The 461373-nt window shown below is 72.4% G+C and carries 382 protein-coding genes, 8 tRNA genes, 1 other RNA gene, 7 pseudogenes and 1 riboswitch (2 of these 399 only partly in view); of the genes and pseudogenes, 210 read left to right on the top strand and 188 right to left on the bottom strand.

What is annotated here, in order from left to right:
• The 4 genes from M6G08_RS05870 to M6G08_RS05855 all read left to right on the top strand — a co-directional run.
• Positions 1-1157: the 3' portion of a serine/threonine-protein kinase gene (locus tag M6G08_RS05870; RefSeq protein ID WP_272586124.1), read on the top strand. It extends 577 nt beyond the left edge of the window; 1157 of the gene's 1734 nt are visible here — the last part of the coding sequence; the start codon falls outside the window, past its left edge; it ends in the stop codon at positions 1155-1157.
• A 116-nt stretch (positions 1158-1273) separates the two neighbouring features.
• Complete coding sequence (locus M6G08_RS05865) at positions 1274-2527, top strand: serine/threonine-protein kinase (RefSeq protein WP_272586123.1); 1254 nt, start codon at positions 1274-1276, stop codon at positions 2525-2527.
• Positions 2528-2596: 69 nt separating this feature from the next.
• A complete protein-coding gene (gene prfB / locus M6G08_RS05860; RefSeq protein WP_272586122.1) occupies positions 2597-3703 on the top strand; it encodes a peptide chain release factor 2 in 1107 nt (368 codons plus the stop codon).
• A gap of 309 nt (positions 3704-4012) precedes the next feature.
• A complete protein-coding gene (locus M6G08_RS05855; protein WP_272586121.1) occupies positions 4013-4960 on the top strand; it encodes a hypothetical protein in 948 nt (315 codons plus the stop codon).
• A gap of 104 nt (positions 4961-5064) precedes the next feature.
• On the opposite strand, the gene M6G08_RS05850 is transcribed toward M6G08_RS05855, so the two are convergent.
• Positions 5065-5256, bottom strand: coding sequence for a hypothetical protein (locus tag M6G08_RS05850; RefSeq protein WP_272586120.1), 192 nt, complete (start codon positions 5254-5256; stop codon positions 5065-5067).
• A gap of 224 nt (positions 5257-5480) precedes the next feature.
• On the opposite strand from M6G08_RS05850, the gene ftsE reads away from it, so the two are divergent.
• From ftsE to M6G08_RS05820, 6 genes are all read left to right on the top strand, one after another.
• Positions 5481-6170: a cell division ATP-binding protein FtsE gene (gene ftsE, locus M6G08_RS05845; RefSeq protein ID WP_073723721.1), complete on the top strand. Its 690-nt coding sequence runs from the start codon at positions 5481-5483 to the stop codon at positions 6168-6170.
• A gap of 32 nt (positions 6171-6202) precedes the next feature.
• Positions 6203-7120 carry a permease-like cell division protein FtsX gene (gene ftsX, locus M6G08_RS05840; RefSeq protein ID WP_043372428.1) on the top strand — a complete coding sequence of 306 codons (918 nt, stop codon included), beginning with the start codon at positions 6203-6205 and terminating at the stop codon, positions 7118-7120.
• Between the two features lie 68 nt (positions 7121-7188).
• On the top strand, positions 7189-8367 hold the full coding sequence (locus M6G08_RS05835; RefSeq protein WP_272586118.1) for a S41 family peptidase: 1179 nt from the start codon (positions 7189-7191) through the stop codon (positions 8365-8367).
• Between the two features lie 46 nt (positions 8368-8413).
• Positions 8414-8893: an SsrA-binding protein SmpB gene (smpB, locus tag M6G08_RS05830; RefSeq protein WP_272586117.1), complete on the top strand. Its 480-nt coding sequence runs from the start codon at positions 8414-8416 to the stop codon at positions 8891-8893.
• A gap of 107 nt (positions 8894-9000) precedes the next feature.
• Positions 9001-9401: a transfer-messenger RNA gene (gene ssrA / locus M6G08_RS05825) on the top strand.
• 395 nt (positions 9402-9796) lie between these two features.
• A complete protein-coding gene (locus tag M6G08_RS05820) occupies positions 9797-12787 on the top strand; it encodes an AfsR/SARP family transcriptional regulator (protein ID WP_272586116.1) in 2991 nt (996 codons plus the stop codon).
• A 217-nt stretch (positions 12788-13004) separates the two neighbouring features.
• On the opposite strand, the gene M6G08_RS05815 is transcribed toward M6G08_RS05820, so the two are convergent.
• From M6G08_RS05815 to fabG, 18 genes are all read right to left on the bottom strand, one after another.
• A complete protein-coding gene (locus M6G08_RS05815; RefSeq protein ID WP_272586115.1) occupies positions 13005-14744 on the bottom strand; it encodes an AfsR/SARP family transcriptional regulator in 1740 nt (579 codons plus the stop codon).
• A gap of 250 nt (positions 14745-14994) precedes the next feature.
• Positions 14995-17838, bottom strand: a complete 2844-nt coding sequence (locus M6G08_RS05810) for a non-ribosomal peptide synthetase (RefSeq protein ID WP_272586114.1) — start codon at positions 17836-17838, stop codon at positions 14995-14997.
• Positions 17835-28823 (bottom strand): non-ribosomal peptide synthetase, encoded by a 10989-nt coding sequence (locus M6G08_RS05805; RefSeq protein WP_272586113.1) that lies wholly within the window; start codon positions 28821-28823, stop codon positions 17835-17837. Before M6G08_RS05805 ends, M6G08_RS05810 begins: the two co-directional genes overlap by 4 nt.
• A gap of 128 nt (positions 28824-28951) precedes the next feature.
• Complete coding sequence (locus M6G08_RS05800) at positions 28952-29167, bottom strand: MbtH family protein (protein ID WP_219189045.1); 216 nt, start codon at positions 29165-29167, stop codon at positions 28952-28954.
• A 211-nt stretch (positions 29168-29378) separates the two neighbouring features.
• Entirely contained in the window at positions 29379-31859 is a 2481-nt protein-coding gene (locus tag M6G08_RS05795) for an ABC transporter permease (RefSeq protein WP_272586112.1), read from the bottom strand.
• Between the two features lie 5 nt (positions 31860-31864).
• Positions 31865-32653, bottom strand: a complete 789-nt coding sequence (locus M6G08_RS05790) for an ABC transporter ATP-binding protein (RefSeq protein ID WP_272586111.1) — start codon at positions 32651-32653, stop codon at positions 31865-31867.
• The gene (locus M6G08_RS05785; RefSeq protein ID WP_272586110.1) at positions 32646-34046 is read right to left on the bottom strand and encodes an MFS transporter; all 1401 of its coding nucleotides are present in this window, start codon (positions 34044-34046) and stop codon (positions 32646-32648) included. The genes M6G08_RS05790 and M6G08_RS05785 overlap by 8 nt, the downstream gene beginning before the upstream one ends.
• Positions 34043-34960 (bottom strand): ornithine carbamoyltransferase, encoded by a 918-nt coding sequence (locus M6G08_RS05780; RefSeq protein ID WP_272586109.1) that lies wholly within the window; start codon positions 34958-34960, stop codon positions 34043-34045. Before M6G08_RS05780 ends, M6G08_RS05785 begins: the two co-directional genes overlap by 4 nt.
• Positions 34961-34982: 22 nt before the next feature.
• On the bottom strand, positions 34983-39851 hold the full coding sequence (locus M6G08_RS05775) for a non-ribosomal peptide synthetase (protein ID WP_272586108.1): 4869 nt from the start codon (positions 39849-39851) through the stop codon (positions 34983-34985).
• 103 nt (positions 39852-39954) lie between these two features.
• Complete coding sequence (sbnB, locus tag M6G08_RS05770; protein WP_272586107.1) at positions 39955-40977, bottom strand: 2,3-diaminopropionate biosynthesis protein SbnB; 1023 nt, start codon at positions 40975-40977, stop codon at positions 39955-39957.
• Positions 40971-41984 carry a 2,3-diaminopropionate biosynthesis protein SbnA gene (sbnA, locus tag M6G08_RS05765; protein WP_272586106.1) on the bottom strand — a complete coding sequence of 338 codons (1014 nt, stop codon included), beginning with the start codon at positions 41982-41984 and terminating at the stop codon, positions 40971-40973. The genes sbnB and sbnA overlap by 7 nt, the downstream gene beginning before the upstream one ends.
• Positions 41981-43378, bottom strand: coding sequence for a condensation domain-containing protein (locus tag M6G08_RS05760; RefSeq protein ID WP_272586105.1), 1398 nt, complete (start codon positions 43376-43378; stop codon positions 41981-41983). Before M6G08_RS05760 ends, sbnA begins: the two co-directional genes overlap by 4 nt.
• Positions 43379-43381: 3 nt before the next feature.
• Entirely contained in the window at positions 43382-43630 is a 249-nt protein-coding gene (locus M6G08_RS05755; protein WP_073723685.1) for an acyl carrier protein, read from the bottom strand.
• A gap of 62 nt (positions 43631-43692) precedes the next feature.
• Positions 43693-44649, bottom strand: coding sequence for a beta-ketoacyl-ACP synthase III (locus M6G08_RS05750; RefSeq protein WP_272586104.1), 957 nt, complete (start codon positions 44647-44649; stop codon positions 43693-43695).
• A 77-nt stretch (positions 44650-44726) separates the two neighbouring features.
• Positions 44727-45701: a TauD/TfdA family dioxygenase gene (locus M6G08_RS05745; protein ID WP_272586103.1), complete on the bottom strand. Its 975-nt coding sequence runs from the start codon at positions 45699-45701 to the stop codon at positions 44727-44729.
• A 63-nt stretch (positions 45702-45764) separates the two neighbouring features.
• Positions 45765-46700 carry a TauD/TfdA family dioxygenase gene (locus tag M6G08_RS05740; protein ID WP_272586102.1) on the bottom strand — a complete coding sequence of 312 codons (936 nt, stop codon included), beginning with the start codon at positions 46698-46700 and terminating at the stop codon, positions 45765-45767.
• A 55-nt stretch (positions 46701-46755) separates the two neighbouring features.
• On the bottom strand, positions 46756-47523 hold the full coding sequence (locus M6G08_RS05735; RefSeq protein ID WP_272586101.1) for a thioesterase II family protein: 768 nt from the start codon (positions 47521-47523) through the stop codon (positions 46756-46758).
• On the bottom strand, positions 47520-48287 hold the full coding sequence (gene fabG, locus M6G08_RS05730; protein ID WP_241846894.1) for a 3-oxoacyl-[acyl-carrier-protein] reductase: 768 nt from the start codon (positions 48285-48287) through the stop codon (positions 47520-47522). The genes M6G08_RS05735 and fabG overlap by 4 nt, the downstream gene beginning before the upstream one ends.
• 297 nt (positions 48288-48584) lie before the next feature.
• Here fabG and M6G08_RS05725 point away from each other — a divergent pair, with 297 nt between their 5' ends.
• The 8 genes from M6G08_RS05725 (at position 48585) to M6G08_RS05690 (ending at position 58700) form a co-directional block, all read left to right on the top strand.
• Positions 48585-49946, top strand: coding sequence for a nitrate/nitrite transporter (locus tag M6G08_RS05725; protein WP_272586100.1), 1362 nt, complete (start codon positions 48585-48587; stop codon positions 49944-49946).
• A gap of 104 nt (positions 49947-50050) precedes the next feature.
• Positions 50051-51202: a uroporphyrinogen-III synthase gene (locus M6G08_RS05720; protein WP_272586099.1), complete on the top strand. Its 1152-nt coding sequence runs from the start codon at positions 50051-50053 to the stop codon at positions 51200-51202.
• A gap of 260 nt (positions 51203-51462) precedes the next feature.
• A complete protein-coding gene (locus M6G08_RS05715) occupies positions 51463-52053 on the top strand; it encodes a CGNR zinc finger domain-containing protein (RefSeq protein WP_272586098.1) in 591 nt (196 codons plus the stop codon).
• A 185-nt stretch (positions 52054-52238) separates the two neighbouring features.
• Positions 52239-52763 (top strand): sigma-70 family RNA polymerase sigma factor, encoded by a 525-nt coding sequence (locus M6G08_RS05710; protein ID WP_007450155.1) that lies wholly within the window; start codon positions 52239-52241, stop codon positions 52761-52763.
• Between the two features lie 71 nt (positions 52764-52834).
• Positions 52835-53614, top strand: a complete 780-nt coding sequence (locus M6G08_RS05705; RefSeq protein WP_272586097.1) for a zf-HC2 domain-containing protein — start codon at positions 52835-52837, stop codon at positions 53612-53614.
• 290 nt (positions 53615-53904) lie between these two features.
• Positions 53905-56232, top strand: a complete 2328-nt coding sequence (locus M6G08_RS05700) for a HelD family protein (protein WP_272586096.1) — start codon at positions 53905-53907, stop codon at positions 56230-56232.
• A gap of 417 nt (positions 56233-56649) precedes the next feature.
• Positions 56650-58065: an NAD-dependent malic enzyme gene (locus M6G08_RS05695; protein WP_217245783.1), complete on the top strand. Its 1416-nt coding sequence runs from the start codon at positions 56650-56652 to the stop codon at positions 58063-58065.
• Between the two features lie 353 nt (positions 58066-58418).
• Complete coding sequence (locus tag M6G08_RS05690) at positions 58419-58700, top strand: HU family DNA-binding protein (protein ID WP_003990598.1); 282 nt, start codon at positions 58419-58421, stop codon at positions 58698-58700.
• A 185-nt stretch (positions 58701-58885) separates the two neighbouring features.
• Here the strand turns inward: M6G08_RS05690 and murA are convergent, their stop codons facing one another.
• Complete coding sequence (murA, locus tag M6G08_RS05685) at positions 58886-60232, bottom strand: UDP-N-acetylglucosamine 1-carboxyvinyltransferase (protein WP_272586095.1); 1347 nt, start codon at positions 60230-60232, stop codon at positions 58886-58888.
• A gap of 235 nt (positions 60233-60467) precedes the next feature.
• Here murA and M6G08_RS05680 point away from each other — a divergent pair, with 235 nt between their 5' ends.
• The 14 genes from M6G08_RS05680 to M6G08_RS05615 all read left to right on the top strand — a co-directional run bounded on the left by M6G08_RS05680 (position 60468) and on the right by M6G08_RS05615 (position 78046).
• Entirely contained in the window at positions 60468-61040 is a 573-nt protein-coding gene (locus tag M6G08_RS05680; protein ID WP_272586094.1) for a YqgE/AlgH family protein, read from the top strand.
• A gap of 30 nt (positions 61041-61070) precedes the next feature.
• Positions 61071-61355 carry a DUF3039 domain-containing protein gene (locus M6G08_RS05675; RefSeq protein ID WP_073723657.1) on the top strand — a complete coding sequence of 95 codons (285 nt, stop codon included), beginning with the start codon at positions 61071-61073 and terminating at the stop codon, positions 61353-61355.
• 198 nt (positions 61356-61553) lie between these two features.
• A complete protein-coding gene (locus tag M6G08_RS05670) occupies positions 61554-62852 on the top strand; it encodes an extracellular solute-binding protein (RefSeq protein ID WP_272586093.1) in 1299 nt (432 codons plus the stop codon).
• Positions 62849-63814: a carbohydrate ABC transporter permease gene (locus M6G08_RS05665; RefSeq protein WP_272586092.1), complete on the top strand. Its 966-nt coding sequence runs from the start codon at positions 62849-62851 to the stop codon at positions 63812-63814. Before M6G08_RS05670 ends, M6G08_RS05665 begins: the two co-directional genes overlap by 4 nt.
• Complete coding sequence (locus M6G08_RS05660) at positions 63811-64668, top strand: carbohydrate ABC transporter permease (protein ID WP_272586091.1); 858 nt, start codon at positions 63811-63813, stop codon at positions 64666-64668. Before M6G08_RS05665 ends, M6G08_RS05660 begins: the two co-directional genes overlap by 4 nt.
• Before the next feature lies 1 nt (position 64669).
• The gene (locus M6G08_RS05655; RefSeq protein ID WP_272586090.1) at positions 64670-66283 is read left to right on the top strand and encodes a beta-N-acetylhexosaminidase; all 1614 of its coding nucleotides are present in this window, start codon (positions 64670-64672) and stop codon (positions 66281-66283) included.
• A gap of 242 nt (positions 66284-66525) precedes the next feature.
• Entirely contained in the window at positions 66526-67419 is an 894-nt protein-coding gene (locus M6G08_RS05650) for an FAD binding domain-containing protein (RefSeq protein WP_272586089.1), read from the top strand.
• Entirely contained in the window at positions 67416-69455 is a 2040-nt protein-coding gene (locus M6G08_RS05645) for a 2Fe-2S iron-sulfur cluster-binding protein (RefSeq protein ID WP_272586088.1), read from the top strand. Before M6G08_RS05650 ends, M6G08_RS05645 begins: the two co-directional genes overlap by 4 nt.
• Positions 69452-71770, top strand: coding sequence for a xanthine dehydrogenase family protein molybdopterin-binding subunit (locus M6G08_RS05640; RefSeq protein ID WP_272586087.1), 2319 nt, complete (start codon positions 69452-69454; stop codon positions 71768-71770). Before M6G08_RS05645 ends, M6G08_RS05640 begins: the two co-directional genes overlap by 4 nt.
• A 171-nt stretch (positions 71771-71941) precedes the next feature.
• Positions 71942-72481 (top strand): SUKH-4 family immunity protein, encoded by a 540-nt coding sequence (locus M6G08_RS05635; RefSeq protein WP_272586086.1) that lies wholly within the window; start codon positions 71942-71944, stop codon positions 72479-72481.
• A gap of 86 nt (positions 72482-72567) precedes the next feature.
• Positions 72568-74049, top strand: a complete 1482-nt coding sequence (locus M6G08_RS05630) for an MFS transporter (protein WP_272586085.1) — start codon at positions 72568-72570, stop codon at positions 74047-74049.
• Positions 74050-74193: 144 nt separating this feature from the next.
• Positions 74194-75990: a DEAD/DEAH box helicase gene (locus M6G08_RS05625; protein WP_073723639.1), complete on the top strand. Its 1797-nt coding sequence runs from the start codon at positions 74194-74196 to the stop codon at positions 75988-75990.
• A gap of 301 nt (positions 75991-76291) precedes the next feature.
• The gene (locus M6G08_RS05620; protein ID WP_272586084.1) at positions 76292-76948 is read left to right on the top strand and encodes an IclR family transcriptional regulator; all 657 of its coding nucleotides are present in this window, start codon (positions 76292-76294) and stop codon (positions 76946-76948) included.
• A gap of 318 nt (positions 76949-77266) precedes the next feature.
• Positions 77267-78046 (top strand): S16 family serine protease, encoded by a 780-nt coding sequence (locus tag M6G08_RS05615; RefSeq protein WP_272586083.1) that lies wholly within the window; start codon positions 77267-77269, stop codon positions 78044-78046.
• 22 nt (positions 78047-78068) lie between these two features.
• Here M6G08_RS05615 and M6G08_RS05610 read toward each other — a convergent pair whose 3' ends face one another.
• The 5 genes from M6G08_RS05610 to M6G08_RS05590 are packed head-to-tail and all read right to left on the bottom strand — an operon-like array spanning position 78069 to position 82302.
• A complete protein-coding gene (locus M6G08_RS05610) occupies positions 78069-79061 on the bottom strand; it encodes a glycine betaine ABC transporter substrate-binding protein (protein WP_272586082.1) in 993 nt (330 codons plus the stop codon).
• On the bottom strand, positions 79058-79903 hold the full coding sequence (locus M6G08_RS05605) for an ABC transporter permease (protein WP_272586081.1): 846 nt from the start codon (positions 79901-79903) through the stop codon (positions 79058-79060). The genes M6G08_RS05610 and M6G08_RS05605 overlap by 4 nt, the downstream gene beginning before the upstream one ends.
• Entirely contained in the window at positions 79900-81147 is a 1248-nt protein-coding gene (locus M6G08_RS05600) for a betaine/proline/choline family ABC transporter ATP-binding protein (RefSeq protein ID WP_272586080.1), read from the bottom strand. The genes M6G08_RS05605 and M6G08_RS05600 overlap by 4 nt, the downstream gene beginning before the upstream one ends.
• The gene (locus M6G08_RS05595; RefSeq protein WP_272586079.1) at positions 81140-81787 is read right to left on the bottom strand and encodes an ABC transporter permease; all 648 of its coding nucleotides are present in this window, start codon (positions 81785-81787) and stop codon (positions 81140-81142) included. Before M6G08_RS05595 ends, M6G08_RS05600 begins: the two co-directional genes overlap by 8 nt.
• Positions 81788-81819: 32 nt before the next feature.
• Entirely contained in the window at positions 81820-82302 is a 483-nt protein-coding gene (locus tag M6G08_RS05590; RefSeq protein WP_272586078.1) for an Lrp/AsnC family transcriptional regulator, read from the bottom strand.
• A gap of 125 nt (positions 82303-82427) precedes the next feature.
• Here M6G08_RS05590 and hppD point away from each other — a divergent pair, with 125 nt between their 5' ends.
• Entirely contained in the window at positions 82428-83573 is a 1146-nt protein-coding gene (gene hppD, locus M6G08_RS05585) for a 4-hydroxyphenylpyruvate dioxygenase (RefSeq protein ID WP_272586077.1), read from the top strand.
• 23 nt (positions 83574-83596) lie between these two features.
• On the opposite strand, the gene M6G08_RS05580 is transcribed toward hppD, so the two are convergent.
• Complete coding sequence (locus M6G08_RS05580) at positions 83597-84994, bottom strand: tetratricopeptide repeat protein (protein WP_272586076.1); 1398 nt, start codon at positions 84992-84994, stop codon at positions 83597-83599.
• A 92-nt stretch (positions 84995-85086) separates the two neighbouring features.
• On the opposite strand from M6G08_RS05580, the gene M6G08_RS05575 reads away from it, so the two are divergent.
• Positions 85087-86529 (top strand): FAD-binding oxidoreductase, encoded by a 1443-nt coding sequence (locus M6G08_RS05575; RefSeq protein WP_443049006.1) that lies wholly within the window; start codon positions 85087-85089, stop codon positions 86527-86529.
• A gap of 10 nt (positions 86530-86539) precedes the next feature.
• Here M6G08_RS05575 and M6G08_RS05570 read toward each other — a convergent pair whose 3' ends face one another.
• Entirely contained in the window at positions 86540-86962 is a 423-nt protein-coding gene (locus M6G08_RS05570) for an SsgA family sporulation/cell division regulator (protein WP_272586074.1), read from the bottom strand.
• Between the two features lie 252 nt (positions 86963-87214).
• Here M6G08_RS05570 and M6G08_RS05565 point away from each other — a divergent pair.
• Positions 87215-88802: pseudogene (locus M6G08_RS05565) on the top strand (RDD family protein).
• A gap of 250 nt (positions 88803-89052) precedes the next feature.
• Positions 89053-89760, top strand: coding sequence for an RDD family protein (locus M6G08_RS05560; RefSeq protein ID WP_272586073.1), 708 nt, complete (start codon positions 89053-89055; stop codon positions 89758-89760).
• 33 nt (positions 89761-89793) lie between these two features.
• Here the strand turns inward: M6G08_RS05560 and M6G08_RS05555 are convergent, their stop codons facing one another.
• Complete coding sequence (locus M6G08_RS05555) at positions 89794-90084, bottom strand: hypothetical protein (RefSeq protein WP_272586072.1); 291 nt, start codon at positions 90082-90084, stop codon at positions 89794-89796.
• 409 nt (positions 90085-90493) lie between these two features.
• On the opposite strand from M6G08_RS05555, the gene M6G08_RS05550 reads away from it, so the two are divergent.
• Together M6G08_RS05550 and M6G08_RS05545 are read left to right on the top strand one after the other, a co-directional pair.
• On the top strand, positions 90494-92845 hold the full coding sequence (locus M6G08_RS05550) for an immune inhibitor A domain-containing protein (RefSeq protein ID WP_272586071.1): 2352 nt from the start codon (positions 90494-90496) through the stop codon (positions 92843-92845).
• A 146-nt stretch (positions 92846-92991) separates the two neighbouring features.
• Positions 92992-93333, top strand: coding sequence for a hypothetical protein (locus tag M6G08_RS05545; RefSeq protein WP_272586070.1), 342 nt, complete (start codon positions 92992-92994; stop codon positions 93331-93333).
• Positions 93334-93397: 64 nt separating this feature from the next.
• Here the strand turns inward: M6G08_RS05545 and M6G08_RS05540 are convergent, their stop codons facing one another.
• Together M6G08_RS05540 and M6G08_RS05535 are read right to left on the bottom strand one after the other, a co-directional pair.
• Positions 93398-93985, bottom strand: coding sequence for a nicotinamidase (locus M6G08_RS05540; RefSeq protein WP_272586069.1), 588 nt, complete (start codon positions 93983-93985; stop codon positions 93398-93400).
• A gap of 104 nt (positions 93986-94089) precedes the next feature.
• Positions 94090-95436, bottom strand: a complete 1347-nt coding sequence (locus M6G08_RS05535) for a nicotinate phosphoribosyltransferase (protein ID WP_272586068.1) — start codon at positions 95434-95436, stop codon at positions 94090-94092.
• Between the two features lie 98 nt (positions 95437-95534).
• On the opposite strand from M6G08_RS05535, the gene clpS reads away from it, so the two are divergent.
• The 7 genes from clpS to M6G08_RS05505 all read left to right on the top strand — a co-directional run bounded on the left by clpS (position 95535) and on the right by M6G08_RS05505 (position 100391).
• Entirely contained in the window at positions 95535-95852 is a 318-nt protein-coding gene (gene clpS / locus M6G08_RS05530) for an ATP-dependent Clp protease adapter ClpS (protein ID WP_073723603.1), read from the top strand.
• Positions 95853-95903: 51 nt separating this feature from the next.
• Positions 95904-96512 (top strand): DUF2017 domain-containing protein, encoded by a 609-nt coding sequence (locus M6G08_RS05525; protein WP_272586067.1) that lies wholly within the window; start codon positions 95904-95906, stop codon positions 96510-96512.
• Positions 96513-96853: 341 nt separating this feature from the next.
• Positions 96854-98281 (top strand): amino acid permease, encoded by a 1428-nt coding sequence (locus tag M6G08_RS05520; RefSeq protein WP_272586066.1) that lies wholly within the window; start codon positions 96854-96856, stop codon positions 98279-98281.
• Positions 98282-98425: 144 nt separating this feature from the next.
• Positions 98426-98848, top strand: a complete 423-nt coding sequence (locus M6G08_RS05515) for a M67 family metallopeptidase (protein WP_272586065.1) — start codon at positions 98426-98428, stop codon at positions 98846-98848.
• Positions 98849-98938: 90 nt separating this feature from the next.
• Complete coding sequence (locus M6G08_RS35845; RefSeq protein WP_310873142.1) at positions 98939-99034, top strand: putative leader peptide; 96 nt, start codon at positions 98939-98941, stop codon at positions 99032-99034.
• A 113-nt stretch (positions 99035-99147) separates the two neighbouring features.
• Positions 99148-99435: a MoaD/ThiS family protein gene (locus M6G08_RS05510; protein WP_272586064.1), complete on the top strand. Its 288-nt coding sequence runs from the start codon at positions 99148-99150 to the stop codon at positions 99433-99435.
• 5 nt (positions 99436-99440) lie between these two features.
• Positions 99441-100391: a PLP-dependent cysteine synthase family protein gene (locus M6G08_RS05505; RefSeq protein ID WP_272586063.1), complete on the top strand. Its 951-nt coding sequence runs from the start codon at positions 99441-99443 to the stop codon at positions 100389-100391.
• Positions 100392-100620: 229 nt separating this feature from the next.
• Here the strand turns inward: M6G08_RS05505 and M6G08_RS05500 are convergent, their stop codons facing one another.
• Complete coding sequence (locus M6G08_RS05500) at positions 100621-101085, bottom strand: type II toxin-antitoxin system PemK/MazF family toxin (RefSeq protein WP_272586062.1); 465 nt, start codon at positions 101083-101085, stop codon at positions 100621-100623.
• A 204-nt stretch (positions 101086-101289) separates the two neighbouring features.
• Here M6G08_RS05500 and M6G08_RS05495 point away from each other — a divergent pair, with 204 nt between their 5' ends.
• Positions 101290-102042, top strand: a complete 753-nt coding sequence (locus tag M6G08_RS05495; protein WP_272586061.1) for an MBL fold metallo-hydrolase — start codon at positions 101290-101292, stop codon at positions 102040-102042.
• 72 nt (positions 102043-102114) lie between these two features.
• Here M6G08_RS05495 and M6G08_RS05490 read toward each other — a convergent pair whose 3' ends face one another.
• Both M6G08_RS05490 and M6G08_RS05485 read right to left on the bottom strand, forming a co-directional pair.
• Positions 102115-103365: a PTS transporter subunit EIIC gene (locus M6G08_RS05490; RefSeq protein ID WP_272586060.1), complete on the bottom strand. Its 1251-nt coding sequence runs from the start codon at positions 103363-103365 to the stop codon at positions 102115-102117.
• Positions 103366-103610: 245 nt separating this feature from the next.
• On the bottom strand, positions 103611-104906 hold the full coding sequence (locus tag M6G08_RS05485; RefSeq protein WP_272591265.1) for a PTS transporter subunit EIIC: 1296 nt from the start codon (positions 104904-104906) through the stop codon (positions 103611-103613).
• Between the two features lie 92 nt (positions 104907-104998).
• Between M6G08_RS05485 and M6G08_RS05480 the strand changes: the two genes are divergently transcribed.
• The 4 genes from M6G08_RS05480 to rdgB all read left to right on the top strand — a co-directional run bounded on the left by M6G08_RS05480 (position 104999) and on the right by rdgB (position 107374).
• Entirely contained in the window at positions 104999-105298 is a 300-nt protein-coding gene (locus M6G08_RS05480) for a PTS sugar transporter subunit IIB (RefSeq protein ID WP_272586059.1), read from the top strand.
• Between the two features lie 99 nt (positions 105299-105397).
• Positions 105398-106138, top strand: coding sequence for a ribonuclease PH (gene rph / locus M6G08_RS05475; protein WP_272586058.1), 741 nt, complete (start codon positions 105398-105400; stop codon positions 106136-106138).
• A gap of 191 nt (positions 106139-106329) precedes the next feature.
• Complete coding sequence (locus M6G08_RS05470) at positions 106330-106737, top strand: hypothetical protein (RefSeq protein ID WP_272586057.1); 408 nt, start codon at positions 106330-106332, stop codon at positions 106735-106737.
• 34 nt (positions 106738-106771) lie between these two features.
• Positions 106772-107374 (top strand): RdgB/HAM1 family non-canonical purine NTP pyrophosphatase, encoded by a 603-nt coding sequence (gene rdgB, locus M6G08_RS05465; RefSeq protein ID WP_272586056.1) that lies wholly within the window; start codon positions 106772-106774, stop codon positions 107372-107374.
• Positions 107375-107429: 55 nt separating this feature from the next.
• Here the strand turns inward: rdgB and M6G08_RS05460 are convergent.
• The 4 genes from M6G08_RS05460 to bcp all read right to left on the bottom strand — a co-directional run bounded on the left by M6G08_RS05460 (position 107430) and on the right by bcp (position 109445).
• A tRNA-Leu gene (locus M6G08_RS05460) sits at positions 107430-107505 on the bottom strand.
• 15 nt (positions 107506-107520) lie between these two features.
• Complete coding sequence (locus tag M6G08_RS05455; protein ID WP_272586055.1) at positions 107521-108192, bottom strand: HNH endonuclease signature motif containing protein; 672 nt, start codon at positions 108190-108192, stop codon at positions 107521-107523.
• On the bottom strand, positions 108189-108839 hold the full coding sequence (locus M6G08_RS05450) for an HNH endonuclease signature motif containing protein (protein WP_272586054.1): 651 nt from the start codon (positions 108837-108839) through the stop codon (positions 108189-108191). Before M6G08_RS05450 ends, M6G08_RS05455 begins: the two co-directional genes overlap by 4 nt.
• Positions 108840-108977: 138 nt before the next feature.
• Positions 108978-109445: a thioredoxin-dependent thiol peroxidase gene (gene bcp / locus M6G08_RS05445; RefSeq protein WP_217249287.1), complete on the bottom strand. Its 468-nt coding sequence runs from the start codon at positions 109443-109445 to the stop codon at positions 108978-108980.
• A 92-nt stretch (positions 109446-109537) separates the two neighbouring features.
• Here bcp and M6G08_RS05440 point away from each other — a divergent pair, with 92 nt between their 5' ends.
• The 3 genes from M6G08_RS05440 to M6G08_RS05430 all read left to right on the top strand — a co-directional run bounded on the left by M6G08_RS05440 (position 109538) and on the right by M6G08_RS05430 (position 110726).
• Complete coding sequence (locus M6G08_RS05440; RefSeq protein ID WP_272586053.1) at positions 109538-109870, top strand: DUF3618 domain-containing protein; 333 nt, start codon at positions 109538-109540, stop codon at positions 109868-109870.
• 75 nt (positions 109871-109945) lie between these two features.
• Positions 109946-110248, top strand: a complete 303-nt coding sequence (locus M6G08_RS05435; protein WP_167307483.1) for a GroES family chaperonin — start codon at positions 109946-109948, stop codon at positions 110246-110248.
• Positions 110249-110311: 63 nt separating this feature from the next.
• A riboswitch (guanidine-III (ykkC-III) riboswitch) is annotated at positions 110312-110375 on the top strand.
• A 30-nt stretch (positions 110376-110405) separates the two neighbouring features.
• Positions 110406-110726, top strand: coding sequence for a DMT family transporter (locus M6G08_RS05430; RefSeq protein ID WP_007388588.1), 321 nt, complete (start codon positions 110406-110408; stop codon positions 110724-110726).
• Here the strand turns inward: M6G08_RS05430 and M6G08_RS05425 are convergent.
• On the bottom strand, positions 110720-113155 hold the full coding sequence (locus tag M6G08_RS05425) for a transglycosylase domain-containing protein (RefSeq protein WP_443049005.1): 2436 nt from the start codon (positions 113153-113155) through the stop codon (positions 110720-110722). The genes M6G08_RS05430 and M6G08_RS05425 overlap by 7 nt on opposite strands.
• A 262-nt stretch (positions 113156-113417) precedes the next feature.
• On the opposite strand from M6G08_RS05425, the gene M6G08_RS05420 reads away from it, so the two are divergent.
• Genes M6G08_RS05420 through M6G08_RS05405 form a run of 4 tightly spaced genes read left to right on the top strand, consistent with a single transcriptional unit; the run spans position 113418 to position 116966 of the window.
• The gene (locus M6G08_RS05420; RefSeq protein WP_272586050.1) at positions 113418-114224 is read left to right on the top strand and encodes an ABC transporter permease; all 807 of its coding nucleotides are present in this window, start codon (positions 113418-113420) and stop codon (positions 114222-114224) included.
• On the top strand, positions 114217-115077 hold the full coding sequence (locus M6G08_RS05415; protein WP_272586049.1) for an ABC transporter permease: 861 nt from the start codon (positions 114217-114219) through the stop codon (positions 115075-115077). The genes M6G08_RS05420 and M6G08_RS05415 overlap by 8 nt, the downstream gene beginning before the upstream one ends.
• 5 nt (positions 115078-115082) lie before the next feature.
• The gene (locus M6G08_RS05410; RefSeq protein ID WP_272586048.1) at positions 115083-116096 is read left to right on the top strand and encodes an ABC transporter ATP-binding protein; all 1014 of its coding nucleotides are present in this window, start codon (positions 115083-115085) and stop codon (positions 116094-116096) included.
• Between the two features lie 33 nt (positions 116097-116129).
• On the top strand, positions 116130-116966 hold the full coding sequence (locus M6G08_RS05405) for a DUF1707 SHOCT-like domain-containing protein (protein ID WP_272586047.1): 837 nt from the start codon (positions 116130-116132) through the stop codon (positions 116964-116966).
• A gap of 15 nt (positions 116967-116981) precedes the next feature.
• Here the strand turns inward: M6G08_RS05405 and M6G08_RS05400 are convergent, their stop codons facing one another.
• On the bottom strand, positions 116982-118343 hold the full coding sequence (locus tag M6G08_RS05400) for an SGNH/GDSL hydrolase family protein (RefSeq protein ID WP_272586046.1): 1362 nt from the start codon (positions 118341-118343) through the stop codon (positions 116982-116984).
• Between the two features lie 196 nt (positions 118344-118539).
• Between M6G08_RS05400 and M6G08_RS05395 the strand changes: the two genes are divergently transcribed.
• The 3 genes from M6G08_RS05395 (at position 118540) to M6G08_RS05385 (ending at position 121886) form a co-directional block, all read left to right on the top strand.
• On the top strand, positions 118540-119898 hold the full coding sequence (locus tag M6G08_RS05395) for a DUF445 domain-containing protein (protein ID WP_272586045.1): 1359 nt from the start codon (positions 118540-118542) through the stop codon (positions 119896-119898).
• Between the two features lie 96 nt (positions 119899-119994).
• Positions 119995-121527 carry an MFS transporter gene (locus M6G08_RS05390; protein ID WP_272586044.1) on the top strand — a complete coding sequence of 511 codons (1533 nt, stop codon included), beginning with the start codon at positions 119995-119997 and terminating at the stop codon, positions 121525-121527.
• Entirely contained in the window at positions 121524-121886 is a 363-nt protein-coding gene (locus tag M6G08_RS05385) for a VOC family protein (protein WP_272586043.1), read from the top strand. Before M6G08_RS05390 ends, M6G08_RS05385 begins: the two co-directional genes overlap by 4 nt.
• A 181-nt stretch (positions 121887-122067) precedes the next feature.
• Here the strand turns inward: M6G08_RS05385 and M6G08_RS05380 are convergent, their stop codons facing one another.
• Complete coding sequence (locus tag M6G08_RS05380; protein ID WP_272586042.1) at positions 122068-122370, bottom strand: hypothetical protein; 303 nt, start codon at positions 122368-122370, stop codon at positions 122068-122070.
• Positions 122371-122765: 395 nt separating this feature from the next.
• Here M6G08_RS05380 and M6G08_RS05375 point away from each other — a divergent pair, with 395 nt between their 5' ends.
• On the top strand, positions 122766-123656 hold the full coding sequence (locus tag M6G08_RS05375; protein ID WP_272586041.1) for an alpha/beta fold hydrolase: 891 nt from the start codon (positions 122766-122768) through the stop codon (positions 123654-123656).
• A gap of 105 nt (positions 123657-123761) precedes the next feature.
• Complete coding sequence (locus tag M6G08_RS05370) at positions 123762-124235, top strand: carboxymuconolactone decarboxylase family protein (RefSeq protein ID WP_272586040.1); 474 nt, start codon at positions 123762-123764, stop codon at positions 124233-124235.
• A 47-nt stretch (positions 124236-124282) separates the two neighbouring features.
• On the opposite strand, the gene M6G08_RS05365 is transcribed toward M6G08_RS05370, so the two are convergent.
• The 8 genes from M6G08_RS05365 to M6G08_RS05330 form a co-directional block, all read right to left on the bottom strand.
• Positions 124283-125509, bottom strand: coding sequence for a cytochrome P450 family protein (locus tag M6G08_RS05365; protein ID WP_272586039.1), 1227 nt, complete (start codon positions 125507-125509; stop codon positions 124283-124285).
• An 11-nt stretch (positions 125510-125520) separates the two neighbouring features.
• Positions 125521-126789, bottom strand: a complete 1269-nt coding sequence (locus M6G08_RS05360; protein ID WP_272586037.1) for a cytochrome P450 — start codon at positions 126787-126789, stop codon at positions 125521-125523.
• Complete coding sequence (locus tag M6G08_RS05355) at positions 126786-127454, bottom strand: GTP-binding protein (RefSeq protein WP_443048740.1); 669 nt, start codon at positions 127452-127454, stop codon at positions 126786-126788. The genes M6G08_RS05360 and M6G08_RS05355 overlap by 4 nt, the downstream gene beginning before the upstream one ends.
• Entirely contained in the window at positions 127432-127785 is a 354-nt protein-coding gene (locus M6G08_RS05350; protein ID WP_073723548.1) for a DUF742 domain-containing protein, read from the bottom strand. The genes M6G08_RS05355 and M6G08_RS05350 overlap by 23 nt, the downstream gene beginning before the upstream one ends.
• Entirely contained in the window at positions 127782-128222 is a 441-nt protein-coding gene (locus M6G08_RS05345) for a roadblock/LC7 domain-containing protein (protein WP_272586036.1), read from the bottom strand. The genes M6G08_RS05350 and M6G08_RS05345 overlap by 4 nt, the downstream gene beginning before the upstream one ends.
• Positions 128223-128224: 2 nt before the next feature.
• Positions 128225-129946 carry an ATP-binding protein gene (locus M6G08_RS05340; RefSeq protein WP_272586035.1) on the bottom strand — a complete coding sequence of 574 codons (1722 nt, stop codon included), beginning with the start codon at positions 129944-129946 and terminating at the stop codon, positions 128225-128227.
• Positions 129947-130493: 547 nt separating this feature from the next.
• Positions 130494-132209 carry a hypothetical protein gene (locus M6G08_RS05335; RefSeq protein WP_272586034.1) on the bottom strand — a complete coding sequence of 572 codons (1716 nt, stop codon included), beginning with the start codon at positions 132207-132209 and terminating at the stop codon, positions 130494-130496.
• A 154-nt stretch (positions 132210-132363) separates the two neighbouring features.
• Positions 132364-132726, bottom strand: a complete 363-nt coding sequence (locus M6G08_RS05330) for a hypothetical protein (RefSeq protein WP_272586033.1) — start codon at positions 132724-132726, stop codon at positions 132364-132366.
• Between the two features lie 238 nt (positions 132727-132964).
• Here M6G08_RS05330 and M6G08_RS05325 point away from each other — a divergent pair, with 238 nt between their 5' ends.
• Positions 132965-134245: a hypothetical protein gene (locus M6G08_RS05325; protein WP_272586032.1), complete on the top strand. Its 1281-nt coding sequence runs from the start codon at positions 132965-132967 to the stop codon at positions 134243-134245.
• A gap of 98 nt (positions 134246-134343) precedes the next feature.
• Here the strand turns inward: M6G08_RS05325 and tgmC are convergent, their stop codons facing one another.
• From tgmC to M6G08_RS05280, 9 genes are all read right to left on the bottom strand, one after another.
• Positions 134344-135549: an ATP-grasp peptide maturase system methyltransferase gene (tgmC, locus tag M6G08_RS05320; protein WP_272586031.1), complete on the bottom strand. Its 1206-nt coding sequence runs from the start codon at positions 135547-135549 to the stop codon at positions 134344-134346.
• A complete protein-coding gene (tgmB, locus tag M6G08_RS05315) occupies positions 135546-136526 on the bottom strand; it encodes an ATP-grasp ribosomal peptide maturase (protein ID WP_272586030.1) in 981 nt (326 codons plus the stop codon). The genes tgmC and tgmB overlap by 4 nt, the downstream gene beginning before the upstream one ends.
• Before the next feature lie 3 nt (positions 136527-136529).
• Complete coding sequence (locus M6G08_RS05310) at positions 136530-136835, bottom strand: putative ATP-grasp-modified RiPP (protein ID WP_272586029.1); 306 nt, start codon at positions 136833-136835, stop codon at positions 136530-136532.
• Positions 136836-136897: 62 nt separating this feature from the next.
• On the bottom strand, positions 136898-137743 hold the full coding sequence (locus M6G08_RS05305; protein ID WP_272586028.1) for a helix-turn-helix domain-containing protein: 846 nt from the start codon (positions 137741-137743) through the stop codon (positions 136898-136900).
• A gap of 22 nt (positions 137744-137765) precedes the next feature.
• The gene (locus tag M6G08_RS05300; RefSeq protein WP_383142902.1) at positions 137766-138209 is read right to left on the bottom strand and encodes a DUF6879 family protein; all 444 of its coding nucleotides are present in this window, start codon (positions 138207-138209) and stop codon (positions 137766-137768) included.
• 43 nt (positions 138210-138252) lie between these two features.
• Positions 138253-138480: a hypothetical protein gene (locus M6G08_RS05295; RefSeq protein WP_030180050.1), complete on the bottom strand. Its 228-nt coding sequence runs from the start codon at positions 138478-138480 to the stop codon at positions 138253-138255.
• A gap of 69 nt (positions 138481-138549) precedes the next feature.
• Entirely contained in the window at positions 138550-138867 is a 318-nt protein-coding gene (locus tag M6G08_RS05290; RefSeq protein WP_272586026.1) for a hypothetical protein, read from the bottom strand.
• Positions 138868-138918: 51 nt separating this feature from the next.
• Positions 138919-139125 carry a DUF397 domain-containing protein gene (locus M6G08_RS05285; protein WP_272586025.1) on the bottom strand — a complete coding sequence of 69 codons (207 nt, stop codon included), beginning with the start codon at positions 139123-139125 and terminating at the stop codon, positions 138919-138921.
• A gap of 6 nt (positions 139126-139131) precedes the next feature.
• Complete coding sequence (locus M6G08_RS05280) at positions 139132-139974, bottom strand: helix-turn-helix domain-containing protein (protein ID WP_272586024.1); 843 nt, start codon at positions 139972-139974, stop codon at positions 139132-139134.
• 199 nt (positions 139975-140173) lie between these two features.
• Between M6G08_RS05280 and M6G08_RS05275 the strand changes: the two genes are divergently transcribed.
• Positions 140174-140836, top strand: a complete 663-nt coding sequence (locus M6G08_RS05275; RefSeq protein WP_272586023.1) for an ATP-binding protein — start codon at positions 140174-140176, stop codon at positions 140834-140836.
• 30 nt (positions 140837-140866) lie between these two features.
• Here the strand turns inward: M6G08_RS05275 and M6G08_RS05270 are convergent, their stop codons facing one another.
• Complete coding sequence (locus M6G08_RS05270; RefSeq protein WP_272586022.1) at positions 140867-144016, bottom strand: DEAD/DEAH box helicase; 3150 nt, start codon at positions 144014-144016, stop codon at positions 140867-140869.
• A gap of 125 nt (positions 144017-144141) precedes the next feature.
• On the opposite strand from M6G08_RS05270, the gene arr reads away from it, so the two are divergent.
• Positions 144142-144552, top strand: a complete 411-nt coding sequence (gene arr, locus M6G08_RS05265) for an NAD(+)--rifampin ADP-ribosyltransferase (RefSeq protein WP_272586021.1) — start codon at positions 144142-144144, stop codon at positions 144550-144552.
• Between the two features lie 126 nt (positions 144553-144678).
• Here arr and M6G08_RS05260 read toward each other — a convergent pair whose 3' ends face one another.
• Positions 144679-145134, bottom strand: a complete 456-nt coding sequence (locus M6G08_RS05260) for an SRPBCC family protein (protein ID WP_272586020.1) — start codon at positions 145132-145134, stop codon at positions 144679-144681.
• 102 nt (positions 145135-145236) lie between these two features.
• The gene (locus M6G08_RS05255; RefSeq protein WP_272586019.1) at positions 145237-146268 is read right to left on the bottom strand and encodes an SEC-C domain-containing protein; all 1032 of its coding nucleotides are present in this window, start codon (positions 146266-146268) and stop codon (positions 145237-145239) included.
• Positions 146269-146428: 160 nt separating this feature from the next.
• Between M6G08_RS05255 and M6G08_RS05250 the strand changes: the two genes are divergently transcribed.
• The 4 genes from M6G08_RS05250 (at position 146429) to M6G08_RS05235 (ending at position 151207) form a co-directional block, all read left to right on the top strand.
• Complete coding sequence (locus tag M6G08_RS05250; protein ID WP_272586018.1) at positions 146429-146749, top strand: DUF6412 domain-containing protein; 321 nt, start codon at positions 146429-146431, stop codon at positions 146747-146749.
• A 111-nt stretch (positions 146750-146860) separates the two neighbouring features.
• Entirely contained in the window at positions 146861-147577 is a 717-nt protein-coding gene (locus tag M6G08_RS05245) for a YidC/Oxa1 family membrane protein insertase (RefSeq protein ID WP_272586017.1), read from the top strand.
• 168 nt (positions 147578-147745) lie between these two features.
• A complete protein-coding gene (locus tag M6G08_RS05240) occupies positions 147746-148603 on the top strand; it encodes a fumarylacetoacetate hydrolase family protein (RefSeq protein ID WP_272586016.1) in 858 nt (285 codons plus the stop codon).
• 378 nt (positions 148604-148981) lie between these two features.
• Positions 148982-151207 (top strand): choice-of-anchor A family protein, encoded by a 2226-nt coding sequence (locus tag M6G08_RS05235; protein ID WP_272586015.1) that lies wholly within the window; start codon positions 148982-148984, stop codon positions 151205-151207.
• 58 nt (positions 151208-151265) lie between these two features.
• Here the strand turns inward: M6G08_RS05235 and M6G08_RS05230 are convergent, their stop codons facing one another.
• From M6G08_RS05230 to M6G08_RS05220, 3 genes are all read right to left on the bottom strand, one after another.
• A complete protein-coding gene (locus M6G08_RS05230) occupies positions 151266-152147 on the bottom strand; it encodes an LLM class F420-dependent oxidoreductase (protein ID WP_272586014.1) in 882 nt (293 codons plus the stop codon).
• 111 nt (positions 152148-152258) lie between these two features.
• Positions 152259-152741 (bottom strand): heme-degrading domain-containing protein, encoded by a 483-nt coding sequence (locus M6G08_RS05225; protein ID WP_272586013.1) that lies wholly within the window; start codon positions 152739-152741, stop codon positions 152259-152261.
• Positions 152738-153817, bottom strand: coding sequence for a Gfo/Idh/MocA family oxidoreductase (locus tag M6G08_RS05220; protein WP_272586012.1), 1080 nt, complete (start codon positions 153815-153817; stop codon positions 152738-152740). Before M6G08_RS05220 ends, M6G08_RS05225 begins: the two co-directional genes overlap by 4 nt.
• A 110-nt stretch (positions 153818-153927) precedes the next feature.
• Between M6G08_RS05220 and M6G08_RS05215 the strand changes: the two genes are divergently transcribed.
• Complete coding sequence (locus M6G08_RS05215; RefSeq protein WP_443049004.1) at positions 153928-155094, top strand: ROK family transcriptional regulator; 1167 nt, start codon at positions 153928-153930, stop codon at positions 155092-155094.
• Between the two features lie 41 nt (positions 155095-155135).
• Here the strand turns inward: M6G08_RS05215 and M6G08_RS05210 are convergent, their stop codons facing one another.
• A complete protein-coding gene (locus M6G08_RS05210) occupies positions 155136-156662 on the bottom strand; it encodes a PQQ-dependent sugar dehydrogenase (RefSeq protein ID WP_272586011.1) in 1527 nt (508 codons plus the stop codon).
• A 283-nt stretch (positions 156663-156945) separates the two neighbouring features.
• Here M6G08_RS05210 and M6G08_RS05205 point away from each other — a divergent pair, with 283 nt between their 5' ends.
• From M6G08_RS05205 to M6G08_RS05150, 12 genes are all read left to right on the top strand, one after another.
• Positions 156946-157851 (top strand): hypothetical protein, encoded by a 906-nt coding sequence (locus M6G08_RS05205; RefSeq protein ID WP_272586010.1) that lies wholly within the window; start codon positions 156946-156948, stop codon positions 157849-157851.
• A gap of 50 nt (positions 157852-157901) precedes the next feature.
• On the top strand, positions 157902-158657 hold the full coding sequence (locus tag M6G08_RS05200) for a GntR family transcriptional regulator (RefSeq protein ID WP_272586009.1): 756 nt from the start codon (positions 157902-157904) through the stop codon (positions 158655-158657).
• A 111-nt stretch (positions 158658-158768) separates the two neighbouring features.
• The gene (locus tag M6G08_RS05195; RefSeq protein WP_272586008.1) at positions 158769-159914 is read left to right on the top strand and encodes a TIGR03364 family FAD-dependent oxidoreductase; all 1146 of its coding nucleotides are present in this window, start codon (positions 158769-158771) and stop codon (positions 159912-159914) included.
• 7 nt (positions 159915-159921) lie between these two features.
• Positions 159922-160626, top strand: a complete 705-nt coding sequence (locus tag M6G08_RS05190) for an HAD family hydrolase (protein ID WP_272586007.1) — start codon at positions 159922-159924, stop codon at positions 160624-160626.
• Positions 160626-161690: an ABC transporter ATP-binding protein gene (locus tag M6G08_RS05185; RefSeq protein ID WP_272586006.1), complete on the top strand. Its 1065-nt coding sequence runs from the start codon at positions 160626-160628 to the stop codon at positions 161688-161690. Before M6G08_RS05190 ends, M6G08_RS05185 begins: the two co-directional genes overlap by 1 nt.
• Complete coding sequence (locus tag M6G08_RS05180; protein WP_272586005.1) at positions 161683-162588, top strand: 2-aminoethylphosphonate ABC transporter permease subunit; 906 nt, start codon at positions 161683-161685, stop codon at positions 162586-162588. Before M6G08_RS05185 ends, M6G08_RS05180 begins: the two co-directional genes overlap by 8 nt.
• A complete protein-coding gene (locus tag M6G08_RS05175; protein ID WP_272586004.1) occupies positions 162575-163372 on the top strand; it encodes an ABC transporter permease in 798 nt (265 codons plus the stop codon). The genes M6G08_RS05180 and M6G08_RS05175 overlap by 14 nt, the downstream gene beginning before the upstream one ends.
• Positions 163373-163418: 46 nt before the next feature.
• The gene (locus M6G08_RS05170; RefSeq protein WP_272586002.1) at positions 163419-164471 is read left to right on the top strand and encodes a 2-aminoethylphosphonate ABC transporter substrate-binding protein; all 1053 of its coding nucleotides are present in this window, start codon (positions 163419-163421) and stop codon (positions 164469-164471) included.
• Positions 164472-164600: 129 nt separating this feature from the next.
• Entirely contained in the window at positions 164601-165380 is a 780-nt protein-coding gene (locus M6G08_RS05165) for an HAD-IIA family hydrolase (protein ID WP_272586001.1), read from the top strand.
• Positions 165381-165501: 121 nt separating this feature from the next.
• Positions 165502-166065 (top strand): hypothetical protein, encoded by a 564-nt coding sequence (locus tag M6G08_RS05160; RefSeq protein ID WP_272586000.1) that lies wholly within the window; start codon positions 165502-165504, stop codon positions 166063-166065.
• 2 nt (positions 166066-166067) lie between these two features.
• Positions 166068-166763, top strand: coding sequence for a class F sortase (locus M6G08_RS05155; protein ID WP_272585999.1), 696 nt, complete (start codon positions 166068-166070; stop codon positions 166761-166763).
• A gap of 79 nt (positions 166764-166842) precedes the next feature.
• Positions 166843-167886, top strand: a complete 1044-nt coding sequence (locus tag M6G08_RS05150) for a glycoside hydrolase family 6 protein (RefSeq protein ID WP_272585998.1) — start codon at positions 166843-166845, stop codon at positions 167884-167886.
• A gap of 115 nt (positions 167887-168001) precedes the next feature.
• Here M6G08_RS05150 and glxA read toward each other — a convergent pair whose 3' ends face one another.
• The 3 genes from glxA to M6G08_RS05135 all read right to left on the bottom strand — a co-directional run bounded on the left by glxA (position 168002) and on the right by M6G08_RS05135 (position 172292).
• Entirely contained in the window at positions 168002-169939 is a 1938-nt protein-coding gene (gene glxA / locus M6G08_RS05145) for a radical copper oxidase GlxA (protein ID WP_272585997.1), read from the bottom strand.
• A complete protein-coding gene (locus M6G08_RS05140; RefSeq protein WP_272585996.1) occupies positions 169936-171927 on the bottom strand; it encodes a glycosyltransferase family 2 protein in 1992 nt (663 codons plus the stop codon). The genes glxA and M6G08_RS05140 overlap by 4 nt, the downstream gene beginning before the upstream one ends.
• 291 nt (positions 171928-172218) lie before the next feature.
• Positions 172219-172292, bottom strand: a tRNA-Lys gene (locus M6G08_RS05135).
• A gap of 196 nt (positions 172293-172488) precedes the next feature.
• Here M6G08_RS05135 and M6G08_RS05130 point away from each other — a divergent pair.
• The 3 genes from M6G08_RS05130 to M6G08_RS05120 all read left to right on the top strand — a co-directional run bounded on the left by M6G08_RS05130 (position 172489) and on the right by M6G08_RS05120 (position 175439).
• A complete protein-coding gene (locus tag M6G08_RS05130; protein WP_272585995.1) occupies positions 172489-173511 on the top strand; it encodes a peptidoglycan-binding protein in 1023 nt (340 codons plus the stop codon).
• A 58-nt stretch (positions 173512-173569) separates the two neighbouring features.
• Positions 173570-174694: an SPFH domain-containing protein gene (locus M6G08_RS05125; RefSeq protein ID WP_272585994.1), complete on the top strand. Its 1125-nt coding sequence runs from the start codon at positions 173570-173572 to the stop codon at positions 174692-174694.
• 139 nt (positions 174695-174833) lie between these two features.
• On the top strand, positions 174834-175439 hold the full coding sequence (locus M6G08_RS05120) for a lytic polysaccharide monooxygenase auxiliary activity family 9 protein (protein WP_272585993.1): 606 nt from the start codon (positions 174834-174836) through the stop codon (positions 175437-175439).
• Positions 175440-175500: 61 nt separating this feature from the next.
• On the opposite strand, the gene M6G08_RS05115 is transcribed toward M6G08_RS05120, so the two are convergent.
• The 7 genes from M6G08_RS05115 to ehuB all read right to left on the bottom strand — a co-directional run bounded on the left by M6G08_RS05115 (position 175501) and on the right by ehuB (position 180545).
• Positions 175501-175574, bottom strand: a tRNA-Lys gene (locus M6G08_RS05115).
• Positions 175575-175700: 126 nt separating this feature from the next.
• The gene (locus M6G08_RS05110; RefSeq protein ID WP_272585992.1) at positions 175701-176459 is read right to left on the bottom strand and encodes an IclR family transcriptional regulator; all 759 of its coding nucleotides are present in this window, start codon (positions 176457-176459) and stop codon (positions 175701-175703) included.
• A 251-nt stretch (positions 176460-176710) separates the two neighbouring features.
• Positions 176711-177163 (bottom strand): hypothetical protein, encoded by a 453-nt coding sequence (locus M6G08_RS05105; RefSeq protein ID WP_272585991.1) that lies wholly within the window; start codon positions 177161-177163, stop codon positions 176711-176713.
• Between the two features lie 317 nt (positions 177164-177480).
• Entirely contained in the window at positions 177481-178266 is a 786-nt protein-coding gene (ehuA, locus tag M6G08_RS05100; protein ID WP_272585990.1) for an ectoine/hydroxyectoine ABC transporter ATP-binding protein EhuA, read from the bottom strand.
• Positions 178256-178906: an ectoine/hydroxyectoine ABC transporter permease subunit EhuD gene (gene ehuD, locus M6G08_RS05095; RefSeq protein WP_272585989.1), complete on the bottom strand. Its 651-nt coding sequence runs from the start codon at positions 178904-178906 to the stop codon at positions 178256-178258. The genes ehuA and ehuD overlap by 11 nt, the downstream gene beginning before the upstream one ends.
• The gene (ehuC, locus tag M6G08_RS05090; RefSeq protein WP_121747158.1) at positions 178906-179619 is read right to left on the bottom strand and encodes an ectoine/hydroxyectoine ABC transporter permease subunit EhuC; all 714 of its coding nucleotides are present in this window, start codon (positions 179617-179619) and stop codon (positions 178906-178908) included. Before ehuC ends, ehuD begins: the two co-directional genes overlap by 1 nt.
• On the bottom strand, positions 179616-180545 hold the full coding sequence (gene ehuB / locus M6G08_RS05085; RefSeq protein ID WP_272585987.1) for an ectoine/hydroxyectoine ABC transporter substrate-binding protein EhuB: 930 nt from the start codon (positions 180543-180545) through the stop codon (positions 179616-179618). The genes ehuC and ehuB overlap by 4 nt, the downstream gene beginning before the upstream one ends.
• A gap of 107 nt (positions 180546-180652) precedes the next feature.
• Here ehuB and M6G08_RS05080 point away from each other — a divergent pair, with 107 nt between their 5' ends.
• Complete coding sequence (locus tag M6G08_RS05080; protein WP_272585986.1) at positions 180653-181147, top strand: DUF3830 family protein; 495 nt, start codon at positions 180653-180655, stop codon at positions 181145-181147.
• On the opposite strand, the gene M6G08_RS05075 is transcribed toward M6G08_RS05080, so the two are convergent.
• Together M6G08_RS05075 and M6G08_RS05070 are read right to left on the bottom strand one after the other, a co-directional pair.
• Complete coding sequence (locus tag M6G08_RS05075) at positions 181128-182543, bottom strand: amidase (protein WP_272585985.1); 1416 nt, start codon at positions 182541-182543, stop codon at positions 181128-181130. The genes M6G08_RS05080 and M6G08_RS05075 overlap by 20 nt on opposite strands.
• A gap of 23 nt (positions 182544-182566) precedes the next feature.
• The gene (locus tag M6G08_RS05070) at positions 182567-183550 is read right to left on the bottom strand and encodes a D-2-hydroxyacid dehydrogenase (RefSeq protein ID WP_272585984.1); all 984 of its coding nucleotides are present in this window, start codon (positions 183548-183550) and stop codon (positions 182567-182569) included.
• A gap of 185 nt (positions 183551-183735) precedes the next feature.
• On the opposite strand from M6G08_RS05070, the gene M6G08_RS05065 reads away from it, so the two are divergent.
• From M6G08_RS05065 to M6G08_RS05040, 6 genes are all read left to right on the top strand, one after another.
• Positions 183736-184605, top strand: a complete 870-nt coding sequence (locus M6G08_RS05065) for a maleate cis-trans isomerase family protein (RefSeq protein WP_272585983.1) — start codon at positions 183736-183738, stop codon at positions 184603-184605.
• The gene (locus M6G08_RS05060; protein WP_272585982.1) at positions 184602-185333 is read left to right on the top strand and encodes a maleate cis-trans isomerase family protein; all 732 of its coding nucleotides are present in this window, start codon (positions 184602-184604) and stop codon (positions 185331-185333) included. The genes M6G08_RS05065 and M6G08_RS05060 overlap by 4 nt, the downstream gene beginning before the upstream one ends.
• 380 nt (positions 185334-185713) lie before the next feature.
• Positions 185714-187279 carry a pectate lyase family protein gene (locus tag M6G08_RS05055; protein ID WP_272585981.1) on the top strand — a complete coding sequence of 522 codons (1566 nt, stop codon included), beginning with the start codon at positions 185714-185716 and terminating at the stop codon, positions 187277-187279.
• Between the two features lie 158 nt (positions 187280-187437).
• On the top strand, positions 187438-187788 hold the full coding sequence (locus tag M6G08_RS05050) for a DUF8844 domain-containing protein (RefSeq protein WP_272585980.1): 351 nt from the start codon (positions 187438-187440) through the stop codon (positions 187786-187788).
• Positions 187789-187919: 131 nt separating this feature from the next.
• A complete protein-coding gene (locus tag M6G08_RS05045; protein WP_272585979.1) occupies positions 187920-188531 on the top strand; it encodes a bifunctional DNA primase/polymerase in 612 nt (203 codons plus the stop codon).
• A tRNA-Lys gene (locus M6G08_RS05040) sits at positions 188522-188595 on the top strand. The genes M6G08_RS05045 and M6G08_RS05040 overlap by 10 nt, the downstream gene beginning before the upstream one ends.
• Positions 188596-188658: 63 nt before the next feature.
• On the opposite strand, the gene M6G08_RS05035 is transcribed toward M6G08_RS05040, so the two are convergent.
• Positions 188659-190017, bottom strand: coding sequence for a M6 family metalloprotease domain-containing protein (locus tag M6G08_RS05035; RefSeq protein WP_272585978.1), 1359 nt, complete (start codon positions 190015-190017; stop codon positions 188659-188661).
• Between the two features lie 302 nt (positions 190018-190319).
• Here M6G08_RS05035 and M6G08_RS05030 point away from each other — a divergent pair, with 302 nt between their 5' ends.
• On the top strand, positions 190320-192245 hold the full coding sequence (locus M6G08_RS05030; RefSeq protein WP_272585977.1) for a putative bifunctional diguanylate cyclase/phosphodiesterase: 1926 nt from the start codon (positions 190320-190322) through the stop codon (positions 192243-192245).
• Here M6G08_RS05030 and M6G08_RS05025 read toward each other — a convergent pair.
• The 3 genes from M6G08_RS05025 to M6G08_RS05015 form a co-directional block, all read right to left on the bottom strand.
• A complete protein-coding gene (locus tag M6G08_RS05025) occupies positions 192221-193330 on the bottom strand; it encodes an LLM class flavin-dependent oxidoreductase (protein ID WP_272585976.1) in 1110 nt (369 codons plus the stop codon). The genes M6G08_RS05030 and M6G08_RS05025 overlap by 25 nt on opposite strands.
• 69 nt (positions 193331-193399) lie before the next feature.
• Positions 193400-193582 (bottom strand): DUF397 domain-containing protein, encoded by a 183-nt coding sequence (locus M6G08_RS05020; protein ID WP_272591263.1) that lies wholly within the window; start codon positions 193580-193582, stop codon positions 193400-193402.
• Positions 193583-193804: 222 nt separating this feature from the next.
• A complete protein-coding gene (locus M6G08_RS05015; protein ID WP_272585975.1) occupies positions 193805-195205 on the bottom strand; it encodes an MFS transporter in 1401 nt (466 codons plus the stop codon).
• Between the two features lie 341 nt (positions 195206-195546).
• On the opposite strand from M6G08_RS05015, the gene M6G08_RS05010 reads away from it, so the two are divergent.
• The 11 genes from M6G08_RS05010 to M6G08_RS04960 are packed head-to-tail and all read left to right on the top strand — an operon-like array spanning position 195547 to position 205639.
• On the top strand, positions 195547-197034 hold the full coding sequence (locus M6G08_RS05010; protein WP_272585974.1) for an aldehyde dehydrogenase: 1488 nt from the start codon (positions 195547-195549) through the stop codon (positions 197032-197034).
• A gap of 24 nt (positions 197035-197058) precedes the next feature.
• Entirely contained in the window at positions 197059-198036 is a 978-nt protein-coding gene (locus tag M6G08_RS05005; RefSeq protein WP_272585973.1) for a VOC family protein, read from the top strand.
• The gene (locus M6G08_RS05000; RefSeq protein WP_272585972.1) at positions 198033-198845 is read left to right on the top strand and encodes an aspartate dehydrogenase domain-containing protein; all 813 of its coding nucleotides are present in this window, start codon (positions 198033-198035) and stop codon (positions 198843-198845) included. The genes M6G08_RS05005 and M6G08_RS05000 overlap by 4 nt, the downstream gene beginning before the upstream one ends.
• Positions 198842-199648 (top strand): alpha/beta fold hydrolase, encoded by an 807-nt coding sequence (locus tag M6G08_RS04995; RefSeq protein ID WP_272585971.1) that lies wholly within the window; start codon positions 198842-198844, stop codon positions 199646-199648. The genes M6G08_RS05000 and M6G08_RS04995 overlap by 4 nt, the downstream gene beginning before the upstream one ends.
• Before the next feature lie 5 nt (positions 199649-199653).
• The gene (locus M6G08_RS04990) at positions 199654-200175 is read left to right on the top strand and encodes a cupin domain-containing protein (RefSeq protein WP_073723365.1); all 522 of its coding nucleotides are present in this window, start codon (positions 199654-199656) and stop codon (positions 200173-200175) included.
• Positions 200168-200920: an SDR family oxidoreductase gene (locus tag M6G08_RS04985; protein WP_272585970.1), complete on the top strand. Its 753-nt coding sequence runs from the start codon at positions 200168-200170 to the stop codon at positions 200918-200920. Before M6G08_RS04990 ends, M6G08_RS04985 begins: the two co-directional genes overlap by 8 nt.
• Before the next feature lie 29 nt (positions 200921-200949).
• Positions 200950-201741: an SDR family oxidoreductase gene (locus M6G08_RS04980; RefSeq protein ID WP_272585969.1), complete on the top strand. Its 792-nt coding sequence runs from the start codon at positions 200950-200952 to the stop codon at positions 201739-201741.
• A 9-nt stretch (positions 201742-201750) separates the two neighbouring features.
• Positions 201751-203382 (top strand): thiamine pyrophosphate-binding protein, encoded by a 1632-nt coding sequence (locus M6G08_RS04975; protein ID WP_272585968.1) that lies wholly within the window; start codon positions 201751-201753, stop codon positions 203380-203382.
• 14 nt (positions 203383-203396) lie between these two features.
• A complete protein-coding gene (locus M6G08_RS04970) occupies positions 203397-204347 on the top strand; it encodes a PDR/VanB family oxidoreductase (protein WP_272585967.1) in 951 nt (316 codons plus the stop codon).
• A 19-nt stretch (positions 204348-204366) separates the two neighbouring features.
• On the top strand, positions 204367-204594 hold the full coding sequence (locus M6G08_RS04965) for a recombinase-like helix-turn-helix domain-containing protein (RefSeq protein ID WP_073723356.1): 228 nt from the start codon (positions 204367-204369) through the stop codon (positions 204592-204594).
• Position 204595: 1 nt separating this feature from the next.
• Positions 204596-205639 carry a Rieske 2Fe-2S domain-containing protein gene (locus tag M6G08_RS04960; protein WP_272585966.1) on the top strand — a complete coding sequence of 348 codons (1044 nt, stop codon included), beginning with the start codon at positions 204596-204598 and terminating at the stop codon, positions 205637-205639.
• On the opposite strand, the gene M6G08_RS04955 is transcribed toward M6G08_RS04960, so the two are convergent.
• The 5 genes from M6G08_RS04955 to M6G08_RS04935 all read right to left on the bottom strand — a co-directional run bounded on the left by M6G08_RS04955 (position 205618) and on the right by M6G08_RS04935 (position 211824).
• A complete protein-coding gene (locus tag M6G08_RS04955) occupies positions 205618-206166 on the bottom strand; it encodes a MarR family winged helix-turn-helix transcriptional regulator (RefSeq protein WP_272585965.1) in 549 nt (182 codons plus the stop codon). The genes M6G08_RS04960 and M6G08_RS04955 overlap by 22 nt on opposite strands.
• A 574-nt stretch (positions 206167-206740) precedes the next feature.
• On the bottom strand, positions 206741-208108 hold the full coding sequence (locus M6G08_RS04950; protein ID WP_272585964.1) for an AAA family ATPase: 1368 nt from the start codon (positions 208106-208108) through the stop codon (positions 206741-206743).
• Positions 208105-209703 (bottom strand): amino acid adenylation domain-containing protein, encoded by a 1599-nt coding sequence (locus M6G08_RS04945; protein WP_272585963.1) that lies wholly within the window; start codon positions 209701-209703, stop codon positions 208105-208107. Before M6G08_RS04945 ends, M6G08_RS04950 begins: the two co-directional genes overlap by 4 nt.
• Positions 209694-210917 (bottom strand): hypothetical protein, encoded by a 1224-nt coding sequence (locus tag M6G08_RS04940; RefSeq protein WP_443048738.1) that lies wholly within the window; start codon positions 210915-210917, stop codon positions 209694-209696. Before M6G08_RS04940 ends, M6G08_RS04945 begins: the two co-directional genes overlap by 10 nt.
• The gene (locus tag M6G08_RS04935) at positions 210814-211824 is read right to left on the bottom strand and encodes a phosphatase PAP2 family protein (RefSeq protein WP_272585962.1); all 1011 of its coding nucleotides are present in this window, start codon (positions 211822-211824) and stop codon (positions 210814-210816) included. Before M6G08_RS04935 ends, M6G08_RS04940 begins: the two co-directional genes overlap by 104 nt.
• 195 nt (positions 211825-212019) lie before the next feature.
• Here M6G08_RS04935 and M6G08_RS04930 point away from each other — a divergent pair, with 195 nt between their 5' ends.
• Positions 212020-212616, top strand: coding sequence for a histidine phosphatase family protein (locus M6G08_RS04930; protein ID WP_272585961.1), 597 nt, complete (start codon positions 212020-212022; stop codon positions 212614-212616).
• Positions 212617-212691: 75 nt separating this feature from the next.
• Here M6G08_RS04930 and M6G08_RS04925 read toward each other — a convergent pair whose 3' ends face one another.
• A complete protein-coding gene (locus M6G08_RS04925; RefSeq protein ID WP_272585960.1) occupies positions 212692-214113 on the bottom strand; it encodes an NsdA family TPR-like regulatory protein in 1422 nt (473 codons plus the stop codon).
• A gap of 298 nt (positions 214114-214411) precedes the next feature.
• Here M6G08_RS04925 and M6G08_RS04920 point away from each other — a divergent pair, with 298 nt between their 5' ends.
• Positions 214412-214795 carry a hypothetical protein gene (locus M6G08_RS04920; RefSeq protein WP_272585959.1) on the top strand — a complete coding sequence of 128 codons (384 nt, stop codon included), beginning with the start codon at positions 214412-214414 and terminating at the stop codon, positions 214793-214795.
• A gap of 315 nt (positions 214796-215110) precedes the next feature.
• Positions 215111-215980, top strand: coding sequence for a spermidine synthase (locus M6G08_RS04915; RefSeq protein WP_272585958.1), 870 nt, complete (start codon positions 215111-215113; stop codon positions 215978-215980).
• 40 nt (positions 215981-216020) lie between these two features.
• Here M6G08_RS04915 and M6G08_RS04910 read toward each other — a convergent pair whose 3' ends face one another.
• Positions 216021-216593 (bottom strand): hypothetical protein, encoded by a 573-nt coding sequence (locus M6G08_RS04910; RefSeq protein ID WP_272585957.1) that lies wholly within the window; start codon positions 216591-216593, stop codon positions 216021-216023.
• A 119-nt stretch (positions 216594-216712) separates the two neighbouring features.
• Between M6G08_RS04910 and M6G08_RS04905 the strand changes: the two genes are divergently transcribed.
• Positions 216713-217435: a response regulator transcription factor gene (locus tag M6G08_RS04905; protein ID WP_272585956.1), complete on the top strand. Its 723-nt coding sequence runs from the start codon at positions 216713-216715 to the stop codon at positions 217433-217435.
• The gene (locus M6G08_RS04900) at positions 217432-218841 is read left to right on the top strand and encodes a sensor histidine kinase (RefSeq protein WP_272585955.1); all 1410 of its coding nucleotides are present in this window, start codon (positions 217432-217434) and stop codon (positions 218839-218841) included. Before M6G08_RS04905 ends, M6G08_RS04900 begins: the two co-directional genes overlap by 4 nt.
• Positions 218842-218905: 64 nt before the next feature.
• Here the strand turns inward: M6G08_RS04900 and M6G08_RS04895 are convergent, their stop codons facing one another.
• The 5 genes from M6G08_RS04895 to M6G08_RS04875 all read right to left on the bottom strand — a co-directional run bounded on the left by M6G08_RS04895 (position 218906) and on the right by M6G08_RS04875 (position 225829).
• On the bottom strand, positions 218906-220441 hold the full coding sequence (locus M6G08_RS04895) for an FG-GAP-like repeat-containing protein (RefSeq protein WP_272585954.1): 1536 nt from the start codon (positions 220439-220441) through the stop codon (positions 218906-218908).
• A 316-nt stretch (positions 220442-220757) separates the two neighbouring features.
• Positions 220758-222203 (bottom strand): GH1 family beta-glucosidase, encoded by a 1446-nt coding sequence (locus tag M6G08_RS04890; RefSeq protein WP_272585953.1) that lies wholly within the window; start codon positions 222201-222203, stop codon positions 220758-220760.
• A 360-nt stretch (positions 222204-222563) separates the two neighbouring features.
• Entirely contained in the window at positions 222564-223475 is a 912-nt protein-coding gene (locus tag M6G08_RS04885; RefSeq protein WP_272585952.1) for a carbohydrate ABC transporter permease, read from the bottom strand.
• A gap of 12 nt (positions 223476-223487) precedes the next feature.
• The gene (locus M6G08_RS04880; protein ID WP_272585951.1) at positions 223488-224498 is read right to left on the bottom strand and encodes a carbohydrate ABC transporter permease; all 1011 of its coding nucleotides are present in this window, start codon (positions 224496-224498) and stop codon (positions 223488-223490) included.
• 5 nt (positions 224499-224503) lie between these two features.
• A complete protein-coding gene (locus M6G08_RS04875) occupies positions 224504-225829 on the bottom strand; it encodes an ABC transporter substrate-binding protein (protein ID WP_272585950.1) in 1326 nt (441 codons plus the stop codon).
• 364 nt (positions 225830-226193) lie between these two features.
• Here M6G08_RS04875 and M6G08_RS04870 point away from each other — a divergent pair, with 364 nt between their 5' ends.
• A complete protein-coding gene (locus tag M6G08_RS04870; protein ID WP_272585949.1) occupies positions 226194-227249 on the top strand; it encodes a LacI family DNA-binding transcriptional regulator in 1056 nt (351 codons plus the stop codon).
• A gap of 148 nt (positions 227250-227397) precedes the next feature.
• Here M6G08_RS04870 and M6G08_RS04865 read toward each other — a convergent pair.
• From M6G08_RS04865 to M6G08_RS04850, 4 genes are all read right to left on the bottom strand, one after another.
• A tRNA-His gene (locus M6G08_RS04865) sits at positions 227398-227470 on the bottom strand.
• A 107-nt stretch (positions 227471-227577) separates the two neighbouring features.
• The gene (gene orn, locus M6G08_RS04860; protein ID WP_272585948.1) at positions 227578-228180 is read right to left on the bottom strand and encodes an oligoribonuclease; all 603 of its coding nucleotides are present in this window, start codon (positions 228178-228180) and stop codon (positions 227578-227580) included.
• Between the two features lie 152 nt (positions 228181-228332).
• The gene (locus tag M6G08_RS04855) at positions 228333-229520 is read right to left on the bottom strand and encodes a helix-turn-helix domain-containing protein (RefSeq protein WP_272585947.1); all 1188 of its coding nucleotides are present in this window, start codon (positions 229518-229520) and stop codon (positions 228333-228335) included.
• A 387-nt stretch (positions 229521-229907) separates the two neighbouring features.
• Complete coding sequence (locus M6G08_RS04850; RefSeq protein ID WP_272585946.1) at positions 229908-230258, bottom strand: hypothetical protein; 351 nt, start codon at positions 230256-230258, stop codon at positions 229908-229910.
• A 312-nt stretch (positions 230259-230570) separates the two neighbouring features.
• Between M6G08_RS04850 and M6G08_RS04845 the strand changes: the two genes are divergently transcribed.
• Positions 230571-231098 carry a universal stress protein gene (locus M6G08_RS04845; RefSeq protein WP_073723318.1) on the top strand — a complete coding sequence of 176 codons (528 nt, stop codon included), beginning with the start codon at positions 230571-230573 and terminating at the stop codon, positions 231096-231098.
• A 129-nt stretch (positions 231099-231227) separates the two neighbouring features.
• Entirely contained in the window at positions 231228-231788 is a 561-nt protein-coding gene (locus tag M6G08_RS04840; protein ID WP_272585945.1) for a GPR1/FUN34/YaaH family transporter, read from the top strand.
• A 151-nt stretch (positions 231789-231939) separates the two neighbouring features.
• Here the strand turns inward: M6G08_RS04840 and glmS are convergent, their stop codons facing one another.
• The 13 genes from glmS to M6G08_RS04775 all read right to left on the bottom strand — a co-directional run bounded on the left by glmS (position 231940) and on the right by M6G08_RS04775 (position 248134).
• Complete coding sequence (gene glmS / locus M6G08_RS04835; protein ID WP_272585944.1) at positions 231940-233757, bottom strand: glutamine--fructose-6-phosphate transaminase (isomerizing); 1818 nt, start codon at positions 233755-233757, stop codon at positions 231940-231942.
• 54 nt (positions 233758-233811) lie between these two features.
• Complete coding sequence (locus tag M6G08_RS04830) at positions 233812-234069, bottom strand: hypothetical protein (protein ID WP_073723312.1); 258 nt, start codon at positions 234067-234069, stop codon at positions 233812-233814.
• 76 nt (positions 234070-234145) lie between these two features.
• The gene (locus M6G08_RS04825) at positions 234146-235039 is read right to left on the bottom strand and encodes a DUF4429 domain-containing protein (RefSeq protein ID WP_272585943.1); all 894 of its coding nucleotides are present in this window, start codon (positions 235037-235039) and stop codon (positions 234146-234148) included.
• 81 nt (positions 235040-235120) lie between these two features.
• Positions 235121-236896 (bottom strand): IucA/IucC family protein, encoded by a 1776-nt coding sequence (locus M6G08_RS04820; RefSeq protein WP_272585942.1) that lies wholly within the window; start codon positions 236894-236896, stop codon positions 235121-235123.
• Positions 236893-237450, bottom strand: coding sequence for a GNAT family N-acetyltransferase (locus tag M6G08_RS04815; protein WP_272585941.1), 558 nt, complete (start codon positions 237448-237450; stop codon positions 236893-236895). The genes M6G08_RS04820 and M6G08_RS04815 overlap by 4 nt, the downstream gene beginning before the upstream one ends.
• Positions 237447-238730 (bottom strand): lysine N(6)-hydroxylase/L-ornithine N(5)-oxygenase family protein, encoded by a 1284-nt coding sequence (locus tag M6G08_RS04810; RefSeq protein ID WP_272585940.1) that lies wholly within the window; start codon positions 238728-238730, stop codon positions 237447-237449. Before M6G08_RS04810 ends, M6G08_RS04815 begins: the two co-directional genes overlap by 4 nt.
• Positions 238714-240156, bottom strand: coding sequence for a lysine decarboxylase DesA (gene desA, locus M6G08_RS04805; RefSeq protein WP_272585939.1), 1443 nt, complete (start codon positions 240154-240156; stop codon positions 238714-238716). The genes M6G08_RS04810 and desA overlap by 17 nt, the downstream gene beginning before the upstream one ends.
• Before the next feature lie 188 nt (positions 240157-240344).
• The gene (locus tag M6G08_RS04800) at positions 240345-241205 is read right to left on the bottom strand and encodes a siderophore-interacting protein (protein WP_272585938.1); all 861 of its coding nucleotides are present in this window, start codon (positions 241203-241205) and stop codon (positions 240345-240347) included.
• A gap of 34 nt (positions 241206-241239) precedes the next feature.
• Positions 241240-242286: an ABC transporter substrate-binding protein gene (locus tag M6G08_RS04795; RefSeq protein ID WP_272585937.1), complete on the bottom strand. Its 1047-nt coding sequence runs from the start codon at positions 242284-242286 to the stop codon at positions 241240-241242.
• A gap of 131 nt (positions 242287-242417) precedes the next feature.
• Positions 242418-243578, bottom strand: coding sequence for an acyl-CoA dehydrogenase family protein (locus M6G08_RS04790; protein ID WP_272585936.1), 1161 nt, complete (start codon positions 243576-243578; stop codon positions 242418-242420).
• 5 nt (positions 243579-243583) lie between these two features.
• On the bottom strand, positions 243584-244552 hold the full coding sequence (locus tag M6G08_RS04785; protein WP_272585935.1) for a hydroxymethylglutaryl-CoA lyase: 969 nt from the start codon (positions 244550-244552) through the stop codon (positions 243584-243586).
• On the bottom strand, positions 244549-246480 hold the full coding sequence (locus M6G08_RS04780; RefSeq protein WP_272591261.1) for an acetyl-CoA carboxylase biotin carboxylase subunit: 1932 nt from the start codon (positions 246478-246480) through the stop codon (positions 244549-244551). Before M6G08_RS04780 ends, M6G08_RS04785 begins: the two co-directional genes overlap by 4 nt.
• Before the next feature lie 37 nt (positions 246481-246517).
• Complete coding sequence (locus M6G08_RS04775; protein WP_272585934.1) at positions 246518-248134, bottom strand: carboxyl transferase domain-containing protein; 1617 nt, start codon at positions 248132-248134, stop codon at positions 246518-246520.
• Between the two features lie 105 nt (positions 248135-248239).
• Here M6G08_RS04775 and M6G08_RS04770 point away from each other — a divergent pair, with 105 nt between their 5' ends.
• The 4 genes from M6G08_RS04770 (at position 248240) to M6G08_RS04755 (ending at position 251995) form a co-directional block, all read left to right on the top strand.
• On the top strand, positions 248240-248869 hold the full coding sequence (locus M6G08_RS04770) for an SACE_7040 family transcriptional regulator (protein WP_272585933.1): 630 nt from the start codon (positions 248240-248242) through the stop codon (positions 248867-248869).
• 97 nt (positions 248870-248966) lie between these two features.
• Positions 248967-250124 carry an acyl-CoA dehydrogenase family protein gene (locus tag M6G08_RS04765; protein WP_219176886.1) on the top strand — a complete coding sequence of 386 codons (1158 nt, stop codon included), beginning with the start codon at positions 248967-248969 and terminating at the stop codon, positions 250122-250124.
• Positions 250125-250142: 18 nt separating this feature from the next.
• On the top strand, positions 250143-251015 hold the full coding sequence (locus tag M6G08_RS04760; protein ID WP_272585932.1) for an acyl-CoA thioesterase: 873 nt from the start codon (positions 250143-250145) through the stop codon (positions 251013-251015).
• 5 nt (positions 251016-251020) lie between these two features.
• Entirely contained in the window at positions 251021-251995 is a 975-nt protein-coding gene (locus M6G08_RS04755) for a cation diffusion facilitator family transporter (RefSeq protein WP_272585931.1), read from the top strand.
• A 15-nt stretch (positions 251996-252010) separates the two neighbouring features.
• On the opposite strand, the gene M6G08_RS04750 is transcribed toward M6G08_RS04755, so the two are convergent.
• Both M6G08_RS04750 and M6G08_RS04745 read right to left on the bottom strand, forming a co-directional pair.
• Positions 252011-252802, bottom strand: a complete 792-nt coding sequence (locus tag M6G08_RS04750; protein WP_272585930.1) for a phosphatase — start codon at positions 252800-252802, stop codon at positions 252011-252013.
• 92 nt (positions 252803-252894) lie between these two features.
• Entirely contained in the window at positions 252895-254577 is a 1683-nt protein-coding gene (locus tag M6G08_RS04745; RefSeq protein WP_272591260.1) for a helix-turn-helix domain-containing protein, read from the bottom strand.
• Positions 254578-254780: 203 nt separating this feature from the next.
• Here M6G08_RS04745 and M6G08_RS04740 point away from each other — a divergent pair, with 203 nt between their 5' ends.
• From M6G08_RS04740 to M6G08_RS04730, 3 genes are read left to right on the top strand one after another with little or no spacing between them, the layout of a single operon-like run.
• Positions 254781-256256: a sodium:solute symporter family protein gene (locus M6G08_RS04740; RefSeq protein WP_272585929.1), complete on the top strand. Its 1476-nt coding sequence runs from the start codon at positions 254781-254783 to the stop codon at positions 256254-256256.
• A gap of 52 nt (positions 256257-256308) precedes the next feature.
• On the top strand, positions 256309-257277 hold the full coding sequence (gene speB, locus M6G08_RS04735; RefSeq protein ID WP_272585928.1) for an agmatinase: 969 nt from the start codon (positions 256309-256311) through the stop codon (positions 257275-257277).
• Positions 257274-258959, top strand: coding sequence for a thiamine pyrophosphate-binding protein (locus tag M6G08_RS04730; protein ID WP_272585927.1), 1686 nt, complete (start codon positions 257274-257276; stop codon positions 258957-258959). The genes speB and M6G08_RS04730 overlap by 4 nt, the downstream gene beginning before the upstream one ends.
• Before the next feature lie 12 nt (positions 258960-258971).
• Here the strand turns inward: M6G08_RS04730 and M6G08_RS04725 are convergent, their stop codons facing one another.
• The 5 genes and pseudogenes from M6G08_RS04725 to M6G08_RS04705 form a co-directional block, all read right to left on the bottom strand.
• Complete coding sequence (locus M6G08_RS04725; protein WP_272585926.1) at positions 258972-259799, bottom strand: endonuclease I family protein; 828 nt, start codon at positions 259797-259799, stop codon at positions 258972-258974.
• A gap of 146 nt (positions 259800-259945) precedes the next feature.
• A pseudogene (locus tag M6G08_RS04720) lies at positions 259946-261498 on the bottom strand (mannosyltransferase YkcB-related protein).
• A gap of 76 nt (positions 261499-261574) precedes the next feature.
• Entirely contained in the window at positions 261575-262183 is a 609-nt protein-coding gene (locus M6G08_RS04715; protein WP_272585925.1) for a TetR/AcrR family transcriptional regulator, read from the bottom strand.
• Between the two features lie 86 nt (positions 262184-262269).
• Positions 262270-262497 (bottom strand): DUF397 domain-containing protein, encoded by a 228-nt coding sequence (locus tag M6G08_RS04710; protein ID WP_272585924.1) that lies wholly within the window; start codon positions 262495-262497, stop codon positions 262270-262272.
• Positions 262490-263283 (bottom strand): annotated as a pseudogene (locus M6G08_RS04705) (helix-turn-helix transcriptional regulator). Before M6G08_RS04705 ends, M6G08_RS04710 begins: the two are co-directional and overlap by 8 nt.
• A 293-nt stretch (positions 263284-263576) precedes the next feature.
• On the opposite strand from M6G08_RS04705, the gene M6G08_RS04700 reads away from it, so the two are divergent.
• Positions 263577-263768, top strand: coding sequence for a hypothetical protein (locus M6G08_RS04700; RefSeq protein ID WP_272585923.1), 192 nt, complete (start codon positions 263577-263579; stop codon positions 263766-263768).
• Positions 263765-264046, top strand: a complete 282-nt coding sequence (locus tag M6G08_RS04695) for a hypothetical protein (protein ID WP_272585922.1) — start codon at positions 263765-263767, stop codon at positions 264044-264046. Before M6G08_RS04700 ends, M6G08_RS04695 begins: the two co-directional genes overlap by 4 nt.
• Before the next feature lie 10 nt (positions 264047-264056).
• On the opposite strand, the gene M6G08_RS04690 is transcribed toward M6G08_RS04695, so the two are convergent.
• On the bottom strand, positions 264057-264428 hold the full coding sequence (locus M6G08_RS04690) for a hypothetical protein (RefSeq protein ID WP_272585921.1): 372 nt from the start codon (positions 264426-264428) through the stop codon (positions 264057-264059).
• A gap of 90 nt (positions 264429-264518) precedes the next feature.
• Between M6G08_RS04690 and M6G08_RS04685 the strand changes: the two genes are divergently transcribed.
• The 4 genes from M6G08_RS04685 to M6G08_RS04670 all read left to right on the top strand — a co-directional run bounded on the left by M6G08_RS04685 (position 264519) and on the right by M6G08_RS04670 (position 271366).
• Positions 264519-265514: an esterase-like activity of phytase family protein gene (locus tag M6G08_RS04685; RefSeq protein WP_272585920.1), complete on the top strand. Its 996-nt coding sequence runs from the start codon at positions 264519-264521 to the stop codon at positions 265512-265514.
• Between the two features lie 95 nt (positions 265515-265609).
• Positions 265610-269359, top strand: coding sequence for an ABC transporter ATP-binding protein (locus M6G08_RS04680; protein ID WP_272585919.1), 3750 nt, complete (start codon positions 265610-265612; stop codon positions 269357-269359).
• Between the two features lie 83 nt (positions 269360-269442).
• Entirely contained in the window at positions 269443-269835 is a 393-nt protein-coding gene (locus tag M6G08_RS04675) for a hypothetical protein (RefSeq protein WP_272585918.1), read from the top strand.
• Positions 269836-269941: 106 nt separating this feature from the next.
• A complete protein-coding gene (locus M6G08_RS04670) occupies positions 269942-271366 on the top strand; it encodes a S28 family serine protease (protein ID WP_272585917.1) in 1425 nt (474 codons plus the stop codon).
• 45 nt (positions 271367-271411) lie between these two features.
• On the opposite strand, the gene M6G08_RS04665 is transcribed toward M6G08_RS04670, so the two are convergent.
• From M6G08_RS04665 to M6G08_RS04655, 3 genes are all read right to left on the bottom strand, one after another.
• Positions 271412-272065, bottom strand: a complete 654-nt coding sequence (locus tag M6G08_RS04665) for a hypothetical protein (protein ID WP_272585916.1) — start codon at positions 272063-272065, stop codon at positions 271412-271414.
• 142 nt (positions 272066-272207) lie between these two features.
• On the bottom strand, positions 272208-274055 hold the full coding sequence (locus M6G08_RS04660) for a glycoside hydrolase family 3 protein (protein ID WP_272585915.1): 1848 nt from the start codon (positions 274053-274055) through the stop codon (positions 272208-272210).
• Positions 274056-274917: 862 nt separating this feature from the next.
• The gene (locus M6G08_RS04655; RefSeq protein ID WP_272585914.1) at positions 274918-275877 is read right to left on the bottom strand and encodes a LysR family transcriptional regulator; all 960 of its coding nucleotides are present in this window, start codon (positions 275875-275877) and stop codon (positions 274918-274920) included.
• 107 nt (positions 275878-275984) lie between these two features.
• Here M6G08_RS04655 and M6G08_RS04650 point away from each other — a divergent pair, with 107 nt between their 5' ends.
• Together M6G08_RS04650 and abc-f are read left to right on the top strand one after the other, a co-directional pair.
• On the top strand, positions 275985-276938 hold the full coding sequence (locus M6G08_RS04650; RefSeq protein WP_272585913.1) for an EamA family transporter: 954 nt from the start codon (positions 275985-275987) through the stop codon (positions 276936-276938).
• An 18-nt stretch (positions 276939-276956) separates the two neighbouring features.
• Complete coding sequence (abc-f, locus tag M6G08_RS04645) at positions 276957-278588, top strand: ribosomal protection-like ABC-F family protein (RefSeq protein WP_272585912.1); 1632 nt, start codon at positions 276957-276959, stop codon at positions 278586-278588.
• Positions 278589-278600: 12 nt separating this feature from the next.
• Here the strand turns inward: abc-f and M6G08_RS04640 are convergent, their stop codons facing one another.
• Together M6G08_RS04640 and M6G08_RS04635 are read right to left on the bottom strand one after the other, a co-directional pair.
• The gene (locus tag M6G08_RS04640; protein WP_272585911.1) at positions 278601-279398 is read right to left on the bottom strand and encodes a sugar phosphate isomerase/epimerase family protein; all 798 of its coding nucleotides are present in this window, start codon (positions 279396-279398) and stop codon (positions 278601-278603) included.
• A gap of 194 nt (positions 279399-279592) precedes the next feature.
• Positions 279593-280639, bottom strand: coding sequence for a LacI family DNA-binding transcriptional regulator (locus M6G08_RS04635; RefSeq protein ID WP_272585910.1), 1047 nt, complete (start codon positions 280637-280639; stop codon positions 279593-279595).
• A gap of 223 nt (positions 280640-280862) precedes the next feature.
• Between M6G08_RS04635 and M6G08_RS04630 the strand changes: the two genes are divergently transcribed.
• The 3 genes from M6G08_RS04630 to M6G08_RS04620 are packed head-to-tail and all read left to right on the top strand — an operon-like array spanning position 280863 to position 284007.
• Complete coding sequence (locus M6G08_RS04630; RefSeq protein ID WP_272585909.1) at positions 280863-282014, top strand: Gfo/Idh/MocA family protein; 1152 nt, start codon at positions 280863-280865, stop codon at positions 282012-282014.
• Positions 282011-283162: a dihydrodipicolinate synthase family protein gene (locus tag M6G08_RS04625; protein WP_272585908.1), complete on the top strand. Its 1152-nt coding sequence runs from the start codon at positions 282011-282013 to the stop codon at positions 283160-283162. The genes M6G08_RS04630 and M6G08_RS04625 overlap by 4 nt, the downstream gene beginning before the upstream one ends.
• Positions 283159-284007 (top strand): sugar phosphate isomerase/epimerase family protein, encoded by an 849-nt coding sequence (locus tag M6G08_RS04620; RefSeq protein ID WP_272585907.1) that lies wholly within the window; start codon positions 283159-283161, stop codon positions 284005-284007. The genes M6G08_RS04625 and M6G08_RS04620 overlap by 4 nt, the downstream gene beginning before the upstream one ends.
• Before the next feature lie 206 nt (positions 284008-284213).
• Here M6G08_RS04620 and rbsD read toward each other — a convergent pair whose 3' ends face one another.
• The 6 genes from rbsD to M6G08_RS04590 form a co-directional block, all read right to left on the bottom strand.
• On the bottom strand, positions 284214-284612 hold the full coding sequence (rbsD, locus tag M6G08_RS04615) for a D-ribose pyranase (RefSeq protein ID WP_272585906.1): 399 nt from the start codon (positions 284610-284612) through the stop codon (positions 284214-284216).
• Complete coding sequence (locus tag M6G08_RS04610; protein WP_272585905.1) at positions 284609-285511, bottom strand: ribokinase; 903 nt, start codon at positions 285509-285511, stop codon at positions 284609-284611. The genes rbsD and M6G08_RS04610 overlap by 4 nt, the downstream gene beginning before the upstream one ends.
• Positions 285512-285567: 56 nt before the next feature.
• Positions 285568-287526, bottom strand: a complete 1959-nt coding sequence (locus M6G08_RS04605; RefSeq protein WP_272585904.1) for an ABC transporter permease/substrate-binding protein — start codon at positions 287524-287526, stop codon at positions 285568-285570.
• Positions 287516-289051 (bottom strand): sugar ABC transporter ATP-binding protein, encoded by a 1536-nt coding sequence (locus M6G08_RS04600; RefSeq protein ID WP_272585903.1) that lies wholly within the window; start codon positions 289049-289051, stop codon positions 287516-287518. The genes M6G08_RS04605 and M6G08_RS04600 overlap by 11 nt, the downstream gene beginning before the upstream one ends.
• Complete coding sequence (locus tag M6G08_RS04595; protein WP_272585902.1) at positions 289048-290094, bottom strand: LacI family DNA-binding transcriptional regulator; 1047 nt, start codon at positions 290092-290094, stop codon at positions 289048-289050. Before M6G08_RS04595 ends, M6G08_RS04600 begins: the two co-directional genes overlap by 4 nt.
• A gap of 976 nt (positions 290095-291070) precedes the next feature.
• Positions 291071-291556: a carboxymuconolactone decarboxylase family protein gene (locus M6G08_RS04590; RefSeq protein WP_272585901.1), complete on the bottom strand. Its 486-nt coding sequence runs from the start codon at positions 291554-291556 to the stop codon at positions 291071-291073.
• A 144-nt stretch (positions 291557-291700) separates the two neighbouring features.
• On the opposite strand from M6G08_RS04590, the gene M6G08_RS04585 reads away from it, so the two are divergent.
• Positions 291701-292645 (top strand): RNA polymerase sigma-70 factor, encoded by a 945-nt coding sequence (locus M6G08_RS04585; protein ID WP_272585900.1) that lies wholly within the window; start codon positions 291701-291703, stop codon positions 292643-292645.
• Between the two features lie 13 nt (positions 292646-292658).
• On the opposite strand, the gene M6G08_RS04580 is transcribed toward M6G08_RS04585, so the two are convergent.
• Entirely contained in the window at positions 292659-293462 is an 804-nt protein-coding gene (locus tag M6G08_RS04580; RefSeq protein WP_272585899.1) for an ArsR/SmtB family transcription factor, read from the bottom strand.
• 126 nt (positions 293463-293588) lie between these two features.
• Here M6G08_RS04580 and M6G08_RS04575 point away from each other — a divergent pair, with 126 nt between their 5' ends.
• Positions 293589-294206, top strand: coding sequence for a TOPRIM nucleotidyl transferase/hydrolase domain-containing protein (locus M6G08_RS04575; RefSeq protein ID WP_272585898.1), 618 nt, complete (start codon positions 293589-293591; stop codon positions 294204-294206).
• Between the two features lie 48 nt (positions 294207-294254).
• Here the strand turns inward: M6G08_RS04575 and M6G08_RS04570 are convergent, their stop codons facing one another.
• From M6G08_RS04570 to M6G08_RS04560, 3 genes are read right to left on the bottom strand one after another with little or no spacing between them, the layout of a single operon-like run.
• On the bottom strand, positions 294255-295595 hold the full coding sequence (locus tag M6G08_RS04570) for an ankyrin repeat domain-containing protein (RefSeq protein WP_272585897.1): 1341 nt from the start codon (positions 295593-295595) through the stop codon (positions 294255-294257).
• Positions 295596-295651: 56 nt separating this feature from the next.
• Positions 295652-295981 carry an ATP-binding protein gene (locus M6G08_RS04565; RefSeq protein WP_272591259.1) on the bottom strand — a complete coding sequence of 110 codons (330 nt, stop codon included), beginning with the start codon at positions 295979-295981 and terminating at the stop codon, positions 295652-295654.
• Positions 295978-296550, bottom strand: coding sequence for a Uma2 family endonuclease (locus M6G08_RS04560; RefSeq protein WP_272585896.1), 573 nt, complete (start codon positions 296548-296550; stop codon positions 295978-295980). The genes M6G08_RS04565 and M6G08_RS04560 overlap by 4 nt, the downstream gene beginning before the upstream one ends.
• Positions 296551-296616: 66 nt before the next feature.
• On the opposite strand from M6G08_RS04560, the gene recD2 reads away from it, so the two are divergent.
• Complete coding sequence (recD2, locus tag M6G08_RS04555; protein WP_272585895.1) at positions 296617-298872, top strand: SF1B family DNA helicase RecD2; 2256 nt, start codon at positions 296617-296619, stop codon at positions 298870-298872.
• A gap of 243 nt (positions 298873-299115) precedes the next feature.
• On the top strand, positions 299116-300405 hold the full coding sequence (locus M6G08_RS04550) for a citrate synthase (protein WP_272585894.1): 1290 nt from the start codon (positions 299116-299118) through the stop codon (positions 300403-300405).
• Positions 300406-301002: 597 nt separating this feature from the next.
• Here M6G08_RS04550 and M6G08_RS04545 read toward each other — a convergent pair.
• On the bottom strand, positions 301003-303276 hold the full coding sequence (locus M6G08_RS04545; protein ID WP_272585893.1) for a heavy metal translocating P-type ATPase: 2274 nt from the start codon (positions 303274-303276) through the stop codon (positions 301003-301005).
• 34 nt (positions 303277-303310) lie between these two features.
• A complete protein-coding gene (locus M6G08_RS04540; RefSeq protein ID WP_272585892.1) occupies positions 303311-303550 on the bottom strand; it encodes a heavy-metal-associated domain-containing protein in 240 nt (79 codons plus the stop codon).
• A 187-nt stretch (positions 303551-303737) separates the two neighbouring features.
• Here M6G08_RS04540 and M6G08_RS04535 point away from each other — a divergent pair, with 187 nt between their 5' ends.
• On the top strand, positions 303738-304775 hold the full coding sequence (locus tag M6G08_RS04535; RefSeq protein ID WP_272585891.1) for a zinc-dependent alcohol dehydrogenase family protein: 1038 nt from the start codon (positions 303738-303740) through the stop codon (positions 304773-304775).
• Here M6G08_RS04535 and M6G08_RS04530 read toward each other — a convergent pair.
• Positions 304762-305364 carry a GNAT family N-acetyltransferase gene (locus tag M6G08_RS04530; protein ID WP_272585890.1) on the bottom strand — a complete coding sequence of 201 codons (603 nt, stop codon included), beginning with the start codon at positions 305362-305364 and terminating at the stop codon, positions 304762-304764. The two genes, M6G08_RS04535 and M6G08_RS04530, sit on opposite strands and share 14 nt — an antisense overlap.
• Before the next feature lie 50 nt (positions 305365-305414).
• Positions 305415-305606: a helix-turn-helix transcriptional regulator gene (locus tag M6G08_RS04525; RefSeq protein ID WP_217251636.1), complete on the bottom strand. Its 192-nt coding sequence runs from the start codon at positions 305604-305606 to the stop codon at positions 305415-305417.
• A gap of 807 nt (positions 305607-306413) precedes the next feature.
• Between M6G08_RS04525 and mmsA the strand changes: the two genes are divergently transcribed.
• Positions 306414-307916 carry a CoA-acylating methylmalonate-semialdehyde dehydrogenase gene (gene mmsA, locus M6G08_RS04520; RefSeq protein WP_272585888.1) on the top strand — a complete coding sequence of 501 codons (1503 nt, stop codon included), beginning with the start codon at positions 306414-306416 and terminating at the stop codon, positions 307914-307916.
• A 63-nt stretch (positions 307917-307979) separates the two neighbouring features.
• On the opposite strand, the gene M6G08_RS04515 is transcribed toward mmsA, so the two are convergent.
• Positions 307980-308840, bottom strand: a complete 861-nt coding sequence (locus M6G08_RS04515; protein ID WP_272585887.1) for an SCO4651 family lipoprotein — start codon at positions 308838-308840, stop codon at positions 307980-307982.
• Positions 308841-309052: 212 nt separating this feature from the next.
• On the opposite strand from M6G08_RS04515, the gene M6G08_RS04510 reads away from it, so the two are divergent.
• From M6G08_RS04510 to M6G08_RS04495, 4 genes are all read left to right on the top strand, one after another.
• Complete coding sequence (locus M6G08_RS04510; protein ID WP_272585886.1) at positions 309053-311698, top strand: alpha/beta fold hydrolase; 2646 nt, start codon at positions 309053-309055, stop codon at positions 311696-311698.
• 2 nt (positions 311699-311700) lie between these two features.
• The gene (locus M6G08_RS04505; protein WP_272585885.1) at positions 311701-312579 is read left to right on the top strand and encodes an ABC transporter permease; all 879 of its coding nucleotides are present in this window, start codon (positions 311701-311703) and stop codon (positions 312577-312579) included.
• A gap of 194 nt (positions 312580-312773) precedes the next feature.
• A complete protein-coding gene (locus M6G08_RS04500; RefSeq protein ID WP_272585884.1) occupies positions 312774-314342 on the top strand; it encodes a vWA domain-containing protein in 1569 nt (522 codons plus the stop codon).
• A 144-nt stretch (positions 314343-314486) separates the two neighbouring features.
• Entirely contained in the window at positions 314487-316415 is a 1929-nt protein-coding gene (locus tag M6G08_RS04495) for an AMP-dependent synthetase/ligase (RefSeq protein WP_272585883.1), read from the top strand.
• Between the two features lie 80 nt (positions 316416-316495).
• On the opposite strand, the gene rdlB is transcribed toward M6G08_RS04495, so the two are convergent.
• Positions 316496-316888 carry a rodlin RdlB gene (gene rdlB / locus M6G08_RS04490; protein WP_272585882.1) on the bottom strand — a complete coding sequence of 131 codons (393 nt, stop codon included), beginning with the start codon at positions 316886-316888 and terminating at the stop codon, positions 316496-316498.
• A 262-nt stretch (positions 316889-317150) separates the two neighbouring features.
• On the opposite strand from rdlB, the gene rdlA reads away from it, so the two are divergent.
• From rdlA to M6G08_RS04475, 3 genes are all read left to right on the top strand, one after another.
• Positions 317151-317543, top strand: coding sequence for a rodlin RdlA (gene rdlA / locus M6G08_RS04485; protein ID WP_272585881.1), 393 nt, complete (start codon positions 317151-317153; stop codon positions 317541-317543).
• A gap of 290 nt (positions 317544-317833) precedes the next feature.
• Positions 317834-318061 carry a chaplin ChpD gene (gene chpD, locus M6G08_RS04480; protein ID WP_272591258.1) on the top strand — a complete coding sequence of 76 codons (228 nt, stop codon included), beginning with the start codon at positions 317834-317836 and terminating at the stop codon, positions 318059-318061.
• Positions 318062-318195: 134 nt separating this feature from the next.
• Positions 318196-318981: a chaplin gene (locus M6G08_RS04475; protein ID WP_272585880.1), complete on the top strand. Its 786-nt coding sequence runs from the start codon at positions 318196-318198 to the stop codon at positions 318979-318981.
• 239 nt (positions 318982-319220) lie between these two features.
• Here M6G08_RS04475 and M6G08_RS04470 read toward each other — a convergent pair whose 3' ends face one another.
• Positions 319221-320522 carry a carboxylate--amine ligase gene (locus tag M6G08_RS04470; protein ID WP_272585879.1) on the bottom strand — a complete coding sequence of 434 codons (1302 nt, stop codon included), beginning with the start codon at positions 320520-320522 and terminating at the stop codon, positions 319221-319223.
• A gap of 138 nt (positions 320523-320660) precedes the next feature.
• On the opposite strand from M6G08_RS04470, the gene M6G08_RS04465 reads away from it, so the two are divergent.
• Positions 320661-321866 (top strand): glycoside hydrolase family 26 protein, encoded by a 1206-nt coding sequence (locus tag M6G08_RS04465; RefSeq protein WP_272585878.1) that lies wholly within the window; start codon positions 320661-320663, stop codon positions 321864-321866.
• A 28-nt stretch (positions 321867-321894) separates the two neighbouring features.
• Here M6G08_RS04465 and M6G08_RS04460 read toward each other — a convergent pair whose 3' ends face one another.
• From M6G08_RS04460 to M6G08_RS04425, 8 genes and pseudogenes are all read right to left on the bottom strand, one after another.
• Positions 321895-323022, bottom strand: a complete 1128-nt coding sequence (locus tag M6G08_RS04460; protein WP_272591257.1) for a GNAT family N-acetyltransferase — start codon at positions 323020-323022, stop codon at positions 321895-321897.
• A 47-nt stretch (positions 323023-323069) separates the two neighbouring features.
• Positions 323070-323801, bottom strand: coding sequence for a YveK family protein (locus M6G08_RS04455; RefSeq protein WP_272585877.1), 732 nt, complete (start codon positions 323799-323801; stop codon positions 323070-323072).
• The gene (locus M6G08_RS04450; RefSeq protein WP_272585876.1) at positions 323798-324958 is read right to left on the bottom strand and encodes a glycosyltransferase; all 1161 of its coding nucleotides are present in this window, start codon (positions 324956-324958) and stop codon (positions 323798-323800) included. Before M6G08_RS04450 ends, M6G08_RS04455 begins: the two co-directional genes overlap by 4 nt.
• Before the next feature lies 1 nt (position 324959).
• The gene (locus M6G08_RS04445; RefSeq protein ID WP_272591256.1) at positions 324960-325649 is read right to left on the bottom strand and encodes a polysaccharide deacetylase family protein; all 690 of its coding nucleotides are present in this window, start codon (positions 325647-325649) and stop codon (positions 324960-324962) included.
• A 91-nt stretch (positions 325650-325740) separates the two neighbouring features.
• On the bottom strand, positions 325741-327522 hold the full coding sequence (gene murJ / locus M6G08_RS04440) for a murein biosynthesis integral membrane protein MurJ (protein WP_443049003.1): 1782 nt from the start codon (positions 327520-327522) through the stop codon (positions 325741-325743).
• An 11-nt stretch (positions 327523-327533) separates the two neighbouring features.
• On the bottom strand, positions 327534-328925 hold the full coding sequence (locus M6G08_RS04435; RefSeq protein WP_272585875.1) for an O-antigen ligase family protein: 1392 nt from the start codon (positions 328923-328925) through the stop codon (positions 327534-327536).
• 5 nt (positions 328926-328930) lie between these two features.
• Positions 328931-330437: pseudogene (locus M6G08_RS04430) on the bottom strand (sugar transferase).
• A complete protein-coding gene (locus tag M6G08_RS04425; protein WP_272585874.1) occupies positions 330434-331732 on the bottom strand; it encodes a glycosyltransferase in 1299 nt (432 codons plus the stop codon). The pseudogene M6G08_RS04430 and the gene M6G08_RS04425 overlap by 4 nt, the downstream one beginning before the upstream one ends.
• Positions 331733-332060: 328 nt before the next feature.
• On the opposite strand from M6G08_RS04425, the gene chpG reads away from it, so the two are divergent.
• The 6 genes from chpG to M6G08_RS04395 all read left to right on the top strand — a co-directional run bounded on the left by chpG (position 332061) and on the right by M6G08_RS04395 (position 336077).
• Positions 332061-332300, top strand: coding sequence for a chaplin ChpG (gene chpG / locus M6G08_RS04420; RefSeq protein ID WP_073723170.1), 240 nt, complete (start codon positions 332061-332063; stop codon positions 332298-332300).
• Between the two features lie 273 nt (positions 332301-332573).
• A complete protein-coding gene (locus M6G08_RS04415) occupies positions 332574-333305 on the top strand; it encodes a hypothetical protein (protein WP_272585873.1) in 732 nt (243 codons plus the stop codon).
• 257 nt (positions 333306-333562) lie between these two features.
• Entirely contained in the window at positions 333563-333844 is a 282-nt protein-coding gene (locus tag M6G08_RS04410) for a hypothetical protein (protein ID WP_272585872.1), read from the top strand.
• 101 nt (positions 333845-333945) lie between these two features.
• Complete coding sequence (locus M6G08_RS04405; RefSeq protein WP_272585871.1) at positions 333946-334461, top strand: hypothetical protein; 516 nt, start codon at positions 333946-333948, stop codon at positions 334459-334461.
• A 235-nt stretch (positions 334462-334696) separates the two neighbouring features.
• Positions 334697-335227: a tyrosinase family oxidase copper chaperone gene (locus M6G08_RS04400; protein ID WP_272585870.1), complete on the top strand. Its 531-nt coding sequence runs from the start codon at positions 334697-334699 to the stop codon at positions 335225-335227.
• Positions 335211-336077 carry a tyrosinase family protein gene (locus M6G08_RS04395; protein ID WP_272585869.1) on the top strand — a complete coding sequence of 289 codons (867 nt, stop codon included), beginning with the start codon at positions 335211-335213 and terminating at the stop codon, positions 336075-336077. Before M6G08_RS04400 ends, M6G08_RS04395 begins: the two co-directional genes overlap by 17 nt.
• Before the next feature lie 68 nt (positions 336078-336145).
• Here the strand turns inward: M6G08_RS04395 and M6G08_RS04390 are convergent, their stop codons facing one another.
• Positions 336146-336454 carry a chaplin gene (locus M6G08_RS04390; protein WP_272585868.1) on the bottom strand — a complete coding sequence of 103 codons (309 nt, stop codon included), beginning with the start codon at positions 336452-336454 and terminating at the stop codon, positions 336146-336148.
• A 226-nt stretch (positions 336455-336680) separates the two neighbouring features.
• Between M6G08_RS04390 and M6G08_RS04385 the strand changes: the two genes are divergently transcribed.
• Positions 336681-337319, top strand: a complete 639-nt coding sequence (locus M6G08_RS04385; RefSeq protein ID WP_272585867.1) for a DUF2087 domain-containing protein — start codon at positions 336681-336683, stop codon at positions 337317-337319.
• On the opposite strand, the gene M6G08_RS04380 is transcribed toward M6G08_RS04385, so the two are convergent.
• Both M6G08_RS04380 and M6G08_RS04375 read right to left on the bottom strand, forming a co-directional pair.
• Entirely contained in the window at positions 337292-338329 is a 1038-nt protein-coding gene (locus tag M6G08_RS04380; RefSeq protein ID WP_272585866.1) for a D-2-hydroxyacid dehydrogenase family protein, read from the bottom strand. The genes M6G08_RS04385 and M6G08_RS04380 overlap by 28 nt on opposite strands.
• 37 nt (positions 338330-338366) lie before the next feature.
• Positions 338367-338442: transfer RNA gene (locus tag M6G08_RS04375), tRNA-Arg, on the bottom strand.
• A gap of 320 nt (positions 338443-338762) precedes the next feature.
• Here M6G08_RS04375 and M6G08_RS04370 point away from each other — a divergent pair.
• From M6G08_RS04370 to M6G08_RS04355, 4 genes are all read left to right on the top strand, one after another.
• Positions 338763-340370, top strand: coding sequence for a dynamin family protein (locus M6G08_RS04370; RefSeq protein WP_272585865.1), 1608 nt, complete (start codon positions 338763-338765; stop codon positions 340368-340370).
• Between the two features lie 3 nt (positions 340371-340373).
• Complete coding sequence (locus M6G08_RS04365) at positions 340374-342638, top strand: YfjP family GTPase (protein ID WP_272585864.1); 2265 nt, start codon at positions 340374-340376, stop codon at positions 342636-342638.
• A 276-nt stretch (positions 342639-342914) separates the two neighbouring features.
• Positions 342915-343403 (top strand): single-stranded DNA-binding protein, encoded by a 489-nt coding sequence (locus M6G08_RS04360; RefSeq protein WP_272585863.1) that lies wholly within the window; start codon positions 342915-342917, stop codon positions 343401-343403.
• A 262-nt stretch (positions 343404-343665) separates the two neighbouring features.
• Entirely contained in the window at positions 343666-345084 is a 1419-nt protein-coding gene (locus M6G08_RS04355; protein ID WP_272585862.1) for a Cys-Gln thioester bond-forming surface protein, read from the top strand.
• Between the two features lie 34 nt (positions 345085-345118).
• On the opposite strand, the gene M6G08_RS04350 is transcribed toward M6G08_RS04355, so the two are convergent.
• Positions 345119-345889, bottom strand: coding sequence for a hypothetical protein (locus M6G08_RS04350; protein ID WP_272585861.1), 771 nt, complete (start codon positions 345887-345889; stop codon positions 345119-345121).
• Between the two features lie 215 nt (positions 345890-346104).
• On the opposite strand from M6G08_RS04350, the gene ettA reads away from it, so the two are divergent.
• Genes ettA through M6G08_RS04335 form a run of 3 tightly spaced genes read left to right on the top strand, consistent with a single transcriptional unit; the run spans position 346105 to position 348883 of the window.
• A complete protein-coding gene (gene ettA / locus M6G08_RS04345) occupies positions 346105-347769 on the top strand; it encodes an energy-dependent translational throttle protein EttA (protein WP_272585860.1) in 1665 nt (554 codons plus the stop codon).
• 2 nt (positions 347770-347771) lie between these two features.
• Complete coding sequence (locus tag M6G08_RS04340; protein ID WP_272585859.1) at positions 347772-348194, top strand: acyl-CoA thioesterase; 423 nt, start codon at positions 347772-347774, stop codon at positions 348192-348194.
• On the top strand, positions 348191-348883 hold the full coding sequence (locus M6G08_RS04335) for a DUF8010 domain-containing protein (RefSeq protein ID WP_272585858.1): 693 nt from the start codon (positions 348191-348193) through the stop codon (positions 348881-348883). The genes M6G08_RS04340 and M6G08_RS04335 overlap by 4 nt, the downstream gene beginning before the upstream one ends.
• Positions 348884-348920: 37 nt before the next feature.
• On the opposite strand, the gene M6G08_RS04330 is transcribed toward M6G08_RS04335, so the two are convergent.
• From M6G08_RS04330 to M6G08_RS04315, 4 genes are all read right to left on the bottom strand, one after another.
• Positions 348921-349880: an ABC transporter ATP-binding protein gene (locus M6G08_RS04330; protein WP_272585857.1), complete on the bottom strand. Its 960-nt coding sequence runs from the start codon at positions 349878-349880 to the stop codon at positions 348921-348923.
• Positions 349881-349989: 109 nt separating this feature from the next.
• A complete protein-coding gene (locus M6G08_RS04325; protein ID WP_272591254.1) occupies positions 349990-352719 on the bottom strand; it encodes an FtsX-like permease family protein in 2730 nt (909 codons plus the stop codon).
• A 59-nt stretch (positions 352720-352778) separates the two neighbouring features.
• On the bottom strand, positions 352779-356171 hold the full coding sequence (locus M6G08_RS04320) for an ABC transporter permease (protein WP_272585856.1): 3393 nt from the start codon (positions 356169-356171) through the stop codon (positions 352779-352781).
• A gap of 164 nt (positions 356172-356335) precedes the next feature.
• A complete protein-coding gene (locus M6G08_RS04315; RefSeq protein WP_272585855.1) occupies positions 356336-356749 on the bottom strand; it encodes a globin in 414 nt (137 codons plus the stop codon).
• Between the two features lie 63 nt (positions 356750-356812).
• Here M6G08_RS04315 and M6G08_RS04310 point away from each other — a divergent pair, with 63 nt between their 5' ends.
• Positions 356813-357790: a methyltransferase domain-containing protein gene (locus tag M6G08_RS04310; RefSeq protein ID WP_272585854.1), complete on the top strand. Its 978-nt coding sequence runs from the start codon at positions 356813-356815 to the stop codon at positions 357788-357790.
• Positions 357791-357816: 26 nt separating this feature from the next.
• On the opposite strand, the gene M6G08_RS04305 is transcribed toward M6G08_RS04310, so the two are convergent.
• From M6G08_RS04305 to M6G08_RS04240, 11 genes and pseudogenes are all read right to left on the bottom strand, one after another.
• Complete coding sequence (locus M6G08_RS04305) at positions 357817-359781, bottom strand: FHA domain-containing protein (protein ID WP_272585853.1); 1965 nt, start codon at positions 359779-359781, stop codon at positions 357817-357819.
• Between the two features lie 48 nt (positions 359782-359829).
• Positions 359830-361176: a vWA domain-containing protein gene (locus M6G08_RS04300; RefSeq protein ID WP_272585852.1), complete on the bottom strand. Its 1347-nt coding sequence runs from the start codon at positions 361174-361176 to the stop codon at positions 359830-359832.
• A 113-nt stretch (positions 361177-361289) separates the two neighbouring features.
• The gene (locus M6G08_RS04295) at positions 361290-362702 is read right to left on the bottom strand and encodes a PP2C family protein-serine/threonine phosphatase (protein ID WP_443048734.1); all 1413 of its coding nucleotides are present in this window, start codon (positions 362700-362702) and stop codon (positions 361290-361292) included.
• Positions 362703-362705: 3 nt separating this feature from the next.
• Positions 362706-365451: pseudogene (locus M6G08_RS35840) on the bottom strand (tetratricopeptide repeat protein).
• A gap of 22 nt (positions 365452-365473) precedes the next feature.
• On the bottom strand, positions 365474-366805 hold the full coding sequence (locus M6G08_RS04270) for a coiled-coil domain-containing protein (RefSeq protein WP_272585850.1): 1332 nt from the start codon (positions 366803-366805) through the stop codon (positions 365474-365476).
• 77 nt (positions 366806-366882) lie between these two features.
• Positions 366883-367932 (bottom strand): glutamate ABC transporter substrate-binding protein, encoded by a 1050-nt coding sequence (locus M6G08_RS04265; protein WP_272585849.1) that lies wholly within the window; start codon positions 367930-367932, stop codon positions 366883-366885.
• Between the two features lie 59 nt (positions 367933-367991).
• Positions 367992-369458 (bottom strand): GlnX family signal transduction membrane protein, encoded by a 1467-nt coding sequence (locus M6G08_RS04260; RefSeq protein WP_272585848.1) that lies wholly within the window; start codon positions 369456-369458, stop codon positions 367992-367994.
• A 181-nt stretch (positions 369459-369639) separates the two neighbouring features.
• A complete protein-coding gene (locus tag M6G08_RS04255) occupies positions 369640-370611 on the bottom strand; it encodes an N-acetylglucosamine kinase (protein ID WP_272585847.1) in 972 nt (323 codons plus the stop codon).
• Positions 370602-371867: a 6-phospho-beta-glucosidase gene (locus M6G08_RS04250; protein ID WP_272585846.1), complete on the bottom strand. Its 1266-nt coding sequence runs from the start codon at positions 371865-371867 to the stop codon at positions 370602-370604. The genes M6G08_RS04255 and M6G08_RS04250 overlap by 10 nt, the downstream gene beginning before the upstream one ends.
• Positions 371868-371967: 100 nt before the next feature.
• Entirely contained in the window at positions 371968-373182 is a 1215-nt protein-coding gene (locus M6G08_RS04245) for an ROK family transcriptional regulator (RefSeq protein ID WP_272585845.1), read from the bottom strand.
• 202 nt (positions 373183-373384) lie between these two features.
• Entirely contained in the window at positions 373385-374482 is a 1098-nt protein-coding gene (locus M6G08_RS04240) for a mechanosensitive ion channel family protein (protein WP_272585844.1), read from the bottom strand.
• A gap of 310 nt (positions 374483-374792) precedes the next feature.
• On the opposite strand from M6G08_RS04240, the gene M6G08_RS04235 reads away from it, so the two are divergent.
• Entirely contained in the window at positions 374793-375329 is a 537-nt protein-coding gene (locus tag M6G08_RS04235; protein WP_019325428.1) for an HNH endonuclease, read from the top strand.
• 387 nt (positions 375330-375716) lie between these two features.
• Here M6G08_RS04235 and M6G08_RS04225 read toward each other — a convergent pair whose 3' ends face one another.
• Complete coding sequence (locus M6G08_RS04225) at positions 375717-376205, bottom strand: ATP-binding protein (RefSeq protein WP_272585843.1); 489 nt, start codon at positions 376203-376205, stop codon at positions 375717-375719.
• Between the two features lie 199 nt (positions 376206-376404).
• On the opposite strand from M6G08_RS04225, the gene M6G08_RS04220 reads away from it, so the two are divergent.
• Positions 376405-377289 (top strand): helix-turn-helix domain-containing protein, encoded by an 885-nt coding sequence (locus M6G08_RS04220; RefSeq protein ID WP_272585842.1) that lies wholly within the window; start codon positions 376405-376407, stop codon positions 377287-377289.
• A complete protein-coding gene (locus tag M6G08_RS04215; RefSeq protein ID WP_272585841.1) occupies positions 377289-377495 on the top strand; it encodes a DUF397 domain-containing protein in 207 nt (68 codons plus the stop codon). Before M6G08_RS04220 ends, M6G08_RS04215 begins: the two co-directional genes overlap by 1 nt.
• Here the strand turns inward: M6G08_RS04215 and M6G08_RS04210 are convergent.
• From M6G08_RS04210 to M6G08_RS04195, 4 genes are all read right to left on the bottom strand, one after another.
• Complete coding sequence (locus M6G08_RS04210; RefSeq protein ID WP_272585840.1) at positions 377476-378132, bottom strand: class I SAM-dependent methyltransferase; 657 nt, start codon at positions 378130-378132, stop codon at positions 377476-377478. The two genes, M6G08_RS04215 and M6G08_RS04210, sit on opposite strands and share 20 nt — an antisense overlap.
• 221 nt (positions 378133-378353) lie before the next feature.
• The gene (locus M6G08_RS04205; RefSeq protein ID WP_272585839.1) at positions 378354-379709 is read right to left on the bottom strand and encodes an FtsX-like permease family protein; all 1356 of its coding nucleotides are present in this window, start codon (positions 379707-379709) and stop codon (positions 378354-378356) included.
• A complete protein-coding gene (locus tag M6G08_RS04200; protein ID WP_272585838.1) occupies positions 379706-380413 on the bottom strand; it encodes an ABC transporter ATP-binding protein in 708 nt (235 codons plus the stop codon). Before M6G08_RS04200 ends, M6G08_RS04205 begins: the two co-directional genes overlap by 4 nt.
• Positions 380410-380943, bottom strand: a complete 534-nt coding sequence (locus M6G08_RS04195) for a PadR family transcriptional regulator (RefSeq protein ID WP_272585837.1) — start codon at positions 380941-380943, stop codon at positions 380410-380412. The genes M6G08_RS04200 and M6G08_RS04195 overlap by 4 nt, the downstream gene beginning before the upstream one ends.
• Before the next feature lie 231 nt (positions 380944-381174).
• Here M6G08_RS04195 and M6G08_RS04190 point away from each other — a divergent pair, with 231 nt between their 5' ends.
• The 4 genes from M6G08_RS04190 to M6G08_RS04175 all read left to right on the top strand — a co-directional run bounded on the left by M6G08_RS04190 (position 381175) and on the right by M6G08_RS04175 (position 385863).
• Positions 381175-381480 (top strand): hypothetical protein, encoded by a 306-nt coding sequence (locus tag M6G08_RS04190; RefSeq protein WP_272585836.1) that lies wholly within the window; start codon positions 381175-381177, stop codon positions 381478-381480.
• Positions 381481-381489: 9 nt separating this feature from the next.
• Positions 381490-383964: a 4-alpha-glucanotransferase gene (gene malQ / locus M6G08_RS04185; RefSeq protein ID WP_272585835.1), complete on the top strand. Its 2475-nt coding sequence runs from the start codon at positions 381490-381492 to the stop codon at positions 383962-383964.
• 23 nt (positions 383965-383987) lie between these two features.
• Complete coding sequence (locus tag M6G08_RS04180; protein WP_272585834.1) at positions 383988-384269, top strand: hypothetical protein; 282 nt, start codon at positions 383988-383990, stop codon at positions 384267-384269.
• Positions 384270-384405: 136 nt separating this feature from the next.
• Positions 384406-385863, top strand: a complete 1458-nt coding sequence (locus tag M6G08_RS04175; RefSeq protein WP_272585833.1) for an FAD-dependent monooxygenase — start codon at positions 384406-384408, stop codon at positions 385861-385863.
• A gap of 27 nt (positions 385864-385890) precedes the next feature.
• Here M6G08_RS04175 and M6G08_RS04170 read toward each other — a convergent pair whose 3' ends face one another.
• Positions 385891-386403, bottom strand: a complete 513-nt coding sequence (locus tag M6G08_RS04170; protein ID WP_272585832.1) for a MarR family winged helix-turn-helix transcriptional regulator — start codon at positions 386401-386403, stop codon at positions 385891-385893.
• A 104-nt stretch (positions 386404-386507) separates the two neighbouring features.
• Here M6G08_RS04170 and M6G08_RS04165 point away from each other — a divergent pair, with 104 nt between their 5' ends.
• Together M6G08_RS04165 and M6G08_RS04160 are read left to right on the top strand one after the other, a co-directional pair.
• Positions 386508-387458, top strand: a complete 951-nt coding sequence (locus M6G08_RS04165; RefSeq protein ID WP_272585831.1) for an EamA family transporter — start codon at positions 386508-386510, stop codon at positions 387456-387458.
• A gap of 35 nt (positions 387459-387493) precedes the next feature.
• A complete protein-coding gene (locus M6G08_RS04160) occupies positions 387494-388420 on the top strand; it encodes a DMT family transporter (RefSeq protein WP_443048733.1) in 927 nt (308 codons plus the stop codon).
• A 204-nt stretch (positions 388421-388624) separates the two neighbouring features.
• Here the strand turns inward: M6G08_RS04160 and M6G08_RS04155 are convergent, their stop codons facing one another.
• Positions 388625-389965 (bottom strand): hypothetical protein, encoded by a 1341-nt coding sequence (locus M6G08_RS04155; protein ID WP_272585830.1) that lies wholly within the window; start codon positions 389963-389965, stop codon positions 388625-388627.
• 109 nt (positions 389966-390074) lie between these two features.
• Positions 390075-391604, bottom strand: coding sequence for an FG-GAP-like repeat-containing protein (locus M6G08_RS04150; RefSeq protein ID WP_272585828.1), 1530 nt, complete (start codon positions 391602-391604; stop codon positions 390075-390077).
• A gap of 275 nt (positions 391605-391879) precedes the next feature.
• On the opposite strand from M6G08_RS04150, the gene M6G08_RS04145 reads away from it, so the two are divergent.
• A complete protein-coding gene (locus M6G08_RS04145; protein ID WP_272585827.1) occupies positions 391880-392809 on the top strand; it encodes a LysR family transcriptional regulator in 930 nt (309 codons plus the stop codon).
• A 307-nt stretch (positions 392810-393116) separates the two neighbouring features.
• Here the strand turns inward: M6G08_RS04145 and pepN (M6G08_RS04140) are convergent, their stop codons facing one another.
• Positions 393117-395705, bottom strand: a complete 2589-nt coding sequence (gene pepN / locus M6G08_RS04140) for an aminopeptidase N (protein WP_272585826.1) — start codon at positions 395703-395705, stop codon at positions 393117-393119.
• Positions 395706-395817: 112 nt separating this feature from the next.
• Between pepN (M6G08_RS04140) and M6G08_RS04135 the strand changes: the two genes are divergently transcribed.
• Complete coding sequence (locus M6G08_RS04135) at positions 395818-396294, top strand: DUF1203 domain-containing protein (protein ID WP_272585825.1); 477 nt, start codon at positions 395818-395820, stop codon at positions 396292-396294.
• Positions 396295-396310: 16 nt separating this feature from the next.
• On the opposite strand, the gene M6G08_RS04130 is transcribed toward M6G08_RS04135, so the two are convergent.
• Entirely contained in the window at positions 396311-397327 is a 1017-nt protein-coding gene (locus tag M6G08_RS04130) for an aspartate-semialdehyde dehydrogenase (RefSeq protein WP_272585824.1), read from the bottom strand.
• Between the two features lie 355 nt (positions 397328-397682).
• Between M6G08_RS04130 and M6G08_RS04125 the strand changes: the two genes are divergently transcribed.
• Both M6G08_RS04125 and M6G08_RS04120 read left to right on the top strand, forming a co-directional pair.
• The gene (locus tag M6G08_RS04125) at positions 397683-398213 is read left to right on the top strand and encodes an RNA polymerase sigma factor (protein ID WP_272585823.1); all 531 of its coding nucleotides are present in this window, start codon (positions 397683-397685) and stop codon (positions 398211-398213) included.
• Between the two features lies 1 nt (position 398214).
• The gene (locus M6G08_RS04120; RefSeq protein ID WP_272585822.1) at positions 398215-399411 is read left to right on the top strand and encodes a hypothetical protein; all 1197 of its coding nucleotides are present in this window, start codon (positions 398215-398217) and stop codon (positions 399409-399411) included.
• Positions 399412-399510: 99 nt separating this feature from the next.
• Here the strand turns inward: M6G08_RS04120 and M6G08_RS04115 are convergent, their stop codons facing one another.
• Positions 399511-402807 carry a S8 family serine peptidase gene (locus M6G08_RS04115; RefSeq protein WP_272585821.1) on the bottom strand — a complete coding sequence of 1099 codons (3297 nt, stop codon included), beginning with the start codon at positions 402805-402807 and terminating at the stop codon, positions 399511-399513.
• Positions 402808-403056: 249 nt separating this feature from the next.
• Between M6G08_RS04115 and M6G08_RS04110 the strand changes: the two genes are divergently transcribed.
• Positions 403057-403542 (top strand): NUDIX hydrolase, encoded by a 486-nt coding sequence (locus M6G08_RS04110; RefSeq protein WP_272585820.1) that lies wholly within the window; start codon positions 403057-403059, stop codon positions 403540-403542.
• Positions 403543-403642: 100 nt separating this feature from the next.
• Positions 403643-404794, top strand: coding sequence for a serine hydrolase domain-containing protein (locus M6G08_RS04105; protein WP_272585819.1), 1152 nt, complete (start codon positions 403643-403645; stop codon positions 404792-404794).
• An 81-nt stretch (positions 404795-404875) separates the two neighbouring features.
• On the opposite strand, the gene M6G08_RS04100 is transcribed toward M6G08_RS04105, so the two are convergent.
• Together M6G08_RS04100 and pepN (M6G08_RS04095) are read right to left on the bottom strand one after the other, a co-directional pair.
• Positions 404876-405940, bottom strand: coding sequence for a hypothetical protein (locus tag M6G08_RS04100; RefSeq protein WP_272585818.1), 1065 nt, complete (start codon positions 405938-405940; stop codon positions 404876-404878).
• A gap of 206 nt (positions 405941-406146) precedes the next feature.
• Positions 406147-408729, bottom strand: coding sequence for an aminopeptidase N (gene pepN / locus M6G08_RS04095; RefSeq protein WP_272585817.1), 2583 nt, complete (start codon positions 408727-408729; stop codon positions 406147-406149).
• Positions 408730-408874: 145 nt separating this feature from the next.
• Between pepN (M6G08_RS04095) and M6G08_RS04090 the strand changes: the two genes are divergently transcribed.
• Together M6G08_RS04090 and M6G08_RS04085 are read left to right on the top strand one after the other, a co-directional pair.
• Positions 408875-409513, top strand: a complete 639-nt coding sequence (locus M6G08_RS04090; RefSeq protein WP_272585816.1) for a mycothiol-dependent nitroreductase Rv2466c family protein — start codon at positions 408875-408877, stop codon at positions 409511-409513.
• A gap of 160 nt (positions 409514-409673) precedes the next feature.
• Positions 409674-410459, top strand: coding sequence for an SAM-dependent methyltransferase (locus tag M6G08_RS04085; RefSeq protein ID WP_272585815.1), 786 nt, complete (start codon positions 409674-409676; stop codon positions 410457-410459).
• A 120-nt stretch (positions 410460-410579) separates the two neighbouring features.
• Here M6G08_RS04085 and M6G08_RS04080 read toward each other — a convergent pair whose 3' ends face one another.
• On the bottom strand, positions 410580-411221 hold the full coding sequence (locus M6G08_RS04080; protein ID WP_272585814.1) for a superoxide dismutase: 642 nt from the start codon (positions 411219-411221) through the stop codon (positions 410580-410582).
• A gap of 304 nt (positions 411222-411525) precedes the next feature.
• Between M6G08_RS04080 and M6G08_RS04075 the strand changes: the two are divergent.
• From M6G08_RS04075 to M6G08_RS04055, 5 genes and pseudogenes are all read left to right on the top strand, one after another.
• A pseudogene (locus M6G08_RS04075) lies at positions 411526-411798 on the top strand (hypothetical protein); the annotation flags it as partial.
• Between the two features lie 73 nt (positions 411799-411871).
• Entirely contained in the window at positions 411872-413164 is a 1293-nt protein-coding gene (locus M6G08_RS04070; protein WP_272585813.1) for an ALF repeat-containing protein, read from the top strand.
• Positions 413164-413550 carry a hypothetical protein gene (locus tag M6G08_RS04065; RefSeq protein WP_272591250.1) on the top strand — a complete coding sequence of 129 codons (387 nt, stop codon included), beginning with the start codon at positions 413164-413166 and terminating at the stop codon, positions 413548-413550. The genes M6G08_RS04070 and M6G08_RS04065 overlap by 1 nt, the downstream gene beginning before the upstream one ends.
• A gap of 269 nt (positions 413551-413819) precedes the next feature.
• Positions 413820-414317, top strand: coding sequence for a hypothetical protein (locus M6G08_RS04060; protein WP_272585812.1), 498 nt, complete (start codon positions 413820-413822; stop codon positions 414315-414317).
• Between the two features lie 34 nt (positions 414318-414351).
• A complete protein-coding gene (locus M6G08_RS04055; RefSeq protein WP_272585811.1) occupies positions 414352-416559 on the top strand; it encodes a S1 family peptidase in 2208 nt (735 codons plus the stop codon).
• A gap of 114 nt (positions 416560-416673) precedes the next feature.
• Here M6G08_RS04055 and M6G08_RS04050 read toward each other — a convergent pair whose 3' ends face one another.
• Positions 416674-418059: an amino acid permease gene (locus tag M6G08_RS04050; protein ID WP_272585810.1), complete on the bottom strand. Its 1386-nt coding sequence runs from the start codon at positions 418057-418059 to the stop codon at positions 416674-416676.
• Positions 418060-418391: 332 nt separating this feature from the next.
• On the opposite strand from M6G08_RS04050, the gene M6G08_RS04045 reads away from it, so the two are divergent.
• Positions 418392-418973 carry a biotin transporter BioY gene (locus M6G08_RS04045; RefSeq protein WP_272585809.1) on the top strand — a complete coding sequence of 194 codons (582 nt, stop codon included), beginning with the start codon at positions 418392-418394 and terminating at the stop codon, positions 418971-418973.
• Positions 418974-419058: 85 nt separating this feature from the next.
• On the opposite strand, the gene M6G08_RS04040 is transcribed toward M6G08_RS04045, so the two are convergent.
• Complete coding sequence (locus M6G08_RS04040; RefSeq protein WP_272585808.1) at positions 419059-420501, bottom strand: amino acid permease; 1443 nt, start codon at positions 420499-420501, stop codon at positions 419059-419061.
• Positions 420502-420708: 207 nt separating this feature from the next.
• On the opposite strand from M6G08_RS04040, the gene M6G08_RS04035 reads away from it, so the two are divergent.
• Positions 420709-421194 (top strand): ribose-5-phosphate isomerase, encoded by a 486-nt coding sequence (locus M6G08_RS04035; RefSeq protein ID WP_272585807.1) that lies wholly within the window; start codon positions 420709-420711, stop codon positions 421192-421194.
• A gap of 80 nt (positions 421195-421274) precedes the next feature.
• On the top strand, positions 421275-422093 hold the full coding sequence (locus tag M6G08_RS04030) for an Fpg/Nei family DNA glycosylase (protein ID WP_272585806.1): 819 nt from the start codon (positions 421275-421277) through the stop codon (positions 422091-422093).
• Between the two features lie 24 nt (positions 422094-422117).
• Here M6G08_RS04030 and M6G08_RS04025 read toward each other — a convergent pair whose 3' ends face one another.
• Positions 422118-423371 carry a GNAT family N-acetyltransferase gene (locus M6G08_RS04025; protein ID WP_272585805.1) on the bottom strand — a complete coding sequence of 418 codons (1254 nt, stop codon included), beginning with the start codon at positions 423369-423371 and terminating at the stop codon, positions 422118-422120.
• A 162-nt stretch (positions 423372-423533) separates the two neighbouring features.
• Here M6G08_RS04025 and M6G08_RS04020 point away from each other — a divergent pair, with 162 nt between their 5' ends.
• Together M6G08_RS04020 and M6G08_RS04015 are read left to right on the top strand one after the other, a co-directional pair.
• Positions 423534-424811: a PP2C family protein-serine/threonine phosphatase gene (locus M6G08_RS04020; protein ID WP_272585804.1), complete on the top strand. Its 1278-nt coding sequence runs from the start codon at positions 423534-423536 to the stop codon at positions 424809-424811.
• Positions 424812-424895: 84 nt separating this feature from the next.
• Positions 424896-425324, top strand: a complete 429-nt coding sequence (locus tag M6G08_RS04015) for an HD domain-containing protein (RefSeq protein WP_443049002.1) — start codon at positions 424896-424898, stop codon at positions 425322-425324.
• A gap of 75 nt (positions 425325-425399) precedes the next feature.
• Here M6G08_RS04015 and M6G08_RS04010 read toward each other — a convergent pair whose 3' ends face one another.
• Positions 425400-426578, bottom strand: a complete 1179-nt coding sequence (locus tag M6G08_RS04010; protein ID WP_272585802.1) for an acyltransferase family protein — start codon at positions 426576-426578, stop codon at positions 425400-425402.
• A 666-nt stretch (positions 426579-427244) separates the two neighbouring features.
• Here M6G08_RS04010 and M6G08_RS04005 point away from each other — a divergent pair.
• A complete protein-coding gene (locus tag M6G08_RS04005; RefSeq protein ID WP_029393243.1) occupies positions 427245-427439 on the top strand; it encodes a hypothetical protein in 195 nt (64 codons plus the stop codon).
• A gap of 256 nt (positions 427440-427695) precedes the next feature.
• Here M6G08_RS04005 and M6G08_RS04000 read toward each other — a convergent pair whose 3' ends face one another.
• The 3 genes from M6G08_RS04000 to M6G08_RS03990 form a co-directional block, all read right to left on the bottom strand.
• Positions 427696-428067, bottom strand: coding sequence for a hypothetical protein (locus tag M6G08_RS04000; RefSeq protein ID WP_272585801.1), 372 nt, complete (start codon positions 428065-428067; stop codon positions 427696-427698).
• A gap of 64 nt (positions 428068-428131) precedes the next feature.
• Entirely contained in the window at positions 428132-428578 is a 447-nt protein-coding gene (locus M6G08_RS03995) for an SANT/Myb-like DNA-binding domain-containing protein (RefSeq protein ID WP_272585800.1), read from the bottom strand.
• 731 nt (positions 428579-429309) lie between these two features.
• Positions 429310-429383, bottom strand: a tRNA-Gly gene (locus M6G08_RS03990).
• Positions 429384-429556: 173 nt separating this feature from the next.
• Between M6G08_RS03990 and M6G08_RS03985 the strand changes: the two genes are divergently transcribed.
• From M6G08_RS03985 to clpX, 5 genes are all read left to right on the top strand, one after another.
• Positions 429557-429633, top strand: a tRNA-Pro gene (locus M6G08_RS03985).
• Between the two features lie 168 nt (positions 429634-429801).
• The gene (tig, locus tag M6G08_RS03980; RefSeq protein ID WP_272585799.1) at positions 429802-431208 is read left to right on the top strand and encodes a trigger factor; all 1407 of its coding nucleotides are present in this window, start codon (positions 429802-429804) and stop codon (positions 431206-431208) included.
• Positions 431209-431542: 334 nt separating this feature from the next.
• On the top strand, positions 431543-432148 hold the full coding sequence (locus M6G08_RS03975; protein ID WP_051005918.1) for an ATP-dependent Clp protease proteolytic subunit: 606 nt from the start codon (positions 431543-431545) through the stop codon (positions 432146-432148).
• 83 nt (positions 432149-432231) lie between these two features.
• Complete coding sequence (locus tag M6G08_RS03970) at positions 432232-432912, top strand: ATP-dependent Clp protease proteolytic subunit (protein WP_272585798.1); 681 nt, start codon at positions 432232-432234, stop codon at positions 432910-432912.
• 191 nt (positions 432913-433103) lie between these two features.
• Complete coding sequence (clpX, locus tag M6G08_RS03965) at positions 433104-434390, top strand: ATP-dependent Clp protease ATP-binding subunit ClpX (RefSeq protein ID WP_073723047.1); 1287 nt, start codon at positions 433104-433106, stop codon at positions 434388-434390.
• A 68-nt stretch (positions 434391-434458) separates the two neighbouring features.
• Here clpX and M6G08_RS03960 read toward each other — a convergent pair whose 3' ends face one another.
• Complete coding sequence (locus M6G08_RS03960; protein WP_272585797.1) at positions 434459-435424, bottom strand: hypothetical protein; 966 nt, start codon at positions 435422-435424, stop codon at positions 434459-434461.
• A gap of 138 nt (positions 435425-435562) precedes the next feature.
• On the opposite strand from M6G08_RS03960, the gene M6G08_RS03955 reads away from it, so the two are divergent.
• From M6G08_RS03955 to obgE, 18 genes and pseudogenes are all read left to right on the top strand, one after another.
• Positions 435563-438214 (top strand): valine--tRNA ligase, encoded by a 2652-nt coding sequence (locus M6G08_RS03955; RefSeq protein ID WP_272585796.1) that lies wholly within the window; start codon positions 435563-435565, stop codon positions 438212-438214.
• A 193-nt stretch (positions 438215-438407) separates the two neighbouring features.
• Positions 438408-439931 (top strand): bifunctional tetrahydrofolate synthase/dihydrofolate synthase, encoded by a 1524-nt coding sequence (folC, locus tag M6G08_RS03950; RefSeq protein ID WP_272585795.1) that lies wholly within the window; start codon positions 438408-438410, stop codon positions 439929-439931.
• Between the two features lie 9 nt (positions 439932-439940).
• Positions 439941-440297 carry a DUF4233 domain-containing protein gene (locus tag M6G08_RS03945; RefSeq protein ID WP_073723038.1) on the top strand — a complete coding sequence of 119 codons (357 nt, stop codon included), beginning with the start codon at positions 439941-439943 and terminating at the stop codon, positions 440295-440297.
• Positions 440298-440470: 173 nt separating this feature from the next.
• On the top strand, positions 440471-440884 hold the full coding sequence (ndk, locus tag M6G08_RS03940) for a nucleoside-diphosphate kinase (RefSeq protein ID WP_073723036.1): 414 nt from the start codon (positions 440471-440473) through the stop codon (positions 440882-440884).
• A 347-nt stretch (positions 440885-441231) separates the two neighbouring features.
• The gene (locus M6G08_RS03935; protein WP_007449816.1) at positions 441232-442251 is read left to right on the top strand and encodes a rod shape-determining protein; all 1020 of its coding nucleotides are present in this window, start codon (positions 441232-441234) and stop codon (positions 442249-442251) included.
• A gap of 166 nt (positions 442252-442417) precedes the next feature.
• Positions 442418-443452, top strand: a complete 1035-nt coding sequence (gene mreC / locus M6G08_RS03930; protein ID WP_272585794.1) for a rod shape-determining protein MreC — start codon at positions 442418-442420, stop codon at positions 443450-443452.
• Between the two features lie 13 nt (positions 443453-443465).
• Entirely contained in the window at positions 443466-444137 is a 672-nt protein-coding gene (mreD, locus tag M6G08_RS03925; RefSeq protein WP_272585793.1) for a rod shape-determining protein MreD, read from the top strand.
• A 107-nt stretch (positions 444138-444244) separates the two neighbouring features.
• A complete protein-coding gene (mrdA, locus tag M6G08_RS03920) occupies positions 444245-446560 on the top strand; it encodes a penicillin-binding protein 2 (protein ID WP_272585792.1) in 2316 nt (771 codons plus the stop codon).
• Positions 446557-447756: a rod shape-determining protein RodA gene (gene rodA, locus M6G08_RS03915; RefSeq protein WP_272585791.1), complete on the top strand. Its 1200-nt coding sequence runs from the start codon at positions 446557-446559 to the stop codon at positions 447754-447756. Before mrdA ends, rodA begins: the two co-directional genes overlap by 4 nt.
• An 87-nt stretch (positions 447757-447843) precedes the next feature.
• Positions 447844-449802, top strand: a complete 1959-nt coding sequence (locus M6G08_RS03910) for a TIGR03960 family B12-binding radical SAM protein (protein WP_272585790.1) — start codon at positions 447844-447846, stop codon at positions 449800-449802.
• A gap of 220 nt (positions 449803-450022) precedes the next feature.
• Positions 450023-451966, top strand: coding sequence for a trypsin-like serine protease (locus M6G08_RS03905; protein WP_272585789.1), 1944 nt, complete (start codon positions 450023-450025; stop codon positions 451964-451966).
• A 39-nt stretch (positions 451967-452005) separates the two neighbouring features.
• Complete coding sequence (locus tag M6G08_RS03900) at positions 452006-453082, top strand: phosphatidylglycerol lysyltransferase domain-containing protein (protein WP_272585788.1); 1077 nt, start codon at positions 452006-452008, stop codon at positions 453080-453082.
• Positions 453083-453130: 48 nt separating this feature from the next.
• Positions 453131-453907: a TIGR03936 family radical SAM-associated protein gene (locus tag M6G08_RS03895; protein ID WP_272585787.1), complete on the top strand. Its 777-nt coding sequence runs from the start codon at positions 453131-453133 to the stop codon at positions 453905-453907.
• 273 nt (positions 453908-454180) lie between these two features.
• Positions 454181-458377: pseudogene (locus M6G08_RS03890) on the top strand (Rne/Rng family ribonuclease).
• Between the two features lie 147 nt (positions 458378-458524).
• Entirely contained in the window at positions 458525-459595 is a 1071-nt protein-coding gene (locus tag M6G08_RS03885) for an iron-containing alcohol dehydrogenase family protein (RefSeq protein ID WP_272585786.1), read from the top strand.
• A 214-nt stretch (positions 459596-459809) separates the two neighbouring features.
• Positions 459810-460130 carry a 50S ribosomal protein L21 gene (gene rplU, locus M6G08_RS03880; RefSeq protein ID WP_004931419.1) on the top strand — a complete coding sequence of 107 codons (321 nt, stop codon included), beginning with the start codon at positions 459810-459812 and terminating at the stop codon, positions 460128-460130.
• Positions 460131-460144: 14 nt separating this feature from the next.
• Positions 460145-460399 (top strand): 50S ribosomal protein L27, encoded by a 255-nt coding sequence (gene rpmA, locus M6G08_RS03875; protein ID WP_077798842.1) that lies wholly within the window; start codon positions 460145-460147, stop codon positions 460397-460399.
• A gap of 111 nt (positions 460400-460510) precedes the next feature.
• Positions 460511-461373 carry the 5' portion of a GTPase ObgE gene (gene obgE / locus M6G08_RS03870; protein WP_272585785.1) on the top strand. The gene runs 574 nt beyond the window's last position, so only the first 863 of its 1437 coding nucleotides appear in the window; its start codon is at positions 460511-460513; its stop codon lies off the right edge, out of view.

Genomic DNA, 461373 nt, shown 5'->3' with positions numbered 1-461373 from the left:
CCGAGGGCCGCCCGCAGACCTCCGCCGTCGACATCTACGGCGCCGGCATCCTGCTGTACGAGCTGGTCACCGGACGGCCCCCGTTCGGCGGCGGCTCCGCCCTGGAGGTACTGCACCAGCACCTGAGCGCCGAGCCGCGCCGCCCCTCGACCGTCCCCGACCCGCTGTGGACGGTCATAGAGCGCTGCCTGCGCAAGAACCCCGACGACCGCCCCAGCGCCGAGAACCTCGCCCGCGGCCTGCGCGTCGTCGCCGAGGGCATCGGCGTGCACGCGACCAGCGCGCAGATCGGCGCCGCCGAGAACGTCGGCGCGCTCCTCGCCCCCGACCCGGCGCCCGCACAGGTCCCGGGCGCCCCCGGCGCCGCCGACCCCACGCAGGTGCTCCCGCACAACGCGCCCGGCGCCTACGACCCGAACGGCGCCACCAGCGTCCTGCCGCACACCGGCGACCCCGCGGGCGCCGCCGACCCCACCGCCGTACTCCCCAACCGCGGCGCGGCCGACCCGACCGCCGTCATGCCGCCCGTGCCGCCGGGACAGCCGGGCGGACCCGGGCAGGGCCAGGGCGGCGGGCCCGAGGACCCGCACCCCTGGCAGAACCAGCTCCGCGCCGCCCGCGACCGCAACGAGCAGACCCAGGTCCAGTACCTCGACCCGGACCAGGACCCGCTGCGCCGCCGCCCCCAGCGGCAGGTCTCCCGCCCGCAGCAGCCGCCCCGCCAGGCCCCCCAGGGACCGCCGCAGGGACCGCCGCCCGGCTACGGCTATCCGCAGCAGCACCAGCCGCAGCGGTACGCCAACCCGCAGCCGCAGCAGCCCCAGCAGGCGCCCCGGCCCCAGCCGCAGCGCTACGCCCCGCCGCCCACGCCGGAGCCGCAGCCGCCCCGGCGCGAGCCCCGGCCGCCCCGGCAGCGCAGCGCCAACCCCATGCGCATCCCCGGACTCGGCTGCCTCAAGGGATGCCTGTTCACGCTCGTCATCCTCTTCGTGGCCGGCTGGCTGATCTGGGAGCTGAGCCCGCTCCAGGAGTGGATCGGCACGGGCAAGGGCTACTGGGAGCAGCTGACCGACTGGTTCACCACCGCGACCGACTGGATCGGCGAGCTCGGCGGCGACGGCGGCTCGGACGGCGGGGGGACGTCGACCGGCGGCTGACCCGGCGGCGAGTCTGGGGATTTGTCGACACCCCACGGGTGATTTCGGCCTCCCCGGTGAAGGTCGCCTCCACGGACGCGTACTTTTAAGCGCAACACGCGTCGGTAGGAGCAGTCTTGGCACGGAAGATCGGCAGCCGGTACACCGCCCACCAGATCCTCGGGCGGGGCAGCGCCGGCACGGTGTGGCTGGGCGAGGGACCCGAGGGGCCCGTCGCGATCAAGCTGCTGCGCGAGGACCTGGCGTCCGACCAGGAGCTGGTCTCCCGCTTCGTGCAGGAGCGCACCGCCCTGCTCGGTCTGGAGCACCCGCACGTCGTCTCCGTGCGCGACCTGGTGGTCGACGGCAACGACCTCGCGCTGGTCATGGACCTGGTCCGCGGCACCGACCTGCGCACCCGCCTGGACCGGGAGCGGCGCCTGGCGCCCGAGGCCGCGGTGGCCGTCGTCGCCGACGTCGCCGACGGGCTGGCCGCCGCCCACGCCGCCGGGGTCGTGCACCGCGACGTCAAGCCCGAGAACGTGCTGCTCGACATGCAGGGCCCGCTCGGCCCCGGCGGCTCGCACCCGGCGCTGCTGACCGACTTCGGCGTGGCCAAGCTCATCGACACCCCGCGCCGCACCCGCGCCACGAAGATCATCGGCACGCCCGACTACCTGGCCCCGGAGATCGTCGAGGGTCTGCCCCCGCGCGCGTCGGTCGACATCTACGCCCTCGCCACGGTGCTCTACGAGCTGCTCGCGGGCTTCACCCCGTTCGGCGGCGGCCACCCCGGCGCCGTACTGCGCCGGCACGTCACCGAGGCGGTCGTCCCCCTGCCCGGCATCCCGGACGAGCTGTGGCAGCTGCTCGTGCAGTGCCTCGCCAAGGCGCCGGCCTCCCGGCTGCGCGCCTCCGAGCTGGGCGCCCGGCTGCGCGAGCTGCTGCCCATGCTGGCCGGCATGGGGCCGCTGGACGTGGACGAGCCCGACGCCGAGCAGGAGCCGGAGACGTCCGAGGAGGCCGCGGCGGCCCCGGGGTCCGCCGCGCCCGCCGGGGAGCCGGTACGGCGCCGGGGAGCGGTCCCGCTGGTCCCGGGCGCGAAACCGGCCGACTCCAACCGCGACACGCACACCTCCATGCGCGTACCGGCCCCCGACGAGCTGGCGGGCGGCGCCCGCCGCACCGCCCGCGCCCCGCGCGCCTCCGGCGCCCCGCGGCCCGGCTCGGCGCGCAACCGTGCCACCGCGCGGCGCCGCCGGCTGGCCCTGGGCGCAGGCGCGGTCGCCCTGGTGGCGGCGGTCGGCGTCGGCACCTGGCTGAGCACGGGCGGCGACGAGGGCGACACCGGCCCCGAGGACACGCGGAACTCGGCACCGGCCTCCCCCTGAGGCCGGTCGCGCCGCCCTCACCGTGACGACCCGGCGAAGAGCGGTGGACGGAACCGTTACGCTGGATGCGTGGCAGTCGTCGATGTATCCGAAGAGCTGAAGTCCCTCTCCTCGACCATGGAGTCGATCGAGGCCGTCCTGGACCTCGACAGGATGAGGGCAGACATCGCCGTGCTCGAGGAGCAGGCGGCCGCGCCGTCCCTGTGGGACAACCCGGACGAGGCGCAGAAGATCACGAGTCGGCTCTCGCACCTCCAGGCGGAGGTGCGCAAGGCCGAGGCCCTGCGCGGCCGGATCGACGATCTCGCCGTGCTCTTCGAGATGGCCGAGGAGGAGGACGACCCGGACACCCGCGCGGAGGCCGAGTCCGAGCTCACGGCCGTCAGGAAGGCGCTGGACGAGATGGAGGTCCGCACCCTCCTCTCGGGCGAGTACGACTCCCGTGAGGCACTGGTCAACATCCGCGCGGAGGCCGGTGGCGTGGACGCCGCCGACTTCGCCGAGAAGCTCCAGCGCATGTACCTGCGCTGGGCCGAGCAGCACGGCTACAAGACCGAGGTCTACGAGACGTCGTACGCGGAGGAGGCCGGCATCAAGTCGACCACCTTCGCCGTGCAGTCGCCGTACGCCTACGGCACCCTCTCCGTCGAGCAGGGCACGCACCGCCTGGTGCGCATCTCCCCCTTCGACAACCAGGGGCGCCGCCAGACCTCCTTCGCGGGCGTCGAGATCCTGCCCGTCGTCGAGCAGTCCGACCACGTCGACATCGACGAGTCCGACCTGCGCATCGACGTCTACCGGTCCTCCGGCCCCGGCGGTCAGGGCGTGAACACCACCGACTCCGCGGTGCGCATCACGCACATCCCGACCGGCATCGTGGTCTCCTGCCAGAACGAGCGCTCGCAGATCCAGAACAAGGCCACCGCCATGAACGTCCTCCAGGCCAAGCTGCTGGAGCGGCGCCGCCAGGAGGAGCAGGCCAAGATGGACGCCCTCAAGGGCGACGGCGGCAACTCCTGGGGCAACCAGATGCGTTCGTACGTCCTGCACCCGTACCAGATGGTCAAGGACCTGCGCACCGAGCACGAAGTGGGCAACCCGGAGGCCGTGTTCAACGGCGAGATCGACGGGTTCCTGGAGGCCGGTATTCGCTGGCGCAAGCAGCAGGAGAAGTAGGGCGGAGCGCGTACGGCGCTTTGTCGACAAGGCAACTGCCCCCGCGGAGGGGGCGGTTGCCTTTTTTGACGGCGCTGTCCGGCTTTTACGTCACACTCACACCCTTTGTGTCCGGCATACGTCTCGTACCTGGACATCGCGTACGCAACGACCTTGACGTTGCTTAGAACATTCGTAAGGGTGAGGCGCGGCATGCGTATTTCTGGGGCGCATGTGAACCGGGGGGACTTCAGCAGGCAGCTACCCCCGTCGATCACGGCCCCCGAGTGCGGCCTCACTGACTAATCGGCTACTGGGGGTAGCAACTACATGACGAAGAAGACGCGGATTCGTGTCGCGCGGATAGCGGCCGGCGCGGTGATCGCCGCGGGCGCGTCGCTGACCGCCGCGGGTGCGGCTTCGGCGCTCGAGATCAACATCGGCATCACCGCGGGCGAAGAGCCGGACCCGGGCTGCGAGGTCGGCACTGGCCCCGAGTGCCCGGGTGAGGGCGGCGAGAACGGTGGTACCGGCGAGAACGGTGGCACTGAGGAGAACGGTGGTACCGGCGAGAACGGTGGCACTGAGGAGAACGGTGGTGCCGGCGAGAACGGTGGTACCGGAAACAACGGTGGCGCTGGCAACAACGGTGGTACCGGCGAGAACGGTGGTACCGGCAACAACGGTGGCGCTGGCAACAACGGTGGTACCGGCGAGAACGGTGGTACCGGCAACAACGGCGGCACCGGCAACAACGGTGGTACCGGCAACAACGGTGGTACCGGCGAGAACGGCGGCACCGGCAACAACGGTGGCGCTGGCAACAACGGCGGTACCGGCAACAACGGCGGTACCGGCAACAACGGCGGTACCGGCAACAACGGCGGTACCGGCAACAACGGTGGTTCCGGCAACAACGGCGGCACCGGTGGCGACGGTGGTTCGGACACCACCGGTGGCAACACCGGCGGCTCCACCGGAGGTAACGGCGGCTCCACCGGCGGTAACGGCGGTGGCGACACCACCGGCGGCACCACCCCCGACGGCGGCAGCAACGACAACGTCACCCAGAACGAGGGCTCCTCGGCTCTGACCGACACCGGCGAGGAGGCCCCGGCCTCCTCCGACACCGCCGCCCAGGGCAGCGGTGAGGAGCTCGCCGAGACCGGCGCCGCCGAGACCACGTTCCTGCTGGTCGGCGCCGCGACGATGATCGCCGGCGGCATCGGCTTCCGCATGCTGCCGCGCCTGATGAACGGCCGCGGCGCGGCTGCCTGACGGTAGTCACCCGCGTACGCGTCGCGCACGCACGCAGACGAAGGGGCCCGGAGCGCTCAGCGCTCCGGGCCCCTTCACTGTCTCCTGGTCGCCCTCTGAGGGTGTCAGACGGTCTGGTGGGCCAGCAGGGCCACCGCCGCGATCAGCACCGCCAGCAGCCCGATCAGCGTCGTCGGATTCAGGCCCGCGAAGAGATTGCCCTGCTGCAGCCGCTCGCGGTTCGCCCGGCACACCGGGCAGCGGCCCTCGCTCACGGGCGCCGCGCAGTTCGCGCACACCAACCGGTCGTACGTCATGCGCTCGCCCTCCTTGCCACCGGCTCCGTCGGAACAACGCCCACACGGCCGTGAACGTTCCCCTTCCACTGTGCCAGGTTCCGCAGAGCCCCGCGCGCCCTCCGTTCAGAGGCGGGCGGGGACAAAACGCGCAACTGACGCGCAACCCAGACCGGTGACTGCGGTCCGCACCCCGCTTCGCGTATGGTCACGCACATCTACCCCCGGCTACCCGTGGTGCATCCGTGATCCGATTCGACAACGTCTCCAAGGTCTACCCCAAACAGAGCCACCCAGCCCTCAGGGACGTCTCCCTGGAGGTCGAGAAGGGCGAGTTCGTCTTCCTCGTGGGGTCCTCCGGCTCCGGAAAGTCCACCTTCCTGCGGCTGGTCCTCCGCGAGGAGCGGTGCAGCCACGGCCAGGTGCACGTCCTGGGCAAGGACCTCGCCCGCCTGTCCAACTGGAAGGTGCCGCAGATGCGGCGCCAGCTGGGGACGGTGTTCCAGGACTTCCGCCTGCTGCCGAACAAGACGGTCGGCGAGAACGTCGCCTTCGCGCAGGAGGTCATCGGCAAGTCCCGCGGCGAGATCCGCAAGTCCGTGCCGCAGGTGCTCGACCTCGTCGGTCTGGGCGGCAAGGAGGACCGCAGGCCCGGGGAGCTGTCCGGCGGTGAGCAGCAGCGCGTCGCCATCGCGCGGGCCTTCGTCAACCGGCCCAAGCTGCTGATCGCCGACGAACCCACCGGCAACCTCGACCCGCAGACCTCCGTCGGCATCATGAAGCTGCTCGACCGCATCAACCGGACGGGCACCACCGTGATCATGGCCACCCACGACCAGAACATCGTGGACCAGATGCGCAAGCGCGTCATCGAGCTGGAGAAGGGCCGCCTCGTCCGCGACCAGGCACGCGGCGTCTACGGCTACCAGCACTGACGACGAGGAACGGAAAGGCTTAACGAGACGCCATGCGCGCCCAGTTCGTGCTCTCGGAGATCGGTGTCGGTCTTCGCCGCAATCTGACGATGACCTTCGCCGTCATCGTCTCCGTCGCCCTGTCCCTGGCCCTGTTCGGCGGTTCGCTGCTGATGAGCGACCAGGTCAACACCATGAAGGGCTACTGGTACGACAAGGTCAACGTCTCGGTCTTCCTCTGCAACAAGAGCGACGCCGAGTCCGATCCCAACTGCGCCAAGGGCGCGGTGACCGAGGACCAGAAGAAGCAGATCAAGTCCGACCTCGACGAGATGGCCGTGGTCGACACGGTGACGTACGAGTCGCAGGACGAGGCGTACAAGCACTACAAGGAGCAGTTCGGCGACTCACCGCTGGCCAGCTCGCTCACGCCGGACCAGATGCAGGAGTCGTACCGCATCAAGCTGAAGGACCCGGAGAAGTACCAGGTCATCGCGACCGCCTTTGACGGCCGGGACGGCGTGCAGTCCGTGCAGGACCAGAAGGGCCTCCTGGACAACCTCTTCGAGCTCCTCAACGGCATGAACTGGGCCGCCCGCGCGGTGATGGCCCTGATGCTCGTCGTCGCGCTGATGCTCATCGTCAACACGGTGCGCGTCTCGGCGTTCAGCCGGCGCCGCGAGACCGGCATCATGCGCCTGGTCGGCGCGTCCGGCTTCTACATCCAGGCGCCGTTCATCATGGAGGCGGCGGTCGCCGGGCTCATCGGCGGTGGTGTCGCCTGCGCCTTCCTGGTGACCGCCAGGTACTTCATCATCGATCACGGACTCGCCCTGTCCGAGAAGCTGAATCTGATCAACTTCATCGGCTGGGACGCCGTACTGACGAAGCTGCCGCTCATCCTCGCCACCAGCCTGCTGATGCCGGCGCTGGCCGCTTTCTTCGCGCTGCGCAAGTACCTGAAGGTGTGACACATACCAAGAGGGCCGCACGGGCAAGCGACCGTGCGGCCCTCTCGCGTTGTCCTAGACTCACCGGCATGTCAGGCCGTGACCTGTTTCGTCAGCCCCGCCGCCCACGCCGCGGGGCCGCCCTGACCTTGGTGTTCACGGGCGTGCTCGTCGCGGGCGCGGCGACCGGCTCGCTCCCCGGGACCGACCGGAAGGCCGCCTCCGACGCGGTGCGCCCGGCCGTCCCCGCCGAGCGGCACGAGGAGGTCGCCCGCGCGGCTGCCGAGGCGATGGCCGACGGCAAGTCCCCCGTGGAGGCCGCCGAACGCGTCGTCAGCCGCAGCGGTGACCGCTGGGGCGCCGTCTACTCCAGTGGCGAGTACGAGGAGTTGGAGGACGCCCTCGACGGCCGTTACACCGGCGTCGGGCTCTCCGCTCGCCGCGAGCGCGACGGCCGCATCGAGGTCTCCAAGGTGCGCGACGGCTCGCCGGCCGCCGAGGCCGGCATCCGCGCGGGCGACCGGCTGCGCAGCGTGGACGGCGAGCGGGTCGACGGGCGCCCCGTCACCGAGGTGGTCTCCATACTGCGCGGCGACGCCGAGGACGACCCGGCCGGCACCGACGTGCGCCTCGGCCTGGAGCGCGGCACGCGCGCGTGGACCGAGACGGTGCGGCGGGCCCGGCTGTCCACCGACCCCGTGACCGTACGCAGGCTCGCCGACGGCCTCACCGTCGTCCGGGTCACCTCCTTCACCAAGGGCGTCGGCGAGCAGGTGCGCTCCGAGGTGGAGCGGCTGCCGTCCGGCCCCGGCGTCGTCCTCGACCTGCGCGGCAACTCCGGCGGGCTGGTCAGCGAGGCCGTCACCGCCGCCTCCGCCTTCCTCGACGGCGGCCTGGTCGCCACGTACGACATCGACGGCGACCAGCGGGCGCTGCACGCCGAGCCCGGCGGCGACACCGCCAGACCCCTGGTCGCGCTCGTCGACGGCGGCACGATGAGCGCGGCCGAACTCCTCACCGGCGCCCTCCAGGACCGCGGACGGGCGGTCGTCCTGGGCTCGCGCACCTTCGGCAAGGGGTCGGTGCAGATGCCGAGCCGGCTGCCCGGCGGCTCGGTGGCCGAGCTGACCGTCGGGCACTACCGCACCCCCCTGGGCCGCGGCGTCGACGGCACGGGCATCACGCCCGACCTCGAGGTCGACCCGGCGGACCCGGCCGCCCTGGAGCGGGCGCGGACGGTGCTGAGCGGTCTGGGGCCGACCGCGTAATCGGCTTTCCCCGGCCCCCCTCCGTAGTGCCAAAATGGACCGCACTATGGCTAAGGAAAAAGGGCGCAAGCTGATCGCGCAGAACAAGAAGGCGCGGCACGACTACCAGATCCTCGACACCTACGAGGCCGGCCTGGTGCTGTCCGGGACCGAGGTGAAGTCGCTGCGCCAGGGGCGGGCCTCACTGGCCGACGGCTTCGTGCAACTGGACGGACACGAAGCGTGGCTGCACAACGTGCACGTGCCCGAGTACAGCCAGGGCACCTGGACCAACCACAGCGCCCGTCGCAAGCGGAAGCTGCTGCTGCACCGCGTGGAGATCGACAAGCTGGAGGCCAAGTCCCAGGAGACCGGTCACACGATCGTGCCGCTCGCGCTGTACTTCAAGGACGGCCGGGCCAAGGTCGAGATCGCCCTGGCACGCGGCAAGAAGGAGTACGACAAGCGGCAGGCCCTGCGGGAGAAGCAGGACCGGCGCGAGGCGGAGCGGACGATCTCGGCGATCCGGCGCAAGCAGCGGGCCTGAGGCGCCGGGAATAGGCTGGCACCCGTACGCGTTGGTCACGTAGGATGGCACCTGCACCCCACAGCGGGTGTGCGCACCCTCCCCGGAGGGGTTTGAAAAATGAACATGGGGATGATCGGTTTCGACAGCGGCTGTCGAAGCAGGGGAAGCGTGTCGAGGAAGCGGCCATGATCTCGTAAACCACAGGCCGAAAAAAATAATCGCCAACACCAAGCGCGATTCCTCCCAGCAGGCCTTCGCCCTCGCTGCCTGATCTCAGGTAGCAGAGCGAGCCTCCTACTAAAGGGAGTGTCAGCCCGGGGCTGTTCCCGACCCGGATCCTGGCATCAGCTAGGGGACTAAACCTTGATCCCGGTCACGGGGTGAAGAGGGAAACCAAACAGTGACTGAGCCCGTCGGAGACTTGTCCGCGTGATCTCCGGGGCCGAGAAAATCGAAGCGGACTGCACACGGAGAAGCCCTGGTTCCGCACCGTTGGACGCGGGTTCGATTCCCGCCATCTCCACAGGTCGAGGGCGACATGTGCCCGCGTGAAAGCGCGAGCCGTGTCGCCCTCGTCGTTTTTGCGTGGCACGTGGAATTTCTCGGACGGCCCCAAGGGCAAGCGGCAGGGTCGCAAGGGAAGCCGAACCGTCGGGCGGCGTTGCCCGGCGCCGTGCGGAACAGCCACCGCCCACATGTGGCCGGCCCCGAAAAGCTGAGCGATACTCAGCTTCATTCCCGCAGCGTTCGGAAGGGGCACCTTTTCGTGAACTCTGTTTCCGTTACTGCCGGTTAGCGCCCTCCTACCGGACAGTAGCTTCCTCCTCCGTCGTATCGTGTGCCTGGGGGCGATCCGTCGAATTCCGCGGCGACAGGGATACTGCTCCCACCTGTCCGCGATCTACGGGGATCAAGGGGAGCATGGAGAAACGGCTGGAGTTCCGAATCCTGGGGTCACCGGAAGTACGCGTCGGAGATGTCCAGGTGCCGTTGGGCGGACCACGGCACCGCACGATTCTCACCCTCCTGCTCCTCAGTCCGGGCCGGGTCGTCCCGGCCGACGCGCTGATCGACGCGGTGTGGAACGAGCACCCGCCCGCCACGGCGCGCACCCAGGTGTCCATCTGCATCGCGGCCTTGCGCAAGGCGTTCAAGAACGCGGGCTGTGCCGAGGAGGTCATCGTCACGGCCCACCCCGGGTACCTCCTTCGGCTGGGCCGCCACACGCTGGACACGTTCGAGTTCACCGAGCTGATCACCTCGGCCGAGACGGCGGTGCGCGAGGAACGGCTGCCCGAGGCGTCCCGCGCCTACGCGGACGCGCTGCGGCTGTGGCGCGGGCGCCCGCTGGCCGGCATCGACGGCCCGCGGGTGGAGGACGAGGCGCAGCGGCTGGAGGAACTGCGTCTCAACGCCTTCGAGGACGCCACCGCCGTACGCCTGCAACTGGGCGACCACCAGCGTGTGCTGCCCGACCTCTCGGCGATGGTCCGGCGTCACCCGCTGCGTGAACGCGCCCGCCACCAGCTGATCACCGCGCAGTACCGTTCCGGCCGGCGGGCCGAGGCGCTGGAGACCTTCCAGGAGGGCCGGCGGGCGCTGCTGGAGGAACTCGGCATCGAGCCCGGCCCCGCCCTGACCGAACTGCGCGACGCCATCCTGCAGGACGAACGGTCGCTGTCGGTACCCGACCCCGAAGACGACCAGGTGCCCGGGCCGGCGCCGGTCGGCGACCCGCTGGAGCTACCGCCCGACGTGTCGAGGCTGGCCGGCCGCAAGGAGGAAATGGCCCTGCTGGGCGAGCTGCTCGACACCCCCGGTGCCACCCGCGGCCCGGCCACCGGACTGATCACCGGCGTCGCGGGGGTCGGCAAGACGGGACTCGCGATCCACTGGGCGCACAGCGTCGCGGACCGCTTCCCCGACGGCCAGCTCTTCGCCGACCTGCACGGCTACGACGAGCAGTTGGAGCCGACCACCGCCGACGAGGTCCTCAGCCGCTTCCTGCGGTCCCTGTCCGTGCCCGCGGGCCGGATACCCGCCGAGCCGGAGGAGCGGGCCGCGCTCTACCGGAGCCTGCTCGCCGACCGCCGGGTGCTCGTCGTACTGGACAACGTGCGCAGTTACGCCCAGGTGCGCCCGTTGCTGCCGAGCGGCGACGGCTGCTGTGTGCTGGTCACGGGGCGCGAGCAGCTGCCGGAGCTGGTGGCCTGGCCGCCGCGCGCCTGGGTGCGGCTCGGGCCGCTCTCCACCTACGAGGCGGTCGAGCTGCTGGGCGGCATCGTCGGCGAGGAACGCATCGCCGCCGAACCGGTCGCCGCCGCCACCCTCGCCGAGCTGTGCGACCTGCTGCCGCTGGCGCTGCGCATCGCCGGGGCCCGGCTCGCCTCGAAACCGCACTGGACCGTCGAGCACCTGGTGGACCGGCTCAGCGACGAGCGGCTGCGGCTGGACGAACTGAGCCGGGGCGAGTCGCAGGTACGCGCCAGCTTCGCACTGACCTACCGGGGGCTGGCCGAACAGACCGCGCGGCTCTACCGAAGGCTCGGCCTGCTGGACGTACCGGACTTCTCCGCCTGGATGGCCGCCGTCCTGCTCGACACCGACCTCTACACCGGGGAACGGCTCATCGAGGAGCTGGTCGACGCGCAGTTCCTCGACGTGATCGGCCAGGATCTGTCGGGGCACACGCGCTACCGGTTCCAGAACCTGCTGCGGCTGTTCGCGAGGGAGCGTGCGCAGGACGAGAGCGCCGAGGAGCGACGGGCCGTCCTGGACAGGGTGTTCCGCACGTACCTGTTCCTCGCGGCCGAGGCCCACCGCCGTTCCTTCGGCGGGGACTTCAGCATCATCCACGGCACCGCCGTCCCGCACCGGCTGCCGCCGGAGCTGACCGACCTCCTGCTGGCCCGGCCGCTGGACTGGCTGGAGGCCGAGCGGCTCTCGCTGAGCGCGGTCGTCGCCCGGGCGGCCGACGCCGGCATGGACGAGTTCGCCTGGGACCTGACCCTCTGCGTCCTGGTGCTCTTCGAGACCCGCAACTACCTCGACGACTGGCGCGAGTGCGCGGAGCGCTCCCTGGCCGCGGCCCGCGCCGCGGGCAACGCGCGCGGCGAGGCCGCCATGCTGCACGCTCTCGGCGCGCTGGAAATGCGCCAGCGGGACTTCACCACGGCGTACGGCCTGTTCACCCGGGCACGGGAGCTGCACGAACGGGCAGGGGAGGAACACGGCGGGGCCCTGGTGCTGCGGAACATGGCGATGATCGACGAGATGCGCGGCGAACTGGACACCGCGACGCGGTACAGCACCGCGGCGCTGGAGGTCTTCCGCGCGGTGGGCGACCGCTCCTCGGAGGCCCACGCGCTGAACAACATGGCGCAGATCTGCCTGGACCGGGACGACATCGACGAGGCGCTGCGGCTGAGCGAGGAGTCGGTACGGGTCTCCGCCGCGATCGGCGAGGGCGGCGCCCGCAGCCTGGCGCTGGGCACCCACCGGCTGGCCCGGGTGCACCTGGCCCGCCGGGAGTACGAACTCGCCGAGGACGCCCTGCTCCGGGTCATCCACATCGTGCGGAGCCGGCTGGACATGCTGGGGCTGGCCCACGGGCTGCTGGCGCTCGGCGAGGCCCGGATGGGCGCCGGACGGTGGGAGCAGGCGCGGGTCACGCTGCGGCAGGCGCTGGAGACGGCGGCCCTGGTGGACAGCGCGCTCGTCGAGGGACGCATCAAACTCGCGCTCGGCACGGCCGGTCTGCAATGCGGCGATTTCCAGGAGGCTCGGCGCAGTTTTCTCGGAGCACTGGCCAATTTCGAACGCATCGGTGTGGAGGCGTGGATACGGAGAGCCCGGACCGCGCTCGCCGAACTGCCGGAGGAGAACCGGCCGACGGAGAAACAGGGAAGATAATCCGTTCGATAATGAGGGGAAAACCGAGTGCATTAGCGTGTGCTCCAGGATTTCGGTCACCACTGTTCGTACATGGGGGAAAACGATGGACTTCCGCTTTACTCACCGGCACACTGCTTCGGCCACCGGCTCCGACGACGAGAGCTGGCACTGAGCTCACGGCAGCGGCCCCGCCCCGAGCATGCTCGGGGCGGGGCCGCTGCCGCGTCCGGCTCGTTCACCGGGCGGCCGGCGACCTCGTGCCGGTGCGGGGCGCGGCCGGCAGGCCGGCGGCGAAAAGCACCACCAGTTCGTGGAAACGGTAGAAGGGCCGCCCCATCAGGTCGACGCCGCACAGGTCGAGCAGCGCACCGTCCACGAGCTGCTCCAGCCACTGTTCCGCGGTCGCCTCCGTCATGCCCAGCACCCCGGCCGCCCGATGCGCGGGGAACGGCTCGGTGCCCATGCCGGCCAGCCGTACCAGGACCGCCCGCGCGGGCGCCGGCAGGGCGTACAGCGACGCCAGCAGGGCCGCGCCGACGTCCATGCCGCCGTAGGAGAGTTCCCGCAGCCGGTTCTCCGGGGCCGCCATGCGCTGGGCGAGGCGGGCCACGGGCCAGAACGGGCGGGCCAGGAGACGGCTCCCGGCGATGCGCAGCGCCAGCGGCAGTCCACCGCAGTGGCCGAGCAGTTCCCCGGTGGCGTCGGGCTCCGCGGCCAGCCGGGCCCGGCCCGTGACGCCGGCCAGCAGGTCGAGGGAGGCGGCGGCACCGAGCGGTGCGAGTGCCGTGGTGCGGGCGCCGATGACCTGGGTGAGCCTGGTGCGGCCGGTGATCAGCACCACGACGCCCTGGAGGCCGGCCAGCAACGGGCCCAGCTGCTTTCCCTCGGCCGCGCCGTCCAGCACCACCAGCAGCTGGCGCCCCGCGGTGCGGGCACGGAGCAGCCGCACGAGGTCCTCGCACTGCCTGCGGCCGCCCTGCCCGCCCCCGTCCCCTGCCGGGGGGTCGCTCTCCTCGAGCGGCTCCCCGAGGTCGCGCAGCAGTCCGGCGAGAACGTCACCCGGCGAGCGGGGACGGCCGTCCGCCTCCGACAGCTCGGCCAGGAGCCGGCCGTCGGGAAAGTCCCCGGCCGCCGCGTGCGCCACGTGGACGGCCAGGGCGGTCTTGCCGACGCCGGCCATGCCGGTGATCAGGAGGTGGCGCGGCCCCTGTCCGGCGACCGACTCCGCCAGCTGGGTGCGCAACGTCCGGATCTCCGCGTCACGGCCGGCGAGCTGCCCGGCGGACGGGGGCAGCGTGGAGGGTGCGACGGGATCGGCCGGCTCTTCCCGCGCGAGCGGCGTGCCGCCGCCGGGGCCCGGCCCCCGGGTGCCCTTGAGGACCGCCGCGTAGGTCGCGCCGAGCGCCTCGCCGGGGTCGATGCCGAGCTGGTCGGCGAGAAGGCCCCGGCCCTCGTAGTAGCTCTGCAGGGCGTCGCTCTGCCGGCCGCTGCGGTAGAGGGCGGTCATCAGCTGGGCCCGGAGCTTCTCGCGCAGCGGGTGCTGGGCGACGAGGCCGGTGAGTTCGGCGGTGAGCTGCTCGTGCCGGCCCAGCGCGAGGTCGGCCTCGATGCGGTTCTCCAGGGTGTGCATCCGGGCCTCCTCCAGCTGCGGCAGCTCCGCGTCGGCGAGGTGCTCGGTGACGTTGGCGAGGGCGGTGCCGCGCCAGTGCCCGAGGGCCTCGGCGAGCAGCGCCCCCGCCTCCTGGTGGCGGCGCTGCGCCAGCGCCGCCCGACCGAGCCGGTCCAGCCGCTCGAACTCCAGCAGGTCCACGGCACTGTCGGGGGCATGGAGCAGATAGCCCGGGGGCCTGCGCTCGATGCGCACCTCGTCGCCGAGGAGCTTGCGCAGCCGCGACATGTACGTGTAGATCTGGGCGCCGGACGTGGCCGGCGGTTCCCAGCCCCACAGCAGGAAGTTGAGTCTGCTGTCCGACACGACACGGCCCTTTGCGAGCAGCAGGGCCGCCAGTACTGTGTGCACCTTGGATCCGGAGAGCGGAATGTGTAGTCCGCCCCTGTGTGCTTCCACTGGGCCGAGGACTCGGAAGTCCATGCGACATCCCCCGTCTGGCATGAGCGATCGATGTATCGCCACGAAGCTATGCGGGAGCCCTATTCTCGTGTTATTCGTTCGGTAACACCACGGCACGCGACCGTAACGTCCGGGAACGGACGGTCGCCACCGGTCAGTCGTCGTCGACCGTCAGCTCCCGGCCCAGGGACGCGGCGACCGCCTTGTGCACGTGCTTGCCGCCCTCGCCGTTGGTCAGCACGACGCAGCCGCTGCCGGACCGCAGTCGCAGCGAGACCAGCGCGCGGAACCCGGCGGTCTGCCCGCCGTGGCCGAACTCCACCTCTCCCAGGGACCCGTCGACGACCGTGCCCAGGCCGTAGAAGCTGCCGGGGAACGCCTCGGTGAGCATCTGCGTGGCGAGCGCGGCCGGCAGCAGGTCGGAGCAGCCCAGATGGGCCTGGCGGATCTCCGCGGCCAGCTGGGCGAGGTCGGCTGCGGTGGACCACAGTCCGCTGCCGGCCCGTACCGGCCGCACCCGGAAGCCGTCGAGCAGCGGCCGGCCGTGCCGGTCGTGCCCCGCCGCCCAGTCGTCGCGGGCGGTGAGCCCGTCGGCGGGGGGCGTGAAGGAGCTGTCCGCCATGCCGAGCGGTGCGAAGACCAGCTCCTGCGCCAGGTCGGCGAAGTCCTGCCCGGTGATGTCGGTCAGGAGCCGTTCGGCCAGCGCCCACTGGCTGCCGGCCTTGCGGAACAGGGTGCCCGGTTCGTGCTCGGCGCTCACGTCGTCCAGCACGGTGTCGAGCTTCGGCATCGGCTCCCCGGGCCGCCACCAGGTGGCGGCCGTACTGGAGAAGCCCGCCGTGTTCGACAGCAGGTGGCGCAGGGTCACGGTGGCTCCGCCGACCGTGCGGGGCGCTCGCCGCCCGCTCAGGTACCGGTCCAGGTCCGTGTCCAGACCGAGCTCGCCGAGGGCGACGAGACGCAGGGCGGCGAACGCGGTGACCTGTTTGCTGATGGACCCCGCCTGGAAGCGGGTACGCAGCGTCACGGGGAGCCGGGTCTCCGCGGACCGCTCCCCGTACACCTGCACACCCACCAGGCGCCCGTCCCGCAGCAGGGCCACGGCGGCGCCCGGCACCCGGTGCGCGGCCATGGTCCGGGATAGGTCGACGGGCCCGCCCGCCGGAGCCGGTGACGTCATGGCCGATTCCTCGCCTTCTCGTGTCTCCGCCGCTCCGGCCCCCTCGGCCGGGGTTTCGTCGAGGGCCCGCGCCAGGTCCTCCACGGTCTCGCCGTCCAGCAGCATCCGCAGGGTCAGGCCGAGCCCGGCCCGCCGCGCGGCGGCCATCACGTGCACGATCCGCATGGAGTCGGCACCCAGGTCCCGCAGCCGGTCCCGTACGCCGACGTCGGTCACGCCCAGCACCTGCGCGCAGATCTCCACCAGGGACCGCTCGGTGGCGTTGCGGGGCGCCACGTAGGCGCGGTCCCCGGCGAGCGCGGCACGGCCGGGGAGGGGCAGCGCGGCCCGGTCGACCTTGCCGGCCGGATTCAGCGGCAGCGCCGGCAGCGGGACCACGGCCGCGGGCACCATGTACGCGGGCAGCGCGGCGGCCAGCCGGTCCCGCAGCGCCGCCGGGTCCGGCTCCGCGCCGTCCGCCCCGACCACGTACGCCGCCAGCCACTTCTCGCCCTGGTCGTCGTCGCGGGCCACCACGGCGGCGTCGTGCACGTCCGGTCCGTCGCGCAGCACCTCCTCGATCTCGCCGAGCTCGATGCGGAACCCACGGATCTTGACCTGGTGGTCGACGCGCCCGAGGCACTCCAGCTGTCCGTCGGACCGGAACCTGGCCAGGTCCCCGGTGCGGTACATGCGGGAGCCGGGCGGACCGCCGTACGGCTCCGGCAGGAACCGTTCCGCGGTGAGTCCCGGCCGGCCCACATAGCCGCGGGCCACTCCGGCGCCCGCGACGTACAGCTCGCCGGTCACCCCGACGGGCACCGGCCGCAGCCCCGAGTCGAGTACGTAGGCACGGTAGTTGGGCAGCGGCCGGCCGATCGGAACCGACTCCGCGTCCGGCGCCAGGTCGGTGCCGGTGCACCAGACGGTGGCCTCCGTGGGCCCGTACAGGTTGCTCAGCCGGGCGACCCGGCCCACCAGTCGCCGCGCCAGCCCGGGCGGGCACTCCTCCCCGGTGGTGACCGCCACGACCGGCAGCCGGTCCAACCCCGCGGCCAGCAGCAGTTTCCAGCCGGCCGGGGTGGCCTGCACATGGGTGACCCCCGCGCTCTCCACCAGCCGCAACTGCGCCACCGGGTCGTGGGCCTCCGCGTCGTCGGCGAGCACCACCCGGCCGCCGGTGACCAGGGGGAGGTACAGCTCGGCGGTCGACACGTCGAAGGCGAGCGAGGTGATGGCCAGCCAGCGGTGCTCCGGCCCCGAACGGTGCCACCGCCGCATCGAGAACAACATGTTCAGCAGCGCGTACTGGCCGATCTGCACGCCCTTGGGGCGCCCCGTGGAGCCGGAGGTGAACAGGGTGTACGCCAGCCGGTGGGTGCGTGCGGGATCATCCGGATCGCGGTCGGCGGACCGGTCGGGCGGCGTCGCCGGACAGGCCGCGATCCGCTCGCGCTCCACGTCCAGGTCGACGGTCTCGCCCTGCTGCCCGGGGCCGAGCAGCGCGGCGCTCCCGCCGTGCGTCACCGTCAGCCGCGCGCCCGCCGTATCGCGCATGTAGCGCAGCCGCTCGGCGGGGAGCGCGGTGTCCAGCGGCAGATGCGATCCGCCCGCCTTCCAGATGCCGAGCAGGGCCGGCAGGGTGTCGGCACTGCGCCGCAGCAGCACCCCGACCACCGACTCCGGTCCCACCCCGGCCTCCCGCAGCCGGTGGGCGATCCGGTTGGCCCGCTCGTCGAGCTGCCGGTAGGTGACGGTGTGCCCGCCCACCTGAACGGCGACGGCGTCGGGGGTGGCCGCGGCCTGCTCCTCGATCACCTCGTGGACGTAGCGTCTCATCCCCACTCCACCTCGGTGTCGTTGAAGTCGTCCAGCACCTGGGCCAGTTCCGTAACGGACAGCAGAGAGGTGTGCACGTCGCCGTCCGGGTCGGTGGCCATGGCGTCCAGCACCGCCCGGTACATCCCCGCCACTCGCTCGGCGTTCGCCCGGTCGAGACCGGTGCTCACCGCGCGCAGCACCAGCCGGCCGGGCACATTGGCCACGGACAGCGTGAACTCGTTCGAGCTGTCGCCCGCGCCGGCCTGCACGTCGACCGCGGTGCCGGCGGTCTGGTGGAAGTCCTGGTACCGGTACATCACGTCGAACAACCTCCTTCCGCCCGCCAGTTGCTGCACGGCGGGCAACGGGTACCGCCGGTGCGGATACACCTCGGCCTCCCGGTCGAAGACCTGGCGCACCAGCTCCCGCCAGGTGCGTGCGGTCCGGTCGTGCGCGAAGGGCAGCGTGTTGAGGTACATGCCGAACACGCGTTCGCTACCCGGCGTCTCGGGACGGGCGCTGTAGACCACGCCGGTGTGGAAGGCGTCCTCACCGGCGACGGTGGCGAGCACCCTCAGGTGAGTGGCGAGCAGGACCGCCTTGAACGAGGTGTCGGTGGACCGGGCCAACTCGCGCAGCTCCGGCTCGATGTCGCGGAAGTCCACGGAGAGCTTGAAGTCCTCCCGCGGAGCGCCGTTCCCCGCGCCCCACTCCTGCGGCAGCCGGCACGGCGCGTACTCGTCGACGATGCCCTGCCAGTACGAGCGGTCCTCGTCGGAGGCGAGGGCCTGCTGCTCGGCGGCGACGAAGTCGGCGTAGCGAACGGCCACCGGCTCCGGTTCGCCGGGCACTTCGCCGGCCGCGTACGTCTGGTACAGGCCGAGGACCTCCCGCAGCAGCGACTGCTGGCTCCAGCCCTCCGTGATGGCGTGGCAGTGGGTGAAGCCCAGGTGCCATGCCTCGTCCGACTCGACCAACGCGGCGAACCGCAGCAGCGGCGGCCGCTCCAGGTCGAACAGCGCGGCCCGCTCGGCGGCGATGTGCTCCTGCCGTGCCGCGGTGAACCCCTCGGCGTCCGTGCCACGCAGGTCCCGCACCACGACCTGGGGTTCGGCGACCGGATGCACCAGCTGCAACGGCACCGAGAAGCCCTCCAGGTCGAAGGAGGTCCGCAGCATCTCGTGCCGCTCCACCACGGTGCGCGCCGCGTGACGCAGGGCCTCGGTGTCGAAGGGACGTCCGTCGTTGATCCGGAAGGTCGCCGTGTTGTGGTACTTGTGCAGCCCGTCGCCCGCGAGCATCTCGACCAGCATGCCGAGCTGCACCTTGGCGACCGGGTAGGCGTCGACGGTTCCGTCGGGGAGGCGGTCGCGGTCTTCGTCGGCGATGAGGGCGAACGGTTGCACCGGCTGGTGGCTGTCGGTGGTGTCGCCGCCGTGTGTGAGTGTGGCGGCGAGGTTGGCGACCGTGCGGTGTTGGAAGACGTCGCGTACGGCGGCTTCGAAGCCTTCGGCGCGCAGGGCGCCGACCAGGGCGATGGCCTTGATGGAGTGTCCGCCGAGGTCGAAGAAGTTGTCCTCGGCACCGATTCGTTCGACGCCGAGTACCTTGCTCCAGATGGCGGCGATGCGTTCTTCGGTGGGGGTGCGGGGGGCGATGTAGGTGTCGGTGGTGGTGGTGTCGTCCGGGTCGGGGAGGGCGCGGCGGTCGAGTTTGCCGTTGGCGGTGAGGGGGATCGCGTCCAGCTGTATGTAGTGGGACGGGATCATGTATTCGGGGAGGGCGTCGGTGAGGTCGGGGGTTTCGCCGACGATGTAGGCGATGAGGCGTTGGTCCTGTTCGGAGACGGTGACTGCGGCGTCGGTGATGCCGGGCTGGGTGATGAGGGCGGCGCGTACTTCGCCGAGTTCGATGCGGTAGCCGCGGATCTTGACCTGGTCGTCGATGCGGCCGAGGAATTCGACGGCTCCGTCCGTACGCCAGCGGGCGAGGTCTCCGGTGCGGTACATCCGGCTGCCCGCCGGGCCGTGCGGGTCGGGCAGGAAGCGGCTCGCGGTGCGGGCCGGGTCTCCGGCATAGCCCCGGGCCACACCCTGGCCGCCTACGAACAGCTCACCGACCGCCCCGATGGGGACGGGCTGGAGGTGGGTGTCCAGGACGCGCATGGTCATGTTGGGCAGGGGGCGGCCGATGGGTACGACGCCGGCGAAGGCCTCCACGAGCGGGAAGACGCAGGTGCCGACGGTGGTCTCGGTCGGTCCGTATTCGTTGAGGACCTTTTCGTCGCCGAGGGTCTGGCGCCAGCGTTCGACGAGGGCGCCCGGGAGTGCTTCGCCGGCGACGACGATCTTGCCGGTCAGGGTGGTGATCTCGTCGTCCGTCAGTTGGCCGGAGAGGATTTCGAGGTGGCCGGGGGTGAGTTTGATGAAGGAGAAGGGTCCCGTTTTGGTCAGGGCCGATCCGAGGTCGGTGAGTTCGCCGTTGTGGAGCCAGGTGCGTTGTCCGGCGGCGAGGGGTGCCCAGAGGTTGGGGACGACGAGGTCGAAGGCGACGGACGAGAAGACGGGTGCGCCGCCGGTGCCGGCCGAGGTCAGTTCCCGTACGGCCCAGTGGATGTGGTTGACCAGGTTGCGGTGGGTGACCTGGACGCCCTTGGGGCGGCCCGTGGAGCCGGAGGTGAACACGGTGTAGGCGACCGTGTCCAGGTCCATGGCGGTCGCGGGTGCGGTGGTCGGCAGGTGGGTCAGGTCCTCGTCCGCGTGTACGACGGGTACGTCGAAGCGGTCGGCGTACGCGGCGGAGGTGACCGCCACCCGAGCCTGGGCGTCCGTGACCATGCCGGTGATGCGTCCGGCGGGCAGGACGGGGTCCATGGGGACGTAGCCGGCTCCCGCGCGCCAGACCGCGAGCAGTGTCACGATCAGGTCGGCCGAGCGGTCCAGTAGCACGGCCACTGACGACTCGGGTCCCACGCCGGTCTCACGCAGTCGGTGTGCGAGACGATTGGCGCGGGCGTCCAGCTCCGCGAACGACACCGTCTCACCGTCCGACTCGACGGCCACCGCGTCCGGGCGCCGCTCGACCTGCTCGGCGATCAACTCCGGCACGGAACACTGCGGTACCGGCACCGTGGAGTCGTTCCAGGTGGTCAGCACCCGCTCGCGTTCGCCGGTCGGCAGGAAGGTCTCGCGGGCGTCGCCGTCCACGTCGGCGGCCATGGACTCCAGCACCGCCCGGTACATCGCCGCCAGCCGGTCCACCGCCGCCCGGCCGAGTACCGCCGGGTCCGCGGTGAGCAGCAGTCCGCTGCCCCGGGCGGCGACGGCCAGGCCGAACTCGGTGGCGCCCTCACCGTCCCCGGAGTCCGCGTCGACGAGCTCGCTGTCGGCCTGGGCGTCGGAGAGGTCGAGGTAGCTGAAGCGGACGTCGAGAAGCCGCGTACCGTCGCCCAGCTCCCGCTGCATCACCGGCATGGGGAAGCGGCGGTGCGGCCACAGCTCGGTCTCCCGGTCGAAGACCTGGTGGATGAGTTCGGCCCAGGTTCGGGCACCGCGCCGGTAGGCGAAGGGCACCGTGTTGAGGTACATGCCGTAGACCCGCTCAGCGCCCTCGTGCTCGGGCCGGCCGCTGGAGACGAGGCCGGTGCAGAAGGAGTCCTCGGCCGTGAGCTGGCTCATCACCTTGAGGTGTGCCGCGTGCAGGACCGCCTTGAGCGAGGTGCTCGTGGTACGTGCCGCGGACTGCAGTGCCGTGGTGAGATCGGCGAGCGGCACCTTCACGGTCACCGCCTGGTCGGCGGGCTCGGCGTCGCCCCAGCCGGCCGGCAGTTCGAACTTGGCGTGGTCGGTGAGGAGGCCCCGCCAGTAGGAGCGGTCATCCTCGGAGTCGAGGGACGCCTGCTCCGCCGCGACGAAGTCCGCGTACCGGACTCCGGGCACCGTGGCCTCGCGCAGCTCCTCGCCGGCGCGCAGGCGCAGGTAGCCCTCGACGATGTCGCTGAGGAGGGTTCGATGGCTCCAGCCCTCCGTGATCGGGTGGCAGACGCTGACCGACAGCCACCATGCCTCGTCGGACTCGACCAGTGCCGAGACGCGGAGCAGCGGGGCCCGGTCGAGCTGGAAGGCGGTGGCCCGCTCGGTGATTATGTGGGCCCGGCGTGCCTCGGCCTGCTGCTCGAAGCTCTTGCCACGGAGATCGAGCACGGTGACGGGGAGTTCCGCCGTCGCATGGATCAGCTGAAGAGGCACCGAGAAGGCGTCGAGGTCGAAGGACGCCCTCAGCATCTCGTGCCGCTCCACCACGGACCGTCCGGCGCGACGGAGGGCGTCCACGTCGAACGGACGGCCGTCCTTGATCCGGAACGTCGTCGTATTGTGGTACTTGTTCCGCCCGTCGTCGGCAAGCATCTCGACCAGCATGCCGAGCTGGACCTGTGCCAGCGGGTAGGCGTCGACGAGTCCGTCCGGGAGGCGGTTGCGGTCTTCGTCGCCGATGAGGGCGAACGGTTCCACCGGCTGGTGGGTGTCGGTGGTTTCGCCGCCGTCCCTCAGGGTGGCGGCGAGGTTGGCGACCGTGCGGTGTTGGAAGACGTCGCGTACGGCGGCTTCGAAGCCTTCGGCGCGTAGGGCGCCGACCAGGGCGATGGCCTTGATGGAGTGTCCGCCGAGGTCGAAGAAGTTGTCCTCGACTCCGATCCGTTCGACGCCGAGCACCTTGCTCCAGATCGCGGCGATGCGTTCTTCGGCGGGGGTGCGGGGGGCGACGTAGGTGTCCGTGGCGGTCTGGTCCGGGTCGGGCAGGGCGCGGCGGTCGAGTTTGCCGTTGGCCGTCAGAGGGATCGCGTCCACCTGCACGTAGTGGGACGGGATCATGTATTCGGGCAGGAGGTCCGTGAGGTCGGGGGTTTCGCCGACGATGTAGGCGATCAACCGCTGGTCGCCCTCGGAGACGATGACTGCCGCGTCGGTGACACCGGGCTGGGCTACGAGTGCGGCGCGTACTTCGCCGAGTTCGATGCGGTAGCCGCGGATCTTGACCTGGTCGTCGATGCGGCCGAGGAATTCGACGGCTCCGTCGTGCCGCCAGCGTGCGAGGTCTCCGGTGCGGTACATCCGGCTGCCCGCCGGGCCGTAGACGTCCGGCACGAACTTGTCGGCGGTGCGGGCCGGGTCTCCCACGTAGCCGCGGGCCACGCCGGCGCCGCCGACGAAGAGTTCACCCACCGCCCCTACGGGGACGGGCTGGAGCTGGGGGTCCAGGACGCGCATGGTCATGTTGGGCAGGGGCCGGCCGATGGGTACGACGCCGTCGAAGGCCTCAGCGAGCGGGAAGACGCAGGTGCCGACGGTGGTCTCGGTCGGCCCGTACTCGTTGAGGACCTTTTCGTCGCCGAGGGTCTGGCGCCAGCGTTCGACCAGGGCGCCCGGGAGTGCTTCGCCGGCGACGACGACCTTGCCGGCCAGGGTGGAGATCTCCTCGTCACTGACCTGACCCGAGAGAACTTCGAGGTGGCCGGGCGTGAGCTTGATGAAGGAGAAGGGACCTGCGCCTGTCAGTGCGGAGCCCAGCTCGGTGAGTTCGCCGTGGTGGAGCCAGGTGCGTTGTCCGGCGGCGAGGGGTGCCCACAGGTTGGGGACGACGAGGTCGAAGGCGACGGACGAGAAGACGGGTGCGCCGCCGGAGCCGGCCGAGGTCAGTTCCCGTACGGCCCAGTCGACATGATTGACCAGGTTGCGGTGGGTGACCTGCACGCCCTTGGGGCGGCCCGTCGAGCCGGAGGTGAACACGGTGTACGCCACCGAGTCCAGGTCCAGGGGCACGTCGGGGGCCGACTGGGGCAGGCGCGAGTAGTCGTCCTCGACCCGCACCACCGGCACCACGAACCGGTCGGCATACGCGGCGGACGTGACCGCCACCTGCACACCGGCGTCCGTGACCATGGCGGTGATCCGGCCGGCGGGCAGGACGGGGTCCATGGGGACGTAGCCGGCTCCCGCGCGCCAGACCGCGAGCAGTGCCACGATCAGGTCGGCCGACCGGTCCAGCAGGACAGCCACCGACGACTCGGGCCCCACGCCGGCCTCCCGCAGCCGGTGGGCCAGACGATTCGCGCGGGCGTCCAGCTCCGCGAACGACACCGCCTCACCGCCCGACTCGACGGCCACCGCGTCCGGGCGCCGCGCCACCTGCTCCGCGATCAACTCCGGCACGGAACACTGCGGGACCGGCACCGTGGAGTCGTTCCAGGTGGTCAGCACCCGCTCGCGTTCGCCGGTCGGCAGGAAGGTCTCGCGGGCGTCGCCGTCCACGTCGGCGGCCATGGACTCCAGCACCGCCCGGTACATCGCCGCCAGCCGGTCCACCGCCGCCCGGCCGAAGTGGTGCCGGTGGCCGGTGATCACCATGAAGCCCGCGCGGGTGGAGACTCCGAGCGGGAACTCGGTGGGGCTGTCGTCGATCGTGGCCGGGTAGTCGACGAGGTCCTGGTCGACCTGGCGGAAGTTCTGGTAGCTGAAACGGACGTTGACGAGACGTTCGCCGCCGCCGAGTTCGCGTTGCATGGCGCCGAGGGGGTAGCGGCGGTGCGGCCAGACCTCGATCTCCTGGTCGAAGACCTCACGCACCAGTTCCCGCCAGGTGCGGGCGCCGCGCCGGTGGGCGAACGGCAGCGGGTTGAGGTACACGCCGTAGACCCGTTCCGCGCCGGCCGCCTCCGGACGGGCGTTGGTGACGAGGCCGGTGAAGAACGCCTCCTCGGGAGTGAGCTGGCTCATCACCTTGAGGTGCGCGGCGTGCAGGACGCTCTTGATCGGCACCTTGGCCTGCGTGGCGAGGGTGCGCAGGCCGGCCTCCAGGTCGTGGTAAGGAACCCAGGAGCGGTTGAGGCCGCCGGGGGTGGTGGCCGGATCGTCGCCGAGACCGGAGGGGATCTCGAAGGGCGTGTGCTCGTCGAGGATGCCCCTCCAGTAGGCGCGGTCCTCCTCGGCGGCGAGGGATTCCAGTTCGGCGGCGACGAAGTCCGCGTACCGGATGTCGGGGGTGTCCGGGTCGGGGACGGGCTCGTCGGCGCGCAGCGCGTGGTAGGTGGTGACGAGTTCCATCAGGAGGGAGTGGTGGCTCCATCCTTCGAGGACGGCGTGGCATTCGGTGAGGGTCAGCCACCAGGAGCCGTCGTCGCAGGCGTGCCCGGTGAAGCGGATCAGCGGGGCGCGGGTGAGGTCGAAGAGCTGGGTGCGCTCCTGGGCCATGTAGGCGCGCAGCGACGCTTCGACGGCGTCGGCGTCCAGGCCGGTGAGGTCCCGTGCGGCGACGGGGGAGTGCACGTCGGCGGCGGGGTGCACGAGCTGGAGCGGGACGGAGTAGCCCTCGACCGCGAAACTGGACCGGAGGATCTCGTGGCGGGCCAGGACGGTGTCGACGGTCCGCTGGAGGACGTCCGGGGCGAGGGGGCGTTCGTCGAGAATCCGGAAGCAGGTGGAATTGTGGTAGTGGTTGCGGCCGTCGTCGGCGAGCATCTCCACGACCATGCCGAGCTGCACCTGGGCCAGCGGGTAGGCGTCCACCAGTCCCTCGGGGAGACGGCCGCGGTCCTCCTCGCCGAGCAGGGCGAAGGGCGCGACGGGTTGCCGGGGGGCGGCGGGCGCGGGGCGGCCGGTGACGAAGGCGACGAGTTCGGCGGGCGTCCGGTGCTCGAAGACGTCGCGGACGGTGACGTCGTACTCGCTGCCCCGCAGGGCGCCGACCAGGGCGACGGCGCGCAGGGAGTCGCCGCCCAGGTCGAAGAAGCTGTCCTCGACGCCCACCGTCTCCACTCCGAGGACGTCGCGCCAGACGGCGACCATCTCCTCCTCGGCGGGCGTGCGCGGCGCCACGTGCGCGGCGTCGACGCCGAGGGCACTGCGGTCGGGGGCCGGCAGGGCGGCCTGGTCGAGCTTGCCGTTGACGGTGAGCGGGATGCGGCCGACGACGAGGAACGCGGCCGGGATCATGTAGTCGGGCAGCGTACGGGCGAGCAGGGCGCGCAGTTCGCTGGGCGCGGCGACGGCGTCGCCGGTGGGCACGACGTAGGCGATGAGGCGGCGGTCGCCGGGGGTGTCCTCGCGGGCGACGACCACGGCGTCGCGGACCCGGGGATGCGTGGTGAGCGCGGCCTTGATCTCGCCGAGTTCGATGCGGTGACCGCGGATCTTGACCTGGTGGTCGATGCGGCCCAGGTAGTCGAGGCTGCCGTCGGGACGCCGGGAGGCGAGGTCGCCGCTGCGGTAGAGGCGGGTGCCGGGGGTGCCGTAGGGGTCGGGCACGAAACGTTCGGCGGTGAGGGAGGGGCGGCCGAGATACATGAGGGCGACGCCGGGGCCGCCGACGTGGATCTCGCCGGGCACGCCGACGGGCACGAGTTCGCCGTGCGGGCCGAGCAGGTGGACCTGGAGGTCGCGCAGCGGCACGCCGACCGGGTTGCCGGTCTCGGCGTCCAGGTCGGCCTCGGTGACGAGGTGGAACGTGGTGTGGACGCAGGTCTCGGTGATGCCGTACAGGTTGGCGATGGCGGTGGCGTCGAGGCCGCGGCGCTCCACCCAGGGGCGCAGGGCGGGGATGTCGAGCCGCTCGCCGCCGAACGAGATCACGCGGACGGCGAGTTCGCCGATCAGGGGGTGGTCCTCGGCGGCCAGGGAGACCAGGCCGCGGAAGGCGGACGGGGTCTGGTTGAGAACGGTGACCTGCTGCTCGGCGAGCAGGCGCAGGAAGTCCTCCGGGGACCGGGAGACGTCCGGCGGTACGACGACGAGCCGGCCGCCGTGGGCGAGGGCGCCCCAGATCTCCCACACCGACATGTCGAAGGCGTACGAGTGGAACAGCGTCCACACGTCGTGCTCGCCGAAGCCGAAGTGCTCCTCGGTGGCGGTGAACAGGCGCAGCACGTTGGTGTGGCTGAGACCGACGCCCTTGGGCCGGCCGGTGGAGCCGGAGGTGTAGATCGTGTAGATCAGGTCGCCGGGGGTGACGCCGGAGTCCGGGTCGTGGCCGGGGGCGGCGGCCAGCGCGGCGGCCTCGGCGGGGTCGTCGAGGACGACCAGCCGGCCCCCGGCGGCGTCGCGCAGGTGGGCGGTGTGCCCGGTGGAGGTGACGACGAGGTCGGCACCCGCGTCGCGGAGCGTGTAGGCGATACGGTCGGCGGGGTGCTCGGGGTCCAGCGGCAGGTAGCCGGCGCCGGACTTGAGGACGCCGAGCAGGGCGGGCACCAGGTGCGGGCCGCGGTCGAGGGCGACGGCGACGAGGCGGCCGGGGGCGGCGCCGAGGGAGCGCAGGCGGTGGGCGAGACGGTTGGCGCGGGTGTTCAGCTCGGCGTAGGTGAGGCTTTCGGTGCCGCAGACCACGGCGACGGCGTCGGGGGTGGCGGCGGCGCGTTCCTCGACGAGCTGGTGGACGCAGCGGGTGGGCGCGTCGAAGGTGTGGACCTCGGGCAGCAGCACGGCGAGGTCGTCCTCGTCGAGCATGTCCAGGCGGGACAGGGGCCGGTCCGGGTCGGCCGCGGCGGACGCCAGGAGCCGTCGCAGGTGGCGGGCGAGGCGCTCGACGGTGGCCCGGTCGTAGAGGGCGGTGCTGTACTCCAGGGTGCCGGTGACGGAGCCGTCGTCGGCCTCGCGGAGCTGGAGGGTGAGGTCGAAGCGGGAGACCTGTGAGGTGGCGGTCAGGGGCTCGGTGACGACGCCGGGCAGGGTGAAACCGGTGGTGCGTTCGCGGTGCATGGTGAACGCGACCTGGCACAGCGGGGTGCGGGACATGTCCCGTGCCGGGGCCAGCTCGTCGACGAGCCGGGCGAAGGGGTACTCCTGGTGGTCGAAGGCGTCCAGGACGGTCTCCCGGGCGCCGGTGAGGAGCTGCCGGAAGGTCGGGTCGCCCTGCCACCGGCCGCGCAGGACCAGGGTGTTGATCCCGTAGCCGATGAGCCCTTCCAGCTCGGGCCGGTCGCGGCCGGAGACCACGGTGCCCACGGCGATGTCGTCGCGGCCGGTGTAGCGGGAGAGCAGGCCCTGGTAGCCGGCGAGGAGGGTGTGGAAGAGGGTGGCTCCGTGCTCGGCGCCCAGGTCGCGCAGCGTGCCGGCCAGCGGGGCCGGCAGATGGACGGGGACCGCGTCCCCGGCGTAGGACCGGGTGGAGGGGCGCCGGCGGTCGGTCGGCACCTCCAGCGGGGTGAGGCCGGCGAGCCGGTCCCGCCAGTGGTCGAGCTGCCGGTCGAGTTCCCCGGAGCCGAGGCGGCGGCGCTGCCAGGCCGCGTAGTCGGCGTACTGCACGGGGAGCGGGGCGAGCGGCGAGGGCTCGTCGCGGCCGAACGCCTCGTACAGGGCGGCCAGTTCACCGAGGAACAGCCCCACGGACCACTCGTCGCAGGCCACGTGTTGGAAGACGACGACCAGCAGGTGGTCGTCCTCCTCGACGCGGATCAGCCGCGCCCGCAGCGGGGCGCCCTCGGCCAGGTCGAACGGGCGGCCCGGTTCGGCCTCGGCGAGCCGGCGGGCCCGCTCCTCGCGCTCGGCGGGGGTGCCGGTGCCGGTGAGGTCGTCGACGGGGAGGTCGAACCGGCCGGGAGGGTCGATCAGCTGGACCGGATCGGTGCCGTCCAGGGCGTAGCGGGTGCGCAGGATCTCGTGGCGGGCCACCAGTTCCTCGAAGCCCCGGCGCAGCGGCTCGGTGGAGAGCCGGCCGCGCAGCCGCAGCACCACGGGGACGCTGTACTCCCAGCTGTCCGGGTCGAGCCGGCTGAGGAACCACATCTGCTGCTGCCCGTGGGAGAGGGCGAGCGGGCCGTCGCGGTCGACGGGGGTGACGGCGGCCCGCCGGCCGCCGCGGCCCCCGGCGAGCCTGGCCCGCACCAGCTCCTCACGCCTGCTGTCGACCGATCCGCCGCCGCCGTCGACCGATCCGCCGTCATCGACGGATCCGCCACCGTCGGCCGTTCCTTCGCTGTCGACCCGTCCGCCCGTGCGGACTTCGCCCGTGGTCATGCTGAGCGCCCCTCCCGACCTTCGTTCCGTACGACGTGTCTCGTGTGGTGCCTGCGTGGTGCACGTGTGGTGCCGGGTGCCGTGCGGTGCGGCGTGATGCCGCCGGCACCTCGGGCCGTGCGGCGCGGTCAGGCGCCGGCCTGCTCCATGCGCCGGCGCAGACTGGCCGGCCGCAGGTCCGTCCAGACCTCCTCGATCCGCTGGAGGCAGTCCTGCCTGGAGCCCTCGGTGCCCTCGGCCTGCCAGCCGTCCGGCAGTTCCCGGCCCGCGTCCCAGATCGAGTACTGCTCCTCGTCGTTCAGGACGACCCGGTAGGTACGGTGGTCGGTCTGCTCGTCAGCCATGACGGTGTCCCTTCGGTGGTCGGATGCTCGCCCAGCCTCCGACGCCGACCTATACCGGGGCTCTTATCGGCTCTCTTTTGTCCCGGCGGGCGCGACGGCCCGAGCCGCGGGAAGACAGCACACGGCCCGGTCCCGACGGGGGTTTCGGGACCGGGCCGTGTGGTCCGGGGTGGTGCGGTGTGTGCCGGGAGTGCCGGGAGTGCCGGGTGGCCTACTCGCGGGCCCCGATCAGCTGCACCGCGCGGGCCCGCAGCGCCGCACCGACCGGCAGGACGGTGCCGAGGAGCGCCAGCAGGGTGGAGACCACCGCGACGCCCGTGACGACGGCGTACGGAACGACTATCGGGGTGGTGCCGAAGAGCTGGAACAGGGCTCCCCACAGGCCGGCCAGGTTGACGGCGGTCGCGGCCAGCGCCAGCACCACACCGATCGCCGACACGAGGAGGGACTCGGCGACGAAGAACCGCAGCACCTGCCTCGGCGTGGCGCCCGCGGTCCGCAGGACCGCCAGGTCGCGCCGGCGGTCCGCGGTGGCCATCAGCAGCGTGTTGAGGATGGCGATGAAGCAGAACATCATGATGATCACCGCGGTGGAGCGCTGCCGTACCTCGTTCAGGTGCCGGGCGTAGGCGGCCTCGGAGGCGACCAGTTCGTCCCGGGACATGAAGGTCGCGCCGCTGCCCTCGACCGCCTCGCGGACGGCGGCGGTCGCCGCCGCCCGGTCGGTGCCCTCGTCCAGCGTGATGTACGCGCGGCGGGCCAGGCCGTCGCGTGCGAACAGCGCGGTGTCGGCGAACCGTTGCGGCAGGTAGGCCACGTCCTCGCCGCGCAGCGCCTCGTACACGGCGGCCACCTTCAGCTTCTGGGTGCTGCCGTCGGCCATCAGTACGGTCTGGACGGAGCCGACGTCCATGTGCCACAGGTCGGCGACGGCCATGCTGTTCGCGTCGAGGTCGTCGAGGGAGCCCTCGACGACCTTGAGGTCCATGGTCCGCTTCAGCGCCTCGGGGTCGACGACCAGGCCGTCGTTCTCGTCGTAGCGGTCCTCGTCCTTCCAGTAGACCGTGGTGAGCAGCGGTGCGGCGATCTTCACGCCGGGCACCTCGGCGACCCGGTCGACCACCTCGGTGCTGATGCCGGGGGTGTCGTCGGGGGCGAGGGCGTAGTCGGAGACGATCCGGTTCCGCAGGCCGCTGTCCCGGGCCGCGCCCAGCGAGTCGGTGGCGGCGAGCAGGGAGAACGCGAGGCCGACGGTGAGCAGCACCGGCGCGGCCGTCGCCGCGGTCCGGCGGCGGGCGGTCAGCGCGCTCTGCCGGACCAGCATCGCCGTGGGGCCGTTCGCCCGCCGCCAGGGCCACATCAGCAGCCGGGCCAGTGGACCGACGGCCATCGGGGCGAGGACGGCCGCCGCCAGCACCGGCACCATCAGCGAGACCACGTACACCGTGGGCGAGAGCACCGTCACCGGGGAGCCGGTGGCGATCCAGGCGGTCCAGCCGACGCCGCCGAGCAGGGCCACGGCACCGAGCAGGGCGCGGCCGGGGGTGACGCCCGTATCGTCGACGGCGGCCTCCCGCAGCGCTTCGACGGGCTGGACGGAGCCGGCCCGGCGGGCCGCCGCGGCCGCACCGCCGACCGACACCAGCAGCCCGACCAGGAAGGCGGCGGCGAGCGGCGCGAGCACGGTCCAGTGCAGGGACGGGGTGACGGTGAACCAGTCCGGCGACACTCCCATGGAGATCAGCATGTCGGCGAGGAGCTGCGCCCCGAACAGGCCGAGGGCCGTGCCCGCCGCGGCGGCGAGGCCGCCGACCAGGAGAGCCTCGTTGCGGACCATCTTCCGCACCTGCTTGGGGGTGGCGCCGACCGCGCGGAGCAGGGCGACCTCCCTGCGGCGCTGGACGACCGCGAAGGCGAAGGTGGACGCGACCACGAAGACGGCGGTGGTCCCGGCGACGCTCGCCATCACCGGCACCAGCGTGATCGTGTTGTCCAGGGTCTCGCGGTCCTCGGCCTCGCTGGCGTCGGCCTTGTGCCGGTCCTGGCCGGTGAGGACGTCGGCCCGCTCGCCGACGGCGTCCCGGACCGCGTCCGCGGGGCCGAGCGCGACCAGCGAGTCGATCCGCGGGGAGAGCCGCGCGGCCTCCGCCTCGGAGAAGAAGACGGCGTCCTCGTAGCCGACGGGGTCGACGGTGCCGCTGACGGTGTACGTCCGCACGGTGGACGCCGTCAGTACGGTCACCTCGTCGCCGGTGCGGGCCTGGTCGGAGGGGACCACGACCTGCCCGTCCGACGTCGGCGCGGCACCGTCGGTGAGGCGGTAGCCGCCGAAGCGGGCCACCGGCCAGGGGTGCCCCACCTGGTCCTCGGGGCCGCCGCGCAGCTGTGCGTAGAAGGCGCGGTCGACCACGGTCTCGCCGGTCGCGGCGACGCGGTCGCGCAGTTCGGTGCTCAGGCCGCGGGCCGCCTCGGGGGAGCGGACGCCCAGGTCGTGGTGGGCCGGGTCCCAGCCGTCCGACTGCGGGCGTACGACGGCGCCGGCGCCGGCGAAGCGCTCCACCGGACGGTCGGGCAGGTCGAACGCCGTCGTCACCAGCAGCCCCATGGCCGCGACCTGCGCCACGCCGAGGACCAGGGCGACCACCGTGCCGAGGAAGGAGACCCAGCGCGCCCGCAGGGTCTGCAAGGCCACCCGGATCACGACGACACCCCCAGGTGCGTCATGCGCGCGGCGACGCCCTCGGCGGTCGGCTGGAGCAGCTCACCGACGAGACCGCCGTCGGCGAGGAACAGCACGCGGTCCGCGTAGGCGGCGACGTTCGGGTCGTGGGTGACCATCACGATGGTGGTGGTCACCGGGTGCGCGGTGCCGGGGCCGCCGGGGATGCCGGGGCCGCCCGGAGAGCCGACGCCCGGCCCCGTCAGCGCGCGCAGCGTGTCGAGGAGTTCACGTCCCGTGGACAGGTCGAGGGCCCCGGTCGGCTCGTCCGCGAAGAGCACGGCGGGGCGGGCCACCAGGGCACGCGCGATGGCCACCCGCTGCTGCTGTCCGCCGGACAGCTGGCTGGGCCGGCTGCCGGCCTTCTTCTCCAGGCCGACCTGGGCGAGCGCCTGCCGGACCGCGCCGCGCGGGGGCCTGCGCCCCGCCAGCCGCATCGGCAGCGCCACGTTCTGCTCGGCCGTCAGCGAGGGCAGCAGGTTGAAGGACTGGAAGATGAACCCGGTGGAGGCGCGGCGCAGTTCGGTGAGCCGGGTCTCGTTCAGACCCGAGGTGTCCTGGCCGTCGATGAACACCCGGCCCGAGGTGGGCCGGTCCAGCCCGGCCGCGCACTGGAGCAGGGTGGACTTGCCGGACCCCGAGGGCCCCATGATCGCGGTGAAGCTGCCCCGGGAGAAGGACAGGCTGGTGTCGCGCAAGGCGCTCACGGCACTGTCGCCGGACCCGTAGGTCTTGGTGAGCGACTCCAGCCGCACTGCGTCATCCATCGGTTCTCCGCGCTTCGTGGTTGAGGGGATCGGCCGGTGTCCCGTCCGGGACGGAGGCCGGCGCGGGCGCGTCCGGGGCCGGCAGCGCCGCCGGCTCCGACGGGGAGTGGCCCGCGTCGAGTGGTTCCATGCTGTCCGCGCGGTCCTCGAGGGCCGCGCCGGCTCTGCTGAACACGACGGCGGCCACCAGGGCCAGCACAGCCATCACCGCCGACAGCACCACGACGGTGTGGCGGCTGCCGACCGCCTCCAGCAGGTATCCCGTACCGAGCGCGCCGAGCGAACTCGCCCCCGACACCAGGAGCATGACGACACTGCCCACCCGCCCCTGCATGTCGTTGGGGGTGATGCGCACCTGGTAAGACATGCCGGAGACCGTAACAGTGGCTCCTATAAACGACGTTATGAAGAACAATGCGCCAAGTGCCGGTGCTTGCCGGAAAAACACCGCTGTGGGCATGACCACGGCCCACGCGGTGTGCGCGAGGACCATGATCTGCCGCATGGCCAGCCGCCGGTTCAGCCAGCCGCCGGACAGCGCCCCGCACAGCCCGCCCATGCCGCCCGCCGCCATGATCAGCCCGATGGTGCCGGCCGCCCCGCCGTCCTCCCTGATCACCACGGCCACCGTCAGGATCAGCCCCTGGAACACCAGGTTGCTGACCGAGATGATCAGCAGCGCGGTCCTGAAGTAGGCCCGCCCCCACACCCACGTGAGCCCGGCCGCGACCTCGGAACGCATCCGGCGACCGGCACCCGGCCGGCGGGGCGGCTGCCGCTCGCCCCGCAGCTTCACCAGCGTCACCAGCGAACCCACGTAGAGCGCCACACTGGTCAGGAACGGCACCCACGCCGACAGACCGAACATCGCCCCGCTCGTGGGGTGCCCGACGAAGTTGACGCCGCGGGAGCGGGCCTCGTTGGTGGCCATCGCCGCGCCCAGCTGCCGTGAGGGCACCACGTGGCGCACCATGGCCCGTTCCGACAGCTGGTAGAAGACGGTCATGCTGCTCTGCACGAACGCCACGAGGGCGATGTGCCACACCCACACCGTGTCCCCCAGCAGGGAGACGGCGACCGTCGCCACCGCGACCATCCGCACCACGACGCACACCATCATGACGCGCCGCCGGTTCAGCCGGTCCACCAGGACCCCGGCGGGCAGCTGCACGAGCAGCGCCGGCAGGAGCCCCGCGAACCCGACGATGCCGGCGGCGCTCTCCGACCTGGTGTGCCAGAGCACCAGCAGGGTGAAGGCCATCCCGGAGCAGCGCTCCGCCATCACCGACATCGCCGAGCCGGTCCACAGCAGCCGGAAGTCCCGGTAGCTGCGCAGCGACGGCAGCTTGTGCCTGCCCCCTCCGCCGGAGCGGGCTTTGCGCTTTCGTCTCATGAACGGACGGCCCGGCACCATTCGAGGACCGCCATGGCGCTGTGCAGCTTGTGCGTGGCCTGGGCGAACGCCAGGCTCGCGGGTCCGTCCAGCACCTCCGCGGTGACCTCCTCGCCCCGGTGCGCGGGCAGGTCGTGGAGGAACACCGCGTCCGGGCTGGTCTCCCACAGCGCCCCGGACACCTGGAACGGGGCGAACACGGTGCGCCAGTCCGCGTCCGGCTTGCTGGTGCCGGTGGTCTGCCAGCGGGTGGTGTACACGACGTCGAACCCGGCGGGCAGGGACGCCATGTCGTGCTGCTCGGACAGTTTCGCCCCGCTGCGCGCCGCCTGCTCGCCGGCGGTGGCCAGGACGTCCGCCGCCAGGCCGTACCCGGGCGGGGTGCGCAGCTCCAGCTCGGTGCCCGGGAAGCGGGTCAGGGCCAGCGCCAGCGCGGCGGCACTGTTGTTGCCCTCGCCCACGTACAGCACCCGCAGGCCCTCGACGCGGCCGAAGTGACAGTACAGGGTGGTGAGATCGGTGAGCCCCTGCGTCGGGTGCTCCTCCGCGGTCATCGCGTTCACCACCGACATCGGCCCGGCCGCTGCCCAGGAGCGCAGTTCCGCCGTCGCGTCCGACGTCCTGGCCACCAGCATGTCCAGCATGCCGGAGAGCACCCGGCCGGTGTCCTCGGTGGTCTCGCCGGTGTTCAGCTGGAGGTCGCCGGGCCCGAAGGTCACCGTCTGCGCGCCGAGCCGCAGCGCCCCCGTGGTGAAGGCGGTACGGGTGCGGGTCGAGGTGCGCCGGAAGTAGACGCCGACCACCTCGCCCCGCAGCGGATCGGCGACCGCCCCGGCGGCGAACTCCGCCCCGCGGGCGACCAGCGTGCGCAGGTCCTCGTCGGTCAGATCGGTCAGTGAGATGAGGTGACGCATGCCAACGTCCTTCGCTCTTCGGTCAGTGGGATTCGGCGAGCTGCGCGTCGATCTCGGCCCGGACGCGGTCCTCGATCTCCACGGCGATCTGCGCGATGGTCGGCCGCTCGAAGACGACCCGGATCGGCAGGTCGAGGTCGAAGTCCTGCTGCAACCGCGAGACCAGGCGTACGGCGAGGATGGAGTGTCCGCCGATGTCGAAGAAGCCGTCGTGAACGCCGGCGCTCTTGCCGAGCAGATCGGTCCAGATGGCGGCGATGCGTTCTTCGGTGGGGGTGCGGGGGGCGATGTAGGTGTCGGTGGCGGTGTCGTCGGGGGTGGGCAGGGCGCGGCGGTCGAGTTTGCCGTTGGCCGTCAGCGGGATCGCGTCCAGCTGTATGAAGTGGGACGGGATCATGTATTCGGGGAGGGCGTCGGTCAGGTCGGGGGTTTCGCCGACGATGTAGGCGATCAGCCTCTGGTCGCCCTCGGAGACGATGACTGCGGCGTCGGTGATGCCGGGCTGGGCGATGAGGGCGGCGCGGACTTCGCCGAGTTCGATGCGGTAGCCGCGGATCTTGACCTGGTCGTCGATGCGGCCGAGGAATTCGACGGCTCCGTCGTGCCGCCAGCGTGCGAGGTCTCCGGTGCGGTACATCCGGCTGCCTGCCGGACCGTAGACGTCCGGGACGAACTTGTCCGCGGTGCGGGCCGGGTCTCCCGCGTAACCCCGGGCCACACCCGTGCCGCCCACGAACAGCTCACCGACCGCGCCCACCGGCACCGGACGGAGGTGGGCGTCCAGGACGCGCATGGTCATGTTGGGCAGGGGGCGGCCGATGGGTACGACGCCGTCGAAGGCCTCCGTGAGTGGGAAGACGCTGGTGCCGACGGTGGTTTCGGTCGGTCCGTATTCGTTGAGGACCGCTCCGTCGCCGAGGACCCGGCGCCAGCGTTCGACGAGGGCGCCCGGAAGTGCTTCACCGGCGACGACGATCTTGCCGGCCAGGGTGGAGATCTCGTCGTCCGCCAGCTGGCCGGAGAGGATTTCGAGGTGGCCGGGGGTGAGTTTGATGAAGGAGAAGGGGCCCGTCTTGGTCAGGGCCGACCCGAGGTCGGTGAGTTCGCCGTTGTGGAGCCAGGTGCGTTGTCCGGCGGCGAGGGGTGCCCACAGGTTGGGGACGACGAGGTCGAAGGCGACGGACGAGAAGACGGGTGCGCCGCCGGAGCCGGCCGAGGTCAGTTCCCGTACGGCCCAGTCGACATGATTGGCCAGGTTGCGGTGGGTGACCTGGACGCCCTTGGGGCGGCCCGTGGAGCCGGAGGTGAACACGGTGTAGGCGACCGTGTCCAGGTCCAGGGGCACGTCGGGTGCCGACTGGGGCAGATATGAGAAGTCGTCCTCGACCCGCACCGCCGGCACCACGAACCGGTCGGCATACGCGGCGGACGTGACCGCCACCTGCACACCGGCGTCCGTGACCATGTCGGCGATGCGTCCGGCGGGCAGGACGGGGTCCATGGGGACGTAGCCGGCTCCCGCGCGCCAGACCGCGAGCAGTGCCACGATCAGATCGGCCGACCGGTCCAGCAGGACCGCCACCGACGACTCGGGCCCCACGCCGGCCTCCCGCAGCCGGTGGGCCAGACGATTCGCGCGGGCGTCCAGCTCCGCGTACGACACCGTCTCACCGTCCGACTCCACGGCCACCGCGTCCGGGCGTCGCTCGACCTGCTCGGCGATCAACTCCGGCACGGATCGCTGCGGTACCGGCACCCCGGAGTCGTTCCAGAGGCGGAGCAGCCGGTGTTCGTGGACGGTGGTGAGGTCGATCGCGGAGAGCGGGGTGCCGGGAGCGTCGACGACGGCCTGGACGAGGCGGACGAAGTGGTCGGCCATGCGCTCCACCGTCGTGTGCTCGAAGAGCGAGGTCGCGTACTCGAAGGCCCCGGTGAGGGACCCGTCGGAGTGTCGCCAGACGAACAGGGTGAGGTCGGTCTTGGCCACCCGCCAGGCCCCCTGGAAGGCGTCCATGAGGACATCGTCGGCGGCCACCATGGTCGCGCCCTCGTCCTGGAGGTCGAAGGCCACCTGGTAGAGCGGGGTGCGGGACAGGTCCCGGACCGGCTGGAGCTCGTCCACCAGCCGCTCGAAGGGCAGTTCCTGGTGGGCGAAGCCGGAGAGCACGGTGTCCTTGGTGCGGGCGAGCAGTTCGGCGAAGGTCGGGTCGCCGGTCAGGTCGCAGCGCAGCACGAGGGAGTTCAGGAAGAAGCCCACGGTGTCCTGGGTCTCCGGGCGCAGCCGGCCGGTCACCGGGCTGCCGACGCCGAAGTCGTCCTGACCGCTGTAGCGGGCCAGCAGCGCCGAGAAGGCGGCGAGCAGGGCGGCGTACGGTGTGGCCCCGTGCTGCCGGCCGAGGCCGCTGAGGGCGTCCGCCAGACCGGCGGGCACGGAGAACCGTACGCCCTGGCCGTATCCGTCGCGGTTGGCCGGGCGGGGCCGGTCCGTGCGCAGCTGCAGTTCGGGCATGCCGCGCAGCGCGGACTTCCAGTAGTCGAGTTCGCGGTCCAGGACGGCGTCGTCGGAGCGGGCCGCCTGCCAGGCCGCGTAGTCGCCGTACTGCACGACCGGTGCGGGCAGTTCGTGCGGGCGGTTCGCCGCGGCCGCCGCGCACAGCTCGCGGATCTCCCGCTCCAGCACGACCGTCGACCAGCCGTCGCTGGCGATGTGGTGGACGGTGACGAGCAGGACGGGGCCGCCGAGCGGAACCCGCACCAGCATGGCGCGCCACAACGGTCCCTCGGTCAGGTCGAAGCCGCGGCGGAACTGTTCGTCGAAGAGCCGTTCCAGCCGCGCCTCGCCGGCGTCCTCGACGCGGAGTTCGACGGGTCGTGCGTCGACGACGACCTGGCGGGGTTCCTCGCCCTGGAGGACGTAGCGGGTGCGCAGGGCCTCGTGGCGCCGCTCCAGGGTGTCGAGGACGGTGCGGACGGTGGCCTCGGTGGTTCCGGCGGGCAGCCGCAGGAACAGCGGGGCGACCCACTCGGGGCTGCCGGGGTGCATGCGGTCCAGGAACCACAGGCGGTGCTGGCCGAAGGAGAGAGGCAGCGGCACGCCCCGGTCGACCGGCACCACCTCGGGCACGGACGGCCGGGACTCCTCGATGAGCCGGGCCTGAGCCTCCACGGTGGACGCGCCGAACAGGCCGCGCAGCTGGACGTCGTCGCCGGACGCCTTGGTGAGGGCGACGGCCAGGCGGGTCAGGACGAGGGAGGAACCGCCCAGGGCGAAGAAGTCGTCGTGCACGCCGACGTTCTCCACCTGGAGAAGCTGCTCCCACACGTCGGCGACGAGCCGTTCCGCGGGGGTGCGGGGTGCCACCGACGCGGCCGTGCCACCGGGCGCGGCGCTCTCGCGGGCGGCCGGGTCGGGCAGGGCGGACCGGTCGACCTTGCCGTTGGCCGTCAGCGGGAAGGCGTCCATGGGCACGAACTGGGCGGGGATCATCGACTCGGGCAGCCGCCGCCGCAGGAAGCCGCGCAGTTCGTCGCGCGGGATGCGGCGGCCCGCCACCAGGTGGGCCACGAGCCGGGTGCCCGTGGCGGCGGTGTACGCCCCGACGACGGCCCCGCGCACATCGGGGTGGGCGTGGAGGGCGGCCTCGACCTCGGCCGGTTCGATGCGGACGCCGTTGACCTTCACCTGGTGGTCGACGCGGCCCAGGTAGGCGAGGCTGCCGTCGGAGCGCCAGCGGGCCAGGTCGCCGGTACGGTACATGCGGCCGCCGTCGCCGCTGTGCGGGTCGGGCAGGAAGCGCTCCGCGGTCTGTGCCGGGCGCCCGGCGTAGCCGCGGGCGAGGCCGGTGCCCGCGGCGTACACCTCCCCGACGACGCCGATGGGCACGGGGTCGAACTCCTCGTCCAGCACGTAGACGCGCAGTCCGTCGAGGGGACGGCCGATGGGCACGGCCTCCGTGTGGAGCGCCGGGTCGAATTCCTGGGCGGTGACGTCGACGGAGCACTCGGTGGGCCCGTACGTGTTCCACACCGTGGCGCCGGTGGGCTCGCTCAGGCGGCGGCACAGCTCGGCGTCCAGGGCCTCGCCGGCCGAGAACACCATCCGCAGGCCGGTGCACTGGGCCCAGCCGGGTTCCCCGGTGAGCAGCCGCAGCACCGACGGGACGCCCTGCAGCACGGTGACCCGCTGCTCGGCGAGGGTGCGCACCAGCAGCGCCGGGTCGGACTCGGCACCCGGCGGCGCCATCACCACGGTGCCGCCCGCGACGAGCGGAGCGAACAGCTCCAGGGCGGCGGCGTCGAAGGTGAGGACCGTCTTCATCACCATCCGGTCGTCCGCCCCGAGGCCTTGTCCGGTCACCGTCCAGGACACCCGGTTGGCGATGCCGGCGTGCTCCACCAGCACCCCCTTGGGGCGGCCGGTGGAGCCGGACGTGTAGGCGAGGTAGGCGGCGTTCGCGGGGTCGGCGGCGGGCAGCTCGGGCGCCGTGTCCGGCCGGCCGTCCAAGCCGGTCTCCGGGGCGTCGAGGAGCAGTACGGCGCTCTCGTCCAGCCCCGTCGGCACCGTGCCGCGTGCCGCCAGGACCAGCCGGGCGCCGCTGTCCTCGACCATCCACGCGGTCCGCTCCTCGGGGTGGGCGGCGTCCAGCGGGACGTAGGCGGCGCCCGCCTTCCACACGCCGAGGAGTACGGCGGGCAGGTCCCGCCGCCGGGGGAGACTGACCGCGACCCGATCCTCCGGGGCGACGCCCCGGTCCCCGAGCAGCCGCGCGACGCGGTTCGCGTGCCGGTCCAGCTGCTCGTACGTCATCGTCCCCTGGGCGTCGTCGACCGCGATGGCGTGGGGGGTACGGGCGGCTTGACGGGAGATCAGTTCGTGCAGCGGGACAGACATCTCTTCTCCAGAGGTGTTGATCAGGTGCGGGTCTGCGGTGCGGGGACGGCCCCTCCGTCAGGACCGTCCCTACGGCGTAGGGCGCCCTACGGCGTACGGCGCCCTACGGCGTACGACCGGGCAGGAAGCCCTCGACGGAGGTGCCGATGCCGCGCGCGCGTGCTTCGTCGCGGACGAAGCGGGCCAGCGCCAGGTCCAGCACGCCCAGGCCGAACGGGGAGAACACCACCGGCCTGCCGTCCCGGGGCACGGGTGCGGCGGTGCCCTTCAGCAGCGCGCCGATGGAGGCGTGGATGAAGTCCCGGCCGCCGGTGTGCTCCTGCGCCAGGTGCGGTGAGGTCTTCTCGCGGCACACGTGGTCGGGATCGTCGACGACGTTGTGGGAGCCGAGGATCGCGGGCACGGTCAGGTCGCGCAGCGAGACGTGCAGGACGACGGTGTCCGGCGGGCAGGCGTCGAGACCGGTGTGCGGGGTGGCGGCGGTGGTCGCGAAGGACACCAGGTCGTGCGCGGCCAGGGCCTCGTCGAGGCTGCCGCAGTGCCGTACCCGGGCGCCGGGCAGCAGCCGGGCGTGGTCGGCGGTGAAGCGGGCGGCGCGCTCCGGGTCCGTGTCGTACACGGCGAGCGAGTCGAGGTGCGGGTGGACGACCGCGAGGAAGCGCAGCACCTCGCGGTTGATGACGCCGGTGCCGACGAGGGTGACGCCGGTGGGCCGGCGCCCGTCGAGCAGGAGCCGGGAGGCGAGCGCGGCGGAGGCGGCGGTGCGCCGGGCGGAGATGAGGGACCCCTCGATCAGGGCCTCGGGGTGCCCGGTCTCCAGGGAGTTCAGCAGGATCGCGGCGCTGGCGCGCTCGTGGCCGCCAGCGACGTTGCCCGGGAAGGACGAGATCCACTTCATGCCGGCGACCTCACCGCCCCGTGCCGTGTCGCCGGCGGCCGTGCCGAGATAGCCGGGGAGGCCGATGATGCGGTCGCGGGGCCGGTCGGGAAAGCGCAGGAAGACGGAGTGCGGCAGTACGGTGCGCCCCTCGTCGTGGCGCTCGTAGGCGTCGGCGACGAGGTCCACGACCTCCTTCTCGCGCCCGGTCAGGAGCCCGGCCACTTGCCCGTGCTTGATGATCAGCATGCGCCCACCGCCATGTAGAGATCGGGTTCCTGCCACAGATGGGAGACCTCTCCGAAGTGGGCGCGCACCCAGTCGTCGGAGTAGATCGAGTCGAGGTACCGGTCGCCCCGGTCGGGGAAGACCAGTACGACGTTGCGGCCGGCCGGGATGCGGGCCGCGAACTTGCCGAGCGCGGCGGTGACCGCGCCCGAGGAGCCGCCGGCGAGGATGGCCTCGCGGTCGGTGAGGGTGCGGCAGCCGACCACGCAGTCCAGGTCGGAGACGTGCACCACCTCGTCGGCCAGCGTCGGGTCGAAGAGGGCGGGCCGCACGGCCGCCCCGTGACCGGGCAGCAGCCGCGGCCCGGACGCCCCGCCGAACAGCACGCTGCCCAGCGCGTCCACCCCCACCAGGGTGGTGGGCAGCCGGTGTTCGCGGATGTAGCGGGCGCAGCCGGTGAGGGTGCCGCCGGTGCCCGTGGAGCAGAAGAGGTAGTCGACGCGGCCGTCCAGGGCCTCGGCGATCTCCCGCATGGTCCGCTCGTGCGCCAGCGGGTTGAGGGGATTGGCGTACTGGTTGGGCCAGTAGGCTCCGGGGACGGTCGCGACGAGTTCCCGCACCCGCTTGATGCGCGTCGGCAGGTAGGCGCGCGTCTCGGGGTCGACCTCGGTGACCAGGTCGACCGTGACGCCGTAGGCCCGCAGGATCGCCAGGTTCTGCTCGGTGGTCTTCGGGTCGACGACGCAGATGAAGTCGATGCCGAAGTACCGGCAGATCTGCGCCATGCCGATGGCGAGGTTGCCGGAGCTGGACTCCACCACCGTGGAGCGGCCCGGCACCAGGTCACCGCCGCGGATGCGGCCCAGCAGCATGGAGAGCGCGGACCGGTCCTTGACGCTGCCTCCCGGGTTGAACGCCTCCAGCTTGGCGAAGACGCGGGAGCCGAACCGGGGCAGCAGGCCGGTGAGTTCCACCAGCGGCGTGTCGCCGACGCCGTCGAGGATGCCGTGGAGCACGGGAGCGCTCATGAGGCGGCGCCGGGGTGGCCGCCGAGGGCGAGCAGGGCCCGCTTGTCGTCGCCGTCGGTGAGCCGGACGCGGCCCAGGGGGCGGTCCGCGTCGTCTACGGCGGCCGCGAGGAACCGCTCGTACTGGTCGAAAAGCCGCTCCATGGTGGCCCGTTCGAACAGTGCCGTGTCGTAGCGCAGGGCGATCGTGAGGCCCCGTGCGTCACGGGTGACCTCCAGCGACACGTCGCACTGGCCCTCCAGGTGCGGGATCTCCAGATAGGTGACGGTGAGGCCGCCCACCCGCATCGGCACTCCGGCGGCGGCGGCCTCCATCCCGCCGTCGAAACGCTCGGTGGAGACCATCGTCATGGCGATCCGGTACAGCGGCCCGCCGTCACCCGCCTCCCGGGCGACCAGCGGGAACGGGTAGGAGGCGCGTGCGGTGGCCTGCCGGACCCGCTCCGCGGCACGGTCGACGACCTCGCCCAGCGTGGCGTCCCCGCTGATCTCCGCGCGCACCAGCACCGGGTTGACGTAGTACCCGACGACCTCGCGGGCCGCGGAGCGGCGCACGGACGCCGGGCAGGCGACGAGGAAGTCCCGCATGCCCGTCCAGCGGTTCACCAGGCCCTGCAGCGCGCCGAGCGCCACCGCGAACTGGGAGACCTCACGGTCGGCCGCGGCGCGCCGGATGCCCTCCGAGAGCGCGTCGGGCAGCCTGCGCACCAGGCTCGTGCCCTTGCTCGCCGGTACGTCGGGACGGGGCCGGTCGGTGGGCAGTTCGGCGGCCTGCGAGCCGGCGCACTGCGCCCGCCAGAAGTCGGCCTGGAGGGCGCCGCGCGAGGAGTCCAGCAGGGTGCGCTCGGCCGCCACGAAGTGGTCGAAGTCGGTCGCCGGCGGCTCCAGTCGCGGCTCCCGGCCCTCGGCGAGCTCCGCGTAGGCGGCGAGCAGGTCGCGCCAGAGCAGCCACTGGGACAGGGCGTCGGTGGCGATGTGGTGGGTGACGACGAGGGCCACGGCGTCCTGCGCGCGCCGCAGCAGCACGGCCCGGAAGGGGCCTTCGTCGGTCAGGCGGAACGGCGCGGCGACCTCCGCGTCCACCGCCCGGCGCAGCTCCTCGTCGTCGGCTCCGCGCATCTCGCGGACGGTCAGGCGGCCGGTCTCGCCGGGCGGCAGGACCCGGCGGCGCGGGCCGTGCTCGGTGTCCGCGTACACCGAGCGGAGCATGGGGTGCCGCTCGGTGACCGCGTCCACGGCCCGTGCCAGGATCTCGGGGTCGGGCGCCGGCTCCATGCGGACACCTCCCGCGAGGTGGTAGGTGGAGCTGTCGGGGGCCAGACTGTGCAGCAGCCACAGTCCTTCCTGGCCCACCGAGAGGGGCAGCGTCCCGTCCCCGGGGTCCGTGTGGGTCATGGCTCAGACTCCCGCCTTGTACGCCATGAGGAAGTCCGCGACGTCACTGACCCTCAGCAGGTCACCGACCTTGTCGTCGGGCACCGACAGACCGAAGTTTTTTTCGACGGCCGCCAGCAGGTCGATGCGGGTCAGGGAGTCCAGGCCGAGGTTCTCGAAGCTGGCGTCGGCGGTGACCTCGCTCCCCTCCAGGTCCGGGGCGGTGCGCAGGGTGAGGTTGATGATCTCGACGATGATTTCGTCTCTGGTCATGGTCGTTCCTTCTCTGTGCGGAGTGGGCTTGCGGAAGGGCGGGTCGGGGAACCGGACAGGTCCTAGGGCAGGTCGACGACCTGGCCGGCGTAGGTCAGGCCGGCACCGAAGCCGAGCAGCAGGACCTTGTCGCCGGGGGTGGCACGGCCGCTGTCCTTGAGGCGGCTGAGCGCCAGCGGCACGCTGGCCGCCGAGGTGTTGCCGGTGTCGACGACGTCGTTGACGACGCGGTCCTGCGGCAGTCCCAGGTTGTCCGTCAGGGTGCGGATGATCCGGTTGTTGGCCTGGTGCGGCACGAACCAGGCGATGTCCTCCAGGGCGATGCCGGCCGCGGCGCACGCCCGGTGGGCCACGTCCGGCATGGTGGCGGTCGACCACTTGTAGACCAGGGGGCCGTTCATGGTGACGTACTCGCGGCCGTCGGCCTTCTCCGTGATGCCGAGCACCTCGTGCCGCGCCCCGTCGCTGCCCCACACCGCCGGGCCGATGCCGGCCGTCTCGGAGCGGGACACCACGGCCGCGCCGGCGCCGTCACCGAAGATGACGAAGGTGTCCGGGTCGTTCGGGTCGATCCACTCGCTGGTCCGCTCGGCGCCGATGACCAGCGCGTGCCGCGCCTCGCCGAGCCGCACCGCGTTGGAGGCCATGGCCAGGGAGTAGGTGAAGCCGGCGCAGACCGCGTTCAGGTCGTAGGCGCCGGAGTTGGGCAGGCCGATGCGGCTGGCGACCTCGGGCGCCACGCCGGGCATGCGGACGCGGCGGGTGGCGCTGGCCACGATGGTGAGGTCCACCTCGGCCGGGTCGATGTCGGCCTCGACCACCGCCTTCTCCCCGGCGGCCGCGGCCATCGCGGCGATGGTCTCCTGCTCGTCCGCGTGGTGGCGGGTGCTGATGCCGGTGCGGCTCTCGATCCACTCCGGGGAGACGGTGGTCCGCTGCGACAGTTCCTCGTTGGACACGAGGCGGGCGGGTCGGTAGACGGCGAGGGAGGCTATGCGTGATCCGTGTGTGGTGAGCATCTCTCTTCCCAACTGCGGGTCGGGTGGACGGACTCGTGCGGCGCGGACCGCGACGTGCGTGCCCGCGTCGGGGCGTTTCAGGTGTCGGACGGCTCCGCCATGGCCACGGCGATCCGCCGGGGACCGGTGAACGGTTCGCGGGCGTGCGCGGCGAGCATGTTGTCGACGATCAGTACGTCGTCGCGCTGCCAGTCGAAGCGGACGGACGCGCCGCGGTAGCAGCCGCGCAGGTGATCCAGCACGTCGTCGGGGATGGCGCCGCCGTCGCCGTAGAACGTGTGGGTCGGCAGGTCATCGTCGTCGAAGATCGCGCGCAGTCCCGCGCCGACCTCCTCGGGCAGCGTGCTGGTGTGGAAGAACGTGGCGTGGTTGAACCACACCTCCTCGCCGCTGGCCGGGTGCCGGTGCACCGCGCGGCGGATCGCGGTGGTGCGCAGCCCGCCGTCGGGCCGCCACTCGGCCTCGATGCGCCGCTCGGCGCAGTACGCGACCACGGCGTCCCGGTCGGAGGTGTTGAACGCCTCCTGCCAGGGCACGCCGAACCCGGTGTGGAAGTTGCGCACCACCTGCCAGCCGCGCGCCTCGAACTCGGCCCGCACCTGCGGGTCGACCGCGGCCAGCACCCGCCGGATGTCGGCCAGCGGCGTCGCCCCCAGGGTGGTGGGCGGCTCCACGCAGTAGAAGTACAGCGTGCGCGGCCACACCGCCTGGTACGAGTTCTCGTTGTGCAGGAAGATCTCCTCCGCCGGCGGGTAGTCCGTCGACGTGTAGACCTGTCCCTTGATGGTGGAGCGGGGCGAGGAGCGTTCGGCGTAGGCCAGCGGGGGCGTGCCGGAGAAGGCGCGCACGGTCTGGTCGAAGCCGTCGACACCGCCCACGTCGAAGCCGCGCAGGAGCAGTGCCCCGCGCCGGGCGAGGAGGGCGCGCAGTTCGGCGCGGTGCTCGGTGAGGTAGGTGTGGATGCCGGTGCCGGGGGCGTCCGGCCGGCACAGGCCGGGCACGGTTCCGGTGCCCAGCCAGCCGGCGGGGGTCTCTTCCGGGGTGATGGTCATGGTCAGCTCGCTTGGTCGTCGCGGAGTCCGGGGCCGTGAGGCCCGGGTTCGGGGACCGTGGGGTCAGTCGGACATCGCGACCAGCACCCGGCGGTCGCCCGTGTAGGGACGCCGGCCGTGCGCCAGCAGCAGGTTGTCGATGAGCAGCAGGTCGCCGGCGCGCCAGTCGACGTCGACCGCGTTCTCCAGGCCCCGGTCGCGGATCTGCGCCACGTACTCGGCGGGGATGGGGCTGCCGTCGGCGAACGACACCGACTGCGGCAGCTCGTCCTCGGGGAGAATCTGCGCGAGTTCCTGCGCGGTGTCGTCGCCGAGGCCGGCCGGGTGCCACTGGTCGGCCTGGTTGAACCACACCTCCGTGCCGGTCACCGGGTGGACGGTGGTGGCGGGGCGCAGCGACTCGACGCGCAGGCTGCCGTCGCGCCGCCAGGTCCACTCGGCGCCCGCGCCCTTCAGGAACGCCTCCACCTCGGCCCGGTCGGAGGTCTCGAAGGTGTCCTGCCAGCTCTTGCCGAGGCCGTAGCCGTCGTGCAGGTTCTGGACGTAGCGCACCCCGCCGGCGAAGGCGCCTTGGACCTCCGCGTCCAGCGACCGGAGCCACAGCGCCGCGTCGAGCACGGGAGTGGCACCGCCCGAACCGGGGGTGATCTGGCAGAAGAACGCCAGCCGGGCGGGCCAGGCGTGGGCGTAGCTCATCTCGTTGTGCATCGAGATGGTGTACTCCTGCGGATACTCCGTCGAGGTGTACACGTTGCCCCCGACCTTGGTGCGCGGGGAGTTGCCGTGCACGTAGGCCAGCCGGTTCGGCAGCAGCCGGTCCAGCACCGGGTCCAGGGTGTCGGGCGTGATGCCGAAGCCGCGGAACACCAGCGCCTTCGCCCGCGTCAGCGCTCCGGTCAGACCCCCTTCCAGGGCGTCCACCCGCCGCAGCAGCTCCTCGGGGCCGCCGCCCTCGGCCGCTTCGATCTCCGTCGGTGCCCAGGCCGCGGTATTCGCCATGTCACCTCTCCTCTCACTGTCGTGTCGGTGCGGTGTGTCGGTGCGGTGCGTCGGCTCAGGCCGGCCGGGCCACCGGGAGACGGGCCAGCCGCTCCGCGATGTCCGCGGTCAGCTCCGCCTCCCGGGGCGCGAGGTAGAAGTGGTCGCCTGGGAAGGAGCGCACGGTGAAGTCGCCGCCGGTCAGCTCCGACCAGGCCTCCACGCCCGGCCGGGCGACCCCCGGGTCGCGGTCGCCGAGGTACGCCACCATCGGGGCCCGCAGCACGGGCGGCCGCTTCCTGCCGTACGTCTCGATGAGCCGGTAGTCCGCCCGCAGCACCGGCAGCAGCAGCTCCCGCAGCTCGGGTACGGCGTAGGCGTCACCGCCGAGGGTGCCCAGCCGGGTCACCCCGGCCACCAGTACGTCGTCCGCCGCCCGGTGCAGCGCGGTGGGCCTGGTGACGTGCGGCGCGGCCCGGCCGGAGAGCAGCAGCAGGGCCGGTCCGGCGCCGTCGGTCGCCGGGTCTTCCAGGCGCAGAGCGACCTCGTAGGCCACCGCCGCGCCCATGCTGTGGCCGAAGAGGACCAGCGGCAGGTCGTGCAGCGGGGCGAGCGCCTCGGAGATCCGGCCGGCCAGTTCGTCCATCGTCTCGACGCAGGGCTCGTTCATCCGCTCCTGGCGGCCCGGATAGCGCACCGCGAGGAGTTCGACGTCGGCGGGCAGCCGGGACGCCCAGCCGTGGAAGAGCCGGGCGTTGCCCCCGGCGTGCGGGAAGCACACCAGGCGCACGCGCGGCGCGAGGGCCCCCCGGTAGTGGCGGAACCAGATCTCCGGCCCGCTCACAGCGCCATGCCGCCGTCGATCCGCACCACCTGGCCGGTGATGTACGCGGCCTGCGGCGAGACCAGGTAGGAGACGAGGGAGGCGACCTCCTCGGGGGTGCCGAAGCGGGCCAGCGGGATGCGGCCGATGGCGTCCTTGGCGACCGACTCGGGGACCCCGGCGACCATCTCGGTGTCGATGAATCCCGGGGCGACCGCGTTGGCCCGGACGCCGTACCGGCCGAACTCCTTGGCCAGCGCCTGGGTGAGGCCGATGATGCCGGCCTTCGACGCCGAGTAGTTGGTCTGCCCGGCGTTGCCGACCACGCCGGCCACCGAGGACAGCGTGACCACGGTGCCCTCGCGGCGCCGGATCATCGACCTGACCACGGAGCGCAGCAGGTTGTAGGTCCCGTCGAGGTTGGTGCGCAGCACGGAGTCCCACTCGTCGTCCTGCATCAGCGCCAGCGGACGGTCACGGGTGATGCCGGCGGACGTCACGACGGCCGTCACCGGGCCGAGGCCCGACTCGACGTCGGCGACGAAGGCCCGCACCCCGGCCCGGTCGGCGACGTCCACGCGGCGGGTCAGCACCCGGCGGCCCGCGGCGCGGATCTCCTTGGCGACCTGCTCGGCCGCGCTCTCGTCGGACCGGTAGCAGATCGCGACGTCGAAACCGTCGTTCGCGAGCCGGGTGGCGACCGCCCGCCCGATCCCCCGCGACCCTCCGGTCACCAGCGCGATCTGCCCGGACTGCTCCGGCATCTGTTCCCCAAGCTCCGGCATCTTTCCCCCATCCGTTCGGATGGGTCGAGCGTGTGTTCGCGGGCTATATCTGGCCTATACGGCACCCTGCATCCGGCGCCCCGCCCCGCGCCCCGCGTACGCCGGCCGCACTCGGCGGCGAGGCGGTCGAGGTGCCCCGGCGGGCCGGCCCCGGCCCGCGACCGGCGGCGACCTCTCATCCCGGCCAGGCGCCGGGTGAGAGCAACGTTCCCTTCCGGTCATCGGCAGCCCCACCGGCCCGAAACGCGTCCTGACTAGGTTCGCGGCAACCGAGCTGTGGAGCACCGTGGAGGCGTCATGACAGTCCCTGGCCGCCGCTGGATCCAGCACTGGGATCCGGAGGACGAGACCTTCTGGAAGGAGACGGGGGAGCCGGTCGCCCGGCGGAACCTGTTCTTCTCCGTCCTCTCCGAGCACATCGGGTTCTCGGTCTGGACGCTGTGGTCGGTGCTGGTGCTCTTCATGGGGCCGGAGTACGGGCTGACGCCGGCCGACAAGTTCCTGCTGACGTCCGTGGTGACGCTGGTCGGCGCGGTCGTGCGGGTGCCGTACACCTTCGCGGTCGCGGTCTTCGGCGGGCGGAACTGGACGATCATCTCCGCCGGGCTGCTGCTCGTACCGACCGTCGCCGCCTTCGCGGTCATGGAGCCGGGGACGTCCTTCTCGACGTTCCTCCTGGTCGGGCTGCTGGCCGGCATCGGCGGCGGCAACTTCGCGTCCTCCATGACCAACATCAACGCCTTCTTCCCGCTCAGGAAGAAGGGCTGGGCACTCGGTCTCAACGCGGGTGGCGGCAACATCGGCGTGCCGGTGATCCAGCTGACCGCCCTCGCCATCATCGGGGCGGGCGGCGGGCCCCGGGTGCTGCTCGGCATCTACATTCCGCTGATCCTGGTGGCCGCCGTCCTCGCCGCCTGCTTCATGGACAACCTCGCCTCCGTGAAGAACGACACCGGGGCCGCCAAGGACGCCGCCCGGGACGGCCACACCTGGATCATGTCCGTGCTGTACATCGGCACCTTCGGATCCTTCATCGGCTACAGCTTCGCCTTCGGGCAGGTGCTGACCACCCAGTTCGGGCGGACCCCGCTCCAGGCGGCCTACCTCACCTTCATCGGCCCGCTGCTCGGCTCCCTGATCCGGCCGCTGGGCGGCAGGCTCGCCGACCGGTACGGCGGCGCGCGGATCACGCTGTGGAACTTCGTCGCCATGGCCGTCGCCACCGCCGTGCTCGTCGCGGCCAGCATGGCCAAGTCGCTCGCGCTGTTCGTCGCCGTGTTCGTGGTGCTGTTCGTGCTCAGCGGGCTCGGCAACGGCTCGACGTTCAAGATGATCCCGGGCATCTTCCAGAACAAGGCGCTGGCCAGGGGGCTGACGGGGGAGGAGGCCGTGGCGTACGGGCGGCGGCTCTCCGGTGCCTCCATGGGCCTGATCGGCGCGGTCGGCGCGCTCGGCGGCGTCGCCATCAACCTCGCCTTCCGGCAGTCCTTCCTCTCGGTCGGCTCCGGCACCGGCGCCTTCGTCGCGTTCCTCGCCTTCTACGCCGTCTGCTTCGTCGTCACATGGGCGGTATACCTTCGCCGCCCGGCCGTACGGACACCGGACGGCCCGGCGGACCCGGCCGGGACGGAGAGCCGGCTCAGCTACGCCGAGGTATGACGTAACACTGGTGACATGCGACGGAACCGAGTCCGTCACGCACCGTTGACAGGCTCGGTCGCCGTGCAGGCAGTACGACGACCGGGACGATCGGGACGAGAGTGATGGACGACGAACAGCAGCGACCCGAGCACGGCCCCCTCGCCGGCTTCACCGTGGGCGTGACCGCCGCCCGCCGGGCCGACGAACTGGGCGCTCTGCTCCAGCGGCGCGGCGCCGCCGTCCTGCACGCACCGGCGCTCAGGATCGTGCCGCTCGCCGACGACAGCGAGTTGCTGGCCGCGACCGAACAGCTCATCGACCAGGCCCCGGACGTCGTGGTGGCCACCACCGCCATCGGATTCCGCGGGTGGGTGGAGGCCGCCGACGGGTGGGGGCTCGGCGACGCCCTGCTGGAGCGGCTGGGCGCCGTGGAGCTGCTCGCGCGCGGGCCCAAGGTCAAGGGCGCGGTCCGGGCCGCCGGACTGACGGAGAAGTGGTCGCCGGCGTCCGAGTCCATGGCCGAGGTGCTGGACCGGCTCCTGGAGCAGGGCGTCGACGGCCGCCGGATCGCCGTACAGCTGCACGGTGAGCCCCTGCCGGGGTTCGTGGAGGCGCTGAAGGCGGCGGGTGCCGAGGTCGTGGGCGTGCCCGTCTACCGGTGGCTGCCGCCGGAGGACCTCGGCCCCGTGGACCGGTTGCTGGACGCCGCCGTCTCGCGGGGCGTGGACGCCGTGACCTTCACCAGCGCGCCCGCCGCCGCGTCGTTCCTGTCCCGCGCCGAGGAGCGCGGCCTGCTGCCCGAGCTGCTCGCCGCGCTCGGCCACGACGTGCTGCCCGCCTGTGTCGGCCCGGTGACCGCGGTACCGCTCCAGGCGCACGGCGTCGACACGGTCCAGCCCGAACGGTTCCGGCTCGGACCCCTGGTCCAGCTGCTCTGCCAGGAACTCCCCTCCCGGGCCCGGGTGTTGCCCGTCGCCGGGCACCGGCTGGAGGTGCGCGGCCACGCGGTCCTCGTCGACGGGGAGCTCAAGGCCGTGCCGCCCGCCGGCATGTCCCTGCTGCGGGCCCTGTCCCACCGGCCCGGCTGGGTCGTCCCCCGCGCGGAACTCCTGCGCGCCCTGCCGGGCACCGGCCGCGACGAACACGCCGTCGAGACGGCGATGGCCCGCCTGCGCACGTCCCTCGGCGCCCCCAAGCTGATCCAGACGGTGGTGAAACGCGGCTACCGCCTCGCCCTGGACCCGGCGACCGACGCCAAGTACACGGACGGGTGAGCCGGCGCGCACGGCACCGCACGGGTGCGGTCCCCGTGCTGCGCGCCGGCCAGTGGGAGGCAAGGCGCGGGCCGGCCACCGAGTCCGGGGCGCGGTGACGGCCGTCGGCGCCGGGCCCCGTCCGTCGCGCCGCCCCTGCTCCGGCCGGGGCCGGTACGGGGGGTTCCGGGTGCGGGAACGGGCAGGCACTGTAGAGGGAGCGGTTTCCCTGCTCCCCTCTCCGGCCCGCCCCACCGGGCAACCAAGGCGGTGACAGGAACATGGCACTGGTTACGGCCACCGGCCCGTACGAGCTGCGGTTCGACACCGGGCGGATCTGCCTGGACCTCGTCGCCACCACCCACCCCGCCGAGCGCCTCGTCTCCGTCGCGGCGCTCGGCGCCTGGATCACCGGGTCCGGACTCGTCCCGCCAGGCACACCGCTGACCCACGCCGACGCCTCCTGGCTCACCGGCTTCCGCGAACTGCGTTGCCAGACCGCCCGGTTGGTCCGCGCCCTGCCGGTCCCCGGCGCACCCCCGTACGGCCACGCGCTGGCCCGCGTCAACGCCCTCGCCGCCGCCGCGCCCCCCGCCCCGCGCGCGGTGCGCGGTGAGGACGGGGTGCTGGTACGGGTGTTGACCGGCCCGCCGGAGTGCGCGGCGCTGCTCGGCGCCCTCGCCCGGGACGCCGTGGATCTGCTCACCGACCCCGTCGCGCGGGCGAGCCTCAGGCAGTGCGAGGGCGACAACTGCCCCATCGTGTACGTCGACACCTCCCGCGGCCGCCGCCGGCGCTGGTGCTCCAGCGAGGTCTGCGGCAACCGGGAACGCGTCGCCCGGCACCGCAGGCGCGCCGCCCTCGCCCGGTAAGTCCGGCCGCGTCCCGTTCGGTACGCCCTCCCGGGAAAAACCGTCGGCCCGCTTTGAACACCCCGCACCCCGCGTCCGTACCGGATGGACGAGCGACCGACTGGGGGAACCCCCGGACATCGGAGGTGGGCGTGCGCAAGGATTCCGTCGTGGCCGGTGAACGTGGTGCGAGGGCCCGACATCGCATGTCCCAGTCGTCCTCGGAACCCGACGAGGAGCTGATGCGCGCCCTGTACCGGGAGCACGCGGGCCCCTTGCTGGCGTACGTGCTGCGGCTGGTCGCGGGGGACCGGCAGCGCGCCGAGGACGTCGTCCAGGAGACGCTCATCCGTGCCTGGAAGAACGCCGGTCAGCTCAACCGTGCGACCGGATCGGTACGCCCCTGGCTGGTGACGGTCGCACGGCGCATCGTCATCGACGGCCACCGCAGCCGGCAGGCCCGGCCGCAGGAGGTCGATCCGTCGCCGCTGGAGGTCATCCCCGCGGAGGACGAGATCGACAAGGCGCTGTGGCTGATGACGCTGTCGGACGCGCTCGACGACCTGACCCCGGCTCACCGGGAGGTCCTCGTCGAGACGTACTTCAAGGGGCGTACCGTCAACGAGGCGGCGCAGACACTGGGCATACCCAGCGGCACCGTGCGCTCCCGGGTGTTCTACGCCCTGCGTTCGATGAAGCTGGCTCTGGAGGAGCGGGGGGTGACGGCGTGATGAGCGGGTACGGGGGAGTTCAGGGATTCGGCGGGGGATTCGGCCCGGGCGATACGGGTAATTCTGTCCCCATGCAGGGATCACCGGCGCCGAACGAGCACGAGACCGTCGGCGCCTACGCCCTCGGCATCCTCGACGACGCGGAGGCCACCGCCTTCGAGGCCCACCTCGCCGGCTGCGAGTGGTGCGCCCAGCAGCTCGACGAGCTGGCCGGCATGGAACCCATGATGGCCGCCCTCGCCGACCTCCCGGGCACCGGAACGCCCGCGATCGCCGAGTCGCTGACGGCGAAGCCGAGCCCGCGGCTCGCGGAGAAGCTGGTCGACGAGGTCGCCGAGCGCCGGGCGGGCAAGCGGCGCCGCAACTTCTACCTGGTGGGCACCGCCGCCGCGCTGATCATCGGCGGCCCGTTCGCCGCCGTGGCGACCACGGACGGCGGCGGTGACGACGGCGGCGGGAAGAAGACCGAGGCGACGCGGCAGGCGGGCAGCCCCGCCGAGTCGGCCTTCGCCGAGATGCCCGACCGGGTCACCGCCACCGACCCCGCCACCCGGGTCAGCGCGACCGTCGCCCTGGAGAAGAAGGCCTGGGGCACCGAGGCGGTCCTGGAGCTGAAGAACGTCAAGGGCCCCCAGAAGTGCTCCCTGATCGCGGTCGGCAAGAACGGCGAGCGGGAGACGCTCAGCTCCTGGACGGTCCCGGACTGGGGCTACGGCATCCCGGGCGCCACCACCGAGAAGGCGAAGAAGCCGCTCTACGTGCACGGCGGCGCCGCCTTCGCACCCAACCAGATCGACCACTTCGAGGTCATGACCTTCGACGGCGAGCGGCTGGTGGAGGTGGACGCGTAAGCCCGGCCGGCGGCTCGGACGGCGTCACCCGCCGGGCCGGCCGCCAAAGCCCCGGCAGCGGCGGGCGAACGGCTCGCGTGGGCGGCCCGGCGGAGTGGGGCCGGGCCCGCCGTCGGGGCGTGGGCGGTGACGTCGGCGCGGCCCCGCCGCCCATGCGCCGAGGCGGGGCGAGCGGCGGCCCGGTGCGTGCTCGTCGCGTCATCCGCCGGACGGTCCCCGGCCGCGCCGTGGCTTCCGGCGTCCCCTTCGCGTACCTTTGACGGCTGCCCAGCACGTCAGAAGGGGGCCCGGTGGCCGCACAGGCGCAACAGGACTCAGCGGTCGACTCGGTGCGCGACTCCGTACGGGAGGAGTCCGTGCGGGAGGATTCCGTACGGGACCGAGAGATCAGCGTGGAACAGGCACACCTGGACCGGGTGTACCGCCGCCTCGGGGAGAAGATCCACGAGGCCGAGTTCCTCATGAACGACGCCGCGCAGCGCGGCCAGGTCGGCACGCCCGGCGCGCTGGCCGAGCGCGACGCGCAGGTCTTCCGGGCCGGCGTCCACCTCAGCCGCCTGAACAACGAGTTCGAGGACTTCCTCTTCGGCCGCATCGACCTGCTCCTCGGCAAGGACGGCAAGAAGGGCCCCGACGGCGCCTACACCGCCGTCGAGCCCGCCGAGGGCGCGCTGCGAGCCGACAACACCGCCGACATCGCCGAGACCCTGCACATCGGCCGCATCGGCGTCCTGGACGAGGACTACGCCCCGCTGGTCATCGACTGGCGGGCGCCCGCCGCCGCGCCCTTCTACCGGTCCACGCCGGTCGACCCGGGCCGGGTCGTGCGGCGCCGGGTGATCCGCTCCAAGGGGCGGCGCGTCCTCGGCGTCGAGGACGACCTGATGCGGCCCGAGGTCAGGGCGAGCCTGGACGGCGAGGAGCTGGCCGTCGTCGGCGACGGCGCCCTGATGGCCGCCCTCGGCCAGGCCCGCACCCACTCCATGCGGGACATCGTCGCCTCCATCCAGGCCGAGCAGGACCTGGTCATCCGCGCCCCCGCCGCCTCCGTGACCTACGTCGAGGGCGGCCCCGGCACCGGCAAGACCGCCGTCGCCCTGCACCGCGCCGCCTACCTGCTCTACCAGGACCGGCGCCGTTACTCCGGCGGCATCCTCATCGTCTCGCCGACCCCGCTGCTGGTGGCGTACACCGAGGGCGTGCTGCCCTCCCTCGGCGAGGAGGGGCAGGTGGCCGTCCGCGCCATCGGCTCCCTGGTCGACGGCGCCGAGGCCACCCTTTACGACTCGCCGGCCACCGCCCGCGCCAAGGGTTCCTCGCGCATGCTGAAGGTGCTGCGCCGGGCCGCGCGCGGGGCGCTGGAGCCGGAGGGGTCGCCGACGCTGCTGCGGGTCGTCGCCTTCGGCCGCCGCCTCGAACTGGAGGCCGAGGAGCTGGCCGGCATCCGCCGCACCGTGCTCGGCGGCACCGCGCCCGTCAACCTGCTGCGCCCTCGTGCCCGCAGGCTGCTCCTGGACGCCCTGTGGGCCAAGTCGGGCGCCGCCGGCCGGCACTCCGACCCGGAGCTGGCCGCCGAGCTGCGGTCCTCCTTCGACGAGGACGTCAGCACGGAGGACTCCTTCCTCGCCTTCCTCGACGCCTGGTGGCCCGAGCTGACCCCGGCCGCCGTACTGACGGCGATGGCGGACGAGCGGCAGCTGGGCCGCTGGTCGCGGCGCGTGCTGAACCCGGGCGAGGCCCGCAAGGTGGCCCGCTCGCTGCGGCGCGAGGGGTACTCCGTGCACGACATCGCCCTGCTCGACGAGCTCCAGGCGGTCCTCGGCGCCCCGGCCCGCCCCCGCAAGCGGCGCGAGCTGGACCCGCTGGACCAGCTCACCGGCCTGGAGGAGCTGATGCCGCAGCGCGAGGAGACCCAGCGGGAGCGCGCCGAGCGCCTCGCGCAGGAGCGCACCGAGTACGCGCACGTCATCGTGGACGAGGCCCAGGACCTCACGCCCATGCAGTGGCGCATGGTCGGCCGCCGGGGCCGGCACGCCACCTGGACGGTCGTCGGCGACCCGGCCCAGTCCTCCTGGTCCGACCCCGACGAGGCGGCGGCGGCCCGCGACGAGGCCCTGGGCACCCGCCCGCGCCGCCGCTTCGAGCTGACCGTGAACTACCGCAACCCGGCCGAGATCGCCGAGCTGGCGGCGAAGGTGCTGGCCCTCGCCATGCCGGGCTCCACCTCCCCGGCGTCCGTCCGCTCGACGGGCGTGGAACCGCGTTTCGCGGTCGTACGGGAGGCGCTGGAGGAGACGGTCCGGGCGGAGGCCGCCCGGCTGCTGGACCTCGTCGACGGCACCGTCGGCGTCGTGGTCGCCATGAACCGCCGCGAGGAGGCCCGGCGCTGGCTGGCCGGGCTCGGCGACCGCGTGGTGGCGCTGGGCAGCCTGGAGGCCAAGGGCCTGGAGTACGACGCCACGGTCGTGGTCTCCCCGGCCGAGATCGCCGACGAGTCGCCCGCCGGGCTGCGCGTGCTGTACGTCGCGCTCACCCGGGCCACCCAGCAGCTGACGGTCGTCTCCGGCGAGCGCGACGAACCGGACGCCGCGGGGGTGCCGGACCTGCTGCGGGACTGAGCCACCGGAACACGCGAGAGGCCCGCGCCGTCGGACGGCGCGGGCCTCTCGTCTTCGTTTGAGTGGCACCGACCCGCCATGCTCGCCTCGCGGCAAGTGGTCGCTCGTAGCGACGATGGTTGGGCCCGGGGGCTTGGATCGAGCCGGTGCCACGTCCAAGGTAACAAACGATCCCCGCAAGACAATTCCCGTCCCGCGGGTTCCTTCGCGGACCTCCTCGGCCGGTTCCGGGACCCTCTTCCCTCGACGCCCAACTTCTCGTATGGTGGAAGTCGTTTTCCGAAACCGACGGTCTCCGGTGTGGACGGCGCGCGAACATAAAGTTCGCAATCCGGGGCGGCTACCACGTACTCGGTGGTAGGTGCGACGATCGGACGGCACAACCCAGTTACACGGTGAAAGCAGAGGAAGTCGGCCATGGCAACGGCGCCCAGCGTCTCCTACTCGATGACGGTCAGGCTGGAGGTGCCCGCCGGTGGAACCGCGGTCTCGCAGCTCACCACGGCGGTCGAGTCCTCCGGAGGCTCCGTCACCGGCCTCGACGTCACGGCGTCCGGCCACGACAAGCTCCGGATCGACGTCACCATCGCCGCCGGCTCGACCTCGCACGCCGACGAGATCGTGGAGCGCCTGCGCGGCATCGAGGGCGTGAGCCTGGGCAAGGTCTCGGACCGTACCTTCCTCATGCACCTCGGCGGCAAGATCGAGATGGCGTCCAAGCACCCCATCCGCAACCGCGACGACCTCTCCATGGTCTACACGCCGGGCGTGGCCCGCGTCTGCATGGCGATCGCCGAGAACCCCGAGGACGCCCGCCGCCTCACCATCAAGCGCAACTCCGTTGCGGTCGTGACGGACGGCTCCGCGGTGCTCGGCCTCGGCAACATCGGGCCGAAGGCCGCGCTGCCGGTGATGGAGGGCAAGGCGGCCCTGTTCAAGCGGTTCGCCGGCATCGACGCCTGGCCGATCTGCCTGGACACCCAGGACACCGACGCGATCGTCGAGATCGTCAAGGCCATCGCCCCGGGCTTCGCCGGCATCAACCTGGAGGACATCTCCGCGCCGCGCTGCTTCGAGATCGAGGCCCGCCTGCGCGAGGCCCTGGACATCCCGGTCTTCCACGACGACCAGCACGGCACCGCCATCGTCGTCCTGGCCGCCCTGACCAACGCCCTGCGCGTGGTGGACAAGCCGATCGAGAACGTCCGGGTCGTCATGTCCGGTGCCGGCGCCGCCGGTACGGCCATCCTCAAGCTGCTGCTGGCCGCGGGCGTCAAGAACGCCGTCGTCGCCGACATCCACGGTGTCGTGCACGCGGGCCGCGCCGACCTGGTCGACGCCGCCCCGGAGTCGGCGCTGCGCTGGATCGCCGACAACACCAACCCCGAGGGCCTCACCGGCACCCTCAAGGAGGCCGTGCACGGCGCGGACGTCTTCATCGGCGTCTCCGCTCCCAACGTCCTGGACGGCGACGACGTGGCCGCCATGGCGGACGGCGCGATCGTGTTCGCGCTCGCGAACCCGGACCCCGAGGTCGACCCGGCCGTCGCCCGCCAGAGCGCGGCGGTCGTGGCCACCGGCCGCTCGGACTTCCCGAACCAGATCAACAACGTGCTGGTCTTCCCGGGCGTCTTCCGCGGCCTGCTGGACGCCCAGTCCCGCACGGTCAACACCGAGATGATGCTGGCCGCCGCGCACGCCCTGGCGGACGTGGTGACCGAGGACGAGCTCAACCCGAACTACATCATCCCGAGCGTCTTCAACGACAAGGTCGCCGGCGCGGTCGCGGGTGCCGTCCGCGAGGCGGCCAAGGCGGCCGGAGTGGTGGCGTAGGTCTCCCCGACGGGGGCAGGCGGTCCGTGCCGTGGTGACGAGGAACACCACGGCGGGCCGCCCCACCGGCGCGTCGCGGAACGGCGGGCCTCGTGCCGCCCTCTAGGGTGGCGCAAGGCTCAGGCCCTCTCCATCGTGTGACTCCCAAGGGTGTTCTCACGACTCCTGGGGGTGCCGGATTGGCTTTACCGCCGCAGGTGGAGGCAGGATGCCTCCCTGGGCGCGAGGGTCTGACGACCGACCCGGGTCCGGGGAGTGTCCGAGGCCCCTGGCAGCATCGGCATCGCTGTGCCCATCATGCGGCTCCGCCGCGTGGCACGCCTCAACGGCAAGAAGAACACGGGAGTAACAACATGAACCGCAGTGAGCTGGTGGCCGCGCTGGCCGACCGCGCCGAGGTGACCCGCAAGGACGCCGACGCCGTGCTGGCCGCGTTCGCCGACGTCGTCGGCGACATCGTCTCCAAGGGCGACGAGAAGGTCACCATCCCCGGCTTCCTGACCTTCGAGCGCACCCACCGTGCCGCTCGCACCGCCCGCAACCCGCAGACCGGCGAGCCGATCCAGATCCCGGCCGGCTACAGCGTCAAGGTCTCGGCGGGCTCGAAGCTCAAGGAAGCCGCCAAGGGCAAGTAAGCGCTCCGCTCGGAGTGCCGGGGGCTGCGCGGATCGTTCGTTCGGGACGCGGTCGTTTCGCGGCCGCGGGTCGTCCGTGGCTGGTCGCGCAGTTCCCCGCGCCCCTTTCAGGGGCGTTTCACTCAACGCCGATGGGGCGGTCACCCGGGACCGGGTGACCGCCCCATCGGCGTTGTGCTGCCCTTTCAGCCGAGTGCCTTGCCCGGCAGTTCCACCTTCGCGCCGAGCTCGACGAGCTTGTCCAGGAAGTTCTCGTAGCCGCGGTTGATCAGGTCGATGCCGTGGACCCGGGAGGTGCCCTGGGCCGCGAGGGCGGCGATCAGGTACGAGAAGCCGCCGCGCAGGTCGGGGATGACCAGGTCGGCGCCCTCCAGCTTGGTCGGGCCGGAGACGACGGCCGAGTGCAGGAAGTTGCGCTGGCCGAAGCGGCAGTCGGAGCCGCCCAGGCACTCGCGGTAGAGCTGGATGTGGGCGCCCATCTGGTTGAGCGCGGAGGTGAAGCCGAGGCGGGACTCGTAGACCGTCTCGTGGACGATGGACAGGCCCGTCGCCTGCGTCAGGGCGACCACCAGGGGCTGCTGCCAGTCCGTCTGGAAGCCGGGGTGCACGTCCGTCTCCAGGGCGATGGACTTCAGCTGCCCGCCCGGGTGCCAGAAGCGGATGCCCTCGTCCTCGATCTCGAAGGCGCCGCCCACCTTCCGGAAGGTGTTCAGGAACGTCATCATCGACCGCTGCTGGGCGCCGCGGACGTAGACGTTGCCCTCGGTCGCCAGCGCCGCCGAGGCCCAGGAGGCGGCCTCCAGGCGGTCCGAGAGGGCGCGGTGGTTGTAGCCGCCGAGCTCGTCCACACCGGTGACGCGGATGGTGCGGTCGGTGTCCATCGCGATGATCGCGCCCATTTTCTGCAGGACGCAGATCAGGTCCTCGATCTCGGGTTCCACCGCCGCGTTGGACAGCTCGGTGACGCCCTCGGCGAGCACCGCCGTCAGCAGCACCTGCTCGGTCGCGCCGACGGAGGGGTACGGCAGCCGGATCTTGGTGCCGCGCAGCCGCTGCGGGGCCTCCAGGTACTGGCCGTCCGCACGCTTCTCGATCTTCGCGCCGAACTGCCGCAGCACCTCGAAGTGGAAGTCGATGGGCCGGCCGCCGATGTCGCACCCGCCCAGGCCCGGGATGAAGGCGTGCCCGAGGCGGTGCAGCAGCGGGCCGCAGAACAGGATCGGGATGCGCGACGAACCCGCGTGGGCATCGATGTCGGCGACGTTCGCGCTCTCCACGTGCGAGGGGTCCATCACCAGCTCGCCGGGCTCCTCACCCGGGCGGACGGTCACCCCGTGCAGTTGCAGCAGCCCGCGTACGACCCGCACGTCGCGGATGTCCGGCACGTTGCGCAGCCGGCTCGGCGCACTGCCCAGCAGGGCCGCCACCATGGCCTTCGGCACGAGGTTCTTCGCACCGCGGACCCGGATCTCGCCCTCCAGCGGGGTCCCGCCGTGGACAAGCAGTACGTCATCAGCGCCGTTGACGGTCATGAATCTCGCGTTCCGTGGGGTTCGGGCAGGGGCCAGAAGGGAAAGGGTAATCGCCTTGTACCCCTGCCGAGTAAGCCTGCGCAGGGTCTGGCGACGTCATGGATTTGTCACAACACGTGGCGTTCGCCGGCGCGCACGGGGGGTCACGACCGCGGAGCGTGCGCGGGGTGCGTGTTCACCCTCGTGCCCCCGATTGCCTCCCCACGACGGGGGAAGATGCGGGATCATGTCAGGCATGACCGAGGTGTCCTCGCTCACGGGGCGGCTGCTCGTGGCAACGCCCGCCCTGGCGGACCCGAACTTCGAGCGTGCGGTGGTGCTGCTCCTCGACCACGACGAGGAGGGCTCCCTCGGTGTCGTCCTCAACCGTCCCACGCCGGTCGACGTCGGCGACATCCTGGAGGGCTGGGCGGACCTGGCGGGCGAGCCCGGCGTCGTCTTCCAGGGCGGCCCGGTCTCCCTCGACTCGGCGCTCGGCGTCGCCGTGGTCCCCGGCGGGGCGTCCGGCGAGCGGGCGCCGCTGGGCTGGCGCCGGGTGCACGGGGCGATCGGTCTGGTCGACCTGGAGGCGCCGCCGGAGCTGCTGGCGCCGGCCGTGGGCGCCCTGCGGATCTTCGCCGGGTACGCGGGCTGGGGCCCCGGCCAGCTGGAGGACGAGCTGGGGGACGGCGCCTGGTACGTGGTCGAGTCCGAGCCCGGCGACGTCTCCTGCCCCATACCCGAGAAGCTCTGGCGCGAGGTGCTGCGCCGCCAGCGGGGCGACCTGGCCATGGTGGCGACGTATCCGGACGACCCGTCGCTCAACTGAAGCGTGTGAGCTTCAGTACCCTTGGCGGTTATGAGCACTCTCGAGCCCGAGCGCGGGACTGGTACGGGGACCCTCGTAGAGCCGACGCCGCAGACCTCCCACGGCGACGGTGACCACGAGCGCTTCGCCCATTACGTCCAGAAGGACAAGATCATGGCGAGTGCCCTCGACGGCACCCCCGTCGTGGCGCTGTGCGGCAAGGTCTGGGTACCGGGCCGCGACCCGAAGAAGTACCCGGTCTGCCCCATGTGCAAGGAGATCTACGAGTCCATGAGCGGCGGCGGGGACGAGGGCAAGGACGGCGGCAAGAAGTAGCCGCCCTGCCCGTACAGACCCTCTGAACTTCCCGAAGGCCCCCGGAGTGTGCCCGCGCGCACTCCGGGGGCCTTCGCGTTGTCACGAAGTGGTTGAGACCTCTTGTGGACATGTTCATGTACTCCATAACCTCCTGGATGTTGTGCAGAGCGAAACCGTCATTGCGTATGTTGCAACGCACGTCCGGAGGATCACTCCATGAAGCTCGCCCCACGCCTGGCCGTACTGCTGGCCGCCGCCGTCGTCACCGCGACCGCCTGCGCCCCCCAGACCTCCGACAACTCCTCCTCCGGCAAGGACGAGAAGACCGGGACGCTGAGGGTCTGGCTCTTCCAGGAGGTCAACAACGCGCCGAAGGAGAAGGTCGTCGACGCGGTCCTCGCCGGCTTCGAGAAGGCCCACGAGGACACGAAGGTCACCGTCGAGTACATCCCGGTCGAGACCCGCGCCCAGCGCATCAAGGCCGCCTTCAACGACCCCGGCAGCGCCCCCGACGTCATCGAGTACGGCAACACCGACACCGCCGGGTACGTGAAGGACGGCGGACTCCTCGACGTCACCGGGGAGTTCGAGGCCTGGGACGAGGCGAAGGACACCGACCCCACCGCCCGCCAGTCGGTCACCGTGGACGGCAAGGTCTACGGAGCCCCTTACTTCGTCGGCGTCCGCGCCCTGTACTACCGCACCGACGTCTTCGACGAGCTCGGCCTGAAGGCCCCCACGTCGATGGACGAGCTGGCGACCACCGCGAACAAGATCCGGGCCGCCAAGCCCGGCCTGTACGGCATCGCCGTCGGCGGCGCCTACACCTACGGCGCGATGCCCTTCGTCTGGGCCCACGGCGGCGAACTCGCCACCGGCAAGGGCGGCTCGTACGCCTCCGCCGTCGACGGCGCCGCCGCCCGCGAGGGCATAGAGGCGTACACCTCCCTCTTCGGCGACGACAACTGCCCCGCCGCCAAGTGCGCCGGCATGGGCGGCAACGACACCGTCACGGCGTTCGCCTCCGGCAAGGCGGCCATGGCGATCGCGGGCGACTTCAGCCGCCAGGCCGTGGAGGCGGGCGAGGCCAAGGGCAAGTACGCGGTCGTGCCGCTGCCCGGTGTGGAGCCCGGCTCGATCGCCCCGGCCTTCGCGGGCGGCAACAACATCGGCGTACTCAAGTCCACCTCCCACCGCACCCTCGCCGTGGACCTGATGAAGCGGCTCGCGTCGAAGCGGGCGCAGGGCGAACTGTTCGACGCGATGGGCTTCCTGCCCACCTTCACGGACGTACGGCAGCGGGTCGCGGCCGAGGAGCCGTTCGTGAAGCCGTTCGTCGACACGCTCGCCGCGGGCACGAAGTTCGTGCCGGCCTCGCCGGCCTGGGCGACGATCGACTCCTCGCAGGTGCTGCCGACGATGTTCCAGGAGGTGGTGAGCGGCAAGAAGGACGTCGGCGCTGCCGCTGGGGACGCGGCTCGGAAGATGGACGACGCGTTTGGCTCCGCCGGATGAGTGGGGCGCCCTCCAGCCCGGGGGGTGCGGTGGGTTCGCGGGTGCGGGTCGTTCGTGGCTGGTCGCGCAGTTCCCCGCGCCCCTGTCGGGGCGCTTCCCGTACGCCCTGGTTGTATCTCGCCCCTGCTCTTGTCGTCCTTGGCGGGTTGCTCGTCTACCCCGTCTACCAGCTCGGGCTGATCTCCTTCCTGGAGTACACGCAGGCACAGGTCAGCGGTGGGGAGCCCACCACCTTCCGGGGGTTCGGGAACTACGCCGAGCTGTTCGGGGACCCGCAGTTCTGGCGGGTGCTGGTGGCCACCGTCGTGTTCGCGGCGGCCTGTGTGGTGTCGACGCTGGCCGTCGGGTGCGCGCTCGCCGTGCTGCTCACGCGGGTGCGGGCCGTGCCGCGGCTGGTGCTGATGCTCGCCGCGCTGGGCGCCTGGGCGACCCCGGCGGTGACCGGGTCGACGGTGTGGCTGCTGCTGTTCGACCCGGACTTCGGGCCGGTCAACCGGCTGCTCGGGCTCGGCGACCACTCCTGGACGTACGGGCGCTACAGCGCCTTCGCCCTCGTCCTGCTCGAAGTGGTGTGGTGCTCGTTCCCGTTCGTCATGGTGACCGTGTACGCCGGTATCCGCGCGGTGCCGGGCGAGGTGCTGGAGGCCGCCGCGCTCGACGGCGCCTCGCAGTGGCGGATCTGGCGGTCGGTGCTGGCGCCCATGCTGCGGCCCATCCTGGTCGTCGTCACCATCCAGTCGGTGATCTGGGACTTCAAGGTCTTCACCCAGATCTACGTCATGACGAACGGCGGCGGCATCGCCGGGCAGAACCTCGTCCTGAACGTCTACGCCTACCAGAAGGCGTTCGCGTCCTCGCAGTACAGCCTCGGCTCGGCGATCGGCGTCGTCATGCTGCTGATCCTGCTCGCCGTGACGCTGGTCTACCTGCGGCTGCTGCGCCGCCAGGGGGAGGAACTGTGAATCTTCCGCTGTGGCCTCCGCGCCCGCGGGTGCGCCGTCCGTGGCGGCTGGCGGCCGAGGCGTCGGCGCTGGTGATCGCCGTCGTGGTGGCCTTCCCGCTGTACTGGATGGTGCTGAGCGCCTTCAAACCGGCCGGGGAGATCGAGTCGAGCGAGCCGCGGCCGTGGACGCTGACGCCCACCCTGGATTCCTTCCGGCGGGTCTTCGGGCAGCAGGAATTCGGCCGCTACTTTCTCAACAGTCTGCTCGTGGCCGGCACCGTCGTGGTCGCCTCGGCGCTCATCGCGTTCCTCGCGGCGACCGCGGTGACGCGTTTCCGGTTCCGTTTCCGGACCACCCTGCTGATCATGTTCCTGGTGGCCCAGATGGTGCCCGTGGAGGCGCTCACCATCCCGCTGTTCTTCCTCATGCGGGACTTCGGGCAGCTGAACACGCTGGGTTCGCTGATCCTGCCCCACATCGCCTTCTCGCTGCCCTTCGCGATCTGGATGCTGCGGGGTTTCGTGAAGGCCGTGCCGGAGGCCTTGGAGGAGGCCGCCTACATCGACGGGGCGAGCCGGACGCGCTTTCTGTGGCAGATCCTTTTCCCGCTGGTCTTCCCGGGGCTGGTGGCCACCAGCGTCTTCTCGTTCATCTCGACCTGGAACGACTTCCTGTTCGCCAAGTCGTTCATCATCAGCGACACCTCCCAGTCGACGCTGCCGATGGCGCTGCTGGTCTTCTACAAGCCGGACGATCCCGACTGGGGCGGAGTGATGGCGGCCTCCACGGTGATGACGATTCCGGTGCTGGTCTTCTTCGTACTCGTGCAACGACGACTCGTCTCCGGCCTCGGCGGAGCGGTTAAGGACTGACGTGACCGACGTGCTTCCCCAGCCACAGCAAGTGTCGCCCCAGGAGGGCGCGTTCTTCGATCTCCGTCCGGACACCCGGCTGGTGGCCGATGACGGCGCCGAACGCACCGAGCGCTGGCTGCGTGCCACGCTGGGCGCGGCCACCGGCCTGCCGCTGGCTCCCGGAGCGGGCGGCGGCGCCACCGTACGGCTGGCCCTCGACGCCGCACTGCCCGACGAGGGCTACCGCCTCGACGTCGCACCGACGGGCGTGCGGCTCACGGGCGGTGACCCGGCCGGTCTCTTCTGGGGCGCCCAGACGCTGCGGCAACTGCTCGGCCCGGACGCCTTCCGGCGCGCCCCGCTGCCCGGCCGCCGGTGGCGGCTGCCGGCGGTCCGGATCGAGGACGCCCCCCGCTTCCGCTGGCGCGGCCTGATGCTGGACGTCGCCCGGCACTTCATGCCCAAGGAAGGCGTCCTGCGCTACCTGGACCTGATGGCGGCCCACAAACTCAACGTGCTGCATTTCCACCTGACGGACGATCAGGGCTGGCGGGTCGAGATCAAACGGCACCCCAGGCTCACCGAGATCGGCTCCTGGCGTTCGCGCACCAAATTCGGTCACCGCGCGTCACCCTTGTGGGAGGACAAACCCCACGGCGGCCACTACACCCAGGACGACATCCGGGAGATCGTCGCCTACGCCGCCGAGCGCCACATCACCGTCGTCCCCGAGATCGACGTACCGGGGCACTCGCAGGCCGCCATCGCCGCGTATCCGGAACTCGGCAACACGGACGTCGTCGACACCACCGCGCTCTCCGTCTGGGACACCTGGGGCGTCTCCCCGAACGTACTCGCCCCCACCGAGGAAACCCTGCGCTTCTACGAGGGTGTCCTCGAGGAACTCCTGGAGCTTTTCCCCTCCGAGTTCGTCCACATCGGCGGCGACGAATGCCCCAAGGACCAATGGCGCCGTTCGGCCACCGCGCAGGCCCGCATCCGGGAACTCGCGCTCGCCGACGAGGACGAACTTCAGGCCTGGTTCATCCAGCACTTCGACACCTGGCTCGCCGAACGCGGACGCCGGCTCATCGGCTGGGACGAGATCCTGGAGGGCGGACTGGCCAAGGGCGCGGCCGTGTCCTCCTGGCGCGGGTACGCGGGCGGGATCGCCGCCGCGCGCGCGGGACACGACGTGGTGATGTGCCCCGAGCAGCAGGTGTACCTCGACCACCGGCAGCACGCCGGCGAGGACGAGCCCGTGCCGATCGGCTTCGTGCGCACCCTGGAGGACGTCTACCGGTTCGAGCCGGTTCCGCCGGAGCTGACTCCGGACGAGGGCGAACGCGTGATCGGTACCCAGGCGAACGTGTGGACCGAGGTGATGGAGAACCAGCAGCGGGTGGACTACCAGGTGTTCCCCCGGCTCGCCGCGTTCGCCGAGGTCTCCTGGAGCGCCCTGCCCGCCCCGGCCGAACGGGACTTCACCGCCTTCGAGCGGCGGATGGCCGCCCACTACCGCCGACTTGACGCCCTGGGCGTCGCCTACCGGCCGCCCGGCGGCCCGCTGCCCTGGCAGCGGCGGCCCGGCGTCCTGGGCCGGCCGATCGACGGACCGCCGCCGAACAAGTAGGACTTCCCGCTCCTTTCCTCCCCTTCCCGCCTCTTACCGTCCACCTCCGGTGCTTGCCCGATGTTCGTAGAAGGTGTGCGAAAACGGGTTATCCCACCGCCGAGGTGGGCGAATGCCTCCTAGCGGACCCCCGCGTTCGGGCCCTGCGAAGATGTGCCAGAGTTGCCACGTCCGCCCTGTGAGGTCGTACGGTACGGCCACATGGGCGGGACCAGGTGGGACAGCGGGAAGGGGCAGTCGGTTTGACCACGCACGCACCGCAGGCGGCGCAGGCCGTCACGCTGCCCACAACACTGGACGAGGCCGTGGCGGCACTGGCCGCCATGCCCGCCGCCGTGCCGGTCGCGGGCGGCACCGACCTGATGACCGCCGTCAACTCCGGCCAGCTCAGGCCCGCCGCGCTGGTGGGTCTCGGCCGGATCAGCGAGATCCGCGGCTGGCAGTACCAGGACGGACACGCCCTGCTCGGCACGGGGCTCACGCACGCCCGCATGGGCCGCCCCGACTTCGCCGCGCTCATCCCGGCGCTCGCGGCCGCCGCGCGCGCCGCCGGACCGCCGCAGATCCGCAACGCCGGCACCCTCGGCGGCAACATCGCCTCCGCCGCCCCCACCGGGGACGCGCTGCCGGTGCTGGCCGCCCTGGAGGCGACGCTGATCATCGCGGGCGCGGACGGCGCCCGCCGGGAGATGCCGGTCTCCCACCTGCTGGCCGGCATGGAGATGCTCCGCGCGGGCGAGCTCATCGGCTACGTGCGCGTGCCGCTGCTGCACGCCCCGCAGGTCTTCCTGAAGGCGACCGGCCGCACCGGCCCGGGCCGCGCGGCGGCCTCCGTCGCGCTGGTCCTCGACCCCGCCCGGCGCGGGGTGCGGTGCGCCGTCGGCGCCATCGCGCCGATGCCGCTGCGGCCCCTGGAGGCCGAGGAGTGGGTGGCCTCGCTCATCGACTGGGACAACGGCCGCGCGATCGTCCCGGAGGCGCTGCACGCCTTCGGCGAGTACGTCGCCGCCGCCTGCATCCCCGACGCGGCCCCGGCGGAGGACGGCTCCCTGCCGCAGCTGCCGCCCGCCGTACTGCACCTGCGGCGCACCGTCGCCGCGCTGGCCCGACGAGCACTGGGGAGGGCGCTGTCGTGACCGACGACCAGCACGGCGATCAGCACGGAGGGGGCACGCCCCCGAGCGGGGGCCGCTGGAACCCGCTGCCCCAGGGCGACTACGACGACGGCGCCACCGCCTTCGTGAAGCTCCCCGAGGGCGGTGTGGACGCGCTCCTGGCCTCCGCCGACAGCCCGCTCGCCGCTCCCGGCCACGGCTACGTGCCGCCGCAGATCACGGTGGCGCCCGCCACCACCGCCGGCACCGACCCGGCGGCCACCGGTACCTGGGCGATGCCGGCCGCGCCCGTGGACGGCACCCAGTGGCACGCCCCGGGCACCGGTCAGGAGCCCGCGGACCCGCACGGGCAGCCGTACGGCGAGTACGCGCAGCAGGCCCCCTACGGCGGGGCGGCACCGTACGACGACGGTGCCGGGCAGGGCGACCGGTTCGCCTACCGGCCCCAGACCACCGGCCAGTGGGACTTCTCGGAGGCCGCGGCCGGCACCGGAGCCGGGACGGCGGAGGGCGCGGCGCCCGAGTCCGGTACGTCCGGTACGGCGCCCGGCCAGGACGTGACCGGCCAGTGGTCCATTCCCGTCGCCGGCGGCGACCTTCCGGACGAGTCGGGCGAGTTCACCCAGTCGTCCCTGGCCGAGCAGTGGGGCGGCACCGCACCGGCCACCCTGCCCGGCGGGGCTCCCGCGCCCTGGGCGACCCAGTCGCCCGGACAGCCGTGGGGCGACCGCGCGGTCACGCCCGCGCCGGGCACCGGGGAGCGGGCGGCCGAGGCGGCCCCGCCCGCGGCTCCCGGGACCGTGGACGACACGGCGTCGACCGGCGAGTACCGGGCGCACGACTTCCGGGGCCCCGACCCCCAGGAGCACGACGGCTTCCAGGAGCACGACGGACTCCGGGAGCAGGAGCACGGCGAGTACCAGGAGCACGGCGAGTACCAGCGGTCCGACGATCCTCAGGGGGCCGGTGAGGCCGCTGAGGGCCCCGCAGAGGGCCCGGCGCGCACTGCCGACGGTCCCGGCCCGGAACCGGTGCCGGAGCCCGCTGAGGCGCCCGCGACGGCCCCCGCGCCCGAAGCCCCCGAGGGGGAGCGGCCCCCGGTCTCCGGGCCGGAGCGGGACCTCCACCCCGGGGACGGTGCGGAAGCAGGGCGTGAGGCGGATCCCGCTCGGGCACCCCAAGCCGTGCGGGCGCCGGAAGCCGAGGCACCGCAGCTCCCGCGGGAATCCGCCGACGTCCGTCCGCCGGGTCACGCGGCCGTGCCCGACGCGGCACCCGAGGCGCACCCCGGCGACGACGACCGGCCCCACCCGACCGACGAGGACGCCGACCCGACCGCCCCGGCCACTGAGGCCGACGCGACGGACCCGGCCGAGCCGGGCCCCGGCGGTCAGCAGGGCCCTTCCGGCCCCTCCGGCCCGAACGAGGAACACCCCCTCGCCTCCTACGTCCTGCGCGTCAACGGCACCGACCGGCCCGTCACCGACGCCTGGATCGGCGAGTCGCTGCTGTACGTGCTGCGCGAGCGGCTCGGCCTCGCGGGCGCCAAGGACGGCTGCTCGCAGGGCGAGTGCGGCGCCTGCAACGTGCAGGTCGACGGACGGCTGGTCGCCTCCTGCCTGGTACCGGCCGTGACCTCGGCCGGCAGCGAGGTGCGCACGGTCGAGGGCCTGGCCGCCGACGGCCGGCCCTCCGACGTGCAGCGGGCGCTCGCCCGCCGCGGCGCCGTGCAGTGCGGCTTCTGCGTGCCCGGCATGGCGATGACCGTGCACAACCTCCTGGAGGGCAACCCGGCGCCGACCGAACTGGAAGCCCGGCAGGCGCTCTGCGGCAACCTGTGCCGCTGCTCCGGCTACCGGGGTGTCCTGGAGGCGGTCAAGGAGGTCGTCGCCGAACGCGAGGCGCACGCCGCCGAGGCGCCCGAGGCGGACGCCGAGGAGCCACACATCCCGCACCAGGCGGGGCCGGGCGCGGGCGGCGTCAGCCCGACGGCCTTCGAACCGCACGACCAGCCCTACGGTGACCAGCCCCACGGCCAGGACGGAGGCCACGCGTGAGCAACGACACCGCGACTGCGGAGGCCGAGGGAACCACGGAGACCGCCCCCGCCCCCGAGCCGATCCCGCACGGCATCGGCGCCTCCCTGCCGCCCGCCGACGCCCGCGCCAAGACAGAGGGCACCTTCCCGTACGCCGCCGACCTGTGGGCTGAGGGCCTGCTGTGGGCGGCCGTACTGCGCTCCCCGCACGCGCACGCGCGCATCGTGTCCATCGACACCACCCACGCGCGCGACATGCCCGGCGTACGGGCGGTCGTCACGCACGAGGACGTGCCCGGTGCCCCGCTGCACGGACGCGGTTCCCGGGCCGACCGGCCGGTGTTCGCCGCCGAGGTCGTACGCCACCACGGCGAGCCCATCGCCGCCGTCGCCGCCGACCACCCGGACACCGCGCGGATGGCCGCCGCCGCCGTCATCGTCGAGTACGAGGTGCTCGACCCGGTCACCGACCCGGAGCAGGCCTTCGAGGCCGAGCCCCTGCACCCCGACGGCAACCTGATCCGGCACATCCCGCTGCGGCACGGCGACCCGGAGGCGGCCGGCGAGGTCGTCGTCGAGGGCCTGTACCGCATCGGCCGTCAGGACCCGGCGCCCATAGGGGCCGAGGCGGGCCTGGCCGTACCGCGTCCCGACGGCGGGGTGGAGCTGTACCTGGCCTCCACCGACCCGCACGGCGACCGCGACACGGCCGCCGACTGCTACGGCCTGTCACCCGAGCAGGTGAAGGTCGTCGTCACCGGGGTGCCCGGCGCCACCGCCGACCGCGAGGACCAGGGCTTCCAGCTGCCGCTCGGCCTGCTGGCGCTGAAGACCGGCTGCCCGGTGAAACTGACCGCCACGCGCGAGGAGTCCTTCCTCGGCCACGTCCACCGCCACCCCACCCTCCTGCGCTACCGCCACCACGCGGACGCCGAGGGCCGGGTCGTCAAGGTCGAGGCCCAGATCCTGCTCGACGCGGGCGCCTACGCCGACACCTCCTCGGACGCCCTGGCCGCCGCGGTGGCCTTCGCCTGCGGCCCGTACGTCGTCCCCAACGCCTTCATCGAGGGCTGGGCGGTACGCACCAACAACCCGCCCTCCGGCCACGTGCGCGGCGAGGGCGCCATGCAGGTGTGCGCCGCCTACGAGGCGCAGATGGACAAGATCGCCAAGAAGCTCGGTCTGGACCCGGCCGAGGTGCGGCTGCGCAACGTCCTGGCCACCGGCGACGTCCTCCCCACCGGCCAGACGGTCACCTGCCCGGCACCCGTCGCCGAACTCCTCCAGGCGGTGCGCGACTTCCCGCTCCCCGCCCTCCCCAAGGACACGCCCGAGGACGAGTGGCTGCTGCCCGGCGGCCCCGAGGGCGCCGGCGAACCGGGCGCTGTGCGCCGGGGCGTCGGCTACGGCATCGGCATGGTGCACATGCTCGGCGCGGAGGGCGCCGACGAGGTCTCCACGGCCACCGTGAAGGTCCAGGACGGCGTGGCGACGGTGCTGTGCGCGGCCGTCGAGACCGGTCAGGGCTTCACCACGCTCGCCCGGCAGATCGTGCAGGAGACCCTCGGCGTCGACGAGGTGCGCGTGGCGCCCGTGGACACCGACCAGCCCCCGGCCGGCGCCGGCTGCCGCGGCCGCCACACCTGGGTGTCGGGCGGCGCGGTGGAACGGGCGGCCAAGATGGTCCGCACCCAGCTCCTCCAGCCCCTGGCCCACCAGTTCGGCATGTCCACCGAACTGCTCCAGATCGCCGACGGCAAGATCACCTCGTACGACGGCGTGCTGTCGACCACCGTCGCCGAGACGCTGGAGGGCAAGGAGCTGTGGGCCACCGCCCAGTGCCGCCCGCACCCGACCGAACCCCTGGACGAGACCGGCCAGGGCGACGCCTTCGTCGGCATGGCCTTCTGCGCGATCCGCGCGGTGGTCGACGTCGACATCGAGATCGGCTCGGTGCGCGTCGTGGAACTGGCCGTCGCCCAGGACGTCGGCCGGGTCCTGAACCCGGCCCAGCTCAGCGCCCGGATCGAGGCGGGCGTCACCCAGGGCGTCGGCATCGCGCTCACCGAGAACCTCCGCACGCCCCGCGGCCTGATCCGCCACCCCGACCTCACCGGCTACGCCCTCCCGACGGCGCTCGACGCCCCCGACATCCGGATCGTGAAGCTCGTCGAGGAGCGTGACGTGGTCGCCCCCTTCGGCGCGAAGGCCGTCAGCGCGGTACCCGTGGTCGCCTCCCCGGCCGCCGTCGCCTCCGCGGTGCGCGCGGCCACGGGCCGCCCGGTCAACCGCCTCCCGATCCGGCCGCAGGCCGCGGTGGTGACGGGAAACTGAGCCGCCCGCACGCGTGAGGCAACGCGCGCGGCGCGGGGCGCGTCTGTACGGGAGACGGGCGCGACCGGTGTGCCGGGCCGTTGTCAGTGGTGCCCCCTAGGCTGCGAAGCGGTGGGGGACGGCTGAGGCTCCCACCGCACGGAGCGCGCTCACGCACACCCGGGGGAGAAGATGCACGAGGTCACCACGGACACGGCGGACACGACGACGCGGACGCCCGCGCGCGTGCCGCTGTTCTGGACGTCGGCGGCGGTGATCGGCTGCCTGCTGGTGTCCGCGGGCCGCCGTACGGTCTCCGGTCTCGCCCTGGACCTGTCCTACCGCGTGCTGACCGGCGAGTTCGGCCGGGACCGCGTGGCCCGGTACGAGGACATCGACTTCCCGCCGGCCCTCACCCACGAGCCCACCCGCCGCTTCCTGAGCGAGACGGGCCTGCCGGAGAACGCGTTCCCGCTCGCGGCGGACGACGACGGGATACCGCTGCCGACCCTGGCGGAGCACTACGGCGACGGGACCCCGGGCGAGGCGGCCGCCCAGCTGGTCCGGCTCGGCGGGCTGCCCGACGGCAGCGACGTGGTGGTGGACGGCCCGACCGGCACGGTCCTGACCTGGCACCCGTCCGACACGAGCCTGCGCCCGCTCACCCCGGACCTCTCGACACTCGTCTTCACGCTGTGGCTGCTGCGCCGCGCGGGCGCGGTGGAGGCGTAACGACGGCGGTCGTACGACCAAGGTCCCGGTCCCGTGCCGCCTCCCGACAGGGGTCAAAGCGCACTTCGGCCCTTACTCTGGCGACCATGACCGTCCCTGAGCCCCGCGACACCGATGTCGCCGTCCCCGACCCGGCCCCCGTCGGCCCCACGCCGCCCGCCGAGACCGTGCTGAGCCGCACCTACCGTGCCCTGAGCATCGGCATCGTCTCCGTCATCGTGCTGATCGCCTTCGAGGCGACCGCGGTGGGGACGGCGATGCCGGTGGCGGCGCGGGAACTGGACGGGGTGTCGCTGTACGCCTTCGCGTTCTCGGGGTACTTCACGACCAGCCTCTTCGGGATGGTGCTCTCGGGCCAGTGGTCGGACCGGCGGGGGCCGCTGGCGCCGCTGACGAGCGGGATCGCGGCCTTCGCGGTGGGGCTGGTGCTGTCCGGCACGGCCGGGGCGATGTGGCTGTTCATCCTCGGGCGGGCCGTGCAGGGGCTCGGCGGCGGGCTGGTGATCGTCGCCCTGTACGTGGTCGTGGGGCGGGCCTACCCGGAGCGGCTGCGGCCCGCGATCATGGCGGCGTTCGCGGCGGGCTGGGTCGTCCCGTCGATCGTCGGCCCGCTCGCGTCCGGCGCGGTCACCGAGCACCTGGGCTGGCGCTGGGTGTTCGTCGGCATCCCGGTGCTGGTCGTGCTCCCGCTGGCCCTCGCGCTGCCGCAGATACGCAGCCGAGCCTCCGGCCCGGTGGGCGGCGGCGCGGGCTCCCAGGGCTCCCCCGACTCCTCCGACTCCCCGGGCTCCTTCGACCGCCGCAGGATCCGGCTCGCCCTCGCCATCTCGCTGGGCGCGGGTCTGCTCCAGTACGCCGCCCAGGACCTGCGCGCGCTTTCCCTGCTGCCCGGCGCGGTGGGCGTGGCGCTGCTCGTCCCGGCCGTCCTCGGACTCCTGCCGCGCGGCACCTACCGGGCGGTACGCGGCCTGCCCTCCGTCGTCCTGCTGCGCGGCGTCGCCGCCGGGTCCTTCATCGCCGCCGAGTCCTTCGTCCCGCTGATGCTGGTCACCCAGCGCGGCCTCAGCCCCACCCTCGCCGGGCTCTCCCTCGCCGCGGGCGGCGCGACCTGGGCCGCGGGCTCCTGGCTCCAGTCCCGCCCCCGCCTCGAACCCCACCGCGAACGCCTGATGACCCTCGGCATGACCCTGGTGGCGGCGGCCATCGCGACCGCGCCCAGCGTGCTGATCGACGCCGTACCCGCCTGGACGGTGGCCGTCGCCTGGGGCTTCGGCTGCTTCGGCATGGGTCTGGTGATCTCCTCCACCAGCGTCCTCCTGCTCAAGCTCTCCGCCCCCGAGGAGGCCGGCAGCAACTCCGCCGCGCTCCAGATCTCCGACGGCCTCTCCAACGTCGTCCTGCTGTCGGTCGGCGGAGCGGCCTTCGCCGCCCTCGGCGGCGGCACCGTCAGCCACGCGGCCACCGAGGCCACCGGCTCCCACCCGGCCGCCTTCGCGGCGGTCTTCCTGCCCATGGCGGCGGTGGCGCTGGTGGGGGCCTGGGTTGCGACGCGGGTGCGGGAGAAGTGAGTGCCGTGCGGCGTGCGGGGCGGCTGTGACGTCCGTCCCACCCGGGGGTGACCCGCCCCGCCGCGGACGCCGCTCGCCCCGGGGCGCCGGTAGGGTGGCCCGGTTGTCATACGTGGCCGAGCCGTTCTACCCCCTTCGGAGACCGTGACTACCACCGCCAGCTCCAGCACCTCGCACCACCTCTCCCCGGCCTTCCCCGGCCGTGCCCCGTGGGGCACCGCCAGCAAGCTGCGGGCCTGGCAGCAGGGGGCGATGGAGAAGTACCTCCAGGAGCAGCCCCGGGACTTCCTCGCGGTCGCCACCCCCGGCGCCGGCAAGACGACCTTCGCGCTGACGCTGGCGTCCTGGCTGCTGCACCACCACGTCGTGCAGCAGGTCACCGTCGTCGCGCCCACCGAGCACCTGAAGAAGCAGTGGGCGGAAGCCGCGGCCCGCATAGGGATCAAGCTCGACCCGGAGTACAGCGCGGGCCCGCTCAGCCGCGAGTACCACGGCATCGCCATCACCTACGCCGGCGTCGGCGTGCGCCCGATGCTGCACCGCAACCGCTCCGAGCAGCGCAAGACCCTCGTGATCCTGGACGAGATCCACCACGCCGGTGACTCCAAGTCCTGGGGCGAGGCCTGCCTGGAGGCCTTCGAACCGGCCACCCGGCGCCTCGCGCTCACCGGCACGCCCTTCCGCTCGGACACCAACCCCATCCCCTTCGTCGCGTACGAGGAGGGCAACGACGGCATCCGCCGCTCCGCCGCCGACTACACCTACGGTTACGGCTCCGCGCTCGCCGACGGCGTCGTCCGCCCCGTGATCTTCATGAGCTACAGCGGCAACATGCGCTGGCGCACCAAGGCCGGCGACGAGATCGCCGCCCGGCTCGGCGAGCCCATGACCAAGGACGCCGTCAGCCAGGCCTGGCGCACCGCGCTCGACCCGCGCGGCGAGTGGATGCCGGCCGTGCTGCGCGCCGCCGACCAGCGGCTGACCGAGGTCCGGAAGGCCATCCCGGACGCGGGTGCCCTCGTCATCGCCGCCGACCAGGACTCCGCCCGCGCCTACGCCAAGCTGATCCGCGAGATCACCGGCAGCAAGGCCACCGTCGTCCTCTCCGACGACGTGGGCGCCTCGAAGAACATCGACACGTTCAGCCAGAGCACCGACCGCTGGATGGTCGCCGTCCGCATGGTGTCCGAGGGCGTCGACGTGCCGCGCCTCGCGGTCGGCGTCTACGCGACCACCATCTCCACGCCCCTGTTCTTCGCCCAGGCCGTCGGCCGCTTCGTACGGTCCCGGCGGCGCGGCGAGACCGCCTCCGTCTTCCTGCCGACCGTGCCCGACCTGCTCACCTTCGCCAACGAGATGGAGCGCGAGCGCGACCACGTCCTCGACCGGCCCAAGAAGGAAGGCGAGGAGGACCCCTACGCCGAGTCCGAGAAGGAGATGGACGAGGCGAACCGGGAGCAGGACGAGGACACCGGCGAGCAGGAGCAGTTCTCCTTCGAGGCGCTGGAGTCCGAGGCCACCTTCGACCGGGTCATGTACAACGGCGCCGAGTTCGGCATGCAGGCCCACCCGGGCAGCGAGGAGGAGCAGGACTACCTCGGCATTCCGGGGCTGCTGGAGCCCGACCAGGTGCAGCTGCTGCTCCAGAAGCGGCAGGCCCGGCAGATCGCGCACAGCCGCAAGAAGCCCGACGACGAGGCCGACCTGCTCGAACTGCCCGCCGAACGGCGGCCGGTGGTCTCCCACAAGGAGCTGATGGAGCTGCGCAAGCAGCTCAACACCATGGTCGGCGCCTACGTCCACCAGAGCGGCAAGCCGCACGGCGTGATCCACACCGAGCTGCGCCGCGTGTGCGGCGGCCCGGCCAGCGCCGAGGCCACCGCCGGGCAGCTGCGCCAGCGCATCGCCAAGGTGCAGGAGTGGGCCACCCGCATGAAGTGACGGGCGGTGTGCGGGAGGCGTTCCGCGTGTGCCGAACGTACCGGGACAAACGCAGCCAGTCCACGCCGGTCTCCGCCCGGATTCTGGACGGAGCCTTCCGCTGAGCGGACCTGGTCGCTACTGTCCCGCTACGCACACGCCCCGTGGCAGCGCCGCCGCGGAGCGCAGCCGTGAAGCGACTGGGCCGGGCACAGGGCCGGGCCGTCAGCCGATCGGCGGCCTCTGAAGCGCGTCACTGACGGGACTCGGTGACGCATCCGCCGCGAGGGGGCCGCCGCCTCACCACTAAGGAGTGGGCGTCGTGACCGCGGAGACCTCTCAGACGCTCGACCGGGGCCTGCGGGTCCTCAAGCTGCTGGCCGATACGGACCACGGGCTGACCGTCACCGAGCTTTCCCACAAACTGGGCGTGAACCGGACTGTCGTGTACCGGTTGCTCGCAACGCTGGAGCAGCACGCACTCGTACGCCGTGACCTGGGCGGACGCGCCCGGGTCGGTCTCGGTGTGCTGGGGCTCGGCCGCCAGGTGCACCCACTGGTGCGCGAGGCGGCGATGCCGGCGCTGCGGTCGCTGGCCGAGGACATCGGGGCGACGGCCCATCTGACACTGGTGGACGGGGCGGAGGCGCTGGCCGTGGCCGTCGTCGAGCCGACCTGGACGGACTACCACGTGGCCTACCGGGCCGGCTTCCGGCACCCGCTGGAGCGGGGGGCCGCGGGCAAGGCGATCCTCTCCGCGCGGCAGCATATGCAGCCCGCCGAGGAGGGGGAGTGGCCCGGCTACGCCCTCACCCAGGGGGAACTGGAGGCCGGCGCCTGCGGGGCGGCGGCGCCGCTGCTCGGGGTGACGGGGGTGGAGGGCAGCGTGGGTGTGGTGATGCTGTCGGAGGTGGTGCCCGAGCGGGTGGGGGCGCGGGTGATGGACGCGGCGAGGGAAGTGGCGGAGGCATTGCGATGACGTGCCTTGCTTGTGCGGCCGCGTAGGTCCGGGCCGGGGGGTGGGTCGCGCGGCTCGGCGCTGCCGGGGTGCCTCCCCCGCGCTCGGCTTCTCCCCCGCGCTCGGCTTCGTTCGCGCGGGAGGGGCCTCGTGAGCGGGAGGTGCCACCACCGCCCACCCTCCCCCACGCTCGGCTTCGCTCGCGCGGGAGGTGCCCCCACCGCCCTGGGGACACCTCCCAGGCCGTTCAGGCACTGGGGGGAGGCACGACTGCCCGCAGTTGGGGGGCGACGGCTGCCCGCCCCCTGCGCGGCAGCGCCCTCGCGTTAGATTGACTCCGTGCTCTCTCGTCTCACGCGCCCCCAGGCCCTCGCCGTCTGTGCTCTGCCCGTCGTGGCGCTGCTCGCCACCGCGGTCCTCGCGCCGCTGCCCTTCTCCGTGGCGCAGCCGGGGCTGACGGCCGACGTGCTCGGTGAGAACCGGGGCGAGCCGGTGATCACGGTCAAGGGCGCGCCGACGCACGAGACCAGCGGCCAGCTGCGGATGACGACCATCGAGGCGACCGGCCCGGACGCGAGCGTCCACCTGGGTGACGTGCTCGGCGGCTGGTTCGACACCGACCGGGCCGTGATGCCCCGCGACGCCGTCTACCCGAGCGGCGACGACGTCCAGGAGATCGAGCGGTACAACGAGGAGCAGATGCGGGAGTCCCAGGACACCGCGACCACCGCCGCCCTGGACCACCTGAACCTCGACCCGGCGGACGTCGAGGTGGACCTGCGCCTGGAGGACGTCGGCGGCCCCAGCGCCGGCCTGCTGTTCTCCCTCGGCATCATCGACAAGCTGGCCGCCGGCGACCTCACCGGCGGCAAGGTCGTCGCCGGCACCGGCACCATCACCCCCGGCGGAAAGGTCGGCCCCGTGGGCGGCGTACCGCTGAAGACGCAGGCCGCCCGACGCGACGGGGCCACCGTCTTCCTCGTACCGAAGGCGGAGTGCTCGGACGCGCGGGCCGAGCTGCCGAAGGGGCTCCGGCTGATCCCCGTGACCACCCTCGACGGCGCGGTCGACGCGCTCGATGCCCTGCGCTCGGGCAAGGGCGAGGTCCCCGCCTGCTGAGCGGCGTGCGCCGTGGGGCGTTTCAGCCCTCCTTCACGAAGCCCTTCTCGACCATCCAGTCCAGCGCGACCTGGTGCGGGTCCTGACCGTCCACGTCGACCCTCGCGTTCAGGTCCCGCGCGACGTCGTTGTCGAGCGCCTCGGTCACCGGCGCGAGCACCGACGCGATCGCCGGCCACTTCTTCAGGGTGTCGGTGCGGACCATCGGGGCGGCGTTGTAGTTCGGGAAGAACTTCTTGTCGTCCTCCATCACCACCAGGTCCATCGACTTGATCCGCCCGTCGGTGGTGTACACCTCGCCGTAGGTGCAGGCGCCGTCGGCGGTCTGGGTGTAGATGATCCCGGTGTCCATCTCCGTGATGTTCCCGGCCGGGATGTCCATCCCGTACGCCTTCTCCATGCCCGGCAGCCCGTCCGCGCGGTTGGCGAACTCGACCTCCACGCACAGCGTCACCGCGCCCGGGTCGGTCCTCGACAGCTCGGCCACCTCGGACAGCGTGTCGGTGCCGTACTTCTCGTGGTTGGCCTGGTTCATGGCCAGCGCGTAGGTGTTGTTCAGTTCGGCCGGCGGCAGCCAGGTCAGCCCGTTCTTCAGGTCCTCCTTCCGCACCGCCTCCCACTGCTCGTGCGGGTCGGCGATGGGCTCGCTGTGCCCCAGGTACGTGATCCAGGCGGTGCCGGTGTACTCGTAGGTGGCGTCCGCGTCGCCGTTCTCCACCGCCGCCCGGGTGCCCACCGAGCCCTGGATGCCGGTGCGGTCCAGGACCTCCGCGCCCGCCGCCTGGAAGGCGATCCCCATGATCGCGCCGAGCACGAGCTGCTCGGTGAACTGCTTGGACACCACGGTCAGGTCGGCGCCCTCCAGCGGCCGGCCCTTCCCGATGGTGCCGGGCTCCACGTCGTCGACCATGGGGGAGCCGCTGGTCAGTCCGCAGCCGGAGGCCGCCACCAGCAGCGCCGCCGTCAGCAGCCACGTACGGCGTCGCCCGCCTCCGGTACCGGGTCGCGCGCTCATGTCCGCACCTCCAGGCCCCGGGGCCGCAGCAGCAGTTCGGCGAGCGAGGCCAGCCAGTCCACCAGCAGCGCCAGGGCCACCGTGAGGATCGAGCCGAGCACCAGCACCGGCATCCGCTGGCTGGTGATGCCGGTGGTGATCAGCACGCCCAGGCCGCCGCCCCCGCCGAAGACGGCCAGCGTCGCCGTGCCGACGTTGAGGACGAGGGCGGTGCGCACCCCGGCCAGGATCAGCGGGACGGCCAGCGGCAGCTCCACCCGGGTCAGCACACCCAGCGGGGACATGCCGATGCCGCGGGCCGCCTCCAGCAGCGTCGGGTCGTTGGCCTTCAGGCCCGCGATGGTGTTGGAGAGCACCGGCAGGACGGCGTAGATGATGATGCCGATCAGGGCGGCGCGGCGACCGATGCCCAGCCAGATCACCAGCAGCGCCAGCAGGCCGATCGCCGGGGTCGCCTGGCCCATGTTGGCGAAGGCCATCGCCACCGGGGTCGCCTTCCGGAACATCCGGCGGGTGAGCAGGATGCCCAGCGGGATGGCGATGATCAGTACGAAGAAGGTGGAGATCACGGTCAGCTGCACGTGCTGCCACAGCGCCTTGGTGACCTGGCCGTCGGAGAGCGCGTTGCGGCTGAGCGCGTCCAGGTCGGCCTGCCGGAACCACAGCCAGGTCGCCAGCAGCACGGCCACCAGGAGCGCGGGCAGGAAGGTCAGCTTCCGCCAGCCCACCCGCCGCCTGGTCGCCGCCGGGGACGGGGGAGGAGGCTCGTCCTCGTACTCGTCCCGGTCCGCTTCGTCATAGGCCGGTTCGTCGGTCCCGGGCCCTCGGCCGGACGTACTCACGCCTTCGCCTCCCCTCCGAAGCCCTCCTGCTCCGCGTGGGTCTGTCCGGCCCGTGTCTCCTCCAGGTCGTGCTGGTGCTCCAGCGCGTCCAGCCGGTCGGCCTCCAGCAGCTCGTGCACGGAGTTCAGCAGCGTCTCCATGTCGACGACGCCCTCGTACTCGCCGCGCCGCCCGGTGACCGCCACCCGTCCCGTGTTGTCGGTGAGCACCGCTTCCAGCGCGTCCCGCAGGGTCGCGTCCCGGGTCACCGTGTCGTGGACCAGCGTCCCGGCCCGCGCCAGCGAGCCCTTGGCCCGCATCAGGTCGCCGCGCCTGAGCCACTTGTAGGGCCGGCGGCGCCGGTCGAGGAGCAGGATCTCGTTGGTGCCGGCCGCCCGGAGCTGGTTGAAGATGTGCTGGAGCGGGTCCTCGACGGTCACCGTCGGGTAGTCGGTGATGCCGACGTCCCGCACGCGGGTCAGGTTCAGCCGCTTCAGGGCCGCCCCGGCGCCCACGAAGCCGGAGACGAAGTCGTCCGCCGGGTTGGTGAGGATGGCCTCGGGGGTGTCGAACTGCGCGATGTGGGAGCGTTCGCGCAGCACCGCGATCCGGTCCCCCAGTTTGATCGCCTCGTCGAAGTCGTGGGTGACGAAGACGATCGTCTTGTGCAGCTCGTGCTGGAGCCGGATCAGCTCGTCCTGGAGGTGGTCCCGCGTGATCGGGTCGACCGCGCCGAACGGCTCGTCCATCAGCAGCACCGGCGGATCGGCGGCCAGCGCCCGTGCCACGCCCACCCGCTGCTGCTGCCCGCCGGACAGCTGGCGAGGGTACCGGTTGTGGAACTCCCCGGCGTCGAGACCGACCAGATCGAGCATCTCCTCCACCCGCGATCTGATCCGCGCCTTCGACCAGCCGGTCATCTTCGGTACGAGCGCGATGTTCTGGGCGACGGTCATGTGCGGGAAGAGGCCGGAGGACTGGATCGCGTAACCGACCTTGCGGCGCAGCTTCACCGGATCGATGTCGGTGACGTCCTCGCCGTCGATGCGGATGCGGCCGCCGCTGGGCTCGATCAGCCGGTTGATCATCTTGAGGGTGGTGGACTTCCCGCAGCCCGAGGGGCCGACGAAGACGACCGTCTCACCCGCCTGGATCTGCATCGACACGTTCTCGACGGCCGGCTGCGGATTGCCCGGGTAGCGCTTGGTGAGCGACTCCAGCTCGATGGTCGCCCCGGTGGCAGTGGCGTGACCGTTCTCAGACACGGATCCCCCTCGGGATGGTCAGCCGTCCCAGCAGGACGTACGCGGCGTCGAACAGCAGCGCCAGGACGATGATCCCGAGCGTGCCCGCGAGCACCAGGTTGAGCGCGTTCTTGCTGCCCAGCGAGGCGATCCCGCGGAAGATCTCGTTGCCGAGGCCCGGCCCGGAGGCGTAGGCGGCGATGGCGGCGATGCCCATCAGCATCTGGGTGGAGACCCGGATGCCGGTGAGGATCGGCGGCCAGGCCAGCGGCAGCTCCACCCGCAGCAGCCGGGCCGCACGCGACATGCCGATGCCCTTGGCCGCGTCCACCAGCGCCGGGTCGACCCCGCGCAGGCCGACGATCGAGTTCCGCACGATCGGCAGCAGCCCGTACAGCGTCAGCGCCGTCACCGTCGGCGGCACGCCGAGGCCCACGATCGGGATGAGCAGACCGATCATGGCCAGCGACGGGATGGTCAGGATGGTCGAGGTGCCCAGCGTCGCCAGGTTCCCCGCCCACTCGCTGCGGTACGTGAGGACGCCGATCAGCACGCCGATCAGGGTCGCCACGACCATGCACTGGAAGACGGCGCTGGCGTGCTGGTAGGCGTCGGCGAGCAGCTGCTGGTGGCGGCTGCCCAGGAACTCCCAGAAGTTCACGCCCGCTCACCTCCGGGAACGTCGGACCGGTCTCAGTCGCGTCTGCCGCTGTCCCGGGCCGCCTGCTCCACCAGCGGGATGACCCGCAGCGGAACGGGGTTCTCCATGACGATCGCCGTGGCGGCCCGGACGATGCCATCAAAACCGACAACCCGGTCGATCACCCGCTGGAGATCGGCGTTCGAGCGGGCCACCAGCCGGCACAGCATGTCCCCGGTACCGGTCGTGGTGTGCAGCTCCAGCACCTCGGGCACGGTCGTCAAGTGCGCCCGTACGTCGGCCCCTTGACCCTGCCGGATCTCCAGCGTCGCGAACGCGGTCACCGGGTAGCCGAGCGCCGCCGGGTCCACCTCGGGACCGAATCCGCGGATGACTCCGTTCGACTGAAGCCGGTCCAGGCGCGCCTGCACCGTGCCCCGCGCCACCCCCAGCCGCCGGGACATCTCCAGCACCCCGATCCGCGGCTCGCGGGCCAGCAGCCCGATGATCCGCCCGTCCAGCCGGTCTATGCCCATCCCGCACCCCTTCAGGCTGGTCATCCTGTACAGATCGACCGCACTCACCGCCGTATCACTGGTCAGGTTGCCCAGTGAACGCGCAAACTATTGCGCACCTTGCAGACGCGGGAGACCCTGCGGCTATGACGCAGACCACACACCACACTCCCGACACCGCCCGGCAGGCCGACCCCTTCCCGGTCAAGGGAATGGACGCGGTCGTCTTCGCCGTGGGCAACGCCAAGCAGGCCGCGCACTACTACTCCACGGCCTTCGGCATGAAGCTGGTCGCCTACTCCGGACCGGAGAACGGCAGCCGCGAGACCGCCAGCTACGTCCTGGAGAACGGCTCCGCCCGGTTCGTCTTCACCTCGGTGATCAAGCCCGCCACGGAGTGGGGCGAGTTCCTCGCCAAGCACGTGGCCGAGCACGGCGACGGCGTCGTCGACCTCGCCATCGAGGTCCCGGACGCGCGCGCCGCCCACGCCTACGCCGTCGAGCACGGCGCCCGCTCGATCGCGGAGCCGTACGAGGTCAAGGACGAGCACGGCACCGTCGTCCTCGCCGCCATCGCCACCTACGGCGAGACCCGCCACACCCTGGTGGAGCGCACCGGTTACGACGGCCCCTACCTGCCCGGCTACGCCGCCGCCGAGCCGATGGTCGAGCCGCCCGCGCAGCGCACCTTCCAGGCCGTGGACCACTGCGTCGGCAACGTCGAGCTGGGCCGCATGAACGAGTGGGTCGGCTTCTACAACAAGGTCATGGGCTTCACGAACATGAAGGAGTTCGTGGGCGACGACATCGCCACCGAGTACAGCGCGCTGATGTCGAAGGTCGTGGCCGACGGCACCCTCAAGGTGAAGTTCCCGATCAACGAGCCCGCCGTCGCCAAGAAGAAGTCCCAGATCGACGAGTACCTGGAGTTCTACGGCGGCGCCGGCGTCCAGCACATCGCGCTGAACACCAACGACATCGTGCAGACCGTCCGCACCATGAAGGCGAACGGCGTCCAGTTCCTGGACACCCCCGACTCGTACTACGACACGCTCGGCGAGTGGGCCGGCGAGACCCGCGTCCCCGTCGAGACGCTGCGCGAGCTGAAGATCCTCGTCGACCGCGACGAGGACGGCTACCTGCTGCAGATCTTCACCAAGCCGGTCCAGGACCGCCCGACCGTCTTCTTCGAGATGATCGAACGGCACGGCTCCATGGGCTTCGGCAAGGGCAACTTCAAGGCCCTGTTCGAAGCGATCGAGCGCGAGCAGGAGAAGCGCGGCAACCTCTGACACCGGCCTTTGCACGGCAGATCTCAGCCGGGCGGGTCCTCCACGGAGGGCTCGCCCAGCGCCGCCAGCGCCCGCTTCGCCTCGGGCACCCGCAGCGGCGAGAAGTACGGGTTGATCATCAGCGCCTCCCGCAGATGCCGCCGCGCGGGCCCGTACCGCTCCAGCTCCCGCTCGATCACGCCCCGGTGGAAGACGTACAGCGCGCTGCGCACCCCGCCGCCCTTGTCGCCCTCCGTGGCGATGGCCGCGAACTCCAGCGCCTCCTCGTGCTCACCGGTGCGGTGCAGCGCCCAGCCCAGCGCGTCGGCCACCGCGATCGCCGGCTGCCGTCCCCACTCCTCCCTCAGCAGCCGCACCGCCCGGGCCGGGTCCCCGTGGTCCGCCTCGAACCGGCCGAGCAGCAGCCGCTCGTCCGCCCCGGCCGCCTCCGCCTCCCGCACCCGCTTCCGCAGCAGGTCGTACTGCACCCGCGCGGCCTGCCCGAGCCCCAGCGACTCGTACAGCTCGCCCAGCTCCAGCGCGTACTCGGGTTCCGGCCGCTTGGCCAGCGCCGCCTGGTACGCCGACAGCGCGTCCGTCGTCCGGCCCAGCGCCGCCAGCACCCGCCCCTGCCCGGCCTGCGCCGCCCGCTGGTCCGGGTCGGTGCGCAGCGCCTCCTCGAAGAACCGCAGCGCCTCCTCCCGCTCCCCGCGCTCGAACGCCAGCCGCCCGGCCTGCTCCAGGTACGCCGCCCGCTCCGCCGGCGCCTCGGCGGCCGCCGCCGCGTCGGAGATCCGGGCCTGCGCGTCCTCCCGCCAGCCCCGGTTCCGGTAGACCGCCGCCGCCCGCGCCCCCGTCGCCGGCGCGTCGGGCCGCAGCTCCTTCAGCTTCTCCAGGGCCCGCCCCACCCCCTTGTCGTCGCCGAGCCCGGTGTACGCGTCGATCAGCACCGCGTGCGCCGTCCACCGCTTCGGCGCCGCCTTCACCGCGCTCTCGCCCCACTTCTTCGCCGCCGGGAAGTCCCGCCGCGCCACCGCCAGCGCCGCCAGCCCCTCCAGCGCCCGCGGATCGCGCTCCGCCCCGACCTTCAGCGACGTGCGCAGCGCCTTCTCGGCCTTCGCCCACATCGCCACGTCCGCCGTACGCCGCCCCTGCTCGACGTAGGCCGCGCCCAGCACCGCCCACGACGCCCCGTCCAGCGGCCGCGCCCGCAGATGCCGCTCCCGGTCGCCGATCAGCACGGCCAGGTCCGGCAGCGCGGCCGGCACCCCCGTGGTCACCGCACCACGCGCCAGCGCCGCGGGACCCGGCGCGGGCGGGGAGGCGTCGCCCCCGTCCCACGGCAGCAGCACCAGCACCCCGCCGAGTACGGCGGCCCCGGCGACGGAGGCGATCAGCACCCGGTTCCGGCGGCCGGAGCGCCGCCAGCGTTCGATCTCCATGGCGCCTACTGTGCGCCCGTACGACAAGCACACCGCGGCTTGCGCCGGGTGCCGTCGACGGGGTTCACACCGATGGCCCCGGGTGCGAACCTCTGATCATGAGCCGTATCGAAGCGCCTCGCGACGAAGACGACGCAGCCCGCGAGTCCGGCGCGGCCCCGGCGGCCGTCAGCCCCCTCGTCGAGCGGCTGCTCGCCGGACTGCCCGCCGAGTCCGTCCTCACCGACCCCGACGTCACCGCCTCCTACGCCAACGACATGGCGAGCTTCTGCCCGGCCGGCGCCCCCGCCGCGGTCGTCCTGGCACGCACCGTGGAGGACGTCCAGCACGTCATGCGCACCGCCACCGAGCTGCGCGTCCCGGTCGTCCCGCAGGGCGCCCGCACCGGCCTGTCCGGCGGCGCCAACGCCACCGACGGCTGCGTGGTCCTCTCGCTGACCAAGATGGACCGCATCCTGGAGATCAATCCGGTCGACCGCGTCGCCGTCGTCGAACCGGGCGTCGTCAACGCCACGCTCTCCCGCGCGGTGAACGAACACGGCCTGTACTACCCGCCCGACCCCTCCAGCTGGGAGATGTGCACCATCGGCGGCAACATCGGCACCGCCTCCGGCGGCCTGTGCTGCGTCAAGTACGGGGTCACCGCCGAGTACGTCCTCGGCCTCGACGTCGTCCTCGCCGACGGCCGCCTGATGTCCACCGGCCGCCGCACCGCCAAGGGCGTCGCCGGGTACGACCTCACCCGTCTCTTCGTCGGCTCCGAGGGCTCGCTGGGCATCGTCGTACGGGCGGTGCTCGCCCTGCGACCCCAGCCCCCCGAGCAGCTGGTGCTGGCCGCCGAGTTCTCCTCCGCATCCGCCGCCTGCGACGCGATCTGCAAGATCATGGAGGGCGGGCACGTGCCGTCCCTCCTCGAACTGATGGACCGCACCACCGTCAAGGCGGTCAACGACCTCGCCCACATGGGTCTCCCGGAGACCACCGAGGCCCTGCTGCTGGCGGCCTTCGACACCACCGACCCGGCCGCCGACCTCGCCGCCGTGGGCGCCCTGTGCGAGACCGCGGGCGCCACGCAGGTCGTCCCCGCAGACGACGCCGCCGAGTCGGAACTGCTGCTCCAGGCGCGCCGCCTGTCCCTCACCGCCCTCGAAGCGGTCAAGGGCACCACGATGATCGACGACGTGTGCGTGCCCCGGTCGAGGCTCGGCGACATGCTGGAGGGCATCGAGCGCATCGCCGCCGAGTACGACCTGACCATCGGCGTCTGCGCCCACGCGGGCGACGGCAACACCCACCCCACGGTCTGCTTCGACGCCCGGGACCCCGACGAGTCCCGCCGGGCCCGCGAGTCCTTCGACGAGATCATGGGCCTCGGCCTGGAACTCGGCGGCACCATCACGGGCGAACACGGCGTGGGCGTACTGAAGAAGGAGTGGCTGGCGCGGGAGATCGGCCCGGTGGGGCTGGAGATGCAGCGGGCCGTCAAGCAGGTCTTCGACCCGCTGGGCATCCTCAACCCGGGCAAGCTCTTCTGACGCCTGCCGTTCACCGGGCCAGCAGCTCGGCCAGCCCGTCGTCGAGGCCGAGCTGCCCGGCCTCGGCGCCCGGCGGCACCGCCCGCAGCGTCCGCTCCAGCCACGCCGACACCTGAGCCGACGGCGCCTCCAGCAGGGCGTCACCGTCGGGGCTGCTCAGCGCCATCAGCACGACGCTGCGGCCGTCCGCCTTCGACGGCCACACCCGCACGTCCCCGTGCCCGCACGGCCGGAACACCCCTTCCACGAGCAGGTCCCGGGCGAACGTCCAGTGCACCGGGCAGCCGGAGTTGATGTGGAAGGTGACGTGCACGGCGTACGGGTCGTCGGAGTGGTAGGCGAGCCGGGCCGGCACCGGGACGGCGTACTCGGGCGACAGGATGAGCCTCAGTTCCAGCTCGCGTTCCACGGCGACGGGGTGGTTGGGGTGCATGGCGTGGGTCCTCTCTCGTACGGTCCGCACGGGCCGCCTGGAACGGGCCCGCACGAGTGAGAGCGACGTGGGCCGTCAGCGTTACGCGGGTTCGCGGAACTTTTCTCCTCCCCCTCTGTCCCGGGTGTGAAGGTCCATGCACGAGGTTGCCCGGAAAGGAGTGGGTCCGGCGGGACCGGCGGTGCGGATTGCGCCCGTCTGATAGATGTTGAGCCCCCGAACCAACCCCCGAGCAGATACGGGACGACGGACATGAGCGCCCCAACCCCGGCCCCCGGCGACGACAGGCCCCGCGAAGGGTATTACCCGGACCCGTCCATTCCTGGATATGTCCGGTACTGGAACGGCGCCTCCTGGGTGCCGGGCACCAGCCGGCCCGCCCCCAAGGACGGCGAGCCGCTCGCGCCACCGCCCGGCGCACGGCCCTCCGTGGAGGAGACCGGCCCCCACTTCTTCGACGAGGACCCGGTCGAGGAGACGCCGCCCGCCGCCGCGGCCCAGCACGGCAGCCGACCCGAGCCGGCCGCGTCCTGGGTCGCCGACCGCTCCGGTGCGGCGGGCGCACAGGGCTCGTCCGTCGCCTGGCCGGGCCCGGCCCAGGCCACCGACCCGAGGCTCGCGCACGCCCAGGACGCGGCGTCGGCCGCTGGGCCGGCCGGGGGAGCGGGGCCGGACGCCGGTGCCGGCCGCCCGGGGACGGGCTCCGGTGCCGGTTCCGCCGCGGGCGCGGGCTCGGGTATGGGTTCCGCCGCGGGCGCGGGCCCGGGTACGGCTTCCGACGCGGGCGGCGCGGCTCGGGACGGACAGGCCTCCGGCGAGCTCGCCGGTGCCGCGCGGGCCGACGCCCCGGCGGGGTCCGCGTCCGACCGCGGTGAGGCGGAGGCCGAGTCGGGCAACACCTTCGTCTTCCGGCGCCCGACGGCCGGGCCCGGGGCCCGGGGTGCCCAGCCCTCGGACGGCGCCGCCGACGACCAGGGCACGATGACCTTCCGCGCGGTCTCCCCGCGCGCCGGCACCACGGGCGGCCCGGGCTTCGCCGCCGGCAAGGCCACCGAGCCCACGGGCCGCCGCGCCGACGGCCCCCTCCGGCCCCCAGCGGACGGCCGGCCCGGCCGTCCCGCACCAGGCCGCCGCCCCCGCCCCCCAGCAGGCCGCCCCCGCTCCCCAGCAGCCGGCCGCCTCGCCGCCGCAGCCCGCCGCCTCCGCCCCGGTCGCGGCCGGTCCCGGCGGCGGTCAGACCTCCTGGGCGCAGCAGGTGCACCGGCTCGCGGGCGGGGGAAACGAGGGCGAGCAGCCCGTCGCGCCATGGAAGCCGCCGGTGGAGGACGTCTTCCAGGCCGCCGCCCGGCGCCAGGCGGCCGCCCGCCCCGCCGGTCTCGGCAAGCGACTGGCCGCCCGGCTGATCGACACCGTCGTGCTGGGCGCCGTCACCGCCGTGGCCGCCGTACCGCTCGGCATCAAGGCGCTCGACCACGTCAACGGAAAGATCGACGAGGCCAAGCTCTCCGGCGAGACGGTCACGGTCTGGCTGCTCGACGGCACGACGTCCACGTACCTGGGCGTCGTGCTGGCCGTCCTGCTGCTCTTCGGCGGCCTGTACGAGGCACTGCCCACCGCCAAGTGGGGCCGGACCCTGGGCAAGAAGCTGCTCGGCCTGGAGGTACGGGACATCGAGGCCCACGAGCCCCCGTCCCTCGGGGCGGCCCTGCGCCGCTGGCTGGTCTACAGCGTGCCCGGCCTCCTGGCCGTCGGCCTGGTCGGCGTCGTGTGGTGCCTGTTCGACCGGCCTTGGCACCAGTGCTGGCACGACAAGGCCGCGAACACGTTTGTCGCGGGCTGACCTGGCGGGGGGCTTCGTGGTCGGGTGCGGGTGAGTGCGGGCTGGTCGCGCAGTTCCCCGCGCCCCTGAAGGTACGCGCGGTGGACGCGTCCCGAAGGGGCGCGGGGAACCGCGCGAGCAACCACGACGCACCCGCACCCGCCGACGCACAGTCGGTCCCCGCCCCGACGGCGTCGGACCACGTGCCCTCGCTACTCCGGACGGCCGCTCGCCGGATGCGAGGAAAGAGACTCCGGGTTCGACTCGGGACATGAGCAGCGAACCGCCCCCCGGCCCCGGCGGGCAGCCACCGGAAGACGACCCGTTCAGGAAGCGCCCTCCGTCCGACGGAGCGGGTGGCACGGGCTCGCCGTACGACAGTCCGCCCCCGCACGGCAGTACCGGCCAGCCCCCGCCGTACGGCGGCAGCGCACCCCCGCCCCCGGGCGGCGGCGGTCCCTACGGCGCCCCACCCCCCGGCGGCGGTGACCCCTACGGCGGCGGCCCGAACCCCGCCGACCCGCTCGCCGGTATGCCCCCGCTCGCCGACAGCGGCAGACGGGTCCTCGCGAGGATCATCGACATGATTCTCGTCGGCATCGTGGTGTGGCTGCTCAGCTGGGCGTTCAACGTCCAGGAGTACCAGGTGGACGGCGAGGACATCTCGGTCGGCAAGTCGTTCGGGCAGTCACTGATCGCCGCCGTGCTCTACATCGCCTACGACACCTACATGACCGCGAAGACCGGTCAGACCCTGGGCAAGAAGTGGCTCGGCATGCGCGTGGCCGATCTGGACAACGGCGCCACACCCTCGGTGCAGACGTCCCTGATCCGGGCGCTGGTGCTGTGGATCCCGTTCGCCTTCTGCTGCGCCTGCGTCTGGACGGTCATCGCGGGCGGCTGGAGCTTCTTCGACCGGCCCTACAAGCAGGGTCTGCACGACAAGGCGGCCAAGACGGTGGTGGTCAGCACCCGTTGACGGCTGGGGCCTGCCACCCCGGAGACGGCGGCGTCAGGCGGCGCGGTCGCGGGCCGCTTCACCCGCACCCGCGGAGACGCGGGCCCGCACGGGCTCCCGGTCCGCGGCACGCTTCGTGGCCGGCACGACGGTCATCGTGCGCGTCGTCCTGGGCCGGGGGGCCGTCATGGCGACCAGCAGCCCGAGGCCGAGGGCGGCGACGGCGATGACGGCGACTCCGGGACCCGAACTCGTCTGCGACAGCAGCAGCATGGCGAGCGTCGAGAAGATCACGGTGCACGTACCGTAGGCGAACTGTGCGGCAGTCGGACGGGGCATGACCATCGTGTCCTCGGAAGACAATCTGGGGGTGAGACCGGCTGTCGGCCTGGCTTTCCGCCGACTTCCGGGCGTTCCGCCAAGCGACTCTAACCCGCTGTGTGCCCGGGAGGAAACAGTGGTAAGCCCGCCCTGACCGGCGGGGCCGATGCACGGGGGGCGCACGGATTCATGGTGCGCCGGAAGCGGACGGCGCCGCGCGCCCGCCGGACGTCCCGCCCGTCCCGCACCGCGTCCGCAAAGCGAACGGCGGCTCCGCATAGTGCAATTGTTCTGCTCAAGTCAAGGTCTGTCTTTTCCGGTGAACCTCTAGTCAAATGTCGTCACTTGAATACACGCGTTGATCACGTGTGCGCGGACTGTGCTCTGTCCTTGTCCCCCCATCCGCGCGCGTGGACGCGGGGGAGGAAGTCAAGTGACCAGAAGATCCTGGACGTTCAGAACGGCGGCGACCGCCGTCGCACTCGCCGCCGCCACCGCGACGCTCTCCGCGGCGGGCGTCGCCCAGGCGGACGCGCCCGCCAAGCCGGAGGCCGTGGACCGCCACGACCCGCACCCCGCGAAGGACATGCACTCGCATGACCTCAAGGGCCCCATGAGCGACACTCAGGCGGCCCAGCGCGAGGAGGCCCTCAAGCAGGTCATCTCCGGCAAGGCCTCGGTGAAGAAGAAGGACGGCTCCAACGTCGTCCAGCTCAAGAGCAAGAAGGGCGACGCCAAGTACGTCGAGCTGGGCCGGGAGAAGACCGACAAGATCTTCACCATCCTGGTCGAGTTCGGCGACGAGATCGACAGCCGCTACGGCGGCGAGGCCGGCCCGCTGCACAACCAGATAGCCAAGCCCAACCGGCGGACCGACAACTCCACGGCCTGGAAGGAGGACTACGACCAGCAGCACTTCCAGGACCTGTACTTCGGCTCCGGCAAGGGCGTCGACTCGGTCAAGACGTACTACGAGAAGCAGTCCTCCGGCCGCTACTCGGTCGAGGGCGAGGTCTCCGACTGGGTCAAGGTCCCCTACAACGAGGCCCGCTACGGCAACAACGCCTGCGGCGACACCAACTGCCCGAGCGTGTGGAACGTCGTCAGCGACGGGCTGAACGCCTGGGTCGAGCAGCAGAAGGCGGCCGGCCGCACCGACGCCCAGATCAAGGCCGACGTCGCCCGCTTCGACGAGTGGGACCGCTACGACTTCGACGGCGACGGCGACTTCAACGAGCCCGACGGCTACATCGACCACTTCCAGATCGTGCACGCCGGTGAGGACGAGTCCGCCGGTGGCGGCGCCCAGGGCACCGACGCGATCTGGGCCCACCGCTGGTACGCCTTCGGCACCGACGCCGGCGCCACCGGACCCGAGCAGAACAGGCTCGGCGGCGCGCAGATCGGCTCCACCGGCATCTGGGTCGGCGACTACACGGTCCAGCCGGAGAACGGCGGACTCGGCGTCTACGCCCACGAGTACGGCCACGACCTCGGCCTGCCGGACCACTACGACACCGCCGGCGGCGAGAACTCCACCGGCTTCTGGACGCTGATGTCGTCCGGCTCCTGGCTCGGCACCGGCCGCAACGAGATCGGTGACCTGCCCGGCGACATGACCGCCTGGGACAAGCTCCAGCTCGGCTGGCTCAACTACGACACCGCCAAGGCGGGCGTCAACTCCTGGCACAAGCTGGGCGTCGCCGAGTACAACACCAAGCACAAGCAGGCCCTGGTCGTCGAACTGCCCGAGAAGGCGGTCACCACCGAGATCGTCCCGCCCGCCGAGGGCGAGACCCAGTGGTGGAGCGGCAGCGGTGACAACCTCAGCAACACGCTGAGCCGTCCGGTCGACCTGACCGGCAAGTCGAAGGCCGAGCTGACCTACGACGGCTGGTACGACATCGAGGCCAACTACGACTACCTCTACACCGAGGTCTCCACCGACGGCGGCGCCAACTGGACCGCCATCGACGGCACGGTGGACGGCCAGCCGATCCCGCGCGACGCCGCCGACAAGCCGGCCCTGCACGGCACGCTGGACGCCTACTCGAAGTTCGCGTTCTCCCTCGACGCCTACGCCGGCAAGAAGATCGACATCCGCTTCCGCTACCAGACCGACGGCGGCGTGGCCCAGAAGGGCTTCACGGCCGACTCGATCACGGTGACCGCGGACGGCGAGGCGCTCTTCACCGACAACGCCGAGACCGCGGACGCCGCCTGGAGCGCCGACGGCTTCACCCGCAAGGGCGCGTCCTTCACCGAGGACTACGCGCAGTACTACATCGCCGAGAACCGGCAGTACGTGTCGTACGACAAGACGCTGAAGACCGGCCCGTACAACTTCGGCTTCACGGACCGCCCGAACTGGGTGGAGCACTACGCCTACCAGAACGGCCTGCTGATCTGGAAGTGGGACACCTCCCAGGCGGACAACAACACCAGCCAGCACCCGGGCACCGGCCTGGTCCTGCCGGTCGACTCGCACCCGACCGCGATGAAGTGGAAGGACGGCACCCTGCTGCGCAACCGCGTCCAGTCGTACGACTCGCCGTTCAGCCGCTACCGCACGCAGGGCATGACCCTGCACAAGGCGGACGTCGCGAAGTACTTCCCGGGCTCGAAGGGCGTCTCGGTCTTCAACGACCGCAAGAACGACTACTACGACGAGTCGAACCCGACCGGCGGCGTCAAGATCACTGACACCAACACGAAGATCAAGATCCTCAAGGAGGCCAGGAACGGCTCGACGATCGAGCTCGAGGTCGGTCCTGCGGGCAGGTAAATAGCATCTGCCCAGGTCAGAGCATGATCGGCGGTGACCCCCTGGCGGGTCGCCGCCGATCCGTGTTTAGGTGCGTCCTGTGGTTCTCTTATTGACACCTGGTCCGAGAAGCGGACCGGCACCGGCTGACACGGGGGTATGACCGCATGGCCCAGGGAGGCTTCAGCAAGCTGCCGAACGGCACGGTGGTGGTGGCACTCAACCTGCCCAGCCCCGCCACGCCGGAGGGCAGCGTGCGCTTTCTCGTCCACGCCCAGAACCGGGCGCGTGCCCTGACCAGGCTGCGCAACCTGGGGCTGCGGGCGGTCTACCTGCGGGGCAACGCCGCCCCGCCGACCCCGGACGAGATCACCGCGGTCCTGCACCACCCCGACGGCCTCATATGGCGCACCGCCCCGGTGGCCGGCGTCCCGGGCGGGCCCGAGCGCGTCCAGGAGCTGTGGCACCCGATCCGGGCGCTCCTCAGACGCCCGGCGCCGCAGCCGTAGCCGCAGCCGCAGCCGCAGCCGCAGCCGCAGCCGCAGCCGCGGCCCGGCCCGGGGGCGGCGGGCGCTACTGGACGACCGGCTTCCCGGTCAGCTCCACGCCCGCCTCCCGCAGCTGCTCCATCGCCCGCTCGGTGGTCTCGGGGGCCACCCCGGCGGTCAGGTCGAGCAGCACCTGCGTACGGAAGCCCTCGCGGGCCGCGTCCAGGGCGGTGGCCCGCACGCAGTGGTCGGTGGCGATGCCCACCACGTCGACCTCGTCCACCTCACGGGCCCGCAGCCAGTCGGCGAGCGTCGTGCCGTTCTCGTCGGTGCCCTCGAAGCCGCTGTAGGCCGCCGAGTACGCGCCCTTGTCGAAGACGGCGTCTATCGCGCCGGAGGCGACGGCGGGGGCGAAGTTCGGGTGGAAGCCGACGCCCTCCGTGCCGGCCACGCAGTGCGCGGGCCAGGAGTGGACGTAGTCCGGGTTGTCGGCGAAGTGGCCGCCCGGCGCGACGTGGTGGTCGCGGGTGGCCACGACGTGGCGGTAGCCGGCGGGCGCCTGCCCGATCAGCTCGGTGATGGCGGCGGCCACGTCGGCACCGCCGGTCACCGCAAGGCTGCCTCCCTCGCAGAAGTCGTTCTGCACGTCTACGACGATCAGGGCGCGGCGCATGGTCGGTGTCCTTCGGCTGGATGGGCTGTGGGGTAGGAGGGGCGGAGGTCGCGCGGTGGGGACGGATCGGTGGGTGGTGCGGCGCCGGTCGGACCGCACCAGCTTTAGCTACCCGAGCCCTCGTGCGCGTACTCCGTCGGAATGACGGGTTCCCCTCGGGAGAGCTGCGTCGCGGACAGCGGGAGGCCCGCGCGGGCGGCCGCGTGCCGGTCCCGGGCGGCGTCCAGCGGCTCGCGGGCGACCACGTCGCCGCCCTTGACCAGCTCGACCAGGAGCTGCCGGCCGGCGAGGTCGTCGGGCACCGGCCCGGTGCCGACCACCTCGGCCTCGGCGTACCCGTGGGAGTCCAGCCGCCGGGCGGCCCACTTGCGGCCGCCGACCGAGGTCTTGCCGCCGCTGGACCTCTTCGCCACCGGCACCAGCGGCGCCCCCTCCTCGCCGGACTCGGCGCGGGCGACCAGCTTGTAGACCATGGAGGCCGTCGGGTGCCCGGAGCCGGTCACCAGCTGGGTGCCGACGCCGTACGCGTCCACGGGCGCCGCCGCCAGCGAGGCGATGGCGTACTCGTCCAGGTCCGAGGTCACGACGATCTTCGTGTCCCGGGCGCCCAGCTCGTCCAGCTGCTGGCGCACCCGGTGGGCGACCAGCAGCAGGTCGCCGGAGTCGATGCGCACGGCGCCCAGCTCGGGCCCGGCGATCTCCACGGCCGTGCGGACGGCCTCGGCGACGTCGTAGGTGTCCACGAGCAGCGTCGTGCCCCTGCCCATCGCCTCCACCTGGGCCCGGAAGGCGTCGCGCTCGTTGTCGTGGAGCAGGGTGAAGGCGTGGGCGGAGGTGCCGACGGTGGGGATGTTGTAGCGGAAGCCGGCGGCCAGGTCGGAGGTGGTCGCGAAGCCGCCGACGTAGGCGGAGCGGGCGGCGGCGACCGCGGCCAGCTCGTGGGTGCGGCGGGCGCCCATCTCGATCAGTGGGCGGTCCCCGGCGGCCGAGGCCATCCGGGAGGCGGCCGCGGCGATCGCCGAGTCGTGGTTGAGGATGGAGAGGATCACCGTCTCCAGCAGCACGCACTCGCCGAAGGTCCCCTCCACCCGCATGATCGGGGAGCCCGGGAAGTACACCTCGCCCTCGGGGTAGCCCCAGATGTCGCCGCTGAAGCGGTACTGGGCGAGCCAGTCCAGGGTCTCCTCGTCGACGATGTCCCGCTCGCGCAGGAAGCGCAGGACGCCCGCGTCGAAGCGGAAGTTCTCCACCGCGTCCAGCACCCGCCCGGTGCCCGCCACGACGCCGTAGCGCCGCCCGTTGGGCAGTCGCCGCGTGAAGACCTCGAACACGCTGCGCCGCCCGGCCGTGCCCGCCTTCAGGGCGGCCCGCAGCATCGTCAGCTCGTACTGGTCCGTGAAGAGCGCCGTCGAGGGGACGTCCACCGGCAGCCCAAGGTCCGCTGTGTTCATGACCGGGATCGTACCCCCATTTCGTCAGTCTGACGATTTATGGTTCCGTGGCGCCCGCCACAGGCCCGTTTGTGCGGGTGCCCCCCTGTGGTGGCAGCATGGGCCATGTGACGGCAGCCGCACCCATGGAGATCGAGAAGACCGAGTCGGCGGAGGAGGTCTTCGCCGTACCCGAGCCCGACGTGCCCTGGGTGACGATCGTGCACAACGACCCCGTCAACCTCATGAGCTACGTGACGTACGTCTTCCAGTCCTACTTCGGCTACTCGAAGGACAAGGCGACCAAGCTCATGATGGACGTCCACCACAAGGGCCGGGCGGTGGTGTCCAGCGGCTCGCGCGAGGAGATGGAGCGGGACGTCCAGGCCATGCACGGCTACGGTCTGTGGGCCACCCTCCAGCAGGACCGGAAGTGACCGGAAATGATCCACGCCCGCCCGCAGGACGGAAGTAGCTGAATCACCTCCATGCCAGGACAGTTCGAACCGCTCCCCGGCGGCGGCGCGGCCGTCGCCCTCGACGACGTCGAGATCTCCATCATCCGGTCCCTGGCCGTGCAGCTCCTGGAGCTGATCGGCCCCGGTCCCGCCGAGGACGCCTCCGGCGACCCGCTCGCCGAGCTCTTCGCCGAGGGCCCGAGCGAGCCGCCCTCCGACCCCGTGCTGCGACGCCTGTTCCCGGACGCCTACGGCGACCCCGCCGCCGCCCCGCAGGCCGCGGAGGCCGAGGAGCAGCGGGCCTCCTCCGCAGAGTTCCGCCGCTACACCGAGAACGACCTGCGGGCCGGCAAGCGCGACAACGCCCTCGCGGTGGTCCGCACCCTGGACGCCCTCTCCTCGGCGTCGGCGGGCGAGGACGGCGCGGTGCTGAAGCTGTCGCCCGAGGAGTCCCAGCAGTGGCTGCGCGCCCTGAACGACCTGCGCCTGGCGATCGGCTCCCGGCTGGAGATCGCCGACGAGGACGACACGGACCTGCTCTACCGGCTCCCCGACGAGGACCCGCGCAAGCCGATGGTGATGGCGTACCTGTGGCTCGGTGGGCTCCAGGAGTCGTTGGTATCGACCCTCATGCCCTGATTGTCGGGCCTGGTGTCCGCTCAGCGGACGCTCAAATCCGGGTAATGATCTCGTCAAGGAGTCATCCCTCTTCGCCCGCCTCGAGCGCCCTTTGTCCTGTTATGCCTGTGTGACGCGTCACACCGCGCCCCTGTGATCGACATCGCGGCCGTGGTAAATCTTCACGACCGCCCGGCGAACACCACCCGAATGTTCGGCCGGGTGCGCCACCGAGCCGGCGGACCGCCGGCCAGGCAGTGAGCGGGACGTGAGGCCCGCTCAGCTCCATCATCCGGGGGGATCGAGACCCGATCCGCGGCCGACGGAAGGCCCGGGTCGGCATGGAGAAAGGCGCACCACACATGACCTCTGCGCAGGTCGACACGGAGAAAGCACCCGAAGAGGGCTACGAGCGCGGACTCAACAGCCGTCAGGTCCAGATGATCGCGATCGGCGGCGCCATCGGCGTCGGTCTCTTCCTGGGTGCCGGGGCCAACATCGCCAAGGCCGGGCCCAGCATCATCCTCATGTACGCCCTCGCGGGCGTGATCATCTTCTTCATCATGCGGGCACTCGGCGAGCTGCTCCTCTACCGCCCCGTCTCCGGCTCCTTCGCCGAGTACTCGCGGGAGTTCCTCGGCCCCTTCTTCGGATACTTCACCGGCTGGACGTACTGGCTGATGTGGGTGGTCACCGGCATGGCGGAGCTCACCGCCGCCGCCATCTACATCCACTACTGGTTCCCGGAGATCCCGCAATGGGTCTCCGCCCTCGTCTTCCTCGTCCTGCTCTTCGTCGCCAACCTGATCTCGGTCAAGCTGTTCGGCGAGATCGAGTTCTGGTTCTCGATGGTCAAGGTCACCGCCATCATCGGCATGATCGTGATCGGCATCGGCGTCCTCACCCTGGGCTTCAGCCAGGCCGGCGACACCGCCGCCGTCTCCAACCTGTGGGAGTTCGACGGCTTCTTCCCCAAGGGCATCGGCTCGTCCCTGATGACCCTCCAGGGCGTCATGTTCGCCTACCTCGCCGTCGAGCTGGTCGGCGTCACCGCCGGCGAGTCGGAGAACCCGGAGAAGACCCTGCCCAGGGCGATCAACACCCTGCCCTGGCGCATCGCCCTCTTCTACGTCGGCGCCCTCACCGTCATCCTGGCGGTGGTCAAGTGGACCGAGTTCGCCGAGGGCGTCAGCCCGTTCGTGGAGGCCTTCGCGGTCATCGGCATCCCGGCCGGCGCCGGCATCGTCAACTTCGTCGTGCTCACCGCCGCCCTGTCCTCCTGCAACTCCGGCATGTACTCCACGGGCCGCATGCTGCGCACCCTCGCGGACAACGGCGAGGCCCCCGGCGTCTTCAGGCGGCTGTCGTCCACCAAGACCCCGGCCATCGGCATCGGCGTCTCGGTGGTCTTCATGGGCATCGGCGTGGTCCTCAACTACACCGTCCCCGAGAAGGCGTTCGGCTACGTCACCTCCGTGGCCACCGCCGCCGGCATCTGGACCTGGCTGATGATCCTGATCAGCCACGTCAGGTACCGGAGCAAGGTCGTCGCGGGCCGCCTGCCCGCCTCCTCCTTCCCGGCGCCGGGCGGCTCGGTGTGCTCCTGGATCGCCATCGTCTTCCTCCTCTTCGTCACCTGCCTGATCGCCTACGACGCCGACGCCCGCGTCTGCCTGTACGTGATGGCCGGCTGGGCCGCCGCCCTCGGCATCGGCTGGGCCGTGCTCAAGAGCCGCAACCCGGAGGTCACCGAGCGGCGTGGCGAGCCCGACCTCGAGAAGATCGTCTGACCTGCGCGTTCTCGCGCATCCGGGACGTCCGGTCACCGGGGACGCTCGTGGCGTCCTCACCGGCCGCCGCTCAGGACGTCCAGCATGTGGGCCACCCCGTACCACCCACCGGTACGGGGTGGCCCTTCTGCTTATCCTGGCCGCATGCTGACCATCACCCAGGCCCTGTACGACCAGATCGTCGCCCACGCGCGCGCGGACCACCCCGACGAGGCGTGCGGCGTGGTGGCCGGTCCTGTGGGCGAGGGCCGCCCCGAGCGGTTCGTCCCGATGCTCAACGCGGCCCGCTCGCCCACCTTCTACGAGTTCGACTCGCAGGACCTGCTCAAGCTCTACCGCGAGATGGACGACCGCGACGAGGAGCCGGTGGTCATCTACCACTCCCACACCGCCACCGAGGCCTACCCCTCCCGCACCGACATCACCTACGCCAACGAACCCGGCGCCCACTACGTCCTGGTCTCCACCGCCGACACCGACGGCGCCGGAGAATTCCAGTTCCGCTCGTTCCGCATCCTGGACGGAGAGGTGACGGAGGAGGAGGTCAAGGTCGTGGACGCGTACTGAATCTCCACTCGTATCGCATCGCGGATGGAAGGCGTCCAGCAGATGAGATCACACTCCGGAAGCCGGTCCGGGAATCGATACGATGAGCCCATGGTTCTTCTCGACGTGAGCGAAAAGGCGCCGGGCACGCTGCTCGTGGCGCGGCTGCACGTCGACCTGTGCAGGCTGAACAGCGCCATCTGTTGATCTCCCGCTGCCGCCGTACGGCCGCCGGACGGCCGTACGCCGCGGTGCGGGCTGCCGCGTGCCGCCGCGCGCCTCACCGAACCCACGACACCTTCCGACAGGAGCCCTCAGCCATGGCCATCGAGGTCCGCATCCCGACCATCCTCCGCCAGTACACCGACGGCCAGAAGGCGGTGGAGGGCACCGGGGACACCCTCGCCCAGCTCTTCGCCGACCTCGAGACCCGGCACACGGGCATCCGGGAGCGACTCATCGACAAGGCGAACGGGGAGCAGCTGCGCCGCTTCGTCAACGTCTACCTGAACGACGAGGACGTCCGCTTCCTCGACGGCATCGACACCAAGCTGTCCGACGGCGACAGCATCACGATCCTGCCGGCCGTCGCCGGCGGTATGGCCTGATCGGGATGCGTTACGACTCCCCGCTGGCCGCGGTGGGCAACACCCCTCTGGTGCGCCTGCCGCGGCTCTCGCCGTCCGACGACGTCCGCGTCTGGGCCAAGCTGGAGGACCGCAACCCCACCGGCTCGATCAAGGACCGCCCCGCGCTCCACATGATCGAGCAGGCCGAGAAGGACGGCCGGCTCACCCCGGGCCGCACCATCCTCGAGCCCACCAGCGGCAACACCGGCATCTCGCTCGCCATGGCCGCCAAGCTCAAGGGCTACCGCATCGTCTGCGTCATGCCCGAGAACACCTCCCAGGAGCGCCGCGACCTGCTCGCCATGTGGGGCGCGGAGATCATCTCCTCCCCGGCCGCGGGCGGCTCCAACACCGCCGTACGGGTCGCCAAGGAACTCTCCGCCGAGCACCCCGACTGGGTGATGCTCTACCAGTACGGCAACCCGGACAACGCCGGCGCGCACTACGCCGGCACCGGCCCCGAGATCCTCGCCGACCTCCCGTCCATCACCCACTTCGTCGCCGGCCTCGGCACCACCGGCACCCTCATGGGCGTCGGCCGGTACCTGCGCGAGCACAAGCCCGACGTGAAGATCGTCGCCGCCGAACCGCGCTACGACGACCTGGTCTACGGCCTGCGCAACCTCGACGAGGGCTTCGTGCCCGAGCTGTACGACGCCTCCGTCCTCACCACCCGCTTCTCCGTCGGCTCGGCCGACGCGGTGACCCGCACCCGGGAGCTCCTCCAGCAGGAGGGCATCTTCGCGGGCGTCTCCACCGGAGCCGCCCTGCACGCCGCGATCGGCGTCGGGAAGAAGGCGGTGAAGGCGGGCGAGAGCGCCGACATCGTGTTCGTCGTCGCCGACGGCGGCTGGAAGTACCTGTCCACCGGCGTCTACACCGCGACCACCACCGAAGAGGCCATCGACACCCTCCAGGGCCAGCTCTGGGCCTAGGGGGCGTCGTTCGGATCAGGCCGGGGTCTCGGGGCCCGGCACGCACGTCCGCGGCGTCGTCGTCGGTTGCCGGCTCCGCCGCGCTCGACTGCGCTCGCGCGGGGGGACCCCCATCGCGTCGACGCCCTCCTCCGCCTCGTAGCCGCACGCACCAGGCCCCGCTCGGGTCGGCCACAAGGCGCTGTGACTCGGAGTCGGCCTGATCCGAACGACACCTCCTGATCGCCGCTCACCGGGCGAGGTGACGCACCTGGTCCCACAGGGCCGGGTCCACCTCGCCCACCCGGCGCCGGAAGTCCCGCACCGGCACCCGGCGCAGCTCGTCCGTCTCCAGGAAGCTGGTCCGCCCCCGCGCGTCGCCCACCGACCCCGGCGGCAGCGTGATCACCCCGGCGCGCTCCTCCCGGTACCGGCTGGTGATCTTCGCGACCAGCGCGCGCCGCCCGCGCACCGAGATCACCAGGCACGGCCGGTCCTTCGCGCCCTCCGTGTCCTCGTACGGCACGTTCGCCCACCAGATCTCCGCGGGCCGCGGCCGGGCCGCCCGCCCCCTCGGCCCCGTGGGCCGCCCCGGCGGACGCCGGCTGCCCCCCGGACGCGGCGGCCGCCGCCCCCGCCCCCACCCGTCGACGATCACGGCGACGAAGGCGAGCAGTACCACCGCCGCGAAGGCGAGCCACCAGGACGTGTCCATACCAACGACCGTACCGGCGCACACCACGCTCGCGCGCCCCCTCCCCGGCCCCGCGCGCCCCTGGTCCAGCCGAACCGGTGACAGCACAGGTGAGTTCGCCCACAACGGCCCCTGGCGGAGGAGCGACCAAAGGTTTTGCGCCTTACGCTCGACAAACCGCACGACCCCCGTCTCTCCACACGCGCCAGCGGAGGTTTCTGCTTCATGAAGCTCACCGTCGTCGGCTGCTCGGGGTCGTTCCCGTCCGCGGAATCGGCCTGCTCGAGCTACCTCGTCGAGGCCGACGGCTTCCGGCTGCTCCTCGACATGGGCAACGGTGCCCTGGGCGAGCTGCAGCGCCACTGCGGTCTCTACGACCTCGACGCGATCTTCCTCAGCCACCTGCACGCCGACCACTGCATCGACATGTGCGGCTACTTCGTCGCGCGCTACTACCGGCACGACGGCGGCCGCTGCGGCCCCCTCCCGGTCTACGGCCCCGAGGGCACCGAGCACCGGCTCACCACGGCCTACGCCGACACCCCCTCGGCCTCCTCCATGAGCGAGGTCTTCGACTTCCACACGGTCAAGCCGGGCACCTTCGAGATCGGCCCGTTCACCGTGCACACCGACCGCGTCGCCCACCCCGTGGAGGCCTACGGCATCCGCGTCGAACACGGCGGCCGGTCACTGACCTACTCCGGGGACACGGGCGTCACCGCCGCACTGGACGAACTCGCCCGCGACACCGACCTCTTCCTGTGCGAGGCCGCCTTCACGCACGGCAAGGAGAGCATCCCCGACCTGCACCTCAACGGCCGCGAGGCGGGCGAGACGGCCACCCGCGCCGCCGCCCGGCGCCTGGTCCTCACCCACATCCCGCCGTGGACCGACCCCCGCGTCAACCTCGCCGACGCCCGCGAGGCCTACGCCGGGCCGGTGGAGGCGGCGGCGGCCGGGGCGACGTACGAGATCTGAGCCCGGCACGGCGAAGGCCCCCGAACCGCTTCTTCCGGTCCGGGGGCCTTCGTCATGCCGTGCGGGGGAGGCTCACGCCTTCGTGAGGTCCTCGATCTCCTCCTCGGGCTCGCGGCCCGGGGTCTTCAGGTCGAACTTGACGATCGCGAAGCGGAACGTCACGTAGTAGATCACCGCGAAGACCAGACCGATCGGGATGATCAGCCATGGCTTGGTGGCCAGGTGCCAGTTCAGCGCGTAGTCGATGAAGCCGGCCGAGAAGTTGAAGCCGGCGTGCACACCCAGGCCCCACGTGACCGCCATCGAGATCGCGGTGAGCACCGCGTGCAGCACGTACAGGACCGGCGCGATGAACATGAACGAGAACTCGATCGGCTCGGTCACACCCGTCACGAACGAGGTCGCGGCCAGGGAGACCATCATGCCCATAACGGCCTTGCGGCGCTCCGGACGGGCGCAGTGCGCGATGGCGATCGCGGCGGCCGGCAGACCGAACATCATGATCGGGAAGAAGCCGGACTGGAAGATGCCGGCGTCCGGGTCACCGGCCAGGAAGCGGGTGATGTCACCGTGCACGACGTCACCGGCGGCGTTGGTGAAGTCACCGAGCTGGAACCAGGCCACCGTGTTCACGAACTGGTGCATGCCGACCGGGATCAGCGCGCGGTTCACACCGCCGAAGAGGGCCGCGCCACCGGCGCCGAGACCGGTCATCCACTCGCCGAAGTCCGAGATGCCCTCACCGATGGGCTCCCAGACCAGACCGAAGAAGACACCGACCACGATGCCGACGAAGGCCATGATGATCGGCACCAGACGGCGGCCGTTGAAGAAGCCGAGCCAGTCCACCAGCTTCTTGCGGTGGTACCGCTGCCACAGCACGGCGGCGAGCAGCCCCATGATGATGCCGCCGAGCACCCCCGGGTCGTTGTACGTGGCCGCGACGTCCTCGCCGTTCTTGACCACCGCCTCGGTGACCGGGAAGGCCTCCAGGACCTTGCTGTAGACCAGGAAGCCGACCACCGCGGCCAGCGCGGTCGAACCGTCCGCCTTCTTGGCGAAGCCGATGGCCACGCCTATGCAGAACAGGATCGGCAGCGAGCCGGTGAGGGCACCGCCCGCGTTGTTGAAGACGGCGGCGACCTTGTCCCAGCCCAGGCCGTCCTTGCCGAAGATGTCGTCCTGGCCGAGCCGGACCATGATGCCCGCCGCCGGCAGCACGGCGATCGGGAGCTGCAGGCTGCGGCCGACCTTCTGCAGACCCTGGAAAAGACCAGATCCCCGCTTCTTTGCGGGGGCCGCCTTGTCGGTGGCGGTGCTCATACTTCCTCCATCGGGTGGTGGTCTACACCACTCAGTGGTGTAGACCTGTTGTAGCACGATGAAGGCGGCGTAAGGAACCCGTGATTCCGCTACCGGAGCGCTACGCGCAGTACCGGTCCCGAGCCCCTGACGGCAGGCCCCTGAAGGCGTGCCGAAGGCCCCCGGACCGCCGGTCCGGGGGCCTTCGAAAGACCTTCCCCAAAGGGTACGCGAGGGCGCGAGAGGTCTAAACCTCCCTGCGAGGTCTACACCTTGGTGACGTCCTCCACCTCGTCCTCCGGCTCCCGCCCCGGCGTCTTCAGATCGAACTTCGTGATCGCGAACCGGAAGATCACGTAGTACACGACCGCGAAACACAGCCCGATCGGAATGATCAGCCACGGCTTCGTCGCCAGGTTCCAGTTGATGACGTAGTCGATCAGCCCCGCCGAGAAACTGAACCCGTCCTTCACGCCCAGCCCCCACGTCACCGCCATCGACACACCCGTCAGCACCGCGTGCACCGCATACAGCGCCGGAGCGATGAAGAGGAACGAGTATTCCAGCGGCTCCGTGATCCCCGTCACGAACGACGTCAGCCCCACCGACAGCATCAGACCGCCCACCTCCTTGCGGCGGTGCGGCTTCGCGCAGTGCGTGATCGCCAGCGCGGCGGCCGGCAGCGCGAACATCATGATCGGGAAGAAGCCCGTCGTGAACTGCCCCGCGTTCGGATCACCCGCCAGGAACATGTTGATGTCACCGTGCACCACCGTGCCGTCCGGCTTCGTGTACGAACCGAACTGGAACCACATCGGCACGTTCAGGAACTGATGCAGACCGATCACCAGCAACGCCCGGTTCGCCAGCCCGAACACACCCGCACCCCACGCGCCCAGCCCCGTCAGCCAGTCGCTGAAGCTCTCCAGCGCGTCACCGATCGGCGGCCACACCCACAGGCACAACGCCGCGAACGCGATCGCCACGAACGCCATGATGATCGGCACCAGCCGACGCCCGTTGAAGAACCCGAGCCAGTCCACCAGCTTCGTACGGTGGAACCGCTGCCAGAAGTACGCCGCCAGCAGCCCCATCACGATGCCGCCGAACACCCCCGGATTCTGGTACGTGAACGCCGTCACCGTCCCCGAACCGTCCGTCAGCCGGCACCCGACCTGCGGAACCGCCTCCGAACCCTCCGGACAGTCCTCCGGAAACTGCCGCAGCACGTTCCAGTAGACGAGGAACCCCGCCACCGCCGCCAGCGCCGTCGAACCGTCCGCCTTCTTCGCCATCCCGATGGCCACGCCCACGCAGAACAGCAGCGGCAGCCCCAGCGAACCGTCCAGCAGCGCGCCGCCCGCGCCGGTCATCACCTTCGAGACGTTCGTCCACCCCAGGCCGTCGTCACCGAAGACGTCCGGCTGCCCCAGACGATTGAGAATGCCCGCCGCGGGCAGGACCGCGATGGGCAACTGCAGACTGCGGCCCATCTTCTGCAGCCCCTGGAACGCCTTGTTCCAACGGGCCCGAGCAGGGCTGACCGCGCTGTCGGCACTCATCCGGTCTCCATCCGGTCGCCGGTACACTGGTGTAGACCAGTTGACAGACGGCTCCGCCGCCGTGACGCCATCATTCGGCACAAGCCCCACCGATGGCTCGCGAAGATGGGCCAACTGTGGGTTACTGCCACAAAGCGGTTCGGATCAGGGAGAAGAACATGGCCAGCAAGGCTGAGAAGATCGTCGCCGGCCTCGGCGGCTTGGACAACATCGAAGAGGTCGAAGGCTGCATCACCCGACTCCGCACCGAGGTCAACGACCCCGGCCTGGTCGACGAAGCCGCCCTGAAGGCCGCCGGCGCCCACGGCGTCGTCAAGATGGGCACCGCCATCCAGGTCGTCATCGGCACCGACGCCGACCCGATCGCCGCGGAAATCGAAGACATGATGTAAGCGCCCCGCGCGCACCGGGCGCCGAAAAGCGCCCCCAGGGGCCCTCCCGCCACACACCACGGGAAGGGCCCCTCCCCATGCCCCGCTAGGCTCACCCGCATGTCACGCATCGACGGCCGCACCCCCCAGCAGCTCCGCCCCGTCACCATCGAACGAGGCTGGAGCAAACACGCCGAAGGCTCCGTCCTCGTCTCCTTCGGCGACACCAAAGTCCTCTGCAACGCCTCCGTCACCGAAGGCGTCCCCCGCTGGCGCAAGGGCAGCGGCGAAGGCTGGGTCACCGCCGAATACGCCATGCTCCCCCGCGCCACCAACACCCGCGGCGACCGCGAGTCCGTCAAGGGCCGCATCGGCGGCCGCACCCACGAGATCAGCCGCCTCATCGGCCGTTCCCTGCGCGCCGTCATCGACTACAAGGCCCTCGGCGAGAACACCATCGTCCTCGACTGCGACGTCCTCCAGGCCGACGGCGGCACCCGCACCGCCGCCATCACCGGCGCCTACGTCGCCCTCGCCGACGCCATCACCTGGGCCCAGCACACCAAGAAGCTCATCAAGCCCAGCCGCAAGCCGCTGACCGGCACCGTCTCCGCCGTCTCCGTCGGCATCGTCGACGGCACCCCCCTCCTCGACCTGCGCTACGAGGAGGACGTCCGCGCCGACACCGACATGAACGTCGTCTGCACCGGCGACGGCCGCTTCGTCGAGGTCCAGGGCACCGCCGAGGCCGAGCCCTTCGACCGCGACGAGCTCAACACCCTCCTCGACCTCGCCGCCGCCGGCTGCACGGCACTGGCCGAACTCCAGCGCAAGGCGCTCGACACGGTCCTCGGAGAGTAAAGAGCGCGCCAAAAGCACGCCAAGAAAGGCGGCCCGGACACGCAACTCGACCGCCCGCCACAGCGTCACTAGCAGTACGAGCGGCAGCACAGCAGTTCTACGGGCGTACAGCCGAAGCCGGCTGTGCGCCCGCCGCCGCGCCGACCGAACACGGGCCGACCGGCCCTGTCCCAAGGGGAGGACCGAGACCCATGGCCGCGAGCCGCCACCGCCGCCTTCGCCGCACCACCGTCACCGCCGCAGCCGCGGCGGCCTTCGCCCTGACGGCCGGCCTCACCACCGGGTGCGACGCCGTCGACAAGGCACTCGACTGCGTCCAGACCGCCGACGCCATCGCCGACAGCGTCACCGCCCTCCAGCAGGCCGTGGAGAACGCGTCCAACGACCCGACGCAGCTCGAGGAGTCCCTCAACTCCATAGACAAGAACCTCGACGAGATCGGCGACCAGACCGACAACGCGGACGTCGGCAAGGCCGTCGACGACCTCGGCAAGGCCGTCGACAACGTCCGCACCTCCGTCGAGAACGGCGACAACACCCCCGACCTCGCCCCGGTCACCGACGCGGCCGGCGAACTGACCAAGGTCTGCACGCCGTGATCCAGGGGTCATGGTGTCCGGAATACTGGACGCCATGACCCGCCTGATCCTCGCCACCCGCAACGCCGGAAAGATCACCGAACTCCGGGCCATCCTCGCCGACGCGGGCCTGCCCCACGACCTCGTCGGCGCGGACGCCTACCCGGAGATCCCCGACGTCAAGGAGACCGGCGTCACCTTCGCCGAGAACGCCCTCCTCAAGGCCCACGCCCTCGCCCGGGCCACCGGCCTGCCCGCCGTCGCCGACGACTCCGGCCTCTGCGTCGATGTCCTGAACGGCGCGCCGGGCATCTTCTCCGCCCGCTGGGCCGGCCGCCACGGCGACGACAAGGCCAACCTCGACCTCCTCCTCGCCCAGATCGCCGACATCGCCGACGAACACCGAGCCGCCCACTTCGCCTGCGCGGCGGCCCTCGCCCTGCCCGATGGCACGGAACGGGTCGTCGAGGGCCAGTTGAAGGGCACCCTCCGCCACACCCCCGCCGGCACGGGCGGCTTCGGCTACGACCCGATCCTCCAACCGGAGGGCGAGACGAGGACGTGCGCGGAGCTCACGGCGGAGGAGAAGAACGCGATCAGCCACCGAGGGAAGGCGTTCCGGGCACTGGTGCCGGTGGTGCGGGAGCTGCTCGGCTGACTACGCAACAGGGCCCCGCACCAACGAATCGAAGGTACGGGGCTCCTTCACTCTGTGGGCCCGGTGGGACTCGAACCCACGACACACCGGACCTAAACCGGCGCCCTCTTGGCCAGCTGGGGTACGGGCCCTTAGCGATGGCTACTCTACTGGGCGCGATGTGCGGTTCGTCGACCTCCCCGGCACCAGGTGCTGGTGATCGCGTGGCAGTTGGGACAGAGTAAGCGTAGGTTTTCGCGCCGATTGTCGCTCCAGTTTCCGTTGATGTGGTCGACCTCCAGCGTCATGGGCTTGCCGAACCACTCCGCGGCAACCCCGCACCTGGCGCACTTCTCGGGAACACCGATTTCGCGGAGCGCGCGGCGTAGTAGCGAGGTCTTTGTGCGGCGACTGTTGTCCTCGTGGACCAAAATGTTCTCGGCACGCTTGGTCGTTGAGCTTGCTTTGCCCCGCTGGTGTGCCTGCCCCAGGAAGTGGGAGGTGTCGATGTCGTCATCTGCGACCCACTGGTGAAACAGCCTGCGAAACCGGCCGTTGCTGGACTTACCCAAGGCCTTCAGAGCACCTGCGATGGAAATCGCTCCCGCTACCGCGCCTCGTAGCTCGTCTACGGTCGGTCTCGGGCAAGGGGCCGGGTCCCGTCGCCGACGTGGGAAGTGTGAGATGTCGATGCCGAAGTGCTCGAAGCGCTTGTACAGGTGTCGACGGAGATTGCGGTAGGGCTGCGTACCGAAGAAGGCGATGACCTCGTCGATGTTCGAACACCGGGCTGCGGCTTCGGCCAGCCGCTCGCGGGTGTACTGCGTGCCCATGGTCATGAGGCGCGCCCCTTGCTGCGGCCCCGGTACGTGTCCGTCGTCGAGTGACAGTTGGGACAGAGCATCCGAAGATTCGCGATCCGGTTGTTTCGCCAGTTGCCGTCGACGTGGTCGACCTCGAGAGGCAGCGGTTCCCCGAGCCACGCTGCCTCGATGCCGCAGAGCGCGCAGCGCTCCTCCATGCCGAGTTCGCGCATCGCCCTCTTCAGCCGGCTGCCCGGGATGCGCCTGGCGCGGGCCGACGTGTCTTCGACGAGGATTTCCTCGGCGGTTCGGCGTCGCTGGTTGTGCCGCTGCCGTTCCGTGCGGACCGCCGATGTGAAGTGCGACGTGTCGATGCCGTAAGCCTTGATACGTCGGGAGATGTTCGTGTGGTGTCCTCCGACCGGGTCGAGTCCGAGCCGCCGCAGGACCTCGTTGACGCTGGTCGACGCAGCGACCACGGGTTCAAGGACCTCCCTCGTCCACTTCGCACCCTCGCGCTCGAAGTGCGAGACATCCACCCCCAGCTTCCTCATCCGATCGAAGAGGTACCGACGCCTCCAGCTCTGCGGATCCACCCCCAACCGCACCAACGCCTCCGACAGCGTCCGCGCCCCCCGAGCCGCCTCCTCGAGCCGCTCCCTGCTGTACACACTCGCCCCCACCGATTCCCCTCCGTTTCCCGGCCACGCGTTCGCGGCCTCGTACGGAGTAACGAACCGTTTATCGGACAGTCACGCACGGCATGCGGAAGGGCCCGTACCGGAAGGCTTCGGCACGGGCCCCGCGAGGAAAGGAAGAGGTCAGATGCCCAGGTCCTTGATGATCTTGGCCACGTGGCCCGTCGCGCGGACGTTGTACAGGGCCCGTTCGACCTTGCCCTCCTCGTCCACCACGATCGTGGAGCGGATGACGCCCATGTAGGTCTTGCCGTAGTTCTTCTTCTCGCCGAAGGCGCCGTACTCGTCCAGGACCTTCTTGTCCGGGTCGGCGAGGAGGGTGACCTTCAGGGACTCCGTCTCGCGGAACTTGGCCAGCTTCTCCGGCTTGTCGGGGGAGATGCCGATGACGTCGTAACCGGCGCCGGCCAGCAGCTCCAGGTTGTCCGTGAAGTCGCACGCCTGCTTCGTGCAGCCGGGGGTAAGCGCGGCAGGGTAGAAGTAGACGATGACCTTGCGGCCCTTGTGGTCGGACAGGGACACCTCGTTGCCGTCGGCGTCCGGGAGGGTGAAGGCGGGGGCCGGGTCCCCGGGCTGGAGTCGCTCGCTCATCGATCCAGCGTAACCGGGGGTCCTGACAGTGCAGCGGGGCGTGGAGCTGACAGACTGTCCGGGACAGTGTCAGAGGACTTCGGAGGCGTACGGTGGCGGACACGTCGGACATCAGAACCCCGGCGCAGATCGAGGCGGACATCAAACGCCGTCGCGAGGTGCTGGCCGAGACGCTCGACGAGATCGGGATGCGCGTGCATCCCAAGACGATCGTCGACGACGCGAAGGCCAAGGTCGCCTCCAGCGTCGATCACACCCTCGGGCGTGCGTACGTCGGGGTGAACCGTGTGGTCAGCGACGTGAAGTCGCAGTTCGTGGACGAGGAGGGCGCGCCGCGGATGGAGCGGGTGGTGCCCGTCGCGCTCGTCGTGGTCGGGGTCGTGGGGCTGCTGGCCCTGGGCGGTACCCGGCGGGGCAAGCGCTGAGCCGGGGCAGGTAGGTTTCAGGGCGTGAGCGCCAAGAAGAACGAGCACCCGCAGGACGACAAGCTGCCGATCCGGATGCTGCACGACCGTGTACTCGTGCGGCAGGACACCGGTGAGGGCGAGCGGCGTTCGGGGGGCGGCATCCTGATCCCCGCGACGGCGGCCGTCGGCAAGCGGCTGGCCTGGGCCGAGGTCGTCGCGGTGGGGCAGAACGTGCGGACCGTGGAGCCGGGCGACCGGGTGCTGTACGACCCGGAGGACCGGGCGGAGGTCGAGGTGCGGGGTGTGGGCTACGTGCTGATGCGCGAGCGTGATCTGCACGCCGTGGCCGCGGACCGGTTCGAGGGGTCGGAGGATTCCACCGGGCTGTATCTCTGAATCAGAGCCGTAACGGGCTTCAGGGGCTGGTGACCGAGGTCACCGGCCCCTTTCCGCTGTTTTTGCTAGCTTGGGAAGCACCCCGACGAGACGCGCCGTACCGGGTTGAAGGAAAAGACGACGCACCCCGTTCAGTTCGTTCACGGAGGTGCCTGTCATGGCGTGGGTTCTGCTGTTCGTCGCCGGTCTGCTCGAGGTCGGCTGGTCGATCGGGATGAAGTACACCGACGGTTTCACGCGGCTGTGGCCGAGTGTGTTCACCGGTGCCGGGATCGTGGCCAGCATGGTGCTGCTGTCGTACGCGGCGCGGACGTTGCCCATCGGTACCGCCTACGGCGTGTGGGTGGGCATCGGTGCGGCCGGTGCGGCGGTGCTCGGCATGGTGGTGCTGGGTGAGCCGGCGACCGCCGCCCGGATCTTCTTCATCTGTCTGCTGCTGGTGGCCGTGGTGGGTCTGAAGGCGACCTCCGGTCACTGACTCTCGCGCCCGGGGCGGGTGGGGAGGCCGGTGATCGTTCCGGTGCCGGAGTCCCCGCCGCCGCCCGCGCCGGTCGTTTCCCCGCCGTCGCCGCCCTCGGTGGTGCCGCCGCCCGAGGAGTCGTCCTCGCCGCCGCCGGCGCCGCCCGTGGGGCCGGGCTCGGTGCTGGGGCCGCCCGTGGCGGGGCCGCCGGTGGAGGTGTCACCGGTGCCGTCGCCGCCGGTGTCGCCGGGCGGGGTGCTGGCCGATCCGCCCGGGGTCTCGGCGCCGGTGTCCTCGTCGCCGCTCGACTCGTCGTCCGGTGTGCTGGTGCCGCTCTCGTCGCCGCCCGGTTCGTCGGAGGAGTCGGCGGTGGGGGCGGCGGTGACGTCGGCGCCGGTCTGGAGCCGGAGGTCGAAGTCGGTGACGGGTTCGCCCTCCAGGGCCTCGCGGGTGTACTGGCCCCAGATCTCGGCGGGCGCGCCGCCGCCGTTGATGCGGGGCAGGCCCATCGCGCCGTAGAGGGGCTTGTGGGCGGCGGTCTTGGGGTCCTGGCCCATCACGGCGACGACGGTGGCGAGTTCGGGGGTGTAGCCGGCGAACCAGGCGGCGGTGTCCTCCTCGGCGGTGCCGGTCTTGCCGGCGGCGGGGCGGCCCGCGGCCTGGGCGGCGGTGGCGGTGCCGTTCTGGACGACGCTGCGCAGGACGGAGGTGGTGGTGTCGGCGGCCTCGCGGCTGACGGCCTGGCGTTCGCGCCGTTCGGGCAGGTCGACTTCGTGCTTGCCGTCCTTCATGACCTTCTCGACCAGCGTGTACGTGCCGTGGCTGCCGTGGTTGGCGATGGTGGCGTAGGCCTCGGCCATGTCGAGGGGGCTGGCGGTGGCCGTGCCGAGGGCGATGGCGGGGCCCTCCGGCATCTCCGGGGTGTCGGCCGGCAGTCCGAGGTCGATCGCGGTCTGCTTGACCTCGCCGGGGCCGACGTCCACGGCCATCTGGGCGTACACGGCGTTCACCGACTTGTCGGTGGCTTCGCGGACGGTGATGTCGCCGTAGTCCCGGTGGTCCTCGTTCTCCGGGGCGTAGCGGGTCCCGCTCCAGCCCTGGACGGGGCGTTCGCTGGTGCCGTCGTAGATGGTGTTGGGGTTGATGAAGCGGCCGTCCTGCGTCTTGGAGTTGTTCTCGACGGCGGAGGTGAACACGAACGGCTTGAAGGTGGAGCCGACCTGGAAGTCGCGGCGGGTCGCGTTGGGCGTGTACTGCTTGACGTAGTCGATGCCGTTGTACATCGCGACGACCTTGCCGGTCCTGGGGTCGACCGAGGCGCCGCCGGCGCGGACGTAGGTGTCGACCTTGCGTTCCTTCTTGTCCAGCTGGGACATGAGCTTGTCGTCGACGGCCTTGACGAAGGCGTCCTGCTTGTCCTTGTGGAGGGTGGTGGTGATGCGGTAGCCGCCGCGGTCGAGTTCCTCCTCGTCGACGATGTCGTTGCCGACCAGGTAGTCCTTGACGATGTTGACGATGTAGCCGCGCTGTCCGGACATGCCGGTGGAGATCGTGGACTCCTTGGGCACGGGGAACTTCTGGGCGGCGCGTTCGGCCGGGGTGAGCCAGTCCTCCTTGACCATGCCGTCGAGGACGTAGTTCCAGCGGGCCTCGGCGGCGGGCCGGTTCTCGGGGTGGGCGACGACGTCGTACTGGCTGGGCGCGTTGAGGAGGGAGGCGAGGTAGGCGCCCTGGGCGGCGGTGAGGTCCTTGGCGTCGACGCCGTAGTAGGCCTGGGCGGCGGCCTGGATGCCGTAGGCGCCGCGGCCGAAGAAGCTGGTGTTGAGGTAGCCCTCGAGGATCTCGTCCTTGCTCTTCTCGCGGTCGAGCTTGATCGAGATGAAGAACTCCTTCACCTTGCGGGTGATGGTCTGTTCCTGGGCCAGGTAGTAGTTCTTGACGTACTGCTGGGTGATGGTGGAGCCGGACTGCTTGCCCTTGCCGGTGGCGGTGTTCCAGCCGGCGCGGACCATGGCTCCGGGGTCGATGGCGGACTCGGAGTAGAAGTCGCGGTCCTCGGCGGCCAGGACGGCGTGCTGGGCGTCCTTGGAGATGCGGGCGAGGCCGACGCTCTCGCGGTTGACCTCGCCGTCGCGGGCGATGACGCTGCCGTCGGCGTACAGGTAGACGTTGGCCTGTTTGGTGGCGAGGGCGTTGGCGGCGGGGATGTGGACGAGGGAGTAGCCGAGGAAGAAGCCGCCGACCAGCAGCAGGACGCCGATGACGAAGGTGCCGACGACCATGCGCCAGGTCGGGATGAGCCGGCGCCATCCGGTTCGCTTGGGTCGCTTGGGCTTCTTCGTCTTGCCCGCGCCCTCGGGTCCGGCGGTCTGTGGGTCGCCGGCCGCCAGTGACTCTCTGGACGCCCAGCCCGGGGTCTTCGGCTGCGGCTGCGGCTCGTCGCTCATCTCGTGCACGGACTCCTGTTTCACGTCGTACGGTTTTCGCATCGTACGTTTTTCGCGTTTGTCGCGCGGTAATGGTCTTCGCGTCGTACCGACTGGTCTCGTACGGCCTGTACGCCTCTGCGCCGTCTGAGGTCCTCAGAAGAAGACTCTCGCACCGCCCGTTCCGTTCCCACCCGACGGCACACCCGTGAAATTCCGTGGCACCGGCTCGCGCCGTCGCACTAGGCTCCTGCGCTTTGGTGCCGGTCGGAGGGGGAGGGCTGTGGGTGTGGGCTCGGGGCGGCTGTACGCGGCCGTCGCGGCGGGCGGATTCCGACGTTACGCGACGTATCGGGCGGCCACCGCCGCCGGGGTGTTCACCAACACGGTCTTCGGGCTGATCCTCGTGTACACCTATCTGGCCCTGTGGGACGAGAAGCCGCAGCTCGGGGGGTACGACCAGGCGCAGGCCGTGACGTTCGTGTGGCTGGGGCAGGCGTTGCTGGCGGCGCTGGCGATCGGCGGCGGCGGGTTCGAGGACGAGTTGATGGAGCGCATCCGAACGGGTGACATCGCGGTGGACCTGTACCGGCCGGCGGATCTGCAGCTGTGGTGGCTGGCGGCGGACGCGGGACGGGCGGTGTTCCAGTTGCTGGGGCGCGGGGTGCTGCCGTTCGCGTTCGGTTCGCTGTTCTTCCCGGTGGCGCTGCCGCGGGAGGTGTCCACGTGGGCGGCCTTCCTGGTGGCGGTGGGGCTGGGGGCGCTGGTGAGCTTCGCGCTGCGCTATCTGGTGGCGTTGTCGGCGTTCTGGCTGATGGACGGCACGGGGATGCTGCACATGGCGTGGATCGCGGGACTGTTCTGCTCGGGGATGCTGCTGCCGCTGAACGTGTTCCCCGGCGCGCTGGGCGAAGTCGTACGGGCGTTGCCGTGGTCGTCGCTGTTGCAGGCGCCGGCGGACGTGCTGCTGGGGGAGGCGGCGCCGCTGGGGACGTTCGTGTTCCAGGCGGCGTGGGCGGTGGCGCTGCTGGCGGTGGGGCGGCTGGTGCAGTCGGCGGCGACACGGCGGGTGGTGGTGCAGGGTGGCTGAGACGGCGGAGGCGAGGGACGCGGCCGTGAGGGGCGAGCCGCGCGGGCGGGTCGTCGAGGGGCTGCGGGCGTACCGGCTGATCGCGGCGATGTGGATCCGGTCGACGATGGCGTACCGGACGTCGTTCGCGCTGACGACGTTCGGGAACTTCGCGATGACCGCGCTGGACTTCGTGGCGATCCTGCTGATGTTCTCCCGCGTGGACTCGCTGGGCGGCTGGTCGCTGGGCGAGGTGGCGTTGCTGTACGGGCTGTCGGGTGTCTCCTTCGGGCTGGCCGACCTGGCGATCGGGTCGATGGACCGGCTGGGGCGCCGGGTGCGGGACGGGACGCTGGACACGCTGCTGGTGCGTCCGGCGCCGGTGCTGGCGCAGGTGGCGGCGGACCGGTTCGCGCTGCGGCGGCTGGGGCGGGTGACGCAGGGGCTGCTGGTGCTGGGGTACGCGCTGGTGGTCGTGGACATCGACTGGACGGCGGCGAAACTGCTGCTGATGCCGGTGATACTGCTGGGCGGGGCGGGGATCTTCGCGGCGGTGTTCGTGGCGGCGGGGGCGTTCCAGTTCGTGGCGCAGGACGCCTCGGAGGTGGCGAACGCGTTCACGTACGGCGGTACGACGATGCTGCAGTACCCGCCGACGGTGTTCGCGCTGGACCTGGTGCGGGGGGTGACCTTCGTGGTGCCGCTGGCCTTCGTCAACTGGCTGCCGGCGTGCTTCGTGCTGGACCGGCCGTACCCGCTGGACCTGCCCGGCTGGGTGGCGTTCACAGCGCCGCTGGTGGCCGTGGGCTGCGGGGCGCTGGCGGGGCTGGCGTGGCGGGCGGGGCTGCGTTCCTACCGGAGTACAGGGAGCTGAGGCGGATGGGCGGGTCGGAGACGATGGCCGAGGCGGACACCACGGGGCCCGCGCCGGCGGCCTTCATCGAGCTGGACGGCGTCGAGAAGGTCTTCGACGTGCGCAAGAAGACGGGGTTCTGGAAGCGGGAGCGGCGGCAGGTGCGGGCGGTGGACGGGCTGTCGTTCACCGTGGCGCGCGGGGAGGTGGTCGGCTACATCGGGCCGAACGGCGCCGGGAAGTCGACGACGATCAAGATGCTGACCGGCATCCTCACCCCGAGCGGCGGCCGGCTGCGGGTGGCGGGCATCGACCCGTCCCGGGAGCGGACCCGGCTGGCGCACCGCATCGGGGTGGTCTTCGGGCAGCGCACGACGCTGTGGTGGGACCTGCCGCTGATCGACTCCTACCGGCTGATGCACCGCATGTACCGCATCCCGGACGCCCGTTACCGGGAGAACCTGGAGCGCTGCGTGGAACTGCTCCAGCTGGGCGAGCTGCTGGACGTGCCGGTGCGGCAGCTGTCGCTGGGCCAGCGGATGCGCGGCGACATCGCGGCGGCGCTGCTGCACGACCCGGACGTGCTGTACCTGGACGAGCCGACGATCGGTCTGGACGTGGTGTCGAAGTCCAAGGTGCGGGGCTTTCTGCGGGACTTGAACGCGGAGCGCGGCACGACGGTGCTGCTGACCACGCACGACCTCCAGGACATCGAGCAGTTGTGTTCGCGCGTGATGGTCATCGACCACGGCCGGCTGATGTACGACGGTCCGCTCGCCGGCCTGCACGAGGCGGGGGAGAGCGAACGGACCCTGGTGGTGGACCTGGAGCGGGAGCTGCCGCCGATCGAGGCGCCGGCGCCGGCGCGGGTGCTGCGGGTGGAGGGGCCGCGGCAGTGGCTGGCGTTCCCGGCGTCGGCTTCGGCGGCGGGGCTGGTGGCGGCGGTCGCGGCCCGGTACCCGCTGGTGGACCTGTCGGTGCGGGAGCCGGACATCGAGTCGGTGATCGCGAAGATGTACGCGGAACGCTCGACCGCGTAGTTTCCGGCGCGGCGACCTCGTAGGCTGCTGTACATGACCGACGACGCCCCGGAGCTGCGCGCATCCGACGCCGACCGTGAACGAGTCGCCGAGGTCCTGCGGGACGCCCTCGCGGAGGGACGCCTGGACATGGCCGAGTTCGAGGAGCGGCTGGACGCCACGTACAGCGCGCGGACCTACGGGGAGCTGGCGCCGATCACCCGGGACCTGCCGGTCGGCACGGCGGTCGCGGCGCCCAAGGTGTCGATGACGAAGGAACCGGCGGCGGCCGGGGAGTGGGCGGGCCGGATCACCGGCGGCGAGGGTTCGTCGTCGTGGGCGGTGGCGGTGATGTCCGGGTTCCAGCGCAAGGGCCGCTGGACCGTGCCGCGCCGCTTCAACTCCTTCGCCTTCTGGGGCGGCGGGGAGATCGACCTGCGCGAGGCGCTGTTCGCGGACGGTGAGGTCGTGATCAACTGCGTGGCGGTCATGGGCGGGATCGACGTGATCGTGCCGCCGGGCGTCGAGGTGATCGTGCGGGGCGTCGGCGTCATGGGCGACTTCGACCACCGGGAGTCCGGTGTGCCGGGCGACCCGGGCGCCCCGCGGGTGGTCGTGACGGGGTTCGCGTTCTGGGGCGGCGTCGGTGTCCGGCGCAAGCTGACCCGGGCGGAGAAGCTGCGGATCAGGGAGGAGCGCCGGCAGGAGAAGCTGGAGCGCCGGGCCGCCCGGCAAGAGTTGCGCGCCTCGTCCCGCGACGACGTGGCCGAGGACCACCTCCGGATGCTGGACGGTCACCGGGACATGCTCCGCGAGCACCGCGACGCACGCCGCGAGCAGCGCGAGCTGCGCCGCGAGGAACGGGACCGGCGCAGGCGGGGCGAGGACTGAGCGGGGCGCCGCCGGTCACAGCTGGACCGGTGCCGCGCCCTTCAGGTCGTCCAGGTCGAGGACCCGGCCCATGCGCTCGTACCCCTTGTCGCTGGGGTGCAGGTGGTCGCCGCTGTCGTAGTCGGAGCGCAGCCGGCGCGGGTCGTAGGGGTCGCGCAGAGCCTTGTCGAAGTCGACGACCGCGTCGAACACGTGGCCGGAGCGGATCTCCTCGTTGATCTGCTGCCGCATGTTCTCGCGGGCCTTCGTGTAGCCGCCGTGCCCGCCGAACGGCATGATCGTCGCGCCGATGACCTTCAGTCCCCGGCCGTGCGCCTGGTCGACCATGGTGCGCAGGCCGTCGAGGATGCCTTCGCGGTCGGCGAGTTCGGGGCTGTGCAGGATGTCGTTGACGCCGAGGACGATGACGACGGCCTTGACGTTGGTGCGCTCCAGGACGTCCCGCTCGAACCGGCTGAGGGCGCTGGGGTTGTCGGCGGGCCGGCCCGCCCTGCTCGTCAGGATGCGGTTGCCGCTGATGCCCTGGTTGACGACGCTGTAGCGGGGCGTGTCCCGCCCGTTCCCGGCCGCCTCGTGGAGCCGCTCGGCGAGGGTGTCGGTCCACCGGTTGTTGGCGTTCGTGTCCGAGCCGAAGCCGTCGGTGATCGAGTCGCCGAGGGCGACGACCGTGCCGTCGGCCTCGTGGCTGAGCACGTCCAGGGCGGTCAGGTACCGCCAGACCCGCGTCTCGGTCGTGTACGCGACGGCGGTGACGTCGGCGGTGTGCTCCCCGTCGGCGAGGTAGCTGATCTGCTGGGCGTGCGGATGGTGGGTGACCGGGCCGGACGGCACGGGGGAGTACGTGGTGACCAGGACGTCCGCGCCGTAGGGGACGGCGAGGCGGGCGATGTCGCTCATCACCCGCCCGCCGGCCGGGACGACGACCTGGGGGCTGCCGCCGAAGGTGAGCCGGCGCATGGTGTCGGCGAGCGCGGCGGCGCTGTCGGGGCCGGCCGACAGGGCGATGGTCGCGTGCGTGATGGTCAGCGGGGACTGCCCGTAGAGGTTGGACAGTGTGATCCGCGCGCTCGTTCCGCCGACGCCGGCGTGCACGACGTTGCGTACCGAGCGGCCCGCCATCCCGGTGGTCTCGGTGCGCGGTTCCGCTGCCGCCGGGGAGGCGGACCAGGCGCCGACCCAGGTGCCGGTGGAGGCGGGAGCGGCGTCGCCGCGCGGGGCGGGGCCGCCGGCGAGGGGGGCGCGGTCCCCGGCGCCGTCGGCCGATACCGAGGCGTATATGGCCGCGGAGATCGCCACGATCAGGGTGACGATCCCGGCGAGCAGGGCACGGTACTTGGTGGGAGGCGCCCCCGTGCCTCCGTCACGACCCCGGGTCATGCTGTGCTGTTCTCCTCGGGCGAGGGGAGCCCGAGGCTCCGGTCCGATATACCCATGATGCGGCACAGGTCGGGGAAACGCCGTACGACCCCCGCGCGTTCCCCTTCCGGACAGACGCCGGGAACTTGTGTTCCGTTCCAGGAGTCGGTCAGGAAGGGACAATGTGTGCGGGGCGGATCGGCGAACGGTGGAGTGGATGGAACGCACGAAGGCGGGACTTCCGGATGGATCCGGCGGCACCGGGAGCGGTGCCGGAGGCGGGAGCGGTACGGGCGCCGTCCGCGACCGCGCGATGACGTCCTTCAGCGCGGCGGACGAGGAGAAGCGGCGCGGCGTGCGCCGTATGAAGCTCACCGCCACCGGCCTGCTGCTCTTCGTCGCCCTGGTCTACGTACTCGCCGAGTGGGCCCTGCACCGGGGCGCGGGCGCCTGGGCGGGCTATGTGTCGGCCGCCGCCGAGGCCGGCATGGTCGGCGCGCTCGCCGACTGGTTCGCGGTCACCGCCCTCTTCCGCCACCCGCTCGGCATCCCCATCCCGCACACCGCGATCATCCCGAAGAAGAAGGACCAGCTGGGCGTCTCGCTGGGCGAGTTCGTCGGCGAGAACTTCCTCTCCGAGGACGTCGTACGGCAGCGGCTGCGCGCCGTCGGCATCGGCAGCCGGCTCGGTGCCTGGCTCGCCGTTCCCGAGCACGCCGACCGGGTGACGGCCGAGCTGGCCGCCGCCCTGCGGGGCGCGCTGACCGTGCTGCGCGACTCCGACGTGCAGGCGGTGGTCGGTGAGGCGATCACCCGCCGGGCCGACGCCCAGGAGATCGCCCCCGGCATCGGCAAGATGCTGGACCGGATCGTCGCCGACGGCGGTCACAAGCGCGCCGTCGACCTGATCGTCTCCCGCGCCCACGACTGGCTGGTCCTGCACGGCGACTCCGTGATGGACGCCGTGCAGGGCGGGGCACCCGGATGGACGCCCCGGTTCGTGGACAAGCGGGTCGGCGAGCGCGTCTACAAGGAGCTGCTGCGCTTCGTCACCGAGATGCGCGACATGCCCGCCCACCCGGCGCGCGGCGCCCTGGACCGCTTCCTCGCCGACTTCGCTTCCGACCTCCAGTCCGACACCGAGACCCGGGCACGCGTGGAGCGGCTGAAGACCGAGGTGCTGGGGCGCGGCGAGGTCCAGGACCTGATCGCGTCCGCCTGGACGGCCGTACGGGCCATGATCGTCTCGGCGGCGGAGGACGAGCGCAGCGAACTGCGCATGCGGGTGCGGGCCTCGCTGCTGTCGCTGGGCGCCCGGATGGCCTCCGACACCCGGGTGCAGGGCAAGGTCGACGCTTGGGTGGAGGGCGCCGCGGTGTACGTGGTCACCACCTACCGCAAGGAGATCACCTCCCTGATCACCGACACGGTGGCGAGCTGGGACGCCGAGCACACCACGAAGAAGATCGAGGCGAACATCGGCCGCGACCTCCAGTTCATCCGCATCAACGGCACGGTGGTCGGCTCGCTGGCCGGGCTGCTGATCTACGCGGTCTCCCGCATCCTGGGAGCGTAGGGCCGCCACGTGCGGCCCTGCGGCCTCCCGGCGCGGCGGGCGTGTTCCTCCCGGTGCAGGGCACACGGGAGGCGTCCGCCCGACGGAGAGGGAGCCATGACAGCGGATTCGTCGTCAGATGCGTCGTCGTCGGCCTCGGGGCCCGTCTCCACCGGCACCGTCACCACGGCCGTCCCCGCCCGCCTGGACCGCCTGCCCTGGTCACGATGGCACTGGATGATCGTGATCGGCCTGGGCACCGTCTGGATCCTCGACGGCCTGGAAGTCACGATCGTCGGCAACGTCGCCGGACGCATCGCCGAGGACGGCAGCGGCCTGGACATCACCTCGGCGCAGATCACCGGGATCGCCGCCGCCCTCTACGTGGCGGGCGCCTGCTCCGGGGCCCTGTTCTTCGGCTGGCTGACCGACCGTTACGGCCGCAAGAAGCTGTTCATCGCGACGCTGGCCGTCTACCTGGCGGCGACCGCGCTGACGGCGCTCTCCTTCGAGTCCTGGTGGTTCTTCCTCTTCCGCTTCCTCACCGGCTTCGGCATCGGCGGCGAGTACGCGGCCATCAACTCCGCGATCGACGAGCTGATCCCGTCCAAGTACCGCGGCCGGGTCGACCTCATCATCAACGGCAGCTACTGGCTCGGCGCGATCGGCGGCTCACTGCTGTCCATCGTGATGCTGGACACCGACATCTTCCCCAAGGACCTGGGCTGGCGGCTCAGCTTCGCCATGGGCGTCGTCCTCGGCCTGGTCATCCTCCTGGTGCGGCGGCACGTGCCGGAGAGCCCACGCTGGCAGTTCATCCACGGCCACGGCGAGAAGGCCGACACCCTCGTCGACTCCGTCGAACGCGAGATCGAGGAGGAGAAAGGCGAGAAACTGCCGCCCCCGGCCGGTGAGATCACCATCCACCAGCGCAAGAGCATCGGCTTCGGTCTGATCGCCAAGACCGTCTTCCGGCGCTACCCGCGCCGCGCGGTCCTCGGCCTGTCCCTCTTCATCGGCCAGGCCTTCCTCTACAACGCCATCACCTTCGGCTTCGGCGCCATCCTCATCACCTTCTTCGACGTGCCGACCGGCTCCACCGGTTACTACTTCGCCGTCATCGCCGCCGGCAACTTCCTGGGCCCGCTCCTGCTCGGCCACCTCTTCGACACGGTCGGCCGCCGGATCATGATCTCGGGGACGTACCTGCTGTCGGGCATCCTGCTCTTCGGCACCGCGTGGCTCTTCGACCAGGGCTCGCTGACGGCCACGACGATGACGGCCTGCTGGTGCGTGGTGCTGTTCTTCGCCTCCGCGGGCGCCTCCAGCGCCTACCTGACGGTGTCCGAGATCTTCCCCATGGAGACCCGCGCCATGGCCATCGCCTTCTTCTACGCCCTCGGCACCGCCGCCGGCGGCATCAGCGGCCCGCTGCTCTTCGCCGACCTCACCGAGTCCGGCGTGGTCGGCGACACGGTGCTGGCCTTCCAGATCGGCGCCGGGCTGATGTGCGCGGCCGGTCTGGTGGCGGCGTTCCTGGCGGTGAAGGCGGAGCGCCGGGCACTGGAGGACATCGCGGAACCGCTGTCGGTGGCACAGGCCGGTCCGGGGGACTACCCGCCCGGTCCGGCGGGGAGGAACCGCCCATGACCATTCGCAGGATCGTGCCCGACATCCGGGTCGAGGACGGGGAACAGCTGCACACGAGCCGTGACTTCTACGGCCTGCTGGGCTTCGAGGAGGTCATGGACATGGGCTGGGTGACCACCCTGGCCTCCCCGTCCAACCCCACCGCCCAGATCAGCCTGTTCACCGAGGAACGCACCGCGCCCCTCGTCCCCGACCTCAGCGTGGAGGTCGAGGACGTGGACGCGGTGTACGCGCGGGTGACCGCGTCGGGCGCGGAGATCGTACGGGAGCTGAAGGACGAGGAGTGGGGCGTACGCCGCTTCTTCGTCCGGGACCCGACCGGCCGGGTGGTCAACGTGCTGACCCATCACCGGGACTGACCCATCACCGGGACTGACCCATCACCGGGACTGACCCGCCACCGGGACTGACCCGCCACCGGGACTGGCCCGCCACCGGGACTGGCCCGCCACCGGGGCTGGCCCTGGCCCGTCACCGGAACTGACCCATCACCGGGACTGACCCGCCACCCGCACCGAGCCCGCTGACCTGGGCGGACGCTCAGGGCTTCCGGTCGGCAACCGCCCAGGAGGCCAGCGCCACGGCACCGGCCACACCGAGGACGGACGGCCAGGCGCCCACCTCCTTGGCCAGCGGGTGGGACCCGGCGAAACCGGCGACGTACGCCGCCGTCAGCGCACCCGCGGCCTTCCCGCCGGCCCGCGCCCGCCACTGCCGCGCGGCGGCGGCGCCCGCGACGGCCAGCACGACCCCGCCCAGCTCCCGCTTCTTCGTCCACCGGGCCACGCCGTACCCGCCGACCAGACCGCTCGCGGCGACCACCGCGCCGGGAACCCGCACCATCTCCGCACCGCCTCCTGCCCACAAGGAACTCCTCCAGCCGAGGTTAGGGGTGTCGTCCGGATCTTGCCGGGGCCGCGGGGTCTGGCACCCGCTTACCCCCCCAGCGGGGTTGTCGTCGGTTGCCAGGGCTCCGTCCTGTCGCCCTCCTCCGCCTTGCAGCCGCACGCACCAGACCCCGCTCGGGGTCGCCTGCAAGGCACCGTTACTTGGAGCCGGCCTGATCCGAACGACACCCCCTGATCCCCGCCGGACGGCCGGCCCGCCCCGGGTCGTACCGACGGCGCGGCCCCTCCATCGGCCGAACCGCATGCCCTGACCCCGACACTCCGGGGTACACGCACAGTTAGGGAGGGTGACGCACGGCGAGCGACGAGCAGCGAAGGAGCCGGAAGGCGATGAGTACGCAGAGCCCGGGCACGGACCACCAGTCCCCGCCCCGCACCCGGTCGGTCACGGTGGACGGCGCCCGCGTGGCCTGCTGGGAGTCGGGACCCCCCGACGCCGAACCGGTCGTCCTCCTGCACGGCTACCCCGCCGACCACCGCTGCTGGCGCCACCAGGTCCCGGCCCTGTCGCGCCGCCACCGGGTCATCACCCCCGACCTCCTCGGCTGGGGGCGGTCCGAGCGCCCACTGCACCTCCCCTTCGACTACGACACCGAGGTCGCCCGCCTCGGCCGGCTGCTGGACGCCCTGGAACTGGACTCGGTGAACCTGGCCGGCCACGACTACGGCGGCTTCCTCTCCCTGGGCTTCGCCCAGCGCCACCCCGACCGCGTACGCCGGCTGGCCCTCCTCAACACCCGCGCCCACGCCACGTTCACCCGCCGCTGGTACGCCGTCTTCGCCCTGACCGGCGTCGTCGCCCGGACGCCCGCACTGCGCCCGGCGGCGATGCGCCTGCCGTACGTCGCCATCCACCGCCGTACCTTCGGCCCGCTGGTCCGCGCGGGCCACCTCACCCCGGACCTCCTGCGCGGCTACCTCGACTGGATGGACACGCCGGAGGGCCGCCGCTGGCTGCTCCACTACTTCGCCGACTACCGCACCCCCGCCCGCCCCGCCCTGCGCCGGGACCTGGCCGCCGTCCCATGCCCGACGGCGGTCGTCTGGGGTCGCGAGGACCAGTACCTGAGCCCGGCGATCGCGATGGAACTGGCCGGCACGATCCCCGGCGCCGAGCTGACGATGTTGCCCGGGACCGGCCACTGGGTGATGGAGGAGCGCCCGGCCGAGGTGACGACGGCTCTGCTCCGGCTGCTGTCCCGGGCGGCTCGGAACGACTGAGACGCAGGTCACATCCACCCGCTCCGCTGGGCTGTCACATTCCGCCGCCGCGGTCCGTCGTAGCTGTGTACGCCCACCGAGAGACCGATGACGGAGGAAGTCACCATGGAAGCGCGACTCAACATGTTCGCCAACCCGATCGCGGGCAAGCTCGTGCGCCACATCAACTCGGCGGGCAAGGTCCTGGCGGACTCGACGCTGCCGCACGCGACGCAGGAGCTGGTGAAGATCCGCGCCAGCCAGATCAACGGCTGCGGCTTCTGCCTCGACATGCACACCAAGGACGCCGCGAAGGCGGGCGAGACCTCGCTGCGCCTCAACCTGATCGCGGCGTGGCGCGAGGCCAAGGTCTTCACCGACGCCGAGCGCGCCGCCCTGGAGCTGACCGAGCAGGGCACCCGCATCGCCGACGCCGCCGGCGGCGTCACCGACGAGGCGTGGGCCCAGGCGGCGAAGCACTACGACGAGGACCAGCTCGCCGCCCTGGTCGGCCTGATCGCCGTGATCAACACGTACAACCGGCTGAACGTCATGCTCCAGAACCCGGCGGGCGACTACGAGCCGGGGATGTTCGGCTGACACCCCCGGCCCGCCCGCTCCCCGGCCCGGTCCTGCCCGCCCGCCGCTCAGCCGGCGTGCAGCAGGACCGGGAGCCGCTGGTGACCGTTGCTGATCAGGGACGGCACGGGCGGCAGTTCCTCCGCCGGATCGGCCAGGCGGATGTCCGGGAAGCGGCCGAAGAGGCTCTCCAGCGCGAGGGTCACCTCCATACGGGCCAGCGGCGCGCCCAGGCAGAAGTGGACGCCGTGGCCGAAGGCCAGGTGCTCCTTGACCGTGCGGGTCGCGTCGAAGGCGTCGGCGTCCGCGTGCCAGTCCGGGTGCCGGTTGGCGGCGGCGTACGAGGCGAGGATGGCCTCGCCGCGCTCGATGGTCCGCCCGCCCGGCAGGGGGATGTCCGTGACGGCGTACCGCAGCGGCAGGTGCTTGACCGCCGGTTCGTGACGCAGCGTCTCCTCCACCACGTCCCCCCAGGTGACCGCGCCCTCGCGGACCAGCTCCAGCTGGTCGGGGCGGGTCAGCAGGGTGTACGCGGCCTGGTCGATGACGTTGACGGTGGTCTCGTAACCTGCGCTGATCATCAGCAGCAGCGTGTCGCGCAGTTCCTCGGGGGAGAGGCGGTCGCCGTCCCCCTCGTCGTCCCGCGCGGCGATGAGCAGGGACGTCATGTCGTCGCCCGGGGTGGCGCGCTTGGCGGCGATGAGCTGGTCCAGCACCTCGTACAGGCGCATGGTGTTGGCCTGCGCCTCGGCCTGGTCCAGCGTGGTGTCGAAGACACCGTCCACGAGGGCGCGGAAGCCCTCCCGCCGTTCCTCGGGCACACCCATGAGGTGGCCGATCACCGCGATGGGCAGCGGGTAGGCCAGCTCCTGCCGCAGGTCGACGGGTTCGCCGGCGGGCAGTTCCGCGAGCCGGTCGACGAGCCCGGTCACCATCGACTCGACGGCCGGACGCATCGCCTCGACGCGACGGGCACTGAAGGCGGGCGCCACCAGCCGGCGCAGCTTGCGGTGGTCGGGGCCGTACGCGGTGAACATGTTCTCCACCGCCACCCACAGGGCCAGCGGCCAGGTGCCGACCACCTCGCCGAAGGCCGGCCAGTGCGCGCGGGCGTCCTTGGAGACGTCGGGGCTGGTGAGGAGCTGTTTGAGGAGGGCGGGATCGCTGACCGACCAGGCCTGGACCCCGAGGACGTCCACCAGCGTCGCGGGGCCGCGGTCGCGCAGGGCGCGGTGCTCGGCGTGGTGACCGGCGCCGGTCGGGTCGAGGACGAGGGCGGGCTGCTGGGTCGCCATGGCCTGGCTCCTTAGTGTGCGGCGGGGTGCGTGACGTGCTGTGCGGCTGCGGCCTGGGCCGCGGTGGTGACGGGGAAGGTGACGGGCAGCGAGTCCAGGGCGCGGTGGAACGGGCCCGGGCGCCACGTCAGTTCGGCGAGGGGCCGGGCGAGGTCGGTCTCCGGCAGCGCATCCAGGAGGTGGGTGACCGCGGTCTCGGCGATGAGGTAGGCGTGCGAGCGGGCGGGGCAGGTGTGCGGGCCGGTGCTCCAGGCCAGGTGGGCGCGGTTGCCGCCGTGCTGTCCCTCGGGCACGCCCTCGGTGAGGGCCGGGTCGTTGTTGGCCGCCGCCATCGAGATCACGACCGGCTGGTCGGCCGGGAGCAGCACGCCCTCCACGTCGATGGGGTACGGAGGGTAGGAGATGCAGTAGTTCGCCATCGGCGGGTCGGTGTAGAGGACGGCGTCGAGCGCGTCGCGCACCGTGGACAGCCCGGCGTGCAGGTCGGCGGAGAAGTCGTCGTCGGTGAGGATCTTCAGGATCGTGTTGCTGATCAGGTTGGTCAGCGGCTCGATCCCCGCGCCGTACAGCGTGACCAGCTGATGGCTCATCTCCTCGTCGGTCAGCTCGGCGGGGTGCAGCGCCAGCCGGGAGGTGATGTCGTCGCCGGGCTGGGCCCGCCGCAGGGCCACCAGGTCGGACACGGCCTGCGCGAGGATCGCGTTGCCCTGCTCGGCGTTGGTGGTGTCGAAGATCTTCGCCATGCCGTCGGCGATGCGCTGCCCGATCTCGTCGGGGCAGCCCAGCAGCGCGCTCAGCACCCGGAAGGCGATGGGGAACGAGTACTGGGTGAGCAGGTCCGCCGACCCGGCGGCGCGGAACCCGTCGATGGCACCGTCGGCGACCTTCTCGACCAGGGCCCGCAGCCCGTGCTGGTCGACCTTGTCGATGGCGTGGGTGTTCGCCCCCCGGTAGCGGGCGTGCTCGGCACCGCCCGAGCGCAGCGCGTTGGGCCGCCACTCCATCATCGGCCGGACCGGGCAGGTCTCCGGGATGAGTTTCTCCCAGGCGCGGGGGTCGGCCGGGAAGTGCAGCGGGTCGTTGAGGATGCGGCGGGCCTGGTAGTAGCCGATCACGAGGGTCGCGGGGACGCCGGGCGCCAGGTCGACCGGGACGAGCGGGCCGTGGGTGCGGCGCATGCGCCGGTAGGCGGCGTGCGGGTCGGCGGCGAACTCCGGCGCGTACAGGGCGACACGGCCCGGCGAGCCGTCCGGTGCGGGCTCGGCGGAAGGCAACGTCATCGGCGGGACTCCAGGAGGGCGGCTGAACGGTGCTCGGTGAGGTACTCGGTGAGCGTGATCAGGGCGTGCAGGGAGGACGTGCGGTCGCGGGCGTCGCAGTACGTCAGCGGGGTGGCCGGTTCGAGGGCCAGCGCCTCGCGCAGCTCGGCCTCGGGGTAAGCCGGGGCGCCGGGGAAGGTGTTGATGGCGACGGCGTACGGGATTCCCGCGCCGTCCAGCAGACCGAGGGCGTCGTGGGAGGCGTCGAGGTCGCGGGTGTCGGCCAGGACGAGACAGCCGAGGGCGCCCTCGGCCAGGTCCTCCCACAGCGGCTGGAAACGGGACTGCCCCGGCAGCCCGAACAGGTACAGCGCGATCCGGCCGCCGGCCATGTGGATGCGGCCGAAGTCCATCGCCACGGTGGTCGTCGTCTTGTGCGGGGTGCCGCGCAGGTCGTCCACACCGGCGCTGATCTGCGTGATCGGCTCCTCCATGCGCAGCGGCCGCACTTCGGAGACGCTGCCGATGAACGTCGTCTTGCCGACGCCGAAGCCCCCCGCGACCACGATCTTGGCCGACCGGGTCACCGAGGCCGGGACGTAGGTGACGGACGGGTCCGCCGCCCCGTCGGGCCGGTCGGGCCGGTCGGACCGGTCGGTTCCGTCAGACCATGGAGCGAAGTCCACGGAGTACCTCCTGCAGCAGGTCGAAGTCGGGCTGGTCGTCGAGCGCGGCGACCGGGCTGGACAGGTGGCCGGAGTCCATCAGCGCGGAGACGAGGATGCGCACCGTGGAGGGCGGCAGCTCCAGCGCGGCGGCGATGTCGGCGACGGCCAGGCCGCCCCGGGCGCCGGCGAACAGCCGCATCACCCGGCGGGCGTCCGGGCCGAGGGTGTCCGTGGGACCGTTCGCGGCGACGACCACGCTCTCCAGGCGCACGTCGTCACGCGCGCGGACCTGGCCCCCGGTGCGGACGTAGGGCCTGACCATGTCGGGGTCGCGCCGCGGCCCGCTCATGCCGGTGAGCCGCCTTCCGCGACCGGTACCCGCTGCTGGACCGGCACGCGCTCCTCCGTGGCCAGTTCGTGCCCCACCCGGGTGGCGAGCCGCACCATGTGGTGGGAGATCAGGCCGACGTCGGCGTCCGGGCCGGTCGTGCACACCGACAGCATGGTGTTCTTCGCCGCGGTGGTCGTCAGGCCGATGCAGCCGACCGACTCGATCAGCAGCTGCCGCATCCCCGCGCCGCCGGTGAACTCGTCCCAGGCCTTGCCCGCCGCGCGCAGCGCCGCCGTCAGCGCGGCGAACTTCTCCCCGTCGTCCTGGCCGATCGTCTCGGTGCGGGCCTTCAGCAGCCCGTCGCTGCTCATCAGCACGGCGTACCGGACGCCCTCGACGCTGCCGAGTTCCTGGTCCAGCAGCCAGCCCAGGCTGTTGGTGTGTGTGTCTTGCACGATCAGTGTCCTTCGTCGTCAGCGGCGTCGTGGGCGGCGGTGCGGGGAGTTGTGCGGGGGACCGTGCCGGGGGCCCGGGCGGCGTCGTGGGTGGCGTCGGCGGAGGCCCGGGAGGCCTCCCCCTCCCGGCCGCGGCGACTGCCAGCCGCCCAGGCCGCGGCGACGGCGGGCCGGCCGGGCTCGGCGTCGTCCGGGGCGGCGGGGCGGCGCGCGGGGGCGGGAGCGGTGGAACGGCGGCGGACGGTCAGCCCGCTGGCGGTGGTGGCCGAGGGGGTGCCGGTCGCTGGTGCGGTGGCCGAGGGGGTGGCGGCTGCGCTGGGCGCGGCGGGTACGGCGGCCGGCCCAGCACCGGGCTCGCCGGGTGCGGCGGTCGGCCCAGCACCGGGCTCGCCGGGTGCGGCGGCTGCGCTGGGCGCGGCGGGTACGGCGGTCGCGGCGTCTGTGGCGGTTCCGACAGGCGCGATGGGTTCGACGGTCGCCGCGGCCCCGACGGCCGCGGCAGGCGCGACGGGGGACGCGGCCACCGCGGGGATCGCCTGGGCTGCCGGGGCCGCCAGTGCGGGCTGGGCCGCCTGGGCCGGTTGCGCGGCGGCAGCCCTCGGCACCGCCTGGGCCGTCGCCGGATCGACGAGCAGGTTCTTCGGCAGGACGACCATGGCCCGGGTTCCCTGGTAGATGTTCGGCGCGGTCAGCTCGACGCGGAAGCCGTAGTTCTCCGCCAGCAGGGACGCCACGCGCAGCCCGGTCTGGGGATGGGCGCCCAGCCGGGTGATGTCGTCGCGCTGCTCGCCGGACATCACGTCGCTGGCCCACATCAGTCGCTCGTCGTCCATGCGCAGCCCGGCGTCGTCCACGATCAGGAAGCAGGCGTGGTGCCCCTGCTCCAGCGACACGTGGACACTGGCGGCGGGCGGCGAGTAGCGCAGCGCGTTGTCCAGCAGTACGGCGAGCGCGTGCACGACCGCCTCGACCGCGCGGCCCGCGACGACCACGGACCCCATCTCGGGGTGCTTGATCCGCTCGTACCCCTCGATCCGGCCCATGGCCGCGCGCACGATGTCGGTCAGCGTGGTGGCGGGCCAGCGCCGGGACAGCTTGTCCCCGGCGAGCACGGAGTACCCGGAGGCCGTGAGCAGCATCTGCTGCGCGAGGTGGTCGATCTCCACGAGCGTCGCGTAGGCCTCGTCCGAGATGTGCCGCCGTACGCCCTGGCTGACGGCCCGGCCCAGTCTCGCCGACCGGGCCACGATGTTGTTGGCGAAGCCGCGCACGGCGGCCCGGGCCACGCCGGCCGACTCGTGCCGCACCTGCGCGATCCGCTGCTCGGCGTCCTGCCGTACCTGGTCGGCGGCGTGGGCCGCGGCCCGTTCGGCGGCCGTCCGCTCCCGCGTCCGTACGTCCTCCACCGCCGCGGTCAGCGCACCGGGCACGGCACGCAGCCGTTCGGCGAGCGGTGTCCCGTCGAGCTGCGCCGGCACGGGCAGCGGCCCGCCCCCGGTGCCCTCACCGCCGTGCCCGCCCTTCACCGCCGCCGGGATCACGGCGGCCGTGAGGTGCCCCACGCACTGCTCGGCCGCGACGAGTTGCAGGGTGAGCCGGTCGGCGTGCTCGCGCAGCTGCTCGGCCCGGCGCCGGGCCCGCCCGTACTCGCGCCGGAAGTACCACGCGGCCCCGACTCCGGCCGCCGCCAGTGCGGCGGTGGCGGTCACTATCAGTTCAGTCATCAGGTCCTCACGGATGGGAAGCCGTCGGTGTGGGGGAGGGCGGCCGGGGCCGGACGGCGCGAAGCGGCGAGGCGCCGGGGCGGCCCGACGACGACCGGGCTCTCAACAGGCCGCAGCGGACCGGTGTCTCCCATGGCCACCACGTGCCGCGGAGTCGGCGACGCGGACGACGGCGAGGGCGCACGACATGGATCTCCAAGGAACACGCGAGGGCCGGTACGAGCGGACCGGTACGAGCACAGGGGCGACGACGACGCGGATTCGAAGCGGAAGGGGACCGCGCACCATCCCGACCCGTCTCGAACTCCCGTATCCGCGACCGGCGTTCGACTTACGGAAGGGGACCATACCGTTTGTGCTCACGATGCGCTCACGGGTCGTGCGGCCCTCGTGACCATGGCGCGTAACCGCCGTGGGTTTGACGCGAAAAATACGTCGATGGCCGACGAACACCTATGGCTGAAAAGGGGGTTGGAACGAGTGGCGGCGCGCTGGTAAATGGCGTCGGCAACGGTGACGACCCCGCCGCTCCCCGCCCCTTCCCGGCTCACCCGGAGGCCAGCTGCTCCGCGATCTCCTTGACCCAAGCGGCCCTCTGCTCCGGGTCGTCGAGGGTCGCCGCCCACGCCTCCGGGGCCAGCTTGTGCTGCTCGGGGCCCGCCTTGAGCGCGACGAGCAGCTCCCGGGCGGACTGCCGCAGCTCGGGCGTGGTGTCGGCGCTCCCGGGGACGCCGGGCCCCGCCGCCAGGCCGTAGATCTTGCGCGCCATGGCCTGGCGCTCGCCCTTGGACACCTTCTTCCAGACCTTCAGCGAGTGCTTCAGCGAGTCCGTGCGGGACTTGGCCTCCACCGGCCCCTCGTCCTCCGCCGCCCAGCGCTCGGGATGCCGGGCCTCCTCGTAGCGCTTGGTGACCGCACGGCCCGCCTTGTAACCGGCGACGCCGAGGATGAGACCGGCCCCGACCGCGGCGGCGATCCAGCCGCCCGGGTTGCTCCCCAGCACGCCCGCCGCGGTCACCGCCGCCACGATGCCGCCGGCGGCCTTGGCGGGTTCGCCCACCACGCCGCCCACCGTCTCCTTGCCGATCTTGGCGATCTGCTTCTTCTTCGCGTACTTCTGCGTCTCGCCCAGGGTTTCGGTGTCCTGCACGGCGCGCTGGTGGGCGGCCGTGGCGCGGCCGGCGCGCTCGTACTCCTCCCGCAGGGCGTCGAAGGCGGCCTCCGCGGCCGGGTACCACTCCCTGGGCGGGCGCCCCTGTCCGGCCTCCGTGATGGCGTTCAGCCGCTCGAACGCCTCGTCGACCCGCTGCTCGGCCCGGTTCGCCTCCTCCTGCAACCGGACCAGCAACTCCGCGTGCACGGCGCCCGGGTCGCCGAGCCGCTTGATCCTCTTGTACTTGCGGGTCGCGCCCCCGACCTTGCCCGCGGCCCTGGCGCCCTTCCACAGGCCGGTGACGGCACTGAAGACGCCGCTCACCTCGGCGGCGGTCGCGGCGTCCGCCGCCCCCTGGACCTTGGTCGCCTCCTTGGCGACGGCGGCGCCGTAGCCGCCCGAACTGGCCGTGCCGACGACCGCGTCCGCCCCCTTCGTCCTCCCCTTCCTGCTCGCCGTGTGGTGTCCGGCCCCGGTCCGGTTCCGCCTGGCGTCCTTCAGGTTCTTGAGCGAGTCGTAGGCGTTGACGACGACGCCGGTGACCTCGGTGAGGAGGTTCCACGCTCCGGCGGAGGTGCCCGAGGCCGCGGCGTCGTGCTTGAGAGCTCCGTTGCCCGAGGCGGTGGCCGCCTGTCCGAGGCCGGCGCTGGTGGGGGTCTGGGCGCCCTTGACGGCGTTGTCCACGGGGTCGAGGTTCTTCTTGAACCGGTCCATCAGCTCGGCGGCCCGCTTGGCCAGGTCGTCCACCGGCCTCGCCCCGGCGGCGGCACCGTCCGCCGTCTCCGTCTCCCGCGCCGTCACGAAGCTCTCCGGCGCGCTCGCCGTCACGAAGCTCTCTGTCTCCCGGGCCGTCACGAAGCTGTCCGGGCTGCCCGGCCGGGACGACCCGGCGGACTCCGGAGCCCGTTCCGCCGTCGCGTTCCTGACGCGCTGCACCGCCGCCGTCGCCGCCCGGTTGCCGACGGCGGACTGGAACTGGAGGAAGGCGGCCTCCGCCGAGGTCCCGGACGCATTCTGGGCCCCGCTCCCGCCCCCTTGCCGGCGCTGCCTGGCCGACGCCAGCGTGGCCACGGACGGCCGGGTCGAGGGGTGCTGGACCGGGGTGCTCATGGGGACATACCTCTCCTGCGCAGGACCGGGCGAGGCGAAGGTAGCCGGGCGCGGCCAACGGGAGGGGTGCGGCGGGGAAACTACCGGGGGACGGTGGGGGACGTGTCGCGGCCGGGAACCGGGACACGTCCCGGAGCGGCAGGGCTGAAGAAGCTCAGTCCTCCCACCAGACGGAGCCCGTGTAGATCCAGCCGCACCAGTCGTTGGTGCGGTTGGAGTACTGGACCTTGAACCACTCGTTCCCGTACTTGTTCCTGACGCTGTCGAAGAAGGCCAGCGAAGCACCCCGGTACACGGTCTTCACCACGGAGGTCGACTGGTAGTAACCAGTCCTGATGTACCCCTTGTCGACGACGACCTCGACCCGGTCGGTGGCCGTGCCGCTGCACATGCCCTGGACGGCGGCCGGCAGTTCCGGCGGGGCGGCGGCGGCAGCGGCGGGTGAGGCGCCCATGGTTCCGATCACGACCGCGGACGCAGCCGCGGTGCCGGCCAGCCGGCGAAGCCTGCTCATCATGTCACTCCCCCTTGAGGATGGGTCGTTCCTGTCCTCGGCCAAGCTAGGGGGAGGGCGTGCCGGCCCGGTCCTGCAACTCTTCAGGTTGACTTCGGGCCGCCGATGAGTGTGTGCACGTACCTGCGGAACAAGCCCCTCCGTGATCAGTCGTGGCCAGTTCGGGCCTCACACCACCACCCTGTGTGGCCGCTACATTCACCCCGACCGAACCCACTCGACCAGGGGGGAACAGGCAACGATGCGCTCCACACGACCCGTCAGCCGCATCACCAGATCACTCATGGCGGTGACCGCCACCGCGGCCGCCGGGGCGGTCACCGCCCTGAGCCTCGCCGCCTCACCGGCGGCCGCGGCACCCACCGGCACGACGGCGCCCCGGCCCGGCGACAGCTGTACGGTGGCCGACCTCGGCACCCGCCACCCGTACATCAAGACCACCGAAGTATCGCCGACGATCACCCACTTCAAGGGCTGGTACGTCACCGAGGGCACCACCGGTGAGCAGACCGTCAGCACCGACACCACCACGGTCATCAAGGTCTCCGTCGGTCTCAACGACACGATCGAGACCAGTTTCGCCGTCGAGGCGCTCAGCAACGTCAGCGCGACCGTCGGTCTGAACGTGATGCTCGAGTACACCTCCACCAGCAATGAGTCGAACTCGGTCACCTGGAACCTGACCCAGCCGGGCTACTACGGGTTCTACAAGGGCACCAAGAAGGTCACCGGCACGTACGGAAGCCTCAACTGCAACCGCGCCCAACAGGACGACGGCAGCTGGGCGCTGGAGTGGACCGAGGGACCCGGCGGCGGCGGCTTCACCACCTTCACCACCCTTGAGGAAGGCGCGGTGCGCTGCCAGGACGACGTGCCCGCCGACAGCATCATGGCCAAGGCACAGGCCCTCCTCGACTGTGGGACGGCGGCCGCGAAGGCCGACCACCCGGCGGGCGCGGTCGCGCCGACGGCGCAGCAGGAGCAGGCCCGCTCCGCGCCGGACCCGGCCGCCACCACCGGCACCCCCGCCGCCGAACAGCCCACGGCCACCGCGCACGGCGCGCGGGCCGCCCTCGACTGCTCGGCCGAGGCCTACAAGATCGCCGTACCCGGCAAGCCCCTGTCCTGGGGCGCCCCGCTCCTGGCGGACGACGGCGTCCGGCTGCGCCCCTCGTCGATCTTCAGCGCCCACCTGGACAACTGGCGCCTGTGCAACGTGACGGAGCGCGACGGCGTCATCGAGGCGTCCCTGTGGAACTGGGGCAACGGCGGTTGCGCGACCATCGCCGAGCAGAACGCGTCCACCGAGCGGGCGGTGCTGAGGACGGTCCCCTGCGCGGAGGACGACCTCCAGCGGTTCTACATCTACCGTGACGTACCCGGCAGCTCGAAGATCGGTGTGCAGAACAAGTACACCGGTTCCATGATGGGCTACGACCGGTACGCGGACGGGGAGTTCATCCGCCAGTACTCCAGCGGCCGGCAGGACGGCACGGGTACGTTCGACCTGACCGCGGTCTGACGTCCCGCACCCCGCGAGCGGCCCCGCACACGAGCCCCCCCCGAGCCCCCGGGCTCCCGGCTCCGTGCGGGGCTCCGTGCGGGGCCCTTCCCTGCCGATCAGTACCCACCGGGCAGTCGCAGCCGCGGCACCTGGGCGTGCAGCAGCCGCTGTCCGTCGCCGTCCACGCGCAGGGTGTACGTCTGCGGCCCGGGCCGTCCCGCGGCGTCGAGGGCGTCGATGAAGTCCTCGACCCGACTCCACAACTTCAGCGGGCCGCCTTCCCGGACCCTCCAGTCCCCACCCTCGGGAGTGAGCGTGGCGGCGGACCCGGAGACCACGTCGATGAGGTGCGGCACATCGCCGATGGTGACCAGCTGCGCGTCCGGTACGGCACTCTGGGCGAGGAACCGCAGGTGGAAGGCCTCCTCGGTCGCAGCCGTGAGCCGCTCCGGCGCGTGCCGCGCGGACCGGGACGGCTCCTCGTCGAGCCCCGCGACCCAGTCCGCCGGATTCCCGTACGCCGGTGCCGCATCGGTCCGGGCGGGCATGAAGGAGACGGTCCCCGGCAGCAGGGACCCCTCGGCGGTCCCGTCCCCGGCGACGGTGAGCAGGACGCGGGCGTTGCCGTAGAGCCACCCCGACAGGGGCAGCAGGATCTTCCCGCCGGGACGGACCTGCCGGAGCAGAGCGGGTGGCACGGACCGGAAGGAGCAGGCGGCCACGATCCGGTCGAACCAGGCCTCGGGCCAGTATCCGTACCGCCCGTCGGCCCGGGCGAGCGTCGGCGTGTAGCCACAGCCGTACAGGGCGTCGGCGGCCCCTGCCAGCCTCGCGGCATCGACCTCGACGCTGGTCACGTGGGACGAGCCCAGCCGTTCACAGGCCAGCGCCGTGGAGTACCCGGTCCCCGTCCCGACCTCCAGGACCGTGTGGCCTTCGCGGACATCGGCGTCCGACCACATACGCAGCACGAGCGAGGGGAGCGTCGACGAGGACGTGGGTGCTCCTCCGTGCCGTACGGCCGGCCGCTCCCAGTCGGTCTCCTCCCCGTCGAACTGAGTGACCAGCGTGGCGTCCGAGTACGAGGCCGCGAGCCAGCGGCCGTAGTCGAGCTTCGACGTCACCGGCTCCCACACCGTCAGCCCGTGTACGTCCGGTTCGTCGGCCGGGAGGTAGAAGCCGGGCACGAAGGCGTGCCGGGGCACCTTCCCCGCGGCTGCGAGCCAGTCCGGGTGGACCGGTTCCCCGGCCTCGGTGAGGCCCTTCACCATCGCCGCGCGCAGCGTCCCCGCGTCGTTGGCGAGGTCTGTGGGCAGAGTCATGATCCGCCAGTCCCTTCCGTGCTCAGAATGTCGGCGAAGGCTTCGGTGATCGCGGGGGCGTCCGGAAGCCAGCCCCACTGACCGTTCGGGTTGCACTCGATCGCGTACCAGTCCTCCGGATTGCTTCCGTCACCTGTGAGCGCGAAGTCGAAGCACCCGAAAGCCAGCCCGGAAGCGGCCAGATAGCCGTGCAGGGCGGCTTCGACGACCGAGGGCACGACGACGGATGCGTGAACCAGGTCGTTCCAGTCCCCGCACCGCCAGTCGACGGCACCGCACGGGGAAGTGATCCGCTGGGCGAAGACGCGCCGGCCGACCACGGTGATCCGTACGTCGCTGCTTTTCGGAACCTCGGCCTGGAACAGATGAGCCGTCACCGAGAGCGAGTCGTCGAAGTCCTCCGAACGAACACGCTGAGTCCAGATCGCACCCGCGCGACCGTCCTCCCCGAGTGGCAGCCCACGAAAGGTCTTGCAGACGACGGACGGGTGCTCCTCGGCGAACCCCCGTGCCGCCACGACATCGTTGGTGACAAGCGTCGCCGGAATCCGCAACGCCAGCTCGGCGAAGGCTTGCAACTGTCCCGGCTTGAACTCCGCGCGGGCCACAGCCGCCGGGTGGTTGACGTACCGGACGGCACGCAGACTCCGCAGGACACCCCCGAGCCCGTGCCTCGCCTCGGCCGCCGCGAATCGCCGCTGCTGTCGCGGCAGCTCTCCGAACCGGTCCGAGTAGGGGGTGGGGCGACGGTAGTAAACGGCTCCGATCTCCCCGAGGTCCACCTCCCGGCTCTCCGTACGCAGCGGCCCGCTCCAGGCGGGATCACCGGCCCCGAGGCGGAACCCGAAGGCCAGCCGTCGGCCGATGTCGGCGGGGTCGGCCCTCACCACCGGCACCTCGCGCTCGTTCAACGCGGCGATGACCCAGTCCGCGGTCACGTCCTCCAGAGCGGTGAGCACCAGAACGGTACGTGTCATCGTTCAGTCCGACTCGTAGTCGGTCGTCGTGTCGTCCTGCGACTGAGGCTGCGGCTGCTGCCCGTCCCCACCGCCCGAAACGGACGCCGTACTGCTCGTCCGGGACGTCCCGTGCTTGCCCATCTCGACCACCTTGCCGAGGGCGTCGGTGTAGCGGGCGGTCTGGGTGGCCGAGTCCAGGGTGACGGACGCGTAGGGGGTGGTGGCAACCGGCAAGCGGTCGGTGACGAGACGCATCGCCCAGGGGGCGTGGGCGGAAGAGGCGGAGTTGAGTACCCGCTCCCGGTGCATGGGTTCCATGAGTTCCATGCCGACCAAGCTAGGAACGCCTGGGAACGCCGCTCAACGAGCGTGCGCCGACTTGCACGTGTTCACCCGAGCGAGTCGATCGCCGACGTGATCAGCGTGCGAGCGGGGGCGCCGTAGACCGCCGAGTCGGCGAGAGCGGCGAAGGTCCGTGCGTACATGCCGACTTCGTGGGGCTGCGTGATGGTCAGGAAGGCGGAGACCAACTCGACGTTGACCTGGGAGTCGTCGAACACCCAGAAGTCCTCGACCGGCCACAGCGCGGTGCGGTCCGTGCTCAGTGGGATCACGCCCAAGCTGACGTTGGGGAGCGTCGCCAGCGACAATAGGTGTCCCAGTTGTCCGGCCATGGTCTCGGACCCGCCGATCAGGTGCCGCAGCGTGCTCTCCTCCAGGACCACGGCGAAGCGGCGTGCCCCCTCGTACAGCACGCGCTGCTTGTTCACCCGGACGTCGACGGCCGCCTCAAGGTCGTCAGGCAGTGCGCGGCGGTCGCGGATCGACGTCAGCAGTGCCCTGATGTACGCGGGTGTCTGGAACGGGCCGGGTATGAGCCACGACGAGTATGCCCGGAAGTGCCGGGTGCGCTCCCACAAGGGAATGACCGATTCCTGGGCACGACGCAGTCCGGCACGCTCCATACGGCGCCACTCGACATAAGCCCCGTCGATGTTACGAGCCGTGGCGACAAGGTCGGCTGTTTGGTCGGCCGCGGCGCAGTGCAGCGTGTACGCGCGCAGATCGTCGTCGGAGGGCGGAGTACGGCCGTTCTCGATGCGACTGCATTTGCTTTCATGCCAGCCAGCCCTGAAGGCGAGCTCCCGGGCGGTGAGACCCGACTCCTTCCGGATCTCGCGCAGTCGCTTGCCCAGGGCCTCGCGGGCCTGCTGAATGCTGGATGACGTCGACATGGGATATGGCGGGCGGATTCCGTCAGGCTGGCCGGTACTCCCCGTGGGGGATCGCCCGCTCCCACACGGCGGCGAATGCGGAGGCGCACAGGCTGACGACGCTCTGGTCGGTCGAAAGTTCCTCGCCGGTCATCGTCCCGGCCCCGGCGAAGTGGTTGAATAGGACGGACGTGCCGTCGAAGAGCCAGAAGTCGTTTCCCGGCAGAGCAAGGCCCGAAGCCTGCCTGCGGGGTAGCCAGCGCACATCTTCGCCGGCCTTGACGTTGTGCCCGCTGGTCAGTTCGTACTCGTACCGAGCGTAGGAGGACAGCGGTTCGGAAACGATGCGAGCGCGATGCACGGCCACGCCGCGGGCCACCGCCGAGGAGACGAGCTCGATCCACCAGGGCCAGCGCTCCGCCGGGTCGAACCGGTGGCCCGCTGACCACTCCCGGTAATCCTCGTCCAGGCCGTACGCGTCGCGCATCTCCAGGTGATAGGCGCTGTGCCGGGCTGACCGGAAGAGCTCCTCAAACGTCGGCTGCGGCACCGCCGCTCACCTCCGGGAAGAACTGCATCATGCGCCGGGGGAACTCGATCACCGTCTCGTGTCCGGGAATGTCCAGCTGCGCCAGGCGCTCAGCATCCGTGACCCGCCAGCCTTGCAGGATGTAGTTCCCCGTCTCGTCGTCCAGGTACACGGTCGGAGAGCCGTTGTTGGGGCTCTCGGGGTCCTTGCCCAGGCGGTGCAGCGCCATGATGCCCTCCGGTGGCATTTAGGTCTGTCGAGGTGACCAGGCTTGCGCGGCCGCAGCTCGGTGTGCCAGCTACTTGCATGAACTTCTACGAGTCGGGCTTTCTCTGGGTGCCTCGTCCCGAGCTTCTCGCTTCAGCTTCACCGTGAGGTCGATGCCTTCCCGGACGGCTTGGTCGAAGCCGGGGTCCTGCCGCAGGCGGACCCGCCCCCGAAAATCCACGATGACGGCGGTCACGGCAGTGAGGTCGGTTCCCGAGGTGCTTTCCCGGGCGCGCTTCAAGTCGACCTCGAAGGCTTCCTTGTCACCCGGGAAGCCATGACCTGCGAGCAGAGCCGTCCTTACGTCGCCGACGGTCAGCAAGCGAAACGGTGATGCGCCGATCTTCATGTTTCCGTTCCTTCCCCGCGCGAGCGAAGAGGCCGTATCCGCCTCGGTCGGTCAGGAGGCCTGCTGCTGCAAGTCGTCGCGTAGCGAGTCGAGGAATCGCCTCCAGGCGTCCAGCCGCACGTCGAGTGTGGGCCCGCCGATGTGCTTTGAGTCGCGTATTAACGCGCCGTGTGAGACGTAGGCGCATTCCACGCATTCAGTTCCGCTGCCGCCGCTGTATGAGGACTTGAACCAGCGGGGCGCCGGGGCGGCTGCCATCAAGACTCACTCCTTGCTGAGTCGGTCGATGAGCTCGACCGAGGACTCGAGGTCGAGCGCCTGGGCGCTGAGGTAGTCGAAGGCCAACCTATATCGCTCCAGTTCCTCCGGCTTCTCCATGAACAGCCCACCTCCGAGTAGGTCGACGTAGACGACGTCCAGTTCACGGGCTTGACCGCGAAGGGTGACGAAGCTTCCGACCGCGGCCGCGTGCGCTCCCAAGGAGAACGGAAGGACTTGAACGGTGATGTGCGGTCGCTCGGCACAAGTCACGAGGTGGGCGAGTTGCTGTCGCATGACCTCACGGCCCCCAACCTGACGGCGGATCGCAGCCTCGTCGATCACACACCAGATGTGCGGCGGTTCATCACGCTCCAACAGTTCCTGCCGTTTCATGCGGATGTCGACCATGTGCTGGACTTCGCGTTCGCCGCATTGCACCTCTGAAGCGCGATGGACCGCCTCAGCGTAGGCGCGCGTCTGGAGGAGCCCGGGGACGTACATGCACGCGTAATGGTCCTCGCGCACCACCTCGTCCTCCAAGGTGAGCATCAGGTTCATCGAGTCGGGGATGGGATCGGCGAGCGATCGCCACCATCCCTGGATCTTGGCTCCCTTCGCCAACTCGACCAAAGCGGAGCGCTCTTCGTCCGTCGCGTCGTACTCGCGGCACAGTGCGTCGACGGCCGGCCACTTGACCGTGCCCTCCTTCGTCTCGTAGCGACTCAGCGTCGCCTTCGAGATGCCGACGCGTGCGCCCGCCTCTTCGAGCGTCAGTCCCTTGAGTTCTCGAAGTCGTCTCAGGTCCGCGCCGAGTTGGCGCCTACGGGTGGTCGGTCCGACCGGCATGGTCTCAGTCCTTCGCGTTGGTCCGATAGATCGTCGTGCTCCGCTGGTGCTGGCGGCAAGACGGTGTGCGCCGGGGGCGCGGGCTGTGATCGAGTGCTCCCGGCAGCTCGCAATGAGAGTTCCATTTCGAGAGTTTCAATGCAACTGTGTGTCGCGTAGACATCACAGTGGGCTATCGGGAGTGGGGAGCGGGTAAGACATGAATGACTCTCTATGGAGGCTGACGCAGCCGTGGAGGCTGCCGTTTCTGGCTACGGCAGACCAGGTGGGAGCTCTTCGGCGCGCCTTGCGCATCCACCTCGAGTACTGGGGGTTGCGCGAGCTGGCCGACGCCGCCGAGGTTTGCGCCGGTGAACTCGTCACCAACGTCGTCAAGCACGTCGGACCGGAGACGCCGTCCACCCTCGTCGCCTCACTCGGCGGCTCTCACCTGCGCATCGAGGTTCACGACCCCGATGCTCGCGCGCTTCCGACGCTCACGTGCGCGAGCATCGAAGCGGAGGACGGCCGGGGGATGACGCTGGTCGACGCCATGAGTGATCGTTGGGGTGTGGAGCTGGCCGGTGATCGCAAGGTGACCTGGTGCGAGTTCCGTATCGACGTCACGTGGACCGAGCGGCAACACCTGCCGATGCCGCGACTGGCCCGTGCCGCAGACGTGCTGACTCTGTACGGCGGCACGGAACCGCCGAGGCAGTCGGTTGGTCACAGTCGACTGTCGGCAGCGGTGGCGGAGGAGGCCGCGATCAACGCCATCACCGACCTCCTCTACTGGTTCCGAGCGCAAGGACTGGACGTCGACGACGCGCTTGACCGGGCGCAGTCGCATTTCGAAGCGGAGTGCGAAGCACGACTGCCCTGAGCCGTTCGCGCCCTGGCCGACGTGTTGGGATCAACTCGCCTGGATCGCCGCCGAGTACGTCCACACGTCGGCCGGGAGCGGGTGCTTCAGTTGCCAGGTGATGGCCATCGGCTTGCTGCCGGTGTGCTCCACGTAGGTCGCCGGGCCCAGGAGCATCCACGGCTGGCGCTTGCCCGTGTCCGTGTCGGCGTAACGGCGCACGAACAGCAAGACATGGCTGCCACGCCGCTCGTGCTGCTGATAGCGCGTGCCCGTGGGGGAGCCGGGGGAGGTCGAGTTCTGGGATTCCCAGTGGAAGAGGTTCGGGCTCAGCGCGTAGTCCTTGTAGCGGACGGTGGGTGAGAAGTCCTTCTCGTCCTTCTCAAGTGTGACCAATAGCGCGTCCGTCTGGAACTCCTCGGCCCACGTCACACCCTGGCTGAAGGACCTCGGCATCCGCCCTCCGAAGCGGGCGATTCCCAAGGCTGCCAGGATCTCCGATCGGTTGTACGAGCTGTGTACCTTCAGCGGTGTCGCTCCGAGGTTGCCGGTCAGCGGGATCGGTACATGGTCGGCCTTATCGATGACGTACGACAGGACCTGTCGGAGTTCATCGCGCAGAGCCCGCTGCGGGCGCAGTGCGGCGAGGCCCTCCGCGAAACTGGTGAAGCCGCCCGCGTCGTCCCAAAGGTTGAAGAACAACATGCGGGCGTACGCCTGGTCGGTCTGGTCGAGTGTCTCGTACGGGGGAGCGTCGTCAGCCAGTAGTTTCAGGTATGCCCGCACGCGACCCGGGTCGTCCACGTGCAGGAAGGCGTGGACCCGCTTGAGTAGCGGCTCCTCGCCCGGCGGAGCCGGTTCGGTGATCAGGCTGGCGCGGCGCAGGATGGAGGTCCAGGAGTTGCTGCTCTTGTACAGCTCCTTGATCTCCCGACGGCTTTCGCGGAGGTAGTCGGCGAGGAGGGGAGTGCTGTACTCCTTGACCTCCTTCACCAGCGTCGTCACGGTGGCGGTCAACTGGGTCCTGATGTTGTCGAGGACCAGCTTCTTCGCCTTGCCCTCCAGAATGATCTGGCAGCCGGAAGGGAGCTGAGGGAAGCCGCGTTCGATGTGTTCCACCAGCCGATTGCGCGACAGGTTGGTCATGGCCCGGAACTGCTCCTCGAAGCGGAACTCCGCGCGATGCTGTCCGATGAAGTCGAGGACGGTGAGCACCGGCTTGCTGTCGGTACGTCGTAGGCCTCTCCCCAGTTGCTGGAGGAAGACGGTGGCGCTGTTGGTGGGGCGCAGCAAGAGCAGCGTGTCCACGTCCGGGATGTCGAGCCCTTCGTTGAACAAGTCCACCGAGAAGATGACCTGGAGCTCGCCTGCTTCAAGGTCGGAGAGTGCTCGGGCACGTACCTCGGCGGAGGAGTCGCTGGTGAGAGCCGCAGCCCGCAGGCCGGCCTTGCGGAAGTAGTCGGCCATGAAGTGGGCATGCGCCTTGGTGACGCAAAAACCGAGCGCGCGCATGGCGCCGGGGTCGGAGATCTTGTCCCTGACCTGCTTGACGATGATGCGGGCTCGCGCGTCGTTGCCCGTCAGGAGGTTGCCGAGCTCCTGTTCGGCGTATGAACCCTTCTGCCAGGTGAGAGTCGTCAGGTCGGTTCCGTCGGGGATGCCGAAGTAGTGGAAGGGAGATAGAAGGTCGTTCTCAAGGGCTTCCCAGAGCCGCATTTCGGCGGCGATGCGTCCATCGAAGAACTCGTCCTGAACATTGCGCCCGTCCATCCGCTCGGGGGTGGCGGTGAGCCCCAGCAACTCCTTCGGCGCGAAGTGCTCGATCACCCGTCGGTACGTACTGGCCGTGGCGTGGTGGAACTCGTCGATGACGATGACGTCGAAGTGGTCCGGTGCCAGTTGCTCCAGCCTCTGGACGTTGAGTGATTGGACGCTGGCGAAGACGTGGTCCCAATCCTGTGGATCGGCGCCGCCATGCAGCAATTCGCCGAATGAGGCGTCGACCAGCACTTCGCGGTACGTACGCAAGGACTGCTTGAGGATCTCCTTGCGATGCGCCACGAACAGCAGCCTGGGGCGACCGGAGGTCGCCTGTTTGCTCAACTCGCGGTAGTCGAGGGCGGCCATCACGGTCTTCCCGGTACCGGTGGCCGCGACCAGCAGGTTGTGATGCCGCCCCCGGATCTCGCGCTCCGCGCTCAGACGCTCCAGCATGTCGCGCTGATGAGGGAAGGGGCGCACCTGAAGACCGGAGAGCTTGATCTCGAAGTCGGTGCTCGGCGCCGTTCCACCCGCCTGGGAGAGGGCTGCGTCCAAGCGATCCCGGTCGGTATCCGGGTCGTATGTCTCGAACGCAACGTCGTTCCAGTACGCGTCGAAGGTGGCCTCGAACTTGTCCATCACCGCCGGTGTGGCCACCGACGACAGACGTACGTTCCACTCCAGGCCGTCGAGCAGCGCTGCACGGGAGAGATTCGAGCTGCCGACGTAAGCCGTGTCGAAACCCGTCCTGCGCCGAAAGAGCCATGCCTTGGCGTGCAGTCGCGTCGACCGGGTCTCGTAGTTCACCTTGACGGTGGCGCCGAATTCACGCACAAGCCGGTCGAGTGCGCGGCGGTCCGTGGCGCCCATGTAGGTCGTGGTGATGATCCGGATCGGAATGCCCCGCTCCTTCGCTGCGAGGAGTGAGTCCTCCAGCACACGGATGCCGTACCACTTCACGAAAGCACAGAGCAGATCGATTCGATCCGCCGTGGCCAACTCGGCCCGCAGCTCCGCACCCAGATTGAGGTCTTCGGGCGAGTTGGTGAGAAGCGATGTTTCGGAGAGGGGGGTGAGCGGACGAATGGCGTAGGCGCCCGGTGCCTCTTGCTCCGCCAACGCCAGCAACTGACGGGGTCCCTCGACGATCGCGCTGACGGACTCTGCACCGGTCTGCCCATCGACATCGGCTGCCAGGGACTCGAGCACGCGGTTCGCGAAGGGAACTCGATCCTCGGGCCGGAGCTGGTTGAGGTAACGGGCCACTATGTCGCCGACATGGCGGGCCAGCACATGGGGTGACGATTCTGCACCGACCTGGGCGTCGATGGCCTTCCAACCTGCGGCCTCAAGGCGCTCCAGCTCACCGTGTACACGGTCCGTGATCAGCTGCTCGTAGACCCCCGCGACCGGTTGCTCCCGGCTCCCTGACTGTTCCACCCCGACCCCTCTCACCACCACGTCGATGTGGAAGCAGTTGTAGCAGGCTCCACTGACACGGAGGCGGAGTGCCCGTCTTTGTGATGGCTCGCCATTAAGTCGGCCTCGCTTGCTAACCTCCCGCAATGGACGAGGTGTTGGACGAAGGACCGTTCTTCCACGGTACAAAGGCCGATCTGCGGGTGGGAGATCACCTCACCGCCGGTTTCCCCTCGAACTACCGGCCCGAGATCGTGATGAACCACATCTACTTCACCGCGTTGCGCGACGGCGCCGGGCTTGCCGCCGGGCTTGCCGCCGGTGAAGGGGAACCGCGCGTGTATGTCGTCGAGCCGACCGGGCAGTTCGAGGACGATCCGAATGTCACCGACAAGAAGTTCCCCGGAAACCCCACCCGCTCCTACCGCAGCAGGGAGCCGCTCCGGATCGTCGGTGAGGTCACCGACTGGACGCGACAGACCCCCGAAGCCCTCCAGATGTGGCGGGACCGGCTGGCCGCGATGCAGCAGGAAGGTCGGGCCGAAATCGTCAACTGACCTGCCTGAGCCGGCCTCGGGGCTGTGTGGGCTGCTCATACGAGCGCGGGGTGAACACTTCGCCGGGGAGTGTTCACGCCGCGTGAGGACGGTGTCCCGTCGGCAGGCGCGGATCGGGAACGGTGCTCAGGCCCGCCCCCCGCCCGCCAGGAACCCCTCCAGCCCGTCCAGCAGCATCCCGCTCCCCTGCTCCGCCATGTCCCGCTCCTCCTGCGTCTCGCAGGTCTGGCTGAGGACGATCACCGTGTTGCGGGGGCCCTGTTCCGTGAGTTCCATGGTCATCAGGGTGGGGTCGGGGCGGCCGGGGATGTCCATGCCGAGGGTGAGGCGGCTGTGGTGGGCCACCTCCACGTACGAGCCGGTCAGGGGGAACTCGGCGCCGTCGGGGGTCTGCATCGTGGCCTTCCAGGCGCCGCCGGGGCGGACGTCGAGTTCGACGGAGCCGGGGACGGCGTGGGCCCACTGGGCGTACTGGTCGGGGGTGGTCCAGGCCTGCCAGACCCGGGCCGGGGAGGCGTCGAGGGTGCGGGTCAGGGTGTAGGAGAAGCCGTCGGCCGGGGTGGTGGTCTGGTCGGTGCTCATGGGTCCGTCTCCCTGGGGCAGTCGGGCGGGGCGGGGCGGGCGGTCGTGCCCCGCGGTCCGCTTATCGCTTTCGCACCTGTAGACGTCCGGCGGCGCCGGTTCTCATCGGTCCGTGCGGGTGTTCTCTCCGTGGCATGTCGCGTACGGGCGTTCCGAGCCGCACCAGCAGGCCGCGCCCCGCTGCGGCGGCCACGCCACCGCGCGGCCCCGGGCCGCCAGTGTCGTCGCGTACTGGGGGAGGAGGGCCGCGTCGGCCGGTGAGGTGCCCTCCGAGGCGGCGAAGGCCTCGTAGGAGGGAACCGTGCCGCGGACCACGCCCAGGTTGGGGGTGCCGGAGGAAGCCAGTTCGCGCAGGGCCGTCTCCGTCGCCGCCAGGTGGTCGTCGTAGGAGGGGTACTCGGCGGAGAGGGACGGGTACGCGTCCAGGAGTTCCGTCAGCTCGTCGGCCGGCCAGTGGAGCATGGCCACCGGGAAGGGGCGGGAGAGGGCCTCGCGGTAGGCGCCCAGTTCGGCACGGAGCCGGGAGATCTCCGCCTCCAGGTCGGCCGGGTTGTCCGAGCCCAGGGACCAGACGCGCTTCGGGTCGTGCAGCTCGTCCAGGGAGACCGGCATGGTGTGCAGGGTGTCGGCCAGGGTGTCCCACTCGTCGTGGGCCAGGCCCAGCATCCTGCGGACGCGGTGGCGGCCGTAGAGGAGGGGGTGGGTGGAGTACGGCGGTTCCGGGACGTCCGTCAGGAGGAGGCGGGCGCCCTCCGTGAACGTCTCGTGCGCCGCCTCCAGCTCGTCGTGCGCCTCCAGGGACTCCGCAGCGATCACCCAGGGGGCCGGGTCGCGCGGCGACGCCGTGCGGACGCCGTCGATGATGGCCCGGGCCTCCGCCTCGTGGCCGTACTCCCACAGGTTCGACGCCTTCAGGGCGCGGACCAGGGACGGGTTCTCCAAGGGGGCGGCGCCGGAGGCGAGCAGGCGGTCGTAGAGCTTGCTCGCGGCGGGGCGGTCGCCGGACAGCTCCAGGTGGGCCGCGGCGCGCAGGAGCAGGGCCTCGGCGTCCTCGGGGTAGAGGCCGGCGGTCCGTTCCAGGCGTGCCGCCTCGGCGGCGTGGTCGACGTTTTCGGCGGGCGTGTCGGGGCGCATGGAGGACACCGTACTGCCGTGAGGTGTCGAGGGTGAGGGGCCCCGGGGGCAGGGGCCGGGGATGTGCGGTCGGGCTCCGGGGGCGATACCGGCCCGCGTACGGCTCCTGTATAACTGGGGCAAACGTATGTGTGGGAGTGAGCCGAGGGGAGGGGTGCGGATGAGCCGGGGACGGACCGTGGTCCGGGTGTCCCGTGCGGCGCTCGTGCTGCTCCTCGTGGTCCTGCCCGTCGCCGCCGTCGACCTCGGCAGCCTCTCCGCCGCCGTCGCGCTCGCCGCGACCGCCGCCGTCGGTTCCGCGCTCGCCGTCTGCGCCGTCATCGCCGCGCGCTGCGCGCCCGCCGTGCCACGCACCCGGGTGCGCACGGCCATCAGGGACCGGGACCTGCGTACGGCCTTCCTGCCCCAACGCGATCCCGACGCCCCCGGCCGCCGCCGGCCCCGGGCACCCGGACACGCCCTCCCGGCGACCGCCGCGTAGGGCACTTGCACTTCCCCTCATCCAGGGCACTTTCCCCGCGCGGGTCGTGTCGTCATGCCGCCGTTCCACCTCACCCCGGCACGACGAGACCCCCGGAGGGCTCACCCACCCATGTCCGTTTTCGCCAGCCTGGTCGAGCGCCTCGCCGACCTGCTCCAGCCGCTGTTCGGCGCGTCCGCCGCGGCCGCCGCCATCGTCCTGTTCACCGCCCTCGTACGGCTCCTCGTCCACCCGCTGTCCCGGGCCGCCGCGCGCGGGCAGAAGGCGCGCACCGCGCTCCAGCCGAGGGTCGCCGAGCTGCGTCGCAAGCATGCGAAGGACCCGGAGAAGCTCCAGCGGGCCGTGCTCGAACTGCACGCCGAGGAGAAGGTGTCGCCGCTGTCGGGGTGCCTGCCGAGTCTGTGCCAGATTCCGGCCTTCTTCTTGCTCTACCACCTCTTCTCCAGCTCCACGATCGGTGGACAGGCCAACGAACTGCTCTCGCACCGGCTCCTCGCCGCCCCGCTCGGCGGGCGGTGGGCGGACGCGCTCGGCGACGGCGGGGTGCTCGGCGGCGCCGGGGCCGTGTACGTGGTGCTGTTCGCCGTGGTCGCGGGCGTCTCCGCGTTCGGTTACCGGCTCACCAAGCGGACGATGGCCGACCGGCCGGTGCTGCCGCCGGCCGGTGACGGCGAGCCGGTGCCTGGGCTCGGCGCGGTCACCAAGGTCATGCCGTTCATGTCCTTCTTCACGCTCGTCACCGTGGCCGTCGTACCGCTGGCCGCCGCGCTGTACGTGGTCACCAGTACGACGTGGAGCGCCGTCGAGCGGGCCGTGCTCTACCGCTGAGCGCGGCGCGCCCACCGGGGAGTGGCTACGGTCCAGTACGTGAACGGGGTATTGCGGAGTGGAACGGGACCTTGGAGGATCGAACAGTCCTCCGATGGTCGTCGCGTCACTGCCGCACCCAGGTCGCACTCATCGGGCGGGCCGGCCCGCGATCGAGGAGTTGGGTACATGAAGCTGTTGCGAGTCGGTACGTCGGGGTCCGAGCGGCCCGCGCTGCTCGACGCCGACGGAACCCTGCGAGACCTGTCGGGCGTGGTGACGGACGTCGACGGGGCACTGCTCGCCGACGATGCCGCGCTGGAGCGGGTACGGTCCGCGGCCGCGGCCGGTGAGCTGCCCGCTCTGGACGCGACCGGGCTGCGCGTCGGCCCGCCCGTGGGGCGTATCGGGAAGATCGTGTGCATCGGGCTCAACTACCACGATCACGCCCGGGAGACCGGGGCCGAGCCGCCCGCCGAGCCCGTCGTCTTCTTCAAGGCGCCGGACACCGTGGTCGGGCCGGACGACACCGTGCTCGTGCCGCGCGGCTCTGTCAAGACCGACTGGGAGGTGGAGCTGGCGGTCGTGATCGGACGTACGGCCCGCTACCTGGGGTCGGCCGAGGAGGGGCTCGCCTGCGTCGCCGGGTACGCCGTCTCGCACGACGTGTCCGAGCGGGAGTTCCAGATCGAGCGGGGCGGGACCTGGGACAAGGGGAAGAACTGCGAGACGTTCAACCCGCTGGGCCCGTGGCTGGTCACCGCCGACGAGGTGCCCGACCCGCAGCGGCTGCCGTTGCGGCTGTGGGTGAACGGGGAGCTGAAGCAGGACGGGACGACGGCGGACCAGATCTTCCCGGTGGGGGAGGTCGTGCGGTACGTCAGCCAGTTCATGGTGCTGCGCCCCGGTGACGTCATCAACACCGGGACGCCGGCGGGGGTGGCGATGGGACAGCCCGAGCCGAAGCCGTATCTGCGGGCGGGGGATGTGGTGGAGCTGGAGGTCGAGGGGCTCGGGCGGCAGCGGCAGGAGCTCAAGGGGGCCTGAGCCCGCGTCGTCGCCGGCGGCGATGCCGTCGGCGACGGCGTGGCGGCCGGGACCGCCCGCACCGGGCGGGTTCCCGGCCGGTCGGTTCGTGCGGGCCCCGGTCGGTTCGTGTGGACCCCGGTCGGCCCGATCAGCCCGGTTGGTCCGGTCAGTCCATCGGCCCGATCAGTCCGATCGGCCCGGTTGGTCCGGCCGGTTCGCGCGGGCCGATCGGTCTCCGGTTGGTCCGGCCGGCGCGGGCGGGCCGTGCGGGCCTACCGGCCGGGCACGTGGCGCTCGGCCGACGGGCGTGAGTGTCGCGGGCCGTTCGTGTGATCGTCGCCCGGCCCAGGAATGTTTTCCCGGCAATGCGGGCGGCCGACGTACAGCCTGTCGGCCATGCACTCCATCAGACAACGCATGGCCGCGCTCCGGCCCCGCCTGGGGCGGACCGGACTGGCGTGCGCGCTCGTGGCGGGCCTCGCCCCCGTACTGGTCGTCGGCACGGGCGCCGCCCCGGCGCAGGCCGACCCCCTGCCGGGCGGCCTCGGCCCGTGTGTGCCGGGCAACTGCCCCGACCCGTACCCCGAGATCAACAACGGCCCGTTCGCCGGCCGGGACAACGGCATCAACGTCTTCGCCGGCGACGACTTCCTCGTCCGCGGCCGGGCCGCCGAGGCGGAGGGCCGGGTCGTCGTCCTCGACGACTTCGACATGGACAAGGACGCGGGCGGCAGCGCGGTCTACGACATCGGCATCGCGGGCGTCGGCTCGCGCGTGCCGCCGCCGGACGGAGCGGACTTCCTGACCACCGGCGGCGACATCACCGTCGCGGACGGGCAGCGGCTGCTCGCCGACGGCGGGGTCGTCCGCTACGCCGGGACGCTGACCGGCACCGTGACCGGCGACCTCGAACCCGACCCGGACGCCGCCGATCCCTACCTGGCGCTGCGCGACCAGCTCACCACGGCCAGCCAGTGCTACGCGCGGGTGGACGGCCAGTCCCGGCCCGCCACCGGCACGGCCGTGAACCAGGGCTACCAGACGCTGTTCACCGGGGACGGGACGTCCGGCATCCAGGTGTTCAACGTGGACTTCGACCTCGCGAGCCCCACCGGCGGGCAGCAGGGGATCGTCTTCGAGAACATCCCCGACGACGCGACGATCCTGGTGAACATCCTCGGCTCCGACCGCGTCATCAACACCTACAGCGGCGGCATCGACGATGCCACCGACCCGCTCAACGCCTACCGCGAGCGCCTCCTGTGGAACTTCCCCGACGCCACCACCGTCGATCTCGTCGGCACGGGCCAGTTCCAGGGCAGCGTGCTGGTCGGGCAGCAGGACTCGATGGCGACGGTGTCGCTGCCCGGCATCAACGGGCGCTTCTTCAGCAGCGGTTCCATCACCCACACCAGCCCGCAGACGGGCGTCGAGTTCCACGCGTACCCGTTCGACGGCGACCTGCCGTCCTGCGGTGACGACCCGGGGCCCGGCCCCGACCCGGTGACCGGTGAGGTGCGGGTCGAGAAGACGGACGCGGAGAGCGGGGACGCCCTCGCCGGGGCCGAGTTCGAGCTGTGGGAGGAGACCAACGGCGTAGACGGGCTCCAGACGGACGGTGCCGACCCCGACACCCAGGTCGGCGGCGTCTGCACGACGGACGCGGAGGGCCTGTGCGCGCAGACCGTCGAGCCGGGCACGTACTACTGGCGTGAGACCTCCGCGCCCGACGGCTACGAGCTGCCCGACCCGGACGTGTTCGGCCCGCTGGAGCTGACCGAGGCGAACGCCGAGGACGGAGTCCAGGTCGGTGCCGAGAACACGGCCGGCGCCGAGCCCGGCCCGGAGACGGGACAGGTCCGGGTCCGGAAGACCGACGCCGAGACGGGCGAGGTGCTCAGCGGGGCGGAGTTCGAGCTGTGGGAGGAGACCAACGGCGTCGGCGGTCTCCAGACGGACGGTGCCGACCCCGACACCCAGGTCGGCGGCTCCTGCGTGACCGGTGCCCTCGGGCTGTGCGCGCGGACGGTGGAGACCGGTACGTACTACTGGCGTGAGACCGCCGCGCCCGACGGCTACGAGCTGCCCGACCCGAACGTCTTCGGCCCGCTGGTGCTGACGGACGACAACCTCGACGAGGGTGTCCAGGCCGACGCGGAGAACACCGCCGAGGACGAGCCCGGCCCCGGCCCCGGCCCCGAGGACGAGGGCTCCGTCGAGGTGGAGAAGACGGACGCGGAGAGCGGGGACGCCCTCGCCGGGGCGGAGTTCGAGCTGTGGGAGGAGACCAACGGTGAGGCCGGCCTCCAGACGGACGGTGCCGACCCCGACACCCTGACCGGGACGTGCACCACGGACGCCTTTGGCGGCTGTGTCTTCGACGGTCTCGAGCCGGGCTCGTACTACCTGCGGGAGACCGCCGTGCCCGACGGGTACGAACTGCCCGCGGACCCGGTCACCGGTCCCTACGAGGTGACCGAGGAGAACGCCGGGGACGGCGTCACCGTGCGGATCGACAACGAGCGCGACGACTCGGACGGCGACGGCGACGGTGACGGCGACGGTGACGGCGACCACGGCGGTTACGGCGACGGCGGCGCGGGCGGCTACGGGGACAAGTAGCGACCCGTCCGCGACGAGCCGTGCGCCGGCCGCGGGGCAGCCGCCCCGCGGCCGGCGTTCACTTCAGGAGCGAGGCGAGCCGGCGCCAGCCCTCCCTGGGCAGGGACGTCATGTCGTCCTCCACCAGCTGGAGGGCGACGTGGTCCGCGCCCGCCTCGTGGAACGCGTCGACGCGGGCCCGGATCGCGGACTCGTCGCCCCAGGCGAAGACGGCGTCGATGAGGCGGTCGCTGCCGCCGCCGGTGACGTCGGCGTCGGTGAAGCCGAGGTTGAGGAAGTTCCTGGTGTAGTTCGGGAGCTCCAGGTAGCGGCCGAGGTAGGCGCGGGCGGTCGCGCGGGCCCGGGACGGGTCGGACTCGAGGACCACCTTGAACTCCGGGGCCAGCAACGGGCCCCCGCCCAGCCGCTCGCGGGCCTGCGCCGTGTGCTCGGGGGTGACCAGGTACGGGATCGCGCCCGCCGCCCGGTCCCGGGACAGCTCCAGCATCTTCGGGCCGAGCGCCGCCAGCACGCGGTGGCCGGGCCGCACGCCCGCCCTGTCGAGGTCGTCGAGGTAGCCGACCATCGTCGAGTACGGGCGGCTGTAGCCCTCGACGCGGGGGCCGTGGCTCACGCCGAGGCCGAGGACGAAGCGGCCGGGGTGGGCCACCTCCAGCTCGGCGAAGCGGGCCGCGCTCTCGGAGGCCTGGTGCTCCCAGATGCTCTGGATGCTGGTGCCGACGACGATGCGCTCACTCGCCTCGATCAGCGGGGCCGCGTCCCGGGCGGAGGTGTTGCCGCCCAGCCACACGGCGCCGAACCCGAGCCGTTCCAGCTCGGCGACGGCCCCGGTCCGTTCGTCACGGCGGTCCGGGTCGTCGGCGCGCAGGGCCGCGCTCCAGACGCCGTACCGTCCGACCGATTCCTTCAGGGCCTTCGGTGAAGCCGTCGCGTCGTTCATCGGTTGAGATCCCTTCGGTGGGCACCGTGATCATCCTGCGTACCTGCCTGCCAACCACGGGTACCCACCGCTCATTCCCCGACCACGCGGGGGAGGGAGCCTGAAGAGGTCCTACTCGCCCAGGAAGCGTTCCAGCGCCTCCACCACCAGCCGGTGGTCCTCCACCTGCGGCAGCCCGGACACCGTCACCGCGCCGACCACTCCGACGCCGGCCACGGTGACCGGGAAGGAGCCGCCGTGGGCCGCGTAGGTGTCGGGGTCGAGGCGCGAGGACTCCTCGAACGTCGTGCCCTTGGCCCGGAAACGGGAACCGACCAGGTAGGACGCGGAACCGTACCGCTCCACCACGCGGCGCTTGCGGGCGATCCAGGCGTCGTTGTCGGGGGTCGAGCCGGGCAGGGCGGCGTGGAAGAGCTGCTGGCCGGCCCGGTGGATGTCGATGGCGACCGGCGCTTCGCGCTCCCGGGCCAGCTCGACCAGGAGGGAGCCCAGCGCCCACGCGTCGTCGTGGGTGAACCGGCGGAAGACCAGGCGGCGTTCCTGCGCCTCCAGTTCCGCCACGGCCGGGGCGGCGGTGTCGGGGGAGGGGCTCACAGGGCCACCGCCACTCCGTCGCGGGCGGACGTGCGGGCCGCCTCCAGTACGTCCAGGGCGGCGGCCGCCTCACGGACGCCGACCGGGTTCGGGCCGCCCTCGCGCAGGGCCCTCGCCACCGCCGCGTAGTACGCGGGGTAGTCGCCCGGCACGGTCGCCGCCACGCTTCCGCCGCCGGTCACCGGGGACTCCCCGGCGCCCACCCGGCCCCACAGCGACTCGTCCTCCTCGCCCCAGCCTGGGCCGGGCCGCTTGCCCTCGCGCAGCGCCGCCTCCTGCGGGTCCAGGCCGTGCTTGACGTACCCGGCCTTGGAGCCCAGGACGCGGAAGCGCGGGCCGAGCTGGGCGGCGGTGGAGGAGACGTAGAGGTGGGAGCGGACACCGTTCGCGTGCGTGATCGCGATGAACGTGTCGTCGTCGGCCTCGGCGCCCGCGCGGCGCACGACCGACTCGGCGTACACCTGGGTGGCCGGGCCGAACAGGACGAGGGCCTGGTCGACGACGTGGCTGCCGAGGTCGTACAGCAGCCCCCCGATCTCCGCCGGGTCGCCGGACTCGCGCCAGCCGCCCTTCGGCTTCGGCCGCCAGCGCTCGAAACGGGACTCGAAGCGCCACACGTCGCCCAGGGCGCCCTCGGTGAGCAGCTTGCGCAGGGTCAGGAAGTCGTTGTCCCAGCGGCGGTTCTGGAAGACGGAGAGCAGCAGGCCGCGCTCCTCGGCCAGCTCCGCCAGCTCCCGGGCCTCGGCCGCCGTGCCCGCGACCGGCTTGTCCACGACGACCGGCAGGCCGGCCCGCAGCGCCCGCGTCGCGAGCGGCACGTGGGTCTTGTTCGGCGACGCGATGACGACGAGGTCCAGCTCGGCGGCCCGGTCGAACAGCTCGTCGGGGGTGGCGGCGGTCCGTACGTCCGGGAACTCGGCGCGGGCCTGCTGCTGCCGGTCGGCGTTCGAGGTGACCACCGTGTCCAGGACCAGGCCCTCGGTGGCGGCGATCAGCGGGGCGTGGAAGACGGAGCCCGCGAGTCCGTAGCCGACGAGGCCGACGCGCAGGGGGCTGCCGGGAGGAGTACCAGTCATGGCACCCACTTTCGCAACGGTGTTGCCAAAGTGCAAGCGCCGGGGACAATGGGGGCGTGAAGAGGAGCAGCGGAGGAGGCACGGGTACGGGCGCGGGTGCGGTCCCCGGGGTGGCCGGGGTCACCGGGGTCACCGGGGTCACCGGGGGTGGGGTGTTGGGCGTTGCGGGCGGGGCCAATCTGCTCGCCCTGCGCAGCCACAACACCGCGCTGGTGCTCGACCTGCTGCGCACCGCCGGTGCCGACGGGATCAGCCGGCTCGAGCTCGCCGAGCGGACCGGGCTCACCCCGCAGGCGGTCAGCAAGATCACCGCCCGGCTCCGGGCGGACGGCCTCGCCGCCGAGGCGGGACGCCGTGCGTCCACGGGAGGCAAGCCGCGTACGGTACTGCGCCTGGTCCCCGAGGCGGGCCACGCGATCGGCGTGCACCTGGACCGGGACGAGCTGCGGGCGGTGCTGGTCGATCTCGACGGTGCGGTGGTGGGGGAGCGGCGTTCCGCGCTGGATCTGGGGGCGGGGGCACGGGCCGTGGTGGAGGGGGTGGCGCGGGCGGCGCGGGAGCTGGTCGTGGGTGCCGCGCTGCGGCCCTTGGACGATGCGCTCGCCGCCGTTCCCGGTCTGCTCGGTCTCGGTGTCGCTCTTCCCGGCCCGCTCGACCACGTCCGGGGCGTGCTGCACCGCGTCACCGGTTTCCCGGAGTGGGACGGGTTCCCGTTGCGGGACGCGCTGGCGCGGCGGCTCGGGCTGCCGGTCGTCGTCGACAAGGACACCAACGCGGCGGCGCTCGGCCTCGCGGTCGGCGGCGAGGGCGGCTCGTTCGCCTACCTGCACCTCGGTACAGGACTCGGCGCCGGTCTGGTGATCGGCGGGGGCGTGCACCGGGGCGCCCGGACCGGCGCGGGCGAGTTCGGGCACCAGGTGATCCAGCTGGACGGCCCTCCCTGCACCTGCGGCGCCCGTGGCTGCACCGAGGCCCTGTGCCTGGCCGCCGTCGCCCGTGGTGACCTCGCGGAGGCGGCCAGGGTGCTGGGCACGGGCGCCGCGAACCTCGCCGGGCTGCTGGACATCGACCTGGTCCTGCTCGGCGGCCGTACCGTCGCCGCCGCACCCGAGGCGTTCGTCCACGGGGTCGGTGCCGTCCTGGCCGCCCGCGCCCGGCGCGAGGGCGGTCAGGACGGCGCCGTACCGGTGCGGATCGCGCCCGGCGGGACGCGCGGGGTGGCGGAGGGCGCCGCCCAGTTGCTGATCGCTCCGCTCTTCGGGCGGGGCGACGGCTGACGGGCCCGGACCGACACCCGGCGGCTCAGCGGGTCGGCCGCTCAGCGGCCCACCGCGCACGCGTCCCCGTTGAGCGTGAACCGCGGTGGCGGCGACGCGTCCCCGGTGTGCTCCGCCAGGTAGCCCAGCGTGACGCTCGCGCCCGGCGCGATCGCCGCGTTGTGCGGGGCGTTGGCCGCCGAGACCGTGTTGCTGCCCTGGGTCAGCTCCGTGTTCCAGTCGGAGACGACCGTCTGCCCGAGGGGCAAGGGGAACGCGAGCGTCCAGCCGCTGACCGGGGTGTCGCCCGTGTTGGTGACGGTGAGGTCGACCGTCGTGCCGGTGCCCCAGGAGGTCACCGTCCGGTCCACCCGACAGGTCGGCTCCTCCCGTGCGAACGACACCCGGTGCAGGCCGCCCGGCAGGTCGTTGACCACGTAGAACTCCCCGTCGACGGTCGTACCGACCGACGTCACCTGCGTGGGCATCTCCCCGATCTCGGCCTGCTCGTAGCCGCCCCGGCCGTCGGGACGCAGCGCCCACACGGTGGACGAGCAGTAGTCGGTGGCGATGTACACGCCGCCGACCAGATCGGCGTACTCCCGGCCCCGGTAGACATGACCGCCGATGACGGAACAGCCGCCGGTGTACGGGGAGTAGGTGAAGACCGGCTCGGTGTACTGCCCGCCGGGCGCGCAGTCGCCGCCCTCGAACCTCTCCAGGCCCTCGTAGCAGGACCAGCCCAGGTTCAGCCCGCCCTGCCCGGCGGGGAGGTGATCGATCTCCTCCCAGCGGCCCTGGCCGACGTCGCCGATCCACATCGAGCCGTCGGCGCGGTCGAAGGAGAAGCGCCACGGGTTGCGCAGGCCGTACAGCCAGATCTCCGGGCGGGCTCCGGGGGTGTCGACGAAGGGGTTGTCGTCGGGTACGCAGTACGCGAGCGGAGCGCAGGCGCGGCTCACGTCGATGCGCATGATCTTGCCCAGCAGGGTGTCCAGCCGCTGGCCGGAGCGGAACGGGTCCCCGGAGCCGCCGCCGTCGCCGATGCTCCAGTACAGGTGGCCGTCGGGGCCGAAGGCGAGCTGGCCGCCGTTGTGGTTGCTGTACTCGGCGTGCGGCTGGGCGAGCAGGGGCTCCAGACGGGATTCGTCGAGCCGGTAGCGGGCGAGGGTGACCGCGCCGTCGGGCAGCGCGGTGTACGCCAGGTACAGGTCGCGGCTGTCGGCGAAGTCCGGCGGGAGGGCGATGCCGAGCAGGCCGCGCTCGTTGCCCGACTCGTCCACGGCCGAGGTGATGTCGAGCAGCGGGGCGGAGGCCAGGCCGGTGTCCGGGTGGTAGACGCGGACCCGGCCGGGCTTCTCGGTGATGAAGAGCCGGTCCGTGCCGTCGTCGGGGGCGACGAGGGCGGTGGGCCGTCTCAGCCCGGAGGCGACCTGGGTGGTGGTGGCGCTGAGGGAGGGGAGGGGGACCGGCGGCGCGGCCGCGCTCGCGGCTGCGGCGGGCAGCGGGGTGAGGGTCGTCAGGAGGAGGGCCGGGACGGCCAGGAGGAGGGTGCTCAGGAGTAGCGCCAGACGGCGCCCCGGTCGCAAGGGATGGCGGTCATGAAGGTCATGTATATGACAAGGGGGCATCGGGGTCCTCTCGGTCCTCTTGGTCCTCTTGGAGTATGGGAGCGCTCCCGCCCCTCAGGCTGGGGCTCGTGAAGCGGCGCGGCAACACGCGATCGCGCCACTTTCGCGCCGTCTGGCGCAAACGGTGCCGGGCGACCCACCGGACGCCGCCGCCGGTCGAGGGGTGTCCGTCCGCCATCCGGGCGTCCTGGCCCGAATGGCGGTGTCCGCGACCGCGATTCACCGGCACGCTCATGTGTTTATGCGACTGTTCACGCCCGTGTCCCCCTGCCTGGTGGCGGCAGCCGCCCTCCTCGTCGCCTCCGCGCCCGCCACCCCCGCGCACGCGGACCCGCGGGCCCCGCTGCCCGCCTGCACGGCCCCGGACGACCACACCTTCCCCCTCACCACCCGCGTCCACGGCGGGCCCGCCGCCTACGAGGCGGGCGGCGGCTACGGCACCTGGTACCTGGACCTCACCAACACGACCTCCCGCACCTGCGAGGGCATCCACCCGGTCGTCGTCCTGGTCGACGAGAAACGGACGCTGGAGCCGTCCCAGCCCCGCCTGGAGTTCTACGACGGGGGCCGGCCGTACCCCGTCACCTTCGAGCCGACCGACCGGGACGAACTGATCGGCGCCTTCGGCGACAGCGGGAGCGAGGCCGGGAGCGGGAGCCTTTCCGGCTTCCCGGGCTTCACCGTAGGCCCCGGCGAGACCGTCACCGTCAAGGTGCGGCTCGCGCTCACCTCGGACGCCGAGGCCGACGAGGTCACCGCCAACGCCGCCGTCGTCCAGCGCCGTGGCGGCGACGGCGAGTGGATCGGCCAGTCGAACGACTACCGCTTCCGCATCCGCGACGGCGAACCGGCCGACCCCTCGCCCACGGACCCCGGCGGCGAGTCGTCCACCGGCCCGAGCACCCACCCGAGCACCGGCCCGAGCGCCGACCCCGCCACCCCCTCCGACCCCGCCACCCCCTCCGACCCCGCCACCCCCTCCGACCCCGCCGCCCCCACCATCCCGGACGACCAGAACACCGCCCCGCCCTCCGCCGACGAACTCGCCGGTACCGGAATCGGCCGGGTCGACGCCGCCCTGGGTACCACCGTCCTGCTTGTCGCCGCCGGTGGCGCGGCGGTGCTGCTGGCCCGCCGGCGCCGCTGACCGGCACTCCCCGACCGCTGCCCGACACCCCCGTCTGCGAACATCCCTGCGTGGACTACCCGAACGACCAGGCCCCGGGCGCCCCCGTCCGCTCCGGGATCCCGGAGCACGGACGCGTGCCGAAGTACTACGCCGTCAAGGCGCGGATCGACCGACTCGTCGGCGAGCTGGGGGAGGGCAGCGCCATCCCCACCGAACGGGACCTCTCCGAGCGGTACGAGGTCGCCCGCGAGACCGTGCGGCAGGCCCTGCGCGAACTCGTCCTGGAGGGAAAGCTGCGCCGGCAGGGGCGCGGCACCGTCGTCGCGGGCCCCAAGCTGGAGCAGCCGCTGTCCCTGGCCAGCTACACCGAGGGCGTCCGGCGCCAGGGCCGTACCCCCGGCCGCGCGCTCGTCACCCTCGACCGCTTCCCCTGCCCCGACGCGCTCGCCGCCGAGACCGGCCTCACGCGCGGGGAGCCGGTCTGGCACCTGGAGCGGGTGCTGCTCGCCGACGACGAACGGGTCGGCCTGGAGAGCACCTACGTCTCCGTGGCCCGCGTCCCCGACCTGGACGCCGCCTTCGACCCGGACTCGTCCTTCTACGCCTTCCTCTCCGGGCAGGGCATCGCCTTCGGGGACGCCGACGAACGCATCGAGACGGTGCTCGCCACCCCGCGCGAGGCCCTGCTCATCGGCACCCCGCCGGCCCTCCCGATGCTGCTCATCCACCGTGTCTCCCGGGACACGGAGGGCCGCCCGCTGGAACGCGTGCGGACGCTGTACCGGGGCGACCGCTTCTCCTTCACGACCCGTCTGCACGGCTGAAAGGCGCCGCTCCACCCACTCCACTACAAGTAACGAAAAGATAACGGGTCTAGCCCAAACGTGGCGACCAGTTCACGCTCTCGTAGTCAGCCGGATTCCTCCGGTTCCCCGATGGCAAGGAGCGTGGCGGTCGTGAGAGTGATAGTCGTCGGAGCCGGCGTGGTGGGAACCATGCACGCCTGGCACGCAGTGAACCGCGGCCACGAGGTCGTACAGATCGAGCGCGAGACCGAGGCCCGCGGCGCCTCGCTGCGCAATTTCGGCCAGATCTGGGTCAGTGGCCGCGCGGGCGGCGAGGAGCTGGAGACCGCGCTGCGGGCCCGGGAGCTGTGGGAGGAGATCGGCGCCCGCGTCCCGGCGCTCGGCTTCCGCCCGAACGGCTCCCTGACCCCCGTACGCGGCGACCTGGAGCACGCCGTCGCCGAGGCGGCCGTGGCCCGCCCGGACGCCGCCGCCCGCGGCTACAAGCTGCTCACCCCGGACGAGGCCCGCGCGATCAACCCCGCCCTGCGCGGCGACTTCGACGCGGCCCTGTACTGCGAGCGCGACGCCGCCGTGGAACCGCGCACCGCCCAGCTCGCCCTGCGCGCGGAACTCCGTACGTCCCCGCGCTACACCTTCCTGCCCGGCCGCGAGGTCCGCGAGGTCGTCGGCGAGAGGGCCGTCCGCGACGACCACGGCGACACGCACACCGGCGACGCCGTCGTCCTCGCCACCGGCGCCTGGCTCGGCGGCCTCGTCCGCGAACTGGCCGGGCCCGACCTGCCCGTGCGCCGGGTCCGCCTCCAGATGATGCAGACCGACCCCCTCGGCGAACCGCTGACCACCTCGGTCGCCGACGCCGACAGCTTCCGCTACTACCCGGCGTACGCCTCGCCCGCCCTGGACGAGCTGAACGCCCGGCAGCCGCAGCCCGCCACGGCCGCGGAGCACGCCATGCAGCTGCTGATGGTGCAGCGCGCCGACGGCGGCCTGACCATCGGCGACACCCACGAGTACGAGCACCCCTTCGCCTTCGACACCGTCGAGGACCCCTACGACCACCTCACCGGCGTCGTCGAGTCCCTCCTCGGCCGTCCGCTGCCGAAGATCCGGCGCCGCTGGGCCGGGGTGTACGCGCAGTGCACCGACAAGAGCCGGGTCGTGCACCGGCAGCGGGTGCGCGAGGGGGTCTGGCTGGTCACCGGGCCCGGCGGGCGCGGCATGACCTGCTCGCCCGCGACAGCCGAGACCACCGCGAACGAACTGGGCTGGTGACACCCGCATGACCCCCGTGAATCCGATAGACATCCGCCTCGTCGTCCTCGACATGGCCGGCACCACCGTCGCCGACGGCGGCCTCGTCGAGCGCGCCTTCGACACCGCCGCCCGCGAACTGGGCGTCGAGCCCGGCACCGACGACCACGCCGACAAGCTCTCCTACGTCCGCGCCACCATGGGCGAGTCCAAGATCTCCGTCTTCCGGCACCTGTTCGGCGACGAGGACCGCGCGCGGCAGGCCAACGCCGCCTTCGAGAAGGCGTACGGCGAACTCGTCGACGGCGGCCTGATCACCCCCGTCCCCGGCGCCCGCGAGGCCGTGGAGGAACTCACCGCCGACGGCCGCACCGTCGTCCTCAGCACCGGCTTCGCCCGCGTCACCCAGGACGCCGTCCTCGGCGCGCTCGGCTGGCAGGACCTGGTGCCGCTCACCCTGTGCCCCGCCGACGCGGGCGGGCGCGGACGGCCGTACCCGGACATGGTGCTGGAGGCCTTCCTGCGCACCAAGGCCGCCGACGGCGTACAGCAGGTGGCCGTCGTCGGCGACACCTCGTACGACGTGCTCAGCGGCGTACGGGCCGGCGCCGGACTGGTCGCCGGCGTGCGCACCGGAGCCCACGGCGACGACGCCTTCCACGAGGCGGGCGCCGGCCACGTGCTGGACTCCGTCGCCGGCCTGCCCGCCCTCCTGCGGGGGGCAGCGGGCTGATGAGCACCACAAGCAGCGGCATCCGCTTCGACTCGGTCACCGTCGCCTACGACGGCAACGTCGTCCTGGACGCCCTCGACCTCACCGTCGGACCGGGCGAGGTCATGGCGCTGCTCGGGCCGTCCGGCTCCGGCAAGACCACCGCGCTGCGGGCGGTCGCCGGGTTCGTACGGCCCGCCTCCGGGCGGGTGTACCTCGGCGACCGCGACGTCACCGACCTGCCCCCGCACCGGCGCGGCATCGGCATGGTCGTCCAGCAGTACGCCCTGTTCCCGCACATGCGGGTGGCGGACAACGTCGCCTTCGGCCTGAAGGCCCGCAAGGTCCCCAAGGCCGAGATACACACCCGCGTCGCCGAGGCGCTGGAGATGACCGGCATGGGCGCCTACGCCCGCCGCTACCCGCGCGAGCTCTCCGGCGGTCAGCAGCAGCGCGTCGCCATCGCCCGCGCCCTGGCCATCCGCCCGGACGTCCTGCTCCTCGACGAACCGCTGTCCGCGCTCGACGCCCAGCTCCGTTCCGGCATGCTCGCCGAACTGGCCCGCCTGCACCGCGAGCTGCCCGACGTGTCGATCCTGTACGTCACCCACGACCAGGTCGAGGCCCTCACCCTCGCCGACCGGATCGCCGTGATGGACAGGGCGAGGCTGCGCGCGTGCGGGACGCCGAGGGAGCTGTACCGGGCGCCGGCCGACGCGTTCACGGCTTCCTTCGTGGGCGGCGCGAACCTGCTGCCGGTGAGCGTGGTGGCCGGGGGAGTGTCCTTCGGGGACGCGGAGATCAAGGTCGACACGGGGGGTGTCGCCCCGGGGGCGATGGCGACCTTGTGCGTACGGCCGCATCTGGTGGGGCTCGGTGACGGGCCCAACCGGCTCACCGGGACGGTGGGGGAGACCCAGTGGCGGGGGGCCACGCACCGGCTGTACGTCGACGTGGGCGGACACCGGGTCATGGCGGACCTGCGTGAGCTGAAGGCTCCGCCGGTGCACGGGGAGTCGGTGAGTCTGCATTTCTCGTCCGAGGATGCGGTGTTGCTGCCCGCGGGGGTGGTGGACCATGGCTGAAGTTGTCCGTAGGCCGCGGGCCGTGGCTGGCTGGTCGCGCCCGCCCGGCGGCAGCCGGAAATCGAGCACAGCCCCGCGTCCCTGCGGGGCGCTCTTCTGGGCGTTGCCTCCAGTGGCTCTCCTCGCCCTCGTCTTCCTCTACCCCCTCGCCCTCGTCGTCCAGCAGTCCTTCCAGCCCGACACCGGTGGCACCTCGCTGCAGCCGTACGCCGACGTGTTCGCCTCGTACGCTTTCCGTGAGGCGCTGTGGACCACGGTGTGGCTGGCGGTGGCGGCGACCGTCGGCTGTCTGGTGCTCGGGTTCGTGCTCGCGCTGGTCATCGCCTTCGTGCCGTTCCCGGGGTCGAAGGCCGTGGCCCGCTTCATCGACGTCTTCCTGTCCTTCCCGTCCTTCCTGATCACGCTCGCCCTGCTCTTCATCTACGGCACGGTCGGCATGGCCAACGGGGCGTGGACCGACGTGACGGGGGCCGCCGAGGGGCCGTTCCAGTTCCTGACCACGCCGTGGGGGGTGCTGCTCGCGGAGATCACGTACTTCACGCCGTTCGTGATGCGCCCGCTGCTCGCCGCCTTCTCGCAGCTGGACACCGGCCAGCTGGAGGCCGCCAGTTCGCTGGGCGCCCGCGCGCCGCGCATCGTCCGGCAGGTCATCCTGCCGGAGGCGCTGCCCGCCCTCGCGGCCGGCGGCAGCCTGGTCCTCGTCCTGTGCCTGAACGAGTTCGGCATCGTCCTGTTCACCGGCGCCAAGGGCGTCACGACCCTGCCGACGCTCGTCTACGGCAAGGCCATCCTGGAGTCCGACTACCCGGGCGCCTGCGTGGTCGCCGTCGTCAACGTCCTGATCTCCGCGGGCCTCTACGGCCTCTACCGGGTGGTGAGCCGCCGTGCTGGTGCATAGCCGCGCAGCGAGGTGGGCCGTGTGGGCGGTCTTCCTCCTCCTCTTCGTCCCCCTCTTCGCGCTCCCGCTGCTCGTCGTCCTCGGCGCCTCCTTCGCCACCAACTGGTCCAGCGTCCTGCCCTCCGGCTTCACCACCGCCCACTACGAGGCGGCCACCCGCGGCGAGGCCCTGGAGGCGCTCACCACCAGCCTGGTCACCGCCGTCACCGCCAGCCTCCTCGCGCTCGCGACCGGCACCTGGGCGGCGCTCGCGGCGGCGGCCCTGCGCAGGCGGCACCGCAAGGTGCTCGACGCGCTGTTCGTGCTGCCCGTCGCCGTGCCCTCGGTCGTTGTCGGCCTTGCCACCCTGGTGGCCTTCTCGCAGCCGCCGATGCTGCTCAACGGCACCCGCTGGATCGTGATCATCGCCCACTCGGTCCTGGTCACCGCCTTCGCCTACCAGTCGGTGTCCGCGGCCATCACCCGCCTCGACCCCGCCTACGAACAGGCCGCCGCGTCCCTGGGCGCCTCACCGGCGTACGTCCTGTGGCGGGTGAGGCTGCCGCTGCTGCTGCCGTCCCTGACCGCCGCCGCCGGCCTCTGCTTCGCCCTGTCCATGGGCGAGCTGAGCGCCACGATGATGCTCTACCCGCCGGACTGGACCCCGCTGCCGGTCCTGATCTACGCCTCCACCGACCGGGGCGCCCTGTTCACCGGCTCCGCGATCGCCGTCGTCCTGATGGCGGCGACCCTGCTGGTGCTGCTCGCCGTCTCCCGCATCCGCACCCGAGCCTCGTACCGATGAACCGCTGAACCCGCCTCTCACTGACACGCAAGGAGTTCACCTCGCCATGCCCAGAAACGCCCTCAAGCCGCTCGCCGCCCTCGCCGTGCTCGCCGTCCCGCTCACCGCCTGCTCCGGCACCTCCGCCGCCTCCGACGAGAACGTCGTCACCGTCTACAGCGCCGACGGCCTCAAGGGCGAGAACGGCGACGGCTGGTACGACCAGGTGTTCAAGGACTTCGAGAAGAAGACCGGCATCAAGGTCGAGTACGTCGAAGGCGGCTCCGGCGAGATGGTGCAGCGCACCACCCGCGAGAAGCGCAACCCGCAGGCCGACGTCCTCGTCACCCTCCCGCCCTTCATCCAGCAGGCCGACACCAAGGGCCTGCTCCAGAAGTACACCCCCGAGGGCGCCGACCAGGTCAGCGGCGCCGACAAGGCCGCGAACGGCACCTGGACCGCCGTCGTCAACAACTACTTCGGCTTCATCCACAACAAGAAGGAGCTGAAGCAGGCCCCGGCCACCTGGGAGGACCTGCTCGATGCGAAGTACAAGAACAAGCTCCAGTACTCCACGCCCGGCGTCGCCGGCGACGGCACCGCCGTCCTCATCAAGGCCATGCACGACTTCGGCGGCGAGCAGCCCGCCATGGAGTACCTGAAGAAGCTCCAGGCCAACAACGTCGGCCCGTCCGCCTCCACCGGCAAGCTCGCCCCCAAGGTCGACAAGGGCGAACTCCTCGTCGCCAACGGGGACGTCCAGATGAACTTCGCCCAGTCCAAGTCCATGCCGAACCTCGGCATCTGGTTCCCGGCCCGCGAGGGCGGCAAGCCCACCACCTTCGCCCTGCCCTACGCGGCCGGGCTCGTGACCGACGCCCCGCACACCGAGAACGGCAAGAAGCTCCTCGACCACATGCTCAGCCGGCAGGCGCAGCAGCAGGTCAGCGAGATCGGCGGCGGCTTCGCGGCCCGCCAGGACGTCAAGGCCACCGACGCCAACGCCATCGCCCTGACCAAGCTGATGGACGGCGTCGAGGTCTTCGAGCCCGACTGGGACGACATCGAGAAGAACCTCACCTCCTACATCGACGCCTGGAAGGAAGCCACCGGGAGCTGAGAAGCCTCCGGAAGCCGAGAAGCCACCGGAAGCTGAGAAGCTCCGGAAGCTGAGACGGGCGTTCCCACAAGATCCCGCGCTGTCTAGGCTGGGGCGCACGCCGGACCACGCAGGCAGGAGATCCCGGACATGGCAGACCGCAAGCCCATCGAGTCGTGGCTCACCGACATGGACGGGGTCCTCATCCACGAGGGTGTGCCGATCCCCGGCGCCGACGCCTTCATCAAGCGGCTCCGGGAGTCCGGCAAGCCCTTCCTGGTCCTCACCAACAACTCCATCTACACCCCGCGCGACCTGCACGCCCGGCTGCGCCGCATGGGCCTGGAGGTGCCGATCGAGTCGATCTGGACGTCGGCGCTGGCCACCGCCCAGTTCCTGGAGGACCAGCGGCCCGGCGGCTCGGCGTACGTCATCGGCGAGGCCGGCCTGACTACCGCCCTGCACGACATCGGCTACATCCTCACCGACCACGACCCCGACTACGTCGTCCTCGGCGAGACCCGCACCTACTCCTTCGAGGCGATGACGAAGGCGGTCCGGCTGATCAACGCCGGCGCCCGTTTCATCTGCACCAACCCCGACGAGACCGGCCCCTCCACCGAGGGGCCGCTCCCGGCGACCGGCGCGGTGGCGGCGCTGATCACCAAGGCGACCGGCAAGCAGCCGTACTTCGCGGGCAAGCCCAACCCGCTGATGATGCGCACCGGGCTCAACGCGATCGGCGCCCACTCCGAGACCAGCGCGATGATCGGCGACCGCATGGACACCGACGTGCTGGCCGGCATGGAGGCCGGGATGCAGACCTTCCTGGTCCTCACCGGCCTGACCCCACCGGAGCAGGTGGAGGACTTCCCGTACCGCCCGTCCAAGGTGGTCGACTCCATCGCGGACCTGGTCGAACGGGTCTGAGACCCGAAAGCCCCGGTAAACCCGCCCGCCCCCGCTGTAACCCGTTCGGAGCAGTCGGGCCCCCGCGCAGGATGCGGGGGCCCCTCCCACGGGGGAGTCTCCAGGTAACTGGAGGTGCACGATGGGCTCACTGAAAGTCACTCTCTGTACCGGAGCTGCGGCGGCTGCGGTACTCGCACCGATCGCTCCGGCCGCGTACGCGGTGGACTCGGGCGGCGTCTCGGTGTCACCGTCCACCCCCGCCCCCGGCAGCGACGTCGAGCTCCGCGTGGCGGACTGCACCGAGAAGACGGCCGTCGCCGTGTCGGCGGCGTTCGTCTCGGACGCCAAGCTCACCCTGGCCGCGAAGGACGGCGTCCTCGTCGGGGCCGGCACGGTCCGCTCCACCATGGCGGCCGGCGCGTACGTCGTCCAGGTCAAGTGCGGTGACGACGCGCGCAAGGGCACCGTCACCGTCGCCGAGCGACAGCGCCCCGCCGCACCCGCCGCACCCGCCTCGCCCGTCGCCCCCGTCGACGCGGGCGGTGGCGGCACCGCGCAGCTCGCCGCCTCCGACAGCCGCGACGAGGCCCGGCCCGAGCCCCCCGGCACGGCGCACACCGTGACCGGTCTGGTCCTCGCCGGCATCGCCGCCGTCGCCGTCGCGCTGCGCGGGGTCCGCAGCCGGAGCCGCGGGGCGGACTGACCATGTCCGAAACGGACGAACAGGACCAGCGACGCCTCGTCGGTTCCGTCGGCCCCGGCGGCCGCCTGGTGACCGGCATCGCCTGGACGGTGCTGCTGCTCGGGCTGTGGCTGTGGGGCCGCGAGGCCACCGACGTGCGCGGGGGCATGTCCGTACCGGCCACCGGCGACATGGCGGCGGCCGGCCGGCCCCCCGACATACCGCTGCCCCCGGCCCACGCGCCCCTCGGCGAGGCCCCGCCGCAGCGCCTCGACATCCCCGGGCTCGGCATCAGCGCCCCCGTCCTGGCCAGCGGCCTGGACACCAAGGGCGCCATCGAAGCCCCGCCCTTCGACCGTCCCGGCTCCGTCGGCTGGTACGCGGACGGCGTGACACCGGGAGCGGCCGGGACCGCGCTCATGGTCGGCCACGTCGACACCGAGACCGAGCCCGCCGTCTTCTACAAGGTCAGCACCCTGGAACCGGGCGCGACGCTCCGCGTGGTCCGTGAGGACGCCGGCGTCGCCGAGTTCACCGTCGACGACGTCCAGGTCCTCACCCGCGACGGCTTCGACGCCCAGCAGGCCTACGGCCCGCGCGGCACCGGCCGCGCCGAGCTCCGCCTGATCACCTGCGGCGGCACCTTCGACCGCGCCACGAACAGCTACACGGCCAACGTGGTGGTCTCGGCGTACCTCACCGGGACGGGCGGCGCGTAGGGGCTGCCTCGGGTCCCTCGTGGGTGCCGGGGGCGTATGTCACGATTGACCCTCCAAACAGTGCACCCAGGGGGGTTGGATGTACGGCAGCAGGGGGGCCGGAACGATGTCCACGAGGCGGGCGTCCGCGGCGGTGCTGGGGGCGGCGCTGCTGCTCGCGGGCTGCTCCTCGTCGGGAGACGGGGACGACGAGGGCAAGGACAAGGCCAGGGACGCGGGGGCCGGGATCACGCAGCAGCCGAAGGAGGCGGATCCGTTCTGGGTCAACCCGGACGGCAACGCGGCCCGGCAGCTGGCGGAGTTGCAGGAGTCCGGCGAGAAGGACCAGGCCGAGCGGATCCGCAAGATCGCCCAGCAGCCGACCGGCGAGTGGATCAGCCCGGAGAACCCCGAGGAGCAGGCCCGCGGCTTCACCGAGGCCGCCGAAGAGGCCGGCCGCACCGCGCTGCTGGTCCTCTACAACATCCCGCACCGCGACTGCGGCCAGTACTCGGGCGGCGGCGCCGCCGACGGCAACGCCTACCGCGACTTCGTCGACGGCGTCGCCAAGGGCATCGGCGACCGCTCCGCGACGGTCATACTGGAGCCGGACGCGGTGCTCCACCTGGTGGACGGCTGCACCCCGGAGCAGTTCCACGAGGAGCGCTACGACCTCCTCGAGGGCGCCGTCGCCAAGCTCTCCGCGCTGGAGAACACCAAGGTCTACCTGGACGCGGGCAACGCCGGCTGGGGACACCCCGACCAGATCTTCGAGCCGCTGAAGCGGGCCGGCATCGACCAGGCCGACGGCTTCTCGGTCAACGTCTCGAACTTCTACACCACCGAGGACTCCATCGCCTACGGCAAGCAGCTCTCCGCCAAGGTCGGCGGCAAGCACTTCGTCATCGACACCAGCCGCAACGGCAACGGCCCCTACACGGAGGGCGACCCGGGCGAACGCTGGTGCAACCCGCCGGGCCGGGCCCTCGGTGAGACCCCGACGACGAAGACCGCCGACCCCCTCGTGGACGCCTACCTGTGGGTCAAGCGCCCAGGAGAGTCGGACGGCGAATGCAAGGGCGGCCCGAAGGCGGGCGAGTGGTGGCCGGAGTACGCCTTGAAACTGGCCGAGGGCACTGGATGACGCCGGGTTCCCCGCGCCCCGAAGGGGCGCGGGGCTGTGGCATATGGGGCTACCGCCGCGGGGCGCGACCAGCCACGACGAACCCGCGGACGAACGACTGCCGAGCCGCGCAGCGCTACGGCACGCGCACCCACTCCGCCTTGCTCGGCGTCCCTTCCCCGTCAGTCACGAACATCATGTACCACCCCGACTGGACCAGGTTCTTGTTCTCCGGCACCGTCACCGTCAACTGATCCCCGTCCGCCTTGAAGTCCAGCGCGATCGACCGCTGGTCCACGTCGGTGACATGGGTCGACGCGCTCGGCCGGATCAGCCGCACCTTCTTGACCGACTCCGCCGCCCGGGACGTGAACGTCCCCGACTCACCACGCTCGATGGTCTTCGGCCCCCCGGAGAGATCCGGACGGGAGTCCCGGTAGAGGTACGGCGGCGTGTAGATCTCGATGCGCTGCTCGAACTTGCCCGGCTTGGTGTTCGCCTTGTCGGCGTAGAGCGAGTCCGACCCGAAGAACATCACCCGCCCGTCGGGCAGCAGGATCGAACCGGAGTGGTAGTTCCGGCCCACCAGCGGGTCGGCGATCCGCTCGAACTCGTTCGTGTCCGGGTGGTACAGCCGGGCCTGGAGGATGTTGGAGTCGCTGCGGCCCCGGTAGTCCTCCGAGCCGCCGGAGACCAGCACGCTGTCGTCGGGCAGGACGGAGGCCTGCGGGTAGCGCGTGCCCTTCTCCAGTGACGGGCCGTCGACGAACTTCGGTTCGTCGGCCTTCAGGTCGACGATCCGGGTCTTCTCGCTGGACTTCCTGGACTCGCCGACCCCGCCGCCGCCGATCACCATGTACTTCTCGTCCTGCGCCGGCGGCAGCAGCACGGAGTTGGCGGTCTCCAGCATGTCGGGGTCGCTCATGCCGGGGACCTCGGTGAACTTGTTGGTCTCCAGGTCCCAGATGCCCGGGTCGCGGCCCACGTCGGCGGGGCCGTAGCCGGCGTTCGCACCCGAGTAGAAGATCTTGCCGTTCTGCATCAGGAACAGTGCCGGATACGTCGGGAACTGGCGGACCTTGCCGGTGTAGTCCCACTTCTTGGTCTCCGGGTCGTAGACCTCGCTCTTGCCCGGCACGATCTGGCCGATGTCGTCGAGGCCGGAGACGCTGAGGATCCTGCCGTCGCTCAGGGTGGTGAGCGTCGGGTACCAGCGGGCCTCGTGCATCGGGTCGACCTTGATGTACTTCTCGGCGACCGGGTCGAACTCGAAGGCGTCCCGGATGCCCTGGAAGTCCTTCTTGTCGAGGGCGAGCTTCTCGGCGATGCCGTACGTGTTGCGCGCGTCGGCGCCCGACAGGCCCTGGACGGTGTAGTTGTCCTGGGTGCCCGTCTGGTACTTCCGGCCGCTCTTCTCCGCCTCGACGTAGATCCGGCCGAGACCCGGGTCGTTGCGCAGGAACTCGCCGGTCTCCTCGTCGAAGACCTTCTCGGCCCGGGGCACCAGCACCGGGTCCTTGGAGACGAACGTCTTGCCGTTCTCCTTGCCGGTGAACTTGGTGCCCGCCGGCAGGGTGATGGGCTTGTCCGGGTTCTCGTTGTGGACGATCATCAGGCCGCCGGCCTTGGTGACGTCACCCTTGAGCTTCTCGTACCGCTTGGTGCCGCCCGCGATCAGCAGATTGCCGTTGGCGAGCTGGGTGTGGCCGGTGCAGAACAGGTCGGTCGGCGTCGGCACCTTCTTGATGGTCCCCTTGACCGGGTCCCAGATCCGGGTGTCGTACTGCTTGGCGTCGAAGTTGTCCTGGTTGTTGCCCGACCCCGCGACGAGCAGCACCTTGCCGGTGCGCAGCAGCGCCGCGTGGATGGTGTTCTGCCGGTACTCCTCGGGGAACTCGACGATCTCCCACTTGCCGTTGGCGGCCTTGTACTCCGGCTGATTGATCTTGTACTGGTGGTATTTCTCGGTTCCGAAGCGGTAGAGCCACGGCCCGTTCATCCCGGCCAGCGCGACTACCACCGCCGTGCCTATCGCGAAGCGACGGGCCCGGCGGCGGCCGGCACGGTCCTTCATTCCTTACGTCCCCCAAGTCCACCAAGGGCGATCTGCATGGTCTGGTCGTTGCCCCCGTCGGCGGAGGCTGCCCAGCTGGGCTTCTGCTGCGGCGCGTGCGAGGCGTGCGGTGCGTGCGGCGCGTACGCCTGCTCCGGCGCCGGCTGCTGCGGCGGAACCCGGGGCCCGGGCTCCGCCGCGACGACCGGCGGTTGCTTCTTCGCCTTCCGCAGTTCGTGGCGCCACGCGAACATCGGCGAGGCGGTGATCAGCAGCGCGAACGTCGCCCAGATGATCATCGCGGGGTGGGCGTGGCCGAAGACGAAACCGGCGGCGATCGAGGCGCCGAAGATCACGATGAAGTACCAGTGGTACCGGAAGGTGCCGAACAGGGTGTCCGGGCTGGCCGAGTCGCCCTTCGGGGTCACCACGAACTTGCTCTTGCGGCGCAGCATCGAGTCGATGAGCGCCTTCGCGTACAGCGGCGCGGACAGCGCGGACATCACCATGCCGGCCACACCGCCGGAGCCCTCCGGCTCGTGCGGCGAGACGTTGTGGCGGCGGTTCCAGACGTACAGGCCGATCTGCAGGGCGGAGGCGTTGCCGTAGAGCATCAGCCAGACGGCCGGGTCGATGTTGACGCCCGAGGCGCCCAGGCCCAGGAACAGGGCGCAGCTGATCGCCGCCAGGATCCAGTTCAGGGCCGACATCGGGTAGAAGATGATCATCATCGTGTAGTTGAAGAGCTTGCTCGGCGGGAGCGAGTACCAGCCCTTCCAGTACTGCTTGAGGATCGTCTCGTACGTCCCTCGGGACCAGCGCATCTGCTGGGTGAAGAAGTCCGTCCAGGCGTTCGGGCCCTCGCCGACGGCGAGCACGTCCGGGGTGTAGACCGAGCGCCACTTGCGGCCGGTGGCCGGGTTCTTGTGGCGGTGGATCTCGAAGCCGGTCGCCATGTCCTCGGTGATCGAGTCGTACAGACCGCCGATCTGCTTGAGCGCCTTGATGCGCACCGCGTTCGAGGTGCCCACGAACATGGGGGAGCCGTAGCGGTTGCCGGCGCGCTGGATCAGGGCGTGGAAGAGGAACTGCTGGGACTCGGCGGCCTTGGTGATCGGGTTGTCGTAGTTGCCGTAGACCTGCGGGCCGATGACGAAGCCGACGTCCGGGTCGCGGAAGAAGCCGAGCATCCGCTCCAGGTAGTTCGGCAGCGGCACGTGGTCGGTGTCGACCGAGGCGAAGTAGTCGTAGTCGTCACCGTGCGCGTCCAGCCAGGCGTTGTAGTTGCCGTGCTTGGTCTTGGCGCGGTGCGGGCCCTTGGGCCGGTTCCACTTGGCGACGCCCTTGCGGGAGAAGTGGTGCACGCCCAGGCGCTCGCAGACCGCCTTCACCTCGGGGTCGTCGCCCTCGTCGAGGAGCCAGACGTGCATCAGACCGCGGTGGCGGATCCTGACGGCCGCCTCCAGGGTCTTCGTCACCATCTCCAGCGGCTCCTTGCCGGGCACGAAGGAGGTGAGGAAGGCGACCCGGGTGCCGGTCTCGGGCACCACCGGGATCGGGTCCCGGGCGACCAGGGTCGCGTGCGCGTTCGACAGCACGTTCAGGCAGCGGAACAGCTCGATCAGGCCGATCGACACGAGCATCACGATGTCGAGCGTGGGCAGCCAGTCGAAGGCCGGGTAGTCGCGCTCGGTCCAGTGCGTGGGCTGGAGCAGCCAGACCAGCAGCACCACCGACAGCAGCGGGGCGGCGGCCAGCATCAGGGCGACCCGGATGCGGTGCGGCTCCTGCGAGATCAGCGAGCGGTACTGGACCTTGTACGGTTTGTGCGGGTCCGGCTGGGTGAGGGGTCCCGCGAGCCGGCTGTAGTGCTCGTAGTCGTACCTCGGCAGGGCCTTTTTGATCCGGCGGAAGGAGCCGGTGTTCCAGTTCCGATGCGCAGGCACCCTGAGCTGCGTGGTCTGGGACGGGTCGTGGTCCTGCCCGGCGCCCGTCGGCGTCGACGTCATGAGTCATCCCCCCACACGCGCGTCGCGCGTGTTTCGTCGCTTCCATCGCCCGCTCGGGTCCCCCTCGACCTTCACGGACGTAACAGTGGTGGGTCGCGGTCACCACGGCATCCACACCTTATAGACATGGAACAGCGACCCCCGGTTGCATGATGCCCCCCTCGGCATCCCCTCGGCACCCGGCCCCCCAACCGGACCAGGGTTCTACGGTGTTCGCCATGATCGCAAGATGCCCGGGGGTCAGGTACACCGAAGGCCCCCCGCGTGCTGCGGGGGGCCTTCGATCGTCTGTGCGCCGCCAGGGACTCGAACCCCGGACCCGCTGATTAAGAGTCAGCTGCTCTAACCAACTGAGCTAGCGGCGCCTGCTGACCTGCACAACTCTACCCGATGCCGGCCGGTGCTCCGGACCACCCGTAGGGCCCCGGCGTGAGCGCCCGGCGCCCGTGTACATCATTCGGACCGTCAGCATGCGCGCGAGGAGGACAGTTGAGAAACTGTCCGGCATGTACCGATGTGTACGTTCGCGGGCGTTTTCGCCGGGAGTGTGAGAGGAATCGCATGGAGACTGCTCCCGTGTTCGAGGAATTCGATCCCGCGGACGACTGCGACTGTGCCGGCTGCCGTCACTGGCGCCGGGTCCTGCCGCCTTCCCGGACCGGCCGGGCCGGCGCCCACCCGGCGGCCCGCCGTGCGCTGATCGTGGCCACCGCCGCGGCCTCCGCGCTCGGCACGGGCGTCGCCGCCGCGGTCCCGGCCGCCGCCCACGCGGCCCACCGGCCCGGCGTCGCGGCGGACGACGTGCCCGACACCCCGCAGGGGCCGCGGGCGCCGCTGCACGGCCCGGCCGGACTGCCGTCGGTGCCCCCGGCGGGGACGGCCCCGGCCGCCATCACCCGTTCGGAGATCATCGAACGGGCCCAGACCTGGGTCGCCGCGAAGGTGCCCTACAGCATGACCGCCTACTGGTCCGACGGTTACCGGCAGGACTGCTCGGGCTATGTCTCGATGGCCTGGAAACTGCCCACCAACGAATGGACCGGAAGCCTCGGCACCTTCGCCGACCGCATCACCAAGGACGAACTCCAGCCCGGCGACATCCTGCTCTTCCACAACGCGGCCGACCCCCAGAAGGGCTCCCACGTGGTCATCTTCGGCGGCTGGACGGACTCCACGCACACCTCGTACCTCGCCTACGAGCAGACCCCGCCGCACACCCGGAAGCAGTCCACGCCCTACGCCTACTGGAGCGACTCGGCCAAGTACCTGCCGTACCGCTACAAGGGGATCACCGCGGCCACCGCCGGGGCCGAGGCGCAGGTCCCGGTGCCCGCCTCGCACGGAGTGGCCGGATACCCGGGGCGGGCGATGTTCCGGCCGGGCGCGGAGAACCCGTACGTCACCCGGCTGGGCCGGCGGCTGGTGGAGAAGGGGTTCGGCACTCACTACACGACCGGACCGGGTCCGCGCTGGGGCGAGGCGGACCGGCGGGGCGTCGAGGCCTTCCAGCGCGCCCAGGGCTGGCGCGGCGGCGCGGCGGACGGCTACCCGGGCCCGGAGACCTGGCGGCGGCTGTTCTCCTGACCGCCCGCCGCGGTGATCACCCGTTCATGACGCGTCTGGCGCGGAGGCTGGAGCACGCATGAGTACGACCTCTTCCACGAACCCGGACACGGGCGGCCCGGCGGAGACCGGCCACCGGTCCGTCCGGCTCATCCACAACGAGGCCACCACCGAGATCCCCGTCCACCTGCTCTTCCGCGACGATCCCGCCCCGGCGCCGGTGCCCCTGCGGCCCGCGGTCGTCGGCCGTCGGCAGGGTACGGGGGAGCAGCCCCGCACCCGCCGCCAGGCCGTCGCCGCGCGCACGGTGCCGGCGGTGCGGACCGACCCGGAGCTGACGGAGCGTCCGGCGCGGGTGCTGCCCGGCGCGGCCGGCGTGATCGCCGGGGCCTGCGGCGCGGCGGGCTGCGCGGTCACCTCCTGGTGGGCGGGGCTGGTGCCGCCGCTCACCGCCCAGGCGCTGGGGGTGCCCGCGCACGCCGGTGCCGGGCTCGGGCCCGCGCAGTGGGCGGCGTACGCGGCCGCCGGGGCGCTGGGACTGTTCGGCTTCGGCGGGCTGGCCCGGGGGCGGACCGGGCGGGCCTGGGTGCTCGGTCTGTTCGGCCGCTACCGGGGGACGGTGCGGCGCACCGGCCTGATGTGGGTCAACCCGCTGCTGCTGCGCCGCCGGGTGGACGTGCGGCTGCGGCACTGGCGCAGCGAGCCGATGCCCGCGGCCGACGGCAACGGGGTCGCGCTGAGGGCGGTGACGCTGGTGGTGTGGCGGGTGCGGGACACCGCGCAGGCCACGCTGGGCGTCGAGGACCACGAGGCGTATCTGCGCCAGTGCGTCGAGGCGGCGCTGGCCCGCGTCCCGGTGGAGCCGCTCGGCACGGTCCGCAGCTCGGCGGACGTGGCGGGCGAGACGCTGACCCGGCTGGTCGCGGCGGACGCGGCGCCGGTCGGCCTGGAGGTGTTCTCGGTGCGGCCGGTCCGTGCGGAGTACGCCCCCGAGGTCGCCGCCGCGATGCACCGGCGCCGGATCGCCGCGCTGGACGCGGCCCAGCGGGCGAGCGCGCTCACCTCGGTCGTGGACTCGGTGGAGGACACGGTGACCCGGCTGACCATGCGCGGGCTGGTCGAACTCGACGACCACGAGCGCAAGGTGCTGGTGAAGGACCTGACGGTGGCGTTCTGCGCCGGTCGCAGGGAGACGGGGGACTGACGCGGGGCCGGTGGCGCCGCCCGTACCGCCGTCGGGTTCCGCTATTGGTATGGACATGTTCAACTAACGGCAATAATCTGGAACTTGGTCTAGACCTGCACGGCTCACTGAACCTCCCCCACGTCACAGGAGCAGCAGCATGCGCACAAGGACCAAGTTGTATGCCGCCGCGGTGGGCATGGCGACCACCGGAGCCCTCGTGCTCTCGTCCGGCGGCGCCAGCGGCCACGGCTACACCGACCTGCCGGTCAGCCGGCAGAAGCTCTGCCAGAACGGCGGCGTCAGCAACTGCGGCGCCATCCAGTGGGAACCGCAGAGCGTCGAGGGGCCCAAGGGCTTCCCGGCGGGCGGACCGGCCGACGGCCGGATCTGTTCCGCGAACAACGGCCGGTTCTCCCAGCTCGACAGCCCGAAGACGCCGAACGGACAGGCGTGGCCGACCACGAGGGTGAACGGCGGACAGAGCTACACCTTCCGCTGGCAGTTCACCGCCCGGCACGCCACGACCGACTTCCGGTACTACGTCACCAAGCCGGGCTGGAACCAGAACCACAACCTGGCCCGCTCCGACCTCAACCTCACCCCGTTCTTCACGGTGCCCTACGGCGGCAAGCAGCCGCCGGCCACGCTCTCCCACACCGGCAGGCTGCCGTCCGGGCTGAGCGGGCACCACGTGATCCTCGCGGTGTGGACGGTCGCCGACACGGGCAACGCGTTCTACGCGTGCTCGGACGTGACCTTCTGACCGGGGCCGGTCCGGCAACGCGCGAAGGCCCCCTCGCCTGGGCGAGGGGGCCCTCATGCTGTGCGCCGCCAGGGACTCGAACCCCGGACCCGCTGATTAAGAGTCAGCTGCTCTAACCAACTGAGCTAGCGGCGCATGACTCCCGCCGTCCGCTTCCCGCGGTCGGCGACGACAAAAATACTACCCGGTCCCCGAGGGTGCTCGTGACCACCGGGGTGTGAGCCGGGCCGCAGCTCCAGGGCACGACCCGCCGGACAGGTCCTAGATCGCCAGCGACAGCAGCACCGGTGCCGCGCTCCGGTTCAGCTCGTCGGCGGCCCGCCGCAGCCGGTGGGCGTGCTCGACGGGCAGGGACAGCGCGAGACAGCCCACGGCGGAACCGGCCGTGATCGGCACGGCCGCGCAGACCGTGCCCACCGCGTACTCCTGGAGGTCGAGGACGGGCACGGTGGGCGGCTGGGACTCCAGCCGGGACAGCAGCAGCCGGTCGCTCGTGATGGTGCGCGAGGTCAGGCGGGCCATCTTGTGCCGGGCCAGGTGGTCGCGGCGGCCCGCGTGGTCCAGCTGGGTCAGCAGGCTCTTGCCGACCGCGGTGGCGTGCGCCGAGACCCGGAAGTCCACCCACTCGTTCACCTTGGGCGTGGCCGGGCTGTCCGCGTACTGGGTGACGCTGACCTCGCCGTCCACGTACCGGCTGATGTAGACGGCCGCGCCCACCGAGTCGCGCAGCCGGTCCAGGGTGTGCTGGAGCTGCTCGCGCAGCGCCTCCTCGCGGCCGTGGGCCGAGCCCAGGCGGGCCAGCGCCTCCCCGGTGACGTACGCCCGGTCGGCGGTCTGCTCGACGTAGCCCTCGCGGCGCAGCATGCGCAGGAGAGGGGTCAGCCGCTCCCGGTCCAGGCCGGTCTGCCGGGCGATCTCGGAGTCGGTGACCCCGGTGGTGTGCCGCGCCACCGTCTCCAGGGCGCGCAGGGCGTCCTGGGCCGAGTGGTGCGGCGCGGTCGGCTTGTGCTGCAGCGCCACGGTGGTCTCCCCCTGCGCTTCGCTGGTAGGCCCCTGCCCCTGTCCCTGCCTGTGCCCCCGACCGGACAGCGGATCCCTTTCACGATAGCCGTCAAAACGCCTGAAGTGAGGGGGTGTTGGTGAAGTTCCGCCGCCCTGGTCTGCGGCGCTGGCCCGCTGGCATATGCCAGCGGCGTGCCCCAATGCCCCGACCTCGGGTGTTGGGGCACGCGCGGTGCGTGGTCACGGCGCCACGTTGGGGGTATCTCGGGTCACGAGGTGGAGCTGAACTTCGGGTCGCCCCCGGTGCCGAGCAGGGTGCCGCCCTCCCACAGGCCGATCTCCCAGTAGATCGTGGAGTTCTCCGGGATCTCGTCGTGGAAGCCGTCGCACACCTGCCAACCCGCCGAGGAGCCGCCGTACTCGTAGCAGCGGAAGTTGTCGCCGGTCCGGTTCACCGTGCCGCGCACCTCTATGTGGTGACCGTCCGCCAGGGTGTCGCGGACGTAGAACTTGTCGCCGTAGGGCCGGAAGCACGCCAGGCCGGCCGTCGCGCGAGGGTTCTCGTAGCCGGTGACCTCGTTGCAGTTCGCGTCGAGCGTCGGCGAGGTCGTCGTCGCGGAGGCCTGCTCCGAGTGGAGTGTGGCGGCGGAGGCGGAGCTGCCGAGGAAGGTGACGAGGGCGAACGCGGTCGTGGTGACGAACACGGGGGCGGTGAATTTCACTGCGTGTTTCACTCCTGCGGTGTGAAGGACCTGACCGTGGATACCTGTTCGATCGGCGGGGCGGGGGTGGCTTCGGGGCCCGGATCTCCCGACCGGAATACCCGTCCGATTATGGCGTGTACATGACAGTAAAGGTTGATTTGTGGGGCTGTAAGGCCTCTGTCGGCCACGTGTCGAAGGGATCAAGCCCCGTTCGCGGCGTCGTGGAGCCGGGCGCGTCGGAACCCGCCCGCAAAAGCCGCGGGTCACCGCACCGCCCGACGTGGTTCGGGCGGTGCGGTGACCCGCGGTGGAGACCGGTGGCGCGCCGTGCGTCGTCAGAGCACGGCGCTCAGGAACTCCCTCGTCCGCTCGTGCTCCGGATCGCTGAAGATCTTCTCGGGAGCCCCGGACTCGATGACCCGCCCCGAGTCGAACATCAGGACCTGGTCCGAGATGTCCCGGGCGAAGTTCATCTCGTGGGTCACGCAGAGCATCGTGATGTCCGTGCTGCGGGCGATGTCCCGCAGCAGGTCCAGGACGCCCGCGACCAGCTCCGGGTCGAGTGCCGAAGTCACCTCGTCGAGCAGCAGCACCTTCGGCCGCATCGCCAGCGCGCGGGCGATCGCCACACGCTGCTGCTGGCCGCCGGAGAGCTGGGCCGGGCGGGCGTCGCACTTGTCGGCCAGCCCCACCATGTCGAGGAGTTCCCTGGCCCGTTCCGCGGCCTCGTCCTTGGACATGCCGAGCACGGTGACCGGTGCCTCGGTGATGTTGCGCAGCACGCTCATGTTCGGGAACAGGTTGAACTGCTGGAACACCATCCCGATCTGCTTGCGGACCTCGCGCCGCTCCTTCTCCGTCGCCGGGAACAGCTTCTGCCCGTCCACGGTGATCGTGCCCTCGTCAGGCTTGAGCAGCGTCATCAGCAGCCGCAGGATCGTCGTCTTGCCGGACCCCGACGGCCCGATGAGGGTGACGTGCTTGCCGGCGTCGACGGAGAAGTCGAGCTGGTCCAGGACGGTGTTGTCCCCGAACCGCTTGGTGACCTGCTCCAGGCGTATCAGCTCGCCGGTGCTGCGTTCGGGACTGGTGCCGGGGTTGGGAAGGGTGTCAGTGGGCAAGGCGTCGCTCCAGGGCTCGCAGGAAAAGGGAGGCCAGGTAGGAAAGCACGATGAACGCCAGGCCGATCACCGTGAGCGGCTCGGTGAACTGGAAGTTCTCACGGGCGAAGAGCTGAGCCTCGCCGAGCATCTCCAGCACGGTGATCGCCATGAGCATCGGGGTGTCCTTGAGCATGGCGATCACGTAGTTGCCGAGGGCGGGCACCACGCGGCGGACCGCCTGCGGAAGGATGACCGCGATCCACGTCCTGTGCACGGGAAGGTTCAGCGCCGTGGCGGCCTCCCACTGGCCGACCGGCACCGCCTCGATGCCGGCCCGGTACACCTGCATCGTGTACGTCGAGTAGTGCAGACCGATGGCGAAGACACCCGTGGTCAGCGCCGAGGCCTGAACGCCCCACTCGGGCAGTACGTAGAAGAGGAAGAAGAGCTGCACCAGCAGGGGGGTGTTCCGGATGAACTCCGTGACCACCCCGACCGGCCAGCGCACCCAGCGCGTAGGGGTCCGCATCAGCAGGGCCCACACCAGGCCCAGCGCGAAGGAGATCACCGAACCGAGGGCCAGGATCTGCAGGGTGACCAGCAGACCGTCCCAGAAGTGCGGCATGAAGTCGGAGACCGCGCTCCAGTCCCACTCCATCAGACAGCACCTCCCGCGTTGGTCGCCTCGGGCCGCTTCAGCACGGCCTCGGCCGCGGGAGTCGGCGCCTTGCCGACCCCCGACTTCAGCTTCTTCTCAAGGCCCCGCATGAGTCGGGTGAGCAGGAAGGCGAGGACGAAGTAGATCAGCAGGATGTACGTGTAGATCTCCGCGCTCTCCTGGAGCGCGAGACGTACGAGGTTGCCGCTGAACGCCAGGTCGCCCATGCCCATGAGGGACACCAGCGCGGTGCCCTTCAACAGCTCCACCAGCAGGTTCGAGAACGGCGGGATCATCTCCGGCAGCGCCTGCGGCAGGAGGATCAGTCGCATCCGCTGCCAGGGAGTGAAGCTGAGGGCGATGCCGCCCTCGCGCTGGGCCGGGTCGACGGCCGCGATCGCGCCGCGCACGACCTCGGCGCCGTAGGCCCCGTACGTCAGGCCGAGGGCGAGCGTGCCCGCCCACATGGGTACGAGCTGCCAGCCGAAGGCCAGCGGCAGTACGAAGTAGATCCAGAAGATCATGATCAGCGCGGAGGTGCCACGGAACACCGTGGTGTACAGGCCCGCGAGGAACCTGACGATCCGCGACTGATGAGTGCGGGCGGTGCCCACGACGAAGGCGACCACAGCGCCCAGCAGGGCGCTGAAGACGAGCAGCTGGACGGTGGTCCAGACACCCTTGGCCACGAGTTCCCAGAGTCCGGATGTCATCCGCCGCAGAGCTCCTTCGCGGTCAGATCGGTCATCTCGTCCTCGGTGAAACCGAAGGGGCGCAGGATGCGCAGGAGTTCGCCGCTCTTCTTCATCTTGTGCAGCTCGACGTTGAAGGCGTCCCGCAGGTTGGTCTCGTTCGGGCGGAACGCGAAGGCGCCGCCGTCCACGTGCGGCTTGCCGTTGACGATCGGCTTGAACGCCTCGGTCACCTCGGTGCTGGACGACTTCTTCACCACCTCGCGGGTGGTCAGAGCCGTACCGGCGAAGACGTCGGCGCGCCCGGTCTCCACGGCGTTGAGGCCGGCGACCTGGTCGGGCACGATGAGGATGTCGTCCTTCGGATACCCGGCCTCCACCGCGTAGGCGATCTCCGCGTAGCCCGTGCCGGTGGCGAACTTGGCCTTCTTCGCCACGACGTCCTTGTAGTCGTGCAGTCCGAGCGGATTGCCCTTGCGCACGATGAAGGAGTCCAGCATCTGGTAGTCGGGGTCGGAGAAGATGACCTGCTCGCAGCGGGTGGGGTTGACGTACATCCCGGCCGCCACGATGTCGAACTGCTGCGACTGAAGACCCGGGATGAGGGAGCCGAACTCGGTCGGTACCGGCTGCACCTCTTCCACGCCGAGCCGCTTGAAGATGACCCTCGCCAGCTCCGGTGCCTCGCCGGTCAGCTCACCGTTCTTGTCGATGTACCCGAAGGGGATCTCGCCGGCGATGCCGAGCCGGGCCACGCCCTGTGCCTTGAGCCGGTCGAGGAGATCGCCGCCTTCCACGTCGGACGCGGTGGCCACCCGCGAGCAGCCGGCGGCTCCCAGCGCACCGAGCGCCGCGACCCCCGCGAGCAGCGACCGGCGAGTGGGTCCGGCTGTCCTGGGCCTTTGGTCGGATATACCCCATGGAGGGGTTCTGTGTGGTGGAGCCATGGGCGCGCAGCTACCCGAAGCCGGGCCGGTTATGCCGATCTTTTTCAGTCCGATACCTCGGCCCGGCGCCCTTGACCGCGGCGCCCCGGAGCACTGCCATGGAGGGCATGGCTGATCGCTACATCGAAGTCTCGCTGGTCAAACGCGGAATCACCTGCCGGGCCCAACTGCTGGACGACCGGGCCCCGATCACCTGCGCGGCGGTCTGGGACGCGCTCCCCCTGGGCGGCGACGTGTATCACGCCAAATACGCCCGTAACGAGATCTACGCCCTTTTCCCGCCCTTCGCGGCATCCGAACCGCTGCTGGAGAATCCGACCGTGACGCCCATTCCGGGCGATCTGTGCTATTTCGCCTTCGCGGGTGCCGAGTTGGGCACCAAGGCGTACGGCTACGACCGCGAGGTCCGCGCGGGCACCACCCTCGTCGACCTCGCCCTGTTCTACGAGCGCAACAACCTGCTCCTCAACGGAGACGTCGGCTGGGTGCCCGGCACCGTCTGGGGCCGTATCACCGAGGGCCTCGACGCGATGGCCGAGGCCTGCAACGACCTGTGGCGCACGGGAGCGGCGGGGGAGACCCTCAGCTTCCGGCGGGCGTAGGCGAAGCCGGGCGCGGGGCGGGCGGGCCCGACTCGTACAGCGCGTGCGCGGCCCGCAGGACCAGGTCGTCCCGGTGGCGGGCCGCCACCAGTTGCAGACCGATCGGCAGCCCGTCCCCGTCGCTCCCCACCGGCACCGTCGCCGCCGGCTGCTGGGTCAGGTTGAACGGATAGGTGAACGGCGTCCACCCCGTCCACCGCCGGTGCCCCGAGCCCTTGGGCACCTCGGCGCCCGCCTCGAACGCCGTGATGGGCAGCGTCGGGGTGACCAGCAGGTCGTACGCCTCGTGGAAGCGGCCCATCCGCCGGCCCAGCTCCATCCGGACGTCCACCGCGGCCAGGTAGTCCAGCGCCGAGTAGCGCGCCCCCGCGCCGACGACGTCCCGCAGCCCCGGGTCGAGCAGCTCCCGCTGCCCCGCCCTCAGATGCTGCACCACGCGGGCCGCCCCGCTGAACCACAGAGTGTGGAAGGCGTCCACCGGGTCCGCGAAGTCCGGGTCGGTCTCCGTCACGTACGCGCCCAGCTCCGCCAGCCGCTCCACGCCGCGCCGCACCGCCCGCGCCACCGCGGGACGCACCGCCACCTGTCCGCCGAGCGAGGGCGAGTACGCCACCCGCAGCCCCCGCACCCCTTCGGCGAGCGCCTCCGTGTACGACCCGGGCGCCGGGCCCAGCGCCGACCAGTCCCGGGCGTCGGGCGTGCCGATCACGTCCAGCATCAGCGCCGCGTCCGCCGCGTCCCGGGTCATCGGGCCGACGTGCGCGAGGGTGCCGAACGCGCTCGCCGGGTAGAGCGGCACCCTGCCGTATGTCGGTTTCAGGCCGAAGATCCCGCAGAAGGAGGCGGGGATGCGCACGCTGCCCCCGCCGTCCGTGCCGAGCGCCAGCGGACCCGCCCCGCGCGCGACGGCCGCCCCCGCGCCCCCGCTGGAGCCGCCCGCCGTGCGGCTCGGGTCGTGAGGGTTGCGGGTCACGCCGGACAGCGGCGAGTCCGTCACGCCCTTCCAGCCGTACTCGGGCGTCGTCGTCTTGCCGATGAACACGGCGCCGTGCTCGCGCAGCCGGGCGACGGAGGGCGCGTCCTCGTCCCACGGACCGTCCGGAGAGACCGCCCGGGAGCCGCGCAGGGTCGGGTGCCCCCGGGTCAGCAGGATGTCCTTCACGGTGACCGGCACCCCGTCCAGCCGCCCGCCCGGCTCCCCGCGCCGCCACCGCTCCTCGGCCCGCCGGGCCTGCTCCAGCGCCTCCTCGCCGGTCAGCCGGACGAACGCGTTCAGCTCCGGCTGGATCCGTTCGGCCCGCTCCAGGGCCGAACGGGTGACATCCACCGGGCTGAAATCACCCTTGCGGTAGCCGTCGACGAGCTGTACGGCGGTCAGCTCCGTGAGGTCGGTCATGCACCCTCCCGTTTCCAGGGACGTCAGTGTCCGGGCACGTATCCACGCTTCTTGTCGACCACGTTCGCCAGTGGCTCGCCGGCCGCCCAACTCTCGAACAACTCCACGAACTGCGCCCCGAGTTCGTCCCGCCAGCCGATCGTGTCCCCGCTCATGTGCGGCGAGAGGATCAGGTCCGGGACCTCCCACAGCGGGCTGTCGGCGGCGAGCGGCTCGTGGCTCAGCACGTCCAGGGCGGCGCCCGCGATCCAGCGGCTGGTCAGCGCCTCGGCGAGATCGTCCTCGACGACCAGCTGACCGCGCCCCACGTTCACGAACCGCGCGGACGGCTGCATCACGCCGAACCGCCGGGCGTCGAACATGCCGCGCGTGTCGTCGGTCAGCGGCGCCGCCGCGACCACCCAGTCGGCGCGGGTCAGCAGCCGGTCCAGCTCGCCGGGCGCGTGGACACCGGGACGGGCGGTGCGGCCGACCAGCGCGACCGTGATGCCGAGCGCCTTCAGCGTCTGCGCGATCGCCCGCCCGATCGGCCCCGAACCGACCACACAGGCGCGGGTTCCGGCCACCCGCAGCGACTCGCGGTGCCGCCAGGTCCGCTCGCCCTGCAACCGCAGCGTGGTGGGCAGATCCTTGGCCATCGCCAGGACGAGCGCGGCGACGTACTCGGCGATCGGCTGGTCGAAGACGCCGCGCGCGTTGGTCACCACCGTGTCCGACGCGGCCAGCTCCGGGCACATCAGATGGTCCACGCCGGCGCTCGCGGTGTGCACCCAGCGCGGACGCGGCCCGTCCCCCGGCCACGCCTTCCGCACGGCGTGCGAGGTGAAGTCCCACACGAGCAGCACGTCGGCGTGCGGCAGCCGCCCGGCCAGCGTCGACTCGTCGGCGTGCTCGATCCGCGCCCGGCCGGTCAGCCGGCCCAGCCGGGGCGGCGGCTCGGCGTCGAGTACGAGGAGGGTGGGCGGGGGTGCGGGCGTGGTCGCGTGCGTGGGTGTGGACGTGGTCATCGGCGGGTCTGTCTCCGGGGGTCGCACGGGTGCTCGGAACGGGTTGACGGGGGACGGAACCGGCTGTTGACCTGGGAATGACGCGGGCGGATTGACCACGCTCGCACCAGAACCTACCTTCGTCAACACGGCCGTGCGTACGGTGCGTTGTCGTCCCCTCTCACAGTGTGAGGTCGGTGCGTGCCATGGACATCTCCTTTCTGGGCGGACCAGCTCCGCAACGCGGGGTCGGCGTGGTCGCCCCGTTCGACTTCGCACTCGATCGCGAGCTGTGGCGATGGGTGCCCGACGAGGTCTCGCTCCACATGACCCGAACCCCTTTTGTACCCGTCGAGGTCAGTCTGGACCTCGCGCGCATGGTCAGCGAACACGAGACGCTCGGCGAGGCGGTGCGCACCCTCAACGCCATCGCCCCCGAGGTCGTCGCCTACGCCTGCACCTCGGGCAGCTTCGTCGGCGGCATCGCCGGTGAACGCGCGATGTGCGAGGCGATGACCTGGGCGGGCGCGGTCCCGTCCGTGACCACCTCCGGCGCCCTGCTGGACGCGCTGGCCGAGCTGGGCGTACGCCGGGTCGCGCTGGTGACGCCGTACACCGTCTCCGTGACCCGGGCGCTGGAGGCGTACGTCGCCGAGGCCGGCGTCGCCGTCACCGGCTGTGCCTTCATGGGCCTGACCCGGCACATCTGGAAGGTCCCCTACCGCGACGTGGCCGACATGGCGCGCCAGGCGGTACCGGCCGAGGGGTCGGCCGACGCCCTGTTCATCTCCTGCACCAACCTCCCCACGTACGACGTCATCCCGCAGCTGGAGGCCGAGCTGCGGATCCCGGTGATCTCGGCCAACCAAGTGACGATGTGGGCGGCGCTGCGCCGGCTGGGTACCCCTGCGGTGGGGCCGTACCAGGCGCTGACCGACCCGTCGGCACGCACCGGTCCCGTGGTGCCGGGACCGGCCGGTCCCGCGGTGGCGGGCCCGGTCGGACCAGCGGTGGCGGACATGCCGGGCGTCTCGGACGGCCCGGACACGGATCAGCAGCAGGAAGGGTGGACATGACAGCACTGGGATTCCTGTACCCGGGCCACTCCGGCGAGGACGACTATCCGCGCATCGAGCAGCTCCTGGGCAGCGACATCCGGGTGGACCTGGTGCACACGGACATCGGCGAGGACGCGCACCGGGTGGACGCGCTGCTGGAGATGGGCTCGCCGCGGCGGCTGGCGGCCGGCGTGGAGGAGCTGCGGCTGACCGGCGCCGACGCGGTGGTGTGGGCCTGCACCAGCGGCAGCTTCGTGCACGGCTGGGAGGGCGCCCGCGAGCAGGTGCGCGCGCTGGCCCAGTCGGCGGGCCTCCCGGCCTCCTCGACCTCCTTCGCCTTCGTGCACGCGGCGAAGGAGCTGGGGGTGGGGCGGGTCGCGATCGGCGCGACCTACCCGGACGACGTGGCGCGGCTCTTCGCGGACTTCCTCGGCGCCGCCGGCATCGGGGTGAGCGACGTCGTCAGCTCCGGGATCATCACGGCGGCGGAGGTCGGTACCTGGGGCGAGCCGGAGGTGCTGGCCCTGGCCCGCTCCGCCGACCGCCCGGACGCCGAGGCGGTCCTCCTGCCGGACACGGCCCTGCACACGGTGGCGCACATCCCGGCCCTGGAGAAGGAACTGGGCAAGCCGGTCCTCACGGCCAACCAGGTCACCGTCTGGGAGGGCCTGCGCCTGGCGGACCGCCGGGTCAACGCCCCCGAGCTGGGCGCGCTGTTCACGCGGGAGCCGGTGGTGCAGGCCTGAGCGGCCCGTGACACGCGAGAAGCCCGACTCCGCCGCTGCGGAGCCGGGCTTCTCCCTGGAGCGCTGGGCAGGCCTTGCACCTGCATTTCCCCACGGGAAGTGGGGCGTCTTTCCTTGGACCACCAACGCACTGCCGGTTCTTGGGGGTTGGCCCCCGTGATCAGGCAGCTTGAGCGTACCGCAGCCGCGTTCGGGGCGCACATCGGCGGTGGCGCTGTTCATGTACGTGTCCACTGTGCGGCTACCTGAAATCAACTGAACCCTTGTCAGGTGTTGGGGTGCATCCTATTCTCACGATCAGAAAGCGCTTTCCCGATTGTCTGATTGACGTGATCACGACAATTGTCGTTCCGTCACGTGAAAACGAAGGGGAGACGAGGATGAGACGACCAGTCGCGCTGCGACTCCACGCCGCGCTGGCCACGTTGGCCGTCGCGGCGGCGACCGGTGTGGTGCTGTCCATGCCCGAGGCCGCGGCGGCGGCCGGCGGTGCCACCGGGTACGCGACCCAGAACGGCGGCACGACCGGCGGCGCGGGCGGCCGGACGGTCCGGGCGACCACCGGAACCCAGATCCACGAGGCCCTGTGCGGCCGCGCCAGCAGCAGCACCCCGATCATCATCGAGGTCGAGGGCACCATCAACCACGGCAACACCACCAAGGTGTCCGGCGACAGCTGCAACACCGCGGCCGACAAGATCGAGCTCAAGCAGATCAGCAACGTCACCGTCGTCGGGGTCGGCGGCGGCGCCGTCTTCGACCAACTGGGCATCCACATCCGGGAGTCCAGCAACATCATCATCCAGAACGTGACGGTCCGGAACGTCAAGAAGTCCGGCTCACCCACCTCCAACGGCGGCGACGCCATCGGCATGGAGAGCGACGTCCGCAACGTCTGGGTCGACCACACCACCCTGGAGGCCTCGGGCGGGGAGTCGGAGGGCTACGACGGCCTCTTCGACATGAAGGACAACACCCAGTACGTCACCCTGTCCTACAGCACCCTGCGCAACTCCGGCCGCGGCGGCCTGATCGGCTCCAGCGAGTCCGACCGCTCCAACGGCTACGTCACCTTCCACCACAACCTGTACGAGAACATCGACTCCCGCGCCCCCCTCCTGCGCGGCGGGATCGCCCACATGTACAACAACCACTACAAGAGCCTGAACGACTCCGGCATCAACTCCCGGGCCGGCGCCAAGGCCAAGGTGGACAACAACTACTTCGAGGACTCCAAGGACGTCCTCGGCACCTTCTACACCGACCAGGCCGGCTCCTGGCAGGTCAGCGGCAACATCTACGACAACGTCACCTGGTCCGAGCCGGAGGGGGACAACAACCCGGCCGGCCCCGACCCGCAGTCCAACACCACGGTCTCCGTCCCGTACGCCTACACCCTCGACGACGCCTCCTGCGTGCCCGGCGTGGTGAGCAGCACGGCCGGCGCGAACAAGGGCCTGAAGGTCTCCGACGGCAACTGCACGCCGCAGACGCCCGACCCGACCGACCCGACGCCGGACCCCACCGACCCCACGCCGGACCCGACGGACCCGACGCCGGACCCGACCGACCCGCCCACCGGTGCCAACCTCAGCATCGGCGCCGGCTCCGACGGCTCCTCCAAGGCCGACGGCACCAGCTACGGCAACGTCCGCGACGGTGACCCGAGCACCTACTGGTCGCCGGACGGCACCACCGGCTCCGTCTCGGTCAAGTGGGGCACCCCCACCACCGTCTCGAAAATCAACATCCGGGAGGCGGCGGGCTCCGAGGGCACCATCGGCTCCTACCGGGTCGTGAACCACCACACCGGCGCCGTCCTGGCCTCCGGCAGCGGAGCGGGCGTCATCACCTTCCCGGCGGTCTCCCTGGAGAAGATCACCTTCCAGATCACCGGCGCCTCGGGCACCCCGAAGGTCGCCGAGTTCGAGACCTACGCCGGTTAGCGGCGGCGTCGCGTCCTCTTCTCCTCCGCGTCCGGTCCGGCACCCGCCGGGCCGGACGCCCACTTGCGCGGGCGCGGGACAATGGACGGTGGCCCACTCCACCGGGGTACCCGCGTCCACGCGGGGAGGGCCGTCGCACCGTACGAGGAGGAGAAGACATGGCGGAGCCCACGCCGCGTCGGAACGAACCGCGGCTACGCCCCGCGCCCCTGCTCTTCGAGCCGGCGGAGGCGTCCGCCGACCCGGAGCACTTCTTCGACCTCGAGTCGATCGACGACCCCCGGGCGCTCCTCGACCGGGCCACCGAACTGACCCAGGCGTTCCGCGCGGCGGCCGACCGGGCGATGGAGTTCCAGGCGGTCGCGGCGGCCCAGCTGGCCGACCCGCGCCGCTTCGACCGGCTGACGGCCGCGGACATCGCCGAGCGGGCCGAGTGGACCGAGGACTACGCCAAGAAGATGGTGGAGTTCGGGCGGGACCTGATGCGCGGCGGCGCTCACTCCGAGTAATACGGCCGGTTCCGACTAGCACGGCCGCATATGCCGAGCGGGTGGGCAAGATACTCCTCGCCCCACCCTCCTGTCCCGGTTTCCCGCAACCCACCGGAGCCGGACCCTCACGCCGGGTAGATGTATGCGTCATGAGCAGCAGCACGCGCAACGTCACCCTCAGCGCCGCGCCCCACGCCTCGGACGTCACCGCCGACGGCGCCGCCTGGCTGGCCTCGGCGGGCGCGTACCCGCGCAGCACGCTCGCGCTCTGGGAGGAGCGGCCCGCGGCCCCGGTCGTCCTGCCCTGCGGCTCCGCCTTCGACGTGGTGAGCGCTCCCACGGTCTTCGGGCGCCGGATGCTGGACCGGCTGTGGGAGGAGGGTCCGGGCTCGGGCCCCGTGGCGGAGTTCCGGGGACGGATGCTCCTGTTCGCCGCGCCCGGCACCGCCCAGCGGCTGCCGACACTGCTGGAGTGGGAGGAGTGGAGCGCGCGGGGCCGGGAGGGCGGCCGTACGGGCACGGTGCCGCCGCTGCTGTGCCACGGCGCCGGAGACGCGGTGACGGTCCCGGCCCCGGCCGGCGGACCCGCCCGCACCGGCTCCCGCTGGCTGGTGGCGCCGGACACGCGTATGCCCTGGCTGCCGGGCCCGGAGGTGCTGCTGTGGGCGGCGGTGCGGGCCGCGCGCGCCGCCGTACGTATTTCGATTTTTCCCTCCGCCGACCAGGATGCTAATGTCTACGACGTCAGCAGGCGCCGCTAGCTCAGTTGGTTAGAGCAGCTGACTCTTAATCAGCGGGTCCGGGGTTCGAGTCCCTGGCGGCGCACAGACGACGAGAAGGCCCTCCACTCAGGTGGAGGGCCTTATCGCATGGTCGGGGGCCGTCCGGTCACCCCGGCGTGACCTGCACCGTCCACGCCCCCGACACCGTCCGCCCCTGCACCTGGACCCGTACGCCGTCGCCCGGCACCGTGAAGCTCTCACCGAGGGCGACCGGGGCGTCGGCGAGGGGCGGGTAGACGGAATCCTCCCAGCACGCCTCGGTGTCCGGGTGGGCGTCGACCACCTCGATCGGCCCGTCCCCGGACCGGACCCCGCCGTGCACCCGGTAGACGAGGACGCCCGCCCGGCAGGCGGCGGCGTCGTTGCCGACCGGTCCCCGGGCCTCGAGGGCGAGCACGGTGTCCGCCCCCGTCCGCACCACCGCCAGCTTCGTACCGCGGCCGAGGCCGAAGGCGGGCGCTCCCGCGGCGCCGGTCACCACCACCCCCGGCCCCGCCCCCAGCGGCTCCAGCGTCAGCCGGACCGGCTCATCGCCGCGCACGCACGCCACCTGCCGGGGCTCCAGCCAGCCCAGCTTCCACTTGTGCCAGCCGAAGAGGTCCGGGGCCAGTCCGAACTGGCTGCCCATGAGGTCCCAGTCGCCGACGTGGGTGTCCCAGTCGCCCTCGTCGTCCTCCGGCCGGTGGTACAGGTCGGGCAGGTCGAAGACGTGCCCCGTCTCGTGGGCCAGGACCAGCCGGTCCGGCGGATGGTTCTCGAAGACGGTGACGACCCGCCGGATGTCGGTGCCGTCGGCCCGCAGGGGAGTGTCGAAGTTGACGACCTTCGTCGCGTCGGAGTCCACGCCGGGCGCGTCCGGGTCGGCGACGAAGTACACGATGTCGTAGCGGGAGAAGTCGACGTGCCGGTCGGCGGCGCCCAGGGCGTCGCGCAGGTAGGCGGCCCGGTGCCGGGGGCTCCAGTCGCGCCGTATGTCGTACGCCGTCGACGGGCGCGGCATGGGGATCCAGCCGGGCAGCGGGTGCGGGCGCAGCGTGAACCTGCCGTAGGAGGCGCGCTGGAAGAAGCGGGTGGTGGCGGGGAAGTGGTCGGCGGCGAGCTCGGCCGGCGCGGCCAGCGGCCGGGAGTCGGGGAAGGACAGGAAGACCATCACCGCGTCCAGGGCCCGCACGGGCTTCGGGTAGGCGGCGTTCCAGGTGCTCAGACCCTCGGAGTGGTGCGCCTCGGTGCGCTGGAGGGCGCAGGGCTCCGGGGAGAAGGGCTCGGCGGCCGACGGCGCGCCGATCAGGGAGGTCGCGGCGAGCGCGGACATCGTGGTGCACACCGCCGCCGTACCGCGCAGCCTGGAGCGGCGGGCTCCCGCCGTGCCGCGGCCCGCACCGAGCCCCTTGAGAGCCTCCCGCGGAAGTCGCCTCAGGGGGAGCTGGCGCGGCACATGGACCTCCGGGTGCGGTTGACGGGACACCGCACCCAGCTTGTGCGTGATTGTCGTACTACGTCCTGTTCGCCTGCACCGGATGGGTGAGTCGTCCGGAGTTTCGACGGCTGTCACCGGACCTGCAACCGTGAGTCACTTACGCAACGTCACAACTGGTCGGGGGCGTGAAGAACTCGTCCAGGCGCGAGCGGAAACGATCTGGCGGGGGGTTCGGCCGGTCGGGAACGCGGGGCGGCGGCTGGAAGGGCTCCGTGCCAGCCTCTATGATCGGCACACTTTCCTGCACGAACAGAGCACGAACAGAGATCGAGGCACTGCGGGAGCGAGCGGTGAACGGAACCTCCGAAGGGCCGGCGCCCGCGGCAGACTTCGACCGACCGACCGTCACAGAGGGTGACGTGGGCCTGGCTCCTCGTGCGCCGTGCGCGGGGCCCCCGGCCTACCGGTCGGCGTTCACGGCCGCGCCCCTCGCCATGGCCGTCGTCGACACCGACGGCCTCGTGGTCGGTGCCAACGACACGCTGGGCACCCTCCTCGGCACCGGCCCGGACGCGCTGACCGGCCGTGCGGCGGCCGACCTCGTCGACCTCGCCGCCGACTCCGGCACCTGGCAGGCGTACCGCGAGGTGCTGTCCGGCCGCCGGGCCCGGCTGCGCTGCACCCGGCGGCTGAAGGGGGCCGACGGGCGCTCCCTGTGGGTGCAGGTGACGGTCGAGCCGCTGACCGGGACCGACGGCGAGGACGGCGTACCGGGGCTGCTGCTGTCGGTCGCCGACATCAGCGCCCGGCGCGAGCTCCAGGCCCGGCTGCGCCACCTCCAGATGCACGACCCGGTGACCCGGCTGCCCAACCGCGCCCTGTTCTTCGAACGCCTGACGGCGGCGCTGGAGGCGGAGTCGTACGAACACGGCGGCGGCACCGGCCGGATCGGCCTGTGCTACCTGGACCTGGACGGCTTCAAGGCCGTCAACGACACCCTCGGCCACCGCGTCGGCGACCGCCTGCTCGCCGCCGTCGCCGAACGCCTCACGCGCTGCGCCGAGGAGGCCGCGCACGCCCGCTCCGGCGCCCCGCTGGTCGCCCGCCTCGGCGGCGACGAGTTCGCCCTCCTCGTCGAGGACTCCACCGGCACCGAACAACTCGCCGACCTGGCCGAATCCGTGCTGGCGGCCCTCCAGGCACCCTTCGAGGTCGCCGACCGCCGCCTCTCGGTCACCGCCTCCGTCGGCGTCGTCGAACGCCACACCGCCGGCACCACGCCCACCGCCCTGATGCAGGCCGCCGACACGACCCTGTACTGGGCCAAGGCCGACGGCAGGGCCCGCTGGACCCTGTTCGACCCCGAACGCAACGCCAGCCGCATGACCCGCCAGGCACTGGCCGCCACCCTCCGCCCCGCCATCGACCGGGGCGAGTTCGCGCTGGAGTACCAGCCGCTGGTGGGCATGGAGGACGGCCGGGTGCGCGGCGTCGAGGCGCTTATCCGCTGGAATCATCCTCAGTTCGGCGTACTGGCGCCGAATCGGTTCATCGCACTGGCGGAGGAGGACGGATCGATCGTTCCCCTGGGCCGCTGGATCCTGCGCACGGCCTGCCGCCAGGCCCGCCGCTGGCAGCTCGCCCACCCGGACGAACCGCCGATCTTCGTCAGCGTCAACGTGGCCGTCCGCCAGGTCTGGGACTCCGACCTGGTGGCGGACGTGGCGGCGACCCTGGAGGAGACGGGCCTGGCCCCGCACCTGCTCCAGCTGGAGCTGACCGAGTCGGCGGTCATGGGCTCCGCGGGCCGCCCGCTCCAGGCCCTCAAGGCGCTCAGCGACATGGGCGTCCACATCGCCATCGACGACTTCGGCACCGGCTACTCGAACCTGGCCTACCTCAGCCGGCTGCCGGTCTCGGTGCTGAAGCTGGACGGGGCGTTCGTACGGGGCTTCCAGTACGACGGTGCCGCGGCCGCCGGGGCCGCCGGGGCCCGGGGTGGGGCGGCCGCGCCGGACGCGGACGCCTCGGCGGCCAGCCCCGCCGACGAGGTCATCGTCGAGGCGATGGTCCAGCTCGCCCACCGCCTCGGCCTCACCGTCACCGCCGAGTGCGTGGAGACCTCCGACCAGGCGACCCGGCTGCGCCGCATCGGCTGCGACACCGGGCAGGGCTGGCTGTACTCCCGGCCGGTGGCGCCGGACCGCATCTCCGCCCTGCTGGGCTCCGCCGGGCCCGGCGAGGCCGGGGTTCAGGCGGGCGCCGGCAAGCCGTAGGCGTCGGCGATCAGCTCGTAGGAGCGCAGGCGCACGTCGCCGCCGTGGGCGTTGGCGGTGAGCATCAGCTCGTCGGCGCCGGTGCGCTTCTGGAGGTCGTCGAGGCCGGACCGCACCTCGTCGGCGGTGCCGTGGATGACGTTGGAGTTCCAGGACTGGACGAACTCCTCCTCCATCGGGCTGAACTCGTACGCCTCCGCCTCCTCCGGCGTCGGTACGAGCCCCGGGCGTCCGGTGCGCAGCCGGACCATGTTCAGCGCGGCGGCCAGCACCTGCCGGCGGGCCTCCTTCTCGTCGTCGGTGGCGAGCGCGGAGACGCCGATCAGGGCGTAGGGCGCGTCCAGGACGGCGGAGGGGCGGAAGGACTCCCGGTACAGGTCCAGCGCGGGGACCGTGTTCTGCGCGGAGAAGTGGTGCGCGAAGGCGAAGGGAAGGCCCAGGGTGCCGGCCAGCCGTGCGCTGAAGCCGGAGGAACCGAGCAGCCACACCGGCGGCCGGTGCGCCGACTGCACGCCGCCGGGGGAGGTGGCCTGCACCGGGCCGGGTACGGCGTGGATACGGCGGTAGGGGTGCCCGTCGGGGAAGTCGTCGTCCAGGAAGCGGATCAGCTCGGCGAGCTGCTGCGGGAAGTCGTCGGCGCCTTCGTTGAGGCGGTCGGTGCGGCGCAGGGCGGCGGCGGTGGCGCCGTCGGTGCCGGGGGCGCGGCCGAGGCCGAGGTCGACGCGGCCGGGAGCCATGGCCTCCAGCGTGCCGAACTGCTCCGCGATGACGAGGGGGGCGTGGTTCGGCAGCATGACGCCGCCCGAGCCGAGCCGGATGCGGTCGGTGTGGGCGGCCAGGTGCGCGAGGATCACGGCGGGTGAGGAGGAGGCGACGCCGGGCATCGAGTGGTGCTCGGCGACCCAGTAGCGGTGGAAACCGCGGTTCTCCGCGAGGCGGGCGATGTCCACGCTGGTCCGCAGGGCGTCGGTCGCGGTGCGGCCGGCGCCGACGGTCACCAGGTCCAGCACGGAGAGGGGGACGGGGGCGGTGCCGTGGGCGGTGCCCCGGATCTCCTCTGCGGCTTCTGCGGCGTCTGGGGCCATGGTCGGGTGCCTCCCGGGTGTCACGTTCGGTGTCGTTCGCTGCGCGACGTAACAGGAGGCGGTCTCCGGTTATTCCCCGGCGGGGGTCTTGAGGGAGGTGAGGAAGGCGGTGAAGGCGGGGGTGGGGAAGGCGAGGGTGGCTCGGGTGGGGGCTCTGGAGTCGCGGACGGCTATGTGGGAGTGGCGGTGGGCGATCTCTACGCAGGCGTTGCCCTCGCCGCCGCCGCAGGCCACCTGGACGGCGTGCGGCAGCTGCTTCAGTTCAGCGACCACATCGAGGTCGTGGAACCGGAGGCGGCCCGACGGCTCGTGCACCGGCTCGCGACCCGCATCGCCCACGCCCACCACCCGCCGCCGTGAACACCGCGGCCGCGTCTGTCATCCCGTCGCTCATATGAGCCCCCGGAGGACAGATTCCCTCACTCCGTCCTCGCCGTGCCGGAAGGCCCCCGCCCTCCCGGCCCCGCGGCTGCCCTACGGCGCGACTTCCTCCAGCGTCCGACCGCTCGTCTCCTCCGCGCCGACCGCCGCCGACAGCGAGCCCGCGAGGGCGACGGCCGCCAGGGTCACGAACACCGTGCCGATGGCGCCTCCCGCGTAGATGGCGCCCACGACGATCGGGCCGAGGATGACGCCCAGGCGGTTCATCGCGCCGCCCACGCTGGAGCCCAGGGCCCTGATCCGGGTGGGGAAGAGCTCCGGCGTGTAGAGGTAGAGGCAGATGTTGGAGCCGAAGAGGAAGACCGCGGCCAGGGAGGTCCAGGCCAGGACGCCGGTCGCCGAGTCGCCGCCCGCCAGGCCGAGGAGGAGCAGGCAGAGCGCGGCCGCCGCCATGCACCAGATCACCGTGTTGCGGCGGCCGACCCGGTCGACGGTGAGGGCGACGATCAGGCAGCCGGCCAGTCCCGCGCAGCTCGTCACCGTCGAGTAGAGGAGCGCCGTGGACAGGTCGAGGTCGAAGTGGTCCTCGTAGATGGTCGGCAGCCAGGACGTGATGCCGTAGTTCGCGAAGTAGCCGGTGAACCACAGCAGGCCGATGACAAGGGTGCGTTTGCCGTACCTGCCGGTCAGGAGTTCGCGCAGGCCGCTCTTGGCAGGCGCGGGCGGGGCGGGGCGCACCGGGGCGGGGTCGGGCAGCGGGGTGCCGGTGATCCGCTCGACCTTCTCCTCGATCGACGCCATCGTCGCCAGGGCCTCGTCGTGCCTGCCGTGGTCGGCGAGCCAGCGGGGTGACTCCGGTACCCAGCGGGCGAGGGCGAAGCAGAGCAGGCCGGGGATCGCCGCCAGGCCGAAGACCCAGCGCCAGCCGAGCACCGGCACCAGCCACGCGGCGAGGAGGGCGCCCGCGGTCAGACCGGCCGGGAAGACCAGTTCGTACAGGAGGACGAAGCGGCCGCGCTGGTGGGCGCGGGTGATCTCGGCGATGAAGGTCGCCGCGATCGGTACCTCGCCGCCGATGGCCATCCCCTGGACGAACCGGATCGCCATGAACGGCTCGGGGGAGGTGCACAGGGTCAGGGCCAGGTTGCAGACGCCGGACAGCGCGATGCAGCCGGCGATGACCTTCACCCGGCCGATCCGGTCGGCGAGCCTGCCCGAGGCCAGCGCGCCGATCAGCATGCCGATCGAGCCGACCGTCATCAGGGCGGTGACCTGCGTCGTGCCGAGGTGCCACTCGTCGCGCAGTTCGGGGAGGGCGTACGCGATCAGGAGCTGGTCGAAGGCCTCGAAGAAGGTGACGGCGCCGACGACGAGCCGGACCATCACCTGCCAGCGGCACAGCGGCAGGCGTTCGAAGCGGGCGCCGATGGCGGCCGCGAGCGCGGCCGAGTCGCCCTGTGGGCCCGGGGTGGCGCGGGCTGCGTCGATCGTCATGGGTGTGGTCTCCGGTTCGGGACGCACGGCACGGCGGAGCAACCGCGTGCCGGCGGCGATGAGGGCTGGAGAGGTGCGGCGAGGACGAGACGGGGCGGGTCGTGCGGGCGGTGCCGACGGCCCACTTATGTAGGCGCTGAATGTCTCAGGGCTTAAGTTCTATCGGTAGTCGGTGGAGGTTAGGCAAGCCTTAGTCCTGACGTCGCGAAAAATTCGTCGCGCTCGGTCCCTTGCGGGCCAATTACTTAAGCCCTTAGATTTCTAGCGCCTAGACACGGCGGTTGGGGCAACGCCCCCGCCGTGTCCGCGAGTTCCCGCACCGTCCCTTTCCGGAGGCCTCCATGCCGCGCGTTCCAGCCGACGAGATCCTCATCGCGGGGCACTGGCGGCGCGGCGGCGGGCTGCCGATCCGCACGGTGGACCCCGCCGACGGCAGCGTCATCACCACCGTCCACGCCGCCTCCCCGGACGACGTGGAGGAGGCCGCGCGCGCCGCCGCCGCGGCGGCCGCCGCACCCGAGTGGCGGGACCTGCCGCCGCACCGGCGGGCCCGCGTCCTGCACCGGATCGGCGACCGGATCGAGGACCACGCCGACGCCTTGTCCGCCCTCCAGACCGCCGACACCGGCAAGACCCTCGGCGAGACCCGCGCCCTCGCGCTCAGCGCCGCCGCCACCTTCCGGTACACGGCCGCCGCCCTGGAGACCGCCGAGGACGCGCTCACCCCCTCGCGTGGCCCCTACGTCACGATGAGCACGTACGAACCGATCGGCGTCGTCGGGGCGATCAACCCCTGGAACTCGCCGATCGCCTCCGACGCCCAGAAGGTCGCCCCCGCGCTGGCCGGCGGCAACGCGGTCCTGCTCAAGCCCGCCGAGTGGACCCCGCTGGTCTCCCTCGCCTTCGGGCGCCTCGTCCACCGGGTGCTCACGGAGGAGCGGTTGCCCACCGCGCTGCTCGCCGTACTGCCGGGCAAGGGCCGGATCGTGGGCGACGCCATCGTCCGGCATCCGCTCGTCGGCCGGATCGGCTTCACCGGCGGCACCGCCACCGGGCGCGCCATCGCCCGCGCCGCCGCCGACAAGCTCGTCCCCGCCTCACTCGAACTCGGCGGCAAGTCACCGACGATCGTGCGCGAGGACGCCGACACCGAACAGGCCCTGGCCGGCGTGATGTACGGGATCTTCTCCTCCAGCGGCCAGTCCTGCATCGCCGGTTCGCGGCTCTTCGTCCACGCCTCGCGCTACGACTCCTTCGTCGGCGAACTCGTCGAGCGGGTCCGGAAGCTGCGCGTCGGACCGGGTACGTCCCCCGACACCCAGGTCGCCCCGCTCGTCCACCACGCCCACCGCGACACCGTCGCCGCGGCCGTCGACCTCGCCCGCGCGGAGGGCGGCCGGGTGCTGTGCGGCGGGGCCGCGCCAGAGGGCGAGCGGTACGCGAACGGCGCCTACTACCTGCCGACCGTCGTCGACTCCCTGCCCAACTCGGCCCGCGTCTGCCAGGAGGAGATCTTCGGCCCGGTCCTCGTCGCCCTTCCCTACGACGACGAGGACGAACTCGTCGCCCAGGCCAACGACTCCGTCTACGGCCTCGCCTGCGGCATCTGGACCCGCGACGCGCGGGCCGCCTGGCGGCTCGGGCGGCGGATCCAGGCCGGGACCGTGTGGATCAACACGTACAAGCAGTTCTCCATCTCCACCCCCTTCGGCGGGATGAAGGACTCCGGGCTCGGCACCGAGAAGGGCCGCGACCTGATCCGCGCCTACCAGCGGCAGAAGTCCCTCTACTGGGGCACCGACGCCACGCCCCTGCCCTGGGCCAACTGACCCACCACCCCGGGAGATCCCGCCATGACCCACCCCCCGACCGGTTCCGCCGCGACCCGCCCCCCGATCGGCCGGCTGCGCGCCCTGCGCTCGGTCGAGCTGCTCACCCCGAACTTCGCCGACGCCGTCGACTTCTACGAGGAGGTCTGGGGCCTCCAGGTCGTCGAGGCCGAGCACAGCGCGAGCTGGCTGCGCGGCACCGGCGAGGAGCACCACGCCCTGCACCTGACCCGCTCCGACCGGATCGGTCTCGGCCGCCTCGTCTTCGCCCTCGCCACCCCCGCCGAGATCGACGAGGCCGCCCGCCGCCTCCGGGCCCGCGGCATCGCGCTCGTCACCGAACCCGGCCCCCTCGATCAGGTAGGCGGCGGCTACGGCCTGCGCTTCCACGACCTCGACGGACGGCTCATCGAACTGTCCGCCGACACCTGGGCGGTCACCGCACGCAGCCGGGACGCGGCCCTGCCGGTCGGCGTCACCCACGCCGTCCTCAACACCCCCGACATCGACGCCTCCGTCGCCTTCTACCGCGACGTCCTCGGCATGCGCGTCTCCGACTGGTCCGAGCACCAGATGGCCTTCATGCGCTGCGGCAGCGACCACCACTGCGTCGCCTTCAACCAGGCGCCCTGGGTCTCCCTCAACCACGTCGCCTACGAGATGACCTCGATCGACCACTTCATGCGCGGCCTCGGCCGGCTCCGGCACCACGGGATCAACCCCGAGTGGGGTCCCGGCCGGCACGGCCCCGGCAACAACACCTTCTCCTACTTCACCGACCCGACCGGCCTGGTCTGCGAGTACACCACCGAGGTCGCCCAGATCGTCGAGGACACCTGGATCTGCAAGGTGTGGCGGCGCACGCCCGAGCTGTCCGACCTGTGGGGGACCGCCGGCCCGCCGTCGCAGCGGATCCGCGCCCACATGACGGGTACGCCCGACGGCAGCCCCGTCGCCCCGCCCGTGGACGCCGTCACCGGCCCGGAAGGAGCAGCGGCATGAGCAGCGCCGTCAAAACCCACACCCGCAAGGTCGCCCTCATCGGCTGGGGCGCCATCGGCCGCACCGTCGGCGCCGCGCTCGCCGCGGGCGAGGTGCCCGGTGCCGAACTGACGGGCATCGTCGACAACCGCCCGCTCGGCGACGCCGTCCCCGCCCCGCAGCTCACCGTGGAACAGGCCCTCACCTCCTGCGACCTGATCGTCGAGGCCGCGGGCCAGGGCGTCGTACGGGAATGGGGCGATACGATCCTCGCCTCCGGCACCGACCTGCTCGTGGCGTCCACCGGAGCACTGACCGACGAGGACCTGTCCAAGCGGCTCCTCGCGGCCGGGCCCGGCCGGGTGTACTTCACCGGCGGCGCGGTCGGCGGCCTCGACCTGCTCCAGGCCGTACGCGCCATGGGCCCGCTCGGCGAGGTCACCCTCACCACCACCAAGCTGCCGTCCACCCTCGAACAGCCGTGGATGGGCGAGGAGATGCTCGCCCGGCTGCGGACCACGACCACGCCCGTCGAGGTCATGTCCGGCACCGCACGCGACGTGCCCGTCAGCTTCCCCAAGTCCACGAACGTCGCCGCGTCGGTGGCGCTCGCGGTCGGCGACCTCGACGCCGTACGGGTCCGCGTCGTCGCCGACCCGGCGGCCGCGCACACCTCCCACGTGATCGAGGCGAGCGGCCCGCAGGGCTCGTACCGCTTCGAGGTCCGCCACGTCCCCGACGCCGCCAACCCGGCCACCAGCAGGGTCGTCCCGTACGCCGTGCTGCGCTCGCTCGCGGCCCTGACCGGGCGCCGGGGGCAGATCCTGTGACCGCCTACGACCCCGCCGGGCTGCACCTGGAGGAGAACGGCGACGACGGACCGCTGGTCCTGTGCCTGCACGGCATCGGCTCCTCGTCCGCCGCCTTCGCCCCGCAGACCGAGGCACTCGCGGCCGGCCACCGGGTTGTCGCCTGGGACGCACCGGGCTACGCCAAGTCCGCCGACCCGGACCACGACCTCACCCTCGACGACTACGCCGACACCGCCGCCGAGGTCATCCGCGCCCGCGGCACCGACGCCCACGTCGTCGGCGTCTCCTGGGGCGGCGTGATCGCGCTCCGGCTCGCCATCCGGCACCCGGACCTCGTCGCCTCCCTCACCGTCGCCGACTCCACCCCCGGCTCCGGCACCAGCCCCGAGAAGGCCGCCGCGATGCGCGCCCGCGTCCCGGAACTGGAGAGCCTCGGCCCGCGCGCCTTCGCGGAGCAGCGCGGCCCCCGGCTGCTGTCCGAGGACGCGCCGCCCGAGTTGGTGCGGCGGGTCGTCGACACCATGGCCGACTCGGTCCGGCCGCCCGGCTACCGGTCGGCGGCCGAGTCGATGGCCCGCACCGACCTGCGCGGCGAACTCGACCGGGTCACCGCGCCCACCCTCGTCCTGTGCGGTGAGAAGGACCGGATCACCGGCCCCGAAGCCTCACAGGTCCTGGCCGGCGGACTCCACAAGACCGCTTACGTGATCGTCAAGGACGCCGGTCACCTGGCCAACCAGCAACAGCCCGAGCACTTCAACGCCTGGCTGCTCTCCCACCTGCACATCGTCACCAACACCCGCACGATCACGAAGGGCTGACCACCATGCCGCTGACCACCGACGAGTACGACAACAACGGGGACCTCGCCAAGTACACCGACTCCCTGATCGCCTCCAAGGCCTCCCGCGAGCCGGACTGGGGCACCCTCTCCTTCCAGGAGAAGGCGGGTCCGCAGTACAAGCGGGCGCAGATCCGCTACGTCGGTTCCGGCGCCACCGGCAACCACGAGAACGACGGCCGCATCCTCCCCTCCGGCGGCTTCACCTTCTCCAACATGCTGCTGCCGCCCGGCGCCGAGGGACCCGCCCACACCCACCACGACGTGGAGGAGGCCTTCTTCGTCCTGGAGGGCGAGGTCCGCGTCGGCATCCACCGCGGCCCCGACGAGGCCGAGTACCGCACCCTCGGCTACCGCGACATGATCGTGGTGCCGGCCGGCGTGACCCGCTCGCTGAAGAACGAGGGCGACACCGACGCGCTGTTCTGCGTGATCATCGGCACGCAGAAGCCGCAGGTGCCGACCTACCCCGAGTACTCCCCGCTGTACGGCGTCACCCGTGACTGACCCGGCCACCGGGCGCCGCACGGTCGTCGTGACCGGCGCGGGCCGTGGCCTGGGGGAGGCCATGGCCCGCCGGGCGGCGGCCGACGGGTACCGGGTCGTCGTCGCCGAGCTGAACGAGGAGTGGGGCTCCCGTACGGCAGCGGAGATCCGGGAGTCCGGCGGCGCGGCGGAGTTCGTACCGCTGGACGTCGCCGACCCGGCCTCCGTCGAGGCGCTGGCCGCCCGGGTCGCACCCGGCGGCCCGGTGTACGGGCTGGTCAACAACGCGGCCCTCGCCAACGGCGTGGGCGGCCGGGAGTTCCAGGACATCGACGTCGAGACCTGGGACCGGCTGATGACCGTCAACGCGCGTGGCCCCTGGCTCGTCGCCAAGCACCTGCTGCCCCTGATGCCCGGCCCGGGCCGGATCGTCAACATCGCCTCCGACGCGGCCCTCTACGGCTCCCCGCGCCTCGCGCACTACATCGCCTCCAAGGGCGCCGTCATCGCCCTGACCCGGGCGATGGCCCGCGAACTGGGGGAGCGCGGCATCACCGTCAACGCGGTGGCGCCGGGTCTCACCGAGGTCGAGGCGACCGAGACCGTACCGGCCGAGCGGCACGCCCTCTACGCGGCGAACCGCGCCATCGCCCGGCCCCAGCGGCCCGACGACCTGGTGGGGCTCGTCTCCCACCTCCTGGGCGAGGAGTCCCGCTACCTGACCGGCCAGGTGATCGCCGTCAACGGCGGCTTCACCATGCACTGAACCACCCTCCCCAGCGTCTAGGAGTACTCATGGATCTCGGCCTCGCCGACCGCACCGTCCTGGTCACCGGCGGCAGCTCCGGCGTCGGCCTGGCCACGGTCCGCGCCCTGCTCGCGGAAGGCGCCCGCGTCGCGACCTGCGGGCGGGACGCCGACCGGCTCGCCAAGGCCGTCGCGGGTCTCGGCGCCGGCACCGACCGGCTGTACACCGGCGTCTGCGACGTCCGGGACGCCGACGCCGTACGGGACTTCACCGAGCGCGCCGCCGCGTGCCTCGGCGGACGGCTCGACGGGCTCGTCAACAACGCCGGACAGTCCCGCATGAAGACCCTCGACGAGACGACCGGGGACGACTGGCGCGACGAGCTGGAGCTGAAGTTCGCGGGCGTCCTCAACCCCCTCGCCGCCGCCCGCGCCCACCTCCGCGCCTCCGACGCCGCCGCCGTCGTCAACGTCAACGCCGTCCTCGCCAAGCAGCCCGAGACCCGGCTGATCACCACGAGCGCCGCCCGCGCCGGCATCCTCAACCTCTCCACCTCCCTGGCCCGCGAACTCGCCCCCGAGGGCATCCGCGTCAACTCCGTCTGCCTCGGCCTGGTCGACACCGGCCAGTGGACCCGCCGCCACGCCGCGGCGGACAGCGGGCTGACGTACGAGGAGTGGCAGGCGGAGATCGCCGCCGACCGGGGCATCGCGCTGGGGCGGCTCGGCCGCGCCGAGGAGGTCGCCTACGCGATCGTCTCGCTGCTCTCCCCGCGCGCCTCCTACATCACCGGAACCAGCATCGACGTCTGCGGCGGAGTCGGCCGCGGCATCCTCTGAGGAGTACGCATGCGTTACGACCACGGTGGCGGACTCCTCGCCGCCCACCTCAAGTCCCTCGGCGTCGACACCGTGTTCGGCATCGTGTCGGTGCACAACCTGCCGCTGGTGGAGGCCGTCGAGGCCGACCCGGAACTGCGGTTCGTGCCGGTGCGGCACGAGGCGAGCGCCGTCAACGCCGCCGACGCCTACGGCCGGGCCCGCGGCTCCATCGGCTGCGCCCTCACCTCGACCGGCACCGGCGCGGGCAACGCGGCCGGGTCCCTGATCGAGGCCCTGTCGTCCGGGACGTCGGTGCTGCACATCACCGGGCAGGTCGAGTCGGCGTACCTGGGCAGCGGGCGCGGTTTCATCCACGAGACCAAGGACCAGCTCGGCATGCTCGCCGCGGTCTCCACGTACGCCGCGACCGTCACGTCCGAGCGGGACGCCGGCCGCATCCTGCGCGAGGCCTCCGCCGCCGCACTCGCCGCGCCGGGCGGGCCCGCGAGCGTGGAGTGGCCGATCGACCTGCAGTACGCGGTCCAGGAGGACGACGGCGAGAGCGCACCCGCCGTCGAGGTTCCGGTGCCGGACGCCCCCGCGCTGGCCGGCGCACGCGACCTGCTCGCCACCGCCCGGCGCCCGCTGATCTGGGCCGGCGGCGGCGCCAACACCGCCCGCGACCAGCTACTCGCCCTGCTGGAGGCGACCGGCGCCGGTCTGCTCACCTCCAACTCCGGCCGGGGCTCCGTACCCGAGGACCACGACCAGGTCATCGGCAACTTCGCCACCACGCCCGCCGCCCGCGCCCTCCTCGCGGACGCCGACGTCCTGGTCACCGTCGGCACCCACTTCCGCTCCAACGAGACCGCCGACTACGGCCTCCGGCTCCCCGAGGCGCACATTCAGATCGACGTCGACGCCGCCGCCCTCGGCCGTGTGTACCCTGCCCGTCACGGTCTCCACGGTGACGCCGCGGCCGTCCTGCCGCGCCTCACGGAGGCCGCCGTACCGGCCGACACCGAGTGGACGGACCGGGTCCGGCAGGTGCGGGAGCAGGTGCGGGCCGCCCTGCACGACGGCATCGGCCCGCAGGCCGCGATCTGCGATGCCCTCGCCGCCGCCCTGCCGCGCGGCGCGGTCGTCGCGCGGGACGTGACCATCCCCTCGTCGGCCTGGGGCAACCGGCTCCTGCCCATCCACGATCCGCGGGCCAACGTCTTCCCGCGCGGCGGCGGCATCGGCCAGGGCCTCGCCATGGGCATCGGCGCCGCCCTCGCCCGCCCCGACGAGCCCACCGTCGTCATCGCCGGGGACGGCGGACTCGCCGTCCACCTCGGCGAACTGCTCACCCTCGCCCAGGAACGGCCCCGGCTGACGCTCATCGTCTTCAACGACGGCGGGTACGGCGTGCTGCGCAACATGCAGGCCACCTACACCGAACGCCGCTCCGGCGTCGACCTGTTCACGCCCGACTTCGCCCAGCTCGCCGCCGCCTGCTCCCTCCCGTACGCGCGGATCGGCGACGCGAGCGACGCCGCGAAGGTGATCGACGCGGCCGTCGCCTCCGACGGGCCGACCCTCGTCGAGGTCGACCTGGCCGCGCTCGGCCCGATGAAGAACCCGTTCACCCCGCCCGTCAAGATCCCCGCCCGGTAGGGAGGCCCGCCGACATGAACGCCACCGAAGAGCAGGAACTGGACCTCCTCGTCCACCGCACCACCTGGGAGGCGGACGGAGTCCTCTCCGTCGAACTGGTCCACCCGGACGGCAAACCGCTGCCCGCCTGGACACCGGGCGCCCACCTGGACCTGCACGTGGGCGGCCACGTACGCCAGTACAGCCTGTGCGGCGACCCGGAGGAGACGGGTGTGTACCGGCTCGGCATCCTCAACGAGCCGGCGTCACGGGGCGGTTCGCGCCACGTGCACACCAAGGTGCGGCCCGGCCAGACTGTGCGGGTGGTCGGGCCGCGCAACCACTTCGCCCTCGAACCGGCCGCCTCCTACCTCTTCGTCGCCGGCGGCATCGGCATCACGCCGATCCTGGCGATGGCCCGCCGCGCCGAACGGGACGGCATCCCGTACCGGCTGGTCCACGGCGGCCGTACCCGCGCCTCGATGGCCTTCGGCGGCGAACTCGCCGCGCTCGGCGGCGGCGAGGTGACCCTCGTACCTCAGGACGAGCAGGGCCACATCGACGTGGCGGGCGTCCTCGCGGACCTTCCGCCCGATGCGCTCGTGTACTGCTGCGGTCCCGAGCCGCTGCTGAAGGCCGTCGAGGAGGCGGCACCTCAAGGGCGGCTGCGCACCGAGCGCTTCGCCGCCCCGGCCACCACACGCCACGACGGCGACGACAGCGCCTTCGAGGTCGAATGCCGTACGTCGGGCGTCACCCTGAACGTCGGCCCCGGCACCTCCATCCTGGAGGCCGCCGAGAACGCGGGCCTCGCCGTCGCCTCCTCCTGCCGGGACGGCATCTGCGGCTCCTGCGAGACCCACGTCCTGGCCGGCACCCCCGACCACCGCGACTTCCTGCTCAGCGACGCCGAACGCGCCACCGGCGAGACGATGATGATCTGCGTCTCGCGCTGCGCCTCGGACCGCCTCGTCCTGAACCTCTGACCACCTACGGAGAAACACCGTGCCCGAGACCCCCTGGCCGTACCTGGCCCCCCACCAGACCCGCGACCACGAGCCCACCCCGTACGAAATCAAGCTCGCGCGCACCCTCGAGGACATCTTCACCAAGGACGGTCACGAACTGCCCGACGTGATCGACGGCCTCAACTCCCGCCAACTGCGCACCCCCACGGGCGAGCCCTGGACCGAGGAGTCCTTCCGCGCCGAGATGCACCGCCTGGGAGCCTGACATGACGACCCACTCCACCACTCTCTCCACCCGCGACACCGCCGACCACATCTACGCCCACGGCCTGCGCAACCAGTGGCACCCCGTCGTACCGTCGAGCTTCGTCGAGCCCGGCGGCATGCGCAGGGTGACCGCCCTCGGCGAGAACTGGCTGCTCTTCCGCAAGTCCGACGGAGGCCTCTCCATGCTCGCCGACCGCTGCCCCCACCGCGGCGCGCCCCTCTCCCTCGGCAAGCACCTCGGCGACCGGGTCGCCTGCTGGTACCACGGCGTCGAGATCGACGGCGGCGGCACGGTCACCTCCGTCCCCGGCCTGCCCGGCTGCAACCTGGAGGGCAAGACCCTCGTCACCTCGCTGCCCGTCCGCGAGGTCGGCGGCGCGATCCTCGCCTACTTCGGCGACGAGGAGCACCCGGAGCCGGTGGAACTGACCCTCCCCGAGCCGCTCGCCGACGACGAGATCTCCGCCTTCCTCTGCTACGCCGAGTGGAACGTGCCGTGGCGGTTCGCCATGGAGAATCTGCTCGACCCGATGCACGGCGCGTTCCTGCACTCCGAGTCGCACACGATGTTCGCCGGTGACACGTCCGCGAAGTTCCGCATCCGGGAGACCGAGCGGGGCTACTTCTTCGAGAAGACCGACCAGCGGGGCGTCAACTTCGACTGGGTCGAGCTGTGCCACACCGGCGTCGACTGGGTGGACCTGTCCATCCCCTACCCGCCGTCGGCCGGCCCCGGGGGCCCCTTCGGCATCGTCGGCATGGCCTGCCCCGTCGACGCGGGCCGCACCGGCGTCTTCTTCTGGCGCTACCGCAAGGTGAGCGACTGGCAGCGCGACACCTGGCGGTTCCTCTACAAGACCCTCATCGAGGCCCGCCACTGGGAGGTCCTGGAGCAGGACCGGGTCATCCTCGAAGCCATGCCCGCCGACGCCGACCAGCGGGAGAACCTCTACCAGCACGACCTGGGCGTGGTCCGCCTGCGCCGCCTCTACCAGGCCCAGGCCGGCCGGCAGTCGAAGGCTCAGCCGGTCTCGGCGCGCTGAGCCGGGAGATCGTCGGAATCCACGATGGACCGCTCCAGCTTCCCCAGCAGCCGACCCAGCTGACGGCGCTCGGCGGGTGAGAGCCCGTCGAGCATCCGGCGCTCGTTCTCCAGGTGCTCGGCGAACACCTCGTCCACCTTCGCCAGCCCGGCCTCGGTGAGCCGCGAGTACACCACGCGCCGGTCACCGGCGTCGCGCTCGCGCACCAGCAGACCGTCCTTCTCCAGCCGGTCCAGCCGCAGGGTCACCCCGGCCGAGGAGATCAGCCCGGAGTCCGCGAGCTGCCCGGCGGTCAGCCGGTACGGGGCGCCGGCCCGGCGCAGCGCGGTGAGCACGTCGAACCCGGCGACGGACACGCCGTGCTCGTCGAGCCGCGAGGTCATCCGCGACTGGTACTGCAGGTACGACCGGTGCAGCCGGGCCAGCACCTCCAACGGCGACGTGTCCAGTTCGGGCCGCTCCCGCGCCCAGTCCTCGACGATCCCCGCAACGGCGTCCGGCCGCTTCGCCGCCCTGCCCTGAGCCATGTCTTCCCCTCGCGGCATGTGTTCGGTGTTGAAATCTTAGTCCTAAGGGAAACGACGCCTCCGGGGGGCAGGCCCGCCAGGGCACCCGGTGCTCCGCGAGGTGTGCCGGCACCGCGTGGTTCGCCTCCCAGCCGTCCGGGCTGTGTCCATCGGCCGCCTCCGGCGGCGTGCCGGACTCCGTCCGGCGGGTGAGGCGGCGTCGCGCTGGTCGCCTGCCGGGCAGGGGTCCGGTCGGGTCACGGCCGCCAGGGCACCCGGTGCTCCGCGAGGTGTGCCGGCACCGCGTGGTTCGCCTCCCAGCCGTCCGGGCTGTGTCCATCGGCCGCCTCCGGCGGCGTGCCGGACTCCGTCCGGCGGGTGAGGTGGCGTCGCGCTGGTCGCCTGCCGGGCAGGGGTCCGGTCGGGTCACGGCCGCCAGGGCACCCGGTGCTCCGCGAGGTGTGCCGGCACCGCGTGGTTCGCCTCCCAGCCGTCCGGGCTGTGTCCATCGGCCGCCTCCGGCGGCGTGCCGGACTCCGTCCGGCGGGTGAGGCGGCGTCGCGCTGGTCGCCTGCCGGGCAGGGGTCCGGTCGGGTCACGGCCGCCAGGGCACCCGGTGCTCCGCCAGGTGCGCCAGCACCGCGTGGTTCGCCTCCCACCCGTCCGGGAACTTCACCAGCGTGCCCAGCTGGACCGGCTCCGTGGACGGGTAGTCGTCCAGCAGCTCGCCGACCCCTTCCCGGCACACCACGACGCACGCGTGCCGGTGCCGGGAGGTCAGGACGCACAAGCGGCCGGTCTCCAGGTGGAAGGCGGTGGCGTCGGGGCGGCCCGAGAGCGGGTGCAGGACGACCGTCACGTCGTACTCGCGGCCCTGCAGCCGGTTCGCCGTGTCGACGGTCACCTCGGTCACCCCGAGGCCGGCCAGCGCCGCCCGCACCGCCGCCGCCTGGTCGCGGTGCGCCGTGCCGACGGCGACGCGGTCGGCGGTCAGGGGAACGGGGTCCAACGCGCGTTCGGACGTCGCCGCGCCCTCCCGGTCGAGGAGCCGCCGGACCACCTCCGCCACCGCCCGCACCGCCTCCGGGTCGGTGCGCGGCGTGTGCCGCGCGGGCAGCTCCAGCAGGCCCCAGCCCGAGCGGGCGGCCTCGTCGATCACCCGGTCGGTGCCCGAGCCGTCCGAGGGCACGGAGAAGGCGAGACTCCGGTCACCGTGACCGGTGCCGCTGCGGAACGGCGTGTACGGGTAGAACGCGTCGGAGACCAGCGGCGCCGCCGACGCCGGGAGCCGCCACGACACCGGCAGCCGGTGCTGCGGCAGGGCCGGATTGTGGGCCAGCAGCGTCGTCACGGCCGAGGCGGACGGGTCGTGGGACAGGCCCGCCCACTGCTCACCGCCGACCGTCGCGAACGGGTCGAGCTGACCGGGATCGCCCACGAACAGTGCCCGCTCGAACAGCCCGGCGACCGCCAGCAGCGAGTCGGAGCGCATCTGGTACGCCTCGTCGACGATCGCGTGCCGCCACGGCTCGTCAACCTTGACGTGCGCCCACTTCGCCGCCGTCGACAGCACGACGGCCAGCCCGGCGAGATCGGCGGCCTTCGCCGACTTGCGTACGTTGTCCAGGCCGTCGAGCGCCTTGTCGTACGGGTCGGCGTCACTGCTGTGCAGGCGGCCCACCGGCAGGTCCGGGTTCTTCTCGGCGAGGCGCAGGACGAGGTCGTCGACCTGGGCGTTGGTCTGCGCGACCACCATCAGCGGGCGGCCCGCCTCCGCCAGCTCCAGCGCGGCCCGTACGACGAGCGTGGACTTGCCGGCGCCGGGCGGGGAGTCGACGACGACGCCGCGCTCGGTGCCGTGCAGCGTGTCGTGGAGGATCGCGGCGGTCGCGCGGGCGGCCTCGGCGCCCGGGTCGAAGGCCGGGGCGGCGGCGGGGACGACGGGGGCGGTGTCGGTGGTCACAGGAGGTCCTCCTCCGTCTGGGCGTCCGCGGCTTCCGGCACCGCGGCCGCCTCGCCGGGCGGCCCGCCGTGCGTCCACGGGGTCTGTTCCGGGTCGGGCAGCTTCGCCCCGCCCCGCTGCTCGTGCTCGAAGAGCGTGAAGCAGACCCGGTCGCCCTTCTCCGGCACCGAACCGGCCTCGGGCTCCCTGCCCCGCCCCATCTTGTCCACGACACGCAGCACGAGAACCCCCTCCTCCGGCTGCTCGACGAACTCGGCCGCCTGCGGCTTGCCGCCCAGCGACCGGTAGACCTTCACGCGCTCGCCCAGGTGCGGCCGGTCGTCCGTGCGGACCGTCACCAGCGGGCGCGGGCTCGGCCGCCTGCTCTCGCTGTACGCCATCACGACGTCGGTGACCTCCCCCGCGAACGCCTCCCCGGCCAGCCGCCGCCCGGCCATCACCAGCGGATCGTCCAGGGCCTCCTGGGCCTCCAGCCGGGCCTGCTCCCGCTCCCGCGTGGCGAGCTTGCTGGCCGCGGTCACCGCGTCGTCGCGGCGCGGCTGCGGGGGTTCGCCGGACAGGACGCGGTCGCGGTGGGAGGTGAAGGACCAGCGGTCGCGGGTCCAGCGGTCCTCGACATGCGCGCCGGCCGGCAGCTCCCGCAGCAGGTCCAGGCCCCGCCACACCGCGTCCCAGGTGGGCCGCGTGCGGCTCTCGACGAGCGCGCGGATCTCCCGCTCGGCGGCGGTGAGCGCACCGAGCCGGTCGTCGGCCTCCACCCCGTCCTCGGCTGCGGCGAAGGCGGTGCGGGCCCGGTCGTAGCGCTCGATGGCGGGCGCGAGCAGCTTGTTGTCGAAGGCCGGGTCGGTGGCCGGGCCCGCGGGCGGGCACAGCAACTGGCCGTCGGCGTCGCGGGCCAGCTCGGCCCGGCGGGCCGCCTCCGCGCCGGCCGCGCCCGCCCCGTCCGGGGCGATCCAGGCGAGCAGCGCGCCCAGGTGCTGGTCCTCCAGCGTGGACTGGCCGGTCGCCCAGTGCCGGCCCAGCAGGTCGGTCATGGCGAGGAGCAGGGACGAGCCGGGGACCCGGGCCCGCTCGCCGTAGTGGGTCAGCCAGCGGCCGAGCAGCGGCACCCTCGGCGGTGCGGGGTGCGGCGTCTGAGGGTCCTGCTCCGCCGTCCGCCGGAACCGCATCGACCGGCCCAGCAGCCGCACGAAGTCGACGCCCGCGAGGGACGGCACGATCAGCTGCGCGGCGTCCGCGCACAGGTCGACCTCGACCTTGACCCGCTTGCCCGTCTCCGGGTCGGTCTCGGTGCGCTCGGCGGCCTCGACGCTGTCCGCGTACGCCTCGACGTGCGGCAGCACGATGCCGGCCAGCTCGGCGAGGAACGCGAACCGCAGGTCGCGGTCGCGGGGCTGCGCCACGACCAGCAGGTGCGGCGCGTCCCGGTCGGTGCCGACCAGGGCGCCGAGCGGGGCACCGGCCTCACCGGCGGTGGTCAGCGGCACGAAGACCAGCGGGCGGTCGGACAGGTGCCGGTGCCGGACGGTGGCGGCGGGCTGGGCGCGGCCGGTGCGCACGGCCTCCAGCCGGGCGAGCGTGGTGATCAGCGACACGGGGCCCCCTCTCGCGTCCCGGGGGCGGCCGCCGCGAGGGCCTCCGACCGCAGCTCCGCCGCCCTGCGCAGCGCGGCCACCGCCGGGTCGTCCGGGTCACCGGCCTCGCCGCGGGCCGCCGCCAGCACCTCCCCGACCGTCGACAGACCGCCCAGCTCCGCCCGCACCGGGCGGCCCAGCGACGTCACCGCGCCGGCCTCGCGGGACCGGGCACGGCAGTGGAAGGCCAGCTCGCAGGCGGACAGGCACTCGGGCGCGTACGTCGCCGGGACCGCCTCCACGGCGGCCGTCAGCTCCTCGGCCGGCAGCTCGGGGGAGAAGCAGACACCCTCGGGGAGCGTGTCCGCGATGTCCTCGATGCGGGTCAGCCGGGCCAGCTGCCGGTCGGTGACCGCGCGCTGCTTGCGCACGTCGACGGCGGAGGCGGTGGGCAGGTTGGAGAAGTCCTTCGGGCAGACCAGCAGGACGCGGTGGCGCACGTGCGGGGCGGGGTCCAGCCGGGCGGCGACCCGCTCCAGGGCCAGCACGTACACCGCGGCCTGCCGCGCGGCGGCGCCCACCTTCGCCGGATCCGCGGAGCCGTCCAGCATGGGGAAGGACTTGATCTCCACGACCGTCCAGCTGCCGTCCGGATGCACCACCACGGCGTCCGGCTCCAGGAAGGCGGGGGAGCCGGCGACGTCCAGGGCGAGCATCGGGTGGTCGAGGAGCGTCCACGCGCCGGGGCGGCCGGGCGTGCCGACGGAACCGGCGGTGGCCTCCCGCAGGGCCAGCGCCGTGCGGGCGGCGCGGCCCTCGGGGCCGGTCGCGGACAGGTCGGGCACGTGCGCGCCGGCGGGCGGCTCGGCGCCCCGGTCGAGCTTCTCGTGCACCAGCCGCAGCAACTCGGCGCCGCCGTCCGCCTTGACCCGCGCCTCGAAGGCGTTGCCGCGCGTGAACGCGAACTGCGACTGCCCGAAGACCGACGGCGAGCCCAGCGCGCTCGCCAGCGAGGCCTTGTCCACCCCGGCACCGTCGAGGATCGCCCGCCGCCGGCACCCCGGGTTGGCGGCGAGGGCGGCCAGCGCCCGTGCGTCCAGCGCCTTGGCCGGTACGTCCGGGCCGCGCAGCTCAGCGAGCCGGTGCCGGAGTCTCGTCCCCCGCGTCCGAGGGGGAGGGGTCCGGCTCGGCTCCTCGCGCCGGCCGCTGCTCGCGCTGCCGTGGAAATCGCTCACCCGCGGAAGTCTGGCATCCACCACTGACAATCGGGGAACCCGCACCCTCGGTGACCGGTGCGTCGGCAGAGCCGGGCGCGTCGGGCGCGGCCGCCGAGCCGGCCGCGGTGCGCGTCGCGAAGCGTGCCGCGAGCAGGGCCCGCGCCCGGTCCGAGGTCCGCATCACGAACGGCGTCAGCAGCAGCCCCGCGCCCATAACGGCGGCGCCCGCGACCGCGTCGAGGAAGTAGTGGTTGGCGGTGCCCATCACCACGATCGTGGTCACCAGCGGATAGACGACGCCGGCCACCTTCGCCGCGCGCGTGCCGCCGTGGCGCCACAGCATCACCCCGCACCACAGCGACCAGCCCACGTGCAGGCTCGGCATGGCCGCGTACTGGTTGGTCATCCCGCCCAGACCGCGCGGCGCGCTCGCCTCGCCGCCCCACCAGCCGTACGAGCTGTACTGGGCCATCGTGTCGACGAACCCGTGGCTCGCCTCCAGCAGCCGGGGCGGGCAGGTCGGCAGGAGCGTGAAGCCGATGAGACCGATGAACGTGGACGTCATCAGCCAGGTCCGGGCGGCCCGGTAGCGCACCGCGCGGGAGCGGAAGAGCCAGACCAGGAGCACCGGGGTGACCAGGTAGTGCAGTGACGCGTACCAGAAGTCCGCCGGGACGCCGATCCAGGGCTCGCTGGTGAAGAGGCGGTTGAGCGGGTGCTCCGCGTTGAGGTGCAGCGCCTTCTCTATGCGCAGGATGGCCAGGCCGTGGTCGACCGCGTCGGAGACGTCGCCCCGCACGAGGAGGCGGCCCGCGGAGTAGCAGGCGTAGACCAGGAGGATGAGCGGCAGCTCGGTCCACCAGCGCAGCCGAGTTTTCGGGATCGCCGGGGTCGCCTCGGTGCCCGGTGCCTCGGTGTGCGGCAATCCGATCGCCCTCCCCCTTCGTTCTCGCTTGCGCCTCGTTGACACGGACGTGCCACTCTACGGCCTGGGCGCGCCTGCTTCACGGAGCGCCCTCGGCCCTGATAGACGCGGGCGTCGCCCCCCGGGTTGCCCGTGCGGAGCGTGCGCGATGATGGAGGAGTCCGCTCAGACATTTCTCCCGGAAAGGCCCCCTTCATGGCACCGCGCATCCTGCTGGCCCGGCACGGACAGACCGAGTGGTCGCTGTCCGGCAAGCACACCGGCAGGACCGATGTGCCGCTCCTCGAAGAGGGCCGGCGCGGCGCGAAACTGCTCGGCGAGCGGCTGCACCGGGCCCCGCTGGAGGGACTGCCCGGCGTCGAGGTGCGCACCAGTCCGCTCTCCCGCGCGCGTGAGACCTGCGAACTCGCCGGCTTCGGCGAGCGCGCCGAGACCTGGGACACGCTGATGGAGTGGGACTACGGGGCGTACGAGGGCATGACGCCGGCCGAGATCCAGGCCGTCCGGCCCGGCTGGCTGATCTGGCGGGACGGGGTGCCGCGGGGGGAGAGCCTCGCGGACGTCACCGCGCGCGCGGACGAGGTCGTCGCCTGGGCGCGGGAGGCGGACCGGGACGTCCTGGTCTTCGCCCACGGGCACATCCTGCGGTCGATCGGCGCGCGGTGGCTGGGCCTGCCGCTGGACTTCGCGGCCCGGATACGGCTGAACCCGACGTCGCTGTCGGTGCTGGGGTGGGCGTACGGGGAACCGGCTCTGGAGAGCTGGAACGACTTGGGGCACCTGGCGGGCTGAGCGGCCGGACGCGGCGGCACCCCGCGACGCCGGGCTGCGACACCCACCGTCCGCCCGCACCGGATCAGGCCGCGCTCACGCGGACCGTGGCAGCGTTCCGTGGCGGTCGAGGAAGGCCGACACGCCCGACGCCCGCCGGTGCGGGAGCAGCACCCGGGCCGTGCCCGCCAGCATCGTGTGGATGCGGGAGGACTGGACCTCGCCCAGGAGGTCCAGGACCCGCAGCCCCGCCCCGGCCGCCTCGTCGGGACGGCCGCCGCGGGCCAGGTCGTCGGCCAGTTCCGCCGAGTACAGCGCGAGGTTCCGGGTGAAGTGCGGGTCCTGCAGCCCGGCCGCCCGGCGTGCGTGCCGGGCCGCCCGGGGCCAGTCGCCCAGGGTCGACCAGCACTGGGCCTCCAGGCCTTCCAGTTCCGCCTCGCCGTAGAAGCTCATCCACTCCGGGTCGGCGTCCGAGGGGCCCCGCCCGAACAGCGCCTGCGCCCGGGCCAGCGCCTGCTCGCAGCCCACCCGGTCGGCGAGCCCCGCCCAGCCGCCCGCCTCGCGCAGCGCCAGCAGCGACAGCAGCCGGGCCGATCCCAGCGGGCGGGCGGCGCGCTGGGCGGCCTGGGCCGCCCGGACCGCCTCGCGCGGACGCCCGGCGTCACGGGCCAGGAACGCCATGTTGCAGAAGGCGTGCGCCTCCAGCGCGGGATCGCCGGTCATGCGTGAGGTGGCGAGGGCCTCGGCGTAGTGGGAGCGCGCGTCGTCGAAGCGCCCGGAGTCGTGCGCCAGCCAGCCCACGGAGATCGCCAGTTCCCCCGCGCCCGCGTACAGCCGGTCCGCCGTCGCCTGCCGGGTCGCGCCGGCGTCCAGCAGCGCGTACGCCGTGCGCAGCGGCGCCGCCGCGCGCCGGTAGAGGCCGTCCGCGCCGTGCCGGTCGTCGAGCAGCCTGATCCGGCGGACGGCTTCTTCCAGAGCGCCCGCGTGACCCGCCCCGGCCCTGTGCGGGGGGCGTCCGGCCGCCGCGGCTTCGTGGGCGAGCCCCAGGGGGCCCAGCGAGGCGGCGGCCACCGTGGCACCGCTCGTCATGAATGCGCGACGCAGCACGTCGCTCTCCTCGTTGTTGTCGTGCGTGTCGTACGGGTACTGCCGGTCCTGCGTGTCGAGTGCCTCCTGCGTGTCGTACGGCTCCCGCGCCCCCCGCGTCTCACTCGTGGCGCGCGTCCGGCGTCCGCGTACCGACGAGCGGGGCGCGAACCCCAGGTCGGTGAGCGTGCGGCCGGGGAACATGTGCAGGAACACCCGCTCGTACGCGTAGTTGGGGCAGCGGATCTCGCCCGCCTCGACCCGCCCGACGTAGCGCGCGTCACAGCTGACCCGTTCGCCGATCTCGCGCGCGGCACGGCGCACCGCCGCCGCGAACTCGGCCGGGGAGTGCTTCCCGCGCAGCCGCCGGAAGGCGAGGTTGGGCCGCGATGGCCGGTCGGGCCGGTCGGAAGTCACCGTTGACGACGCCATGGCCGGGTCCTCTCGTGCGAACCGTCGAACCATGCCGGGGCGACGGGCGACGCGCGGTCGTTCCTCCGTTCGTCGGCCCTGTTCCCGGCGAGCAAGAACGTACCGGCTGTGACGGAACGGCTACGCGGTGTTTGGCTACAAACCGGATATCTCATCCACGATCTGCCATGAAGTGCCATCCTTTGCGGCTGACTTGTGCCGTAGCCGTTGACGTTCCGCCGCGTTGAACCAGGTGGACCGGGAGGCCCCCGACTCCCGACCCGCTCGTCCAAGGAGGAGTTCCGTGGTGGAGGCCGGGATGGATACCAGACGGGTCAGCGACCCCGCCTGCGATGCCTGCGACGTCGTCACCGTGCCGACCCGGCAGGGCCTGGAGGCGGTCGACATCCTCAGGCGGGGCACCGGTGACGGGGTGGGCCCCGTGATCCACGACGACGGCTGCGACACCCTGGGCTTCCTGGTGCCCTCTGGCACGGCCGCCGCCTGGGACGTACCCGGCAGCACCTGTACGGAGACGGACGGCCGTGGGCTGCGTCTCGCCCCGGCCCCGGAGCCTCCGGTGGAGGGCTCGGACTGGCTGCTGCCGCCCGGGGAGGCGGACCTGGCCACCGACCCCGTCGTACTGCGGGCCGCGCTGGGTGAGGCGGCCCGTTTGATCGAGGCCGCGGACAGCTGCCGCTGACCGGGACCGACGACAGCCCCCGCCGGTCGCCACTGGGTCCGGCGTGCGGCCTGCGGACGGTGAACGGCGGCCGGCGGCCGGCGGACACGGACTGGCCGGGCGCACGGACGACTCACCGCGGGGGCGATGTCCGCCGACGCGGACACGGCACGCGGTACGCGGTACGCGGTACGCACGACGGTCGCCGACGCGGACGTGGCCCGGCGCCCGGACGACGCCGTGCGTACGGCATGACCGTGACCGGACGACGCCGTGCGTACGGCATGACCGTGACCGGACGACGGCCCGTTCCCGGCGTCGTCCGATAATGGGCCGATGGGAAGGTCCAGGAACACCCGCCGCGGGCGCGCGGCCGTCGAAGCCGTCGTCGAGGACGTCGACGGCGGGCGCGCCGAACTCGTCCCCGACCGGGAGCGGCCCCGGGCCTGGACGCTGCTGATCGACGGCGCCCCGCAGTCGCACGTCGACCTCGACGACCCGGCGCACCTGTCCTTCGAGTACCAGCGCCGTATCGGCCACGTCATCGACCTGGCCGCCCCGCCCGGCAGACCAGTGCACGCCGTGCACCTCGGCGGCGGCGCGTTCACCCTCGCCCGCTACGTCGCCGCCACCCGCCCCCGCTCCACCCAGCAGGTCGTCGAGCGCGACGCCGGTCTCGTCCAGCTGGTCCGCCGCGAGCTGCCCCTCGACCCCGGCGCCCGGATCCGGGTGCGCTCCACCGACGCCCGCGCCGGGCTGGCCAAGGTGCCCGACGGCTGGGCGGACCTGGTCGTCGCGGACGTGTTCGGCGGGGCCCGCACACCGGCCCACCTGACGTCCGCCGAGTTCCTCGACGAGGTCCGGCGCGCGCTGGCGCCCGGCGGGGTCTACGTCGCCAACATCGCCGACGGTCCGCCGCTCACGCACCTGCGCGGCCAGATCGCCACCGCCGCCGCCCGCTTCCCCGAACTCGCCCTCGTCGCCGACCCGGCCGTACTGCGCGGCAGACGCTTCGGCAACGCGGTCCTCGTCGCCGCCGACCACCCGCTGCCGGTCGCCGAACTCACCCGGCGGGCCGCCTCCGACCCGCATACCGCGCGCGTGGAACACGGCCGCGCGCTGAGGGACTTCACCGGCGGCGCCGCACCCGTGACGGACGCGGCGGCGGTGGACTCGCCCGCCCCGCCGGACTCCGTGTTCAAGTGAAATGGCCCAACCGGCCCAACCGGCGCCGGAAGTCCGCCCCTCAGTAGCCGCCGATCTCCACCCGCGGCGGCCCATCGTGCCACGTGCAGAAGACCGACACCCTGTCCGCGCCCGACGTGAACTGCACCCGGATCCACGACTCCGTCTTCCACACCTGCATCGACCAGCCCGCCCCCGGCGTCGCCGACACCAGGGACGCGGACGACGCACCGAGGTCGAAGACCGCGCGGCCCCCGTCGGTGTCGTAGCTCCTGACCCGGCCGGACGCCGCGGGCGCGGGGCTCGTCGGGCCCTCGGGCGGCGTGGCGGCCGGCGCGGTCCGCGACGGGGCGGGGCCGGGCTCTCGGGGCGTTCCGCTCGGCGTCGGCGACGCGCTGCCCGACGGCGAGGGCGACGGCCGGCTGGTGGACGACGCCAGGGACTCCCCGCCGTCACCCTCGCCGTCGGCATCCTCCTCGTCCCGGACGCTCGCGTCCGCCGCCGTGATGGGCAGCGCGCGGGGAGCGTCGTAGGCCGTGCCCGCCATCACCGTGTGGACGCCCCACCACGACAGGGTGACCGCGGCGCCGGTGGCGAGCAGCCAGGCGATCACGTGGACGAGTCCTCTGCGCATCGCGGCCATACTGCCTCACCCGCCCCACGCGTGTCGCGCGAACGTGCTGTGACGCGGGCCCGGGCGGAGTTGTCCACAGGCCCGCACCGGGCTTCTCCGCATGGCGTACGGTGCCGCCCATGGCAAGTGTGCTCGTGGTCGAGGACGACCAGTTCGTACGCTCGGCGCTCATCCGGCATCTGACCGACGCCTCGCACACCGTGCGCAGCGTCGGTACGGCACTGGAGGCGCTGCGCGAGGTCGCCCATTTCCGCTTCGACGTGGTGATCCTGGACCTCGGACTGCCCGACCTGGACGGCTCCGAGGCGCTGAAGATGCTGCGCGGCATCACCGACGTGCCCGTGATCGTGGCCACCGCCCGGGACGACGAGGCGGAGATCGTACGGCTGTTGAACGCCGGCGCGGACGACTACCTCACCAAGCCGTTCTCCGTGGAGCACCTGTCGGCCCGGATGGCGGCCGTACTGCGCCGGGCCCGGTCGGGTCCCGCGGAGGCGGCGCCGGAGACCGTGCTCCGGGTCGGCGGGCTCACCGTCGACCCCCTGCGCCGGCAGGCCGAGTTGGACGGCGCCCGGCTCGACCTGACCCGCCGGGAGTTCGACCTGCTCGCCTTCCTGGCCGGACGGCCGGGAGTCGTCGTCCCGCGCAAGGAGTTGCTCGCCGAGGTCTGGCAGCAGTCCTACGGCGACGACCAGACCATCGACGTCCATCTGTCCTGGCTGCGGCGCAAGCTGGGCGAGACGGCGGCCCGGCCCCGCTATCTGCACACCCTGCGCGGTGTCGGCGTGAAGCTGGAGCCGCCCGCCGTCCCGTCTCCCGGTGCGGAGCAGCCGCCACGATGAGATGGGCCCTGGTCAAGGTGTCGCTGGCGGTCACCGCGATGGTCGTGGTCGCCTTCGCGGTCCCGCTCGGCCTGGTCATCCGCGAGATGGCCCGGGACCGCGCCTTCTCCAACGCCGAGCGCGAGGCCGCCGCCGTCGCCCCCGCGCTGTCCATCACCACCGACCGCGACCAGCTGGAGCGCGTCGTCGCCTCCGCGGGGTCCGACGCCGGAATGGCCGTGCACATACCGGGACTCGACGCGCGGACCGGAGCCACCGACATCGGCCGGCAGCGCGCCACCGACCAGGACATCGCCGCCGTGCGCGAGATGGGCCGCGCCTCCACCACGGAGGTCGAGGGCGGTTCCACCCTGCTCCAGCCGGTCGCGCTCAGCTCCGGCGAGATCGCCGTCGTCGAGGTGTACGTCCCCGAGTCCGAGGTCACCAACGGCGTCGGCACGGCCTGGGCGGTGCTGGCCGCCGTCGGCGCCGCCCTGATCGTCGGTTCGGTCGCGGTCGCCGACCGGCTGGGCGTACGGATGGTGCAGCCCGCTCAGCGCCTGGTCGAGGGCGCGCACGAACTGGGGGAGGGGAAGCTGGGCGCGCGGGTGCCGGAGGAGGGTCCGAACGAACTGCGGCTCGCGGCCGTCGCGTTCAACTCCATGGCCGACCAGGTGGTGCAACTGCTGGCCAACGAACGGGAGCTGGCCGCCGACCTGTCCCACCGCCTGCGCACTCCGCTGACCGTGCTGCGGCTCAACGCGGCCTCGCTGGGCGACGGGCCGGCCGCCGACCAGACCCGGGCCGCCGTCGAGCAGTTGGAGCGCGAGGTCGACACGATCATCCGCACCGCCCGGGACGCCAAGCCGCAGACGGCCGCGGCCGGTCCCGGCGCCGGGTGCGACGCGGCGGAAGTGGTCCGGGAGCGGATGGCCTTCTGGTCCGCGCTCGCCGAGGACGAGGGCCGCAAGTGGCGGGTGGCCGGCGCCGACCGGCCGGTGCGGATTCCCGTGGCCCGGGCCGACCTGGCCGCCTCCCTGGACGCCCTGCTCGGCAACGTCTTCCGGCACACCGCCGAGGGCACGGCCTTCGCGGTCGACCTGCACAACGGCGAGGACGCGGTGATCGTCCTCGTGTCGGACGCGGGCCCCGGCATATCCGACCCGCAGGGGGCGATGGCCCGCGGCCGGGGTTCGGGCAGCGACGGGTCGACCGGCCTCGGCCTGGACATCGTGCGCCGGCTGGCGGAGTCGACCGGCGGCGACGTACGGATCGGCTCCTCCGTGCTGGGCGGCACCGAGGTACGGATCTGGATCCAGCTGGACGGGCGGGCGGCGCCGGAGCGCCAGCGCGGACACCGGGGAAGCGTGCGGCGCCGCCGCGGTCCCCGGCTGATCTCCTCCTGCAATCGGCCCGCGAACAAATAGGACGCGGCCGTTCGCGAACAGGCTGTGTTCGCGAACGGCCGTGTGCCGTGAGGACGGGATCCTGTCAGAGCGTGATCATGACCTTGCCACTGTCCCAGTAGTTGCCGTGGTTGGTGCGGACCGCGACTTCGCCGTCCTTGGTGTGGACGAACAAGTCGGCCTTGCCGTCGCCGGTGGCGTCACCGAACATGAGGGTGCCCATGTCGCTGCCGTCGATGAAGCGGCCCCAGCCGGTGGACCAGTGGGTGCCACTGTCCCAGTAGGTGCCGTGGTTGGTGCGGACGGCGATGTTGCCGTCGCTGGTGTGGACGATCAGGTCGGCCTTGCCGTCGCCGTTGACATCCTCGAAGTACAGCCGCCCCATGTCCTTCCACGTCACGAAGCGGCCCCAGCCGGTGGACCAGTGGGTGCCACTGTCCCAGTAGGTGCCGCGGTTGGTGCGCACGGCGATGTTGCCGTCGCTGGTGTGGACGATCAGGTCGGCCTTGCGGTCGCCGTTGACATCCTCGAAGTACAGCCGGCCCATGTCGCTGCCGTCGATGAAGCGGCCCCAGCCGCCGGACCAGTGGGTGCCCTGGTCCCAGTACGTGCCGTGGTTGGTGCGGACCTCGATGTTGCCGTCGTTGGTGTGGACGATCATGTCGGCCTTGCGGTCGCCGTTGACGTCGGCGAAGTACAGCCGGCCCAGGTCCTTCCACGTCACGAAGCGGCCCCAGCCACCGGACATGACCCGGCCCGGGGCGAAGGAGTCACCCTGGTTGCGGTGGACGACGATGTCGCCGTTCGAGCGGAGGACGACCAGGTCGGCCTTGCCGTCGCCGTCGATGTCGGCCGAGTGGCTCCGGTCGCGGTTGCGGACGTCGGTCACCCAGCCCGCGAGGCCGTCGGCCCTGGCGTCCACCGCGCCGGTCCGGGTCTCGGTCTCGGCCTGGCCGAAGCACCCGCCCTGCCAGGAGCGGCTGTGGACGGCCGTCAGCTCCACCCCGCTGTCCGTGCCGCGCAGGGCCGGGCCACCGGTGTCGCCCTTGCAGACGGAGACGCCGTCCTGTCCGGTCAGGGCCACGGTGGTGGCGGTGGCGGAGTCCACCCGGAACTCACCGGTGTGCGGCTGGTTGGGGACCCACTCGGTGCGGGTCCGCCCGAATCCGGCGCCGAGCAGGGTCTCGCCCGCCACGGGGGCGTCGGCGGCCAGCTTCACCGGCTGGACCGTGGTGACGGGCTCGGCGAGCCGGGCCATGGCCACGTCCCGGTCGTCGCGCGGGACCACCTCGACTATCTCGAGGGTCTTGCCGCCCAGGGTCGCCGTGGACTTGAGCGCGGGCTTGCCGGGCTTGACCGCGGCGCCCGGAGTGGAGGCGAAGCAGCTGGTGGCGGTCAGCAGCCACTGCTGGTGCACCAGCGCGGCCGAGCAGCCGCGCATGGTGTCGCCCTCGCCGATGACGAGCCGGGCGGTGAAAGCGTGGTCACCTGTGGCCGCCGGCTCGCCGGACACCGCCTGAGCGGCCGGCGCCGCGGTGAGCAGGCCGGCGGCGGCCGCCAGGGCGACGCCGGCGGTCAGGGCGCCGCGAGCCCGCCGGGTGCGGATTCCTCTGTGGGACAACGACAACGTACTTCCTTCCTCGGGTGATCACATCACGGTCCCGCGATGGTCCGCCGTGGGCTTCACGGGGTCGAGGAAGGCAGGCTTCGCGGTGAAGTCGGCGTCGCCATGACGGGCCGAAGTGATCGTACACAGGGTGCTCTAATCCCCTGCACGGTCCGGTCGTTGAAGCCACACACTCTCATCAGGAAAAGTGCCGCCATGTCAGACGGTCTGACGCCGGAGAGCGCGGACGTCGCACCCGCCCGAGTGCGGGTGCGACGTGAGCCGGGTCGCGGTGTTCATCCAGTCGGAGGGCCTCGGCCGCCCCCCGGGACTATTCGGCCGCGGCCGACTCCACCGGCGGCAGCGCCCCCGTGCGGGCCGCCCGCCCGTACCACAGGGCGCTCGACTTGGGCGTGCGCCGCTGGGAGACGTAGTCGACGTACACCGCGCCGAACCGCTTCTCGTAGCCGTACGCCCACTCGAAGTTGTCCAGCAGGGACCACAGGTAGTAGCCGCGCACGTCGGCGCCGTCCGCGATGGCCCGGCGGACGGCCCGGAGGTGGCCGTCCAGGTAGGCGACCCGCTCGGGGTCGTGCACCGAGCCGTCGGCGCCGGGCTTGTCGTCGTAGGCGGCGCCGTTCTCGCTGATGTACAGCGGCAGGCCCGGCGCCTCCCGGTGGTAGCGCATGATCAGCTCGTGCAGGCCGGTCGGGTCGACGCTCCAGCCCATCTCCGTACGCTCACCCGGCGGCTGGTGGAACGCCACGTCGTCCGCGGCGGGCCAGGGGGAGTGGTCGCTCTCGCCGTGGCCGTCGGCGCGCGGGGCGCGCGAGTCGGCGTCGGCGGCCGAGACGACGGTGGGCGTGTAGTAGTTGAGGCAGACGGCGTCGAGGGGCTGGCGGATCTGCCCCAGGTCGCCGTCCTGGACGAACGACCAGTCGGTGACCGGGGCCGTCGCCTCCAGCAGGGTCCGCGGGTAGGCGCCGTGCAGGATCGGGCCGTGGAAGATGCCGCCGGACAGGTCGTCGATCTTCTGCGCGGCCGCCAGGTCCGCCGGGCTCTGCGACAGCGGCCGGACCACGGACGTGTTGAGGCTGATCGCCACCGAGTTGCGGGCCGGCATCACCGAACGCAGGGCCACGGTGCCCAGGCCGTGCGCCAGGTTCTGGTGGTGCGCGGCGCGCAGCGCGGCCGCCGGGTCGGTGCGGCCCGGGGCGTGCACGCCGGAGGCGTAGCCGAGGAAGGCGGCGCACCACGGCTCGTTGAGCGTGATCCACTGCTCCACGCGGTCGCCGAGCGCCTCGCCGACGATCTGCGCGTACTCGGCGAACCGGTACGCCGTGTCCCGCTCGGGCCAGCCGCCCGCGTCCTCCAGCTCCTGCGGCAGGTCCCAGTGGTAGAGGGTGACGGCCGGCTTGATCCCGGCCGCCAGCAGTTCGTCCACCAGGCGGCGGTAGAAGTCCAGGCCACGCTGGACGGCGGGGCCGCGGCCGGTCGGCTGCACCCGGGGCCAGGAGATGGAGAAGCGGTAGGCGCCGAGCCCCAGCTCCTTCATCAGCGCCACGTCGTCGCGGTAGCGGTGGTAGTGGTCGACAGCGATGTCACCGGTGTCGCCGCCGGCCGTCTTCCCCGGGGTGTGGCTGAAGGTGTCCCAGATCGAGGGCGTGCGGCCGTCCTCCCGCACCGCTCCCTCGATCTGGTACGCCGAGGTCGCGGCGCCCCAGAGGAAGGCAGGGGGGAAGGTCACCGGGGTCACCGGCGTTGCGGACTCAAGCATGGAAGCGCTCCCATAGAGGGGTCGTGGCCTGCCGCCCGGGTCGTGGGAGACCGACGGGCGGATGGTGGAAGACCGACGGGCGGGTCGTGGAAGACCGGCAGGCGGTCGTGGAAGACCGACGGGTAGGAAGTACGAGGGGGGAAGGCGGGGCCGGGACGGCTGTGGCCCGGCCCCTGGGACGGTGTCAGCCCTTGGCGGACGGACGGGTGTCAGCCTTTGGCGGACGGACGGGTGTCAGCCTTTGGCGGACGGACGGGTGTCAGCCTTTGGCGGACGGACGGGTGTCAGCCTTTGGCGGACGGACGGGTGTCAGCCTTTGGCGGACGGACGGGTGTCAGCCCTTGACGGACCGGACGGGTGTCAGCCCTTGACGGCGCCCTGCATGATGCCGCCCACGATCTGCTTGCCGAAGATCGCGAAGACCAGCAGCAGGGGCAGGGTGCCGAGCAGCGCACCGCCCATGATCAGGGCCTGGTCCGGGGTGAAGCCGCGGCCGAGGCCCGCCACCGCCACCTGCACGGTCGGGTTGCCGTTCTGTGTCAGCACGAGGAACGGCCAGAGGAAGTCGTTCCACACCTGCACGAAGATCAGCATGCCGAGGACGGCCATCGCGGGCCGGGCCGCCGGGAACACCACGTGCCACACCACGCGCCAGCTGCTCGCGCCGTCCACGCGGGCGGCCTCGATGATCTCGTCCGGCAGCGCCTGCAACAGGTACTGGCGCATGAAGAACACACCGAACGCGCTGACCAGCGACGGGAAGATCACCGCCTGGAGCTGGTCGGTCCAGTCCAGCTTGGCCACCATCATGTACAGCGGGATGATGCTCAGCTGCGGCGGGATCATCATCGTGCCGACCACGATCAGCATCAGCGCGTTGCGGCCCCGGAACTTCAGCTTGGCGAAGGCGAAGCCGGCGATCGTCGACAGGAAGACGACGGTCACCGCCGAGATGCCCGCCACGATCGTGGTGTTGAGGATCGCCTCGCCCATGTTGGCGTCGGTCCAGGCGATCTCGATCTTGTCGAAGAGGTTGCCGCCGAACCAGAACGGCGGCGGCGTCTGCGCCAGGCGCTGGTTGTCGCGGGAGGCGGCGATCGCCGTCCACACCAGCGGGAACAGCGAGCCGACGGTGAACAGGGCGAGGATGATGTACGCGACGGGACCGGCGTGCATCTGCCCGCCGGCCCGGGCCGACTTGGGTCCGTGGCGGCCCCGTCGGGGCGGCTCGGGCACCGGCTCGGCCGGGGGTTTGGTCAGGGTCGTCGTCACGGCCGGTTCTCCTTAACTACTGGCGCGCAGCCGGCGCGAGATGACGTAGTTGACGAGCCCGATCACGATGAGGATCAGGAACATCGTCCAGGCGATCGCGGAGGCGCGGCCCAGGTGCTGGTTGATCCAGCCCTGCTCGTACAGGTACAGGCCGAGCGTCTGGAACTGGTGCTGGGAGCCGCCGGAGGCGCCCTTGTTGGCGTCGAACAGCAGCGGCTCGCCGAACAGCTGCGAGGCGCCGATGGTCGACACGACGACCGTGAAGAGGATCGTGGGACGCAGCTGGGGCAGCGTGACGTGGATGAACTGCCGCCACCGGCTGGCACCGTCCAGCGCCGCCGACTCGTACAGGTCCTGCGGGATCGCCTGCATCGCCGCCAGGTAGATCAGCGCGTTGTAGCCGGTCCAGCGCCAGATGACGATCGACGAGACGGCTATCTGGGACGGCCACTTGTCGCTCTGCCAGTCGACCTTGTCCAGGCCGACCAGGTCGAGAGCCCAGTTGATCATGCCGTAGTCACGGCCGAAGAGCAGGACGAAGACCAGCGAGGCGGCGGCGATCGACGTCGCGTACGGCGCGAGCATCACGACGCGGTAGAACGTGGAGCCGCGCAGCTTGTAGTTGAGGATGTGCGCCAGGCCCATCGCCATCAGCAGCTGCGGCACCGTGGAGATGATGCCGATGGTCAGCGTGTTCTGCGCGGCGTTCCAGAAGAAGTCGTCGTCGAAGATCCTGGTGAAGTTGTCCAGGCCCGCCCACTCCATCTCGGTGGGCGCGGTCAGCTCCACCGTGTGCAGCGAGGCCCAGCCGGTGTAGAGCAGCGGGAACAGGCCGAAGGCCGCGAACAGCAGGAAGAACGGGGAGACGAACGCGTACGGGCTCCAGCGCAGGTCCCGCTGCCAGCGGCGGGAGAGCCGGGCCCGCTTCCTCGCCTCCCCGGGGGAGGCCGCGCCGCCGGGCCCTCGGCCCGGGGCCGCGCCCCCCTTCGCGGGGGGCGCGGCGGTGTCGTGCCGGGTGGTCATTCCGGTCACTTCTCCAGGTTGTTGTCGATGGTCTTGGTGGCGTTCTCCCAGGCCTCCTCGGGCGACTTGCCCTGGGTGACGAGGATGACGCCGTTGTCGGTCAGACCCTGCTGGATGATCTGGTCCTTCGGGCCGATCACCTGCGCCGGGATGGACTCGGCGGCCTTGGCGAAGATCTCACCGATCGGCGAGTCACCGGTCATCTCGTTCTTGGCGTCCGTCACCTGCGGCAGCTTGTACGCGGCCGGCGCGCTCGGGAAGCTGCCCTGCACGGCGAAGAGCTTGGCCTGCTGCTCCGGCGCGGTCAGCCAGGCGACGAACTTCTGCGCCTCCTCGACGTTCTTGCCGCTCTTGGGCACGCCCAGGAAGGAACCGCCCCAGTTGCCGGACTTCGGCGCCGCGGCCACGTCCCACTGGCCGGCCGCCTCGGGCTGCGACTTGGCCTTGATGGTGCCGAGCATCCACGGCGGGCAGGCGACGGTGGCGAAGAGGTTGTTGGAGATGGTCTGCTCCCAGGCCGGCTGGAACTGGGTCTGCGCCTGGACCAGGTCCTTCTCGGCGGCCTCGGCGGTCAGGTCGAAGGCCTTCTTCACGGCGGGGTTGGTCTTGTAGATGACCTTGCCGGAGGCGTCGTAGAACTTCTCCTCCTCACTGCTGAGGATGGCGTTGATCAGACCACCGGGCGAGTCCATGAAGTAGGTGTCCTCGCCGGCGCCCTCCTTGTACTTCTCGCCGGCCTCGATGAACTTGTTCCAGTCGCCCGCCCACAGCGCGCTGACCTCGTCGCGGTCGGTCGGCAGGCCGGCCTTCTCGAAGAGGTCCTTGCGGTAGCAGATGGCCATCGGGCCGATGTCGGTGCCGAGACCGACCGCCTGGCCGTCCTTGGTGACGCCCTGCTTCCACTTCCAGTCCAGCCAGCTGCTGGGCTGCACGCCCTCGACCTTGGCCATGTCGACGAACTTGTCGGCCTGGGTCTCGACGACCTCGGCGATGTTGCCGACCTCGATGGCCTGGACGTCCTGGAGGCCGCTCTCGGTGGTGAGGTGGTTGACCAGAGCGGGGTAGTAGTTCTCGTTCCGCTCGGTGACCGTCTCCTCGATGTTGATGTCCGGGTTGAGCTTCTCGTACTCCTCGTAGAGCCCGGCCTCCTTGAAGCCCATGGTGCCGAACAGGCCGAGGGTGATGGTGGTCTTGCCGCTGCTGTCGCCCGACGACGAGCCGTCCTCGTCCTTGCCGTCGTCGGCGCAGCCGGCCAGCAGCCCGGCGCCCAGCGACGCGATGGCCGCCACGACCACCGCCTTGCGGGCCGATCCTCTGCGTGCTGCTCGCATTGCGTCCTCCTGTTGCCCTGACGTGCCGACCCCCCGGCCAACTGCTTGGTTGGACCCGCTGCTTCATGTCGTTCGTTCGTCGCTGCGGCTCGGGCGGGGAACGTGCGGGATGTGTAAGTGCCAGGTAGTGTGGGAGCGCTCCCACAAGTGATGTCTTGAAGAGTCGCGGCTCCGGGCGGGGGTGTCAAGGGAACGGACGCGACGAACTGCGTTCAGTTATCTGCCTGTTAACTGGACACCATGAACGGCACGGAAGGCCCTCCGTACGGCGGGCGGCGGTCCGGAGCCGGTCATTAGACCCGACCGGCCTGTTAAATTCCAGGCCAGCCGCAAAGTGCGGAGGTGTCGACGGGAGGCGGAGCCGATGGCAGGCCACGGAGTGCGTGGGCGGAGCGGTGGCCGGCCCACCCTCGAAGAGGTGGCGGCACGGGCGGGCGTCGGCCGCGGCACGGTGTCCCGGGTGATCAACGGCTCGCCCCGGGTGAGCGACGCGACCCGGGCAGCGGTCGAGGCGGCGGTCGCGGAACTCGGCTACGTCCCGAACACGGCGGCCCGCGCCCTGGCCGCCAACCGCACGGACGCGATCGCGCTGGTCGTGCCCGAGCCGGAGACCCGTTTCTTCGCGGAACCGTACTTCTCGGACATGCTCAAGGGTGTCGGCGCGGAGCTGTCCGAGACCGAGATGCAGCTGCTGTTGATCTTCGCGGGCAGCGACCGCGAGCGGCGCCGGCTCGCCCAGTACCTGGCGGCGCACCGCGTGGACGGCGTCCTGCTGGTCTCCGTGCACGCCGACGACCCGCTGCCGGACATGCTGTCCCAGCTGGAGATCCCCGCGGTGATCAGCGGCCCGCGCTCGGCCGCGGAGTCGCTCGCGTCGGTGGACTCGGACAACTTCGGCGGCGCCCGCTCCGCCGTCGAGCACCTGCTCTCGCGCGGGCGCCGCAGCATCGCGCACATCACCGGCCGCCTCGACGTCTACGGCGCCCAGCGGCGCGTCGACGGCTACCGCGCGGCCCTGCGCGACGCCGGCCACGAGGAGGACGAGCAGCTGATCGAGGCGGGCGACTTCACCGAGGAGGGCGGCCGCCGCGCCATGACGGAACTGCTGCGCCGCCGCCCGGACCTGGACGCGGTCTTCGCCGGTTCGGACGTCACGGCGGCCGGTGCCCGCCAGGTGCTGCGCGAGGCGGGCCGCGGCATCCCGGACGACGTGGCACTGGTCGGCTACGACGACTCGGCCATCGCCCGCCACATGGAGCCGCCGCTCACCAGTGTCCGCCAGCCCATCGAGGAGATGGGCCGCGCGATGATAGACCTCCTGCTGACCGAGATCGCGGACCGCCGCCCGGCCGCCTCCCGGGGGCTGGACCGGCATCAGGTGGTGCTGCCGACGGAGCTGGTGGAGCGGGCGTCGTCGTGACGTGACGGCCCGCACTCCCTTGGGCTCCCTGATCGTTCCATCAGGGAGCCCGGCGCGCCCGTGCCCTCCTGATGGGTGAACTGTTCCCGAAGACCTTGGAACGCGATCAAGGGCTGACCCGTTACCAGGTCAGCCCTTGATCATGCAGGGTGAGTGACGGGACTTGAACCCGCGGCCACCTGGACCACAACCAGGTGCTCTACCAACTGAGCTACACCCACCAAGGCCGGTGCTGGAATCCCGCGAGGCGGGTTTTCCCGACCGGCTGAGAAAAAGTGTACAGGGTCCGAAGGGGTGCTCGCGCACGCCTTTTCCGACGCCGCGGGTCCTACCCCGCGGGCAGCACGTGCTTGGCGGCGATCGCCCTCGCCGTGTCGGTGTCGGGGCCGGGCTGCGGTACGAAGACGGCCTCCCGGTAGTAGCGCAGTTCGGCGATGGACTCGCGGATGTCGGCGAGCGCGCGGTGGTTGCCGTTCTTCTCGGGGCTGTTGAAGTACGCCCGCGGGTACCAGCGGCGGGCCAGCTCCTTGATGGAGGACACGTCGACGATGCGGTAGTGGAGGTAGTCCTCCAGCGTGGGCATGTCCCGCAGCAGGAAGCCGCGGTCGGTGCCGACGGAGTTGCCGCACAGCGGGGCCTTGCCGGGCTCCTTCACGTGTTCCTTCACGTACGCCAGGACCTGGGCCTCGGCGTCGGCGAGCGTCGTGCCGCCGTCGAGCTCGGCGAGCAGGCCGGACGCGGTGTGCATCTGACGCACCACCTCCGGCATCGTCTCCAGGGCCCGCTCCGGCGGACGGACGACGATGTCGACGCCCTCGCCGAGGACGTTCAGCTCGGAGTCGGTGACGAGGGCGGCAACCTCGATGAGCGCGTCGTCCGACAGCGAGAGGCCGGTCATCTCGCAGTCGATCCACACCATGCGATCGTTCATGCGGCCACCCTACGGCCGACCCGTGCCGGATGGTCCCCCGGCGCCGGTGCGGACGTCACGGGGGCTGCCGCCCCCGGCCCCCCGCTTCGGCCTGGACGGCCTCGTCCTCGAACGCCGGACGGGCTGGACGCGCCCGCCCGGCGTTCACGGGTTCACGGCGCGCTGCGCTGCCCCGGCAGGCTCGCCGCCGCGGCGGGCAGCGGCGGCGGCGTGCGGCGGGACTGGAACGGGACCGCGTTGTCCGCCGGCAGCGGGGCCGGCTCCGGCGGTGCGCTGGGCCGGGGGCCGCCGGCCGGCTCCGGGTCCACGGCGCGGTCGCCCTGGGGCCGGCGGGCCCGGTACGCGGCACGGTAGGCGGCCGGCGACGAACCCAGCTGGCGGCGGAAGTGGCCGCGCAGCGCCACCGGCGACCGGAAGCCGCAGCGGCCCGCGACCTCGTCCACCGAGTAGTCGGACGTCTCCAGGAGGCGCTGCGCCTGGAGGACCCGCTGCGTGATCAGCCACTGGAGCGGGGCGCTGCCCGTCAGCGAGCGGAACCGGCGGTCGAAGGTGCGGCGGCTCATGTACGCGCGGGCCGCCAGCGTCTCCACGTCGAACTGCTCGTGCAGGTGCTCCAGCGCCCAGGCGACGACCTCGGCGAGCGGGTCGGCGCCGATCTCCTCCGGTAAAGACCTGTCGAGGTAGCGCTCCTGGCCGCCCGAGCGGCGCGGCGGGACCACCAGGCGGCGGGCCAGCGCGCCGGCCGCCTCGTTGCCGTGGTCCGTGCGCACGATGTGCAGGCACAGGTCGATGCCGGCCGCGGTGCCCGCCGACGTCAGCACGTCGCCGTCGTCCACGAACAGTTCGCGCGGATCGACGTGCACCGACGGATAGCGCTTGGCCAGGGTCGGCGCGTACATCCAGTGGGTGGTCGCGGGGCGGCCGTCGAGCAGGCCCGCCGCCGCGAGTACGAAGGCGCCGGTGCACAGCCCGACTATGCGGGCGCCCTCCTCGTGCGCCCGGCGCAGGGCGTCGAGCGCTTCCTCCGGTGGCGGCGAGGTGATCGACCGCCAGGCCGGCACGACGACCGTGCCCGCGCGGGAGATCGCCTCCAGGCCCTGCGGCGCGGTGAGTTCCAGGCCCCCCGTGGTCCGCAGCGGGCCGTCCTCGCCGGCACACACCAGCAGGCGGTAGCGCGGCACGCCGGCGTCCTGGCGGTCGATCCCGAAGACCGACAGCGGTATGGAACTCTCGAAGATGGGGCCGCCACTGAACAGCAGCACCGCGACGATCTCCTTGCGGCGTCGCCCGGAGAGCTTCCGGGCCGCGGTTTCCGGCGCGGCAGCGGTGTCGTGGCTCATAAGTGCTAAGCCCCCCTCGGTGGTCGCGGCGCCCTGTTCCTTTCGGGTCTGTCGCTCCAACACGTTTCCCCTCGGTCCTGCACGAGTCCCCCGCCGTAGACAGTCAAGATCGAATCTACTGTGTCCCGTCGCACCGAGGTGGCCGGTTCGGCACTTGGGACATTGTCGACATGGCAACTTGGCGTGAAGCAGTCGATCACGAAGCGTCGCACTCCGGGGCGCCCCAGGGAAGTGCGCCTTGTCGCAGTGGCCAATCCCCGTAGGGTGCGCGGGGGCCGCCAGACCCTTTCCGTGCAGGTGGAACGGGGGTTTGGGGGTGGTGGGGGCCAGGGATGAGCCACCCGGAGAAGTTGGCCGAAAAGATACGGGCGCGTGCGCGGAAACCGGTCAGTCGACCGGTGTGTTTTCCCCAGTGTGCCGTCCGGCCCTGTGGCGTGGCGAGCCGGCCCGGTGCCGGCGCCCGGCCGGCGCCGCGTGCTGCGCGCCGGACGAACGGCCCGCGACGCGCTCGGAGCGGCGCAGCAGCAGGCGGCAGACGCCGGTGACGGCGGCCAGGCCCAGGGTCGTCCCGGCGGTCCCGGCGAGCGAGGTGCCGTAATAGAGGAGGACGACGGGGACCAGGGCGACGCAGAAGGCCGCCCAGCGGACGAGGTCGGTGACGCCGTCGCGGGCCGGTGCGGCCGGACCGGCCCCGGACGCACCGGACGGCGGCTGGGCGTGCTGGTGCGGTCCGGACATCGGTGCTCCGTGTTCCCTCGGGCTTGCGGCAAGAAGATCAACGCCCGGGCGGCGCGTCGGTCACGACCGGTCACGGACAGTTGAATCCCGTGCAAACCGCCTGTACAGCGCAGCAACCATTGCGTTACGGGCGCCCCCTCGTGCATGCTCCGGTGAACCCCGCGGCGGACCCTGCGCGGGATCTGGGCGAAGGAGGCGTGCCGCCGTACCCTTGGGGGTATGGGGTTGGGAAGACCATTCCCGGACACACGCCGGACACAGGTCCGCCGCACGCAGTTGTCCCCCATAGAGGATAAAAACGCCGAGACAGCCATGGCCGGTCACGAATTCTTCGAACCCGCGGACCGCAAGCGGCCCGTCGCCGAACCTACGGCGGCCGAGCCCCTGGCGGCCGAAGAGCCACGCCAGTCGTGCGACCCAGCCTTCAAGCACGGTGTCGTCGTCGGCTTCGACGGCTCCACCTCCAGTGAGCGCGCCCTCGCGTACGCGATCGGCATGGCACGCCGGCTCGGCTCGGGCCTGGTCATCGTGCACGTCGCCAACCGCCTGCCGACCACCGTGTGGGCGGGCTGTGAACCTCCCGTCTTCGTGGACGTGCCGGATCACCGCACCGAGGTGCTGGGTCTGGAGCTGGCGTGTGCGGACTACCTCACCGAGGTGCCCTGGATCCTGGTCGAGCGAGGCGGCGACATCTGCCACGAACTCGAAGAGGTGGGCCGGGAGTACGAGGCGGACGCCATCGTCGTCGGTTCCAGTCACGGACTGGTGGGCCGCCTCTTCGGCTCCGTCGCCGGCCGGCTCGCCAAGCGGGCGCAGCGGCCCGTCGTCGTCATCCCGTAGCGACCGCCCGCCACCGCGCTCCCCTTTCGTCATGCTGCGTGAACCCGCTGGCGCGTAGAGGTGTTTGTGCCCTTGTGAAGGGCATATACCGGTCACCGCGCAACCGCACATGCGTGAAGGGAGCCCGCCGTGGACGACGACGTCTCCGCGGGAAGCACCACCACCACGATCGTCGGCCGGCTCGCGCTCGGCATCACCCTGCTGGCCTTCGGCCTCGCTCACACCGGCGTGGTCGACGGCGTGACGGCGGCGGACGCCGTGACCGTCGCCCAGTACGTCGGCGGTGTCGCGCTCTTCGTCGCCGGACTGCTGGCGCTGCGCGAGCGGGACAACGCCTCCGGCACCGCCTTCACCATGCTCGGCGCGCTCTGGTTCACCTGGGCCGTCTCGGCCGGCGGCCAGGTCTCCGCCAACGCGGCGGGACTCTTCCTGCTGCTGTTCGCCCTCGTCGCCCTCTCCCTCACGGTCGCCGGCGGCGACACGCTCGGGCAGGGCGTGTACGGGCTGTTCGCCGTCTCCCTGCTGCTGCTCGCCCTCGGCGCCTTCGCCGACAGCGAGGTGCTGGGCAAGGCGGGCGGGTGGTTCGCCGTCGTGGCGGGGGCGGTGGCCTGGTACGCGGCGACGGCGGGCATGGCCCACTGGCCCACGAGTGTCTCGCGGCGCGCCGCGGGCCGGGGAGTGACGGTCTAGCTGCCACGGGCTGGGGGGCTGGGCGGCTCCCCGGCGACGGGACGGCCCCCCACGTGATGGGTGGCATACGTGGGGGGCCGTTCGGGTCGTTCTGCCTGTGCAGGCGCGTTGTGGCTTGTCGCGCAGTTCCCCGCGCCCCTTGGGGCGCGCCCTACTCCACCGTCACCGACTTGGCGAGGTTGCGGGGCTTGTCGATGTCGCGGCCCAGCGACAGGGCCGTGTGGTAGGCGAGGAGCTGGAGGGGGATGCCCATCAGGATCGGGTCCAGCTCGTCCTCGTTCTTCGGGACGACGATCGTGTGGTCGGCCTTCTCCTGCTCCTGGTGGGCGACGGCGAGGATCTGACCGCTGCGGGCCTTGATCTCCTCCATCGCGGCGCGGTTCTTCTCCAGCAGGTCGTCGTCCGGCACGATCGCGACCGTCGGCAGGGCGGGCTCGATCAGGGCGAGCGGGCCGTGCTTCAGCTCGGAGGCCGGGTAGGCCTCGGCGTGGATGTAGGAGACCTCCTTGAGCTTCAGGGAGGCCTCGCGGGCGACCGGGTAGCCCCGGACCCGGCCGATGAAGAGCATCGAGCGGGCGTCGGCGTACTGCGCGGCCAGCTTCTTGATGTCCTCCTCCCGCTCCAGCATCTCGGCGATCTGTGCGGGCAGCTTGCGCAGGCCCTCGATGATGCGCTTGCCGTCGCGCACGGAGAGGTCGCGGGTACGGCCCAGGTGCAGGGCGAGCAGCGCGAAGGCGACGCAGGTGTTGGTGAAGCACTTGGTGGAGACGACGCAGACCTCGGGCCCGGCGTGCACGTACATGCCGCCGTCGGCCTCGCGGGCGATCGCCGAACCGACCACGTTGACGATGCCCAGGACACGGGCGCCCTTGCGCTTGAGCTCCTGCACGGCGGCCAGCACGTCGTACGTCTCACCGGACTGGGAGACGGCGATGTACAGGGTGTCGGGGTCGACGACCGCGTTGCGGTAGCGGAACTCGGAGGCGGGCTCGGCGTCCGCGGGGATGCGGGCCAGCTCCTCGATCATCTGGGCGCCGATCTGGCCCGCGTGGTACGAGGTGCCGCAGCCGAGGATCTTCACGCGGCGCACGGCACGCGCGTCGCGGGCGTCCAGGTTGAGGCCGCCGAGGTGCACGGTGGAGAAGCGGTCGTCGATCCGGCCGCGCAGCACGCGGTCCACGGCCTCGGCCTGCTCGTGGATCTCCTTGTGCATGTAGGTGTCGTGGCCGCCCATGTCGTAGGAGGCGGCCTCCCACTCCACGGTGGTCGGCTCGGACGTGGTGCGGGTGCCCTCGGTGGTGTACGTGCGGAAGTCGTCGGCCTTGAGGGTGGCCATCTCGCCGTCGTCGAGGGTGACTATCTGGCGGGTGTGGGTGACCAGCGCTGCGATGTCCGAGGCGACGAACATCTCCTTCTCGCCGATGCCGAGGACGACCGGCGAGCCGTTGCGGGCGACGACGATGCGCTCGGGGAAGTCGGCGTGCATCACGGCGATGCCGTACGTGCCCTCGATCACCCGCAGCGTCTCGCGGACCTTGTCCTCCAGCTTCTCCGCCTCACAACGGGCGATGAGGTGGACCAGGACCTCGGTGTCGGTCTCGGAGAGGAACTCGACACCGTCCGCCTCCAGCTTGCGGCGCAGGTCGGCGGCGTTGTCGATGATGCCGTTGTGGACGACGGCGACCTTGTTGTCGGCCGACATGTGCGGGTGGGCGTTCACGTCGGAGGGGGCGCCGTGGGTGGCCCAGCGGGTGTGGGCGATGCCGGTGGTGCCCTTGAAGCGCGCCGGGACCTTGGCCTCCAGGTCGCGGACCCGGCCCTTGGCCTTGACCATCTTCAGACCGGCCGCCTTCGGGGACGTGACGACGATGCCCGCCGAGTCGTAGCCGCGGTACTCCAGGCGCTGGAGGCCCTCCAGGAGCAGGGGCGCGACGTCACGCTTGCCGATGTATCCGACGATTCCGCACATGTATACGTAGACCTCGTGTCTCTCTTGGGCTTCGCGGCCGTGGACGACGGCTTCTCAGCCGTAGACGATGCGGCGCAGCTGACGGAGCGACAGCTCCGGCGGAGCCACCGCGCGGTACTTCAGTTCCGCCTCGATCCGCTCGAAGATCGTCGCGTTCACCTGGCCCTGGGCCTGGAGCTCGCGGTGGCGGCGACGGACGAATTCCTCGGTCGTCTCGTCGAAGTAGGCGAGCACGTCCTGGATCACGCGCAGCGCCTCGCCCCGGTTGAGGGGGGTGGACCGCGTCAGATGATCAACGAGTTCGTCGTGCACCCGGTAGATCCTGGGGTACGGGAAGCAGTCGCGCAACAATCCTGCCCGATATCGGGCAAAGTGAAGCGGTTCGGGACTACATCCGCTTCAGTACCGCCTGCTTGGCCAGGGTGAACTCCTCGTCGGTCAGCACCCCCGAACGGTGCAGTTCGCCCAGCTCACGCAGCCGCCGCAGCAGCGCGTCGTGGTCGTCCTCGGCGGCGGGCGCCGGTGCGGCGACCGGTGCGGGGACCTGCCGGGCCGGCCGGGCGTCCTCCACGGCGGCCGGCGCGGACGGGTGCGGGAGCCGGGCCTGCACGGCCGCCGCCACCAGGGCCATCAGCGGGTCCCGCTTGAAACCCCACAGCTCCACCGCGTTCGGGTCGTACTTCGGCGGCACCTCGCTCGGCGCCCCCCGCACGGTGAAGCGGAGGTGACCGTTCTCCAGGCCGGCCGTCGGTTGCCACTCCACCGCGACGATGTCGGCCAGCGGCAGGGTGCGCGGACCGGCGGCCGACTTGGCGTCCTCCGCCTGCCACTTCCACTCCAGGCGCACCCGTTCGCCGTCGAAGCTCGCGACGCCGTCCCCGGCGGACACCGACAGCGGGACGGACGGCCCCGGCAGCAGGTACGTGTCCACCGGGCCGGACGGGACCTGGTCCAGCAGCAGGGCGTTGCGCACCTCGTCCACGAAGTACTCGGCGACGCCGTACCGGTCGGGCTCCACGGCCAGCTGGTACGGGTCGTGCGGCTCGGTCAGCCGGCCGGCGGCCGCGTGCAGCAGCGGGTCGGCGCCGTCCCGCAGCCGCAGCCGCAACCGCCCCTGCTTCTTGCCCTGCTCGAAGGATATGCCCGCCAGGGCCGCCAGCGGGACGAGCAGTTCACCCAGTTCCTTGCGGAGCAGGCTGACGTTCTTGTCCCGTCCGGGGGTCAGCCGCAGGGTGTCGCCGTCGAAGACCCACGTTCCGTCCTTCTGGATGATTTCCGCCATGCGGGGATTGTTCCACCGACGCCCGACGGGCACCCCGGAGGACCGTCTCCGAGGTGCCCGTCCGTCTGTGCGGGGCCGTCGCTACAGGCCCGCGATGGGGTTCTTCAGGCTGCCGATGAGCTGGAGTGCTCCGGAGGGGTCGGCGAGGTCCACCATCTGCCTGTTGTCGCGCAGCTGGAGCCGGTTGAGGCAGGACAGCGCGAACTCCGGCGCGAACATGTCGTACCGGTCGAACTTGTCGGCCAGCTCCGGCACCGACTCCTGGTACTCGCGGGTGACTTCCGCGACCGTCCGCCAGAAGCCGTCCTCGTCGAGGATCCCCTCCTCCGCCAGGTTCGCGGCGAGGAAGCGGAAGAAGCAGTCGAAGACGTCCGTGAAGATCGACAGGAGCTTCTTGTCGTCGGGGACCTCGACGGCGATGCGGGAGACGGCCGGCGGCAGCACCGCGTCCGGGTCCATCACCGCGATCTCCTCGGCGATGTCCTTGTAGACCGCCCGCCGCACCACCCCGTCCTTGAGGACCAGGATCACGTTCTCGCCGTGCGGCATGTAGACCAGGTCGTAGGCGTAGAAGCTGTGCAGCAGCGGGACGAAGTAAGCCCGCAGGTAGTGCCGCAGCCACTCGGTGGGCGCGAGGCCCGACCGCTCGATCAGCGCGCCCGCGAAGGACGCGCCCTCGTGGTCGACGTGGACGAGGGAGGCCATCGTGGCGAGCGTCTCGCCGTCCCGGAGGGACGGGACGGGGCTCTCCCGCCACAGCGCCGCCAGCATCTTGCGGTACGGCGAGTAGCGGTCGGTGGCCTGCTCGTACTCCAGGTGCCGGTAGCCGACGGCCGCCCGCTCCCGGATGATGGACAGGCCCGTCGACTTCAGCACCGGGTCGCCCTCGATGAGCTGCGCCAGCCAGTCGTTGATGGCCGGCGTCGCCTCCATGTACGCCGCGGACAGGCCGCGCATGAAGCCCATGTTGAGGACGGACAGGGCCGTCTTCACGTAGTGCTTCCCGGGGTGCGAGGTGTTGAAGAAGGTGCGGATGGACTGCTGGGCCAGGTACTCGTCGTCGCCCTCGCCGAGGCAGACCAGGTGCCCGCGGGCGACCTCGGCGGCGAAGGTGACGGTGAGCTTGTTCCACCACTGCCAGGGGTGGACCGGGATGAGGAGGTAGTCGGCCGGGTCCAGGCCGCGCTCGCGCAGGACGCCGTGGAACCGGTCGACGGTCGCGCCGCCCAGCTCGCCGCGCACGAAGGACTCGTACTCGATGCCGACACCGGCCGTGAACGCCGCCCGCGAGCGGTGCGCGGCCAGCCACACCAGCCGGACGGGGCTCGCGGTCTCGGGGGCGTACGACAGGTACTCGTGGATGCCGAAGCCGAGCCGTCCGTTGTTGGCGACGAAGCAGGGGTGGCCCTCGGTCATGCCGGTCTCGACGGCCTGGAAGTCGTCGCCGCGGGCCAGCTCGGCGGAGGTCACCTTCGGCTTGGTGAGCTTGTAGCAGGTGCCGGAGAGGGTGGAGGAGATCTCCTCCAGGTAGACCGGCAGGATCTCCTCGCTCAGGCCCAGGGACTCCTTCAGCTCGATGAAGAAGTCCAGCGCGGCGAGCGGCAGCTCGGTGCCGTCGCGGTGGCGGGTGATCGAGCCGGCGTCCACCTGCCAGTGGTCCAGGGCACGGACGGTGGCGGTGAAGCGGTACTCCGTCTCGCCGTCGTCGGAGCGGACGACGTACGTGCCGTCAGCGGACCGCTCCGGCGTGAACAGCCGCTCGTGCGTGAACTCGGCCAGCGCCTTGCGGATCAGCAGGCGGTTGGCCTGCTCCCAGCGCTCGGGGGAGAGGTGGGCGACCGTGTCGGCGAGGCTCATGCGGACACCGCCTTCTCGAACTGCTCGCGGGTGCAGAAGCTCAGCAACGCCTTCTTCTCCGGCTTCTGGATCTCGCGCTCGGGCACGAATCCGACGGCTGCGTTCAGGGCGTGGACGGCCTTGTTGCCGACGTCCGGCTCGACGACGACGCGGGCGGTCGCCGGGTCGGCGAACAGCTCGGCCATCACGGCGGTGATCACGGCGCGGGTGAACCCGTGCAGCGGGCGGTCGGTGGGGGCGACCAGGAAGTGCATGCCGACGTCTCCCGGCTGCGGCTCGTACAGGCCGGTCAGCTCGCGGTGGGCCGGGTCGTACCTCTCCATCAGGAAGGCGGGGACGCCGTCGTGCAGGCCCAGGTGGGCGTGGTGGTGCTCGTCGGCGGCTATCTCCATGTAGGCGCGCTCGACGTCGACCAGCTTCGCGTCCTGCATCATCCAGAACGCGGACTTCGGGTGCGTGACCCAGCTGTGCAGCAGTACCGCGTCCTTCAGGGGGTCGAGGGGACGGAGGGTGAGGGCGCCGATGCCGGCGGCCGTGGGGGTGGTGGTGCTCATGCGCTGAACTCCTGGAACGCGATCGTCTTCTCGACCGGGTAGTACTCGGTGCCGAGCAGCTCTCGGACGATGTAGCTGTTGCGATAGGCACCCATGCCCAGATCGGGACTGGTGATGCTGTGCGTGTGGACACCCGCGTTCTGCAGGAACACGCCACTGCCCGTGACGTCGACGGCGTAGTTGCGGGCGACGTCCAGGTTGCCCCGGGAGTCGTAGCGGAGCCGGTCGCGGACGGGCTTGAGGAACTCCGGCTCGGTGTACCGGTAGCCGGTGGCCAGGATCAGGCCCTCGGTGTCGATCTCGAAGTCCGCGCCCTGCTCCTCCTGCCGGAAGCCCAGCGTGTACGTGCCGTCGGCGTACCGGGCGTCGGTGAGCGCGGAGTTGGTGAGCAGGCGGGTGGGGACCGGGCCGCCGAGCTTCTTCTGGTAGAGCAGGTCGAAGATCTCGTTGATCAGGTCGCCGTCGATGCCTTTGAACAGGCCCTTCTGTTCGGCGGTGAGGCGGTAGCGGGTGTCCTCGGGGAGCGCGTGGTAGTAGTCCACGTACTCCGGGGAGGTCATCTCCAGCGTGAGCTTGGTGTATTCGAGGGGGAAGAAGCGGGGCGAGCGGGTCACCCAGTTCAGCTGGTAGCCGTGGACGTCGATCTCGCCGAGCAGGTCGTGGTAGATCTCGGCGGCGGACTGGCCGCTGCCGACCAGCGTGATCGACTTCTTCTTCACCAGCTCCGCCCGGTTCTGCACGTACCGGGAGTTGTGGATGAAGTCGCCGGCCAGGCCCCGGCAGGCGTCGGGGACGTGCGGCGGGGTGCCGGTGCCGAGGACGAGGCGGCGGGCGCGGTAGGTGTCGCCGGAGGTGGTGGCGACGGCGTACAGCTCCTCCGTCTCGTCGTACGTCACCTCGGTGACGGTGGTGGAGAAGCGGACGCTGCTGAGTTTGTTCGCGGCCCAGCGGCAGTAGTCGTCGTACTCGACGCGCAGCGGGTAGAAGTTCTCCCGGATGTAGAACGAGTAGAGCCGGCCCTTCTCCTTCAGGTAGTTGAGGAAGGAGTACGGGGACGTCGGGTCGGCGAGCGTGACCAGGTCCGACATGAACGGGGTCTGGAGGTGGGCGCCGTCCAGGAACATGCCGGCGTGCCACTCGAAGTCCGGCTTGGACTCCAGGAAGACGCCGTTCAGCTCGGCGATGGGCTCGGTGAGGCAGGCGAGGCCGAGGTTGAAGGGGCCGAGGCCGATTCCCACGAAGTCGTAGGTCTTCATGGTGGCTTCAGGAAGCGCGGTCAAGGGACTCTCCCAGGTACTGCTCGGCGTGGCCGGCGATCAGGTCGAGGACGGCGGCGATGTCGGCCGTGGTCGTCTCGGGGTTGAGCAGGGTGAACTTCAGGTAGTGGCGCCCGGCGACCTTGGTGCCCGCGACCACGGCGTCGCCGGAGGCGAACAGGGCCTTGCGGGCGTACAGGTTGGCGCGGTCGATCTCGGCGGGGTCGGTGACGGCCGCCGGTATGTAGCGGAAGACCAGCGTGGACAGCGACGGCTGGACCACGACGTCGAAGCGCGGGTCGGCGGCGAGCAGTTTCCCGCCCTCGGCGGCCAGGTCGCACACCTCGTCGAAGAGCTCGCCGATGCCGTCGGCGCCCATCACGCGCAGCGTCATCCACAGCTTGAGCGCGTCGAAGCGGCGGGTGGTCTGGAGGGACTTGTCCACCTGGTTGGGGATACGTTCCTGCACCATGCGGCGCGGATTGAGGTACTCCGCGTGGTAGGTGGCGTGGCGCAGCGTGGTCGCGTCCCGGACCAGCACGGCGGACGAACTCACCGGCTGGAAGAAGGACTTGTGGTAGTCCACGGTGACCGAGTCGGCGCGCTCGATGCCGTCGATGCGGTCCCGGTACTTCAGGGAGGCGAGCAGTCCGCAGCCGTAGGCCGCGTCCACGTGCATCCACACGCCGTACTGCTCGCACAGTCCGGCGATCTCCGGCAGCGGGTCGATGGAGCCGAAGTCGGTGGTGCCGCCGGTGGCGACGACGGCCATGGGGACCAGGCCGTCCTTCGTGCAGCGCTCCAGCTCGCGGGCGAGGGCGACGGTCTGCATGCGCTTGTCGTGGTCCACGGGGACCGACACGACGGCGTCCGGGCCGAGGCCGAGCAGTTTCGCCGACTTCTTCACGCTGAAGTGGCTGACCTCGGAGGCGAAGATCCGCAGTTTCGCGACGGAGTCGGTCTTGGCCTCCTCGCGGGCCAGCAGCAGCGCCTGGAGGTTGGACTGGGTGCCGCCGGAGGTGAACACGCCGTCGGCCGCCGGGCCGAGGCCGATGCGGGCGCAGGTCCAGTCGACGAGCTTGCGCTCGATGAGCGTGCCGCCGGCCGACTGGTCCCAGGTGTCCAGGGAGGAGTTGACGGCGGAGAGCACCGCCTCGCCGAGCACGGCCGGGATGACGACCGGGCAGTTGAGGTGGGCGAGGTAGCGGGGGTGGTGGAAGTAGACCGCGTCGCGGAGGTAGACGTCCTCCAGCTCGTCGAGGACCGCGGCCGTGTCGTGCAGCGGCTGGTCGAGGTCGATCTCGTCGACGCGCAGGGAGAGGGCGTCGACCGTGACGCCGGTGAACGGACGGTCGGTGGCGGCGAGTTTGGCGGCCACCCGCTCGACTCCTTCGGTCACCGAGCGGCGGTACTGCTCCGCGGTGGCGTCGTTGAGCAGGTGCGAGCGCATGTGGGGGTCCTCCGGTGGGGACGGTCCGAGAGGGACGGGAGAGGGCGGAGCCCTGACTTCGACTTAGGTTAGCCTAACCTAAGTCTGATCGATCAAACGCGTGCCGTTACGTGACTGCCGTCACTCTCGCCCCATCTGTACGTCACACAGGGTTAGTTGGGGTGTCGTGAGGCAGGGGGAGCGGAGCGTCAGCCCTGCTCGCGGAGCTGTTCCTCCGTCAGGCCCTGGCGCCAGTAGCCGACGAAGGTCACGCGGCGGCGGTCGACGCCACGCTCGCCGACGAAGTGCCGGCGCAGCTGCTTGACGCGGCCGGACTCGCCGGCGATCCAGACGTACGGGTGCGCGGCGGGCGCCAGTTCGGCCGCGCGGAGGGTGGCGACGGTGGCCTCCGGGCCGGCGGCGGCGTCCTTGACCAGCCAGGTGACCTCGGCCTCGGCCGCCGTGCGGAGGTCCTGCACGTCCTCGGCGTGCGGCACCTCCAGCCAGACCCGGGCGCGGGTGCCGGCGGGCAGGGCCTCGACGATGGCGCAGGCGGCCGGTACGGCGGTCTCGTCGCCCCAGATCACCACCAGATCGGTGTCCTCGGGCGGACGGAAGCGGATCGCCCGGTTGTCGGCGACCGCCGGGCCGAGCAGGACGACGCGGTCGCCGGGAGCGGCGTCGGCGGCCCAGCGGGCGGCGGGGCCCGCCTGGACCGGCGAGTCCGGCTCGACGCCGTGCAGGACGAAGTCGATGTCGATCTCGGCGGTGTGGCCGTCGGCGTCCCGGCGCAGCGCCCGGAGCGTGTACGAGCGCATCACCGCCCGTACGTCGTCCGGCAGTTCCCGCCACCCCTGCCACCAGCCGTCCCCCAGCTCGATCGGCACCGCGGGCTCCGGCTGCCCCGGGTGCGGCAGGAACAGCGACAGGGACTGGTCCCGCCCGTCGGAGTGGAAGGCGTGCAGGTCGGGGCCCGCGAAGGTGACCCGGGCCAGGGACGGGCCGAGCCGCCTCGTCCGTACGACCTGGAGGGAGAAGAAACGGAACGGGGCGGCCACGGCCGTCGTCATGAAGGGCTCCGGAAGGAGGGGGGAAGGGGGAGGGTCAGCCGACCTTCTTGGCGTTCTCGATCGCCTCGGCCAGGTTGTCCAGGAGCGGCGTGCACTTGTCGTAGGACAGGATCGGCTCGGGGGAGCGGGCGATGACCTGGCCGGCCTTGACCGCGGGGAGCTGCTTCCAGGTGCCCTCGGTGATGTCCGCGGGCTGGATGGTGGAGGCGCGGTCGTCCATGATGATGATGTCGGCCGGGTACTTGTCGACGTTCTCCCAGCTCAGGGACTCGAACCAGCCGCCGGTCGCCTTCTTAGCCTCCTCCGAGGGTTCGACGAAGTTCACGCCGAGCGCCTTGAAGTACTCCAGGTCGACGGAGAGGTTGGTGCCGGAGACGTAGAACAGCTCGGCGCTCGCCGAACCGGCCAGCACCCTGATCTCGGGCTTGGCCTTCGCGGCGGCGCGCAGCCGGGCCGCGGCCTTCTCGAAGGCGGCCTTCGCGTCGGTGGCCTTCTTCGCCTTCATGTCGGCGCCGAGGGACTCGGCCAGCTCCCACATGCGCTGGAGCGGCTGGGTGAGCTGGCGGTCGAAGACGGAGATCGCGACGCTCGGGGCGAGCTTGGCGACCTTGTCCTTGGACTCCTCGGGGACGGACCACAGGGTGCCCGCGGTGTCGAACGTCGTGGTGATCAGCAGCTCGGGGGCGAGGGCGGCGTACTTCTCGACGTTGAGCTTGCCCCACTCGTTGCCGAGCACGGTGACCTTGTCGACGTCGAGGTCGCCGGCCTGGACGTCCGGCTTGCCGTCCTTCGTGGTGGTCGGGCCGAAGACGCCCTTGACCTGGACGCCGTAGTCCCAGAGGGCGGCGGCGACGCCGGTGAAGGCGACGAGGTTCGCCGGGACCTTGTCCAGCTCCACGGTCTTGCCGCGGTCGTCCTTGAAGGACCAGGGGCCGGACTTGGCGGCGGCGGTCCCGTCGCCCGAGCCACCGCTTTTCGCGTCGTCGTCACCGCAGGCCGTGAGCGCGGCACCGAGGCCGAGTGCGCCGCCCGCGGCGAGGATTCCGCGGCGGGTGAGGTGGGTAGCTCTGGCGTTGGGCATGGCGTGGCTGCTTTCGAACGGTGCGGAGCTCCGCGGGACAAGTCCAAGGTAGGTTAGCCTAACCTCAGATCATGTCCAGGGGGCGGGGCTGTGATCTGTCCCGCCCGGACCGCCGGCAGCCGGGACAGCCGCTAGTCGGCCAGGCCCAACTCCCGTGCGATCAGCATCCGCTGGACCTCGCTGGTGCCCTCGCCGATCTCCAGGATCTTCGCGTCCCGCCACATGCGGGCCACCGGGTACTCGTTCATGAAGCCGTAGCCGCCGTGGATCTGCGTCGCGTCACGGGCGTTGTCCACGGCCACCGTCGAGGAGTACAGCTTCGCCAGCGCCGCCTCCTTCTTGAACGGCTCGCCCGCCACCAGCCGGGAGGCCGCGTCACGCCAGGCGAGGCGGGAGGTGTGGGCCTTCATCTCCATGTCGGCGACCTTGAACTGGATGGCCTGGTTGGCGCCGATGGGCCTGCCGAAGGCGTGACGTTCCTTCGCGTACTTCACCGACTCGTCCACACAGCCCTGCGCCAGGCCCGTGCCCAGCGCGGCGATGGCGACGCGGCCCTCGTCGAGGATGCGCAGGAACTGCGCGTAGCCGCGGCCCTCCTCGCCCAGCAGGTTCGCCGCCGGGACCCGGACGTCGGCGAAGGACAGCTCACGGGTGTCCGACGCGTTCCAGCCGACCTTCGAGTACGGGGCGGCGACCGTGAAGCCCGGCGTGCCGGACGGGACGATGATCGACGAGATCCGCGGACGGCCGTCCGCCTTGCGGCCGGTGACCGCCGTGACCGTCACCAGACCGGTGATGTCCGTGCCGGAGTTGGTGATGAAGCACTTGGTGCCGTTGATGACCCACTCGTCGGTCGCCTCGTCGAGGCGGGCCGTCGTGCGCGTCGCGCCCGCGTCCGAGCCGCCGTCCGGCTCGGTCAGGCCGAAGGCGCCCAGGATCTCCCCGGAGCACAGCCGGGGCAGCCACTCGCGCTTCTGCTCCTCGGTACCGAACAGGTGGACCGGCATGGCCCCCAGCGAGACGCCCGCCTCCAGCGTGATCGCCACCGACGAGTCGACGCGGGCCAGCTCCTCCAGCGCGATGCCGAGCGCCAGGTAGTCGCCGCCCATACCGCCGTACTCCTCCGGGAACGGCAGGCCGAACAGCCCCATGCGGCCCATCTCCCGGACGATCTCGTACGGGAACTCGTGCCGCTCGTAGAAGTCGCCGATCTTGGGCGCCACGACGTCGTGGGCGAACTCCTCCACCGTGCGGCGGAGCTCCTCGAGTTCGGGGGAGAGCTTGTGGTCCATGGCTGTCACTTCTCCTGGTCGGAGTCGTCCGCCGGGCCCGCGAGGGCCCGCACGGTGCGGGACGGGCTGGGTCGGCCCAGGTGGGCGGCCATCCAGACGCTGGTGGCGACGAGAGAGCCGAGGTCGACCCCGGTGTCGATGCCGAGGCCGCGCAGCATCCACACGAGGTCTTCGGTGGCGAGGTTGCCGGTGGCGGACTTCGCGTACGGGCAGCCGCCGAGGCCGCCCGCGGAGGAGTCCACGGTCGTCACGCCGTGCCGCAGGGCCTCGTAGGTGTTGGCGAGGGCCTGGCCGTACGTGTCGTGGAAGTGCACGCCGAGCGCGTCCACCGGAACGCCGGCGTCGGTGAGGGAGGTGAGCAGGGCGCCCACGTGGCCCGGGGTCGCCACCCCGATGGTGTCGCCGAGGCTCAGCTCGTCGCAGCCCATGTCCATGAGGGCCCGGCACACCTTCACCACCTGCCCGACGGGGACCGCGCCCTCCCACGGGTCGCCGAAGCACATCGACAGGTAGCCCCGTACGTGAACGCCGTCCGCGTCCTTCGCCCGCGCCACCACCGGCTCGAACATGGCCAGCGCCTCGTCCACCGTGCGGTTGAGGTTGGCCTTGGCGAAGGACTCCGTGGCGCTGGCGAAGACCGCGACGCGGCGGGCGCCGAGCGCGAGGGCGCGGTCGAGGCCGCGTTCGTTCGGCACCAGGACGGGCAGCTCGACCGGCAGGTCGGCGACGGCGGGGAACAGCTCCTCCGCGTCCGCCAGCTGCGGCACCCACTTGGGGTGCACGAAGCTCGTCGCCTCGATGGTCGTCAGGCCCGTGCCGGCCAGGCGGCGGACGAACTCCGCCTTCACCGCCACCGGCACGATCGCCTTCTCGTTCTGCAGGCCGTCGCGGGCGCCCACCTCGTGGACGCGGACGCGGGCGGGCAGGCCGTCCGCCGGGACGGTCATGGGCAGGCCCAGTTCGGGGGCGTTCACGACGTCTCCTCCTCTACCGGGGCGATGACCGCCAGCACTTGGTCCATGGCGACCGTCGTGCCCGGCGCCACGTCCAGCTCGGCGACCGTGCCCGCGTGCGGGGCGGAGATGACGTGCTCCATCTTCATCGCCTCCACCACCAGCAGGCTCTGCCCGGCGCTCACCGCGTCGCCGACGGCCACCTTCACCACCGTCACCGTGCCCGGCATCGGCGCGGTCAGCGAGTCGGCGCCCGCGTGGGCGGCGCCCGACAGGGAGGCGGCGACCGGGTCGTGGTCGCGCACGTGCCAGGCGTCGCCGTCACGGCCCAGCCAGTCGGCGGCGCGGTGGAAGGTGTGCCGGACGCCGTCCACCGTCACCGACACGCGGTCCTCGGTGACGGTGTGCGTGCCGCGCGGGGTGTGCTCCACCGGGTCGGTGACCCGCAGGTGGAAGGTGGCCGGCTTCGGCTCGCCGCCCATGCGCCAGCCGTTCGGCACCGAGAAGGGATCCGTCCAGCCGTCGCCGCGCGGACGCAGCGCGTCCAGCCGTACGGCCGCCGCCGCCTCGTACACCTCCTCCGGCACGTCCGTGGCGACCAGGGAGTCGACCTCCCGCTCCACCAGCCCCGTGTCCAGCTCGCCCGCCGCCACCGCCGGGTGCGCGAGCAGCCTGCGCAGGAACCCGGCGTTGGTCTGCACGCCCAGCGTCACCGTCCGCGCCAGCGCCGCCCGGAGCTTGCGCAGGGCGGTGGCGCGGTCGGGACCGTACGCGATCACCTTGGACAGCATCGGGTCGTACAGGCTGCCGACCTCGGTGCCCTCGCTGAGCCCGGAGTCGGTGCGCACGCCGTCGCCCTCGGGCTCGTGCAGCCGCAGCACCGTGCCGCCGGAGGGGAGGAAACCGCGCGCCGGGTCCTCGGCGCACAGACGGGCCTCGATCGCGTGCCCGGTCAGCCGTACGTCCTCCTGGGCGAAGCCCAGCTCCTCGCCCGCCGCCACCCGCAGCTGCCACTCCACCAGGTCCAGGCCGGTGACCAGCTCGGTCACCGGGTGCTCCACCTGGAGGCGGGTGTTCATCTCCATGAAGTAGTACTGCGAGGGGTCCTCGCCCGGCACGATGAACTCCACCGTGCCCGCGCCCCGGTAGCCGCAGGAGCGGGCCGCCTGCACGGCCGCCTCGCCCATCGCGGCGCGGGTCGCCTCGTCGAGCAGGACGCTCGGCGCCTCCTCGACGACCTTCTGGTGCCGGCGCTGCAGCGAGCACTCGCGCTCGCCCAGGTGCACCACGTTCCCGTGGCCGTCGGCCAGGACCTGGATCTCGATGTGCCGGGGCCGGTCGATCCACCGCTCCACCAGCAGCGTGTCGTCGCCGAAGGAGGCGCGGGCCTCGCGTCGGGCGGCGGCGATCTCGTCGGCGAGCAGGGCCTCGTCCCGCACCAGCCGCATGCCCTTGCCGCCCCCGCCGGCCGACGGCTTGAGCAGCACCGGCGTCCCGATCTCGCGGGCGGCCTCCGCGAGCTGCGCGTCCGTCAGACCGCTGCCGCTGGAGCCGGGGACGACCGGCACCCCGGCCGCCCTCACCGTCTCCTTGGCCCGGATCTTGTCGCCCATCAGGGCGATCGCGTCGGCGGGCGGCCCGATGAAGACCAGCCCCGCCTCCTCGCAGGCCCGCGCGAAACCGGCGTTCTCGGCGAGGAAGCCGTACCCCGGGTGGACGGCCTGCGCACCCGTCCGGGCGGCGGCCTCCAGCAGCCGCTCGACGGAGAGATAGCTCTCCGTCGCCGGCGCCGGGCCGATCCGCACCGCCTCGTCGGCCTCCCGCACGTGCCGCGCGTCCGCGTCGGCGTCGGAGAAGACCGCCACCGAGCGCACGCCCATCGAACGCAGGGTCCTCACGACCCGCACCGCGATCTCACCGCGGTTGGCCACCAGCACCGTGTCGAACATCGAGCTCCCCATCGCGCTCCCCATCGAAGTCCCCTCCTCACATCCGGAAGACGCCGAACCGGGGCTCGCCCAGCGGCGCGTTGGCACACGCGGTCAGGGCCAGACCCAGCACCTGCCGGGTGTCCGCGGGCTCGATCACCCCGTCGTCCCACAGGCGGGCGGTCGCGTAGTAGGCGTTCCCCTGGTGCTCGTACTGCGCGCGGATCGGCGCCTTGAAGGACTCCTCCTCCTCGGCCGCCCACGCCTCGCCCCGGGCCTCCAGCTGGTCCCGCTTGACCGTGGCCAGCACGGACGCGGCCTGCTCGCCGCCCATCACCGAGATCTTGGCGTTGGGCCACATCCACAGGAAGCGCGGCGAGTACGCCCGCCCGCACATCGAGTAGTTCCCCGCGCCGTACGACCCGCCGATGACGACCGTCAGCTTCGGCACCCGCGTGCACGCCACCGCCGTCACCATCTTGGCGCCGTGCTTGGCGATGCCGCCCGCCTCGTAGTCCTTGCCGACCATGAAGCCGGAGATGTTCTGCAGGAACACCAGCGGGATGCCGCGCTGGTCGCACAGCTCGATGAAGTGGGCGCCCTTCTGGGCCGACTCGGCGAACAGGATGCCGTTGTTGGCGACGATGCCGACCGGGTGGCCGTGGACGCGGGCGAAGCCGGTGACCAGGGTCTGCCCGTACTCGGACTTGAACTCGGCGAACCGGGAGCCGTCCACCACCCGCGCGATGACCTCGCGCACGTCGTAGGGGGTGCGGGAGTCGACCGGGACCGCGCCGGACATCCCCTGCGGGTCGACCTTCGGCTCGACGGCGGGCTCCACGCTCCAGGGGAGCGCGCCGCGCCCGGGCAGCGTGGAGACGATCTGCCGCACGATCCTGAGCGCGTGCGCGTCGTCCTCCGCCAGGTGGTCGGTCACCCCGGACACCCGCGAGTGGACCTCGCCGCCGCCCAGCTCCTCCGCCGTGACCACCTCGCCGGTGGCCGCCTTCACCAGCGGCGGACCGCCCAGGAAGATCGTGCCCTGATTGCGGACGATCACCGCCTCGTCGCTCATCGCCGGGACGTACGCCCCGCCCGCCGTGCAGGAGCCGAGGACGGCGGCGATCTGCGGGATGCCGGCGCCGGACATCCGGGCCTGGTTGTAGAAGATCCGCCCGAAGTGCTCGCGGTCCGGGAAGACCTCGTCCTGCATCGGCAGGAAGGCGCCCCCGGAGTCCACCAGGTACAGGCACGGCAGCCGGTTCTCCAGCGCCACCTCCTGCGCCCTCAGGTGCTTCTTCACCGTCATCGGGTAGTACGTGCCGCCCTTGACGGTGGCGTCGTTGGCGACGATCACGCACTCCCGGCCGCCGACCCGGCCGATCCCGGCGATCACGCCGGCGGCCGGGGCCTGCCCGTCGTAGAGCCCGTCGGCCGCGAGCGGCGCCAGCTCCAGGAACGGCGAGCCCGGGTCGAGCAGCGTGTCCACGCGGTCGCGCGGCAGCAGCTTGCCGCGCGCGGTGTGCCGGGCCCGGGCCCGCTCCCCGCCGCCGAGCCGGGCCGCCGCGAGCTTCGCGCGCAGCTCCTCCACGAGGACGCGGTGCGCCTCCTCGTTGGCCCGAAAGGCCGCTGAGGCGGGGTCTGCCGCCGTCGTCAGCTCCGGTGCCTCGTGCATCCCGCGGTCCCCTCACCCGATGGTCGATCGGTCGATCGGTTAATGAGCGTTAACGCATTTCCCTCAGGTTAACGAGCGCTAACCGCCCTGTCTAGAATTGATCCCATGGCCACCAGAACCGACGCCCCCACCCGCCGCGAGCAGATCCTCAAGGAGGCCGCCCGGCTCTTCGCCGAGCGCGGGTTCCACGGCGTCGGCGTCGACGAGATAGGGGCCGCGGTCGGCATCAGCGGCCCCGGCCTCTACCGGCACTTCGCCGGCAAGGACGCGATGCTCGCCGAGCTGCTGGTGGGGATCAGCGACTCGCTGCTGACCGGGGCGAAGCGGCGGCTGGCGGAGGCCGACGGGGTGACCGGCTCCGGCACGGGGCCCGAGGCGGTCCTCGACTCGCTCATCGAGGGTCACATCGACTTCGCGCTCGACGACCGCCCGCTCATCACCCTGCACGACCGCGAGCTGGACCGCCTCCGGGACGCCGACCGCAAGATGGTCCGCCAGCTCCAGCGGCAGTACGTCGAGCTGTGGGTCGGCGTGCTGCGCGAGGTCTACCCGGCGGTCCCGGAGCCGAGCGCCCGCTCGGCCGTCCACTCGGTCTTCGGCCTCCTGAACTCCACCCCCCACCTGGGCCGCCCCGGATCCCTGCCGGGCCGCGCGGTGACGGCGGGGCTGCTGCACCGGATGGCCCGGGGGGCGTTCGCGGCGGTCGCCGCCGAAAGGGGAGGTGCGGAGGAGTGACGAGCGTTACCCGCGCCCGGCTCTGGACGCTCGTCCCTACCCGCCGGTACGGTTGAGTCTGAGCAAGCGCTTAGATACGTACCCTGGAGGTGGCGCGGTGCGCCGTACGGTGTTCAACGAGGACCACGAGGCGTTCCGGGAGACCCTCCGCGCCTTCATCGAGGCCGAGGTCGTCCCCGTCTACGACGAGTGGTTCGCCGCGGGCCAGGCGCCGCGCGACTTCTACTACAAGCTCGGCGAGCTGGGCATCTTCGGCATCAACGTGCCCGAGGAGTTCGGCGGCGCCGGCATGGACAGCCACAAGTTCGAGGCCGTCCTGTACGAGGAGACCGCCCGCGCCGGCGTCCAGTTCGGCGGCTCCGGCGTGCACGTGCTGCTCGCCCTGCCCTACATCAACATGCTGGCCACCGACGAGCAGAAGAAGCGCTACCTGCCGAAGTTCGTCACCGGCGAGGAGATGTGGGCCATCGCGATGACGGAGCCGGGCACCGGTTCCGACCTCGCGGGCATGAAGTCCACCGCCAAGCTCTCCGAGGACGGCACCCACTACGTCCTCAACGGCGCCAAGACCTTCATCACCGGCGGCGTGCACGCCGACAAGGTGATCGTCTGCGCCCGCACCGCCGCCCCCACGGCCGAGGACCGCCGCCACGGCATCTCCCTGTTCGCCGTGGACACCAAGTCCGAGGGCTACTCGGTGGGCCGCAAGCTGGACAAGCTGGGCCTGCGCACCTCCGACACCGCCGAGCTGGCCTTCGTCGACGTCAAGGTCCCCGTCGAGGACCTCCTCGGCGAGGAGAACAAGGGCTTCTACTACCTCGGCCACAACCTGGCCTCCGAGCGCTGGGGCATCGCCTACGGCGCCTACGCCCAGGCCAAGGCCGCCGTCCGCTTCGCCACGCAGTACGTGCAGGAGCGCACCGTCTTCGGCAAGCCGGTCGCCCACTTCCAGAACACCAAGTTCGAGCTGGCCGCCTGCCAGGCCGAGGTGGACGCCGCCGAGGCCGTCGCCGACCGCGCCACCGAGGCCCTGGACGCCGGCGAGCTCACCCCCGCCGAGGCCGCCAGCGCCAAGCTGTTCTGCACCGAGGTCGCCCACCGCGTCATCGACCGCTGCCTCCAGCTGCACGGCGGCTACGGCTACATGAACGAGTACCCGATCGCCCGCCTGTACGCCGACAACCGCGTCAACCGCATCTACGGCGGCACCAGCGAGGTCATGAAGATGATCATCGCGAAGAACATGGGCCTGTAGACCACCGAGTCCCAGGCCATGAGCGAAGCACTCCAGTCCCTCCTCGACCTGCTCGACCTCGAGCGGATCGAGGAGGACATCTACCGCGGCCACTCCCGCTCCGCCGTCGTCCCCCGGGTCTTCGGCGGGCAGGTGGCCGCCCAGGCCCTGGTCGCCGCCGGGCGCACGGTCCCCGCCGACCGGCACGCGCACTCCCTGCACGCGTACTTCCTGCGCCCCGGCGACCCCGACGCCCCCATCGTCTACAACGTCGACCGCCTGCGCGACGGCCGCTCCTTCACCACCCGCCGCGTCGTCGCCGTCCAGCACGGCAAGCCGATCTTCGGCCTGTCCGCGTCCTTCCAGACGTACGAGGAGGGCCTGGACCACCAGGCCCCGATGCCTCACGCCCCCGACCCGGCGACCCTCCCCACCGGAGAGGAACGGCTGCGGAGCTACCCGCACCTGCCCGCCGAGACGGTGGAACGCTTCCTGGAGGCCCGCGCCGCCGTCGACCTGCGCTACGTCGACGACCCGCCCTTCGGCGACTTCGGCACCCCGCGCGAACCGCACTCCCAGGTGTGGTTCCGCACCAACGGCAAGCTCTCCGACGACCCCCTCCAGCACGTCGTCCTCGCCACCTACGTCTCCGACATGACCCTCCTCGACTCGGTCCTGCTCGCGCACGGCCGCGGCGGCTGGGCCGTCGGCGACGTCGTCGGGGCCTCGCTGGACCACGCCATGTGGTTCCACCGGCCCTTCCGCGCCGACGAGTGGCTGCTGTACGACCAGCAGTCGCCGTCCGCGTCCGGCGGCCGGGGCCTCGGCCAGGCGAGGATCTACACCCAGGACGGGCGGCTCGCCCTCTCGGTCATCCAGGAAGGCGTGGTGCGCGTCCCTCGGGAACACTGAGGGGCATGGCGCAACCTCAGCGGCAGCAGACCGGTGGCGGCGAGAGCACCTTCACGGTGCTGGTCGCCGCCTTCGCCAATCTCGGCATCGCCATCGCCAAGGCGGTGGCCGGCGTGGTCAGCGGGTCCAGCGCGATGCTGTCGGAGGCCGCGCACTCGGTCGCCGACACCGTCACCGAGGTCCTGCTGCTGACCTCCCTCAAACGCAGCGTCCGCCCCGCCGACGAGGACCACCCCCTCGGACACGGCCCCGAACGTTACATCTGGGCCCTGCTCGCCGCCGTCGCCACCTTCGTCGGCGGCGCCGTCTTCGCCCTCTACGACGGCGTCCACACCCTCACCCGCGGCGAGGAGGTAGGCGATCCGCTGATCGCCTACCTCGTCCTCGCCGTCGCCTTCCTCCTGGAGGGCTACTCCCTGCGCACCGGTCTCAAGCAGGCGCACGGCGAGGCCCGCCGCTACAAGGTTCCCTTCGGCCGCTACCTGCGCCGCACCCCCGACACCGCCGTCAAGGCCGTCGTCATGGAGGATTCCGCCGCCCTGGCCGGCCTGCTGCTGGCCGCGGGCGGACTGCTCGGCGGGCAGCTCACCGGCTCCGGCGTCTGGGACGGCGTCGCCTCCCTGTGCATCGGCGCGCTGCTGCTGTACGTCGCCTGGGTGCTGGGCCGCTCCAACGCCGAGTTCCTCATCGGCCGCCCGCTGCCCCGCACCGTGCGCGAGCGTATCCGGGCGGAACTGGTGGCCGTCGAGCACATCGAGGCCGTACTGGAGCTGACCACCCTCGTGCAGGGGCCGAGGGAGGCGCTGGTCGCCGCCAAGGTCGACTTCCGGGACGTGGCGACGGCGGCGCAGATCGAGTGGGCGAGCGAGCGGGCCGAGCAGCGGCTGCGCGAGGAGTTCCCGATGATCCGCCGGGTCTACCTGGACCCGACGCCCGGGTTCGCGCAGCGCCGCTCGGAAGGGCTCAACCCCTGGCCGTGACCCGACCGGCCCGGGTCAGCCGGTGAGACCCGCCTCGCTCAGCAGGTACGCCGTCATCGGGTCGTAGTGGCGGGGGCTGACCACGTGGTCGTCCAGCGGCACCGCGACCTGGAGGGTGCCCTCGGACTCGGCGAGGAAGAGCGCAGGGTCGTTGCAGTCGGCGTAACCCACGGAGTCGACACCGTGCTGACCGGCGTAACCGGCCCAGCCGTGGTCGGCGACCACCAGGTCGGGCAGCGGGCGGCCCTCGCGCTCCATGCCGGTCAGGATGGCCTTCATCGGCTCACCGGAATGGGTGTGCCACAGCGAGGCGCCGTGCTCCAGCACCGCCACGTCCGCGAACTGCTGGACGTACCCCTCCTCCGTCGTCAGCCCCTCCGGGATCACGACGATCTCGCAGCCGGCCGCCCGCAGCGCGTCGGCGGTGGCCCGGTGCACGTCGAGCAGACCGCCCGGGTGACCGGTCGCGAACAGTACCCGCTGCCCGCCGTCCGCCGCCTTGCGCAGCCGGCCGGCCATCCGCTCCAGCGCGGCCACCGTCAGCTCGGGGTCGATGGTGTCCTGGCCGTACCGGTACTCCGGGTCGTCGTTGACACCGACCCGCTCCGCCATCACCGCGAGCACGTCCTGCTCGTCGCTCCACCGGTCGCCCAGCTCCAGACCGAGCCAGAAGCCGCGGTCGCCGTTGGCCAGTTTGCGGTAGTGGGAGAGGTTGTTCTCGCGGGGCGTGGCGACATCGCCCGCGATACGGGTTCTGACGAGGTGTTCGGCCAGTTCGGCGCGGCTGGGTGTCCCGGGTATCGGCATGGCTCCATTGTGTAGCAGCCGCCTGTGAGAGTCTCCGGCATGCCGCAGGCTGGGACACGGGTCACGGTGTGGCCCCTCACAGATGCCGCAGCTCACAGATGCCGCAGCGCGAACCACAACTCCATCCGTACGTCCGGGTCGTCGAGGTCGGCCTCCAGCAGCGCGGCGCAGCGGGCGACGCGCTGCCGGACGGTGTTGCGGTGCACGGACAGGGCGACGGCGGTGCGGTCCCAGCTGCCGTGCAGCGACAGCCAGGCGCGCAGCGTCTCGGCGAGCGCCGGAACGGCGCCGATCGGCGCGAGCAGCGCCCGCGCGTGCGCCTCGGCCTCACCGGCCGGCACCAGGTCGGCGAACGCCGGCCGCTCGGCATGCCGGACCAGCGGGGCCCGTAGGGCCCTGGCCCGCGCCAGCGCCCGCGCCGCCTGCGCGTCGGCGGTCGGCCACTCGGCAGGGGCGACGGGGGCGCTCACACCGATCGTCCAGCCGGGCTGCGGGGCGGGGCCGGGGCTGGTGGGGGGTTCCGCCGGGGCCGGGACCGCGAACGCGCCGGGATGGTCCTGGCCGGTGGAGGCGCCCCGGCCTGCTTCCGGCGTGACCGCAGTGACCTTCCCGACGGCCGGACCGTGTGCCGTCGCCCCCGCATCGTGCCGCGGACCTTCGACCGTCCCGCCCTGTGAGCCGCCGCCCCGATCGGGTTCCCGGCCCGCCGGCACCAGGACCCGTACGACGTCGTCCCGCGCGTCGACCAGGGGAGAGCCGAGGGCCGCGCCCAGGGCCGAGGCGGAGACCGCGTCGGGGGTACCGGTGTCCGGGCGGGCGTGGACGACGTACCAGCGGGTGACGCCGCCGTCCCCCTCCCCGCCGCCGAGCAGCGGGGCGACCTCCTCGCGCCGGGCACCCAGCAGCAGCCGTACCAGTGCCGAGGAGCGGGCCGCGCCCGTGCCGCTCTGGTGCTCGCCGGTGAGCAGGGAGAGCAGCACGGCGGCGACCGACGCGATGGTGTGGTCCCCGGACTCCCGGTGCGGGGCGGCCACCCCGAGGACGAAGTCCCGGCCGCTGCCGAGGGCGTACGCCGTGAGACGGGTGCCGGCGACCGTGTCCGTGGCGGTGCTGGAGGCACGGCCGGTGACGAACCGGGCCAGCTCCGCCAGCGCCCGCCGCACCTCCTGCCCGGGCTCCCGCCCCGCCGCCGCGATCTCGGTGCCCTCCGGCCCGTACAGCACCGCCCGCCCCTCCAGCCGGCCGGCCAGCCGGCGCAGCACCGACGGCACCGGGTCGGGACGGGAGGCCGCCGCGGCCAGACCCTGCTGGGCCTCCGAGATCCGGCGCAGCTCGGCCATCCTGGCCCGCGCCATCAGCTGCCACACCGCGCGGGCCACGCCCGAGAACGTCGTCCGCGGCGGCACCTCCACCAACGGCAGCCCGTACGCCTCGCAGGCCGCGACCAGCGCCTCGGGCACCGTGTCGTGCACCGGCGCCACCCCGAAGCCGAGGGCCGCGCCGCCCGCCGCCACGATCCGGGCGACGTAGTCGTCGAAGTACGCGGCCCCCGCCCCCGCCGCGTCCGGAACGTGCACCCCCGCCGTCAGCAGCAGCTCACCGCCGAGCAGGTACGGGTAGGGGTCGGACATCTCCGAGGTGTGCGCCCCGTGGATCGTGACGACCGCCGCCGGAGGACCGGTGATCTGGCGAAGACCCAGGTCGTCGCGGGAGAGCAGGGCCGCCAACGCGACCGGGGGAGTGGGCGGCACGGGCGGGACGGCCGATTCCGGCACGATGGACACGATGGACGATTCCTCCACTCCAGCGGCCCCCACTGGATGAAACGTACACTTCGCAGCCGCTTTTCAGCCACCTAATGTCAACCCGAACCGGAATCCACACCGGCAGCCGCGGGTACGGGCGGATGTCCCCGTAGCGCCACCGGAGAAACCCGTCGCACGACACGCCACCGAGAGTGCGCGAAGGAGGGCCCCACATGGCCGTCGACTACATCGTGATCGTCGTCTACCTCGCCGGCATGCTGGCCATGGGCTGGTGGGGCATGCGCCGCGCCAAGTCCAAGAGCGAGTTCCTCGTCGCCGGACGACGCCTCGGCCCCGGCATGTACTCCGGCACCATGGCGGCCATCGTCCTCGGCGGCGCCTCCACCATCGGCGGCGTCGGCCTCGGCTACCAGTACGGGCTCTCCGGCGCCTGGATGGTCGTCACCATCGGCCTGGGCATCCTCGCGCTGTCCGTCTTCTTCTCCGCGCGCATCGCCCGCCTGAAGGTCTACACCGTCTCCGAGATGCTCGACCTGCGCTACGGCGGCCGGGCCGGCGTGATCTCCGGCGTCGTCATGTGGGCGTACACCCTGATGCTGGCCGTCACCTCCACCATCGCCTACGCCACGATCTTCGACGTCCTCTTCGACGTGAACCGCACCCTCGCCATCGTCCTGGGCGGCTCCATCGTCGTCGCCTACTCCACGCTCGGCGGCATGTGGTCCATCACCCTCACCGACATGGTGCAGTTCGTGGTGAAGACCATCGGCGTACTGCTCCTGCTGCTGCCCATCGCGGTCGTCAAGGCCGGCGGCTTCGGCGAGATGAAGGCCCAGCTGCCCACCGAGTACTTCGACCCGCTGGGCATCGGCGGCGAGACCATCTTCACCTACGTGCTGATCTACACCTTCGGCATGCTCATCGGGCAGGACATCTGGCAGCGCGTCTTCACCGCCGGCAGCGACCGCACCGCCAAGTGGGGCGGCACCGTCGCCGGCACCTACTGCCTCGTCTACGCCGTCGCCGGCGCAATCATCGGCACCGCCGCCAAGGTGCTCTACCCGAAGCTGGCCAGCCCCGACGACGCCTTCGCCACCATCGTCAAGGACGAGCTGCCCATCGGCGTGCGCGGACTCGTGCTGGCCGCCGCCCTGGCCGCCGTGATGTCCACCTCCTCCGGCGCCCTCATCGCCTGCGCCACCGTCGCCAACAACGACATCTGGTCCCGGCTGCGCGGGGCGGTCGGGGGACCGGCGGGCGAGGGCGCGGACGGGCACGACGAGGTCAAGGGCAACCGCGCCTTCATCCTCGCCATGGGAGTCGCCGTCGTCCTCATCTCCATCGCCCTCAACGACGTCGTCGAGGCCCTCACCGTCGCCTACAACCTCCTCGTCGGCGGGCTCCTCGTGCCCATCCTCGGCGGACTGCTGTGGAAGCGCGGCACCGCGCAGGGTGCCCTCGCCGCCGTCGCCGTCGGCGGACTCGCCGTCGTCGGCCTGATGGCGGCCTACGGCATCCTCGCCAACGAGCCCGTCTACTACGGACTCCTGGCCTCCCTCGCCGCCTACGTCGCGGTCTCCCTGGCCACCCGCCCCACCGACGAGGCGACCCTCACCGCCTGGCGCGAACGCCTCGCCGGCCGTGCCCCCGAACCCGAGTCCGAATCGGCGGTCCCGGCTCACCAGTAGAGTCGGACAGCAGTAGTACATACGCGACGAAGCGTAAGAAGGAAGGCAGTACATGAGCAGCAACGAGACGCCCCGCGGCCCCGTCGACTCCTCCCGCGTCCCGCGCTACGCGGGCCCCGCGACCTTCGCCCGGCTCCCCCGACTCGACGAGGTCCCCGCCGCCGACGTCGCCGTCGTGGGCGTGCCGTTCGACTCGGGCGTCTCCTACCGGCCCGGCGCCCGCTTCGGCGGCAACGCCATCCGCGAGGCCTCCCGCCTGCTGCGCCCGTACAACCCGGCCCAGGACGCCTCCCCCTTCGCCCTCGCCCAGGTCGCCGACGGCGGCGACATAGCCGTCAACCCCTTCAACATCAACGAGGCCGTCGAGACCGTGGAGGCCGCCGCCGACGACCTCCTCGGCACCGGCGCCCGCCTGATGACCCTGGGCGGCGACCACACCATCGCCCTGCCGCTGCTGCGCTCGGTCGCCAAGAAGCACGGCCCGGTCGCCCTGCTCCACTTCGACGCCCACCTCGACACCTGGGACACCTACTTCGGCGCCGAGTACACGCACGGCACCCCGTTCCGCCGCGCCGTCGAGGAGGGCGTCCTCGACACCTCCGCCCTCTCCCACGTCGGCACCCGCGGCCCGCTGTACGGCAAGCAGGACCTCACCGACGACGAGAAGATGGGCTTCGGCATCGTCACCTCCGCCGACGTCTACCGGCGCGGCGCCGACGAGGTCGCCGACCAGCTCCGCCAGCGCATCGGCGACCGCCCCCTGTACATCTCCATCGACATCGACTGCCTGGACCCCGCCCACGCCCCCGGCACCGGCACCCCCGAGGCCGGCGGCATGACCTCCCGCGAGCTGCTGGAGATCCTGCGCGGACTGGCGTCCTGCAACCTGGTGTCGGCCGACGTCGTAGAGGTCGCCCCGGCCTACGACCACGCGGAGATCACCTCCGTCGCGGCCTCCCACACCGCCTACGAACTGACCACCATCATGTCCCGCCAGATCGCAGAGGCCCGCGCGAAGTGACCCACGACCACGACCTGGTACTCCGTCCGACCGCCGCCCAGACGGAGGCCGCACTGAACCCTCCCCCCGGCCGCAACGGCGGAGACCTCGTCGTGGAGACCCTGGCCGGGCTCGGCGCGACCACCGTCTTCGGCCTGCCCGGCCAGCACGCCCTCGGCATGTTCGACGCCCTGCGCCGCTCCGACCTGCGCTACATCGGTCTGCGGGTGGAGAACAACGCCGGTTTCGCCGCCGACGCCTACGGCCGGATCACCGGCGAGGCCGCCCCGCTGCTCCTGTCGACCGGCCCCGGAGCCCTCACCTCCCTGGCCGCCCTCCAGGAGGCACGGGCGGCCTCCGCACCCGTCCTCGCGATCAGCAGCCAGGTCCCGACGGCCGGCCTCGGCGGCGGACGCCACGGCTACCTGCACGAACTCCCCGATCAGGCGGCCTCGTTCCGGGGTGTGGTGAAGTCCGTCCACACGGTCCGCACCCAGTCCCAGATCCCGTCCGCGATCGCCGAGGCCTGGACGTCGGCGCTGACCGTCCCGCACGGCCCCGTGTGGGTGGAGATCCCGCAGGACGTCCTCCTGGCCGAGACGCCCATCCCGGTCGTCACCGGCGGCGACACCTTCCCCGAGGAACTGCCCCCGCGCCCCGAACTGACGGCGGTCGCCGCCGACCTGCTGACGCGCGCGCAGCGTCCCGCGATCATCGCGGGCGGCGGAGTCGTCCGGGCCGACGCGTCGAAGAAGCTCCGGCAGCTCGCGGAACGCCTCCAGGCCCCCGTCGTCACCACCTTCGGCGGCAAGGGCGCCTTCCCCTGGACGCACCCGCTGTCCCTCCAGTCCTGGCTGGAGGACCGCCACACCACGGACTTCCTGGAGGACGCCGACGTACTCCTCGTCGTCGGCTCCGGCCTCGGCGAACTCTCCTCGAACTACCACACCTTCACGCCGCGCGGCCGGGTGATCCAGATCGAGGCCGACCTCGGCAAGCTGGAATCCAACCACCCGGCACTCGGCGTCCACGCCGACGCCCGCCTCGCCCTCCAGGCGCTGCTGGAGACGGTGGGGGAGCGGACGGACCCGGCGGCCCCGGAGCGCGTACGCGCGGTACTGGACAAGGTCCGCGAACGCATCGCGTCCCAGGAACTCACCCTGGAGCAGGACGTACTGGCCGCCGTCCGGGGGGCCCTCCCGCCCGGCGCCCCGTCCTTCTGGGACATGACCATCCTGGCCTACTGGGCCTGGTCGGCCTTCGACGCCAAGGCCCCGAACACCATGCACTCCGCCCAGGGCGCCGGCGGCCTCGGTTACGGCTTCCCGGCGGCCCTGGGAGCCGCGGCGGCCGACCCCACCCACCCGGTACTGGCGGTCTCCGGCGACGGCGGCGCCCTGTACTCCATCGCCGAACTGGCCACCGCCCGCCAGTACGACCTGAACGTCACCTGGCTCATCGTCGACGACGGCGGCTACGGCATCCTGCGCGAGTACATGACCGACGCCTTCGGCGAGCCGACGGCGACGGAGCTGACCCGCCCGGACTACGTGGCCCTCGCCGAGTCGTTCGGAGTGCCGGGGGTGCGGACGTCCCCACAGACCCTGGAGGCCGACCTCGCGAAGGCCCTGGCCGCACCGGGGCCCTCGGTGGTCGTCCTCCCCGCCGTACTGCGCATGTTCGCGCCGACGCACCTGGACTGACGGCGGCCGGGCCTACCAGATCGCCTCGACCCACTCCGGGTGGTCGACGAACGGGTTGCGGTTGTGCTGGTACTCGTCGTAGATGACCTGGTTGCGGTGCTCCTCGAAGGCGTCCGGCGGGTCCTCGTCGTTCCACTGCTTCAGCACGTCGAGCCTGCCGATGTACGGGCTGCTGCCGTTGTCGACGCTGCCGTTGACCTCGAGGTCGGCCCAGCCGTCGCCGCCCTCGTAGCGGACCGCCATGTAGAAGATCATGCGGGCCACGTCGCCCTTGACGGCGTCGCGGGGTTCGAAGGAGTCGGAGTCGGTGAGGCTGCCGCCGCTGTCGGTGAAGCCGCTGCCGCCGTTGTCGAAGTCCTTGTTGCCCCGGACGCCGTTGACCCGCACGTCCTCGGGACGCAGGTGGTGGATGTCCGTGCCGGGCCCGGTCGAGGTGCCGAAGTCGCCGTGGGACTTGGCCCACACGTGCTCGCGGTTCCAGTCGCCCAAGCCCCCGCCGTTCAGCGACTTGCTGCGGGAGATGCCCGAGTAGAGCAGGATGACGTTGCCGCTGTCGGCCGGGTCCTGGTCGGTGACCTTCAGGGCGTCCCAGACCGCCGAGTAGGAGAGCTTGGTCTGGTCGCTGATGATGGTGTGCAGGGAGGACTTGAGGCTGTCGCCGGTCTTCCCGATCGCGTCCTTGTAGTACGTCGAGTCGTAGTCCGATGTCGTGGTCGCCGTGGTCGCCGTGGTCGTTGCCGTGGCCGACGTCGCGGTGAGCGACGGGGCGGCGAGGGCGGCGAGGACGGCGGCCGTGGCGAGGGCCACCGTTTTCCGGCGCCGGGTGCGTATCGCGAGCATGGGGTGTCCGATCTACGCGTGTGGAGTGGAGCGGTGATTCGAGCGTGACATGGACATGTGGGAGGTGGGGTGTACGCAGGGTGGCGATTGCGTGACGGCGCCCCCCGACCAGGGTGGTCGAGGGCCGCCGTGTCACTGAGGAGGCGTCAGGTGACGTCCGAGGAGTCCAGCCGGTAGAGGCCCGAGGTGCCGTACTCGCTCGCCTCCACGGCCGTGCCGTGCTCCTGCACCCACCGGGTCACCTGGGAACCGGTCCCGGAACCGCCGCCCATGCCCCCGCCGACCTGGACGTAGTGCAACTCGCCCTTCTCCACCAGCTGCTTGAGCCGGGCGAGGGTCATCGCGTTGTCGCTGCCCGACCGGCCCCACATGGAGACGACCGGTTCGCCGCTGCCGAGGATGAGCTGGACGGCGCTCTGCGAACTGGGGACGGCCAGCAGCCACTTGGCGCCGTCCTGGTGCTTCTTCAGGTAGGCGACCAGCTCGGTGCTCGTGCTGTCCGGCTGCCCGCCCGCGCCGGTGCCTGGCGGTGTGCCGTCCGGGGCCGAGCCGGTCGCGCCACCCGGAGTCTGGTCCTTCTCGCCGCCGCCCGGGAAGGAACCGCCGCCGGGGCCGCCCTGACCGGTCTGCGGCTGCCCGCCGGGCGCCTCACCACCCGGTCGGCCCTCCCCGCGCCCGGGAACCGGTCCCGGCCGCCTCCGCCGCCCGGCCCGCCCGTGCCGCCGCCCGTCGAAGGACCGGCGGTCGGGTTGGTCCCGCCCGTGCCGCCGCCCGAACCGGACGGCACCGACCAGGCGTACGCCGCCGGACCCGCGACCCCGGCGACGACGGCCGCAGCCACGGACGCCGCCAGCAGCCGCACCCGGCGCCCGGAACGGAAGGCGAGCAGGCTCGTGACCGCCAGCGCCATGACCACCGCGATGGCCGGCCACAGCCAGGAGTTCCAGCCCGAGGCCCGGCGCAGCGGCACGACCGCCCATACGCCGGTGACACCGAGGGCGAGCGGCAGCACCCACACCCAGCGCCGGTCGGCCCGGAAGGCGCGCAGCAGCATGACGCCGCCGCCCCCGCACAGCGCCGCGATGGGGTTCGTCGCGTACACGTACACGACGAAGACCGCAGGCAACGCGACCTAGCCCTGGAGCATCTCTGTGTTGAACGCGAGCCCGAAGCAGACCGCCGAGCCGATCAGGGGCAGCAGCCGCCCGTTGCGGGCCGCGCGCAGGCTGAGGGCAGCACCGGCCACCATCAGGAAGACGAGGAGCGTGTCGGGGTCGTTGTCGCCGCGATCGCCGCGGCGGCGTGGCCCCACACACCCTTCACGGAGGAGCGCAGGATCCAGATCGTCGCGGGCGCGGCCAGGATCACCGGCAGCATCGTCTGCCAGGTGCCGTAGCCCAGGAGGCGGCAGGACAACCCCATGACCATCAGGGCGGAGGGTGGCTCGTCGACGGTCAGGAAGTTCCCCGCGTCGAGCGAGCCGAAGAACCACGCCTTCCAGCTCTCGGTGCCGCTGAGCACGGCGGCGCTGTAGAAGCTGTTGAGACCGGACCCGGACGGGTTCCAGGAGTACGGCCCCGTCGGCCAGGGCGAGGATGGCGGGCAACGCCGGCAACGACCGGCGTGGCGCGCTGGGCGCGGGAGACGGCCGGTGCAGCGGCTCGGGGACCGCTTGCGGGGGAGTGGTGGCAGACGTCACCACGCCACCGTCTCCGTCGGCGTTGGGCGGGGGGCCGTACTCCGACTCGGGGCGAGCTGGGAATCCCGGGTCGTGCTCAGTCCGCCGTGGCCCAAGGGGCGAGCAGATCGCGCAGCAACTCGGCGAAGGCCCCGTCCAAGGTGTCCTCCCACTCCTGGTCACCGACGGCCTCGGGACAGAGGGCGGCGGGACGGGCGATCCACAGGACCTTCCAAGGCCTGGAGAACAGGGCGGCATCGCTCCACACGCCGCCGCGCGGGGCGAGGGGGTGCAGCAGATCGCTGACGCGTCCGGTGACCAGCTGCACCAGGGCGCCGTCCGTCGCGGCATGCGCCCGGGGCAGCGCCGTGTGCGAGGTTCGGGCGACGGCGGCCGTCGTGGGATGACGCCGGACGATGCGTACGACCTGTGTCAGGTGCCGCACGATTCCGTCGACGGTGCCGTCGCTCGGGTGAGTACGGTCCGCCTCGTCGAAGGCTCGGGCGAGTTCCGTCTGGAGCGCGCGCAGGTGCAGCCTGGAGGCGGTCTTCCAGTTTTCGTACAAATAGTTGCGCGAGGTGCCGGAGGCGCGGGCGATGGCGGTCACGGACACGGTGAGGCCGTCGGTGCGCATCAGGGTGCGCACCGTGCTGATCACGTTTCCGGTGCCGAGGGGGTTGCGGTACGGCCAGGAGGCGGGGCTCATGGCCGGGAAAAAGCGTGAGCAGTTGGGGGGTGAATGTCATTTGGGCACTCATATGAGCGACCGGAGGACAGTTGAGGGCGATGTGTTCACGCTTGGGAGGGAGGGGGGTCTTCCTTGAGGGACGTGATGAACGACGTCCAGCCGGAAGTCGAGAGGAGCAACGCCGGCCCGTCGGGAACCTTCGAATCCCGCACGGGTATCCCGGCAGGGTGCCCGTCCACCACTTCCAGGCAACTTCCGGCCTCATTGCCGCTGTAGGTGGACTTGCGCCAGCCCACAAGCTCGGCCGCGCTCGGGATCACGGGCTCAGGCATCGTCTTCGTAGTCCTTCGCTGTCGACTTGAGCAGGGCGACCGTTTCGCGGAGCGACAGTGCGTCGCTCAACGCGTGATAGTAGGCGCCTTGCAATCGGTCGACGACGGCCGGACTGTCGTGGATCTTGGCTACGTGGATGCCTTCCGAGTACGCCACGGGCGGCTGGTCTTCGAACCACATCAGGCTCAGCATGCTCTGCATCACCGGTTAGGCGCCCCGGTCTCGGGGCATCACGTGCACTCGCACACGCCCTGCCTCCGCGAGGCCGGCGATGTGTGTCAATTGCCCGCCATGACTTCTCGATCACCCACGACGCGGTGCAGCAGCGCTTCGTCCAGCAACGCCCAGAAGACGGGCGTGACCGGGTCGTCAAGGAGCCTCGCCCGTTCGAGGCGTGTGACAAGGCGCCTGTCACATTCCTCGGCGGTCAACGGAGGGTACGTCGTGCCGAGGACCGCGCGCGCGTACGGCCGGGTCTGGAGGAGCCCGGGCACGAACGTCACAGCCGACTCCCGGATCGTCACCGCCTGCGACTCCAGCTGCCGCGCCGCCTCGAAGTAGTCCGCGACCGCCGCGTCCTCCTCCGGAAGGAAACTGCTCAGCACATTCCCCGTGTTCAGGGCGCGGTCCAGCCGTCGCGCGTCCTCCTTCGACGGCACCCGGCGCCCCGCCTCGATGTGCGCGATGTGCGACCGCGTCATGATGGCCATGTCGGCCAGCTGCTGCTGCGTCAGGTCGGCCGCTTCGCGCTGCTGCTTGAGCCAGTCGCCGTAGATGTCGCTCATCCGTTCGACTCCCGTGTGACAAAGGCGCCGTCACATCCGCACCCCTGGCGAGCCTAGCTCCGGCCGTCTCACTCTGTACGCGCATCGCTACGGAAAGCGAGACCCCCGCGACCGTCGCACCGGTCCGGGGGCATGGTCACCGATCTCCACGGAGCCGACGACATGCGTCACCTATCGCCCGCCTCGCCGGGCTGCCCCTGCTTCCGCTGCTCGCCCTCCTGCTGCCCGGCTCAGGGCGCCGCCGCCGACGTCCTCCCGCGACGGAACCCGCCGAACCCTCGTACACCCCGCACATGACCGTGCGCCGCACCGGTATGCCCGCCCTGCGGGGAGAGGACAACGTGCTCGTACGCCCCTACCTGCTCGCCCACGAACGGCAGCAGGAGGCCCGACGGCGCCAGCCCCGGCGCCGCGCGCTCCGGTTCGCGGTGCACGGCGTCGACCTCGGGCCGCGGGTGCCGCACGGCGTGGAGGTGGCGCGGTGAAGTACGGCCCGCGTCCCGCCCGGTTGCTGCCCTGGGCCGGCTCCGAGGGCAAGCCCTGCTACCTGCTGACAGACGGCGACGGCCCGCTGTCGCGGATCGCCGACGTCGTCGAGACCACCCACCTCGACATGGCGGAGGAGCTGTTGGACCACGCCGCCGCACTGCTCGCGGATGCTCGGGCGACGCCCGAACAGCTCCGCTTCACGCTGCACCGCATGCGCGAGGCACTCATCGAGGTGCACCGTGTCGCGGAGAGCCGGGGCATGCGGTCGCGCTGAAGGCCAGCCGTCACTCGACCAGTTCGGGAAAGCCCTCCTTGAAGTCGGCGAGCTGAGCGCGATATCCGGCGTTGAATTCGGCCAGTCCGTGCACGCCGAGGTTCTTCTCGAAGGCGACGCTCTGCCTGGGCACCAGGGCGGGTATCGCGCGGAACACCTCACCGGCCGCCTTCGCGTGCCTGCCCTTCTGGAGGGTGACCACCAGGTCCTTGAAGAGGTCCAGCTTCAGGGCCTGGATGCGTTCGCTCGGACTGTCCTGCCCTGTGAGTTCCTCATCGGCGACCGGCTTCGGTTCGGAAGGCTTGGTGAGGAACTTCAGTACCCGCATCGTCGCGTACAGCCGACCGGCCAGCCTGTGGCCGCTCTCGTTCTGGTCTGGCATGGCTCATTCCTTGCCATCTGTACCCCGCCGAACCCTGTCCTTCGGAAAGCGGCCAACTCTTGGCCATTCCCCCGACCTAGGGTTTCGGCCATGCGCCCGAGAATGCTCCGCACCTCCCTCGCCGCCCTCACCGCGAGCCTCGCGGCGGCCGGCTGCCTCGTCGCCGCCGGACCCGCCACCGCGCACGACAGGCCGCCCAGGAACCCTTGCTCGCCCGCCGTCTCCCTCGCCGGCTATTCCGACGCCCTCGACAAGACCACCCATGACGGCACCTACGTCGGCAACCTCTCCGCACTCGCCCCCGACCGCCGGGGCACGGTCGCCGCCCTCTCCGACCGGTCCGCCCTCTTCCGGCTGGACGCCCGCTCCCTCCGGCCACGGGACGTCGTCCCGCTCACCGACGAGAACGGCGCCGCCCTCGACGCCGAGGGACTGGTGACCGACCGGGACGGCACCTACCTCGTCTCCTCCGAGACCGAGCCGTCCGTCCGCCGCTACTCCCGCACCGGCGAGATCCTCGGCCGCCTCCCCGTGCCCGACGACCTGCGCACCGCCCCGGAGGGCCGCGCCCGGGCCAACGGCAGCTTCGAGGGGCTGACCCTCCTGCCCGGCGGCCGGACGCTGGTCGCCTCCATGGAGTACCCGCTCGCCGGTGATCCGGCCGGCCTCGTCCGCTTCCAGTCCTGGCGGCGGACCGGGCACGGCGACTTCCGGCTCGGCACCCAGTACGCGTACCGGACGGACCCCGGTCTCGGTGTCTCCGAGGTCACCGCGACCCCCTCCGGCCGTCTCCTCGTCCTGGAACGCGGCTTCACCTCCGGCGTCGGCAACACCGTCCGCCTGTACCTGACCGACCGGCCCGGCGGCGGCACCGCACTCGGCAAGACCCCCCTCGCCGACCTGGCCGACTGCCCCGCCCTCGGCGCCACCGCCGAGCAGCCCCAGCCCAACCCGCTCCTCGACAACTTCGAGGGGGTGGCCGTCACCGGCCGGAGCAAGGGCCGCCTGGATGTCCTGATCGTCAGCGACGACAACCAGAACGCCGTGCAGACGACCCGCTTCCTGCGGCTCCGCGTGCGCGCCTGAATCGTCGCGCGGGATGAAATCCCCGCTCGCCCGCGTTGGTGCCTTCCGGTAGATCAGGTGAGCAGGACGACCGACGGACGACCGGAGGGCACGGCGTGGACGCGCAACGGGGATGGGCACGACGACTGGCGGGCTACGCCTGGCGCTACCCCAAGGACGTGATCCTCGCCCTCGGCGCCTCGCTGGGCGGCATGGCCGTCATGGCCCTGGTCCCGCTGATCACCAAGGTCATCATCGACGACGTGATCGGCGCGAAGACCAGGGACATGGCCGTCTGGGCCGGTCTGCTGATCGGCGCCGCGGTCGTCGTCTACGTCCTGACCTACATCCGGCGCTACTACGGCGGCCGGCTCGCCCTCGACGTCCAGCACGACCTGCGCACCGACATGTACGGGACGATCACCCGGCTCGACGGGCGGCGACAGGACGAGCTGTCCACCGGGCAGGTGGTCGGACGGGCGACCAGTGACCTCCAGCTGATCCAGAGCCTGCTCTTCATGCTCCCGATGACCATCGGGAACATCCTGCTCTTCCTGATCTCCCTCGTGATCATGGCGTGGCTGTCCCCGCCGCTCACCCTGGTCGCGCTCGCCGTGGCGCCCGCCCTGTGGTTCATCGCCCGCCGCAGCCGCACCCGCCTGCACCCGGCCACCTGGTACGCGCAGGCGCAGGCCGCCGCCGTGGCCGGTGTGGTCGACGGGTCGGTGAGCGGCGTACGCGTGGTGAAGGGCTTCGGGCAGGAGGAGCAGGAGACGGGCAAGCTCAGGGAGGTCGGGCGCAGGCTCTTCGCCGGGCGGCTGCGGACGATCAAGCTGAACGCCACCTACACCCCCGCCCTCCAGGCCGTCCCCGCCCTCGGCCAGGTCGCCATGCTCGCCCTCGGCGGCTGGCTGGCCGTGCGCGGCAACATCACCCTCGGCACCTTCGTCGCGTTCTCCACCTACCTGGCCCAGCTCGTCGGGCCGGTCCGCATGCTCGCCATGGTCCTCACCGTCGGCCAGCAGGCCCGCGCCGGCACCGAGCGGGTGCTGGACCTGATAGACACCGAACCCGCGATCGAGGACGGCGGCAAGGAGCTGCCCGCCGACGCGCCGGCCACCGTCGAGTTCGACGACGTGTCCTTCGCCTACGGGAACGGGAACGGGGACCAGGCCGGCGACGGCTCGGGCACTCCCGTCCTGGACGGTCTGTCCTTCGAGATCCGGCCCGGCGAGACCCTCGCCGTCGTCGGCTCCTCCGGCTCCGGCAAGTCCACGGTCTCCCTGCTCCTGCCGCGCTTCTACGACGTGACGCGAGGCGCCGTCCTGGTCGGCGGCCACGACGTGCGCGAGCTGACCCTCGACTCGCTGCGGGCCGCCATCGCCCTCGTCCCCGAGGACTCCTTCCTCTTCTCGGACACCGTGCGCGCCAACATCGCCTACGGCCGTCCGGACGCCACCGACCAGGAGATCGAGGCCGCGGCGCGGGCCGCGCAAGCGCACGGGTTCATCACCGAACTGCCCGACGGCTACGGCACCACGGTCGGTGAGCACGGCCTGACCCTCTCCGGCGGCCAGCGCCAGCGCGTCGCGCTCGCCCGCGCCATCCTCACCGACCCCAGGCTGCTGGTCCTCGACGACGCCACGTCCGCCGTTGACGCCCGCGTCGAGCACGAGATCCACGAGGCGCTGAAGGAGGTTATGCGGGGCCGCACCACCCTCCTGATCGCCCACCGCCGCTCCACCCTCGGCCTCGCCGACCGGATCGCCGTACTCGACCGGGGCCGCCTCGCCGACCTCGGCACCCACGAGGAGCTCCAGGAGCGCTCCGCCCTGTACCGGCGGCTGCTGACCGACCCCGACGAACTGGGCGGGGTCTCCCCGGGACACGCCCGGCCCGCAGCGCCCGCCGAGGACACGTCCGTACGCGACGAGCTGGACGCCGAGTTCGACGCCGAGCGCGGGGTCACCCCGCGGCTGTGGACCGGCGACCGCACGCCCAGGGACGCCGCCCTGGCCGGTACCCCGGCCACCCCGGAACTGCTCGCCCAGGTCGACGCGCTGCCCCCGGCCGACGGAAAGCCGGAGGTGGACGAGGCGCGGGCGGCCGAGCCGGAGGAGTCGTACGGGCTGCGGCGGCTGCTGCGCGGCTTCCGCACTCCGCTGCTGATCAGCCTCGCCCTGGTGGCCGTGGACGCCGGCATGGGGCTGCTGCTGCCGGTGCTGATCCGGCACGGCATCGACGAGGGTGTCACCCGGCTCGCCCTCGGCGCGGTCTGGGCGGCCTCGCTGCTGGGGCTGCTGGCCGTGCTCGCCCAGTGGACGGCGCAGAGCGGCGAGATCCGTATGACCGGCCGGACCGGTGAGCGCATCCTGTACTCGCTGCGGCTGAAGATCTTCGCCCAGCTCCAGCGGCTCGGCCTGGACTACTACGAGCGTGAGCTGACCGGCCGGATCATGACCCGGATGACGACGGACGTGGACGCGCTGTCGACGTTCCTGCAGACGGGACTGGTCACCGCCTTCGTCTCGGTCGTCACCTTCTTCGGCATCATGGTCGCCCTGCTGGTGATCGACGTGCAGCTGGCGCTGGTCGTCTTCGCGACGCTGCCGCCCCTGATCATCGCCACGTACTTCTTCCGCCGGGCCAGCGTGAAGGCGTACGAGCTGGCCCGCGAGCGGGTGTCCACGGTCAACGCCGACCTCCAGGAGTCGGTGGCGGGGCTGCGGATCGTGCAGGCGTTCCGGCGCGAGCACGACGGCGGACGGCGGTTCGCCGAGCGCAGCGACAGCTACCGGCAGGCCCGCATCCGGGGCCAGTGGCTGATCTCGGTCTACTTCCCCTTCGTGCAGCTGCTGGCATCGGGGGCGGCCGCGGCCGTGCTGGTCGTCGGCGGTGTGCGGATCGACAACGCGACGCTGACGACGGGCGCGCTGGTGGCGTACCTGCTCTACATCGACCTGTTCTTCGCGCCCGTCCAGCAGCTCTCCCAGGTCTTCGACGGCTACCAGCAGGCGTCCGTCTCCCTCGGCCGCATCCAGGAGCTGCTGCGGGAGCCGACGTCGACCCGGGCCGCCGAGAAGCCGTCCGGGGTCACGTCCCTGCGCGGCGAGATCGCGTTCGAGGACGTGCGCTTCCGGTACGGGAACGACGAGGAAGCCCTCACCGGCATCGACCTGCGCATCCCGGCCGGGCAGACCGTCGCGTTCGTCGGCGAGACCGGCGCCGGCAAGTCGACGCTGGTGAAGCTGGTGGCCCGGTTCTACGACCCGACCGGCGGCCGGGTCACGGTCGACGGGCAGGACCTGCGCGACCTGGACCTCACCTCCTACCGGCACCGGCTCGGCGTCGTCCCGCAGGAGGCGTACCTGTTCCCCGGCACCGTCCGCGACGCCATCGCCTACGGCCGCCCGGACGCCACCGACGCCGAGGTGGAGGCGGCCGCGCGAGCCGTCGGCGCCCACGAGATGATCGCCCGGCTCACCGGCGGCTACCTCCACGAGGTCGCCGAGCGGGGCCGCAACCTCTCCGCCGGGCAGCGGCAGCTGATCGCGCTGGCCCGCGCCGAGCTGGTCGACCCGGACGTCCTGCTCCTCGACGAGGCGACGGCCGCCCTGGACCTGGCCACCGAGGCGCAGGTCAACCAGGCCACCGACCGGATCGCGGGCCGGCGCACCACGCTCGTCGTCGCGCACCGGCTGACCACGGCCGCCCGCGCGGACCGCGTCGTCGTCATGGACCACGGGCGGGTCGCCGAGGACGGCACGCACGAGGAGCTGCTGGCGCTCGACGGGCGGTACGCCCGGCTGTGGCGGACCTTCGTCGGCGCCGCCGAACCGGAGGAGCCGGTCGGCGCGCTGCACTGAGCCCGCGCAACCTTCGACAGGTGCGGTGCGTCCGTACATCCGTACGACGATGATCGCCGTACGGAGGGACGAAGGGGACCGCTGTGGGACAGGGTGGCGCCGGAACACGCCGGCGGCTGGCGCTCGGCACGGCCGTGCTGACGGCGGCCGGGCTGCTCGCGGTCGCGGTGCCGCAGCAGGCGCAGGCCGCGGCGGCGTGCCCGGGGCGCAAGGTCCGGACGCTGCCGTTCGCCACCGGTTCGGTCCTCGTCCACAAGCGCGGCGGTTACGTGTGCGCCGTCACCGTCCCGAAGAAGACCGGCACCAAACGGCAGATGTCCGTCAGCGTGCAGGCGCGCGGTGGCCGGCCGGTCGTGGACTCGGGGCGGTTCGCGCACCGGGCGGGACCGGTGACCGTGCACGTGGGCAACCGCTGCGTGTGGGTGCGGGGCGCGGTGTCGGGGCGCTCGGTCAGCTCCGGCTGGATCCTCTGCTGAGCCCGCCCCGGCGGCCACCGCCGCCGATCATTTCTCCATCTCCCCTGGTGTACGGGTGACTTGCTCCGATAGCTTCCGGCGCACATCTGTTTCACAGGGAGGGTGCATGCGCAAGGCGCTCAGATGGCTGCTGGCGCTCGTGGTGCTCATAGGCACCGTCAGCACGGCGGGCGCGGCCACCGCCGCCGAGCCGAAGGCCGTCGACATCAAGGACCGGCTCCTGTCCATACCGGGCATGAGCCTGATCGAGGAGAAGCCGTACACCGGCTACCGCTTCTTCGTCCTCAACTACACCCAGCCGGTCGACCACCGGCGCCCGTACAGGGGCACGTTCCAGCAGCGGATCACCGTGCTGCACAAGGACGTGAGCCGTCCGACGGTCTTCTACACCGGCGGCTACAGCGTCTCGACGAACCCCAGCCGCCGCGAGCCGACCCAGATCGTGGACGGCAACCAGGTCTCCATGGAGTACCGCTACTTCACCCCGTCCCGGCCCGAGCCGGCCGACTGGTCGAAGCTGGACATCTGGCAGGCGGCCAGCGACCAGCACCGCATCTTCAAGGCGCTCGAGCCGGTCTACTCGGAGAACTGGATCTCCACGGGCGGCTCCAAGGGCGGCATGACCGCCACCTACTACGAGCGCTTCTACCCGCGCGACATGGACGGCGTCGTCGCCTACGTCGCCCCCAACGACGTCGTCAACCGCGAGGACTCGGCCTACGACCGCTTCTTCGCCCGCGTCGGCACCGAGGAGTGCCGCGACCGGCTGAACGGCGTGCAGCGCGAGGCACTGGTGCGCCGGGCGCCGTTGAAGGAGAAGTACGAGGCGTACGCGGCCGAGAACGGGTACACCTTCGACACCATCGGCAGCCTCGACCGCGCCTACGAGGCCGTCGTCCTGGACTACGTCTGGGGCTTCTGGCAGTACAGCACCGTGAAGGACTGCGCGGACATCCCGGCCGACGCGAAGAACGCGACGGACGACGAGATCTGGAACTCCGTCGACTCGATCTCCGGCTTCTCCTTCTACACGGACCAGGGGCTCGCCCCGTACACGCCGTACTACTACCAGGCGGGCACGCAGCTGGGCGCGCCGACGATCCACTTCCCGCACATCGAGAAGAAGTACATCCGCTACGGCTACCAGCCGCCGCGCAACTTCGTGCCGCGCGACATCGACATGCGGTTCCAGCCGTGGGCGATGCGGGACGTCGACAACTGGGTGAAGCGCAACGCCCGGCACATGCTGTTCGTGTACGGCGAGAACGACCCGTGGGGTGCCGAGCCCTTCCGGCTGGGCCACGGCGCGCGCGACTCCTACGTCATGACCGCGCCCGGCATGAACCACGGTGCCAACGTCGCCGGTCTGGTGCCCGAGGAGAAGGCCCTCGCCACGGCCCGCATCCTCGACTGGGCGGGCGTGGCCTCCGAGAAGGTCCAGGAGAACCCGTCGGCGGCCGAGCCGCTGGCGACGTTCGACGCCAAGCTGGACAAGCGGGACGTCCAGCGGGAGCCGGCGCTGCGGCCGTAGGACGGTGGTTGGGCCCGGCCGGTCGGGTGTGAGCCGCTGAGGCGCTCACAGCGGCCGGGCGCAGCCCACCGGGCGTTCGCCGTCGAGGCGGACGTAGAGCCCGGTCGAGGCGGGGCAGTCCGACCGGGCGGCGACCGCCTCGACCACCTTGAACTGGGGCTGCTGCTTCTCCGAGCCGTCGCAGGCGGTCTCGCGGACCTTGCCGTCGCCGGCGTCGTAGACGCAGTCGCCGACGATGGTGCGCGGACCGCCCCCGCCGCCCGGGTCGCCGGGGTGCGGCGGCTGGAGCCTGCGCATGCAGGCGTAGCCCTGGGGCACGGCCCCGTCGCCGTCCTCGTCGGCGGACGGGCGCTGCTCGCTGATGTGCAGGACGAAGTCGGTGGTGGCGGGGCAGGGTGGCCCGTCGGCCGCGCGGCCGTCCTCCCGGGCCACGACCCGCGCCGCCGCCCGCTCACTGGCGCACGGCACCTCGGTGAAGCTGACCGTCCCGAACGAACTGCACTCGTCGATCGCGAGGAACACCGCCCCGTACCCGGAGGGCCGCACGGCGGCCGGGGCCGAAGCGCCCGCGGCGCCGGACGTCTCGTCGCCCGTGGCGCCGCCGCCCGCCAGGCCCGTCGGGCGCTGGCACCCCGTCAGCAGCACGGCGCACAACGCCGACAGGGCGCCCAGCGCCCGCACAGCCGATCTCCCACGCATCGCCATCCCCCCGGATCCCCCGTCCAGCGTGGCCCGCCGCAGCGGGGCACGCCAGACGCGCGGGGTGCATTGCGTACGGGTGACGGGAGCGCCCCCGGCGCGTGGCGTAGGCGCGCTACGGTCGACGACCGGCCACGGTCGCCTACGAGCGGTACGACAGCCCGTGCCCGAGCGGGTACAGCACCGTCTCCGGATCGTCCGCCCGCACCACCGGGACCGGCAGCCTGCCGCGCGGCCGCACCCGCCCGGCGATCACCCGGGCGGCGGCCCGCACCTCGACGTCCGTCCAGGAGTAGGCGGCGAGGAAGGCGGGGACGTCCGGCAGCCGGGCCACGTCGTACGGGTTGCGGATCGCGACCGCGACGACCGGCTTGCCGGTCTCCAGCAGCCGCGCGACCAGCGTGCGCTGACTGCTGCCGGCCGTCACGTTGTACGTCGCGACCACCACCGCGTCGGCGTCCCCGGCCGCGGCGACCGCGCGGTCGATGACGGCGGCGGAGGGCGCCGTGCCGGTCGACAGGGCGGTGGCGGCGAAGCCCAGCTCCGTCAGCGCGTCCGCGAGGACACCGGTCGGCGGGCCGGTCGTGCCGGAGGGGGAGGCGGGGTCGGCACCGACGACCAGCACCTGGCGATGCTCCCGCCGCGACAGCGGCAGCAGCCGGCCCTCGTTGACGAGGAGCGTGGTGGACCGTTCGGCGATCCGGTCCGCCGCCTCCAGGTGGCCGCGGGTGCCGACGGTGCGGTCGACGTCCCCGCGGCTGGTGTACGCGTCCCGAAACAGGCCCAGCTTCGCCTTCAGCCGCAGCACCCGCAGGATCGATTCGTCGAGCCGTGCCTCGGTGAGCTCGCCCTCGCGCACGGCCGTCAGGACGGCGTTCCAGGCGAGCGGCAGGTCCGGCGGGTTGAGCAACTGGTCGACGCCGGCCTTCAGCGCCAGCACCGGCACCCGTTCGTCGCCGTACTTGGTCCGTACGCCCTGCATGCCGAGGGAATCGGTGACCACGACCCCGTCGTAGCCCAGCTCCTCGCGCAGGATGCCGGTGAGGATGGGGCGGGAGAGGGTGGCGGGGTCGCCGGAGTCGTCGAGCGCCGGGACCATGAGGTGGGCGGTCATGATGGCGTCGATGCCGGCCTCGATCGCGGCGCGGAAGGGCGGCGCGTCCAGCTCCTCCCACTGCTCGCGGCTGTGGGTGATGACCGGGAAGCCGGTGTGGCTGTCGGTGGCGGTGTCACCGTGCCCGGGGAAGTGCTTGGCGCACGCGGCGACCCCGGAGCGCTGGTACCCCGTCACCTCCGCGGCCACCAGCTCCGCCACCGCCTCCGGGTCGGCGCCGAAGGACCGTACGCCGATCACCGGGTTGGCCGGGTTGACGTTCACGTCGGCGACGGGGGAGTAGTCCTGGCGGATGCCCATGGCGTGCAGCTCGGCGCCGGCGATCCGCCCGAGGGTGCGGGCGTCGGACCGCGACCCGCCCGCCCCGACGGCCATCGCGCCGGGGAAGAGGGTCGCCGGCTCGCCCACGCGGGCCACGATCCCGTGCTCCTGGTCGGTGGAGATGAGCACCGGAAGGCCGCGCGGCAGTTCGAGCGACGCCTTCTGGATGCCGTTGGACAGGCCGGCGATCTGGTGCGGGTCGCGGGTGTTGTGCGCCCAGGCGAAGTAGATGATGCCGCCGACCCGGTACCGGGCGATCAGCTCGGCCGCGGTGCGGACGCCGATCTCCTTCAGGTTGGCGTCGATGTCGGCCTGGTCGGGGTCGGTGGCGGAGTGGCCGTAGACGCGCATGACGAAGAGCTGGCCGACCTTCTCCTCCAGCGTCATGCGGGAGATCAGGGCGCGCAGCTTGTCGTCGTCGGGCCTGCGGGCGTCGGCGTACGCGGTGCCGCCGCCGGCCGCGAGGGCCGCGGTGACGACCGCGGTGGCGGTGAGGACGGTACGTCTGGAGGGGTGTGCGGTGCTTCCCGTGCCGGCCGTGCTGCTGTGGTGCACGTGCGCTCCTTCCGGAGTGATCCGCTGGGAATCGCTGGGGATCGCTGGAATCGCTGAAGGGCTGCTGAAGGAAACTTCCAAGGAGTCACCAATATCCGGGAAGTTTCTGCCAGTCAAGGGAGCGCACAGGCATCGCCACAAGCGGCGGACGGCGGACCGCAGGGGCCGCCGCCGACGCCAGGGAGGGGGGCGCGCCGGCGGCGGCGTGCTGCCGGCCGCGGTACGGCTGGAGAGGGTGGTCAGCGATCGCAGCCAGCAGCGAGGCCGACACCGCACCACGGAGACTCGTCCGACAGCGCGGATTGGACGCGCCCGGCCGCCCCGGGGTTCCCCTTCGGCACGGGTCTTCACCGAAGTCGGGGCGCGGGGGAGTGGAGGTGCGGGCGGGGTACGCAAGCGCATGGCCGGCCCCGGTCGGCGCGGGCCCGTCCACCCCGGCCCCGGTTCTGCCCGGAGCCCCGGCCGTTCCCGGCACCGCGCCGCCCTCACGGTCGCGGGGCCGTTCGCCGCGGGCCGACGCCCGGCCTCGGATGCGGCTCCCGCGACTCGGCCGTCCGGCTCCGGAGGCCAGGGGGTCGACGTGCGGGTCGGTTCCCGTGGCTGGGCGGTCCGGCGAGGGGGGGGGGGCCGTGTGCCCCGCGGGTCTGCGGGCCGGTGCTGGGGGTCTGGTCGCCTGTCCCGGGCGGCGTGGTTGCCGGGCTGGGCGGTCGGTTCCGGAGGTTTGGCCGTCCGGCTCCGGAGGCCAGGGGGACGACGTGCGGGTCGGTTCCGGGGGCTTGGCCGTGTGCCCTGCGGTGCGGGGTCCGCGTGCCGTCCCACCGCCCCGCGCCCCCAGCCTGCCCGTCGCCCCCTCCCGCAGCGGTCAGCCGGTCCGGGGCGGCGTGGCGGCGGCGGGGGACGGTGCGGCCGGTCCGGGGCGGGCGGCGACGTTCGGCCAGTGGGACTTCAGGGTGCGCACCGTCTCCGCGATCGCCGGACGGCGGGCCGCGCCCGTGCGCCACAACGCGTACAGGCGCCGTACCGGCATCGGGTCCAGCGCCACCTCCACCACCCCGGCGGGCAGCGGCCCGCGCCCCAGCCGGGGGATCAGGGCGACGCCCAGCCCGGCCGCGACCAGCGCGACGAGCGTCGGGTTCTCGTCGGCCTGGTGGACGACGTCCGGCTCGTGCCCGGCACCCCGCAGGGTCCGCAGCAGCCAGTCGTGGCACACCCGCCCCGGCGGCTGGCAGATCCACCGCTCCCCGCCCAGCTCCTCCCGCCGCACGGTGTCCCGCCCCGCGAAACGGTGCCCCTCGGGCACGAGCAGATCGCACAGGTCGTCCCCGATCACCGCCTGCTCCACCCCGGCCGGCGCGGGCAGCGGGGCGATGTCCCAGTCGTGCGCCACCACCAGGTCGACGGCGCCCTTCGCCACCAGGTCCACCGACAGATGCGGGTCGACCTCGGTCAGCCGCGTGTCGAGCGCCGGATGCCGCGCCGCGAGGTCGGCCAGCACGTACGGCAGCAGACCGCGCGCCGCGGACGCGAACGCCGCCACGGTCAGCCGCCCCGCCGGCACCCCGCGCCGCTCCTCCAGCCGCGTCTCGGTCCGCTCCACGATGGCCAGCAGCTCACGCGCGGCCGAGGCCAGTTGCCACGCCTCGTCGGTGAGCCGTACCCCGCGCCCCTCCCGCTCCAGCAGCACGGTCCTGGTCTCCCGCTCCAGCTTGGCGATCTGCTGGGACACCGCGGACGGCGTGAAGCCCAGCGCGGCGGCGGCCGCGCCGACGGTGCCGTGCACGGAGACGGCGTGCAGGGCACGCAGCCGCTGAAGGTCGAGCATGACGACTCCCGGAACACCCGATGGATGGAAGTGATTAGGAACACTACATCCAACCGTGCAGCAATCATCGCTGGTGCTACACGGTCACGGAAGGCGATCCTCGACGCATGCGACCTTCCCACCTCTTCCTGGGCGTGCTCGTCGCCGCCGTCTGGGGCGTGAACTTCACCGTCATCGAGATCGGTCTCGACCACTTCCCGCCCCTGCTCTTCTCCGCCCTGCGCTTCCTGGCGGCGGCACTCCCCGCCGTCTTCCTCGTGGGCCGCCCCAAGGTGGCCTGGAAGTGGATCGTGGCGGTGGGCCTGGTGCTGGGAGTCGCCAAGTTCGGCCTCGTCTTCGTCGGCATGGACGCGGGCATGCCGGCCGGCCTGTCGTCCCTCGTCCTCCAGATCCAGGCGGTGTTCACGGCGGTGATCGCGGCGGCGGTGCTCGGTGAACGCCCGTCCCGCGTCGGCGTGCTGGGCATGCTGGTGGCGCTGGCCGGTATCGGCGTCGCCGCGGTCGACGAGGGCGCCTCCGGTCCGCTGGGCGCTTTCGCGACGGTGGTGGGGGCCGCGGCCGCCTGGGGCCTGTCCAACGTCCTGACCCGGAAGGCGTCCCCGCCCGACGCCCTGAACTTCATGGTGTGGGTGTCCACCGTCCCCGTGCTCCCGCTCCTCGGCCTCTCCCTCCTTACGGAGGGTGCTTCCCGGGACCTCGCGGCGCTGCGCGGCCTGGACTGGCAGGGGACGGGCGCGCTGCTCTTCGTGGCCTGGGTCTCGACCGTGTTCGGCTTCGGCGCCTGGGGATGGCTGCTGCGCCGCCATCCCGCGTCCACGGTGGCGCCGTTCTCCCTGCTGGTCCCCGTCTTCGGCATGACGTCGGCGTCCCTCTTCCTCGGTGAGCCGGTGACCGCACTGCGGTGGTGCGCCGCGGTGCTGCTGGTGGGCGGGGTGGCGCTGGCCTCCCTCTCGCCCCGGCGGCGGAGAACGCGGCGAGACGCAGCGTCTTGCGTTCCGGCCGGGTCCGGCGTAGAGTCACCGACAAGACGAGACGGTACGTCTCGTCTAATGCCTCAGTAGTCCACCGAAGGGCCTCACTTGTTCCCAAGCGCCGCAGTACCCGCCGCCCGCCCCGCCGTCTCCCAGCTGACCGTCACCGACGTCACCAAGCGCTACACCCACCACGTGGTCCTGGACCGGGTGTCGTTCACCGTCCGGCCCGGCGAGAAGGCCGCCGTCGTCGGGGACAACGGCTCAGGCAAGTCCACCCTGCTCCGCCTCCTGGCCGGCGCCGAGCGCCCCGACAACGGCGAGGTCACCGTCGTCGCCCCGGGCGGCGTCGGACACCTGGCGCAGACCCTGGACCTGCCCGGCTCGGCCACCGTCGGCGACGCCGTCGACCTCGCCCTGAGCGACCTGCGCCTCCTCGAACGCCGCATCCGCGAGGCGGCCGCCGCCCTGGACGGCGACGATCCGGCCGCCTGTGACCGGTACGCCGCACTCGTCGCGGAGTTCGAGGCACGGGGCGGATACGACGCCGACCGCCGAGTCGACGTGGCCCTGCGCCACCTCGGCGAGCCGGCCGGCCTGGACCGCGCCCGGCGGCTCGGCACCCTCTCCGGCGGCCGGCGCTCCCGGCTCGCCCTGGCCGCCACCCTCGCCTCGGCACCCGAGCTCCTGCTGCTCGACGAACCCACCAACGACCTGGACGACGAGGCCGTGGCCTGGCTCGAGGGACGCCTGCGCGCACACCGGGGCACCGTCGTCGCCGTCACCCACGACCGCGCCTTCCTCGACCGGGTCACCGACGTGGTCCTGGAGGTCGACGACCACACCCGCTCGGTACGCCGCTACGGCGACGGCTACGAGGGCTACCTCACGGCGAAGGCCGCCGAACGCGCCCGCACGGCACGGGAGTACGAGGAGTGGCGGGCCGAGGTGACCCGGCAGTCCCGTCTCGCCGACTCCCACATCGGACGCCTCGACGCGATCCCGCGCAAGGGCCCCTGGGCGTTCAGCGGCGCGGGTGCCTTCCGGGCCCGCTCCCGGGCGCACGGCGCGATGGGCCGCATCCGCAACGCCCGCGAGCGCCTGCACCGCCTCACCGAGAGCCCGGCCCCCGCCCCGCCCGAGCCCCTGCGGTTCACCGCCGCACCGAGGGGCACGGCGGACGACGGCGGCGTGGAACTGGCCGACGTGCGCGTGCCCGGCCGTCTGGCCCTGGACGCCCTGCGCGTCCCGGCAGGCGGACGACTGCTGGTCACCGGCCCCAACGGCGCGGGCAAGACCACCCTGCTGCGCGTCCTCGCCGGCGAACTGACCCCCGAGCCGGGCGCGACGGTTCGGCGTCCCGCGCGGGCCGGATTCCTGCGCCAGGTGGCCGCGCCCATGACCGCCGAGGAGGCGCGTCGGCCGGTGCGGGCGGCCTTCGGAGAGGACCGCGCCGATACGCTGCTCGCCCTCGGTCTGTTCCGCGCGGCGGACCTGGACCGGCCCGTCGGCGACCTCTCCACCGGGCAGCGACGCCGCCTGGAACTGGCCCGGGTGGTCGCCGAACCGCACGGCCTGCTGCTGCTCGACGAGCCGACGAACCACCTCTCGCCCGCCCTGATGGAAGACCTCCAGGCCGCCCTGGCCTCCTACGGGGGAACCCTCGTCGTCGTCTCCCACGACCGGCGGCTGCGCGCGTCCTTCGACGGGCCCGTCACCGAACTGGCGCCCGCCGGGTGACTCCGGCCCCCGTCAGGCCGACTCGCTGAGCAGCCGCACCAGGTGCTCACGCCCCGCGTCCAGCAGTCCGGGCAGCGGTGCGGCCGCCTCGTACCACCGCTTCTCGTACTCCCAGCACAGCCAGCCGTCCCAGCCCTCACGGGAGAGCACCTCCACGCACTCGCCCAGCGGCAGCACACCGGCGCCGAGCGGCAGCGGGGTGGTGTCCTCGGCGGAGGCGATGTCCTTGACCTGGACGTACCCGAGGTGCGGGGCGAGGGCCAGGTAGCTCTCGGGCGGTTCCTCGCCGCCCAGCCAGGTGTGCATCACGTCCCACAGCGCACCCACCTGCCGGTGCCCGACCAGACCGAGGACGCGCATCGCGTCGGCGCCCGTGCGGTGCGAGTCGTGGGTCTCCAGGAGGAGGCGCACGCCGAGGTCGGCGGCGTACTCGGCGGCCGTACCCAGCCGCCGGGCGGCCGTCGCGTCCGCCTCCTCGGGGCTCTGCTCACCGCCGCCGGGGAAGACCCGGACGTACGGGGCGCCGAGATCGCGGGCCAGTTCCAGCAGGCCGCGCACCTCGGCGAGTACGGCGGCGTCGTCGCCCGGCGCCGCGACCCGCGCGTACCCCGCCACGCCCAGCGGCTCGACGCCCGACGCCTCGAACTGGGCCACGACCGCGGCCCGCTCGTCGGGCGTCAGGCCCGGGTGCACCGGTTCCTCCGGGTGGGCACGCAGTTCGACACCGTGGTAGCCGTGCGCGGTCGCGAGCTCCAGCACGTCGCGCAGGGGCAGGCCGGGGACACCGAGGGTGGAGAACGCCAGCTTCATGGTGACGGAGCGTACCCTCGCGATCGAACGGCACTCCTCCTCATGGGCAAGGTGTCGCCGACCTCCGTTCATCCAGCCCGTCCGGCACTTGAGGACGAGGCCGTCCAGGCCGAAGCGGGGGCCTGGGGGCGGCAGCCCCGCAGCCCCCAGCGACGCCCACACCCACGCGGGTCACCGCGAACCAACCGCGCGTCTCAACCCCGAGGCCCCCCGGAGGACCCCCGCACCATCAACTCCCCCCGCACCGTGGCGATCCCCCCGATCGGCGCCTCCTCCCGCCCCATCGCGATCCGCCCCGCCCGCGCCCCCGCCTCCGGGAGCGGCAGCCGGACCGTCGTCAGCGCGGGCACCGCGTCGATGCTGAACGGCAGGTCGTCGAAGCCGGCCACCGACACGTCCTGCGGAATCCGCAGCCCCGAGTCCCGCAGCGCCGCGCACGCGCCCAGCGCGACGGTGTCGTTCGCGGCGACGACGGCGGTCAGCGACCGGTCCCGGCGCAGCAGCTCCAGCGTCGCCTCGTAGCCGGACTGCCGGTCGTAACGGCCGTGGACCGTCCAGCGGGGGTCCTCCTCGACGCCGTGCGCCGCGAGCGCCGCGCGGTGGCCCTCCAGCCGGTGCCGGGTGGTCGTCCGTTCCTCCGGGCCCGCGATGTAGCCGAGCCGCCGGTGGCCGAGGCCGATGAGGTGCTCGGTCAGTTCCCGGCCGCCCCCGCGGTTGTCGAAGGTCAGCGCGATCGCCCCGGTCTGCGGCGCCGGCGGCCGCCCGCACAGCACCACCCGCGTACCGGCCTCCGTCAGCTTGCGCAGCTTCGCCGCCACGGCCGCCTGGTGCGCCGCGTCCTCCATGGCGCCGCCGGTCAGCACGACGGCCGCCGCGCGCTGGCGCTGGAGCAGGGTGAGGTAGGTCAGCTCGCGTTCCGGGGTGCCGCCGGTGTTGCAGACCACGGCGAGTCTCTCGCCGCCCGCTCTGCCGCCCGGCCCGCCGATCTCGGACTGGATCGCGCCGGCCATGATGCCGAAGAAGGGGTCGGCGATGTCGTTGACGAGGATGCCGACCAGGTCGGAGGTGGCCGCCGCCAGCGCGCTCGCGGGGCCGTTGAGGACGTAGTCCAGTTCGTCGACCGCCTTGAGCACCCGCTCGCGCGTGGAGGCGGCGACGGGATAGTTCCCGTTCAGCACGCGCGACACCGTCGCGGGGGAGACCTGGGCGCGGGCCGCCACGTCCGCCAGGGTCACCGTCATGTCCTAGTCCTCCGCCTCGCGCCTGTGCCGTACACCGCCCGTGCACCGCCGTCCCGTCCCGGGTGACCTTACGGCCACGGCCCGCCGTTGTTCGTCCCCTCGAACAACTCGCCAGGGCCCCGGTCTTGTCCAGACCACCGTCCACAGGCTAGCTTCGTCAGGCATAGAAAGCGCTTGCTGTACCGCACTACCTCCACCTCACCGCCCGTACGAAGGGAACGACGTGACACGCAAGACGGTGCGAATCGCCATGAACGGTGTGACCGGGCGCATGGGCTACCGCCAGCACCTCGTCCGCTCCATCCTGGCCCTCCGCGAACAGGGCGGCCTCGACCTCGGCGACGGCACCGTGCTGTGGCCGGAACCGGTCCTGGTCGGCCGCCGCGAGCACGCCCTGAAGGCGCTCGCCGAACGGCACGGCCTGGAGCACATCTCGACGGACGTGGACGCGGTCCTCGCCGACCCGTCCGTGGACGTCTACTTCGACGCCCAGGTCACCTCGGCCCGCGAGGAGGCGATCAAGAAGGCGATCGCCGCGGGCAAGCACGTCTACACCGAGAAGCCCACCGCCACCGGCCTCGACGGCGCCCTGGAGCTGGCCCGCCTGGCGAACGCCGCCGGCATCAAGCACGGCGTCGTGCAGGACAAGCTCTTCCTCCCCGGCCTGCTCAAGCTCAAGCGCCTCGTCGACGGCGGCTTCTTCGGCCGCATCCTGTCCGTGCGCGGCGAGTTCGGCTACTGGGTCTTCGAGGGCGACTGGCAGGACGCCCAGCGCCCCTCCTGGAACTACCGCGCCGAGGACGGCGGCGGCATCGTCGTCGACATGTTCCCGCACTGGGAGTACGTCCTGCACGAGCTGTTCGGCCGGGTGAGGTCCGTCCACGCCCTGGCCACCACCCACATCCCGCAGCGCTGGGACGAGAACGGCAAGCCCTACGACGCCACCGCCGACGACGCCGCCTACGGCGTCTTCGAACTCGACGGCGGCACGATCGCCCAGATCAACTCCTCCTGGGCGGTCCGTGTCAACCGCGACGAACTGGTCGAGTTCCAGGTCGACGGCACCGAGGGCTCCGCGGTGGCAGGCCTGCGCACCTGCCGCGTACAGCACCGCTCCGCCACCCCGAAGCCGGTCTGGAACCCGGACATCCCCGCCACCGAGGCCTTCCGCGACCAGTGGCAGGAGGTCCCCGACAACCAGGACTTCGACAACGGCTTCAAGGCCCAGTGGGAGCTGTTCCTCAAGCACGTCTACGCCGACGCCCCCTACCACTGGGACCTGCTGGCCGGAGCCCGCGGCGTGCAGCTCGCCGAACTGGGCCTGAGGTCCTCGGCCGAGGGCCGCCGCCTCGACGTGCCGGAGGTCGCGCTGTGACCCTCCTCCTGCCGAACGCCGACGGCACCGTACGCACCCACGAGCCCCGCACCGACCCCCTGGCGCTCTCCGGAGGAAGCGCTTTCACCTCCCGTACGGTCTTCTCGGCGGCGCACGTCGTCGCCGACCCGTACGCCGACACCACACCCGACTCGCCGGCCGCCGTCGACTGGGACGCCACCCTCGCCTTCCGCCGCCACCTGTGGTCCCACGGTCTCGGCGTCGCCGAGGCGATGGACACCGCCCAGCGCGGCATGGGCCTGGACTGGGCCGGCGCCGCCGAACTCATCCGCCGCTCCGCCGCCGAGGCGAAGGCGTGCGGCGGCCGCGTCGCCTGCGGCGTGGGCACCGACCAGCTGACCGCCGGCACCCTCGCCGAGGTCCGGGCCGCCTACGAGGAACAGCTCGCCGTCGTCGAGGAGTCCGGCGCCCAGGCCATCCTGATGGCCTCCCGCGCCCTCGCCGCCACCGCACAGGGTCCGGACGACTACCTGGAGGTCTACGGCCACCTCCTGCGCCAGGCCGCCGAGCCGGTGATCCTGCACTGGCTGGGTCCGATGTTCGACCCGGCCCTGGAGGGCTACTGGGGCTCGTCCGACCTCGACACGGCGACCGGCACCTTCCTGGAGGTGATCGCCGCCCACCCCGACAAGGTCGACGGCATCAAGGTCTCCCTCCTCGATGCCCGGCGCGAGGTCGACCTGCGCCGCCGCCTCCCGCAGGGCGTGCGCTGCTACACCGGCGACGACTTCCACTACCCCGAACTGATCGCCGGCGACGACCAGGGCTTCAGCCACGCCCTGCTCGGCATCTTCGACCCGCTGGGCCCGCTGGCGGCGGAGGCGGTCCGCGTCCTCGACACGGGGAACACGGAGGGCTTCCGCGCCCTCCTCGACCCCACCGTCGAACTCTCCCGCCACCTCTTCCAGGCCCCCACCCGCTACTACAAGACGGGCGTGGTGTTCCTGGTCTGGCTCGCGGGCCACCAGAGCCACTTCACGATGGTCGGCGGCCTCCAGTCGGCCCGCTCCCTGCCCCACCTCGCCCGCGCCTACGAACTCGCCGACGGCCTCGGCCTGTTCCCGGACCCGAAGCGGGCCGAGGAGCGGATGCGGACCCTGCTGTCGCTGTACGGAGTGGACCAGTGAGCGATCTCGCGCGTTTCAGCATCAACCAGATGACGGTCAAGCAGCTCTCCCTGCCCGAACTGACCGCCGCCTGCCGCGAACTGGGCGTCGGCAACGTCGGCCTGTGGCGCGAACCCGTCCAGGCGTACGGCGTCGAGGCCGCGGCCAAGCTGATCCGCGACGCGGGCCTGACCGTCACCACCCTGTGCCGCGGCGGCTTCCTCACGGCGACCGACGCGGACGAGCGGGCCCGGGCCCTGGCGGACAACCGCCGCGCGGTCGACGAGGCCGCCGCCCTGGGCACCGACACCCTGGTCCTGGTCTCGGGCGGTCTCCCGGCCCAAGACAAGGACCTGCGGGCCGCCCGGGAGCGCATCGCGGACGCGCTGGCCGAGCTGGGCCCGTACGCCGAGCGGCACGGCGTACGCCTCGCCATCGAACCGCTCCACCCCATGTACGCCTCCGACCGCTGCGTGGTCTCCACCCTCACCCAGGCCCTGGACCTCGCCGAACGCTTCCCGGCCCACCAGGTCGGCGTCACCGTCGACACGTACCACGTCTGGTGGGACGACCGGGCGCCCGAGCAGATCGCCCGGGCCGGCGCGGGCGGCCGCATCCACACCTTCCAGCTCGCCGACTGGACCACCCCGCTGCCCGAGGGCGTCCTCAACGGCCGCGGCCAGATCGGTGACGGCGCGATCGACATGCGGGAGTGGAAGGGGTACGTGGAGGCGGCCGGCTACACCGGCGCCATCGAGGTCGAGCTGTTCAACGAGGGGCTGTGGGCCCGGGACGGGCGGGAGGTGCTGGCCGAGACGGCACAACGGTTCGCCGCGCACGTGGAGCTCGCGGACACCGGAAAATAAGTCCCGCGGTCCGTGCAACCGTTGCGCGGGTCCGCGGGTCGTACATGGCATCAGAACCCCGAAGGGGGGACCCGGGGGGCCGAGGGGTTCTGCAGGGGAGGGAAAAGGGGAGGGAAACCCGAGGGGGCCCGGTCGCCGACCGGACCCCCTCGTAGTTTTCGGGGCCTTCCCGTTCTCGTCAAAAGCTCTCCGTCAGAAGCCCGCCGTCAGAAGAACACCCCGCACCGCAGCAGCACGTTCGCGTACGGCCGGGCCTCCCCGGTCCGCACCACCAGCCGCGCCCCCGCCGACAGCTCCTTCAGCCGCTCGTGCGGGACGAGTTCGAGGCCGGGGAAGCGCCCGTCGAGCAGCGCCGCGGCCTCCGCGTTGGCGCCACGGACCTCCTCCGCCGCCGTCGCTCCCTCGACCACCAGCTCATCGAGCAACCCGCCCAGCACCTCCGCGAAGGACGGCACCCCGGCCCGGAAGGCGAGGTCCACGACGCGGGGACCGTGCGGTCCGCCCGGTATCGGCATGCCGGCGTCGCACACCAGCACGCCGTCGCCGTGACCGAGTTCGGCGAGGGCGCCCGCGAGATGCCGGTTGAGTATCCCCGCCCTCTTCACAGCGCCTCGACCTCCGCCGCCGTCGGGTACGACGCCTGCGCGCCCGCCCGGGTCACCGCCGCCGCGCCCACCCGGGCCGCGTACGCCGCCGCCTCCGCGAGCGACGCGCCGGTGCCGAGCCGCCAGGCCAGCGCCGCGGTGAACGCGTCACCGGCGCCGGTCGTGTCCACGGCCTCCACCTTCACGGACGGCACCCGGGACACCTCGGACCCCGAAGCCACCAGCGCGCCCTCCGCGCCCAGGGTGACGACCACCGAACGCGGCCCCTTGGCCAGCAGGATGCGGGCCCAGTCCTCGGGGCGGTCGCTCACGCGGGCGTCGCCGAGGATGACCTTCGCCTCGTGCTCGTTGACGATCAGCGGGTCGCAGGCGTCCAGCACCTCCCGCGGCAGCGGCAGTGGCGGCGACGGGTTCAGCACGAACCGGCTGCCCGGTGCCAGGCTCCGCACCACCTCCACCACCGTCTCCAGCGGCACCTCCAGTTGCGTGGAGACCACGCGGGAGGCGTGGAAGAGGCTCGCGGCGGCGCGGACGTCGCCCGGTGCCAGCCGGCCGTTGGCGCCCGGCGAGACCACGATGCTGTTGTCCCCGGACGGGTCCACGGTGATCAGCGCGACGCCGGTCGGGGCACCGCCGACCAGGACGCCCACCGTGTCGACGCCGGCCGCCCGCTGCGAGTCCAGCAGCAGCCGGCCGTAGCCGTCGTCGCCGACCCGGGCCAGCAGCGCCGTACGGGCGCCGAGCCGGGCGGCGGCCACCGCCTGGTTGGCCCCCTTGCCGCCCGGGTGGACGGCCAGGTCGGTGCCGAGCACCGTCTCGCCGGCCCCCGGCCGCCGCTCGACGCCGATCACGAGGTCGGCGTTGGCCGATCCCACGACCAGGAGGTCGTAGTCGTACATGAGTCGCTCTCCGATCCCGATGAACCCGAGTGAAGCCCGCGTGCCGTCCGCCCGTGTCAGCCCTCGAAGCCGGCCACGTTCTCCTTGGTGACCACCTTCACCGGCACCTTCACCATCTTCTCCGTCTTCTCGCCTTCGGCGGCGCGCAACGCGTTCTCCACGGCGATCCTGCCCAGTTCCCTGGGCTGCTGCGCCACGGAGGCGTACAGCGTGCCCTCCTGGACCGCCTTCAGCCCGTCCGGCGTGCCGTCGAAGCCGACGACCTGCACGGACTTCCCGGCCTTGGAGCCCAGCGCCTTGATCGCGCCGAGTGCCATCTCGTCGTTCTCCGCGAAGACGCCGTCGATGTCGGGGTGCGCCTGGAGCAGGTTCGTCATCACGTCCAGGCCCTTGGTGCGGTCGAAGTCCGCGGGCTGCTTGGCGACGACCTCGATGCCCGGGTACTCCTTGAGCCCCGCCGCGAAGCCCGCCCCGCGCTCCCGGCTGGCGGAGGTGCCGGCCTGGCCCTGGAGGATGACGATGGTGCCCTCGCCGCCGAGCTTCTCGGCGAGCGCCTTGGCGCCCAGCTCACCGCCCTCGACGTTGTCGGAGGCGACCAGCGCGGCCGTCTCCGCCTCGTTGACGCCGCGGTCCACGGCGACGACGGGGATGTCGTCCTTGTTCGCCGAACGCACCGAGGGACCGGCCGCGTCGGAGTCCACCGGGTTGACGATGATCGAGGACAGGCTTCCGCTGACGAAGTTCTGCAGCTGGTTGGCCTGCTGGGAGGCGTCGTTCTGGGCGTCCGTGACCGTCAGGTCCACGCCCAGCTTCTTCGCCTGCTCCTCGGCACCGGCGCGGATCTGCACGAAGAACGGGTTGTTGAGCGTGGACAGCGACAGCCCGATCCGCTGCGTCTTCCCGGCCGAGGACCCGTTGTGCAGCAGCGAGGTCGCGCCGACCACGGCGATCGCGACGACGGCCGCGATGACGTACGTCAGCGCCTGCTTGCCCCGGCTCCCGCCGCCGGACGCCCCGGCCGCCGGAGTGGTCGCGCCCGCCTTGCGCCGCAGCGTGTCGAAGAGGACGGCCAGCGCGATGACGACACCGATGACGACCTGCTGCCAGAACGCGGAGACGGACAGCAGGTTGAGGCCGTTGCGCAGCACCGCGAGGATCAGCGCACCGATGAGGGTGCCCGACGCCTTGCCGGTGCCGCCCGCGAGCGAGGCGCCGCCGATGACGACGGCGGCGATGGCGTCGAGTTCGTAACCCTGCGCGGCCTGCGGCTGCGCGGAGGAGAGCCGGGAGGCGAGCACGATGCCCGCGGCGGCGGCGAACAGGCCGGAGAAGGCGTAGATGGCGAGCTTCTGCCGCTTCACGCGCAGCCCGGACAGCCGGGCGGCCTCCTCGTTGCCGCCGATGGCGTACATGGAGCGCCCGATGTAGGTCCGCCCGAGGACGAACGCGGTGATCAGCCCCATGACGACCATCACCAGCACCGGCACGGGCAGCCACCCGCCGAGCGTGTCGCCGAGGTGGGAGACCGACTCGGGGAAGGCGATCGGCGAGCCCTGCGAGATGACCAGCGACAGACCGCGCCCCACCGACAGCATGGCGAGCGTCGCGATGAACGGCGGCAGCTTCCCGTACGAGATGAGGAAACCGTTCACCAGGCCGCAGGCGATGCCCGTCGCGACGGACAGCAGCACCGCGAGGGCGACCGGCATCCCGGCCTCGGTGGCGCTCCACGCCAGCACGGTGGCCGACAGCGCGGCGACCGAGCCGACCGACAGGTCGATGCCGGCCGAGACGATGACGAAGGTGACGCCGAAGGCGAGGATCGCGGTGACGGCAGCCTGGACGCCGACGTTCAGCAGGTTGTCGGCGGTCAGGAAGTCCCCGGACAGCGCCGACATGGCGATGACGAGGACGATGAGCGCCGTCAGGGCGCCGTTGTCGAGCAGCAGGCGGCGCAGGCCGCCCGTGGCGCCGCCCTGCGCGCCCGGCTTGCTCTTGAGCGTGTCAGTGGCCACGGGAGGCCTCCGTTCCGGTTCCGTTGGTGTGGGGGGTGCTGACGGCGAGTGCCATGACGGCGTCCTGGGTGGCCCGCTCGGCGGGGAGTTCACCGGCGACCCGGCCCTGGGCCATGACGACGACCCGGTCGCTCATGCCGAGCACCTCCGGCAGGTCGCTGGAGATCATGAGCACGGCCGCACCGGCCGCCGTCAGCTCGTTGATCAGCTGGTAGATCTCGACCTTGGCGCCGACGTCGATGCCGCGCGTCGGCTCGTCGAGGATGAGCACCTTGGTGTTCGCCAGCAGCCACTTGCCGATGACGACCTTCTGCTGGTTGCCGCCGGACAGGGTGCGCACGTGCTGCCCGAGCCCGGCCATCCGCACGCCGAGCTGCCCGGCGACCCGCTCGGCCGCCGCGTACTGCCCCTTGAGGTCGACGAGCCCCGCGCGGGCGGACGACTTCAGCGTCACCAGCCCGAGGTTCTCCGCGACGGAGGAGTCGAGCACGAGCCCCTGCCCCTTGCGGTCCTCGGGCACCAGCCCGATCCCGGCGGCCATGGCGGCGTTGACGTCGTGCCGCCGCAGCGGCGCGCCCGCCACGTGCACGCTGCCGGAGTCGTAGGGGTCGGCGCCGAACACGGCCCGCACCACCTCGGTCCGCCCGGCCCCGACGAGCCCGGCGATGCCGACGACCTCACCGGCCCGCACCTCGAACCCGACGTCGTGGAAGACCCCGTCCCGCGTCAGCCCCTCCACCTTGAGCAAGGCCTCACCGGCGTCGGCGCGTTCACGCGGGTACTGCTGCTCGATCGACCGCCCGACCATCAGCCGTACCAGCTCGTCCTCGGGGGTGGAGGCGGGCACCTGCCCGACGCTCCTGCCGTCCCGGATGACGGTGACCCGGTCGCCGAGGGCGGCGATCTCCTCCAGGTGATGGGTGATGAAGACGATCCCGACGCCGTCCTCGCGCAGCCGCCGCACGATCGCGAACAGCTTGTCGACCTCCTCGGAGGTGAGCACGGCGGTCGGCTCGTCCATGATGAGCACGCGCGCGTCCAGGCTGAGCGCCTTGGCGATCTCGACCATCTGGAGCCGCGCGATACCGAGTTCGCGCACCCGCGCGCGCGGGGACACCTTGACCCCCACCCGCTCCAGCAGCACCTCCGCGTCCGCGTCCATCTTCCTCCGGTCGATCATCCCGAACCGGCGGGGCTGGCGCCCCAGGAAGATGTTCTCGGCGACCGTCAGGTCGGGAACGAGGTTGAACTCCTGGTAGATGGTGGCGATCCCGAGCCGCTCGGAGTCCTGCGCACCGTGGATGCGCACCTCCTCGCCGCCGGCCAGGATCCGCCCGGCGTCGGGCGTGTAGGCGCCGGAGAGCATCTTGATGAGGGTGCTCTTGCCCGCGCCGTTCTCACCGAGCAGCACGTGCACCTCGCCCCGGCGCAGGTCGAAGTCGACGCTGTCGAGCGCGACCACGCCGGGGAAGGTCTTGCGGATGCCCTCGATGCGCAGCAACTCGTCCGGACTGCGGCTGCTCACGGCGTACTCCTTCGTACGGGGGAGGGGGACGGGGGTTGTTCGGACGCCGAGGGGGACTCACCGCACGAGCGGCGCACGACGAGCCGCGCCGGCAGGGTGACGGACTCGCCGGTCCGCCCCTCGATCCGGTCGACGAGCGCGCGCACGGCGGCCCGGCCGAGGTCGCCCGTGGGCTGGGCGATCGCGGTGACCGGCGGGTCGGTGTGCACGAACCAGCGGATGTCGTCGAACGCGGCGAGCGCGATGTCCTCGGGGACACGCAGACCGCGCGCGCGTACGGCGTCCAGCGCGCCGAGCGCCATCAGGTTGTCGGCGGCGAAGACGGCGTCGGGCGGCTCGGGCAGGTCGAGGAAGCCCTCGGTGACCCGGCGCCCGCTTGCCGCCTGGAAGTCGCCCTGGCCGGTGTACGCGTCCGGGAGGGGAAGCCCGTACGCGGCGAGCGCCTCGCGGAAGGCGTCGACGCGCTCGCGTCCGGTGGTGGTGGCGGCGGGCCCGGCGATGATCGCGAGCCGCCGGTGCCCGAGCCCGTGCAGGTGGGCGACGAGGTCGCGCACCGCGCCCCGCCCGTCCGACCGGACGACGGGCACGTCCACGCCGGGAATCCACCGGTCGACGAACACCATCGGCGTCCCGGCCCGCGCGGCGTCCAGCATGCGCGGGGAGCCGCCGTCGGTGGGGGAGACGAGGAGCCCGTCGATACGGCGGTCCAGCAACGTCGTCACGTGGTGGTCCTGGAGATCGGGCCGCTCGTCGGCGTTGCCGATGATCACGCTGTAGCCGAGCGCGCGGGCCTCTTCCTCGACGGACCGGGCCAGTTCGGTGAAGTACGGGTTCATGACGTCGCTGATGACCAGACCGAGGGTGCGGGTCTGATCGGTGCGCAGCGACCGGGCGACGGCGTTCGGGCGGTAGCCCAGCGTCTCGACGGCGGCCAGCACGCGGGTGCGGGCGCCGGGGCTGACGGACGGGTGGCCGTTGAGGACGCGCGAGACCGTCGCGACGGACACGCCCGCCTCGACGGCGACGTCCTTGATGCTCGCCATCGCCGTTTCCACCTCCTCGTGGAATCGATTACACGGGGATTGGAAACGATTACACGAAGGATGGCAAGAGGGTGAGAGGTACCCGAGACTCAATCGTGACTCGGCGTGGTGGAGGCGTATGCCGCGTATGTCCTCGGAGCCGCCTGCTGGTTCGGTGGCCGTGGGGCCGCCCGCTTCTTGGTCAGTGTCGTGTTTCCGCGAGCCGAGTAAAGGGCGCTCCCTGCGGTCGCGTCGGCTGCGCCGATGACCCTTCGGGCCACCCTTGACTCGGCTCGCTCCAGCACGGGTGAGAAGCGTGCGGGCGGCCGGAGGGGAACGGGTGGCCCGGGTGCGTCGGTCCCTTCCGCCGGCTGCGTACGCGTCCGGCGTGCGGGGCGCGTCAGCGTCTCGCCGGCACGTCGCCTCGGCTCAGCGGCTTTCCGGTGGTGGGTGGTGCGCCCCGGCCCCGGTGGCGGCACGCCACGCCACGCGGTTTCGGCACCGACGGCCGGGGGGTGGTGGTGTGGTCTCGGAAATGGATGACACTTCGGGTCGAAGTGTCATCCATTTTGGGAGGGTGGTCGGGGGCGGGGCTTTTGGCCCCTGCTGCTCGTCCGGCGGGTTGGCCGCCGAGACTGCGTGGCGTGCCGCCGCGGGGCTGGGGCGGTGTATGTGGCCGCGCCGGCCACCGGCGGTGAAGTCGCTGAGCCGAGGTGGCGTGCCGGCGAGGCGCGGGCGCGTTCCGCCGTCGCCGGGTGCGTACGCGGGGGGCGGCTGATCGTGAACCGGGTTTGGCCACCCGTTCTTCCGGGCCGCTCGCTCGCTTCTGACCCGTGGTGGAGCGGGCCGAGTCAAGGGTGGCCCGAAGGGTCATCGCCGAAGGCGACGCGACCGCAGGGAGCGCCCTTTACTCGGGTCGCGGAGGCACGACACTGGCAAGGAAGCGGGCGGCCCCAACGGCCACCCGCCAACCCGGCCCCGCGCCGACGCCCGCGCGTCAGCTCATAGCCGCCTTGAACATCCCCGCCTCGTAGGAACCGCCCTTCTGGTGCGTGATCACGGCGAGCCGGTTGGCCGCGTTGATCAGGGCGACCTGGCAGATCAGCGCGGCGGTCTGGTCGTCGTCGTAGTGCTTGCGCACCTGCGCCCAGGTCTCGTCGGAAACGCCCTCGTGGGCGTCGGCGAGCCGGGTGCCCTCCTCGGCGAGCGCCAGCGCGGCCCGCTCGGCCTCGGTGAACACGTCGGACTCGCGCCAGACGGCGACCAGGTGCAGCCGCACCGCGCTCTCCCCGGCGGCGGCCGCCTCCTTGACGTGCATGTCGACGCAGTGCCCGCAGCCGTTGATCTGGCTGGCCCGCAGCGACACCAGCTCCTGCGTCGATTTCGGCAGCGCCGACTCGTGGACCAGCATCCCGGCGCCCGCGAACCGCTTCGCGAACCTGCCTGCGAACTCGTTCTCGAACAGGTTGAATCGGGTGTCCATGATCCCGTCCTCGCTCTCGGTGACTCAGTGACTCGGTGACGAACACGAGACGCCGGCGGCCCGCTCCCTGTGACGGGATGCCGATGTGACGTGGCCCACCGACGGCGGGTGTCACAGAACCCCGGCGGCCGGTGTCCTGTGCGCGTGACGGAAACGACCGAACCGAACGAACGGGAGAAGCCGGTGACCGGTGAGAACGGCGGACGCGACCAGGACGGCGCCACCGAGACCTTCGTCGCCCACCGCAACCTGCTCTTCACGGTCGCGTACGAGATGCTCGGCTCGGCGGCGGACGCCGAGGACGTCCTCCAGGAGACCTGGCTGCGCTGGGCGGACGTCGACCTCGGCGCCGTACGCGACCGGCGTGCGTACCTCGTCCGCGTCACCACCCGCCAGGCCCTGAACAGGCTCCGCACCCTCGGCCGCCGCAAGGAGTCCTACGTCGGCTCCTGGCTGCCCGAGCCGCTGCTGACCACCCCCGACGTGGCGGAGGACGTCGAGCTGGCCGACAGCGTGTCGATGGCGATGATGCTGGTGCTGGAGACGTTGTCGCCGACCGAGCGTGCGGTGTTCGTACTGCGCGAGGTGTTCGACCTCGGCTACGACGAGATCGCCGACGCCGTGGAGAAGAGCCCGGCCGCCGTCCGGCAGATCGCCCACCGGGCCCGCGCGCACGTCGCGGCCCGCCGCCCGCGCGGGGTGGTCTCGACGACCGAGTCCCAGAAGGCACTCGCGGCCTTCCGGCGGGCCGTGGAGACGGGTGACCTCCAGGGCCTGCTCGACATCCTCTCCCCGGACGTCGTCCTGCTCGGCGACGGCGGCGGGATCAAGCAGGCCGTCCTGCGCCCCATCGCGGGAGCCGACAAGGTGGCCCGCCTGATGCTCGGCGGACTGGCCAAACACACCGTCGCGCTGTCGATGGAACCGGCCCAGGTCAACGGCTACCCGGCGCTGACCCTCCACGTCGACGGCGAGCTCGACACCGTGGTGGCGGTCCGCTTCGACGACGGCCGCATCAGCGGCCTCTACGCCGTCCGCAACCCGGAGAAGCTGTCGCACATGCACCGGGAGACGGCCCTGCGCCGCTGAGGGACCGACCGGCTCACTGGGGCTCCGGCAGCGTCTCGCCGGTCTCCAGCAGTGTCTTGAGGCCGGCCAGGAGGGCCGGCCAGCCGTGCTGGATCATCTCGCGGACGGTGCTGCCGGGCTCGAACCCGTCGTGGACGACGGTCAGTTTCACCAGTCCCCCGCCGAGGTCCTCGATCTCGAACGTGACCTTCGACCGCCGCTCGGCGGAGAGCTTGGCGAGGGTCTCGTCGTCGATGCCGTTGGCCGTCGCCCACTCGGGCGTGAAGGTGTGCCAGGTGTACGACAGGCGCCGGAAGGGCTCGGACTCGAGGACGACCTGCCCGGGGTCGGCGGTCTCCGTCTCCCGCTCCTTCCACACCACGGGCGACCCGGCCGCCCAGTCGGTGCCGAACTCGACACCCCAGTAGCGCCGGGTGAAGGCGGGGTCGGTCAGGCCCTGCCACAGCTTCTCGGGCGTGGTCCCGATGTAGGTCGTGTAGACGAACGCGTTGCCGTCCGTGCGGTCCATGGCGGTGTCCTCCAGCGCCTGCTTGAGGTCGGCGAGTGCGCGCACCCGATCCCGGTCGTAGCGGCTGATCCAGCGTTCGGCGATGGCGTTGATCGGCTCGGCGTTGAGGTAGTGCAGCTTCTCCCGGCCCCGCCGGACGGCGGTGACCAGGTGGGCCGCCTCCAGTACCGCCAGGTGCTTGCTGACCGACTGCCGGGCCATGTCCAGCCCGGCGCACAGCTCGCGCAGGCTCTGCCCGTTGCGCGCGTTCAGGCTGTCCAGCAGTCGGCGCCGACTGCCGTCGGCCAGCGCCTTGAAGACCTCGTCCATCTCCGCCCCTTTGACATGCAGCCCATTGGCTGCCTATAACGTTAGGCAGCTGACAGGCTGCACGTCAAACGGACAGGCTCGCGATATTCGCTACCGCCCCGGCCGCCGAGGGCGGAGACTCGACCCATGGCGGACATGGCATCGTTCCGGGACGCGGTCACGGCGTGGGCGGCGGGCGGACCCGAAGGCCCCGCACGCGAACTCGCCGGGCGCCTGTCCGTCCGTACGGCGGTGCTGCTCGAAGGGCCGAGCGACACGGCGGCGGTCGACGCACTGGCCGCGCACCACGGCCGGGACCTCGCGACGGAGGGGATCTGCGTTCTGTCGATGGGCGGCGCGATGAGCGTCGGCCGCTTCGCGGGCCTCCTCGGTCCGAGGGGCCTGGACCTGCGCCTCACCGGCCTGTGCGACGAACGGGAACGCGGCTACTACGTCCGCGCCCTGGACCGCGCGCACGCCTCCCCCGACGACCTCTTCGTCTGCACGGCCGACCTGGAGGACGAGCTGATCCGCGCGCTCGGCGAGGACCGGGTGACGGAACTGATCGAGACGGAGGGTGACCTCCGCCCCCTGCGGACCTTCCTCCGCCAGCCCGCCCAGCAGGACCGCACGGCCCGCCAGCAACTCCGCCGCTTCTTCGGCACGAAGAAGGGCCGCAAGATCCACTACGGTCGTGTGCTGGTCGAGGCCTTGGACCCGGCCCGCACGCCCGACCCGCTGGCGGGGCTGTTCGCGGCACTGTGACGCCGGCGCCCCGTCGGCCTACGCGTCACCGGGTCCCGGCGCGAGCGGTCATGGACGGCGCTCCCGGCGCGTCCAGTCCCACAGCGCGTCAACCCGGTGGTCGTGCTCGAACCCGCCGCCGAGCGGCCCGATCCGCTCGACGGCCTCCCCGGTGCGCGGATCGTCGCGCAGCACGAGGCCGTAGGCCGCCTCCAGGCGTACGAGCTGGTTGTCGTCGCCGAGCAGTGCGGCCAGGGCGTCGGCGGTGACGGCCGTACGGTCCGGTGAGGCGGTCAGCGCCTCCGCCACCGCGCCCCGCAGTTCCCGCTCCGGCCCCTCGGCCAGGCGGGCCAGTTCAGCGGCGGCCTGCGCGAGAAGGGCGTCGTCCTTCAGGGGCGCCCGGCACGCCTCCAGCCGTACGCGGGCGTCCGGATCGCCGAGGAGGACGAGCAGGGCAGCGCCGGCCTCGGGCGAGCGGGTCTCCGACGCGGCGAGGACGGTGGTCGCGCGCAGGCGCACGCGGAGGTCCCGGTGTGCGGCGTGGCGCAGTCCCGTCGCCTCCATGCGGGGATGCTCGTACTCGGCGAAGGCCTCCAGCACCTTCGCGAGCACCGCACCGTCCGTCTCCCGCGTCGCCCACGCGGCCAGGAACTCGCTCTCCCGCTCCGCGAAGGGGGAGTCGCACGCGATGATCCCGCGCGTCCGCAGGTAGTCCGCGACGAACCGGCGGTGTGTCGGATCGGGGTGGTCGCCGTGGGCCAGCACGGCCGACCAGGTCTCCTGGCGGTGGCGCTCCACAAGCGCGTAGCACACTGCCCACCAGTCGACGTGCTCCTCGTCCGCCACGGAGACGGCACGGTCGATCAGTTCGTCGACGGGGGGCAGGACCTGAAAGCGTGACTCCAGCCACGTCAGGACCGCCCCGTGCCCGGCCCGTACGACCAGGCCGCCGAGCGCGTGCTGTTCGACCCAGTCGTACCCGTCGTCCGTCACCCGGTCCGACACGGCGGGACCTCGCGATCCCGTCCTGCGCCGCAACTCCTCGACCGCGCCCGTCTCGTACCAGCTCCGGGCCCGGACGAGCAGCCGCGCACGCTCCTGTTCCGGCAGCCGCAGCCGGGGATCCTTGCCGAGTACCGAGCAGAAGACGGCCGGAGACCCGCCGTCGAGCGCCCGCAGCAACGGCGTACTCCCGTCCGGAAGCACCCGGTCGGGATCGGCCCCACCGTCCATCAGGGCCTCGGCGACCGGGGCGTCGTAGGCCGCAACGGCAGTGCACAGCACCGGCAACCCGCTGTCGGCGTCCACAGTGTTCGGGTCCGCCCCCTCGGACAGCAGGTCCCGCACCGCGCCGGCGTCACCGGACGGGACCGCCGAGACCAGCCGGCGATCGAGTTCACTCGCACTCATGCGGCGAGCCTCCGGAAGATCCCGGGTCGGGGCAAGTGAATTGCCCGGGCGGGCCTTCAGGCTGCCGACAGCTCGCACCAGACGTACTTGTCCCGATTGCCGTGTCTGGCCAGCGGATGCCATCCCCACACGTCGGCGCAGGCCCGGACCAGCGCCAGCCACCGCCCTGCCTCCGACTCCTCCACCCGCCCGAAGGCAGCCGGGGGTTCGGGTGGTTCCGGGTCCGCGTCCCACGCCCCGATCCGCAGCGTGCCCGGCGGCGACCAGCGGATGCGGAGGGCGGCGGGGCCCTTGGCGTGCCGTACGGCGTTGGAGACCGGCTCCGTCGCGAGCAGTTCGGCGACGTCTACGAGGCGGACCCGGTCAATCCCGTCCCCGACCCTCAGCCCTCCCGGCCGTACCTGCGGAACTCCGACGTCTCCACCGTCCACGGCCCGAACGCCACCGAGTCACCGAAGATGTACGGCTCTTTGCTGCTGTAGCGGCCCTTGCAAGGGTCGGAGTGGACCTCGATCGTGCCGGTGCGCGGGTCGACGATCATGTGGTGCGGGATGCCCATGGCCGGGTATTCGGTCAGCTTCTCGTCGTAGTCGTTGCTCGGGTTGGACGGTGAGACGATCTCGACGGCAGCCAGCACCTGCGTCGCGTCGACGGCGAGGCCTTCTTCGTCGAGGGTGGCTTCGGGGATCACGACGGCACCGGGGCGGCGCATGCGGCCGATGGCCGGATGCTCGATCTCGGGGCCGTTCGCGCAGATGTAGCCGGGGTGGGTGCGGGGCAGTTGCGCGTCCAGCTGCTTGCAGATGCGGCGGACCGTGCCCTCGTGTCGCTTCGACGGGCACATCATCGCCAGTATCGGACCGGACGGCCCGATCTCGACGCTCCACGACCCCTCGAGCTGTTCCGAGTAGGCCCCGAGCTCTGCGGCGATGGCGCGCATCCTGGCGTAGTCCATGAGCCCAGGGTACTGAGAGGGCGACTCTCCCACCGCCGTGTCAGTCCCCACCGGTACCGTCGGATCATGACCGACCAGCCCCCCGCGGCCCCCGGCGAGCGGCGGCTCGCCACCCTCGAAGGCGTCCTGGAGCGCGTCACGTACGCCAACGAGGAGAACGGCTACACCGTCGCCCGTGTCGACACCGGCAGAGGCGCCGGCGACCTGCTGACCGTCGTCGGCGCGCTGCTCGGCGCGCAGGTCGGGGAGTCGCTGCGGATGGAGGGGCGGTGGGGCTCGCACCCGCAGTACGGCAAGCAGTTCCACGTCGAGAACTACACGACCGTCCTGCCCGCCACCGTCCAGGGCATCCGGCGCTACCTCGGCTCCGGCCTCGTCAAGGGCATCGGGCCGGTCTTCGCCGACCGCATCACGCAGCATTTCGGCATCGACACCCTCACCGTCATCGAGGAGGAGCCCAAGCGGCTGATCGAGGTGCCCGGCCTCGGTCCCAAGCGGACGAAGAAGATCGCCGACGCCTGGGAGGAGCAGAAGGCGATCAAGGAGGTCATGCTCTTCCTCCAGACCGTCGAGGTGTCCACCTCCATCGCCGTGCGCATCTACAAGAAGTACGGCGACGCGTCGATCTCCGTCGTGAAGAACCAGCCCTACCGCCTGGCCGCCGACGTCTGGGGCATCGGCTTCCTCACCGCCGACAAGATCGCCCAGTCCGTCGGCATCCCGCACGACAGCCCGGAACGGGTGAAGGCGGGCTTGCAGTACGCCCTGTCCCAGGCCACCGACCAGGGGCACTGCTATCTCCCCGAGGAGAAGTTGATCGCCGACGCGGTGAAGTTGCTCCAGGTGGACACCGGGCTCGTCATCGAGTGTCTGGGAGAGCTGGCCGCCGAGCCGGAGAACCCGGACGACGACCCCGGCGTCGTGCGCGAGAAGGTGCCCGGCCCGGAGGGCGGCGACCCGGTCACCGCCGTCTACCTCGTCCCCTTCCACCGCGCCGAGCTGGCCCTCGCCGGACAGCTCCGCCGCCTCCTGCGTACCGAGGAGGACCGGATGCCCGCCTTCCAGGGCGTGGCCTGGGACAAGGCGCTCGGGTGGCTCGGGCAGCGCACGGGCGCCGATCTCGCGCCCGAGCAGGAGGCGGCCGTACGCCTCGCCCTCACCGAGAAGGTCGCCGTCCTCACCGGCGGGCCCGGCTGCGGCAAGTCGTTCACCGTGCGGTCGGTCGTGGAGCTGGCGCGCGCGAAGAAGGCGAAGGTGGTGCTCGCCGCGCCCACCGGGCGGGCGGCCAAGCGCCTCGCCGAGCTGACCGGCGCCGAGGCGTCCACGGTGCACCGGCTGCTGGAGCTGAAGCCGGGCGGTGACGCCGCCTACGACCGGGACCGGCCCCTCGACGCCGACCTCGTCGTGGTGGACGAGGCGTCGATGCTGGACCTGCTCCTCGCCAACAAGCTGGTCAAGGCGGTGCCCCCGGGTGCCCATCTGCTCTTCGTCGGGGACGTCGACCAGCTGCCGAGTGTGGGGGCGGGGGAGGTGCTGCGGGATCTGCTCGCACCCGGCAGCCCCGTTCCCGCCGTCCGGCTCACCCGGGTCTTCCGGCAGGCCCAGCAGTCGGGGGTGGTGACCAACGCGCACCGGATCAACGCCGGACAGCATCCGCTCACCGACGGGATGAAGGACTTCTTCCTCTTCGTCGAGGACGACACCGAGGAGGCGGGGCGGCTCACCGTCGACGTAGCCGCGCGGCGCATTCCGGCGAAGTTCGGGCTCGACCCGCGGCGTGATGTGCAGGTGCTGGCGCCGATGCACCGGGGGCCCGCCGGCGCCGGGACGCTGAACGGGCTGCTCCAGCAGGCCGTCACCCCCGGCCGCCCGGATCTCGCCGAGAAGAGGTTCGGCGGCCGTGTTTTCCGGGTCGGCGACAAGGTCACCCAGATTCGCAACAATTACGAGAAGGGTGAGAACGGTGTCTTCAACGGCACCGTCGGCGTGGTCACCTCGCTCGACCCGGTGGACCAGCGCCTCACCGTGCTGACGGACGAGGACGAGGAGGTTCCGTACGAATTCGACGAACTGGACGAACTGGCCCACGCCTACGCGGTGACCATCCACCGGTCCCAGGGCAGTGAGTATCCGGCGGTCGTGATTCCCGTGACCACCGGTGCCTGGATGATGCTCCAGCGGAACCTGCTCTACACGGCGGTCACCCGGGCCAAGCGGCTGGTCGTCCTCGTCGGTTCCCGCAAGGCGATCGGACAGGCGGTGCGCACGGTGTCGGCCGGCCGGCGCTGCACGGCGCTCGACTTCCGGCTGGCGGGCCCCTGACCCCGAAGACCTTCCGGCAAACCTCCCCGCCCTGTGAAAAAAATGATCGATCAAATGAGTCGGGAAGGTCACAGAGCACTTCCGGATGGGGAGGAGAGGGGGCAGGATGAGCTAGTTGGCGGCACTGAGTGCCGCCGATAGGCCCGATGGTCGACCCCGAGTGCACTCTCCTGAGCCAAGTGGGGGATGGTAGAGACAGTCAGGGCACCTCGAAGATGAGGCACTACGTCGGTGAGGGAAGACGTGAGCGACAACTCTGTAGTACTGCGGTACGGCGACGGCGAGTACACCTACCCGGTGATCGACAGCACCGTCGGCGACAAGGGCTTCGACATCGGGAAGCTCCGCGCCCAGACCGGTCTGGTGACGCTGGACAGCGGTTACGGCAACACCGCTGCCTACAAATCCGCCATTACCTACCTGGATGGCGAAGCCGGCATCCTCCGGTACCGCGGCTACCCGATCGAGCAGCTGGCCGAGCGTTCCTCCTTCGTGGAGGTCGCCTACCTGCTGATCAACGGCGAGCTGCCGACCGTCGACCAGCTGGCCGCCTTCAAGGGCGAGATCACGCAGCACACCCTGCTGCACGAGGACGTCAAGAACTTCTACAAGGGCTTCCCGCGCGACGCCCACCCGATGGCGATGCTGTCGTCGGTGGTCTCCGCGCTGTCGACGTTCTACCAGGACAGCCACAACCCGTTCGACGAGCGTCAGCGCAACCTCTCGACGATCCGGCTGCTCGCCAAGCTCCCGACGATCGCCGCCTACGCGTACAAGAAGTCGATCGGCCACCCGTTCGTCTACCCGCGCAACGACCTCGGCTACGTCGAGAACTTCCTGCGCATGACCTTCTCGGTCCCCGCCCAGGAGTACGAGCTCGACCCGGTCGTCGTCTCCGCGCTGGACAAGCTGCTGATCCTGCACGCGGACCACGAGCAGAACTGCTCGACCTCCACGGTCCGTCTGGTCGGCTCCTCCCAGGCGAACATGTTCGCGTCGATCTCGGCCGGCATCAACGCCCTGTGGGGCCCGCTGCACGGCGGCGCCAACCAGTCGGTGCTGGAGATGCTGGAGGGCATCCGCGACTCCGGCGGCGACGTCGACACCTTCATCCGCAAGGTGAAGAACAAGGAGGACGGCGTCCGCCTGATGGGCTTCGGCCACCGGGTCTACAAGAACTTCGACCCGCGTGCCAAGATCATCAAGGCCGCCGCGCACGACGTGCTCTCCGCCCTCGGCAAGTCCGACGAGCTGCTGGACATCGCCCTCAAGCTGGAGGAGCACGCGCTCTCCGACGACTACTTCGTCTCGCGCAGCCTCTACCCGAACGTCGACTTCTACACCGGCCTGATCTACCGGGCCATGGGCTTCCCGACCGAGATGTTCACGGTCCTGTTCGCCCTCGGCCGCCTGCCGGGCTGGATCGCCCAGTGGCACGAGATGATCAAGGAGCCGGGTTCCCGCATCGGCCGCCCGCGCCAGATCTACACCGGCGTCGTCGAGCGCGACTTCGTGCCGGTCGAGGAGCGCTGAGCCGCCAGGCACCCCCGCAGCGCGTCCGAGGAGTCCCGTGCCGCCCGAGCGGTACGGGACTCGTCCTTTCCCGGGGCCGTACACGGGACAGCAGAAGGCGCCCTGGCGCCGGTCCCCCCACGGGCCGACGAACCAGGGCGCCTTCCCATGTCCCGGTGCGGATTCCCCCCACGGGATCCGGCCGGGCGTCTGTGAGGACAGCGCCTGAATCGCTGTGTATGAGCACGACGGGCCGAGCCCGCCGTGTACGTGTCGTGCGGTCGTGCGGTCTGCCGGGACAGCGCACCCGGGAGGGCCGCTCAAAGCTTCCCGGTGTACGTGTCCCGGCAACGCAGCTCTGGGAAAGTCCCCCAAGACATCCCCAGATGCCAGGTGGCGCCCCCCAAGACGCTGCCTGACATCGCCAACTTAGACCTTCGAACCCCTTCGATGGTTACGTTCGCATCACTGTGATCTGCGTCTCTTGCATATGTCCCTTAGGTGCGCAAGAGCCCCGGTACGTCGACCGGGACCCAAGCGTAAGGAAGATGCGCGAGCCTTGTGAAGAGCTTATGTGAGGCGCGTGCCGGACTCCAGAGGTCTCCGGGCATCGAGACCTCAGCGAAACGCGCGCAGGCGCAGGCTGTTGGTCACCACGAACACCGAGGAGAAGGCCATCGCCGCCCCCGCGATCATCGGGTTCAGCAGCCCGGCGGCGGCCAGCGGCAGCGCGGCCACGTTGTAGCCGAAGGCCCACACGAGGTTGCCCTTGATCGTGGACAGGGTGCGCCGGGAGAGGCGGATCGCGTCCGCGGCCACCCTGAGGTCCCCGCGCACCAGGGTCAGGTCGCCCGCCTCGATGGCCGCGTCCGTCCCCGTGCCCATGGCCAGGCCCAGGTCGGCGGTGGCGAGCGCGGCCGCGTCGTTGACGCCGTCGCCGACCATGGCGACCGTACGGCCCTCGCGCCGCAGCCGCTCCACCACGGCCACCTTCTCCTCGGGCAGCACCTCGGCGATCACCTCGTCGACGCCGACGGCGCGGGCGACCGACTCGGCCACCCGCCGGTCGTCGCCGGTCAGCAGTACGGGGGTCAGACCCAGCCGGCGCAGCTCGGACACCGCCTGTGCGCTGGTCTCCCGGACCGTGTCCGCGACCGCGACCACCCCGCGCGCGACACCGTCCCAGCCGACCGCGACGGCCGTACGGCCGTCCCTGACGGCCTCGTCGAGAGCGTGGGCAACCTCGGGCGGCAGAGTCTCGTAGAGGCGGCCCACGGCCACCTCACGGCCCTCCACGCGCCCGCGTACGCCCCGCCCGGGGACGTTCTCGAAGTTCTCGACCCCGGGCAGCGTGCCGGTCCGCTCCTGTGCGCCGGCGGCGACCGCGCGGGCCACGGGATGCTCGGAGGCGTGCTCGACGGCGCCCGCGAGCCGCAGCAGCTCCGCCTCGTCGGTGCCCTCGGCGGCGTACACCTCGTGGAGGGTCATCCGGCCCGTGGTGACGGTGCCGGTCTTGTCCAGGACGACCGTGTCGACGCGCCGGGTGGACTCCAGCACCTCCGGGCCCTTGATCAGGATGCCGAGCTGGGCGCCGCGGCCCGTGCCCACCAGCAGCGCGGTCGGCGTCGCCAGGCCCAGCGCGCACGGGCAGGCGATGATCAGTACGGCGACGGCGGCGGTGAACGCGGCGACCGTGTCGCCGGTGGTGCCCAGCCACCCGCCGAAGGTCGCGAAGGCGATCAGCAGCACGACGGGCACGAAGACCCCGGAGATCCGGTCGGCGAGCCGCTGCACCTCGGCCTTGCCGCTCTGCGCGTCCTCGACCAGCTTCGCCATCCGCGCCAGCCGCGTGTCGGCGCCGACCCGGGTGGCCTCCACCACCAGCCGGCCCCCCACGTTGACCGTGGCGCCGGTGACGGTGTCGCCCGCCCCGACGTCCACCGGGACCGACTCGCCGGTCAGCATCGAGACGTCCACCGCCCCGGCGCCCTCGACCACCGTGCCGTCGGTGGCGATCTTCTCGCCGGGCCGTACGACGAACCGGTCGCCGACCGTCAGCCGGCCCACCGGCACCCGTACCTCGTGCCCGTCCCGTACGACGGAGACGTCCTTGGCGCCCAGCTCCATCAGCGCCCGCAGCGCGGCACCGGCGCGGCGCTTGGAGCGGGCCTCCAGCCAGCGGCCGAGGAGGAGGAAGGCGGTGACCCCGGCGGCGGCCTCCAGATAGATCGCGGAGGTGCCGTCGGCACGGGAGACGGTGAGGTCGAAGCCGTGCCGCATGCCCGGCATGCCCGCGTCCCCGAAGAACAGCGCCCACAGCGACCAGCCGAACGCCGCGAGGGTGCCCAGTGAGACCAGGGTGTCCATGGTGGCGGCGCCGTGCCGGAGGTTGGTCCAGGCGGCGCGGTGGAAGGGGAGGCCGCCCCAGACCACCACGGGGGCGGCCAGGGTGAGCGAGAGCCACTGCCAGTTGTCGAACTGCAGCGCCGGGACCATGGCCAGCAGGACGACGGGGGCGGCGAGGAGGGCGGAGACGAGCAGGCGGTGGCGCAGGGCGGACAGCTCGGGGTCGTCGTCCGCGCCGGTGCCCTCCGCGTCGACGGCCTCCGCGTCGGCGGCCGGCTCCGGCGGCGCCGGTTCCTCCGCGGTGTAGCCCGTCCTGACGACGGTGGCGATCAGGTCGGCGACGGTGGTGGTCGCCGGGTGGGTGATCCGGGCCTTCTCCGTCGCGTAGTTCACCGTGGCGGTGACGCCGTCCATGCGGTTGAGCTTCTTCTCGACGCGGGCCGCGCAGGAGGCGCAGGTCATCCCGCCGACGATCAGCTCGACCTCGGCGAGGTCCGGCCCGGTGGCCGTGGCGTCCGCGGGCGTCTGAGCGGTGGTGCTGGTCATGGTCCGGACTCCCGTCCGCCCCCGGCGGGGCCGCTCAGGCCCTGCCGACCAGCTCGAAGCCGGCCTCGTCCACGGCGGCGCGCACGGCCTCGTCGTCGAGGGGCGTCTCGGAGACGACGGTGACCACACCGGTGGAGGCGACCGCCTGCACCGAGCCGACGCCCGCGATCTCGGAGATCTCGCCGGAGACGGCGCCCTCGCAGTGTCCGCAGCTCATTCCGCTCACCTTGTAGACGGTGGTGACGGAGCCCTGGGTGTCGGTCTGGGCGGTCATGTCGTTACTCCCTCGTCGGGGCGTGCATGGTGGTCTGTGCGTGGCCGGCGTGGACCCCGCATCTCCCACTGTACCCCTAGGGGGTATGGCTGCGGATGGGCCTGCCGTGAGATGAGGGACGGGAGGCGGAAACTCCGCCACAGGACTCCCCACGAGAGTGCGGGAAGCACGAAAGTGAGGGTGACGGATGCGCGCGGTCGTGTTCGAGCGCTTCGGAGAGCCGGCCGAGGTCCGGGAGGTCGCCGACCCGGAGCCCGCGCCGCACGGCGTCGTGGTGCGCGTCGAGGCCACCGGGCTGTGCCGCAGCGACTGGCACGGCTGGCAGGGCCACGACCCGGACATCACGCTGCCGCACGTGCCCGGGCACGAACTCGCCGGCGTCGTCGAGGCGGCCGGCGACCGGGTGGCCGGGTGGCGGCCCGGCGACCGGGTGACCGTGCCCTTCGTCTGCGCCTGCGGGAGCTGCGCCGCGTGCGCGGCGGGGGACCAGCAGGTGTGCGAGCACCAGACCCAGCCGGGCTTCACGCACTGGGGCTCCTTCGCCGAGTACGTCGCGCTCGACCACGCCGACGTCAACCTCGTCGCCGTCCCCGAGGGCATGTCGTACGCGACCGCCGCCTCGCTCGGCTGCCGGTTCGCCACCGCCTTCCGGGCCGTCGTGCAGCAGGGCCGGGTCGCGGCGGGGGAGTGGGTGGCGGTGCACGGCTGCGGGGGCGTCGGCCTGTCCGCCGTGATGATCGCCGCGGCCTCGGGCGCCCGGGTGGTCGCCGTGGACGTGTCGGCGCGGGCGCTGGAGCTGGCCCGTACCTTCGGCGCGGTGGAGTGCGTGGACGCCTCCCGGACGCCGGACACGGCGGCGGCCGTCCGCGACCTCACCGGCGGCGGCGCCCACCTCTCCCTAGACGCGCTCGGCTCGCCCGTCACCTGCGCCGCGTCCGTGTCCGGCCTGCGCCGCCGCGGCCGGCACGTCCAGGTCGGGCTGCTGCCCTCGGCGGACGGCACCACACCGGTGCCGATGGCCCGCGCCGTCGCCCTGGAGCTCGAACTCCTGGGCAGCCACGGGATGGCCGCGCACACCTACCCGCCGATGCTGGAACTGGTCCGCGGCCAAGTGCTCCGGCCCGATCTGCTGGTGACGTCCACCATCGGGCTGGAGGCGGTCCCGGCGGCCCTCGCGGCGATGGGGACGGCGCCCGGCGCGGGGGTGACGGTCATCGAGCCGTGACGTCGGCCGCCGACCGGGCGGAGGCGGCGCCGGGACGCCCTCGGTGGACGGCCCACTCGTGGTCGAGTACGGCCATCAGTACCTCGTCCACCCACACGCCGTCCCGCCACGCGGCTTCGCGCCGCGTTCCCTCCACCACGAAGCCGGTTTTCTCGTACACCCGCCGGGCCCGGCGGTTGTCCGCGTAGACCTCCAGCTGGACGCGGTGCAGGCCTGCCTGGTCGAAACCGTGGCCGACGATCAGCCGTGTCGCCTCGCTCCCCAGCCCCCGGCCGCGTCCGCGGGGGCCGATGAGGGTCCGGAAGGCGCAGCTGCGTGCTGACGGGTCCCACTCGTACAGGACGACCTCGCCGACGAGTTCCCCGGTGACGCGGTCGGTGACGGCGAGGTCGAGCCGGTCGGGGTCGCCGGTACGCACGCCGTACCACGAGCGCAGTCGTTCCCGGGTGAGTTCGGTGGTCGGCTCGAAGGTGAACCGGATGACCTCCGGGTCGCCGATGATCTCCCACATCGCGTCGGCGTCCTGCTGGGTGAACGGCCGCAGGACGGTTTTCTCACCGGTCAGGACGGGTTTCACGGAGAAGTCCATGGGCGGAACCATGCCCCACGGGACGACGGGATTCCGAACGGATTTTTGGCCTACCGCTTCCGGTTGCGCGGTCGGGACGCCACCCAGGCCAGGACCGTGTCCGCGTACCAGTACGGCTTCCCGCCCTCCACGTGATCGGGCGGCGGCAGCAGCCCGTGCTTGCGGTACGACCGCACGGTGTCCGGTTGCACCCGGATGTGGGCCGCGATGTCCTTGTAGGACCAGAGCCTTCGGTCGGTCACTAGCCGCACCTCCCTGCGCGCACCACGGCGGCGACCGGGGACGGCCGCCGGGGGGAGCCGGGGTGCTGCGTCGGCGATCACCAAGCCTGTTACGGGTGAACGACACCGGGTGACGGACGGTCAGGGGCCGTTCCCGGATGTGACGGAAGGCCCGTGCGCGCGTGACGTGTGTGACGGGACCGGGCCTTTTGTGACACGAGTGCCACGAAGGCGTACGCACGGGTCCCGGCGTGGCGCGTTGACTTCGGGGCGGGCGGACAAACCGTGGGTGCGGACGGGCGGTTGTCCGGGCCGCGTCGTCCGAATGTCCGGACAAAACATTGACAGGCCGGACCCGCGGGGCTAGAAACCGGGGGAGACGCAACGGCGGGCACTGGAACGGCGGCACGACGCCCGGTGTGAAGACGGGCGCGAGGACACGCACGAAGGGGAACGCGATGGCGCACGACCCGATCGCCGGGGGCCCGGAGTGCGCGCCCGCCGTCGCCGGTTCCCCCACCGAACGCCTCCGGCGCGGGACGGCCGACTCGCCCTGGCAGGAGCGAGGCGCGAGCGCCGACTCCCCGCTCGCACCGGCCCCGCGCCGGAGGTTCCTCCGCCCGCCGGGGCGCCGGGCGCCGACACTGCCCCACGTGTCTACGCGGACGCCCAAACCGCATACACAGTGTCGGGCGCGCCCGGAGCGCCCGGCTGCTGGGATGGACCCATGGCAGTGACCGCGGCCCGACCGTCGCCGGTCACCGCCCGTGAGCTGGACCAACGGCACGTCTCGACCCGTCGCCGCCATCTGTGAAGGAGTTCTCGGTCATGACGAACATCGTCAACCACTGGATCGGCGGCAAGACCGCCGAAGGCGCCTCGGGCACGTACGGGCCGGTGACGAACCCGGCGACCGGCGCGGTCGCCACCAAGGTCGCCTTTGCCTCGGTCGAAGAGGTGGACGCCGCGGTCGCCGCCGCCCAGGAGGCGTACCTGACCTGGGGTCAGTCCTCGCTGGCGCAGCGGACGTCGGTCCTCTTCAAGTTCCGGGCGCTGCTGGACGCCCACCGTGACGAGATCGCCGAGCTGATCACCGCCGAGCACGGCAAGGTGCACTCCGACGCGCTCGGCGAGGTCGCGCGCGGCCTGGAGATCGTCGACCTGGCCTGCGGCATCAACGTGCAGCTGAAGGGGGAGCTGTCGACGGAGGTCGCCACCCGCGTGGACGTGTCCTCGATCCGGCAGCCGCTCGGCGTCGTCGCCGGCATCACGCCGTTCAACTTCCCGGCGATGGTGCCGATGTGGATGTTCCCCATCGCCATCGCCTGCGGCAACACCTTCGTGCTCAAGCCGAGCGAGAAGGACCCCTCGGCCGCGAACAGGATCGCCGAGCTGCTCTCCGAGGCCGGACTGCCGGACGGTGTCTTCAACGTCGTCCACGGCGACAAGGTGGCCGTGGACCGCCTCCTGGAGCACCCGGACGTCAAGGCGGTCTCCTTCGTCGGCTCTACCCCGATCGCCCGTTACATCCACACCACCGCCTCCGCGAACGGCAAGCGCGTCCAGGCACTCGGCGGCGCCAAGAACCACATGCTGGTGCTGCCCGACGCCGACCTCGACGCGGCGGCCGACGCCGCCGTGTCCGCGGCCTACGGCTCGGCGGGCGAGCGCTGCATGGCGATCTCCGCGGTCGTGGCGGTCGGCGCGATCGGTGACGAGCTGGTCCAGAAGATCCGCGAGCGCGCCGAGAAGATCAAGATCGGCCCCGGCGACGACCCGACCTCCGAGATGGGTCCGCTCATCACCAAGGCGCACCGCGACAAGGTGGCGTCCTACGTCGAGGGCGCGGCGGCCGAGGGCTGCGAGGTCGTGCTCGACGGCACCGGCCACACGGTCGACGGCCACGAGGACGGCCACTGGATCGGCATCTCCCTGCTGGACCGGGTGCCGACCACGGCGAAGGCGTACCAGGACGAGATCTTCGGCCCGGTGCTGTGTGTGCTGCGCGCGGACACCTACGAGGAGGGCCTGGCCCTCATCAACGCCTCGCCCTTCGGCAACGGCACCGCGATCTTCACCCGGGACGGCGGCGCGGCCCGCCGCTTCCAGCTGGAGGTCGAGGCCGGCATGGTCGGCGTGAACGTCCCGATCCCGGTCCCCGTCGGCTACCACTCCTTCGGCGGCTGGAAGGACTCGCTCTTCGGCGACCACCACATCTACGGCAACGACGGCACGCACTTCTACACCCGCGGCAAGGTCGTCACCACTCGCTGGCCGGACCCGGCCGACGCCCCGGCGGGCGTGGACCTGGGCTTCCCGCGCAACCACTGACCGAGGTCAGCGAGATCCCGTGCCCCGGCCCGCCCGTGCGGGCCGGGGCACCGCCGCGCAGTCTCAGCCGGCCATCGCCCCGGAGTTCTTCACTTCCTCGGTGAGGTCCCCGACCTCCTGCGCGGGCGGGGCCACGATGTCCTGCGTGGCGCCGAACTTGTCGAAGTCCATGGTGACCGTCATGGCACCGAACTCCTGGGTCAGGCGCACCGGCAGGTCCTTCTCGCCCACCCAGACGTCCATGGTGATCGAGTCGCCGCCGGTGGAGTTCAGCATGCTGTCGGCGCCGCTGAAGGCGTCCTTGAACTTGCCCATGTCCTCCCCGTCGAGCACCGCGCGGTAGTGCGTCGTGGGCTTGCCGTTGACGGTCTCCGCGCCGAGGTCCTCGACGTCGCTGGCGTACTTGAGACCCTTCATGGAGTCCGCCGGGCTGGCCCCGCCGCCGGTCCCGCTGAACGCGGCGGCGCCGGACTCGCCGAAGACCGCCGATCCGTCGATCTTCATCCACTCCTTGCCCGCGAGCGGACCGGTGGGCTGCGGGTCGATGTCGTAGTAGTAGGCGCCGTCCACGAACAGGGTGCGCACGGTCGGGGAGTCCGTGAGGTCCTGCATCTGCACGGCGTCGGTGTCCATCTCGACGTCGAGCGCGTAGCCGTCGCCCCAGGAGTACGTGCCGTCCATGGCGATCGGCTCGCCGGTGCCCAGCTCGGTCGTCGTCCTGACCTCGGCGGAGCCCAGCTCCTCGGTCCGGTCGGTGGCCCGCGAGAGCGCCGCCATGATCGTGTCGGCCTTGCTCACCGCCGTGTCGGCCGCCTTCTCGGCGCCCTCGGCCGCCGACTTGACGCCCTCCGAACCGCACGCGGTCGCCGTGACCATCGCCGCCGCCGTCAGCCCCACCCAGGCCGCTGTGTACCTCAGCTTCATGAGTCCCCGCCCGTTGCCGTGTTCCTGTGATTCACCTGTGCCCAGGACTCTACCGGCAGCCACCGACAGCGCCGGAGGGCCGCCACCCGTCGCCGAGGGCCCTGCCTACCGCAACCGTGGTACACGACGTCCGCCGCGTACTGCCCCGGGAGGGGCGGAGGTTCGGCCCCGGGGCTGCCCCCGATGTCGGCGGCGGCCCGTACCGTTGACGCATGGATCTTCGACTGCCCCGCGTGCGAGGGCTGCTACGGGGGCCGCGGCGGATGCTCGCCGCCGCGGCCGTCGTCGTCGTGCTCGCCGGCGCCGGGACCTGGACGGCCGTCGCCGGTGACGACCCGCCCCCGGTGCACCGCTCGGACCGGGTCGTCGCGGTGGGCGACGGGGTGCGCCTGGACACCTCGTACTTCACGGCGGGCTCCGACGGCCGCCGCCCGGCTGTCCTGCTCGCGCACGGCTTCGGCGGCAGCAAGGCCGACGTGCGGGATCAGGCGGAGGACCTGGCCCGCGACGGGTACGCGGTCCTGACCTGGTCGGCGCGCGGCTTCGGCGAATCCACCGGGAAGATCGGGCTCAACGCCCCGGACGGCGAGGTCGCCGACGTCTCCCGGCTGATCGACTGGCTGGCCGGGCGGCCCGAGGTCCGGCTGGATGAGAAGGGCGACCCACGCGTGGGCGTGGCCGGCGGCTCGTACGGCGGCGCGGTCTCGCTGCTGGCCGCCGGGTACGACGACCGGGTCGACGCGATCGCCCCGGCCGTCACCTACTGGAACCTCTCGGACGCCCTCTTCCCGAACGACGTCTTCAAGAAGCTCTGGGCCGGCATCTTCGTCAACCTGGGCGGCGGCTGCGACCGGTTCGAGGACGAGCTGTGCCGCATGTACCAGCGGGTCGCCGAGTCCGGGAAGCCGGACGCCCAGGCCACGGACCTCCTCGACGCGCGCAGCCCGCAGGCCGTCGCCGACCGCATCGCCGTGCCCACGCTCCTGGTGCAGGGCCAGACCGACTCGCTCTTCCCGCTGGACCAGGCCGACCTGGCCGCCGAGGCGATCCGGGACAACGGCGCCCCGGTGGCGGTCGACTGGATCGCGGGCGGGCACGACGGCGGCGATCTGGAGACGGACCGCGTCGAGGCCCGTATCGGAGCGTGGTTCGACCGCTACCTGAAGGACGACGCGTCGTCCGGCACCGGTCCCGCCTTCCGCGTCAGCCGCACCGTCGGCACCGGCAGCGGCGACGGCGAGCCCCGGCTGGAGGGCGTGAGCGCCGACTCCTACCCCGGCCTGGTCAGCGAGGTGCGCGAGATCGGGCTGCGCGGCCGCGAGCAGTCCTTCGACAACCCGGCCGGCGCCAGCCCGCCCGCCGTCTCCGCCCTGCCCGGCATCGGCGGGTCCGGCGGACTCGCCCAGCTCTCCTCCCTCGGCATCGGCGTCTCCCTCGACTTCCCCGGCCAGCACGCCGCCTTCGAGTCGGCGCCGCTGGAGGAGGACCTCCGGATCACCGGCTCGCCGACCGCGACCGTGCACGTGGAGTCCACGAGCGACGAAGCCGTGCTCTTCGCCAAGGTGTACGACGTCGGACCGGGCGGCGCCCAGCCGGTGCTCCCCTCACAGCTGGTCGCGCCCGTCCGGGTGGACGACGTCGGCGACGGCAGGGACGTGGAGCTCACCCTGCCCGCGATCGACCACGAGGTGGAGCGCGGCCACCGCCTGCGCCTGGTCCTGTCCTCCACCGACCTCGGCTACGCCTCCCCGGCCGCCCCCGCCACGTACACCGTCTCCCTGGAGGGCGACCTGGCGATCCCGGCGGGTCTCGGCGACACCGGGCAGGTGGCCGGGCTGCCCGCCTGGGTCTGGTGGGCGCCGCTCGCGGGTGCGGCGGTGGCCGCGGCCCTGCTGCTGACCGCCCGCCGCCGCACCACCGCGCCACCGCCCGACCCCGCGCTGTCCGGCGTACCGCTCCAGATCACCGGCCTGACCAAGCGGTACGGCAAGTCCGGCGACCGGTACGCGGTGCGGGACCTGTCCTTCCGAGTGGAGCAGGGCCAGGTGCTCGGCCTGCTCGGTCCGAACGGCGCGGGCAAGACGACCACCCTGCGCATGCTGATGGGCCTGATCGGTCCGGACGGCGGCGAGATCCGCGTCTTCGGGCACGCCATCGCGCCCGGCGCCCCGGTGCTCTCCCGCGTCGGCGCGTTCGTCGAGGGCGCGGGTTTCCTGCCGCACCTGTCCGGCCGGGAGAACCTGGAGCTGTACTGGCGGGCCACCGGGCGCCCGCCCGGGGACGCCCACCTCGACGAGGCCCTGGAGATCGCCGGGCTCGGCGACGCGCTCGCCCGCGCGGTGCGCACCTACTCCCAGGGCATGCGCCAGCGCCTGGCCATCGCCCAGGCCATGCTGGGCCTGCCCGACCTGCTGATCCTGGACGAGCCGACCAACGGCCTGGACCCGCCGCAGATCCGCGAGATGCGCGAGGTGATGATCCGTTACGCGGCGGCCGGCCGCACGGTGATCGTCTCCAGTCACCTGCTGTCCGAGGTCGAGCAGAGCTGCACCCACCTGGTGGTCATGGACCACGGGCGGCTGGTGCAGGCGGGCCCGGTCGGCGAGATCATCGGCTCCGGCGACACGCTGCTGGTGGGCACCTGCGCGGCGGTCGACGCGCCCCTGACCGAGAAGGTGGCAGCGCTGCCGGGCGTGGCCTCGGCGGTGGCGGCCGACGGCGGGCTGCTGGTCCGCCTCGGACCGGGCGGCACCGCACGGGCCCTGATCGCCGAACTCGTCCGCCTGGACGTGCCCGTGGAGTCGGTGGGTCCCCACCGGCGCCTCGAGGACGCCTTCCTCACCCTGATCGGAGACTGAGCATGAGCACGCTGGCCGACCGCGCGGCCCCCGGCACCCGGGAGGTCGCCGAGGGCTACCGCGCGGGCCGCACGCTGCCCGTGCGGGTGGAGCTGGTCCGGCAGCTGAAGCGGCGGCGCACGCTCGTCATGGGCGGCATCCTGTTCGCCCTGCCGTTCGTCCTGCTCGTCGCCTTCCGGATCGGCGGCGAGCCGGGCGGGGCCAACGATCGGATCAGCCTGATGGACTCGGCCACCGCGTCGGGGGCGAACTTCGCCGCGGTGAACCTGTTCGCCTCCGCCGGCTTCCTCCTCGTCGTGCCCGTCGCCCTCTTCTTCGGGGACACGGTCGCCTCGGAGGCCGGCTGGTCCTCCCTGCGCTACCTGCTGGCGGCGCCGGTGCCCCGCGCCCGCCTGCTGTGGTCCAAACTGGTCGTCGCCCTCACCCTCAGCCTGGCCGCGATCGTGCTGCTGCCGCTGACCGCGCTGGCCGTGGGTACGGCCGCCTACGGCTGGGGCCCGCTGGAGCTGCCCACCGGCGGCAGCCTGTCCACCGGCACCGCGGCCGAGCGCCTGGCCATCACGGTGGCGTACGTCTTCGTCTCGCAACTGGTCACCGCCGCGCTGGCGTTCTGGCTGTCCACCAAGACGGACGCCCCGCTCGGCGCGGTAGGCGGCGCGGTCGGCCTCACCATCATCGGCAACGTCCTGGACGAGGTGACCGCTCTCGGCGGCTGGCGCGACCTCCTTCCCGCGCACTGGCAGTACGCCTGGCTCGACACGGTCCGCCCCGAGCTGGACTGGACCCGCCTGATCCAGGGCACGTCCCTGTCCGTGACGTACGCCCTGGTCCTCTTCGCCCTGGCCTTCCGGGGCTTCGCCCGCAAGGACGTGGTGTCGTAGGGCCCGTCTCCCGCGCCCCCTCCGGGAGACGGGCAGACCTCGGCGAGATCACCGGAAGATCACCCACCGGTCTCGGCGGCACGCTCCCGTGCCCACTTCGAGACGCACCCGTGACGCCCCGTGCCGCACGTTCCGCCGCTTCGCGACGTCACAGTCACGTACACCGGCGTCAAGGGAACCAGGGGGCACGGAAAATGAGGCGATACCGGACACCAAGGCCGATCGGCGCGCTGCTCGCGCTCGCGGCGGCGGGCGGCCTGCTGCTCACCGGCTGCGGGGCAGGCGACGACGCGGCGCGGGGCGCGAAGGACACCGCGGTGGACTCCCGGGGCAGGGGCTCCGCGCCGATGCCCGCACCCGACCGCCCGCGCGGCGAGGGCGGACAGCACTACGACGGGGGCGCGACCACCGGCGGGACGGAGGACTCCCGCGAGATCGCCCCCGACCCCGACCTCCTGTCCACCTTCGCCCTCGACGTCGACACCGCCTCCTACGGCTACGCCCGCCGCACCCTGGCCGAGGGCCGGCTGCCCGACCCGTCGACGGTCCGGCCCGAGGAGTTCGTCAACAGCTTCCGCCAGGACTACGACCGCCCCGACGGGGACGGCTTCACGGTGACCGTGGACGGCGCCCGCACCGCCGAGGAGGACTGGTCCCTGGTCCGCGTGGGCCTGGCCACCCGGGGCGCCGAGCAGGAGGGCGAACGCCCGCCGGCCGCCCTGACCTTCGTCATCGACGTCTCCGGCTCCATGGCCGAGCCCGGCCGCCTCGACCTCGCCAAGGAATCCCTCGGCACGATGACCGACCGCCTGCGCGACGACGACTCGGTCGCGCTGGTCACCTTCAGCGACGAGGCCGAGACCGTCCTGCCGATGACCCGGCTCGGCGAACGCCGCGGCCGCGTCCACGACGCCATCGACAGCCTGGAACCCGCCGAGTCCACCAACCTCGGCGCGGGCGTCGAGACCGGCTACGACACCGCCGTCGAGGGCCGCCGCGAGGGCGCCACCAACCGCGTCGTCCTCGTCTCCGACGCGCTCGCCAACACCGGCGACACCGACGCGGACGCCATCCTCGAACGCATCGCGGACGAACGCCGCGAGCACGGCGTCACCCTCTTCGGCGTCGGCGTCGGCAGCGACTACGGCGACGCCCTGATGGAACGCCTCGCCGACAAGGGCGACGGCCACACCACGTACGTGTCGAACACCGAGGACGCCCGCGAGGTCTTCTGCGAGCAGCTCCCGCGCCACATCGAGCTGACCGCCCGCGACGCCAAGGCCCAGGTCGCCTTCGACCCGGAGACGGTCGCCGAGTTCCGCCTCGTCGGCTACGACAACCGCCGCGTCGCCGACGAGGACTTCCGCGACGACCGCGTCGACGGCGGCGAGGTCGGCCCCGGCCACACCGTCACCGCCCTGTACGCCGTCCGCGTCCGGCCCGGCGCCGACGGCCACCTCGCCACCGCCACCGTCCGCTGGCTCGACCCCGAAAGCCGGGCCCCGCACGAGGAGTCCGGTGACGTGGAGACCGGTGACCTCGGCGACTCGGTGTGGGAGGCGGACCGCGGCCTGCGGGTCACCGTCACCGCCGCCTACTTCGCCGACGCCCTGCGCGCCCCGTACGACGGCGACGGCGCTCTGCCCGGCGCACCGCGCCTGGGGGAACTCGCCGAACGCGCGGGCGCGCTGGCCGACCGCACCAAGGACCCGGACGTCCGGCAGCTCGCCACGGCCGTACGGCAGGCGGACCGGCTGACCTGACCCGACCCGCACCCGTCGGCGTACACGCCGGCCGACACGCACACCCGTCGGCCCTTGCCCCCTTACGCATGAGTAAGTTTACTTCCAAGTAAGTAAAGGGAACAGGCAGCGCAACACCACTCCGATCCGCGACCGGGAGCCGACATGGGCGTACGCAGGGACCTGAAACGGGCGAGGCAGCGCGGGGACCTGGTCTCCCGTGCGCGGACCGAGACCGTCCGGGACGCGCACGGCACCGTCCGCGAGGCCCGCACCGCGCCCCTGGCGTCCCGCCCCACCACGGGCAGCACCGCCGACATCCCGTTCACCAACGCGGCCGAGGCCCCCGGCGCCATCGTCCTGCGCCGCGAGGTGAACGGCGTCTGGCAGCCGGTCACCGCGGCGGAGTTCGCCCGCGAGGTGACCGCCGTGGCCAAGGGCCTGATCGCCGCCGGTCTGGAACCCGGCGGCCGGGTCGCCGTCATGTCCCGCACCCGCTACGAGTGGACGGTCCTGGACTTCGCGATCTGGACGGCCGGCGGCCAGACCGTCCCCGTGTACCCGACCTCCTCCGCCGACCAGGTCGAGTGGATCGTCCGCGACTCCGGCGCCCGGCACGTCGTCACCGAGACGGCGGCGAACACCGCCACCGTCGTGGCCGGCACGTCCGGCCACGACGAGCGCCCGCGCGCCTGGGAACTCGACGCCGGCGCCCTCGCCGACCTGACGGCCCTCGGCCTGGGCGTCACCGACGAGGAGGTGACCAAGCGCCGTACGGCACTGACCCCGGACTCGGTGGCGACCGTCTGCTACACCTCCGGCACCACCGGCCGCCCCAAGGGCTGCGTCCTCACCCACGCCAACCTGCACGCCGAGGCCGCCAACACGGTCGAACTGCTGCACCCGATCTTCAAGGAGGTCACCGGCCAGACCGCCTCGACTCTCCTCTTCCTGCCCCTCGCCCACATCCTCGGCCGCACCATCCAGATCGCCTGCCTGCTGGCCCGCATCGAGCTCGGCCACTTCCCGAGCATCAAGCCCGACGAACTGCGGCCGGCGCTCAAGAAGTTCCGCCCGACCTTCCTGGTCGGCGTGCCCTACCTCTTCGAGAAGATCCACGACACGGGCCGCGCGACCGCCGAGAAGATGGGCCGCGGCGCCTCCTTCGAGCGCGCCCACCGCCTCGCCGTCCGCTTCGGCGCGGCCCACCTGGAACACTTCCTCGGCCGCGGCAAGGGCCCCGCCCCCGCCCTGTGGGCCGGCTGGGCCCTGTACGACCTGCTGGTCTACCGCCGGGTCCGGTCGGAGCTCGGCGGCCGGATGCGCTACGCCATCAGCGGCGGCTCCCCGCTGGAGCGCGAACTCAACCTGTTCTTCTACGCCGCCGGAATCATGGTCTACGAGGGCTACGGCCTCACCGAGACCACCGCCGCCGCCACCATCGTCCCGCCGCTCGGCCCCCGCCCCGGCACCGTCGGCCCGCCGATCCCCGGCACGTCCGTGCGCATCGCCGACGACGGCGAGGTGCTGGTCAAGGGCGGCATCGTCTTCGGCGCCTACCGGAACAACCCGGGGGCCACCGACGCCGCCCTCACCGACGGCTGGTTCGCCACCGGAGACCTCGGCTCCCTCGACGACGACGGCTACCTCACCATCACCGGCCGCAAGAAGGACCTCCTGGTCACCTCGGGCGGCAAGAACGTCTCTCCGGCCGTCCTGGAGGACCGCCTGCGCAGCCGCCCGCCCGTCGCCCAGTGCCTCGTCGTCGGCGACAACCGGCCCTTCGTCGCCGCCCTGGTCACCCTGGACCCGGACGCCGTCGCCCACTGGCTGGCGGTGCGGAAGCTCCCCGCCGACACCCCGTTGTCGGAGCTGGTCCGCGACGAGCGGATGCGCGCCGACGTCCAGCGGGCCGTCGACCACGCCAACGCCGCCGTCTCCCGCGCCGAGTCCATCCGCGCCTTCCGCATCGTCGACGGCGAGTTCACCGAGGAGAACGGGCTGCTCACCCCGTCCCTGAAGGTGAAGCGGCAGGCCGCGGTGACCGCCTACGCCGACGAGATCGAGGCGCTGTACGCCGCGCCGGGGCGCTGACGCAGGGGGCACCGGCCGGACCCGGGCACGCGAAAGGGGCGGACCGCCGATGCGCTCGGCGGCCCGCCCCTCGGCCGGTGTCAGCCCTCGCCGTTGCCGGACAGGATCGAGACGTCCTCCAGCAGGTGCGCCAGCGCGCCGTCGCGCTTGGACTGCGTGGAGTTCTCGGCGCACTGCTGGGTCAGCTCGTCCGACAGGATCGGCACGTCCTGGATCGGCACGAGGTTGACGACGCTGACCGGGATGTCGCTGACCGCGATGCAGGGCTTGTTGAAGGAGCCCTGGATGAGCGCCATCTGCGGGCTCATGTTGCCGTGGGTCGCCGAGTTGCCGAAGTACTGCGAGGCGCCGTTGCCGTTCGCGGAGACGGGGCCGCTGTCGTCGCCGATCGCCATCGCCTGCGGGGCCGCGGCAGCGGAGGCGCCCATGACGGAGGCGGCGATCGCCGCGTAGGCGACTACCTTCTTGATCATTTGGCCAGTCCTTTCTGAAAAACCCCGTCCACCGGAGCGCTCTGGTCAACTCCGTGTACGCGGCCGGGTTTCTCCCGTTCACTCTGTCGGCGGACAGGGGGAAATGTGTGCGGGTCGGTGTTTCCCCGCGGTTTCCCGGCGTCTTTTCCGGGGATTCCGGGATGCCGTGCGGGCCAACCGGGTGAACGCCCGCAACCAATCACTCCGCATCGGGTTGATGAGGCCGTAGGACAGTGCGTCGCTACGACGAAAGGAACGCGAAGTGCTCAAGAAGGCAATGGTCGCCGCGGCGGCTGCCGCTTCTGTGATCGGCATGTCCGCTGCTGCCGCCCCCCAGGCCCTGGCCATCGGGGACGACAACGGGCCGGCCGTGGCCAACGGCAACGGCGCCTCGTCGTCGTTCGGCAACTCGGCGACCGACGGTGACATGAGCCCGCAGCTGTCGCTGGTCGAGGGCACGCTGAACAAGCCGTGCGTCGGCCTCGAGGACATCAACGTCGCCGTCATCAACCTGGTTCCGATCCAGGACGTGCCGATCCTGTCGGACGACCTGGCGCAGCAGTGCGCGGACAACTCCACGCAGGCCAAGCGGGACGGTGCGATCTCGCACGTCCTGGAGGACCTGTCGGTGCTGTCGGCGAACAGCGAGGGCTGAGCCGTACCCCGCCCGGCACGGGCGGCCCGCTGACTTCCCCGCGGGCCGCCCGTGCCGTGACCGGGCCGGGCTTTTCGCCGGGCGAGCGGAATGACGTCGTCGCTCTCCTGGGGGAACGGCCGGGCTGTGTCGTGATGCATCCGGGTGAATTGCCCGGTGTCCCACGTTCGGTAGTTTCCCCGGCCGTCAATTCCTCGTTTGCAGGCTGCAGGTCATGGTGCGGGCCGTCAATGCTGTGCTCGCGCGGTTTCGGCCGTCATTCAGTCATGACCGCAGAGAAGGGAAAGTTCATGAAGAAGAGCGCTGCTGTCGTCGCGGGCGCGATCATGGCCCTCGGCATGGCCGCCCCGGCCTTCGCCGACGCGGGTGCCGAGGGTGCCGCCGTCGGCTCCCCGGGTGTCCTGTCCGGCAATGTCGTCCAGGTCCCCGTGCACGTTCCCGTCAACGTGTGCGGCAACACCGTCAACGTCGTTGGTCTGCTGAACCCCGCGTTCGGCAACGTGTGCGTGAACGACTGACGTCGTTCCCCACCGACCGGCTGCGTCACGGCCGGCCTTGGCCAACTCGTTTGGTTCAGGGCCGGCTTTTCCCTTTCTGCGGCCTTGCCCGCAGCCGGTACCCAGCCATCTCTACCAGCAGGAAGACAACGAGAGTGCGACAGACCCTGAGCAGGGGGATGGTCGCGGCAGCCGCCGCGACGGGCATCCTTTCCCTGTGCGGCAGCCCCGCCCTTGCCGACTCGCATGCGGACGGAGCCGCCAAGAACTCGCCGGGCGTCGCGTCCGGCAACGCCGTCCAGGTCCCGGTCGACGTGCCGGTGAACGCCTGTGGCAACACCGTCGACGTGATCGCCGCGCTGAACCCGGCTTTCGGCAACGAGTGCGAGAACAGCTCGGACGAGCACACCGGCGACTCCGGCTCCGGATACGGTTCGGACCAGGACGGCGGATACGGCGGATCGAACGCCGACGACGTCGACACCGCCTCCGGCGCCGTCGCGGACGGCGAGGCGGTGGGTTCGCCCGGCGTCGGCTCCGGCAACGCCGCGCAGGTGCCGGTCGACGTACCGGTGAACCTCTGCGGCAACACCGTCGACGTGATCGCGGCGCTCAACCCGGTCTTCGGCAACTCCTGCGACCAGCAGCAGGAGGAGCCGCCCGGCTACGGCGAGGAGGAGCCGCCGCCCCCGACCACTCCGCCCACCGAGGAGGAGCCGCCGCCCCCGGCCGAGGAGGAGGAGCCCCCGCCGTCCGGCGAGGAGGAGACCCCGCCGCCCGCGGGCGAGGAGGAGACCCCGCCGTCTCCGCACGAGGAGCAGCCGCCGGTCCTCGCGGAGACCGGCAGCGAGGCCATGGCGGGCATGGCGGCCGCCAGCGCCGGCTTGATCGCCGCCGGCGCGATCCTGTACCGGCGCAGCCGCCCGGCCACCCGCCGCTGACCCGCCCCGCCGCCCCCGGCCGACCCCGCACGGTCGACCGGGGGCGCGGTGCTGCCCCGGACCGCCACGTCTGTCCTCGGGGGCCGGGCCCGCCGCGGCCGTCACCGCCGTTCCGAGGGCGCCGGGGCGGATCGTCGCGTGGCGGAGGCAGGGGCGCCCGCCCCGGCAGAGCGGCTCGCGGACGGGCGGCGGCTCGGGCGTACCGGCCGCCGCCACCGCCCCGACGGGAGGCGCGCGCCTCAGTGGCTGCCCGCCCTGTCCTCCTCCGCACGGTCCGTACGGTCCGCGTGGTCGGGTGAGGGCGCCGGTGCCTGGCGTACGACGCGTGGGTGGGCCGGTGCCGGAGTGCGCGGGTGGAGACGGGGCTGGCGGTGCCAGTGGGTCACGAGGCGGGCGGCCACGTGGCGCCCCCACAGGGTCCACAAGGCCCTGCCGGGAGCCCGGTCGTCCGCGGCGTGCCAGGCCAGTTCGCGTCCCTCGGGGACGGGACGCAGAGCGCTCAGCGGCGCGTAGTTCTCCACCACGAAGGCCCGCCCCGGCCGCGGCGCCCCGTCCGGCAGCGGGCGGTGGGTCAGGTCCAGGTGCAGGGCGCGTACGACGTCCAGCCCGGCGGTGTCGGTGAACAGCCGGAACTGGGCGCCCGGACGCGGGTTGAAGTCGAGCAGGTGGTAGCGGCCCGTCGTCCCGCAGCGCCGGAAGTCGAGGTCGAGGATGCCCCGGTAGCCCAGCTCGCCGGTGATCCGCTCGGCGAGCGCCCGCACCCGCGGGTTCGGCGTCCAGCGGCCGGCCGCCGTCAGGCCGGCGCCCCGGGGCCTGGCGCGGGTCTTGCGGCCGGGCCCGCCCGCGCGGAGCACGCCCGAGCGGTCGGCGTACCCGTGGAAGAACCAGTCGCGGTCCGGCCCCGGCGGCAGGAACGCCTGGAGCAGCAGCCGGCTCCCGGCCTCCTCGGCCCGCGCGTACAGCTCCCGCGCCTCCCGTGCCGACCGCACCAGCGCGGTGCTGCGCAGCCCGCGGCCCGGCGGCACCAGCCACGGCCGGCTCCACTTCGCCACCACCGGCAGCCCCAGCCGCCAGACGGCACGGGCGGCGTCGTCCGGCCCGTCCGGTACCAGCGTCTCGGGGTGCGGGACGTCCAGCGCCGCGCACACCCCCGCCAGCTCCGCCTTGTCGGCCACCCGCCCGGGCAGCGCGCCGGGCAGGTCAGGGAGCAGGTAGCGGGGCGCCAGCTCGGCCCGCGCCAGGCCCACCGCGACCGCGCACGCGTCGTCCATCGGAATCAGCACCGCGGGCCGGGCGACCTGCGCGGCGACCCGGCGCAGCGTCGCCAGGACGTCGGCGGGCGACGCGCCGGGCGGCGGGGGAGTGTGCAGCCGGCTCACGTAGCGGGAGGCGCCGACCGGGCTCCCGGCGCAGTCGGCGACCAGGTGAACCTCGATGCCCGCGCGGCCGAGCGAACGCACGGCACCCAGCGTTCCGTGGTGAAAGGGATTCCGGTCGGTCCGCAGCACAACGGCGGGGACGCGGGTGTCGAAGAGCGACACGGGAGACTTCCTTCGTATTCGTTCCGGGTCACCGAAGCGGGCGATCGGCCCACTCGAAAGCCGTAACCGCGGTGGCGTGACGGGATTTCATATGACTGAGTGTCAGTAATGCGAAACAAGACGAGGAAAGGAGCCGGCATGGCCGTACGCCGGACACGGACCCGGCCGGGGCGGCCGGCGTACGCGGTGGCGGCGGTGCTCGCGGCGGCGGCCCTGCTGGCCGCGGGCCCGCAGGTCGCCGCCGGAGAACCGCCGCCGCCCGCACCGGCCCCGCCGGCCGCCCAGGCACCGGCGGCGGCCGCCCCCGCCTTCGGCGCCTACCTCGACTACGGCCCGCGCGGCGTGGCCCGGATGGCGGAGCTGAGCCACTGGCTGGGCGGCGCGGAACTGAGCGTGGGGCACACCTACCTGCCCGGCGACCGCTGGAGCAACATCGCGGGCGCCCCCGGCTTCCTCGACGTGTGGGCCGACTGGCGCACCCGCGAGGCCGACCGGATGCTCGTCCTCAACGTGCCCATGATGGAGCGCAACGAGGAAGGGCTCGACGACGACGAGGTGCGCGCCCTCCTGCGCCAGGGCGCCGCCGGACGCTTCGACCACCACTACCGCGCCCTCGCCCAACGGCTTGTCGAACTGGGTGTGCCGGACACGGTCCTCGTGCTCGGCTGGGAGATGAACGGCACCACGTACAGCCACCGGTGCGGGCCGGACCCCGAGGCCTGGAAGACGTACTGGAACAGGATCGTCACCACCATGCGCGCGGTGCCGGGACAGAAGTTCCGCTTCGACTTCACCCCGAGCCGCGGCCGGGACGCCATTCCCTGGACCGAGTGCTATCCGGGGGACGCCACCGTCGACATCATCGGCATGGATTCCTACGACCAGCCGCGCGGAATGTCGTTCGACGAACAGGTGACGGAACCCTACGGACTCCAACACCACGTCGATTTCGCCAAGGCGCACGGCAAGCCCGTCTCCTATCCGGAATGGGGGCTGTTCCGCAACGGCGACAACGCCGAGTACATGCGGCGGATGCTCGCCTGGATGGACGAGCACAAACCCGTGTACAACACGCTCACCGACTACTGCCCGCACGGCGTGTGGCAGTGCGACGACAATCCCCGGTCCACGGCCGTCTACCGGTCCGTGCTCTTCGGCCGCACCGACGGGCCCGCCCCCGAGGCCCCGGAACCGACCACGCCCACGGCGCCCCCGGTGCCCACCGTGCCCACCGCACCCGAGCCCGCCGCCGACTGCTCGCCGCTGAACCTCGGCGACTGGGTCGAGTACTGGCTCGGCGGGAAGCTCTGCATGCGCCTGGACTGGTACGCGCGCCACAAGTAGCCGCCCGCGCCGGTGGCGGCGGGGCCGGTCAGCTCCCGCCGCCACCGGTGTGCTCCTTCCGCTCCCGCCGGTGCCGCAGCAGCTCCTTGCCCCGCCGGCGGGCGGCCGCGTCGCACAGGGCCGCCGTCAGCAGCGGGGCCGTGCGCCGCCGGGCCAGCAGCAGCCGCTGGTTCGCCACCGGCTCCGGGCGCCAGTGGTGCTTGTACGGCTCGTCGCCCCGCAGCAGGCTCAGCGTGGCGCGCCCCGGCGCCCGGGCGTGCTCCGCGCACGCGTCCAGCAGCATCACGGCCACGTCCGCCTTCCGTTCCCGCAGCCGGGGATGGGCGCCGTACAGATAGCCGCCCGCCAGCCGCCGCGCCAGCAGCGTCACGTCCACGGCCACCACCTCGCCGTCCATCCGGAACTCGGTGACCACCGCGTCCCCGGAGCGCACCATCGGCCCCACCGCCCGCACCAGGTGGTCTCGGAACCGGGGCCGCAGGTGCTCACCGGTCACCTTCCGGCCCTGCCACTGCAGCCGGTGCAGCTCCAGCAGCCGGTGCAGCGCCGCGTCCACCTCGCCGGGCGGGACGGTGCGGCCGACGACGCCGAGCGCGTCGAGCCTGCGCAGTTTGGCGCGGACCCGCTGCCGGGACTTGGCCGAGGGCAGCCGGGCGATCAGCTCGGGCAGGGGCGCGGCAGGCAGTTCCAGGCAGAGCGAGTCGGGCACCCGGTGCCGCGGCCCGCGCCAGTGGTCCCAGACCCGCTCGGCGGCGGCGCCCGGCCGTACCTCGCGCAGGTCGATCAGCGCGGTGCGCGCCGCCCGGGACAGCGCCCCGGTGAGCGCGGCCGCCGCGGCGTCCCCCCGCCCGTCGTCCAGCAGGACGTCCCCGTAGTCGGAGATCGCCCCGCCCAGCGGCACCAGCGCCGGGACCGGACGCCGTACGAGGGTCAGCGGCGCGGCGGCGACCAGTTCCCGGCCGTCGCGGACCAGCAGCACCCGCAGCCGGCCGGGCGCGCCGTACGAACGCCACCACGCGTGCAGCCAGGCGTGGTTCTGGAACGGGGTCGCCGCCGCGCACCGGCGGTGCAGCCGCCCCCAGTCCGCCGCCAGCGCGCCGAAGCGGCCGGCGTCGGTGACCAGTTCCGTCGTGTACCCCGGCGGCGGGTACGGCACCGGGTACGCGCTCGGGCACGGCGCCCGGTGCGTCGCCGGGTACGTCGTCACAGCCGGTCGTGGACGTCGGCGGCCGGGGCGGGGGCGGGCACGGGCGCCGCCGCGCGGCCGGACTCGCGCGCGGTCCGGCGGGGACGGACCAGCAGGGCGAGGCCGCCCAGCAGCCCGCCCGCGCTCGCCCCGACCAGCCCGGTCAGCGCGGTCGGCGCGGAGGACGGCTCGGCCGGCTCGGTGGCCCGCGCGAACTGGCGCAGCTCCACGCGGGTGTCGTCGGCGGCCGCGGCCGCGTGCCGGGTCAGCGCGCGGGCGACCGCGTTGGCCATGTCGGCGGCCTCCACCGGGCGGGAGGAGGTGGCCGTCACCGAGACCATCGGCGCGTCCGGCGAGGTCGCGGTGCGCACGCTCTCCTCCAGGGTCGCCACCGGCACCCCGGCGTGCATCTGCGCGTCGCCGAGCACCGCGAGCTGGGTGGCGACCCGGCCGTAGGCCTGTGCGAAGCCGAGCGCGGACGCCGGGTCGGACCCGTCGGCGGGGACGGCGACGACGTAACTGGTCGCCGAGTACCGCTCGGTGGTGAGCAGGCCGTAGCCGGCGCCGAGCAGTCCGCCGGCGAGGACACCGGCCGCGAGCGCGGACCACGGCGGCAGGGTGCGGACGCGGCGCAGGACGGCACGCGGGGCGGCGAGCGCGCGGCGGGGACGGGAGGGCGGGGCGGCCTCCTCGTCCGGTGCCGCGGGCGCCGCGGCTTCGGCCGGGGGACGGGTCATGGACTCGGTCATGCGGAACTGACTCCCTTCAGTGCCGGGGACAACGGGTGCGTGAGGGTGGCCGCGTACACGTCCACCAGCCGGGCGGCGCTGCGGGTGACGCAGTAGTGGCGGGCGGCCTCGGGCGCGGAACGCGGCCCGGGGCCCGGCCCGGCGGCGGCGCGGACCTCGGCGAGCGCGCGGGCGTAGTCCGCCGCGCCGCCGGTGACCCGCCGGGCGGTGGGCGCGGCGTCCGGGGGCAGGTCCTCGATCGCCGGGCAGGAGGCGTAGAGCACCGGCAGTCCCGAGGCCAGGCCCTCCACGGCCGCCAGACCGAAGGCCTCCTCGGCCGACGGCGCGGCGAGCACGTCCATCGCCGAGGCGAGCGAGGGCAGGTCGGGGCCCAGGGAGCCGTCGCGGACGTAGGGGCGTTCGCCGGTGAGCAGGACACGGTCGGCGACCCCCGCCTCGCGGGCGGTGCGGCGCAGGACGTGCTCCTCGGGGCCGCCGCCGACCAGCAGCAGCCAGCAGTCGTCCGGGAGCCGGGCCAGCGCGCGGACCAGCACGTCGAACCGCTTGCCCGGGATGAGCCGGCCGACGCCGCCGACGACGTACGCGTCCTGGGGCAGACCGAGGCGGCGGCGGGTGCGCAGGCGGGCGACCGGGTCGAAGCGGAAGCGGGCCAGGTCGATGCCGTTGGGGACGACCTCGATGCGGGGCGCGGGCACGCCCCACCGCTTCAGCCGGTCGGCGACGGTGGGCGAGACGGCGACCGTGGCGCTGCCCAGCCGCTCCCCGGCCAGGTACAGCGCGCGGACGCCGGGGGTGAGCGGGCGGCCCTCCATCTGGGAGTCGCCGAGGGAGTGTTCGGTGGCGACGACGGCGCGCACGCCGGCCAGGCGGGCGGCGAGGCGGCCGTAGAGGCAGGCCCGGTAGAGGTGGGTGTGGACCAGGTCGTAGCCGCCGGTGCGGATCAGCCGGGTCAGGCGGGGCAGCGCGGCCAGGTCGCGGTTGCCGGCCATGCCGAGGTGGACGACGTCGACGCCGTCGGCCGTCAGCCCGTCGGCGACCGGGCCCGGGTTGGTGAGCGTCACGACGTCGCAGTCGACGGGGAGGTGGCGCAGGAGCAGCCGCAGCTGCTGCTCGGCGCCGCCCACGCCGAGGCCGGTGATGACGTGCAGGGCCCTCACCTCACACCCCCGTGGCGGCACGGCGGCGCAGACGGTGCAGCCGGGTCTTCAGCAGCAGCCGTACGGCCGTGTCCCGCTGCCCCACGTGCACACGGGGCAGCGCGTGCGGGCCGGTGAGCGGGCCGGGGTCGATGGCGCAGGCGTACGTGTACCCGGCGGCCCGTACGGCGTCGGCGGCCCGGGCGTCGACCGTGCCGTACGGGTAGCAGAAGCCGGTGACCGGGGCGCCGGTCAGCTCGGTGAGCAGGGCCCGGCTGTCGGCGGTCTCGGCCGTCAGCGTGGCGTCGTCGGCGTCGGTCAGGTCGACGTGGGTGAGGCCGTGCGAGCCGATCTCGACGCCCTGGGCCGCGGCGTGCCGGATGCCGTCGGCGGTCAGCAGGGGCTTGCGCGGCCCCAGCGGGTCCCACGCGTTGTCGCCGCCGAGCCGCCCAGGCAGTACGAACAGGGTGGCCCCGCAGCCGTGGCGGCTCAGGCGGGGCAGCGCGTGCTCGACGAAGTCGGCGTACCCGTCGTCGAAGGTCAGCCCGACCAGCCCCCGGCCCTCGCCGCGGGCCCGTGCCGCCAGCAACTCGGCCACGGACACCCCTCGCAGGCCGCGCCGGCGCAGCCAGCCGAGCTGCGCGTCCAGCCGCTCGGGCGTGACCGTGACGCGGTACGGGTCGTCGGAGGCGTCGCCGACGGAGTGGTACATCGCCACCCAGGGGACGGTGCCGGGGCGGGCGGCGGCTTCGGTGCGCGTACGGGGGCGGGGGCGGGCGCGGGCGCGGGTGCGGGTGCGGAAGTCAGCGGGACCGGCGGAGACGGCGGAGGCGTGAGCCGGGACGGGGGCGTGAGCCGGGACGGGGGCGGAAGCCGGGACGGAGCGGGAGGCGGATGCTGATGCGGCCATGCGGGAGCCTTCGTGTGACGGGGCGGAGGAAACGGCGGACGGACCCCAGGGCGGGAGCGACGCCCTGGACGCCCAGGGCCAGACCGAGGACGGCGAAGACGCCGACGACGGCCGCGGCACCGGCGGCCAGGGCGACGGCGGGGGAGCCGCCGGGGCCGGTGAACCGGTCCGCGACCAGCGCGCCCGCCACCGTCGCGCCGACCGCCGCCGGCACCGGCCGGCCCAGGTCGCCGAGGACGCGCGGCACGCGCACGGGAACGCTGCGCGGACCCATACCGGCCAGCAGCAGGGCGGCGGTGACGGTGATGCCGGCGGCGTTGGCGGCGGCGATCCCGGCCACGCCCCACGGGCCGACGGCGAGGGCGCCGATGACGGCGGTGGCGGCGATGCCGGCGGCCATCACGCCGAGCGGGTACCAGCTGGCGCGGCCCGCCGAGAAGTACGAGCGGGCCAGCGCGCCCACCACCGTCTGGCCGAGCAGCCCGAGGGCGTACACGCGCATCACGCCCGCCGTCGCCGCCGTGTCGGCGGCCGTGAACGCGCCGCGCTGGAAGAGCAGCTGGACCATCTGCGGTGCGCAGGCCACGACCGCCGCCGTGCCCAGCAGCACCAGGCCTGCGGCCAGCGCCACGTCCCGCTCCACCCGGTCGCGGGCCCGTTCGGTGTCGCCGTCGGCCACCGCCCGCGCCACCACGGGGAAGGTGACCGTGCACAGCATCAGCGACAGCGTCATCGGGATCTGGGCCACCTTCTGCGCGTAGTTCAGGTGCGAGATGGCGCCGGAGGGGAGCCCGGAGGCGAGGAAACGCTCGATGACGACCTGGGACTGCCGGCACAGGGCGAAGAGCAGGACGGTGCCGAAGAGGGCGAGCGCGAGGGGGCGTGCCGGGTCGTCGTTCTCGGTGCCCGTGGTCCGGGCGGTGCCGTCGCCGTTCTCCCGGTGGCGCAGCTGCCCGAGCAGCGACGGCAGTTGCGCCGCCACCATCAGCAAGCCGCCGACCGCGACCCCGACGGCCGCCGAGCGCACCCCCCAGCGCCCGCCGAGCACGAACATCGCGGTGATGATGCCGGTGTTGTAGGCGACGTAGATCGCCGCCGGTGCCAGGAACCGGCGGTGGGCGCGCAGGGCGGCGCTGCAGTACCCGGCCAGCCCGAAGCTCACGACGCAGGTGGCGGTCAGGCGGGTGCAGTCGACGGCCAGGGCGTGGTCGGGCAGGCCGGGGGCCAGGGCGCGCACCAGCACCGGTGCCGCGACGACGGCCAGCGTGCCGGCCGCGGCGAAGGCCAGCGACAGCCGGGGCAGGGTGGAGGCGACCAGCGCGCGGACCGGGTCACCGGGGGCGGTGCCCCGCGCGCGGCGCGCCAGGGCGAGGCTGAACATCGGCACCAGCGCGAAGGCCAGCCCGTCCTCGATGAGCAGCGTCGCCGCGAACTCCGGCACCGTCCAGGCCACCAGGAAGGCGTCCGTCTCGCGCCCCGCACCGAACAGCCGGGCCAGCGCCTGGTCCCGGACCAGCCCGAGCACCGACCCGGCCACCGACAGCGCGGCCGTGACCAGCGCGGCACGGGCGAGGAGGCCGGAGGAGGGCCGGCCCCCGGCGGGCGCGGCGGCGTCCGTGCCGGGGACGTCGGCGCTCCGGGCCGCCGGTACCGCCGCCTCGTCCGGCGTGCGCACGGAGGGTGTCTTCACGGCGCCGGCGCCTCCTTGGTACCGGGCGCCGGAACGGGTGCGGGCGCCGAAAGGGGTGCGGGCGCCGGGACGGGTGCGGGGCCCACCGTCGCATCGGTTCCCAGCCCCCACCACGCCGCCAGCCCGAAGCACACCGCCGTCAGCACGGTCGAGGGCCCGCCGATGTCGGCGTAGGCGAAGTCGGTCAGCTGCCACACCAGCAGCCCGCAGGCGACCAGCGCGCAGTCCTGCCCCGCCCGCCCGGAACGCCGCACCGCACGCAGCCTCCGCAGCCCGAGCACGAGCAGCGCCAGCCAGCTCCCCGCGAGCGTGAGCAGCCCGAACAGCCCCTGCTCGGCGAGGACCAGCAGATACATGTTGTGCGGGGACAGCAGCGGTTGCCTGTGGTAGCCCGCGCCGGCGCCGTCGGTCTCGCTGCCCGAGGACAGCGCCAGCGAGGCGTGCCCGTCGCGGTGCTCGGGGAAGCCCTTCAGCCCCACGCCCGTCAGCGGCCGCTCGTGCCACATGCCGACGGCCGCCGCCCACATGGTGTACCGGTCGGTCACCGACTGGTCGGGCGCGTCGGCGACCCGGGTGATGCTGCCGACCCGTTCCTGGAGCATCGCCGTGCCCACCCCGAACCCGCCCACCAGCACCACGCCCGCCGCCACCACGGCCGCCCCCACCGCCAGCGCCCGGCGCACCCCCGCGAGCAGCAACTGGGCCGCGCACGTCAGAGCCGTCGCGATCCACGCCCCGCGGCTGAACGACAGGGCCAGCGGCAGCAGCAGGACGAGCGCGCACCCCGCGGCGAGCAGCCGCTGCCGCGCCGGCGTCCGGCCCAGCGCCAGTCCCACCGCGCAGACCACGCCCAGGGAGACCACCGTGGCCATGCCCATCACGTCCTGCGGCCCGAAGGTGCCCACGGCCCGGACCTGCTCGCCCCGGTAGGAGGCCCCGGTCCCGGTGACGTACTGGTGGACGCCGACCGCCCCCTGCCACGCCGCCAGCCCCACCGTCGACCAGGCGAGCAGCCGCACGTCACCGCGGTCGCGGACCAGCAGCAGCACGGTGGCGGGGACGAGGACGAAGACCTGGAGGTAGCGGCCGAGCCCGGTGAGCCCCGCCCCCGGCGACAGCGCGCCCATGGCGGCGACGGCGAGACCGAGCACGGGCAGCCCCAGCACCGCGGCCGCCCTGCCGGACAGGGGGCGCCGCCGGTCCCGTACCAGCCGGACGGCGCAGTACAGCACCGCCAGCCCCGAGGCCAGGTCCGCCGGGTGCGCGCCGTCCGTGCCGTCACCCGCGACCGGCAGGGCGAGCAGCGCGACGACCGCCACCACGGCCAGCACGGGCGGCAGCCGTCGGCGTACGCGCGCCGCGGGCGCCAGGGGCAGGGCGTGGGCCACCTCGCTCAGCTCCCCGACGGCCGCACGAGCGCGACGGCGGTGCGCAGCAGGATGCAGACGTCCTGCCACAGCGACCAGTCGTCGATGTAGGCGTTGTCGAAGCGGGCCCGGTCCTCGATGGAGGTGTCGCCGCGCAGCCCGTTGATCTGGGCCAGTCCCGTGATGCCGGCCGGCACCCGGTGGCGGGCGGCGTATCCCGGGTAGGTCTGGCTGAACCGCGCCACGAAGTACGGGCGTTCGGGACGCGGGCCGACCAGGCTCATGTCGCCCCGGAAGACGTTCCACAGCTGGAGCAGCTCGTCGAGCGAGGTACGGCGCAGGAAGCGGCAGAACCAGGGCATCCGCCGCTCGTCCGCCACGCTCCACCGGGTCGCCGACTCGTGCGCGTCGGCCGGGCGGTGGGTGCGGAACTTCAGCAGCGTGAACGGCGCGCCGTCCTTGCCGACGCGCTCCTGCCGGAACACCACGCCCGGGCCGCCGACCAGCCTCAGCACGGCCGCGCAGGCCAGCAGCAGCGGGCTCAGCAGCAGCAGCAGCGCCCCGGACACCGTCACGTCCAGCACCCGCTTGCCGGCGCCGCCCGGCCGCCGGACGTCTGGCTCCAGGCGCCGGCAGGCGAATCCGGCGAGCCGGTCCCGGCCCGCGGACGAGGCGGCGGGGGCGTCGGCGCGGGAGGGGGTGTCCGCCTCGACCTCCCACACCGCGCACCCCGACTCGGCCAGCGCCCGCAGCAGCGCGCCCTGACGGCCGCGCCCGGACGGGTGCACGGCCAGTACGTCCCGTACGCCGTTCTGCACGACCGCCCGCCGCACCTCCTCGCCCGTGGTCAGCACGGGCAGGCCGCCCGGTGTGCCGCCGGGCTCGTCGGCCACGAGCCCGACCGGGCGCACCCCGCAGCGCGGCTCGCGCAGCGGCCGAGCCACGAGCGGACCGGGCGCACCCCGCAGCGCGGCGGGCAGCACGGCCGCGGCCGCGCGCACGGCCGCGCGGCGCGGCGGGGCGGGCCGCGGCGGCGCGGGGGCGGGCCCGGCGCGCGGTACGGCGCGGCGCCCGGTGCACGACGCCCCGGCCCGCGCAGCCCGTCGCCGCGTGCACGAGGAAGCCGAGGAGCAGGGTGCGGGCGGACAGCGCGTGCGGTGGGGCGTACGCCGCGACGAGCGCCCCGAGCGACAGCCAGAGCACCGCGACACGGCCGCACAGGGCGGGCAGGTCGTCCAGCGCGCCCGGCAGCCGCCGGGCGGCGGGGCGCGGGCGCAGCAGCACCGAGGCGGTGACCAGCAGCACCGCGAGCAGCGGCTGGTGCGGGGCGCCGGTCAGGAGCAGCGAACCCGGCAGGGCCGCCGTGCCGTCCGCCACGATCAGCGGCAGCGGGGAGTCCGGCCGGGGAACGGGACGCCCGGCGGGGAGCCGGAAGCCCGCGGCGCCGGTGCGCCGCGGCAGTAGCGAGACGGGGGAGGCGCCGAGGTCGCGCGGCTGGCCGGCGGGGGTGGGGACGGTGCTTTCCGCGGTCACGGGTGCGTGGACTCCCTGTACTCGGTGGACGCGACGACCGGCCGGCCCACGGGTCTGGGGAGGACGCGTGTCTCGCCCGCCGCCCCGTGTCCGGCCGCTCCCGCCCCGCCGAGGAGGTCGGCGTAGACCGCGGCGACCGCGGCGGCGGTGCGGCGTACGTCGTGCGCGGACCGGACGTGCGCGCGCCCCCGCAGGCCCAGCGACGTGCGCAGCGGCGCGTCGAGCAGCAGCCCGCTCACGGCGTCGGCCAGCGCCACCGCGTCCCCGGGCGGCACCAGGCAGTGCGGGACGAGCGCGGCCGGCAGCACCTCGCGGGCGCCGTCCACACCGGTCGTCACCACGGGCCGGCCGCAGGCCATCGCCTCCAGCGGGGCGAGCGCCATGCCCTCCCAGCGCGACGGCAGGACGACCAGGTCGGCGGCCCGGTACCAGGGGGCGGCGTCCGCGACGGCACCGGCGAACAGCACCGGGGCGGGGGGCCGTCGGCCCGGCCGTGCCCCGCCACCGGGAACTGCCGCGACCCCGAAGCCGTACGCCGAGGCGCGTGCCGTGAGACGGGCGCGGTCCGGGCCGTCACCGACCAGTACCAGCCTGGCCCCCGGCACCCGCGCGAGCACCGACTCCCAGGCGGTCAGGAGAATGTCCTGCCCCTTCTGCCGGCACAGACGGCCCACGCACACCACCAGCGGGGCGTCGGGGCCGGCGCCGCACCGCAGCCGGACGGCGTCCACCTCCTGCGCGGTGACGGTGCCGAAGCGGCCGGGGTCGACGCCGTTCGGGATCACCGCCCACCGCCCGCGAATCCCGGCCCGCACCCCGCGCGCCCGTTCCGCCTCGCTCACGCACACCGTGCGCGCCGCCCAGCGCGCGCCCCACCGTTCCCAGCCGAGCGCGAGCGCCGCGGCGGCCCCGCCGACCGCCTCGAACGACCAGGCGTGCGGCTGGAACACCGTCGGTACCCCACCCCGCACGGCGAGCCGCACCGCGAGGCCGGCCTTCGCGCTGTGCGCGTGCACCAGGTCGGGCCGCACGTTCCCGATCACGCGGGCGAGCCGCCGTACCTCCGCCGGCAGGCCCGGGCCCGGCGACCGCGTCGCCGGCCAGTGCCGCACGTCGGCGCCGAGCGAACGGAGCCCGGCGGCGAGAGAGCCATCGTCCGGACAGGCGACCGTGACGCGCAGTCCCGCGGCGAGCTGAGCCCGTGTCAGGTCGGTCACGACTCGGGCGACCCCGCCGTCCACCGGCTGGGTGACGTGCAGAACCCGTGACCGGGAGTCGGTCGGTGACAGGTGCATACGCGTTTCCTCGCTCACGGAACATGCTCGGGACGGGCGAAAACGCGCCTCACCGCAGAAAACCGGCTGGTCACCGCCACGTCCGGAGCTCTCGGAGAGTGCCCTCGGTCGATGCCCCGCAGTGGCGCACCAGGGATGCGTCGGATGGTGTGGGACTCTAGCCGCTATCCGTACTAATACGGTGAAACCGGGCAAGTGTGTTGGAACCGTGAACGTCACTTTCCGCGAGATCACCCTTTCGGCGGCACAACTCACGCGTGTGCCACGCGTTGACACTGCGCCGGGCACCCGCCCGGATGTTTGTGTCAACCCCAAGGAGCACTTCTCCATGTCGCGTATCGCGAAGGGCCTGGCCCTGACCTCCGTCGCCGCCGCCGCGGTGGCGGGCACCGCCGGTGTCGCCGCTGCCGACGCCGGCGCGCAGGCCGCCGCCGCTCACTCCCCGGGCGTCCTGTCGGGCAACGTCGTGCAGGTCCCGGTCCACATCCCGGTCAACGTCTGCGGCAACACGGTCGACATCATCGGCCTGCTGAACCCGGCGTTCGGCAACGAGTGCGAGAACGACTGACCCTCGGCTCGAACCCCGCACCGGCCGTCCGTACCGCGGTTCCTCCGCGAGCGGGCGGCCGGTTCGCGTTGCCGCGCGGACGGCGGTGTGCTGCCCCGAATGGGGGGTGTGCGCGCCGACACGGCGGACGGGCCTTGACAGGCCGCCCCACCAGGCAGGACGCCGACGGGGGGAGAAGCGGGTGCGGACGTACGGTCACGGCTCGGTTGCAGAGCGGCACGGGCGCTTCCACGGTGGGCACAAGATCCGACGCACCACCGAAAGGAACCCCTCATGCGTCTGCCCGCACGGCGAATCGCCACCACCGCCCTCACCGCCGGCCTCCTGATCGGTCTCTCCGGGCCGGCGGTGATGGCGGCCGATGGCGAATCGGTCCGGGAACGCACCCACGTGGCATCCCACGCGCCCCTGCCCGACGCCGCCGAACTGCAGGACCAGGTCGGCAGCCTGGCCGGCCTGGGCGGCGTGCTGACGCCGGTGACCGACCTGCTCGGCGCCGTACTCAAGGCCGACAACGGCAAGCTCGCCGCCACCGACGCGGACCAGCTCTCCGCCGCCGTCAAGGACGCCCTCGCCAAGGCCGAGGCGGCGGACGCGGACGCCGACGACACGGCGACGACCACGCCGGGCACGAGCACCCCGGCCCAGCCGCCGGTCGTGACCGCCCCGGAGGCCGAGACCCCGGTCACGCTGCCGGCGCCCGTCGCGGCGCAGGACAGCGACGAGACCGCGGCGGCGGCCGACCTGACCGCCTCCGCCTACGCCGACCTGCAGAAGCAGATCGACGCCCTGATCAAGGCCAGCACCTCCGGCACCGCCGAACAGGTGAGCCCGGCCGTCAAGGACGTGGTGACCGGCGTCGTCAACGTCGTCGCCGCCACGCTGGTCGGCGGTGGGCTGCCCGCCGCGGACCTGGCCGGACTGCCCGCGCTGCCGGCCGCTCCGGAGGCCGCCGCCCCGGAGGCCGCCGCCCCGGCCGCGCCGCTGCCGGCGAACCCCTCCTGACGCCCTCGGCGTTCCGGGCCGCCGCGCCACCCCGCCTTTTCCGGGGTGGCGCGGCGGCCCTTTCCCATTGCGCCACCGAGCGTGTTCCGGCACCGAGCGTGTTCCGCCGCCGAGCATGATTCCGTCACCGGGCATTCCGTCATCAAGGGATCTCATATGTCTTCCGGACGCGGGGTTTCCGTGCCCGGTACAGGTCGTTAGGCAGGGCGTCAGCATTTCCTCCGGTGACGTGCCGAGTCACCGAAGAAAGGAACACGATGAAGTCCCTCAAGGCCGCCGCCGTGGTCGCCGGTTCCCTGGTCGCCGCCGGCTCCGCCGCCCCCGCGTTCGCCTACGACCCCGCCGACATCACGCCCACCAGCCTCAACGGCGCCGTGAACGCGCTCACCGCGGAGCCCATCGACGTGATGCCGCTCAAGCACCAGTCGGACGCCCTGGACACCGAGAACAAGGACTCCGTGCTGCACACCGTGAAGGGCGCGACCACGCAGCTGAACTCCGAGGGCGGCCTGCTCGGCGGCCTTCCGCTGGGCCGCTGAACCGGATACCCGGCGCCGAATTCACCGCGGCGCGCTCTTTCCGTCGGCCTCCTTCCGCATTCGCCAGCCCTCCCGCATTCCTGAAAGGGACCGTGCCTGACATGAAGTCGACCACCAGACGAACCCTGGCCGCCGTCGTCACCGGTGTGGCAGCCGCCGTGGGCGCGGCCGCGAGCCCCGCCGCCGCGGCCGGTGCGGTCCCCGTGCCGGTGCCGCTGGGCGGCGCGGAGACGGCCCTCGGCATGGAACTGCCCGAGGTGGCCGGCGAACTGCCCGTGCCGACGCCGGGCGCGCCCGAGGGGCCGCGGTACGTCGAGGGCCGGCTGCTGCCGGAGCGGACCCTTCCGCAGTTGCCGGTCAGTAGCGGCCTGCCGGGTGTCGACCTGCGCCAGCCCCTGCCGCAGGTGCTCGGGGACGGCTTCGACCACGCCGCCGTCGACGCCCCCGCCGCCGAGCTGCGGACGCTGGCGCCGGGCCTCTCCCTGGACGCCCCGCTCAGCGCCCCCGGCGGCGGGGGCTTCGGCCTGCCGACCGCCAAGCTGCCCCAGGTGGGTGTGCTCACGCCGATGGTGCAGACCGTGCCCACGGCCGACCTGGGGGTGGGACGGGGGCTGTAACCCGTACCGCTCACGTCCACACCCGTGTGGCCCCGCGTGCGGTGACCGCGGGGCCCGTCGCCCGGTTACCGGTACGGATCACCCACCGGACCGGACGAAGGACGAGGAGCGAGCCATGGGCGCCAACGCGGACAGAACAGTGGACGGACCAGCGGACGGGTCGGCTGACAACCCAGTGGACGGACCAGCGGACGGGTCGGCGTACGGGCCGGCGTTCGGGGCTCCGCGAGGACCCGTGGGCGGCGGGGAGGGCGGTGCCGGACGGTCGGCCGGGGGCCCGGCCGCGGGCGCGCCCGCGGTGCTCGGGACGCGGCGGCAGATGATGCGGGGGCTGCTCGCCCCCGCCCTCGCCGTCTCCCTGGCGCCGCTGGTCGCGGCCTCCCGGCCCGCACGGGCCGCCGCCACCGGCACGGACGCGCGCCCCGCCCGTCCCGAACCCCGCGCCGACACGGACTCCCCGGTCGAGGGCACCTCGTTCGACGAGACCTACCGAGGCCGTCGCATTCGCGGCATCCGGTCCGCGGCGGGGCGCGCCGTCGGTGCCGGGACGTGGCACGTCACCGTGGACGGCCGGCCGCTGCACCTGATGCGCCGGGCCGACGGCAGCTGGCTGAGCATGATCGACCACTACCGGTCGTACCCCACCCCCCTCGCCGCCGCCCGCGGCGCCGTCGACGAACTCGGTCCCGGCGAGCACCTGCGCGACGCGCCGGCCGACCCAGGGCACGGCCACCACCCCGGGAGGCGGCATGGCGTACACGCGTAAGGACGTCAGCACGCTGACCCGCACCGAGAAGCGGCGGTTCGTCAAGGCGCTGCTGGAGGTCAAACGGCGCGGTGAGTACGACGAGTTCGTGCGCACCCACATCGAGTACTACGTCTCCGACGGCGAGGACGGACTGCGTACCGCCCACATGGCGCCGTCCTTCCTGCCCTGGCACCGCCGGTTCCTGCTGGACATGGAGGAGGCGCTGCGCCGGGTCGACCCGTCGGTCACCGTGCCGTACTGGGACTGGACGAAGGACCGCACCACCAGGTCGGGGCCGTGGACGGCCGACTTCCTCGGCGGTACCGGGCGGCGCTCCGACCACCGGGTGACCACCGGGCCGTTCGCCCACTCCGAGGGCAACTGGACGCTCAAGGAGAACGTCACCGACACGGAGTACCTCACCCGGGACCTCGGCCGCGCCGCCGATCCCATCGGCCTGCCGACGAAGAGCGACCTGGAGTGGGCGCTCGACGACCCGGTCTACGACACCGCGCCCTGGGACTCCACGGTCCGCAACGGCTTCCGCAACAAGCTGGAGGGCTGGGGCACCGGGCGCGGCAGCGTCTCCTGGCGCAACCACAACCGCGTGCACCGCTGGGTGGGCGGGGCCATGGTCGGCGGCGCCTCCGTCAACGACCCGGTGTTCTGGCTGCACCACGCCTTCGTCGACCTCCAGTGGTCCCGCTGGCAGGCCCGGCACAAGAACACCCGCTACCTGCCCGCCGAGCCGCCCGGCCGGGGCAGCGCGCAGCACGGCCGGGTCGTCGCGCGGCACGAGCGGCTGCCGCCGTGGGACGTGACACCGGACGAGCTGGAGGACCACAGCCGGATCTACCGGTACGCCTGACCGGCGGGCGCGGACGTGGGGAGAGCCCCGGCCGGGGAAGGCCGGGGCTCTCCTGGTGCCTACGGGACTCAGCCGCCGTAGCCGCCGCCGTTCTTGCCGTCCCCGCCGTGCTTGTCGCCCTCGTCCTTCTTGTCGTCGTCGCCGTTTTCGCAGGCGTTGCCGAAGGCCGGGTTGAGCAGACCGATCACGTTGATCGTGTTGCCGCAGACGTTGACCGGCACGTGGACCGGGACCTGGACGATGTTGCCGGACAGGACGCCGGGCGAGCCGATGGCCGCGCCCTGGGCGCCCGCGTCCGCCATGGCCAGGCCGGTGCCGCTGAGGACCACGGCACCGGCGCCGAGCGCGACACCGGCGGCCTTCGCGATGCGAGACATCACGTTCTCCTTCTGAACTCGGGGAGCACGGCGGCAGGACGCGCCACCGCACTGCCGGTTCAACGCCGCTGGTCGGATAGGGGACACGGGGGGAATGTGAGGATCACCCTTTTTGAACAGGAGGGCGGGGCCGGGGCGTCGGGGGAAAGGGGCGGGGCACGGACCGGGCACGGGCGGGGCGGAAAACCGTTCCGCTCCGGGCCGGGGCGTCCACTAGCCTCCCGGCATGGTTAACGACCAACCCCACCAGCCCGACCGGTCCGCCCCGTCGGACCGGCCCGACCACGCCGACCGGTCGGGAGCGACCGCGCTGCCCGGCCTGTTCGCCGACGAGGGCCGGGTGCGCGCCTTCGCGGCGGTGGCCCTGGGGGCGGGCAGCGCGCCGGACGTGGCCCGGGCGGCGGGCCTGTCCGCGCAGGAGACCGCCGCCGCGCTGCGCCGGCTGCGGGAGCAGGGCGTCGTGACGTCGTCCGGGGACGGCGGCGGACTCGTCGTCGCCCACGAACGCTTCGCCGAACTGGCCCGCGCGGGCCGTCCGGCGGCGGAGACCGCCGGACACACCGGTCCGGATGACGACCGGGCCGGCCTGATCGTGCGGACCTTCGTCAAGGACGGGCGGCTGGTGCGGCTCCCCGCGCGCTGGACGCGCAAGAAGGTGGTGCTGCGGCACATCGCCGAGCAGACCTTCGTGCCCGGCGTGGAGTACCCGGAGCGCGCCGTCGACGAGAAGCTGCGCGCCTGGTGCGACGACGGCGACGTCGACCATGTGACGCTCCGGCGCTACCTGGTGGACCTCGACCACCTGCGCCGGAGCGACGGGACGTACTGGCGGCCGGGTCAGTCCGTCCGGGCCGGGATCGCCTGAGAGTCGGGAGCCGGGGCCGGGGCGATGGCCTGGGGCGGGGCCGGGGGCGCGGGCAGGCGGCGTACGGGGAAGCCCGCGAGGTAGGCCCGGACCGCTTCGACCGCCTGGCCGTAGTACGTGGCGTAGTTGGCGCGTGAGACGTAACCCAGGTGCGGCGTCGCGAGCAGGCGCGGGGCGGTGCGCATCGGGTGGCCGGCGGGCAGCGGTTCGGTGTCGAAGACGTCCACGCCCGCCCCGGCGATCCGGCCCTCGCGCAGGGCGGCGAGCAGGGCGTCCTGGTCGACGATCGCCGCGCGCGAGGTGTTGACCAGGTAGGCGGTCGGCTTGAGCAGGGCAAGTTCGGCGGGGCCGAGCAGGCCGCGGGTGCGGTCGCCGAGCGCCAGGTGGACGGAGACGAAGTCGGCCGTCGAGAGCAGGTCCTCCTTGGAGGGGGCGAGTTCGACGCCCACCTCGTCGGCGCGCTCCCGGGTGAGGTTCTGGCTCCAGGCGCTCACCCGCATGCCGAAGGCGAGGCCGACCTGGGCCACCCGGCCGCCGATCTTCCCCAGGCCCAGCAGTCCGAGCCGGCGCCCGTGCAGGTCGGCGCCGACCGTCTGCTGCCAGGGACCGTCCCCGCGCAGCGCGTTGCTCTCCTGGACGATGCTCCGGGCCAGGCCCAGCAGCAGGGCCCAGGTCAGTTCGACGGGTGGGGTCGAGGAGGACGCCGTGCCGCACACGGTGACGCCGTGCGCCTCGGCTGCGGCGTAGTCGATCACGCTGTTGCGCATGCCGGAGGCGACGATCAGTTTCAGCCGCGGCAGCCGGGCGATCAGCGATCCCGGGAAGGGGACGCGTTCGCGCAGCGTGACCACGATGTCGACGTCGGCGAGCGCCGCGGCGAGGGAGTCCTCGTCGTCGAAATGGGTGTCGAAGGACACGACGTCCACGTCCCGGGCGACCGGGGACCAGTCGGCGATCTCGGTCGCCACCTGCTGGAAGTCGTCGAGCACCGCACAGCGCAGTCGTCGCACCTCGTCCGGTCCTCCGGTCCCTCCGCCAAACGGGCAGTGGCGCCCCCGGCAGGACTCGAACCTGCGGCCAAGCGCTTAGAAGGCGCCTGCTCTATCCACTGAGCTACGGGGGCCTGGTGTGGTGGCCTCGGTCGTGGCGCCCGGTGTGGGCCGTTCCGCGACGTCGCCGGGGACAAGGATAGGGCTCCCGGCTCCATGTCCCTGATGCTTCGCCTCCGTGGCTCGATGTGGAGGTTCGGTGAAGCGGTTCCGATAATCGCAGGCAGGTACGAATCGTGCATCGCTTTTGGCGTCTCGCGCATCGGGTGTTGTGCACTCGTTATGCCTGGGCTGTGCTCGCGTCCCAGTAATCCCTTCCGCCTGAAGTGTCCGGTCGGCGCGCAGGCATACTCATATGCTTCAGAATTCCCCTGAAATTGGGCATTCTTCACATGTGGTGACCTTGGACGTACGGCCTCAGCTGCTCGACGCACTCTCCGCGCTGCGCGACCGTGTCGCGGCCGCACGCTTCCCGCTGCCCCTGGCGGGGGCCCCACGCGCGCGTGCCAACCGCGACGAACTGCTCGCCCAGCTCGACGACTACTTGGTGCCCCGGCTGAAGGAACCCGAAGCGCCACTGCTGGCCGTCGTAGGCGGCTCCACCGGTGCCGGGAAGTCCACGCTGGTGAACTCCCTGGTGGGCCGCCGGGTCAGCGAGGCGGGCGTACTGCGGCCCACGACCCGCACGCCGGTGCTGGTCTGCCATCCGGAGGACCACCACTGGTTCAGCGGCATGCGGGTGCTGCCCGACCTCACGCGCGTGTGGATGCCCCCCCAGGACCCCGACGACGACCTGCTGCTGCCGGGCGAGAACCCCGCGCGCGTGCTGCGCGTCGAGACCGCCGACAGCCTGCCGCCCGGCATCGCCCTCCTGGACGCGCCCGACATCGACTCCCTCGTCGCCGACAACCGGGTCCTGGCGGCCGAACTGCTCTGCGCCGCCGACATCTGGGTGATGGTCACCACGGCCGCCCGGTACGCCGACGCCGTCCCGTGGCATCTGCTGCGCACCGCCAAGGAGTACGACGCCACCCTCGTCACCGTGCTCGACCGGGTGCCCCATCAGGTGGTGGCCGAGGTGTCGCGGCAGTACGCCGCGCTGCTCACCAAGGCCGGACTCGGCGACGTCCCCCGGTTCACCGTCCCGGAGCTGCCCGAGTCGGCCTGGGGCGGCGGGCTGCTGCCGGCCAGCGCGGTGGCGCCGCTGCGGACCTGGCTCGCGCACCGGGCGCAGGACCTCGGCGCCCGGCACGACGCCATGGCCCGTACGGCGCACGGCATCCTGGACTCCCTCAAGTCCCGGATGCCCGAACTGGCCGGTGCCACCGCCGCGCAGTACGCCGCCGCGCTCCGGCTCACCGCCGCCGTCGACGGTGCCTACGACGCCGAGCACGCGCGCGTGCGGGGCAGGTTGCAGGCGGGGGCCGTGCTCGCCGGGGACGCGCTGAAGCGGTGGCGGGCGTTCCCCCTCGACTGCGCCCCCGAGGAACTCCTCGACTCGCTGGTGGAGAGCCTGACCGCCCTGCTGCTGTGCTCCGTGACCGCCGCCGACGAACGGGTCGACGAGGCCTGGCGGCGCGAACCGGCGGCCACCGCCCCGGAACTCGCCGGCCGCGACCCTGCGCCGGAAAGTGCCGAGCACCGCATCGGGATGGCCGTCCGGCGGTGGCGCCGGGAGCTGGAGGAGTACGCCGAGGACGAGGTCCGCGAACTCGACCGGAACCTGGCCCCGGACCCCGCCGTGGTGGCCGCCCTGGTCGCCACCGTGCTGCTGGGCGGGCGGCGCGGGCGCAGCGCCGGGGAACGGCTCGCCGAGCGGATCGGCGCCCACGGCGCGCTGCGGTTGCGCGACCGGGGCGGGCGGCTGCTCGACGAACACGTGGACCGGGTCCTGCACGGCGAGCGCGAACGCCGGCTGGCACCCCTCGACGGGCTCGAGGTCCATCCCGAGCCACAGGCCGAACTCATCGCCGCGCTGTCCGTACTGCAGAAGGAGAGGTGACCGGTGACCGCCGTCACTGACCAGGACCCCACCGAGCACACCGGCCACACGACCGGGGACGCAGGCCAGGCGGGTGAGCCGGACCGGGGCGACCGGGCAGACCGGGCCGACCGGGTGGACCGGGTGGACCGGGTGGACCGGGTGGACCGGGTGGACCGAGCGGACCGAGCGGACCGGTCGGATCAGCCGGTCGAGCCGAGTCCGCGCGCGGTGGAAGGCACCGCCGCGCGGGAGGACGCCGAGGGGGACGTCGTGCAGGGCGGGGCCGCGCGGGAGCGCGAGGGCGAGCGCCGCCGCCGCGGGTTCCACGCGCGCGTGAAGGACGCGGCGGCGTCACGCCGTACGGAACACGGGACCTCCGTGCCCGCCATGCCCACCGCGCCCACCGGGTCCACTGTGCCTTCCGGAACGTCTGTGTCGGCTGGGGCCCGTGGGGCGGACTCGGCACGCCGGACGACCGCGGAGCGTCCGGCGGGTACGGAGCGTTCCGCGGGCAGGGAGCGTTCCGCGGGCACGGAGCACGGCGCCGGTGGAGCGCCCGGCTCCGGGGACGTCGGCGACGGTGCCTGGGGCGACGGGCTGATCGCGCGGCGGGTGGACGAGAAGAACGGCGGGCCGGACCCGTACTTCACCGTGCCGAGCCGACCCGCCGGTTCCTCGGCCGCCCTGATGCCGCTGGCGTACGACGGACAGCTCAGGTCGCGGCTCGACGCGCTGCGCGAACTGGTCGGCCTGTCCCGCACCCGGCTCGACACGAGCACGCTCTCCGAGGCGGGCCGGGTCCTGGACGAGGCCGCCGCGCGGCGCAGGCTCTCCGGGCAGCACACCGTGGTCGCCATCGCGGGTGCCACCGGCAGCGGCAAGTCGCAGTTGTTCAACACCCTGGCCGGAGTGACGATCTCCGAGACGGGTGTGCGCCGCCCGACCACCGCGGCACCCATCGCCTGCAGCTGGAGCGACGGCGCGGCCAGCCTCCTGGACCGGCTGAGCATTCCCGGCCGGCTGCGCCGCCGCCCGATCCAGCACCCGGACTCCGAGTCGCCGCTGCGCGGACTGGTCCTGATCGACCTTCCGGACCACGACTCGGCGGCCGTGCTCCACCGCGAGCAGGTGGACCGCATCCTGCGGCTCGTCGACGCCGTCATCTGGGTCGTCGACCCGGAGAAGTACGCCGACGCCGTGCTCCACGAGCGCTATCTGCGGCCGATGGCCGGCCACGCGGAGGTCACCTTCGTCGTCCTCAACCAGGTCGACCGGCTGCCCGGCGAGGCCGCCGAACAGGTCCTCGACGACCTGCGGCGCCTGCTCGACGAGGACGGCATCGCGCTCGGGGAGTACGGCGAACCCGGCGCGACCGTGCTCGCCCTGTCCGCGCTGACCGGCGAGGGCATCGGCGAACTGCGCGAGGCGCTCGGTCAGTTCGTCACGGAGCGGCAGGCTCCGGCGCGCCGCATCGCGGCCGACGTGGACGCCGCCGCGCGGGAGCTGCGGCCTGTGTACGTCGCCGGACGGCGGACCGGGCTCAGCGAGGAGGCGCGGGAGGAGTTCGCCGACCGGCTCGCGGACGCGGTGGGCGCCACCGCGGCGGGCGAGGCGGCCGAACGCGCCTGGCTGCGCAACGCCAACCGCGCGTGCGGCACGCCCTGGCTGCGGCTGTGGCGCTGGTACCACGACCGGCGCGAACCCCCCACGGGACGGCTGCCGCTGCGCGCCCACGCCGACGAGGAGGCCACGGCCCGCCAGCGCGTCGAGCAGGCGGTGCGCACGGTCTCCGACCGGGCGTCGGCCGGGCTGCCCGCGCCGTGGGCGCAGGCGATGCGCGAGGCCGCGGTCCGCGGCGCCCAGGGGCTGCCCGAGGCCCTGGACGAGCTGGCGGTGCGCACGGGGCTGCCGCCGGGGCGTCCGCCGCGGCCGGGCTGGTGGCCGGTGGCGGTGCTGGCGCAGGCGACGATGACCCTGCTTCAGGTGGTGGGCGGGCTCTGGCTGCTGGCGCAGATCATCGGGTTCGTGCCGCCGAACCTCGGCGTGCCGGTGCTGCTGATGCTGGCCGGGATCATCGGCGGCCCCCTCATCGAGTGGAGCTGCCGCGTCGCGGCGCGCGGACCGGCACGGCGCTACGGCCACGAGGCGGAACGCCTGCTGCGGGAGGCGGCCGCGGGGTGCGGCCGTGCCAGGGTGCTGGACCCGCTGGCGGCGGAGCTGTTGCGGTACCGGGAGGTGCGGGAGCAGTACGGGCGGGTCACGGGGGCGGGAGCGGCGGCGAGGTAGCGGCGGGACGGCGGCGCACGCCGTGTGACGCGGTCCGGCGCGGCGTGACGCGGTGACGCGGTGTGTCGCCCGAGTGGGTGACGGAGTTCTCCACAGATCCGGGGACGGTCCACAGCCCTCAGCGGGCCGGCGCGGACGGAGGCAGTCTGACCTCGGGTGGTCGCGACGGACGCGATCGCACCGGCAAGGGCGGCGGCGGGAGGGCGCACACGTGGTGCCCTCCGCGCCGGAGCCAGCCGTACGGGAGGCGCCCGTACGGGGGAGGGAGGACTCGCGATGAACGAGACGATGATCTGCGCGGTGGGCAACGTGGCGACGCAGCCGGTGTACCGGGAACTCGCCAACGGCCCGTCGGCACGCTTCAGGCTGGCGGTCACCGCGCGCTACTGGGACCGGGAGAAGAGCGCGTGGACGGACGGCCACACCAACTTCTTCACGGTGTGGGCCAACCGGCAGCTCGCCACCAACGCGTCGTCGTCGCTGGCGGTGGGTGATCCGGTGGTGGTCCAGGGCCGGCTGAAGGTGCGCACGGACCTGCGCGAGGGGCAGAACTGGACCTCGGCGGACATCGACGCGGTGGCGATCGGCCACGACCTGGCCCGCGGTACGGCGGCGTTCCGGCGCGCCGGCAGGTCCGAGACGGCGACCACCTCTCCACCGCAGCCGGAGCCCAACTGGGAGACACCGGCCCCGGAAGCGGCCGACCCGGCCGACTCGCCCGCTCCGGTCACCGGGCAGCGGCCGGAGCCCGCGGCCGTGGCATGACACGGACGTGCGGCGAGGACTGACCGAAGTGCGGCTTATCGGCGAAGACGCCTTGGATGCCCCTGGGTTGATTTGTCGATAAGCCCTGCTCGCAACCGTGTCGGCGATAACGATTCCGATTCGGATCACCCCGCGGACCAACATCACCGGCGGGCACGGTGCGTCATGTCCTTAGGATGCCGAACGAGCCCTGCGGGGCTGCTGATTCTGCTGGTGGGACCGTGCCCCCCACGTCAACGGGTCCTGCTCGAAGGGGAATTTGGTGTTTTCTTCGTTCACTGCGCTGTCCCTGCCAGGCCGGGGAGCGGCGCGAATCGCCGCCGCGGCCCTGGTGTCCGCGGTCGCCGCCGCGGGCGTGGTCGCCGGCGCGGGCCCGGCAGCCGCGGCGCGGGGCGGGGCGGCGCAGGGACAGGGCGGGGCGACGGCCACCATAGGCGGCCTCAAGACGCACGGCACCGCGGTCATCCACGGGGCCGCCGGCGACCAGGAGGTGCCGGCCGGCCTCTTCGAGATGTCCGTCGACGGCGGCGGCATGCTGCAGACGTACTGCGTCGACGTCCAGAACCCCACGCAGAAGGACGCCAAGTACCGCGAGACGCCCTGGAGCGGCACCTCGCTGGGCACCAACGACGACGCCGGGCGCATCCGCTGGATCCTCCAGAACTCCTACCCCCAGGTCAACGACCTGGCCGCGCTCGCGAAGAAGGCGGGCGTCCGCGGCGGCCTCACCGAGCAGGACGCGGCGGCCGGTACGCAGGTCGCCATCTGGCGCTACTCGGACGACACGGACGTCGAGGCCACCGACCCCGAGGCCGAACGGCTCGCCGACTACCTGGAGAAGAACGCCCGCGACCTCGAGGAGCCGACCGCCTCCCTCTCCCTCGACCCGCCCGCGGTCTCGGGCCGCCCCGGTGAGCGGCTCGGCCCGGTGACGGTCCGCACCAACGCCGACGGCGCGACGGTGACCCCGCCGGTCGACGCCACCGCGGGCGGTGTGCGGATCGTCGACAAGGACGGCGCGCCCGTCACCTCCGTCACCGACGGCACGCAGATCTTCTTCGACGTGCCGGAGGAAGCGGACCCCGGCACCGCCGGACTGACCGTCCAGGCCTCGACCACCGTGCCGGTCGGCCGGGCCTTCGCCTCCGAGAGCCGCAGCCAGACCCAGATCCTGGCCGGCTCCTCGGAGTCGACGGTCACGGCGACGGCGACCGCCACCTGGTCCGACCAGGGCCCGATACCCGCCCTGTCCGCGCGGAAGAACTGCGCCGAGGGTGCCCTGGACATCACCGCCTCCAACAAGGGCGACGAGGACTTCACCTTCGAGCTGCTGGACACCGAGTACACCATCGCGGCCGGCGAGTCCCGCACGGTGACCGTCCCGCTGCCGGAGGACCGGCCCTACGACTTCACCGTCCGCGGCCCGGCCGGCTTCGAGCACCGCTTCTCCGGCGTCCTCGACTGCCGCACCCGGACCGCCGCCCTCGACGACACCACCCGCACCCTCACCGCACCGGCCCCCTCCACCCAGGCCGTCACCCCCACCCCCGACACCAACCTCGCCGAAACCGGCAGCTCCGGGGTGACCCCTCTGATAGGCGGCACGGCCATCGGCCTCGTCGTGATCGGCGGCGCGGTCCTGCTGTTCGTCCGCAGGCGCAGCGAGGGCGGACAGCGCTGACCCACCCGCCCGTTGGCGCACTCGCGCGGCGGCGTCAGTAGCGGTGACCGGGCCAGTGCGGGTCCGACCAGCGCTCCTCGTCGGTGAGCGACAGCAGCCGTATGCGGTGCCGCAATTCCTCCGGAGCGCCCGACGCGCGCAGCCGCGCCATGCCGGGGCCGAGGAGCCAGGCGACCAGGTCGGCACGGAGTCGTTCCTCGTCGTTCTCGTACCAGTCGACGTACCAAGGCAGGCTGTCCCCCAGGAGCTCGTACTCCCATTCCGCCGCCGCCTCGGCGACGCGCCGGTCGCTGAGGGGCCCGGTCCGCCGCTCCCATTCGGCGAGCCAGGGGCCGACCGTCCCGGACGCCTCGGCACACAGCGCGAAGACCTGGTGCGCCGGTACGGCCGCGTCCGGATCGGTGAGGCTCTGCACCCACCAGGCGCTCAGGAACTCGCGCACCGCACCGGCGTGATCGTCGGGCCACCGCTGCCAGCGGCCGCGGGCCAGGGAGCACCCGGCCTCTTCCAGCCCGAAGAGGGGCTCCGCGAGACCGGCGACCAGGACCCTGGCGAACTGGGGCAGGATGCGGCGCAGCACGGCCGCGTGATCGGTCCAGTCGACCGCCCGCCAGGTCCGGCGCAGGAGGTCCGGATGCAACTCCACGTCCGGTGTCTTCAGCAGGGCGAGTTCCTCCGCGCTGCCCCAGTGGCAGTCGCAGTTGTACTCGTCCGGACGTGCGGTCATGCCGCGGAAGGTGACGGCGAGGCCGTCCAGGGCGTCGGCGAGACGCCGGCCCGCGGGACGGTGATCGGCGAGGTCCATGATGTGCCGGCCTTCGAGGACTCCGGCCGGCTCGCCGACCGAAGAGCGCCACACTACCCGGTGCGGCGACCGGCAGCCACGGGCGAGGCTTCGGCGGCATCCGGGAAACCCCAGGTCAGAGCCCCCGCCGGGAACGCGTTTCCTCCCAGGGGTGGCGGTGCGGCAAGATGGGGTGTATCTGCCCACTGCCTGATCAAGCTGCCGGACGGTTTCTCTTGGCTGAGTTCATTTACACCATGCGCAAGGCGCGCAAGGCGCACGGCGACAAGGTGATCCTCGATGACGTCACCCTGAATTTCCTTCCCGGCGCCAAGATCGGTGTTGTCGGTCCGAACGGTGCCGGTAAGTCCACCGTTCTCAAGATCATGGCGGGCCTCGAGCAGCCGTCGAACGGTGACGCGTTCCTGTCGCCGGGCTACACGGTCGGCATCCTGCTGCAGGAGCCCCCGCTGAACGAGGAGAAGACCGTCCTGGAGAACGTCCAGGAGGGTGTCGCCGAGGTCAAGGGCAAGCTCGACCGGTTCAACGAGATCGCCGAGCAGATGGCGACCGACTACTCGGACGCGCTGCTGGAGGAGATGGGCAAGCTCCAGGAGGAGCTCGACCACGCCAACGCGTGGGACCTCGACGCCCAGCTCGAGCAGGCCATGGACGCGCTGGGCTGCCCGCCCGGCGACTGGCCGGTCGTGAACCTCTCCGGTGGTGAGAAGCGGCGTGTCGCGCTGTGCAAGCTGCTGCTGGAGGCGCCCGACCTGCTGCTCCTCGACGAGCCCACCAACCACCTCGACGCCGAGTCGGTGAACTGGCTGGAGCAGCACCTCGCCAAGTACGAGGGCACCGTCGTGGCCGTGACCCACGACCGGTACTTCCTGGACAACGTGGCCGGCTGGATCTGCGAGGTCGACCGAGGCCGCCTGCACGGCTACGAGGGCAACTACTCCAAGTACCTGGAGACCAAGCAGACCCGCCTCAAGGTCGAGGGCCAGAAGGACGCCAAGCGCGCCAAGCGGCTCAAGGACGAGCTGGAGTGGGTGCGGTCGAACGCCAAGGGGCGTCAGGCCAAGTCCAAGGCGCGTCTGGCGCGGTACGAGGAGATGGCCGCCGAGGCCGACAAGATGCGGAAGCTGGACTTCGAGGAGATCCAGATCCCGCCGGGCCCGCGGCTGGGCAACGTCGTCGTCGAGGTCAACAACCTCACCAAGGCCTTCGGCGAGAAGGTCCTCATCGACGACCTCTCCTTCACGCTGCCGCGCAACGGCATCGTCGGTGTCATCGGGCCGAACGGCGCCGGCAAGACCACGCTCTTCAAGATGATCCAGGGCTTCGAGGAGCCGGACTCCGGTTCCATCAAGGTCGGCGACACGGTCAAGATCTCCTACGTCGACCAGAGCCGCGAGAACATCGACCCGAAGAAGACCCTGTGGGCCGTCGTGAGCGACGAGCTGGACTACATCAACGTGGGCCAGGTCGAGATGCCGTCGCGCGCCTACGTCTCCGCCTTCGGGTTCAAGGGGCCGGACCAGCAGAAGCCGGCCGGTGTGCTCTCCGGCGGTGAGCGCAACCGCCTCAACCTCGCGCTCACCCTCAAGCAGGGCGGCAACCTGCTGCTCCTCGACGAGCCGACCAACGACCTCGACGTCGAGACCCTGAGCAGCCTCGAGAACGCCCTGCTCGAGTTCCCCGGCTGTGCCGTCGTCGTCTCCCACGACCGGTGGTTCCTGGACCGGGTGGCCACCCACATCCTCGCCTACGAGGGCGAGTCCAAGTGGTTCTGGTTCGAGGGCAACTTCGAGTCGTACGAGAAGAACAAGGTCGAGCGGCTCGGCCCGGACGCCGCCCGCCCGCACCGCGCCACCTACAAGAAGCTGACCCGGGGCTGATCTTGCGGCACATCTACCGCTGCCCACTGCGCTGGGCGGACATGGACGCGTACGGCCACGTCAACAACGTGGTCTTCCTCCGCTACCTGGAGGAGGCCCGTATCGACTTCCTGTTCCGCCCGGAGAAGGACTTCAAGCAGGGGTCGGTGGTGGCGCGCCACGAGATCGACTACAAACGGCAGCTCGTCCACCGGCACCACCCGGTCGACATCGAGCTGTGGGTCACGGAGATAAGGGCGGCCTCCTTCACGCTGACCTACGAGGTCAAGGACGGGGACGTGCTCTACGTCCGCGCCTCCACGGTCATCGTGCCGTTCGACTTCGAGGCGCAGCGGCCCCGGCGGATCACCGCCGAGGAGCGGGAGTTCCTGGAGGAGTACACGGACGCCGAGGAGGACGCCAAGGAGGAGGCCGTCGTCGTATGACGGTCCTGCACCTCGCCGACGAGGGGGAGGCCGCGGACCTCGCGGCCTTCCTCTCCCGGCTGCTCCACTACGACCGTTCCGCCGCGGTGCGCCTCCAGGCGGCAGGCACGGCCCTCGCCGTCTTCGGGCGGCCCCCCTCCTTCGAGGTGCTCGCCGTGCGCGCGGTGCGGCTCGCCAAGCCGTACGAGAACGGTCTCGACGTCACGCTGGACGTGACCGTGTCCGCCGGTGAGCTGCTGGAGACGGTGGACGAGCAGGCGGCCACCGCAGCCGTACCGGGCGTGGTGACCGGGCCGCCCTGGGCCGGGGTGCTGCCCCCGCGCGGCGGCTGGCGGCCCGAGCCGGGGCTGCCCGCGCCGGACGCCCTGCGCGCGCTGGTCGCCGCGGCGGTGGCGGAGTTCCGCTCCCGCACGGCGGAGCTGACGCCCGAGGAGCGTACGCGGGCCGAACTGGACCGGATCGGGCGGGACATATGGTCCCGGACGGTCGGGGACACCGGACTGCCGGTGCGGGCCGTGCACGCGGCCCAGTCACTCGGCTTCCTGCGGGCGTCCGCGTCCGCGTCCGGGTCCGGGGGCGACGCGCCCGGGCTGTTCTCCTGTGGAGCGTGGCTGCGGCTGCGCACGCCCTACGGGTCCGTCGTCCTGCGGCGGGCCGGCACCGGGGCGCTCGGCATCAGCGTGCGCTGAGCCCGCCGGAGAGCGAGCTGCTGCTCCGCCCGGCCGCTCAGGTTCCGTCGCTGTCGTCCGGGCGTACGGCGATGTGGTCGGGTTCCAGTTCCAGGGCCACCCGGTCGCGCATGTCCAGGGCGCGCGTGTACTCGGCGGGCAGCTGGAGCCGGCCCGCGCGGTCGAGCATCGCGTACTCCCGGGCCACCACCTTCTCGTCGCCGGTCGCGGCGTCCACCTCGCTGCGGCGCAGGACCTCCGTGGAGGTGCGGCCGTCGCGGATGGCGACCGTGCGGCTGACCTCGCCGGCCACCGCCTGGTCGTGGGTGACGATGACGACGGTGGTGCCCAGCCGCTCGTTCGCGGTGCGGAAGGCGGCGAAGACCTGTTCCGCGGTGTGGGAGTCCAGCTCGCCCGTGGGCTCGTCGGCGAGCAGCACCGCGGGGTCGTTGGCCAGGGCCACGGCGATGGCGGCCCGCTGCTGCTGCCCGCCCGACATCTGGTGCGGGCGGCGGTCGCGGCAGTCGGCGATCCCCATCAGGTCCAGCAGCTCCAGCGCCCGTTCGGCGCGGGCCGCGCGCCGGCCGCCGGTGCCGGCCAGCCGCATCGGCAGGGCCACGTTCTGCGCGGCCGTCAGGTAGGGCATCAGGTTGCCCGACGTCTGCTGCCAGACGAAGCCGACCACCGTACGGCGGTAGGCCAGCCGGTCCTTCGCCGTCATCGCGAGCAGGTCCCGGCCCGCGACCCGGGCGGCGCCCGCGGTGGGGGCGTCCAGGCCGGCCAGGATGTTCATCAGCGTCGACTTGCCGCTGCCCGAGGCGCCCACCAGCGCCATCAGCTCGCCTTCCCGGACCAGCAGGTCGAGGCCCTGGAGGGCCTGCACCTCCACGCCGTCCGTGCTGAAGATGCGTACGACGCGGTCGCAGGTGATCAGGGCGTCGTGGCCGTAGGCGGGACGGTCGCGGGACGCGGTGGCGCGGTCGGCCAGTTCGGCGAGGGTGGGGTTGGTGGTCGTCATCGGGGCCTCCGTCGTCTCCTGCGCGTCGTGTCGCTTCGTCGCCTCCCGGCGCGTGCCGGCTTCCGCGGCCGGCACCCTGCGCACACGGGCGGCATCCGCGCCGAGGCCGTCACCGCGCGTCCCCCGCCCGCAGCTCCGTGACCGCGCCGCGCCGGCCCGACCACCACGCCTGCCCGGCCGCCACACCCACCGTCAGCACCAGCACCGCGACCGCCGGGACGGCCAGCGACCACGGGTCGGCGCGCAGCTGGGCCGGGACCGTCGAGGGCGAGGTGGCCGCCAGGGCGATCGTCGTCAGGTCGATGCCGGGGGAGAGCAGCCGGATCGCCGCCCAGCCGGTCAGGACGCCGCCCGCGACGGCCGGTACTGCCTGGGGCAGGGACTCCAGGACCAGCAGGCGGCGGCCCTGGGCCGGGGTGAGGCCCATGGTGCGCAGGCGGGCGAGGAGGGCGGCGCGTTCGGGGGCCGCGCGGGCGAGGGACAGCAGCAGGGCCAGGGCGGCGTACCCGGCGCCCGCCGCCACGGCGGCCGTGTAGACGCGCTCCGCGCCGGACTGCAGGGGCGAGTCGACGTACCGGGCCCGTTCCTCGGACCGCAGGTGCACGGACGCGCCGTCGCCCGCCGCCCGCCGCAGGGCGTCCGCGTCCAGGCCGCCGCCGGTCAGCAGCAGTACGGTCGGCCGGGCCGCCCGCGCGGAGAGCCCGGCCCGGTCCACGACCAGGAAGTCGTCGCGGAAGAGGGCCGGCGTGCGGTCGCGGACGACGGTGATCCGGAGGGTGACGAAGGTGCCGTCCTCCATCCGGACCGGGAAGGGCTGCGTGCCGAACCGTCCGGCGACCATCGAGGAGGCCAGCGCCGGGAGCGCGTCCCCCGAGCCGTCCCGCCGCGTCAGCTCGTCCGGCGCGAACCCGCCGAGGCCCGTCCGCGCCGCCAGCGCCGCGTAGGCCTCCGGGTCCACGCCCGCGACCGGCAGCGACTGGCGGCCGTCCGAGGTCTTGGCCTGGTAGGCGATGCTCACCTCGGTGAGCCCCCGCACGCCGGGCGCGTGCGCGAGGCGGCCGGGCAGGCCGGACGGCAGCGGTCCGGACGCCGCCTCGACGCGGGCGTCGGCGCCGACGGCGAGCACCGCGGCCCGGTCCCGGGCGTCCGAGACACCGGCCAGGACCGAGCCGCCGAACGCGGCGGTGGTGAACGCGGTCAGCAGCGCGAGGAGCGGCAGCACGGTGGAGACGGACGTACGGCCCGCGCGGGCCAGCGCCAGATGCCCCACCGCGCCGCGCAGCCGTCCGGCCGGGCGGGCCAGGCCGCGCAGCACCGGCGGCTGGAGACGGACCAGCACCAGCGCGGCGATCACCCCCACCAGCACCGGCGCCAGGGACACCAGGTCCCCGGATCCGCCCGTCGCCCCGCGCCGGCGCAGCAGCTCGACCGCGCCGAGGGCCAGCGCCACGGCCGTCAGCTCGGCGACCGTACGGCGCCGGGACGGGCGCGCGGTCGCGACGTCCCGACGGCCGTCGTGCACCCGTACGGCACGGTGCGCGGCGGCGGCCCGCAGCGGCAGCGCGAGGCAGGCCACCGCGGTGACCGCCCCGGCGGCCCCCAGCGCGGGCAGCAGCCGGGCGCCGGGCAGGACGAGGACGGCCACGGCGAGGCCGAGGGCGCCCGCGGGCAGCGCCACCACCGCCGTCTCCGCCAGCAGCCGGCCCGTCAGGCCCCGCAGGGACGCGCCGCGGGCCCGGAGCAGTGCCAGTTCGGCGCGGCGCCGCCCGGCGGCCAGACCGCCCGTCATCAGCAGGACGACGGCGGCGACCGTCCCGGCGCCCGACGCGGCGACGGAGACCAGCGGAGCGATGTCCCCGCGCAGCCGGTCGTACGTGGTGAACACGGCGTCGAGCCCGGTCTCGACCTCGGCGAACGGGCTGAGCATCGAGCGCAGCTGCTCCGTGCCCGGCCCGGACTCCAGCGAGGCCACCGAGGCGCTGAGCCGGTCGAGGTCCCGGCCGTGCAGTGCTTCCGTGTCGGGCGCCAGGTGCCAGTAGCGCATGGGGCCGCCGTCCGTGCCCAGCAGCGCGGGCGCCGCCTCGGGCGGGAGCAGCAGGCCGCCGCGCCAGAACCTCGGGGCGTTCGGGTCGCCGCCGGGTGTGCGCACCAGGGACGGCGTCCGCAGGACGGACCAGACCGACCAGTAGACGCCGTCGGGTTCGCGTGGCGCGACGACACCGGTGACGTGGACGGCGAGCTCGTCCCTGCCGTGCACGTGGATGACCGAACCCGCCTCGATGCGCAGCGTGCGGGCCGTCTCCTCGGTCACCGCTGCCTCCACCCGGCCGGTCGAGGCGGTCACCGGGCCGCCGGTCGCCCGGGGCAGCCGGCCGGAGCGCAGGCGGGCGTGGCCGGCGAGGTCGTTCGGGGCGGCGAGGACCATCTGCGCGGGCAGCCCGTCCGGCCGGGGCAGCCACTCCTCCGCCGCGATCAGGTCGGACGTGCTGCGCACCCCGTACGCCGACCGGGAGCCGTCGACGGCCAGCGGGCTCTCGACGGTGTCCACGATCGACTCGTAGTAGCCGGTGACGCTTTCGGGACGCAGCGCGTCCTCCTGGTCCGCCGTCTTCCCGCCCAGGCCGGGGTCGGCGCTGACCTGGAGGCTGCTCTGCCCGGGGTGGACCTGCTCGACGGCCCGGCTCAGACCGGCGTCCGCGTACCGGTCCAGCGCCCGCGGGAAGGCGGCGGCGAGACACGCCGTCAGCGCCACCAGCAGTGCCAGCGCGCCCGCGGCACCGGGGGCTGCCCGCAGCCGGGTGCGTGTCCAGGGGGCGGGCACTCGGTTTGCCCGGTTCACCCGGTTCGCGCGGTCCGCCCGGTTCGCGCGGGCCGCCCGGTCCGGCCGGTTCGGCGGGTTCACCTTCCGTCACCTCCGCGCTCCTTGAGCGTCACCGTCGGATCCGTCCGGCGCAGCGCCAGTGCCGCCGTCACCAGCAGCGGGACCAGGACCGTCGCGGCCAGCAGCACGGCGACCCGGTCGTACGGCAGCGTGACGTGCACGCCGGGGACGGGCCGGGCGGCCTGCTGGGTCAGCACGGTCAGCGGGATCACCGCCCGGGTCAGGACCGCCCCGAGGGCGGCGCCCGTCAGCAGCGCCAGGCCGACCAGCACGCCCTGCTCGACGGCGACCGTGCGGGCCAGCCGCCCGCGCGAGGCCCCCAGGGCCCGCAGCACCGCGAACTCCGCGCCCCGCTCGCGCAGCGACCCCGCGGCGCTCACCGCGAAGCCGACCGCGGCCAGCGTCGCCGCGACGGCGGCGGCAGCCGCGAACGCGGCCCCGGGACCCGCGCCGAACGGGTCGTCGCGCAGCCGCTCGGCGACCTCGTCGCGCACCATGACCTGGGACGGCGCCGTGTCCGGGAGGGCCCGCAGCGCGGCGACGGCGCCGTCCGTCTCCTCCGGCGTGCTCCGCAGCCACCACTCGGTGGGCGGGAGCGCGGTGCCGTGCCCGCTCTGAAGCTCCCGGTTGACCGTGCGCAGGTCGACCAGCAGGGCCCCGCCGAACCGCGCCGGGTCCACCTCCTGGGGGGCGGTGGTCGGCAGTTCCCGCACCGAGCGCAGGATCCGCACCTGTACGCGTTCGCCGCCGAGGTTCACGTGGACGCGCTGCCCGACGCCGGCGCCCGTCGACTCCAGGAAACGGTCGGTGGCGACGCCGGTGACGTCGGGCGGCGGCGGCCCGGACACCCGCAGCCGGAGGGTGAGGACCGACGGGGGGCGGGTCGGGTCGTTCTCGGAGTGGCCCGTGGCGTACTCGACCGTGAACGGCTCCGCCCGCAGCACCCGCGGCGGGGCCGAGTCGGCGCCGTCGGCCGGTCCGAGCGACGGCCCGGTGACCTCCGACCGCCCCGTCCAGTCGCCGGGCAGCCGGACCTGCCGTGCGGTGCCGTCGGCGGACGTGGCGGTCACCTCGCGCACGGTCAGCCGGTGCCGCTCCCCCTCACCCGTCGGCCGGGTCATGACCAGCTGCACACCGGTCAGGGTCAGCGGGCCGGCCGACACGTCCATGGTGAGGGTGTGTTCCCGGCCGTCGGCGGCCAGCCGGCCGGCCCGCAGCCGGTACGGGGTTCCCCAGCGGTCCTCGACGGTCACCGTCACGTCGGCCGCCATGCCGGCGGGGGACCGGCCGGAGCCCGGCGCGGTGTCGCCGGGGCCACTGGGCGGTGCGCCGACGTCCCAGCCGGACAGGGTCGCGGCCAGCGACAGCGTCGCCGTCCCGGCGGGGACCGGCGCGCCGGCGGGCGGCTGCCCGGGCGCCAGGCCCGACAGCAGTTCCGGCAGCGGCTCGTCGGCCAGGTCGGGGCGCAGCAGCATCGTGTCCGCCGCGCGGGAGGTGTCCAGCGCCAGCACGGTGGCCGTCCGGTCGCCGGACAGCGACAGCGTGGTGCGGGCCGCCGGGGCCACCCCGGCCACGCCGGCTACGGCCGCGTACCGGTCGGTGCGGCCGGGGACCGACTCGGCGGGAGCGGTCACCCGCACCGGCGCGCCGGTACGGAAGTCGGCCTGGTCGTCCTGGGAGCGGGACCAGGAGGCGCTCTGCCCGATCGCCATCGTGCCGAGCGCCACGGCGAGCACCAGCAGCAGCACCGGGCCGGCCCCGCGCATCGGGCGGCGGCCCAGCTGCCAGCCCGCCAGCGCCCCCGCCAGCCCGCGTCCGTTCGCCGCCCGCCGCTCGGCCAGCCGTGCCACCAGCGGCAGCAGCCGCAACGCGAGGACCGTCCCGGCCAGCAGGGCCAGCGCCGGCGTCACGACGAGCAGCGGATCGACGCCGAGCGTGCCGGGGTCCGCGCCGGTAGCTGCGGCGGTGGCGGTGTCGGCACCGGTCCCGGCCGCGGAAGCCGTGCCCGTGCTCGTGCTCGTGTCCGTGCCGGACGTCTGCCGGTCCAGTTGCCAGTAGGCGACGCCGGCCAGCACCAGCAGTGCCACGTCCGCGCCCGCGCGCAGCGGGGCGGGCAGCGTCCTCGGCCGGCCGCCCGCAGCGGTCGCCGAGGTCAGTGCCGGCAGCGTCACGGCGAGGGTGCAGCCGAGCGCCGCGAGGCCGGCCACCAGCCACACCACGCCGCTGCCGCCGGCCGCGGGCTCCCACCGCAGCCCGATCCGGGCCAGCGGCCCCTGCCCGGCCAGCAGCCGGATCAGCGGCCCGGCGAGGAGCGGCGCACAGACCAGCGCGGGCCCGGCCAGCAGCAGCGCCTCCAGGGCACAGACGCCCACCAGCCGGGTCCGGGAGGCGCCGCGCGCCCGCAGCAGCCGCAGCTCACCCGCGCGTTCGACGCTCAGCAGCCGGGCCACCAGCAGCAGCGCGCCGCCCGCTAGCAGGGCGAGCTGGAGCGCGATGACCAGGACGGTGGACCTGGCCACCACCAGCGAACGGTCGAGGCGGTCCAGGATTCCGGCCAGCCCGGTCCCCGCCTCGGTCGTGCCGCTGAGCACCGGCCTGTCGCGCAGCCATGCCGTGCCCTCGTGCGCCGCCTCGCGCAGGGCGTCCGTCCGGCCCACCGTCAGCGAGGAGTAGTCCGCCGTCGCCAGCCACCCCGACGAGCCCGCGCTGACCCTGCCGCCACTCAGCACACCGTTCGGGGCGAGCAGCGGCCCGTACGTCGTGAAACCGCCCTGCTCGACGCCGCGCCCGTCCAGGTCGTCCAGCCGCCAGTACGGTGCCCCGTCGTCGACCGGGCGGTACAGGCCGGTGACCACCACCCGGACGTCGGGGCCGTCGAGGCGGTCGGTGAGCGTGAGCCGGGCGCCGGGCCGTACGCCCAGCCGCTCGGCGGCGGTCACCGGCAGCGCCGTCTCGACGGACCCGCCCGCCGCCTCGCCGGGCATGCGGCCCTCGTCGATGCGGACCTGCGTGGGGTCGAGCGCCGCGAAGTACGTCAGATCGGGGTTGCCGGACGACTCGGCCCGCGCGGAGGAGGACGGCAGCGCGTACGGGCCGGAGCGGACCAGGGTCCGTACCGTGTGCGGCAGACCGTCGAAGGTCCTCGCGGCCCCCTTGCGCACCGTGGAGTCCGCGTCGGAGCGCTGGGCGGCCGGTACGTCCGCCTTCACGACCAGCGCGGCGTCGGCGGCGTTGCGAGGGTCGGCCAGGGCGTGCCGCAGGGCCGCGTTCCCGATGGCGCCGGAGAACGCGGTGAGGGTGGCCAGCACCGTCGTCGTCAGCAGGACGGTGAGCAGAGCCGCCGCCAGCAGCAGGCGGTGCGCCCGCGCGCGCAGCAGCACGAACCCCGCCAGTCCCCCGAACCCCGCCACCCGGCTCCCCCGCCACCTGTTGTCCAGACCTCCGGGCGAGGATGGCAGAGGGCAAGGGTCTCGGGTAACCGTCTGAAAGGCGGACTTGACCGGATCGTGACCGGATACCGGCGTCGGACGACCGGAATCCGTTCGTCAGCCCCCGCGCAGGGGAGGGACCGTGCTCAGCCCTGCGTGTTGACCATCGAGGCGGCCGCGTACGTCAGGTACTTCCACAGCGTCTGCTCGTGCTCCTCGGAGAGCCCCAGCTCGTCGAGGGCGACCCGCATGTGCTTCAGCCAGGCGTCGTGCGCCGCCCGGTCGACGGCGAACGGGGCGTGGCGCATCCGCAGCCGCGGGTGCCCGCGGTTGTCGCTGTACGTCGTCGGACCGCCCCAGTACTGCATCAGGAAGAGCGCGAAACGCTCCTCGGCCGGGCCCAGGTCCTCCTCGGGGTACATCGGCCGAAGGATCGGATCCTCGGCGACCCCCTGGTAGAAACGGTGGACGAGCCGGCGGAAGGTCTCCTCCCCGCCGACCTGCTCGTAGAAGGTCTGCTCCTGAAGCGTGCCGCGCCGAATCTCATTCACGTCGTCCATGGTCTCAGACGGGTGGACATAGGACTTGAGGATTAGGACCCGCCGGGGCCCTACTGTGGGGGTATGGGCGGGCACCCGGACCTGGACGGCCTCGCCGCCTCCGCGCGGGCGGAGCTGGTGCGGGAGATCGAGCTGAGCGGTGCCTGGAGGGCCGACCCTCTCTGGCGGGAGGCCTTCGCGGCGGTGCCGCGCCACCTTTTCGTGCCGTACTACTACGTCGGCGTCCGGGGCGGCTACGAACGCCGCTGGGGCGAGCATCCCGACCCCGGCGCCCGCGAGCGCTGGCTGCGCGGTGCGTACACCGACGCTCCGCTGGCCACCCGGCTGCGCGACGGCGAACTGCTCTCCTCCAGCAGCCAGCCGTCGCTGATGGCCGAGATGCTGGTCGAACTGGGCGTGACGGACGGCGACCGGGTCCTGGAGGTCGGCGCGGGCACCGGCTACAACGCCGCGCTGCTCGCCCACCGGCTCGGCGACGACGACCTGGTCACCACCGTCGACCTCGATCCCGAGATCACGGAGGCGGCCCGCCGGCACCTGGCCGCCGCCGGGTACCACCCGGCCGTCGTCACCGGCGACGGCGCGCGCGGCGTGCCCGAACGCGCCCCCTACGACCGGATCCTCGCCACCTGCGCGCTGCCCTCGGTCCCGCGCGCCTGGCTCGCCCAGTGCCGGCCCGGCGGCCGCATCCTGGCGCCGCTCGCCACCGGCCTGGTCGTCCTCACCGTCCACGGTGCCGGGCACGCCGAGGGGCGTTTCCTGCGCACGCCCGCGTACTTCGTGCCGCTGCGCGGCGGCACGGACCGGGGCGAGCCGCAGCCGCCGGGCCTGGGCGGGGTGCCGCGCCGGGCCCGGGAGGACGACCTCTTCCGCTTCCTGCTGGCGCTGAGCCGGGGCAGCCTCGACCCGCAGGAGGCGTACGCCCTGTGGGCCCGGGAGGACGCCCCGCGCCGCGAGCGCTACGGCATCACCGTCAGCGGCGAACGGGCCTGGGCGTGGCTGGACGACCCGGAGGGCCCGTACGCCTGGCCGTTCGCCTGACGACGGGCCCCCGTCTCAGCCCCTTCTCATCCCCTGCGGATCGTGATCGTCGTCCAGGCGCCGACGTGCACCCGGTCGCCGTCCTGGAGCGGCACCGGCACGAAGGGCTGGATCGGCTCCTCGCCGCCGTTGACCGTCGTGCCGTTCGTCGAGTTCTGGTCGACGACCGCCCAGTTCCCGTCCGGCTGCTGGACGAGCACCGCGTGCTGGTGCGAGACGCCCGGGTCCTCCGGCGGCACGGCCAGGTCGATGTCCGGGGTGTCGCCGGTGGAGTGCCGGCGGCGGCCGATGGTGATCTGGTTGCCGGTGAGCGTGCGCTGCTGCTCGGGCGAGTACGCGGGCAGGTTCAGGCCTGCGGCCTCGGGGCCGGAGCGCTGCATCATCGCCATGAAGTAGTCGCGGTCCGGGCCGATGGTCGCGGTCCACGTCACCGGTCGCTGGGGCCGCTGCGGCTGCTGCGGCTGCTGCGGGAACCCGTAGCCGCCACCGCCGGGCGGGGGCGGCGGGGCCTGCGTCGCGCCCGGCTGCGGGTAGCCGTAGCCACCGCCGCCCGGCGCCTGGCCCGGGCCGTTCGGGCCACCGGACGACGGAGGGGAGAGCACCCAGTCGTCGTCCCCGCCGCCGAAGGACGGGCCACCCTGCTGCGGGCGGTCGGTTCCCTGCGGGAAGGCGGGCGGGGCCGGCGGACCGGACTGCTGGTACGCCTGCGGAGCGCCCCCCGGACCACCGGGACCGGGCGGCGGCACCGGCCGCGACGGGTCGCCACCGAAGGCGGGCGGGGCGGGCGGACCGGACGGGCCACCAGGACCGCCGGGACCGTCGGGCCCACCGGAGCCGAACGGGCCACCGGGGCCGCCCGGGCCACCGGGCCCGTTGGGACCGCGGCCGCCGGGACCACCGGGCCCGGACGGATCGCCCGGTCCACCGGAGCCGAAGGGGCCGCCGGGACGGCCCGGGCCGTCGGGTCCACCGGAGCCGAACGGGCCACCGGGTCCGCCCGGACCGTCGGAGCCGCGCGGACCGTCGGAGTTGAACGGACCACCGGGGCCGCCCGGACCGTCAGCACCACTGGAGCCGAAGGGGCCGCCGGGCCCGCCCGGTCCACCGGAGCCGAAGGGGCCACCGGGGCCGCCAGGGCCGCCGGGCCCGTTGGAGCCACCGGGAGCACCGGGTCCGTTGGGGCCGCCCGGGCTGCCGGGTCCGTTGGGACCGCCAGGGCCGTCGGGCCCGCCCGGTCCACCGGAGCCGAAGGGACCACCGGGGCCGCCCGGGCCGCCGGGAGTGCCGGGTCCGTTGGGGCCGCCAGGGCCGTCGGGCCCGCCCGGTCCACCGGAGCCGAAGGGGCCACCGGGGCCGCCCGGGCCGCCGGGCCCGTTGGAGCCACCGGGAGCACCAGGCCCGCCAAAACCACCAGGTCCACCAGGTCCACCGGGGCCACCAGGGCCGCCGGGCCCACCAGCACGACCACCGGGGTTACCGGGGCCACCCGGCCCCCCGGGAGTGCCGCCCGGTCCACCGTGTCCCGACGGGTCGCCGCCGAAGGGCGGGCCCGGCGGGATCGGCTCCGCGGGGCGGTTCATCTGGGACGGGCGGGAGCCCTGGTAGTCGTACGAGTCGCCGCCGCCGTACGACGGGCCCGACGGCGGCTGCGGGAAGCGCGGCCCCGGGCCACCGGACGCCGGCGGGCGCGGGGCGGCCGGTGTGTAGGAGGTGGCGGTGTTGGTGAGGAAGTTCCACCGGCACTCCTCGCAGAACGGCGCCCCGCCCTCACGCGGCGTGCGGCACTGCGGGCACAGCTGCGGCTCGGCACCGGCTCCGCCGGGACCGCCCGCCGGACCGCCGGGTCCACCGGGACCGGCCGGCGGCGGGAAGCCGTAGCCGCCGCCCGGAGGCGGCGGGGGAGGGGGCGGCACGGCACCGGCCATGCGGTGACCGCAGACCTCGCACCAGTCGTCGGAACCCGACTGGTGTCCGTTCGGGCAGGTCGGCATGTCGGTGCTTCCCCCTCTTGCGGGCTTGTTGGACTCTGTTGTCCTGCGTCACTTCTTCACGCGAACAGTCTTCGTCGACCGGGTCTCGAGAGTCATCTCGTCGGCTTCCTCGACCTTCGCTTTGAGTCGCACAGTACCTGTCGCCGCGTCGACCACGTCCACCACCTTCGCGAGCAGTTTCGCCGTATCCGCGTTTCCGTAGCCCCTCGCGAGCTGAACGGCGCGGCCCAGTTTGGCCGTTGCTCCGTCGATGTCTCCCGCTTTGCGCAGATCGAGCCCTTGTTGGATGGCTTGTGCCAGTTCGGCCTGCCCGGTGTAGTGGGCGACCTGAGGGTTGATCGACGTGGAGGCGGCCATGTCGTCGGTCCACACGGCGCGCACCAGGCCCTGGGCCCCGAGGTTCTGGACCGTGCCGCCGGGCTCCGGGATCACCAGGGAGACACGGGCGGCCAGCATCTCCTGGCCGAGGTTCGCGGCCGGTACCTCCACGCAGACGTGGTAGTCCCGGGACTCGTCGCCCCAGGAACCGGTGGGGTAGTCCCCGGCACGGGGGCCCGCCTCGGCACGGCGGCCGGTCAGCTCCTCGACCGTGGGGGCGACCTGTTTGACGAACTTCACAGTGGTGCCGACGGGGGTCCACAGCCGCAGGGCGACGTCCGCGACCTCCTTGCCCATGGCCGTCTCCATCATCCGCGTGAAGTCGGCCGTGAGAGAGGCCGGGTCGGCGACGATGTCGGCGGTGCCGAGCAGGGCGGAGGCGATCCCTGTGACTTCTTTCACTTCCCAGTCGGTGCCCACGCCCCGGGCATCGCAGGTGAAACGCCCGGCGCAGGCGTCGAGCGCCGCCTTCAGGTCGTCCGGTGACTCGTGTTCGTTGCGGCCGTCCGTGAGCAGGATGCCGTGGCGGATGGCGACGTCCGCGGTGGCCAGCAGCCGGTCGGCCAGCCGCAGCCAGGTGCCGATGGCGGTGCCGCCGCCCGCGCTGAGGCCGCGCAGCGCGCGCTTGGCCTGCTCCCGGGTGGTGGCGTCGGCGACCGCGAGCCGGCCGTCGCCCGGGTAGACCTCCTTGGCCACGTGGGTGCCGCCGATCACCGTGAAGTGCACGCCGTCGCGCAGGGTGTCGATCGCGGCGGCCGTCGCGTCGCGGGCGTTGCGCATCTTGGTGGGCGGGTAGTCCATCGAGCCCGAGCAGTCGACCATGACCGCCACCGCGGCGGACGGCCCCTGGCCCGGCGAGTACAGGTGGGGCGCGGTGACCGCGCTCCCGATGGTGCCGCCGCCGGTGGCGGTCACCGTCACGATGGCGTTGACCTCACGGCCGCCCTCGGGCAGGTACTCGTTCTGGTAGACGTCCACCGAGAACTGCGGCACGTTCGACTTCGAGAAATTGGCCATGCCCGATCGCATCCCCCTCTACGTCCCCACACCGGTGGGGTGACGGCTGACGGCACGGGCCGCCCCCTGCGGCCCGCGAGACCGCCCGCGCGCGTCCCCGCCCCGCGGGGGCCTCAGGCCGATCCTGCCCCCTGCGGCGGCGCCGGGAACGGCAGGAGGGCCACTGTTACGTTGTCGTGGCCCCCGCCGTCGAGGGCGTGGCCGACCAGGACGCGCGCGCTGTGCAGGGGCCGCGCGGCGGCGTCCGGGGGCACGGCGTCGGCCATCTCCTCGGCCGACTCGGCGTAGTTCCACAGGCCGTCCGTGCAGACCACGACCACACCGGGGCGGTCCGGCTTGAACGACGCGGTGTGCGGTTCCAGTTCGTAGGCGTCGGCGCCGAGCCAGCCGGTGATGGCGTGGGCGCGCTCGTCGGCGTAGGCCTCGGCCTCGCTCATCAGACCGGCGGCGACCATCTGCGCGGCCCACGAGTCGTCCTCGGTGAGCCGGGCGGGCGGGGTGCTCCGGTCCACGGGCACCCAGTAGACGCGGCTGTCGCCGACCCAGCCGACGACCAGCAGGCCCGAGGCCACGACGGCGCCGACCAGGGTGCAGGCGGGCGCGTTCTGGTGCGGGGCCTGCTCCAGGGCCGTCCGGGGCTCCTCGGCCAGCGCGTTGACGGCGTGCGAGGCGGCGAGGATGGCGTCGTGCATGGCCTGCTGCGGGTGGGTTCCGCGCGGCAGGGCGGCGAGCAGGGACTCACCGGCCGCCCGGGACGCGGCGAGTGACGCGTCGTCGGGACGGGTCGCCGAGGAGACGCCGTCGCAGACGATCGCCACGCTCGCGGGGGCGCCGTCGGGCAAGGCGGTGCAGCCGACGGAGAACGCGTCCTCGTTGCGGTGGTGGCGCAGGCCGCGGTCGCTCACCGCGGCGACCGGGCCGGACTCCTGCTCCATGTGGTCGCGTTCGCGGGGCTGGGCGTGCCCGCAGTTCTCGCAGTAGCCGTCGTCGTCGACCCGGCCCGCGCGGCAGGCCACGCACACCTTCTCGGAGGCGGCGGGCGCGGTCGGCGCGGGCGCGGCGGCCGAGCGGGGGTCGGGCGCCTGCAACGGGTACTCGTCGGGCTCCCGCCCGTCGGCCCGGTGGTCGAACCGCATGCCGGACGCGGCCGGTTCGGGCGCGGCCGACGGCATCGGCGGCGCGGCGGGCGGGGGAGGCGGGGGCAGCGGGGAGCCGCCCGAGTCGGTGCCCGGCACCTCGGCCGCCACGTGCACGGGGGCCGGCCGGCCGAAGCCGTCCGAGTCCCGGGCCACGGGCCAGTCCACGCCTGCCACGCCTGCCACGCCTTCCACGCCTTCCACGCCGCCCGGCGGCGACGACGGCGCGGGCACCGCGCCGTTCATGGCGATCGTCGGGCTGTCGTCGGGCCGTGCGGGCACGGCGGACAGGTCGTATCCGCACGCACCGCAGAAACGGTCACCCGGCTCGAGGGGCTCCTCGCAGCTCGGGCACTTCGGCACAGCGGCCTGCTGGGGCATCTGCGACATCAACTACACCCACGTCCGGGGGCGGTAACGATTGGCACGTTCCACCAGGTCGATCCTCTCCTCGCCGCCCCGCGCCAGCCGGGCCAGCGTGCGGTACGAACGCTCCAGGCCGAAACGCAGGCCGCGTTCGTCCAGGCCGCTGCCGAGCAGCGTCCGTCCCCCGGCGGCGGGAGGGACGGAACCCCGACCTCCGGAGAGTACCCAGTCCAGGGCGCAGCCGAGGACCTCGGCCGACAGCTGCTCGCGCCGCGCCGGGTCCAGACCGTACACGTCCAGCGCCTCGACCTGCCGCGCGGAGGCGGTCAGATCGTCCAGGAACGCCACGTCGCCGGCCGCCGCGGTGCGCTGCCGCAGCCGCGCCCGTACGGCCGCCACCCGCGCGCCGGTGCAGTGGACGGAGGACTCCGGCACCGACTCCAGCGTCCGTACGGCCCCGGCCCGGTCGCCGCCGGCCAGCTGCACCCGGGCCAGCGCGAACGCCGCGCTGACGTGGCTCGGGTCGGACGCCCACACCAGGCGGTAGTACTCGGCGGCGTTGTCGAGCTGGCCCAGCACCTCCGCGCACAGGCCGAGCGCCAGCTTGGGCGCGATCTCGCCCGGGAAGGCGTCGTAGACCGCGTCGAAGGCGAGCGCGGCTCCCTCGTGGTCGCCGGTCACCAGCGCCGCCAGCCCCCGGTACCAGACCACCCGCCAGTCGTCGGGCCGTTCGTCCTCCAGCGTCCGCAGACCGTCCAGGGCGCCGGGCGCGTCGCCGCTCTCCAGGCGGGCCCGGACCTGCCGCAGCCGCGTCTCGGTCGACGGCGCGGGCGCCGCGGCCAGCGCGGTCAGCAGCTCGGCCGGCGCGGACGCCATGAGGCCCGCCAGGAAACCCGCGTTGGGATCGCCGGCGTCGACCCGCGGCACCGGCAGCGCGAGGGCCGCGGCGGGCGCGTCGGCCGGTTTGACCAGTCCGGGGGCGGTGCCACCGGGGTCGCCGCCCACGCTCGGCAGCGGCCTGGACGAACGCGGCCTGCGTTTCGGCCTGGAGCGTTCGTACCGCACGCTGGCCCGGCGGCGCGGGGCGCCGAGGAGCCCGCGGGCGGCACGGCACCAATCGTTACCGCCCCCGGACGGGGTGTAGTTGATGTCCCGCCCCCGCCCCGACCGCCGCACTCGTCCCGCCCGGCAACGCGGGGCCGGCACCCGTGCCGTCCGGCAGCCCGGCCGCCGCCGCTCCACCGCCGCCGCGCCGTCCCGTCCGCGCCGGCCGTGCCCCGAGCCGCGACACGTCACCGTCCAGTCGCGGGAACAACTCCGTGTCCGTGACCCTGACTTCCGGCCCGAACAGGGTGGATACTGCGGGCCGGGCGCGGCCCGTCTGGAGCGAGACCACCTCGCGCAGCACGCCCGTCAGCTGCTCCGCCATCTCCTGTGCCGAGGCGAACCGGCGGGCCGGATCGGGGTCGGTGGCCCGCACCAGCAGCCGGTAGAAGGACTCGTACCGCCGGAACACGTCTATGGAGTCCGGATCCGGCAGCGAGTCGGCGTAGACGGTCGTGTAACCCTGGAAGTCGAACGTCAGCACGGCGAGCGTGCGGCCGACCGTGTACAGGTCGGACGCCACCGACGGGCCGACGTCGGCGACCTCCGGCGCCTGGTAGCCCACCGTGCCGTAGATGGCGGACTCCTCGTCGTCCATCCGGCGCACCGCGCCCATGTCGATCAGCTTCAGCTGGTCCTCGGACTGGATGGCGTTGTCGACCTTGAAGTCGCAGTAGAGCAGGTTGCGGCTGTGCAGGTGGCCGAGGGCCTCCAGCGTCTCGATGCCGTACGCGCAGGCCTGCTCCACCGGCAGCGGGTCGCGCCGCCCCTCGGGGGTGCGCCGGCCGTTGGCGATCTCCTTCAGCGACTTGCCGCCGACGTACTCCATGACGATGTACCCGTCCAGCGAACCCGTCCGCTGGTCGAGGTGTTCGACGAAGTTGTAGATCCGCACGATGTTGGCGTGCTCGATCTCCGCGAGGAAGCGCCGCTCCGAGATCGCCGCCGCCATCGCGTCCTGGTCGCCGGTGTCCAGCAGGCCCTTGAGGACCACCCAGCGGTCCGAGACGGCCTTGTCGACGGCCAGGTAGATCCAGCCCAGTCCGCCGTGCGCGAGGCAGCCCACCACCTCGTACTGGCCGTGCACCACGTCCCCGGCCCGCAGCTTGGGCACGAACGAGTACGGGTGGCCGCACTTGGTGCAGAAGCCCTCCGTGCGCCCCGGCCGCTCCCCGCGCGCCCGCCCGACCTGCGCCCCGCAGTCCGAGCGGGAGCAGAACCGCTTGCGCTCCGGCACCTCCGGATTGTCCAGGACCATCGCGCGCGGATCGGGGCGCGGGATCGCCGGGACCTCGACCAGCCCGGCACCGAGCCGCCCGCGGCCGGAGACACCGGCGGCCGAGCCCGAGCTGCGCACCGACACCGAGCGCCCGGTGGACCGGCCCGACACCGACCGCGAGAGCCGCCCCGACACCGACCGCCGGGACTTCGAGGACTGCGACGACGTACGCGAACCGCGCCCGCCGGACCGGGAGCTCCCGCTGCCCGCGGAGCCGCGCGAGCCCCGCCCGCCGCCCCCGGTGACGCCGGTCGGCGACGAGCCGACCATGCCGCCCGCGGCGACGACCGGCGCGAGACCGCACGTGTCGCAGTACAGCTCGCCGCCGCCCACGTCCTCGTAGGTCCCGCCGCAGCCGGGACGCTGACACGTCCGCCCCGCCTCACTCATGACGCTGCCTCCCCCTCGTCGCTCACGCGCCGGGCCCCCGTCCCGTCCGGTCCACCGGCCCGCCCTGGCCGGGCACGCGCGGGACGGACCCGAGCAGTTCGGCCGCCGCGTGCTGGTAGCGCAGCACGGCCTGCTCGGCGACGCGCAGGTCGCACGGCGCGCTCCACAGCATGCGGCGCGCCTTCTCGTACTTCTCGGCCAGCTCCGGGTCCTCGGCGTACCCGAGCCGGGCCACCTTCGCCTTGTACGCGTCGAGCCGGCCGCGCAGCTCCGCGCGGACCGCGAGCGGCGCGGTGACCGCCGTCAACGACTCGCGGGCGCGCAGCAGTTCGTCCTCGGCCTTCTCCTCCAGGGACTCCAGCAGCGGCGACAGGCGGTGCCACTGGGCGTGCCTGCGGTACTCGGCGGCCGCCGCGAGCTGCTCCTGGAGCACGGTCGGCGGGCCGCTGACGACCGGCACCTCCGTCGCCGCGATCTTCGCCAGCACCTCGCCGCGCGCCGTCCGGGCCTCGGCGAGGGTGCGGTCCGCGCGGGAGAGCACGTCCCGCAGGCGTACGATCCGCTGCTCCGCGTCCTGGCGCACGGCCAGCACGGCGTCGATCTCGCGGCGCACGTCCTCCAGGGCGCGCGCCTCCCGGTCGTAGACCGTGGTGTCCGGCCGTCCCCCGCCCGGCGCCGAACTGCCCTCGGCGGGCTGCCAGAACGCCAGCGGGTCGGAGACGACCCGCTCGCGCAGTCTCGTCAGGGTGCGGGTGATCCGCTCCAGGTCGTCGCCGGCCGGGTGCTCGCCGGGACGGACGCCCACGGGGTGCGCGAGCTCTCGGGTGCGTCTCAGCTCGGCGGCGAGTAAATCGATCCGCGCGGGCAGCGCCGACCACACCGCGTCGGCGGCGACCACCATGTCCAGTGAGGCCGCGTACAGCTGGTTCATCCGCTCCACCAGCGTCGCCAGCGAGTACCGCTCGCTCAGCCGTCCCGGGCCGCCGTCCGGGGCGGGCGCCGCGGTGGCGGCGGCCGCCACCGTGACGGCCTCGCCGCGCAGCAGCTCGGTCAGCTCCGCCAGGTCCTCGCGGCTGGACCAGCGGCGCCGGGCACGGATCTCCCGCGCGGTGCGCAGCGCTCCCGTGTACGCGTCGAAGCAGGTCCACAGCAGGGCGATCGACGCCTCCGCGGCGGCCCAGCGCTCGGCGGTCGTCCCGGTCAGCTCGGCGCCCTCGAGGAGTCTGCGGCCCGCGTGGTCCTGGAGGGCGAGGAGCGAGGTCTCGATCGCCTCGTGCTCCGCGCCGAGCCGCGCCAGCGCACGGTCCACCTCGTCCCGGTCCATCACCGGCCCGGTGGGTCCCGTGTCGCCCATCGATCACCTCTCGCTGTCGCGGACTTGTGCGTTCTGATGTTCCCGAGCTGCTTCGTTCCCCGCGCTACGGCGGTCGTTCAGTCCTCGCGCAGATACTGCGGCGGGGTCGGTGGCTCCGACTTCGCCGGGTCCTCGCCCATGGTCTTCGACAGCCACCGTTCGTACGAGCGCTGCCAGCCCCCGGTCTCGTCCGCGCGCCACTGGACGAGGATGCGGTTGACCCGGCGTACCAGATCGTCGGCGTCCTTCTTCATCGCCACGCCGTAGTACTCGGTGGTGAAGGCGTCGCCCTTCAGCTCCACGGTGGGGTCCTGGGCGGCCTGGCCGGCGGCGAGCGCGCCGTCGGTGACCACCGCGTCGACCTCGCCGAGCTGGAGGCGCACCAGGCAGTCCAGCTGGTTGGGGACCGTGGTGCGCAGGTCGACGCCCTCGGCCAGCCGGCCGTCCTTCCGGTCCTGCCGGAGGGTGCTCAGCGCGGTCGAACCCGCCGCCGTGCAGATCTCCTTGCCGGCCAGCGTGCCGTCGTAGCCGGTGATCTCCGACGACTTGGGCGCCAGCACCTGCTGGCCGGTGCGGAAGTAGGGGGCGGAGAAGGCGACGTCGGTCAGGCGGTCGCAGTTGACGGTCATCGTGCGGACCACCATGTCGACCCGGCCGTCCTGGATCGCGGGTATGCGCTGGTCGGTGGGGATCGCCTTGAACTGCACGGCGTTCCGGTCGCCGAGGATGTCCTCGGCGATGCGGCGCACCAGGTCGATGTCGAAGCCCTCCAGCTCGGCGTCACCGCCGTTGTTCGGGTCCCGGTAGCCCCAGTGGTAGCTGTTCTGGTCGACGCCGACGATCAGCTTCCGCTTCTCGCCCTCGCGGCCGCGGATCTCGTCGATGGTGGGGCCGTCGTCGCCGGACGGCGGCAGGGTCTGCTTTTCCGGGTCCCTGCACTCCTCGGCGGCGCGCGCCTGGCTGCCGTGGGCGACGCCGTGGCCGCCGGTGCCCGCGCCGGTGCCGCCGCCGTCGGCGCGGACCACCGGCAGGAGCAGGGCGAAGAGCACGGCGAGGGCGCAGGCGAAGGCCATCGCCCCCACTCCGCCCCAGCCCTTCAGGCCGGTCCGCAGTCGTCGTGCGCGCATCCTCACGCCTCCTTTCACGGGTTCCCCTTCCCGCCGGCCCGCCGGACCAACGCCCCGTCTCACCGGTACTCCGAGAGCCTGCGCCCGATGCCCAGCAGCGCGCCGGCCACGCCCAGGGCGGCGAGGACACCGGCGCCCTGCGGCAGGTGGCCCATCGCGTCCAGCCCGTCGCCCGCCGCCTGCTCGAATTCCCGTTCCTCGTGCTCGAGCGCGGCGGCGAGCGCGGCGTCGACGCCGTCGAAGCACTCGACGGTGGCGCCCTCGCCGCCGATCACCAGGTCCAGTGCCTGCTGGTAGTTGCCGTTCTCGTCCTGCTCACGGGCGGCGGCGTGGCGCTTCTTCCACTCCGCCATGTTCCCCTTCGCCGTGGTGACGGGGCGCTGACCGGCGGCGTCGTCGGCGAGCCGCGCGGCCTCGGCGAGGCCCTTGCCGAGCGCGTCCATGTTCTTCCCGAAGTCGAAGTCGTAGGCGTCGACCGTCTCGCCGCCGACCTTCTTCGTCTGGGCGCCGCGCGCCACCAGCGTCAGGTTCTCGTTGCCCCGGGCCTTGAGGGAGGCGATGCGGGCGTCCTGCAGCACGTTCAGGGAGCGTACGCCGTGGTCCTGGGAGTCGCCCAGGTTCGAGCGCGCGACGCTGTGGCCGACGACCAGCCAGAGCAGGACGACGGTGGTGGTGGCCGTGGCGGTGACCAGGCCGTGGTTGAAGACCCGGTTGGTGCGGCGGTAGTTGCGGTGCTGGGCCCAGCCCAGGGCGCCGAGCGCCAGCAGACCGAGGGCGATCGCCGCCCACGGGTAGGACTTGGCGTCCCCGTAGTCGGCGCTCAGCCGCCGGTTCTCCGTCTCGTACAGGTCCTCCGCCGCCGGGAGCATGTCCTGCTGCATCTTCTCGTTGGCGTAGCGCAGATAGGCGCCGCCGACCGGGAAGCCCAGCCGGTTGTAGGTGCGGGCGCGCTCGATGAGGCCCTTGTACTCGGGCAGCAGGCGGTTGAGCTCGGCGATGGTGTCCGCGGAGGGCGAGCCGGCACCGGAGTTCGCGGCCGTCACCAGCCCTTCCGCGGCCGCGCGGATGCCCTTCTCGTACCGGTCCCGGGACTCCTCGGTCTCCTGGCCACCGGCGAGGAAGCCGCTGGAGGCCGCGGTGTTGGCCTCGGCCAGGGAGCGGTAGATGTCGGCCGCCTCGGAGGTGAGCGGCTGGCTGCGGTACCGCACGTCGTGGGCCGCCGAGGACCGCTCGTGCATCTGCCAGGCGGTGACCGTGCCGAAGGCGACGACCAGCGCGGCGAGCAGCGCGCCGATGATCCGCAGCCGGCCGGGCTCGGTGACGGCGGCCGCCCGCAGCCGGTCGACGCCCTCGGCGAACGCGGTGCGCCGGGGCGGCGCGGGCGGGGGAGGGGAAGCGGGAGCGGGAGCGCCGGGAGCGCCGCCGCCCGGCCGCTGCGCCGGGACCGGCGGGGACTGCGGCGGAACGGCGGACACGGTGGGCGTGCCGGCGCCCGGTGCCGCGCTGCCCTTCGGCGGTCGATTCACTGCTGACCTCCCCCATGGTCATCCGTCGCCGCAAGTATCGCTGCCCGCACCGGCATTCGCACCGGACTTCACCCGATCTTGATCCGACACGGGTCAACGCACCACCCCTGCCCATGAATACGCCGCCGGAACCGGTCCGGTTCCCCGGGCCGGCTCCGGCGGCGTCCGCGAGCGGTGGGCCTCAGCCGCCGAAGTGGTCCCGCGCCCGCGCGTACGCCCCGGGCGACGCCCCCGTCCGGTCCAGCCCCAGCAGCACCGCGCCCAGTACGGGCCGGGCCGTCACCACGCGCGGTACGGCCTCGGGGGCGCGGGCCGCCAGCAGCTCCCGTATCCGGTCGTCGAGCCGCGCGTGACGCGCCGCCAGGACGCTGCCGCCCAGCACCACCGGTGCCGGCTCGGCCAGTAGGTCCAGCCGGGTCAGCGCGACCGTGGCCATGGCGACCACCTCGTCGGCCTGCCGGTCGACGATCGCCCGCGCGATCCGGTCGCCGCCGTCCGCCGTCGCGAACAGCACGGGCGTCAGCTCGTGCCGCCGGACGGGCTCGACGTGGCGCAGGTGCAGGGCCTCGATGAGGGCGTACATCGAGCCGAGCCCGAAGTGGCCCGGCAGCGTCCGCGCCAGCTCCGTGGGCTCCCCGCGCCCGTCCTCCGCCCGCGCCGCGTGCCACACCGCCTCCTCCGCCAGCCCCCAGCCGCCGCCCCAGTCGCCGGACAGCCGTCCGAGGGCCGGGAAGCGGGCGGTGCGCCCGTCCGGGCGCATGCCGACGCAGTTGACGCCCGCCCCGCACACCACGGCTACCCCGCGCGGCTCGTCGACGCCGGCCCGCAGGATCGCGAACGTGTCGTTGCGCACGTCCACGCTCGCGCCCCAGCCCCGCGCGCGCAGCGCGGCGGCCAACTGCTCCTCCTCCACCGGCAGGTCGGCGTTGGCCAGGCACGCCGAGACGTGGTCGACGGCGGTGACGCCGGCCGCGGCGAAGGCCCGGCCGACCGCCTCCGCCAGGACGTCCACGGCCCGTTCGACGCCCACGGCGGGCGGCCGGAAGGCGCCGCCGCGCGCCGTGGCGAGCACCTCCCCGTCGGCCGCCACCACGGCGACGTCCGTCTTGCTGTTCCCCGCGTCGACGGCGAGGACGCTTCCGGTCAGGCCCACGCCAGGTGCTCCCGGTTGTGTGCGATCAGCCGGTCGGTGAGCTGCTCGGCGTACGCGTACTGGCCGACGAGCGGGTGGGCGAGCAGCGCCCGGAAGACCCGTTCCCGGCCGCCGCGCAGGGCCGCGTCCAGGGCCAGGTCCTCGTACGCCGTCACGCTCGCCATCAGCCCCGCGTACAGCGGGTCCACGGCCGGCACCGGCAACGGGACGGCGCCCTTCGCGCCCACCGCGGCCGGCACCTCGATCACCGCGTCGTCGGGCAGGAAGGGCAGTGTGCCCCGGTTGCGGGTGTTCACCACCTGGTACGGGGAGCCCGAGCCGCCGAGCAGGGCGGCGGCGAGGTCCACGGCCGCCTCGGAGTAGTAGGCGCCGCCGCGCTTGGCCAGCAGCTCGGGCTTCTCGTCGAGGGCCGGGTCGCCGTACATCCCCAGCAGCTGCCGCTCCATCGCCGCCACCTCGGCGGCCCGGGACGGCTTGCTGCGCAACTCGTCCACGACCTCGTCGTGGGCGTAGTAGTAGCGCAGGTAGTAGGAGGGGACGACGCCCAGGCGGTCCAGGAGGGGCCGGGGCAGGCGCAGGTCGGCGGCGACCGCGTCCCCGTGCTCGGCCAGCAGCCGGGGCAGCACGTCCTCGCCCTCGGGGCCGCCGAGGCGGACGCCGGTCTCCCAGGTGAGGTGGTTGAGCCCGACGTGGTCCAGGTGGACGTCGGCGGGCGCCACCCGGAGCAGGGCGGCGAACTTGCGCTGCAGCCCGATCGCCACGTTGCACAGGCCCACCGCCCGGTGCCCGGCCCGCAGCAGGGCTCGGGTCACGATGCCGACCGGGTTGGTGAAGTCGATGATCCAGGCGTCCGGGTTGGCACGGCGGACCCGCTCGGCGATCTCCAGCACCACCGGCACCGTGCGCAGCGCCTTGGCGAGGCCGCCCGCGCCGGTGGTCTCCTGGCCGACGCAGCCGCACTCCAGGGGCCAGGTCTCGTCCTGCTCGCGGGCCGCCTGCCCGCCCACCCGCAGCTGGAGCAGCACGGCGTCGGCGCCGTCGACGGCGGCGTCCAGGTCGGAGGTGGTGACCACCCGGCCGGGGTGCCCCTGCTTGGCGAAGATGCGGCGGGCGAGGCCGCCGACCAGCTCCAGCCGGTCGGCCGCCGGGTCGACGAGGACCAGTTCCCCGACGGGCAGCGTGTCGCGCAACCGGGCGAAGCCGTCGACCAGTTCCGGTGTGTAGGTCGAACCGCCGCCGACCACGGTGAGTTTCATCGCGTTTCTCCTTCGTGGATGGCCCGCCCTCGAGGGCGGGGTGGGGGTACCGGACCGGGGACTCCCAGGGCATGGGCGGGTGAAAAGCGGGCGGTGCGGGTCAGCGCGAGGTGTCGAAGACCTCGTCGCGGGTGGTCGCGAGCGCGGTCTCCAGCGCGCCGCGCAGTACGGGGTCGGCGGTCACGCCGCCGAGGACGAGGCGGGGCCGGGAGGCGGCCAGCTCCTCCAGCTCGTCCTGGAGCAGGGCGCGCAGCGGCTCGCCGCCCGCGGTGAGGGCCGTGCCGCTGAGCACCACCAGCTCGGGGTCGAGGACGGAGACCAGGGAGGCGAGGCCGGTCGCGAGGCGGGTGGCGTAGGTCTGGAGCAGGCGGTGGTGGGGGCGGTCGTCGCGGTGCCCGGCGGCCGAGGCGAGCAGGGCGGCGGCCGACTCGGTGTACGGCCCGGACGGCACGGGCTCGACGCCCAGCTCGCGGGCCAGCCTCGGCAGGGCCTGTGCGCCGGCCAGTTCCTGGAAACCGCCGCTGCCCGTGCGGCTGACCTTGCGGACCAGCGGAGCGCCGGGTACCGGCAGGAACCCGACCTCGCCGGCGCCGCCGGTCCAGCCGCGGTGCAGCCGGCCGCCCAGGACCAGGGCGGCGCCCAGCCCCTCCTGGTTCCACAGCAGGACGAAGTCGCCGTGCCCCCGGGCGGCACCGAGCCGCTGCTCCGCCACGGCCGCGAGATTGACGTCGTTCTCGTACTCGACCGGCATCGGCAGCGCGGCGGCGATTTCGCCGAGGAGGGCGGGGGAGTGCCAGCCGGGCAGGTGGGAGGCGTAGCGCAGCCGTCCGGTGCCCGGGTCGAAGGCGCCCGGGGTGCCGATGACGAGGCGGTGGACGTCGCCCCGGGCGAGTCCGGCCGCCTTCACGGCGCCGTCCAGGGCGTCGGTGACCTGCTGGACGACCGGGGCGGCGGGGCGGCGGCCCGGGGTGGGCAGCTCGTACCGGCCGACCGTGCGCCCGGTGACGTCGGCGACCGCCGCGAGCAGGCGGCCCGGGGTGACGTCGAGTCCGGCGGCGTACGCGGCGGCCGGGTTCACCCCGTAGAGCTGGGCGCCGGGACCGGGACGCCCCTCGGTCGTGCCGCCGGCCAGCACCAGCCCCGCTGCCTCCAGGCGGGCCAGCAGCTGGGAGGCGGTCGGCTTGGACAGGCCGGTGAGCTTGCCGATGCGGGCGCGGGACAGCGGCCCGTGCTCCAGCAGGAGGTCGAGCGCGGCCCGGTCGTTCATGGCGCGCAGGACGCGCGGGGTGCCCGGCGTACCGGCGGTTGCTGCCATGCCCGTCCCCACCTGCCTCTCGGCCGCTCCGCTTCTCAGTGCGGGACGGCGAAGTCCACCGGCCGCGCCCGTCGGCGGCGACTGTTAGGAAAGTTTCCTGTTGGTCGTGAAACGTAGACCCGCCCGGCGGGAGCCGTCAAGAGGCCGCCCCCGGGCGACGTGGTCGTCACCTCGGGGGCGGTGCGGGGCGCGGGCGGCGCCGCTACTTGGTGGTGCTCGGCGGCGGGATCGGGGACGCCGCGATGGACTGCGGGGACACGGTGCTCGAGTAGGCCGACGGGGCCGCCATGCCCGCGGTCGGATCGGGCGCCGCGGCCTCCTGCCCCGGCACCTGAGGACCGCCGACGATCGGGATGCCGGCCGCGTCGAAGGCCCCCTTGATCCGCCAGCGCAGCTCGCGCTCGACGGTGAGGGACTTGCCGGGCATGGTCCTCGCGGAGACCCGCACCACCATGGAGTCCAGCAGGACGGAGTCCAGGCCGAGCACCTCGACCGGGCCCCAGAGCATCTCGTTCCAGGGTTCCTCCTTGCTCATCCGCCCGCCGACCGCGGCGATGGTCTCCTTCACCTTCCCCAGGTCCTCGTCGGAGCGGACGGTCACGTCCACGCCCGCCGTCGACCAGCCCTGGGAGAGGTTGCCGATCCGCTTGACCTCGCCGTTGCGGACGTACCAGATCTCGCCGTTGTCGCCGCGCAGCTTGGTCACCCGCAGCCCGACCTCGATGACCTCGCCGGAGGCCACGCCCGCGTCGATGCTGTCACCGACGCCGTACTGGTCCTCCAGGATCATGAAGACGCCGGAGAGGAAGTCGGTGACCAGGTTGCGGGCGCCGAAGCCGATCGCGACGCCCGCGACACCGGCGGAGGCCAGCAGGGGGGCCAGGTTGATCTGGAAGGTGCCCAGCACCATCAGGGCCGCCGTGCCGAGGATGAGGAAGCTGGCCACCGAGCGCAGCACGGACCCGATGGCCTCGGAGCGCTGGCGCCGCCGCTCGGCGTTGACCAGCAGTCCGCTCAGCGCCGTACTGGCACCCGTCCCGGCCCGGCGGTTCATCCGCTCTATCAGCTTGGTGATCGCCCGCCGCACCACCGCGCGCAGCACCACCGCGATCACCACGACGAGCAGCACCCGCAGCCCGATCGCGAGCCACGTCGACCAGTTCTCCTCGACCCAGCCGGCGGCGTTCGACGCGCTCTCCTGGGCGTCCTGGAGCGACGGTACCGCCGGCGTCGACGACTCCGAGGGCGACGGCGACGGCGACGGGCCGGCGGCCAGTGGGACGGCGGCGGACAGGGACACGGCGGAATACCTCCAGGTGCGGTGCCGCCCGCCCCCGGCGGGGGTCGCAGCAAGGTCACGGAACGGTCACCGGACGGACGGAATCACCACACTAACGGGGCACCACGTGCTCAACGGCGCGAAGTTCGCGGGTAAGCCCCCGCTCACCCGCGCTTGAACTGGTCACGGTCATGGGGATGCACCCCGTGTGGTCGAAAACACTCCCAGCCCGTTACCGGGACATGGTGGCGCTTCCACCAGCCATGAGGGGAGACTGACTGCAGATCGTCCCGGCGCGAGCCACGCGCCGCCGACGCCCAAGGAGGCACCCGTGCCGCATGTCCTGGTCCTCAACGCGTCGTACGAGCCACTCGGCGTCGTACCGCTCCGCCGCGCGCTCGTCCTCGTCCTGGAGAACAAGGCCGTGTGCCTCGAGGAGTCCGGCGCCTACCTGCACAGCGCGACCGTCACCGTGCCCGCACCCAGCGTGGTCCGGCTCAAGCGGTTCGTGCGGGTGCCCTACCGGGGGCCCGTCCCGCTCACCCGCCGGGCGCTCTTCGCCCGGGACGGGGGCCGCTGCATGTACTGCGGCGCCGTCGCCACCAGCGTCGACCACGTCATCCCGCGCAGCCGCGGTGGCCTGCACGCGTGGGACAACGTGGTGGCCTCCTGCCGCCGCTGCAACCACGTCAAGGCCGACCGCCACCTCGGCGAGATCGGCTGGCGCCTGCGCCACAAGCCCGCCCCGCCCACCGGGCTGGCCTGGCGCATCATCGGCACGGGTCACCGGGACCCGCGCTGGCTGCCGTACTTGCAGCCGTACGGCGCGGAGGACGCCATGGCCCGGATCGACGGCATTTCCGCCTGACGGTCCGGGCCTCTCGTACGCCGGGCCGCCGGGCCGCCGGGGACGGGACGGGTCAGCGCACCCAGCCGGCGTCTGCGCGGTCTCGTACCGCCCGCCGTCCGGGCGGCTGTGCACCTTGACCTCGCAAGTGTCCCGGTCGATCAGCGGATGGACCGGGATGGCGGCCTCCGCTTAGGCCCGGGGCTTGGCGACGCGGTCGCGGCGGTCGGTGGCGGAGTGAGGACAGGGGTGGGGTCGGCCCATTCGCCCTGGCCGGCGAAGGCCTCCGACGGGGCGAGGGCGCCGTCCGGGCGGGCGCGGCCCTCATGGTGGGCGCCGACGGCCAGGCCCTGCCCGGAGTTCAGCCACAGTTCGGGCCGCTCGCGCACACAGGCCCGGGTGAGCCACTCAGGAACTCCACCCGCATGGCCTCTGCCGTCCTTGCGGCCTGGCGGACGAGTTCCCCGGCCTGGCGGGCGGGGTGTCCCACTCGGCGTAGACCGTCTTGCCGACGGTGCGCGGTTCCCAGCCCCACCGCGCGGACAGCGCTCCGACCAGGAGGAGTCCCCGCCCGAACTGCTCGCCGGCGTCCTCTGTCCGGCGGGGACGCGGCAACCGCTCACCGCGCGGATCGCTCACCTCGACCCGCAGGGTGCGGTGATCGAGGGTGAGGTGCACGCGGATGAGCCGTCCCCGGAGGCTGCCGTGCAGCAGGGCGTTGGTCATCAGTTCCGAGACGACGAGGGCGACGTCTCCGGCGAGTGCGGGCCGGCCCCACTCGGTGACAAGACGTGCGGCTCTGCGTCGGGCGAGGGGGACGCTGCGCTGGGTGGGGGTGTAGTCGAGGAGGTCTTCGTGGGGGAGCGGTACGGGCGGCAACGGCACGGGTTCTGCCATGGCGATGTGTCTCTCCATGTGTGGGCGGCGGTGTCTCTGCCGTGCCTGCGGGGGCAGGACGGTGCGCTTCCGCCGGGCGGACCGCAGAGTGAGCGGCTGGGTACACAAAGTAGTTGGCATGGTTGCGCGGGGGCAATCGCTTCGGGGAATTAATTCCCCAGAGTTCGACGCGGTTGTGGATGGGCGGCACACTGTGCTGGTGACGCGATCAACTCAAGCCGCAGGAAACCGGGTTTCGACGGTTCTGGGCCGCAAGCTGGGTGCCGAGTTGCTACGTCTGCGCGATGCGGCGGGCAGGACGCAGCAGCAGGCGGCCGGTGCCATCTCCGCGACCGCGACGAAGGTCGTGAAGATGGAACGCGGCTGGGTGCCCATGCGTGACCCGGACATCCGCGTACTGTGCGAGTTCTACGGGGTGCGGGAAGACCGAACCGTCAACAGGTTGCTCGGACTCGCCCGTCTGGACCGGGAACGCCGCAAGGCGAGGGGATGGTGGAGGCACTCGCCGCAGGCAGAGGCGGTGGCGGAGTACATCTCCATGGAGGACGTGGCCGGTACCGTCCGCACCTGGCAGCAGGCGTTCGTGCCCGGCCTGCTCCAGACCCCTGAGTACACCCGGGCTCTGGTGGTCAGTGAGGGCGTCTGGACGGACCCGGACGAGATCGAGGGCGTCGTCGACGTCCGAACGAAGCGGCAGGAGCGGCTGGAGGGGAGCGAGCCTCTCCAGCTGTACGCGGTCATCTGGGAAGCGGCCCTACGGCAACAGGTCGGAGGCCCCGAGGTGATGCGCGCGCAGCTTCACCGCATCCTGGAGCTGACTCAACTGCCCAACGTGCGGCTTCAGGTGCTGCCGTTCCGTGCGGGCGGACACGCCTGCATGGCCGGCGCCTTCAGCATCGTCTCGTTCGTCGAGCCCGAAGCCGTGGACGTGGTCCACGTCGACACCATCGCGGCTACCGTGTGGGTCGAGAACGAGGTCGAAAGCGCTACGTACGCCTCGTTCTTCGACCGCACCGCGCGACTGAGCCTGGCTCCCAAGGACTCGCTCAGACTGATCGAGAGCATCAGCGAGGACATGCAGTGATGAACGGCTTCGAGTTCGTGAAGTCCAGCTACAGCAGTGGAAGCGGCGAATGCGTGGAGGTGGCCCTCAACGTCGCCGGGACCGTTGCCGTGCGGGATTCGAAGAACCCGGCCCCCGACGGCCCGATACTTCGTCTGGGGGCGCGGGCCTGGGCGTGGTTCGCCGGGGAGTTGGGGCGGTGCTCGTTCAGGGGTGACGCCAGGTGAGGGTGTAGCGCCAGAAGAGGCGGCGGCGCAGGCGGGCGCCGGGCAGGAGCGCGCGGGCCTGTTGGGCGATGTCGGTGAAGGGCATGTCGGCCGGTCGGGTGCGGGCGGACATCGACGTGGGTGGGGCCGTGCTCCTGCCCTTGTTCTTGAGCCAGCCGGTGGCCGCGTTCAGGGGGACGGCCGCTGCGCCGAGCAGATGGTCCGTGGGTGTCCGCGGCCGGTAGAGGCCGACGACGACCAGGGTGCCGCCGGGAGCCAGGTGCCGGCGGAACGCGGCGAGGGCCTCGGTGAACGGCAGGTGGTGGAGGGTGGCGACGCAGGTGATGACGTCGTGGGGTCCGGCGGGGAGCCCCGTCGGGGCGTCCGCGACGGTGAAGGACGCGGCTGTCGCCTCTGGGGTCAGCAAGCGCGCCCGCGAGGTGATCGACGGGTCGGAGTCGATGCCCCGGACCTCGTCGGCGCGTGCGGCGAGGAGCCGGACCAGGTCACCGCTGCCCGAACCGACGTCCAGTGCGCTGCCGAACCGGCCGGGGAGCTGTCGCAGTATCCACCGGTGGTAGTGGGCGTTGTGGTCCCAGGGGTGGGCGGCGTTGAACCGGTCGAGCGCCTGGAGGAGCCGGTGCGGCGGCGGTGTCATGCGGCGGTTCCTTTCCGGCTGCGCCTCGGCAAATCCAAATCCCGCGACAGCTCACGACCGTCCCGCCCCCCACCCCTCAAAACCGTGAACACCTTCACCCCCACTGTCATCGAGCCGCTCATCCGAGCGCTCCCATGACACTTGGCCGCCTACTGCTCACGTTTTCGGAACACTACCGGCCCCTGACACCCGAGCCGCCGGGCGCCAGGCCCCCCGCCCCGTCACACGTACCGCAACTCTCCCGGCCGCACCGACCGGCCCAGCAGCGGCAGTGCCGTCGCCGCCGCCAGCAGGCAGGACGCGTACACGGCGGGTGCGACCAGCAGGGCGGACCAGGGGAGCGAGCCGTCGCCGGTGAGGGTCGAGTACCAGGTGCCGACCGCCATGCCCCCGAGGCCGGCCAGCAGCAGGGCGGGGGCGAGGGGGAGGGCGGTCTCCAGGAGCAGGGCCCGGTTCAGGACCGCACGGGGGACGCCGGCGGCGACCTGGGCGGCCAGGGTGCGGCGGCGGGTGGTCAGGGACTCGGCGGTGCCCACGGCCAGGCCGGAGAGGGTGATCGCGAGGGCCACCAGGACGGCGGCGCCGGTCAGGTCGAGGCCGGTGGTGTAGTACGCCATGTCGGCGCCGAGGTACTCCCGGGAGCGCAGCTCGCTGAGCAACGCGTGCCGGACGCACAGGAACGCCGTACCGGCCACCGTCACGACCAGGACGGCGGCGTGCGTGCGGGCCGGGGCCCACGGGTCGTCGCGCAGCCGTTCCGCCGCGAGCAGCGGGGCCGCCGTACGGGCCCGTGCCGCGAGGAGCCGGCCGGTGAGCCGGGCGGTCGTCCCGGCCAGCCAGACCGCGCCCGCGCCGAGCGCCACGACCAGGGCGAAGACGGTGAGCGGCGGCTGCCAGGGGACCCGGGCGCCCGCGCTGTGGCCGCCGCTCATGGCGAGTGGGGCCACCGCGACCAGCAGGAGCAGCCCGCCCAGGAACAGCGTCCCCGGACCGCGCCCCGTCCCCGGCCGCACCCGGCGCACCCATCCCAGCGGGGACGCCACCACCCGGCGCAGCGCCAGCGCACCCGCCACCGCGCCCAGCACCGGTACGCCGAGGGCGACCAGCGCGAAGCCGGCCCGGGTCAGCGCGGTCGGGCCGGTCCACAGGCGCAGCAGGAGCAGCGCTGAGAAGACGGTCGCCACCGCCGAGCCCACCAGGCAGGCGAGCCCGGTCTCCAGCGCCGCGATCCGCCGCACCTGCCAGGGCGTCGCCCCGGCCAGCCGCAGCCCGGCCAGGCGCCGGTCCCGGTGGACCGCGCCGATCCGGGTGCACTGGCCGAGGAAGGCCAGCACCGGCACCAGCAGCAGCAACAGTCCGGCGATCACCCCGGAACGGGTCCCGGGCTGGCTCACCAGGCCGTGGAGGACGGAGACGGTGTACCCGCCCGGGACCGACGCGAGCGCGGCCGCCGCCAGCGCGAAGCCCGTCGCCAGTGCCGCGCCCACCGCCGTCAGCGCGATCCGCCACCACTCCCGCCGGTCCGACCCGCGCACCAGTTGCCGGGCCAGCCGCACGTCCTGGACGACGGTGCTCATGCCGTCACCCCCAGCGGCTCCACCGCGCCGTCGCGCAGCCGGACCTCGCGGTCCGCGTACGCCGCGACCTGGGCGTCGTGCGTGACCAGCAGCACCGCGGTGCCCGAGTCGCGGGCGGTGTGCGCGAGCGCCGTCATCACCTGCTCGCCCGACAGCGAGTCCAGCGCGCCGGTCGGCTCGTCGGCGAACACCACCTTCGGGCCGGTGACCAGCGCGCGGGCCAGCGACGCCCGTTGTGCCTGCCCGCCGCTCATCTCGCCGGGACGCAGCTCGGCCTGGCCGCGCACCCCGTACCGTTCCAGCCACTGACCGGCCCGCGCCCGTGCCTCGGCGCGCCCGGTGCCGGCCAGCATCAGCGGCAGCGCCACGTTGTCCAGGGCCGTCAGCTCCGGGATCAGCTGCCCGAACTGGAACACCACCCCGAAGTCGGTGCGCCGCAGCTCGCTCAGCCGCTTCTCGGGCAGTTCCTCCAGCCGCCGGCCGGCGTACGTCACCGAGCCGGCGTCCGGCCGGACGATCCCGGCCAGACAGTGCAGCAACGTGGACTTGCCGCTGCCGCTGGGCCCGGTGACGGCGAGGATCTCGCCGGCCCGCAGTTCGAGCGAGGCGCCGCGCAGGGCCTGAGTCCTGCCGTGTGCCTTCGCCAGGTCGCGGGCCGCGAGCAGTGGCCGCGTCGCGTTCCCGGTCGTGTCCCCGTTCGTCATGCTGTGCGGACCTCCGCGGTCAGGTGGGTGAGCCGGGCCGCCGTGGTGTTCATCCAGCGGAGGTCGGCGTCGAGGTGGTTGAGGGCGTAGTCGGCCGAGAGCACGGTGGTCAGGTCCGTTCCGGGAGCCGTCTTCACCGCCGTGAGCTCCCGCATCCGGTTCATGTGGGCGGTGCGCTGGGCCAGCAGATAGGCGTCCGCGTCGGCGCCGGTGAGGATCGAGACGACGACCTTGGCGAAGATCTCGTTCGTCACGAAGGGGGCGGGCGGGGCGATCTCGCCGGCCCAGCGCGCCAGTTCGCTCGCGCCCTCCTCGGTCGTGCGGTACGCGGTGCGTTCGGGGCCGCCGTCCGACGCGGTGCCGTCCACCTCCGCGAGGCCGTCCCGGACCAGGCGCTGGAGGGTCGTGTAGACCTGCCCGTAGGCCAGCGGCCGGGCCTGGGGGAAGCGTTCGTCGTGGCGCCGCTTCAGGTCGTAGCCGTGGCTCGGCCCCGAGGCCAGCAGCCCCAGCAGGAGGTGACGGGTGCTCATGGAGATCAGTATTCACCGAGTACATGTACTGAGTGAATAGTTGACGAAAGTTTTTTCGCCTCGCGTCACCTCTGAACGGGTTAAGTGGCTGCGCTGCCGGGATTCTGGGAGATTTTACGGGGGAAGCGTGTGACCAGGGTCACGTTGTCGGTCTCAGGGCGTCTGTCCTCGCGCGGAGTGGGTAGGGCTGCCGTAACCCGCCAAAAGCGTGCGCGAAACAAGGAGGCCCCCGTGGCTGCACTGGCACCCCTGCTGCTCCCCGCCCCGTCCAAACCCGTGGCGGAGCCGTCCACTCCCTGGGCGGAGCCCTCCGCCGCCTCCGCCCCCCCGCACTACTGCGTCTTCGGCGCCACCGGGAGCTGCGCCGAGACGCCCCTCACCAGCGAACCGCCGCTGCCCGACGCCGAGCCCCTCACCAGCGAGTCGCCGTTCGCCGACGCCGTACCGCTGACCAGCGAGTCCTCGCCCGAACTCACGGCCGACGTGCCGGAGCAGGGCGGCCCCTCCTTCGCCGTCCCGGAACCCACGAGGTCATAGAGGTCGTAGATGCCAGCAGATCGGCCGGCCGAGCCCCCCACCGAGGACCTTCCCGAGGATCTGACCCGGCTCGCCGCCCTGCACGGCGTCGCCACCTCCTACCGCCCGTCCCCGGACCGCACCGTCGCGGCCTCGGCCACCGCCGTCACCTCGGCCCTGGCCGCCCTCGGCGTGGACACGGGCACCCCGCAAGCCGTGCGTGCCGCGCTCGCCGCCCGCGACGCCGAGCTGCGCGAACGTCTGCTGCCGCCCACCGTGGTCGCCTGGAGCGGCGCCCCCGCGCCGACCGCCCTCGCCGCGCTGCCCGAGGGGACCCGGCTGCGTGTCGACACCGAGCAGGGCGAGCGGCGCGACGGCACGGTGGCTCGCCCCGCCGGTGACGGCTCCGCGGGCGTCCTGGCCGACGGTGCCGGCGCGGGCCCCTCGACCGGTGACGCCGTGGCGGGCCGTCCGGACGGCGAGGACGTATCCGGTGCCTCGGCTGCCGGTACCGCGGCCGGTGACGGCGGCCCGGACCTCCCGGCGGAGGGCGGCACCGGCGGACCGCCGACCGGCGGCGCCGGGGCGGGTGCCTCCGCCCCTCGCGGCGCTCCGGGCCCGCCGGCCCGCGACGGCGCCCCGCGCCCCTCGCCCGGCAACGGCCCCGCGAACCCCTCCGCCGCGGGTGTCCTCGCCGGTCTCCCGCCCGGCGTCCACCGCCTGACCGCCACCACCCCCGACGGCCGCGCCGCCCGCGCCCACCTGATCGTGGCGCCCGCCCGGCTGCCCGCGCCCGCCACCCGCTGCTACGGCCTCCTCGTGCAGCTCTACTCCCTCCTCTCCCGCCATTCCTGGGGCATGGGCGACCTCGGTGACCTCGGCGAACTCGCCGCCTGGGCCGGACGCGCCCTCGGCGCCGGGTTCCTCCAGGTCAACCCGCTGCACGCCGCCGTACCCGGCGCCCCCACCGACCCCTCCCCGTACCGCCCCTCCTCCCGCCGCTTCCCCGATCCCGTACACCTGCGGATCGAGGACGTGCCCGAGTTCGCGCACGTCACCGACCCCGAGCCCACCCGGACGCTGCGGGAGCGGGCGGCGCGGCTGCGCGAGGCCGTGCTGGAGAACGACGCCCTCATCGACCGGGACGCCGTGTGGGAGCTCAAGCGCGAGGCGCTGGAACTGCTCCGCGAGGTCCCCCTCGGCCCCGGCCGCCGCGCCGCCTACTGCGACTACCTCGCCGAACAGGGCACCGCCCTGGAGGACCACGCCACCTGGTGCGCGCTCGCCGAGGTCCACGGCCCCGACTGGCACCGCTGGCCCGAGGGCCTGCGCGACCCCCGCTCGGCCGACACCGACCGCGCCCGCACCGCCCTGATGGACCGCGTCGACTTCCACTCCCGCCTCGCCTGGCTCACCGACACCCAGCTCAGGGCCGCCCAGCACAGCGCCCGCGAGGCCGGCATGCCGGTCGGGATCGTCCACGACCTCGCCGTGGGCGTACACCCGCGCGGCGCCGACTCCTGGGCGCAGCGGGAGTGCTTCGCCGCCGGCATGTCGGTGGGCGCCCCGCCCGACGCCTTCAACGCCCGCGGCCAGGACTGGGGCCTGCCGCCCTGGCGCCCCGACCGCCTCGCCGCGTCCGGCTACGCGCCCTTCCGCGGCCTGCTGCGCGGCCTGTTCCGCTACGCCGGAGCCCTGCGCATCGACCACGTCATGGGTTTGTTCCGGCTCTGGTGGGTCCCCGAGGGCCACCCGCCCACCGAGGGCACCTACGTCCACTACGACGCCGAGGCCATGCTCGCCGTCCTCGTCCTGGAGGCGTCCCGCGCCGGTGCCGTGGTGATCGGCGAGGACCTGGGCACCGTGGAGCCCGGCGTGCGGGAGGCGCTGCGCGAACGCGGGGTGCTCGGTACCTCGGTGCTGTGGTTCGAGCGGGACTGGGAGGGCGACGGCCGCCCCCTGCCCCCCGACCGGTGGCGTGCCGACTGCCTGGCCACCGCCACCACCCACGACCTGCCCTCCACCGCCGCCCGCCTCACCGGCGAACACGTCGAACTCCGCGACCGGCTCGGCCTGCTCACCCGCCCGCTGGAGGAGGAACGGGCCGAGGCGTCGGCGGACACCGCCGAGTGGCTGGCCGCCCTGGCCCGGCTCGGCCTGCTGCACGGCACCGCCGGGGACACCGGAACGCCCTCCGAGGAGGCGGGCATCCAGGCCGTCCACCGCTTCCTGCTGCGCACCCCCGCCCGCATGGCCGGCGTCTGGCTCCCGGACGCCGTCGGCGACCGCCGCCCGCAGAACCTGCCGGGCACCTGGGACCAGTACCCGAACTGGCGCCTGCCGATCGCCGACGCCGAGGGACGCCCCGTGACCTTGGAGGACCTGGCCGCCTCCCCGCGGCTGCACGCCCTGATCGACGTCGTACGGGAGCGCGCCGGACACGGAGGGGAACGCCCCGAGAACCGGGGCCGGGCCCCGTACGGCACCCCGGGCGCGCGCGCCTGACGGCCGTTCGCTAACTTTGCACCGTGGACAAGAAGAACGCCCTGCGCGCCGGCGCCCTGGCAGCCGGTACGACGCTGATGATGCTGCTCATGTCGTCCCCCGCGCTCGCGCTGACCCGCGACGACGGCGACGACCCCGGCCCGGGCCTGAGCGTCATCGAGACGCTGGGCCTCTACGTCCTGGCCCCGATCGCGCTGTTCGTGGTCATCGCGGGCCTGGTCATGGTCCTGGACCGGTCCAAGCCGGAGCACCGGGTCACCTCCCGCAACATCAAGACCCGCCCCGAGGCCGACGCCAAGGCCTGACGGCACGCCCCAGCCGTAACCGAGGGCGTCGGCTCCCCCGCACACGCGGGCGGGGCCGGCGCCCCGGCTCGCGTGTGGCGGCCGCGCCGGGAGGGCAGGACTGTGCAGGTGCGCGCACACCCCACAGGAGGCCCACATGGACGGCAACGTGAACGGCGCCGGCCCCGTCGTCGTCGTGGGCTCCGGCCCCACCGGGCTGCTCCTGGCCGGTGACCTCGCCGCCGCGCGCGTCCCCGTCACGCTCGTCGAGAAGCGACCGCACCGGATCAGCAACCTCTCCCGTGCCTTCGCCGTGCACGCCCGCACCCTCGAACAGTTCGACGCCCGGGGCCTCGCCGACGAACTGGAGGCCCTGGGGCAGCCCCTCGAACGCCTCGGCCTCTTCGGCCGGCTCACCGTCGACCTCGCCGCCCTCCCCTCCCGCTTCAACCACGTCCTGGTCGTCCCGCAGTACGAGGTCGAGAAGGTGCTGGAACGCCGCGCGGCGGAGTGCGGGGTGGAGTTCCGGTACGAGACGGAGGCGACCGGCCTGACACAGGGCCCGGAGGACGTCACCGTCCAGGTGCGCGGTCCGGGCGGGGAGCGGGAGTCGCTGCGGGCGGCGTACGCGGTCGGCACCGACGGGATGCGCAGCACCGTGCGCGAGGCGATCGGACTGCCCTTCCCCGGCCGCTCCGTCATCCGTTCCGTGGTCCTCGCCGACGTACGCCTCGCCGAGCGGCCCGGGACGCTGCTCACCGTCGACGCCGTCGGGGACGCGTTCGCGTTCCTCGCGCCGTTCGGCGACGGTTACCACCGGGTGATCGGCTGGCACCGCGGCCGCAACGTCCCCGACAGCGAGCCGCTCGGCCTCGGCGAGATCAAGGAGATCACCCGGCTCGCCCTCGGCCGGGACTTCGGCATGCACGACGCCCGCTGGATGTCCCGCTTCCACAGCGACGAACGGCAGGCCCCCGCCTACCGCGTGGGCCGGGTCTTCCTGGCCGGCGACGCCGCCCACGTGCACACCCCGGCCGGCGGGCAGGGCATGAACACCGGCCTCCAGGACGCGGCGAACCTGGGCTGGAAACTGGCGGCCGTGCTGCACGGGCACGCCGACGCGGGGCTGCTGGACACCTACCAGGCCGAGCGGCACCCGGTCGGCAGGTCGGTGCTGCGCAGCAGCGGCGGGCTGGTGCGCCTGGCCATGGCGAAACGCCCCTGGACCCTGGCCCTGCGGGCCGGCCTGACCGGCGTGCTGGACCGGGTGGGGCCCGCCCGCCGCCGGGCGGCCGGCCTGATCACCGGCATCGGCTACCGCTACCCCGCGCCCCGCGGAGCGCACCGGCTGACCGGCGCCCGCGTCCCCGACGTGGCCCTCGCGGGCGGCGGGCGGCTCTACGAGGCGCTGCGCGGCGGCCGGTTCGTGCTGGTCGTGCCGGAGGGGCACGCGGCCGGCGGCGCGGCGGCGCGGGGGGACCGGCTCTCGGTGGAGCGCTGGGCGAGCGGCCGCCGTACGGCGCTGCTGGTGCGGCCCGACGGCTACGCGGCCTGGGCGGCGGACAGCGTCGACGGCCCGGCGATCGAGGCGGCGCTGAGCGCCCACGTGGGCTGAGCGGGCCGCGCCGGACGCGTCCCCGGCCTACTTCTCGGTCGTGGCCAGCAGGTCCCGCAGCAGGTCGGCCAGTTGTCCGGCCCGCCCGGCGTCGAGGGCGGCGGACAGGGCCTCCGTCTGCACGGCCAGCCCCGCGCCGACCGCCTCGTCGACGAGTTCCCGCCCCTTGTCGGTGAGCGTGACCCTCAGGCCCCGGCGGTCGTGCGGGTCGGGGGAGCGGCGCAGCAGGCCGGCCCGCTCCAGTTTGTCGAGGCGGCCCGTCATGCCGCCCGTGGTGAGCATCAGGGTCGCCGAGAGCTGCCGGGGCGAGAGCGCGTAGGGCTCGCCGGAGCGGCGCAGCGTCGCCAGGACGTCGAACTCGCCGCGGGCGATGCCGAACCCGGCGTAGGCCCTGTCCATCCGCTCGCCGATCGCGCGCGACAGCCGGTTGACGCGCCCGAAGACCTCCATCGCCGTGGTGTCGAGGTCGGGCCGGACCACCGCCCACTGGCCGATGATCGCGTCGACCGGGTCCTGGTGCTGCTCGGGGCGCTCACTCATGGGACGAGTATCGACGCCCGTCAGGTCGGCCGCAAGAAAGTAGCTTGCCAATAAGTAGCTTAGGAGTAAGCTACTTGTCGCCGACCTACCCGAAGGGGGCCTCCGTGGCCGCGAACCGTCCCGCCCTCATCGCCCTGACCGCCCTCGCCCCCGTCTCCTGGGGCACCACCTACGCCGTCACCACCGAGTTCCTGCCGCCGGACCGGCCCCTGTTCACCGGGCTGATGCGCGCGCTGCCCGCCGGTCTGCTGCTGCTCGCCCTCGCCCGGGTGCTGCCGCGCGGCGCCTGGTGGTGGAAGGCGGCGGTGCTGGGCGCGCTCAACATCGGGGCCTTCTTCCCGCTGCTGTTCCTCTCCGCCTACCGCCTCCCCGGCGGCATGGCCGCCGTCGTCGGCTCCGTCGGCCCGCTCTTCGTCCTCGGGCTCTCCGCGCTGCTGCTCGGGCAGCGGCCCACCACCCGCTCCCTGCTCGCCGGCGTGGTGGCGGCGTTCGGCGTCAGCCTGGTGGTGCTGAAGGCGGCCGGGGCGCTGGACCCGCTCGGCGCGCTGGCCGCCCTCGCCTCCACCGCCTCCATGTCCACCGGCACCGTGCTCACCAAGCGGTGGGGACGCCCCGACGGCGTCGGCCCCCTCGCCCTGACCGGATGGCAGCTGACCGCGGGCGGCCTGCTCATCGCCCCGCTCGCCCTCCTGGTCGAGGGCGCCCCGCCCGCCCTCGACGGCCCGGCGGTCGGCGGCTACCTCTACCTGGCGCTGGCCAACACCGCGGTGGCGTACTGGCTCTGGTTCCGCGGCATGGGCAGGCTCTCCGCCACCCAGGTCACCTTCCTCGGACCGCTCTCGCCGCTGACCGCCGCCGTCGTCGGCTGGGCGGCGCTCGGCGAGGCGCTGACGCCGGTGCAGCTGGCGGGCATGGTGCTGGCGCTCGGGGCGACGGTCGCGGGGCAGTTCACGTCGCGGGGCGGGACCGCGGCGCGCCGCCGACCTTTCAGTTCTCCTGCAAAGAACCGTCGAAAAGATTCGATGGACCTGACTGGTGCGACGCTGCGACGGTAGGGCCACCGCCCTCACCGACCAGCGAAAGGAACGCCGTGTCCCTGGCCGAACGCCGCACCGGTACCGGGGCAGCTCCCGCCGCCGTACGGCCGGGACCGGCCGCCCCCGTCGCCCTCGGCATCGGGCTCGCCGTCCTCGCCACCGTCGTCTGGTCCGGCAGCTTCGTCACCTCCCGGGCCCTCGGCGACAGCGTCCCGCCCGTCCAGCACGCGTTCTGGCGCTGGGTGGTGGCCCTCGCGGTCGTCGCCCCCTTCGGTGCCCGGCGGGCCTGGCGGCAGCGCGCGCTGATCCGGCGCCACCTCGGCTTCGTCCTCCTCGCCTCCCTGCTGGGCGTCACCGTCTACAACACCCTCGTCAACCAGGCCGGCGTCACCACACCCGCCGCCAACATGGGCATGATCATGGCCGCGTCCCCGGTGCTGATGGCGCTCTGGGACCGCGCGGGCGGCATACGGCTCGGCCCGCGCCGGGTCGCCGGGCTGCTCCTCGCCTGCGCCGGGGTGCTGCTGCTGGTCGGCGGCGGGACCTCGTTCTCGGCCGGCGACCTGTGGATGATCGCCGCCGCCTGCTGCTTCGGGTCGTACAGCGCGCTGCTGCGCCGCAGGCCGGACGGTCTGGACGGAGCGGGATTCCTGTTCACGACCTTCTTCCTCGGGACCCTGATGCTGCTGCCCGCCCACGCGGCCAGTGTCGCCGTCCAGGGCGGCTTCTCCGCGACGCCCGGCACCGTCCTGCCCCTCCTCTACGTCGGCATCGCCTCCTCCGCCCTCGCCTTCTTCGCCTGGAACAAGGCGATCTCCCTCATCGGCCCGACCCGCGCCGGGATCGTCTACTACCTCCAGCCGGTGTGCGTCGCCCTGCTGTCCTGGGCGCTGCTCGCCGAACCGACCGGCTGGGCGCAGGTCGGCTGCATGGCACTGATCCTCGGCGGGGTCGTCCTCGGCGCGGGGTCGCGCACGTAGCGGCCGGACGGACGCCCACCGTCGTCGGCTCGTGCTCGCGAGGTCCGCCGCTTCCGCGCCGACCAGGGACTCCAGCCCGGCCAGCGGGTGCCGGCCCGGCTCACCCTCGCGGGCAGCGCGCTCGCGGCGCACGAGGCGGCCGTCCGGCAGCTGCTGCGGCTCCAGCCGGAGGGCGACTCCTTCACGGCGACGGCGACGCACCTCTCAGCGCTGCGGTGTGGTGCCGGGCCGGAACGTCACGTACGGGGTGTAGTAGAAGCCTCCGCCGCTGACCCGGTTGCCGGTGACCACGACGTCGCTGACCGGCGAGACGAACCCGACCGTGTCCGCGCTCACGCGGACCGCGTTGCGCGAGGCTCCGGAGGCGCCCGCCGCCACCGTCACCTGATTGCCGACGATCTCGACCCCGGAGATGGGGTTCGCCCCCACCTGGACCGGCGGTTGGCTGAACCTCCTGGCCGACATGGAGCTGACGTAGACCCCGCCGACGCTGTTGTTGACCGTGTTGTCGCGGACGACGATCTCGGTGGTGTTCATCGCGCCGATGGCGTCCCACTTGGCGTCGTCCACGACGTTGCCCTCGATCAGCACGCGCGCGTGCACCTGGCCGACCTTCTCGCCGCCGGTGTGCGATCCGACCAGTTTCGCCCAGGACGGCTGGGAGCCGGAGGGACCCGCGTAGTTGCGCTGGACCCGTACGTCCACGGTCGGAGTGCCGTCGCCGGCCCCGGCCCATGTGTTGCCGGAGAGGGGCAGGTCCAGTTGGACGGCCTCGCCCTGCCACAGGCCCCACGTCGGATTCTCGACCCACCCCTTGAAGAAGCAGTCCCGGACCGCGCCCCGGCGCACGGCGTTGAGTTCGACCGCGTGCCACCACTTGACGTTCCACACCGTCGCGCCTTCGACCTCCACGTCCTCGGTGTGGGTGAAGGTCAGCACGTTCATCGGCGGAGCCTTGTCGGCACGTGCCCGGGCGGGTCCGGAGTCGTTCCACACGTACGCGGAGATGGGGTCCCATTCGCCGCCCCTGATCATGATGTTGCCCGGGGCCGAGTAGCCCTTCGTGCCGGCGGGAACATGGTTGATCAGCATCGTGGCGGCCATCGCGCCGCTGACCGCGGGCGCGCTGAACGCCCCCTGGCTGTCCGTCGGGTACTCGGGACTGGGGGAGTGCTGATTCGTCCGGTCCAGTGTGTACTTCCGCATGACGGTGCCGAACTTGGCGACGAACCGCGCGCCGGTGGCGTCCAGGACCGTGCCGCCGCCGATGACCAGGGTGTTGAGCAGCGTGTAGGTGGGAACGCCCGCATACCCGGCCTTGACGATGATCCTGCCCTTGTCGTCGACACCGTGAGGGCCGACGACGCCCGCCGCCGCGTCGTCCAGCGCCTTGCGCAGAGCACGGACGTGCGCCGCCTCGCCCGCGACGGACGGATTGATGCCCGCGGTGTCGGCTCCGACCGCCGAAGCCGGGCCACCCGCCATTGCGACGGCCCCGGCCACCACGCTGCCGCGCAGCAGGCCCCGTCGGCTGATTCCTGGCATTGTTCTGTCTCCACTTCTCGGCCACCGGCCGGTCTGTCGGACACGAGCAGGCCGTTCGCCGACAGGATGTGTCGGCGAACGGCCCGGGGTCGGAAGGGACGGGCTCCGGTCAGAGCCTGATCATGACCTTGCCGCTGTCCCAGTAGGTGCCGTGGTTGGTGCGGACCGCGACCCTGCCGTCCTTGGTGTGGACGAACATGTCGGCCTTGCCGTCACCGGAGGCGTCACCGAACTTGAGGGTCCCGAGCTTGGAGCCGTCGATGAAGAGGTCCCAGCCGCCGGACCAGTGGGTGCCCTGGTCCCAGTAGGTGCCGCGGTTGGTGCGCACGGCGATGTTGCCGTCGTTGGTGTGGACGATCATGTCGGCCTTGCGGTCGCCGTTGACGTCGGCGAAGTAGAGCCGGCCCAGGTCCTTCCAGGTCAGGAAGAGGTCCCAGCCGCCGGACCAGTGGGTGCCCTGGTCCCAGTAGGTGCCGCGGTTGGTGCGGACCTCGATGTTGCCGTCCTTGGTGTGGACGATCATGTCGGCCTTGCGGTCGCCGTTGACGTCGGCGAAGTACAGCCGGCCCAGCTCGGAGCCGTCGAGGAACAGGTCCCAGCCGCCGGACCAGTGGGTGCCGTGGTCGAAGTAGGTGCCGTGGTTGGTGCGGACCTCGATGTTGCCGTCGTTGGTGTGGACGATCATGTCGGCCCTGCGGTCGCCGTTGACGTCGGCGAAGTACAGCCGGCCCAGGTCCTTCCAGGTGACGAAGAGGTCCCAGCCACCGGACATGACCCGGCCCGGGGCGAAGGAGTCGCCCTGGTTGCGGTGGACGACGACGTAGCCGTCCGAGCGGAGGACGACCAGGTCGTTCTTGCCGTCGCCGTCGATGTCGGCCGAGTAGCTCCGGTCGCGGTTGCGGACGTCGGTCACCCAGCCCGCGAGGCCGTCGACCCTGGCGTCCACCGCGCCGGTCCGGGTCTCGGTCTCGGCCTGGCCGAAGCACCCGCCCTGCCAGGAACGGCTGTGGACGGCCGTCAGCTCGAACCCGCTGTCCGTGCCGCGCAGGGCCGGGCCACCGGTGTCGCCCTTGCAGACGGAGACGCCGTCCTGTCCGGTCAGGGCCACGGTGGTGGCGGTGGCGGAGTCCACCCGGAACTCACCGGTGTGCGGCTGGTTGGGGACCCACTCGGTGCGGGTCCGCCCGAATCCGGCGCCGAGCAGGGTCTCGCCCGCCACGGGGGCGTCGGCGGCCAGCTTCACCGGCTGGACCGTGGTGACGGGCTCGGCGAGCCGGGCCATGGCCACGTCCCGGTCGTCGCGCGGGACCACCTCGACTATCTCGAGGGTCTTGCCGCCCAGGGTCGCCGTGGACTTGAGCGCGGGCTTGCCGGGCTTGACCGCGGCGCCCGGAGTGGAGGCGAAGCAGCTGGTGGCGGTCAGCAGCCACTGCTGGTGCACCAGCGCGGCCGAGCAGCCGCGCATGGTGTCGCCCTCGCCGATGACGAGCCGGGCGGTGAAAGCGTGGTCACCTGTGGCCGCCGGCTCGCCGGACACCGCCTGAGCGGCCGGCGCCGCGGTGAGCAGGCCGGCGGCGGCCGCCAGGGCGACGCCGGCGGTCAGGGCGCCGCGAGCCCGCCGGGTGCGGATTCCTCTCATGGGCAACGTGCTTCCTCCCTCGGTGTTACTGCTGACGGGCGGGGTGCCGGGACAGTGCACCGGAGTCCCCGGCCCAAGATCTCCATCGAAGCCGGGACTTGACGAGGCGTCTACAACCAGAATCGGGCGAAGGTGGACGACCGGCGCGTAGTGACCGTGACGTGTATCACAGGTGAAAAGGTTGTGCTGATATCGGTAAAGAATCGCCGAGTGAGCGTGGTCCCGCGTCCGAAGCCGGCAAGACGGCGGCCGGGCTCCGCGGATAGGTTGCCGCCATGGCCGACTGGGAGATCCGCAAGCTGCGGATCCTGCGCACGCTGCGGGAGAGGGGCACGGTGACGGCGGCGGCCGAGGCGCTGAACATGACACCGTCCGCCGTGTCCCAGCAGCTGACCAACCTCTCCCGGCAGCTCGGCGTGGACCTGCTCCGGGCCCGGGGCAGACGGGTCGAACTGACGGACGCCGCCCGGCTGGTGCTGCGGCACGCCGAGGCCGTCTTCGAGCAGCTGGAGCGCGCCGACGCCGAGCTGGCCGCCTACGTCCACGGGGAGGCCGGCGAGGTCCGGGTCGGTGCCTTCTCCACGTCCGTACCGGCCCTCGTCGTGCCGGCCGTCACCGCGCTGCGGGCCACGCACCCCGGGGTGGCGGTGCGGGTACGGGAGGCCGAGGCGCAGGAGGCGTACGAGCTGCTGGCGGCCGGGGACGTGGACCTGGCCCTGTCCCTGGCGGCACAGGCGCCCACCGCCGCCGACCCGCGTTTCACCCGCGTCCCGCTGCTCGCGGACCCGCTGGACGTCGCGCTGCCCGCCGGCCACCCGCTGGCCCGCGCCGACGGGCTCCGCCTGGCCGACCTCGCCGCCGAACCATGGATCTTCGGCGGCAGCGGTCCCTGGTCCGACATCACCCACGCGGCCTGCGAGACGGCCGGCTTCCGCCCGTACCAGGCTCACACGGCGGCCGGCTGGACGGCGATCCTCGCGATGGTCGGGGCGGGCATGGGCGTGGCCCTGGTCCCGCGCACGGCGGTCGTGCCGCGCGAGGGTGTGGCGATGCGTGAACTGCACGCGGACCGGCCCGTCCGGCACGTCGTCGCCGCCGTGCGCAGGGGCGCCGGTGAGGGCGGGGCCGTCGGCACCGTGCTGACGGCCCTGCGCACGGCGGCCCGAGCCCGCCTCGCCGAGTCCCCACACCGCCCGGACCACTGAACGCGGCCCGCCTTTGTCGGGGGGCCGGTGGGCTGGTGCTCGGGGAGGGGCGCGGTGGCGGACGCCTGTCGGTGGAGCCGCGCGCGGGGCGAGCGGGTTTCGCGGGGGCCCGCGCGCCGGGCGTACCGCGGATCGCCGTCGGGCGTACTGCGGATTGCCGTCGGGCGTACCGCGGATCGCCGTCGGGCGTACTGCGGATCGCCGCCGGACGTAACGCGGAACGCGCCGGGCGCACTGCGGAACGCGCCGGGCGTACCCCGGGGGCGCCCGGGACTGTGCCCGGGCGCCCCCGAAGGGCGTGCCGCCGCTACGCGGACGCGGCCGCCGCGTCCGCGGCCTGGGCCTTCAGCGCGCGCTCGACGCCCGAGCGGGACTCCGAGACCAGCCGCCGCAGGGCCGCGTTCGGCTCGGCGGAGGACAGCCAGGCGTCCGTGCGGTCCAGGGTGTCCCGGGACACCTGCACCGCCGGGTACAGGCCGACCGCGATCTGCTGGGCCATCTCGTGCGAACGGGACTCCCAGACGTCCTTCAGCACCTCGAAGTACCGCTCCGTGTACGGCGCCAGCAGCTCGCGCTGGTCGGTCTGGACGAAGCCGGCGATGACCGCCTCCTGGACGGCGTTCGGCAGCTTGTCGGACTCCACGACCGACTCCCAGGCCTCCGCCTTGGCGGCCTCGGTCGGGCGGGCGGCACGCGCGGTGGCCGCGTGGCGCTCACCGGCGGCGGTCCTGTCCCGCTCGTACTCGCTCTGGATCTCCGAGCCGCCGAACCGGCCCACCGCCGCCAGCCGCTGCACGAACGCCCACCGCAGCTCGGTGTCGACGGCCAGGCCCTCGACGGTCTGCGTGCCGTCGAGCAGCGCGTCGAGCAGGTCCAGCTGCTCCGGCGTCCTGGCCGTCGCCGCGAACGCCCGCGCCCACGCCAGCTGGTGGTCGCTGCCCGCCTCGGCGGCCCGCAGGTGCGCCAGTGTGGCCTCGGTCCAGCGGGTGAGCAGCGCCTCGCGGGCGTTCGGGTCGGCGTACTGGTCGATGGCCAGCTTCACCTGGCGGTGCAGCGACTGCACGACGCCGATGTCGGACTCCTTGCCGATGCCGGACAGCACCAGGGAGAGGTAGTCGCGGGTCGCCAGCTCCGCGTCCCGGGTCATGTCCCAGGCCGACGCCCAGCACAGGGCGCGCGGCAGCGACTCGGTGAAGTCGCCGAGGTGCTCGGTGACCACGGCGAGGGACTGCTCGTCCAGGCGGACCTTCGCGTACGAGAGGTCGTCGTCGTTCAGCAGCAGCACCGCCGGGCGGGCCTTGCCGACCAGCTGCGGCACGGCCGTCAGCTCGCCGTCCACGTCCAGCTCGACGCGCTCACCGCGCACCAGCTTGCCGTTCGCGTCGAGGTCGTAGGCGCCGATCGCGATGCGGTGCGGGCGGAGGGTGGGCTCACCCTTGGCGCCGGCGGGCAGCGCGGGAGCCTCCTGGCGGATGGCGAAGGACGTGACGACCCCGTCCGCGTCCGTCTCGATCTCCGGGCGCAGCACGTTGATGCCGGCCGTCTCCAGCCACGCCTTCGACCAGGTCCTCAGGTCGCGCCCCGAGGTCTCCTCCAGCGCGCCCAGCAGGTCGGACAGGCGCGTGTTGCCGAACGCGTGCCGCTTGAAGTACGCCTGCACGCCCTTGAAGAACGCCTCCTCACCGACGTACGCGACGAGCTGCTTGAGCACGCTCGCGCCCTTGGCGTACGTGATGCCGTCGAAGTTGACGAGCACGTCGTCCAGGTCGGTGATGTCCGCCATGATCGGGTGCGTGGACGGCAGCTGGTCCTGCCGGTAGGCCCAGGTCTTCATCTGGTTGGCGAACGTCGTCCACGAGTGCGGCCACTTCGAGCCGGGCGCGTCGGCCTGGCAGGCGGCCTCCGCGTAGGTGGCGAACGACTCGTTCAGCCACAGGTCGTTCCACCACTCCATGGTGACCAGGTCGCCGAACCACATGTGCGCCAGCTCGTGCAGGATCGTCGCCGCCCGCACCTCGTACGCGGCGTCCGTCACCTTCGAACGGAACACGTACTGGTCGCGGATGGTCACCGCGCCCGCGTTCTCCATCGCGCCCGCGTTGAACTCCGGCACGAAGAGCTGGTCGTACTTCTTGAACGGGTACTGGTAGTCGAACTTCTCCTGGAACCACTCGAAGCCCTGCCGGGTGACGTCGAAGATCGCGTCCGCGTCGAGGTGCTCGGCGAGCGAGGGACGGCAGTAGATGCCGAGCGGGACGGACTGGCCGTCCTTCTCGTACACGCTGTGCACGGAGTGGTACGGGCCGACGATCAGCGCCGTGATGTACGACGAGATGCGCGGGGTCGGCTCGAAGGCCCAGACGTTGTCCTGGGGCTCCGGGGTGGGCGAGTTGGAGATGACCGTCCAGCCCTCGGGCGCCTTCACGGTGAACTGGAAGGTCGCCTTGAGGTCCGGCTGCTCGAAGCTCGCGAAGACGCGGCGCGCGTCCGGCACCTCGAACTGCGTGTACAGGTACGCCTGGTCGTCGACCGGGTCGACGAAGCGGTGCAGGCCCTCGCCGGTGTTGGTGTACGCGCAGTCGGCGGCCACCCGCAGGATGTTGCGGCCCGGCAGCAGCCCCGGCAGGGCGATGCGGGAGTCCTGGAACACCTCGGCGGGGTCGAGGGAGTCGCCGTTCAGCGTCACCTCGTGGACCGTCGGCGCGACCAGGTCGATGAAGGACGAGGCACCGCTCTCGTCGCCGGTCTCCGCGACGTCGAAGCGCACCGTGGTCACGGACCGGTAGGTGCCGCCCTCCTGCGCGCCGGTGAGGTCGAGATCGATCTCGTACGAGTCAACGGTCAGCAGCTTCGCCCGCTGCTGCGCCTCTTCGCGAGTCAGGTTTGTGCCAGGCACGCGGTCATCTCCTCGTTATGTGTGGGTTGCGCCATCCTTCCACGTGGCCGGGACGGAACGCGATGTCCGTTTCCCGCCGGTGCGCGGTCCGGGCGCGCGCGAGCCTGGCGCCATGGAGCACTACACCGCACGGCCGATCCCGCCGGCCGCCCTGAAGGAACTGCGCACCACCGACGACGCGGGCCGCGTGCCCGCCCCTTTCACCGACGACGAGGGCGGCGCCCCGCTCCGCTGCTGCCTGCGCCGCAGCCGCCCGGGGGAGGCGATCACCCTCGTCTCGTACGCCCCGCTGCGGCGCTGGGCGGCGGCGACGGGCGCCGACCCGGGCGCCTACGACGAGCAGGGACCGGTCTTCGTCCACGCCGGGGAGTGCGCGGGGCCCAGGACGGGCGGCCTGGCCTTCACCGACTCCCACCGCGTCCTGCGCCGCTACTGCGCCGACGGGCGCATCCTGGGCGGCCGCCTGATCGGCGACCCCGGCGCCTTCGCGTACGCCCTCCGGGAAGCGTTCGACGACCCGGCCGTGGCGCTCGTCCACGTCCGGGCCGTCGAGTACGGCTGCTTCCTCTACGAGGTGCGGCGGGGCTGAGCTGAGCCCCAGGGTCCTAGCCCTTCAGCTCCGCCGCCACCAGCTCCGCGATCTGCACGGCGTTCAGGGCCGCGCCCTTGCGCAGGTTGTCGTTGGAGACGAACAGGGCCAGACCGTTCTCCACGGTCTCGTCCCGGCGGATGCGGCCCACGTACGACGGGTCCTGACCGGCCGCCTGCAGCGGGGTCGGCACCTCGGAGAGCGCCACGCCGGGGGCGCCGGCCAGCAGCTCCTTGGCGCGCTCCACGTCGATCGGGCGGGCGAAGCGGGCGTTGATCTGGAGGGAGTGGCCGCTGAAGACGGGCACGCGCACGCAGGTGCCGGAGACCTTCAGCTCCGGGATCTCCAGGATCTTGCGGGACTCGTGGCGGAGCTTCTGCTCCTCGTCCGTCTCGTGCAGGCCGTCGTCCACGATGGAACCGGCCAGCGGCAGCACGTTGTACGCGATCGGCGCGACGTACTTCTCCGGCTTCGGGAACTCGGCCGCCGAGCCGTCGTGGGTGAGCTTCGGCGCGTCGTCGCCGACCTTCTTGACCTGCTCGAACAGCTCGTCCACACCGGCCAGCCCGGAACCGGACACCGCCTGGTAGGTGGCGACCACCAGGGCTTCGAGGCCCGCCTCGGCGTGCAGCGGACGCAGGACCGGCATCGCGGCCATCGTCGTGCAGTTCGGGTTGGCGATGATGCCCTTGGGGCGGTCGGCGATCGCGTGCGGGTTGACCTCGGATACGACCAGCGGGACCTCGGGGTGGCGGCGCCAGGCGGAGGAGTTGTCGATCACGACGGGGCCCTGCGCGGCGACCTTCTCGGCCAGCGCCTTCGAGGTGGCGCCGCCCGCGGAGAACAGCACGATGTCCAGGCCGGAGTAGTCGGCGGTGGCCGCGTCCTCCACCGTCACGCCGTCCAGGTCCTTGCCGGCGCTGCGGGCGGAGGCGAACAGCCTCAGCTCGGTGACCGGAAAGTCCCGTTCCGTGAGGATCCTGCGCATGACCGTGCCGACCTGACCGGTGGCTCCGACGATTCCGACCCTCACGGTGACTCCTTCTCCGTTTGTGCGCGTGTCTTCACGCGCGCTTTGCTCGGCCGAGACTTTTCCATCATGCGGCGCGGCCCGGCCCGCCTGTCCAGTTCTTTGCGCGGTGTGCCCGCACCGTGGGACGCGGCGGCTCGGGCGACGGGTGCGGTCCTTGCGTGAAAACCCCGGCTGAGCTGCAGAAATTCCGCCGACCGGTCCCCGCGCCGCAAGCTGTGCTGTTCCGCCCCTGCCCATCCCTTCCCACCCCACACGACGATGTGACGTATGCCTCGTACCGGGGCGGGCGCGATCCGGCGAACGTTTCGGGCCCCTGCGGCGTCATAGGGGAAACACGGCGAGGGGAGGGGTGGCCGTGCTGCGCGGAAGGGCCCGCCGCGGCCAGGGGGACGCCGTACCGGACGATCCCCTGGACGCGGCTCAGGAACGGCGGGTGCGGGCGGTGCTCGCGCTCGGCGGCGTGCCTCAGGCGGACCTGCCGGACGGGGTGCAGCAGGTCCGCCTCAGGCTGCTGGAGCGGACGGCGAGCGGACGGGAGGCGCCGCGCGACGTGTCCGCGTGGGCGGCGGTCGTCGCCTCCAACCTGGCCATGGACTGGCACCGGGCCAGGCACCGCCAGGCGCGGCTGGGCGAGCGCCTGGCCGCCCTGCGCCAGAGTGACCAGCCCTCCGGCGAGGAGACGAGCCTGCTCTCCCTCGCCGTCGCGCAGGGCCTGGACGAGCTGCCCGACAACCAGCGGCAGGTCGTCGTCCTGCGCTTCTACGCCGACCTGCCGGTGCGCGGGATCGCCGAGGAGCTGGGCATCCCCGAGGGCACGGTCAAGAGCAGGCTGTACACGGCGGTACGGGCGCTGCGGGCCCGGCTGCACGAGGACGAGGTGGTGTGAGATGGCCGCCGAACGGAATCCCGCCGAACGGAATCCCGCCGGGCAGCACCCCGCCGGGCACGACGCGCTGATGGCCGCGATCACGGGCGAGCCGCTGCCGCCCGGGGCGGGCGCGGACGCCGATGCCGAGTACGGGGCGGCGGCGGCCGACGTGGCGCTGCTGCGAGAACAGCTGGACGTCCTCGGACGCGCCCTGGGTGAACCGGCTCCCGAACCGCGGGTCGCCGCGCCAGTAGGGGGCACATCGGCGAGCCGCCCTCCGCGCCGGTCCTTCCGCCTCGCCCTGGGCGTCCTCGCGGCGGCCTGCGCGGGCGTCGTGGTCACCGGCCTGGGATGGCTCGCGGTGCAGACCGGCGGCGGCACGGACGACACGGCCGGCGAGGCGGCGTCCGGCGCCCAACGGGACGACTCCGTCCCCGACCAGGATGCCGGCCTCGTCTTCGGCACCCCCCGCTACCTCGCCTGCGCCCGCCTCGTCGCCGAGGGCACGGTGACCGGCGCCCAGCCGGTCCCGGGAGAGGCCCGGCACCGAATCACCCTCCGCGTGACGCGCGCGTACGTTCCGGGGGCGAGTACCGGGTCGGGGGTGAGCACCGGGCCGGGGACGAGCGCCGGGCCGGGGGTGAGCGTCGGGTCGGGGGTGAGCGCCGGGCCGGGGACGAGCGTCGGGTCGGGGGTGAGCAGCGGGTCGGGGAAGAGCATTGGGCCGACACCGAGCGTGGGCTTCGGGGCGAGCGCGGGGTCGGGGGTGATCGTCGGGTCGGGGAGGATCGTCGTGTCGGGGGTGAGCAGCGGGTCGGGGACGACGAGCACTGGGCCGGCATCGAGCACTTGGCCGACACCGAGCGTGGGCTTCGGGGCGAGCGCGGGGGCAGCGGCGAGCACCGGGTCAGGGACGAGCACAGGCACGACGGCGAGCACCTGGCCTGAGACGAGCGCCGGGCCCGGGACGGGCGCCGGGCCGGCGGCGAGTACCTGGCCCGCGGCCAGTCCCGGGCCGCGTACGGGCGTCGAACCGGTGACCTTCCTCCTGGACGACGCCACCGCCCGGCTCCGCCCCGGCGACCGGGTGCTGGTCGGCGTCGCGCGGGAGGGGGCCGGGGCGGACACCGTGATCACCGGTGAGCGGGACATCGCCACCGCCCGCGCCCGGATCACCGCCTCCCTGCCCGAGTCCCGCACCCTCACCTGCGGCTGACCTGCACGGAACGAGCCGGAACGAGCCGGAACGAACCGGAACGAACCGAAGGGGCGGGCGCCCCGCAGAGCGCCCGCCCCTCCCACCTGCCGCACCGGACTACGGCACGACCTTGCCGATCCGCACGCTGCCGAGGCCCGCGGCCGTGCCGTGGGCGTTCACCAGCTGGACCCGGCCGAAGAACTCACGGCCCTGAGGCGCGGCGGCCAGCGCCGTGACGCTGCCGGAGACCGTCGCCGTCTCGCCCGTGCCGAGCTTCACCGGCGCCGAGCCGTCCACGGTGACCGAGCCGAGGGTGGCGGCGAAGTACACGTCCCGGTAGTCGTACTCCGTGCTGCCCGACGGCACCGAGTAGCCGACGACCTCGACGGTGTAGGCGCCGGCGGCCGGCTTCGGCACGGAGACCGACTCCTGCGAGTCGCCGTCGGCGGACTGGCCGACCACGTTGCCGTCCTGGTCGTAGACCGTCAGGTCCAGGTCGGCGGCCGCGTCGGAGACGCCGCCGATGGCCACGTCCAGCGACTCGGCGCCCTCGGGCACCTCCACCGTGGACCTCTTCGTCTCGCCCTGCGCGATCGACGGACGGGACGTCTCGGCCGAGCCGAGCGGGCCGCCGACCAGCTTGCCGTCGATCGGGCCGTACCGGTTCGTCACCTTCCAGGAGGCGTCGGCCGGGGTGCCGACCTCGGCCTCGGGCACCGTCACGACCTCCGGGTCGAACTCCGCGCCGAGGACCGTGACGTCCAGCTCGTACGGGTTGTCCAGCAGCGGCGAGGTGCGCCGCGACTCGACCTCGATCTCCCAGACGCCGGGCTGCGGGTCGGCGTACGCGCGCACGTCGGGCCGGCAGCCGTTGCCGTCGAGGTAGTTGTTGTAGCAGTACGGCGTGGAGGTGTTGTCGACCGGGACGCCGTACGGGTGAATGGCGATGAACCGGGTCTGGCTCTCACCCTTCAGCCCGCTCATCGCCACCTCGAGTGTCTTCGCGCCCTCGGGGACGGTCACGAAGTACGACTCGGTGCTGTTGCGCTGCACGGAGTCCTTCGCGGAGAAGTCGTACTCCAGCGGGGCCGAGGCCACGACCGTGGTCAGGACCAGCTTGTCGGTGCCCTCGGTGCGCGGGTCGTCGACCTCGAGGATCGCGCTCTTGATGCCCTCGGAGCGCGGCTTCGCCTGGACCTTGACGGTGACCGGCTCGTTCAGCGGCAGCCGCACCTCGTCGGAGCCGACGATGCGGAAGGTGCGGTCGGTGTTGTTCTCGAAGTGCAGCTCGTGCCGGATCGCCCGGTCGGCGCCGGAGGTGCGGGTGAGCGTGATCTCGTACGTCTTGCGCTCGCCCGCCTCCAGGCCGCCCTCACGGTCGTAGAGGCCGGTGCCGTGGCCCGGGGTCTCGAGGAACTGGTCGATGGCGGTGTCGACCGGGGCCTTGACCGTGTACTCGTGGGCGGTGGCGCCGCGCCGGATCGACTTCCAGGCGTCGGGGATGTTGATCAGGCCCGCGCCCTCCTCGTACGCCTGCACGCCCTTGATGTGGTCGGCGGTCGAGGTCAGCGCCGTCCGCAGCTTGGCCGGGGTGAGGTCGATGTCCGCCTGCTTCGCGGCCGACAGCAGCAGCGCCGAGGCGCCGGCGGCCTGCGGGGAGGCCATCGAGGTGCCCTGGAGCATGCCGTAGCCGGCGGGCAGGTCGTAGCCGGCCTCGGGGACCGGGGAGCCGGGCGCCCAGGTCTGGATGGTGTTGACGGCCGCGCCGGGCGCGGTCAGCGTCGGGGTGAAGCCGCCGTCCTCACGCGGCCCGCGCGAGGAGAACGGCATCATCTGGTACTTCCGCTTCACCGCGGAGCCGTAGTTGGCGGCCCAGGTCTCGCGGGAGATGGAGGCGCCGACCGAGATCACCTTGTCCGCCAGCGACGGGTCGCCGATGGTGTTGGCGCCGGGGCCGGAGTTGCCCGCGGAGATGACGAGCTGGACGCCGTAGGTGTCGATGAGGCGCGTGTACAGCTCGGCGCGCGCGTTGTTGCCGTCGTTGAGCGCGGGCAGGCCGCCGATCGACATGTTGACGATGTCGACGCCGCGGTCGACGACGAGGTCGATCATGCCCTCGGTGAGCGCGACGTTGGTGCAGCCGCCGCTCCAGGTGCAGGCGCGGGACGAGACGATCTTCGCACCGGGCGCGGCACCGTCCATCCGGCCGCCGAACAGGCCGTTGGCGGCGGCGAGTCCGGCCACGTGCGAGCCGTGCGAGCCCTCGATGACGCCGATGTTGACGAAGTCGGCCTTCGCGCCGGCCCCGTTGTAGACCACGTCCTCGCGGATCTCGACGACGAACGGCTGGCGCTCGGCCACGCCCGTCTTCGGGTCGTCGGTGCCGAAGTACCCGACCTGGAAGCCGTCCTTGTAGGGCTTCATCGGGGTGTCGTCGGCGAAGTCGTGGTTGCCGTTCAGGTCGACGCGGACCGTGCCGGCCTGCGCGTCGTACAGCACGCCCCAGGAGTCGGTGGTGTCGCCGTCCCGGTTGGCGTCGCCGCCCGCGTCACCGCCGGTGGTGTACGACTCCAGGAAGGTGTTCACCTGGTACGAGCCCGCCGGCGCCGTCCACGTCTCGCCGCCGTAGGTGAAGGTCGGCCCGGAGACGGAGGTGGTCATCGGGCGCCAGGTCCGGTCGCCGTCGACGACCGGGTCGGTCGCGGTGACCCAGTCGACGATCTTGCGCTCGCCGGTGGTGGTCTTCTGCAGCGCCGGGTGGGCGAGGTCGACGCCCGAGTCGAGGATGCCGATGGTGACGCCGCGGCCGTCCGCCTTCGGGTGCTTCTTCACGAAGTCGACGGCGCCCGTCTCGAACGACGGGTTGTACGGGTTCTCTGCGGGGGTGCGGCGGTCGGGTCCCGGGTAGGTGCGGCCCTTGTGGTGCTCGCCGCCCTTCGCCCGGTCGGCGGCCGGCGTCGGGTCGTCCAGCGGGATCTCGTCGCGCAGGTCGATGCCGTGCACGGAGGAGAGCTTGGCGGCGGCGGCGATGGCCGCGTCCGCCTTGCCGGTGGGGACGGTGGCGCGGACGTAGCCGAGTTCGTCGTAGGTCCGGCCGACGCTGCCGCCGCCGACCGCGTCCAGTTCCCTCGCCACCTGCTCGGTCTTGCCGGGGGCGGTGGCGACCATCATCGTGACGCTCTTCGTGCCGTCGGTCTTCGCCTCGGCGAGCAGGTCCGCGTCGTGCGAACCGAGCTTGTCGTGCGCGGACTTCACGGAGGCGTCGGCGGGCGGCGCGACCTGGGGGCCGTCGGCGGCGAACGCCATGGGTATCGGCCCTGCGGCGCAGAGCGCGGCGGCGAGGCCCGTGGCCACGGCGACGCGCACCGCGCGTCTGGCGCCCGGTATCGGTTCGCGCTGGGGGGTGTGGGTCATCGGCATCCCTTGTTGGTAAGGAACGTGAGGGTGCGACCGGGGCCGATCGGTCCTGGCCGCGGTCGTCCGGATTCCGATCCCGGACGACCGCTCAGCTTTACCCAAGGGATCATTGTTTGGGGAGAGTTGTCCGGGGCGGGATGGAGTCATGGCGTACTTCCGCCATACGCCACCGGGGACACATGGGGCGGCCCGTGACATTCCCGTGAGCCCCGCCCGGGTCCGTGCCGGGCGGGTTAACGTCCCCGAGTGCTGCGCAAACTGAGGGTGGCGGCCTACGCCATATGCGTCCGCGACGGAAAGGTGCTGCTCGCCCGGTCGCCGGGCCCCGGCGGGGTCCCCGAGTGGGTGCTGCCGGGCGGCGGGACGGAACACGGCGAGGACCCCCACGACACCGTCGTCCGCGAGGTGGAGGAGGAGACCGGTTACCGCGTCGAGCCCACCGCCCTGCTCGGCGTCGACTCCAACCGGCTGACCCGGCCGAGCCGCGTCGGCCCGGGGCGCCTGCTGCGGCGGACCGTGGACCACCACGGTGTACGGCTCGTCTACGAGGCCCGGGTCACCGGCGGCGGCCTGCGGTTCGAGGTCGGCGGCTCCACCGACCTGGCGGCCTGGCAGGACCTGGACGTCGTGCCCGGCCTGAGACGGGTGCCGCTGGTCGACGCGGGGCTGCGGCTGTGGCGGGAGCGGCCGCCGGCGGGGCGGGCCGGGCGGGGCGGGCCGGGAGAGGGCTGAAAGCGGCCCAACCACCACCGGACGCCTCAACCTGCACGCCGGCCGCTCGGTCCTTCCCGCCGACCGAGCGACACCGAGGACGCAGACGATGGGGGAAGACATGAGCGCACGCGTACGGACCACCCTGGTGGCGGCCACCGCCGTGGCACTGTCGGCAGCGCTGGCCGCCCCGGCCGTGGCGGCACCCGCCGCCGGCGGCCACGGCCACGAGGCGACCCGCCGCGCCATGGCGGCCGCGGTCGCCGACGGCGTGCCCGGCGTGACCGCGGCCGCCCGCGACGGCCACCGCACTTGGGCCGGGACTGCCGGGGTGGGCGACCTGCGGACCGGCGAGCCGCGTTCGGAGCGGGACCGCTACCGGGTCGGCAGCATCACCAAGACCTTCGTCGCCACCGTCCTGCTCCAGCTGGAGGCCGAGGGCCGGCTGTCGCTGGACGACACGGTGGACGACTGGCTGCCGGGCGTGGTGGAGGGCAACGGCCACGACGGCGGCCGCATCACTTTGCGCCAACTCCTCAACCACACCAGCGGCGTCTACAACTACACCGCCGACGAGGAGTTCGGCCGTACCCACTTCCTCGAGGATGGCTTCTTCGAGCACCGCTACGACACGGTGACGCCACGGGAACTGGTCGCCGTCGCCATGGCCCACAAGCCCGACTTCGAACCCGGCACCGACTGGAACTACTCCAACACCAACTACGTCCTGGCCGGCATGGTGATCGAGGAGGCCACCGGACGCCCGTACGGTGAGGAGGTGCGCCGCCGCATCGTCGAGCCGCTGAAGCTGCGCGCCACCTCGGTCCCCGGCACCCGGACCTGGCTGCCGCGGCCCAGCAGCCGCGCGTACTCCAAGCTGGGCGGGACGGCGACCGGACCGACGTACGACGTCACGCGGCTCAACCCGTCCATCGCCGGGGCGGCGGGCGAGATGGTCTCCAGCTCCGCCGACCTGAACCGCTTCTACACCGCCCTCCTGCGGGGCCGGCTGCTGCCCGCCGAGCAGCTGGCCGAGATGACGACCACCGTCCCGGCGGACGAGGTGGAGGTGGGTGCCGGTTACGGCCTCGGCCTGATCAAGCGGGAGCTCGGCTGCGGGGTCACCGTCTGGGGACACGGTGGCGGCATCCACGGCTCCTCGTCGGAGGCGGTGACGACGAGGGACGGCCGGCACGCGCTCGCCCTCAACTTCAACGGCGACTGGTCGGGGGACAGCGGCGCGGTGATCGAGGCGGAGTTCTGCGCCGAGTGACGAGAGGTGTGAGGACGTGAGGAGGGGCCGCCGGGCGGTCGTGCCCGGCGGCCCCTCCTCTCCCCTCCTGCCCTCGTGGTACTACCGGGGCAGTACCACGACGTACGCGGCGGGTTCCCTGTCTCCGGCCGCCATCAACGCCGTCCGGACGACTGCCGCCTGGTGTTCCAGGGAGTCCCGCAGCTTGCGCGGCGTGAGGTGCACGACCGTGACGCCCAGCCGCTCCAGGTGCTCGCGCTTGCGCACGTGTTCCGCCCACACCGCGTCGTCCTCCTGCTGCCGGTGGGCGCGGGTGTCCAGCTCCAGCGCCACCGCGTGCTCGGGCCAGAAGGCGTCCACGCCGCCGAGGTGCGGGCCGCCGGGCAGGCGCAGGTCGACGTTCCACAGCGGCTCCGGCAGCCCGTGTTCGCGCACCATCCGGTACAGGCGCCGCTCGGCCAGCGCCCGCCCCTCGGCGACCAGCGAGTCCACCGCGTCCACCACGTGTGGGCGGCTGAGCAACCGGGCCCGGTTCAGCTCCCGTACCACCGCCGCCGGTTCGCAGTGCCCGCCGCGCACCGCCTCCGTCAGCAGCCGGCGGACCACGCCCGCGTCCGTCAGCTCCGCCACCGTGTCCGCCAGCGCCCGCGCCACCGGCGCCACCGGAACCCCGGTGATCAGCTCGGCGTTGGGCAGCGCGGTCGTGCGGACGACGCGCGCGCAGCCCGTCGTGCGCAGTCGGCGCAGTCTCGGCACCAGGACGTCGACGACCTCCAGGGCAGGCAGCGGGGGAGTGGTGGAGAAGCCGTGCAGCGTCAGCGCGGCCGGACCCGTGATCATCGCCTCCGCGTACGGTGTCGCGGGCGCGTCCTTGCCGCCCGGCTGGAGCGGTACGGACACCGGGGCCGAGGGGCCCGGCCCGCCGGACCGCTCCCGCGACGCGTACAGCAGTACCGCGTGCAGGCGCTCCTCGCCGGTCGGCGGGCCCGGGCGGAGCAGGACGACGTTCGGGAGCAGCTGCTGCCAGGAGCCGCCCGGCCGGCACTGCTCGTCGGTCTCGGCGGCGGAGACACCGTGCGCCCGCAGCTGAGCGGTGGTCATCAGCCGGCGCCGGCCGTCGGCGAGCTGGTGCAGGGGGCGGGGGGAGAGCGGGGTGTTGTGCGTCATGACCGGCAATTTCCCGCGCCCGGTCCGCCCCTTAACCGCTGTTACAAGGCCGACGCTCAATCCGGACAAGCCCGCCCTAAAGGACGGGTGTTCGGATGCCGAAAACCCCTGGTCGGCAAAGGTGCGGACCAGGGGTTACGGCTGCTATTGGCTGAATTCCGTAACGATGACGGAGCGCCAAATCGTTGGCCAGAGGTCGGGGTGGCTCAGCGGCTCCCCGCCGCCGCGTCGCACGCCTGTCCCCGCAGCGCCCGCGCCAGGTCGTCCCGCGCCTCCAGCACCAGCCGCCGCAGCGCCGGCGCCGCGTCCTCGTGGGCGGACAGCCACGCGTCCGTCGCCTCCAGCGTGTCCTGGGAGTCCCGCAGCGACGGGAACAGGCCCCGCACCACGTCCATCCCGATCTGGATCGACCGCTCGTCCCACACCTGCTCGATCGCCGCGAAGTACTTCTCGGCGTAGGGCGCGACCAGCTCCCGCTGCGAGGGCTGCGCGAAGCCCGCGATGGTCGCCTCCACCAGGGCGTTGGACAGCGCGTCCGACTCCACGACCTGCGCCCAGGCCTGCGCCTTGACGGCCGCCGACGGACGGGCCGCCAGGCAGCGCACCTGGTGGCGCTTGCCGGAGGCCGTGTCGTCGCGGGCCAGCTCGGCGGCGAGCACCTTCTCGTCGGCCCGGCCGTGCGCGGCGAGCGGCTCCAAAAACGCCCAGCGCAGCTCTTGGTCCACGTCCAGGCCGTCGATCTTCTCCGCGCCCTCGAGGAGCCCGCGCAGCAGCCGCAGTTCCGGCTCCCCGGAGGCCACCGACGCGAAGAACCGCGCCCACGCCAGCTGCTGCTCGCTGCCCGGCGCCGCCTCCCGCAGCTCCCGCAGCGCGCCCTCGCCCAGCAGCCGGCCGCAGGCCTCGCGCCCGTCCGGGGCGACGTAGTGCACCAGTGCCGACTCCGCCCAGGCGTGCAGCATCTGGAGCACCCCGATGGACGACTCGCGCCCCGCGAACCGCAGCACCAGGCCGACGAAGTCCCGCGCCGGCAGCAGCGCGTCCCGGGTCATGTTCCACAGCGCCGACCAGCACAGGGCACGGGCCAGCGGGTCGGTCAGCGCACCCAGGTGCTCGCGCAGCGTCGCCAGCGAGGTCTCGTCGAAGCGGGTCTTGCAGTACGTCAGGTCGTCGTCGTTGACGAGGACCAGCTCGGGCGCCTCGGCACCGGCCAGCTCCGCGACCACCGTGCGCGGCCCGTCGACGTCCACCTCGGCACGCGCGTACCGTTCCAGCGCGCCCTCGGCCGTGCGCCGGTACAGGCCCACCGCCACCCGGTGCGGACGCAGTTGGGGGTGGGATTCCGCGGCCTCCTGCACGACCGCCAGCTCGTCGACCGTGCCCGCCCCGCTGAGCAGCACCTGCGGGGTCAGCGAGTTGACGCCGGCCGTCTGCAGCCAGGACCGGGCCCAGGCGGTCATGTCCCGGCCGCTGGTCTCCTCCAGCACCGACAGCAGGTCCCCCAGGCGCGTGTTGCCGTACGCGTGCCGCTTGAAGTAGCGCCGCGCGCCCTCCAGGAACGCGTCCTGGCCGACGTACGCCACCAGCTGCTTGAGCACCGAGGCGCCCTTGGCGTACGTGATGCCGTCGAAGTTGAGCTTGGCGTCCTGGAGGTCGCGGATGTCGGCGGTGACCGGGTGCGTGGAGGGGAGCTGGTCGGCGCGGTAGGCCCACGCCTTGCGGCGGTTGGCGAAGGTGATCCAGGCGTTCTCGAAGCGGGTCGCGCCGACGTTGGCGAAGGCGCCCATGAAGTCGGCGAAGGACTCCTTCAGCCACAGGTCGTCCCACCACTCCATGGTGACCAGGTCGCCGAACCACATGTGCGCCATCTCGTGCAGGATGGTGTTGGCGCGGCCCTCGTACGACGCCTGCGTCACCTTGCCCCGGAAGATGTACTCCTCGCGGAAGGTCACCATCCCCGGGTTCTCCATCGCGCCGAGGTTGTACTCGGGCACGAACGCCTGGTCGTACTTGCCGAAGGGGTAGGGGAAGTCGAAGCGGTCGTGGAAGAAGTCCAGGCCCTGCTTGGTGATCAGGAAGACGTCGTCGGCGTCGAAGTGCGGCGCGAGACCCTTGCGGCACATGGCGCCGAGCGGGATCTCCAGTCGCGTTCCGTCCTCGAACACGCGCTCGTAGGAGTCGGTCACGTAGTGGTACGGCCCCGCGACCACGCAGGTGATGTACGTCGAGATCGGCTTCGTCTCCGCGAACCGCCACACCCCGTCGACGCGTTCCCCGGCGCCGTTGCTCCAGACCGTCCACTCCTCGGGCGCCCGCACCTCGAAGCGGAAGGGCGCCTTGAGGTTCGGCTGCTCGAAGCCCGCGAAGACCCGGCGGGAGTCGGCCGGCTCGTACTGGGTGTAGAGGTAGACCTCGCCGTCCTCCGGGTCGACGAAGCGGTGCAGGCCCTCACCGGTGCGCGAGTAGGCGCACCGGGCGTCGACGACCAGCTCGTTGTCGGCGGCCAGGTCCTCCAGGGCGATGCGGGAGCCGTCGAAGACCTCGCTCGGGTCGAGGTCGCGGCCGTTGAGGGACACGGCGGTCACGCTCGGCGCGATCAGGTCGGCGAAGCTGCTCGCGCCGGGCTCGTTGCAGCGGAAGCGGATCGTGGTCACGGAGCGGAAGGTGCGCGGACCCCCGCCCTGAGCCTCACCGACGGCCGAGCGCACGTCGAGGGACACCTCGTACCCGTCGACGGACAGCAGGGCGGCCCGCTCCCGGGCCTCGTCGCGGGACAGATTCTCACCGGGCACGGGCGGCACTCCCTCGGGTGGTGTTCAGTATGCGGACAGCACCGATCCTGCCATGTGCCCCTGACGGGCGGCAGCCGGGAATGGCCACGGCGTCCGGCCGGTTGCCAGGAGGAAAGCTCGGCCCTGTTGCCTCCTGAGGAGAGACATGTCGGAGAAGACCCCCGTCGACTTCTGGTTCGACCCGCTGTGCCCGTGGGCGTGGATGACCTCCCGCTGGGTCCTGGAGGTGGAGAAGGTCCGGGACATCGAGGTCCGCTGGCACCTGATGAGCCTCGCCGTCCTCAACGAGGACAAGCTCGACGAGCTGCCCGAGGAGTACCGCGAGCTGCTCGAGACCAAGGCCTGGGGCCCGGTCCGCGTCGTCATCGCGGCCCAGGAGGAGCACGGCGCCGAGGTGCTCGGCGAGCTCTACACGGCGCTCGGCACCCGCTTCCACAACCAGGGCGAGGGCCCGGAGAAGGCGACGGTGGCCGCCGCGCTGAAGGACGTCGGCCTGCCCGAGTCCCTCATGGACCACTGGGACGACACCCCTTACGAGCCCCAGCTGCGCGCCTCCCACAAGGAGGGCATCGACAAGGTCGGCCAGGAGGTCGGCACCCCGGTCATCGCCGTCCCCGGCGCCGACGGCGGACAGCTCGCCTTCTTCGGCCCGGTCGTCACCCCCGCCCCCAAGGGCGAGGACGCCGCCAAGCTCTGGGACGGCACCCTCGCCGTCGCCTCCGTCCCCGGCTTCTACGAGATCAAGCGCACCCGGACCAAGGGCCCGGACTTCAGCAACCTCTAGAGACGCTCCGGAACCTCTGGAGAAGCTCCGGCCGCACCGCTCGGCGGCGGGCTCCCCTGCACGACCCGGGAAGCCCGCCGTCCCCGCCGTTGTGCCGCGCGGGCCCGCCCGGTCGTTGCACCATGGGTCGGACACCGACCCTGGAGGCGAGCCCCACCCCATGACGGAGATCGACACCTCGGTGCCGCACTCGGCCCGGATCTGGAACTACTGGCTGGGCGGCAAGGACAACTACCCCGTGGACGAGGCGGCCGGCGACGCCTACACCGCGGTCTTCCCCGGCATCGTCACCATCGCCCGCAGCAGCCGCGCCTTCCTCGGCCGGGCCATCCGGTACCTGGTGCTGGAGGCGGGGGTGCGCCAGTTCCTGGACGTCGGCACCGGACTGCCGACCGTCGACAACACCCACGAGGTCGCCCAGCGGCACGCCCCCGGGTCCCGGATCGTCTACGTCGACAACGACCCGCTGGTCCTCACCCACGCCCGCGCCCTGCTCACCTCCACCCCCGAGGGCGTCACCGCCTACGAGGACATGAGCCTGTACGAGCCGGAGAAGATCCTTCGGGCCGCCGCCCGCACCCTCGACCTGTCCCGCCCCACCGCCCTGATCCTCAGCGGCATCCTCGGCCACGTCGACGGCCACGACCGGGCCCTCGACCTGGTCCGCCGCCTGATGGCCGGCCTGCCCTCCGGCAGCCACCTCTGCGTCAACGACGGCTCGCGCGGCACCGACCCGGCCTACGAAGCGGCCCAGGACGGCTACAACGAGACCGGCGCCGTGCCGTACTTCCTGCGCCCGGTGGAGCAGATCGAGGCGTACTTCGAAGGGCTCGACCTCGTCGACCCCGGCGTGGTCTCCGTCCCGCTGTGGCGCCCGGACCCGGCCCCCGACGGCACGAAACCGCGGCCGGTCGGCCAGCACGGCGGCCTCGCCCGCAAGCCCTGAGGTACCCAGCGGCATGCAGGAAGCCCCCGCGAGTCACGTCCTCGCGGGGGCTTCCCTCATTCCGCCTGCCGCCGTGAAGGGTGAGAAGACGATCACGAGGCAGGACGCTTCAGGCACGCCTCACGGCGCCAGCAGCAGCACGTCCGCGCGGGACTTGGCGGCCTCGTAACGCTTCGCCACGTCCTGCCAGTTGACGACGGCCCACATGGCCTCGATGAAGTCGACCTTCTGGTTCTTGTACTGGAGGTAGAAGGCGTGCTCCCAGGCGTCGAAGACCAGGATCGGGGTGGCGCCCTGCCCGACGTTGCCCTGATGGTCGTAGACCTGCTCGACGATCAGCCGCCCACTGAGCGGCTCGTACGCCAGCACGCCCCAGCCGGAGCCCTGTGTGGTGGCGGCGGCCTTGGTGAGCTGCGCCTTGAAACCGGCGAAGGAGCCGAAGGACTCGGCGATCGCGTCGGCGAGGTCGCCCACACCGTCGGCGGCCAGCGGCTCGCCGCCGCCGTCACCGGTCATGTTGTGCCAGTAGATCGAGTGCAGGATGTGCCCGGAGAGGTGGAAGGCCAGGTTCTTCTCCAGGCCGTTGACCGAACCCCAGGACTCCTTGTCCCGCGCCTCGGCGAGCTGCTCCAGGGTGTCGTTGGCGCCCTTCACGTAGGCCGCGTGGTGCTTGTCGTGGTGCAGCTCGATGATCTCGGGGCTGATCACGGGCGCCAGCGCGGAGTAGTCGTAGGGCAGTTCAGGAAGCGTGTAGACGGGCATGGCGGGTCCCCTCCGAGCTCTTGTTGCAACAGACTTGCAAGTGCACGCTAGCAGCAAGAGCGGCTCCGCGGGTGCCCGAGGGGGTGGCCGGGCGTGTCGCCGCCGGGGGTCTCCATCAATTCTTTATCGAGATTGCTGCAGCCTTTTCGGCGTGTGATGCACATCATGGTGAGCATTCGGCGATTACCTGATTTCTGCCCGGTTTCTGCATTGGGCGAGTCCGCCAAAACCCGGCTTCTATAAGGGACTTGTACCGCAGGGGAGGGGCGGCGAGATTTCCCCTGGTAATCGTGAGGGGGTCGTGATGTCACAATCACGGCAGATATTCAGCAGACGCCAGTCACTGGCCATTTTCGGGGGTATCGCGGCAGGCACCGCACTGCCTCTGGGAGTGTTCGGGTCCCGGTCCGCGTACGCGGCGTACGCGGCGGCGGCCGACGGCGGTACACGGCTGCCCGACACCGACCGCGGCAAGGTGGTGCACGCGTACCGGACCGGCGGCCGCGCGGTGCGTACGGCCGCGGCGGCGGCGCTCGTGGGCAACGCGGACGCCGTGACCACGTTCCTGGCCGACAGACTGCCGGCGGCCACGGCCGAGGACAACCGCTTCACGCTCTCCAAGGCCCTGGTCACCGCGGGCAGGGCCACGCGTGGAGCGCGCCGCGGCCGTCCGCGAGGACGACGGGGTGGCGGCCACCACGCTCCTGGCCGGCGGCGGCCCGTACGTACAGGCCGCGGCGAAGGTCGCGCTCGAAGGCGACACGCACATGCTGCGCCAGTTCATCGGTACGACGCAGCACGAGTTCGCGCGCATCGACCACGATCACGCCACGCACATCAGCGCGATCCGGGCGGCGATCGCACGGGCCGCCAAGATCGCCGAGGACGCGCTCGAGGACGCGGCACGCGCCTCCGAGGCCGCGGCCATCGCCCGGCAGGCCGCCGAGGAGGCCACCGAATGGGCCGGCAAGGCCGAGGGCTGGGCGGCCGACGCCAAGGCCTCCGCGGAGGAGGCCCGCCGGAACGCGGAGGCCGCCGAAGCCTCCGCGGCCGCCGCCGCCAAGTCCGCGCAGACCGCGCAGAACGCCGCCGCGGCGGCCCGCGAGGCGAGCAGTGTGGCGCGGGACGCGGCCAACCGGGCCGTGCGCTCCGCTTCGACCGCCGCGGCCTACGCCGCTGACGCGCAGGCCTCCGCGTCGAAGGCCCGGCAGGCAGAGCTCGCGGCAGGCAAGTCGCACGCCGAAGCGGCCGTCGCCGCGACCGCGGCGTGGGTCGAGGTCGTCCAGGCCGCGATCCGGGAGGTGATCCAGGACGCGACCGACAACTCCAAGGTCCCGATCGACGGCAAGACCGGCCTGCCCGAGGGCGCCGAGAGCTGCCTGACGCCGTTCGGTGATCCGATCGAGCACAGGAACAACACCAACCCGTGGGAACTGGGGTGGAGCTGGCTGACCGGTACCGGCCCCAGATCGCAGTGTTTCGGCCCGGACGACGAATTCACCCGCCTCTATCGTGAGCACCCGCACACGCAGGGAGTCCTCGAGTACTTCCTCAACGACTGGCAGCGGACCGGGAAGTACGAACTGGGTCACACCTACATGGACGACTACGAGCTCGGCGGCTTCGGCGGCGCGGGCAAGTACGTCAGGGACTACGGGACGCTCACCACGGCCGGGCTGACCGGCAACCTCGCGTACACGTTCCTGGGCTCGCACAAGGTCCGCATGACCCCCGTCCGGGAGAACCCGGACGGGTCGGTCACCTGGCCCTACACCGCGTACAACGAGTCGGACATCGAGTCGGCGACGCACCCGCCGGTCATCGGGTACACGGACTGGTGGAGCGACACCGTGGGCGCGTTCGTCGACAAGGTCGTCGGCGACGAGGGGCCGATGTCGCCCAAGACCCAGGTGATCGAGTTCGACGTTATGCTGGGCCCGTGATGCGTGAGAGTGCGGGCGGGCGGTGGCTCTTCGCCGCGCTCGCCGCTTCCGCGGTGCTCGTCTCGGCGTGCTCGGCGGCGGTCGACCCGGAGAAGCTGCCCGGTCTGTACCGCGGCGACGGCGGCGGGAAGATCGAGCTGTCGGCGGAGGGCACGTTCTCGGCCACCGGCGTGATCCTGAGTGAGGGCGCGGACCCGGTCGATTTCCACGGCAGCTGGGAGTACGAGGACTCGGCCACCATGAACGATTTCGTGTACTTGGGGATCGAGGACGGCGGGCTCGGCAAGATCGGCGGGATCCAGCTCTACGTGGACGATCAGGACACGCTGTACTTCCACTTCGATCCGGACGGCCCGATCACCCAGAAGCTCGACAAGACGAGCTGACCGGTCGGCCTGATGGCGCAGGACGGATAGGCCGCGGAGTTTTTCTCCGCGGCCTATCCGCTTTTACGCCGCCGCTCGGCGGCTCGCCTCGCGAGCCGTTACGAAGTCGTTGTCAAGATCACTGCAACCGTCCCGGGCGTGACAGGGATCACGGCTCGAACTCGCCGGTTGCCCGAATTCTGTCCGTTTTAGGAATTGGACGTATTCGCCAAGTCGCCGCTTCGATGAGGGGTTTGAACCCGAAGAACTGCCGAGTTTCTGGGACTGTGATGAAGTCACGCAACACGTTCGTACGCATTCTGGGCGCCGCCGCCGGCGCCCTCACCTGGGCCGTGCTCGCCCAGGGCGGCGCGGGTGCCGCCGAGCCCTCCACCGAGACCGTCGCCGAGGCCGCGTCCGGCTACGCCGTCCAGGTCTACGACTACCCGAACGCCGACAAGATCCTGGCCGAGCAGAACATCGTCCTCAAGCGCGGCGACGGCCACATCGTGCTCGCCGACTGTGCCGCCGGGGGCGACCTCCTGCGGTTCCTCGCGCGCGACCACGACGACGTCTGCTTCGAGGTCACCGCCGACGAGGGCCGGCTGACCCTCGAACTCCCCGCGGTGCACGGGGTGAAGACGGACGACTCCGCCAACACCCACCTGGAGATGACCGCCGAGGGCGACCAGGTCGAGTACGACATCCCCGCGGACACCTGGGCGGGCGTCGGCGAGTCCGTCGACGGCCGGGACCACGTCCTGGTCGAGATCCGCGTCACCAACTGACCGACATCAACCTGTGATTGAGGAGACCACTCGTATGTCTTCCATAAGACGTCCCCGTCTGGCCGCGCTCGGCACGGTCCTGGCCGCCGGGTCGCTCGCGCTGGGCACGGCACCCGCCGTCGCCGTCACCGGCGGCACACCGGTCGCCGACTCGGACATCACCCACGCCTACACCGCGCAGATCACCGTCGGCGCCCACGACCGCGGCTGCTCCGCCGTCCTCGTCGACGCCGAATGGCTGCTCACCGCGGCCAGCTGCTTCGCCGAGAACCCGGCCGCCTCGCTCGCCGTCCCGGCCGGCGTCCCCGCCAGGGCGACCACCGCCGTCATCGGCCGCTCCGACCTCTCCGGCACGCAGGGCGCCGAGCGCCGCGTCGTCGAGATCGTCCCCCGCACGGACCGCGACGTGGTCCTGGCCCGCCTCAACCGGCCCGTCACCAACGTGACCCCGGCCCAGCTCGCCACCGCGGCGCCCGCCGCCGGTGCGGAGCTGACCTTCGCCGGATACGGCCGTACGAAGACCGAGTGGGTACCGCTGAAGCTGCACACCGGCACCTACATCGTCGACTCCACCGCCGCCACCTCCGCGGGCGTCACCGGCAAGGACGGCGCGGCCGCCTGCATGGGCGACACCGGTGGCCCGGTCGTCTCGGGCGGCAAGCTCGTCGGCCTCAACAGCCAGTCCTTCCAGGGCGGCTGCCTCGGCACCGCCGAGACCCAGACCTCCACCGCGGGCGTCATCGCGCGCGTCGACGACCTCGCCTCCTGGATCCACGCGCAGGTCGGCGCCACCCGCATCGCCGACTTCAACGGCGACGCCGTCGAGGACATCGCCATCGGCGACCCGATGGCCACGGTGGGCGGCGACACCACCGCGGGCCTCGTCCGGGTCGTCCACGGCGGCGGCAAGGGCATCGCCGAGATCACCCAGGACCTCGACTGGGTGCCCGGCGGCGCCGAGGCCGGCGACCACTTCGGCGGCCACCTCGCGACCGTCGACTACAACGAGGACGGCTACACCGACCTCGTCGTCACCGCCTCCGAGGAGAACGTCGGCAGCGCGGTCGACGCCGGCTTCGTCGACATCCTGTTCGGCGGCGAGAACGGCCTCGGCAGCGGTCCCCCCGCCCGCCACTTCCAACAGGGCTCCGGCAACGGCTCCATCGGCGCCTCCACGCCCGAGGACGGCGACCGGATGGGCGTCTCCCTCGCCGCCGGCACCACCGCCGAGGGCAAGCCGTGGATCCTGATCGGCACGCCGGGTGAGGCGCTCGGCTCGCTGGCCAAGGCGGGCGGCGCCTTCTACGTGCACGGCGACACCAACGTCGGCATCAACCAGGACACCGCGGGCGTCTCCGGCGCGGCCGAGGCCAACGACGCGTTCGGCACGTCCGTCACGGGCGACGCCAACTTCATCGCCATCGGCGCTCCCGGTGACGCCATCGGCGGCGACGCGAACGCCGGCAACCTGGCCGTGCTCAGCCACAAGCTGGACGCCGACGGCCGGCCCACCGTGGTCACCGGCATGGACCAGGACGACGACAAGATCGCCGGCGGCGCCGAGGCCGGCGACAAGTTCGCCCAGGCCCTCGCGCTGGTCGCCTTCCGCCCGTCCGGCGCGGCCACGGCCACCGACTCGATCCTCGCGATCGGCTCGCCCGGCGAGGCCCTGCCCGCCGAGACCGGCGGCGCGCAGCGGGCCGGCGCGGGCAACGTGATCCTCGTGCACATCAGGGCCGACGGCACCTGGGAGTACATGCACGCGCTCAACCAGGGCACGGGCACCGACGACCGCTCCGGCACGATCGAGGCCGGCGACGGCGTGGGTTCGGCCCTGAGCGCGGTCAACACCGCGCCCCGGGAGGTCGGTTCCGCCGCCACCCTGAAGGTCGCCGTGGGCGTCCCCGGTGAGGACCTCGCGGGCGTCGCCGACGCCGGTGCCATCCACACCTTCTCGCTGATGGGCGCGGTGGGCGCCAACGACCTGTGGGTCGAGGCCGGCGACGGCGACGGCGTCCCCGGTTCCCCGGGCGAGGGCGACAAGCTGGGCACCAGCATCCACTTCACGCCGCGCAACCTCTACGCCGGTATGCCCTACGGGCCCACCGCCACCGGGGCCCTGCACGTCCTGCCGTTCCCGAACGTCGTGGCGGGCGGTACGAGCAGGCCCGCGACCACGTACCAGCCGGGCCAGGGCGGACTCCCGGCCAACGGCAACTACTTCGGGTACTCCGCGGCGTAACGGCTGACGCCGTCCTCGCGGGGATGGACCTTCTCGGCCCCGCCGGGCTCCGGCCCGGCGGGGCCGAGTGCCGCGGCGGCCGTGCGGGCGCGGCTCCCGACGGGCGCGCGGCGGCTAACCGCGCGCCCGGCGCCGCTGCCAGGCGTAGCCGGTGGCCGCCAGGACCAGCGTCATGCCGCCCGTCGAGTACAGCTGCACGCGGGTGTCGGGCTCGCGGGCCATCAGCACGAACACCGCCGCCATGGCCGCCAGCGCCACCCACGTCAGCCACGGGTACGCCCACATGCGCACCACCAGCTTCTCGGGTGCCTCCCGCTCCAGACGGCGCCGCAGCCGCAGCTGGGAGACGGCGATGAAGATCCAGACGACCAGGATGACCGCGCCGATCATGTTCAGCAGCCAGGCGAAGACGTCGTCCGGCCGCCAGTAGCTGAGCAGCACACAGCCGAAGCCGAAGAGGGACGAGACCAGCACCGCGACCCGCGGCACCCCGCCCGACACCCGGCCCAGCGCCTTCGGGCCCTGACCGCGCTCGACCAGCGAGTAGCCGATGCGGGAGGCGCCGTAGATGTTGGCGTTCATCGCGCTCAGCAGCGCGACCAGCACGACGACGTTCATCAGTTCACCGGCGCCGGGGATGCCCAGCTCGTCGAGGGCGGCGACGTACGGGCCCTTCTCGACGACCTCCGGGGAGTCCCAGGGGACCAGGGTCACGATGACCGCCATGGAGCCGATGTAGAACAGCGCGATCCGCCACATCGCCGTCCGTACGGCGCTCGCCACGCCCTTGACCGGGTTCTCCGACTCGGCCGCCGCGATCGTCACCGTCTCCAGGCCGCCGTAGGCGAAGACCGAGGCGAGCAGGCCGATGATCAGGCCGTTGCCGCCGTTGGGCAGGAAGTCGCCCAGGTGGGAGGTGCCGGGGGAGTCGGTGCCGGGCAGGACACCGGCGATCGCCAGCACGCCCAGCACCAGGAACAGGGTGATCGCGCCGACCTTGAGGGCGGCGAACCAGAACTCGAACTCGCCGAAGTTCTTCACGGCGGCCAGGTTCGTCCCGCAGAACACCACCATGAACAGCGCCACCCACACCCACTCGGGCGTGCCCGGCAGCCAGCCGTGGACGATCGCCGCCGCGCCGATGCCCTCCAGACCGACGGCGGTGCACAGCAGCACCCAGAACGCCCACCCCGCGGTGAAGCCGGCCCAGGGCCCGATCGCCCGCTCGGCGTGCGCCGAGAAGGAACCGGACGACGGGTACGCGGCCGACATCTCGCCGAGCATCCGCATCACCAGCATCACGAGGAGGCCGGAGAGGGTGTAGGCGACGACGATCGAGGGCCCGGCGGCGGCGATGCCGGCCCCGGAGCCGACGAACAGCCCGGCGCCGATCACGCCGCCGAGGGCGATCATCGACAGGTGGCGCTGCTTGAGGCCGTGGGAGAGGGAGGCGTCGTCGTGCGACCGGGGCGGCGCCTCGGTGGTGGTGCTGTTGGACATGGGGCGGCTCGTCCAATGCGTGGGGGGCGGGGACAGGGCAAAAACGCCCACAGTTTCCGGGGTCGCGCCCGCCGACGACACCGGTTGCCCACGATACGGACGGAATCGACACGGAACGTGATCGTCCGAATGCGGAATTCCGCTTAGGGGTGACACCCGCCTCCCCCTCACGGTGACCGATATCACCCCCAACCACGGGTATGCCGCGTCTTTGTCGGGAGCCCACCAATGTGCCGATCGACCCTTTGTCGAGCGCTGCCGGTGATCGGGTCCGGCACGCTGGGATAGCGTCGCGCTGTCCCGACATGTCCACACCACCCGCGGAGTCCCCCATGAGCACCGCTGCCCTTCCCACCCGCTCCGGCCAGGTCCTCGCCGACCTCATCCCCTCCTCCCGGGTCCGGGACGTCGCGCTGGTCGCCGGCGGTGCCGTGCTCACCGGCGTCGCGGCCCAGATCGCGGTGCCCGTTCCCGGCTCCCCGGTCCCGGTGACCGGCCAGACCTTCGCCGCGCTGCTCGTCGGCACCTCCCTGGGTGCCGGGCGCGGCCTGCTCTCGCTCGCGCTGTACGCCCTGGTCGGCATGGCGGGCGTGCCGTGGTTCGCGGAGGGCGGCTCCGGCGTCGGCGCCCCGTCCCTCGGCTACGTCTTCGGCATGCTGCTCGCCGCCACCGTCGTCGGAGCCCTGGCCCGGCGCGGCGCCGACCGCTCGATGCTGCGCATGGCCGGCACCATGCTGCTCGGCGAGGCCGTCATCTACGCCGTCGGCGTTCCGTACCTGGCCCTCGCCGCCGACATGTCCCTCACCGCCGCGATCGCGGCCGGCCTGACCCCGTTCCTGATCGGCGACGCGCTGAAGGCGGCGCTGGCGATGGGCCTGCTGCCCACCGCCTGGAAGCTGGCCGACAAGAAGTAGACCGCCCGCACAGGCACGGGAAAGGGGCCGGCCCGATCGCTTCCGCGACCGGGCCGGCCCCTTTCCCGTGCGCCGACACCCGCGGTCAGTCCTCGCAGGCGAGGGCCTTCCGCGCGGTGACCTTCTGCCTGACGACCGCGACAACGAGCACCAGCGCCGCGACGAGCAGCGACAGCAGCACGGTCGTACGCCCGTTGTGCTCCGTGTCGGTCAGCATGTAGCCCAGCACGAAGACGATCACGGCGGCGGCCGCCCAGGTCAGGTACGGGAACAGCCACATCCGCACCACCAGCTTCTCCGGCGCCTCGGCCTGGATGATCTTCCGCATCCGCAGCTGCGAGAAGCAGATCACCAGCCACACGAAGAGGGCCACGGCGCCGGAGGAGTTGACCAGGAAGAGGAAGACGGAGTCCGGGAACTCGTAGTTGAAGAACACGGCGACGAAACCGAACACCACGGAGACGAGGATCGCCGTCCGCGGCACGCCCCGCGCGGTGGTCCGGGCGAACGCACCCGGCGCGTCACCGCGCTGACCGAGCGAGAAGGCCATGCGGGAGGCCGTGTAGAGCCCGGAGTTCAGGCAGGACAGCACGGACGTCAGCACGATGAAGTTCATGATCTGACCGGCGTTGGCGATCCCGAGGGAGTCCAGCGCGGCGACGTACGACCCCTTGTCGATGATCGACTGCGAGTCCCAGGGCAGCAGCGCGACCACGACGAAGATGGAGCCCAGGTAGAAGACGGCGATGCGCCAGATGATGCTGTTGGTCGCCTTGGTGACGGCCCGCTGCGGGTCCTCGGACTCACCGGCGGCCAGGGTGGGGATCTCGCTGCCCATGAAGGAGAAGACGACGAGCAGTACGCCGGTCAGGATCGCCCCCGCCCCGTGGGGCAGGAAACCGCCGTGCTCCGTCAGATTGGCCAGCCCCGCCTGCGCGCTGTCCACACCCGGCAGCAGCCCGAAGACGGCCAGCCCGCCGACCACGATGAACGCCGCGATCGCGACGACCTTGATCCCGGCGAACCAGAACTCGAACTCGCCGTAGGAGCCCACCGAGGCGAGATTGGTGGCGGTCAGCACGACCATCACGATCAGCGCCCAGCCCCACTGCGGCACGGCGGGTATCCAGCCCTCCAGGATCTTCGCCCCGGCCGTCGCCTCCACGGCCAGCACGACGACCCAGAAGAACCAGTACAGCCACCCGATGGAGAACCCGGCCCAGGGCCCGAGCGCCCGGTCAGCGTGCGCGGAGAAGGAACCCGAGGTCGGGTTGGCGGCGGACATCTCGCCGAGCATCCGCATCACCAGCACCACGAGCGTGCCGACGAGGGCGTACGACAGCAGGATTCCGGGGCCAGCGGTGGCGATGCCGGAACTGGAGCCCACGAACAGCCCGGCCCCGATCACACCGCCGATAGCGATCATCGACAGGTGACGGTTCTTGAGTCCGGCCTGGAGCCCGGACCCGGGTTCGCCGGGCTCTTCGGGGCCGTCCTCGGCCTCGGTCAGGGTCGGCTGCGAAGTCATGGGGGTGCTTTCCTTTGCGCCGGTCGTGCACTTCCTCGTACGAGCGGTGTACGAGCCGGACCAGTGAAACGGAGGTGAACGAATTCAGGAACCTTTGATTGCGGATCTTTACTTGAGTTTTTCCTGGAGGTTCCACAGTTTCCCTCAGTGTGTTCACACCCCGTACCCGGCGCGGCCGCCCCATCGCCCCCGTGTCACACTCGACGCATGCGCGTGTATCTCGGCTCGGACCATGCGGGCTACGAACTCAAGAACCACCTCGTCGAATGGCTCAAGGCGGCAGGGCACGAGCCCGTCGACTGCGGCCCGCACATCTACGACGCCCAGGACGACTACCCGCCCTTCTGCCTCCGCGCCGCGGAGCGCACGGCCGCCGACCAGGGCGCCCTCGGCATCGTGATCGGCGGCTCCGGCAACGGCGAGCAGATCGCGGCGAACAAGGTGAAGGGCGTGCGCGCGGCGCTGGCCTGGAGCGAGGAGACGGCGTCGCTGGGCCGCCAGCACAACAACGCCAACGTCGTGGCGGTCGGCGCCCGCATGCACACGCAGGAGGAGGCGACGAAGTTCGTCGAGACCTTCCTCGCCACCCCGTTCTCCGGCGACGAACGCCACGTCCGCCGCATCGACATGCTCACCTCCTACGAGACGACGGGCGACCTCCCGCCCGTCCCCGCCCACCACCCGCAGCAGTAGCGGCACACCGGCGCCCTCTCCCGGTGCGCGGGCACCGGGGAGGGCGGGGTCCGGGCGAAGAAGAACGAAAGGACACCCCCGTGCCAGAGGGGCACACCATCCACCGGCTGGCCGAGGACTACGCCGCCGCCTTCACCGCCGGCACGGCACCGCACGTCACCAGCCCCCAGGGCAAGTTCTCCGACGCCGCCGCCCTCCTCACCGGCACCCCCCTCACCCGCACCGAGGCCCACGGCAAGCACCTGTTCCTCGGCTTCGGCGCGGCCGACTGGGTCCACATCCACCTCGGCCTCTTCGGCAAAGTCACCTTCGGACCCGCCCCGGCCCCGCTCCCCACGGACACCGTCCGGCTCCGCCTGGCGAACGACACGGCCTACGTCGACCTCCGCGGCCCCACCACCTGCGCCCTGATCACAGACCCGGAGAAGCAGGCGATACACGACCGCCTCGGCCCCGACCCCCTGCGCCCGGACGCCGACCCGCAGGCCGCCTACCGCCGCGTCTCCCGCAGCCGCACCACCATCGCCGCCCTGCTCGTGGACCAGAAGGTCGTCGCCGGCGTCGGCAACGTCTACCGCGCCGAGGTCCTCTTCCGGCACGGCATCGACCCGTACCGCCCCGGCAAGTCCCTCACGCCCGCCGAATGGGACGCGATCTGGCACGACCTCGTCGCCCTCATGCGCGAGGGCGTGAAGAACAACCGCATCGACACCGTCCGCCCCGAGCACACCCCCGAAGCCATGGGCCGCCCGCCCCGCGTCGACGACCACGGCGGCGAGGTCTACGTCTACCGCCGCGCGAACCAGCCCTGCCACCTGTGCGGCGACCCGGTCCGCACCGCGGACCTGGCCGCCCGCAACCTCTTCTGGTGCCCGACCTGCCAGCCAGGACGGGCCTAGCACCAGGGGCTGTCGCGGTCCCGCTCAGAACCCGTGCGGCAACCACGGCGCGACGTCCGAAGCGAACCCCACCGACGCCTCCGCCAGCGACCCCGGCCGCACCTGACGCACTCGCCCGGCCGCACCCAGCGACGCCAGGCTCACGCCCCCGAGATACGCCGCGCCCAACTCCCGTACCGACAGAGCCAGATCCGCCGCGTCGGACGTACGCTCGCAGGACGCCCCCTTCGTGTCCCCGCTCAGCCGCCAACGCCCCGCGTTCCAGGGGCAGAACGCGTCCTCGACCTCGAACACGAGGTCCACCGGCGCCTGGTACGTGCGCGCCGCCAGCGCCGCCCCCACGTCCACCAGCCGCACGTACAGCGCGTCCCGCAGCACCGGCCCGCACCGCCGCAGGTCCGACACCTGGTGCTGCCACGCCTCGTCGACCGGCCGCCCCCGCACCGCCAGCGTCGACGTCAGGTCGATGCCGAACAGGAAGCGCCACAGCGCCGCCTCGGTCGCCGGGTCCAGCCCGGCCAGGTCCTTGAGGACCACCGTGCCGCTGGGTCCCTCGCTGCGCCAGGCGGGCCGCACCTGGAACCGCGCGAACCCGGTCACCTCACCGCCCCGCCGGGCGACGACGCACTGCAGCGGCGACGCCCCCTCCCGCTCGCTCTCCGGGTCCAGCAGCCCGAGCCGCTCCCAGCCGGGCCGGCGAACCAGCATGCCCGGCCGCCCCGGCACCAGCCGCGCGTAGACCGCCTCGCACGCGTCGAGCACGTCACCGGGCGCCGCGTACCGCAGCCGTACGTCATCCGTGCCGTCCGGCACCGACAGCCGCACCCGGGCGGTGTCGATCTCCGCGTTGACCTGAAAGGTCGCGGCGCCGTACCCGAACCGGCCGTAGATCGCCGGCTCGGAGGCCGTCAGCACGGCAAGCGGCTCGCCCAGGGACCGTACGTCGTCCAGCTGCCGCCGCATCATCGACGTCAGCACACCCCGGCGCCGGTGCGTGGCGGCCACGCCCACCATCGTGACGCCCGCCACGGGCACGACGGCACCGCCGGGCACGGTCATCCGGAAGCTGAACGCCCCCGCCGTACCCACGCACTCGTCGCCGTCCCAGACGCCGAGCGAGCGGTCGGTCTCGGTCAGCGAGCTGAAGAGTTCCAGTTCCTCGGCCGACTCCGGAACCCCGCCGAAGGCACGGATCAGTGTCCCGTACCACGTGTCCCACTCGCCGCGCCGCAGTGTCCGCAGGCCGGTCCGCGTCAGGTCGCCACTGTCATCGCTCATGGGCCATGCGTACCAGGGGCGCGAAGGGCGGGCGAGGCAATTTCCGCCAGGTTGCCGCGCGAGGGCCGTTCGTGAAGTTCACTGTGAAGTCGGGCCTCGGACGGGGGACAAGCGGGACCTCCCGTGCCAAGCGCCCGGTCCGATGGATAGGGTCCCGAACTAATGGCAGCAGGACGACAGCGGCGCGCGGCGGCCGACACCTTCACGGCCCGGTGGAAGAAGCAGTGGCACCGGGCCCGCGTCGGCATGCGCAGATCCGCCGTCGACTACTTCCGCGGCGACGGCTCGGACTGGATCGCGCTGGCCGGACTGCTGCTGACGATCCCCGTCATCGCGGCCACCACGATGATCAACTCGGTGTGGTGCGCGCCCGCCGCACTGGTCCTGCCCATCGTCGCGGGCGGCCTGCTGCTGCGCCCGGCGAGCCTGCTGGGCCTGTACGCGGCGGCGGCCACGGCACTGATCGTGGAGTCGGTGCAGCTGGGCCCGTACACCGAGGGCCCCTCACGGGTCACCCCCGGCGTGGTCCTGACCGTCGCGGCCTGTGGCTTCTTCGGGCTGCTGGTCGCCCAGTTCCGCAGCCGGGTCGGCGTGCCCTGGCGGCGCGGCGGGACCATGCTCTTCGACCTGCGCGAACGCATCCGGGTCCAGAGCAAGCTGCCGGGGCTCCCGCCAGGCTGGCACCGCGAGATGGCGCTGCGCCCGGCCGGCGGCCAGTCCTTCTCCGGCGACTTCGTGGTCGCGGCGCGCACCAACGGCGGCCGGACGCTGGAGGTGGTCCTCACCGACGTCTCCGGCAAGGGCATGGACGCGGGCTCACGCGCCCTGCTGCTGTCGGGCGCCTTCGGCGGACTGCTCGGCAGCCTGCCCCCGCACGCCTTCCTGCCCGCCGCCAACGGCTACCTACTCCGCCAGGACTGGGACGAGGGCTTCGCCACCTCCATCCACCTCGTCCTGGACCTCGATTCCGGCGACTACGAGCTGTACTCGGCCGGACATCCGCCGGGCCTCCAGCTCAGCGCCGGCACCGGCCGCTGGGAGGAGAAGTCGGCCGAGGGGCCGCTGCTGGGCGTGTACGACGGTGCGCAGTTCGACGCCGTGAAGGGGTCGCTGCGCCCCGGAGACGTGCTGATGCTGTTCACGGACGGACTGGTGGAGACCTCGGACCGGGACATCGCCGAGGGCATCGACCGTCTCACCGGCGAAGCCGACCGCTACGTCGCCGGCGGCTTCCACGGCGCCGCCTGGCACCTGATCGAAGCGGTGGCCAAGGACGTCAACGACGACCGGGCCCTGCTGCTGATCTGCCGGGAGGGCCCGACGGCCCAGACCACCACGGCCCGGACCTCGACCGCCCGGACCCCGACCGCCCAGTCCTCGACGGCGCAGACCGCCACGGCCCGGACCACGGCCACCGGCCCCTCCGCGACGGCGGACTGACACACTGGCCCGGTGTCCGACACCACACCCGCACCCGCGCCCGCCACGCCGCCCACGCCCCCCGTCCGGCTCTCCCCGGCCGAGGTGGAGGCCGTCGCCCGCGCCGCCCACGTCGGGCAGACCGACAAGGCGGGACGGCCCTACGCCGAGCATCTGAGTGCCGTCGCCCAAGGCGTACGGCTGCGCGGCGGGGACGACGAGCAGATCGCGGCGGCCTGGCTGCACGACGCCGTCGAGGACGACGCGCTGTCCGAGGACTGGCTGCGCGGGGCCGCGCTCAGCCGCCGCACCAAGGACATCGTCCTGGCCCTCACCAAGCGGGCCGGGGAGCCGCCCGAGGCGTACGCGGCGCGCATCCTCGCCACGCCCGGCGCACCGCTGGTCAAGGAGGCCGACCTGGCACACAACGCCGACCCGGCACGGCTCGCGGTCCTGGACGCGGCCACGCGCACACGGCTGACCGAGAAGTACACGCGGATGCGCGCACTCCTCGGTCTGCCGGGCGGGGGTTAGGCACCCCGGACGGGAGTCGGGCACCCCGGACGGGAGTCGGGCGCCAGAGCCCGGAACCTCAGGGGACGGACGTCGTCAGACCGACACCTTCTCGCCGGCCCCGCTGGACGCGCGCGCCTCACCGGCGCCCGTCGTCTCGTGTCCCTCCGCCTTCCGCTCCCGCTTCTCAGGGCCCCGGCCCGCCTCACCGGCGTCCCGCTTGAAGGCCCACTCCATCTTCGGCTCCACCACGCACCGCAGGACCCGCTGGACGGGCTTGGTGCACAGCAGGGTGATGAGAGCGGCTCCCAGGACGGTGATCCCGATCTCGCCGACCGGGGTGTCCCACGCGGGATCGTGGAACCAGCCCGCGAAGGTGCCCTCCTTCGCGACGAAGCCGTGCAGCAGGTAGCCGTAGATCGTGCCCGCGCCGAGCGCGGTGAACCACATGCGCCGGCCCGGCACCCAGGCGAAGAAGCAGGCGGTCAGCACGATCGAGCAGCCGAAGAGCGCGAGGGTGAGGACGGGCCCGGACCACCAGGGGGCGTCCGTGGTCTGCACGGCGGCGTTGCGGTAGAACCAGCCGGTATCCATGCGCGGCACCGACCACCAGGCGACGACCACCGCCACCGCGACCACCGGCACGGACGCGATCCGCGCCGAGCGGCGCCGGACCAGCCGGAAGTGCTCGGGGCGCAGCACCAGGCCCAGCACGAAGCACGGCAGGAACTGCAGCACCCGCTGCATGTTCAGGTCGTTGCCGATACTGGGCGTCACGGAGGCCAGCGCCGCGATCACCAGGGCGATCGGCAGCGGCCAGCGGACCGTCTGCCAGATCGGAGTGGTCAGCCGCCAGATGAACAGCGCGCACAGGAACCACAGGAGGTAGGTGGGGTCCAGCAGGCTGATGTCGTTGGACGGGTCCTCGCTGACGCGGCGGTGCAGCGCGTAGCCGATCTCGAAGACGACGTAGGGGACGGCGACGCCGGTGATGAGGCGCTTCACGCGCTTGGGACTCAGGTCGAAGCTTCGCGAGAAGTAGCCGGAGATGATGATGAACGCCGGCATGTGGAAGGTGTACAGGGCCCGGTAGAGGGCCTCCACCGTCCGGTTCCCGTCCAGGAGCTGACCCCAGGCGTGGCCGACGCCGACCAGTACGATCGCCAGGTACTTGGCGTTGTCGAAGAACGCGTCGCGCTGTCGGCTCGGCTGAGTCTGCTGATCCGGGGGGGACGGCGTCTTCCGGTCGCCGTGCGGTCGCAGCGAGCTAGTCATGCAACCCCCCGCCGGGAAATCGGCGAGTTGTCACAGGACCTCGCTGCTCTGGTGGGGGACGAGGCAGCGTAGAACATCTGAGGCACCCTAGCGTTCTCCGTGGGATTCCGTAAAACCTTCGACGTCATTCCTGCATTCGGATCCCGGGGGCCTGACGGGTGCCCCGAAATTCGGGGAACTTGTCCCGGGAGGCGGCATGACCTCCGCCACAGAGTGGAAAGCCGTCGGGCACCTGAGGGGCGCCCTGAGAGCCCTACTTGTCATGACACGTCATGACTGAACAGTGTATAAAGCCGGAGGGTGACTTCCCCTCAAATGTCCGCTTCAATGGCCCGGGCGGGGCCTCCGCGTGAGCCTGTGATCTGCCTGTGATGTGCCTGTGAGTGTGGTTCCCGAGGTAATTCGAAATATCTGCGAACGCGTTGTGTGGGCATCGAAACGAAGTGACCGAAATTCCCCGCACGAGTGTCATGTCGAATTCTTGTGCGGGATGGGATCGTGGAGTGGGTCCGCGTGCGCGGGGCGGGGCCGGACCCCGGGAACCGGCCGACGATGCGTCACCTGCCGCATGACGGGGCCCGGTTGGTGGCACGATGGTCCTGGCGGGGGTGTGCGCGGCCGCACCCCCGGGCCGGGAGAGCGGACCGATCGAGGGTGTGATCAGTTGTGGCCATTTCACTGTCAGTGGTGCTGCTGTTGGCGATCATCCTGGTGGTGCTGCTGCGAGGAGGCTCCATCAAGGCGGGCCCGGCGATCGTCGCGGTCCTCTTCGGCTTCTTCCTGGCCTCGACGGGCATGGCCGACGACATCCAGCGGTTCCTGGACTCGATAGCGGACACGATCAACTCGATCCAGTTCTGACCGGAGCGCCCGGCCGGAGGCCTCTCGGAGCGGGCGACGGGAATCGAACCCGCGTAGCCAGTCCGGAAGATCGCGTACGCGGTTCGGTCCTGACCTGCTGGTCCGCTGAGCTGCACGTTTCTGGGCGGCTCGCCGTGACTCCCCGGTGTTCCCCCTCGTGCGCCTTCCGATCGGGCGCGCGCGGGGCACGGGCGCCCTTCTCCCGGCCTGAGCCCCCGATGCCGATCGGCCCGGGGGTGCTCGCCTCTGTTCGTCGCTACAGGCGGCGTCTGTCGCGAAGGTACGGCGGTACGAGGAATCCCGGCCTGTTGAACACGGCTACGGAGGCGGTGGCGACCAAGCAGATCAACATCACGACGAAGAACACGGTCCCGACCGTCTCCAGGGCGCCTCGAACCGTGCCCCAGGACTCGGCTCCGAGGAACGAGATCGTCATGACGGCCAGGCAGGTGAACATACCGGCAACGGGCACAATGCCCCGTGTGACCGCCCAGGCTCCACGCTTGCCGAGCTTGTCCCACCCGGCAGCTTCCGTCCGCGCCCGACGGGGGTCGCGCCACACCATGGCGGCGCTCCGGACCATGTACCCGGCCAGAGTGGCGAACCCAACACAGACCACAATCCCCATGGGCCCCCTGCTCGGATGATAGCCGTGGGGCCGGTCGCCCCAGCCGACGTATGAGCCTCAGCTGTCAGGCGAGACTCTCAAGGCCGAGCTTGGCCAGTCGCGACCGGATGGCGCTGGGCTTCCGGCCGAAGTGCTTGCCGAGGGCGTCAAAGTTCCGTTCGCCTTGCTGGTAGAGGGCAAGCAGGCGCGCGTCGTCCTCGGGTGACCACGGGTGGCCCATCCGCGGGAAGCGAGCCCGTAGTTCTTCCGGCGTCTCACGCTTCTTGCCGGCGTCGCCGTGAGGGCAGACGGACTCGATGATGTCGAGGGGGAACTCTCCGACGTGGGTGCCTGTGAGCCAGAGGTTCAGGTGGCCGTCGTCGAACGTGATCCGGTCGGCATGGACGGTCACCGCTCGCCGTAGGACGTCGTTGTCGTTCGGGTCCTGGTGGTAGTCGGTGAACGTCAGACGGAACGCTGTGCGCACGTTGGAATCCCCCATGGGAGCAATCCTGACGTTCCGGTCGGGCACGCGGTAGATCGTTTCTGGTCCTTGTCCGCTGCGCGCCCGTGCCGTGCGCGGGCCTTGATGAGGTAGGGAGGCGCCCCGGGTGGGACGGTCGGGCAGTGACGCGACACGTCCGATCGGCGAAGTGGGCAGCGGCGACGGGCCTGTTGGGGCGCAACGCCCGTTGAGGGTCCAGGCTTCTGCGGGCAGTCCTGATGTCCAGCTCGCGACCACGCCCGAAGAGCGGCAAGCGGCAGCAGTGCACAGCCTCGTGGAGCCGGGGGAGCGTCGCCGCTGCCGGTGCGGGAGCCGGCGGAACCAGAGGCCGGGCCGCGCCCCGCCGTACTGGCCGCCGTGAGTGCCGGCGTTCCGTACCGGCGGCTGAAATCGACCTGTACACGACCTTCGGGGATGCCTCCGCGGCGATCTTCCCGGCCCCACCGCTCCGCGACGAGGCTCAGGGCCCCGACCGCCTTGGCATGTGACCGCTCCCGATCAAGCCGTGCTCTGCCCAGCGGCGCAGGTCCATGGTTCAGCGACTGCTCCGAAAGCGCAGTGATCGATTGACGCCATCGTGAGACACCGCAGGTGGGACGGGGTTAACAGCCTAGTTGTCCCCTGAGTGGCAGCGGTCGTTCCGCTGGCTGTGCTTCCGTCCGAAGGGCACGCCGGGGACACGGCCGACTGATCGGGACCCCGGAACGCGATCAGGGCCAGGTCGGAGGAATGATCCTCCGACCTGGCCCTGAGTCGTCTGGAGCGGGCGACGGGAATCGAACCCGCGTAGCTAGTTTGGAAGACTAGGGCTCTACCATTGAGCTACGCCCGCACAGCGCGCGCCGCAGGTCGGTGACCGCGGCACTGGAGGCATCGTAGCGGGTCGCACCCCTTTCCCGCACACCCCTTCCGGTCCGCGCCCGAGTCCACGGGCACGTGCGCGGGCACCGGGGAAACCACGCGTGCCCGGCGCCCGGCGGCATGTACCCTACGTGTCGCACCAGACGGGGTGTGGCGCAGCTTGGTAGCGCGTCCGCTTTGGGAGCGGAAGGCCGTGGGTTCAAATCCCGCCACCCCGACCACCGACCGATCACCGGGTGATCGCCTTTTGGGCGGTGTAGTCGCTGCCGTTACTATGCAAGCTGCACGCCCGTGTGTCTCAGAGTCTGAAGTCTCCGGGCGGCGAATCCGCCGGACGCCCCGCTGGCCCCGGCAGAACCCAAGAAGTCAGCCACCAAGGAGACCGAACCGTGAAGAGCGCCGTGGAGACCCTGAACCCGACCCGGGTTCGGCTCACTGTCGAGGTGCCCTTCGAGGAGCTCAAGGACAGCCTCGACGCGGCGTACAAGAAGATCAACCAGCAGGTCACGGTGAAGGGCTTCCGCAAGGGCAAGATCCCCGCCCGGGTCATCGACCAGCGGTTCGGTCGCGGCGCCGTCCTGGAGGAGGCCGTCAACGACGCGCTCCCGAAGTTCTACACCGACGCGGTCAACGAGGCCGACCTGAACCCGCTGGGTCAGCCCGAGGTCGACATCACCGAGCTGAAGGACGGCGAGACGCTGAACTTCACCGCGGAGGTCGACGTCCGCCCGACCGTCGAGATCCCGGACTACTCCGGCATCGAGGTCGAGGTCGACGCCGTCGAGGTCACCGACGAGGACGTGGAGAAGTCGGTCGAGCAGCTGCGCGAGCGCTTCGCCTCCACCTCCCCGGTCGAGCGTGCCGCCGAGGACGGCGACGTGGTCACCATCGACCTGCAGGCCAAGGTCGACGGCGAGGTCCTCGAGGACGGCGTCGCCGACGGCGTCTCCTACACCATCGGCTCCGGTGAGCTGCTGGAGGGCATCGACGACGCCGTGAAGGGCCTTCAGGCCGGTGGCGAGGCCACCTTCACCTCCGAGCTCAAGGGCGGCTCGGCGGCCGGCAAGGAGGCCGAGGTCACCGTCAAGGTCACCCAGGTCGCCGCGCGTGAGCTGCCCGAGCTGGACGACGACTTCGCGCAGCTCGCGTCGGAGTTCGACACCCTGGAGGAGCTGCGCGCCGACAGCCGCAAGCGCCTCGCCAACATGAAGCAGTACGACCAGGCCACGCAGGCCCAGGAGCGCGTCCTGGACAAGCTGCTCGAGCTGGTCGAGGTCCCGGTCCCCGAGAAGCTCCTCGAGGACGAGATCAACACCCGTAAGCACAACCTCGAGCACCACCAGCTCGGCCAGATGGGCCTGGACCTCGAGAAGTACCTCGAGCTCCAGGGCAAGACCGCCGAGGAGTTCGACACCGAGACCCGCGAGGCCGCGGTCAAGGGCATCAAGACCCAGTTCGTGCTCGACGAGCTGGTCAAGCAGGAGAAGCTCAACGTCAGCCAGGAGGAGCTCACCGAGCACCTCATGCGCCGCGCCTCCTCCTCCGGCATGTCCCCCGACCAGTTCGCCCAGGCCGTCGTCGAGCAGGGCCAGGTCCCGCTCCTCGTCGGTGAGGTCGCCCGCGGCAAGGCCCTGGCCGTCGTGGTCGAGAAGGCCACGGTCAAGGACACCAACGGCGAGGTCGTCGACCTGGACGACGAGGAGGAGACGGAGGAGGCCGCCGAGGCCGCCGCCGAGTCCGCCGAGTCCGACACCGACAAGGCCGACGACAAGGCCGAGGAGAAGACCGAGGGCTGATCCCCCTCGCACCGTCCCCGACGGATGTGAAAAGGGCCCCGGACGCATCAGTGCCGGGGCCCTTTTCGATGTGCGGCCGGACAGTGCCGTCAGGGGCGCGGGGAACTGCGCGCGCAACCCCGGCGGACCCGCACCCGGTGACGAGCAGGCACCGTCACGGCGCTACGCCCCCGGCGAACACCCGCGGAACCGGGATGGCGCCGCAGGCCCTGCGCGTTAGGGTCCATGAATACGAGGGCAGGGGAGTCCCCGAAAGCGGCTCCAGCCCCGCAGGGAAACGTGAGACGGCCCGGCGCCGTCGTAAGACGAGCAGGTGGATTACGTGACGAATCTGATGCCCTCCGCCGCCGGCGAGCCCTCCATCGGTGGTGGCCTCGGCGACCAGGTCTACAACCGGCTGCTCGGCGAGCGGATCATCTTCCTCGGCCAGCCGGTCGACGACGACATTGCCAACAAGATCACCGCACAGCTGCTGCTCCTTGCCGCCGACCCGGACAAGGACATCTTCCTGTACATCAACAGCCCGGGCGGTTCGATCACGGCGGGCATGGCGATCTACGACACCATGCAGTTCATCAAGAACGACGTGGTGACGATCGCCATGGGTCTCGCGGCCTCCATGGGGCAGTTCCTGCTCAGCGCGGGCACCCCGGGCAAGCGCTTCGCGCTGCCGAACGCCGAGATCCTGATCCACCAGCCCTCGGCCGGCCTGGCCGGCTCGGCCTCGGACATCAAGATCCACGCCGAGCGGCTGCTGCACACCAAGAAGCGCATGGCCGAGCTCACCTCGCAGCACACCGGCCAGACGGTCGAGCAGATCACCCGCGACTCGGACCGCGACCGCTGGTTCGACGCCTTCGAGGCCAAGGAGTACGGCCTCATCGACGACGTCATCCCCACGGCCGCCGGTATGCCGGGCGGCGGCGGCACCGGGGCCTGAGCCCTCCCCGGGCCCCAGCGGGCCCCAGGAGCGCGCCCCAGCCCGCCCCCAGCCGACGCCTCAGCCCCTTCCCAGGAGACACAGTGAACGACTTCCCCGGCAGCGGCCTGTACGACCGCACGCGCGCCGAGTACACCGGCCCGAGCGCCGAGTCCCGCTACGTGATCCCGCGCTTCGTCGAGCGCACCTCGCAGGGCGTGCGCGAGTACGACCCGTACGCGAAGCTCTTCGAGGAGCGCGTGATCTTCCTCGGCGTCCAGATCGACGACGCCTCCGCCAACGACGTCATGGCGCAGCTGCTGTGCCTGGAGTCGATGGACCCCGACCGGGACATCTCGGTCTACATCAACAGCCCCGGCGGCTCCTTCACGGCGCTCACGGCCATCTACGACACGATGCAGTACGTGAAGCCGGACATCCAGACGGTCTGCATGGGCCAGGCCGCCTCCGCCGCCGCCGTCCTGCTGGCCGCCGGTACGCCGGGCAAGCGCATGGCGCTGCCGAACGCCCGCATCCTGATCCACCAGCCCTACAGCGAGACCGGCCGCGGCCAGGTCTCCGACCTGGAGATCGCCGCCAACGAGATCCTGCGGATGCGCTCGCAGCTGGAGGAGATGCTGGCTAAGCACTCCACCACGCCGGTCGAGAAGATCCGCGAGGACATCGAGCGCGACAAGATCCTCACGGCCGAGGACTCGCTGAGCTACGGCCTGATCGACCAGATCATCACCACCCGGAAGATGGACAACTCCTCTCTCCGCTAGGCGGGAGGCTGTATCGTCTGCCGCTCCTTGGCACGGTTTGACGCGGTTCACGTCAAAGGGAACCGTGCCAAGGGGGGCCCGGACGAGGGGCCCGGCAAGGTACCGTCGGACATAAGGCAGCACCAGGAGTCCGCCGGCCGTTGACGTCATGTCGGCGGCCAGGCGTCTCCCAGGCGAAGGGGAAGCACACCGTGGCACGCATCGGTGACGGCGGCGATCTGCTCAAGTGCTCGTTCTGCGGCAAGAGCCAGAAGCAGGTCAAGAAGCTCATCGCAGGGCCCGGTGTGTACATCTGCGACGAGTGCATCGACCTCTGCAACGAGATCATCGAGGAAGAGCTGGCGGAGACCAGCGAGGTGCGCTGGGAGGAACTCCCGAAGCCCCGCGAGATCTACGAGTTCCTCGAGGGCTACGTGGTCGGCCAGGAAGCCGCCAAGAAGGCCCTGTCCGTCGCGGTGTACAACCACTACAAGCGGGTCCAGGCCGGCGAGAACGGCGGCGCCCAAGGCCGCGACGACGCCATCGAGTTGGCGAAGTCCAACATCCTCCTGCTGGGCCCCACGGGCTCCGGCAAGACCCTCCTCGCCCAGACCCTCGCCCGCATGCTGAACGTGCCCTTCGCGATCGCCGACGCCACGGCGCTCACCGAGGCGGGGTACGTCGGCGAGGACGTCGAGAACATCCTGCTCAAGCTGATCCAGGCCGCCGACTACGACGTCAAGAAGGCCGAGACCGGGATCATCTACATCGACGAGATCGACAAGGTCGCGCGGAAGAGCGAGAACCCGTCGATCACGCGTGACGTCAGCGGCGAGGGCGTCCAGCAGGCCCTGCTGAAGATCCTGGAGGGCACCACGGCCTCCGTCCCGCCCCAGGGCGGCCGCAAGCACCCGCACCAGGAGTTCATCCAGATCGACACGACGAACGTCCTGTTCATCGTGGGCGGTGCCTTCGCGGGCCTGGAGAAGATCATCGAGGGCCGGGCCGGCGCCAAGGGCATCGGCTTCGGCGCGCAGATCCGCTCCAAGCGGGAGACCGAGTCCAAGGACCAGTTCGAGCAGGTCATGCCGGAGGACCTGGTCAAGTTCGGCATGATCCCCGAGTTCATCGGCCGCCTGCCGGTCATCACCTCGGTCCACAACCTCGACCGCGAGGCGCTCCTCCAGATCCTGGTCGAGCCGCGCAACGCCCTCGTCAAGCAGTACGAGCGCCTCTTCGAACTCGACGGCGTGGAGCTGGACTTCGAGCGCGAGGCCCTGGAGGCCATCGCAGACCAGGCCATCCTCCGCCAGACCGGCGCGCGTGGCCTGCGCGCCATCATGGAGGAAGTCCTCCAGGGAGTGATGTACGAGGTCCCGTCCCGCAAGGACGTCGCCCGCGTCGTCATCACGGCGGACGTGGTCCTCTCCAACGTCAACCCGACGCTGATCCCGCGGGATTCGCGGGGGCGGGGTTCGGGGGAGCAGAAGACGGCGTAGGCAGCGGCAACGCGGAGGGGGCCCGGTCGAACGACCGGGCCCCCTCCGCGTTGTCTCACGCGCTCGCGTCAGGCCTTGACGCGGACCTCCTTGCGGAGCTTGGCGGCGATCTCGGCGGACGCGGCGGGGTCGGGCTTCTTTCCGGCCGCGATGTCGAGGATGTCCATCGGCATGACCCAGCCCAGCGTGCTGTGGTCGCCCCAGATGCAGTACGTCATGTTCATCTTCTTGGGCTCGTTCGCACTGCCGTCGGAGTTGTCGACCTCCGCCTCCTGGCACTTGATGATCGCGCCCTCCAGGGAGTCCGGCTTGTACTCCTTGGGGTCGCCCTGCATCGTGATGTCCTCGTCGCTGCCGCCCTTCTCGCTTTCCTTCTTCATGTGGGCGAACATCGCGTCGACGGCTGCCTCGGGGTCGTCGATGGTGCCGTAGACACCGGCGAACATCATCTGCTTGCTGGCCAGCGGGTTGTCCTTGTTCTCCGCCGTGTAGGACGCGCTGACGTCCTTGGCGTCCTTCACCCCCCAGGACTCGGCGTCCTTCAGGTCGCTCGCGTCCATGGTGCCGCTGTCGCTCTTGCCCTTCTCGTACTCACCGAGCACGGTGGTGGGCGTCGTCAGCTTGTGCGGCCCGTCGTCCGCGATGTCCGAGCCGCCGCCACCGCCGCCGCCGAACACGAAGTACGCCCCCACGCCGATCGCCGCCACGACGGCGACCGCGCCGATGATCAGGCCCGTCTTCTTCTTCCCGCCGCCCGGCGCCGGAGGCTGGGGCATGCCGTAGGGCTGCTGGCCGTAGGGCGGCTGCTGGCCGTACGGGGCCTGCTGGCCGTACGGCGGCTGCTGCGGCGGGACGCCGCCCTGCTGGGGCTGCTGAGGGTAGCCGTAGCCCGGCTGCGGGGGAGGCGTCTGCTGGGGGTAGCCGTAGCCGGGCTGGGGGGCCTGCGGCGGCTGCTGGCCGTACGGTCCCGGCTGGCCGTACGGTCCGGGCTGCTGGGGCTGCCCGCCGTACGGGCCCGGCTGGTTGTGACTCATTTTCTGGGTTCCCCTCCAGACGCTTACGTGGTGCTGACATCCTGACGCAGGCATGGCGTGCGCAGGTCACCGGGGGCCGCACCGTTACAAACGAAACGCGTTTCGGGACAGGGTCGTGACGCCCGTAAACTGACCCCCGTGACCGAGAACTCTCAGCAGCCGCAGCCCGCGCCCACCACCGAACTGCCGACCCAGTACACGCCGGCCGAGGTAGAGGGGAAGCTGTACGAGCGCTGGGTAGAACGGGGTTACTTCGAGGCCGACGCGGACAGCGACAAGCCGCCGTACACCGTCGTCATCCCGCCGCCGAACGTCACCGGCAGCCTGCACCTCGGGCACGCCTTCGAGCACACGCTCATCGACGCCCTGACCCGCCGCAAGCGGATGCAGGGCTTCGAGACGCTGTGGCAGCCCGGCATGGACCACGCCGGCATCGCCACGCAGAACGTCGTCGAGCGGGAGCTGGCCAAGGAGGGCAAGTCCCGGCACGACCTCGGTCGTGAGGCGTTCGTCGAGCGCGTCTGGCAGTGGAAGGGCGAGTCCGGCGGGCAGATCAGCGGGCAGATGCGCCGCCTCGGTGACGGTGTCGCCTGGTCGCGCGAGCGGTTCACGATGGACGAGGGGCTGTCCCAGGCCGTCCAGACCATCTTCAAGCGGCTCTACGACGACGAGCTGATCTACCGCGCCGAGCGCATCATCAACTGGTGCCCGAGGTGTCTGACGGCCATCTCCGACATCGAGGTCGAGTACCAGGACGACGACGGCGAGCTGGTCTCCATGAAGTACGGGGACGGGGACGACACCATCGTCGTCGCCACCACCCGTGCCGAGACGATGCTCGGTGACACGGCCGTCGCCGTCCACCCGGAGGACGAGCGGTACAAGCACCTCGTCGGCAAGCTGATCAAGCTGCCGCTGACCGACCGCTCCATCCCGGTCGTCGCCGACGAGCACGTCGACCCCGAGTTCGGTACCGGCGCCGTCAAGGTGACGCCCGCCCACGACCCGAACGACTTCGAGATCGGCCAGCGCCACGACCTGCCTGCCATCGCCGTGATGGACGAGCACGCGATCATCACCGCCCACGGCCCCTTCCAGGGCCTGGACCGGCTGGAGGCCCGCTCCGCCATCGTCGCCGCGCTGCGCGCCGAGGGCCGGATCGTCGCCGAGAAGCGGCCCTACGTCCACTCCGTCGGCCACTGCTCGCGCTGCAAGACCACCATCGAGCCGCGCCTTTCCATGCAGTGGTGGGTCAAGGTCGGCCCGCTGGCGAAGGCCGCCGGTGACGCGGTCCGCGACGGCAAGGTCAAGATCCACCCGCAGGAGATGGAGAAGCGGTACTTCGACTGGGTCGACAACCTCCACGACTGGTGCATCTCGCGCCAGCTGTGGTGGGGCCACCGCATCCCGGTCTGGTACGGGCCGGAGGGTGAGGTCGTCTGCGTCGGGCCCGACGAGGAGCCGCCGACCGGTGAGGGCTGGCACCAGGACTCCGACGTCCTCGACACCTGGTTCTCCTCCGGTCTGTGGCCGTTCTCCACGCTGGGCTGGCCGGAGCAGACCGACTCGCTCGCGAAGTTCTACCCGAACTCCGTCCTGGTCACCGGCTACGACATCCTCTTCTTCTGGGTCGCCCGGATGATGATGTTCGGCCTCTACGCGATGGACGGCACCCCGCCGTTCCACACCATCGCCCTGCACGGCATGGTCCGGGACCAGAACGGCAAGAAGATGTCCAAGTCCTTCGGGAACGTGGTCAACCCGCTGGACTGGATGGACAAGTACGGCTCCGACGCGCTCCGCTTCACCCTCGCGCGCGGCGCCAACCCGGGCGTCGACGTCCCGATCGGCGAGGACTGGGTCCAGGGCTCCCGCAACTTCGCCAACAAGATCTGGAACGCCACCCGTTTCGCGCTGATGAACGGCGCGACGGTCGAGGGCCCGCTGCCGGACGCGTCGAAGATGTCCTCGACCGACCGCTGGATCCTGTCCCGGCTCAACTCGGTCGTCGCCGAGGTCGACGCGTACTACGAGGACTACCAGTTCGCGAAGCTCTCCGACGCCCTGTTCCACTTCGCCTGGGACGAGGTCTTCGACTGGTACGTCGAGCTGTCCAAGACCACCTTCCAGGCGGGCGGCGAGGCCGCCGAGGTCTCCAAGCGGGTCCTCGGTGAGGTCCTGGACGTCACGCTGCGCCTCCTCCACCCGGTCGTCCCCTTCGTCACCGAGACGCTGTGGACGACGCTCACCGGTGGCGAGTCGGTCGTCGTCGCCCCGTGGCCGTCGGCTGTGTTCGTTCCTGGGGCTGACGCCCCGGGGGGCTTCCGGGACGCCGGCGCCGAGCGGGAGATCGAGACGCTCCAGTCCGTCATCACCGAGGTCCGCCGCTTCCGCGCCGACCAGGGGCTCCAACCCGGCCAGCGGGTGCCGGCCCGGCTCACCCTCGCGGGCAGCGCGCTCGCGGCGCACGAGGCGGCCGTCCGGCAGCTGCTGCGGCTCCAGCCGGAGGGCGACTCCTTCACGGCGACGGCGACGCTGCCGGTGGCGGGGGTCGAGGTCGCGCTGGACCTGTCCGGCGTGATCGACTTCGCCGCCGAGCGCAAGCGGCTGGCGAAGGATCTCGCCGCCGCCGAGAAGGAGAAGGCGCAGGCCAACGGGAAGCTCGGCAACGAGGCGTTCCTCGCGAAGGCGCCGGACCACGTCGTGGACAAGATCCGCGGCCGCCTGGCCAAGGCGGACGAGGACATCGCCCGCATCGCCGCGCAGCTCGAAAAGCTGCCGGAGGCATAGCCAACCCAGGGGCGCGGGGAACTGCGCGACCAGCCACGACGGCGCTGCACTCGCCGTTGAACCCAACAACCCCTCTCCGTGGGCGCTAGGGGGGCAGGTCGCGCAGCCCGGCGCTCACGGGGTGCCGCCGCGCCCACCCGTGCCGCCCCAGCGGCACGACTGCCCGCAGCGGCGGGTACGTAGACTGGTCCCCGTGAGCGACATCCCCGGCCAGAACGACCAGCCCGACCCCTCCGACCCCGCCAACGACTTCGACGAGATCATCGCGGCGGAGACCACCCGCGACCCCGACCTCGCCGTCATCGAGGCCGGCAGCCGCACCCTGCGCACCCAGGGCGGCCCGCCGGAGGCCGACGTGCCGACGCGTCCCGAGGACCCCGAGGTCGACAAGGCCCTGCGCGAGGTCGAGGCGGAGCTCGCCACCCGCTGGGGCGAGACCAAGCTGGAGCCGTCCGTCGCCCGCATCGCCGCGCTGATGGACGTGCTGGGGGAGCCGCAGCGGTCCTACCCCTCGATCCACATCACGGGGACGAACGGCAAGACCTCCACCGCCCGCATGATCGAGGCGCTGCTCGGCGCCTTCGAGCTGCGCACCGGCCGGTACACCTCACCGCACGTGCAGTCGATCACCGAGCGGATCAGCCTCGACGGCGCCGCGATCTCCGCCGAGCGGTTCATCGAGACGTACCAGGACGTCAAGCCGTACGTCGAGATGGTCGACGCGCAGCAGGAGTACCGGCTGTCGTTCTTCGAGGTGCTGACCGGCATGGCGTACGCCGCCTTCGCCGACGCGCCCGTGGACGTGGCCGTCGTCGAGGTCGGGATGGGCGGCTCCTGGGACGCCACCAACGTCATCGACGGGGACGTCGCCGTCGTCACCCCCATCGACCTGGACCACACCGACCGGCTCGGTGAGACGCCCGGCGAGATCGCGGCCGAGAAGGCCGGCATCGTCAAGCAGGACGCCACCGTGATCCTCGCCCAGCAGCCGGTGGACGCCGCGCAGGTCATGCTTAAGAAGGCCGTGGACGTCAACGCGACCGTCGCGCGCGAGGGGCTGGAGTTCGGGGTCGTCGCCCGACAGGTCGCCGTCGGCGGGCAGCTGGTGACGCTGCGCGGGCTGGGCGGTGAGTACACCGACGTCTACCTGCCGCTGCACGGCGCCCACCAGGCGCACAACGCGGCCGTCGCGCTCGCCGCCGTCGAGGCGTTCTTCGGCGTCGGCTCGCAGCGTCCCGAGCCGCTGGACGTCGACACCGTGCGCAAGGCCTTCGCCGCCGTCGCCTCGCCGGGGCGGATGGAGGTGGTGCGGCGTTCGCCGACCGTGGTGCTGGACGCCGCGCACAACCCGGCCGGTGCCCGGGTGACCGCCGAGGCGGTCGGGGAGGCGTTCCAGTTCAGCCGGCTCATCGGTGTGGTCGGCGCGAGCGGCGACAAGAACGTACGGGGGCTGCTGGAGGCATTCGAGCCGGTCTTCGCCGAGGTCGTCGTCACCCAGAACTCCAGCCACCGCGCGATGGACGCCGACGAGCTGGCCGGGATCGCCGTCGAGGTGTTCGGCGAGGACCGGGTCCAGGTCGAGCCCCGGCTGCCGGACGCCCTGGAGGCCGCGATCACGCTGGCCGAGGAGGAGGGCGAGTTCGCGGGCGGCGGCGTGCTCGTCACCGGTTCCGTCATCACCGTCGGCGAGGCCCGGCTGCTGCTGGGGAAGGGCTGAGGATTTTCCGTGCGTACGCTCTGTGCATCGACCTTGATCGGCGAGTTCTTCGTCATCGGCTTCGCCGGGCTGGTCGCGATGAAGGACCCGGACCTGTCCATGGGGACGGTGTGGACGGTCAGCGGCATCGCCATGTTCCTGTGCGTGGCGCTGTGCGGCGCGGTGACCCGGCCGGGCGGCGTCGCCTTCGGCTGGGCCCTGCAGATCGCGCTGATCGCCTCCGGTTTCGTGGTGCCGACCATGTTCTTCCTGGGCGCCGTCTTCGCCGCCCTGTGGTGGGCGTCGGTGCACTACGGGCGGAAGATCGACGAGGCGAAGGCGAGGTTCGCCGCCCAGGCCGAGGCCGCCGCGCCCGATGCCGCCTGACCTCGGCCGCCGCTGACTGACGCTGCGTGACGGGCGGCGCGACACGCCCGGTAACCTCTGTCATCAATTCGTGCGACGCGGCCTTCGCACCGCGCCCACCGCACGCGCATCACCCGTACGCGGCGCACGCGACGTACGCACAACAGCACACCCGCATATTCCAAGGAGCCCTCGTGACCCAGCGCAGCCTCGTCCTCCTCAAGCCCGACGCCGTCCGTCGCGGCCTGACCGGCGAGATCATCAGCCGTATCGAGCGCAAGGCCGGCTGGCAGATCACCGCGCTGGAACTGCGCACCCTGGACACCGAGACGCTGGAGCAGCACTACGGCGAGCACAAGGGCAAGCCCTTCTACGAGCCGTTGGTCGAGTTCATGTCGTCCGGTCCGGTCGTGGCCATGGTCGTCGAGGGCGAGCGGGTCATCGAGGGGGTGCGCGCGCTGGCCGGCCCGACCGACCCGATCGCCGCCGCCCCCGGCTCCATCCGCGGGGACTTCGGCGTCATCGTCCGGGAGAACCTGATCCACGCCTCCGACTCCGAGGAGTCCGCCGAGCGCGAGCTGAAGATCTTCTTCCCCGGCCGGGCCTGAGGCCGCGACGGCCCCGACAGGCCTCGTAGCCTCCGTCCGGACACGCCGGGCACAACTTTTTTCTGACGCCGCGTCAGCCGAATGGCCCGCCGCGGACCAGGGCGGTCGCGTAGAAGCGACCGCCCTGTGGCATATGCACGCCTGTTCGGGGGAACGGATGCCACCGTTGGCCCGTCTCCACAAGCGAGGCGATGCGCCATCTGCTGACAATGGCGAAGACCCTCGCGCAGTGTTCGCGAAAGCGCGTCTACGATGGAAGCCTCCACGCGTCACTGCACCCACTTCGCCTACCTGAAAAGCCCTCAAAAGCTCCCGGGAAGGCCAGTCGAATCCTGATGGGGAACTCAATGTCGTTCATCGGCCGTGACATGGCTGTCGACCTCGGGACCGCCAACACGCTGGTGTACGTCAGGGGTCGCGGGATCGTACTCAACGAGCCGTCCGTCGTCGCGATCAACACCAACACCGGTGGCATCCTCGCGGTCGGCGCCGAAGCGAAGAAGATGATCGGGCGCACGCCCGGCAACATCGTTGCCGTGCGTCCGCTGAAGGACGGCGTCATCGCCGACTTCGAGATCACCGAGCGGATGCTCCGCTACTTCATCCTGAAGATCCACAAGCGGCGGTATCTGGCTCGTCCGCGGGTCGTCGTCTGTGTGCCCTCGGGCATCACCGGCGTCGAGCGCCGCGCCGTCATCGAGGCGTCGTCCCAGGCCGGCGCTCGTCAGGTGCACATCATCGAGGAGCCCATGGCAGCGGCCATCGGCTCCGGCCTGCCGGTCCACGAGGCCACGGGCAACATGGTGGTCGACATCGGCGGCGGCACCACGGAGGTCGCGGTCATCTCGCTCGGCGGCATCGTCACCGCCCAGTCCATCCGCGTCGCGGGTGACGAGCTGGACAACGCGATCATCCAGCACGTGAAGAAGGAGTACAGCCTTCTCCTGGGTGAGCGCACGGCCGAGCAGATCAAGATCACGATCGGTTCGGCGTACGACCTCGACTCCGACGAGCACACCGAAATCCGCGGCCGGGACCTCGTCTCCGGGCTGCCGAAGACCGTCGTCATCTCCGCCGCCGAAGTTCGCAAGGCGATCGAGGAGCCGGTCAACGCGATCGTCGACGCCGTCAAGACGACCCTCGACAAGTGTCCGCCCGAGCTGTCCGGCGACATCATGGACCGGGGCATCGTCCTGACCGGCGGCGGCGCGCTGCTGCGCGGGCTCGACGAGCGGCTGCGCCGGGAGACCGGGATGCCGATCCACATCGCCGAGGACCCGCTCGACAGCGTGGCGCTCGGCTCCGGCAAGTGCGTCGAGGAGTTCGAGGCGCTCCAGCAGGTGCTGGACGCCTCGCCCCGCAGATGAGGTAACACTTCGGTTCCGCCGTACGAGACGATCTCCTCTCGTGCGGCGGATCGTTGATATAGAGGCTTGGTACCGCGCGTTTCGCACCGCGGGCACCGAATCCCCTGAATTCCTGAACACCGCCACGTAATTGTCGAATTCGACGAGGAAGGCACGGCCGCCGCACGTGAGGGACACGAAAGAGAGCCGGCTGCTCCTGGTGCTGCTGATCGCCATCGCGTTCGCGCTGATCACGGTGGACATTCGCGGCGGGGAGGACTCACCGGTCGACGGCGCCCGGCAGGCCGCGGCCGGAGTCTTCGGTCCGATCGAGAACGGGGTGTCGTCCGCGGTCGACCCGATCGGCAACGCGATCTCCGCCGTCCGTGACTCCGGCGACCGCCACGACCGGCTCGCCGAACTGGAGACGGAGAACGCCGCGCTGAAGGCGAAGCTCGGCAGCGACGAGCGCGGCCGCAGCCGCCTGAAGCAGTTCGACAAGATGCTCGGGCTGGCCGGCGCCGGCCAGTACGGCATCAAGGGCGCCCAGGTCATCGCCATAGGAGCCGCGCAGGGCTTCTCCTGGACCGTCACCATCGACGCCGGTGCCAACGACGGCATCGAGCGCGACATGACCGTCCTCAACGGCGACGGCCTCGTCGGCCGCGTCACCACCGTCGGCCCGAACACCGCCACGGTGCTGCTCGCCAACGACCCCGACTTCACCGTCGGCACCCGGATGGAGGGCAGCGACGAACTCGGCTTCGCCTCCGGCCAGGGCGGCCGCCCCCTGCGCGTCGAGCTGCTCAACGGCAAGGCCCAGGTCGACAAGGGCGACCGCCTGGTCACCTTCGGCTCCCAGGCCGACAAGCCCTTCGTGCCCGGCGTGCCCGTCGGCACCGTCTCCAACGTCGACCCCTCGGGCGGCGACCTGACCCGCACGCTCGAGATCACGCCGTTCGTCAGCTTCACCAAGCTCGACATCGTCGGCGTCGTCGTCCAGGGCCCGCAGAAGGACCCGCGCGACACGGTGCTCCCGGAGAAGAAGCAGCCGAAGCCCACGCCGACCGTCACGGTGACCGCGACCCCCGGAGCCGACCCCGACGGCCAGACCGAGGACGGCGGCCAGGCCCAGGACGGCCTGGCGCAGGACGGTCAGGCGCCGGACGGCGGGACCGGGCAGAACCAGCAGTCCGAGCAGTCCGAGCAGAACGAGCAGTAGGAGCTTTCACCCCATGCGCGTCAACCGGATCCTGCTCTCCGCCTCCCTCGTCGTCGTCGCCCTCGTCATCCAGGTGAGCGTCCTCGCCCGTCTCCACCTGCCCGGCGCCGTCCCCGACCTGCTGCTGCTCACCGTCCTCGGCCTCGCCCTGGTCTACGGCCACGTCGGCGGCGCCCTCGTCGGCTTCGGCGCCGGACTCCTCGCCGACCTGGCACCGCCCGCCGACCACGCCGCCGGCCGCTACGCCCTGGTGCTCTGCGTCATCGGCTACCTCGCCGGACTCGCCAAACCGGAGAACGGCCGGCTCAGGTCGGCCACCGGACCCATGGCCGTCGTGGTCGTCGCCGCCCTCGGCACCACCCTCCTCTACGCCGGTGTCGGCGCCCTCGTCGGCGACACCGCCGCCCGCCACGTCGGCCTGCCCGGCCTGCTGTTCACCGCCGCCCTCTACGACCTGCTGCTCGCGCCCTTCGTCGTCCCCGGCGTCATGGCGCTGGCCAGACGCGCCGAGAACGACCCGCTGGCCGACACCAACTCCGCCGGCCAGAAGCCCGACATCTCCTCCGGCTGGCTCTCCGGCGGCACCGGCCTGCGCATCGGCGGCCAGCGCAACGGACTGCGGGTGAAGGCGGCGCGGGCGCGGGTGGCCCGAGCCGGACGCATCAAGGGGGTCAAGCGGCTGTGACGACGCGGCAGCACACAAGGAGCACGCACTTCACCAGGGGGAGGCAGGCGCGGTGACCAACTCCCACCCGTCTCCCACCACCACCCTCAATCGGAGGGGCTGCGCCCATGACTAACATTCCGGAGACCGGCCGCAGCACACGCGTCCAGACCCGGCTCGTCGTCATCCAGGTCCTCGTCCTCTCCCTCCTCGCCACCCTCGGCGGCCGGCTCTGGTACCTCCAGATCCGCCAGGGCGACGAGTACGCCGCCGAGGCGTCCGGCAACCACGTCCAGCAGGTCGTCCAGCCCGCACCCCGCGGCTCGATCCTCGACGCCCGAGGCGTCGCCCTCGCCGACAACGAGGCGCGCCTGGTCGTCTCCGCCTCCCGCACCGAGCTGCTGAAGATGAAGGACGACGGCAAGGCCGTCCTCACCAAGCTCGCCGGCGTCCTCGGCATGGCGCCCAAGGAAGTCATGGACAAGGTCCGGCTCTGCGACGCCGAGACCCCCCAGCCCTGCTGGAACGGCTCGCCCTACCAGCCGATCCCCGTCACCGACGAGGCCACCCCCAAGCAGGCCCTCCAGATCCGCGAGCGCGCCGAGGACTTCCCCGGCATCACCGCCGAGCCCATGGCCGTACGCCGCTACGCCGCCCCCGGCAAGGCCAACACCGGCCAGGTCCTCGGCTACCTCTCCCCGGTCACCGACGAGGAGATCAAGAAGGCCGAGGACACCGACTCACCGTTCCTGCGCTCCGACCAGGTCGGCCGCTCCGGCCTGGAGCGCCAGTACGACAAAGCGCTGCGCGGCAAGGCCGGCGTCACCCGCTACGAGGTCGACAACCTCGGCCGCGTCATCGGCGAGGCCGAGTCCGACCCCGGCGTGCCCGGCTCCAACCTCGTCACCAGCCTCGACGCCCGCGTCCAGCGGGTCGCCGAGTACGAGCTCAACGAGGCGATGAAGGAAGCCCGCAAGGTCTACGACGACAACACCGGTGAGAACTACAAGGCCGACGCCGGCGCCGTCGTCGTGATGGAGGCCAAGACCGGCCGCATCGTCGCCATGGCCTCCAACCCGACGTACGACCCCAACGCCTGGGTCGGCGGCATCTCCGCCAAGGACTACAAGAGGCTCACCGGCAAGGACTCCAACTACCCGCTGCTCAACCGGGCCACCCAGGGCCAGGCCGCCCCCGGCTCCATCTTCAAGGTGGTCTCCACCTCCGCCGCCGTCGAGGCCGGCTACGACTTCAACGGCGGCTACGACTGCTCCAGCTCCTACTCCGTGGGCGGCCAGGTCTTCAAGAACTACGAGTCCGCCAGCTACGGCTCGATCGACCTCGGCCGCGCCCTGGAACTCTCCTGCGACACCGTCTACTACCGCCTCGCCCACCAGGAGTGGAAGAAGGACGGCGGCAACAACCCCAAGAACCCCAACGACTACTTCTACAAGGCCGCCCACGAGTTCGGCCTCGGCAAGAAGACCGGCATCGACCTCCCCAACGAGGTCAGCGGCCGCGTCCCCGACCGCCAGTGGAAGCAGGACTACTGGGAGGCCAACAAGGACGCCTGGTGCAAGTCCGGCAAGAAGGACGGCTCCTACGTCGAGAGGCTCGCGTACGAGGGCTGCCTGGAAGGCAACAAGATGCGCGCCGGTGACGCCATCAACTACTCCATCGGCCAGGGCGACACCCTCACCACGCCCATCCAGATGGCCACCATCTACGCGGCCATCTCCAACGGCGGCACCCTCTACGACCCCACCATCGGCAAGGCGATCGTCAGCCCCGACGGCAAGGACGTCGAGGCGATCGAGCCCCAGGCCCACGGCAAGCTGCCCATAAGCAAGACCACGCTCGCCCAGATGGACGACGCCCTCGCGGGAGTCGCCACCCGCGGCACCGCCGCCTGGCGGTTCGCCCAGGTCGGCTGGCCCCAGGACAAGATCCCGATGCACGCCAAGACCGGTACCGCCGAGGTCCACGGCAAGCAGACCACCTCCTGGTTCGCCACCTACACCGACGAGTACGCGATCGTCATGACGATCTCCCAGGGCGGCACGGGCTCCGGCGCCTCCGGCCCCGCCGTCCGCAACATCTACGACGCGCTCTACGGCGTCTCGGACGACGGGAGCATCGACCCCAAGAAGGCGCTGCTGCCGAAGCCGCAGGCGAAGCTGCCGACGATCAAGGCCGACGGGACCATCCCCGCACCGAAGATCAGCAAGGACATCGTCAAGGACCTCCTGCCCGACGAGAAGGCCTCCCCGGAGGAGGAGTACGCCCCCATCGACGAACAGCAGCAGGGCGCCACGACGCCGGCCCAGAACGGCGACAACCGCGACACCCGCCGCCACCGGCGACGCGGCGGCGGACGCGGTCGCGGCCGTGGACCCGGCCGGCGCCCGGCGGCCGGCCACGGAAGCCGGAGGGCACACACATGACCGGCGCCAACAGCTTCCACGTGTCCGGGTACGGACCCGAGAAGGCCGGCTGGACCCGGGTCTTCGCCCGGGACGGCATGGCACGGCGGCTCGACTGGCCGATACTGCTGGCCTCCGTCGCGCTCTCCCTGATGGGCTCCCTGCTCGTCTACTCCGCGACCCGCAACCGCACCGAACTCAACCAGGGCGACCAGTACTACTTCCTCACCCGCCACCTGCTGAACACCGGCATCGGGCTCGCCCTGATGGTCGGCGTCGTCTGGCTCGGCCACCGCGCCCTGCGCACCGCCGTGCCGGTCCTCTACGGCGCCTCCGTGTTCCTGATCCTGCTGGTGCTCACGCCGCTCGGCTCGACCATCAACGGCGCCCACTCCTGGATCAAGCTCCCCGGCGGCTTCTCCGTGCAGCCCTCGGAGTTCGTGAAGATCACGATCATCCTCGGCATGGCGATGCTGCTCGCCGCACGCGTCGACGCCGGGGACCGGCCCCACCCGGACCAGCGGACCGTGCTCCAGGCCCTCGGCCTGGCCACCGTGCCCATGCTGATCGTGATGCTCATGCCCGACCTCGGGTCGGTCATGGTCATGGTCATCATCGTGCTGGGCGTGCTGCTCGCCTCCGGCGCCTCCAACCGCTGGGTCTTCGGACTGCTGGGCGCCGGGACCGCCGGCGCGCTCGCCGTCTGGCAGCTCGGCATCCTGGACGACTACCAGATCGCCCGCTTCGCCGCCTTCGCCAACCCGGAGCTCGACCCCGCGGGCGTCGGCTACAACACCAACCAGGCCCGCATCGCCATCGGCTCCGGCGGCCTGACCGGCTCCGGCCTCTTCGAGGGCTCCCAGACCACCGGCCGCTTCGTTCCGGAGCAGCAGACCGACTTCGTCTTCACGGTCGCCGGCGAGGAACTGGGCTTCCTCGGCGCGGGCCTCATCATCGCCCTGCTCGGCGTCGTCCTCTGGCGGGCCTGCCGGATCGCCCGCCAGACCACCGACCTGTACGGCACGGTCGTCGCCGCGGGGATCGTCGCCTGGTTCGCCTTCCAGACCTTCGAGAACATCGGCATGACCCTCGGCATCATGCCGGTCACCGGCCTGCCGCTGCCCTTCGTGTCGTACGGCGGCTCGTCGATGTTCGCCGTGTGGATTGCGGTCGGACTCCTCCAGTCGATCACCGTGCAGAGACCGATGTCGGCGTAGCGGCGCCGACGCGGGGCGGTACGGGGGACCGTCCGGGCCGGGTTAGGCTGGATGGTCCCCCTTGTCAGCACACGAAGGTTCCGTGAGATGCCTGCCGAAGCCGCCGAGTCTGTGAAGTCTGTTTTTCCGCAGCTCGAAGCTCTGCTCCCGCATGTGCAGAAGCCGATCCAGTACGTCGGCGGAGAGCTCAACTCCACGGTCAAGGAGTGGGACTCCTGTGACGTCCGCTGGGCCCTGATGTACCCGGACGCCTACGAGGTCGGCCTGCCCAACCAGGGCGTCATGATCCTCTACGAGGTGCTGAACGAGCAGCAGGGCGTCCTCGCCGAACGCACCTACAGCGTCTGGCCGGACCTGGAGGCGCTGATGCGGGAGCACTCCGTCCCGCAGTTCACCGTCGACAGCCACCGCCCGGTGAAGGCCTTCGACGTCTTCGGCCTCTCCTTCTCCACGGAGCTGGGCTACACCAACATGCTGGCCGCCCTGGACCTCGCGGGCATCCCGCTCGAGGCGGCGGACCGCGGCATCGACGACCCGATCGTCCTGGCCGGCGGCCACGCCGCCTTCAACCCCGAGCCGATCGCCGACTTCATCGACTGCGCGGTCATCGGCGACGGCGAGCAGGCCGTCCTGGAGATCACCGCGATCATCCGTGCCTGGAAGGCCGAGGGCCGCCCCGGCGGCCGTGAGGAACTCCTCCTGCGCCTGGCGAAGACCGGCGGCGTCTACGTCCCCGGCTTCTACGACGTCGAGTACCTCCCCGACGGCCGCATCGCCCGCGTCGTACCGAACCGCAGCGGTGTTCCGTGGCGGGTGAGCAAGCACACGGTCATGGACCTCGACGAGTGGCCCTACCCCAAGCAGCCCCTCGTCCCGCTCGCCGAGACCGTCCACGAGCGCATGTCGGTCGAGATCTTCCGAGGCTGCACCCGCGGCTGCCGCTTCTGCCAGGCCGGCATGATCACCCGCCCGGTGCGCGAGCGCTCCATCACCGGCATCGGCGACATGGTCGACAAGGGGCTGAAGGCGACCGGCTTCGAGGAGGTCGGCCTGCTGTCCCTCTCGTCCGCCGACCACTCGGAGATCGCCGACGTCGCCAAGGGCCTCGCCGACCGCTACGAGGACGACAAGATCGGCCTCTCCCTGCCCTCCACCCGCGTCGACGCCTTCAACATCGACCTGGCCAACGAGCTGACCCGCAACGGCCGCCGCTCCGGCCTCACCTTCGCCCCCGAGGGCGGCTCCGAGCGCATCCGCAAGGTCATCAACAAGATGGTCTCGGAGGACGACCTCATCCGGACCGTCGCCACGGCCTACGGCAACGGCTGGCGTCAGGTGAAGCTGTACTTCATGTGCGGCCTGCCCACCGAGACCGACGACGACGTCCTCCAGATCGCCGACATGGCCACCCGCGTCATCGCCAAGGGCCGCGAGGTCTCCGGCTCCGGCGACATCCGCTGCACCGTGTCGATCGGCGGCTTCGTCCCCAAGCCCCACACCCCCTTCCAGTGGGCGCCGCAGCTGTCGGCGCAGGAGACGGACGAGCGCCTGGCCAAGCTCCGCGACAAGATCCGCGGCGACAAGAAGTACGGCCGCTCCATCGGCTTCCGTTACCACGACGGCAAGCCCGGCATCGTCGAGGGCCTCCTCTCCCGCGGCGACCGCCGCACCGGCGCCGTCATCCGAGCCGTCTACGACGACGGCGGCCGCTTCGACGGCTGGCGCGAGCACTTCTCCTACGACCGCTGGATGGCCTGCGCCGACAAGGCCCTCGCGCCCTTCGGCGTCGACGTCGACTGGTACACCACGCGCGAGCGCGGCTACGAGGAGGTCCTGCCCTGGGACCACCTCGACTCGGGCCTCGACAAGGACTGGCTCTGGGAGGACTGGCAGGACGCCCTCGACGAGACCGAGGTCGAGGACTGCCGCTGGACGCCGTGCTTCGACTGCGGTGTGTGCCCCGCGATGGACACGGAGATCCAGATCGGTCCGACCGGCAAGAAGCTGCTGCCGCTCACGGTCAAGAACGCCGCTCCGGCCGGCTGACAGAGGTGACGTACGTCATGCTCCGCGCGTGACGTACTGTCAGTTTGGGTGGTTTGAACCGTGGACGAGATCATGGAGCTCGGTCTTAGATGGCCGAGGGGGGCGGGGACAGGGTGTTCCTCGTGGAGAGTTGGCGAAAGAACACCCACCGACAAGTGAAAAGCAGTCGGCGTACCGCAACCTTCGAGCCTGTTCAGCAAGATCGACTCCTAGGACTGCAATGAACGCACGCAGCAAGACGACCGCTTCACGCCCGAACCGGCTCAGACACGCCGGCGTTTCAGGGTCCGCCGCGGTCAGGGCCGTCGCGCTCCTCGGCGCGGCGCCGCTGTTGCTCCTCACCGGCGCGCCGGCGCAGGCTGTGGTCGGCGCGCCCGCGACGGACGCGGGTCCCGGTTTCACCGCCCGGCTGATCGTCGGTGACCACCAGCGGGGCTGCTCCGGCTCCCTGGTCTCGCCCGAGTGGGTGCTCACCACCGCCAGCTGCTTCGCCGACAATCCGGCCGCCGACCTCTCCGTGCCCGCCGGCCCGCCCCGGCTGGAGACCGTCGCGACCGTGGGCGGTGACACGCGGGGCGTCGTGGAGCTCCGCCCGCACGGTGAGCGCGATCTCGTGCTGGCCCGTCTGGCGCAGCCGGTGCGGGGAGTGACCCCTGTCGCCCTCGCCACCGCCGGAGCCACCGCCGGACAGGACCTCACCGTGGCCGGTCACGGCCGTACGGCGACGGAGTGGGCGCCCCTCGAGCAGCACACCGGCACCTTCGCCGTCACCGCCGTCGACGGCGCGGACCTGGTCATGAGCGGCAAGGACGGAGCCTCGGTCTGCCAGGGAGACGCGGGTGGCCCGGTGCTGCGGACCGTCGACGGCCGCCCGGAGCTCGTCGCGGTGAGCAGCCGTTCGAACCACGTGGGCTGCTTCGGCGTCGACTCCGCGGAGGCAACGCCCAGCAGCGCCGTCGCCGCCCGGGTCGACGACATCCGCGACTGGGTCACCGCGAACGCGGTGCGGACCCCCGCCGCCGACTTCGACGGTGACGGCCGTAGCGACGTGGGTGTGCTGTACAACAACGGTCAGCGCAGTGACGGTGCCAACCACACGACCCTGTGGACGTTCGCCAGCAGCGGTACCGGTTTCGGTGGCCCGGTGCGCAAGTGGGACAGTGCCACGGGCGGCAGCTGGAGCTGGAACCACTCCAAGGCGTTCTCCGGTGACTTCAACGGTGACGGCCGCAGCGATGTCGGTGTGCTCTACGACTACGGCACCGAGGCCGACGGGACCAATCACACGGGTCTGTGGACGTTGACGAGCAGCGGTACCGGGTTCGGCAAGCCGGTCAAGGTCTGGGACAACGTCGCCGACGGCGGCCCCAGCTGGGACTGGGACCGGTCGAAGGTGGTCTCCGGTGACTTCGACGGTGACGGCCGTGATGACGTGGGTGTGCTGTACAACAACGGTCAGCGCAGTGATGGTGCCAACCACACGACCCTGTGGACGTTCACCAGCAGCGGTACCGGTTTCGGTGGCCCGGTGCGCAAGTGGGACAGCGCTACGAGTGGCAGCTGGAGCTGGGACAGCTCCGAGCCGTTCTCCGGTGACTTCGACGGTGACGGCCGCAGCGATGTCGGTGTGCTCTACGACTACGGCCGCCAGGCCGACGGGACCAATCACACGGGTCTGTGGACGTTGACGAGCAGCGGTACCGGGTTCGGCAAGCCGGTCAAGGTCTGGGACAACGTCGCCGACGGCGGCCCCAGCTGGGACTGGGACCGGTCGAAGGTGGTCTCCGGCGACTTCACCGGTGACGGCCGTAGTGACGTGGGTGTGCTGTACAACAACGGTCAGCGCAGTGACGGTGCCAACCACACGACCCTGTGGACGTTCACCAGCAACGGCTCCGGTTTCGGTGGCCCGGTGCGCAAGTGGGACAGCGCCACGGCCGGCAGCTGGAGCTGGAACAATTCCCAGCCGTTCTCCGGTGACTTCGACGGTGACGGCCGCAGCGACGTCGGGGTGCTCTACGACTACGGCCGCCAGGCCGACGGGACCAACCGCACCGGCCTGTGGACGCTGACGAGCAACGGCTCCGGTTTCGCTGGTCCGGTGCGCAAGTGGGACAGCGCCGGGTCGATCAGCTGGAAGTGGGAAAGCAGCGAGATCCTCTGACCGAGGATCCGGGCGAGGCGTTTCGGCGTCTTCGCCGGTATGGGCCTCGAGGAGCGGCCGCCCGGCCGGCCGCAGGAGCCGCCGCGGCGCACGGACCCGGAAGGGTACGTCGCCGCGGCGGTCCGCGTTCCGGTGCGGGTCGTCGCCCTGGTGCTGGTCGTGCCGGTACGGATGGTGTGGGACGCGCTGGCCGTCGCCGGGCGGTTCCTCCTGGACACGGTGGGGCGTCCGCTCGGGCGGGCGCTGGCGTGGCTCGGCCGTGCCGTGTTCGTGTGGCCGCTGGTCGGGCTGTGGCGGTACGCCGTCGTGCCGCTGGCCAAGGGCGTCGGCTGGCTCGGGAACGTGCTGCTCGTCGTGCCGGCGGTGTGGGTGTACCGGTGGGTGCTGACGCCGGTCTGGCTGGCGCTCGGCTGGTCCCTCGCCGGGGTGGGCGCGGTGCTCGCGGCCGTCGGGTGCGGGACGTACGCCGGGCTGGCCCGGCTCGCGCGGCACCTCGTCGTCGTACCTGCCACGTGGCTCCACGCCTGGGTGCTGACGCCGGTCGGGCACGGGCTGGCCCGGTGCGGGCGCGGACTGCTCTGGTGCGGCAGGTCGGGGGCCTGGTGTCTGGGCAAGGCCGTCACGGGCGTCGGCCTGGTGTTGTACTGGACCGTCCGGGTGCTGCTGGTGCTGCCCGCCCTCGCCGTGTGGCGGTGGGTGCTGGCGCCGGTCGGCCGGGTGCTCGCCGTTGTCGGGCGGGAGGTCCTGGACGCGCTCGGGCACGCCTGGCGCGTCGCCGGGTACGTCTCGCGCGCCGTCGGACGGGCGCTGGGCGCCCTGTTCCGGTGGACCGTCGCGGAGCCGGCGCGGTGGGTGTACCGGAGCGTGCTGACGCCGGTGGGGCACGCCGTGCGGGACACCGTCCTGCGGCCCCTCGCCGACGCCGCGCGCGGTGCCCGGCGGGCCGGCCGGCAGGCGCTCCGCTCCGCCCGGCTGTCGGTCCGGCAGGCCCGCGCCGATCTGCGGCGGACGCTGTGCGGAGAGCCTGAGCGGGCACTGTCGGCGGACCGGCGGGAACCATCCGGCTCCGAGGCACGTACTCTTGGTAGGAGTACGACCGCTCTCACGAAGGACTGAACGACACTGGGCAAGCGACAGCCCGAAGGCCCGCCGCCCGTACCCGCGGTGCAGCGCATCCGTCTGCGTTACACCAAGCGCGGCCGCCTCCGGTTCACCAGCCACCGTGACTTCCAGCGCGCCTTCGAGCGTGCGCTGCGCCGCGCCGAGGTGCCCATGGCGTACTCGGCGGGGTTCACCCCGCACCCGAAGGTGTCGTATGCCAATGCCGCACCCACCGGCACGGGCAGTGAGGCGGAGTACCTGGAGATCGCGCTCACCGAGGCGCGGGACCCGCAGCGGCTCAGGGAACTTCTCGACGAGTCGCTGCCCGCCGGGCTCGACATCGTCGACGCCGTCGAGTCCCGGACCTCCGGGCTCGCCGACCGGCTGACGGCCTCCGTGTGGGAGCTGCGGCTGGCCGGTGTGGAGTCCGCGGACGCCGAGCGCGCCGTGGCGGCGTTCAACTCGGCCCCGGCGGTGGAGGTCCAGCGCCGGACCAAGAACGGCGTCCGCACCTTCGACGCCCGCTCCGCCGTCGCGCACCTCGAGAGCGTCACCACGCACGGTGCGCAGGCTGATAGGCCGACCGACCAGCCCTGTGCGATACTGCGGCTGGTTGTTCGGCACGTGACGCCTGCCGTACGACCCGACGACGTCCTGTCCGGTCTTCGCGCCGTGGCCGACCTGGCGCCGCCGGTCCCCGCAGCGGTGACCAGGCTGGCGCAGGGGCTGTTCGATGAAGAGACCGGTGCGGTGACCGACCCGCTCGCGCCCGACCGCGAGGCAGAAGCGCCCGAGCCGCAACCGGCCGCCGCTTCCGCCGCCGCGAAGGCGTCGGCGTAAGGAAGGTCCCGCTCAGGGACGGACGTCGTAGCGCCGCCCTCGAACTCGGGAGCCACCTGGGTCGGGCAGCGCACCGACCACAAGACTTTCGCCAGGCCGTGCACGACAAGGGGTACGGAACCGGCGAGACAAGACACGAGAGCTTCCGAGCGGCGCCCGCGCCCCGGACGGCGGCGACCGCGCACCAGCGCGAGCCGCGGACGTCACCGGCGGTCGACCTGTCGACGCCGGACCAGGCGCGGCGCCCGGGAGCCTGACGGGAGAAACCCCCGCATGCTCGAACCGACCGAACCCACCGGGTCCGCGACCAGCTCGACGGACACCGAGTCGAACACCCCCAGCGACACGCTGCCGCCGCGCCGTCGACGCAGGGCCGCGTCCCGCCCGGCCGGCCCTCCGTCCGGCGCCTCCGCGTCGTCGGCGGAGACCGTCGCGCCGGCGGATGCGACGCCCGCGACCGACGAGGCCGACGAGGCCGCCGGTGTGGCCGAGGCGGCTGCTGAGCCCGCGCCCGCGGGTCGTCCGCGGCGCCGTGCCGGCGCCGCGCCTCCTCGCCCGCCGGGACTCCGGCGTCGGCGGAGGCGGCCGAGACCGTCGTTCCGGCGTCCCCCGCCGCGGAGGCCCCCGCGCAGCCGGAGCCGGCCGCCGTGCCCGAGGAGGCCACAGCCGAGGAGGCCGCGCCGCGCCGTAGTCGCCGTCGGGCCACGCGTACGGTGACGGCGCCGGCAGAGCAGCCCGCCGAGACCGTGGCCGACGCCCCTGCGCAGCCGGAGCCGGCCGCCGTGCCCGAAGAGGCCACAGCCGAGGAGGCCGCGCCGCGCCGTAGTCGCCGTCGGGCCACGCGTACGGTGACGGCGCCGGCAGAGCAGCCCGCCGAGACCGTGGCCGACGCCCCTGCGCAGCCGGAGCCGGCCGCCGCGCCCGAAGAGGCCACAGCCGAGGAGGCCGCGCCGCGCCGTAGTCGCCGTCGGGCCACGCGTACGGTGACGGCGCCGGCAGAGCAGCCCGCCGAGACCGTGGCCGACGCCCCTGCGCAGCCGGAGCCGGCCGCCGCGCCGCCCGGAAGCCGCCGGAGACACCGCCGAGGACGCCGCTCCGCGTCGTACCCGGCGTCGTGCCACGCGGCGCGTGTCCGCCCCGACCGAGCCGGCCGCCGAGGCAGGCGCCGACGTGAGCGAGCCCGCGCCCGCCGCCGAGGCCGCCCCGGCACCCGAGCCCTCCGCCGAGCCCGCGGAGGACGCCGCTCCGCGCCGTGCGCGCCGCCGGTCCGCCCGCAAGGCCGCCACCGGTTTCGCCGCGCCCGCCCAGGGCGCCGCCGCGGCTGCCGAGGAGGCGGACGCCCCCAAGCGGCCGTCGCGTCCGGCCGTGGCCGTCTTCCAGGCCCCCGTCTTCGCCGAGCCCCAGTTCCAGACGCCCGAGCGGGCCGCGGCCGAGGCCGCCGCCGAAGCGGCCGGTGCCGCACCGGCGCAGGACGCCGAGGAGACCGAGGAGCTCGCGGAGGAGCAGTCCGCCGGGTCGCGCCGCCGTCGCCGCCGCCGGGGCGCCGCCGAGGAGAGCACCGAAGAGCGGGCCACCGCCACCGCCCCCGCCGCCGCGCAGGACGAGCCGGAGGACCGGGCCGACACCGACGCCGACGCCGACGCCGATGAGTCGGGCGAGGACCACGACGACGCCGAGGGCTCCGAGGAGTCCGGCTCGCGCCGCCGCAGGCGCCGGGGCGGCCGTCGCCGCCGTCGCGGCGATGCCGCCGAGGGCGAGAACGGCGAGGGCGCCGAGGACACCGAGCACGTCGCCGCCGAGCAGGCCGCCCGGGCCGATCAGGACGCTGCGGACACCGCCGAGCAGGCGGAGGAGGACGCCGAGGAGAACGGCGAGCCCGCCGGCGAGAGCGGCGGCTCCAGCAGCAGCCGTCGCCGTCGTCGCCGTCGCCGCCGGGCCGGGGACGGCTCCGGGGAGGGCGAGTCCTCCTCCGACGACCCCGAGCGCACCGTCGTCAAGGTCCGCGAGCCCCGCCCGAAGCCCGAGCCGTCCGACGAGGTGCAGTCCATCAAGGGCTCCACGCGTCTGGAGGCCAAGAAGCAGCGCCGCCGCGAGGGCCGCGAGCAGGGCCGCCGCCGTGTGCCGATCATCACCGAGGCCGAGTTCCTGGCCCGCCGCGAGGCCGTCGAGCGCGTCATGGTCGTCCGCCAGCACGGCGAGCGCACCCAGATCGGCGTCCTGGAGGACGGGGTGCTCGTCGAGCACTACGTCAACAAGGAGCAGGCCACCTCGTACGTCGGCAACGTGTACCTCGGCAAGGTGCAGAACGTGCTGCCGTCGATGGAGGCCGCCTTCATCGACATCGGCAAGGGCCGCAACGCCGTCCTGTACGCCGGCGAGGTCAATTTCGAGGCGCTGGGCATGGCGAACGGCCCGCGGCGCATCGAGTCCGCCCTCAAGTCCGGCCAGTCGGTCCTCGTGCAGGTCACCAAGGACCCGATCGGCCACAAGGGCGCCCGCCTGACCAGCCAGGTCTCGCTGCCCGGCCGCTACCTGGTCTACGTGCCCGAGGGCTCGATGACCGGCATCAGCCGCAAGCTGCCCGACACCGAGCGCTCCCGCCTCAAGACCATCCTCAAGAAGATCGTCCCCGAGGACGCGGGCGTCATCGTGCGCACCGCCGCCGAGGGCGCCAGCGAGGAGGAGCTGCGCCGTGACGTCGAGCGGCTCCAGGCGCAGTGGGAGGAGATCCAGAAGAAGGCCAAGGGCGGCAGCTCCAGCGCCCCCACGCTGCTGTACGGCGAGCCGGACATGACCGTCCGGGTCGTGCGGGACATCTTCAACGAGGACTTCTCCAAGGTCGTCGTCAGCGGTGACGACGCCTGGCAGACCATCCACGGCTACGTGTCGCACGTGGCGCCGGACCTCGCCGAGCGGCTGTCCAAGTGGACCAGCGAGGTCGACGTCTTCGCCACGTACCGGATCGACGAGCAGCTCGCCAAGGCGCTGGACCGCAAGGTCTGGCTGCCCAGCGGCGGTTCGCTGGTGATCGACCGGACCGAGGCGATGGTCGTCATCGACGTCAACACCGGCAAGTTCACCGGCCAGGGCGGCAACCTCGAGGAGACGGTCACCAGGAACAACCTGGAGGCGGCCGAGGAGATCGTGCGCCAGCTCAGGCTGCGCGACCTCGGCGGCATCATCGTCATCGACTTCATCGACATGGTGCTGGAGTCCAACCGGGACCTGGTGCTGCGGCGCCTGCTGGAGTGCCTGGGCCGGGACCGTACGAAGCACCAGGTCGCCGAGGTGACCTCGCTGGGCCTGGTCCAGATGACCCGCAAGCGGGTCGGCCAGGGTCTGCTGGAGTCGTTCTCCGAGACCTGCGTCCACTGCAACGGCCGCGGTGTCATCGTCCACCTCGACCAGCCGACGGCGGCCGCGGGCGGCGGCGGTGGCAAGCGTCGCAAGCGGGCGCGGGCCGGCGCCGAGCAGCCGCACGAGCACGAGGCGGTCGCCGGGGTCGAGACCGGCCCGACGGCGGAGCAGGAGGCGGACACCGAGTCCGAGGCCGAGGTCGCCGCCGAGGTGGCCGAGCCGGTCGCCCTCCCGGCGCCCGAGTTCACCCCGGACGAGGAGCTGTACAGCAGCGCCGCCGAGGCCGAGGCCGCCGCCACGCGCGGTCGCGGTCGGCGCCGCACGAGCCGTAGGGCGTCGGCCCCGGCGGGTGCCCCGAAGGCCGCCAAGGGCGAGAGCCCGGCCGCCGACCGGGTGCCCACCGCGCAGGACGTCACGGCCGCCGAGGAGGCCGAGCGTCCCGTCGTGCGGGAGCCCGCCGCCGAGGTGCTGGCCGAGCCCGCCGCCGTCGAGGACGCGGTCGCCGGTGCCCCGGCCCCCGAGGTGCGGGCTCCCGAGGCCCCGGCCGCCGAGGAGGCCGCGCCCAAGGGCCGCACTCGCCGCCGGGCCACCCGGAAGGTGTCCGCACCGGCCGGTTCGCCCGCGGGTGCCGAGGCCGCCGTCGTGACGGTGGCCGAGACGGCCCCGGTGGCCGAGGCCGAGCAGCCGCAGGCGGCCGCCGAGACGGCACCCGAGGCCCCGGCGGCCGCGGAGCCCGCCGAGAGCGCCGCGCCGGCCCGTCCGCGCCGGCGTGCCGTGCGCAAGGCCACCGCGCCCACCACGTCCGAGGAGACGGCCGTCGTGGTCGTCCCGTCGGCCCCGGCGGACGAGGAGGGCGCCGAGGCGGCCCCGGCCAAGAAGGCGGCGGCCCGCAAGACGGCCAAGAAGGCGACGGCGAAGAAGGCCGCCACGAAGAAGACGGCGACCAAGAAGACGACGACCGCGAAGAAGGCCACCGCCAAGAAGGCGGCCAAGACGACGACCGCGAAGAAGGCCACGGCGAAGACCACGGCCAAGAAGACGGCGTCGAAGAAGACCGCGGCGGCCGCTCAGCAGAGCCCGTCCTCGGTCACGGCCGCCACCGACGAGGGCTGATCCGGCACCGTCTGATCCGGCACCTGTCGCAAAACGTGTGGTCCTGCCCGTTCGGAATCCGATCGGGCAGGACCACACGTTTCCCCGGACATGCCCGTGCGCATATCACCGGACAAGTCACCGATCCCCGTGAGGAGAGAAGATCACGTGCCGGTACTGACGAGGCTCATTCCCTCGCCGCTCGCCGTGGACATCCGCCCGGGCGCACTCGACGACCTGGCCAGTGTCCTCGAGGACGAACGGATCTCCCGCTCCGGCCGGCTCGCCGTGGCGATCAGTGACGGTTCCGGGGCGCGGCTGCGCCGGCGGCTGGAGCCGTCCCTGCCCGGCGCGGACTGGTTCGAGGTCGGCGGCGGCACCATCGACGACGCCGTGCGGCTGGCCGACGATATGAAGTCGGGCCGCTACGACGCGGTCGTCGGCCTCGGCGGCGGCAAGGTCATCGACTGCGCCAAGTTCGCGGCGGCCCGGGTGGGCCTGCCCATGGTCGCCGTGGCCACCAACCTCTCTCACGACGGCATCTGCTCGCCGGTGTCGATACTCGACAACGACGCGGGCCGCGGTTCGTACGGCGTGCCGACGCCCATCGCGCTCGTCGTCGACCTCGCGGTGATCCGAGAGGCGCCGATCCGCTTCGTGCGCTCCGGGATCGGTGACGCGGTCTCCAACATCTCCGCGGTCGCCGACTGGGAGCTGGCGCACGGGGTCCACGGCGAGAAGGTCGACGGTCTCGCCGCCGCCCTGGCCCGGCAGGCCGGCGAGGCGGTGCTGCGCCATCCCGGCGGCTGCGGCGACGACGGTTTCCTGACGGTGCTGACCGAGGGCCTGGTGCTGTCCGGCATCGCCATGACGATCGCCGGGCACACCCGCCCCTCGTCCGGTGCCTGTCACGAGATCAGCCACGCGCTCGACCTGCTGTACCCGAGGCGGGCGGCCTCCCACGGCGAGCAGGTGGGCATCGGCGCGGCCTTCGCGACGTTCCTGCGGGGCGACCGCGAGGGGTCGCTGCTGATGGCGCGGACGCTGCGCCGGCACGGGCTGCCGGTGGTGGCCGAGGAGATCGGGTTCGGCGACGACGAGTTCGTACGGGCCGTGGAGTTCGCGCCGCAGACCCGGCCGGGCCGGTACACGGTCCTGGAGCACCTGGACATGTCGCCGGAGCGGACCAAGGAGGCGTACGCCGAGTACGCCGAGTACGTCGCGTCGGTGGCGGGCTGAGGCGCCGCCGGGTGCCCGGGGCCCGGTTTGACCCCTGTGGTGCGGCCCCGTAACCTTGACCGTCGGCGTGTCGACTGACGCGTCACATCCCCGTAAACCTCATTCCCTCCGGGTGCGGGCCCTCGCGGGCCGGGATGCGGAGAGGCCGTCCGCGCATGCCGCCGGGCGGCTGGACTGCGGGGGTGCCGTTCCCGAGCGAGAGAGTGAGATCCGCGTGTACGCCATCGTGCGCAGCGGTGGTCGCCAGCACAAGGTTGCTGTCGGCGACATCGTTGAGGTTGACAAGATTTCCACCGCCAAGGTCGGCGACACGGTCGAGCTCTCGACCCTGCTCGTGGTCGACGGCGACGCTGTGACCAGCGACCCGTGGGTGCTGGCCGGCATCAAGGTCCAGGCCGAGGTCGTGGACCACCACAAGGGCCAGAAGATCGACATTCTGCGCTACAAGAACAAGACCGGCTACCGCCGTCGTCAGGGCCACCGCCAGCAGTACACGGCGATCAAGGTCACTGAGATCCCCGCGGCTGCGAAGTAAGGGACTGAGGAGAGATGGCACACAAGAAGGGCGCATCGTCCACCCGTAACGGTCGTGACTCCAACGCTCAGCGCCTCGGCGTGAAGCGCTTCGGTGGTCAGGCCGTCAGCGCGGGCGAGATCCTGGTCCGCCAGCGCGGCACCCACTTCCACCCGGGCGCGGGCGTCGGCCGCGGCGGCGACGACACGCTGTTCGCCCTGCAGGCCGGTGCGGTGCAGTTCGGCACCCACCGTGGCCGCAAGGTCGTGAACATCGTCCCGGTCGCCTGACCGGACACTTTCGCGAGGCGGGCCTCACTTCCCCGAGGGGAAGCGGGTCCGCCTTTCGCGTGTTACCCAAGAGACATTCCCCGCAGTAGGCAGTAACTGGAGGCACATCCCATGACCACCTTCGTGGACCGCGTCGAACTGCACGTCGCCGCGGGTAACGGAGGCCACGGCTGTGCCTCCGTCCACCGTGAGAAGTTCAAGCCGCTCGGCGGCCCGGACGGCGGCAACGGCGGCCGCGGCGGCGACGTGATCCTCACCGTCGACCAGTCGGTGACCACGCTCCTCGAATACCACCACTCCCCGCACCGCAAGGCCACCAACGGCAAGCCCGGCGAGGGCGGCAACCGCTCCGGCAAGGACGGCCAGGACCTCGTCCTCGCCGTCCCCGACGGCACCGTGGTCCTCGACAAGGCGGGCAACGTGCTCGCCGACCTGGTCGGCCACGGCACCTCCTACGTCGCCGCACAGGGCGGCCGGGGCGGCCTCGGCAACGCGGCCCTGGCGTCGGCGCGCCGCAAGGCCCCGGGCTTCGCGCTGCTCGGCGAGCCGGGGGACCTCGGGGACGTCGTCCTGGAGCTGAAGACCGTCGCCGACGTGGCCCTGGTCGGCTACCCGAGCGCGGGCAAGTCCTCGCTGATCTCCGTGATGAGCGCGGCGAAGCCGAAGATCGCCGACTACCCCTTCACGACGCTCGTCCCGAACCTCGGCGTGGTGACGGCCGGTGAGACCGTCTACACCATCGCCGACGTCCCCGGTCTCATCCCCGGCGCGAGCCAGGGCAAGGGCCTCGGCCTGGAGTTCCTGCGGCACGTGGAGCGGTGCAGCGTGCTGGTGCACGTCCTGGACACGGCGACGCTGGAGTCCGACCGCGACCCGGTCTCCGACCTGGACATCATCGAGGCGGAGCTGCGCGAGTACGGCGGCCTGGACAACCGGCCGCGCGTCGTCGTCCTCAACAAGATCGACGTGCCCGA

Source organism: Streptomyces sp. M92 (genome assembly GCF_028473745.1).
Taxonomy (GTDB): domain Bacteria; phylum Actinomycetota; class Actinomycetes; order Streptomycetales; family Streptomycetaceae; genus Streptomyces.
This window is presented reverse-complemented; position numbering and strand designations above follow the sequence as displayed.

What these genes read in the sequence shown, in the direction of transcription:
- M6G08_RS05855 (WP_272586121.1), top strand. Translation starts at nt 4,013, where the DNA reads ATGACGAAGAAGACGCGGATTCGTGTCGCGCGGATAGCGGCCGGCGCG.
- M6G08_RS05850 (WP_272586120.1), bottom strand. Translation starts at nt 5,256, where the DNA reads ATGACGTACGACCGGTTGGTGTGCGCGAACTGCGCGGCGCCCGTGAGC.
- ftsX (WP_043372428.1), top strand. Translation starts at nt 6,203, where the DNA reads ATGCGCGCCCAGTTCGTGCTCTCGGAGATCGGTGTCGGTCTTCGCCGC.
- M6G08_RS05835 (WP_272586118.1), top strand. Translation starts at nt 7,189, where the DNA reads ATGTCAGGCCGTGACCTGTTTCGTCAGCCCCGCCGCCCACGCCGCGGG.
- smpB (WP_272586117.1), top strand. Translation starts at nt 8,414, where the DNA reads ATGGCTAAGGAAAAAGGGCGCAAGCTGATCGCGCAGAACAAGAAGGCG.
- M6G08_RS05820 (WP_272586116.1), top strand. Translation starts at nt 9,797, where the DNA reads ATGGAGAAACGGCTGGAGTTCCGAATCCTGGGGTCACCGGAAGTACGC.
- M6G08_RS05810 (WP_272586114.1), bottom strand. Translation starts at nt 17,838, where the DNA reads ATGAGACGCTACGTCCACGAGGTGATCGAGGAGCAGGCCGCGGCCACC.
- M6G08_RS05805 (WP_272586113.1), bottom strand. Translation starts at nt 28,823, where the DNA reads ATGACCACGGGCGAAGTCCGCACGGGCGGACGGGTCGACAGCGAAGGA.
- M6G08_RS05800 (WP_219189045.1), bottom strand. Translation starts at nt 29,167, where the DNA reads ATGGCTGACGAGCAGACCGACCACCGTACCTACCGGGTCGTCCTGAAC.
- M6G08_RS05790 (WP_272586111.1), bottom strand. Translation starts at nt 32,653, where the DNA reads ATGGATGACGCAGTGCGGCTGGAGTCGCTCACCAAGACCTACGGGTCC.
- M6G08_RS05785 (WP_272586110.1), bottom strand. Translation starts at nt 34,046, where the DNA reads ATGAGACGAAAGCGCAAAGCCCGCTCCGGCGGAGGGGGCAGGCACAAG.
- M6G08_RS05780 (WP_272586109.1), bottom strand. Translation starts at nt 34,960, where the DNA reads ATGCGTCACCTCATCTCACTGACCGATCTGACCGACGAGGACCTGCGC.
- M6G08_RS05775 (WP_272586108.1), bottom strand. Translation starts at nt 39,851, where the DNA reads ATGTCTGTCCCGCTGCACGAACTGATCTCCCGTCAAGCCGCCCGTACC.
- sbnB (WP_272586107.1), bottom strand. Translation starts at nt 40,977, where the DNA reads ATGCTGATCATCAAGCACGGGCAAGTGGCCGGGCTCCTGACCGGGCGC.
- sbnA (WP_272586106.1), bottom strand. Translation starts at nt 41,984, where the DNA reads ATGAGCGCTCCCGTGCTCCACGGCATCCTCGACGGCGTCGGCGACACG.
- M6G08_RS05760 (WP_272586105.1), bottom strand. Translation starts at nt 43,378, where the DNA reads ATGACCCACACGGACCCCGGGGACGGGACGCTGCCCCTCTCGGTGGGC.
- M6G08_RS05755 (WP_073723685.1), bottom strand. Translation starts at nt 43,630, where the DNA reads ATGACCAGAGACGAAATCATCGTCGAGATCATCAACCTCACCCTGCGC.
- M6G08_RS05750 (WP_272586104.1), bottom strand. Translation starts at nt 44,649, where the DNA reads ATGCTCACCACACACGGATCACGCATAGCCTCCCTCGCCGTCTACCGA.
- M6G08_RS05745 (WP_272586103.1), bottom strand. Translation starts at nt 45,701, where the DNA reads ATGACCATCACCCCGGAAGAGACCCCCGCCGGCTGGCTGGGCACCGGA.
- M6G08_RS05740 (WP_272586102.1), bottom strand. Translation starts at nt 46,700, where the DNA reads ATGGCGAATACCGCGGCCTGGGCACCGACGGAGATCGAAGCGGCCGAG.
- fabG (WP_241846894.1), bottom strand. Translation starts at nt 48,287, where the DNA reads ATGCCGGAGCTTGGGGAACAGATGCCGGAGCAGTCCGGGCAGATCGCG.
- M6G08_RS05725 (WP_272586100.1), top strand. Translation starts at nt 48,585, where the DNA reads ATGACAGTCCCTGGCCGCCGCTGGATCCAGCACTGGGATCCGGAGGAC.
- M6G08_RS05720 (WP_272586099.1), top strand. Translation starts at nt 50,051, where the DNA reads ATGGACGACGAACAGCAGCGACCCGAGCACGGCCCCCTCGCCGGCTTC.
- M6G08_RS05715 (WP_272586098.1), top strand. Translation starts at nt 51,463, where the DNA reads ATGGCACTGGTTACGGCCACCGGCCCGTACGAGCTGCGGTTCGACACC.
- M6G08_RS05710 (WP_007450155.1), top strand. Translation starts at nt 52,239, where the DNA reads ATGTCCCAGTCGTCCTCGGAACCCGACGAGGAGCTGATGCGCGCCCTG.
- M6G08_RS05705 (WP_272586097.1), top strand. Translation starts at nt 52,835, where the DNA reads ATGCAGGGATCACCGGCGCCGAACGAGCACGAGACCGTCGGCGCCTAC.
- M6G08_RS05695 (WP_217245783.1), top strand. Translation starts at nt 56,650, where the DNA reads ATGGCAACGGCGCCCAGCGTCTCCTACTCGATGACGGTCAGGCTGGAG.
- M6G08_RS05690 (WP_003990598.1), top strand. Translation starts at nt 58,419, where the DNA reads ATGAACCGCAGTGAGCTGGTGGCCGCGCTGGCCGACCGCGCCGAGGTG.
- murA (WP_272586095.1), bottom strand. Translation starts at nt 60,232, where the DNA reads ATGACCGTCAACGGCGCTGATGACGTACTGCTTGTCCACGGCGGGACC.
- M6G08_RS05680 (WP_272586094.1), top strand. Translation starts at nt 60,468, where the DNA reads ATGACCGAGGTGTCCTCGCTCACGGGGCGGCTGCTCGTGGCAACGCCC.
- M6G08_RS05675 (WP_073723657.1), top strand. Translation starts at nt 61,071, where the DNA reads ATGAGCACTCTCGAGCCCGAGCGCGGGACTGGTACGGGGACCCTCGTA.
- M6G08_RS05670 (WP_272586093.1), top strand. Translation starts at nt 61,554, where the DNA reads ATGAAGCTCGCCCCACGCCTGGCCGTACTGCTGGCCGCCGCCGTCGTC.
- M6G08_RS05665 (WP_272586092.1), top strand. Translation starts at nt 62,849, where the DNA reads ATGAGTGGGGCGCCCTCCAGCCCGGGGGGTGCGGTGGGTTCGCGGGTG.
- M6G08_RS05635 (WP_272586086.1), top strand. Translation starts at nt 71,942, where the DNA reads ATGCACGAGGTCACCACGGACACGGCGGACACGACGACGCGGACGCCC.
- M6G08_RS05630 (WP_272586085.1), top strand. Translation starts at nt 72,568, where the DNA reads ATGACCGTCCCTGAGCCCCGCGACACCGATGTCGCCGTCCCCGACCCG.
- M6G08_RS05610 (WP_272586082.1), bottom strand. Translation starts at nt 79,061, where the DNA reads ATGAGCGCGCGACCCGGTACCGGAGGCGGGCGACGCCGTACGTGGCTG.
- M6G08_RS05590 (WP_272586078.1), bottom strand. Translation starts at nt 82,302, where the DNA reads ATGGGCATAGACCGGCTGGACGGGCGGATCATCGGGCTGCTGGCCCGC.
- hppD (WP_272586077.1), top strand. Translation starts at nt 82,428, where the DNA reads ATGACGCAGACCACACACCACACTCCCGACACCGCCCGGCAGGCCGAC.
- M6G08_RS05580 (WP_272586076.1), bottom strand. Translation starts at nt 84,994, where the DNA reads ATGGAGATCGAACGCTGGCGGCGCTCCGGCCGCCGGAACCGGGTGCTG.
- M6G08_RS05570 (WP_272586074.1), bottom strand. Translation starts at nt 86,962, where the DNA reads ATGCACCCCAACCACCCCGTCGCCGTGGAACGCGAGCTGGAACTGAGG.
- M6G08_RS05560 (WP_272586073.1), top strand. Translation starts at nt 89,053, where the DNA reads ATGAGCAGCGAACCGCCCCCCGGCCCCGGCGGGCAGCCACCGGAAGAC.
- M6G08_RS05555 (WP_272586072.1), bottom strand. Translation starts at nt 90,084, where the DNA reads ATGGTCATGCCCCGTCCGACTGCCGCACAGTTCGCCTACGGTACGTGC.
- M6G08_RS05545 (WP_272586070.1), top strand. Translation starts at nt 92,992, where the DNA reads ATGGCCCAGGGAGGCTTCAGCAAGCTGCCGAACGGCACGGTGGTGGTG.
- M6G08_RS05540 (WP_272586069.1), bottom strand. Translation starts at nt 93,985, where the DNA reads ATGCGCCGCGCCCTGATCGTCGTAGACGTGCAGAACGACTTCTGCGAG.
- M6G08_RS05535 (WP_272586068.1), bottom strand. Translation starts at nt 95,436, where the DNA reads ATGAACACAGCGGACCTTGGGCTGCCGGTGGACGTCCCCTCGACGGCG.
- clpS (WP_073723603.1), top strand. Translation starts at nt 95,535, where the DNA reads ATGGGCCATGTGACGGCAGCCGCACCCATGGAGATCGAGAAGACCGAG.
- M6G08_RS05525 (WP_272586067.1), top strand. Translation starts at nt 95,904, where the DNA reads ATGCCAGGACAGTTCGAACCGCTCCCCGGCGGCGGCGCGGCCGTCGCC.
- M6G08_RS05520 (WP_272586066.1), top strand. Translation starts at nt 96,854, where the DNA reads ATGACCTCTGCGCAGGTCGACACGGAGAAAGCACCCGAAGAGGGCTAC.
- M6G08_RS05515 (WP_272586065.1), top strand. Translation starts at nt 98,426, where the DNA reads ATGCTGACCATCACCCAGGCCCTGTACGACCAGATCGTCGCCCACGCG.
- M6G08_RS35845 (WP_310873142.1), top strand. Translation starts at nt 98,939, where the DNA reads ATGGTTCTTCTCGACGTGAGCGAAAAGGCGCCGGGCACGCTGCTCGTG.
- M6G08_RS05510 (WP_272586064.1), top strand. Translation starts at nt 99,148, where the DNA reads ATGGCCATCGAGGTCCGCATCCCGACCATCCTCCGCCAGTACACCGAC.
- M6G08_RS05505 (WP_272586063.1), top strand. Translation starts at nt 99,441, where the DNA reads ATGCGTTACGACTCCCCGCTGGCCGCGGTGGGCAACACCCCTCTGGTG.
- M6G08_RS05500 (WP_272586062.1), bottom strand. Translation starts at nt 101,085, where the DNA reads ATGGACACGTCCTGGTGGCTCGCCTTCGCGGCGGTGGTACTGCTCGCC.
- M6G08_RS05495 (WP_272586061.1), top strand. Translation starts at nt 101,290, where the DNA reads ATGAAGCTCACCGTCGTCGGCTGCTCGGGGTCGTTCCCGTCCGCGGAA.
- M6G08_RS05490 (WP_272586060.1), bottom strand. Translation starts at nt 103,365, where the DNA reads ATGAGCACCGCCACCGACAAGGCGGCCCCCGCAAAGAAGCGGGGATCT.
- M6G08_RS05485 (WP_272591265.1), bottom strand. Translation starts at nt 104,906, where the DNA reads ATGAGTGCCGACAGCGCGGTCAGCCCTGCTCGGGCCCGTTGGAACAAG.
- M6G08_RS05480 (WP_272586059.1), top strand. Translation starts at nt 104,999, where the DNA reads ATGGCTCGCGAAGATGGGCCAACTGTGGGTTACTGCCACAAAGCGGTT.
- rph (WP_272586058.1), top strand. Translation starts at nt 105,398, where the DNA reads ATGTCACGCATCGACGGCCGCACCCCCCAGCAGCTCCGCCCCGTCACC.
- M6G08_RS05470 (WP_272586057.1), top strand. Translation starts at nt 106,330, where the DNA reads ATGGCCGCGAGCCGCCACCGCCGCCTTCGCCGCACCACCGTCACCGCC.
- rdgB (WP_272586056.1), top strand. Translation starts at nt 106,772, where the DNA reads ATGACCCGCCTGATCCTCGCCACCCGCAACGCCGGAAAGATCACCGAA.
- M6G08_RS05455 (WP_272586055.1), bottom strand. Translation starts at nt 108,192, where the DNA reads ATGACCATGGGCACGCAGTACACCCGCGAGCGGCTGGCCGAAGCCGCA.
- bcp (WP_217249287.1), bottom strand. Translation starts at nt 109,445, where the DNA reads ATGAGCGAGCGACTCCAGCCCGGGGACCCGGCCCCCGCCTTCACCCTC.
- M6G08_RS05435 (WP_167307483.1), top strand. Translation starts at nt 109,946, where the DNA reads ATGCTGCACGACCGTGTACTCGTGCGGCAGGACACCGGTGAGGGCGAG.
- M6G08_RS05430 (WP_007388588.1), top strand. Translation starts at nt 110,406, where the DNA reads ATGGCGTGGGTTCTGCTGTTCGTCGCCGGTCTGCTCGAGGTCGGCTGG.
- M6G08_RS05425 (WP_443049005.1), bottom strand. Translation starts at nt 113,155, where the DNA reads ATGAGCGACGAGCCGCAGCCGCAGCCGAAGACCCCGGGCTGGGCGTCC.
- M6G08_RS05410 (WP_272586048.1), top strand. Translation starts at nt 115,083, where the DNA reads ATGGGCGGGTCGGAGACGATGGCCGAGGCGGACACCACGGGGCCCGCG.
- M6G08_RS05405 (WP_272586047.1), top strand. Translation starts at nt 116,130, where the DNA reads ATGACCGACGACGCCCCGGAGCTGCGCGCATCCGACGCCGACCGTGAA.
- M6G08_RS05400 (WP_272586046.1), bottom strand. Translation starts at nt 118,343, where the DNA reads ATGACCCGGGGTCGTGACGGAGGCACGGGGGCGCCTCCCACCAAGTAC.
- M6G08_RS05395 (WP_272586045.1), top strand. Translation starts at nt 118,540, where the DNA reads ATGGAACGCACGAAGGCGGGACTTCCGGATGGATCCGGCGGCACCGGG.
- M6G08_RS05390 (WP_272586044.1), top strand. Translation starts at nt 119,995, where the DNA reads ATGACAGCGGATTCGTCGTCAGATGCGTCGTCGTCGGCCTCGGGGCCC.
- M6G08_RS05385 (WP_272586043.1), top strand. Translation starts at nt 121,524, where the DNA reads ATGACCATTCGCAGGATCGTGCCCGACATCCGGGTCGAGGACGGGGAA.
- M6G08_RS05380 (WP_272586042.1), bottom strand. Translation starts at nt 122,370, where the DNA reads ATGGTGCGGGTTCCCGGCGCGGTGGTCGCCGCGAGCGGTCTGGTCGGC.
- M6G08_RS05375 (WP_272586041.1), top strand. Translation starts at nt 122,766, where the DNA reads ATGAGTACGCAGAGCCCGGGCACGGACCACCAGTCCCCGCCCCGCACC.
- M6G08_RS05370 (WP_272586040.1), top strand. Translation starts at nt 123,762, where the DNA reads ATGGAAGCGCGACTCAACATGTTCGCCAACCCGATCGCGGGCAAGCTC.
- M6G08_RS05365 (WP_272586039.1), bottom strand. Translation starts at nt 125,509, where the DNA reads ATGGCGACCCAGCAGCCCGCCCTCGTCCTCGACCCGACCGGCGCCGGT.
- M6G08_RS05360 (WP_272586037.1), bottom strand. Translation starts at nt 126,789, where the DNA reads ATGACGTTGCCTTCCGCCGAGCCCGCACCGGACGGCTCGCCGGGCCGT.
- M6G08_RS05350 (WP_073723548.1), bottom strand. Translation starts at nt 127,785, where the DNA reads ATGAGCGGGCCGCGGCGCGACCCCGACATGGTCAGGCCCTACGTCCGC.
- M6G08_RS05340 (WP_272586035.1), bottom strand. Translation starts at nt 129,946, where the DNA reads ATGACTGAACTGATAGTGACCGCCACCGCCGCACTGGCGGCGGCCGGA.
- M6G08_RS05335 (WP_272586034.1), bottom strand. Translation starts at nt 132,209, where the DNA reads ATGAGCACCCCGGTCCAGCACCCCTCGACCCGGCCGTCCGTGGCCACG.
- M6G08_RS05330 (WP_272586033.1), bottom strand. Translation starts at nt 132,726, where the DNA reads ATGATGAGCAGGCTTCGCCGGCTGGCCGGCACCGCGGCTGCGTCCGCG.
- M6G08_RS05325 (WP_272586032.1), top strand. Translation starts at nt 132,965, where the DNA reads ATGCGCTCCACACGACCCGTCAGCCGCATCACCAGATCACTCATGGCG.
- tgmC (WP_272586031.1), bottom strand. Translation starts at nt 135,549, where the DNA reads ATGACTCTGCCCACAGACCTCGCCAACGACGCGGGGACGCTGCGCGCG.
- tgmB (WP_272586030.1), bottom strand. Translation starts at nt 136,526, where the DNA reads ATGACACGTACCGTTCTGGTGCTCACCGCTCTGGAGGACGTGACCGCG.
- M6G08_RS05310 (WP_272586029.1), bottom strand. Translation starts at nt 136,835, where the DNA reads ATGGAACTCATGGAACCCATGCACCGGGAGCGGGTACTCAACTCCGCC.
- M6G08_RS05305 (WP_272586028.1), bottom strand. Translation starts at nt 137,743, where the DNA reads ATGTCGACGTCATCCAGCATTCAGCAGGCCCGCGAGGCCCTGGGCAAG.
- M6G08_RS05300 (WP_383142902.1), bottom strand. Translation starts at nt 138,209, where the DNA reads ATGCGCGACGCGTACGGCCTGGACGAGGATTACCGGGAGTGGTCAGCG.
- M6G08_RS05295 (WP_030180050.1), bottom strand. Translation starts at nt 138,480, where the DNA reads ATGGCGCTGCACCGCCTGGGCAAGGACCCCGAGAGCCCCAACAACGGC.
- M6G08_RS05290 (WP_272586026.1), bottom strand. Translation starts at nt 138,867, where the DNA reads ATGAAGATCGGCGCATCACCGTTTCGCTTGCTGACCGTCGGCGACGTA.
- M6G08_RS05285 (WP_272586025.1), bottom strand. Translation starts at nt 139,125, where the DNA reads ATGGCAGCCGCCCCGGCGCCCCGCTGGTTCAAGTCCTCATACAGCGGC.
- M6G08_RS05280 (WP_272586024.1), bottom strand. Translation starts at nt 139,974, where the DNA reads ATGCCGGTCGGACCGACCACCCGTAGGCGCCAACTCGGCGCGGACCTG.
- M6G08_RS05275 (WP_272586023.1), top strand. Translation starts at nt 140,174, where the DNA reads ATGAATGACTCTCTATGGAGGCTGACGCAGCCGTGGAGGCTGCCGTTT.
- arr (WP_272586021.1), top strand. Translation starts at nt 144,142, where the DNA reads ATGGACGAGGTGTTGGACGAAGGACCGTTCTTCCACGGTACAAAGGCC.
- M6G08_RS05260 (WP_272586020.1), bottom strand. Translation starts at nt 145,134, where the DNA reads ATGAGCACCGACCAGACCACCACCCCGGCCGACGGCTTCTCCTACACC.
- M6G08_RS05255 (WP_272586019.1), bottom strand. Translation starts at nt 146,268, where the DNA reads ATGCGCCCCGACACGCCCGCCGAAAACGTCGACCACGCCGCCGAGGCG.
- M6G08_RS05250 (WP_272586018.1), top strand. Translation starts at nt 146,429, where the DNA reads ATGAGCCGGGGACGGACCGTGGTCCGGGTGTCCCGTGCGGCGCTCGTG.
- M6G08_RS05245 (WP_272586017.1), top strand. Translation starts at nt 146,861, where the DNA reads ATGTCCGTTTTCGCCAGCCTGGTCGAGCGCCTCGCCGACCTGCTCCAG.
- M6G08_RS05240 (WP_272586016.1), top strand. Translation starts at nt 147,746, where the DNA reads ATGAAGCTGTTGCGAGTCGGTACGTCGGGGTCCGAGCGGCCCGCGCTG.
- M6G08_RS05235 (WP_272586015.1), top strand. Translation starts at nt 148,982, where the DNA reads ATGCACTCCATCAGACAACGCATGGCCGCGCTCCGGCCCCGCCTGGGG.
- M6G08_RS05230 (WP_272586014.1), bottom strand. Translation starts at nt 152,147, where the DNA reads ATGAACGACGCGACGGCTTCACCGAAGGCCCTGAAGGAATCGGTCGGA.
- M6G08_RS05220 (WP_272586012.1), bottom strand. Translation starts at nt 153,817, where the DNA reads ATGACTGGTACTCCTCCCGGCAGCCCCCTGCGCGTCGGCCTCGTCGGC.
- M6G08_RS05205 (WP_272586010.1), top strand. Translation starts at nt 156,946, where the DNA reads ATGCGACTGTTCACGCCCGTGTCCCCCTGCCTGGTGGCGGCAGCCGCC.
- M6G08_RS05195 (WP_272586008.1), top strand. Translation starts at nt 158,769, where the DNA reads ATGGCAAGGAGCGTGGCGGTCGTGAGAGTGATAGTCGTCGGAGCCGGC.
- M6G08_RS05190 (WP_272586007.1), top strand. Translation starts at nt 159,922, where the DNA reads ATGACCCCCGTGAATCCGATAGACATCCGCCTCGTCGTCCTCGACATG.
- M6G08_RS05185 (WP_272586006.1), top strand. Translation starts at nt 160,626, where the DNA reads ATGAGCACCACAAGCAGCGGCATCCGCTTCGACTCGGTCACCGTCGCC.
- M6G08_RS05180 (WP_272586005.1), top strand. Translation starts at nt 161,683, where the DNA reads ATGGCTGAAGTTGTCCGTAGGCCGCGGGCCGTGGCTGGCTGGTCGCGC.
- M6G08_RS05170 (WP_272586002.1), top strand. Translation starts at nt 163,419, where the DNA reads ATGCCCAGAAACGCCCTCAAGCCGCTCGCCGCCCTCGCCGTGCTCGCC.
- M6G08_RS05165 (WP_272586001.1), top strand. Translation starts at nt 164,601, where the DNA reads ATGGCAGACCGCAAGCCCATCGAGTCGTGGCTCACCGACATGGACGGG.
- M6G08_RS05160 (WP_272586000.1), top strand. Translation starts at nt 165,502, where the DNA reads ATGGGCTCACTGAAAGTCACTCTCTGTACCGGAGCTGCGGCGGCTGCG.
- M6G08_RS05155 (WP_272585999.1), top strand. Translation starts at nt 166,068, where the DNA reads ATGTCCGAAACGGACGAACAGGACCAGCGACGCCTCGTCGGTTCCGTC.
- M6G08_RS05150 (WP_272585998.1), top strand. Translation starts at nt 166,843, where the DNA reads ATGTACGGCAGCAGGGGGGCCGGAACGATGTCCACGAGGCGGGCGTCC.
- glxA (WP_272585997.1), bottom strand. Translation starts at nt 169,939, where the DNA reads ATGAAGGACCGTGCCGGCCGCCGCCGGGCCCGTCGCTTCGCGATAGGC.
- M6G08_RS05140 (WP_272585996.1), bottom strand. Translation starts at nt 171,927, where the DNA reads ATGACGTCGACGCCGACGGGCGCCGGGCAGGACCACGACCCGTCCCAG.
- M6G08_RS05130 (WP_272585995.1), top strand. Translation starts at nt 172,489, where the DNA reads ATGGAGACTGCTCCCGTGTTCGAGGAATTCGATCCCGCGGACGACTGC.
- M6G08_RS05125 (WP_272585994.1), top strand. Translation starts at nt 173,570, where the DNA reads ATGAGTACGACCTCTTCCACGAACCCGGACACGGGCGGCCCGGCGGAG.
- M6G08_RS05120 (WP_272585993.1), top strand. Translation starts at nt 174,834, where the DNA reads ATGCGCACAAGGACCAAGTTGTATGCCGCCGCGGTGGGCATGGCGACC.
- ehuD (WP_272585989.1), bottom strand. Translation starts at nt 178,906, where the DNA reads ATGGAGTGGGACTGGAGCGCGGTCTCCGACTTCATGCCGCACTTCTGG.
- ehuC (WP_121747158.1), bottom strand. Translation starts at nt 179,619, where the DNA reads ATGACATCCGGACTCTGGGAACTCGTGGCCAAGGGTGTCTGGACCACC.
- ehuB (WP_272585987.1), bottom strand. Translation starts at nt 180,545, where the DNA reads ATGGCTCCACCACACAGAACCCCTCCATGGGGTATATCCGACCAAAGG.
- M6G08_RS05080 (WP_272585986.1), top strand. Translation starts at nt 180,653, where the DNA reads ATGGCTGATCGCTACATCGAAGTCTCGCTGGTCAAACGCGGAATCACC.
- M6G08_RS05075 (WP_272585985.1), bottom strand. Translation starts at nt 182,543, where the DNA reads ATGACCGACCTCACGGAGCTGACCGCCGTACAGCTCGTCGACGGCTAC.
- M6G08_RS05070 (WP_272585984.1), bottom strand. Translation starts at nt 183,550, where the DNA reads ATGACCACGTCCACACCCACGCACGCGACCACGCCCGCACCCCCGCCC.
- M6G08_RS05065 (WP_272585983.1), top strand. Translation starts at nt 183,736, where the DNA reads ATGGACATCTCCTTTCTGGGCGGACCAGCTCCGCAACGCGGGGTCGGC.
- M6G08_RS05060 (WP_272585982.1), top strand. Translation starts at nt 184,602, where the DNA reads ATGACAGCACTGGGATTCCTGTACCCGGGCCACTCCGGCGAGGACGAC.
- M6G08_RS05055 (WP_272585981.1), top strand. Translation starts at nt 185,714, where the DNA reads ATGAGACGACCAGTCGCGCTGCGACTCCACGCCGCGCTGGCCACGTTG.
- M6G08_RS05050 (WP_272585980.1), top strand. Translation starts at nt 187,438, where the DNA reads ATGGCGGAGCCCACGCCGCGTCGGAACGAACCGCGGCTACGCCCCGCG.
- M6G08_RS05045 (WP_272585979.1), top strand. Translation starts at nt 187,920, where the DNA reads ATGAGCAGCAGCACGCGCAACGTCACCCTCAGCGCCGCGCCCCACGCC.
- M6G08_RS05025 (WP_272585976.1), bottom strand. Translation starts at nt 193,330, where the DNA reads ATGGCCCCAGACGCCGCAGAAGCCGCAGAGGAGATCCGGGGCACCGCC.
- M6G08_RS05015 (WP_272585975.1), bottom strand. Translation starts at nt 195,205, where the DNA reads ATGACGATCGACGCAGCCCGCGCCACCCCGGGCCCACAGGGCGACTCG.
- M6G08_RS05010 (WP_272585974.1), top strand. Translation starts at nt 195,547, where the DNA reads ATGCCGCGCGTTCCAGCCGACGAGATCCTCATCGCGGGGCACTGGCGG.
- M6G08_RS05005 (WP_272585973.1), top strand. Translation starts at nt 197,059, where the DNA reads ATGACCCACCCCCCGACCGGTTCCGCCGCGACCCGCCCCCCGATCGGC.
- M6G08_RS05000 (WP_272585972.1), top strand. Translation starts at nt 198,033, where the DNA reads ATGAGCAGCGCCGTCAAAACCCACACCCGCAAGGTCGCCCTCATCGGC.
- M6G08_RS04990 (WP_073723365.1), top strand. Translation starts at nt 199,654, where the DNA reads ATGCCGCTGACCACCGACGAGTACGACAACAACGGGGACCTCGCCAAG.
- M6G08_RS04980 (WP_272585969.1), top strand. Translation starts at nt 200,950, where the DNA reads ATGGATCTCGGCCTCGCCGACCGCACCGTCCTGGTCACCGGCGGCAGC.
- M6G08_RS04975 (WP_272585968.1), top strand. Translation starts at nt 201,751, where the DNA reads ATGCGTTACGACCACGGTGGCGGACTCCTCGCCGCCCACCTCAAGTCC.
- M6G08_RS04970 (WP_272585967.1), top strand. Translation starts at nt 203,397, where the DNA reads ATGAACGCCACCGAAGAGCAGGAACTGGACCTCCTCGTCCACCGCACC.
- M6G08_RS04960 (WP_272585966.1), top strand. Translation starts at nt 204,596, where the DNA reads ATGACGACCCACTCCACCACTCTCTCCACCCGCGACACCGCCGACCAC.
- M6G08_RS04955 (WP_272585965.1), bottom strand. Translation starts at nt 206,166, where the DNA reads ATGGCTCAGGGCAGGGCGGCGAAGCGGCCGGACGCCGTTGCGGGGATC.
- M6G08_RS04930 (WP_272585961.1), top strand. Translation starts at nt 212,020, where the DNA reads ATGGCACCGCGCATCCTGCTGGCCCGGCACGGACAGACCGAGTGGTCG.
- M6G08_RS04925 (WP_272585960.1), bottom strand. Translation starts at nt 214,113, where the DNA reads ATGGCGTCGTCAACGGTGACTTCCGACCGGCCCGACCGGCCATCGCGG.
- M6G08_RS04920 (WP_272585959.1), top strand. Translation starts at nt 214,412, where the DNA reads ATGGATACCAGACGGGTCAGCGACCCCGCCTGCGATGCCTGCGACGTC.
- M6G08_RS04915 (WP_272585958.1), top strand. Translation starts at nt 215,111, where the DNA reads ATGGGAAGGTCCAGGAACACCCGCCGCGGGCGCGCGGCCGTCGAAGCC.
- M6G08_RS04910 (WP_272585957.1), bottom strand. Translation starts at nt 216,593, where the DNA reads ATGCGCAGAGGACTCGTCCACGTGATCGCCTGGCTGCTCGCCACCGGC.
- M6G08_RS04905 (WP_272585956.1), top strand. Translation starts at nt 216,713, where the DNA reads ATGGCAAGTGTGCTCGTGGTCGAGGACGACCAGTTCGTACGCTCGGCG.
- M6G08_RS04900 (WP_272585955.1), top strand. Translation starts at nt 217,432, where the DNA reads ATGAGATGGGCCCTGGTCAAGGTGTCGCTGGCGGTCACCGCGATGGTC.
- M6G08_RS04890 (WP_272585953.1), bottom strand. Translation starts at nt 222,203, where the DNA reads ATGCTTGAGTCCGCAACGCCGGTGACCCCGGTGACCTTCCCCCCTGCC.
- M6G08_RS04880 (WP_272585951.1), bottom strand. Translation starts at nt 224,498, where the DNA reads ATGACCACCCGGCACGACACCGCCGCGCCCCCCGCGAAGGGGGGCGCG.
- M6G08_RS04875 (WP_272585950.1), bottom strand. Translation starts at nt 225,829, where the DNA reads ATGCGAGCAGCACGCAGAGGATCGGCCCGCAAGGCGGTGGTCGTGGCG.
- M6G08_RS04870 (WP_272585949.1), top strand. Translation starts at nt 226,194, where the DNA reads ATGGCAGGCCACGGAGTGCGTGGGCGGAGCGGTGGCCGGCCCACCCTC.
- orn (WP_272585948.1), bottom strand. Translation starts at nt 228,180, where the DNA reads ATGAACGATCGCATGGTGTGGATCGACTGCGAGATGACCGGCCTCTCG.
- M6G08_RS04855 (WP_272585947.1), bottom strand. Translation starts at nt 229,520, where the DNA reads ATGAGCCACGACACCGCTGCCGCGCCGGAAACCGCGGCCCGGAAGCTC.
- M6G08_RS04850 (WP_272585946.1), bottom strand. Translation starts at nt 230,258, where the DNA reads ATGTCCGGACCGCACCAGCACGCCCAGCCGCCGTCCGGTGCGTCCGGG.
- M6G08_RS04845 (WP_073723318.1), top strand. Translation starts at nt 230,571, where the DNA reads ATGGCCGGTCACGAATTCTTCGAACCCGCGGACCGCAAGCGGCCCGTC.
- glmS (WP_272585944.1), bottom strand. Translation starts at nt 233,757, where the DNA reads ATGTGCGGAATCGTCGGATACATCGGCAAGCGTGACGTCGCGCCCCTG.
- M6G08_RS04825 (WP_272585943.1), bottom strand. Translation starts at nt 235,039, where the DNA reads ATGGCGGAAATCATCCAGAAGGACGGAACGTGGGTCTTCGACGGCGAC.
- M6G08_RS04820 (WP_272585942.1), bottom strand. Translation starts at nt 236,896, where the DNA reads ATGAGCCTCGCCGACACGGTCGCCCACCTCTCCCCCGAGCGCTGGGAG.
- M6G08_RS04815 (WP_272585941.1), bottom strand. Translation starts at nt 237,450, where the DNA reads ATGAGCACCACCACCCCCACGGCCGCCGGCATCGGCGCCCTCACCCTC.
- desA (WP_272585939.1), bottom strand. Translation starts at nt 240,156, where the DNA reads ATGCGCTCGCACCTGCTCAACGACGCCACCGCGGAGCAGTACCGCCGC.
- M6G08_RS04800 (WP_272585938.1), bottom strand. Translation starts at nt 241,205, where the DNA reads ATGACGACGGCCGTGGCCGCCCCGTTCCGTTTCTTCTCCCTCCAGGTC.
- M6G08_RS04795 (WP_272585937.1), bottom strand. Translation starts at nt 242,286, where the DNA reads ATGCCCAACGCCAGAGCTACCCACCTCACCCGCCGCGGAATCCTCGCC.
- M6G08_RS04790 (WP_272585936.1), bottom strand. Translation starts at nt 243,578, where the DNA reads ATGGACCACAAGCTCTCCCCCGAACTCGAGGAGCTCCGCCGCACGGTG.
- M6G08_RS04780 (WP_272591261.1), bottom strand. Translation starts at nt 246,480, where the DNA reads ATGTTCGACACGGTGCTGGTGGCCAACCGCGGTGAGATCGCGGTGCGG.
- M6G08_RS04775 (WP_272585934.1), bottom strand. Translation starts at nt 248,134, where the DNA reads ATGCACGAGGCACCGGAGCTGACGACGGCGGCAGACCCCGCCTCAGCG.
- M6G08_RS04770 (WP_272585933.1), top strand. Translation starts at nt 248,240, where the DNA reads ATGGCCACCAGAACCGACGCCCCCACCCGCCGCGAGCAGATCCTCAAG.
- M6G08_RS04760 (WP_272585932.1), top strand. Translation starts at nt 250,143, where the DNA reads ATGAGCGAAGCACTCCAGTCCCTCCTCGACCTGCTCGACCTCGAGCGG.
- M6G08_RS04755 (WP_272585931.1), top strand. Translation starts at nt 251,021, where the DNA reads ATGGCGCAACCTCAGCGGCAGCAGACCGGTGGCGGCGAGAGCACCTTC.
- M6G08_RS04750 (WP_272585930.1), bottom strand. Translation starts at nt 252,802, where the DNA reads ATGCCGATACCCGGGACACCCAGCCGCGCCGAACTGGCCGAACACCTC.
- M6G08_RS04740 (WP_272585929.1), top strand. Translation starts at nt 254,781, where the DNA reads ATGGCCGTCGACTACATCGTGATCGTCGTCTACCTCGCCGGCATGCTG.
- speB (WP_272585928.1), top strand. Translation starts at nt 256,309, where the DNA reads ATGAGCAGCAACGAGACGCCCCGCGGCCCCGTCGACTCCTCCCGCGTC.
- M6G08_RS04725 (WP_272585926.1), bottom strand. Translation starts at nt 259,799, where the DNA reads ATGCTCGCGATACGCACCCGGCGCCGGAAAACGGTGGCCCTCGCCACG.
- M6G08_RS04715 (WP_272585925.1), bottom strand. Translation starts at nt 262,183, where the DNA reads ATGAGCCCCGCCTCCTGGCCGTACCGCAACCCCCTCGGCACCGGAAAC.
- M6G08_RS04710 (WP_272585924.1), bottom strand. Translation starts at nt 262,497, where the DNA reads ATGCCTGAGCCCGTGATCCCGAGCGCGGCCGAGCTTGTGGGCTGGCGC.
- M6G08_RS04700 (WP_272585923.1), top strand. Translation starts at nt 263,577, where the DNA reads ATGACCGTGCGCCGCACCGGTATGCCCGCCCTGCGGGGAGAGGACAAC.
- M6G08_RS04690 (WP_272585921.1), bottom strand. Translation starts at nt 264,428, where the DNA reads ATGCCAGACCAGAACGAGAGCGGCCACAGGCTGGCCGGTCGGCTGTAC.
- M6G08_RS04685 (WP_272585920.1), top strand. Translation starts at nt 264,519, where the DNA reads ATGCGCCCGAGAATGCTCCGCACCTCCCTCGCCGCCCTCACCGCGAGC.
- M6G08_RS04670 (WP_272585917.1), top strand. Translation starts at nt 269,942, where the DNA reads ATGCGCAAGGCGCTCAGATGGCTGCTGGCGCTCGTGGTGCTCATAGGC.
- M6G08_RS04665 (WP_272585916.1), bottom strand. Translation starts at nt 272,065, where the DNA reads ATGCGTGGGAGATCGGCTGTGCGGGCGCTGGGCGCCCTGTCGGCGTTG.
- M6G08_RS04655 (WP_272585914.1), bottom strand. Translation starts at nt 275,877, where the DNA reads ATGCTCGACCTTCAGCGGCTGCGTGCCCTGCACGCCGTCTCCGTGCAC.
- M6G08_RS04650 (WP_272585913.1), top strand. Translation starts at nt 275,985, where the DNA reads ATGCGACCTTCCCACCTCTTCCTGGGCGTGCTCGTCGCCGCCGTCTGG.
- M6G08_RS04640 (WP_272585911.1), bottom strand. Translation starts at nt 279,398, where the DNA reads ATGAAGCTGGCGTTCTCCACCCTCGGTGTCCCCGGCCTGCCCCTGCGC.
- M6G08_RS04635 (WP_272585910.1), bottom strand. Translation starts at nt 280,639, where the DNA reads ATGACGGTGACCCTGGCGGACGTGGCGGCCCGCGCCCAGGTCTCCCCC.
- M6G08_RS04610 (WP_272585905.1), bottom strand. Translation starts at nt 285,511, where the DNA reads ATGTACGACTACGACCTCCTGGTCGTGGGATCGGCCAACGCCGACCTC.
- M6G08_RS04595 (WP_272585902.1), bottom strand. Translation starts at nt 290,094, where the DNA reads ATGGCGAGCATCAAGGACGTCGCCGTCGAGGCGGGCGTGTCCGTCGCG.
- M6G08_RS04590 (WP_272585901.1), bottom strand. Translation starts at nt 291,556, where the DNA reads ATGGACACCCGATTCAACCTGTTCGAGAACGAGTTCGCAGGCAGGTTC.
- M6G08_RS04580 (WP_272585899.1), bottom strand. Translation starts at nt 293,462, where the DNA reads ATGGACGAGGTCTTCAAGGCGCTGGCCGACGGCAGTCGGCGCCGACTG.
- M6G08_RS04575 (WP_272585898.1), top strand. Translation starts at nt 293,589, where the DNA reads ATGGCGGACATGGCATCGTTCCGGGACGCGGTCACGGCGTGGGCGGCG.
- M6G08_RS04570 (WP_272585897.1), bottom strand. Translation starts at nt 295,595, where the DNA reads ATGAGTGCGAGTGAACTCGATCGCCGGCTGGTCTCGGCGGTCCCGTCC.
- M6G08_RS04560 (WP_272585896.1), bottom strand. Translation starts at nt 296,550, where the DNA reads ATGGACTACGCCAGGATGCGCGCCATCGCCGCAGAGCTCGGGGCCTAC.
- recD2 (WP_272585895.1), top strand. Translation starts at nt 296,617, where the DNA reads ATGACCGACCAGCCCCCCGCGGCCCCCGGCGAGCGGCGGCTCGCCACC.
- M6G08_RS04545 (WP_272585893.1), bottom strand. Translation starts at nt 303,276, where the DNA reads ATGACCAGCACCACCGCTCAGACGCCCGCGGACGCCACGGCCACCGGG.
- M6G08_RS04540 (WP_272585892.1), bottom strand. Translation starts at nt 303,550, where the DNA reads ATGACCGCCCAGACCGACACCCAGGGCTCCGTCACCACCGTCTACAAG.
- M6G08_RS04535 (WP_272585891.1), top strand. Translation starts at nt 303,738, where the DNA reads ATGCGCGCGGTCGTGTTCGAGCGCTTCGGAGAGCCGGCCGAGGTCCGG.
- M6G08_RS04530 (WP_272585890.1), bottom strand. Translation starts at nt 305,364, where the DNA reads ATGGACTTCTCCGTGAAACCCGTCCTGACCGGTGAGAAAACCGTCCTG.
- mmsA (WP_272585888.1), top strand. Translation starts at nt 306,414, where the DNA reads ATGACGAACATCGTCAACCACTGGATCGGCGGCAAGACCGCCGAAGGC.
- M6G08_RS04515 (WP_272585887.1), bottom strand. Translation starts at nt 308,840, where the DNA reads ATGAAGCTGAGGTACACAGCGGCCTGGGTGGGGCTGACGGCGGCGGCG.
- M6G08_RS04510 (WP_272585886.1), top strand. Translation starts at nt 309,053, where the DNA reads ATGGATCTTCGACTGCCCCGCGTGCGAGGGCTGCTACGGGGGCCGCGG.
- M6G08_RS04505 (WP_272585885.1), top strand. Translation starts at nt 311,701, where the DNA reads ATGAGCACGCTGGCCGACCGCGCGGCCCCCGGCACCCGGGAGGTCGCC.
- M6G08_RS04500 (WP_272585884.1), top strand. Translation starts at nt 312,774, where the DNA reads ATGAGGCGATACCGGACACCAAGGCCGATCGGCGCGCTGCTCGCGCTC.
- M6G08_RS04495 (WP_272585883.1), top strand. Translation starts at nt 314,487, where the DNA reads ATGGGCGTACGCAGGGACCTGAAACGGGCGAGGCAGCGCGGGGACCTG.
- rdlB (WP_272585882.1), bottom strand. Translation starts at nt 316,888, where the DNA reads ATGATCAAGAAGGTAGTCGCCTACGCGGCGATCGCCGCCTCCGTCATG.
- chpD (WP_272591258.1), top strand. Translation starts at nt 317,834, where the DNA reads ATGAAGAAGAGCGCTGCTGTCGTCGCGGGCGCGATCATGGCCCTCGGC.
- M6G08_RS04465 (WP_272585878.1), top strand. Translation starts at nt 320,661, where the DNA reads ATGGCCGTACGCCGGACACGGACCCGGCCGGGGCGGCCGGCGTACGCG.
- M6G08_RS04455 (WP_272585877.1), bottom strand. Translation starts at nt 323,801, where the DNA reads ATGACCGAGTCCATGACCCGTCCCCCGGCCGAAGCCGCGGCGCCCGCG.
- M6G08_RS04445 (WP_272591256.1), bottom strand. Translation starts at nt 325,649, where the DNA reads ATGTACCACTCCGTCGGCGACGCCTCCGACGACCCGTACCGCGTCACG.
- M6G08_RS04425 (WP_272585874.1), bottom strand. Translation starts at nt 331,732, where the DNA reads ATGCACCTGTCACCGACCGACTCCCGGTCACGGGTTCTGCACGTCACC.
- chpG (WP_073723170.1), top strand. Translation starts at nt 332,061, where the DNA reads ATGTCGCGTATCGCGAAGGGCCTGGCCCTGACCTCCGTCGCCGCCGCC.
- M6G08_RS04415 (WP_272585873.1), top strand. Translation starts at nt 332,574, where the DNA reads ATGCGTCTGCCCGCACGGCGAATCGCCACCACCGCCCTCACCGCCGGC.
- M6G08_RS04410 (WP_272585872.1), top strand. Translation starts at nt 333,563, where the DNA reads ATGAAGTCCCTCAAGGCCGCCGCCGTGGTCGCCGGTTCCCTGGTCGCC.
- M6G08_RS04405 (WP_272585871.1), top strand. Translation starts at nt 333,946, where the DNA reads ATGAAGTCGACCACCAGACGAACCCTGGCCGCCGTCGTCACCGGTGTG.
- M6G08_RS04395 (WP_272585869.1), top strand. Translation starts at nt 335,211, where the DNA reads ATGGCGTACACGCGTAAGGACGTCAGCACGCTGACCCGCACCGAGAAG.
- M6G08_RS04390 (WP_272585868.1), bottom strand. Translation starts at nt 336,454, where the DNA reads ATGTCTCGCATCGCGAAGGCCGCCGGTGTCGCGCTCGGCGCCGGTGCC.
- M6G08_RS04385 (WP_272585867.1), top strand. Translation starts at nt 336,681, where the DNA reads ATGGTTAACGACCAACCCCACCAGCCCGACCGGTCCGCCCCGTCGGAC.
- M6G08_RS04360 (WP_272585863.1), top strand. Translation starts at nt 342,915, where the DNA reads ATGAACGAGACGATGATCTGCGCGGTGGGCAACGTGGCGACGCAGCCG.
- M6G08_RS04350 (WP_272585861.1), bottom strand. Translation starts at nt 345,889, where the DNA reads ATGGACCTCGCCGATCACCGTCCCGCGGGCCGGCGTCTCGCCGACGCC.
- M6G08_RS04335 (WP_272585858.1), top strand. Translation starts at nt 348,191, where the DNA reads ATGACGGTCCTGCACCTCGCCGACGAGGGGGAGGCCGCGGACCTCGCG.
- M6G08_RS04330 (WP_272585857.1), bottom strand. Translation starts at nt 349,880, where the DNA reads ATGACGACCACCAACCCCACCCTCGCCGAACTGGCCGACCGCGCCACC.
- M6G08_RS04315 (WP_272585855.1), bottom strand. Translation starts at nt 356,749, where the DNA reads ATGGACGACGTGAATGAGATTCGGCGCGGCACGCTTCAGGAGCAGACC.
- M6G08_RS04310 (WP_272585854.1), top strand. Translation starts at nt 356,813, where the DNA reads ATGGGCGGGCACCCGGACCTGGACGGCCTCGCCGCCTCCGCGCGGGCG.
- M6G08_RS04305 (WP_272585853.1), bottom strand. Translation starts at nt 359,781, where the DNA reads ATGCCGACCTGCCCGAACGGACACCAGTCGGGTTCCGACGACTGGTGC.
- M6G08_RS04300 (WP_272585852.1), bottom strand. Translation starts at nt 361,176, where the DNA reads ATGGCCAATTTCTCGAAGTCGAACGTGCCGCAGTTCTCGGTGGACGTC.
- M6G08_RS04295 (WP_443048734.1), bottom strand. Translation starts at nt 362,702, where the DNA reads ATGTCGCAGATGCCCCAGCAGGCCGCTGTGCCGAAGTGCCCGAGCTGC.
- M6G08_RS04270 (WP_272585850.1), bottom strand. Translation starts at nt 366,805, where the DNA reads ATGGGCGACACGGGACCCACCGGGCCGGTGATGGACCGGGACGAGGTG.
- M6G08_RS04265 (WP_272585849.1), bottom strand. Translation starts at nt 367,932, where the DNA reads ATGCGCGCACGACGACTGCGGACCGGCCTGAAGGGCTGGGGCGGAGTG.
- M6G08_RS04250 (WP_272585846.1), bottom strand. Translation starts at nt 371,867, where the DNA reads ATGAAACTCACCGTGGTCGGCGGCGGTTCGACCTACACACCGGAACTG.
- M6G08_RS04245 (WP_272585845.1), bottom strand. Translation starts at nt 373,182, where the DNA reads ATGGCAGCAACCGCCGGTACGCCGGGCACCCCGCGCGTCCTGCGCGCC.
- M6G08_RS04225 (WP_272585843.1), bottom strand. Translation starts at nt 376,205, where the DNA reads ATGGCAGAACCCGTGCCGTTGCCGCCCGTACCGCTCCCCCACGAAGAC.
- M6G08_RS04215 (WP_272585841.1), top strand. Translation starts at nt 377,289, where the DNA reads ATGAACGGCTTCGAGTTCGTGAAGTCCAGCTACAGCAGTGGAAGCGGC.
- M6G08_RS04210 (WP_272585840.1), bottom strand. Translation starts at nt 378,132, where the DNA reads ATGACACCGCCGCCGCACCGGCTCCTCCAGGCGCTCGACCGGTTCAAC.
- M6G08_RS04205 (WP_272585839.1), bottom strand. Translation starts at nt 379,709, where the DNA reads ATGAGCACCGTCGTCCAGGACGTGCGGCTGGCCCGGCAACTGGTGCGC.
- M6G08_RS04200 (WP_272585838.1), bottom strand. Translation starts at nt 380,413, where the DNA reads ATGACGAACGGGGACACGACCGGGAACGCGACGCGGCCACTGCTCGCG.
- M6G08_RS04195 (WP_272585837.1), bottom strand. Translation starts at nt 380,943, where the DNA reads ATGAGCACCCGTCACCTCCTGCTGGGGCTGCTGGCCTCGGGGCCGAGC.
- malQ (WP_272585835.1), top strand. Translation starts at nt 381,490, where the DNA reads ATGCCAGCAGATCGGCCGGCCGAGCCCCCCACCGAGGACCTTCCCGAG.
- M6G08_RS04175 (WP_272585833.1), top strand. Translation starts at nt 384,406, where the DNA reads ATGGACGGCAACGTGAACGGCGCCGGCCCCGTCGTCGTCGTGGGCTCC.
- M6G08_RS04170 (WP_272585832.1), bottom strand. Translation starts at nt 386,403, where the DNA reads ATGAGTGAGCGCCCCGAGCAGCACCAGGACCCGGTCGACGCGATCATC.
- M6G08_RS04155 (WP_272585830.1), bottom strand. Translation starts at nt 389,965, where the DNA reads ATGCCAGGAATCAGCCGACGGGGCCTGCTGCGCGGCAGCGTGGTGGCC.
- M6G08_RS04150 (WP_272585828.1), bottom strand. Translation starts at nt 391,604, where the DNA reads ATGAGAGGAATCCGCACCCGGCGGGCTCGCGGCGCCCTGACCGCCGGC.
- M6G08_RS04145 (WP_272585827.1), top strand. Translation starts at nt 391,880, where the DNA reads ATGGCCGACTGGGAGATCCGCAAGCTGCGGATCCTGCGCACGCTGCGG.
- M6G08_RS04135 (WP_272585825.1), top strand. Translation starts at nt 395,818, where the DNA reads ATGGAGCACTACACCGCACGGCCGATCCCGCCGGCCGCCCTGAAGGAA.
- M6G08_RS04120 (WP_272585822.1), top strand. Translation starts at nt 398,215, where the DNA reads ATGGCCGCCGAACGGAATCCCGCCGAACGGAATCCCGCCGGGCAGCAC.
- M6G08_RS04115 (WP_272585821.1), bottom strand. Translation starts at nt 402,807, where the DNA reads ATGACCCACACCCCCCAGCGCGAACCGATACCGGGCGCCAGACGCGCG.
- M6G08_RS04105 (WP_272585819.1), top strand. Translation starts at nt 403,643, where the DNA reads ATGAGCGCACGCGTACGGACCACCCTGGTGGCGGCCACCGCCGTGGCA.
- M6G08_RS04100 (WP_272585818.1), bottom strand. Translation starts at nt 405,940, where the DNA reads ATGACGCACAACACCCCGCTCTCCCCCCGCCCCCTGCACCAGCTCGCC.
- M6G08_RS04090 (WP_272585816.1), top strand. Translation starts at nt 408,875, where the DNA reads ATGTCGGAGAAGACCCCCGTCGACTTCTGGTTCGACCCGCTGTGCCCG.
- M6G08_RS04085 (WP_272585815.1), top strand. Translation starts at nt 409,674, where the DNA reads ATGACGGAGATCGACACCTCGGTGCCGCACTCGGCCCGGATCTGGAAC.
- M6G08_RS04080 (WP_272585814.1), bottom strand. Translation starts at nt 411,221, where the DNA reads ATGCCCGTCTACACGCTTCCTGAACTGCCCTACGACTACTCCGCGCTG.
- M6G08_RS04065 (WP_272591250.1), top strand. Translation starts at nt 413,164, where the DNA reads ATGCGTGAGAGTGCGGGCGGGCGGTGGCTCTTCGCCGCGCTCGCCGCT.
- M6G08_RS04060 (WP_272585812.1), top strand. Translation starts at nt 413,820, where the DNA reads ATGAAGTCACGCAACACGTTCGTACGCATTCTGGGCGCCGCCGCCGGC.
- M6G08_RS04055 (WP_272585811.1), top strand. Translation starts at nt 414,352, where the DNA reads ATGTCTTCCATAAGACGTCCCCGTCTGGCCGCGCTCGGCACGGTCCTG.
- M6G08_RS04050 (WP_272585810.1), bottom strand. Translation starts at nt 418,059, where the DNA reads ATGTCCAACAGCACCACCACCGAGGCGCCGCCCCGGTCGCACGACGAC.
- M6G08_RS04045 (WP_272585809.1), top strand. Translation starts at nt 418,392, where the DNA reads ATGAGCACCGCTGCCCTTCCCACCCGCTCCGGCCAGGTCCTCGCCGAC.
- M6G08_RS04040 (WP_272585808.1), bottom strand. Translation starts at nt 420,501, where the DNA reads ATGACTTCGCAGCCGACCCTGACCGAGGCCGAGGACGGCCCCGAAGAG.
- M6G08_RS04035 (WP_272585807.1), top strand. Translation starts at nt 420,709, where the DNA reads ATGCGCGTGTATCTCGGCTCGGACCATGCGGGCTACGAACTCAAGAAC.
- M6G08_RS04025 (WP_272585805.1), bottom strand. Translation starts at nt 423,371, where the DNA reads ATGAGCGATGACAGTGGCGACCTGACGCGGACCGGCCTGCGGACACTG.
- M6G08_RS04020 (WP_272585804.1), top strand. Translation starts at nt 423,534, where the DNA reads ATGGCAGCAGGACGACAGCGGCGCGCGGCGGCCGACACCTTCACGGCC.
- M6G08_RS04010 (WP_272585802.1), bottom strand. Translation starts at nt 426,578, where the DNA reads ATGACTAGCTCGCTGCGACCGCACGGCGACCGGAAGACGCCGTCCCCC.
- M6G08_RS04000 (WP_272585801.1), bottom strand. Translation starts at nt 428,067, where the DNA reads ATGGGGATTGTGGTCTGTGTTGGGTTCGCCACTCTGGCCGGGTACATG.
- M6G08_RS03975 (WP_051005918.1), top strand. Translation starts at nt 431,543, where the DNA reads ATGCCCTCCGCCGCCGGCGAGCCCTCCATCGGTGGTGGCCTCGGCGAC.
- M6G08_RS03960 (WP_272585797.1), bottom strand. Translation starts at nt 435,424, where the DNA reads ATGAGTCACAACCAGCCGGGCCCGTACGGCGGGCAGCCCCAGCAGCCC.
- M6G08_RS03935 (WP_007449816.1), top strand. Translation starts at nt 441,232, where the DNA reads ATGTCGTTCATCGGCCGTGACATGGCTGTCGACCTCGGGACCGCCAAC.
- mreD (WP_272585793.1), top strand. Translation starts at nt 443,466, where the DNA reads ATGCGCGTCAACCGGATCCTGCTCTCCGCCTCCCTCGTCGTCGTCGCC.
- mrdA (WP_272585792.1), top strand. Translation starts at nt 444,245, where the DNA reads ATGACTAACATTCCGGAGACCGGCCGCAGCACACGCGTCCAGACCCGG.
- rodA (WP_272585791.1), top strand. Translation starts at nt 446,557, where the DNA reads ATGACCGGCGCCAACAGCTTCCACGTGTCCGGGTACGGACCCGAGAAG.
- M6G08_RS03910 (WP_272585790.1), top strand. Translation starts at nt 447,844, where the DNA reads ATGCCTGCCGAAGCCGCCGAGTCTGTGAAGTCTGTTTTTCCGCAGCTC.
- M6G08_RS03905 (WP_272585789.1), top strand. Translation starts at nt 450,023, where the DNA reads ATGAACGCACGCAGCAAGACGACCGCTTCACGCCCGAACCGGCTCAGA.
- M6G08_RS03900 (WP_272585788.1), top strand. Translation starts at nt 452,006, where the DNA reads ATGGGCCTCGAGGAGCGGCCGCCCGGCCGGCCGCAGGAGCCGCCGCGG.
- rpmA (WP_077798842.1), top strand. Translation starts at nt 460,145, where the DNA reads ATGGCACACAAGAAGGGCGCATCGTCCACCCGTAACGGTCGTGACTCC.